The following is a 461,373-nucleotide window of genomic DNA, read 5'->3' as shown; positions in this document are numbered from 1 at the left end:
GGTGGATGCTAGCACTGCTCTGTAGCTGCTATCTGCTTGCCAAGATATCTGATAAGAGTCAATTCATCGATAATCAGCACCCTTATCAATGGCTCCTCGCTGCTTTTTTCATTGTCATTGGGCTGCGTGGTAGCTATGAGATTAGCCGTCTTTGGCGCTCTGAGAGTAAAGCGCGACTGATTAGCAAGCTCCAAGCGCGCGGACTACAAGCGCATACCTTAGCCCTCGCTATTCCCCAAAGACATGGCACAGAAAAATATCGCTCAGAAGAACATCACACCGACCTGCAAGACAACCTTCAACCCTATATCTATCTGAATATTTTAGATGCATTATTTAGCGTCGCCTTCATTTTACTCATTGTCAGTTTGGTTTTTTTGCAGCAATTAACGTGGCATCGTGAACAATACGGCGTGTTACTGTTCGTATTATTTGCCAGTCAGTTTAATGATATCGCGCAATACTTATGCGGCAAGCTGCTCAAAGGTAGATTATTCAAACGTGGTCTTGCACCCAAAATAAGCCCCAATAAAAGTATTGAAGGCGCTGTCTTTGGGAGTTTATTATCCGCCCTTTTGGCAACTTTGCTGGGAATGTGGTTGACGCCGTTTAGCTGGTGGGTATGCCTGCTTGCCGCCTATATGCTCGCAGTCAGCGGTATCACTGGCGACTTATTAGAATCAGCGTTCAAACGTCAACACGGGGTAAAAGATACTGGTACTTTATTGGCGGGACATGGTGGCGTGCTTGATAGAATAGATAGCTTACTGATTGGCGTGCCTTTATTTACCCTATTGTATTGGGCTCTAGGTTAGACAAAGTTTTGATTCTAATTAAGTTTGGCCAAGACGGACTTTAATCAATGCATCATAAAAAACCGACAACCACTAAAGGCTTTTATCAAGTCTTTTACGTATCAACCAATTTAACACGGGTTTGGGCAACTGGTTAAGTGCGCGAGTTATATAACGCATTGAGCGCGGAAACACTGCCAACTCAACATCATCGGCAAGCGCCTGCATCGTGTATCTAACGGCAGTTTGGGTGCTGATAATAAAAGGCTTATGACTGGCATCACCCCCATTTAAATCACGTAATGCTTGAGTATCGATATAGCCTGAGGCAATACAGGTCACTTGGATATCATAAGGAGCGAGAGCACAGCGATAGGCACTGGCAGTCGCGATCATTGCGCGCTTACTCTTTGCATAAAGACTCGAGTAAGGATAGTCGATAATACCCGCAATTGAGGCGATACAGACAAGGCTTGGCTTTATGGAACCCACTCCTGTATTTGCTTCAACCTGCTGCATTAACTGTGCACTTGCCCACATAAAAACATGCTCAAAAGCCTGTAGATTGATGGCCAGCATCTGAGTACTGGTCGTTTTATCAAGCTGCTGTAGGCGCTCATTGAAATAACTGCCTGCACTATAGATAAGTCGCTGAAACTGGCTAGCTGATAATGTATCCAATAACGTTTGGCGCTGGGTAAAATCAGTCAAATCACAGTGATGAGTGGTGATATCAGGATGCTGAGCATTGATACAATCAATTTTGGCTTGATTATGCCCGACAACACTCACTTGCCAGCCCAGCTGCTGGTGCGCTAAAGCAAGCGCCAATCCTAGCCCACTGGTGCCGCCAATGACAATCACGTGCGCTCGATTATCCTTTTTATCATTCATAGTATTAATAGCTTTATCCTTACAACGCTGATTTGGGAGTGATGGCCGCTTTTATCAGCTGTAATTCTACCTTGATATGATACAATCGTCGGCTTGTTAAAAACTGACGAGTCTGCCGACCATGGAAAGCCTAGTTACCCTTGTTCTGGTATTAATGCCAATGTTTATTGGCTTTGCCATCCCTTCTAATCCCAAAATGACTAAGCTTGCCGATAAGGGTCTGTCTTATTTGGTTTACGTCATCTTAACTCTCATCGGTATCGAGCTGTCACAAGTTGAAGGTCTGGGTAGTCAAATAGGCGAAATCGCCCTATATGTCACCATCCTATCGATCTTGACGATTGGCAGTGGTTTGTTTGCCCTCATGCTATTCGATCGTGTGCGTCCATGGCAGGCTAAGAAACCCAGCGTAAAATCCAAAGAGCATCGCGTCAGTATCCGTGGCAGCTTGGCACAAGTGATTTGTGTGGTGATTGGCATGGTGATTGGCTACTTCTTGCCAGTAGATTATATGCCACCTGACAACACCATGACGGCTATGCTGATGATATTAATACTGCTGGTCGGTATTGGGTTAAAAGGCTCAGGGATTACCCTCAAAGAAGTGCTGCTCAACAAACGTGGCGTAGAGATGAGTATTATCTTTACCCTCTCGATATTGGTTGGCGGGCTGATCTTTGCGCTGATGTTCAGCGATGTGTCATGGACAAAAGGCTTGGCACTGGCATCAGGGTTTGGTTGGTATTCACTATCAGCGATTATCATGACCGATGCTTATGGTGCCGTTTGGGGCAGTGTGGCGCTATTTAATGACTTGGTACGTGAGTTTTTTGCATTGATATTTATTCCCGTCTTTATGCGCAAATATCCATCAGCTGCGGTCGGTCTTGGCGGCGCGACCAGTCTTGACTTTACCCTGCCTATTATTCAACAATCTGGTGGTCTAAAAGTCGTGCCACTGGCGATTAGCTTTGGCTTTATTATTAATATCGTCTCGCCAATTCTGATGGTAGTGTTTTCGGCGTTGGGGTAAGTATAATTTAAATAATTAGCTATTACTTAAAACTCGATACATATATTTGAATTTGAGTCGTCTGGATAGTTGTAGGCTATTTCAGGCTCCATAGCTAGTCCATAAACTCGGCGATTCATGGCTTTACCCTCTTCAGTATCAGAAGATGCAATAGGCGCGTCATCACCGCAATCAAAAGTACTTAAACGATCAGCGTCAATTTGATGCTTTAGTAGTAAGTAGTTTTTGATCATCAGCGCTCTATTTTTGGCTAAAGAATTTAACCCTCCATTAACTTCATCTTCTGAAGTATGGGCTTCGATTCTAAAAGTGGACGTATCATACTCCTTCATTTTTGTTGCTACTCTATCAAGCTCAAGCTGATACTCTTTTGATAACTCACTGCTGCCCTTGGCAAAAAAGGCACGATATTCCATTTTTAGACCTACCCCAGGCATCGTAAAAGGGCAGCCTCTGTCATCTACCATTACGTTTTCTGGCGTATTTGGGCACTGATCTAATTTATCAGGAACGCCATCACCATCTGAATCAATCTCTGCTTGCATTGTTCTGATATTTTCATATTGGGGTACATCTTTAGACGATGCGATTGTAATAGTCTGGCAGCCGGTTAGAGTTATAGATGCTGCTAACAAAAAAATGCTGTAGAATTTCAGTTTCGTAGTCATTGTTTATCTTCCCTAATGTAGTAAAAATCCTGATCTAAGTTATGCCCAATGACTAGCGGCTACGTAACAATTTTGCAAAAATATACGTTTTAAGCCATCACTAGCTCTTTTTCTACCTGACAAACCCTATCATGCCACTCAATAAAATCACTGATAGCAGCTGGCGCGGGTTCGCTATTACCAACTTCCCTACCTTTAAAACTCTCAATATAACGGCAAGCGCGATAGCCTTTTGCAAAGCTCTCATAATCAGCAACCCACTGCTTGCGTGCAGTTAAAGCAGCCTGTTGTGCATTATCATAACTGAATTCAGGGCTGCCATCATCAGCGAACCAAAACTCTTTAGCAGGGATGCTTTTTTCCAACATACGCTGTTCGTTGACCTCAGCCATGCGCCACGGCTTGGCAGTGAGCCGCGCTCGAAAGCACTGCTGTGCCTGACTCAGACGCACATAATTGTCATCGGCATGGAAGTACTCAAACCACTCTGCTACTAACTCATCACTTGGCGCGATGGTATCGTGAGTGGCAATAATGCGAAAGCCTGCAGGCGTCTCATACAAACGGAAGCGCTCTTTTGGATGTTTGACAACTCGCTTTTGTAGTCGCTCAGTCATATAAGGCAGCAACGAGGCGATATCATCAGCATATTTTTGCGCGCGTGCTTTGTCTCTTTGGCTGGCTTGTTGCCACAAATAAGCAGTCACACCAATCATAACCACCAATAGCCATAACCATGACAATCCGAGCCAAGCGATGACACTGGCGATAAGTATAAACACCAGTACAAAAAACCACACTTTTAACTTCGGCGAAGGCTGGCTTTGATTGCTTATTAATACAGTCATATAGCCATGACTATCATAGCTATCAGGATAATTGTGATGCAATAATTCATCATTATCGACATCAATGATGGCGATGTTATCAACGTTAGCGACCTGCGCGCCATAGCTATTACGCGTAGTGATAACCTGCGTTTGGTATGATGAGCTGTCAGATAAATCTGAGCTAGGAAAAGTTTGCTCAGAGATGATTTGCTCACGAATGGGAATGCCGTTACTTGCGTTATACTCTTCCCTGCGTTCACGGCGTACGATATCCTCACCTGCCAGCCAACGATTATGCGCCTCAGTCACACGCGTTCTAGCATGGTTTAATGCTTCGCTTTGACTGATATCTGACCAGCCATAACGCTTGATGGTGGCTTGCTTAACTGCGCTATCAGAGGTTGCCGATGATTTAAAGCGCTGCTTATACTGCGCCCAGTATTTGGGGATGAGCATGGGTTTTGCCTTTTACTCTCAATATTCATAGTAATTTTTTGTGTGTTTGCTAAAAAATATAACATGCCTTATTTTTATATGGTAATATAGATATCAATATGACCGTCACCTCTGCTTTTGCAGGTGGCGGTTCTCTATTTATAGCTTCTTGTTTTCTCTGCATCAATTCATATTATGGCCATAAGACCCAATCTTCTATATTCACCGTTAGACCAAAGTCTGCAAGTTTAACAGTATCCTCATGTACAGTAGAAAACTCGTTTAATAAACTTTTAAAGCGTTGATTTCAACCAAATGCGTACACCCAGCCTATCTTTGCCATTTTATTCTAAAATTTCTTTACAGTTTACTAAAGTATCATTGTATCTATCTCGCGCTGATATCCAACCAAATACTCGCTGATTCATGGTTGCACCCTCCTCAGTATCATTACGAGCAATTGGATCATCAGAACTACAATTAAAGGTTCGGACTCTATTTGCTGGCAAGCCAAGATTAACCAAATAGTCTTTGATACTTTGCGCGCGAGCACCTGCTAATGAGACAGGTATTAATTGCTGAGACGAGTCTTTGATATGTGCAACCTTGTTATCAACGGATTGTTGTTCGATTTTAGAAGTATGGCCTTGGACAAAAAGCGTCAGATTAGAACAGCGAGCCGCGAACTCTATAATCTTGTTTAACTCTGAAACGTACTTATCTTTTAATTCAGCGCTATCTCTATCGAAAAATACTCGCAACTCCATGGATAACATATCCTCCAAAGTCACCGTCATAGGTTTACCATTTTTATCAACAGGTGGCGGCTCAGCTATGCAGGTGGAAGGCACTAAAGTTTCTTGGCTAATACTATTGCCTACAGTCGCTGATTGACATCCTGATACTAAGCCTATAATTAATAAAGCAATAGTGACTTTTGTTGCTCCAAACTTAGTCATAGAGTATTCCTAATTAGTGATAGTAAATCACACTATATCTAACGTATCTTTTTAAGAAAAACACCCTAAACCCCACTTGCCTGCTTGGCAAACAGACGCATCAGCGGTTTCATTTTGCCAACACGATACATGCCTTCACTACGTATCTGCTGCACAGGACGCAGCTGCGCAAGTGACCCTGCAAACAGCCAGTTTAGCGCCGAGAAGCTATGCATCATCAGGCTATTATGTGGACGACGCAGACGCTCATACGTACGCAGCGTTTGATTGCTGCCCCAAATCGCCCCACCACTGCGCGCATAGTCATGGGTGAGTTGTTCACTTAATGCCTTCACATCGAGCATACCCAAATTCAGCCCTTGACCTGCCAGCGGATGCACACCATGTGCCGCATCACCGATTAAGACTAAATTATCCGCGACGTAGCTTTTTGCTTGTTGTGCAGCTAACGGAAAGCTGGCGATTGATTCTATCTGACTGATAGCACCCAGCTCATAGTTGCTGGCAGCGGCCAATTTATCAGCGATAACGCGGTCTTCTTCCTCTATCAGTGCCAATGCCTGATTGCGCGGTAGTGTCCAGACGATAGACTGCCAATGTTGCGGGTTGGCCTTGTCCTCATCAGTGATATCCGCTAACGGCAATAACGCCAGCGTACCTGTGGGTAGCATGGCTTGGCGGGCGGTTGCTTGATGCGGCTTTGCCGTTTGAATCGCACAGCAAATTGCCGTTTGCTGATAATCAAGGGTATCTAGCCCGATCCCTGCTTGCTGGCGCACAAACGAGCCGCGACCATCCGCACCGACTAACAGACGCGCATCAATAACCGCACCCTCCTCTAACGTCACACGGTAGCCCTGCTCTGTCCCCAACCAATCCATATCGACTACTTTTTGCCCAGCGATGACGGTCAGATAGTCACTGACATCATCCTCAGATAGACGCTGCGATAATGCATACTCAATAACTGCAGGCTCAACCATACTCCCAAGCAGTTCTGGCGCGTCGCTTTCACTATCACCAAATAATAGCTCGCCCATACCGTTCAGTTGCCATACCTGCATTTGTGAATAGTCGGCCTTACGCCCAGATAGCGCAATCTTTTGCCAAGCGCCCACGTCTTTGAGTAAGTTTATACTGGCTAGACTAAGCGCATAGACACGGGCATCGCGCCTGCTTAGTACTGCTTGCCACCCTGACTCATCACGTGCAGGGCGTGCATCAATCAAAGTCACGGGCATTTTGGCTTGCGCCAGTTTTAGAGCCAGCGTCGCACCGACGATACCGCTGCCAATAATGAGCGTATGGTTGTTTTTCATAAGTTATCTCTCAATGTTAGAACGCTTGTTAGGCTAGAACGCTTATTATCAACTGAAATTACACATTAACACGGATTTAATATCTCTAAAGCGCTCGGAAATTATTTGGCGCAGCCTCTGGAACTACTGTACAGCCAGCGAGACAAATGATTACCGAGCGCCAAACATGATAGTTTTGCATAATATCAGTTATCAATACTATGATTTTAAGCCCATCGCATAGTTAGCGACCAATGGTTTAATATTCGGCAACTTATCAAAGGCAACCAAAGCCACGTTACGTGCCAGCTTCACCGCTGGATTTGGATGCGTAAAGCCATGTACCACGGCATCACAAAAGCGGATGACTCGTTTTTGATCGCTTAGACGCGATTTTTCATAGCGTTTTAATAACTGTGGATCACCGATATCTGCGCCCTTAAGTACTTGCGCGCTCATCATCTGCGCCAGTACATGCGCATCACGCATACAGAGGTTAAAGCCCTGACCCGCTACAGGGTGCAAAGTATGAGCTGCGTTGCCCATGATGACGCAGCGACCATCTGCTTGCTTATCTGCCAGCACGCGTGTCAAGGGATAAGCACCGCGGCGACCAGCAGCGACAAACTTGCCAGCACGCTGACCAAACGCCTGTTGCAAAGTCGCCAGAAAATGCGCATCATCGTCTAAATATTTATTTTCTTCACCCGTTGGACAGACCCAGACTACCGATCGGCGATAGCCGTTTTGATAGTCATTATTGCCATCCCCTTCTGGATCGGTCAATGGCAACACAGCAAGCGGGCCTGCTGGACTAAAACGCTCAATGGCGATGTGCTCGTGAGGCTTATCCGTCTCTACCACGCCAACGATAGCGGTTTGCTGATAGTCATAAGTCGTAGTGCCGATATCCAATAACTGACGCACTGTAGAGTCGCGACCGTCACAAGCGACCAAAACGCTGGCTTGCAATTGCTGCTCATGCTCCTCTTCACCATAGTAGCTAAAGCTGAGCGTCACCCCATCCGTTTGTTGTACATCGATGACATTGGCATTGTCAATCAAAGTAATCAGTGGTTCTTGCTGTGCGGCCAGTAATAGCTTGCGCCCTAGCCACGCATTTTCCATGACTTGTCCAAATGAGTCGACTTGCTCCTCAGCTTTGTTTAACTGCGCGCGCCCAAAGCTGCCTTGCTCACTGATTTGTACCGCATCAATGCGACAAGCATGACTTTGCAGCTCATCCCATAGCCCAATCTCTTGATAAATCTGTACCGTGCGTCGTGATAATGCCGTATTTCGACTGTCTAAATAATGGCTACGCGTACTATCATCATTTGGGCTGATTTTTGGATAGCTCATCTTTTCTAGCAAAGTGCTGGCAATACCATGATGCGCAAGCAACAATGCAAAAGATAAGCCCACGTGACCACCACCAGCGATCAGCACCTGCTGCTCGGTGATTGCCGCTTTTTTTCCTACATTTGATAAATCTGAATCAGTGTTTTGCATCATTATTATTCCCAATTATTATTTCTACTGCGATTTGTTGAGATTGCTTACGATAGACGGTGAATAGCTGCTCAAAACTACCTTTATTTTATAATATTTATCATTTGATGCGTGCTCTAAGCTGAGTTATTGGCCGTTATAATATAAGCCATAGATTACCACAAATTGCGCAAACTTCCGTGTCCTTCACTATAGGTATAACGCTGACTCAACCTTTAAGACCCCTTATGGTCACAAAGCAAAGTATTGATAGCAGGAGTAGCAAACTCCAGGATTGCAATCGTCATACAAAACAAAACTATCCACCTCTGTCTATGGCTTGAAATTTAAAAACTATCAACCATAATGGAGGTAAGATGTTTACTTGTCATCACCCATATAATCAATAACTATTTTTACTTTTATTTTCTAAAAGCTATAAACCCTTACTGACTATTTTATTTTATCTATTAAGCCCGCTGACCTATTAAAACCTACCAATAGTAGCGGGCACCTAATATAAGGATAATCGCTTGACTGACTCCATGAGCCGCCGTATAAAGTTTGAATCACTGACCCCAGCACAGCTCAAAACCGTGCTTGGCGAATATAATAATCACATGAAATACATTCAAGAACGTCTCAATATTAAGATAAGCCAGCGTCAAGGCGACTTTTGCCTTAGCGGTGATATAAGGGATGTTGAGCGCGGCGAACGTATCATATATAAGCTCGTTGACGAAACCCAAAATTCAAAAGATATCAGTGCAGCAGAGTTACACCTTATCATTCAATCAAGCATCTCACGTGATGAAGACGTAGAAGACGATGAGCAGGTCACGGATAGTAAAGAAGACGCCAATGATTTGGATTCGGCAAGTGACTTTACGCCCGTAAGTTTGCGTACGCGCAAAGGTAAAATCATCCCGCGTGGTGGCAATCAACAGCGTTATGTAAAAAACGTGCTGAGCTCTGATGTGTCATTCGGTATTGGCCCTGCTGGTACTGGTAAGACCTACTTGGCAGTCGCTTGTGCGGTCGACATGCTTGAGCGCAATGAGATTGAGCGTATCTTACTGGTGCGCCCTGCGGTAGAAGCAGGCGAGAAACTAGGATTTTTGCCTGGCGACTTGACGCAAAAGATTGATCCATATTTACGTCCTTTGTACGATGCGCTATACGAGATGATAGGTTTTGAGAAGGTCGGAAAAATGCTAGAGCGTCAGATCATTGAGGTTGCGCCACTTGCGTACATGCGAGGGCGGACTTTGAACAACTCGTTTGTGATCTTGGATGAGGCGCAGAATACTACGCCTGAACAGATGAAAATGTTTTTGACACGCTTAGGCTTTGGGTCACGCGCTGTCATCACTGGTGACATTACTCAGGTCGACCTGCCACGCGGTCATAAGTCGGGTCTGGCACAAGCGATGGATATCTTAAGTGATATTGAAGAGATTCATATCACCAAGTTTGATTCAAAAGATGTGGTACGCCATCAGCTGGTACAAAAAATCGTCGAAGCCTATGATGTGTTTGATGAGGAGCAAGTAGCGCTACAAGAAAAACGTAAGTTTGAGCGTATGAAGGAACAAGAGCGCAAACAAGCAGTCGCTGATGCGGCCGCTAAGTTATAGCTAACTGTCGCACGCTAGTTTTGAAATCAGATAACCGGATTACTGCTCGTAATCCGGTTTTTTGCTGCTCAGTATTGGTCAAGTTTAGGGTTAATATTGCTCTAGCTGCTATAGTAGCCTTCACGAAACGATTAAATATTTCAGACAGCAAGGCTTAATCAGACTCAAAATTCTTAATAGGATAAAAATATGAATCAACCTAACAATAATAAAACAGCGGATGAAATCGCTAGTAGTGCCAATAATAACAATGCCAGTTTAGCGGCACTCGATATTAGCGCGACTGACAGTATTGATAATACTTTGGTCGACAGTTTTTATGGTGAAGACAGTCTGTTGCCAATCATGAGGGCGACACTTGATTATATGAATGAGCGCATCAAAAACGGTCTCACGTTACCCTACTTTGCCGACATCAATCCTGAGCTGTGGCAAAAGAAACCTAAAGCGCTGGATATATATATCACTGATGAAAGCGAAGGTCGCGAGTTGAATCTGGAAGCACGTGGCAAGGATTATGCGACCAATATTTTATCTTACCCAAGCGACTTGCCTGCCTCCATCATAGAGCTGATGCCGACGTTGCCACTGGGTGAGCTAATCATCTGTCATGCAGTGGTGGTGCGAGAAGCCGCGGAACAGGAAAAAACAGTAGTACAGCACATCAGCCATTTACTGGTACATGGTGTGCTGCATCTATTGGGTTTTGATCATGAGCTCGGACAGGCTGAGCAAGATGAGATGGAAAGCTTTGAAATTGAGATTTTGGCAGGTTTACATCTACCAAATCCCTATCTTCCCAACGCTTAAGTTTGATGTAGCCAGTTTTTTACCTAGCCAATCATTTAAGATAGCCAGTCTTTTTAAGGTGATTAGTCTTTGGTCAGTCTTTGGTCATGGGCAGTTTTTGTGACTGACCCATTTGGTTAATCATCTGATCCAGTCCTTTGACATGGACACTACGCTGCGGGAATGGAATCTCAATCTTCTCATCATCCAGCGCATGCTTGAACTGCTCTAGCAAATCGCATTGCATCGTCCACCAGTCGGCATTGGTCGTCCAAACGTTTAAGGTCAGATCTACTGAGTTATCGCCCAGATTGGTGACACGTACGATAGGCTCAGGGTCGGTAAAGGCCAGTGGATTGTTCTTTGCCAAGCTGAGCATGACGTTTTTGGCGACCTTAATATCCGCATCGTAGCCAATACCGACCGTGATATCGACGCGGCGGTTGGGCAGCGCGGTATAGTTGGTAACGGCTGAGGTGGTGATATCGCTGTTAGGGATAATGATGTCGTGATTGTTAATCGTCGTCAGGTGGGTGTTGATTAAGGTAATCTCTGTCACTGTCCCTGTATAGCTACTGATTTGGACATAATCACCTCGTACAAACGGGCGGAAGGTCACAATCATAATGCCAGCCGCAAAGTTTGACAGCTGATCCTTTAATGACAGACCAATGGCTACCGCGGCGCCACCCAATATAGCGACGACTGACGTGGTCTGCACGCCAACTTTGCTAAGGGCTGCTAGAGCAACCACGACTAACAATACGCCATATAACAAGCGACCTAAGAAGTTAGCGACGGTATCATCTAAGTGGCTACGCAACATAATACCGTGAGCGAACGTGACTGCTTTTTTGGCAAGCCAACGCCCTACCACGAATATCAATATCGCTAGAGCAATCTTAATGACTAAGCTGAATGCGTTACTGGTAAGGGTAGCAACATCTACTGTAAAACCTAAAAATTCCATACTGACTCTTTATTTTATAGCTTGATTGACTTGATAGCTTGATTGGCTATCTGGTTTAACGTCACAATCGAATGTCGATCATCACTCTAATGGTTGAGCATTTTAACGCAAGCATCGTTTTGGGTTGTTCGTATTTTAGTAACTTATACTTAATAAGTCACATCTACTTTGTCGCTGTAACGATAGGTACGTATCAGACGCAGCTCAACAATATCACTCATGTCTTCGGTAAACTTACCAAAAGGTGCGGCTTGTCGTACTGATTGCTTCGCAGCTTCGTCTAATATCGTTGAGCCTGAGCTTTCTAGCAGGCGAATGGCTTTAATATTCCCATCATCACTGATAATGACCATCAGGCGCACTTCGCCAGTGATTCCCTGCGCCCGTGCCTGTACCGGATAGTGTAAGTTACCGATACGCTCGACATGCTCACGAAAGGTCTCAATATAGTCCGCTGCTGCCCCGCGCGTGGTTGAGTTGCTATCCACGGTGACGACTTTAGACTTGGTGGCATAGATTTGTTGGCGCTGTGATAGCTGTGCCTCTAAAGTTGCAATCTGCTTACGCAGGCGCTCTTCTTGCGCTTGCATGTCATCTTGCGCTTGTTTGCTGTCGTTATCAGACTCTACGGTCGCTTGACGCCAACTCAAGGTCGTACGCAAATAGCTTTCTTGATAGCGCTGCTGACGCACCTTACGCTGCATATTGATCACATCTTGGGTTTCGCTGATTTGCTCTGCAGTCAATGGGCTGGTTTGCGCACTTTCTTGTCTTACTTGTTGAAGTACCGAACCGCCGCCTTCTTGTGAAGCATTGGCGATATAGTGCGCATCTTCATTGGGCTTCATATTATCAGTCAAAGCCTTGGCAACATCTTGCATCAACGCTGCAGGATCTTTGCCCATAGAAAAGCTCACGCCAAAAATGATCACCACGTGCACCACTAAGGCAATGATAATAGCGACAGGCATGCTAAAATCGCGCTTTGGTGCTTGCGCAGAAAAGTGATAGCTTTGGGAGTCTTTAATATGGGCCACAATGGGTCTCAACTTTCAGCATAAGTATGGCGGCCATCGCCTTGGTCTTGATAATTGGCTGCTATTTTACATGGTTCACACTCATAATGGCAGTTGCAATAATGACTGCTCTTTCAAGCTACGTCTGATACTCGAGCCTTGCTTTGAAATATACTATTTTCAACTGACTACAACATGACCAATGTCTGATTCAAATCAACTCTACTGGTTATGTTGGTTGGTTTATTTGCTACAATATGACGCTTTTCGCTACGCTGTTTTACTATATACTATTTTAGGGTGTTAAACTTCCTACTTAGTATTGACACCCTATAATGATAAGGATAACCAGTTTGCGCAACTTCGATAACTTTGATGACTTCACTGATAATCTTGGCTATCGCTTTAGCGAGTCATTTAGCGATGGCTGGGAGAGCTTAAGCCAAACCATCAAAAAGCTCTATGACAGAAGCATTGATAAGCTCGATGATGAGCTGGCTTTACCAGTTGCCCAAACCTACGTCAATGATGCCTTGCAAAAGTTCGTCACTGATAATGTCGGAGCTATCTTGGAGCTACGCGTTGAGCTGCATGACGATTGGTTCCGCTTGTACTGTACCTTAAATATTGCAGGTATTTATGCTGAAGTCGCCAGTAACTTTAGTCTCGTACACGTGCAGCTCGATCGTAACGTACAGCGCTTTGTTTTTGGTCAGCAGACTTATACTGACGTACTCAACTTACGCTGCGAGTCATTTATTAAACGCCAAGGCATCAAGCTTTTTATTTGGTTTTATCATAGCGTGCTCAAAAAAGATCCGTTAGGCTTCATTCTGACTTATATCAATATAGCCCGCGCAAAAGAAGAGATTATTTACCTTGATATTAATCGTTGGCTAAAAAAGAATAAAAAAATCATGAGTGGCTTACACAAAGTACAGGTTAATTATGGTGAGCTTGAAGAAGAACAGCTGGTGCTAAAAACACAGGTGAACTACCGTGACTTGATAGGTGCCAGTAGCATCGATGATATTATTACTGAAGATGATGTGAGCGAAGATGAACCTGAGCTCATGAAAGGTCCTATCAACCCAATCGCTGATGCGGCCAAACCAAGCCAAGTCTAATAGCCAAACACAGGGGCGATTATTGCTCTAACGAATGAAAACGCCGCTGCCTTAAATGAAGGTAGCAGCGTTTTTTGTGGCCGTTTGAATATAGCCATTCGTTGAGCAGTAATTTTTAGTTTACCAATAGTTCTCTACGGCGATATTGCCTTCACCGCGGCGATTCATGACTAATCCCAGATCTTTGAGCGTCTCTTTGGTATCCTCTACCATCTCAGGGTTGCCACACAGCATCACATGCGCGCTGTCTATATCTCTAGCTTGATACCTGCACGCTCTTCTAATTTACCATTAACCAGCAACTTTGGTAAGCGCTCAGTTAAGGCATCTGCCATCGGCTCGCGGGTGACGATTGGGACAAATATCAATTTGGCTGGATTGTCCACTAATGAGCCAAAATCTTCTTGCAAGGTTTTAATCAGTTCAAGATAGGCAAGCTCTTCTTTCGACCGTGCACTGTAGGCAAGTACGATGTGTTCGTAATCTTCCCAAGTTTGCAGATCTTGTAGCATCGATAAAAACGGCGCCAACCCTGTTCCTGTGGCTAGCAACCACAAGTCCTTGGGCAATGGCTTTTGATAACGTGCTAAGGTCAAAAACCCAAATGGCATAGTATTCAATAGTAACTCATCACCGACTTGCAAATGCTGCAACTGCGAGGTAAACGCCCCATCAGGAATGACAATCGAGAAGAACTCTAGCACCTCGTCAAAAGGCGAAGACACAATAGAATACGCACGGTAGATATCTTCATTCAAGGAGTCGTCCAATGCGACATCTTGAGCTTTATAGTGTTGTAATTGACTGGGATTGACACCCAAACGCACGAATTGACCAGCAGTAAACTTAAAGCTGTCTGGACGGGTAACCGTAAAACTAAATAAGCCTGGTGTCCACGTGGTTTTGTTCAGCACCGTTACTTTTTGAATATTGTCACTCATAATAATTAATCACTCTCATTTTTATTAATAGTCTTTTATTGATGGTTGTTTTTATAAGTTTTTAAAGGATACAAACCAAAAGATGCGCCAAGCTTAGCATAAACTTGGCGCATCTTGGTTTTCTAACAGTAACAGCGGATAAGTAACCAACATCGTTAGCCGTTACTTATCCTATCTCTATACGGCTTCTTATACGGCTTGTGTTACCAAATACGCGCCATACCTGACCAAACGATCAAGCTATTTGGCAGTACACCAAAGTAGATAATCACTATGGTGACACCAATCACCATTAGCCCGCCCATACGAATGCCCCACTGCCCTGCTACATCAAACTCAATAAACTGCTTAGGACGTTTAAACAATGTCAGCATCACGCGCAGGTAATAGAACAGACCGATGGCACTGCCCAAGATAATCATCGCTGCTAAGAACCAGTTGGTTCCTTGCACAGCAGCTAAAATCGCAAACAGCTTAGTAATAAAGCCTGCTGTCAGTGGAATACCCGCTAAGGACAACATCATAATGGTCATCACCGCGGTAATCACCGGACGACGCCAAAATAGCCCTTGATAGTGTGATAAATCATCCGCTTCACCAGATTGACGATAAGGACTCGACATCAGCGTTACGACGCCAAAAGCACCGACAGAGGTCAAGGCATAAGCTGCCATATACATGCTAGAGATGCTATCAGCGGCAGCACCAATACTGACAATGACAATCAGTACATAACCCATATGGGCAATGGAAGAATACCCTAATAGGCGCTTAAGGTTGGTCTGACGGACAGCCAATAAGTTACCAACTAGGATAGACAAGGTTGCCATAACCATCAGTAGCATTTGTACCGACGGCAATGCCAACAAAGCGCTATCAATTAAAAAACGCACTGCCAGTGCCATCATCGCCACTTTAGACACCGAAGCTAAGTAAGTCGCTATAGGAGCGGGTGCGCCTTCATAGACATCTGGTGTCCATGCATGAAAGGGTGCCGCAGACAGTTTGAAAGCAACCCCAAACAGCATGAGTGCAGCCCCTAGTATCAGCAGTGGCGACTCAAACATACTGCCTAACACCAGGCTAATCGGCTTGAATGCCAGTGAGCCAACCTGAGCATAAATAAACGCCATACCCATTAAGATAGTTGCAGAGGCGGTCGCTGAGAGCACCAAATACTTAAGACCTGACTCCAAAGAGCGGCTGCGCAAAAAGGTATAAGACAGCAAGCCGTATAGCGGTATAGAAAGCAGCTCAAGACTCATAAAGAATGCCGCCATATGTTGCGCTGATACCATTAATAAAGCACCAGTCGTCGATAACAATAGCAGCAAATACAGCTCGTCTTTATTATCTTTAAGATTTGCCAAATAGGCGTATGCCAAGGTACAGCAAGCCAAGGCACAGATAAAGATAACCACCATATTAAACTTGGCAAAGCTATCAATCACAAATAGCTGCTCAGCGTTTGGCACTACTGAGCCACTACTTATCACACCCGTGATCTGTCCAATCAAGGTAAACAGGCCGACGTTCAGACCCAAAACACTGATGGTAGCAGTGACAAAATGTGAGCGCTTAATAGTGATAGCAATCATGGCCAATAAAGACGTAATCGCTACTGCAATGATCGGCGCATAAGGCATTAACCCCATCAAATCATTCATCGTAAATTCATTCATGACTTAACGTGCCTCCATTGCATCAAGTAACGGCGACATATCGACCTGCGTCACCTGACTGTAAATATATGCATTGTTGATCCACTGCATAGCGTGACTTGATGTATCCAAAAACGGCTGCGGATACAGTCCGAGCCATACTAGCCCTGCTGCCAACATCAATAATAATGACAGCTCGCGCTTACCCAAATCTTTCACTCTACGCGGTGGTAAGCCATGCGACTTGGTCTCATGCAATGCCACTGCTTCGATGTTATTGGCACCAAATAGCGCACGGTAAATCAATATTAATGAGTACAGACCTGCTAGTACCAAACTAAACGTCGCTAGCACCACAAATACGGGATACTGCGCAAACGCACCAAACAAAATCATGAACTCACCGATGAAGTTACCAGTACCAGGAATACCTAGCAACGCGGCACTAAAGAACATCAGCATAGGCGCGTAGTAACGGAACTGCCCCCACATACCGCCCATCAAGGTCAGGTCACGAGTATGCAAGCGCTCATAGAGCTGACCTGCCATGATGAACAGCGCGGCTGAGCTAAGACCATGTGCTAGCATTTGGATCATCAAGCCTTGTAGGCTGAGTAAAGTACCCGCATAAATCGCCAACACCACAAAACCCATGTGCGAGATACTGGTATAGGCCAATAGACGCTTCATGTCTGTTTGCATAAAGGCGAGCCATGCGCCATAAAAAATACCAATGGTACCCAAAGTGATGGCAATCGGTGCAAACTCTTGCGATGCTGCAGGAAATAACGGCAACACAAAACGAATCAAACCATAGGCAGCTGTCTTAATCAGCACCCCTGCCAAATCCACCGAACCTGCTGTTGGTGCCTGCGCATGTGCATCAGGTAACCAACCGTGGAACGGCATAACTGGCAACTTGACGGCAAAGCCGATAAAGAAGCACAGCATGATCGGATATTCCCAGCCGCCAAGTGGCGTACCGAGCAAGTCATTATAGTTAAAGCTCACCACACCGCTATTAGCGTAGCTGAACAGCACTAATAACAACACGCCAATGAGCATAATAAGCCCAGAAGCTTGGGTATAAATAAAGAACTTAGTTGCTGCGTATTCTTTTGTCTTACCACCAACGACATCATGACCCCAAATGGCAATCAAGAAGTAGATAGGAACCAGCATCATCTCCCAAAAGAAGAAGAATAAAAACAGGTCAATGGCTAAGAAAACACCAATAACGCCGCCTAAGCTCCATAGCAAGTTCAGATGAAAGAAGCCAACACGGCGCTGGATTTCATTCCATGAACACGCAACGGCAGCGACACCAAGCAGCCCTGTCAATGCAACCATCATTAGCGACAGACCATCTAGCGCTAAGTGAAAGCTGATACCGAAGCTTGGTATCCACGGCACACTAAATTCAGCAATCCAAGGCACCGCCGCTGCAGGCGCAATGACTTGCTTACTCATGCCAGCAAAGTCGCCGTACTGCCAAAGCACCATCGACAGCCCAAAGGTCAACATCATACCAATTAAAGCAATCCACCGTGGTAGGCGTTTATTAAAGCGCTCAACCAACCAACATAGCAATCCGGCAATAAACGGAATAGCAATCAATGCCGGTAGCATCCACGTTTGTTGTAACTCAATCATTTTACACCACCGTAATCATTACCAGCACCAGCAATACAGCTACTCCCAAGCCAAAGCTTGCAGCATAACCTCGAAGTGACCCAGTTTGCGTTGCAGACAAGGCTTTATTACCTGCTGACGCCAGCATTGGCAATATATTCCACGTCTTATCAACAGGGTCGGCTTTAAATAAACGGCCAATCAACAAGAAGGGTTTTACAAATACCAAATCGTATAAAGCGTCAAAGCCCATACCGTGATAGCACCAATGGTATAGCGCCCCACCGATTCGCGTCTGCTTAAAGCGTGAGAGCATCCGGCCCTTATCAACTACATACAATAGCGCTGCCAATATTAGTCCTGCTAGCATCGCACCCATAGCGATATATTCGGCCGTATGTTTGCCATCGGCTTGGTTGGCCACTTCTAATAGATGCCCAACGCTTTCTGGCAACACGCCTTGTAATGGCGGTGTAATCCACGCCCCTACGGCGGTTGATAGCACGAGTAACACCGTAAGCGGCAACCAATACGACACGCCAGATAGCTTGTGCGCTGGGGTTTTTTCTTCACCAAAAAAGATAATCCAAATCATACGGAAGGTATAAATGGCAGTTAAGAATGCACCGAATACCCCCATATAAAATAAGACTTGATGACCCGTCGCAAACGCTTCCCAAAGGATGGCTTCTTTTGAATAAAAGCCAACCGTTACCCAAGGTATCGCTGCAAGCGCGCCGCCACCGACGATATAACACCAGAATACTAACGGTATTTTCTTACGCAGTCCGCCCATCTTGAAAATGTTTTGCTCATGATGCACGGCAAGAATGACCGCACCTGAAGATAAGAACAATAAGGCCTTAAAGAACGCGTGAGTCATCAGATGGAAGACAGCGCCTTGCCATGCCCCCACGCCCAATGCTAAGAACATATAGCCGATTTGACTCATGGTTGAATAGGCTAAGATACGCTTAATGTCTGTCTGTACCAACGCACAAAATCCAGCGACCACCAGTGTCAAGGCACCCACAGCACCGACCCAGTACAACAAAATACCTGGGGTCAAGATAAATAAAGGATGTAGGCGCGCAATTAAATAAACGCCTGCGGTAACCATCGTTGCCGCGTGAATCAACGCTGATACTGGCGTTGGACCTGCCATCGCATCAGCAAGCCACGTATGTAGTGGAATCTGTGCCGACTTACCCATTGCTCCACCAACAAGCATCATGGTGGTTAGGATCATCGTTGGATTATTCACATCGAACACTTCAGGCGCACGGGTGATGATCTCTTGGATATTCAGCGTGCCAAACTCACGGAACAGTAAGAATAGACCAAACGCCAAAAACACATCGCCGATACGGGTCACGGTAAAGGCTTTCATCGCCGCACGGCCATTGGCTCTGTCTTCAAAATAAAAACCAATCAGCAAGTACGAACAAATACCCACACCTTCCCAACCAAGATATAGCAGTAACAAATCATCCGCGAGCACCAGCAATAACATACTGGCGACGAACAAATTCATATAGCTAAAGAAACGGGCAAAACCCTTATCACCCTTCATGTACCAAGCAGCAAACAAATGAATCAAAAAGCCCACGCCAGTAATCACACCTGTCATGGTCAAGGCTAAGCCATCAAAGCTGAGCCCAAAGCTTGGCGCAAAGTCTCCCACTTGAAACCATGTCCACAGTGGCACTTGTACGACCGTACCTGCGGGATGTGTGCTCAAAAAGGTATAGCTGGCAACCAATGTACATAGCGCTGATAGCCCCATGCTACCAACACCAACCATCGCTGCCGCCTGTTCAGTTAACCTGTCGCGCATAAAGGCTAAGATCAAAAAGCCAATGAGCGGGAGTATAAAGGTTAATGGTAATAAACTCATGACATCATCCTTTCATCTCATTGGCGCTATCGACATCGAGATGCCCACGCTTATGATAAAACTGCAATAATATTGCTAAGCCAATGGCTGCTTCAGCGGCCGCCAAAGTCAAAATAAAGATAAACATAATTTGTCCATCTGGATCGACCCAGCGGCTGCCTGCCACCACGAACGCCAAAGCTGCCGCATTCATCATGATCTCAAGGCTCATCAGCATGAATAAAAAGTTACGTCTGACCATCACACCGCACAGACCAATTGCAAATAAGATACCTGCCAATATCAATCCATGGCTCATAGGTATCATACCCAATACACTCTGCGCCTCAGCAGCAGGCTGTACTAAGCCTGCAACCTCATGGGCAAACGGCACATTTGACACCTCTTGTGCCACGCTTGCTGCTAGTACCATCAGTCTAACTCCTTGCGCGTAGCTTTCTGCGTACCTACCTGCATACCCACATAGTCATGTGGATCTACGTCTTTATACTCGTAGGGTTCTGCCATTTCCACAGCGTCGGTAGCACTGCTATTGTCATATTCGCTCATACTGCCAATACTTGGCTGGAAATCCTGACTATCGTTTCCGATAATCTCATCATCTATAGACTCTTTGCCTAAATGATACGCTGCGACCAGTGCCGCGAGTAACAATAATGCAGCCACTTCTACTAGCAGCACATATTTGGTAAATAAGACTGTACCCACTGCTTTGGCAGACACCGTCGTTCCACCAATAACAGCAGCCTCGTCATGATTGAGACCGATCATCGCATAGAGCACAACCGCGATAACAATCGTCAATCCTGTCGGCAGCGCCCAAGTCTTGGCATCAAGCCAGCGCTCTTCACGGGCATCGTTAGCCATACCCAGATTGAGCATCATGATAACGAAAACAAACAGCACCATAATCGCGCCAGCGTATACCACAATCTCAAGCGCACCAGCGAAAGGCGCACCCAATATAAAAAATATGCCAGATATGGCCAACAGTGACACGATCATCGATAAGATGGCGTGTACTGGATTGGCATGAATGACCACGCGCAAACTGGCAAAGATAGCCACTCCCGCCAGTGCATAAAACCCTGTCAAATCTGGGCTATTTAAGATAGTCATCATGGTAGCAAGCTCCTTAGATCCACAGGCTCAGCTTCATTCTGCGCTGAACCTTTTGGTTTGTCCGCTACCGCCATACCTGTCACGCGATAATAGTTATAATCAGGATATTTACCTGGTCCTGAAATCAGCAGATGCTCTTTTTCGTAGACCAGATCTTGACGCACGTATTCGCCCATCTCAAAGTCAGGGGTCATTTGAATGGCCGTCGTTGGGCAAGCTTCTTCACACATCCCGCAAAAGATACAGCGCGAGAAGTTAATACGGAAAAACTCTGGATACCAGCGTCCATCATCACGCTCCGCTTTTTGTAGCGAAATACAGCCAACTGGACAGGCCACTGCACATAGGTTACAAGCGACGCAGCGTTCATCTCCATCAGGGTCACGAGTGAGGACAATACGTCCACGAAACCGTGGCGGTACGGGTACGGGTACTTCAGGGTAAAGAATCGTATCTCGTGGACGAATCGCATGACTGTTCACCATCCACATGCTGCGAACAATGGTAAACATGCCAATTACTATCTTTTTTATCGAAGTTAACATGGGGTTATTATCCTTTTCACCATTGCCTTAGCTCATCAGCAGAATTACCGCGGCGGTAACCAGCAGATTAATTAAGGTCACTGGCAAGCAAACCTTCCAGCCAAAATTCATCACCTGATCATAGCGCGGACGCATGAGAGAGCCTCGAGCCAAAATGAACATGGTCATAAAGAACAGCGTCTTAATCATGAACCAAAAAGCTGGCGGAATAAACGGAATATCTAAATTGAAAGGTGCAAGCCAACCACCAAAGAACAAACAGGTCATCAATGCTGAGATTAATACGACGTTGACATATTCACCGATAAAAAACATACCAAACTTCATGCCTGAATATTCAACATGGTACCCTTCAGCAAGCTCCTGCTCTGCTTCTGGTTGGTCAAATGGATGTCTGTGAGTAACGGCAACACCAGCAACCACAAAAGTCAAAAACCCAAAAAACTGCGGGATGATGTACCATCCGTCAGCCTGTGCTTCGACAATGGCACGTAAATTAAACGAGCCTGTCAAGGCGACAACACCCATCAATGACAGACCTAAGAAGACTTCGTAACTGATGGTTTGTGCTGCTGAACGCAGACCACCCAGTAGCGAGAACTTGTTTGCTGATGCCCAGCCGCCGAACAGTACTGCATAGACTGCAATGCCCGCCATGGCAAAAAAGAACAAAATACCAATATCCCAATCTGCCACACCAAGCGTTGGCGATACTGGGATAATGGCAAATGAGGCCAATGCCGTAAACATCGCGACTGCTGGCGCAAGGATAAAGATAAATTTATCAGTAAAATTTGGCGTCCAATCTTCTTTAAAGAAGATCTTTAGCATATCAGCAACCAACTGCAAGGAGCCAAAAGGCCCGACACGGTTTGGCCCATAGCGATCTTGCCACAGCGCCAGCATTCGACGCTCATAGACAATCATCAATGCCGCGACAATGACCACCACCAAAAAGATGACAATCGATTGCACAACCATAAATAAAATGGACCAAGTATCATACGTCATCATACCAGCCAAAAAGCTTGGCACATCAGGAATAATACGAGTAAATGACATATTAGATCTCCTGCGTGTTGGTCGGCGCGGCAGTCGCGCGGTTAGAGGTAGCCTCACCTTCTAAGACTGAATCATCAGCCATAACACCCGTCATACTGACTGGCGCATCAACCTTGCGTACTGAGGCTGGCATTGACGGATGAATAATACTCACCTGACCAACTGGATAGCCAATACAGCCCTCCGCTAAATAATATACTACTTGCACTGGCAACGTGATTTGCTGATTATCGATCTCGATAGCCAAATAATCACCCTCACTCACACCCCAGTCTTTAGCATCGTCAATACCAACACGCCAAGTAGCAACCGGCAGCTGTGCGGCGACGATTGGGCTACGTGACGCCATGATTGAACTGGCATAGATATTATAAATAGGAACCAGCTTAGCTTGTCCTTTCTCGATATCAGTCGTCGCGGTAGACAAAGTCTCTGGCGCCACATACTGACGCAGTGTCAAACGCTCTAACTGATCAAATAAGCGTATCCCAGGATCGCCACCTTTTAGGCTACCCCCAACTTTGTCTTGATATTTATTCCACGCTTGCGGTGAGTTCCAGCCCGCTGCATTGGCGAATGGAATCATTGAGCCTTTGGCTTGTTTGCCGCTATAACCTTCCATCGAAAAGGTCAAACCTGTGTCCAAATCTTTTGGTTGCATCGGCTCATGGACAGATATCGGTGCGCGCATCGCCGTACGACCCGAATAACGACGAGGCTGACGGGCAATCTTGAGACCAGTAATGCGATAATCGGCATCAGGAGCAGCACCCTTGATAGCAGCAAGCTTAGGATGAGTCGCTACCAAAGCATTGATGACATCATCAAGCTGTGTCCAGTCGACATCACGACCCTCTATGCTGCTATGAACCGCATGCAACCAACGCCAACCTTCTTTGATACTGCTAAGCGGATGGTAATATTCGTTATCATAAACTTGGAAGAATCGCTGAGCACGGCCTTCAGCAGATATCAATGTGCCATCTGCTTCTGCAAAGCTGGCAGCCGGCAGGACGATATCGACATCTTTATGCCAATCTAGTAGCTGATGATCCAAGGCGATGACGGTTTTATCTACCAATAGCTGAGTCAACTTGTGACCATCGATGGCATCTGTCAGCTGGTTTTCAGCGACAATTACCACATCAAAATCAGTGGCAAGCAATTCTTCGACTGATTGACCGCCAAGCAAGCAGACGCCTATGCTATTAGCCTCAGGAACCGTTAAATAGATACCCGCTTGCGCATGGTAGTTTTTATTAACTGTTTTTAGCTCAAGGCTGTCTTCTCTTAGCTCTTGACTGTCCGCAGGCTCGCGCTCTACATCATCTTGCGCATCTTTATTGGTACCCGTTTCAGGCTTAGCTGGTTTGGCTGATAGCTCTTTATCTTCTTCAGGCTGATCATTAGCAGACTGCGCTTGCGCTTTTACTTTGGCATTGTGCGCGTCTACTTGCTGCTGTTCCGTTGCTTTAATAGCTGCACGTTTTTGCGTGAGTACTTGAGTAATTTGCGCGGCTGCCTCTATCATGGCGGTTGATGACAAACTGCTGCCCGATACAATCAACGGCTTATCAGCTTGCACCAAATCATAAGCGATTTGCTGAGCCAACGCTTGCATAGCATCCGTATTAGCATTGACATCAGCATCTGATTGCTCGGCTGATTGTGGCTCTGCTACTTCTGCTAAATCATCAGCAAGTTTGGTAATCTCATCAGCCACTTTAAAACCAAGCATGGTGATGTCTTCTGGTGTGGCGACCACGCTAACTTTGCTGATATCTTCTAGTTTGGTTTGAGCAACGTCGATGACATAGACTGGGCTCAAAGCATCTTGAGCAATGCGTTTGACAGGCTCTGCAAGCCACGGTTGAGTTTTGAGCGCCGCCGCCATTTTCAGGCCTTCGTTTTTTGCCGATTGGCGCACTGATAGTGCCAAGCGTGGTGAGGTTTGGGTAATGTCTTCACCCAATATCAGCACTGCATCATGGCTTTCAACATCAGTCATACCAGGGTTATAAATACCTTCAGTGCTCAGCACTTCGATGCATTTATTGACCAGTGCTTGCTGCTGGTGATTGAGACCTGTTGAGAAGTTATCAAAGCCAACGAGGTTTTTTAGGGCAAAGTTGGTTTCCAAACTGGCACGTGGAGAGCCAATACCAATGACCTTCTTATCTTTTATACGTTTGATGGTCTCATCAAGTGCATAGTCAATATTAATTTTGACGTGTTTTTCATTGATACGCTCAAGCGCTTGGGTTGGGCGATCAGCGCGATTGACATAGCCGTAACCAAAGCGACCACGGTCACATAGGAAGTAACGGTTTACTTCGCCGTTATAGCGGTTCTCGATACGGCGCAATTCACCATAGCGCTCACCCGGTGAGATGTTACAACCAGCCGAACAGCCATGACAGATGCTAGGCGCATATTGCATGTCCCATTTACGGTTGTAACGCTCAGAGTGGGTTTGGTCAGTAAAAACCCCAGTTGGACATACTTCGGTTAAGTTGCCTGAAAACTCACTTTCAAGCTGACCGTCTTTATCACGACCGAAATACACGCGGTTATTGGAGGCGTAAACCCCCAAGTCTTCGCCGCCTGCATAGTCTTTATAAAAACGTACGCAGCGATAGCAGGCGATACAGCGGTTCATCTCATGAGCGATAAAAGGCCCAAGCTCTTGGTTATGATGCGTGCGTTTGGTAAAGCGATAGCGACGACGGCTATGGCCTGACATATAGGTCATGTCTTGTAAGTGACAGTGCCCACCCTCTTCACAGGTTGGACAATCGTGCGGGTGGTTGGTCATAAGGAGCTCAACCATCGACTTACGAAACGCTTTTGCTTCATCGTCAGTAACAGATATGTACATATCATCGTCGGGAGCGACCATACAAGACATCACCAGACGTCCGCGACCTGCTTCCATATCTTCTTTATTTTGATACTGCTTGACCGCACACTGACGGCAAGAACCGACTGAACCTAAAGCTGGATGATAACAAAAATACGGCACATCAATGCCGAGTGATAAACATGCCTGCAGCAAGTTATCAGCGCTATCTACCTCGACAGTGGTTCCATCAATATGTATGACTGCCATGCCGCTCTCCTATTTCACTTCTGGCTGTTGATTGGCTGCAGCATCAATGACATCTACGCCAACCGCCTGCGCGATTTTTTGATCAAACTCAGGACGGAAGTATTTTATCGCACTCATCAGTGGTTCCATCGCACCTGGAGCATGCGCACAAAAGGTTTTGCCAATCCACAAGTCGCGCGTGAGTCCCTCTAACTTCTCAACATCGCCTATTTGCCCCTCGCCATCATTAATGGCGGTCAGCAGTTTGACACCCCAAGGTAGGCCGTCACGACATGGTGTACAAAAGCCGCATGATTCACGCTGAAAGAAGATCTCAAGATTGCGCAATAACGGCACCATATCTTGCTCTTCATCGACGACCATGATCAAACCTGTACCCATACGGCTACCGGCTTTTTGAATGGTATCAAAATCCATGACAACGTCTAAATGATCAGCCGTCAAAAAGTCTGTTGATGCGCCGCCGGGTAGCCAAGCTTTGAGGGTACGGCCATCGATCATACCACCAGCGAAATCCTCAATGATTTCGCGAGCGGTATAACCAAATGGCAATTCCCACAATCCAGGATCATTGACCAAGCCGGAGCAACCAAATAGCTTAGTGCCTGGCGTTTCACTATTGCCTTTTATTTGCGCTAGCGACTGATACCACTCCACACCGTTGTTTAGGATGGCTGGCATATTACATAAGGTCTCAACGTTATTGACGACAGTTGGGCGACCCCATGCCCCAGAAACTTGTGGAAATGGTGGTTTGGTACGAGGATTGGCGCGGCGACCTTCCAAACAGTTAATCAGCGCCGTCTCTTCACCGCAAATATAGCGTCCAGCGCCCGTATGCACGTGTAGATGAAAGCTAAAGTCTGAACCAAGAATGTTGTCGCCCATTAGATTATTGGCCAGACATTCTTCAATGGCTGCGACCAAGCGCTGGGCGGCTAAAATATACTCTCCGCGAATAAAGATATAACCATCAGTCGCACCGATAGCGTGCGCAGTGATAAGCATACCTTCGATCAACTGAAACGGTAGGCGCTCCATGAGCAAACGGTCTTTAAAAGTACCTGGTTCCATCTCGTCGGCATTACAGATGAGGTAGCGCGGCAGACCATCAGGAGGGATCATAAACGACCATTTTAGGCCTGCGTTAAAACCTGCACCGCCACGACCTCTGACGTTAGCCGCTTTAATCATATTTTGTACGTCTATGGCAGGCTTGTCTAACGCCGTCTTCAAGCCTGCAAAACCATTTAAAGACTCATAGGTCGCTAAGTCCAATATGGCATCGTGGTGTGTAAGCCGCCATGTCAGCGGTCTTGTCTCACTGGTAGCCGTGGCTTTATCACCATAGACAGGAATACGTTGATCATTGAGTTGGCTGGGTGCTTTACCTTGACCACGACGAGCAATCTGCTCAGAAACTGTTAATCTCATGCGTATAGCTCCAATAACTGGGCGACTTCATCAGGCTGGACAGGGCCATAGGTATCTTCATCAATCAGTACCGCAGGGCCTTTGTCACAGTTACCTAAGCAGCAAATCGGCAGCAACGTAAAGCGACCATCTACTGTCGTCTGGCCATACTCGATACCTAATTGTGAGCGTATCTCAGCAGACAGCGCCTCATAGCCAGTCAAATAACACGCCACTGAATCACAAATCAAAATCACATGGCGGCCGACAGGTTGGCGGTAAATACGGTTAAAGAAAGTTGCGACCCCGTCGATATCAGTAACTGGAATATCTAGGATATTAGCAATCGCATTTACCTGTGCGTCATCAACCCAGCCATTGCGCTTTTGCACGATCTTTAGCGCATCTAATGAGGCTGCGCGCGCATGTGGATAATGCTGTACAAACTCATCAATGGCTGCAATTTCAGCAGCGGTCAAGATGCTTGCTACATCTACTTTTGGCGCTTTATCGGAAACAATCTTCATAATCTTTTTTTCTTTCCTCACTCATCACGTAGTCATGCTTGGCGCTGATCGCGCAGTGACTACGATTTGGTGTGCCAGTTGGCGCTCACATTTACATGAGCTTTCTTAAGCTTTGATAATGACAGCCGCTTTAACGATCACAGTCTGCCATCACAATATCAATCGACGCCAAATACATAATGGCATCAGAGACCAGCGAGCCATTAATTACCGACGGCATCTGCTGCAGATGCGCGAATGTCGGCGTACGAATACGCGTACGATAACTCATCGTGGCGCGATCTGAGGTAATGTAATAGCTATTGATACCTTTAGTAGCCTCTACCATCGTTGAGCATTCACCCGCAGGCATCACAGGACCCCAAGACACGGATATAAAGTGATTGATTAGGGTTTCAATGTCATTTAAAGTACGGTCTTTTGGTGGCGGTACTGCTAGTGGGTGATCGGCTTTATAAGGGCCTTGCGGCATATTATCCATACACTGACGGATGATACGCATGGATTGGCGTATTTCCTCAATCTTGATCATACAGCGATCATAAGCATCGCCATTGTAGCCGACAGGTACTTCAAAGTCGTAGTTTTCATAGCCCATATATGGACGCGCTTTACGTAAATCAAAATCAACACCTGTAGCACGTAAGCCTGCACCCGTCACGCCCCAAGCTAATGCTTGCTTGGCATTATACTGCGCAACGCCTAGGCTACGACCCTTCAGCACACTGTTCTGCAGAGCTGCTTTGACATATTCATCCAAGCGTTTTGGCATCCAGTCCAAAAACTCACGTACCAGACGTTGCCAGCCACGTGGTAAGTCATGCGCTGTGCCGCCGATACGGAACCAAGCTGGATGCATGCGATAACCAGTCACGGCTTCGATGACGTCATAAGCTTTTTGGCGGTCGGTAAACATATAGAATACTGGCGTCATACCCCCAGCATCTTGGATAAAGGTACCGACGTATAGCAGGTTGTTGGTAATACGGAAAAACTCACTCATCATCACGCGAATGGTTTCAGCACGCGGTGGAATGGTAATCCCCGCCAGCTTTTCGACCGACATGATATATGGCAGCTCATTCATCACACCGCCAAGATAATCAATGCGGTCGGTATAAGGAATATACGAGTGCCAAGTCTGGCGCTCGGCCATCTTTTCTGCACCGCGGTGGTGATAACCAATATCTGGAATACAGTCAATGACCTCTTCGCCATCAAGCTGTAAAACCAGTCTAAAAGCACCATGAGCTGAAGGATGGTTGGGACCAATGTTCAAGAACATAAAGTCTTCATCACGCCCTGAGCGCTTCATACCCCACTCTTCGGGGACAAAGCGCAAGTTTTCTTGCTCGTATTGCTGTTTGGCAGTATTCAAAAAATACGGGGTAAACTCAGTCGCACGCGCGTGATACTCCTTGCGCAGTGGATGACCTTCCCAGTATTTAGGCAGTAGGATACGGGTCAGATGCGGATGACCGTCAAAGCCAATCCCAAACATATCCCATACTTCGCGCTCATACCAGTTGGCATTTGGCCACACTTTGGTCGCACTGGGGATATTGAGATCTTCTTCGCTCAGCGCAACTTTGATACGTACATCGCTATTGCGCTCAAGAGACATTAAGTGATAGAACACCGTAAAGTCACTGGCTGGCAGACCCGCGCGATGTTGACGCAAGCGCTCATCCATCGCTGACAAGTCATATAGCATGACATAAGGCTTTGGCAACGTGCGCAAGAACAACAAAATATCCAACAGGTCAGCACGCGCAACCCAAACAGTCGGAATCTCATCGACGGTCTGCTGCACGACAAACTTGCCAGCATACTTATGTTCCAGCTCTCTGATGACTGCTGGTACGGGTTTGATCTTAGGATCTTTGTTTTCGACTACCGTGACCATGAATGATGTATTCCTTCATTAATCATAACTAAACTGAGATAGAGGCTCTAATCTACTGACGAAATAATACTTATCAATAAAACTAAATACTATCTGGGCTACGCAAGTTTTTTACCGCGATACGATCTGCTTGCTTACGGTCACGCTCAGGCGTCATCTGTGGCTGATAGATGCCTTGATCATTGACGTGAATCCCTAACGGGCGACGCTCTTTGGTGATGGACTCTTGCAACAACATCAACCCTTGAATAAGCGCTTCTGGACGCGGCGGACAGCCAGGCACATACACATCTACTGGAATGATTTTATCAACGCCTTGTACCACAGAATAAATATCGTACATACCACCAGAGTTGGCGCAAGCACCCATAGATATGACCCATTTTGGCTCAAGCATTTGCTCATACAGACGCTGAATCACAGGCGCCATTTTGACAAAACAAGTTCCTGCTACGATCATCACATCCGCCTGACGCGGCGACGCTCGAATCACTTCTGCACCGAAACGCGATAAATCGTGTACCGCTGTCAAGGTCGTCGCATACTCAACGTAGCAACAAGAAGTACCAAAGTTAAATGGCCATAAAGAGTGCTTGCGACCCCAGTTAGCCGTCGAATGTACAAGGTCTTCGAGACGACCCATAAAGACGTTTTTATTGACTTCATCTTCTAGCGGATCATTAACAGTTTGGCGAGTCTGTGCAGGATACTGATCTGCATCAGGATTGGCTTTGGTTAATGTGTACTTCATAACATACAACCTTTAAATTAAGCGCAGCGTAGCGACCATGTTTTCAATAATTTACGTAGCATACGACAATAAAACTTATCAGTATATTGCGTGCTAACTTTCTTTATTGTCATGATGCGCAGACGCAGAGAAATCCACAGAAGTAATATTGCCCGTGGTATTAATATGATCAATATTTTTTAGATGACGGCGGTTCTCTTCAATACTATTTGAGACATTAATTTGCCCTGAAGACTGTGCTGGCACCTTCCCAGTAGGATCTACCATTAGCTCTTCTACACCGTCGAACTTGGTAATGTCTGCCAAATTAAAACCGATAGGAGCCGTTTTTAGACGGGGCTTTTTGCGTAGCTTGTCAGCAGGTGACCAGTTCATCGCCCCTAAACTAAGCTCGTATATCAAGCCAATAATCAAGATGCCAATAAATATCGCAGCCGCTGCAAAACCAAGCCAACTGGCCTCGCGAACTGAGACCGCATAAGCATATAAATACAAGGCTTCTAAATCGAAGATAACAAAAAAGATAGCCACCAAATAGAATTTTGCAGACAAACGAATGCGGGCATTGCCAGCTCCGACAACACCCGCTTCAAATATCTCTTCTTTTTGTAAGCCATGAGAGCGTCCGCCGAGTAAGCGCGGGACGACCAGCATAAATACAACCAAGCCGATAGCGGCTAAAATAAAAGCTACTGCTGACCAATCAAAGGCAGACATGATAATACGTGCTCCTCACCCAATCGAGTGTCATAAGTAGTGCAAGACATCATGGTTTAAAAAATATTTTAAAACATGATGGCATCGCAATACCTGACGCAGACGAAAACACAGATCGACTGTGCTGGTAATGGCCAATTATCAAGATTATTGACAAGAATATTATTGACAAGATAGTAAGACGGCACCAACCGTAACGAATATCTAAGGCGCAAGCTATGTAGGTGGTCATCAACCTAGTCATGACAGCTATTGTTACTCTAAATAAATCATAGCAATAGCGCCAATAGACACATGACGTTAATCTTATATACCCAATTATTAACTATGGTTGGTTAATAGTAGCTGACGCAGATAAGGGCTGGTCGTCGAACCTATCTGACTAAAATGCTGACTGAAACGTAAGACAAACTTATTAAATCAATATCATACGTACACATTTAATTGATTTAATAACTCATTGCACGTAGTCAATAATAGCGTGACAACTGGCATAAACTGTTTGCCTACTATACGCCTATAGATAGTCAAAATCCAGTTTGTTACTGCATTGAATGGTCATTTTATATGCTACAAAGTATGTATTTTTTGACATAAAGTTTACTGCACCTCAAATAAGTGATGACTTTGCAAGCAAATACACCAAACCATTATCTGTTATCCAACAGTCTCACACATTACTTTTATCGGTAAACAGAGCCTAACATTATGATTTTATAATAAAAAAGGACAAACCACATGATGGCTTGTCCTTTTGGTCTTTATTAAGTTATAAGAAATTACTGATCAATCACATCAACACCTTGTGGCGGTGTAAATTTAAACTGACTACTGCTGATACTTGGGTTCATCTTAATACCGCTAAACTTGATAGAAGTGGTCTGACCTAGCGTATCGTTCAATACCATCATCACAGGTTTGCCACCGTTAAAGCTCATAGATAGACTTTTAAAGCTAGCATCGCCTGATTTAGGATAAAGCACATAGTAGTTTTTGTTGGCATAAGGCTGAGTAATCTTAAAGTTTTTATCGATTTTGCTAGGATCACCTGATAAAAGTAGCGCTGGAGTATTACCTACCTGCGTGTCCACCCCTTGTTTGGTTGCTTGCTCCAAATCTTTGTCATATATCCACATTGAATTGCCATTCGCAACAATCAACTGCTCAGACGGTGATTTGGTCTCCCAGCGGAAGTTATTTGGACGCTGCACACTCATCGAGCCTTTAAAGGTACCACTACTAGCGCCCTTAGTCGTTTGAGTAAAGTTGGCCGTCATACTTTTGGTGTTCGTCAGCAGCTTATTCAAACGCTTAGCAGCAACCAAGTTATCAGCAGGAGCAGCTGTTGCTGATTGCGTCAATGCCATCATGGGTGCAGCCACACCCAAACTGGTCATCAGTACGCCTGCTAACGCACCACTCATTATTTTTTGCTTTACGGTCATTGTGTTCTTAGTAGATAAAGTCATCGTTGTTCCTCTAATAATAGTCATAAAATGTCGTTCAGTGAATGGTCAGGTTAGATCATCGCGCTGTTATTGTGTTCATCTGGTGCACAGTTCAAACTCCGTGCATGGTGAGTTATCGCGATACATTAACAAACTCTCTCTATCGAGCTAATCATTGATTCTAACCTTTAACCTTTGGTTCTAAACCCTAGCTCTAAAATTTAGTCATGCAGTGCTTATTTATTAAAAGTGCTTATTTTATATGTTAATAAAATAGCGCTGCCAACCAATGACCACAGTGTGCCAGTTTTTTTATTACGCGCCTAGTCATGAATTGCAATCAATACTACACCTGCCATACGCGCTTGTAACGCATACCGTTACACCAGTTTTTTTGATCATATTTTGCACTTTGCTAAAACGTGTTGAACATCCAACGACTCAGAATCAGGCACAAAAAATCCCTACTGCCAAATAGCAATAGGGATTTTGTATGTTCCAAGCTGTCTTACTTTATATGATATAAATTATAACATAAGACAAATTGAGAGCGAAAACTACTCGCTTTCAACCATCACATAGCGGCGGTTAAATTTACCTTTGGTCGTAAACTTCACTACACCGTCATTAAGGGCAAATAAAGTATGATCACGACCCATGCCAACGCCTTCGCCTGCGTGGAATTCTGTACCACGTTGACGAACGATGATGTTACCAGCGACAATGGCTTGACCGCCAAAGATTTTTACGCCGAGCATTTTTGGGTTTGAATCACGACCGTTACGTGTCGAGCCGGCAGCTTTTTTATGTGCCATGAGAAAATCTCCTTGTTAATGTGACTTATCGCTATGGCGATAACTCTTGAGCTTTTAGTGCGCTATTGTGTATGAGTAGCTAAAAGTTAACAGCTACGCTAATAATTAGGCATTAATCGCTTTGATTTTTAACAAGGTGTACCATTGGCGGTGACCTTGCTCTTTGTGATAATGCTTACGACGGTTGTGCTTGACGATACGGATTTTTTCGCCGCGACCATGTTCAACCACTTCCACTTCTACGCTAGCACCTTCTACGACTGGCTGACCGATTTTTACATCATCGCCGTTAACAACCATCAACACGTCTTCGAACTTGATAGTTTCGCCTTTTTCTGCTTTTAGTAATTCTACTTTTAAAAGCTCATCGACGACTACACGGTGCTGTTTACCACCACTTTTGATTACTGCGTACATTGTCTGACTCCGTTTAACCCGTGTGCCGTGGCTGATATTATACCAACACTTCGACGACGAACACGACAGGGAAAAATTAAAGGCAAGATTTTACGGCTTTTTGCTCATAAAAGCAAGCCGTTCTTCTTGTTTTTAAAGTTGGTGATAGTATCTAAAAAGTACCTAAAACTAACTAGGATTTGCTAAAACCTTACTACAGGATATCTTGAGTTTAAAGACATCCAACGCTTGCTTAAGCGCACAAAGACTAAGCAAACTCAGGGTAATATAAACGCCAAAGCCAGTTTAGTAAAAACTTTGACTATAAACCCAAGCTTAGGTGCGGCTATTATAGCTCATATAATCAGTAACTTACAATGTACTATTAGTCTAAGCATTATTTTAATCACCGAATTGATAACGCAGCTATGCTACTATAAGCACACTGACAGTCTTATAAAAGACTATTATCAAGCCATTATTTTATCCTTTATTGATACGACTATCTATTATGACCATCACTTCTTTATCAAGCGCATCTACTTCTTCTGTACCCACGCCAAGCTACGCCGACATCCAAAGCATCGTCGCTGATGATTTTGAGATTATGGACAAACAAGTCTTTGGCAGCCTCAATTCCAAAGTTCAGCTGGTAATGAACGTCTCGCAGCACGTCATTAATGCTGGCGGTAAGCGTATGCGCCCGCTGATTACTCTATTGTGTGCCCGCATGTTTGAGGATGCTCCCTCCAAGCAGGCTATGCATCTGGCTGCCATCACAGAGATGTTGCACACCGCAACCTTGGTTCATGACGATGTGATTGATGAGTCAGGTCAACGCCGTGGTAAACCTACGGCAAACGCCACTTGGGACAATGCCACTGCGGTATTGGTCGGTGATTATCTGATTGCCCGTGCCTTTAACTTACTGGTCGGTTTCCAAAGCTTGCCGTTGCTACAAGTCTTCTCAGATGGTACTTGTGATATCGCAGAGGGCGAAGTATTGCAGCTGCAACATCAGCATAATCCTGCGGCAACCGAAGAGGATTACTTGCGGATTATCGATGGCAAAACCTCACGTCTGTTTATGATGGCGACTCAAGGCGCGGCGATACTGCAGGACAAAACAGAATACTTGCAGGCGTTGGGTGATTTTGGTCAGCATTTTGGTAATGCTTTCCAGATTATCGATGACGTCCTCGACTACAGCGGTGACAGTGAGCTCATGGGCAAAAACCTTGGTGACGATCTGGCTGAAGGTAAGCCTACTCTGCCTACGATCAAAGCGCTTGAACTTCTAAAAGACAGTGACAAAGACGGCTACAACCAGCTTCGAGTCGCTGTGCAAACGGGTAAAACGCCAAACGCTGAGCAGCTGATCGAACTGGTTCGGGGTTCAGGGTCGTTAGATTATTGTAAAAAGCGCGCCTTGGAAGAAACCGCGCTGGCACAGCAGGCACTAAGCACCCTGCCTGACAATCGCTACCGTCAAGGTCTGTATCAATTGACTGAACTTGCTAGCGCGCGTTTATTGTAATTCAATACGATATTAAGCCAAGAATGATAGCTTGAAACTAAATCAAGAATAATAGCTTGTGGCTGGATGTAATAGCGAAAATACTTAGATGTTGCTAAAACATCTGTTTTCTGTACGATGAGGTTTTTGCTAAAAATCAGGCTCAAAACTATAAAAAAATGTCAGTTAATGAATCAATATAACAAAAATTAACAATTTTTAAGGCGGTTAATCGTAGAAAATTCAAGCCACTATTGTTTCCTGTATCACTTGTACTGTCTATGTTCCTCTTCATTTACAAAGAGTTGCAAGATGGTTTTGAGGCATAAAGAGCTGTCTTTTTGTGCTTGACTGTAGGGTACACCCCATAGTTTATAATAATCGATTGAATTTATTTATCTAAAACTACTATATGGTTGCTTTTTTAGTACCATGACTCTGTTTCATAACGCTTTAGTCTGATTTTGGTTTGATTGATAAACTGTGGATCAGATGTCAACTGCTTAAAATATAATGTGGTTTGACCTATTATATAGAGTATGCAACAGTTTTTTGGCGCTAGAATTTTTTATGATATTGAATATCAGCATCCTTAACCTGCTCTGAGTATGTATATTTATTATGTACGGTTATATTGGTCTGAATATTACCAATATTTATCTTAAGAGCAGGTCACTAATTGAATATGCTCAATTAGTTAATAACGAACAACCCTATCCATGACGTTAAGATTGACCTTTAAACTTTTACTTATACCGCATCTATATTATTGACGAGGACATTGATGAAGCACTCTTATCTTGCGCTTGTAATAGCATCTGTACTATCTGGAGCTGTACTGGTTGGCTGTGACAAAAACGAGGGCGCCGCTGGTGAGCAAGCACAGCAGCAGATGCCGCCTGCCGTCGTCAACGTCCAGACCGTTACCTTTGATACTGTCCCCCAAGTACATACTTTTTCTGGACGCACTGCCGCCTATCAAACTGCAGACGTCCGTCCACAGGTGAATGGGGTTATTGAAGAAATCTTGTTCCGTGAAGGTAGCAATGTCAAAAAGAATCAGCCTCTTTATCGAATCAACACCGACAACTATACTTCGTCTGTTGCTAGCGGTGAAGCAGCGGTACAGCAAGCTCAGGCCAACTATCAAACTGCGATGGCCAACAACGCCAATGCAAAAGCTGAGCTGGCCAGTCGTCAAGCATCACTCGCACAAGCACAGAACGATCTACAACGCCTAGAAGGGCTTGTCGATATCGATGCGATCTCCAAACAACAATATGACCAAGCGGTGACGCAAGTGCGTACGGCGCAAGCGGCTGTTCAGAGCGCCCAAGCAGCGGTTGGACAAACCCAAGCAGGCATTGAAAGCTCAAAAGCCAACATTCAGGCTGCACAAGCCAACTTGAATGCCAGTGCTCTAAATCTCAATCGTACTATCGTTCGTGCCCCGCTCACAGGTCGTAGTGGTCGCTCAAGCGTGACCGCTGGTACGTTGGTCAGCTCTGGTCAGCCTGATCCCTTAGTTACCATCTCGCGCTTAGATCCCATCTATGTCGATATCAGCCAGTCATCTTCTGAGCTGCTAAAGCTACGCCAACAAATAGCTGAAGGCAAAGCGCAGCCAGGTATGAACTCTGTTGAATTGGTGCTAGAGGATGGCTCGGTATATCCAGTGCGCGGCAAGCTTGCGCTATCTGAAGCTAAAGTTGATGAGTCAACGGGTGCTGTCACCTTGCGTGCTATTTTCCCGAACAGTAACAATATCTTGTTACCAGGGATGTATGTCACGGCACGTCTAACGCAAAGCGTCATCACCAATGCTGCATTAGTACCGCAAAGCGCGGTCATGCGTACGCCTAAGGGTGACACGCAAGTCTACATCGCTGACGAAAATAACAAAATCCAAGTACGTCCAGTGACCATTAACGGTACATATGATGGACAGTGGGTTGTTACTGATGGCTTGCAAGCAGGCGATAAATTGGTTGTGATTGGTGGTGCGAAGGTTAAGCCTGAGCAAGAAGTGGTGGTAAAACCACTAGAGAATGATGCCAATCCGGCACCCTCTGCACAAAACGCTCCTGACGCCAAAACGCCGCAGCAAGCTGCCAAAACGATGGATAAGAAGCCAGCTGGTAACGATACTTCTAGCGAAAAATCAACAGAAGCCGCTGCTAACTAATTCCATTCAAAGATAGGAAGACTTAGGGATATACTATGTCACGTTTTTTTATTACTCGCCCTATTTTTGCATGGGTGCTGGCTATTTTGGTCATGCTCATCGGGGTGATATCGGTCATTAATCTGCCGATTGAACAGTATCCACGTATTGCACCACCGACAATTTCAGTGAGTGCAAGCTATCCTGGTGCTAACGCACAAACCGTCGAAAACTCAGTTGTACAGATTATCGAACAGCGTATGAAGGGCCTTGATGGTCTGATGTATATGTCGTCATCGAGCTCCTCGAATGGCGGTGCTTCTGTCACGCTGACGTTTGAAAACGGTACTGACCCTGATACCGCTCAGGTACAAGTACAGAATAAACTACAAGCCGCCATGAGCTCGCTGCCCGAATCGGTACAGCGTCAAGGCGTCAACGTCAATAAATCCTCTAGCAGCTTTTTAATGGTGCAAGGCTTTATTTCTGAAGATGGTGGTATGGATCGTGCGGATATCGCCGACTATATCAACTCAAACGTCGTTGACCAGCTAAGCCGTGTTGAGGGTGTTGGTGAAGTGCAGGTGTTCGGTTCTGCTTATGCCATGCGCATTTGGTTAGACCCGTCTCGTCTGCGTAGCTACAACATGGTGCCATCGGATGTGGTCAACGCAGTACGTGCGCAAAACGCACAAGTCTCTGCCGGTCAGTTAGGACAAGCGCCTGCTGATAGCGACCAACAGGTCATCAACGCGACTGTAACGGTACAGAGCTACCTACAAACCCCTGAAGAATTCAAAAACATCTTATTAAAAACAGATAGCTCTGGTGCTCAAGTACGCCTGGGTGATGTTGCCGATGTCGAAATTGGTAGTGAAAACTACAGTGTTATCTCACTATATAACGGTCAAGAAGCGGCCGGTTTGGGTATCTCGTTGGCCGGTGGTGCTAACGCGCTAGAGACCCGTGAAGCGGTTGGCGCACGTATGGCTGAGCTAGAATCCAACTTCCCAGCTGGTCTAACCTCTGTCGTACCATATGACACCACACCATTCGTTCGCTTGTCTATCGAGCAGGTTGTCATGACGCTAATCGAAGCGATTGTCTTGGTATTTATCGTCATGTTCATTTTCTTACAGAACTGGCGTGCAACCATCATCCCGACTCTTGCCGTCCCTGTGGTACTACTAGGTACTTTTGCTGTGCTATATGTTGCAGGCTTTAGTATCAACGTTTTGACCATGTTTGCGATGGTATTATCCATCGGTCTATTGGTCGATGATGCGATTGTTGTGGTAGAAAACGTCGAGCGTATCTTAGAAGAAGACCCTCATATCTCTATCAAGGACGCCACATTCCAGTCCATGCGTGAGATTAGTAAAATCGTTATTGGTATTGCCCTGATTCTATCAGCAGTATTCGTGCCGATGGCCTTCTTCGGTGGTTCAACAGGTGTGATTTATCGTCAGTTCTCAATCACCTTGATTACTGCCATGGTGTTGTCAGCATTGGTCGCGCTTATCTTTACCCCTGCGCTGTGTGTGACGTTACTAAAACGTAGCAAGAGCCATGAGAAAGGCAATACTGAAGAGCAAAAAGGCTTCTTTGGTTGGTTCAACCGTAGCTTCTTCAAAATGAGCCGCAGATACGAAACCTCAGTGGGTAAGAGCTTCCGTTTTAAATGGTTATACCTCATTGGTTACGCTGCCATCATCGGTATTATGGCGGTGGTATTCTTACGTATTCCAGGCTCATTCTTGCCAGAAGAAGACCAAGGTATTATGTTTACCTTAGTTCAGTTGCCTGCTGGTTCGACGCTTGATGAAACGCAAGATGTGCTCGATAAAGTCAGCAACTATTACGACACACAAGAAGGCGATAATATTGCCTCAGTCTTTACCATTGCAGGCTTTAGTTTTGCTGGTCAAGGTCAAAACATGGGACTGGCGTTCGTCCGCTTGTCTGATTGGGATGATCGTCCTGGAGAGGAAAATACGGCGCAAGCCGTCGCTGACCGTGCGATGGGATATTTCTTTACTCAGTTAAATGAGGCGCAAGTGTTTGCGATTGTACCACCCGCGATTACCGAGCTTGGTAACGCCAGTGGCTTTGACTTGATGATTCAGGATACAGGCAACCTCGGGCATGAGGGACTCCTTGAAGCGCGAAATATGCTACTCGGTATGTCTGCACAGAACGAGCAAGTCGCTGGTGTACGTCCAAACGGTCAAGAAGATGCCCCGCAATTAAAAGTCAATATCAACCAAGAACAAGCCGCTGCTTATGGCTTATCTATGGGTAACATTAATAGCGTTATTTCTACTGCTTGGGGCTCAAGCTATATCAATGACTTCGTCGATCGTGGTCGTATTAAGCGCGTCTTTGTCCAAGGTGAACCAAGCAGCCGTACCAACCCTGATGATATCGGCAAATGGTATGTGCGCAATGATACGGGTGACATGATTTCATTCGATGCGTTCTCTAGTAGCGAGTGGGAATCAGGCTCTCCGCGTCTTACCCGCTACAACAGCTTGCCGTCAATGAACATCCAAGGTAGCGCCGCACCCGGTCTCAGTACTGGTGAAGCAATGAGCTCGATGGAAGCGATGATGGAAAAGCTACCTGAAGGTGTCGGTTATGAATGGACCGGTATGTCACTTGAAGAGCAAAAGTCAGGTGCACAAGCGCCGATGCTATATGCGCTTTCAATCTTAGTGGTATTCTTATGTCTAGCCGCCTTGTATGAAAGCTGGTCTATCCCCTTCTCGGTACTATTGGTTATCCCGCTTGGGGTATTAGGGGCGGTGATATTTACATGGCTACGCGGTTTCAATAATGATATTTACTTGCAAGTAGGTCTACTCACAGTCGTTGGCCTATCCGCTAAAAATGCTATTTTGATTATTGAATTCGCCAAAGAGCACCAAGAAGAAGGTTACAGCCTAAAAGAGGCCGTCATGACAGCGGCACGTCAACGTCTGCGTCCGATTATCATGACCTCACTTGCCTTTGGACTTGGTGTTGTGCCATTATTCATCGCCACAGGTCCTGGTTCAGGCAGTCAAAACGCTATTGGTACCAGTGTGGTTGGTGGTGTTATTACCGCGACGTTCTTAGGTATCTTCTTTATTCCTATGTTCTATATCTGGGTGCGCAGCATGTTTCCGCATAAGTATGAGAACAATGAGCCAAACAATAGAGATGATGACAACGGTACGTCTGGCCCACAAAGTCCAACGCCCCCTGAGAGTTATCAGCCTGTAAGCCTTGGAGATAATACACAATGAGTTTTCGTTCCATTTTTACCAGCAAGTCAGCTGCAGCAGTAGTGACTACTGCTAGCATGCCGACTATGAGCAATCTACAGGAAGCATCCTCCTCCGCACAGATGCGCAAAAACGGTGGACGCCTGCTTGGCCTGACAGTATTGGCGATGAGCATGGCGGCATGTAATACCATTCCCAAAGCGGATATGCGCCCCGTCCTTGCTGAGCCTAACATTCCTATCGAACAGGCCTACGGAGCGTTTGATAAAGAAACCGTTAGTACCTCTGAACAACCAAGTCTTGCCAGTCAGCGTTGGCAAAACTTCTATAGCGATGAGCGCCTAAAAGGGCTGATTGCAATAGGTCTAGAAAACAACAAAGACTTTGAAAGTGCCCGCCTCGCGATCGAAAAAGCGCGCGCACAATATCAAATCACTGATATTAATGATCTGCCTACTATTGACGGTCAGGCGGGCTACTCTCGCAGACGTACCTCAGGTCCGACAGGGACAAACACTGGTGATAGCTATAATGTTCAGCTTGGGTTGGCAAATTATGAGCTAGACTTTTGGGGTAAGATTTCTAGCCTAAAAGATCAAGCATTGCAGAACTTTTTGGCAACGACTGCGGCAAAAGACTCTACCCAGATCAGCTTGATTAGTAATATTGCTCAAAGCTACGCCAATCTAAGCTATAGCATGGCACAGTTAAAGCTGGCTGAAGCCACGGTTGAGAGTCGTGAGAGATCGCTATTCATCGCTGACAAGCGCTTTGAAGCCGGCATTGACCCTAAGCTACCGTCATTACAAGCCAGTGCTTCTTTAGAAAACGCCAAGCTTGCCGTACTGCGTGCACAAAGCAGCATTTTGAAATCACGTAACGCGCTGCAATTCTTGGTCGGTGGCCCTATTCCAGGTGAGCTTATTCCAACGCCTGCAGTCAGTAATATCACCACCCATGAAGTCTTTAGCGCTGGTCTACCAAGTGAGCTCCTACGCTATCGTCCAGATGTACTGCAAGCTGAGTACAACCTCAAAGCGGCTGGCGCTAACATCGCCGTCGCACGTGCCTCTTACTTTCCTTCTATTAGCCTTGCTAGCAGTGTTGGGGTGAGTAGTGGCAGTTTGGACGACTTGTTCAAGAGTGGCTCAGTCGGTTGGTCGTTCGGTCCAAGCATCAGTGTGCCAATCTTTGATGCTGGCCGCTTAGACGCCAATTATGACGTGGCAAAAATCGAACGTGAGCAAACCCTTGCAAACTACGAAAAGTCTATCCAAACGGCATTCCGTGAAGTGTCGGATGTGCTTGCTACCCGAGCGACATTAGGAGATCAGCTACAAGCACAGTATCGTCTGCAAGATAACTTTGAGCAGACTTATCAGATAGCAGATGCGCGCTTCAAAGCAGGTATCTCAAACTATCTAGATGTGCTCGATGCGCAGCGCTCGTTGTTCTCAACTCAGCAAGGTATTTTAGATTTGGAACTACAGAAAATCGTCAGCCAAATTGAGCTATACCAAGCGCTTGGTGGCGGTGCCAATCTTGATGTGCCAGAAGTTATTCCTGCGGCGCAGTATACCAACCTCGCCCAAATTGCAAACTTGCCTGCAAACAGTGCAGAAGCGAAAGCCGCTTATGTCATTGATGCAGCAAGCTCAGCACGGGTAGCGTCTCCACAAGAAGCTCAGGCGATTAAACAGTCTGAAACAGTGACCAAATCGACCTTTAGACCGACTGCTGCCGTTGATATCAATCAGGATGGCCAAGCAGATGCGGCTGTTGGAGTGGTCACTGAAGAAGTTACTCTGAAAGAGAATACTGTTGAACAGGTACCAGTAACGCAGATCATCGAACCTTAGGTAGTCGTAAAATGCTTGGTAGATGAGAAATACCTGACAACTAGCCCTGCCGCCTTGGTGGGGCTTTTTGCTTTAGTAGGCTGCTTTTGGTTATAGTAGTCTCACTCTATTGAAATACCCTTTGATGCACATTCATTTTATAAAAAATGCTACGCTTTCAAGATGCTTGATTTAATGAAAGCAAAGATGTTGAAATGACAATTATTGAAAATATAATAAGGAACGATTATGTCTTATACCTTTAACCGCCAATTCCCCGAAACTCGCCTACGCCGCCTGCGTTATAACGATAGTGTACGGGCGATGATCAGAGAAGTTGAACTTCATCCCAAACATTTTATCGCGCCAGTATTTGTGTTAGAAGGTGATAACCAGCGCGAAAAGATAGCCAGTATGCCAGGGGTTGAACGCTTATCAATCGACTTGCTGATTGACTATGCCAAAGAGCTATTGAGCGAAGGCGTGCTGACCATCGACATCTTCCCAGTCATTGATAACGCATTAAAAACACCAGATGGCAAAGCGGCCTACGATGAAAACGGCCTAACCGCACGTGCAGTGAAAGCAGTCAAAGATGCCGTGCCAGAAATGGTAGTGATGACAGATGTGGCGCTCGACCCTTATACGTCACATGGCCAAGATGGCTTACTTGATGACAGCGGCTACGTGGTAAACGACGCCACTGTTGAAGTACTCGTCAAACAAGCTCTCGTCCATGCGCGTGCTGGGGCTGATATCATCTCTCCTAGCGATATGATGGATGGCCGTATCAGAGCCATGCGCGATGCTTTTGAGAGCGAGGGCTTTGTCAATACCGCTCTTATGGCCTACTCTGCCAAATATGCGTCTGCTTATTATGGTCCATTCCGTGATGCGGTCGGTAGTGCTGGCAACTTAAAAGGTGGGCACAAAAAACAGTACCAGATGGACTTTGGTAACCGCGCCGAAGCATTACATGAAGTGGCGATGGACATTAACGAAGGTGCAGATATGGTGATGATCAAGCCTGGTCAGCCGTATCTAGATCTGATTCGTGAAGTCAAAGATACCTTTGGTGTACCGACCTTTGCTTATCAAGTCTCTGGTGAATATGCGATGCACATGGCTGCTATCCAAAACGGCTGGCTCAGCGATGCGGTCATTTTAGAATCATTAATTGGTTTCCGCCGTGCGGGTGCCGATGGTATTTTGACCTATTTTGCCCTTGAAGCAGCACGTCAGTTAAATAACGCTTAGTGTTGTGTTAGTTTTTTAGAAATATTACCTTCTCTCGTCTACAAGTGTCTGTCCGTAGACGAGAGTTTAGGGTCTGTCAGTGCCAAGGTCGAATAATCAAACAGAACCTAATATCCTTAGCGACACCTTAATGTGAATAGCCATTCTCCATCTCCTACCCAAAAGTATCCATTTTGCTTTATAATAACCAACCTAATTTTGATGGCCACCTTACGCTATCTGCCGAATTTTCTTACTAATATTAAGGCGTGATCAACCCTCTCGCCTCAGTTTATACTTTCCTTTAGATTATATTTCCCTTTAGCTTTTGCCTTACAGGTCATTTTATGAGTCAACTCAATCCTAGACAACAAGAAGCCATGCTCTACGTATCCGGACCTCTGCTCGTCTTGGCTGGGGCAGGCTCGGGTAAAACCTCAGTCATCACCCGCAAAATTGCCTATCTTATCGAAGAGTGCAACATGCCAGCCGAGCGCATCACGGCGGTGACTTTTACCAACAAAGCCGCCCGTGAAATGAAAGCGCGGGTCAGCAAGCTCCTGCCTAGCGAAAAGACCCGCGGATTAACGGTATCAACCTTTCACCAGTTCGGACTACAGTTTTTACGTTATGAGCTGATTCACACGCCTTTAAAGGGCAACTTCTCCATCATGGACAGCGATGACAGCAAGCGCTTGTTGATGGAGCTGATGATGCGTGACAATTTAAGCGGTGCTGAAAGTCGCGAACTGGTCGGCAAAGCCATTAAGATGATCTCTGACTGGAAAAACGACCTCATTGAGCCAGATCAGGCAATGGAGACCTTAGAAGATCCAGAAGACATGATTTTTGCCACCTTGTATGCGCTATATGAGCGCAATCTACGCGCTTATAATGCCGTCGATTTTGATGACTTAATTGTGCTACCGACTAAGATTTTGCGTGAAAACAGAGAGCTACGCGATAAGTGGCAGAACCGTATCCGCTACTTACTGGTCGATGAATATCAAGATACCAATACCGCACAATATGAAATGATTAAGTACTTGGTTGGACCGCAAGGACGCTTTACTGTCGTTGGCGATGACGACCAATCTATCTATGCGTGGCGCGGTGCCAAACCTGAAAACATGGCATTACTCAAAGAAGACTTCCCTAAGCTTAAAATTGTGATGCTTGAGCAAAACTACCGCTCAACCACGCGTATTTTGACCTCTGCCAACGCGGTCATTACCAATAATGAGCATTTATTTGAAAAAAAGCTCTGGTCAGATAAAGGTCAAGGCGAAAAAATCCGTATTATTAACTGCCGTAATGACGACGATGAGTCCGAGCGCGTGGCAAAAGAGATCGTCACTCATAAACTGCGCTTTGGTAATGAATGGGAGCAATACGCCGTCCTTTATCGCAGTAACTTTCAGGCGCGGATGTTAGAAGCACAGCTGCGTCAGCTGCAAGTGCCTTATAAGCTTTCTGGCGGTCAATCGTTTTTTGCCCGTAGTGAAATCAAAGACATCATGGGCTATCTGCGTCTGATATTAAACCCTGAAGATGACAGTGCTTTTTTGCGCATTATCAACACGCCCAAACGCGGAATGGGACCAGCGACTCTAGAAAAATTAGGACTGTTCTCACAAGAGCACAGCATTTCTCTGCTAGCGTCCTGTACGCATGGTGGTTTGAGCCATGTATTACCGAGCAAAGCTTATGGTACCTTAAAAGAGTTTGGCGATTTTATTGAGCACTATACCCGTGAGCTAGATCAGCACCCTGATCCAGTCCCTATCGTGCGCCAGATGATTGATGAGACCGGTTATATCGACTTTGTACGCAGCGACTCAAAAACGCCGCAACAAGAAAAAAACCGTATTGATAATATTGATATGCTCTATACCAGTATTCAGTCTTTGATTAACCGCGCTGAAGAAGACGAAGATCGTACCATCGATACCATCATTCGTAAGCTGGTGTTGCTCGATATGCTCGAGCAGCAACAAGAAGAAGAAAACACCAATAAAGTAAACCTCATGACTTTGCATGCAGCAAAAGGCTTGGAGTTTGACTTTGTCTATATCATGGGCTTAGAGGAAGAGATGCTACCGCACCGAAACTCTATCCTAAGCGAGACGGTCGAAGAAGAGCGACGCTTGATGTACGTGGGTATTACCCGCGCCCGTCGTGAGCTCACTCTCACTCTCGCCACTCAGCGCCGTGCTGGTGGACAGATGCGCGTGACCTCGGAATCAAGGTTTTTAGAGGAGTTACCAGAAGACCATATCGACTGGCCAGCCAAAGCCAAAAAGAAAAAAGCCACCAAAAACCCAGAAGCCGTCGCTGATGAGTATTTGGCGAATATTCGAGCGTTATTGGGTAATCGTTAGCGTTAGGCTTAGCGCTTGAGAGCATCACCAGTTAGCGACATGAGAAATTAGCACTTATTCGACATTTTAGTGTTTGTTATTATTTATACTTTCTAAAAACTTTGGAACCTTTATGCCTACGCCACCGCCTGAACAAGAACGACCATCGACCCTGCAAGGGGATTACAATCCTGCAGAGTATAGCGCTGAGTACAAGCTGCTGTATCTACAAAGTCTGGTGGCTGACAGGGCATTTGAGGACATTACCGCGTTTTTAGAAAAGCAATCAGAATATGAAATTGCCAGCTTACTTGAGTCTTTTCCAACACAAGACCGCCTGCTGATTTGGGAGCAAGTACCCGATAATATCAAAGGTGAGGTGTTGGCCGAGCTAGAAGTCGATACGCGCCAGCCGTTGATGGAAAACATCTCATCCAAAGAGATATCGCTGTTTACACAAGATCTAGATGCCCAAGACATCTCGGAGATTTTGGACACGGTGACCGACAGCGTCCGCACCTCGGTGATGGCGACGCTGGACGAAGATATCCGTGTGCAGGTCAATAAACTCGACACCTATGCCGATTGGGAAGTCGGTCGCTATATGGACCCTGATACCATTCAGGTCAGAGACGACATTACGCTGGCTGAGGTACAAGACTGGCTGCGCGCCAATGACGATCTGCTCGATGACGAAAGCCAAGAGCTGTTGGTCGTCGATCAAAGCCAGCAGTTGCTTGGGCTGCTAAGCTTGGTGGATTTGATCAAACATGATCAAACCACTTTGGTCTCAGAGCTTATCGACCCTGCTATCACCATCAATGATCGCCTCGATATCACCGATGCGGCGGCGATTTTTCGCTCAGAAGACATTCGTTTTGCCCCCGTTATTAACAGCCATGGCGAGCTGGTCGGTCAGTTGAATGGCGAGGACATCATGGAAATTATCCAAGATGATGTCGATAGCACCATGAAAAACCTCGCGGGTGTCAGCCAAGATGAGGAGCTGTTTGCCCCTATCTTGACCAGCGCCAAAAGCCGTAGTATCTGGCTCGGTATCAACCTGTGTACCGCCCTATTGGCGGCGGCGGTCATCGGTCAGTTTGAGGCGGTGTTGGCAAAAGTGGTGGCGCTGGCGATTTTAATGCCCGTGGTTTCCAGTATGGGCGGTATCGCTGGCTCGCAAACATTAACAGTCGTCATTCGTGGTATAGCGATGGGTCAAATTGGTGGCTCCAACCGCCTATGGCTACTGAACAAAGAGCTGTGGGTCGGCGCGATAAACGGTACGATATGGGCGATAATCATGGCGTTTATCGCCCAATTGTGGTTTCATGATATCAAGATCAGTGCGGTCGTTGGCTTGGCAATCGCCATCAATATGACTGCTGCTAACGTTTCGGGCATTAGTATTCCACTGCTCCTAAAACGCATGAATATTGACCCTGCCCTATCCGCCTCGGTTATTTTAACCACCGTGACAGATATCGTCGGCTTTATGTCGTTCTTGGGACTGGCCAGCGTATTAATCCTATAACTCTCATAACCAATGACAAATAGCCAATATCAGAATCAACATTTACCCCAATTTATCTAACCTGCTAAAACCTAAAGTGAGTGTGTTATGCAAGCTGTACAAGTCAAAGTTCTGAATCCAAAACTTACCCAAGATGAGGCTTTTTCTCTACCAACACGGGCGACCGATGGCTCGGCTGGTATAGATTTGCGCGCCTGTATTGATGAGCCGCTAACGATTAAGGCAGGCGCGACGCATTTAGTAGGCACAGGTCTGGCAGTGTACATCCAAGATCCTAACTATGCTGGCATGATTCTGCCACGCTCAGGCCTTGGTCATAAACATGGAATCGTACTAGGCAATCTAGTGGGACTTATCGATGCAGACTATCAAGGCGAGCTGATGGTCAGTATTTGGAACCGCAGTAGTCAAGATTTTATACTTAATCCTGCGGAACGTATGGCACAATACATTGTAGTGCCAGTCGCTCGCCCTGAGTTTGAAGTGGTCTCAGAATTCAGCGATGAAAGCGCGCGCGGTGCAGGCGGTTTTGGCCACTCAGGTCGTCAATAAGCTAAAAACAGTTATATTAAAGCCTTTATATCAAAACCGTTATCTTGCAGCAATAATACTGAACATTCGCAGCAGCGGCAGGCTATTTGATTGCTTTGCCGCTTTACTCTTACATAGGGAAATAAGGAGATTGTAGTCATGCCGACCTTTGCTGCACAGCTCCCCCTATTTCGTGCTTATGACATTCGCGGTGATCGTCAATACTTTACGACTGAATTTATTCAAGCGCTGGGAATGGCTTTCGCGCATCTCTATCAAACGCAACACAGCCTTTCACAAACAAGACATAAAGAAAAAAAACAGCTTAAAAACAGTGCATTGGCTCATACAAACTCTCAATCCAATGATACTAAACGTGCAACCACGACTGTAGTCATTGGTTATGATGTCCGCTTTGGTAGTGACGATATTGCGCACATGCTTGCCAATATTTTGAGCCAAAACGGATTGACCGTTGTACAATTGGGACTCATTACCACGCCGATGATGGTGTTTTGGGCACAGCGATATGATGGCCACGGCATTATGGTGACTGCCAGCCATTCAGAAAAAAACACCCTAGGTATCAAATGGCTAGTGAATAAAAGCTCTCCTAGTAGCGAAGATATTCAAGACTTCTATCATAGCTTAACGGTTATTAACCCATCAAAACCCAACATTTCTCAGAAAAAAAACAAGTCGAAACTCCTGTCTTTAGAGTCAAGTGATGAATGCTCCTCTAGCTCCCCTACCAGCAGCATTGTTAACTTACCGTCCGAGATTGTCGTGGACACTTATATTGAAGCGATTACACAAGTATTTGCACATATCAAACAACAAAATGGCAGTACGAACCAGCACAACAGCTCAACTGACAAGCTCGATTTGACGGTTGTTATTGACTGTATGCATGGAGCAACCAGCAATATCGCTCAGCCATTATTCGCACAGTTTTGCCAGCGAGTTATCATACTCAATGATACGCCTGACGGCAGTTTCCCCGCTGGCAACCCCGACCCTACTGAGCCCAACCGTCTGGCCGAGCTGCAACAAACTGTCATTGTCAACGAAGCCGATATCGGTCTGGCGTTTGATGGTGATGGTGACAGACTAATGGTCGTTGATAATAGAGGCAAGGTCGTCACCCCTGATCATCTGTTATATCTATTAGCACAAGTAGCAATCTCTGAACGCCCTAACCCTTCTCAAACATCAGACGCACCGCAGGTTTTATTTGATGTTAAATGCTCTCATCATCTGCCACGCCTACTCAAAAAAAATGGCGCGCTGCCAACGATGAACAAGACCGGCAGCAGTATTATGCGGCAGCAGCTACAGTCTGATTATAGCCAAGCGATATTTGCTGGTGAATTATCAGGTCATTTTATTTTTAATGACAGTTACTTCATTGTTTATGATGATGCGATGTATGCTGGACTACGGCTAATACATTGGTTAGTATCGACGATAGTAGAATCAAATATCACTGCCTTTTTTCATGCAAATATTAACACCTCTAGTCATTCTACTTTACCTCTCAACGCCGATTCATGGGGTGCACCTAAAAGAGCAAGCCTGCCTTATCGGCTGACTGATATCACGCAGTATCTACCCGTTTTGGTCAATACTTCTGACACTTATTTGCCATTGCCCGAAAATACTTCTGACTCTTGCTCGCTCGTTGAGCATTTGGCAACGCTTTGTCATTATTTACAGTCTCTGAATGAGGGTGCTGGCGCTCAACCTGCTGCGATACCTGCCGATCATTCGCAGAAACTCGCACTACCAACAGCTGCTTTGGACAATTCAGCATGCCAGTGTTTTAAGGGGCTACAGCCAATCACAAAAGCACAAGCGCAGCAACTATTACCAGCAGGAACACGCCTGTCTCGTATTGATGGGGTGCGCTTAGACTTCAGCCATGGGTTTGGTGTCGTACGTCAGTCAAATACCAGCCACAGTCTCACAGTGCGCTTTGCAGGAGATAGCTTAGCGGATATGCAATATGTGCAGTCACGCTTTGTAGAGTTATGCCAAGTGTTCGACAGTCAAATAGCTGAGCAGATTGCGACTGTCCGACCTGAATAATGTAATAATAATGATTCGCATAAATGATTCTTATATATAATGCTATTTACTAGCTTGCATGGATACTTTAAATACTTACTCTAAACCCTTACTTTTGACCTGTTTTTATACCGATGTTTTAGGAGAGCATGATGTCGCTTAATTTAGATGACGCCAAGATTACCGCTGAAGTATTAACCACAGCCTTGCCTTATATCCAACGCTTTGTCGGCAAGTTGATCGTGGTGAAATATGGCGGTAATGCGATGACCGACCCTGCTCTAGAAAGCTCGTTTGCACGCGATATCGTGCTGTTAAAAACGGTCGGTCTACATCCAGTAGTCGTACATGGCGGTGGCCCGCAAGTTGACAACTTACTAAAAGAGCTGGGGCGCCAGTCTGACCGTATTGACGGCATGCGCGTGACGGATAAACGCACCATGGACATCGTCGAGATGGTACTGGGCGGCGGAGTTAATAAGTCTATCGTTAGCCTCATCAACAAGCATGGTGGCAGCGCCATTGGGCTGACCGGTAAAGATGCCAACCTTATTCAAGCCAAAAAGCTTATGGTAGAAAAAACTGATGAAAAAGGCATGACGACGCCTATAGATTTAGGCTTCGTTGGTGAGGTGGTCAGCGTCAATAAAGATGTGATTAATATGCTCATCGCTTCTAACTTCATTCCAGTGATTGCACCGCTTGGGGTTGATGAAGACGGCAATACCTATAATATTAATGCTGACTTGGTCGCTGGGAAAGTTGCGGAGTTTTTACAAGCAGAAAAGCTGATGCTATTAACCAATATCAAAGGCGTTTTGGGTCGTGATGGCAAAGTCGTGACCGGCCTAACGCCAAAGAAAGTCGATAGCCTAATCGAAGATGGTACGATCTCAGGTGGCATGATTCCTAAGATTCAGTGCGCGCTTGATGCGGTACGTAGTGGCGTCAAAAGCGCCGTCATTGTCGATGGCCGTGTGCCACATGCAACGCTATTAGAGATTTTCACCAACGAAGGGGTTGGTACGCTTATCAGCCGTGATTTGGATACTTCGTTCAGCTAGAAATATTAAATAAAGCATGTAACACGAAAATCCCGAGCTTAAGATCTAAGCTCGGGATTTTTTATAGTCGACTAAAACAGCATCTTTTATGAAAAAGCTTTATGGTATTCGGCTTCGTCAAAGCCACATAATAGTATCGACTGGTTTTCGACCTCGCCTTCTACAATTGGTCGTTTAATCATACTGGTATTCTCTACCAGCAAATCAATGGCGGTGTCTACACTTGCATCAGCTGTCTGCTTTTGCTCATCGGTTAGTTTGCGCCATGTGGTGCCGCGCTTATTCAATACTTTATCAATACCAAGCTCCTCTACCCAGCGTTGTATGCTAGATTTCTCGATACCTTGTTTTTTATAATCATGAAAATCATAGCTTACGTCTAGCTCGTCAAGGGTAGTAAAGGCCTTTTTCATCGTGCCGCATGATTTGATACCGTAAATAGTGATGGTCATATAAGCTCCAAGTCAATTATCATTATTCATCTCATTATACCTAACACTGGCGAAATGTAGACGCTAACGTCAACCATAGGCCTTTTTTAACCACAAACTTATCGAGCAGGCAAACTATCATATCATCGCAATTTTCGCCAAATTACGCTATGCTATGGCATTGTAAAAATTCACCCTTTTATCTGTGTTAACCAATTTGAGCCGACAATGAGCAACTTGCAAACCACCCAAACCAATAATCAACAATCAAACACCACTGATGCAGGTATTGAGTCTTATCAACCGCAGCTAATCGAAGCGCAGCAGCAAGCCAAGTGGGCGACTGACAAACGCTTTGACGTGAGTAATGAGCCAAGCGATAAGCCAAGCCGTTATATGCTCTCCATGTTCCCTTATCCAAGCGGTAAGCTACATATGGGGCACGTGCGTAACTATACGATCTCTGACGTACTGAGCCGTTATTATCGCCTCAAAGGCTATGACGTCATGCAGCCAATGGGCTGGGATGGCTTTGGCTTGCCAGCCGAAAACGCTGCCATTGCCAACCAGACGCCACCTGCCGAATGGACGTTTGCAAATATTGATAGCATGCGTGCACAGCTCAAGTTGTTGGGTCTATCCATTGACTGGTCACGTGAATTTGCTACCTGTAGCCCTGAGTATTATCAGTGGGAGCAGTGGTTGTTTTTGCAATTGTACAAAAAAGGCTTGGTGTACAAAAAACTAGCCACAGTCAACTGGGATCCCATTGACAATACCGTATTGGCCAACGAGCAGGTCATTGACGGTAAAGGCTGGCGTAGTGGCGCGCTGGTCGAAAAGCGCGACATCCCTATGTACTACTTCAATATCACCGATTACGCCGATGAGCTACTTGATGATCTAAACCAACTTGAAGGCCACTGGCCCTCTGAAGTATTGACCATGCAGCGCAATTGGATTGGCCGTAGCGCGGGTATGGAAGTTCATTTCCCATACAATATTGCAGGTGAAACGAACACCTTAGACGTCTTTACTACTCGTCCTGACACCCTGATGGGTGTGACTTATGTCGCTGTCGCAGCAGAGCATTCTTTGGCTGAATATGCGGCTGAAAACAATAAAGCCATTGCTGATTTCTGTACTGCTTGCAAAAAAGGCTCAGTGGCTGAGGCTGATCTTGCCAAAGCGGATAAAGTAGGCATGGACACGGGCCTTACGGTTACCCATCCGCTAACGGGTGAAGAAATACCTGTTTGGGTCGCAAACTACGTACTGATGAGCTATGGTTCAGGCGCAGTGATGGCCGTTCCTGCTCATGATGAACGTGATTATGAGTTTGCAACCAAATACAACTTACCTATCAAACACGTTATTCAGTCCCCTGATGGTTATGCTGAGTCTATTATCGCCGAAGCCAAGGCGGATGGTTCTGAGCCAAACCTTGCTTATACAGAACGCAATACTTTAATAAACTCAGGCGAGTTCGATGGAATGGACTTTAAGCAAGTCTTTGAGGCCATGCTCGCCAAACTTGAGCCGCAAGGTCTTGCCAATAAAAAAATCCAGTACCGTCTGCGGGATTGGGGTGTATCTCGCCAGCGCTATTGGGGCTGCCCTATCCCAATGGTTAACTGTGAGCATTGCGGCAACGTACCTGTCGAAGAGCAAGACCTACCCGTCGTACTACCGACTGACGTCGTCCCTGATGGTCGTGGCAACCCTCTAAAAAACATGCCAGAGTTTGTGAATACCACTTGCCCAAAATGTGGCAATCCAGCTGAGCGTGAAACTGACACCTTTGATACCTTTGTTGAATCGAGCTGGTACTATGCTCGTTTTGCCAGTCCACAAGACACTCAAAACATGGTCAACAAGTCTGCTGCTAATAAGTGGTTGCCAGTCGATCAGTACGTCGGCGGTGTAGAGCACGCCGTGATGCATCTGCTTTATGCGCGTTTTTTCCATAAGTTGATGCGTGATGAGTCACTGGTCTCAGGTGATGAGCCATTTGCTAACTTGATGACTCAAGGGATGGTATTGGCTGGTACTTTCTACCGTGTCAATGCAGATGGTAGTACCACTTACTACTTCCCAGCTGATATCGATATTGACTACAACGAGCGTGGACAACCGATTAAGGCCATCCTAAAAGCAGATGGACAGCCAGTGACTATCGGTAAAATCGAAAAGATGTCGAAGTCAAAAAACAACGGCGTCGACCCACAAACGACGATTGATCAATACGGCGCTGATACGGTGCGTCTATATACGCTATTTACCGCGCCAGCAGATCAAACGCTTGAATGGTCTGATGATGCCCTAAAAGGCCCTTATAACTTCGTCAAAAAAGTATGGCGCATCGCTACTGACCATATGCAAGCGCTGACTACCGCAAACCTAGCGCTTGATACGCTAAATACAACTGCATTAGACACCGACGGCTTAAGCAAAGCGGCCAAAAACTTGCGCCGTAAGACTCATGAGACCGTTGCCAAGATTGATAGCGATTTGGGCGAGCGTTTGGCACTCAACACGCCAGTCTCAAGTTTAATGGAGCTTGCCAACGAGCTAAGCAGCTTTAAAGCCAGTAACGAGCAAGACCTGCAAGTACAACACGAAGCACTTGTCGATTTGCTCATTATGCTGTCAGTTTATGCCCCGCACGTTGGTGAATACTTACTTGAGCAGCTAGGTATCGACACTGTCACCATGCTTTATCCAGCCGTTGATGCCAGCGCTTTGGTACAAGATACGGTGACCATGGTGGTACAGGTCAATGGTAAGGTACGTGGTAAGATGGATGTGGCGCCTAATAGCGACCCTGAACAGCTAAAAGCTCAGGCGCGCGCTATTGAGAGTGTGGCAAAATTCCTTACGGGTGAGATCAAAAAAGAAATCGTCGTGCCAAATAAGCTGGTAAATATTGTGGTTGCAGGCTAGGCTAATTGAAGCATCGAAACATTGACACTTAGTGTTTCTAGCCTTTTTATCAAAAATAAGGATAGCGATTATGTCGTACAAGCATCGAGCTGTGCCGCCACAGCAAGTGCAAACACAGGCACAAAGCAATGTAGCAAACAAACATCGTGGGCAAAAACTGGTGACGATACTCCTCGCCTCCCTGCCGATGTTTGCAGTGCTTGGTACGACAGCTACGCTAAGTGGTTGCGGTTTTCAGCTGCGTGGCTATGATGCACCCTTGAAATTTGATGTGGACAAGACAGCAGTAATCATTGAGGACAATCGCACCTCGTTTCCACTAAAACTGCCGTTAACGCGAAGCCTAGAGGCTTTAGGTATCGAAGTAGTTGATAGTATCGCAGTGATAGAGAATGCCAACCGTGCGACTGCTGATCAGATTGCCACTATTACTGTCAATAACGTACGCTTTAAACGTTATGAGCTGGTCGGCGTCCTAACAGAAATCCGCTTGGTCTTATCAGCAGATGTCAGCTATCAGACTTTGGAAAACGGTAAACCTGTGACGCTCACCAATCCTATCCAAGTTGAGCGTAGCTACCAATATAACGAGGCCTCAGTCAGTACCGATGATCAACAAGGTACTCAAATTCGTGATTGGCTCTATGATAGCTTGGCACGCCGTATCACAGATCAATACGTCGCTATTGCACTGCCTAAAGTAGCTCCAAGCAGCGCCAACAAATCAGTGCAAATGATTAAAAGCTCGGAGACAACAACTGTCATCGCGCCAAATCCATAAAAGATATTACTCCTTATCTTTATTTTATAACTTCTCTTAACCTTAAAAAATGATAGCTCACTACTGATGCAAGATACCTTTATTCAAGCTTACCCAAAACTATTGCAACCTTCCGTTGCAGTAGCGGGCTTGTGGCTGGCGCATGGTGATGAGCCACTCCTAAGTCAATGGCTTATCGATGCCATGCGTCCGCATTGGCGCGCACAAAATTACGCCATCAAGCGCATTGAGCTGATATCAGTTAAAAGCTGGCAAGAGGTTTTGTCAGAGCTAGGTAGCCAGTCTTTGTTTGATGATGCAAGCGCGCTTATCGTGACTGGCAATCATAAACCTGACAAAGCCGTGATCGCTGAGTTAGAGCGCTTCGCCCAGGATGCGCAGACGGGTGCACACAGTCATAGTTTATTATGGCTAACACCCAAGCAAGATCGCCGCGCCCAAAGCAGTAAATGGTTTGCGCCGTTTGCTCAATATGGCCACGTCATTGACTGCAACCTATACAACGAACAGCAACGTCAGCAGCTGTTGCAAATACGTGTGCAGCAGTTTGGGTTAAGACTGTCTCAAGATGCTTGGCAGCTGCTCATGTCACACACTGAGCATCATCTCTTAAGTGCTTACCAGACGTTATGGCGGCTATCTTATCTATTTGCTCCAGAGCTGATGGCCAATAGCGTTGATACCAATAATGACAGCCACGCCTCTGCAAAGCCTTCTACGGAAGTGGCCTTGGATATCAAAGACTTACAAGCCGCCCTAGTCAGTGACGCTCAATTTAGCGTCTTTGATTTATCAGATGCGATGCTGGCAGGTAATAGCGCGCAAGTGGCAAAGATCATCTTTCAACTCAAAGCTACTGATGAACCTACTACTTTAGTACTCTGGGCAATCAGCAAAGACATGCGTCAGATTATGCAATTGATGGATGGGCAAGACCCGCAAGCGCTAGGTATTTGGCGTAGCAAGCAAAGCTTATATCAAGGGGCATGCCGCCGTCAGTCAAAAGCGCAAACTGCACAGTGGCCTGCCCTACTGTATCGCTGTGACCAAGCAATCAAAGGCCTTGTCCGCCAACCAGCGTGGGAATTGCTATTGCAAGCAGCGCTTGAGTTATCTGGAAAACGCTTGTTTACAGCTCGATAAGTATCTCTTGTTTTTGCTATCTAAGCTTTACCATCTCTATTCTTTGATCAGCTATGCCAACACCCCCTCCTATCTAAAGTTGATTTTCTTATCATCTCTAAAACGAACTGTCTTCCCCAATCATGACACTTAGCCTGTGCTTCTCTTACCTTCTCCAAAGACACCTTAACCTTTCGTAAACTAATTGCTATTCCCTTTTGCCCCTGAACTCTCTACTATAGCTACACTTGATTTAATTGTGATTGGATTGTTGTCATGCGCAAAATAAGCAAAAAGTCTGCTATTAAATGGGCTGTCATCGCCTTAATTATCCTAGCTTTAGGGGCTTTAGCCTATACCTTCTTTAAACCAAAAGATGCTACACCCAACTATCTGACAGCGATAGCTGAGATTGGCGATATTGAAAATAACGTCATGGCCTCTGGTAAAGTCAAAGCGTTAAATACCGTGGATGTCGGTGCGCAGGTATCTGGTGAGGTAAAGCGTCTATACGTAGAAGTGGGTGATCAAGTACAGCAAGGCGACCTCATCGCACAAATCGACCAAGTCACACAAAAGAACAACTTAAGCAATCAACAAGCCAGCCTCGAGCAAAGTGAAGCGGCCATACAAAGCGCACAAGCAGAGTCATTAAGCCGTCAAGCCAGCCTAAAGAGCGCGTATGCTGACCTTGCTAGCCGCCAGTCTGAGCTTAAGCAAGCACAGTCTGATTTTACCCGCCTGCAGTCTTTGGTCGCCATTGATGCGATCTCGCAGCAAGAGTATGACACGCAAGCGACCCGCGTTGAGACCGCCAAGGCCGCCGTTGCCAATGCGCGCGCCGCCATCGATAATGCCAAAGCCGCCATTGCCACGACACAAGCCAACATAAACAGTCAGCAAGCTGCGCTACGCAAATCACAGACTAACGTCAGCACGGCTGAGGAAGACCTCAGCTACACCACCATTCGCGCGCCTATCTCAGGCACGGTGGTTTCCATTACTACCGAACAAGGCACTACCGTTAACGCCAACCAAACGGCTCCAACCATCGTCACCTTAGCAGATTTATCAACGGTACGTATTAACGCGCAAATCTCCGAAGCCGATGTCATCAACGTCGATGCGGGTATGCCCGTTTACTTCAATGTCATTGGTAATCCTGATCAAAAGTTTGATGCAGTTCTCAAAGCCATCGAGCCAGCACCTGAACGCATCAGTGACACCAGCTCGACTGATTCTGCGATTTATTATGTCGGCTATATCGAAGTACCAAATACCGATCGCCGCTTTCGTATTGACATGACTGCCCAAGTTTATATTGTCATTAATGAAGCAAAAGACACCTTACTGATTCCAGCGGCTGCATTACAACCTGCGGGTAAAACCAAAAAACCTGACACCGTCAATGAAGATCCTAGCGTAAAAACAGCCATGGTTCGCGTGCTACAAGCAGATGGTGAGGTCACTGAACAAATAGTAAAAGTCGGTATTAATAACCGTGTCGATGCCCAAATCTTAAGCGGTTTGAATGAAGGTGATGAGGTGATTTTGAGCGAAGAAGGCTCAGCACGTAGCAGTCAAGGCAGAAGTGGCAGACGCCCATTTTAATGCTAAGCACTAATCTTAGCGTACCGCCAACACAGATAACACTCTGACATTGATTTATATAAGCAGTATTGATATAGGCAGCATCACCAATGAACAGCAAAAACACCACCTCTACTACCTCAGCAGACATCCCCTTGATGCAGGTCAAGGGACTGAATAAAGAGTTTAAAGCTGGTGAGCAGACTATTCGTGTGCTACATGATATTGAGCTGACTATCAATCAAGGCGAGATGGTCGCCATCATCGGTCAATCTGGTTCAGGCAAGTCTACTTTGATGAATATCTTGGGCTGCCTAGACCAAGCCAGTAGTGGTGACTATAAAGTATTTGGACAGTCTGTCAGCCGCTTAGAAGCAGACGATCTGGCCAAGCTGCGCCGCGAGCACTTTGGTTTTATTTTTCAACGTTATCATTTACTTGGTGACATTAGTGCAAGAGATAACGTCGCTGTTCCGGCCGTTTATGCAGGTATGGATGGACAAGCCCGTAGCGAGCGTGCCGAAAAGCTGCTAGCAGACTTAGGACTGGCGGATAAAGTCAATAACCGCCCAAACCAGCTGTCAGGTGGACAACAGCAACGTGTGTCCATCGCACGCGCACTGATGAACGGTGGCGATGTTATCTTAGCTGATGAGCCGACAGGTGCGCTCGATAGCAAGTCAGGCGACGATGTGATGCAAATACTGCATGATTTGAATGCTCAAGGGCACACTATCATCATGGTCACTCATGACCCCAACCTTGCTGCGCAAGCCGAGCGGGTGATCGAGCTAAAAGACGGCTACGTGATCGCTGATTATAAAAACGAGCCGTATCAGAAAAAACCAACGCAACCAAAAGCTGCCGTCAACAAACATCGCAAGAGTGCTTTTAGTAGCTTTCTTGACCGTCTATCTGAAGCATTTAAGATGTCACTGTTAGCGATGCGCGCTCACAAAATGCGCACCTTGCTTACCATGCTTGGCATCATCATCGGTATCGCTTCAGTTGTATCGGTCGTTGGTCTCGGTAAAGGCTCACAGGAGCAAATACTGGCCAATATCAGCTCACTTGGCACCAATACCATCACCGTTATTGATGGCTATCCTTGGGGTGACCCTAGGCGAAATTATGGTGATGACAATCTAACACCTGATGACGCACAAGCGGTTGCAGATCAGCCTTATGTCGTCAGTGTCAGCCCCCAGCTCGATAGCAATATGAATGTGCGTTACCGTAACGTACAAGAAGCCGCTAGCGTCAGCGGTGTGGGCAAAGACTATCTAGCGGTCACAGGTGAGACCCTAATCCAAGGTCAAGGCTTCGATGAGCAAAGCATCTTACGACGTACACAAGACATTATTATTGATGACAACGCCAAGCAGACCTTTTTCCCTGATACTGCTAACCCCATCGGCGAGGTCGTGCTCATTGGTAATGTACCTGGCCGCATCATTGGCGTGCTTGCGCCTAATGATGGCGGATTTGGTGGGCAGGTGGACTCTCCAACCCTATATATGCCCTACACAACGATGATGTCACGTCTGGTAGGTAGTCCCAATATCCAACGCTTCGTCGCTTTGATTGATGATAGTATTTCTTCATCTGCTGCAGAATCGGCAATCTCCACACTGATGATAAGTCGCCATGGTACCGACGATTTTCGCATACGCAATTCAGATTCTATCCGTCAAACCATTGAGTCTACCACCACAGCCATGACCTTGTTGATCTCATCCATCGCAATTATATCTCTAGTGGTTGGTGGTATTGGCGTCATGAATATAATGTTAGTCTCAGTCACTGAGCGCACCAATGAGATTGGGGTACGTATGGCAGTCGGTGCACGCCAAAGCGATATCTTACAACAGTTTTTAATAGAAGCTATTTTGGTCTGTATTTTAGGTGGACTACTTGGGATTGGACTGGCATTTGCCATTGGTGAGCTGATTAATCGTGTTGGCGGTGATAGTTTTAAAGTTATCTACTCACCGACCTCTATTATTGCAGCATTTGTATGCTCAACACTCATCGGTGTCATTTTCGGCTTTTTACCGGCGCGTAATGCGGCCAAATTGGATCCTGTTGAAGCCCTTTCGAGAGATTAACGACCGATTACTGATACGATGTGCCAGTTATAAAGTGCCAAAAATATATAAAATGATGAAAAACTGAAGAAATATACTATTTTCCTTAAGATTTGCACTTTTTTGATGAAGTGGGGTTGTAATTGTCATAATTATATATATAATGTGCTCTCACGTTTAGAGATACAAACAATCTAAACGAGAGAACAAGCTTGATGCCTCTGTTGATATCGATAAGTCGATATAAAGAGAATTTAAGTTATTAGAATTTACGAAAATGTAAGTTCGCTTGTATACGATCAGATACATTGATTATATGCATAAGTATTAGAAAATCCTATTTAAAGGATTTTCTCTTGCGAATAATTGCAACCCTTAGTTTGGATACATAGCTTTTAGAATTTACGAAAATGTAAATTCTCTTGCGCTCAGATGAAGTAGTACTTCATTTTATCCTCGCTCAGGACCGATAGCTCAGTTGGTAGAGCAGTTGACTTTTAATCAATTGGTCCCGCGTTCGAGTCGCGGTCGGTCCACCATATTTAGTTCTTGTTATTCGTTCTACCCTATCCGGTAGTTGCTTAATAAGTTTAAAAGACGTCATTATGATGTTTAGTTTTTAGAATTTTCCCTTCAAGGAAAATTCTCTTGCAGTAAAATGCAAACCTAGTGTTGATATCGAGTTTTTTAGAATTTACGAAAATGTAAATTCTCTTGCGCTCGGATGAAGTAGTACTTCATTTTATCCTCGCTCAGGACCGATAGCTCAGTTGGTAGAGCAGTTGACTTTTAATCAATTGGTCCCGCGTTCGAGTCGCGGTCGGTCCACCATATTCCAAAAGCCCAGTCATTAATTATAATGACTGGGCTTTTTTTATGACTTTTTAACGCTTAGCTTTACGGTTACGCTTAAAGATACTAAAGTCAGCATCTTTTCGCCACAGCAACTTATGCTTGATGGTATCTTTGATCGTACGTGGATGCTTAGGCGCCTGAGTAATCAGCATATCAAAAGTCGCTTCATCTATCGCCAACTCACGTCCATGTGCCATCATGACTACTGATGGCTTTAACGCTTTTATTTTTTGCAGCGACTGAATATAGACCTTGGGATCATAGATGGGAAACGGTGCCACGAATTTATGACGTAGCTTAATGATCAAATCTGCCGTATATACTTTGCGACTCGGCACATGAAACAAAGATAAATCACGATCTGTATGTCCTGGCGTTTCAAGCACTTGCCATTCATCAAATCCTGGCACACAGTCTCTATCTTTAACGACAAAATCAGGCTTAAGATGGGCTGGATAGTACAAGTTTCTAGGTGAGCGCCCTTGACGCCTCGCCACGTAATGCGCCAGACTCATATCTACCAGATGCATGGCTCGCCCGCCAAGCCCTTTATACCACTGACCCTTCTTATCTGCAGATACAATCATGCAGCCTGTCGCTTCTCTAAATTTTTGCGCCCCGCCTGCATGATCAGGATGCATATGGGTGACCACGACTACTTTTAGATCGGTTATTGGCCGCTGTAATATTGTCTTAATATAGTCTAGCACCATTGCTACATCAGGGCGGCAACCACCGTCCAGTAACATAATTTTATCTGGATATACCGCAAGGTACGTACTCTGAATATATCCATCTAGGCGTACAATTTCACATAAACTCATTTATATTCCCTGCCCCACTATCGTTGTGAGGCTTCCTTTCAATGTAAGCAATGAGCTTTAGTATAGCGCTCAGTAATTTTAAATAAACGACTTTGAGTGAACGCTTGTGACTATAAATAATTAGCTTTACATAGTGTTTGAACGAAAAACTTATAACCTTATTATAAAAAAAGCAAAAACTCAGCACAGAGGCTGAGTTTAAGATAATGTATTTGATAATTGAGATTGTAGTCAGCATTTTTTAAACAAAGCTGACCTTTGCTAAGCTAGCCTTTACTGATTTAACTAGGCAAGATCACGAACCTTTGGCTCACGTTCCCACAGACGCGACTTGGCGTTTTCAATAAAGCTATCTAACTCAGCCAATGGCGTAACAAAGCTATCTTTTTCGATAGGTAGCTTACTTAAGATAAATTCATCGGTCGCACCGCAATAAGCAATCGCTTTACAATGTCCATAAGCGTCATTGAACCAATCCAATGCTGAGCTGTCTTTGGCAAGCTTCTTAGCTTGATCAGGCATGATGATACTAACAACCGCATCAAACATCACTGAAGGGCCACCAGCGAGACGCTCATCTGCTTGTATGCGTGTATCGTCATCCAACACAACTTCCTTATTAGGTGCAACAATTTTTACGCTAGCGCCCTGCTCTTTCGCCGCATCTTCAAACTTTTTGATTTCGCTATGCTTGGAGCCATCAGCAACCAAGATACCAATCAAACGCCCTTTTAAACTCTTAGGAGTCAGACCAATCGTTTGTACGGCATCGGAAGTCGCCATATCTTGTACTGGAGCGGCTGCATCAGCGGGTTCTGGCAACTCCATACCAAGCGCTTTTGCCACCCGATTTGCCAAGTCTTCATCGATATGAGGCAGATGACTTAGCATACGAGTACGTACATGTGCCGTATCCACCTTACCAAGCTCAAACGCGTAAGCAGAAGCAATATGTGCTTGCTCAGCTGGTGTCTGACTACGGTAGAACATACGCGGTTGGCTATAATGATCTGCGAAGCTCTCTGCACGCACGCGCCCTTTTACGCCATCATCTAACTGCTCATGGAATGACTCAAAACCACGTTTGGCGCTCTCACGTGGTCTAGTTGGATCTAAGCTTTGCGGCTCATAAAGAGTACGTGTTTTAGGCACTTGCATCTGCATATGACCATCTTGCTGATTATTGGCAAACGGACATTTCGGCGCGTTGATAGGAATTTGGGCAAAGTTTGGCGAGCCTAAACGTGACAGCTGAGTATCTAAGTAGCTAAATAGACGACCTTGTAATAATGGGTCATTACTAAAGTCGATACCAGGTGGCAAGTGTGATGGACAGAACGCGACTTGCTCCGTTTCCGCAAAGAAATTATCTGGATAACGATTGAGTACCATTTTACCGACTACTTTCACTGGTACCATTTCTTCTGGAATTAGTTTAGTGGCGTCTAAATGGTCAAATGGAAATTCATTGGCTTCTTCTTCGGTAAATAACTGGACGCCAAACTCCCATTCAGGATAGTCGCCGTTATTTATTGATTCAAACAAATCACGACGATGATAGTCAGGATCAGCCCCTGAAATTTTCACTGCCTCATCCCACGTGGTCGACTGTACACCAAGTACTGGCTTCCAGTGGAAACGCACAAAGGTACTTTTACCATCTTTGTTGATCAAACGATAGCTATGGATACCAAAGCCTTCCATCATGCGTAGGCTACGTGGCAGAGCGCGATCACTCATCAGCCAAATCAAATTATGCATGGTCTCAGGACTTAACGATACAAAGTCCCAAAACGTATCATGGGCAGATGCCGCTTGCGGGAAGCCGCGATCAGGCTCTGGCTTAACCGCATGGATTAGGTCTGGGAATTTCATCGCATCTTGAATAAAGAAGATTGGCATGTTGTTACCAACGATGTCCCAATTACCTTCTTCAGTATAGATCTTCACGGCAAAACCACGTACATCACGTGGTGTATCTTTTGAGCCTTTATTACCAGCAACGGTAGAAAAGCGCGTAAACAATGGCGTCTGCTTGCCAGTTTCGGTCAAAATTTTCGCAGTGGTATATTCTTCTAATGACTCTGTTAGTTCAAAATAACCGTGCGCAGCACTACCACGCGCATGAACGATACGCTCAGGAATACGCTCATGGTCAAAATGATGAATCTTTTCACGTAATACAAAATCTTCCAATAGAGTTGGCCCTCGTGCGCCTACTTTTAGAGAGTTTTGATTATCTGAAATCACGACACCTTGCTGGGTCGTTAAAACTGTACTGTCATCCCCTGCGCGCTGATGGGTCTCGCCTCCATTGCCACGTTCCGTATTCATACTCTTGGCGGGGTCGGTATGATCTAAATCCTTTTTCATAATATATCCTAGCTGATGAGTAAAATGGACTCTGATGAGACCATCAAAAAGCCATTACACAGTATTTTTATCCTTGGAGCTTCATAGTGACTTCAACTGTCAATTGCTTATCTGTGTATTAGCACTGTTTGATTTGAAAAATATGCTCATCAATTATATTACTTAAAAAAACCAATCATTTATGTCACATATATCGTTAAGCGTGTTGATATTTGGTTAAATTCTATACACTTAACATCGAGTCTGTAGCCGTCTTTGAAATTGTAGGTATTAATAATGAGTTATTGTCATGCAGACATTCTTTCAGGTATGCTTTGATAAAGGCTTACACATCGATGATAAATAAATGGACAGTGTCTTTAGCCACATATTTATCTCTCTTCTATTAAATTATGAGGCTAGCTATTATGTTACTTAAATTATTGACCACATCTAACTTATCATCCGATTCTCCATCCAACTCTTCACCTAAGCGAATCTGCTCATTAATGCTTGCAACCTCGATGGGTTTGATAGCACTGAGCGTTAGCCAAACGGCAGCCGCCATTATTACCAAAGATATTACCTATACGGTGGACGAGCAGCCTTACCAAGGCTATTATGCAAAAGCAGATAAAGCCAATGCGCCTTTTATCTTGCTCATTCATGATTGGGATGGGCTAACAGACTATGAGCGCAAACGTGCCGACATGTTGGCTAAGCAAGGCTACAACGTGTTCGCAGCAGATATGTTTGGCACTGGTGTTCGTCCCACTGAGTTGGCAGATAAGAAGCGCCTAACCGCAGCGCTATATGATGACCGCAGCAAAATGCGCCGTTTACTGCAAGGGGCATTAAATGCAGGGCAAGAGCAAGGTAATAACGTCCGTGAAGGCGTGACGATGGGCTATTGTTTTGGTGGTAGTGTGGCCTTAGAGCTTGCGCGTTCAGGATTTCCGCAAAAAGCGTTTGTGCCTTTTCATGGGGGGCTTGAGCTGCCAGCGGGTCAAACTTATGATAAAACGAAGGGTGAGATTTTAGTCTTTCATGGCAGTGCCGACGAAGCCGTGCCGTTTGAGGATTTTACCGCCCTTGGTAAGACGTTAGAAACCAGTGGAGTACCCCATGAGATGCTGACTTATAGCGGTGCAGTCCATGCCTTTACTGACTTCAATAATCCTGATAGATACAATGCTCGTGCCGATGAGCGCTCTTGGAGACGTTATACAGATTTTTTAGCCAATGCATATAAATAACTTTAGTTTGTACCCTATAAGAAGAGCGAACCTTATTTATTAACCAGTCTGTTAGAAGACAAGGAAGACATTCATGTTACTAAAGAACGAATTATTGCGTACACGTGTTAGATTGTTAGGATCATTTTTGGGTGAGGCCATTTCTCGCCAATCTGGGGAAGACACTGTCCATACCATTGAGACCTTGCGTAAAGGCTTTATTCAGGAGCGTCGCGAGCACAATGCAGCGCACAAACAGCAACTCATCGACCTCATTGCCTCGTTAGACAATCAAACATTAAAAAACGTCATTCGTGCGTTCTCTATATACTTTTTTCTTGCAAACTTGACTGAAGAAAACTACCTACGTGAGCAGCGCCGTGCCATGCGTGCCGAGTCCAACCAAAGCTGGGAAGGCTCATTTCGCCGCACTTTACTAGAGTGCCGTGAACGTAACATTGAGCCTGATCAAATAAAAGAGCTCATCGACGATCTTAAATTTATTCCCGTTTTTACGGCACATCCCACCGAAGCTCGTAGACGCACCACCATGAATATCTTGCAAACGCTATACGAGCATACAGATGCCATGAGCGATTATCCCGAAGGCAGCTTAGCCTTTGAGCAAGCGAAGCAAAAAACCGCCGAAACCATTGATTTGCTTTGGTCGTCAGACGAAGTCCGTACTCGCAAACCGTTGGTCTACGATGAAATAAACAACGGCTTGCACTATTTTGATGCCAGTTTATTCACCGCCATTCCAAAGGTGTATCGTAATACCAAAGATGCCATAGTCGAAGTCTACCCAGAACTCACCGACTATCCCCTACCCGCTTTTGTCAGCTTTGGCTCTTGGATTGGTGGCGATAGAGATGGTAATCCCTTCGTCACTCACGAAACTACCGAGATGGCAGTACTGATGCATGCCAATACGGTGCTCCGTCATTACCAAGTCCTCATCAGAAAGCTGCGTCGCGAGCTTATCCATAGCGACACCATTGTCGACATTGCCCCAGATATTTATGCCCGCATCAAAGACTACAGCCAGCTTGATCAAAAAGTCTTCTTCTATAATCCTGAAGATTATCATAACGAGCCGTACCGAAGACTACTGTCCATCATTCTTGCCAAAATAAAAGCGACCAACCAGCATATCCAAAGCCAAGGAACAGATAGTGAGGCCGGAAAAGATGCCTATTCAACACCCCAAGCCTTGTTAGATGACTTACGACTCATTCGCCAAAGTGTGAACACCCATGACCAGGCTCATGGCGAAGGTTTGCTGCTTGATACCATTCGCTTGGTAAAAACCTGCGGATTTCACTTGGCATCTCTCGATATTCGCCAAGATTCAGGATATCACGGCGAAGTCATTGCTGACATTTTTGCCAGTGCTTCCAATCTACCAGACTATCAATCACTCAGCGAAACAGAGCGCCAACAGTGGTTAACACGTTTATTAGAGAACCCTGGCACACCGCTTATTTATAGTGATAATTTGAGCGAGCAGACGCGTGAACAGCTTAACTTGATGAACTCTGTGGCGAAATTGCGCAAACTGGTTGGCGAAGATACTTTTGGTAGCTATGTTATCTCCATGACCAATAATGCCAGTCAACTGTTAGAAGTGCTTCTACTGATGCGTTTTGCGGGCTTATCTGGCATCGATAATGAAGGTCATTTATTTGCTGCCCTACCCGTTGCACCTTTATTTGAAACCATTGAAGATCTTAAAAACATTGACAAGATCATGCCTACGATTTTAGAAAACCCACTATATCGTGAGCTACTCGAGCACTCAGGGAACTTGCAAGAAATCATGCTTGGCTACTCAGATTCTTCAAAAGATGGCGGCATTATCACCTCTGCTTGGCAGCTGTATAGCGCTCAGCAAACCATTACCAATATTGCCAACAAATACGGCATCAGCACCCGGCTGTTCCATGGCCGCGGTGGTTCTGTCAGTCGCGGTGGTGGCTCCACCCATCAAGCCATCGCCGCCCAACCTGCGGGCACCTTAAACGGTCAAATCAAGTTCACTGAGCAAGGCGAAGTGCTTTACGCTAAGTATGCCAATCCAGATACGGCGGTCTTTGAATTAACCATGGGAATCACTGGTGCGCTAAAAGCCAGCTCATCACGATTTGTGGCACAACCAACACAGCTTGATAGCTATGAAACCCTATTTGCTCGTTTGGCAGATGCTGGTGAACAGCAATACCGTGCCCTGACTGATAACACAGAAGGCTTCTATAAGTTTTATTCTGAAGCCACACCTGTACAAGAGATTTCATTGCTGAATATTGGCTCACGCCCTGCCCATCGTAAAAAAGGACTGCCAAGTAAGTCTACCATTCGGGCGATACCTTGGGTATTTGGCTGGTCATTGGCGCGCTTTACCCTCCCTGCTTGGTACGGAGTGGGTAGCGCTCTAGATAGTGTCAAAAAAGATGAAGACTTGATGAAGGAGATGAATAAAAACTGGCCGTTTTTCAGTGCCTTCATCAGCAATATTGAAATGGCCTTTACCAAATCTGAGATGAGTATTGCCCGTGCATACAGTCAATTATGTGAGGATGAAACCTTACGCGAGCAAATAATGCAGGCAGTCATTGATGAGCATGAACTTACCAACGCAGGTCTTAACTCATTGCTAGATCAGGAGTCTTTACTTGCAAATCAACAAGACTTGGCTCATTCCTTGGAGTGGCGTAATGCCTACTTAGACCCGATTAATTATATTCAAATCGAGCTACTCAAACGCATGCGCCAAAAAGACACAGCAGAGGATAAACTTGCTGTAGAAGACCCATTAATCCGTAGTATCAACGCCTTAGCCGCAGGATTACGCAATACAGGCTAGGATTAAGAATAGCAATATCCTTAACGGTTTGAACCAGCTTCCTAACTGAGTTGATTTCATTGTTTTATTGCAGTGAGTCAATTCAGTTTTTTATTCCTAGTTTGAAAATAACTTTTAGTCTGATGATAACTTTTGAAAGACTAATATTTGATTGTTCGCAGGCATCGCATATCTCTCATTTAATGTTAAACGATGTTGTTCTGCTAATTCTATGATGTCTTCTAAATTGCGAATGCCGCTGTTTGCATCACGCTGCCGTAAGCTAATATCAAACTGCTGATTACTCGCACTAGTATAGTATCCATTTTCGTTAAATGGCCCGTATATGATCAGTTTTCCGTGTGCAGGTAGTGCACCTCCAACCAAGTTAAATAATTGCTCAACCAAAGGCCAAGAGATTATATGCAGAGTATTGGCCGTAAATACTGCATCATAAGGTGTAGCAACAGCCTCATTCACTGGCACGGAATCGTGAGCTAAATCAAAAGCAAGCGGTGCATATAAGTTAGCGGCAGGATGTGCAGCGTGCCACGCATTGATACTTGCATGATTATTGACAACATCACTCACTGGTTTGCCATGTCAAATGCGCTAATCTGGGTGCAAAATAGACGCTATGCTGACCAGTGCCTGAGCCAACTTCTAACACATGCAGGGAGTCTTTTAGCTCTTTTTGCAAAACAGATAAGATTGGCTGTTTATTATTTTCGCAAGCTTGTGAAAAGGGTAAGTTGGCTATCATATTAATAAATACCTGCTTCTAATCCAGCGGCAAGTGTCATGGCAAGTTCTTCTACTTGCTCAGTAAAGCTGTCTTGCCAATCACCTTGTAAGATCAATGCTTCTTGAATCCATTCCCAGCGCAGTCCAGTAGTAATGGTCTTCATAGCAAGCTTAGTACCTGTACCATCATGCCCTGCTCGAATATATAAGGCAAACGGCATACCCTGTTTCTCTTCCAATACAGGATAATAGCAACGATCAAAGAAATCTTTGGTTAGCCCCGCCATATAAGCCAGGTTTTCTGTCGTCCCTAACAATAGCGCATCTGCTGCCAATACATCTTCAGGCTGTGTGTCTTGCGGCGATTTTAGAATGACATTGACATCTAGGTCAGGATGATTAGCACCATCATAAGCCGCTTGTGCTAGTTTTTTTGTATTAGGCGATGGTGCATGCGCGACAATAAGTAAAGTTTTGGTAGCCATATCAATTACCGCCCGTATGGTTAAGCGTCACGTTCTGTATGATGTCAGGATGTATGCTTTGAGCGACAGGGCACGTAAGCGCAGTGTTGTAGAATATTTTTTGCGTTTTATCGTCTAGCTGTTGATTAAAGGTAATAGCGATATGTACTTCACTGACACGTCTGGGATCAGCTAGCATGACTTTAGTCACTTCAGCAGTAGTACCTGCAATATCAATATCCATGTCACGTGCTTTGATACCAATAATGGTTAGCATACAACTGGCTAAGCTCGTCGCCAATAAATCAGTCGGTGAAAAAGCCTCGCCCTTGCCTTGGTTGTCAGTCGGCGCATCAGTGATGATTTCATTGTTTGATTGCAGGTGGGTGGCAGTAGTACGTAGGTCGCCTTGGTAGGTTACTTTTGAGGTTGTCATATTATTGCCCTATTATTTTCAGTAGAAAACTCACTATATCAGTAGTGTACCTAAAGCATATGACAATAACTAGCATACAGTTTACTTGAAGACTGCAAAACTTAAGCATAAACTAGCATACAGTTTACTTGAAGACTGCAAATTTGACCAATAAAAAAAGCCCCCCAACAATTAAGTTGGGGGGCTTTTTAGAATAGAGAGCTGACGATGACCTACTCTCACATGGCCGGAGCCACACTACCATCGGCGCAACGATGTTTCACTTCTGAGTTCGGGAAGGGATCAGGTGGTGCCATCGTGCTATTGTCGTCAGCAAAGGGGGTTAGATATGAGTCTGTTGTTTTATGTGACTTATCACACTACTTGACTGAATCAAGCAATAGGTGATATCGAAATAATTAGACTTGTATACAAACCACTTGGGTGTTGTATGGTCAAGCCAAACGAGCAATTAGTACAGGTTAGCTACACGCATCGCTGCGCTTCCACACCCTGCCTATCAACGTCCTAGTCTTGAACGGCTCTTTAGGGAAATCTTATCTTGAGGTAGGCTTCCCGCTTAGATGCTTTCAGCGGTTATCCCATCCGAACGTAGCTACCGGGCAATGCCATTGGCATGACAACCCGAACACCAGTGGTTCGTCCACTCTGGTCCTCTCGTACTAGGAGCAGCTCCTCTCAAATTTCCAACGCCCACGGTAGATAGGGACCGAACTGTCTCACGACGTTCTAAACCCAGCTCGCGTACCTCTTTAAATGGCGAACAGCCATACCCTTAGGACCTGCTTCAGCCCTAGGATGAGATGAGCCGACATCGAGGTGCCAAACACCGCCGTCGATATGAACTCTTGGGCGGTATCAGCCTGTTATCCCCAGAGTACCTTTTATCCGTTGAGCGATGGCCCTTCCATACAGAACCACCGGATCACTAAGACCTACTTTCGTACCTGCTCGACTTGTGGGTCTCGCAGTTAAGCGCGCTTTTGCCTTTATACTCTATGAACGATTTCCGACCGTTCTGAGCGCACCTTCGTACTCCTCCGTTACTCTTTAGGAGGAGACCGCCCCAGTCAAACTACCCACCATACATTGTCCTCGGTACTGTTATACCTGAGTTAGAACCCCGACATGACCAGGGTGGTATTTCAAGATTGGCTCCACAAACACTAGCGTGTCTCTTCAAAGCCTCCCACCTATCCTGCACAAGTCAGGTCAAAGTTCAATGTAAAGCTGTAGTAAAGGTTCACGGGGTCTTTCCGTCTAGCCGCGGGTACACAGCATCTTCACTGCGATTTCGATTTCACTGAGTCTCTGCTGGAGACAGCGCTGCCATCATTATGTCATTCGTGCAGGTCGGAACTTACCCGACAAGGAATTTCGCTACCTTAGGACCGTTATAGTTACGGCCGCCGTTTACTGGGGCTTCCGATCAAGAGCTTCGCTTACGCTAACCCCATCAATTAACCTTCCAGCACCGGGCAGACATCACACCCTATACGTCCACTTTCGTGTTTGCAGAGTGCTGTGTTTTTAATAAACAGTTGCAGCAGCCTGGTATCTGCGACTGCCAATAGCTTACGGAGCAAGTCCTTCACCATCAGCAGCGTACCTTCTCCCGAAGTTACGGTACCATTTTGCCTAGTTCCTTCAGCAGAGTTCTCTCAAGCGCCTTGGTATTCTCTACCTGATCACCTGTGTCGGTTTAGGGTACGATTCGTTTATGACTATCGCTTAGAAGCTTTTCCTGGAAGCATGGTATTTGCCACTTCGCTGTACAAGTACAGCTTGCTATCAGATCTCGGTATGAAATAGCCCGGATTTACCTAAGCTATAAACCTACATCCTTCCACCTGGACAACCATCGCCAGGCTGGCATAACCTTCTCCGTCCCTCCATCCATCGCATCATAAACAAGTATCGGAATATTAACCGATTTCCCATCGACTACGCCTTTCGGCCTCGCCTTAGGGGTCGACTCACCCAGCCCCGATTAACGTTGGACTGGAACCCTTGATCTTCCGGCGTGCGAGCTTTTCACTCGCATTATCGTTACTCACGTCAGCATTCGCTCTTGTGATACCTCCAGCATGCCTTACGACACACCTTCACAGGCTTACACAACGCTCCCCTACCACTTGAAAACAAATTCAAATCCGCAGCTTCGGCTCCTAGTTTGAGCCCCGTTACATCTTCCGCGCGGGCCGACTCGACTAGTGAGCTATTACGCTTTCTTTAAAGGATGGCTGCTTCTAAGCCAACCTCCTAGCTGTCTATGCCTTCCCACCTCGTTTCCCACTTAACTAGGAATTTGGGGCCTTAGCTGGCGGTCTGGGTTTTCCCTCTCCACAATGGACGTTAGCACCCACTGTGTGTCTCCCGGATATCACTCATCGGTATTCGGAGTTTGCATCGGTTTGGTAAGTCGGTATGACCCCCTAGCCGAAACAGTGCTCTACCCCCAATGGTGTTCGTCCGAGGCGCTACCTAAATAGCTTTCGGGGAGAACCAGCTATCACCGAGTTTGATTAGCCTTTCACCCCTATCCACAAGTCATCCCCTGGCTTTTCAACGACAGTGGGTTCGGTCCTCCGGTGCCTGTTACGGCACTTTCAACCTGCTCATGGATAGATCACTCGGTTTCGGGTCTATACCCTGCAACTAGACGCCCTATTAAGACTCGGTTTCCCTACGGCTCCCTAAATGGTTAACCTTGCTACAGAATATAAGTCGCTGACCCATTATACAAAAGGTACGCGGTCACCACGCAAGGTGGCTCCCACTGCTTGTACGCACACGGTTTCAGGTTCTATTTCACTCCCCTCACAGGGGTTCTTTTCGCCTTTCCCTCACGGTACTGGTTCACTATCGGTCAGTCAGGAGTATTTAGCCTTGGAGGATGGTCCCCCATCTTCAAACAGGATTTTCGTGCCCCGCTCTACTTAATATGTTAACGCTAATGTTTCGAATACAGGACTATCACCTACTATGGTCAGCTTTCCCACGCTGTTCTTCTACATTAGCATTAATCGGCTTCTCCCCGTTCGCTCGCCGCTACTAGGGGAATCTCAATTGATGTCTCTTCCTAAGGGTACTGAGATGTTTCACTTCCCCTCGTTCGCTTCTTGTACAAGTACAAGATACCTACCTTATGGTAAGTGGGTTTCCCCATTCAGAAATCTCCGGATCACAGGATATTGCCGCCTCCCCGAAGCTTATCGCAGGCTGTCACGTCTTTCATCGCCTCTGACTGCCAAGGCATCCACCATGTGCGCTTAATTACTTGACCATACAACCCCAAGTAGTCTTACTCTTAAAGAGTTTGATTACTAAGTGTTGTCTGTCGTAATTATAACGATATCACCTATGTTTACGCTTGATTCAGTTCTCTTTACTTTTTTAATAACTCACTACTGGGATAACAACTGATGTCGTTAAGTAGTGAGTTATTAAGGTTAATGACGACACGTGAACATGTCATCACTAACCCAGACTCATATCTATGTTTTTAAATAGTCTCTGTGCTCTCGTCGAGTCACAGATTCTGTATAAAACAGAAAGAAGTAATCAATGCCATCTTGGCTGAATCACTTGTTTCTATTTATACGTATTTAAATATTCTATCTAAAGCATGTCGTTTATAGTGGTGGAGCCAAACGGAGTCGAACCGTTGACCTCCTGCGTGCAAGGCAGGCGCTCTACCAACTGAGCTATGGCCCCATATATATGGTGGGTCTAAGTGGACTTGAACCACTGACCCCCGCGTTATCAACACGGTGCTCTAACCAGCTGAGCTACAGACCCTGAGCGAGGATACCATCAAAGCACTGCTTTGATCCGAGCGCAAGAGTAATTTGCTTAAAGGCAAATTGCTAAAAGCCCTGTATCTTCTTAATAAACTAAACTAAAGAACAACTTGTTGTGTGAATTCTTGCTGACCGAATGCGTCTATAAGGAGGTGATCCAGCCGCAGGTTCCCCTACGGCTACCTTGTTACGACTTCACCCCAGTCATCAACCACACCGTGGTGATCGCCTTCCTAAAAGGTTAGGCTAACCACTTCTGGTGCAATCAACTCCCATGGTGTGACGGGCGGTGTGTACAAGGCCCGGGAACGTATTCACCGCGGCATTCTGATCCGCGATTACTAGCGATTCCTACTTCATGGAGTCGAGTTGCAGACTCCAATCCGGACTACGATAGGCTTTAAAAGATTCGCATCACATCGCTGTGTAGCTGCCCTCTGTACCTACCATTGTAGCACGTGTGTAGCCCTGGTCGTAAGGGCCATGATGACTTGACGTCGTCCCCGCCTTCCTCCAGTTTGTCACTGGCAGTATCCCTAGAGTTCCCGGCTTAACCCGCTGGTAACTAAGGAAAGGGGTTGCGCTCGTTGCGGGACTTAACCCAACATCTCACGACACGAGCTGACGACAGCCATGCAGCACCTGTATTCTAATTCCCGAAGGCACTCCCGCATCTCTGCAGGATTCTAGATATGTCAAGACCAGGTAAGGTTCTTCGCGTTGCATCGAATTAAACCACATGCTCCACCGCTTGTGCGGGCCCCCGTCAATTCATTTGAGTTTTAACCTTGCGGCCGTACTCCCCAGGCGGTCTACTTATTGCGTTAGCTGCGTCACTAAGTCCTCAAGGGACCCAACGACTAGTAGACATCGTTTACGGCGTGGACTACCAGGGTATCTAATCCTGTTTGCTACCCACGCTTTCGAGCCTCAGTGTCAGTATGATGCCAGGAAGCTGCCTTCGCCATCGGTATTCCTCCAGATCTCTACGCATTTCACCGCTACACCTGGAATTCTACTTCCCTCTCACCTACTCTAGCTCAACAGTATCAGATGCAGTTCCCAGGTTAAGCCCGGGGATTTCACATCTGACTTATCAAGCCACCTACGCTCGCTTTACGCCCAGTAATTCCGATTAACGCTTGCACCCTCTGTATTACCGCGGCTGCTGGCACAGAGTTAGCCGGTGCTTATTCTGCAGCTAATGTCATCGTCTAGGGGTATTAACCCTAGAGTCTTCTTCACTGCTTAAAGTGCTTTACAACCAAAAGGCCTTCTTCACACACGCGGCATGGCTGGATCAGGGTTGCCCCCATTGTCCAATATTCCCCACTGCTGCCTCCCGTAGGAGTCCGGGCCGTGTCTCAGTCCCGGTGTGGCTGATCATCCTCTCAGACCAGCTACAGATCGTCGCCATGGTAGGCCTTTACCCCACCATCTAGCTAATCCGACTTAGGCTCATCTAATAGCGAGAGCAGTAAACTGCCCCCTTTCTCCCGTAGGTCGTATGCGGTATTAATTCGAGTTTCCCGAGCTATCCCCCACTACTAGGTAGATTCCTAAGTATTACTCACCCGTCCGCCGCTCGTCAGCGAGAAGCAAAACTTCTCCTGTTACCGCTCGACTTGCATGTGTTAAGCCTGCCGCCAGCGTTCAATCTGAGCCATGATCAAACTCTTCAGTTTAATCTTGCTTGAAGTCTTCACTATAAATAGTAAGATGACTCCTAATCTTGGCTCATTCTTTTCTGGCTCGTCGCTCTAAATTATGTTCGTAATGAATTAACTTTGAGTTTTCTTGCTTTAAAGAATGATAATTTTTATAGTTATAAGTCCCCAGATAAACGAGGTCTCACAACTTTATTTTTTAGCATTCTGTGTCAGCAAAAATCCACACAAGTTGTTCTTTAGTTATGCTTTTAAATAGTGCCTATCTCTGTCGTCCAGTAGATAAGTGTTCTGTATAAAATATCTACCAATCGTTACTTAGACAATACGTCTTTTCTTGATTGGCGAGCCGACTATCATATCACAATGGATTGGGTTGTCAAGCTGTTATTTTATTTAACTTCAACAGGTTAGACGGTTATAAGCTCTCGCTTCTAGCACTGCCTTGTCCTGATGAGCTGCGTATTATAGACGCTTTAATTCTTAAGTCAAGGGGTAAATTATTTTATTTTAAATAAACCTAAAATAATTCTTCGGCTTTGATTTTTAAAGTGGTGATCTACTCCAATCTGCCTTCCCTTTCGACTGGGTGGCATTATACTCGGTTTTAAGAGGGGGTCAAGGGGTAACCTCTAAATAATTCAGATTACTCTACTATAACGATGAGGTTTTCCGCTAACTGCTTGTTATAGCTAACAAATCCTCACCTTAACTATTTTATGGACAAAGGCTTTTCGTCCATTGGCCTGCGTTGTCACCACGCGCGCACTTATACTGTACGCCGTATTGCACCCAGTTCCAATCCAATCCTAACGGTTTCTCTTCTGACTTAAAGCTTATCCGGTAGCGCTCGGCACTAACACTGTCATCCATCAGACCAGAACGAGTAATTATCACCACTGCTACGCCTGGCTGCGATTTTGATGGGAACAAAAAGGTTTGTGCCAAGTCGTAGTCAGCATCCACTTCTGCAGCACCGCCATTAATCAAATGCAGCTTTTGTAGACCACAAGCAATCAGTCCCGTTTCTACAGGACAGGGAGCTGAGGCATAAGTGGCCGTGCGACCATTGACATTTATAAATTTAAAATTGTTAGGATTAGCCGCTTCTGCCCGTGTGATCAGATTCGAGGGTTTGGAAGTTGGCTGATAACTTGCTGATGCCTGAGCATTACCAGCATAAATAGAGGCAGACGCCATAGATAGCATTAGCAGTGATGTATATAACCTCTTTGAATGGCAAAAAAGTCCGCGATGGGTTTTAGGTATAGTCATAGTAGCCTCGGCTGTCAAAATAAGTAGCAACAGATCCTAATAGTATGTCTCAGATTCTCAATGAAAGCACCTTCAGTTTATATCAGACAGTAATATTGACAACCATAAAAAAAGAGACTCACCTATTGGTAAGCCCCTTTCTTTAATCATTTGCTGTCTATAATTTTAGTTCTTCACTTTAGACTTAATTGTGGTGATGATTCCTGATAACGCATAAATGATGCCAATGGCTAAAATACCCACAGGAATATCGTACAATACAATACTCATCACCAATACCCCAATGATAAGCACGACAAACGGTACTCGTTTTTTATCGAACTCTTTAAAGCTATAATATTTTACATTACTGACCATGAGCAGACCACAGACAACTATCCACATAGCGAACAAGCCCATTACCAGCGCATCGTATTGCCCAACCCACTCATTATGATCAACCGCGACCATCACGGCAGCCGTCACCAAGATTGCTGCCAGAGGACTTGCCAGCCCAACGAAGTACTCTTTATCGACCTCACCAATCTGCACGTTGAAACGGGCAAGACGGAAAGCTGCGCAAGCGGTGAAAACAAAAGCACAACCAAGACCAAGGCGACCTAATGGCTGCAAAGCGAAACTATAAACCAAAATAGCTGGAGCAACGCCAAAAGCCAACATGTCAGCTAGAGAGTCATACTGCTCTCCAAATGGGCTTTGCGCATTGAGCATTCGTGCAACCCTACCATCAGCACCGTCAAGGATGGCTGATAAAAAAATCGCCAATGATGCCTTGTAAAACTCGCCTTGAGTACTGGCTAAAATAGAATAAAACCCTGACAACAATGACAAAGTAGTGATCAAGTTAGGTGCCAGATAAACCCCTCGACTGACCACTTGCTTACCTTCAGCGACCTCTGTTTCGATTATCTCAAACGTCAAGCCTTCATAGTCATCATTATCTGCTAAGCGTAGATTGAACTCATGCTCATCAGCACAAGGTGGCTGAGTCGCAGCGCTCTCCTGTAACAAAGGATCATGTGACGCGCTATCTTTTGGCAGCTTGTTTGATAGATGCTCAGTGGTCATAACAGTTTCCTTATTCTCCAACCAACCAGCGCACATTGGTGGCACTATCAGGAGTCAAATCTGGAGCATCCGCAACTTTGAGATAGGGTTGCAAAAAGCGTAAAATTTCACGGGCGTGATTATCAAACTGCCATGGCGGATTGATAATCAGCATGCCAGTACCATTAAGACCGACAGCGATATCATTCGGATAGATATTAAGCTCGCAAACCAACTGACGTCTCATCTCAGTACGTTTAAGCTTTTTGTAAAACAACTCTACCGCATCGATATTCTTGATTGGGAACCAAAGCGCATAAGTACCTTGTGGCCATTTATTATAAGCCGCGACCAACAGATTGATAAGACGGGTAAAGTCTTTGTGCTCTTGCTCGTACGGAGGGTCTAAAAATATTAACCCACGGCGCTCAGCTGGTGGAACCACTGCCGTAATCCCTTCAAACGCATCACGATGATGAATACCAATCGGTAGCTTATATAGCTGATAATTAAGCGCATCATATTCACTGGCTTTGGCTTCAAAGGCTTCACCGCGTACGCCTGCATCTGGGTTTTTTTCGACATGATTGGCAATCCACCATGGTGAACCAGGATAGACTTTACTATCATAGGTGAATCTGGCTTGCTTCATGCCTTCCATATAATCTTTGACAGCGGCTGGCGCTTTCGCCATATCGGCATCGTCGATTTGTGACAAAGCCTTGATGCCGCCTTCGGCTTCTCCAGTTTTGCGCGCCTCTTCACTGCTAAGTGAATACAGTCCACGGCCACCATAGGCGTCGAGAACATAAAAAGGTTTGTTTTTTTGCCCCAATTGGTTCAATAGTTGTACTAATAAAATGTGTTTAACCACATCAGCAAAGTTACCAGCGTGGTAGGCGTGTTTATAGTTCATAATTATTCATAATCTGAAAAGTTTAAGTGAGAAAAATTGCATCTATGGTAGCATAGGCAGAGTAAAAGATAACGATGGTTTTGGTAAAAAGGCGTTGATTGATCGCTAATCGACAATGGCGAGGTGAAATGACACAGATTAATAGCAACCTTAATGTGACAGACCTAGTGGTTGATAATCCGATAGGTCTAGATAATCCACCATTACTTATGCCTCCTGTAGATGAGGCTAAGGACGAGCCACTTACCCAAGATACGCTTACTTTATCTGATTTTGCAGTGAACTGGGAAAATAGGCTGACTGACTCACAGCTTGATAAGTTGGTGAACGACGGCTGGATAGTTATTGATGACGTATTTGACAATACGGCACTATTAGCCCTACAAGCGGAAAGCGGCTTTATAGACTACCGTGATGCAGAGTTAACGACGGGTGTACGTGTTAGTGATATTCGCGGTGATAAAATCCGCTGGATCACAGAAAACTTCTTTGCTGGCTATTTTTATATGCAGAGTATCAATGCGCTTGGTGTGCTGTTGAATCGTAGCTTGTTCGCTGGTATTCGCCATAGTGAAGCGCATTACGCTTGTTATCCCATTGGCTTTGGCTATCAATGGCATAGTGACAATCCTGCTGGACGTGATGAACGCGTTATCTCGGCAGTGTTTTATCTCAATGATGACTGGACAGCTGATGATGGCGGCGCAGTAGAAATCATTGATAATCACGGGGCCCACCATACGATTATGCCAGTCGCCAATCGCTTAATCATATTCAATAGTGACCTGCAGCATCAAGTGCAAATTGCCCATCGCCAGCGCTACTCTATCGCGACATGGATGCGCCGAGATGGTTTGGTGCCCTTTGTCGAAAATGATAATTAATAAATAACCCTAATACAGTTTAAAAGATAAAAGGTTCATTCATGTCCGACTCTAATAGCCAATCAGCGACCTATCAACAAGCAACCCATCAACAAGCAGCACTGGATTTAAGCATCGCTCTACTCGAACGCCCCTCAGTCACGCCAAATGATGATGGCTGCCAAGACATATTGTCAGCGCGACTAGAGCAAGCAGGCTTTGACTGTGAGTTTATGTATTTTGGTGAGAGAGATAAGACTGGTGAACATGCTGAAGTTAAGAACTTATGGGCGCGCCGTGGTACAGCCGACCCGGTTATTTGCTTCGCTGGTCATACTGATGTCGTGCCAACTGGCGATGTCGATAATTGGACCTATCCGCCATTTACGCCAACCCTCAAAGATGGCTACCTATGGGCTCGCGGCGCTGCTGACATGAAAACAGGCATTGCCGCTTTTACCATCGCAGCCGAACGTTTCGTCGCTAACCATCCTGAACACAACGGCTCTATCGCCTTTTTAATCACCTCAGATGAAGAAGGCCCGTCCATTAATGGGACGGTCAGAGTCATAGAAACCTTGGAAGCGCGTAACGAAAAAATCACGTACTGTCTCGTTGGTGAGCCATCCAGTACAGATACGCTGGGTGATATTATCAAAAACGGTCGCCGCGGCTCGTTGGGCGCAGTGCTCACCGTCACTGGCAAGCAAGGTCACGTCGCCTATCCGCACCTCGCGTCTAATCCTATCCATGCCGCTACCTCAGCATTGGCTGAATTAACGGCTGCGACATGGGATGCTGGTAACGATTACTTCCCTGCGACTTCACTTCAAATCTCAAATATCAATGGTGGCACGGGCGCAACCAATGTCATTCCTGAGACGCTTGAAGTTATCTTTAACTTCCGCTTTTCTACTGAAACGACGGAAGATGAATTAAAAGCAAAAACTCACGCCATCTTTGACAAGCACTTTAAAGACAGCAAAGCCAGTTATGACATTGATTGGAAGTTATCTGGTCAACCGTTTTTAACCCCTGAAGGTAAATTGGTTTCAGCATGCCAGCAAGCAATTAAAAAGGTGACTGACATTGACACTACCTTGTCAACCTCTGGCGGTACATCAGATGGACGCTTTATCGCGCCGACTGGCGCACAAGTCGTTGAGCTTGGTGTGCGTAATGCCACAATTCATCAGGTTGACGAAAAAGTAGAAGTGGGTGATTTGGGTAAATTGGCGCAGATATATGAAGGGATTTTGGAGCATTTATTGCTGGATTAACTCTGTGTCACTCTAACAAAAAAGCGTTACTTATTGGATAAGTAACGCTTTTTTCGTTCTAAAACCTTGTGTTTTGATAACTTTATTCTATACCAATATAGACATCTACTTGTGATTGGCTGACATAGTGTTCAAAATCGACGTTATACAATCGATTGTGCTCACAACTTGGGTCATTAAAATAAGCCCATGCCTTTTGCCACGCTGTCATTACGGCGATAGGCATTGCCCCTTGCTCACTAAATACCACGTACTTGCCTGCTGGAATGGTCACGGCTGTTAAATCTAAACTTCCATCACTAGCCAACGCTATATCTTGCTCACAACTGGCAGTCACATCAAAGGCACCATGCGCATCGCTCTCGTAATTATGATAAATACCATAAGCGGCGCTACCTGCTGGTAGTTTAGAGAAAATATTTTGATAGAATGATAGCCATAATGTGCCAAGTTTCGCAGTAACTGGGTTCAATTCTTGTTGATTGGTGGTTCTGACAGTCAAGCCTTGGCATGCTATCGTTTCAGTGAGCGTTTTGATATCAATGGTCATTAGGGTCTCTATTTTAGTATTTGTCTAAAGTGTAAGGTGTATTGCTTATCAGGGTCTGTTTTTTTAATACCTTTATTCGATACCAATATAAAGATCCACTTGCCCATACTCTAGATTGCCACCGATATAATGTTCAAAATCGACATTATAAGACCGTGTATGCTCACAGCTAGGGTTATTAAAATATTCCCAAGCTTTTTCCCAAGCATCCATGACCGTATCTGGCATGCTGCCCTTTTCTGAGAAGACCAGATACCTCCCTGCAGGAATAGCCACTGTTACGACGTCGCTAGAATGAGCAGCGCTAAGGATGTTTTCAGCACTAAGAACGTTACTGTCTTCATTACTGTCTTCGTCACTATCCTGCCCTTCTACTGGCTCACTTTTTACTTTCCAGCTAGCCACGACATCAAAGGCGCCTACCAAGTCATCACTCTCGTAGTTATGATAGACACCGTAAATATCCTCACCTTCAGAGAGATGCTCCACATGGTTTTGATAAAACCTTTGCCACAACCCACCCAATTTAGCAGTGTCAAAGCTGATTTCTGCGTTATTCGTGGTACGAACACTGATACCTTTACAAACTATCGCTTCGGATAGCTCTTTGGTTTGTGAAGTCATGTGCTTCCTATCCTATTTATTTATATAGTTTTTATTTGATATTTTAGGCAAATTAGAAGAGTCGAACTAGTCGGCTTCATCAATCCAATTCATTTGAATCGCCTCTAAAATGCCTTCATTTGATCTTTGTGGGTCATCATCAAAGTTTTCAAGCTCTGTCACCCAGCGATGCAAATCGGTAAAACGAATGTACTGCGGGTCTGTCTCTGGGAATTTTTCATAAAGCTCAATAGCGATATCTAAGCTGTCTGTCCATTTTAATTTTTGCGGGTTCATAGTAGCTCCTTATTTGTTGATATTAACTCTTAATGTTAGTTCTTAATGGTTTTCTAAAAAACGTTATCGACTTAATTGTCAATTTGACAGCCCCTATCCTATCAAACTTCGCCAGATGATTATAGCCAAGTTCGTTATACCGTCTCTGTTGCTGTAGGCGACTTGGCAGATTTGACAGCCACTTGATGTTCATTCCACGTAGTAATGACATCGGTCAGCTGCTCACCTGTCATATCTAGTATATCTGGCGTGCATTTACCCTTTTTATCCATCAACACAAACTTACTCATACCGACACTCATGAGTTGGTCTTTGACAAAAAATCGATGCTCAAAATACACATATTTTTTATCCCAACCCACAAGCTGACTGTTCAGCGTCATTTTGTCCAAAAACTTAATCTCTTTAAGATAAACCATCTCTTGCATGGCGATTACCCAGTCTAGGGTTTTGATGCCTTTTTGGTGACAGCAAGCGATTAGCCAGCGCGTGACATTAAGCTCGATAAAAGACAAGTAGCGATAATTGGGCAGATGATCACGAAAGCCCATATCATGTGGCAGCACCCGATAACGACCACTAACTGGCGCGCTTAATGTCTCGATACTAAGACGCTCACTCAGCGACTGCCGTTTGAGCTGCTGCTGGAGCAGACCGTACATAATAAAAAAACGCAGTAACATGTTCATAGATAGCTCTCTTAACTGTTATTTCTCTAAAGAATAATTGAATATAAACGCTGTCTACCTTAACGCAAAAAAGCCACCGCAGTGACTTTTTTATTTGCAAGATTATAGTGAATACTTATGCTTAAAAACCATTTTGAAGATTAATGACCAGCGCCATTGATACTACGCACCATCTCTTCCACCATCTTTTTGGCATCGCCAAAGATCATCATGGTTTTGTCCATGTAAAACAAGCTGTTATCAAGTCCTGCATAACCCGTGCTCATTGAACGCTTGATGACCATGACGGTTTGCGCCTTTGTCACCTCTAGGATGGGCATACCAAATATCGGTGAAGTCGGATCATCTTTGGCAGAGGGGTTGACGACATCATTGGCACCTATCACTAACACCACATCGGTACTAGCAAAGTCTGAGTTAATCTCATCCATCTCCATAATATCATCATAAGGCACATCCGCTTCTGCCAATAGTACGTTCATATGACCAGGCATACGGCCTGCCACTGGATGAATGGCAAAACGAACGTTTACGCCTTCTTCTTTTAATAGCTCATATAACTCTTTGACCGCATTTTGTGCTCGGCCTTGTGCCATACCATAGCCAGGTACGATAATAACATCGCTCGCATTGGCCATTAAGAATCCAGCATCTTCTGCTGAGCCTGACTTATAGGTTTTAGGAGCGCCATCGCCATCATCTGCGGCGACTGCAGCAGTGCCCATACCACCAAATAAGACATTAAGCAGTGAGCGGTTCATAGCTTTACACATGATGTAAGACAAGATTGCACCTGATGAACCGACCAACGAACCTGCGATAATCAGCATCGAGTTGCCAAGGGTAAAACCAATACCTGCAGCCGCCCAACCTGAGAATGAGTTCAATAGTGACACAACCACTGGCATATCACCGCCACCGATTGGCGCAATCCACATCCAACCAAAGATAACCGCAATCACTGCCATGGCATAAAAAGCAGGCAATGAATCAGTGACAAAATACACGCCACCAAAGGCAATCATCGCAATGAATAAAATAGCCTGTACTGGTTTAACCCAGCTACCAACCAGTGTCTTCGCCCAGCTCTTCGCCGCCAACTTACCAAAAGCAAAGACTGACGCTGAAAAGGTAATCGCACCGATGAAGCAACCGATGAATAGCTCTACTCGAGCAACCGCACCATGCTGTTGTTCAGTATGTAGTACCGTGGCAAGCGCAATCGCTACCGCAGCCAGACCGACAAATGAATGCATCAAGGCAACAGTTTCAGGCATCTGAGTCATGGCGACTGTTTTTGCCTTCCACATACCAACGATAGCCCCCAAAATCATGGCACCAATAATCATCCACAGTACTGGGCCTTCCGCTAAGAAGAACGTGGTGACAACGGCAATCGCCATTGCTGCCATACCAAAGCGGTTACCGCGAATGGCTGTTTTTGGGCTAGAGAGACCACGCAAGGTCAAGACAAACAATATCGCACCGATTAGATAGAACCAGTCAGCATTACTCGCAATTATATTGGTAAAATCACTCATGCGTCACCCCCAGCTTCTTTTGTTACCACTGGTGCTTTTTTCTCTTTGGGCTTAAACATTGCGAGCATACGTTCAGTCACAGCAAAGCCACCAAAAATGTTAACGCTGGCCAAAAATACCGCAAATGCACCGAGCAAACTGGTTGGCGTAAATACAGAGCCATCAATAGTCACGGTCTGCAGCATGGCACCCACAATGACGATACTCGATAGGGCGTTAGTTACGGCCATCAATGGCGTGTGCAGGGCTGGTGTTACTCCCCAAACCACGTAATACCCGACAAATATAGCGAGTACAAACACGGTAAAAATTGCTACATATGGCGTGCTACTCATAGCATCTCCAACTTGAGCTGCTGCTAAAACAGTGGCAATCATCTTATCCTCCTAAAAATTTATTCGTTACTGGCAAAACAATATGGTAAGTATTCAATATTTAGCGTTTAGCAAGGCGTACCTGACCCTCGTGGGTCATTGCTAGCGCGCCTTGAATCTCATCTTCCATATCTAAGTGAAGAGCCAGTTTGTTTGATGCAGCCTTGTCTGTCGCTTCGTCAGAGGCAATTAAGGTGGTGATAAAATTGACCAGATTATTGGCATACAAATCTGAAGACTGTGCCGCTAGCATTGAAGGTATATTGGCAGCACCAACGATACGCACTCCATTTGGAGTAGTAATGGTTTCATTGGCCACGCTACCCTCGACATTACCGCCCGTCGCTGCCGCCATATCAATGAGTACCGAACCCGCTTTCATTTTGGCAAGCGTTGCTCCATGTACCAAGCGCGGGGCGTTACGACCAGGAATCTGTGCCGTTGTGATGACGATGTCAGCAGCGCTTAAGGCTTTATCCACTACCGCTGCTTGGTCTTTGATATACTGCTCTGATGGTGTCCACGCATAGCCGCCAGTCGCTTTGGCTTTTTGTGCTTCGTCTTCGCTCATCGGCACATCCAACCATTTACCGCCAAGCGACTCTACCTGCTCTTTGGCAGCAGGACGTAAGTCACTGGCTTCGACGACTGCGCCCAAGCGCTTGGCAGTAGCGATCGCTTGCAAGCCTGCAACTCCAACGCCTAAGATGACGACTTTGGCAGGCTTAACCGTACCCGCTGAGGTCATAAACATCGGAAACGGACGCGAATACTCGTTGGCCGCCAGCAATACCGCCTTGTAACCTGCAAGGTTGGCTTGTGAAGACAAGACGTCCATATTTTGCGCACGTGATAAGGTACGTGGTAATAGCTCCATGGCAAAAGCGGTGGCACCTTTGGCAGCGTAAGTATCGATCTGAGTATTACGGTAAGGGTCGAGCATACCAATGACTATCTGACCAGAAGCCAAGCTGTCAGTCACCTCAGTAGGCAAATCATTCACCGTTGTGATAATTTGAGACTGGTTGACTACTTCAGCGCTACTATTTGCAATATCGGCACCAGCAGCCTGATACAATTCATCAGCATAATACGCTGCTTGACCGGCACCGGACTGGATGACGACCTCAAACCCGAGTTTACGCAGTTTTTTCACCGCGTCTGGGGTTAGCGCTACGCGGCTCTCGCTTGCGATATCTGCGCTGATTACACCGATTTTCATACCGTCTCCTTACGTCTGAATACATTACTGGCCCATACACATGTCATCTGAATCACAAGACGTACAGGGCAAAAAAATTTGATCCGCTCTATATCATAAAGTTGAATCAAAGGTTATCAATTTAATAAATGATAGAGTGTTCTTCATCAAGTCTTTTTATTATAGAGACATCGTTTACTAACTTTCATTGTCTATTGATGACCAACTAGTAAATAAAAAGTTATGGATTTATGCCATACATATAAACTTTGTTGTTATGTTGGCAGTTTTTATCACTCATACCGTCCATTCTAGTAGCGCCTGAACGATAAAGCTTGATGCAGATGTCTCGATAATACTGCAAACACGATTGATAATGTTACAATTTTGATGTGAATTGACCAAAATCTCATGAACTATAAGGAATAACTATGTATTTTTTACTTTCCCCTGCCAAGTCTTTGAATGAAACAGACAAAGTACCTGTCAATCTTGGGAATTATTACAGTCAACCTGAGCTTATAGAGCACTCGCAAGCACTAATGAAGATCCTGAAGTCCAAAGAGCCAATAGATCTGCAAGAGCTGATGAGCATCTCTGATGATCTTGCCCAACTCAATGCTGAACGTAATCAACAATGGAGCTGGAGCGAGGATAAACCGTTTGATGATCAGAACGCCAAACCAGCAGGTTATTTGTTCGATGGTGATGTGTATACTGGTCTTGATATGTATCACATGGATAAAGAAACAGCCATTTATGTCAATGAGCATCTAGGTATTTTATCGGGTCTTTACGGTGTGCTGAAACCGCTTGATTTGATTCAGCCGTATCGCTTAGAGATGGGCACCAAGCTAAAAAATGAACGCGGTGATAACTTATATGAGTTTTGGGGCGAAGAAGTCACTCACGTAATCAACGCCCGCATGGCTGATAGCGATGACAAGGTCTTGGTTAACTTAGCCTCTAATGAATATTTTAAATCGGTAAAAAAGAAAGCGTTAAATGCCGAGATTATCACGCCACGATTTGAAGATGAAAAAAACGGCAACTATAAAGTGATTGCTTTTTATGCCAAAAAAGCACGTGGGCTAATGGTGAAGTACGCTGCGGATAATAAACTCACCAATGCTGAGCAATTAAAGCAGTTTGACTTGGCGGGATATTATTATGTCGATGAGCTGTCTGATGATAAGACATGGACATTTAGACGGGATGAGGCAGATGCGTAATGATTAGCTAAAACAGACTGAAATTTTATAACAAAACCCCGATAAGCTTAGCCTATCGGGGTTTTGTTTGAACTAGGTTTAACAAGTACGTTATGACAAAGTCATACTTCTAGCGAAAAGCGTTTTATGGATTGACTAAAGCAGTACGACTAGGCAACCAAGTGAAGATTGTACTTATAGTACATCGAACGAGGTTAACAACGTCGTACAAACTTAGTCGAGGCATAAATTACATCATGCCGCCCATTCCACCCATACCACCGGCACCGCCCATAGCAGCCATACCATCATCACTCTCAGGTAGATCAGTGATCATGGCTTCAGTGGTCAGCATGAGACCTGCGACAGAGGCAGCGTTCTCAAGTGCTGAACGTGCTACTTTGGCAGGGTCTAGGATACCCATCTCTAGCATATCACCATATACGCCAGTCGCTGCGTTGTAACCATAGTTACCGCTACCGCTCTTCACTTCGTTGACCACAACTGAAGCTTCTTCGCCTGAGTTGGTCACGATTTGACGTAACGGTGCTTCCATGGCACGACGTAGGATATTCATACCAGCGTTTTGGTCGTCGTTATCACCACGTAGCTCAGACAAGGCACTCATCGCACGTACTAGCGCAACACCGCCACCAGGGACAACGCCTTCTTCAACCGCTGCACGAGTCGCATGTAGCGCATCATCAACACGATCTTTTTTCTCTTTCATTTCTGTTTCAGTCGCTGCGCCAACTTTGATAACGGCAACGCCGCCTGCTAGTTTCGCAACACGCTCTTGTAGCTTTTCTTTATCGTAGTCAGAAGTAGACTCTTCGATTTGACGGTTGATAGACTCAACACGCGCTTCGATGTCAGCTTTTTGACCAGCGCCATCAACGATGACGGTGTTTTCTTTACCGACAGTGACTTTCTTCGCAGTACCAAGTTGCTCAATTGTCGCTTCTTCTAGGCTTAGGCCAATCTCTTCAGAGATAACCGTACCGCCTGTTAGGATTGCGATGTCTTGTAGCATGGCTTTACGACGATCGCCAAAACCTGGTGCTTTAACCGCACAAGTTTTTAGGCCGCCACGCATGTTGTTGACAACCAAGGTAGCCAATGCTTCGTTTTCTACGTCTTCAGCGATGATTAGCAGTGGTTTGCTCTGCTGCATGACTTGCTCAAGTAGTGGCACGATCTCACGGATGTTGCTGATTTTTTTGTCAACCAGTAGGATATACGGGTTTTCAAACTCAGCGGTTAAGCTGTCTTGCTTGTTCGCAAAGTACGGGCTGATATAACCACGGTCAAACTGCATACCTTCCACAACTTCTAAGGTATCTTCAAAGCTTGAACCTTCTTCAACAGTGATAACGCCTTGCTTACCCACTTTTTCCATCGCTTGCGAAATCAACTCACCGATTTTAGTGTCTGAGTTTGCAGAGATAGAACCAACCTGAGCAATCGCTTTATGATCGTCAGCTGGGGTCGATAGCTTATGGATTTCTTTAACCGCTTCACGTACTGCTTTGTCGATACCGCGCTTTAGATCCATTGGGTTCATGCCAGCGGCAACTGATTTCATACCTTCTTGCAAGATTGACTGAGCCAATACTGTTGCGGTTGTCGTACCATCACCAGCGACATCATTGGTGCGGCTAGCGACTTCGCGAACGAGCTGTGCGCCCATGTTTTCAAACTTATTTTCAAGCTCGATTTCTTTGGCAACTGATACACCATCTTTGGTGATGGTTGGTGCGCCGAAAGATTTGTCAATTACCACGTTACGACCTTTAGGGCCTAAAGTAACTTTTACTGCGTTTGCTAGAACGTTGACACCGTCCATCATTTGTTTACGGGCATCAATGCCGAATTTTACGTCTTTTGCCATGTTAAATTACTCCACTATTATAAGTATGAGAATGCAATTGAATGATTTGCTTATATTGTTATAAATGTACTGGGCTAAAAATGCGTTTAGCATAAAACATGCCTAAAGCGATTAGCCTTCTAGCACACCCAATACATCAGATTCTTTCATAATAAGTAGTTCATCACCGTCAACTTTTACGGTTTGACCAGCATACTGACCGAACAAAATTTTGTCGCCAACTTTTACATCTAACGCGCGAATCTCGCCGTTGTCACGAATCTGGCCGTTGCCAGTTGCCAACACTTCACCTTGTGAAGGTTTTTCTTGTGCTGAACCTGGTAGTAAAATACCACCGGCAGTTTTTTGCTCTTCTTCTACGCGGCGGACAACAATACGGTCATGTAAAGGACGAATGTTCATCGATATGACTCCAAAAGGTTAGTTAAATTGATTGGTTAAATAAAAAATCACTTGGTTTAATGGTCTCAATGGACATTATCTTAACAACTCGCTTTCGTTTAAAAACATCTTCTAAGATAAGCCTTGAGCTTGTATCAAAAAGTGGGGGCAAGAGGAGTTTGCTTCAAGTGTAAACTCAAAAAATATTACAAGAATACCCTGAAAAATGAATTATTGTGGCATTGGATGCCTTGTTTCATCGAATCATAACCATGATTATCAAATACTTGTGCATAGAACCAATAGTCTGAGGCTGCGAATATTAGATCATTAACAGTGCATAATCAGGCTTAGCGTTTGCGGTTGTTGTTTTGAAGCACAGATTTTGAAGGATAGGTTTTAAAGGATAGAAAATACCGACTAACCAGTACCTTTGGCAACATAGGGTTACCTAGCTTGAGAGTTGAGCGTTTTTAGCAACATTGGCTACAAGACCCAAACGGCCAAAACCACCCCAGCCCTTGAAAATGTAACAGAGTATGACCATTATAAGTACTGACAACATAATAATAGCTAATAAGTATCCAAACCAAATTAAGGAATCTACATGACCTCATTATTTTCTATAAAAAATAATTCTAACAATACAAATCGCAGCAAGCCCAAACTTCTATCTATGTTTACCACGGGAGTTGGTATTGCCGCTATTGGAGCCCTAAGTATGACAGCCCCTACCCTTGCCAGTGCCAAAGTGGTGCAGCCCTCCAGTGCTAACTACAACTTTACTGTAGAAGACAAATACAAAGGTACCGCTACTCGCACACTAAGCAAGTCAGGCAGTACGTGGAAGTATGATGTTAGGGCTCGCGTCGCTGGTGTCGCTAGTGCCTCGCAAAGTAGTACTTTTACACTTTCAGGAAATAACGTCACGCCAGCTCAAGCCAGTACTACCTATAAATTATTTGGCATTGGACGCACTCATAACCTCAATTATAATAGTGGTAAAAAACAAGTCGCCAGTACTTATAGAGGTAAAACAGTCAATTTGAATATGGCGCAACAAGCCTTTGATGACTTGAGCCTTGAGGTACAAATTCGCCAAGATCTACTTAACGGTAAGTTCTCTGGTAATTACTATATGGCCAGAAAAGACAAGATTGAAAAGACACCTTTTAAAAGGTCTGGTAACACCAAGGTCACTGTCCCAGCTGGAACCTTTGATACCGTGCGTGTCGACCGTGTCCATGATGACAATAGCCGCTCAACCAGTTTTTGGCTTGCTCCTAGCTTAGATTATCTGCCTGTGAAAGTTATGCAGGTAAACGATGGCAAAAAAATGGACTTGGAACTCACCAAAGTAAACTAAGCGACTGCTTATAAGCTGCTGGTTAATAGTTGATGGTTAACACAAAGAAGGCGGCGCTCTCTCATTAGAGCGCCGCCTTCTTTTGCTTTCAAGATAGGAGACTCGTCTAGCGAGAACGTGGCTGCTTCACGACATTATTCATCGATGGCAGGCGTTTTAGCAGTATAAATAGCCAAACGTTTATCATGAGTAACAAAGTAAAATCAATCAGATAAACTACCAGTTCTGCCCAGCTGCTGCCATAAGCACGAGTGAAGAGCACCACACCGCTAGCGCCCAGATACACCAAGGTCAACATACTGCCCACTAGCAGGGCATAAGGTGAGCGTCCACGTAGTACCCAAGGGGTCAGGATAAATGCTGGTAGCAGCCATAATGCTTGCCATGCCACGCCGCCGACAACATCAGGGTTCATAGGATTAAAAACACTGATCAGCACAGGCAACCCAAGCAAGCGGTAGATTACCCACGCCAGCCAAGTAACCATCAAGCGTTGACGGATGGGTGCAATAGGCTTTTGGGGCTTAGCAGCTTTGCTAGGATTTTTGGCAGACACAGGCTTAGATGGCGCTGCTATAGGTGCTACGTCATTATCGGTAATTAATGACGGCGAGGTACTGGCTTTATCGCTATTATCATGACTATTAGACATCAGATGGGGTGTTTTCCTAATTTATAACGTTATGCTAAAAGTGACAGCTTAGCGGTTCCAGTTGGCTTGCGCTAAGGCCTTGGCACTAATAGCGAGACGACGACCTTGGGCTATGGCAATCTCACGTTCATCATCAGAGACCGGCTGATCATGCGCGACGCCACTGACATGACTGGCACCATAAGGCGTACCGCCACGATGGGTACGGTTTAGAGCAGGCTCAGCATAAGGCACACCGACGATAATCATGCCGTGATGCATTAATGGCAACATCATCGTCAGCAAAGTCGTTTCTTGGCCGCCATGCATAGTGCCTGTCGCTGTGAATACTGACGCGGGTTTGTTTTGTAGATTACCTGCCAGCCATAGCGTGACAGTACTGTCCCAAAAATATTTCATTGGCGCGGCCATATTGCCAAAATACGCTGGGCTACCTAGCGCCAACCCCAAGCAGTCTTTTAAATCATCCATGGTGCAGTATAGATCACCTTCATCAGGAATCGCAGGCTTGATAGTGGTGGTTTCTGCTGCAACCGTCGGCACCGTGCGAATACGCGCTGACATACCAGCCTCTTCAATACCTTGAGCGATAGCATACGCTAAAGTCTTAGTCGCACCATGAGTAGAGTAATAAAGCACTAAGATATAAGGGTTTGTTTGGCTCATTGACAGCGTTTCCTTGTAAAACCATTAAAATACTGATTGAAAGCAATTGGCAGTATGAATATATACGCACATTATGCCCGAGTCTTCAGCTGACATGCAAACAAAGCCTAATATCCCTCACAGAGCCATATGTATTTTGACACAAAAATTTGGCAGATGCTGACTGCTCATTTTGTTACACTATTGGCACTCTTATCGCTGCTAGATGGATGACATGGAAAACCTATTAAAAAAACTCCCATTTGCACACAAACACTGGTTCAGTTTTTTGCGTTTTTTAACCCGGCACTTCTTCGAGGACAACTGTCAACAAAAAGCAGCCTCTCTAACTTACACCACCATGTTGTCAATTGTCCCTATATTGACGGTGCTGTTGATGATATTGTCCTCTGTGCCAGCACTGGCCTCGGTCAGGGCGCAGATTTATGAAGTGATCTATAGCAACCTGCTACCCCAATCAAGTCTGCAGGTCAGTGAATACATCAATAGCTTTGCTGAAAAATCCACCAATTTAACCGCTATCGGCGCAATGATACTGTTTGTCACGACCATCATGACGCTTACTACCATTGAGCGCGCATTCAATCAAATTTGGCGAGTAGAAGACCGTTCCGGTGGTCTCAGAAGCATGCTGCGCTACTGGACTATCGTTACCCTAGGGCCTTTGGTTTTAGGGACTGCATTTATCGTTTCAAGTACCGTACAGAGTCTTAGCTTCTTAAACCGACAATTTGCTGGCTATGGTATCGATTGGTCGTTTTGGGTACAGATAGTATCTATTGGGGTTACCGTGACTGGCTTTATCGCTATGTATTGGTTTATCCCTAAAGCCCGAGTACCTGCAAAAAACGCCGCCATTGCTGGGGTTTTTGTGGCGATCGTCTTTGAGCTACTAAAGCATGTGTTCGGTACAGTCATGACCAACTTCACCAGCTATGAAGCTATTTACGGCGCGTTTGCCGCTTTGCCGATTTTCTTGTTATGGATTTATCTTTCTTGGAATCTGATTTTATTAGGTGTTGAGATTAGCTACACCCTAACCATCTTTGAAACTGAAGAGGTGTATCCGCGTCATCCACTACTTAGCTTGCTCGATATGCTCAATTTGGTCTATCGCAATCACTTAGAAGGCCATGCTGTCAGTGAGCAAGAGCTACGTAGTGTGCTTGGCCGCAAAGAGCTACCCAAGTGGTATACCTATATCAACTACTTAAAAGACAGCAATCTCATCACCACCACGGACAATGACGAGTACGTACTAAAAAAAGACCTCAGTCGTATGAGTTTATGGGACTTTTATCGTACCTTACCGTATCCGCTACCGATCAAAGATGAGCTGGACGAGATGAGCCCAGAAGATCAAAAACCTTGGCTAAGCTTATTGGTCAATCGCTTTGAAAATACGGAAGCTTATGCTAGAGAGCAATTAGATGTGCCGTTAAATACCATCTTTGCGCATAGCCAGCCCCGACGAAAAACATCTGAGCCAAAGTCCTCTAAGGCAAAATTATCTGCTGCTGACATCAATGATCGTGTGATAAGTAATAACAGTAGTATGAATAGCTCAGACCAAGACACTGACTCTGTGCCAGACTTTGAGCCGGCAGCCTATGATAAAGACAGCAAGATAGAGTGCGACAATAATAACCAAGAAATATTGATTCCAGAGGACAACATTTCAGATAATGACGTTCCAAATAGCCATGCTATAGATGACGATGGCTATAAGACCAGATCAACAGCTAAGCGCATTTTTAATGATGATAAAGGTAATATTATTACCGAAGCGGATAACCCACAAGCTAATAAATAGACAAGCTGCATAAAGTCCGCTGCTGATGTTTTGTTATCTTACTGGTATTAAAAACAAAAACTTATTAAAAAATTTGGTGGTGTGTCAAAAAGTATGCTGATTAAAACTTGAACAGTTTTTGAAGCCTTGAAAGCCCTATAGAATCAGAGAACTTAGCATAGATTTTTTATTGGCTTCTATCGCCAGCATACTTTTTAGAACACCACCAAAAATTTATCAACAATATCAAAACACCTTGGAGGCGATGGCAGTGAGTGACACCCAAAAAAAATCCCTGCCGACACGTACGCTGACAGCAACCCTGTACTGGCTCAAACAGCTGACACAGCTATGGTCGTTAAAGACACTCACTGACCTGCCTGATCGCCTAAAAAACATATGGCAACAGCTGATGGGTTCCTATTGGTTTATACCCACCGCTTGTGTGCTGATAGGCATACTTTTAGCGCCGCTGTTGGTGACCATTGATCAGCATTTTGACCGTAAAACTGTCAGGGATCTAAGCTTTGCCTTTACTGGTGACGACGATGCCGCACGCGCCATCATGACCACTATCGCAGGTGCGGTGTTAGGAGTGGCAGGTACCACTTTCTCTATTACCATTGCCGTACTCTCAATGGCCTCATCACAGTTTGGCCCACGCTTGCTACGCAACTTTTTGACTGACACCTCAAACCAGCTGGTACTCGGTGCATTTATCGGTACTTTTAGCTATAGTTTGTTGGTTTTAAAGTCTATCCATAAGCATGATGTTGATTTTGGTGTGCCGCAGTTGGCGGTTACCTTCGCTATTATCATGGCGATTATCTGTGCGTTACTGCTGGTCTACTTCATCCAGCACATGGTGCATGCCATTCAAGCGTCACACGTGATCCAAGGCGCAAGCAATGAAGCCATTAGGAACATTAATTATTGGTATCATGATCACTGCGACCTGCAGCATCAGCGTGATATAGATTTGGCGCAGCCAGATATTGAACACTATCAAACATGGGCAACGACTCCTATTTATGCACCGCTCTCAGGTTATCTGCAGCAGATTTATATAGAGTCATTAATGACTCTAGCGCTCGATTATGGCGGAATAATAAAGCTCCATACCAATCTCGGTGACTTCGTTACTAATAAAAACGTTATTGGTTACTTTTATCAGCGCCCAGCAAATCATCCTAGCCTTTTACAGAAGACCAAAACCTCTCATCTAGCAATAATGCCAAGCGCTCCAGATGGATTGTTCTGGCAGCGACTGGCTACCTGTATCCATATCGAGCGCCGATCATCGCATTCCAATGATATATCCTACAGTTTGGGGCAGATGACTGAGATTGCGGTACGTGCCTTATCACCTGGGATTAATGATCCAAAAACAGCGGTAAACTGTGTGCAATCACTCACCACTTGTTTGAGTGTCATGATACGCAGGCAGCCGCCCAGTCCTTATCATTTTTATACTCCACCATCTAAAAACGCTGATTCTGATAAAGATGATGCTAATACCTCAACCGAGCAGCACCGAGTAGCAATCTTGTCGGTTATCACCAAGACACCTACGATTTCTGACTTTATTGATACCTCGCTCGGTGAAGTACGTCGTTACGCTACTAGTGATCTCATGGTGCTAAAGGCCTTATGTCAGGCTCTAACGAACCTCAACTATGCACGGGTGAATGACGCTCAGAGACAAATCTTGCTGCACGAGCTAAAGCTGATTGAGCGTACAGGAGAAGAAAATTTAAGTTATAGCGAGCTAATCGCAGATCTACTCGCCATGACTCAGCAGGCAGGATACTTTATCAATAGCGAAGACTCCAAATTTCAGTACTTCGAATATGTCAGTGAGTTTGCCGCTCATATTCGCCAAACCTTAAAAACAGAATAACTACGGTATAAGAACCTAGGCTCTTTTAAAACTGTACTAATTCCCAAACAATCTGAGAACTTTTTTTATGGTAACTGCAACCAGCCTGACCGTCCTTGAAGTCGGCGCAGTGTTTTTATCGATTACTGCCCTTTTATCCTATGTAAATCATCGTTTTATTGGACTACCGACTACCATTGGCGTGATGGTTATCTCGATAATATTATCTATGGTGGCGATATTTTTAGGGTTTTTGGGATTTGATCAACTGATTGATTATGAGATTAGTTTATTAAACCAGTTAGATTTCACCGAAGTTTTGCTCGATGGCATGCTTTCTATGCTGCTATTTGCGGGTGCTTTGCATGTCAATATTAGCGATCTGAAACGTTATAGACTACCCATTGGTATCCTTGCTTGTGTTGGTACCGTCGTATCAGCCGTACTTATCGCCACTGCACTTTATTTTATACTGCCGCTGCTGGGTTTTGGGCTGCCTTATATCTGGTGTTTGCTATTTGGTGCTTTGATATCGCCTACTGATCCCATTGCTGTCATGGGTATTTTATCGTCAGCAGGTGCGCCAAAAAGTATTGAAACGGTCATTGCGGGTGAGTCATTATTCAATGACGGCCTTGGTGTTGTTATCTTTGTACTATTGCTTGGCATTTTATCCAGTGGCGATATCCCTACTGCCAATTATGTCGCGCATACCCTAGCGGTAGAAGCAGGTGGCGGTATAGTCTTTGGTTTGGTACTTGGCGCTATCTTGTACTATATGATTAAGAGTATTAATAGCTATCAAGAAGAAGTGCTATTGACACTTGCAGGCGTGATAGGTGGCTACGCGCTTGCCAGCCATTGGCACTTATCAGGGCCACTGGCTATGGTAATGATGGGACTGATGCTTGGCAACCAAGGACGAGAATGGGCCATGAGCGATGAGACGCGCAATTATATCGATTTATTTTGGGAGTTAATCGATGAAATCTTAAACGCTATTTTATTTGTCTTAATTGGACTTGAAGTGGTGATGATCGCCTATTCAGGGAGCTTGTTTGTCGCTGGCGGTCTGGCTATTATTATTGCCCTGCTTGCTCGCTTCATCGTCGTTGGTATGACCACCAAGACCTTTAGTAAACAGTTAAAGCTACCAGACGGTGCATGGAAAGTCTTGACGTGGGGCGGGCTACGAGGCGGTATTTCTGTCGCCTTGGTATTACAACTACCTTCAGGATATGAGCGCGATATATTATTGGCGCTCACTTATGCGGTGGTGGTATTCTCTATCTTAGTTCAAGGCTTAAGTATTGGTAAAGTCGCTAGGACCATACAACCTACTAAAGAGAAAACACTATAGATTTCATGAGTAGGCAGATGAGTAATAAAATAGCCAGTACAAAGATATTTTTTAATCTTGGCTTTGATGCTGGCTGTTTTTTGCAGCATATATAGTGCAGTCATACGTTTTTAAATAAATGTCAAATAAGGTCAAATCAAACCCTTACGTTTCATATTACGATAGACCACAATGACAATAATAATATTCAAGATAAGGATAAGCAGCTTAAACCAATCAAATGGCGCAGTAATTAAGTAATACAGCTCAATGGGTATGAATATCCCATAGCCGATGACGCTAAACCAGTAAGCCCACGTTTTATCCTGCCATAAACCATAAGCTTCAATGAAACGTAAGCTGACATAGGCAAATATCAGCAACATAAAAACTGACCAATTTTTGCTGGCTTGCTGGGCAACATGAACGGCACTCTCAATCTGCGGGGTTAGTAGTTTACCAAAATAGTGTCGCCACGAGTCTGTAGCAGTCTCTAGCCACTGCTCAAGGTCCTTGTGCCAGCGCCACAACGCGCCGGCTCCTAGCATTGCCACAGAACCTTTTACTATCTCATAGATAGCCACTGCCTTGATGGAGTCACTAGACTCGCTAGCTCTATCTATGGGGCTAGACGGCTGCGAGCGCCCCTCCTGCAGAGGCACCTTAGCCAAAGAAAGTCTCCACCACTCGTCCATGTAAATGCTGGTTAAAGAAAGGCGTATTTTTGCCATCTGACAACATGGTCTTCGTAGTCACCTGCCAGTCAATATTAGGGTCAACCAACACCGCCCCGCCAAGACTTTCATATTGAGTGCTAATACCTGCAATCTTTGCAGGGTTTAGGCAGATTTTATCTACCAACTGCTCCAAAGTTAACACTTCATCATGTACCAGCTGACATGCCAACGCCATAAAAGTATCAAAATTTGAGATGCCTGGCGTGCTCTCAGCAAAAGGCGCCTTTTTAGCCGTACTGTTCAAAGGCTCATGGTGACTACAAATGGCATCGATCGTGCCGTCTTTGAGACCGCGACGCAGTGCTTGCTGATCGGTATTACTACGCAGTGGTGGCAATACATAGGCTTGAGCATTAAAGCCTTCTAAATTATCGTCCGTCAAGTACAGCTGATGCATGGCGACATCACAAGTGACTGGCAGGCCTTTGTCTTTGGCCCAGCGCATCAGCTCTACTGATGACTTACAACTTAGTTGACTAAAGTGTGCCGCAATTCCCGTCTCTTCCACCATCAAAAGCTGGGTCGATAATGCCACCGTCTCTGCAATCCAAGGAATACCTTGCAAACCATGATAAGACGCAATATAGCCTTCATGCGCCACGCCGTCGTTAGATAAAGTCGGCTCATCAGGATAAAAAAATACTTTCATACCAAAGGTTGCTGCGTACTCTAAAGTACGTAGCAATACTAAGTCATTTTTAAAAGGTCTACGCGCATTAGAGACAGCAATACAGCCGCCCTTTTTTAGGCCTGCGATATTAGAAGGCCTCTCTCCTTCTAAGCCTGCGGTCAGTGCTCCTAACACATGCAGATAGATGCCACCATCACCCAAGGCACGCTCGCGCAAGCCTTTGAGTAGCGAGCCATTTTCTAAAATAGGAGTGGTGTCTGGCGGAATAACCACATGCAAAAAGCCATTAGCACGCGCCGCGCGACCTTCAGATACCAAAGTACCATGCTGCTGTTGACCAGGTTCACGCAAGCGCGCACACAAGTCTACCAAAGGCGGTAGCAACCATGTTTCTCGGTCAGCATTGAGGCTTGCCAGCTTATCCGCTGCTGCCTTAGAGAGTGTGTTCTTGAATACATCAGGGAGCAAATCAATCATCTGTGTATCCATCGTGGTAGGGTTCGTCATGAGCTATATTACCGTATCAATAAATTATAAGAATAAAATAACCAAGGTTAAAAGCTATCCGTTACGCGCGGCTTGATGCGCGCGCTGCCCTTCCATGGCAAGTGCCAACACCGCCATCCGAATAGCAACACCATTACTGACTTGCTTCAAAATCAATGACTGGTCGCCATCCGCCACACTTGAGGCAATTTCAATGCCACGATTCATAGGCCCTGGATGCATAACCAACGCATCAGGCTTGGCGAGTGCTAATCTCTCAGGCGTGATGCCGTAATGTTTGTAGTATTCACTCGATGATGCCAAAAGTGGCGAACCAATACGCTCATTTTGGATTCGCAGACCCATGATGACATCACAGTCCGTCACACAGCTATTCATATCTTCATATACTGTCACACCAAAGCGCTTAATACCTTTGGGTAATAAAGTCCGCGGTGCAATCACCCGTATGTCTTTCACTCCTAATGTCTGTAGTGCGCTAATGTCCGAGCGCGCCACACGTGAATGCTTTATATCACCGACGATAGCGACAGACAGCTCTTCAAAGGGACGCGGTGCCTCACGATGAATGGTGAGCATATCAAGCATACCTTGGGTTGGATGCGCATGCCAGCCATCACCAGCATTGATGATAGCAATATCAGGCGTGACCTCAGTCGCCATAAAGTGCGCCGCCCCTGATGCCGAATGTCTTACCACAAAGATATCAGCCGTCATGGCTTGCAAATTCCACAGCGTATCGCGTAGACTTTCGCCCTTCTTGGTACTAGAGCGGCCAATATCGATGTTTAGCACATTGGCACCCAGACGCTTTTGCGCGACCTCAAAGGTGGTACGAGTGCGAGTTGATGGTTCAAAAAACAAGTTCATCACGGTACAACCATCAAGCTCAGGCCGATTAATCAGTTGACCATTTTCATCAATAAAAGTCTCTGCTTTGGCTATAATGGTTTGCAGCTGTGATTTATTTAGCCCTTCAACACCCAAAAAGTGGCGCAGGCTACCATCAGCATTTAATTGCGGTCGGCTCAGGGAAGTATTAAGCTTTCGGTGAATAACATCATGATCGAATTTGGCGTACTTGGATGGTGAGACTGTGTTCGTTGAGTTAGTACTGGTAGAATTTGGCATAATACAAGTCTTTATCAGAGGTTTATATTGAGTTAATCATACTTTTTATATCGTTAATTCACTGCAACCATGAATACAGATACAGGGACATTTTGACACTTATTTGCTACACTTTGCTCTAGTGATATAAGTTGCCTGATGTTTATAAAATAACCAGAACTGTATGAGACATGATGAGCGACAAGCCTTCTTAAATGATGGATATAGTGTAGCTGATTTTGCAGTCAGGACAAAGACACCGCCTGCGCTATTTATATATTTATTAGTTATATGTTTATCAACACCGCGACTTATTTGATATTTTAAACTGCTTATTGAACCTGACAGATGAGCTGTTATTTTTAAACAACCATTTCTCCCCTACTTTTTACGACCTCCATTACCTACTAGGAAGGACTATGACGACCTTAGCACACTATCTAAAAGAGCACGCAGCCGATTCTGCAATCAGTGATGTCATTACCACGATTACTGATGTGGGTAAAACCATCTCCCAGCTCCTGAGAAAAGGCGCATTAGCAGACATTCTAGGGGAAGCTGGCAATCAAAACGTCCAAGGCGAAGACCAAAAAAAGCTCGACGTACTGGCAAATGATTTATTATTAGATGCTTTGGCGCAAAACGCACATTGTGCTGGCGTCGCCTCAGAAGAGCTAGATGATGCCACACCTGCCAACGCCGATGGCAGCTTACTGGTACTGTTTGATCCACTTGATGGTTCATCAAATATCGATATCAATATGGCAGTTGGCACCATTTTTTCTATTTTGCCGTATCAGCGCCAAGGCCAAACCAGTGAAAACAGCGATTTTTTGCAGGCGGGTAATCAGCAACTGGCAGCAGGTTATCTATTATACGGCACCTCTACCGTCTTAGCGCTAACAATAGCAGATAACGTAGTGATGTTTAGTTTAGATCCAGACACAGACGATTATGTACTGATAGAAGATAACGTGCAAATCGACGCAGATACCAGTGAATACGCCATCAACAGCTCAAACTACCGTTATTGGCGCGCGCCGATGCAGCAGTATATTGATGAGCTTATCGCAGGAGAAGACGGTGTCCGTGGTCGCGACTTTAATACACGCTGGGTAGCAGCCATGGTCGGTGACGTGCATCGTATCTTATGCCGCGGCGGTCTATTCACTTATCCGTTTGATACCAAGTATGCACACAAAGCAGGTAAGTTACGCTTAATGTATGAAGCCAATCCGATGAGTTTGCTCATTGAGCGTGCGGGCGGCGGCGCCACTGATGCGACAAACCGTATCTTAGACATAATACCAACAGACATTCATCAGCGCGTCCCTGTGGTGCTTGGTAGTAAAAATGAAGTGGATTACATCAAAGAGTTACATGTAAACCATGCAGATAAATAAGTATCTTCAACACAAAAGCAAATAACTGATAACTACCGTCTTAACGTAGATAAATAATACACTTTAAGACGGCTATCTTAATACCTTCACCTCTACACTCTTCTCGAAGCGGTCCATTATGGTATCAAACCCAACCGAACTGATTACCTCAGATAAAAACGCCACTGTAAAACTGGTTAAGGCGTTACTTACTCAGGCTCGCCAACGTAAAAAACACGGTCAGACAGTACTCGAGGGTGTGCACCTTCTCGATGCCGCCTTACGCAGTAGTTTTCAGACTGAGCAAGTTCCTTTTAGCCAAGTACTACTAGCGGAGTCAGCGTCAGCGCATGCGGAAGTACGGCAGATTTTAGCGCGGCTGCCAACTCATATCCCTGTGCTTATCTTGTCAGACACGCTATATCAAAGCATCCGCAGCCTAGGGACAGGTGTTGATATCATGGCGATTATCAAAGTACCAACACCAAGTCTAACAACGATAAACGATGATTGCTTAATTCTAAATGACGTACAAGATAGCGGCAATGTCGGCACCCTCCTACGCACCGCAGCGGCCGTTGGCATCCATCACATACTTTGTACCAATGCCACCGCTCAAGCATGGTCACCTAAGACGCTACGAGCAGGTATGGGCGCACAGTTTGCCCTCACTATCTATGAAGGCCTGAGCACTCAAGATATTTTAGACCATGTACAAATCCCTTTGCTTGCGACCAGCTCACATACCGACACCTTAATCTATGAGCATGATCTACGAGCGCCGATTGCTTGGGTCATGGGGCATGAAGGACAAGGGGTTTGTGATGAGCTAATACAATGCGCCACTCCAATTGCTCTCCCGCAACCGAACGGACAAGAGAGCCTTAATGTCGCCATTGCAGGATCACTCTGTCTATATGAAACACTGCGTCAGCGTCAATACAGTTAAGACAGCTCCCTATAAACAACGTATATTTTAAGCATAAAAATCCCGCCATCGTTCATCGTCGATAGCGGGATTTTTTATTGTATATCACTATGCCAACTGTGACTTAGATTTTGCTGGTTAGCTCAGGTACCGCTTCAAACAAGTCAGCTTCTAAGAAGTAATCAGCAACGCTGGCGATAGGCGCTTCTGGGTCATTGTTGATAGCAACGATAACCTTAGAGTCCTTCATACCTGCCAAATGCTGAATAGCACCAGAGATACCAGCTGCAATATACAACTGCGGCGCAACGATTTTACCCGTTTGACCGACTTGCATATCGTTAGGTACATAGCCTGCATCAACTGCTGCACGTGACGCACCAATTGCAGCGCCTAGCTTGTCTGCTAATGGCTCGATGTATTTGGTGAAATTTTCACCATTTGCTAACGCACGGCCACCAGACACAACGATTTCAGCTGACGTCAGCTCAGGACGATCAGACTTTGCCATCTCTTCATTAACAAAGCTTGATTTTCCAGACTCCTGCACACTATCAACCGCTTCGATAGTCGCTGAACCACCTTCAGCAGCCACTGGGTCAAAAGCTGTCGCACGTACTGTCAACACCACTTTGTCTTCTGTTGTTTTTACAGTAGCAGTAGCGTTACCAGCATAAATTGGACGTTCAAAGGTCTGCGGATCTATCACTGCAGAGATCTCAGACATCATGCTTACGTCTAGTAGCGCTGCAGTACGGGGCATGAAGTTTTTGCCAGTTGTGGTCGCAGCTGCAACGATATGACTATAGTCACCAGCGATATCTGCAACCAATAGCGAGATGTTTTCTGCCATTTGATGCTCATAAGCAGCATTGTCTGCTAGCAATACTTTGCTTACGCCTTCAACTTTTGCCGCTTCGTCGGCGACTGCTTGATTACCACTACCAGCAACCAATACATGGACTTCGTCGCCCATTTGCTTTGCAGCAGCGATAGTGTTTAGAGTTGCCTTTTTTAGACTGGCATTGTCATGTTCTGCATATACCAAAATTGCCATTGTTTTTATCCTTTATTTGTTTGTTCACGTAGTCATGGATTCACACAGCTTTCAAAACCTAGCGCCAAAAGTCTAATAACTCTATAGACGCTCTAGCAAAGTATTAAATAACTTTCGCTTCGTTTTTTAGCTTATCGACCAATTCATCAACTGAACCCACCTTGATACCAGCTTTACGCTCAGCAGGTGGCACAACTTTGATAATCTCTTGCTTAGAAGTCATCTCGACGCCAAAATCAGCTGGTGTTTTTTCATCAAGTGGTTTTTTCTTCGCTTTCATGATGTTTGGCAACTTCGCATAACGCGGCTCATTCAGGCGTAGATCAGTGGTGATGACCGCAGGCAAGGACAGTGCTACAGTTTGTAGACCACCATCAACTTCACGAGTAACATTGACTTTATCGCCTTCAACGGTCACTTCTGAAGCAAACGTACCTTGACCGATACCCATTAGAGCAGCAAGCATTTGACCGGTTTGGTTGTTATCGTCATCAATAGCCTGTTTACCCAAAAGAATAATATCAGTGCTCTCAGATTCAGCGATGCTCTTCAAAATCTTTGCTACTTGTAATGGATACGGTTTGGCATCGGTTTGTACCAAAACTCCACGATCAGCACCTAGTGCTAGAGCGGCACGAATCTGCTCTTGTGATTCTTTTGGCCCGATTGAAGCAACAATGATCTCATCAATCACACCCGCTTCTTTTAGACGTACCGCTTCTTCTACAGCGATTTCATCAAACGGGTTAATAGACATCTTGGTGTTAGATAAATCCACACCAGAGTTATCAGCTTTTACACGAACTTTTACGTTATAATCAATGACACGCTTGACCGCGACTAATGCTTTCATACGTTCCTCGTTTATTAGTGTTATGAATTAAAAAATTGTAAATCATGGGCCCATTGTCGTTCAAAATCTTACCTAAAAGGTAGCAGCTCAGTGAGCAAAGACTCATTAACATGATAATATATCAGAGCTGAGCACAGATACATAGTACTAGCTATCAAAAGACCCCACTACATCAAAAATTATCATTATTTAATAGACAGATATATCTTGCGTGACCACACAGGTAAGGTCAAGGCAACGCCGTGAATAATGGGTCATAAATTTGTCACCAACTCCCTCTAAAGTTACAATTCAGCTAAAAAAATAGTCATTTATGCTGTAAAACTTCCATTTTATTACTTCATAGTCTCATTGGTTCTTTATTTTATAGCCATTTTTACTCAAATTACTTTTACTGAATAAATTGGGTATAGATTACTTATAGTATTTGCTTTGAATCTCTCATTACAGGTCCTATCAATAGCTCACTGTCACGTACATCATTAAATAATGACTGATCTGGTACAACGTTATTGTTCTTTATCACACTCATATCGCCAGTCGTTTCCATAATCACCACAAACACTTCTGATTTTGATTTAATGCCGTTTTTACGTAATACTTGTTGTACATCACTGGTGCTTAAGTTGGACTCTTTAAGATTATCTAATAGGTACTCACCATGAGCCATTAAAATAATAGGTACTCACCATGAGCCATTAAAATAATAGGTTGGTTGTCGATCAGTGCTTTTAAAGGCTTAGCTTTACGTCTTACCAGGGAGACTACTGCCTGAATCACAAACAGCACCGCTACTGCAAACAGGCCTTGCAATAGTGAAGGAGAGTCAGATAATACCGTTGACGCTAAGATACTCCCTATACCTACCGTCATCGCAAAATCATGACTTGATAGCTTGGAAAAACTACGCAGACCCATAAAGCGTGTAAATACCATCAAGCCAATATAAAATCCCACCGCAGATAATGATATTCCGATCACTTGTTGCCAATCAATGGCAAACCACGCTTCCCACTTCATACTTTTCCTTATGACTCTGCATTACCTGTCTTTAACGACATACTATAGTAGATTCAATTTAAAAGGGTTATAGCGCTACTGGGGTGAATTTTGCGCAGCCTCTGTGAATGCAGCAAGCAAGCGAAATTTATATCAGCAGCGCTTTTGAACTTATGAAAGTTTTGTTTTCAACTGACTATATATATTGTCACTAAAGCCATTAAACTTTTAAAACCCATTTTTTGCCACAAAAAAAGCAACCTGATAAGAGGTTGCTTTTAATATACAGTCTAAACAATAGTCTTGTTGTTAACACAACAATATAATCTACGCTTATAATATCAATTAGCCATAAAGCATCTTGATAAATCAAGCTTGCTTTAAAGCAGTAAAATTATAGAGCTTCGATTTGCTCAGCTTGTGGGCCTTTTTTACCATCACCTAAGATGAAAGACACTTTTTGGCCTTCGGCTAAAGTTTTGAAACCGTTACCTTGGATAGCGCTGTAGTGAGCGAATACATCTTGTCCGCCGTTATCTTGAGCGATAAAACCAAAACCTTTAGCTTCATTAAACCACTTTACAGTGCCTTCAACTTTATCTGACATAATTTTTCCTAACTCTTTAACTGTTGGCAAGACGTGTGTCTGTACCGATTAATTGACAAATACTCATTAGAATCTTGAGCTTATGCTCAAACTAAATAGATGATAGACCTCGATGGTCACTCATTATTGTCGTCTAAAACCCTATGAGTACAAGTATAGTATAGCAGTTTTTATGGTCATTAGTAGACTAAATTATAGAGTTTTGTAAATTTCTGACAGATTATAACAAGCTCTATCTATATGAATAATCAAACAATTTAATCAAAAACCTAGCTAATAATATTGAATTCAGAACATTGAAACATACAATATAAAGATAAGCTAAAGCACCAGTCTTCATCAAAACATTAATTAGGTAATGGTAACCATGGCGACGCTAATACCAATAAACATAATGCAAAAAATATTAATGCAAACGACTGACTGTAAGCAATATACTTAGCTGGAATAACTAAATCTTCGGGTGAATCTGGTATGCCTTTCTTCCTCAGCAGCCGTGTACCGTAGACCCAACCAAACATAGTATAAATACCATAGGCCGCTGGTACAGTGATTGCTAATGGTGTCAAATCAATCACATACAGCATAACGACAGAGACAAAGAACCATGAGGTGTCCAGTAATGAGCTGATCTTAAATAAAGGCGACTTCGGTAGCTTGCCACCAGTACGCTTAAGCATCTCACCCTCTATCCAAATCAAAACAGCCACCACAGCGCTGAAGGCAAGATATGCGAATTGCGGCGTTAGCCAGTCTGGAAAAGATATTTGCAAAACAAACAACCTATTATATAAGAAGAATTAAGGGCAGGATCTACCTACTGTTGATGGTAAACATCCATACTATATGTGTAAAAACCACTTGCTGACTAAAATACGTTTGAGTTACGTATGTTGGGTAACTGTCACTGATTTTCAAGCCCACCATGGCACTATCGTCAAATCCAGCAGAGCAGAAACGCTAAGCAACAAAAAACCCATGCTATCTGTCGATAACATGGGCAATTATTAATGAAGGTAGCATAGAACTATTTATAACTGAGCTTAATGGCTAAATTAGTTCTTTTCTTTATCAATGATTTTGTTACCACCGATCCAAGGCATCATTGCACGTAGCTTAGCACCTGTTTTTTCGATTTCGTGCTCAGCATTGTTACGACGACGCGCAGTCATTGATGGGTAGTTAGTTGCGCCTTCACTGATGAACATCTTCGCGTACTCACCTGATTGAATGCGCTTTAGAGCATTACGCATGGCTTCACGTGATTGCTCGTTGATTACCTCAGTACCAGTCACATACTCGCCATATTCAGCGTTATTACTGATTGAGTAGTTCATGTCAGCGATACCGCCTTCATACATGAGGTCTACGATGAGCTTGAGCTCATGTAAGCACTCAAAGTAAGCCATTTCTGGTGCATAGCCTGCTTCTGTTAGGGTTTCAAAGCCCATTTTTACTAGCTCAACAGCGCCGCCACATAGTACTGCTTGCTCACCAAATAAGTCTGTTTCGGTTTCGTCTTTGAAGGTCGTTTCGATAATACCTGAACGACCACCACCAACACCCGCAGCGTAAGATAACGCTACTTGCTTCGCTTGACCTGAAGCATCTTGATAGATAGCGATGAGGTCAGGGATACCACCACCTTTGGCGAATTCAGAACGTACGGTATGACCTGGTGCTTTCGGAGCAACCATGATGACATCTAGGTCGCTACGTGGTACTACTTGATTATAGTGAATGGCAAAACCATGAGCAAAAGCAAGCGTTGCACCCTCTTTGATATTAGGCTCAATCACATCGCTATACAGCTCTTTTTGGAACTCATCAGGCGTCAAAATCATGACGATATCAGCTGCTTTTACCGCATCTTCCACTTCAGAGACTTTTAGGCCAGCATTTTCAGCTTTTTTCCATGAGCCTGAGTTAGCACGTAGACCGACAGTAACGTCTACACCAGAGTCTTGTAAGTTTAGCGCATGCGCGTGACCTTGTGAGCCGTAGCCAATAATGGCAACTTTTTTGCCTTGGATGATAGATAAATCACAGTCTTTATCGTAATAAACATTCATAGGTAGAGTCCTTTTCTTTCATCATGGATGAGCCATGGCTTGTAAGCGCTTATGTCACAGCCATTTTATTAAAATGGCTTGTCAGCATAAGCTTCGTTTAAGTTTGAAAATTAAATTTAATAATAGTGTAAGGTCATTGCTATGGAGAAACCAGCTATGACATATCTAGCTACACACTCAGAGTCTTCTCACCGCGAGCGATACCAATGACACCTGAACGCACTACTTCTAAAATACGCTCACGACCAATCACATCGATGAAACCATCAAGCTTCGCTGTATCACCAACGATTTGAATGGTATATAGATTGGCAGTGACATCGACAATCTGGGCACGGAAGATATCAGCACTACGCTTAACCTCTTCACGGACGCCACCAGTGGCACGAACCTTAATAAGCATCAGCTCACGCTCAACGTGTACGCTGTCAGACAAATTGAGTACTTTGACCACTTCGATTAGCTTATGCAGCTGCTTGGTAATTTGCTCAATCTTTTCAGGTGACGTAATGGTCGTTAGCGTCAGACGTGAAATGGTTGGATCGTCTGTTGGTGCGACGTTTAGGGTCTCAATGTTATAGCCTCGCTGAGAAAATAAGCCGACTAACCGTGACAACGACCCCGCTTCGTTTTCCATCAATACAGAAATTAGATGTTTTTGTTGTTGCATTAGGTACGCTCCCCCTTGGCTAACCACATATCACGCATTGTTTGTCCAGCGATTTGCATTGGATACACATGCTCATCGGGATCAATGATGACATCAATAAATACCAGCTTATCTTTGATAGCCATTGCTTCAGCTAACTGCTCTTCCATTTTTTCAGGATCAGTGATCTTGATACCCACATGACCATAGCTTTCTGCCAACTTGACAAAATCTGGTAATGATTCCATATAAGAGTGTGCACGGCGGCCTTCATAAAGCATGTCTTGCCACTGGCTTACCATGCCAAGTTGCGCATTATTTAAGTTTAGAATCTTAACAGGCAAACTGTACTGGAAGCAGGTGGAAAGCTCTTGAATATTCATTTGAATCGAGCCCTCACCTGTAATACATACGACATCTCGCTCAGGTCTAACAAGCTTGGCTGCCATTGCATAAGGTAAACCAACACCCATGGTACCAAGGCCACCTGAGTTAAGCCACTGACGCGGCTCATTATACGTGTAGTACAGCGCAGCAAACATTTGATGCTGTCCGACATCACTGGTAATAATCGCATTACTTTCAGTGATCTTACATAAGGTCTGAACAACGTTTTGTGGCTTAATACCATTCTCAGTATTGGTGTCATAGCGTAGACCATGGCGCTTGCGCCATTCATTAATCTGCGCCCACCAATCCAACAACGCGTGTTGATCTAACTCTTTATCATCGCCAACTATCTCTAACATATCAGTAAGGACAGATTTGACGTCACCAACGATAGGAATGTGCGCCGTAACCGTTTTGGAGATCGAAGTTGGATCAATATCAATATGAATGATGGTAGCGTTTGGACAGAATTTTTTGACGTTATTGGTCACGCGGTCATCAAAGCGCGCCCCAACTGCCAAGATAACGTCCGAATGGTGCATAGTCATGTTAGCTTCATAAGTGCCATGCATTCCTAGCATACCTACGAACTGACGATCAGAGCCTGGAAAGGCACCAAGTCCCATCAGAGTATTGGTCACTGGCAAGTTCAACTTATGAGCAAGGCTTGTCAGTTCTTTATGGGCGTTACCCAAAACCACACCGCCGCCCGAATAAATTATTGGGCGCTTAGCAGCCAATAGCGTTTCAATGGCTTTTTTGATCTGACCACCATGACCCTTAACTGATGGCTGATAAGAGCGCATGAATACTTCTTTTGGATATTCGTAAGCGTACTTTTCGTTAGGCGCTGTCATATCCTTAGGTACATCAATCATGACAGGACCTGGACGGCCAGACTGCGCAATGTGAAAGGCTTTTTTTACGATCGTTGGGATTTCACTAGCATGGCGCACCTGAAAACTGTGCTTAACGATAGGACGCGAAACACCAACCATGTCAGTTTCTTGGAAAGCATCTTCACCAATTAAGCTACTAGGCACCTGCCCTGCAATCACAACCATCGGAATTGAATCCATAAAGGCCGTAGCAATAGCAGTTACTGTATTGGTAGCGCCTGGTCCAGAGGTCGCTAATACAACGCCAGTGTTGCCCGTTACTCGTGAGTAAGCATCTGCCATATGACCAGCAGCTTGCTCATGGCGCACTAAGATGTGCTCAATGTCATCCTGCTGGAATAGAGCATCATAAATATGTAATACAGCACCGCCTGGATAACCAAAGATATACTCGACACCTTCATCGGTTAACGACTGGACCAGCATTTCAGCGCCGGATAGCATCACAGGCTCTGCACTACCCTCTGCAATCAGCTGTTGTTTTTTATCGAAATTTTTGGCGGTATTACCCGTCTGGGGATGTCCGGTCATGTTCGGACTCTGCGTGGTTTGCGTCACTGTCATCACCTTTTTTTGCGGCGCGAACAGGCATCAGGTTTATTAAGTTTCAGTGTTTACGACAGAGCGTAACCTTCTACTTATAAAAGCTGTTTACCGGTTGTTGTCCATATCAAGAATATGTGCCCACTAAGCCAAAGTACAGCTGACAAGGCAGCAGAATACTTAAACATAGCAATTTAGATGGTCAGCGTTAGCTTTGATAGGAGTACAGGGGTTTATCGACATACAGTGACAAGATGCGGGTGCATCTGCAAAAAGGAAGTTATTATCTCTCATAAGCGCCGAAGCGCATAATGATGCATATATGACAACAGGCTAAGACTGATATAAAAAATAGCACTGAGCAAACATCACTCAATGTAGCGTGGATTAACTTAACTCGCCCGCTTTCACTATCTATTTATATTTAAAACATCTTAGAAGTATCACCCAAGCTTAAATGGCACCTGAGCTACCTTATCAGGATAGCGCCTTGTCAGGATAGCGATCGGTAAAAAGCATATTTAGCGTCGCCTTTTACGTATCAACAGGTTTTATGCTTGGTACATCAAAAATAATAAGTTTACCTTAGTCATTGTAGACCGATAAGTCCGGAGACAATAAGCACTACTTCAGACAGCTGCCGTGATGACCGCTATCCTTGCAATGTCATTATCACAAAGAAAATAAAACTACAAAGCTACTGATAAGCAACCAGTAGTGGTTATTTTCAAGTGCTACGGCAATATCATAAAAGCCGCTCACTGACCAATCAACTGCTATTATCTTCGATGGTTTTGACCCTATTGTCAAGAAAAACTTGTGAATCCCATTACTAACTATTGGTTATTAAATAATATGCATTCATAAGCATTTTTTGCTAGAATCACCCTATATTGTATTATCATTGTAAGTTTACATAGCAAGACGTTTATGAAGTGTTAAGAACGCTTGTTCTTTAATCGGTCAAAAGGATTGTTAGCATGACTTCTCTATCTATGTTAAATACCGCCACCAAGCTGTTTGTTGGATTTATAGCTGCCTGCACGTTCGCTCTTTCCATGAATGCCAGTCATGCCATTCAGGTTTATAAATCTATTGGCGCCCATGGTGAAGTAAAATACAGCCAACATGCGCCGTTAAATGGCAATAATGTTGAAGTCATCGAGTTTCGTAGTGATGGTCGTCAAACGAGTCCTGGACAAATGGCTGGCAAGACAGATCCTAATCAAGGCAATGTACCAAACGCAGAAGAACAACGAGTGGCGCAGCTAGAGGCGCGTATTAAAGAGCAAGAAGCACAAGCTAATGCTCAGCGCTGTCAGTCGCTACGTAGTAACTTAACCAATCTTAACGTTGGTGGACGCATTTATGAGATGGATGCCAATGGTAAGCGCCAGTATCTAGATAGCCGTGAGATTGAGCTTAAGCGTGAGCGCGTACAACAGGCGATCAACCAGTACTGCACAGGCTCTACGACTTAATAGCTGATTAAACCCTCACTGCCACTGCTAAAATCAGTTGCCGTTAATTAACTCACTTTACGTGGTTATTAATTGCATAACATGACGAATGGCGGCGGGCATATCTTGTGCTTGCAGCCCACGTTGCCCCACTAATAAAGGTAAATGATTACTAATACTGTTATTAGAATCAACATCCTGTTGATTGACCAGTATATCTCCTGCTAATCCATGAATGAGTACCGCTTGCTGTAAGCTGCCCTGTTCAGCACTGAAGTCTTTCTGAGCCAACAAGCCAGCAATCACTCCAGATAGCACATCCCCCATACCAGCAGAGGCCATGCCAGCATTACCGACAGCGCTGACGTAGATTTCATTTTGCGTCAGTACTAATGACCCCGCTCCCTTCAGCACCCAATGACCACCATAGATATCAGCACACTGCTGTATGGCAGACAGCCGATCATTCTCTATGGTACTAATCTTTTGATCTAACAGCCTTGCTGCCTCGCCGCTATGCGGGGTTAAGCAAACTGGATACTCTCTACTGTAGTCTCGCAATTGAGCGACCAACGCATGATCATTTCTTTGCAATGAAGCTAAGTGATATAGTCCATCAGCATCAATGACTATGGGCTTTTTTTCTTCTATGGCAGCTTGCAAGTAACTGATAAATAAAGCTTGTGCAGTGTCATCACGGCCAAATCCCATACCAATAGCAATCACATTAACCTCTGTAAGCAGGTTTTTGACACCATCCTGATCGTGCAAGTCAATCGTCATAGCATCAGGCAACGAGGTAAGCAGCGCCCCATGGAAGGCATCATGACAGGCGACCGTTATCTTGCCAGCCCCAGTAGCCATTGCACTGGCAGAGGATAGAATGGCTGCACCGCCCATACCTTGCGATCCATCAATCCGATTGCCTCCAATGATCAACACATGACCGTAGCTGCCCTTATAGCTGTTTTGTCGACGCGGAGATAAAGGCTGAGGCTCAGTCAGTAAGGTGGCGACCGGCTTAGTGTGATTATTGATGTCATAAGGTATCAGAGGTATATCAATGACCTCGCCAGCATAGTCCATCCCATCCTTGGTATGCAGACCAAACTTACGTGCTATCAAGCATAATGTCACATCGGCCTGAATGGCAAGATGCCCAAAGACTTGTCCTGTAGACGCCACTAAGCCACTAGGAACATCTACAGCAACGACCAACGCACCAGCTTGCTGAGCAGCATTATTGAATGTTTTGATGGCTTGCTCGTAGATTCCAGTCGGTGCGCGTTTTAATCCTATCCCAAATATGGCGTCTATATAAAAATCTGCTTGTAACGCTTGCTGACAATCATCGCTCTCAGAGTAAGGGCTGTCTTCAAAACGCTGGTAAACGCTATTGGCAGCTAATGCGATATACTGTGCTTTGACTGAATCAGGTACTGAGGTATCTGTATCGTCTTTAGATGTTTTATTATGATTAATATCGTCGATACCAACGGTTATGATTTGCACCCGCCAACCAGCCTGCTGTAGGTAATGAGCGATCAACCAGCCATCACCGCCATTATTACCATGACCTACCCATACACAGGCTCGTGGCTGTTGATTTGAGTCTCGATACCTATTACCTGTACCTGTCGCCCAATTTTTTTGCTTGCATGATAGTGGCCAATGATGATTGAGCTTTATAATATGCTGCGTCATTTGCCATGCCGCTTGTTGCATGAGTGCAAAGCTACTATACCCTTGCGCAAACCAGTCTTGCTCTATAGCATATACTTGCTGGCTGCTATATAAAGCGATGGGCTGTGATGCACGATTAGCGTCTGCAAAGAGTGACATTTGTGTTAGCATAATTATTCCTTTTTTATCGCTTTAATTTATATATATGCTCTTAGTCATCTAGCTTATCATAATGATATTCATCTCATATTCTTTCTTGAGAGCTCACCGCTTAAATTTAGTTTCTTGAACATAACTGCCCTCTCTTCACAATATTAGTAAAAACCTTTATGAATAAAAAAACTCAAGTGCCTAATAAATCGAGCGATATTCATCCAGATAGTTTTCGGGATAATATTCATGACAGCTCTCAGGATGACGCTCACGACAATATCTCTGTCGTTAATATTCATAATCCAACTTTTACCACGGCAGAAGACGTTAAGCACTGGATTAAGGCACAAGCAAAATTACTGGGGTTTGCAGATTGCGGCTTTCTATCCGTACATCATCCTTTATTCCAACAGCAAATCGAACCGTTACAGCGCTGGCTAGACAAAGGCTATGAAGGCCAATTGCAGTTTATGCGTAACAACCACGAACTCAGAGCACATCCAGAGCAGTTGGTTGCAGGTGCTAAAACCATTATCAGCGTCCGTATGGACTATCTAACCCAAACGCCCAAACCACGATCCGTCACAGACAATGACCTACCCAACAATGCCATTATCGCTCGCTACGCTCGGGGACGTGACTATCATAAAACCATGCGGGGTCGCTTGAAGCAGTTGGCCTTAAAAATCGAGGAAATGCTTCCTGAGTGGCAACAGTTAAATATAGGCGCGAAGACGGACTTTGTCTTTCGGCCATTTAGTGACTCTGCACCCATTTTTGAGCGTCCAATAGCAGATGCAGTGGGACTTGGCTGGACCGGTAAGCACACTCTATTACTCAACAAACAAGCTGGCTCGTTTTTTGTCTTAGGTGAGCTGTTTACCAGTCTAGAATTACCTGACGATGAGCCTGTCGCTGCTCACTGCGGTAGTTGTAGCGCTTGTATTGATATTTGCCCTACTCAAGCCATTGTTGCACCTTACGAGCTCAATGCCGCTGCCTGCATCTCTTATTTGACCATAGAACATAAAGGATCTATTGACACAAAATATCGCCGCGCCATAGGTAATCGTGTTTTTGGCTGTGATGATTGTCAGCTCATCTGCCCATGGAATCGCTATGCTAGAATAACTTCAGTAGAGGATTTCGCGCCCAGACATAAGCTTGATGATATCAGCCTACTTGAGCTATGGCAGTGGAAAGAGTCTGACTTTCTGAACAACACCCAAGGTAGCCCTCTCAGGCGCACAGGTTATGTGAGTTTTTTACGCAATATTGCGATTGGTCTTGGCAACGCGAATGCCAGTTTTGAAGTTATTGCTCAATTACAATCAAAGCTAGGCTTACATAGTGCCATGCTTGACGAACACATTAACTGGGCTTTAGCTGAGCAACGCGAGAAACTAAAAACTGCCAACCTATAGTTTTATTTTTACAAAAGTTTTAAGTCTTCATAGTAAATCAACCAATAAAAAACGCCTCTTATCTAAGAGGCGTTTTAATTAGAAATTATTCTTATGCATATAAAGCAGTATTTTATAAATTAATCCAACTCATACTATGGCTTTGGAATACGCAATACTTGGCCAGGATAAATTTTGTCTGGATCAGATAGCATCGGCTTATTGGCTTCAAATATCTTCATATAATCATTCGCTGAACCATAAACTTCTTGGGCAATCTTTGACAGACTATCACCAGATTTCACAGTATACATGGTAGATTCAGGTGCATCTTCTTCAATATCGATATTATCAATAACTTTTGCTACGTGCTGGACGTTACCGATAGCAATAATGGCTTTTTCGCGATCCGCTTGTGTCTTAGCATTACCACTAATCTCCGCGGTATCAGTAGAACCATTATATTTAACTTTTAAGTTTTTGATATTGAGGTTTTGCTGTTGAATGCGACGCAGTAAGACATTGGCCACTGACTGTGCTGACGGCTCGCTGTCTTTCACCTGTGTATCAGCGGACGCCTTAGTTTCTGATTTTGCGTCATGTTTAGCATCATCACGGTTAAAAACCTTATCACCAATATCTTTTGCAAAACTAAATATACCCATATAACCACTCCTTAAAGTATTATTATTTATCGATTTTCATTGTTGTTGACTGTAATAGGGATAACTTTTATTTATCGCTATTCATTCGAGTATAACAAAGCTAGGACGTTTGCATAGTAGAGGGTATGTTGAATAATGTTAAATTTACATAATATATGTTAATAGTTTGGGTCACAGAGTATAGAAACTGGCTAACCAATATTCGTTGTACTAAAATATTCATTATACTAAACAGGTAGACTGCATAGTTGAGATCATGGCTATACAACCCATAAAAAAAACCGCCTATCTCCAAAGATAAGCGGTTTAATAAATCTGCTATAACTGATTCACTATTTTATTACTACTAAATATGCTGTAGTTATTTTATTGCGAAAAAGCTATATGACAACAGCCAATTATAACTGGGCTTGTACGTAGTCAATTGCTTTTTGAACAGTAGTCAATTCTGCTGAATCTTCATCAGGAATAGTGATACCAAAATCACTTTCAAATGACATAACCAGCTCTACCAAATCTAGTGAGTCTGCACCTAAGTCTTCCATAAAAGAAGCATCATTGTTGACGTCTTCGACGTTCATGCCCAATTGCTCTGCTACAGCAGACTTTACTCTTAGCTCAGTATCATTACTCATAAAGATTACTCCCTTTTTATATATTAATTTTAACGTTGCTATTTTAGCTATATTATCAGCTGATGACGTGATATAGAATGCGGTATATTATGTCAGCAGTTTGACTCTAACACACTATAACCAGTGTTGCATTTCATTTGATGTCTAATAGAGCCCTAATACAATACAGGCTGACGACATAAAAGCATTCATTATTATAACAGTATTTATTAGAGTTTACACTCGTTCACACAGTTTTTTATTAACCAAATGTAAAGCTGTCTTTTATAGCCATACGTTTTATATGCGTATGGTGCTACATGTACATACCACCATTCACGGGTATCACTGCCCCTGTAATATAACTGGCTTCATCACTTGCCAAAAACAGTACGGCTGCAGCGATATCTTCTGGTTGTCCCAAACGTCCGATAGGGACAGCATCAAGCATCGAATTGAGCAGACGCTCGTCTAGCTCATCTGTCATATCGGTCTCGATTAGACCAGGAGCGACACAGTTGATAGTGACTTGGCGTGAGCCTATCTCGCGCGCGAGCGTACGACTAAAGCCTTCGACACCAGCCTTGGTAGCCGCATAGTTAGACTGCCCAGCATTACCCATTTGCGCAACGACTGAACTGATATTAATAATGCGACCACGGCGCGCTTTCATCATCCCGCGTACCGCACGCTTACTCATTCGATAGACTGAGGTTAAGTTGGTATCGACCACACTGTCCCAGTCCTCGTCTTTCATACGCATCAGCAGCCCATCTTGCGTGATACCAGCGTTGTTTACCAATACTTGTACCGCACCATACACGCTTTCAATCTCTTCAAACAGCTTATCAATTTGCGCACCGTCACGAACGTCTAATACCCGTCCAATACCACCAGCATCATGCAAATACTCATCAATGAGCGCAGCGCCCTTTTCTGTGGTTGCTGTCCCAATCACAAAATGCCCTTCTTTGGCAAAGCGTTTGGCCACTGCCTTGCCAATACCGCGACTTGCGCCAGATACTAAAACAATCGTTCGGCTCATGATAACACCTCCATCAGTTTGTCCATTCGGGCAGGTTTGTCTACAGGATAGCTAGTAATTGGCAGCGCTTGACGCTTGGCCAGATTACTTAATACGTTACCACTGCCACATTCAATTAAAATATTTATTTGCTTATCCGCCAACTCTTGCATGGTTTTTGACCATAGTACGGGTTCACTCAGCTGCTCAGTTAAAGCCTGTTTGATGCCTTGAGTACTGGTCTCAACACGCGCATGGCGATTTTGAATAACAGGAATAGCTGCCTGATCAAACTGAATTTCTGCTAATGCATCAGCCAACGCTTGGCTAGCAGGCTCCATCAACGCACAATGAGAAGGTACGCTAACTTTTAGAGGAATGGCTTTTTTGCCCGTATTTTGTACTTTATCAATGACAGCATCAACACCGACCGCATTGCCAGATATCACTACTTGACCTGGGCTATTAAAATTCGCGGCACCAACAATAGCATCATCAACATGCTCAGTCGCCTGCTCACATAGGGTCTCAACTCGGCTGTCTTCTAGTCCCAATACCGCCGCCATAGCAGTATCAATACCCACAACAGCCTCTTGCATCAAATGCCCACGCTTATGTACCAAGCGCACAGCATCAGCAAAAGAGATGACGCCAGCAGCACAGAGCGCACTATATTCACCCAAAGAATGTCCCGCTAGGTAGTGAGGCGCTTTATCCAGCTTTTGTTGTAAGATACGCCATATCGCAATACTGGCTGTCAATAGTGCTGGCTGAGTATACTGTGTTTGGTTCAGTCGCTCTTCATCCTGACAGATTGCCCAAAGGTCTTCGCCCAAAGCCTCACTAGCCTCAGCAAACGTATCACGAATCTCTGGATAAAGCTCAGCAAGCTCAGAGGTCATGCCGACCACTTGCGATCCTTGCCCAGGAAAAATCACTGCAATACGAGGTAGCTGCGCGGTGGTTGTATCGGGTGCAGATGCCATAGCCAATATTCCTTAAATAATTGGAAATACCCTAAAGTTAATTAGGTGTTGTTGCATAATATTATTTTAATAAGCCATCAATCATAGCTGATTACTGTCAAACTATACACTGCTGCATGAAGTTTTTACAGCCAATATCATCATGATGGCACAACTAATGTGGAGAATCATTATAGCTATAGTATAGCCATTTAAGCGCTAAATTAAAGCTTATAGCATAAATATTAAAATCTTTTCTCAGATACATAAATAGCGTGCAAAGGTAAATTGCAAATAACAAAAAGCCAAGTTATCTGGCTACCGTTAAGTAGCAAAACAACTTGGCTCTTGTTAGCTTAATATTTATTGCCTATTGATGATAATGCATAAGCGCTGATAGATAGCTGGGCGATTGCTTCCTAGCTCTATCACACCTTTACACTAGTCAGTCAATAGCTTAAGCGTCTTGACTAACTTTGAACAACTGACGACCACGATAAAAACCATCTTTAGTCATATGATGACGACGATGCTTTTCACCAGTGGTGGCATCTACGCTTAGCTCAGCCACAGTCATATGGTGGTGTGAACGGCGCATGTCACGACGCGAACGGCTTTTACGACTTTTTTGAACAGCCATGATATAGCTCCTATACTTAAAGGGATAAGCTTAAAATTCAGCTTTAATCGATACTGACAGAGGCTATATAATCACCACAACCTAAGTCCTACGCATCATTAAATAGTTTGCCAAATGCATTAATAAATGACTAACCAAGGCAGAAATTTATGGATAATTTGCTCAGTCAGCTTTTATCTGCAAGCAGCTTGTTGCCAGAATGCAATAAACCGGACATTATACGCATGTTTGATGAATTAATAAAGCCCTGCCTGTCACTCTTGTGTACAAAGCCAATAAAAAAACATGACTACGTGATACGCTAATACACACTTAAAATTATAACTTACCTTTTAATGCTGCTAATGCCGCAAAAGGGTTTTCGCTTTCTGCTTCTTCAGGTATCTCACCAAACTGAGTAGTAGCCATCTCGCAATCATCATGCTTTGGTGCCATTGGCACTTTTAGCAGAATTTCATCCTCAACTAACTTCTTTAGAGGTAGTAGACGCTCAGGTGTCTGCTCAGTAATAATCTCATCTAATAACAAATGATCTTGCTCATCATCAATCAAGCGTATTTGGCTATCATCATTGAGTAAGGCAATATCATAATCATCAGTCAGCTCAATCAACACTGGTTGCAAGCAGCGCTGACAGGTCAGCCAAACCTCTCCTACTAATTTAAAAGATAAGTGCAGGACATTATTGTGACGATATAAATGCGTACTTAACTGCAGGCTTTGCTGCTCACGCTCTGCACTTAGGAGTGTCACTAAGCGCTCAAAACTCTCAGGAACAACCTCACCCTGCCACTCAAATCCGCTATCAGCCCACTTATCTAAGGAGATGCTTTCAGGCATGTTCACTGAATTAGAAGAGGCAATATTAGAAGAGACAGTATCAGCAGCGTGATCAGATGATACTATGTTTTCTGTATTGTTTGACATGCGATACCTCATTGATCAAAACGGTGTATAATATTGCCTGCCATACTAACGGAAAGCTTGATATGACGCTAGCGCTAGTATGTTACGATTGTTGATGCTTACCATTAAAACGCTCACTTATGACGACCTCATTGCTCAATTAGTTAACTCACTTTATGACCTCTAAATTTTCCAGTCCTTATTTTTCTACGTTGTTGACTCCAGATAGTGCCTTAGCCTTGCTGACTCAGCTGACTGACTTACAAAGCCATAGCCTTACTGACTCGTCTAAAGCTGATAAAGCCCTAAATACTACTGCTTCCACCAACACTCAATCAAAACTTTGCTTAAAACAAGCACAGCAGCAATGGCAGAGAATTCATAGCCATTATGAGCAGAGAGCCATAAGTGCTACAACAGGTAGCGACAAAGCGCAATATGATTACGAACACGCCATTACCGATTGGCTAATCTCACTCTTTAATGCTCTGTTCTTTGAGCAAAATGTTCGGCTGGTACGCGGCAAACATGATCCAGAGTACTTTCCTGCACAGGACGACAAACCTGCACGTATTGAGTTCGCTCATGGATTTTTTTCTAGCGCTTTGCATGAAATCAGTCACTGGTGTATCGCTGGTATGAAACGCAGACAGCTGCCTGATTTCGGCTATTGGTACGCGCCAGATGGTCGTACAGCGACCCAGCAGCAAGCCTTTGAGCAAATGGAGATTAGACCGCAAGCGCTAGAGTGTTTGTTCACGCTTGCGTGTAGGAGACCCTTCCAAGTCTCACAAGATAACCTGTTTGCCGACTTTGACACTTCCTCGAGCACCTTTGGTGCTGACGTTTACGAGCAGGCTTCTCACTATATCAACGCACCACAAACCTTACCTCGTGACGCTAAGACCTTGCTACGAGCATTATTAACCATTCATAATGATCTAAGCTAAAGCTACTGCTTAGCTTTTATGACTCTTCTCAAGACTCTCTTTTAGCCAATAACGCTTGTTTAAAATTTTCGTACCTTTATTAACGGCACTTCTCTATATCTCACGTGTTTTTTACCGCTATACTGTATAAGTAATTGAGGGCAACTAAACGTCAAAAACTAGAAGCATTCTTCACTTGAAAGCTTTTTTCTCATTTTATAAAGGCACTAACAATAATTATTTTTCAGCGATAAAAAATTCAAATAAACGTTTAATTTATAAATTTTAAAACCTAACTAAACACTGATCAATAACGCTCAGTTATACTGAAAACATAATACTAATTAAAATGAAAAATATTAAACAAGGAGCTATTATGCAAACATTCTACATTCACCCAGACAACCCTCAGCCTCGTCTCATTGAGCAAGCAGCAGACTTGCTACGCAATGATAAGCTACTGATCTACCCTACAGATACTAGCTATGCTTTTGGTTGCCGTCTAGGCGCAAAGGACGCACTTGAGAAGCTCAAGCTCATACGCGAGCTTGATGATAAACATCAATTTACCCTACTCTGCCGTGATTTGAGCGAGATTGCGACTTATGCAACCGTTGACAACGTACAGTTCAAACAATTAAAAGCGCATACTCCAGCACCCATCACTTTTATTTTAAACGCCACTAAAGATGTACCCAAAAAACTTGCTCATGCTAAGAAAAAAACCATTGGCATTCGCGTTCCAAGCAACCCAATTGCTCAAGCACTATTAGAAGCGATGGATGAGCCTATCTTGACCAGTTCGCTCATACTTCCAATGCATGACGATATCTTAGATGATCCATTTGAAATAGAAGATTTGCTCAGTAATCAGATAGACGGCCTCATCAGTGCGGGTATTAAAACCACTAAGCTAACTACTATCGTCGATATGACCAGTGGTCATCCTGAAGTCATTCGACAAGGTGCTGCTGATGTCGAGTCATTACTGCTATAAATCTAAGCATTTAAAACGCAAAAAAAAGCTCCAATTAATTGGAGCTTTTTTAGTATATACAGTTAGCGTTGTAAAACTAGTCACGATCAACCAATTCTACATAAGCCATTGGTGCATTATCACCGTCACGGAAACCACATTTTACAATGCGTAAGTAGCCACCTGGACGCGTCTGGTAACGAGGACCTAACGTGCCAAATAGTTTGCCTACCATTGCTTTGCTACGCATGCGGCTAAATGCCAAACGGCGGTTAGCAACGCTGTCTTCTTTAGCCAAAGTGATCAATGGCTCAGCAACGCGGCGTAACTCTTTAGCTTTTGGTAATGTTGTTTTGATCAGTTCATGCTCAAATAATGAGTTAGTCATGTTCTGGAACATTGCCTTACGATGACTGCCGGTACGACCCAGCTTGACTCCACTCTTACGATGGCGCATAGTCAAATATCCTTAAAGTTTAACGGCTACGATAAGAGAAACGATCATCAACACGTAAGTCAGCGGGTGGCCAGTTATCTAGGCGCATACCGAGCTCTAAATCTTTAGACGCTAGTACGTCCTTGATTTCCGTCAATGATTTCTTACCAAGATTTGGGGTTTTTAGTAGTTCAGTCTCTGAACGTTGTACCAAATCACCGATATAGTAAATGTTTTCAGCTTTTAAACAGTTGGCTGAGCGAACCGTTAGTTCAAGATCATCCACAGGGCGTAATAGCACTGGGTCAACCTCTTCTTTTTCTTTCACAGGCTCAGGCGCTTCTTCAGCTTCTAGGTCAACAAAGATAGAAATCTGCTGTTGTAAAATAGTCGCTGCTTTACGAATTGCTTCTTCCGGATCAATAGTGCCATTGGTTTCAAGCTCAATGATAAGACGGTCAAGATCGGTACGCTGTTCTACACGTGCGTTCTCAACATCATAAGCAACACGAAGTACTGGGCTAAAGCTTGCATCAAGCTTCAAACGGCCAATCGCTTTGGTGTCGCCATCTTCACGGCGCTGATTTGCTGGCTCGTATCCACGACCCATGACCACACGCAGACGCATTTTTAGATGCCCACGTTCGCTTAATGTACCCAATACCAATTCTGGATTGATAATGTCCACATTATGCGGCAACGTGATGTCTGCGGCAGTGATGGTGCCTGGACCTTGTTTATCCAAGGTCAAAAATACTTCATTTTGGTCATGAAGCGTAATGGCCAAGCCTTTTAAATTCAAAAGTAGGTCAAGTACGTCTTCTTGCATGCCTTCAAGCGTTGAGTATTCATGGTCAACACCATCAATCTCAGCTTCAATGACTGCAGCGCCAGGTAATGAAGATAACAAGATGCGACGCAAGGCATTCCCTAGGGTATGCCCAAAGCCGCGTTCTAACGGTTCGAGCGTGACTTTCGCAATCGTTTCATTAACCGTATCCACGTTAATGGCATTTGGCGTTAGAAACTCAGTTGCATTTAGCATCATGTTGTCACCTCGAATTATTTAACTGGTTTAATTAACATTACATATATGATGTTATCTGTATAACATCAATCATAACGTCATTATTTAGAGTACAGCTCAACGATTAAGCTTTCGTTGATTTCAGCAGGTAGATCAATACGATCAGGCGCTTGTTTAAATGTGCCTTGTAGTTTGCTGTGATCAACATCTAGCCATTCTGGAATGCCACGTTGTGACGCCAGTTCAATAGCGTTTTTAATACGCAATTGTTCGCGAGATTTCTCTTGGATAGCAATAACATCACCATCTTGCAGCTGAATTGAAGGAATGTTCACACGAACAAACTCATCACGGCCAGCTTTTTTTACCATAACAGCACGATGGCTGACTAGCTGACGTGCTTCAGCGCGAGTTGAGCCAAAGCCCATGCGATAGACAACGTTATCTAGACGGCTTTCTAGCATGGCTAGTAGGTTTTCACCAGTAGCACCACGCTTGCGAGCAGCTTCTTTATAGTAGTTAGCAAACTGACGCTCAAGTACACCATAAATACGCTTAACTTTCTGCTTTTCACGCAACTGTAAAGAGTATTCTGAGCTCTTGTTACGGCTCACACCGTGTTGACCTGGTGGACGTCCAGCTTTTTTCGTTTTTACGTCGTATGGTTTAACGCCAGACTTAAGGCCTAAGTCTGTACCTTCGCGACGTGATAATTTGAGTTTTGGTCCAATATAGCGGGCCATCTTTATGTCTCCTATAAGCTTCTGGGATAAAAAGCTTCGTCTTTAATATTAGACGCGGCGCTTTTTCGGCGCACGGCAACCATTGTGTGGGATTGGGGTTACATCAGAGATACTGTTAACTTTATAACCCAATGCACCTAGTGCTCTTACCGCAGACTCACGACCCGGTCCTGGTCCTTTAACCAAAACGTCGATATTCTTAACACCATATTCTTGAGCCGCTTTACCAGCGACTTCAGCTGCAACCTGAGCTGCGAATGGTGTAGATTTACGTGAACCACGGAAGCCTTGTCCACCTGAAGTGGCCCAAGCCAATGCATTACCTTGACGATCGGTAATCGTAACAATGGTGTTATTAAAAGACGCATGGATATGGGCTACGCCCTCCGATACTGAACGACGAGTCACTTTCTTGCGACTACGAGTGTCTTTAGCCATCTTTTAGCTTCCTAAGTTAATTATCTTTTAAGTGCTTTACGTGGACCCTTGCGAGTACGCGCATTGTTTTTCGTGTGTTGGCCACGAACAGGTAAATTGCGACGATGGCGGATACCACGGTAACAACCTAAATCGACCAAACGCTTAATGTTCATTGAAACTTCACGACGAAGGTCACCTTCAGTCATAAAATTAGCAACTTGTGCACGGATAGCATCTAACTGTGTATCATCTAACTGACTGATTTTGGTAGTAGGGGCGATGCCAACTGCTTCTAAGATTTTCTCAGCAGTGGTACGGCCTACACCAAAGATGTAAGTTAGTGAAATAACAGCATGCTTATTATCCGGAATGTTAACACCGGCAATACGAGCCATTGATTTCTCTCCATTAAAAAAAATAAGCGTTATTTGTTATAAATAATGCGTTATTTTTCAGATTCATTGCTGTCGATACTAGTATATTTATTGCTATTATTATCACATCAACTTGGCGAACAAGTTAGGCAATAAGGCTAAACTATAAAATATATCAGTATAAACTACGGCAAGTGGCGGATGATATCGCATCCGCCGTTTTTTTTCAAGTATTATTTAAACATATAGCTTAGGCGCAAGGCCATGCTCTATTTATTTATTAACCTTGACGTTGCTTGTGGCGGGGTTCAGCTGTGCAAATAACATGTACACGGCCTTTACGGCGTACAATTTTGCAGCTACCACAAATCTTCTTAACTGATGCTTGAACTTTCATAGCATGCTCCTTGAGATATCACACCGCTCATTTAAGGTTGAGTGGGCGACTGAATTAATGTCTGATCATGATATTGGTGGGTCATCAAATGCGCCTGAATCTGCGAAATGAAGTCCATTACCACAACCACCATAATCAGTAACGACGTACCACCGAGATTAAACGGCACACCAAATGCTGATTGTATGACCATGGGCATTAAACAAATAACCGTCATGTATATCGCGCCAATAAAGGTTAATCGATTTAATACATGATCAAGGTAACGCTGAGTTTGTTGTCCGGGGCGAATACCTGGGATATACGCACCACTACGTTTGAGGTTTTCAGCAACTTCACGAGGACTAAAGACTAATGCGGTATAAAAATAGCAGAAGAAAATAATCATTGCACCAAACAGGACTAAATATAGCGGCTGTCCTGGAGACAACACCAAAGCCATATTTTGTAATATCTTTTGCGTGAAGGTTGGATCTGTCGAATGACCGACCCACTGTCCCAAACTTGCTGGAAAGAGCAACAACGAGCTGGCAAAAATAGCTGGGATAACCCCTGCCATGTTAATTTTCAGCGGCAAGTGTGACTGCTGCTGAGCATATATTTTGCGACCTTGTTGCTGCTTTTGCGCATAGTTTACAGGTACACGGCGCTGAGCACGTTCAATATAAACAATACCCGCAGTAACCGCGACACCTAATACCACAAAGATAAATAATACAATCAGGTTCATCTGACCCTGACTGACCTGCTCGATTGACTGCGAAATCATGCCTGGCATACCGGCGACAATACTGGCAAAAATCAGCATTGAAATACCATTACCAACACCGCGTTCTGTAATCTGCTCACCAAGCCACATTAAGAACATTGCACCCGCTACTAGCGAGGTAACTGCTGGAATATAAAAGGTAAGACCGGTTGACAACGTCAGGTTTTGACTGATTAGACCTGCACTCATTCCTAATGACTGTACCAAAGCTAAAGCAAGTGTCCCTTGACGGGTATATTTGTTTAGCTTACGTCGTCCTGCTTCGCCCTCTTTTTTGAGTGCTTCAAGCGACGGTAGTACTGCTGACATCATCTGCACAATAATTGACGCTGAAATATAAGGCATAATGCCAAGCGCCATAATTGACATACGTTCAAGCGCACCACCTGAGAACATGTTAAACATGCTTAAGATGGTATTTTCGTTACGCGAGAATAAGTCTGCCAAATTAACCGGATTAATACCGGGAACAGGAATGTGTGACCCTAAACGATAAACAATCAATGCGCCGATTAAAAACAGTAAACGCGACCATAATTCATCATACTTACGTATAAATGCAAAAGGGTTAAGCGGAATACCAGCCGATGACATTGATTGCTTTGACACGTTACTACTCCTCGATGCTACCACCAGCAGCTTCGATTGCTTGCTTGGCACCTTTAGTCACTTTAACACCTTTAAAGGTATAAGCTTTGGTGACATCGCCTGATAAAATAACACGAGCACGTTTCATATCGTGACGAATAATGTTAGCAGCTTTAAGCGTTTCAACACTAACCACGTCGCCTTCAACTTTATTTAGCTCAGACAGACGAACTTCTGCAGTCGTCATTGCCATTCTGCTGGTAAAGCCAAATTTTGGTAGACGGCGATATAGTGGCATTTGGCCACCTTCAAATCCTGAGCGTACGCTAGAACCTGAACGTGATTTCTGACCTTTTACACCACGACCACCAGTTTTGCCAAGACCTGAACCGATACCACGACCACGACGTTTAGCGGTTTTTTTCGCGCCAACGCCTGGTGATAATTCATTTAATCTAAGTCCCATTACGCTTCCTCCACTTTTACCATGTAGTTGACGCGATTTACCATACCACGGTTTGAAGGAGTATCCTCTACTTCAACAGTATGATTAATTCGGCGCAAACCCAATCCTTTCAAGCTCGCTTTGTGGCTCTTAAGGCGATGGGCACCGGATTTTACTTGAGTGACTTTCATTTTTTTCATCGTAACTCACCTAGTCTAAGTTAGCCCAAAATTTCGTCTACAGATTTACCACGTTTAGCTGCCATCTTTTCTGGAGTTGACATATCACGTAAACCGTTAAACGTTGCACGTACAACGTTTGCAGTGTTGGTAGAACCATGAGATTTCGTTAAAACATCTTTAACACCCGCAACTTCTAATACAGCACGCATTGCGCCACCAGCGATTACGCCAGTACCTTCAGATGCAGGCTGCATGTAAACTTTACTAGCACCATGACGTGCTTTGATCGGGTGAAATAAAGTTGCACCATCAAGCTCAACAGTAATCATATTGCGTTTAGCAGCTTCTAGCGCTTTTTGGATAGCAGCTGGCACTTCACGTGCTTTACCGCGACCAAAACCAACACGACCATTACCGTCGCCCACTACTGTTAAAGCAGTGAAAGAGAAAATACGACCACCCTTGACTACTTTTGCAACACGGTCAACGGTAACTAGGCGTTCTACTAAACCATCGCTTTGTTCATTTTTATCATTTCTATCGTTTCTAGCCATGATTAAAACTCCAATCCATTTTCGCGAGCAGCTTCAGCTAAAGCTTTTACTCGACCATGATATTTAAAACCACTACGGTCAAAGGCAACTTTAGTAATGCCAGCTGCTTTTGCGCGTTCTGCGATCATTTGGCCTACAGACGTCGCTGCATCAGCGTTGCCAGTCGCGCCTGAGCGCAAGCTGCCGTCTAAGGTAGATGCCTGAGCAATCACTTCACCACCGTTCGGAGAGATAATCTGGGCATATATGTGCTTTGGCGTGCGATTAACCGTAAGGCGATGAACACCCAAATGACGGATATGCGCGCGGGTTTTCTTAGCTCGACGCAGACGAGCTGCTTTTTTATCAAACATTTCAACTCACCTTATTTTTTCTTAGCTTCTTTACGAATCACATGTTCGTCGCTATAGCGAATACCTTTACCTTTGTAAGGCTCTGGTGGGCGGAAACCACGGATTTTAGCCGCTGCTTGACCAAGCTGCTGCTTATCGTTTGATTTTAGAACGATTTCAGTTTGCGTTGGGGTTTCAGCAGTCACACCTTCAGGTAGCGTATAGTCTACTGGGTGAGAGTAACCAACGTTTAGGGTTACTTTATTACCAGCAACTTGCGCGCGATAACCAACACCGATCAACTGAAGACGTCTTTCGAAGCCTTCGTTTACGCCAATTACTAAATTATTTAGTAAAGAGCGCATGGTGCCAGTGTGCATCATGGCTTCTTTTGAATCGGCTACAGGTGAGAGAAGAATTGCATCATCTTCCTGTTTTAGCTCGACCAATTCATGCAGGCGTAAAGACAAATTGCCGTTCTTGCCTTTCACTTCGACCTGCCGATCGTTCAAAGTAACACTTACGCCATTTGGCAGCGCTACTGGGGCTTTAGCCACACGAGACATAGGAATATTCCTTAAAAAATTAACAACTTATATTGGCGAAAAAACTAACAGGCTAAAAAGCCTGCTAGTTTAGCATAATTGACCCTATTTAACACTAGCAAATTTATACAATCTGCAGGGCGTTTCATTATCTTTCAAATTAAGTATGACTCGTTGTTAAATAATTAAAGTCATACTAATTTAAAATGGGACAAGTAGACTGTTATCGTCTCATTACTCGTAAGCAAAAAATGCTATTAAGCAACGAATGCGACGATTTCACCACCGATACCAGCAGCGCGTGCAGCACGATCACTCATGATGCCTTGACTGGTAGATACGATAGCAACACCCATACCTTGCTTAACAGTAGGGATAGCGTCTTTACCGCGATGCTGGCGTAAACCAGGACGGCTAAAACGTTGGATAGTTTCGATGACAGGTTTGCCTTCGAAGTATTTTAATTCGATAGATAGTGTCGCTTTATTGTTGTCTTCTGCTTTAACAACAGCGCTAGCCACATAACCTTCGCTAACTAATAGATCAGCGATTGATTTGCGTAGTTTTGAACTTGGCATATCTACTGATACTTTATTCGCCATTTGCGCATTGCGAATGCGGGTTAGCATATCCGCAACGGTATCTTGCATACTCATGTAGTTACTCCTTACCAGCTTGCTTTACGAACACCAGGTACATCACCTTGCATGACTCGCTCACGCAATATATTGCGCGATAAGCCAAACTTACGGTAGTAACCATGAGGGCGACCAGTGACAGCACAGCGATTGCGCAGACGAACTGGCGATGCGTTGCGTGGAAGAGCTTGTAGCTCTAACATCGCTTCCATACGCTCTTCGTCACTTGCATTCATATCACTGATGATTTCTTTTAACTTAATACGCTTTTCAGCATATTTAGCAACCATTTTTTCGCGCTTCAATTCGCGATTAATCATGCTCTTCTTTGCCATAACGTCTTTACCTTATTTAAATGGGAAGCCGAAAGCTTTAAGCAACGCACGACCTTCATCATCAGTATTAGCTGACGTAGTGATCGTCACATCCATACCGCGGATACGATCAATCTTATCAAAATCTACTTCTGGGAATACGATTTGCTCTTTGATGCCCAATGAGTAGTTACCACGTCCGTCAAAGGCTTTTGGTGAAAAACCACGGAAGTCACGAATACGAGGAATCGCAATGGCAATGAGACGATCTAAAAATTCGTACATTTGCTCACCGCGCAGCGTTACTTTACAGCCAATTGGCCATTCTTCACGAATTTTAAAACCAGCAACTGATTTACGTGCTTTGGTGACAACAGGCTTTTGACCAGCAATTGCGGTCATGTCTGCTACTGCACCTTCAAGAATTTTCTTATCTTGAGACGCACCGCCAACACCCATGTTGATTGTGATTTTAGTGACTTTAGGCACTTGCATCACGTTGTCTAAACCAAGCTCTTCTTTGATTTGCTGCTTTAGCTTATCGTTATATAAAGATTTTAATCTTGCCATTACCATTACACCCTTAGTGTCTTACGCAGTCGCCACTACTTCACCAGTTGAACGATAGACGCGTTGTTTAACGCCTTCATCATTCGTCTGATAAGTAATACGGTCTGCTTTTTGGGTTTGCGCATTTAAGATTGCGACATTTGAAATATGCAGAAAAGCTTCTTGCTTAACGATGCCACCTTCAACGCCAGTCGCCTGATTTGGCTTCTGATGTTTAGTGACAATATTAATACCTTCTACTTTAATACGATCGTTTTTTACGGCTTGTACAGTACCTTGCTTGCCTTTATCTTTACCAGCAATCACGATAACTGTATCGCCTTTACGTAATTTTGACATGGATTACCTCACAATACTTCTGGTGCTAGTGATACAATTTTCATAAACTGATCACCACGTAGTTCACGAGTTACCGGTCCAAAAATACGAGTTGCAATCGGTGCTTTGTTTTGGTTTAACAATACCGCAGCATTGTCATCAAAACGCAGAACAGAACCATCGGGACGACGAACGCCTTTTTTGGTGCGTACAACTACAGCATTCATCACGTCGCCTTTTTTGACACGACCACGCGGAATGGCTTCTTTAACCGTTACTTTAATAATGTCGCCAACTGATGCATAACGACGATGAGAACCACCCAGTACTTTAATGCACTGAACTCGCCTTGCACCGCTATTGTCTGCAACTTCCAGCATTGACTCAACCTGAATCATAGCGTTACTCCACACGTATGAGCAATAATAAACCAGTTGCTGCCGCTAGCACAGTATGAGTAGTCGGCATTTTAATATAAATAACCGCAACCTACTCTTAATGTAGTTGATATACGCTCGGCGCAATCAGCATCCTTAAAAAGGCGGCTATTTTAACAGCTTCTGGCTTTTAATGCAATTTACTTAGATTTTTTCTACTTTTTCAACCACATCAACTAAAGTCCATGACTTAGTTTTTGAGATTGGACGCGTTTCTTTGATGCGGACAAGGTCGCCTTGTTGGCAAACATTGTTTTCATCATGGGCTTTGATTTTAGTAGAACGACGAAGCTGCTTGCCATACAAAGGATGACGAACCAGACGTTCAATCAAAACCGTGATGGACTTGTCCATCTTGTCGCTGACAACTCGTCCTGTCAATATGCTAACATTGGTAGCTGTTTGATTGTTATCGCTCATGCGTCGCCTCGTTGTTTCTCGTTAATCAAAGTCTGAATCTGAGCAATCGTACGACGATTGCCTCTGACTTCATGAGTATTACCCAACTGACCGGTTGCTTTAGCCATACGAATACGGAAAGCATCAAGTTGCTTTTCATCAAGTAACTGGGTCAGCTCTTCTAATGATTTATCACGTAATTCACTGATCTTCATTACATTATCGTCCGCTTAACAATGGTAGTTTTAAAGGGCAGTTTTGCTGCAGCAAGCGTTAAAGCTTCGCGAGCAAGCTCTTCTGAGACCCCTTCGAGTTCATACAGCACTTTACCAGGTTTGACTTCGCATACCCAATATTCGACTGGACCTTTACCTTTACCCATACGTACTTCTAATGGCTTGTTGGTAATTGGTTTGTCTGGGAATACACGAATCCAGATTTTACCACCACGCTTAATTTTACGCGTAATGGTACGACGTGCTGCTTCAATTTGACGGGCAGTCATACGACCACGAGTCAAAGATTTTAGACCAATTTGTCCGAATGCAACGGTGCTTCCACGATGAGCAAGCCCAGTGTTACGACCTTTATGCATTTTACGAAACTTGGTACGTTTTGGCTGTAACATAGTTTAACCTCTGTCTGAGTTTCGACGGTTTCCACCACGACCACGGCGTTTTGGCGCACGAGTCTGCTCTTCTTTGACGGGATTGTATACGCTGTTCATACCGTCAAGGATTTCTCCGCGGAAAATCCAAACTTTTACACCAATGGTGCCGTAAGTGGTTTCTGCACGGACTGACGCATAGTCAATATCAGCGCGGAATGTATGCAGTGGCACACGACCTTCACGATACCATTCAGTACGAGCAATCTCAGCGCCACCAAGACGACCAGACAACTCAACTTTGATACCTTTAGCACCAGAGCGCATGCTGTTTTGTACGGCGCGCTTCATCGCACGGCGAAACATAACACGACGCTCAAGTTGGCTAGCAATACCATCTGCTACTAAACGTGCATCAAGATCAGGTGAAGTGATTTCTTCAATGTTGACCTGAGCAGGTACGCCCATCATTTTGGTCAATTCTTTTTGAAGTCTTTCAATATCTTCGCCTTTTTTGCCGATAACAATACCAGGACGCGCAGTGGCGATGGTAATCTTAGCAGCACCAGTAGGACGCTCAATCGTAATGTTGCTGATCATAGCGTTGTCTAGCTTTTTGCGTAGATACTCACGAACTTGAATGTCGTTGATCAGGTATTCTGAATACTGTTTAGGATCAGCATACCAGTTAGCATTATGCTTTTTGATAACACCAAGACGAATTCCGATTGGATGTACTTTTTGACCCATAACTTATTCTCCTACCTTTATAGTGATGTGACAGGTACGCTTGCTGATACGATCAGCGCGACCTTTTGCACGTGGTAGGATACGCTTTAGCGTGATGCCTTCATCAACATAGATAGTTGCGACTTTTAGGTCGTCAATATCTAGGCCGTGATTATGTTCGGCATTGGCGATGGCTGAGTTAAGGCATTTCTTAACAAACACAGCGCCTTTTTTATTGCTATACGTTAGGATATCCAAAGCACGCTCAATCGATTTGCCACGAACTTCATCAGCAACGAGTCTAACTTTTTGTGCCGAGATGGCGGCACCGCGTAATTTTGCAGTTACTTCCATGGTAAGCACCTTATCTCTTAGCTTTTCTGTCAATGCCATGACCACGATATGTACGAGTCGGGGCAAATTCACCTAGTTTATGACCAACCATCTGCTCACTTATGATAACCGGTACATGAGTACGGCCATTATGAACAGATAGGGTTAGGCCAACCATTTGTGGCAGGATCATCGAGCGGCGCGACCAAGTTTTAATGGGTTTGCGTGAGTTGGTGTCAATTGCATTCTCAACTTTGGCAAACAAGTGCGCGTCTATGAATGGACCTTTTTTCAATGAACGAGGCATGAAATTCTTCCTTTATTTCTTCTTGGCGCGACGGCGACGGATGATCATACTGTCAGTACGCTTATTATGACGCGTTTTAAGTCCTTTAGACTTCTGACCCCAAGGGCTGGTTGGATGGCGACCTTTGTTACGACCTTCACCACCACCATGCGGGTGATCAACTGGGTTCATTGCCACACCACGAACTGATGGGCGAACACCGCGCCAACGAGAAGCACCGGCTTTACCAAGTGATTTCAAGTTATTTTCAGTATTTGATACTTCACCAATAACTGCACGGCAGTTGACGTGTACACGACGTGTCTCGCCTGAACGTAGACGAAGAATCGCATAAATACCGTCACGACCTAGTAGCTGTACACCAGCACCCGCTGAACGAGCAATCTGTGCGCCTTTACCGATTTTAAGTTCGATATTATGGATCACAGTACCCAATGGGATGTTTTTAAGTGGTAAACAGTTACCTGGGCGAATTGGAGAGTTTTCACCTGACATTACTGTATCGCCAACTGCTTGTTTTTTAGCAGCGATGATATAGCGACGCTCACCATCAGCATACTTAAGCAATGCAATATGTGCAGTACGGTTAGGATCGTATTCAATACGCTCGACCGTGGCTGGGATATTGTCTTTGGTGCGTTTAAAATCAATAATACGGTAATGGTGCTTATGACCGCCGCCAATATGACGAGTCGTTATACGACCGTTATTATTACGACCACCTGACTTACTTTTTGATTCGAGAAGCGCTGCAAAAGGACGACCTTTGTAAAGGTGTGGATGCACCACTTTTTCAACAAAACGACGGCCTGGTGATGTTGGCTTTGCTTTTACGATAGGCATGAGTGTAATCCTTATTCGTTGTTCGCTGTTTCACTAGTAGAATCAGTCGTGTTTGCGACTTCTTCACCAGCATCAGCCATTTGTACATCTTGACCAGCTTTTAAGGTAACATAGGCTTTTTTATAGTCGTTACGACGGCCGATGCTCTTACCAAAACGCTTTGTCTTACCTTTAACATTCAAGGTGTTCACTCTAGTGACTTCAACACCTTCAAACATTAACTCAACTGCTTTTTTGATTTCACGCTTAGTAGCTTCAGTATCAACTTTGAATACTTGCACGCCAAGTGAGTCACCAAGCATTTGAGATTTTTCTGAGAAGACAGGTCCTCTTAAGACCTGATAAAGTCTTGCGTTATTCATGCTAGTGCTTCCTCAAATTGTTTCGCAGCTTCGACTGTCATGACCACTTTATCAAAGGCGATCAAGCTCACTGGATCCACTTCGTTTGTACCTAGTACATTGACGTGTGGAATATTGCGGGCTGCTAAGTATAAGTTTTCGTCAACTTCTTTGGTGACGATCAATGCACGCGGTGCATTTAAATCACTTAACTTCGCGATCAGCTCTTTGGTCTTAGGTGCAGAAACACTCAACTCTTCAACCAAGATTAGACGCTCTTGACGTACTAATTCGGCTAGGATGCACTGCATAGCACCGCGGTACATTTTACGGTTTACTTTTTGTGACCAGTCTTGTGGTTTTGCCGCGAATGCACGACCACCACCACGCCAGATTGGGCTACGAATTGAGCCTGCACGAGCGCGACCAGTACCTTTTTGGCGCCATGGCTTAATACCACCGCCAGAAACTTCGGCACGGGTTTTTTGTGCACGTGTACCTTGGCGAGCACCAGCAAGATATGCGGTGACGACTTGATGCACTAATGCTTCGTTGAATTCACGACCAAATGCCGTATCAGAAAGCTCAACCGCCGCACCTGTAACTGTTTTTAAATCCACGTTAATCCCCTTGCTTAGGCTTTGATTGACGGACGTACGATAACATCGCCACCGGTGGCACCTGGGATAGCGCCTTTGATGACAAGTAACCCTTTTTCTGCATCAACCGAGACCACTTCTAGGCCTTGAACGGTTACACGCTTATTACCCATCTGACCCGGCATCTTTTTACCTTTAAACACCTTGCCTGGTGACTGGTTTTGACCAGTTGAACCAAGGGCACGATGAGATACTGAGTTACCATGAGTAGCGTCTTGCATACTAAAGTTATGACGCTTTACGCCGCCTTGGAAGCCTTTACCTTTACTCTGTCCTGTGACATCAACCATCTGACCTTCTTCAAACAGGTCAGCTAGGATCTCACCGCCAATCTCACGACCTTCAAGATCGCTTTCATTGGCACGAAATTCCCAAACACCACGGCCAGCTTTAACGCCAGCTTTCGCGAAGTGACCTTTTTGTGCGGCTGTTACGCGGCTGTCACGACGTGTACCTGTAGTGATTTGGATGGCTTGATAGCCATCTGTATCAGTGTTTTTTACTTGAGTAATGCGGTTTGCATCGACCTCAACCACTGTAACAGGGATAGATGCGCCTGTTTCAGTGAAGACACGGGTCATGCCGCATTTTTTACCGACTAAACCGATCGCCATTTTTAACCTCTTTATATCTTCTATTAATGGGTTGGGTGTTTATGGGCATTAACCCAAAGCAATTTGAACGTCAACACCCGCCGCTAGATCTAACTTCATCAATGCGTCCACAGTTTTGTCAGTAGGCTGAACGATATCAACCATGCGCTTGTGAGTACGGATTTCGTACTGGTCACGAGCGTCTTTATTGACGTGTGGCGAGGTTAGAACGTTGAAGCGCTCAATGCGAGTCGGCAACGGTACAGGACCACAAATTTGCGCACCAGTGCGCTTTGCAGTATCGACAATCTCTTGCGCCGACTGATCAATCAGACGATGATCAAAAGATTTGAGTCGGATACGGATTCTCTGGTTAGCCATGCCAGCAAGCTCCTAATATGTGCTTTCGTCATTCTTGCTGTGCAAGTGGATGACCAAAAGCCGTTTGGTTAAAGATTCACTTCAAGCGGCTTAATATTCTTTTAATAGAACGAGCAGCGTGCTAAAAGCAAAATAATTTAAAGCCCCGCCAACCCTCCCACTTTTATGGATGTCAGCAAAGGCATAATGAAATAGTGCTAGAAACGATGCTCTAGCTGTAACAGCGACCGCTTTTACTTAGGCGGAAGCTTATAATTCAGTGGTGTATATTATACAGACAATTCATCTGATTGCAACACCAATATTTAGAACCTTTATCAAAGATAATATGCCCAAAAACCCCTCTTTTATATAAAGATTCGTCATGTTTATAAATGCTATTAGTCTAATACAATATCATATTGTTCTTGAGTATATAGATTTTCTACTTCAAAAGTAATCACTCTGCCTAATAGGTATTCTAAATCTGCAACCGTATCAGCCTCTGTAGTCAGCAATAAGTCAATAACAGCTGCATGAGCCACGACGGTGAATTTTTTGGGTGAGTTGTAAGTACGGGCACAGCGCATAATTTCACGAAATATCTCAAAGCATACCGTTTCAGCGGTTTTGACAAACCCTCGACCCTGACAAGTGGAGCAGGGTTCGCACAGCTGTTGACCAAGCGACTCGCGAGTACGCTTACGAGTCATTTCAACCAGCCCAAGCTCGCTGACCTGCGTAATTTTAGTTTTTGCATAATCTTGAGTAAGCTGTGCCTGTAAGCTCTCAAGCACGTCATCTTTGTGTTGTTGCTCAAGCATATCGATAAAATCTAGAATAATAATGCCGCCTAGATTACGTAAGCGCAACTGTCGAGCGATAGCATGTGTGGCTTCTAGATTAGTCTTGTAAACTGTATCCTCTAATGAGCGACCACCAACAAAAGAGCCTGTATTAACATCAATCGTCGTCATAGCTTCGGTCTGATCGATGATCAGATAGCCGCCAGACTTGAGATCGACACGGCGCTTTAGTGCATCACGCAGATCTTCCTCAACGCGGTGGACATCAAACAGTGACTGCTCAGCAGTATAATGCACAATGCGATCATAGACGAAAGGCACGAACTCTTTGGCAAAGTAGCGAACTTGCTCATAGATTTGCGCGTTATCGATAATGACCTTTTCAGTATCAGCATGCACTAAGTCGCGAATGGAGCGCAGTGGCAGTGACAACTCTTGATAGATAAGCTCTGAGCTTTGATGGTGGGTAATTTCTTGACGACGAGCGCAGATAGTGCGCCATAGCTGTACCAGATAATAGATGTCTTCTTCTAGCTTAGCCATCGGTACTTTCTCAGCAGCGGTACGAGCTATCAGACCGCCTTGCAGATTCACTGTCTGCATAAGGCTGGTCAGCTCAGTTTTGAGACGTAGGCGCTCCTCTTCTCCATCAATACGCTGTGAGATACCAACGTGGTCGCTGGACGGTAGATAAACCAAATAGCGTGAAGGCAGTGAAATATTGGTGGTTAAGCGTGCCCCTTTACTGCCCAATTGATCTTTGGTCACTTGTACCAAAATACGTTGACCTTCGTGCAAGCGATGCTGAATCAAGGTTTTGCTAGCAACAACAACCTCCTTTGCTTGGGTACTGACAACAGGCGGTGTCGGCGCCAGACTGTCAGCTGATGGTTGTTCACTCTTTATATCAGAATCTGTATCAGAAACAGTGATAAGGTCTTCGGCTGCTTTATTTTTATTTTTTGCAACGGGTCTTGGTTCACGCTGCATATCATTGACATGCAAAAATGCGGTTCTTGATTGACCGATATCGACAAAAGCAGCCTGCATACCTGGTAATACGCGCACGACTGTGCCCATGTAAATATTACCTACCAAGCCTAGCTTATGATGACGCTCAATATAAATCTCACCAAGCACACCATTATCCAAGACTGCCACACGGGATTCCATCGGACTGACATTAATCAGCAGCTCTTCAGACATAGTGCCTCTTCTTATATTGCTTATCTTTATTAATAATCATTGGTTTTATTAATAAATAATAGAAAACAACTCAATTAAGTTGATGATTTTTTGTGACTGTACAACAGTGTAACAAATGCACCTCTACCCTGCCCACTGTCCTGCCGTATCATTATGTGTCTTAACTGTCTCTGTTATACCTCCTCAGCGCTAGTGCTATTTCGTGCAGCATCAATCAAGGCCAGTGTTTGCGCCAAAGGTAGCCCTACCACATTGGTGTAGCTACCATTAATACGTGTCACCCATGCTGCGGCTAAGCCTTGAATACCGTAACCACCTGCTTTATCGGCAGGCTCGCCGCTATCCCAATAGCCCTCCATCATTGCCCGTGTTAAAGGCACAAAACTCACTTCTGTACTTTCGATAATTTGTTTTTGCCACACTACTGGTAATGGCTCATTGTTTATGGGTCTACCAGCAACTTTCCTCTGCTTATCAAGTGATGAAGTCGAGACCAAGGTAGCTTGTACAGCAGTCCATACTTGATGAGTGCTGTCAGACATTTGCTGCCACATGCTTTGAGCATGCTTGAAGTCTGTAGGCTTAACCAGTACCGTTTTGCCGTCGGGCAACACCCCAATCGTGTCAGCAGTGAGAATAAGAAACGATTCACCATCAATTATGCTGTGAGAGTTATTATCTGCAAATTCTAAACTTATCTGGCTAACAGCAGCTGCAGCTTTGGCCGCGACCATACGCTGAATGTAGTCTTTTGGATGCTCATCGTCATACGGTGTTTCATTTATATCGACACCCATGATAGTGAAGTCTACTTGTGCACGCGTCAGTAGCTCGCGCCGACGCGGTGAGCCTGATGCAAGAATGATGTTCATTATTACTCTCTTATTATACCAATCTCAAAAAAGTTCGATTAGCGACGTCAAACTCGCTGAGCCTATGTAAGTATAGTGCTTGGTGTAGTGCTTACAGTCGTTTTGCTAGCTACTGTAATTTTTGGAAATGGTATTTCTTATCATTGACTTAGAATTTATCTGTGACTTAGGAGCTGTGTAAATTAGAAAGTCATCAGCAAGGATAAAGCCAAGCACTTGGCAGACTTTCATTGCCTATCATTTACTATCTACCGAAATTTTAGCGAGTAAATTTACGCAGTGCCAACAGCACAAGCGGCCAACTGATCATACTCATAAGTAATGAAAGACCTGACTGAGCAACAAACTGACTTTGCGTAATAAGCTGTAATATCCATAACGTTAACTGAAAGGCCAGTAACCCTATTGTTGCTATCAACCAAGCGCTAGCCGCATTTAGCTGCTTGATATAAATACTGCTAAACTTGAGCACCATGGCAACGATTACAGCTGAAAAGGCTTGTTGGCCAAGGCGAGTATCCATCAATAAATCAGCAATAATACCAATCACAAAAGCGATAATGATTCCGACATACCGTGGCTGAAATAGTAGCCAAAAAATGAGCACCATGATCATGACCATTGGACGCAGTGTCGCCATGCTAGGACTTAGTGGATAGACGTTGAGCGAAGAGGATATGACGAAGCTGAATGCAATCGTCATCAATAATATGCCAGTTGCATGCTCGGAGTTGGAATTCGTCATGAATATTACCTTAACGATTATTTGGCAGCTGCTACTTTAATGCTGAGTAGGATACGCTACTGCTGATAAGGTCTCAGAGCTCACCTCACTAGGCGAGTATGGCCGCAGCACTTCCGTATCGCTGGCCAAGTCGCTGAGCTTGGAGGGCAAAAATCCTGACGGCTTAGTTTGATTGCTTATCACTTTATCTTGTAAGATCAATACATAAGCATTATCGACAAAGTTTGCTGCTGGAGTCACATCGATACTTCTAAAGTTGTCCGCTTGCGTGTCTTTGATGTGAGCGATGCGCCCAACTCTATAGCCTGCTGGAATACGTCCACCAAGTCCTGATGAGATTAACTCATCGCCAACTCGTACGTCTGAGGTTTTGAATACGTAATTGAGACGTAATGAGGTCGGTATACCTTCTCCAGTAACGATGCCGCGTTGACCAGTCCGTTTGATGGTCACGGCAACCGACTGCTGATCATCAGTGATCAATAACAAGCGACTGGTATTTGGATAAACATTGATAATCTGTCCCAAGATACCATCTTCGTCGATGACCGTTTGCCCAACTTGTACGCCATCTTGCGCGCCTTTGTTAAGCACCACGATTTGCTTTAATAAGTTAGTATCCGTACCAATAACTTGAGCCAGATTCAAATCGAACAACTCAGGTTTGGTAGTCGATAAGATACCTTGCAAACGCGCATTCTGTGCCAAGATATAATCCTGCTGCTGCAGTTTCGCTTGTGCATGGATCAGCTGTGATTTCAATTGTACGTTTTCACGACGTAAGGCTTCTTTTGATTGCGCGCTCCCTTTCGCCCAATGTGCAGCATAGCTTGGCAATAAAGAGAACTGATAAATCGGCTGCATGGCAGCATGGCTAGTATTGCGTACGGGATTAAACCATTCTGGATTTTTGCTATCGAACCACATCAGTATCAGCGCCACTATCAAAGCGATAGCAGTCCTGCGAAGTGCGAGCGGTTGGCGGGCAAAAATACTTGGGATCATAGGGTATCTAATAAGAGCAGTAGCCAGTACTGAGTATAAAGGTATTATATGAATTGAGGAGTCAAATGCCAGTAGTTGATGCAATAAAGGCAGTCTATTGACCGCCTTTATTTATATCACTCTCATTTAAACGTCAGTCAAACTTATACAAAAATCATATTTAGGCTTTTATTATTAATAAAATCAAGCGCCATACCACCGCCGCGGCTGACACAGGTAAGCGGATCTTCGGCAACGGTGACTGGTAGACCCGTCTCTTGTGAGATCAGCTTATCTAAATCACGTAATAGAGCGCCGCCGCCAGTCAGTACAATACCGCGCTCGGCAATATCGGATGACAGCTCAGGTGGGGTTTGCTCTAACGCGGCTTTCACTGCGCTTACGATACCACTTAAAGGATCACTCAATGCTTTTTGGATTTCGTCTGAATTGACCGTAAAAGTCTTAGGTACCCCTTCAGCCATACTGCGGCCACGTACTTCTACTTCTAGCTGTTCATCGTTGCTCAGTGCTGAGCCCACTTCTTGCTTGATACGCTCAGCGGTCGTCTCACCGATGACACAACCATGTGTCCGGCGTACATGGGTAATGATGGCATCATCAAACATATCACCGCCAATGCGAATCGACTCTGCATACACACAGCCTGACAAGGCAATAACCGCAATCTCAGTGGTACCGCCACCAATATCCACCACCATAGAACCACTGGCCTCATGAACGGGCATTCCTGCACCGATAGCAGCTGCCATTGGCTCTTCTAGCAGCATTACTTTGTTTGCCCCTGCTGATGAGACCGCTTCACGGATGGCTTTACGCTCAACCAAGGTAGACTTGCACGGCACACAAACCACGACATTTGGCTGCGCCATAAACCGTCTGGCTTTTACTTTGGTAATGAAATGCTTGAGCATCTTTTGCGTGACTTCAAAGTCCGCAATCACGCCATCTTTTAGAGGACGAATGGCAGTAATATTGGCAGGCGTACGACCAAGCATCTGCTTGGCATCGATACCAACAGCAGCAACCGTAGGGTTTTGCGTGCGATTACTACGTAGGGCGACTACTGTAGGCTCATCGAGCACCACGCCTCTATTAGGAATAAAGATTAAGGTATTCGCAGTACCAAGGTCGATAGCGATGTTATTTGATAAAAATCCAAACGGGTTCATTAATATATCCAGCGTCTTACAAATGAGGCGAATGAGGGTGACTGAGGTGATACTCGTCGGCGTTGATTAGATCAATCTGTCGCGCTCACGTTAACAAAAGCTTAGCCGTGCGACAAGTCAAAACTAAACAATAATGGCTGTAGCTATAATGACAGTATATAGAAACAGGGCTAAATTATACCGATTTAGCTCAAAAAAAACACAGGTATTTGCATGGTTAAGCAAGGATTTCAAATTTAAATGCTAGAATTTGTTACAGAGGTTCAAGTGGCTCTCTTAAACCAATTAAGGATTTAATAATAAATTCTTGTATCTATGCCGTGCCTTTCTTATCGATATACCCTGTTGGTATGCAGGATACTGTAACGCATTTGACGCTTTATTTGTTAAGCAATTGATAATACATCAATAACTATAGTCAAGGAATTTTAAAATCGCTACAAGGCAACCGACCGCAGATAGTACACTAAGTACATCTAGGGCGGATAACACCGTAGCGATTTAAAAGTGCTCCGACCATACAACGTCACTTTATCATGACTCGCTATAATAAGTGCTAACCAAATCTTAGGTTTTTATAATGAATGCTCTTAAGCTTGACGCCACCATTGGATAGTATGACGGTTGATTTTTCATCAAGTTCCATGAAAACACATGCGCTATTATTACTGATAGAGTACACACCTGCTAAGATTATGCTGCAATCGACCCCCTCCTCTGTAAACTTGGCACAGATGCTTTATAATAAAGCGGCTCAAATGCTTTATAATCAATCATCCAAATTAAGCCAAAATATTATAAAAAATATTAGCATTGTTAAACCATAGGCTTAAATCAGGCATAAATCATGCCAAACGTATTTATCATCGATAATCTATAAGCAGCTTGGTCATTATTAGCAAGCGCTTACACCAACAGAAACTGTCCTTCACTGGAGAAATTATGTCACAGCAACCGTCAACGTCTGACAGTAGTGTCAGCCGTCAGGAAATTCTAGAAGTAGCTAAGCTTGCACGCCTAGGTGTCGATGAGGACACTGCTAGCAGCTATGCCGATGATATCAGTAAGGTATTAACATTGATGGACACCTTAGCTGCTGTCGATACTGCCGATCTCACTCCGCTAGCGAACATTCACGAAGTTTGCCAAGAGCTGCGTGCTGATGTGGCAAAACACGATATCAACCGTGAGCGCAATCAATCAATGGCACCTGCTGTTGAGCAAGGCTTGTACTTGGTGCCACAGGTCATTGAATAACCTCTTACGCTTGTATTTTTCATTATCTTTTATTTTATGCAATTAACATTTTGACGGACGACACCTTATGTCTGAACTTCATCATTTAAGTACCCAGCAGCTGGTTACCGGCTTGCAAGACAAACAATTTAGCAGCCTTGAGCTGACTGAGCACTTTCTCAAGCGCATCGACGCTTTTGATAACAAGATTAATAGCTTTATCACTCATACTTCTGAGACAGCACGCGCGCAAGCGCAAGCGGCTGACGAGATGCGTGCGCAAGGCGATAAGCGACCACTACTGGGCGTGCCTATGGCGCACAAAGATATCTTTTGCACCCAAGGCGTGTTGACCACTTGTGGCTCTAAAATGCTGCATAACTTCATCTCACCTTATAACGCCACTATCGTGAGCAATATTGATAAAGCTGGCATGATTAGCCTTGGTAAACTCAATATGGATGAGTTTGCGATGGGCTCGGATAACGTTAGCTCTTATTATGGCGCAGTACATAACCCTTGGAAGCTTGATCATGTCCCTGGCGGCTCATCTGGTGGTAGCGCGGCGGCAGTCGCGGCAGGCTTCGTACCGGTAGCGACAGGTAGTGATACAGGCGGCTCTATTCGTCAGCCAGCATCATTCTGTGGGTTGACGGGTATTAAGCCTACCTATGGCCGCGTCTCACGCTTTGGCATGATTGCCTATGCATCGAGTCTCGACCAAGCTGGCAGTATGGGCCGCAGCGCAAAAGACTGTGCATACCTGCTACAGCCTATGGTCGGTCATGACCCACGCGATGCTACTTCTATCAAACATGATATCCCTGACTATGTGCAAGACATCAATGATGCCGAAGCAATCGCTGGTGATAAGCCACTTGCAGGTCTGCGTATCGGTGTGGCAAAAGAGTATTTCAGTCAGGGCTTGAACGCTGAAGTTGAGCAATCAGTCCGCGCAGCATTGCAAAAGTATGAAGAGCTTGGTGCGACCATCGTTGAAGTAAACATTACTGATCCTGAGATCACCCTAGCAACTTACTATATGCTCGCACCTGCTGAAGCCTCATCAAACCTATCACGCTTCGATGGCGTACGCTTTGGTTATCGCTGTGAAAACCCAACAGATCTAATAGATCTTTATACACGCTCACGCTCTGAAGGTTTTGGTCCTGAAGTGCAGCGCCGTATCTTGATGGGTACTTATGCGTTGTCTGCAGGTTATTTTGATGCTTACTACACCAAAGCACAAAAAATCCGCCGTTTGATTATCAAAGACTTTGATGATGCCTTTGCCAATTGCGATGTCATCGCCAGTCCAACGGCACCGACGCCTGCTTATAAGCTTAGTGAAAATCTGGATCCTGCTTCGATGTATCTGGGTGACGTCTACACTATCGCTGTCAACCTTGCTGGTCTGCCTGCCATCAGTCAGCCAGTTGGTTTATCAAAAGACGGGTTACCAATAGGTCTACAGCTAATCGGTCAGCATTGGCAAGAGAGCAAATTGCTCACCACTGCGCATCTATTTCAGCAGCATACTGACCATCACTTACAACATTCTGCTATTGCACAGGAGACGGTATAATGAATACAGTCACTGATAACAACGCCGTTCGTACTGACTTACTCGTCGATGGATATGAAGTGGTCATCGGTATTGAGATTCACTGCCAACTAAATACAGACAGTAAAATATTCTCAAGCGCGCCGACGGATTTTGGTCACGAGCCGAACACCCAAGCCAGTATCGTTGATTTGGGCCTGCCTGGTGTGTTGCCTGTCCTTAATAGCGGCGTCGTTGATCGCGCTCTAAAGTTTGGTATTGGTGTCAATGCTGAGCTAGGTTTATTCAACACCTTTGACCGTAAAAACTACTTTTATCCTGACCTGCCTAAAGGCTATCAAATCACTCAAATGGCTAACCCGATCGTGGGCAAAGGCTATATCGATGTGGTGGTCAATGAAGGTGAGAAGAGTGAGTATCCCAAACGCATGGGAGTCACTCGCGCGCATTTAGAAGAAGATGCTGGCAAGTCAGTACATGATGCCGTCGATGGCATGACTGGCGTCGACCTCAATCGTGCTGGTACACCGCTGATTGAGATTGTCTCTGAACCTGATATGCGCTCAGCCAATGAAGCCCTTGCTTATATCAAAGCCATTCATCAACTGGTCACTTGGCTTGGGATTTCTGATGCCGTGATGGCTGAAGGCTCGTTCCGCTGTGATTGTAACGTCTCGGTGCGCAAACCTGGTGCAGAATTGGGTACGCGTACGGAATTGAAAAACCTGAACTCGTTCCGCTTCATTGAGCGCGCAATCAATCGTGAAATCGAGCGTCAAATCGATATCATCGAAGACGGTGGTAAAATCGTACAAGCAACGATGCTTTATGATCCAGAGCGCGACGAAACCCGCTCGATGCGTACTAAAGAAGACGCCAACGATTATCGCTATTTCCCTGACCCTGACCTGCTACCTGTACATATTGAGCAGCATACAGTTGATGCCATTAAGGCCGCAATGCCTGAGTTACCAGTTGCTCGCCGTGCACGCTTTGAAGAAGCGCTTGGGCTGTCAGTATATGATGCGCGTATCTTGACTGGTAGCCGTCAGCTGGCTGATTACTTCGAAGATGTGGTCGCAGAAGTTGGTCAGCAAGACGCCAAGATGGCGGCAAACTGGGTCATGGGTGACTTACTGGGTGCGCTTAACAAGGACGATCAAGACATCATTGATCCCCCAATTAGCGCCAAGCAGTTAGCTGGCATGCTAAAACGCATTAAAGATGACACCTTATCAGGTAAGCTTGCCAAAAAAGTCTTTAGCGCCCTGTATGAGCGCGAAGGCGGTAGCGATGATGATGCAGCCGACAAAATCATCGAAGCCAAAGGCCTTAAGCAAGAAACCGATACTGGCGCGATTAAGGCCATGGTAGAAGAAGTGATTGCGAACAATCAGACCATGGTTGAAGAGTATAAGGGCGGTAAACAAAAAGCCTTTAATGGTCTGGTCGGACAAGTAATGAAAGCTAGCCGCGGTAGCGCCAACCCACAACAGGTTAATCAGATTCTAAAAGAGCTATTAGACTAAGGTTTATTGCTAATAGAGCGCACTGACTGCTCTCCCTAAAGTTTGCTTGCGTATAGAAGGAGATAATTAACCCTTGCAATGTGTACGATTTTGGGTAGAATAGTCAGTCATTCGGGGCGTAGCGCAGTCTGGTAGCGCACTACACTGGGGGTGTAGGGGTCGCAGGTTCAAATCCTGCCGTTCCGACCAAACACAATATTAGGGCTGACCGTCATAGACCGTCAGCCCTTTATTTTGGGCGTTTTTTAGGTTTTCACTACCTTGTAGGTGTATGGCGTCCTATATAGAATGTTGGTATTATTGTTGGTATCGAGCAGTACCAACATGAACAATACCAACAAAGGAGAACGCCATGCCCTTAACTCATACAGGTATCAATAAGCTACAGCCTAGCCCCACCTCTATTGCCACAAAACGACCTGATAAACATAGCGATGGTAACGGGCTGCAACTATGGGTGCGTTATACGGGCGTTAAGTCTTGGATCAGCGCCTACCGCTGGCAAGGCAAACAGCAAACGCTCACTATTGGCACTTATCCAGTAATGAGCTTACAAAGTGCGCGCCAGCGCAATCTTGAAATCAAAAGATTAATAGCGGATGGCATCAATCCAAAAGACGATAAGAAAAAAACACAAGCAGACAATGACGGATCAAGGTCTTTCGATACGATAGCTCAGCGTTGGCATAATGACCGTAAAGCACATATAACCCCTACTACCCATAGCCGCGACTACTCACAATATCAGCGCGATATTAAGCCCGCCATTGGTCATAAGAATATAGATGACATTACCGCGCCTGATATTTTGGCTATCGGTAAAGCTATCGAAGCGAGAGGCGCAACTGACATGGCGCATCGTGCAATACGCCAAACGGGGCAGATATTCAAGCAAGCGATACGTGAGGGAATTGTCACTCACAACCCTGCCAACAACCTAACCGAAGCCCTGCAGCCGCATAAGGTCAAGCATTATCCACGTGTGACCAGTCAGCAATTACCCAAACTACTACAAGACATTAATGCTTACGGCGGTCATTTACTGGTCAGGCTGGGCTTTTGGGTGTTGTGCTACACCTTTGTACGCACGAAAGAGCTACGCCTGATGGAATGGGAAGAAATCGACTACAAAGCCAAAATATGGCGCATACCAGCCGACAAGATGAAAATGGACAGACCGCATCAAGTGCCGCTTGCACCTCAAGTGCTAGCAATACTTGAGCAAATAAAGGCGCTGGGCTTATCGGACAGATACGTCTTTTATAATATTGAGCACCACCAGCCCTATAGTGAAAATGCCTTTAGCAACGCACTCAAGCGTATGGGCTATAAAGATAAGATGACCGGACACGGCTTTCGTGGTCTTGCCAGCACGACACTACACGAGCAAGGATTTAAGCATGAGGCAATAGAGGCGCAGCTGGCCCACGAAAAAGAAAACAAGGTTAGTAAAGCCTATAACGGTGCTCAATACTTAGCCTGCCGAACCGATATGATGCACCAGTGGGCAAACTTTGTTGATGCCGCCTTTGCAGGCAAGATTGATAACATCATACATGGTAACTTCAAACAACAAGCACAACAGCTAGGCTAAATAACAATTGATAGTATCACTATATGATACTATAATAACCATAGAGCTAGGGATATACCATGCAACGTAAGCACCTAAAGACACTTAACATTATCTTTACTAAGCCTATATCAGCAAATATAAAATGGGCAGATATTGAAGCCCTATTTATAGCATTAGGGGCACAGGTTAGCGAACGGGCAGGATCAAGAATAGCGGTAGTGTTAGATGGTGAGGTACAGGTTTACCACCGACCACACCCCCAGCCGACAACAGATAAGGGCGCAGTAGCTAGCGTTCGCAAGTGGCTAGATAGCTTGGGATATAGCCCTATTGATGAAACCAAAGATAGCGCACCCGTAACTAATGATGATAAGGAGTAATCATGAAAAATATTATGATGATTAATGACCACAAAGCAATCATTCAATATGATCCTGAACTGGATTTATTCCGTGGGGAATTTGTAGGGCTAAATGGTGGGGCTGACTTTTACGGTGAAAGTATTACTAATTTAGAAAGTGAGGGCAGCCAGTCACTACAAGCCTTTATGGACGTATGCAAAGAGAACGGTATTGATCCTTATAAAAGCTTTTCAGGTAAGTTTATGACACGCATACCCAGTGATCTACATGAACAGGTTAGCACTATTGCTACCAGTCACGGTATGAGCCTTAATCAATGGGTTACTGATACGCTTACCAATGCCATTAATGACGAAGGTATGGCATAACGACTATGCAAGGCTAGGACTAATTACCCGAACGACAGCTATTCACACCCTTATACTGTCAGCGCCTTGCACCTATTTTAATTTAAGGGTGTAGGGTGTGAACGTGAGCTATCCGACCAAACACAATATTAGGGCTGACCGTCATAGACCGTCAGCCCTTTATTGTGGGCGTTTTTTAGGTTTTTAAGACAACCACCCTTTTTTCTTGGACATTTATTGAGTTTTTAAGACAATATATATAAAACATCCTGCACTCTATATATAAATTACAATAAAAAAGCGGTGAAAAATCATACTTTTACTCAGAAAATAACCCTAATCTGACAGGCAAACCCTCACAACAACCGTTCGTCTATAAATACTGGCAAAGAAAACTGTTTATTTGCTAAATTGAAACCTGGAAAATTTTTTGATCCGTCTTTAGGAGGTTAATATGGATAATGAGTTGAAAGGTAGTAATCTGGCTATTGTCATGCTAAAACGTGGTGACAAAAAAATATGGTGTGCCGTTAGTGACAATAGTGATGAAGAAGCAATGACAGATCATGATGGCAATGACTTCACTGCTTATATAGTAGCATTTGAGGACGGTTATTTTTATTGTACTGGCGGTATGCAATGGTTATATGCTGTTCCAATCCAGATAAATGAAATAGTTCATCAAGAAATAATGTGTTAACTCATATCCTTTACATAAACCTGATAATCATTACAGGTTTTTTCTTGCCTAAGACCCTGTTAAAACCAAAAAAACAATAATAGCATCCATACCAATCCCACCTACGGAAAGTTTAAAAAGTGTTCATAACGCCCTTTTAATAGCTACTTAATCAACCTCAGCGACAAGTTACTTTAGCTATCAAAAAATGTATGAAGCAGTAGAACTCTCTAAGCTAGTCGCAAAAATAATACCAACAAAACCACGAGATCTCTGTAGTATTTGGCACATAATGTCGAAACTTGCGAGCCTATTCGTTATCGCTAGTCCACAGTATGGGAGCCAGTTAAACCTATCGAATAGGGACAAAAAAGCCAGCCATTGATATGTCAATGGCTGGCTTTTACAGGTATATTTAAGTTCTAAATAGAATCTATATTAATTTTCTATTAAACAGACGCTTTGGTAATCTTGCTGAGCTCTTCATTGATTTTGAAGGTTTTTGCTTTAATATCGGTAAATCCAAAAGACTCTAGTCTTTGAGTGTGTTTTGCTAAATATCTATTGGCATCGTCTAAGTTATCAAAAACATAAATACCACCCGCTTCTTGAGTCTCTTCATTCTCTGTCCATATTTTTGAGACCAAACCTTCTTCTGTTGCGATATCTTCTGCCAGCTCTTTCATCGCTGTAAAGAACTCATCACCAAAAAGTCCACTATATGGAAAGTCGATCTGCAAAAGGTATTTCATGTTAGCTTCCTAATTTTTCTATAATATACTAAATTATATATTGTATACAGGTTTTGTCAACCTGCTAAAACCCAAATCCATCTATATAAAAAGCTTATTTAAAACAAACCCTACTTATCGCACACTTAGAACCGAAACATCATAACGGTATATAGACTTTTTCTTATGAAGCAGTTAGGGTATTTATTAATCCAATTATGATGGTTCAAATTATGACCGAGCCAACTGCTCGTCCGTCTCCTGATCTCATACAGGCTAACATTGTAAATACCGCTCCGTGGGAGCGCTATCGACGCCCTTATGTGCGCGATTTGGCTTATGTATTAGCATGCCCCACTGTCTTGACTAAGTGGGTAGACTTTGCGCCGAATGAGCTTACACAAGCCGTGACAGTCCATCATAGCAGCTTTTGGCATATGCAATTCGAGGCTTACCGCGCGCGCCTAAATGAGTTAGAGAACACCTCTGCTTATCAAGAGCTGACCCGCTATTTACTCGCGCGTCCCAGTCCCAATCGCTTGGGCTTTCATTTTGAAGGATTATTGTCTTTTTGGCTAGAAGACGGCTTTGCGAAAAAACTACATCCGTATGAGTTGCTTGCAAGTAATGTGCAATTGTTTCGCGGTAAGCAAACTGCTGGTGAGCTAGATTTGGTTTTATACAATCATCAAGACAGTCGTACCGAACATTGGGAATTAGCCATTAAGTTTTTTATGGGATCAGCACCTTTTGAGCCTATCAATTGGGTAGGTATCAACTCTAATGACAACCTGCAGCGCAAAATGACACACATGCAGACCAAGCAGTTTTGCGCACTACGAGTAGATACCAAAGATCATGGACAAGTCAAGATCGATAAGCGTTTTGCGGTGATAAAGGGGCGATTCTTTTTGCCCATGAACTGCGCTGACTTTCATTATCCTGATTGGCTTGAACCTGAATTTCCTATGCATCGATGGCTAGCAGCATCCAATAATCAGGGCGACAATGGTAACGATAATCAATATCGCGATAATCAACACACGCAGCATGAATGCATCGCTGAGCGGTTATCTGATGTGACGGCCTTTCGCCGTGCTCACTATATAGAATGGTTCACTCAGCGGCGCTTTTATAATAAAAATGACAATATCATCAAAGCAGCACCCGCTTTGGCAACACTGCAACAAGGTTTGTACTTTGTCAAATCACCTGCACAACCTTCTTTTAATCAGTACAATACACCCTATCCAAATTCTTACACAGATTATAAGCCTATTGTCATCTTGCGAACTGACGCCTATGCGGATCAAACTAAATAACCTAGCCTAGCTTGGGCTGGTTTTAGTAAAGCACTTAACCTATTTAGACTTAATTTATCTAGTAAGTTTCTATCACTTGCATCAGCTCATATCTGAGCATATCAGCACTGGGTAAGCGCTCGGCATGAAACCGCACAATGGGTATGCCAGCACTGGCGAGTGCTTTGTCTTTTTTATCATCGGCTTTTTGGCGAGTTTTGCTACTGTGAGTCCAATCATCTAGCTCAATAGCGACTAAGGTTGTCTGTGCATCATTATCGACGATCACATAATCGACACTTTGACGGCAAATACGGTTGAACCAAAAGCTACGCTCAGAGGCTTCGTCGCTATTGCTTTGGATAACGCGTGAGAGCTGAACTTGGACAAATATATGATATTCTGGTAGCGCATTTTTGAGCTTGTGAAAAAATATGACTTCCGTATCTGTCATGATGGGCATCGGCTCAAAAGGCCAGATAGCCAAATCATCACCACGCACTGGTTGCGGGTCAGGCTCGGTACTCCTACCAAATACTGCCAATAACTTTGGTAATGTAATTAGCCCTAAAAAACCGACGGCTAATACCAAAAAAACAACGCCAAACGACATAGCTTTACCTTATACGATATTTAGGATGACGGTATTTGAAGTCTCTATACCGTCAATCACAGCGTGACAACCATTGATGGCTAGCACGTGATACAGGGAAAAAATAAAGGAATAGTAAATCGACCTCATACTATCCGAGCTGATGGCTATCTACAACTCATAAACCACAAAACACGACAATATATGTCGTGTTTTGAAAATTAACTGATTTAAAGTAAGAAGGTGTTTAATTTTTAGAGACTACTTCTTAAAGGCTTATAAGTTACTTTTGGGTATTAGTCATGACTCAAGTTAGCATATCAACGCCAGTATAGTACCCAAGCGCCAGTGGTATTCACTTTAGGGTCAGTATTGATCTTATCCTTCAGGGCTAACGCAGCAACCTTACCGCGCTCAGGGCCAACGATGACACGTACGCCGCGACTGGTAGCACTGGTTTTGACTTGATAGCCCGCTGACTTAAACTTCTTCGCCACCTCGTCAGCAGACGCCTGATTGCCTGCTAAGGCAACTTGTACACCAAAGTCGCCTTTGGCATCCGTTTGCTTTACTTCTTGACGTGCTTCACGTAGCTTTTGCTGCGCTTCTCGTTTTGCTTCAGCTGACTTTTTCGCCTGCTCCGCTTCCTTTTTCCTTTTTTCCTCGGCTGCCGCCGCTTCACGCTCTAAACGCTCAACTTGCTTACGTGAAGGAATGGTCAGAGTTTGACCTAACTGTAGGGAGGCTGAAGGTGATAAATCATTGGCTTGTGCTAATGCTGCAACTGGCACATTGTACTGGCGTGCTAACCTTAACAAACCATCACCGCGCTTAACATCATAATCGATCGGTGCTGTCGGTGGAGCGCTTTTTGCAGCTTCAGCTGCTGCTTTTGCTTCTGCCTGTTTTTTCTGTTCGGCTGCGGCCTGCTCTTCTGCCTTTTTCTGAGCGTCGGCTTTTTTCTTAGCGTCTGCCTCAGCTTGTTTTTTGGCTTCTTCTTGTTTCTTAGCCTCTGCTAGCTTTTTGGCCTCAGCTTCAGCCTGTTTTTTTGCTTGCGTTTGTGCAGCAGCTTCCTGTGCTTTTTTCTCAGCTTGGGCAGCGCTATTGCTATCAGCGACATTGGTAGCAGTCACCTCAGTATCTGTTCGTGGTTGGACTGCTGGCGTGGCAATAGCATTCTGTGCGGCTTCTGGACTGTCTTCATCGCCGCCTGTAGATGTCATATTTGCTCTATATTGCTGATTCTCCGCCCGAGCTTTGGCCAGTGCTTGCGCTTCAGCGCTTTCTTGCTCTGCCAAAAACTCCTGTGCCCGCTTCTCTTGCTCAGCAACACGCGCTGCACGCTCTTTTTGTTTTTGCGCCAATATACGTTTTTCTGTATCAATATCTGTGGTCAATGGTGCGCTTACTGCTTGCTGAGTAGAGGTTTGATCGACGATGGCAGGCGCTGCCGTTTGGCCATCACCAGAACCAATCTGCTGTACCATAGCGTATAGCATCACGCTACCACCTATAATCATCCCGATGCCCAATAAGGCTTGTCTCGAAAAATTCATCCGTTTACGTCTCTTAGTTGGTAAAAAGGTTGATTGCTAGGCGCGACTACAACAGTCTGCCCACTATAAATCAGATAGCAAAAGTCATCTCATTTTTATGAAAGTGCTTTGATTATAAAACATATTTTTTGCGCTGTCTGCTATCGCACACTTCTTAACATGATGTTGAGACATTATTTAATAACTCATAAACCTCATTAAGTATTACGATACTTCAAGTGTGGCAAGTGCCTCGCCAATCGTATGAAAAGATCCACAAACGACTATCAAGTCTTGAGGTGCGCTGTCATTAATCACAGCGTAAGTTGCCTGCTGTAGATTCTGATGGGTGTGTATAGAGATATCTGTCACCTGCTTAGCCAGTGCCGTTTGCAGCTGCTCAGCACTTGCTGCTCGTGGATGGTCAATCTCTGCAATATACCAGTCTGTAATCGGCAAACCAGCAGCCATCAAACGCTGTATAACCATCGCAATGTCTTTATCACCTAACATAGAGAACAGCATCTTGATAGTCGCTTGAGGTGCAGACGATTCAGGCAATTTAGACTGCTGACGCTTGCTATGCGCTTGCCATAATGGCAGTAATTGCGCCAATAAAAAATCCACCCCTTGCTCATTATGAGCCACATCAAATAGCCAATGGCGCTTGGCAACCTCACGATAATCAAAGCGACCTGCTAGCTTTACAGTGCCTAGTGCTTGCTCAATAGCGGCAGTATCAATCTTCAGTGGGCTTGCCAGCACTGCAGATAGGGCGTTAGCGGTATTCATAGGTGACAGCGCGGGGCGCGGCAAGCTCAAGGTAATGGCGGCATTACTATACTGCCATGTCTGCGTGTCCTGTGCCCGATAACTAAAATCCTGTCCTACCTGATAGCAAGTCGCCTGATGATGCTTAATAAGCTGCTGTACGCTATCTGGCATATCAGCTGCCCCATAGACTAGGGTAATACCGTCACGTAAGATACCGGCTTTTTCTGCACCAATCTGTTCAACATTATCACCCAACCAATCTACGTGATCGATGCCAATATTAGTGATGACAGCCATATCTGGATCTATGATATTCACCACATCGAGGCGACCACCTAGCCCCACCTCTAACACCCAAACATCACACTCTGCTTCCGCAAATATCAATAGCGCAGCCAGTGTGGTCATCTCAAAAAACGATAACGTTAATTCACACTCTAGTCGCGCCGCTTCTACTTTATTAAAAGCATCTATCAGCGTCTGATCACTGACCATCTCACCATTGATACGCACGCGCTCATTAAACACACTGAGATGCGGTGACTGATATAACGCCGTCTTGTAACCAGCTGCTTGGCACAACTCATTGATAACAGCAGTCGTTGAGCCTTTGCCATTGGTCCCTGCTACGGTAAACACATAGGTATCTTCCTGAGCAGACTGCACCACACCCAAATATTCAGCGACTGGCAGTACTCGTGACAGCCCCATGTCTATCGCTGAGACATGAATCTGCTGCATATAATCCAGCCATTCAGTTAGGGTGGCTCCACTATGAGGACTATTATTAGAAATATTATTATTAACCAGATCAGAAGGTGCCGATGCAGACATAGAAAAACCTATTAAAAAACTCAAATTAAAAGAAAGATAGTGTTAACGACTCGGCTTTCAACAAATAGAGAGGTAAATAAAAGCAGTGTATAACACCCCTACTAAAAACCAAAATTAAATTGTTAAAGTCCAAACTAAAAATAGCATTTACCGCCATTGACGATAAATGCTATTGGAGTGAACCATTAGGACAGAAAGGACTATTGACTAGGCATCAACGTTTGGCTGACCGCACAGCTTGGCCAGTAGTCGATAGGTCGTATCTACCAGCTGATGGCGATGGACGACTTCATCCACTACCCCATGCTCTAATAAAAACTCGGCACGTTGGAATGGCTCTTGTAGCGTTTCCCGTACTGTCTGCTCAATAACGCGCTTACCAGCGAAGCCAATCATCGCTTTTGGCTCTGCCAAATGAATATCACCAAGCATAGCAAGTGATGCTGTCACGCCGCCATAGACAGGGTTGGTCAATATCACGATATAAGGTACACCAGCAATTCTCAAACGCTCGACTGCTGCTGCGGTACGTGCCATCTGCATCAACGACAGCAAGCCTTCTTGCATACGAGCACCACCAGATGCCGCAAAACATACCAAGGGAACTTTTCTCTCTAGCGCTGTTTCAGCTGCTTGCACGAAGCGATCGCCAACCACTGAACCCATTGAACCACCCATAAAGCGGAAGTCAAAAGCACAGGCGACCACATCAAGGTTGCGCAGCTTGCCATACATAACGAGCAAGGCTTCTGTTTCATTAGTTTTGGTTTGTGCTTCAAGCATCCGATCTGGATAAGGCTTGCTATCGACAAACTTGAGCGGATCCTTGGCACTAAATTCCTGCCCAAGCTCACCATCTACTTGATCCAAAAACCATTGTAAACGCTCACGCGCAGACATTGGCATATGATGATCACAATGCGGGCAAATATAACAGTTAAAGATCAGCGCCGTATTGGTAATCATCGAGTGACAGCTCGTACACTCGGTTGATGGCTCAGTCTCTACCGCCGTTAGCGGCGCCGTCAATTGCTGCTTGATGCCTGGTACTGGGCGCTCAAACCATGAATGACGCGTCGGATCAGCGGCACTTTCTTTGAGAGCACATGAGGCACCAGCGTTTGGAGTATCGGGTTTTTTTATCGTATCAGTCATATTTATTCGCCATTGTCGAAGGCTTATCGGCAAGTTTGCTCATACACTTGTCCCTAAGAGTCTAATTATTATTTAAACTGTGAGTCAAATACAGTCATAACATGAGCGGTTATGAAGCACGTATAACCCATCCAAAATATGCTCTATATTTGCTGAAGAGGCTATAGCGTGTAATTGTAACAATTTATACGTGATATTAGTTTACACACGTAAACTAAATTTAGCAAAGTCATTTGGCTTTGTCACTGACAATATTGTTATTAGAGCATGCTTCTTTTATAACTTAAGCGCACAAACTATCGAGTGCATCTCGTAACTCATCCATCTTAGCCATTATCTTTTTCTGAGCGGTCGCGACCGCAGCGACATCTGTGGCATCTATATCGGCAAAATTTTGTACCAACGCACTACCCACAATAATACCGTCCGCATGCTGACCAATCGCTTTGGCTGATGCTGCATCACGAATACCAAAGCCCACACATACTGGCAAGTCTGTTTCTGCTTTGATGGCTTGCACATGGGTGGCGACGTCATCAGTATTGAGCGTTGCCGAGCCTGTCACCCCTTTGAGTGACACGTAATAGATAAAGCCACCACAATGCGTCAATACTTGCTCACGGCGTTCAGGCAAAGTGGTCGGTGACAATAAGAAAATCTCGTTCATCGCATGCTCAGTTAAATGCTGAGTAAAGCTACCTGCCTCTGCTGGCGGCAAATCAACCATCAATATGCCATCAACGCCTGACTGCTCACATAAAGCGACAAAGTTATCATAACCGATGATTTCAACAGGATTGAGATAACCCATTAGAATAATTGGCGTTTGCGTATCTTGCTTGCGGAACTCTGCAACCATATTTAGCGCATCACGCGTACTTGTGCCCGCTGCTAGCGCACGCTCACCCGCCAATGCAACGGTTGGACCATCTGCCATGGGATCAGAGAATGGCAAACCCACTTCAATCATATCTGCGCCGTGTTTGACTAAGTCATGTAGCAGGCCGACAAAGTTACCAGGGGTTGGATCGCCTGCCATCACATAAGGAATCAGGGCTTTTTTATTTTGGGCTTTTAAGGTTTCAAATGTGCTTTCAATTCTGGTCATAGTGGCCTCTAATATTAATGTAAACTGGTTTGATTAGTCTTCTGCTGAATGCATAATCAAAGACTAATCAATTTGTATTATAAATACAGGTTAATAGCATGTAAAAATAGGGGCTACTACAACTCAATCCCTTCCGCCTTCATCACTGAATGCAGATCCTTATCACCGCGACCTGACATATTGACGATGATGCTTTGCTCAGGGGTCATGGTCTTCGCCAGCTTCAGCGCGTAGGCGACTGCGTGAGCAGACTCTAAGGCAGGGATAATCCCTTCTTTACGCGTGGCTTCATGGAAGGCTTCCAACGACTCTTTATCGGTACAACCAACATACTCAACACGCTTCATATCTTTTAGGAAACTGTGCTCAGGACCGACACCAGGATAATCAAGTCCCGCTGAGATAGAGTGCGTCTCTTGAATTTGGCCTTCATCGTCCGCCATCAAATAGGTACGGTTACCGTGTAGGACGCCGATACGACCAGCAGCCAATGGCGCTGAATGGCGACCCGACTCAATACCGTCACCTGTCGCCTCCACGCCATACATTTTGACTTCTGTATCATTGAGAAAATCAAAAAACAGACCAATAGCGTTCGAGCCACCGCCAACACAAGCGACCAAGGCATCAGGCAGCTTGCCCGTTTTTTCTAAATGTTGGATACGTGCTTCCTTGCCAATGATCGCTTGGAAGTCACGTACCAGTAACGGATAAGGATGCGGGCCTGCAACCGTACCGATGATGTAATAAGTGCTGTCCACATTGGTCACCCAATCGCGCATGGCTTCATTCATTGCATCTTTTAGCGTGCGTGAGCCTGAAGTGACAGCCACAACCGTTGCACCAAGCAGGCGCATACGGTAAACGTTCATCTTTTGGCGCTCGACATCATCCGCACCCATATAAATGATGCATTCTAGCCCCAAGCGTGCGGCAATCGTTGCCGTCGCCACACCATGTTGCCCTGCACCGGTCTCAGCGATGATGCGTTTTTTACCACACATCTTGGCAAGCAGTGCCTGTCCGATAGTGTTGTTAACTTTGTGCGCGCCAGTGTGGTTTAAGTCTTCACGTTTAAAGTAAATCTGCGCGCCGCCTATCTCATCACTCAAACGCTTGGCATGATATAGCGGGGTTGGACGACCAACATAATTGACCAAATCATTGTGATACTCTTCCCAAAATGCAGGATCGGCTTTTACTTTGGTATATAGCGTCTCCAGCTCTTCTAAGGCTGCCATCAGCGTTTCAGAGACAAAACGGCCGCCATGGACACCAAAATGTCCGCGCGCATCGGGATATTGGTTAAAGTCTTGCACGTCTGTTGGATTGGTAAAAGTATTGATAGATTGTACAGTCGCAGAGGGTGCTTTGCTTGTGACATTACTCATGATAATTCCTACGATAATTAATATCTTTTAATATAAGTATGGGTGGTATAAGTATTTTGCTAATGAAAATAAGGCTCAATCAGGAAGTCGGAATAACGATCAAATAAGAAAAGATGGCATAAATATCACAGTGATCTTAGATAACGTCAGTGACCGTCTCGTTTTGCCATCGGTCACGCTTTACGGCTTTCATAAAGGCACGCATCTTGTCAGCGTTTTTTTTACCTTTATCAATTTCAATGCCACCGCTGACATCGACGCCATAAATAGGTAAACCAAGCGTGGCAGCGACATTGTCGGCATCCAATCCGCCCGCTAAGATAATCGGCAGAGAGCTATTATGCGGAATAAGGCTCCAGTCAAAGCGCGCGCCCGTACCGCCATATTTATGCTGCTGATAGGCATCGAGTAAAATACTACTCGCTCCTGCTGCTGCAAAGCTATCTATACATGCATGCACGCTCTCTACTGTATCTTGCTTAGCATTGATACGCAGCGCTTTCATCCAGCGTTTATTGACCACGCTTGCCAGCTGCTGGCACTGCTCAGGCGTTTCATCACCGTGGAACTGAATAATATCAAAAGCGACGTTATTTGCCAGTTCGATCAGCTCATCCTCAGGCATATTGACGATTAATGCCACAATGCTGACAAAAGCAGGTAAAGCAGCACTCAATGTCTGCGCCTGAATGAGCGTCACAGCACGCGGACTTGGCGGATAAAACACCAAACCAACCGCATCGACACCCAGCTGGGCAGCTGTATTGACATCACTAAGCTGGGTAAAGCCGCAAAACTTAACGTGCATTAGGTGACCTTAAAAGGTTAAATATTTAGTATTGTACTGAGAGTTTGATGACAATAGACAAGTTCGCGCTCAACTCTAATCGTTAGATATGATGCTGATTTGTTAATCCATTGGCAAATCGATTGCATCCAAAAACTTATCCTAGCATACTTTTATTCATAGTTTTGTTTATGATTACGATTGATAAAAATAGGGATTCCTGAATGTCTAAAAAGACAGCCACAACTGACAGTAATAATAGCCAAGATAATAACAGCAATAACCAAGACAACGATAGTAGCACAAGCCAGCCGCATTACTTAATGTGGTTCCGTCGTGATTTGCGCCTACATGATAATACGGCATTGGCGGCACTTTGTGAACGGGCAAACGCAGACAATGCGCAAGTCAGCGCTATATACCTCCTCACGCCAGAGCAGTGGCAAGCGCATGATACTTCACTGCTACAGGTCGATCACATCGCTCGTACTTTGCCGATACTGGCGAAGGATTTGCAAGCGCAGTTGAATATTACCTTGAGTGTACAGGTTTGCCCCAGTTTTTCTGATTGTGTCGATGCGCTCAACACATTATGTGAAGCTAATAACATCAGCTGCGTCATGGCCAATCATGAGTACGAGGGCAATGAGGTTGACCGTGATGAACAACTCAGCAAACAACTGGCAAAAACCGATATCGAGTTTGTCCGTTGGCATGACCAGTGCATCTTGCCACCGCAAAGCATCACCACCAATGATGGCAACAGCATGTATCAAGTATTTACCCCATTTTATAAAAAATGGCGGCATACCTTAGAGGTCAGCGCCCTGCAAATGCATGACGCAGCAGCGGCAAGCAATAACAAAGCCCAGCTAAAAACCTCAAAATCCAGCGCTACTACTATCAACGACATAGAAAACCTAGTTCAAGACACGGTCAGCGACTATCAAAAGACCTTACAAGACACTGGATTGTTAGCACATATCGATATGGATGCACAGCTTGACCACGCTCGGACAGCGTACCCTGCAGGTGAAGATGCAGCTTGCCAGCGTTTAGAGGATCTTATCGCTGACGATATTGATCACTACGATGTCAGTCGCGATGTGCCCAGCCTACAAGCAACCAGTCAGCTCTCAGCCTATCTTACCATTGGTTCAATTAGCCCCAGACTTTGCTACCTACAAGCAGCGAAAGTTCAAGAAAAGCTACATGGTAATGATGGCGACAATGATGATATCAATCGCTGGATAAGCGAGCTGGCGTGGCGCGATTTTTATCGTCATGTCTTAGTAGATAAGCCAGCACTTATTCGCCACAAGGCTTATAAGGAAGAAACAGACAGCAAGATTAATTGGTCCTATGACAAGGATGATTTTGAGAAATGGTGTACTGGCATGACGGGCGTGCCGTTAGTCGATGCGGCGATGCGCTGTCTCAATGCGACAGGCTTTATGCATAATCGCCTACGCATGGTTACGGCGATGTTTTTGACCAAAGATTTACTGACTGATTGGCGCTTAGGCGAGCGTTATTTTATGCTGCAGCTGATAGACGGTGATTTTGCGTCTAACAACGGTGGCTGGCAATGGAGCGCATCCACAGGCACGGACGCTGCCCCTTACTTCCGTATTATGAACCCCTTTAGCCAAGGCAAAACTCATGACCCAGAGGCCGTATTCATCAAGACTTGGCTGCCTGAGCTAAAGGACATTCCTGCTAGCATCCTGCACAGCGAGGACAAAATGCGTAAAGCACTAGCAAAGGGTGGCAAACTTGCCAAAACTGACTACCCTGTACCGATGGTCGGGCACAAAGCAGCGCGGCAACTGGCCATTGCAGAATTTAAAAAATAATAATTCAAATCTATTGATCTAGGTGCTGCGTATCATCAGTATTACCTATCAGCTATCAGCACCTCGACTATTTATTACCAAGCCCCATCATACAATCATGCTATTATTTTTCGTTATTCTGTTGATCTAGCGCCACCAATTGATTAATCGCTTTATTCATACCGTGCATGATCTGCCCTAATAGTACTTGTTGCTTGGTCACGACGATGACAATCATCGGCTGGTTTTTATTAGGGACAGCACTGATCATAATCTTACCGTCTTGCGCATCCAAGATCACAGAACGACAACCAGTGAGCTGTGCCTCATTGGTTAATGCCTGAACCAGCGCCAAAATCGAGCTGCCGACGGCAGATAACTTACCTGCATCATATTCTTTTTGAAAAATAGAGCTGACCTCAAAACCATCTGTTGAAGCAAGTAACACCCCATCAATACCACTGGTGCTATGCACCAAATCATGCAGCACCTCTTTTGATGTCACTACAAAGAGCTCTGAAGGCTTAAGACGACTTGACTCCGTCTGAAACAGTTTGTCATTCATTATATGTTTCCATTGTCACTGAGTTTTAATGTATTAAATAAGAACTAGGGCATGCCCTAAAAACCAATATAGCTTTACTCTTTAACCTTGCTCAAGCGCGGTAATAATGGTTTCAACCAATAAAAGCACATCATCCTTTTTACGCATATCAACAGGAAAAATGGGGATAGTCCGGTTGTTTTCACGTAACCACTCACGATAAATATCAAACTCACGCTCAGGTTTTTTGTCAATTTGACTGACCCCAACGATAATCCGACCTTGATATATTTTGTCAAACTTATCCAGATAGGTTGCCATATCTTGAACAGGGTCAGCGGCTGAATGATCAATCAAAATAATCACCCCAAGCGCGCCCTGCGCTAGAATCGGCCAAATAAAATCAAAACGCTCCTGCCCAGGTGTACCGTATAACCCAATACCTGTCGCATCATCAAAGGTAAGCTCACCATAATCCATCCCAACAGTGGTCAAGGCCTTAGTAGGTGCATCCAAATCTGTATTTTGCACTTCCGTAGAGACCACTGGTATATCAGAAAGGCTTGCGATTGCTTGAGTTTTTCCCGCACCCATTGGGCCACTAAAAACAATTTTTAGACGTTGCATAATAATTGACTACCTAGCGCTTAACAGCGCATTTAAAAAATTTAATAGTATAGAGGTTAAAGTCCATTTACAAAAACAATCACTTTTGGCTCATATTTTACGATTTCAAAGTCTCTACCCTACAGACCTAGAAAACTAAAGACCTAGCTTTTGGCGTAGTCGCGCTAAAAACCCACGCTTTTCTTGCTGGGCAGGAGTCGTTTCGACAGTAGCTTTATCTGTCTCAATATCGGGAGTGATAGTAGGGCTTGAAGTGGTAGGCGCTACCGCCTCTCCTCGAGCGCGTCTCTCTAGCAAGGCTTCAAGCGCTGTCTGCTTAGTATTACTCGCAGTAGGCTCGATAGGCTTATCTGATATGATTGCTACACTTTCTACTATGTCATTTATAGTGTGCACAGTATCTATAGGCTTATTTTGCTGCGTCATACGCGACGAGCGACCAACCAATGTATCCAGATACTCATAGCTTTCAGCTTTTAAACTTCCTGAAAATAAGAGACCAGCTATTATCTTTTTGACGTTTTTCACCGAAATAGCTGCTAACCTTGTCAAGTCATTGACATCACAAGCTGTGTTTTCTAATGCATTCATCACTTGCAACAGCTCACGTCGATCTTTGTTTGCGACTTTACGGTTGCCATTAGTGCTATATTTAATTGCACCTATAGGTTTTACCCAATAACCCAACCGATAAGGTGTGTCATCATTGATCAAAGGTAGTAGCATATCTATCTGCCCCCAAGCACAGCGCCAAAGCCATTGCATTAGATCTTGTGCTGCTGTGTCTACTGGGTACTCACCGTCATAGCTTTGTAATCGCCAATCATAACTGGTAGGCAATACCAGAGCTTCCTCAGACCGCTTCAACCAAACACGCGCGCGACTAGGCTCAGCAATGGCAATAGCTTGATTATTAACGATGATCTGATAAATACCTAGCGGACGCTTATGCACTGCCTTAATAAAGGCAATGATGCTCTCATAGTTATCGGGAGAGAAGCTAGAGCCCTTAGTATATGTCACATCAGGATAAGCGCTATTAATGCCATTATTCACATTTGACTGCAGTATCTCATTACTAGATGCTTGATCACGAGAAATACTGTCACTGGATGATGACGGGATTTGGTTGTTAAGAGCAGTGCTGGCTAGCGTTTCATTACTTTGAAGACTGGTCGCACTTTCTTCTGTCACCTTAGCAAGTAAAGGCACGGTACTAGTTAGCCATTTTTCGAGTCCATTAAGGCACTTTAAGGGTAAGACAAGCCTATCGTCGACTAACTGGCCCTCTCCTGTATCGGTACGGCTAGTGTAAAGTACAGGCTTATGCTGCTGACCTTGTAGGATTTTTGCATTAGCAGCATGACGAAAATCATTGCTGATCAAAAACAGGTCAACTTGTGGGTGTTTCGCTGATACCCATTCAAGCTCAACATCTAAGCGTAATAAAACTCGCAGATAGCCCTTGAGCATAACCTGGTCAGCAGGCCTTACCCCTACTATCGCTGTACGTAGGACTTTTTTTAGATTCTCTTGAGTACCTTGTTCGAGACTACTCATATAAACTCTCCAAACCGCACTATTTGCTAGCAACTTTATTTTGAGTCCGCAATTTTAAAATTTTCAAAGCCACTATCGCTCTGCTTTTTCGCCTTGCAACAACTCCTGAGTAATCCCACTAAACCAAGCACTCTTTAAGACTAAGGTCTGTTGAAATAAAATAATATCTCATGACCTTCATAATACTTATCTTATATAGTGCTGATCTTATAGACAGAGCCAACTCTCTATCTTTACTGCTCGCTAAATAGCTTTAGATAGCCAAGATACTGGCGCCCAGGGATTGTAGAGTAGATTAGCGCTGAAAACTATGCCTATTCGCTCTTTCTTTCAATGCATAATGCAAAATCCGTACCACCTCCCTCTAAATTATAGAGATTTCTACAAAAAAGCACTTTTAGCCGGTAGACTAAAAGCGCTCAAAGTAAGTTACTTGAAAAAGTTACTTGCTGTAATAGTTGTTATATATTCAGCCGTGTTGCGTAGCGAAGATCAGACTAACCTATTGGCTTTTGTCATTTTGGCTACGCCGTTTTGGATGGTATCTGACACGCTCCTGCCCCTTGGGTCGTGACCGTCACGACTGCGCCCGTTAAAGAAAACAGCTGCTGCAGCTGAGTCTGCGCATTCTTTAGCGCAATATTCATCACATCACCACGGCAAGCGCGCTCGATGACTTCTGCTTTGGCCATACTCTGCGCTTGTGCCAATATTTTTGGATCCACTTGCATCAAGCCAAAAGCACCCGTTTGCCAATCATAAATCTCAATATCATCGAGATAGACTGAAAATATCTCTGATGGCGGCAAGGTAATATTAATTTGCGGCATAACGGAAACAGGTACATTGGCATCGATCTCCTGCCCATCCGCTACATTAGAATTAAGCTGATCAGCAGCTTGCACCACTTGTACCATATCGGGTGACAACTCGCTTAGGTCAATACCAGCCTCCACGCGACCACGGGCAATAAACAGCCCTTTTTGCTCATCTTGCCACAGTTTCATCCAGCTCCCCTCACGTTGACTGGTAATCACCGTATGGACGTTAAAAGCAACCGTTTGCAAGCGGTTTAGTTGCTGTATTTGAGTGACAACTCCTTCGCGAGTGATGGTCTCAATGGGCTCATCAATAATACGGGTCTGAATGGTATAAACAGCAAAGGCCAATGCGGTAAAACTTAAGATTAGAAGTATCCATGTCGCCATCCCGATGGACTGCTTCTGTTTTGGCTTAGGACGCTTACTAAGGGTTTCATCTGGATTAATAGGAGGCTGGTTATCAGGAGTTGTCATATTCGCTACCTTTATTTGTTATCAACTACATTCATAAAGCCATTACGAATGAGAAAGACACTGGTTTATAATGCTATAGATGACGCTTTTTATGCCTAACTTCAAGTATTAACTACCAACCCACTACACAACTTTTTATCCCTTGTTTTTGAGAATGGCCATCCTTTCAAAATCACTCTGATTTTTATTATCTATACCCGTTAAAGCTGTCAGATGGTTGCTTTTTTCATACTATTTTGTAGTTTCTGCGTCGTTCTGCTGCAAAAGACAAAAAACCATTGCGTCTTAGGCAAACTTTACCTAACATAGTCAGATTGCGTCGATAAAATGTCACCCTGTATTGGCTATCTCATATTAGCTTACGATTATTAGCCTACTATGAGCTGGTTTCTAAACAGAAAACAGACTCTAAATAGCCAGTCTAGTCATTACATCGAGCAAATCACTAGTGTCATCAGGTTATATATAAAGGCCGTCTTGTAGCAATTACTATATGCTCAGTGCCTTATTTATTATTTATTTTATCGTTGATAAGGTTCCGCTTTATTTATGAAAGCCAGTCAATTCTTGTTCGCTACGCTAAAAGAAACTCCAAGTGATGCCGATATCGCCTCAAGCCAACTGATGGTACGTGCTGGCCTTATTCGCAAAATCGCTTCTGGATTATATGTTTGGTTGCCCATGGGGCTACGCATTTTGCAAAAAGTCGAGCGTATCGTTCGCGAAGAGATGCAAAATATCGGTGCTCAAGAAGTGCTGATGCCCATGACCCAGCCCGCTGAGCTGTGGCAAACCACCGGCCGTTTTGATGACTATGGTCCTGAGCTATTACGCTTCAAAGACCGTCATGATCGCGACTTTGTCTTGGGCCCGACTCATGAAGAGGTCATTACCAATTTGGCGCAAGGTGAACTGCGTAGTTATAAGCAGCTACCCATCACTTTCTTCCAAATCCAAGGTAAGTTCCGTGATGAGATTCGCCCGCGTTTTGGGGTGATGCGTGCACGCGAATTCACCATGAAAGACGCCTACTCCTTCCACGTAGATCAAGCCTCATTGGCTAAGACCTATGACGATATGTACGATGCTTATACACGCATTTTTACTCGCTTAGGTTTGGACTTCCGTGCCGTGCAAGCAGATACTGGATCCATCGGCGGCTTTGCCTCCCATGAGTTTCATGTATTGGCCAGTAGCGGTGAAGACGATATTGCCTTCTCAGACTCTTCTGATTATGCCGCCAACGTAGAGCTAGCAGAATCGGTTAGCACCGCTGAGCGTCAGCCCCCTAAAATGGCGCGTGAAGACGTGCTGACAGAAGAGATGACCACCTGCAAGATGGTGGCTGAGCATCTGGATGTACCACTAGCAACCACCGTCAAAACTCTGATTGTACATGGTCATAAAGAAGATGAGACTCCGCAGCTCATCGCTATTGTGTTACGTGGCGACCATCAACTCAACCATATCAAAGCAGAAAAAATAGAAGAAGCCAACGTGCCACTGACTATGGCCTCTGATGAAGAGCTAAAAGCCGCGGGTCTACATAAAGGCTATATTGGTGTTGACTTAGATATGCCAGTTTTTGTCGATCGCTCAGCAGCAGCTTTGTCAGATTTTGTCACTGGTGCCAATAAGGTCAATAAGCACACGATCGGTATGAACTGGGCACGTGATGCAAGCATTACTCGCATTGTTGATGTACGTAACGTGCTCGAGGGCGACCCTTCTCCAGATGGTAAAGGCACTCTAAAAATCAAACGCGGCATCGAAGTCGGTCATATCTTCCAGTTGGGTGATAAGTACTCACAAGCGATGGGCTGTAGTGTCTCAGGTGAAGACGGCAAGCCAGTCACCTTGATGATGGGCTGCTACGGTATCGGCGTTAGCCGTATTATCGCGGCCGCCATCGAGCAAAACAACGATGAAAACGGCATTATGTGGCCAAAAACACCGAGCGTTGATGATTCGATTGCACCTTTTGAAGTGGCCATCATACCGATGAAGTCGAAAGAAGATACTGTCATGCAGACAGCTACCGCGCTGTATGAAGAGTTAAAGTCTCAGGGTGTCAATGTGCTACTTGATGACCGTAACGAACGTCCAGGCGTTAAGTTTGCTGATCTTGAGCTGGTTGGTATTCCGCATCGCATTGTGGTTTCTGATCGCAACCTGGCTGAAGACAAGTACGAATACGTCAATCGCCGTGAAGCAGAAAAGCAGATGCTAAGCCGTGAAGAGGTCGTTGCAAAAGTCAGTAGAAAATAGTCTTATTGGTAAAGATTGTGCCATAAAAAGCGCCCATCTCATTGAATGAGGTGGGCGCTTTTTGCTGTATAAGCTAAACGATAGCGAACTGAGTTAAATCAGTCCTATGGCCTACTGCCGAATCAGTCGACTCGGCTGCGGCAACAAGCTTAAGTCACTAACGCGACAAGGGTTGATATCGATACCACCACGGCGCGTATACCAGGCACGCACCATTAGCGCACTTGGCTGATAATACTGAGATAGATCAGCAAATATCTGCTCTACACATTGCTCATGAAAGCCATTATGCTGACGAAAGCTTAATATATAACGCAGTATACTGGCATTATCAATGACTTGCGAGCTGCTGATAGAGACGCCTAGAGTGCCCCAATCAGGTTGATTGGTCACCGGACAGTTACTGCGCAGTAAGTTACAATAAAAGCTATATGGCTGATCTGAATTACTATCAGCGCTATAGGTTGCTGCTATTGTAGAGCCTTTGAGCAGCGACGCATCAGGATGCGCACTTAACAATATTTTATCGCTACTATCCGCGAGTGCGTTGTCAATACAAACCCCGTCTGGCTGGGTAATCAGTAGTCTTGAATTCTTATCTTCTAACGCAAATAATTCAACTTGTACTTGTGCTTGCAAGCACTCAGATAGGTCTTTAGCAATCAGCGTTTCTACTTCTTGCCAGCTTGCAAACTCTGTAAAGTTAAGGCTATTTAAATACAGTTTTAGTGACTTCGACTCAATGATAGACGGTGAGCTGGCTGGAATACTTAAGCGTGCCATCGCTACTTGCGATATGCCTTGAGAGTTGAGCCATGACACCTCAAAAGCCTGCCACCAGTCTATGCCAACGGCCAACTTGTCATCCTGCCAGCCAATCGCCGCGCGTCCCATACTGCGGGCAATAGGATATAGTGTTTCTGGACTATACTCTGTGGGATAGTCATTGGTTTGCTGACCTAAGATACCGTGAATACTCATTGGCCCTTCCTAATACTAAACAATTGAAATTGATCATGCTTAACATAAATGAGCCAATCTGGCAGTCTAACCAGATCAGCTCATCTTCTTAAATAACAAGTATTACAAACGAATTCGTGACCCATCATCGAGCAATCGATAAGCAATGATATAAAACACCACACAAAAGGCAAAGATAGCCGCCATTGAATAAAACACATTGACATCAGAGTAGCCTAAAATGCCATAACGGAACGAATTCACCATATAGACAATGGGGTTCAGTAGCGATACGTTTTGCCAAAATGTTGACAAGTCTTCCATCGAGTAAAACACACCACCGAGAAAGGTCAAAGGCGTCAACACAAAACTTGGAATGATTGAGATGTCATCGAATGAGCGCGCAAAAACCGCATTGATAAAGCCGCCAAGCGAAAACAGAATCGACGTGCCAAGTACCGTAAAAACTGTCACAAACAAATGCTCAATACCAAGATCGGTAAAAAACAGCGCTACTATCGAAACGATTAGTGCAATGACCAGACCGCGAAAGATACCGCCACTGACATAACCCGCTAATATGGCATGTTTGGAGACAGGGGATACCAGCAGCTCCTCAATACTAGAGGTAAACTTGGCACTAAAGAAGCTCGATACCACGTTAGAGTAACTGTTGGTAATCACCGCCATCATGATGAGACCAGGCACGATAAACTGCATATAAGGCACTCCGCCCATCTCGCCCACTCTATCACCTATCATTCGGCCAAAGATGACAAAATAGAGCGTCATCGTAATAACTGGCGGCAATAATGTCTGCGGCCAAATTCGCAGAATACGGCGGATCTCTTTTAGCAAAATCGTTTGAAAAGCAATCCATCTTTTAGACCATGACATGGTTTCGTTTGGGTCTGCTTGTATTTTCTGACTCATAACCCTGACTCCTTCATACTGTCTTCATTTTGAATATTTTGGTCTACCAGACGCATAAACAGCTCTTCTAAACGATTGGACTTATTGCGCATACTAGCAATCGTGATACCTTGATCTGATAACTGTGTGAAAACAGTGTTCAGTGACTCACCTTCTGTTAGTGTCACCTCCAGCGTCATATCATCTGGCTGTGCAACCTCTGTCACTCCGACTAGCTGTACTGGACGCTCAAGTGGCTTACTGACATCAAGCACAAAAGTCTCGACAGACAACTGTGCAAGCAAGTCTTTCATTTCAGTATTAATACGTATCTCACCATGATCTAAAATAGCAATGCGCTTACAAAGCTGCTCCGCCTCTTCTAAATAGTGCGTCGTCAGAATGATCGTGGTGTTTTCTTCAATATTAATTTGCTGCATGAAATCCCACATAGAACGGCGCAGCTCAATGTCGACGCCAGCGGTCGGCTCATCTAGAATCAATAGCTTCGGCTTATGAATCAGTGCACGCGCAATCATCAAACGCCGCTTCATACCACCTGACAACTCTCGCGACATGTTATTACGCTTATCCCACAGCCCCAACGCTTTTAATAAGCGCTCAGCACGCGGTTTAGACTCTTTCGCAGAAATCCCAAAATAGCCTGCTTGAGTAATCAAGATATCCTCAACTTTTTCAAACTGGTTAAAGTTGAACTCTTGTGGCACAACGCCAAGATACTGCTTAGCAATCGAAGGATTGTCTAATAGGTCAGTACCAAATATATGCACACTGCCAGTCGTCGGCTTAAATAGTGAGCTAATAATACCAATCATTGTCGATTTACCAGCACCATTTGGCCCCAACAAGGCAAAGAACCCACCTTGAGGGACGATTAAGTCAACTCCCTTGAGTGCGGTAAAACCATTGTCATAAGTTTTGGATAAGTTTTTGACAACCAGCGCTGGTACCTCTGACATGAAGACCTCTTTATTTGTTGTAGATTTATGTGAACAGCAATGTTTAGAGTAAATACAAAAGATGATGTAATTTCATAAAATGAGGCTGCTAATGATGAATTTCAACTGCATCCTATTAGAAGTATCATATTGATAATACTCATCATCAAAAAAAACGCCTACCTCAATAAATGAAATAGGCGTCTTATCATGCTACATAATAAACGATAGGCTAACTGATGGCGCTATAAAGTGAGAAACTCAAATATAGATTTCTCTCACTATGTCAGTTAGCTTGCTTCGCTGATCATATAATCCACAGCGTTTTGGACTTCTTCGTCAGGGATGTCAGCACCACCCTTCGCAGGCATCGCATTGAAACCATTGATTGAGTGATCATAAAGAGTATCAGTACCCTTAGCGATACGCGGTCCCCATGCACCAGCATCTCCGAATACTGGAGCGCCAAGTAGGCCGGCACCGTGGCAAGTCTGACAGACAGCATTGTAGACAGTAGCGCCATCGCGCGGACCACCATCAGCTGAGACACTCGCGGCGCGTGTGGCTACGTCACAAGTCTCGCCTTCAATACATACACGGCCAACAGGCTGAATGCGGGCGATTAGATTTGGATATAATGCGATTAGCTTTTGTACTTGCGGGGTATCTTGTGGCACAGGCACTTCTTCAGTAGCAGCGGCTTGCACAGTCTCAGTTTCTTCTGCATCAGCAGACGCTTCTTCAGTAGCATCAGCATCATCTGTGGTCTCAGCAGCAGCTTCTGTCTCGTCAGCGAGCGCTTCAGCAGGTGCGTCTTCAACGACTTCTTGCGCCTCAACGACTTCAGTGGTGGCTACAGGTGTGTCTGCGGCATCTTCAGCTTGGCTCACCGCGATACTAGCGATTCCTAGAATGGCAGCTGCCGTTAACATAACTACTTTTCTCATTCGTCACGTTCTCTTATTACATATACAAATGGCTGACACAAATTAGCCATGCCGTCTATCCTCCTTTGAAAACCTATGGTTATCAATAGTAAACGTCACTTAACTTGTGAGCACATCTGTAATCGGTGATTATAAATGTATATTCTCCCTGACATTATAAGGGAAAAGACAGGTAGATTGCCATGCCTGTTTGCTGACTATCTTGTTTTTTCTTAAAAAATACGATGAGTTCGCTTTGGACATTGGCTTTTTGATGTTTATTTGTTAGACTAAGCGGTCTCAATTTTGACACGTTGTACTGCTGCTAACACTTGCTTCAATATAGCTCCTACCTAAAGGTGTCTACCTAAAATAGCAGCCAACTCAATTTATGCGCTCGTAGCTCAGTTGGATAGAGTATCGGTTTCCGAAACCGAGGGTCGTGGGTTCGATCCCCGCCGAGCGCACCAATCATTGTACTTCTCTGCTTATGTATCTCTCTGTTTAATACTCTACTTTCTGTCTAAATCTTTCCCGCGCCAACCTTCCTGCTCTCATACCTTTTATTCAAGTGCTATGATTTATCTCTTTAGCGCTCTTTTTTCGTCTCTCTGCTTTTTCTATACTGCCAAATATTGTCCTACTGCCAAATATCGTCTTTTTGATACTGTCAATTATCTTTTTTCATCTTCGTGGATGTTCAGTTTCTGACTATCTCACCTATTGTCGTGCTTAAGTAACAGAACCATCGTCAATTATTTTATGAAAACAGTTGCTTAACAATACAGAAGTAAATACTATACGCTGTAGCAACCTTTAGTCTGATATAAAGACCGTTTATCTAAAAACATGCGATAATACTTGCATTATTTATCCCTTTATTTATGTATCACCCCTTTTATCTATGATGTTGGCATAGTAATTGCTACTACTTAAGTAAATAAAGACACAAAGCGGCAACAAATTTATTTTAGCCATGTCATGTACTTATAGGGAACTTAAGTCTGACAGTCTGTAAAACTTTTACTATACATCATATATAACAGGGAAGAACCATGAACGTCTTCTATATCACCGCATTGACAATTGCATTCACTTTTTGGGCTTTCATGACCGTTTGGCTGTTCAAGGTAAAAAGATAAACCATTTTGAGCACTTTTAATAACACAAAGCGTCTAAGCTTCGTTAAATTAAACTCGTTAATTTTTGCGCTTAATACTCATTCGCAGTTTATGAAAAATTATTTAAAAAGTTCTTTTTAAAAGATAATTTCATAATAGCTCATATGCTGCCAATGAGGCCAAAGCCATACGTTTATTAACCTTCCCAGTCCTAAACAGTCATGTGACAAGTCCAAGATCAGGAGAGGTAATGAGTATCTTTTATATGGCTGCATTGGCAGTTGCATCTATGTTTTGGACTGTCGTCATTATTTGGCTCATAATAAGACGCTAAAAGACCTTAAACTGAGATACTTCTCAACATCATAGAATAGCCCTCGGCCCACTCTACGCTTTACTCAAACCCTTTCTGATATTACTCCCTTTATTCCGCAAACTGCAGGCTTGCGGCCAGCTGCGCACGATTAGGTACCCGATGATAGTTGATAATAGGCACTTCCCCCAAACGTCGCTGCCCTACTGCAACACTTTTATCAATGGTAATCATCGCAATCTTCTTATCCAGTTTTGCAATGAGTAAATGATTTGCCCTACGAGTGACACTGTAACTAGGAAAGTGCCGTTTGAGTAGGGCTGCTGTCTTTTGCAAAGCATCATTAGGTAGCGATTTTGCACTTATTAATGTCTGATTATTATGTGCGCTACTTTCTTTTTTGCCGCGAAGATGTGCCACGATCCACAGTATCGCGACTACTGCCAACAATATGACAAGCCACCAAATTCCGTCTATCATAGGAAGAGATTTCCATTATTAGCAAGGGTTATGTCATGTTAGCAGAATTGTCACTAAAGTTAATAGCCGAAGTGCAATGTGCGGCTGAATTACTGGATACTCAATCACGTATTTGTATCTTGACTGGCGCTGGTATATCGGCTGAAAGCGGTATTCCTACTTTTCGCGACAAACAGACTGGTCTCTGGCAGCAGTATCGCGCTGAGGATTTGGCCACACCGACTGCTTTCGAGCGTGACCCAAAGCTGGTCTGGTCATGGTATCAGTGGCGCAGACAGCTAGTGCATGAGAAAAAACCCAACCCAGCCCACCTTGCTCTTGCCGAGTGGCAACAAGCCGCGGATAAAAACAAGCAGAACGTCACTTTAGTCACGCAAAACGTCGATGACTTACATGAACAGGCTGGTAGTCGCGTTACGCACCTGCATGGTCACCTATGGCGCAACCGCTGTCATGACTGTGGTACAGCTTTCGAGAATGAAACAAAAGCTGCAGACAGTAGCAAAGCCGCTCTCAACTTCGATGATGAATTAATAAATTGTCAACATTGCAGTGGTTATATCAGACCTGATATTGTTTGGTTTGGTGAGTCTTTGCCCGAGCAAGCATGGCAGACAGCAGAAGATGCCGCCGCCAACTGTGAGGTGTTTATCAGTATAGGGACATCAAGCTTGGTCTATCCTGCTGCAGGTCTAGCACATTTGGCAAAACAAAATGGTGCAAAACTTATCGAGATAAACCCTGATCCAACACCTAACACCATCGTTGATATTACATTAGCTGCAAACGCTGGAGTGGTCATGCCTTTATTAATGCAGCAAATCACTGCGCTATCGTCTCAAGCGCAAGATCAACTTTAGCTAGGTACGTTTCTTTTAGGTCATCGTCTATAAATGATGATCTAAAAGAGTTTTTAACCAAAGTGATGATGTCGTCTTCTGACAAGGGTAGGTTTTCATATAAATTAATAAAGTTCTGATTGATATAGCCTTTGAAATAAGCAGGGTCATCTGAATGGACACTGATATTTAAGCCGAAGTCCAAAAGCTCTTTTATATTGTGCTCACTATAGGTATCAAAAACCTTTAATTCAATATTTGAGTTGGGACAGACGGTGAGCGGTATTTGCTCTTCTTTTAGCCTTTGCATAAGCGCTGCGCTATGGATAGATTGCACTCCATGATCTATTCTATTAATATCCAATAAATCTAACGCTTCATAAATATACGAAAAGTCCGCCTCTTCACCTGCATGAGCCACCAATTTAAAGCCTTCATCTTTTGCTTTTTTGAATACTTCTGTGAATTTTGATGGCGGGTTGCCCAGCTCTGAAGAATCAAGGCCGACGCCTATGATGTCTTCCTTAAATGCCAAAGTTTGTTCTAACGTCTCAAAAGCATCCTGTTGTGATAAATGTCTCAAAAAGCACATGATGATACAAGAGGTGATGCCGTATTGTTCTTTGGCATCAACCAAAGCCTCTTTTATTCCTGTTATCACTGTTTCAAAAGCAATACCTCTTGCAGTATGTGTCTGTGGATCAAAGAATATTTCTGTATGAATGACGTTGTCTTCCACGCACTTCAGAACGTACTCCCACGTCAAATCATAAAAATCATCTTTGGTGATGAGCACATTGGCACCAGCATAATAGATGTCTAAAAAGGTCTGTAGATTGGTAAAGTTATAGGCGTTACGCACGTCTTCGATGTCTTTGTAGGGAATCTCTATATTGTTTTTCTTAGCCAACCTGAACATAAGCTCAGGGTCTAATGAGCCTTCGATATGTAAGTGCAGCTCAGCTTTTGGTAGTTTTTTTATCAAATCAATCATCATATTCCCGTTAATATATGTGTCATCTAAAACAGCTTCTAAAAATCGTTTTAGAAGCTGTTTTAAAGGTTACTTTAAAAGCTAAAGTAGAAGAAGCTAAAGTAAAGAACTACTTTAAAAACACCACCGTATCCGACAGCTCATTGCCTGCTGGATCATGCTCTAGGTGATAATACTGACGTAGCAACTGCCCTACTTCATCGAGCAATTCACTTAAGCTTTCTTCCATTTTTTGATTGGCGATACCTGCCACTGCTTTTTCGCACATCGCTTGCCAGACTGTGGGACTCACATGAGCGCTGATGCCACGATCAGCGACAATCTCTAACTTATGCTCACAGATGTTGACGTAGACTAAGACGCCAGTATTTTCTTCGGTATCCCATACGCGGTACTCGCTAAACAAGTCAACGGCGCGCTCACGGCAGTCGATGTGATAAGCAGCTTGAATGGGCAGCTGGTTTTCTATAATCAAAAACACCTCGCCGCGATGGCCGCGCTCTGCCTCTGTTACTTTTGCCGTGAGGCGTGCCTTAGCCTCTGATGTTAGCCATTTGCTGTGCAGCATAGGAACAAACAAGACTTGACGCCACCAACGAGCAAGGCTTGCCTGTGATGTGGGTGCGTTGTTTTGTGCCATGATATTATATCCTCAAGTGCGCTATTGCTGACTGTCATCTGATAGGTATTGAACCATTTTTATTGGTTATATTTTTAGTGCTGAGCACTCTTTAGTTCTGAACCATCAACCATCATTGATTTGGCTGTCATCAGTGGATAGGTTACCACGAACCGCCTGCACCACCACCACCAAAACCGCCACCGCCGCCGCCAAAGCCGCCACTACCAAAACCGCCACCACTACTACCCCCGCCCATACCCGGCAGGAATACCATTCCACCTCCACCGCCGCGTCCACCACGACCGCCGCCACCTGAGGCGCGAGAGATCAAGAACATCCAGATAAATATGGCCATAATGAGTGTCATAAAGAAGCCGCCCCCCAAGGCTAAGGAACCTGCAAAAAACCCGCCTGCCGTTATGATAGAGCCAAAGACCCGTCCAAAGATATTGGTGATAAAGCTACCAAATATCATCGCCATAATAAACAAGAAAACAGGGGTTGGCAGCTCATCAGATCCTTGTTGAGCACTACGTTCGGCTGCTAAGGCGTCGGACTGAGCTAACACCTCAGGGTCTGCTAGCAAACGCTCCTCAATGCGGCTGATACCAGCCAACAGCCCTGATGCGTAATCGTTTTGTTTAAAATAAGGCGTAATGTCTTCACGGATAATGCGATTTAGTGCCGCATCAGGTAGAACCCCTTCTAATCCATAGCCTGTTAATATATATATCTTACGATCATTGATGGCGGCCAGTATAAGCAAACCATCATCCGTATCGGCTTCGCCTAAGCCCCACTCTTCAGCCACCTGTAGAGAGTAATCAAAGATAGGCAGGTTGCCAGTTGTCGGTACGATAACCACCGCTGCTTGCGCCAAACCTTGCTGATAAATACTTCTAAGCTGTGTTTCAAGGCGCAATTTTTGTTGCGGGTTTAAAATATTAGCCTGATCAACTACAGGATTATTTAAAATCAGCTTATCGGCAGTGACCCCAGCGGCAGTTGATTGGACTGGCGCTTGAGTAGCAGCGTTATTATCCACAGCACTATTATTAGCAGAATCAGCATTTGCCGCATTAGGATTAAGCGCCTCATTCCCTAATATCGCCTCATTAATAGCCTCGTTACCAAGTACCGCATCATTAATGGCTTCATTAGCCTCACCCGCTTTAGCGATAGCGACTAATTCTTCAACACTACGGTTTTGCATGCTCGATGCGCTACTGTCAGTCGCGACAGCAATATCATCCGCAGCAGCATACAACGCTGTCGTACTGCTAGCGCTCAGGGTGAGGAGTAATGCTGTTATGATTGCTTTAGAGTTATTCATCTGACCTATACCACCTCGAGGGACACTCGTACCGAATTATTACACACTGTATTACTGACATTGATGCACACGGGTTAATCACGTGTAGAGTCATTTTCTTATGCACATTAGGACTGTACAGCCAACGTCATCTATTATAAGTCAGTATTAGATAAGCTTTTACAAAACCATAATGCAGGTAGTAAAGCTGCTGATAAGATTAGCTAAGAAAAGCGCATTTATAACGCAGTTTTATCTACCTACACTTGCTACATGATGCTGATCTTGGGTTCAATACCTATTGTATGACTTCATTAAGACCTACTCACCAAAATCAACCGTTGGGGCAGTTGATATCGCTTCTTCATTATCTACATTGAAGTTTGGCTTGGTATCCATACCGAATACTTTTGCCGTGATATTGGTTGGGAATTGACGTACGGTGGTGTTGTAACCCTGTACTTCTTGGATATAACGATTACGTGCAACGGTAATGCGGTTTTCAGTGCCTTCTAGCTGCGCCTGCAAATCTTGGAACAAAGCATCAGACTTTAGCTCAGGATAGCGTTCAGAGACTGCCATCAAGCGTGATAACGCGCCGCCCATCTGCGCTTGTGCTTCTGCATAACGCTCCATCGCTTGTGGGTCATTGAGCACTTCTGGCGTTATGTTAATGCTACCTGCACGCGAGCGCGCTTCGGCCACTTGAGTGAATACTTCTTGTTCTTGATCCGCATACTGCTGCACAACTTTTACCAAGTTTGGTACCAAGTCCGAACGACGCTGATATTGGTTGACTACTTCTGACCAAGCTGCGGTTACTTGCTCGTCTTGCGCCTGTAAATTGTTATAGCCACAACCTGTCAAGCCGACTGTTGATGTTGCTAATACTGCTGATAGTAGCATGGGTTTTAAAATAGATTTACGCGTCATATGTGTTTCTCCTAATAAAAATAAATATCTCTAGGTAGTAAAAAATAATGAACTACTTATCCATATAGTGAGTCCTAAATAAAAAGAGTACAGCTTTTACAGCGTGCTACTGGTATAAATTTTATAGTGGATCGACTATACAAGGTTTTATATTTGCAATAGCATTTACCTCTAACCATGCTGCTAATAATGGCGTTATCGTAGTGGCTTTACAATTCACCGTTACCAAAACACAACCACTGAGCCAATTATGAGGCTCAAAAGGACTCATTTAACTTAACTTGCTAATACTTCCACATCTTATCATCGTTAGTGAGACTTTCTTGCATCGTAACCCTCGGTCGCCATTTTACACCATCTCATCGAAGAGCTGACTATGATTAGCTTTAGTCGAAAAATAGCCTATAACCACACATCTGTTTACTAACTTAAAAATAAATAAACTAAACACTCTATAATCATAAAAATCTCTAGTAATTGCTATGAAATTATGGCAAATTGCAGTTACGTAGCCGTATGATTTGCATACAATTAGTAGTGGACTTATCTTTTAGTTAGTATAGTCCCCTTATAGATTGGCAAACTTCCTTCTTAGTTTATAACTCTCTAGCGTGTAGGATGCTATAAGCTTCAAGGATTTTCGCTCAATCAGCACAACCAAAGCGGCTAATTTTAGTTTGAATGCTATCAGTATATTGATTGGTATTTAATTATAATAACCACCTGTTTTATCCGCTGGGCTATTTATTATTTACCTATTCTGATTGCGACATGTCATCATACCGTAATGACCAGAAAGGCAAAAGGAATTGCGACCGCAGCTAGATCTACATGAACGCTGGTAGCGTTGATGATCAGCCAAGCGGATAAACATAGACAACTACAATCTATCCTAAGTGCTTAAAATGATGTTGTTAGAGTGGATTGACTATATCGGTTTAGAAACCTGTCAATACTGAATATCAGCACTTTGAGATAGTTTGAGGAATAACAATATGGAAGGTTTAGTCAATTTAGCAAACTCAATTATCTGGAGTCCGGCACTGATCTATCTGTGCTTGGGTGCAGGTCTGTTTTATTCTATTATGACGCGCTTTGTACAAGTGCGCCTGTTCAAAGAGATGCTTAGACTGCTATTTAGAGGTAAGCCTGATAACGATGGTATCTCATCATTTCAGGCACTTGCCGTTTCACTAGCAGGACGCGTGGGAATGGGTAACATCGCAGGGGTCGCAGCTGCCATCGGTTTCGGTGGCCCAGGTGCGGTATTTTGGATGTGGGTTGTGGCATTCTTAGGTGCCTCTACCGCTTACGTCGAGTCCACACTCGGTCAGATTTATAAAGAGCGCGATGTCATCACTGGCGAATATCGCGGTGGCCCTGCTTATTATTTTGAGCGGGCACTTGGTCAAAAGTGGTATGGCATTTTATTTGCTATTGCTTCTATTATTGCGTGTGGTGTGTTCTTACCAGGCGTACAAGCAAACGGTGTGATAAACGCGGTCGCTCAGGTCGCTGGTGAAGGTTCAGTCATCAACTTAGCAGGCATGGACGTTGGTTCAACTCGTCTTTTCGCATTGGTCATTATCTTAGCTGTTTTAGGCTTTATCATTTTTGGTGGTATTAAGCGTATTGCGACCTTTACTGAATATGCCGTACCGTTTATGGCGTTGGGTTACATTTTACTTGCGCTACTTATCATGTTTACCAACTTCAGCATGATCCCACAAGTATTCGGTATGATCATCGGTGATGCCTTTACTGCACAAGCAGGCTTCGGTGCTGCAATCGGTTGGGGTGTCAAACGTGGTATTTACTCCAACGAAGCTGGTCAAGGTACAGGCCCTCACGCTGCTGCGGCAGCTGCTGTTGATCATCCAGCACAGCAAGGCTTGGTTCAGGCGTTCTCTGTCTATGTCGATACGCTTTTAGTTTGTTCTGCTACTGCCTTTATGATCTTATCTACAGGTATGTACAACATTCAGGGCACTCTGGCTGATGGTCAATTCATCGTCCAAAATGTAGCCGCTGATATCGAGATTAACTCACCATCATTCACCCAAATGGCGATGGAATCTGTATACGGTAATTTTGGTGATACCTTTATTGCTGTAGCCGTATTCTTCTTTGCCTTTACGACCATCTTAGCGTACTACTATATTGCTGAAGTGAATATCTCCTACCTCACCCGCTCTATGGGTAAGGGCGCGTCTAAAGTTGGTCTGTTTGTCGTAAAATTAGTCATCATGTTTATGGTTGCTTATGGTGCGCTTAATAGCTCAGGCTACATCTGGGGACTTGGCGATGTTGGCGTTGGCTTGATGGCATGGCTCAACATTGTTGGTATTATCATTATCTTCTTTGTAGCACGCCCAGCCATTGATATTTTACGTGACTATGAAGCACAGCTCAAAGCTGGTGGTGGTACGAGTTATAATAGATTCACGTTTGATCCTAAGAAGTTCGGCATCAAAAATGCCACTTATTGGGAAGAGCGTCATCTACAAGAGCAAGAAATGCTAAAGCGCGAAGCGCTAGATAAAGAGCCTAGAGTGTAATAGCACTTTGTTAAAAGCTCTGTATTACTAGCCTTCAGACAATAGTACTGAAATAAAATCAAGAAAAGCCCGTGACAGCTATCACGGGCTTTTTTGTGGTTTGCTATTTTTGCTTAGCTTCTAGTGTATGTCTAACTCCCATAACTTATGCATAAACCCTATCACCATATAGTTGTTTAGTCGTCTGTTAGTTGTCTGTTAAAAGCTAATCATCTGTTAATAGCTAATTGTTAAAAGCTCCCACACACAAATAAGCCCAGCGCTTAGGGCTGGGCTTATGAATTATATACGTTAAGTTAAATTAGTAGCGCTTATTTACTCTGGTAATAGGACAGCATCGATAACATGAACCACACCATTTGTCGCCATAATATCTGTGGCTGCGATGTTCGCAGTGCCACCGTTGGCAGCAGTAATGACATTGGCATCACTGATCATAAAGGCTTTACCGTTAACGGTCGTGATGTCAGTACCATAAGGAATATCTGCTGCTTTTACCACTGCATCAGGAACAACATGATACGTCAGTACGCTGGTGAGTAATTCTTTATCTGCTAAGAGCTCGTCTTGCGTGATACCTAGAGTTTCCAATAACTTAGCAAAAGCGTCATTGGTCGGAGCAAAGACCGTGAATTGACCATCAGAGGCTAGCGTCTGGTCAAGATCAGCGGCCTGCAAAGCTGCTACTAAGGTAGATAAGTCTTCATTGCCAGCCGCAAGTTCAGTGATATTTTGGTTAGCGATCACTTCAGCATTTGCCATATCAGTATCCGCCATAGGCTCAGCGTCAACCATAGGTTCTGCATCGACCATCGGCTCTGTCATCACTTCGGTCGTGGCTTCAGGCTCGACTGGCTCAGTCACTGTCTCGGTGTCATTACAAGCTGCTAATGAGACTGCTGCTGTAACAACGGCGATAGATAATAAATTCTTCTTTAACATAGGTATTTCCTTATATTGACTTGAACTAGCTGTGACTAAAAAGTATTTAAGATCACAGCCAGATGTGGGTTTTCAATCTGTTGGCTGTTAAGCTTTATTTTGGTAATAGCACTTTATCAATCACGTGTACCACGCCATTTGTCGCGGCAAGATCGGTTTTGACAATGTTAGCAATACGGCCATTTTCATCCATCAATGTACCTTGCGGAGTGACAGTCAATGTATCTTCGCTTAGCATCATGACATTGCCCGCCTGCACATTTTTAGCATATACTGGCATCTCGGCGCTGATCACGTGGTAGCCTAATATTTTGGTTAATAGCGGCTTGTTGGCAAACAGCTGCTCTTTACTCAAGTTAGTCTCTTGTAATACTTGTGCAAAGGCGGCGTTGGTTGGTGCAAAAATAGTGAAATTTGCATTAGGGTCAGAGAGCGCACCAGCGATACCTGCTGCTTGCACAGCTTCGACCAATAGCGAAAAGTCTGCATTACTCTGAGCAATCTGTACCACGTTCATCTCAGCGACAGGTTTACTCGTAGTTGATGCTACTTGAGCTGGTGCTGATTGAGTGGGAGTCGTCGCTTTAGTCGATGCATCTTTGTTTGGCATCATGTTATTACAAGCGCTTAGGCCAGCGATTGAAACTGCCAATGTGCCAATGGTTGCAAGTTTGGTAAACTTCATATTCATATCCTTGATAATGAAAGGTATATTGCTTTTAAGTAAGCAGATAAATGGGCTAATAAGTTTTTCGTCAGAACCCCTATGCACTTTTGAAAAACTAGGCTTCTTTAATCAGGTTTCTTTAATCAGGTTTTTTTATAAGACTATTAAAAAAGCAGCAATTAAAAAATGACTCTCAACCACTGCCTGTGATAATTGATTGACTACCAATAGCTAGCCATTTGTAAACAATGCTTATAAAAGAACAAATCTAGTAAAATCAAGTTAGCATATAAAAAAACTTTAACTATTTGCTTTTACGCGCTTTTTGTCACCAACTTGTAAGTTTTGTCAGTTTTATAAGTACAGTATCGTTTTTTAGAAACTTAATATAATTTCATTTATAATCAGCGAGTTAACGATAAAACCCAAGCCTAGCATAAGCATATCTAACGCAAGGTCGAGTATTGTGATAATAGAGTAGTGACAGAATACGTCACGCAAACAGTAGATTGATGTCTTGTTTGGTTATTGCCAAGCATGGATAGCGACATCACTCAGAGAGACGCAGTTTTCATGCTAGAATATTGCAGATTTGTGCCTCTATGTTTTTATCATTTTTATAACTTTTAGTATGGCTTTTAACGTTTTTCCTTTCATTCAATATTGATAATATAAGCAGTGTTCCCATGACGCAAAAGACGACTTCTCCAACCTCTCCTCAAGCTGTCGATGGCTTTGTCCTAACACCACCTGCTGTGTTCCCTTTTAAAGAACAGCAACTAAGCGCACGCGCCCGAATCGTTGAGCAAATGCAAAAGCGCATCCTTATGCTTGATGGCGCGATGGGTACGCATATTCAGAACTATAAGCTAGAAGAAGCGGACTATCGCGGCGAGCGCTTTGCCGATATTAGCCAAGACGTGCGTGGCAATAACGATTTGCTTGTGCTAACACAGCCGCACATGATTAAAGAGATTCACAGTGACCACCTAACGGCTGGTGCAGATATCATCGAGACCAATACCTTTAATGGCACGCGCCTATCGATGTCTGACTACGATATGGAATATCTGGTGCCAGAGCTGAACAAGACTGCGGCCAAGATTGCCCGCGAAGCTGCTGATGAATTTACTGCTAAGACCCCTGACAAGCCACGCTTCGTCGCTGGAGTCGTTGGCCCAACGTCTCGTACTTGCTCGCTATCCCCTGATGTCAATGACCCTGCCTTTCGTAACATTACTTTTGATGAGCTGGTGCTGAACTATCGTGAAGCGACGCTGGCGCTGATAGAAGGCGGTGTCGATATCATCTTGATTGAGACCATATTTGATACGCTTAATGCTAAAGCAGCGATATTTGCCATCACTGGCGTATTCGATGATATCGGCTTCGAATTACCGATTATGATTTCGGGTACAATTACCGATGCCTCAGGCCGTACGCTATCTGGTCAAACAGCTGAAGCGTTTTATAACTCGATTCGCCATGCCAAGCCGTTATCTGTTGGCTTCAACTGTGCGCTCGGTGCTGATGCGCTGCGCCCGCATATCCAAACGCTGTCTAATATCGCCAATACTTATGTTTCTGCGCATCCAAATGCGGGTCTGCCGAATGAGTTTGGTGAATACGATGAAACTGCCGAAGAAACCACTGCCCTGCTAGAAGGCTTTGCCAAAGCAGGTATCTTAAACATCGTCGGCGGCTGCTGCGGTACAACGCCTGAGCATATCCGCCAAATCGCCAACATGGTGGCAAACTACCCACCGCGCGAGATTCCTGAAATAGCACCTGCTTGTCGTCTGTCTGGGCTTGAGCCATTTAACATCACTTCTGATAGCTTATTCGTCAACGTCGGTGAGCGTACCAACGTCACTGGCTCGAAGAAATTCTTACGGTTGATTAAAACCGAAGCCTATACCGAAGCACTCGATGTCGCCCGTGATCAGGTTGAGGGCGGCGCACAAATCGTCGATATCAACATGGATGAGGGCATGCTCGACTCCAAGCAAGCGATGATTCATTTCGTCAACTTGGTCTCTGGTGAGCCTGATATTAGCCGTGTACCCTTGATGCTAGACTCATCTAAATGGGACATCATCGAAGAAGGCCTGAAGCGTACGCAAGGTAAATGTGTCGTCAACTCTATCTCCTTAAAAGAAGGCTACGATGAGTTCGTCGAACATGCCAAGCTCTGTATGCGCTACGGTGCCGCAGTCATCGTTATGGCCTTTGATGAAGACGGACAAGCAGACACCTTTGAGCGCAAAATCCAGATCTGTCAGCGCAGCTATGACGTACTGGTCAACGAAGTTGGCTTCCCGTCTGAGGATATCATCTTTGACCCCAACGTTTTTGCGGTCGCTACAGGTATCACTGAGCACAATAACTACGGCGCTGACTTTATCAATGCCACGCGCTGGATCACTGAAAACCTACCCAATGCGATGGTATCGGGCGGCGTATCTAACGTCTCGTTTAGCTTCCGTGGTAATCCGATTCGTGAAGCCATCAACTCGGTATTCCTCTATCATGCGATTCAAAATGGCCTGACGATGGGTATCGTCAACCCTGCCATGCTGGAGATATATGACGACATCCCGAAAGAAGCACGCGATGCAATCGAAGATGTGATGCTCAATCGCAACCAAGGCGAGACGGGGCAAGACGCGACCGAACGCTTGATGACCGTCGCTGAGAGTTTCCAAGGAGATGGGAAGAAAAAAGACAGCACTGTCGATATGAGCTGGCGCGAAGGCACGGTCGAAGAGCGCATCGCTCATGCACTGGTAAAAGGTATCACCACCTTTATCGAAGCGGATACCAAAGAAGCATGGGAGAAATACCCGAAACCACTAGAGGTCATCGAAGGGCCACTGATGGACGGCATGAACATCGTCGGTGATTTATTTGGCGCGGGTAAAATGTTCTTACCGCAAGTAGTGAAGTCTGCACGTGTGATGAAGCAATCGGTGGCCTGGCTAAACCCATACATCGAAGCGGAAAAAGTCGAGGGTGAGGTCAAAGGTAAAATCCTCATGGCGACTGTCAAAGGCGACGTCCATGACATCGGTAAAAATATCGTCGGTGTGGTACTCGGCTGTAATGGCTATGACATCGTCGACTTGGGCGTAATGGTTCCCTGTGAAAAAATCCTCGATACTGCTATTGCTGAAAAGGTCGATATCATTGGTTTATCTGGTTTGATTACCCCAAGCCTTGATGAGATGGTCTATGTCGCCAAGCAAATGCAAGAGCGCGGCATGAACCTGCCATTGATGATCGGCGGAGCAACGACCTCTAAAGCCCATACGGCTGTCAAAGTAGAACCACAATATCAAAACAGTGGCGTTATCTATGTAGCGGATGCCTCACGTTCGGTGGGCGTAGTGACTAAGCTGCTCTCGAAAGAGCACCGTCAAGGCTTGATTGATGAAACCCGCGAAGAGTACATAACAGTCCGTGAGCGTCTCGCCAAACGCCAACCAAAAGCGGCAAAGCTGTCTTATGCCGAATCTATCAAGCTCGGCTTTAAGGATGACTGGGAAAATTATGTACCGCCTGTACCTAACACCCTAGGCCAAGTGATATTTGACGATTATCCAATTACCAACCTACTGCCTTATATCGACTGGACACCCTTCTTTATCTCTTGGGGTCTGGCAGGTAAATATCCGAAAATCTTGCAAGACGATGTGGTTGGCGAAGCCGCACGTGATTTGTTTGATAATGCAGAAGACATGCTGCAAAAGATGATTGATGAAAAGTTAATCGTTGCCAAGGGTGTGTTTAAACTGATGCCAGCCAAGCGCACTAGCGCAGATACGGTCACTGTCTATGATAATGATCCCGCTAATGATGGCAAACCGACTTATCAGTTTGAGCATTTGCGTCAACAGTCGGATAAAGCCAGTGGCAAGCCGAACTTTAGCTTGGCGGATTTTATCTCGCCATCAGATAGCCATACTGACTATCTTGGCGGCTTTACCGTCTCTATAGCGGGTACAGAAGCGCTCGCTGAAAAGTACAAAGAGGCAGGCGATGATTATAACGCCATTATGGTACAGGCTTTGTCTGACCGCTTAGCCGAAGCCTTTGCCGAGCATCTGCATGAGCTGATTCGTAAAGACTATTGGGGCTATCAGGCTGATGAGACCCTCACCAATGAAGACCTCATCAAAGAAAAATATGTCGGTATTCGTCCTGCACCGGGCTACCCTGCCTGTCCTGAGCATACGGAAAAAGGCAAACTGTTTGACTGGCTCGGTACGGTTGAGGCTATCGGTACGAGATTGACGGAAAGCTATGCAATGTGGCCTGCGTCCTCGGTCAGTGGCTTTTATTACTCGCATCCTGATAGTGAATACTTTAACGTTGGTAAAATCAGTACTGATCAGTTAGAGAGCTATGCTGAGCGTAAAGGCTGGGACATGAAGACTGCTGAGAAGTGGTTAAATCCGAATTTGTAGACCGCTACAAAATCTCTATTGGCAGACTTTATTTGTCGCAGGTATTGCACAGCATTAGACAATGAAGTCTGCTAATATGATCCTATATCCTTAAATAGAGATAAGGGGTAAGCAGATGCAAAAAATTACGTTAACGCTCGATGAAGAGGTTCAAGCCATTATTTATGAGATGGCGCAGGCTGAAAACTTACCACCCAGTCTTTGGTTAAGCCAATTCGTTGAGCGTCAGGTTAAACAGCATCAAGACTGGTCGCCAGAAGTCAAAGCACTGGCTGGCAGCTGGACGGACTTTCCGAGTTTGGATGAGATTCGGGGTGCTCAAGGGGATGATGCCGAGCGTGAGCCTTTATGAGCTATGTTTTAGATACCAATACGCTGATTTACTTTTTCAAAGGTGCGGGGCAAGTTGCCTCGCATCTTTATGCCTGTGACCCGTATGAGATTATTATTCCTACTATTGTTCTCTACGAGCTAAACGTCGGAATCCAAAAATCTACTCATCCTGCTAAACGTCTGGCTCAATTATCTACCCTATTAGAGCAAGTTCAAATCTTATCGTTTGGTCGCAGAGAGGCAGAAGTGGCAGCACAGATTCGAGCAACACTTGAGCGTCAGGGCAAACCTATCGGTCCTTATGACATTCAAGTTGCAGGTTGTGCGCTTGCTAACAATGCCACTTTAGTAACGCATAATACAAAAGAGTTTGAACGTGTAGAGGGTTTACAAATTGTTGACTGGTTTTAGTTTTATTACTCGCATCCGGATAGCGAATACTTCAACGTCGGTAAAATCGACCGCGACCAGTTGGAGGATTATGCTGCCTGTAAGGATTTGAATATCAAAATAGATAAGAATTGATTGAATCTGAATATATAGATTTAATGCTGTTTATACAAAAGTTTACTTCTAGTAGGAAGTTCTATTTTTTATTAGTCCTAGTACGTATGGGAAACAATGTCATTGTTGATAATAAGTTAGAGCTGACCCTCAAGTTTCTTTTCTAACTTAGCTTGAGTTTGAAATACGAACTTTGGTATCTTTTGATTTAATTGTTTTACATATTGAGCTTTGCCTTTAAGAGAGTAATACTCATCCTTGAGTTGAGCATAAGATGCATCATCTATATGAATATCGATACCTTCACATAACTGCCTTAGCTCCATATAAAAGCTATTCTTAACGTCTGAAGTTTTTTTAAGAGCTATACCTGTGACAACTGGAATTTCGTTTGAAGTAAATCGTTTAGTTTTGCTTTCTTTAATTTCATAACCATGACGCTCTAAAATCTTACTCATTACGTTGTAGTGACTTTTATTTACAGACTTTCCTGATATCGTTATATCATCAGCATAAACCGTAAATTTCTGCTCAAACATTTCACATTGTAGCTTCATTTCATCGAACATATCTAAATTTACCAAATTACATAGATAGACACTAATCTGACTGCCTGTAGGTAGTGAGCCATTAAGAGTACATAATTTTGACAAGAGGTACGCTATATCTTGCTCGCACTGTAATTTATGTCTAAAGAATACTCTTATTGATTCACTACTTATATTTGAATAATAAGACTTAATATCAAAGGTCATCAGTTGCTTTGAGTGTAAATGAACTTCGGCATTACTAATATGGGAGTGTCCTTTTTTTGAATAGTGGACATACTCAGGTGTTTCAATTCTTGATAATAAGTTAGCTATTCGATTGTGTACACGATACATCAGTTTTTTAGGTTCTTGGATTGGACGTCCATCTTTGTTGATATAACAATTATAAAAATCGCTATTTTCATAACTCTCAACCAATAAACTTAGCTCTTCTTCAGTTATTTTAAGAATTGAGCAGAGTTTTTTCAAGCTTGTAACTTTATATAGCCTACATTGGTTCAAAGAGTAAATTTTATTAGCCTTTACCTTCTTTTTGCTCATTTTTAATACTCCAGTCCAACAACTTTAAAATAAAGCCTGCTGATTTTATTCTAAAGCTCTTAGATATTTTACCTTCACTTTCTAGTTGCTCTGAGAAATACAAGAGAGAAGAGACAGGTATATCAAAGATAACTGCATAATTCTGTAAAAGCTCAATGCTTGGAGACTTTTTGCCACTTTCGATTTCAGAAAGATAAGAGTTAGAAATGTTAAGTTGTTGAGAAAGCTCATTTTGCTTCATATTGTGAAACAAACGGATTTTTTTTAATGCATTATTAAGCATGATTAGACTCCATAACAAAACTGTTAAGGACAACGCCTAAGGGCTACTCATCAAAGAATTTTTCAATAAATTTAAAAATATTGAGGATACTTGATATAACCTTAAAAGCTTCTAATAACCAAAAAGGAAATCTTTTAGACCATTTTTTACTTTTCTTAGGCGGGTGCTGATTATCAGTTGATTCTTTCATAACGTTTTCTCCTAGTCGATACTAGTGGAATTACTAGTATCCTCATCGCAACTAGAAAAATAGACTTAATCAGCGGTCAATCCTTACAGGTGCTTGCTTGCTCTCATTGCAAGCAAGCACCATACCGAACCATTGTAATACGTCGAGTCGAGAACGCATGAGCCCAGTAGGAGGTAGAGAAAACTAATTCTCCGCAGGTAAAATTTTACCTAATATTCATGATGAGTTATTCGTCTGTACATCAACTAACATTCAAGATTATACAATTAAGAGAAAGGTTAATCAATATTTATTTCGCTTATAGCGAAATAAATATTAGCAAATAGCGAATTTTACTATTTAAGTACATATAGTATTAAGTTAGAAATCTACGTGCTATGGCTGTCCTTGTATAATATATAGCTGAGCTAAAGCATAAATGTTGTAAGGTGTGCTTCATGCACCTTTGACAGTGACAATTTATAAATTGGTGCGTGGAACGTACCCTACGCCAAATTTTGCAGTGCATATGCTATTTGAAGGTTTGGTTTTTTGTAGGTTGGTGTCGAGGCACGAGACCCAACAATTTATGAACCAAAAATGTTGGGGGTCGCAAGCTCCGCCCAACCTACCCGAACCTTTTTTATAGAAAAATTCATTTATTATTGGTGGTGTTCTAAAAAGTATGCTGGCATCAGACGTAGCCATAATTGACATAAAAGAACACCAGATCGAATACTTTAAAGTGATTATCAAGCTTTTTTGAGAAGCAACAAGTCTTTCTAACCGCCCGACGCAATCGGTGTCTAAGACGACAGTTATTGCCTTCAATCCCTATCGTATGCTGTTTACCAATTCGTTTGTTATCACTTTTAAAGGCGGTTATAAAACTGTCCCAGTTGTCCATACTGATAGAGCCATAGCTGACTGTAAGCTGCTTTAAACGTGCTCTTAACTTCTTAGCCGTTTTTAGGTCACGTTTGCCCCAGACATAAGCGACAATCTCATTAGTAGCACGGTCATAAGCGTAGATGAGCCACACTTTACGTTTCTTGCGATATACGTAAGTCCAGAACTCATCAACCTCTAAGCGTTCATAGTAGCGCTTCTAGGTACAATCTTGTAAATGGATGAGCCTATGGTGCTAAGCACTTTTCCAATACTAACCTTGGCTATAACTGCTATGTCTCTAACACCACAACCTCGGACAGTCATCAGTCGTATGATGTCTTCTATTCTAGAGTGACAGCCGTTATAGGTTATCGCATGATCGCCAATAAATTGGCGTTTACAGTCCTTACATTGATAGTTCTGCTTACCATAGCTTTTTATACCATTTTTCTTTAGACTAAGACTGTGACAGTCGGGGCAATTGATCTGTATTTGTGTCTTCATAACCTCAAATATATCATCTTGCTTCGGCTGTCACCCTCCTTTATTCCCTCAGCATACTTTTTAGAACACCACCTTATTATTTAATGGTTGCCTTGGGGTGCGGTTTAGCCCTGATTGCAGCGGTTATCCTGCTTGGCTGGGCGAGTTGCAATGGCTTGGTTTGGGGTGGCGCGCGGAGCAGGCGACGCACCAAACCTTAGCCAATGCCTCGCCTAGACCAGCAGATATGAGCGAAAAGCAGGATTGGCTGCTTATTATTCTTTAGGTTTTGGATAAGCTATAATCATTCTAACAGCACCGCCTCCTCTACTTTTTGAGCCTGCCTCAATAAGAAATGTGGCGGTCTTCTTTTGTCTTGATTTTGCTTAGGTCGCGTAGAGTTGGTCACTCACCATTTAAATTTAGCATAATATAAAACTGTGGCACCTTGTCCACATTCTCTAAGAGAATTTGACAAGTCTAACGCCACCCTACCTCAAGTTGTTAATCCAAGATAGCAGGCGTCGCCTCGCCCCAATAGTGATAACCCACGATATTGACGCTGTGAGTGAATCCTTGCTGACCCGCTACCTCAAAACCCGCCTGTGCTATCAGCTTTTCGATATTCCTATCCAGATGACAGCCGCCCGCTATCGGCTTCCATGCTGGGGTGATGAGCTGTTGGATTTTGCGCGCCCATTTGGGCTGCGGCGCTAAGCCATGCTCGGCATAATATAGGGTGCCAGTCGGTTTTAGCACGCGTCTCATCTCCGTCAATGCTTGGATAGGATTAGGGATAGAGCATAGGGTAAAGGTCATGACGACACTGTCAACGCTATTGTCCTCAAGGGGTAGAGTCTCGGCGGATAGCGGCTGCGAGATAAAGTTGATGCCTGCGCTAGCAAAACGCTTGGCTGCCAATGAATGCAGGTGCGGGTCGACGCCTATCACTTTTTTGACGGTTTGTGAGTTATAAAATCCAGCATTAAGCCCGCTGCCAACACCGACTTCTAACACTATGCCGCGAGCTTTTGGGACGACAAGCGCTCTTTGCTCGCTCACAACGTCTAATGCACAGGCTTTGTCGATTAAGACAGGCAGGACTTTATTATTGTAGATGCTTTTGAGACTGGGCAATTTGAAAGACGGCTTTGAGGTCGGCTTTGATTTCATGGCGGTCTCGGTAAGGTTGGTTGCTTTTTATGTTTGAGACTTCACTGTTCACATTAGTACGCTATATGCCTCTGATACTTCTTAGCCTTAATTAAACTCTGCAAATCAATGAGTAGAAGCGCTCAGAGTTACTATGACAATTTTGTACTCTATAGAGTCTATCCTACATCATAGCCTGATCCGTTAATATATTTTGCCTTATTATTTATTAAAAAAACTCTTATTTTTATTAGCCCACCTTAAAAATTTTTGATATATTTATGTATAAGAATATATTAAGCAAAGCTAATACTTCACAGTATTAACTTTATAATATCTTATTTTGAATCTAGGGAGGTTTATCGGCAAATACTGGTAGAAATTGAGATTTTCCATTTTTCATTCAAGGAGAGAAAGAAAATGAAATCATTCAAATTAGCATTACTGACCATTACTACCGCGCTGTTTTTACAAGGATGTGGCGATGATAACGATGGCTCATCACCCACATCACAACCTGATCAGTCAGATATCGACACCAATATCGTTGGCTTTTGGAGTGAAGATGGCATCAATGACAACCTATCAGCCATATCTTTTATGAGTGATGGAACCTATGTACAGGTTCAAGTTAACAATGAATCACTAGTAGAGGATCCAGATGGCGGCCTCGAATGGGGAACGTATAGTATTGATAAGAAGACAGGCAAATTAACCACAACGCAACTGTTTGATAAAAATGGTGATATGGGTCTGTCAGGAGGTCTTAATTACGTTGCTCACGTCGTGAATGGCAAGCTTATACTCGAAGTCGATGAAAACGAAAACGGCACTATTGATAGCAATGAACAATTTGCGTTTTCAGAAATAAAATCTAATGGCATTATAGGGTCTTGGAGTTTGGATGATACCGATGATGACGAGTTGATTGGCGTAGCATTCCTAGATGATAGTACCTATGTTCATGTGCAAGTCGATGCAGACCTTTCAACAACTAACCCTGAAAACGGACTTGAATGGGGCACTTATGCCATCAACCCATCCACCAATCAACTCACAACCGATCAAATCTTTGATAGTAATAGTGGCAAAGGGCTGTCAGAGCCGGCCACCCGTTATGCAAGCGTGACTAATGATGAGCAACTCATTCTTGATGTCGATGACGATTCATTTACTTTTTTAAGAAGTGCGGTTCGCAGCGAAATAGATCCTCAGATGCTATCAGGACTGTGGCGGATGGCTCAAGGAAATGAAGAGCTGGTGACCTTGTCTTTCTTAGATGATGGTACTTATGTACAAACACAAGTGACTGGTCCTACCTCCTCAAGAGGCGAGAATAATGGTATTGAGTGGGGTAAATACTCCCTAAAAGCCAATAACGAACTCAAAATTGATGAAGTAGTTTATGATGACAATGGCACATCTGGCTTATCAGATGATGTATTCAGAACGCTGCAAATTTCTGGTAATACATTAACGCTAGGTGTCGATGAAAACGACAATGACGTCATAGAGAGCGACGAATTGTATATGTTCTCAAAAGCCAAGTCTGAAAACGAATTAGGCATCTGGAAAGCACGAGTTGGTGAACTTGATGATGAGCTGGTTATCTTTGGTTTCTTAGGGGATCAAACCTTTTTTCATATCGAGGTAGATCAAGAGTTGCCTTATGAGTACGGTACTGTTCCACTTGCCGGTATGGACTGGAATACTTATACGCTAAGTAATAATGGTCTATTTACCCTCGGTCAGTCATTGTATAGTAGTACTGGCGGTGACGATTTATCATTTTATTATCAGATGAATATCAAGGTTGAAGGTGATAAGCTCACTTTCATCGGCTACGAAGATCAGGATGAAGTACAGAACAATGACGGCGAAGATGTCATTTTTGATCGTCAATAATAATTAAAAAATACTACAACATAAAATTCAGCTTATTCATTGATGGGCTGAATTTTTTATTCTCTAACTATTCGATTTTTGCTTTCACCCGCCGACAGCGCTCTGAACAATAAATCACTTGCTCCCAATCTTTTTCCCATTTCTTACGCCATGTGAAGGGTCGCTGGCATACGGGGCAAATCTTCTCAGGTAAGTTTGGTTTTTTGTGTGCCATGGTTATTTCATCTCACTTCTGATGTTCTAAACCCTCATACTTTTTGACTCGTCGACACTGATCTGAGCAATACACCATGCTATCCCAGTTTTTATCCAGCTTTTTGCTCCAGCTAAACTCGCGCGCACAGACGGGGCATTCTTTTTTGCGTACATTTTTCTTTTTGTGCGCCATTGTTTTCCTTATCGTACTATATATTTACCAATTGGGGTGTGGAACGCGCCCTGTGCCTGCTTGTCACTATGACGCTACTCATGATCATCGAAGATTTTATTGAGCCTGTTTAAGCTATTGACGATGAGCTTGCCCGATTGGTCGGTACTGGTATCAAGGGCGAGCTTTTCATCCATGCGTATGGTCAGCGGCTCTAGCGCTTGCTTGAGAGCATTTGCCATGAGCGCGGTTTGCTCAGTGAGCTCGCTGTCAGATGTATGATCTTCAGCGCTGTTGGACAAGCTTTCCGCCATTTGCTGTGCCAACTGTTCAACCGCGCTGACCAATTGCACCATGAGAGACTTTTGTATGTCTTGGTTTTGCTTGAGGTACTCGCTTTCCGTCTTGTGATCGTGCTTATAGATTTGCGTGAGTTGATTGATGCTCTTCTCAAAGCCATTATCGATACTGTCGCTGACGACTTTGGCATTATCTACAAAACCCGTGATAAAGCTGTCGGCGAGCAGTTTTTGGGATTCAATCTGCGCGTCTCGTTTGGCTTGCTCTGCTGATTCATTTAAACGTGCCAGTTGCTCAGGATCGTTTTGGTTAAGGTATTTATCAAACTGACTGCTGATGGCATTGAAGCCGCTGGCTAGGTCAACAAGCTGCGCGACGATACGTGCGCCAGTGTCGCCATCTTCCCCGCCCATGGCTTTGTTACGCAAAAAATCAGCTTTGATTTCCTCCCAGCGTGCTTTTTCATCTTCTGTTAGTACGCCGCGCATCTCGCCAAGCTTAAGTAAGTTACTCTCTGCACCTGAGGTCAGTAGCTGCGACTCGCCGAGATAGTGATCGTCTATCAGCTGGTTAAGCTCCTCTTTATTCATGACCGCTGAGAGCTTTTCGGTCATCTTATTCATATTACGGTAACTACCCTGCAGCTTAAATATTGGCTCGACGCGATATTTATCATCTTGCGAGGCGGAAGCAATGTAGGCTTGGTTGACGTCAAGGATGACTTCTTGCACGGTGAACATATGGCGCAAGATGGCGATAATCTCGTTAATCTCTGAAGTGCTATAAGGATAAGTCAAATCGCTTGCTTGCGCGAGATTTTCGCTATTGGAACCGACGGCTTTTGCTATTCTAATCAGACGATGGACGTCACTCAAATCACGGTTGGCAAGCGGTGCTAGCACAGCATTGGAGGTTAACGAGTTTTCGATATAGCTGAGCGCAAAGACGTCTTCCATCCCACTCATGATATCGCCCAAATTGTAGATGTCGGCACGGTTGGCGAGCATGTCAGGGACTTTGAAGGCTTCGCCGCTTTCGGTGTACGGGTTACCCGCCATGACCACGCAGAACTTCTTGCCGCGCATGTCATAGGTTTTGGTTTTGCCTTGCCAGACGCCATCGACACGGCGCGTACCATCACCAAGTGAGATAAACTTCTGTAAAAATTCGGCATGAGTATGCTGGATATCATCCAGATAGAGCATGACGTTATTGCCCATCTCAAAGGCTAGGTTAATTTTATTCAGCTCTTCTCGTGCGGTAGCGTTGGGCGCTTTTTCGGGGTCTAAAGAGGTGACGTCATGACCGAGGGAAGGACAATTAATCTTCATAAAGATGAGGCCGAGACGGTTTGCCACATACTCCATCAAGGTGGTTTTACCGTAACCTGGTGGCGATATCATCATCAGGATACCCATCAGATCGGTACGTTTATCTTCGCCGACCGTGCCCATTTGCTTAGCAAGGTTGTCACCGATGAGCGGCAGATAGCTCTCATTAATCAGACGGTTACGCACAAAGGAAGACAGTGGACGCGGCATAAATTCGTCGAGTCGCAGCGCCTCGCGGGCGTCATGCAAAATCTCGGAGCGCATAGCCAGATAGCGTCTATAAGCGGGTATGACTTGAGTGTCGTGATGGTGCAAACGGCTCAAAAAGTCATCAACGGCAAAGGTTAAGGCTTGCTGATGAATGCGGGGATGCTCGCCTAGTAAACGACTCACTTGTATCTCAAGCGAGACTTTACCCGTGCTACGTTCAAAGTCTGCCACTTGATTGAGTGGATTATTGAGACTGGTCAGCGAGGTAGTGGCTGAGAATGACAAAGTAGACGGCGTGCCAGTGGCGCTCTTATCGAAGCTGACACCTGAGTCAATAAGACGTTGCACCAAGGCTTCACGTTGCCCATCATCTAATTGGGTGAGTAAGACTGCAATGGCCTCGGGCACGTAGTGGCGGCCAATCTGCAATTGCTGTTTACGTAAGGCGGACTTTTCCTGAATTTCAGCAAGCTGTTCTTCACTGAGTGGTTTGCCTTCACTATCAGTACTATCTAATGGCTTATTGATTGTTTCGCTATCGCCATAGGTCTTATCCAATAGCGCATGAAACCACGTTGCCAATAGCTCATAGGCTGATTTGGGCTGCAAGGTCAGCTTGCCGATTGAAGATTGTAATTGCTCAAAACTGGCAGCGTTCTGCGTAGTGCCTGACGAACTAGTTAGCGCTTGCATCAGCTGCTCGCACAACTGCTGCGCTTGCTGACTGGTTTGCCATTCTATATCGGTACTTATGCCAGTACTTACGCTTGCATTTGGGCTACTCGCCTGCCCCATCACGCTGACCAAGTATTCACTGGCAAGCTGAACGTAGCTTTGTTTAAAGATATTGGCGTTGTGAATGTCGCTAGTGTCTAAATTCAGATCTGAGTTGGAGTTTGATTCTGAAACTAAATCTGACTTCTTATTAGAATTGTGCTCGAGGCTAATATTGTCATTGCTAAAACTATCATCATTATAAGCAAAGACAAAGTTATGCATAACCTCCGTCATATCTTCAACCAGCAAGGCTTTGGCGGTATCACTACCTAAGCTACGACGCAATTGCTCGGCGGTAACGGCTCTATCCGACCAGTTACTCACTCGCGTTAGTACGGACTCATTTAACCAGTTATCGTAACCAAATTGACGTAACCCATTTAAACCAAGCGCTTTTACTAGGCTTAATTGCCAATAGAAAATTTGTGCCAAGGCGCGAACTTGCGGAGTATAAATGAGCAAGCCAGCTTCGCGCAGTGTCGGCAATATCTTCATTAGCAAAAGTGTCGCATCATGGTCATGAATACCTTTTTCAAACCCAAGCTGATAGCGCGGGGTAGCGTAAGTTTTGACCAGTTTGGCAAGGGCACTGTTGTCATCGATGTCGCTATTGCTATCAATAGTGCTGCTTATGGTGCTAACAGTCTCATCATAAGCTTGATATAGGCGCGCTTCGGTTAGGCCATCTTGGCTGTTTTTGGCGCTCTCGATAATGCTATAAGCCAAGTATTCGGCGCGGTAAACGTTGTCGGACTCTGAGGCGATGTTCATATCCCAGTACGGGCGCAGGGCGTTTAATTCGGCATTATCCAATACTTCATAATAATCTGTGCCCGTTAGATGTAGATTAAGGACGCGTTTGCCGTCTGTCTGCCCGCGACTTAGTAAGGTCAAATCCAACGGCTGAGTATTGACCGAAAATCGATGGCGGCCTAACTTAATAATCTGACCGCCCTCTTCAAACAAGTCCGACTTGTCTTTTAGGCTCTTGTAACTCTCAATTTGAATGGCTTTTAGACGCGCATCGATATCATCTGCTTTGACACTAAAGCCTAGTGCTTGCAGCTCTTTGGCGATGCTACGCACTTTTTGTACCAGGCCATCTGAGGCAAAGTAAGTATTTAAAGCCTCTTGCTCGCTAAAACCCGTGACACCTGTGCTTTGGGTACGCCTTTTGATGCTCTCTAGCATCCGTAGTGCGCCATCACCTAAGTTTTGCGCCTTGCGGTTACGCGCATCGAGCAATTGCTGTTTATGATTTTCAAAAACCTCATAAATCTCTTCGCGTTTGCTGATAATGTCCGATAAAAACTGATCGCCGCCACTAGTTTCAGGGTCAGCAAACTGGCTTTCAAGCTCTTCTAACTGTACCAGTAGCTTTGCCATTTGCTCATCTGACTTCTCAGGCGTATTGGCAATAGATAAGGCATTGGCAATGGATTGACCAAACAGTCTAAACTGCGCACCAAACTGTGCGACCGCTTCGGCTGACCCTAAGTTTTTGCGTTTATGATTGAGCTTGGCTTTGCTTTGGTTCAGATTTGAATAAATGGTGGAGATATCATCGATAATTTGCGTGCGTACCGTGGCATCGGCGACATCCAATGTGCCTAGCAGCTCAGTTAATAAGTCCAGCCCTTGTGCGGTCTCATCGATTTGCTCAAGTACCGGTTTTAGCTCGCTATTGGTTTCGGCGGTTTCTAGTCGTTCGCTGACATCGGCCAAAATGCCATCGTAACTTGCTAGCGCTTCGTCGGCGCTCAGATACACCACCGTTTGCTCGGCAAGCTCGCTCTCGGCTTCTTCTAACTGGGTTTGTAGCGCCTCTAATTTTTCGCTATCTAAATAACGCAAATCCTCCAAGCTCACCAAATGACCTTTTTGTCGTCTTAACGCCGATAGCTGATCCACATAGTCACTGGCAGACTCAAAAGTGGTGACTCGTATCTGCCGTAAGATTTCATTTTGCTGGGCTTCGGCATCGGCTATAGCCGTTTGGGTTTGCTTTTGAATACTTTGTACTTTGGCAAACTCATCAATGACCAACTCAGCAGTAGCCGTCACTTCTTTAATGCTACCAGCAATCTCAGTCAGTTCAGGCTCAGACAGCCAATAATAGCTATCAAACAGGCGGCTGGTATTGTCGGCTAATTCTTCATAGAGCTTTTGCGACACGCTTTGATTATCAATCAAGCGAGTGATGCTATAGAGGTCTGAGATGCCGCGCACCAATTCCTTATTGCCAATTTTGCCATAGAAGCTCGTACTTTCAGGCAATTCATTCACATATTCTGGAGAGGCATAAGGGGTATGCCATATCTGCATCGGGTGAATGCGTGACGGCTCACTTTGAGCGCTGAACAGTACTAAGCGGCCGTTCTCAGCCAACGCCATACCATTACAGTAAATGGGATTTGCCAACTGCTTTTTGATAAGGTTATAGGCAAAGAGGCCGGTGACGCCTAAGTCTCTGTCATAAAACAAAAACAGCACATCTTCACCATTTGGCGAGACGATCCGGCGTTTAAACTTTAAGTTCTTTTTATTGCCGTTGCTTGTACTAGTATTGGCATCGCCATTGTTAGCATCGAACAGCTTATACTCGCCCGTTTGTAAGTAATAACCTCCTGGGAAAATAATGCCGTGATCTTCAGGCAGCTGCACGCACGACTGCCCGATAGCATCCAGTCGCAGCACTTCTTCCGTCAAGGTGTTGTAAACAAAGTAACGATGGCTGTCTTCACGATACGGCAATACCTTTAGCAAGATTAAGCTACCAACTTTGGCATAAGCAATATCAGCATCGGTCAGAGACTGCGTGCTGTCACTGACAGGCTCGCTATAGATTCCTAGCCCTGACTCAGTATTATCTTCTATCTTAATGGTCAAACTACCGCCTACCGTCTCCACAAACACCGTATCTAAGATGTTCATATGCGGATATTTGCCGTTGATCATCTGCTCACGTGTGGTCTCAGTCCACTCAAAATCGTAGGCTGGTGGTAGCTCGATATCGCGCTCACCGCGATTGTCTACATAGACGACTTGGGCAGACTCTGGGGTGCCTTCGCTAAAATCTAAGGCGAAACGAAACACCCGAATATCAGTGATACGCTCACCAATCTGAAACGCCAACAGCAGTTTGCTGTCTTTAACGGTCAGCTGAATCAGCCGTGTTTGCTTGTAATATCTATACAGCTCATCAAAGTCTTGTACAAAACCCTGTTGATCTAAAAAGGTACCTGCCAGATCTATTTCTTCTAACTGATAGTCTTGCTCAGCGTTGCCCTCGCCGCTCTTATCATCAGGGTCAGCAGACTCTATCAAACGATATAACGACAGCACATCTTTGATACTGCTCGCACGCTTAAGACCCATAAACACGTTGTAGCCAAACAATAGATAGTCGCCGACCTGCACCATATCCTGCGCCACACAGTTGTGTTCGGTACGAATACGGGTACGCGCAATGACCTGCATCTGAGTGCTGCCAAACTCTTCTAGACGCGCATTATTAAGAGTAGCGGTCTGCGCTTGTAGACGGCTGCCTTGTTCGCTAAGACGTCTCTTGATGAGCTCATAGGCATTACCAGAAGCCACCGCCTGATCGGTTTGTTCAGCTTGATGCGCTTGGCCATTATTATCTAGGCTATTTGGATTATTTGAATTTTGCGTATCCGCCATCGTTGTTCGTCCACTTCTGTTTTTATATAGTAAGAGAGTTTTGCGCAATAAGAAAAGGTGAGAAGGTTAAATGTGGCTAGTCTAAAGAAACGCAGATAAGATATCTAAAACATTTTTTTAGAATAGCCAACTCGGTGTTGCTTGAAATTTGAGTAGACGTAGAGTGTGGTTAGCGCAGCGTAACCCGCCTAATGTATAATCCCAACAGCCAAAGGCGGGTTACGTTTTATCCTCACTCTCTACGAGAGTTTGGTAAAACTAACCCACCCTACGCTAAATCAAAGAAACCAACACTATATTGAATTTATTAATAATTAGTCATTATGTTTAACAGACTGACCACTAGACTTATTGGTCTTATTCATCACCTGACTGGCCATCATAGTATTGATAATACCGCTCAAGGTATCTGACTTGCCCGCAAGGCCATCAATGGCTTTACCGATAGAAAGCGACTTGGCAAAGTTATCAAAGAAGTGCGCTTCACCGCCGACAATATCGATTTTGGCTTTTTGTAGCGCCACTGCCAATACTTCCGCGTTTTCTTTGGCAATCTCTTTACCTGCTTCGATCGACGCCATCGCTTCTTGCAATGCAGTCTCAAGACCCATACGGAACTCTTCGTGCTCGCGTGCCTCTTTGCTCATGCTGCCCATGGCATTGAACTTTTCGACCAGACCATCGGCCTCGGCTTGGAAGTGCGCGCGGGTAACTTCGGCTTTTGCCAAGCCAACTTCACGCTCTGCCTTGGCATTTGACTCACCACGAGCGGCAATAATCTCTGCTTCTGCCATACCGATGTCACGCTCAGCTCTTGCTTTAGATTCACCGCGAGCAGCGATGACCTCAGCATCAGCCATGCCTTTTTCGCGCTCAGATTGCGCTTCAGCTTGTCCAGTAGCTTTGATGATATTGGCTTTAGCAATGCCTTCTTTTTCAAGCGATACTGACTTGGCTTCTTGAATGGCTGCTTCAGCGAATCCATGTGCCGACTCTTCGGCTTTGATACCTTCGGCAAGCTTGATTTTGGCTTCTGACTCTTTGGCAGATGCTTCAAGATTAGCCGTTGCAAGCGTAGTGATTTCCACCGCTTTATGCTTGGCTGACAGCTCTTCTGCTTCCGCCTTTTTGACCTGGCGCACTTTGATTTCTTCAGCGTCGGCTTCAGCTGCCAATACGCGTGTCTGCTTAGAGCGATCTGCTTCGCTGACTTCACGGACTTCTTTGATGCGCTCTTCTTCTTGCGCGACCGTTTTGTCCACTGCGATACGTTCGCGAATGACGTTAGCGATTTCTTTTTTCTCAAGTTCAATCGCGCGTTCTGCTTCGATACGTTGCAGATCCACTTCACGCTCACGCGAGACGATTTCAAGATCACGAGCACGAGTCACTTTCTCTTCTTCGATGACGACCGCACGCAGACGGTTTTGTTCGGCGACTTCGATTTCACGCTGTTGATTTTCACGCTGAATCGCCAAATCTTGCTCGACCATGATAATCGCGGTTTCAGACTTTTTACGCTCTTCTTCTTCGATCTTGCGGGTCTCCGCGGTCTCACGTGCAATGACAGAAGAGATTTCACGGTTTTGCTTGGCTTCAGCATCTGCTTGTTGACGCTCAAGCTCGAGCATGGCTTCGACGGTTTCGACGTTTTTCTTCTTAACTGCAAGCTCTTCGTCGCGCTCAAGCTCATTGGTGATGACGTTTTGGAAGGCCGTTAGCTGAGTAATCTTTTTGATACCCTCGGCATCCAAGATATTGCTTGAATCTAAGGACGCTTTTGGGGTTTGCTCCAAGTAATCAATTGCCACGTCTTCTAGCACATAGCCATTTAGATCGTTGCCGATTTCCTTGACGATACTGTCACGAAACTCACTGCGGTTTTCAAACAATTTAACAAAATCAATTTGCTTACCGACCGTCTTTAGGGCTTCTGAGAACTTGGCATTAAACAGCTCATTCACTGCAACCTTGTCCGAGGCTCTATCAACTCCAACTGATTTAGCAACTTTTAGTACGTCTTCGTCGGTCTCATTGACACGCAAATAAAACGCCACCGTAATATCGGCACGCATGTTATCGGCGCAAATCAATCCTTCTTTACCACGTCTATCCACCTCTAAGGTGATGAGCGAGATGCGCATCAATTCTTTTTTGTTGATAATCGGCCAAACAAAACCACCATCAAAACGTACGGCTATTTTATTAACCCCGTTAATGATGAGTGCGGTGCCTTGATCCACCTTAAAATAAAAGGCTTTGAGCATCAAAAGCGCTGCCATGATGAAAACAAACGCCAGCACTACAACCACGCCGACGATGATGAGTATGTCCATATTTATTCCTCTAATTAAAACAGTTGCTACAATGCCTGCCAATAGATGACTTATCGTTTATACATTGCCCAATCGTTATGTCGCTACTATTCTTGAGTTAAGTTTTGCCAAAATTTATTTGTCTTTAACAGAAGCAACACGGTATGCATTGGCTTCTTCTAGATACTCAACCAATACCACTTTGTCGCCTTGTTTTAGGGGTTGTTCGACAGTGTCGCTATCTGGTCGTATTCTGAGTATCAAACCTGCACCGCCATCATTCAGCTCAGCTTCGCCATGTTTGTCTGTCACACTCAGCGTCCTTACTATCGCCGTCTTACCTAGGTTACTTGAGGCATTGCGCTTAGGGATTTTGGCGATGTTTTTGCGGATGGGTGAAATAATGACACCCGTCAACCACATCGACACCACCAATACCAAAAGTAGCGCCCCTGTGCCAAACACATAATAGAAAATGCCAGCATCCAAGTATTGGTGTAGCAAACTGGTATAGAGATAGCTGAGTATCCAACCGATCAGGCTGACCAAGGTTAGTATGATGATTAAAGGCACGCCATAAAGACCAAACTTAAGCATAAGACCCGTAAAAAAGCCTGTCGACGATAAGTTAGAGACATCCACATCAGCGCCTGAGTCGCTAAGGTCTACAGTGTCCATATCTGCCATCCCGAGTAAAGACACTACCCAATATAAAGTGACAAACATCACCAGACCCGTAAAGACAATAGTGGGATATAAGCTGATTTTAGTGATGAATATTGCAAAAGATTCTTGCATCGATCGCTCTCTCCTTTTAACCACTGAATTCAGTAGCTTTTATAACTGCCACATACATGGCTTGGCGCTATATCATTTGGTTTTTATAGTATAAAAGCTCAACACGCCCTCATAAAATATTGCAAAAGGTCAAATAACCCAGAATCAACTTATGTTTCTGGATTATTGATTATATATACATTTCATTACATATCATATAAATATCCCCATTAATGACCCCATCCATTAACGACCCCATATCGGTGAGCGCACCACCCCGCCCGCCTGACTGCTAATGGTATAGCTTGTATTACCTGATAGTGAATGGACAACCAAACTTCCAACACCTTGCGCAGTGCGTGTGGGATAAAGCGCATAGTGACCAGATGGCGATAGACGTGCTGGCTCATCCAGACCTGTCTCTGCCAAGTTCATTATCTGCCTAGTGGTGAGGGTCATAATCGCGGCTTGGCGACCGTTCAGATACGCCAAACGCTGGTTGTCAAAGCTGAGCTGAGGACTGGCTGCATAGTCTTCTGTGCTTATTTGAGTCGCTCTAGCAGTGGCAAAGTCATAGCGATATATGCGAGGACGCCCAGCGCGTTTTTTATCACTAGTATAGACGAAGCTTTGCCCATCACTGGCATAGCTTGGCTGCACTTCGGTACTCGGCAGCGTGGTGAGCTGTGTAGTACTACCCTCATCCAAGTGCAGCTCATAGATATCGGCATTGCCACCGACTGTTGAGCTATAGAGCAGCTTTTGCCCATCGGGTGAGAAGGACGGAGACAGATTACTGCCATTTGTATCGACGATCAGACTATGCTTTTTACTTTTGCGGTCATAGATATAGATCTTGGGTTGCTCGCGTGGGGATTGCTTACTATAAGCCAGTAGTTGTCCATCGGCTGACCATGCCGGCGCATAGATGTAGCCATTTAGCTGATCTATGAGCTGCCTGTCACTGCCATCAGGACGAACACTGTACAGGCTAGAGACTTTGGCAGATCCCGCCCCTTGCTCCTCTACATAGGCAATCAGCCCTTGGCGATCTACTATTGGCATCTTTGCAGTCAGTGGATTGCTAACCATGCTACTAGCGGAACTCTGAACGCCAGTCGTGGGCAGGGTATTACAAGCACTCAAAAAGATACTGAGCGCAGCAGTAAGACCAGTGATAGCGTTGCGTTTGCTCAGCAAACGCTGACTGATGGTAAAGTTAAACATAACAATGAACTCAATTAAATATTGGCTAAAGACAGTTATTAAGATGTATGGATAAATCTGGAAAGCTCTAGGGCGTGTCCTCATTTTTAAAACTAAGAACACGCTCTAGTGTAGCTGAATCTGTATTGGAGTTTTAGATAAAATAAGCCAAAAAAAACCTCACTACCTAATAGTGAGGTTTTTACATTGCTGGCTATTTGTTTTTAATCATGGTCATTTTTAAAAATTACGATTAATAATTGAAATAATGACAGCTTATTTATCGACCGCTTTGAAGTGCGCCACTTGATTGTCATTTTTGATCGTCAAGATAGGTAGGTTGTCCGCATTTTTGCTCATGCTATATTTGCCTTGCACCGTTGCCAAAGTCGCGGTATCAAAGCTGGCTTGTGGCTCAGGGCAAGCCATCATCGTGGCCATGACGTTATTAAGCTGTACGTTGCCATTTACCACACTGTATTCTGCAGCAAGATTATTGCAAGTATTCACAAAAGCCACGCGATCAGTGCCGTTATCATTCATAAAGTTTAGCGTCAAAGGCTTGGCGGGATCAAAGAATAGCTGAGTCACTTTTTCGCCATTGCTGCGCTTAGCATCGACAAGCTGCCAATTATGGGCTTGTAATGCTTCGGTAGTAATCGGTTGGCTCACTGGAGCAGTGACGCTTGGAGTCGTCTGGCAACCGGCAGCAAAGGTACCGACAGCTAGCGTTGTCGCCATCATTAGTTTGGTCATGTTTTTCATATAAGCTCCTACAAGGGTTAAATTAGACCTTAATATAAAGATAAGGTTTAAGATTCTGGTTTTTATGATGCTTGATTTATTGTTTTAATCGTTTATTTAAGGTTTTTAATCATTTATATAAACAACACTATTATTATGCATGACAAACAGGCGCTTGTCATGACAGATTAGGTATATGCTTCAGCCATACTTTGTGCTGCGATCTGTCCTATACGTTTATTTTTCTAAAGCTATTTACGTACTTATTAAATCAAACCACCCTACTGTTCAGATAAACCAATTATCACAATGACTTATAGCAAAACCGTCAATCCTGCATTTATGATATAATTCGCCTAAATTAACCACATAACTATAAGTACAGAGATGATGACTAACAAATCCCTTATCCAATCCCCTGAAGCCATAGAAAAAATGCGTGTGGCTGGTAAACTTGCTAGCGATGTATTGGTGATGCTCGATGAGCATGTGCAAGTCGGTATCAGTACTGAAGCTCTGAATCAAATTGCCCATGACTATATCGTCAATGTGCAAGATGCCATTCCAGCACCGCTTAACTACAATGGCTTCCCCAAATCAATCTGCACCTCGGTCAACCATGTCGTCTGTCATGGCATCCCAACTGAGAACAAACTGCTCAAAGATGGCGACATCATCAATATCGATGTGACTGTCATTAAAGACGGCTATTATGGCGATACTTCAAAGATGTGGATCGTTGGTGATGGCTCTATCATGGCACAGCGTATCTGCAAAGTGGCACAAGACGCTCTCTATGCTGGCATGAGCGTGGTAAAAGATGGCGCCCGCTTAGGTGACATCGGTGCCGCTATCCAAGAAGTGGTCGAGCCTGAGCGTTTCAGTATCGTGCGTGAGTTCTGTGGTCACGGTATCAGTGACACCTTTCACCATGAGCCGCAAGTGATGCATTATGGCAAAAAAGGCACAGGCATGGAGCTTAAGACTGGCATGACCTTTACCATCGAGCCCATGATTAACCAAGGCACATGGAAGACTAAAATCCTGCCAGATGAATGGACAGCCATCACCAAAGATCGCAAGCTCTCGGCACAGTGGGAGCATACCATGGTGGTGACGGATAACGGCTGCGAAGTATTTACCACTCGCCCCGAAGAAGATTTAAGCTTTTTGACTCAGTAATATAATGAAAGACCGCTTAGGCGGTCTTTTTTTTTGGTCATTTTATTAGGCCGTGTTGCACATCCTCTAATAGCTTTTACCACTCGTATTCAGATATTATAGCTTATGCTTGGTATTCGTTTATGTATTGCTTCTATACTCTTAGTAACTAATAATCTATCATTTTTAATACCCCTATTTTTAAATTCTCAATTGGATAACTCTCATGTTTACTTGCGATGTCGCCTCCATTTATATCACTCCGCTGCCGCCATTATTGACATCAGAGGCGACAGTATCGGAAGGCTCAGATAAGTCTTTGCTCGGTATTCCAGAGTGGTTGGCGCAGATCAATGAGGATATCAATCGGGCGCTTGAGCGCGGAGCCAACATTCGTCAGTTAGTGGCGGCACGTGCCTGTGCGATTGATGTTTTGCTTATCGCTTTGTTTGAGTGGTTTGAGCTTGATCAGACGGATTTGGCGTTGTTTGCCAGTGGCGGTTATGGTCGTGGTGAGCTGTCGTTATATTCAGATGTCGATATTTTATTGATGTCGCCTGAAGAGATACAATCTGACGCTAGCGCTAAGATTGATGGCTTGGTGGCGATGCTGTGGGATATTGGACTTGAGCCTGCGCTGTCTGTACGGACTATCGATGACAGCCTAGAGGCTGCTCGTGATCACACCGTTGCCAGCACCTTGCTAGAAGCACGGCTATTGACCGGTAATGAAGCATTGCAAGAAGTACCCATCGATATCGTCAATCAGCTGTGGTCACAACGGGATTTTTATGAAGTAAAGATTAAAGAAGCCAAAGCCCGTTACCTACGCCACAACGCCACTGAGTACAATCTAGAGCCAAATATCAAAACAGCACCCGGTGGCCTACGTGATATTCATATCATCGGTTGGGTGACCAAACGCTACTTTCGGGTTGGCAAGCTGTATGACTTGGTACAACAAGACTTTTTGACCGAAAAAGAATTTGATGAATTAAGCTTTGCTGAGAGTTTCTTATGGCAGATACGTCATTACCTGCATGAGCTGACTGGCCGCAATGAAAACAAGCTGCTGTTTGATTATCAACGTGATATTGCTCAGCGCATGGGCTATGAGTCGCAGCCAGATGATCAACCCAATGCGGCTGTTGAGCGTTTTATGCGCGACTACTACCGCTGTGCGATGCAGATATCGACGCTCTCTGAGATGCTGATTAACCATTACTATGAAACTATCATCGAGCCAGAGTTGCCAGAGAACGAGCAGCCTAGCAAACGCCCACTGAACTCGCATTTCAATAGAATCGGCGATCAGATTGCTATTGCCCATCATCGTGTATTTGCTCAGCATCCCGAAGCTATTTTGGAGATGTTTTTGCTGATGGGGCAATACGGCATCAAAAAAGTGCGTACCCGTACCCTGCGGGCGCTAAAAATCGCTGCACGCGGTATTGATCAGACTTATCGTGACAACCCAGAGCACCAAGCGCTGTTTTTAGCCAACCTCAAAGAACAAAACTATCTCTTCCATCGTCTGCGTGCCATGAATCGCTATGGTGTCTTAAGTAACTATGTTCCTGCCTTTGCACAAGTCACTGGGCTCATGCAATACGACTTATTTCATCGTTATACTGTGGATGCGCATACGCTGTTTTTGATTCGCATCTTACATCGCTTTACCGATGCCCGCTACTATGACGATTTTCCGCTGGTCAGCGCTATCTATCAAAGAATTGAGCGCAAAGAGATTTTGGTATTGGCGGCGATGTTCCATGATATCGCCAAAGGTCGCGGCGGCAATCACAGTGAGCTTGGAGAGACTGAATCTATTGCCTTTTGTTTGGCGCATGGTATGAGTAAAGCTGATGCTCATTTGGTTGGTTGGTTGACGCGCCACCATCTGTTGATGTCGATGACCGCGCAGAAAAAAGACATTTCAGATCCTGAAGTCGTGACTGTGTTTGCTGACTTGGTCGGTAATGTCACCCACCTCAATCATCTGTATGTATTGACAGTTGCCGACATGAACGCGACCAATCCACAGCTATGGAACAGCTGGCGGGCGACCTTGATGAAACAGCTCTACTCACAAACACGGCGCATCTTGCGCGCTGATATTGATGCACCTACCAATCGCCAAGACATGATCCATACCACCCGTAAGCAAGCTCTACAGATGCTAGATAATGTCGACAACCAACATATGGATCGCGATGCGGTGCTCAAACTCTGGGATGACTTGGGAGATGAATATTTCTTACGAGAGATTGCCGAGGATATCTTATGGCATACCGAAGCCATCTTGAACCATCCACCTATCGGTCTGGCCTCTGACGCTGACAGTGCGCCTTTGGTGGTGCTACGCGAGCATAGAGAGCTGGCGCTTGATGCGGTACAAGTCTTTGTCTATACCCACAATCAGACCAATTTATTTGCTGTGACCATGGCGGTGTTTGATCAGATGAATCTAGATGTGCTCGACGCTCGCATCATTACTGCGACTCGTGACTTTGCTTTGGATTCTTATGTATTGCTTGATCGTAGCGGCACATTATTGAGAGATGAGGACAGTCAACAAGAGCTCAAACAACGCCTGATTGATGCCTTTAAAAACCCCACGGTGCCAAAGCTTGCACAGAAGCGCATTCCACGCCAGCTCAGACATTTCAACGTACCAACCGTGATAAGCTTTGAGTTTAATGAGGCCTCAGGTCAGCATATCATGAGCTTGCAAACGCTGGATCAGCCAGGACTACTGGCACGTGTCGGACAAGTGTTTTTGCAGCACAAGATTGAGGTGCATGCCGCCCGTATTACCACCTTAGGCGAGCGCGCAGAAGACATGTTTTATATCAGCGATCAAAATGATGCGCCATTATCGCAAGCCAAACTGGATATCTTGCAGGAAGCTATAACCACCACTTTAAGTGTACGCAGCGACGGCAGCCATGCTTAGATCAGCCTAGGCCAATATATTTAGAGGGTATGGAGAGAGGTTAAGCAGGATGAATCAAGCTTCTATATACCATCTCCCCAGTATGGGGTAACAAACCATCTTCGACAAGCTCAGGCGGTAATACTTCGGACTCGATTTGATGCTGCGCGAGTATCAAGCGTCCAGCATCGATCTCTTCTTGCAATAATTTTTGCAAGCTGGCCATGCGAAATTGCGCATCGTAGCGCTCATAAACTTGTTGCAAAGAAATAGGTGCGTTGGCATGTATCTCAGGAATAATACTATCTGACGCTAAGATAATCATTTCATTCAAGGCTTGCTCACGTGCCAAATCTGCCTGATCAATCTTAGTTTGCAGATGAGCAGCTAGCTTTCCTCGCGAGGCAAACATCATTACAAAAATCAGCGTTTGCACCCCGAATACAGCACTATACTGCCATACACTTAACTCTATATTTAGCACTCTGACCAAGAGCAGCAGTGCAATAGCTACTACCACGTAGCTGGCCATTTGCCATAAAAACCACATGATGTCCCTACTCTCTCCATACCAAAATATCTTGCGCTCTTTAAGAGTAATGAGCTGCTGACGTGCTTGCCACCACTGCTGCTCACGCTGTTTTAACGACTCATGAGACTCAGCGCTCAGTACATTGCTGTCACTTTTATGGAAGTCTTTGGTGTTAAGGTTATTAACTTTGGGCGCATTGAGCATATTCATTATCCTGACCAGCACCAGCCATCAATCATGGCGGTGATAGACTACATCATCAAAAAGGAAAATAGGTAAAAATAGTGGTAAGTAGGAGAAGAAAAGGACAAAAAATAAGAGAAGTGCTACACTGCTTGAATGTAATTTTTCTTTATACATTTATTATCAACTGCCTATTATAGTTACTATACTTATGAATCACAACTTAGCACACCTGCACCCCTACCCATTTGCAAAGATGGCTACCTTACTTGCCGACAGTACGCCTGCAGCCGCCTACTGTGAGATCAAGCTTGGTATCGGTGAGCCAAAACATGAGCCGCCAGCATTTGTACTGGATATCTTGCAAAAAAACCTAGACAAGCTGTCTCGCTATCCAACCACCAATGGCACCTTTGAGCTGCGTCAAACCATTGCCCATTGGCTTGAAAAAAGGTTTTTCTTAACTCATGTCGACGCCAACTCTGAAGTATTACCTGTGATGGGTACGCGCGAGGCTATTTTTAGCTTCGTACAAGCGGTGATCAATCATGGCGAAAGCAAAGAGACAGAGCTTCAAAACAGTACCGACAAGGCTCCGCGCGCTCCGACTGTGGTCATGCCCAATCCGTTTTATCAAATCTATGAGGGGGCGGCAATACTTGCGCAAGCGACGCCGTACTTTGTCCCTTGCACCTCAGAAAATGGCTATAAAGGCGATTATCGTACTGTTCTCAAAGATGTCTGGCAACAAACACAGTTACTGTTTGTCTGTAGTCCAAACAATCCTACTGGCTCAGTGATGACGATGGATGACTGGGAGGCGCTCATTCGCCTATCGGATCAATATGGCTTTATCATTGCCAGCGATGAGTGCTATAGCGAGCTGTATTTTGACAAAGCGCCCGTTGGCTTACTACAAGCATGTGCAGCGCTCGGTCGTCATGACTTTAAGAACTGCGTGGTATTTCACTCTTTATCCAAACGTTCAAACTTACCTGGACTACGCTCAGGCTTCATCGCAGGTGATGCATCCCTCTTAAAGCCATATCTGCAATATCGCACCTACCAAGGCTGTGCGATGCCGATACCGCATCAAATAGCTTCTATCGCCGCTTGGCAAGATGAAAAGCATGTGGCACATAATCGCGCCCTGTATCAAGAAAAGTTTGCATTATGGATGGCTGAGCTGGGCGAGCTATTAGACTTACGCATGCCAGAAGCTGGGTTTTACTTTTGGATAAAAGCGCCTGAGAAATTCAACGGTGATGACGAGGTTTTTGTGAAAGCATTGTACGAGCAAGCCAACATTCATGCGCTTGCAGGACGCTACCTATCGCGTGAAATAAATGGCAAAAACCCTGGCAAAGGTTATGTTCGTATCGCTTTGGTCGCCAGTGTCGAAGAGAGTCGCGAGGCGATTGCGCGTATTAAAAAAATGCTTGGAAAGTAAGGTATGTTTACCATATTACGCTAATTTAGGGTAATGGCACCAAAACCATAAATTTATTGGGGATATGAACCTTAATTAATGCTATATTAAAAATGCACTTTTATTGCATAAGTTTATCAAGGATGATGCCATGCCCCATCTTGACTTTACCCAACCTCCATTTGATGTGTTACGACAGGCTGAACGCCAAAGCCTCAAAAAACACACCCAAGTTCGCTATCTTGCTGCCGATGAAACCCTGCCTGCCGAAGATTTAAATCATTTTTTTGTGGTGTTAAAAGGACAAGTTGAGCAAACACTGGATGGGGAGTTTGTTGGTTCTTATCTAGGCAGCAAACACTCATCTGAGCAGCTCAATAATAATGACTGGTTTGATAGTCGCCGCACACCTGACTCACAGGATATTGGCAACACTGATACTAAGTCATATCAATATCGCGCGCTAGAAGATAGCTTATTGCTGCAAGTAGCAGGAGAGGCCATCGACAAAATCAGCGCACAAAACCATCTGGTGCGCCAGTTACTATCCGACAGTCTACCTGAGCGCTTAAAAGCGCTACAACAGCGGCGTAGCAATCAAAGCCCAGCATTAGGATTGCGCAAAGAAGACTATAATGAGCAGCAAGAAGTACAGCAAATCATGCTGCAACCTGTGACTGACGTCACTTTGTTACCTGTCCGTGTTATCGATGCTGATAGCAGCCTATATCATGCTGCGCATACCATGATCGAAGCAGGACTGAAACACGTCTTGATACGTCCAGCAAGCAATCCATCAGTCTCATCTTCAGATACCAATGATTCAGAAGGCGGTGCCAAAAATAGTGAAGCACAGTATTCAGATCATGACTTAGGTATGTTGAGTGACGCTGATATTTGCCGCGCTGTTAGTGAAAAGCAAGATCCAGCCACGACTCCTTGCCAGCACTTTGCAAACTTTAATCTGCGTACTGTCAATACCGATAAGGAGATTGGCGAAGCGTTAATGATAATGACCCGCTACCGCATTCATCGCTTACCAGTCATCGATGATAGCGGGAAAGTCGTTGGCGTACTGGCACTACGTGATTTGCTGGCGTATCTTGGTCAGCACTCACAGCTGATCAGTATCCAAATCGAACAAGCAAAAGACTTAAACAGTCTAGATACGGCAGTCGAGCTAATTGGCCGCTATATTCGTGCGCAGCACCAAAACGGCGTCAAGATAGGTATCGTCAGTCGCATGGTTCAGACGCTAAACGCGCAAGTTTTTACCAAGCTTTGGCAACTGATCGTCCCTGATGAAGTACTAAAAAATACCTGCGTGATTGTGATGGGATCAGAGGGCCGCGGTGAGCAAATCATGCGTACCGACCAAGATAATGCGCTCATCATTCGTGATGGCTACTCTCATCCTGATCTGGCCGAGTTTGCTGAGACCTTCAATAATCAGCTAGCCACTTTGGGTTATCCACTGTGTGATGGCAATATCATGATGACCAACCCAATGTGGCGGCTACCGCTTAAAGAGTTCAAGTCACAAATCAGCTTATGGTTCAAAAACACCGACCCCATGCACAGTATTTATATCTCCGCCATCCTCGATGGCGAATACGTCTGCGGTGATGAGTCGCTATTAACTGAAGTGCGCGAGCATCTAAAAACTGCCCATAGGCAATCAGACCCTATGTTTGTCCGTCAGTTCGCACGTGCAGCGCTGCAGTTCGGTGATATCAATCAATGGTGGCAAAAACTGGTACCCTTATTGGGTGGCAAGCCCAGCTCTCATGATGTTGATCTAAAAAAAGCGGGCATTTTTCCACTGGTACACGGTATCCGTGCCATGGCTTTGGAACACGATATTTTACAAGTACCCAGTACCAAAGATCGACTCAAAGCCTTGGTGCAAGTGCGCGCCTTGAGCAAAGATCGTGCGAATACTTTAGAAGAAGCCTTAGAGTTCTTTATGGCGCAGCGGCTATCCGTTGCACTATCTACCAACGATAAACATGCTAAGCAAATCGACCCCACTACTTTGTCCGCGCTTGAGCGTGACTTATTTAAAGAATGTCTGGCAGTGGTCAAAAGCTTTAAAATGCAGCTACAACAGCATTATCATTTAGAAATATCATAAAGGAATTATAGACTGATATGAGTTGGCTTAAGCAGTTATCTTCTTCTTGGCAAAAGTCGCAACTACAGCGCCCAGAGCTGGAGTCGATGTTTACAAAACCAGCTGCCAATCAATGGGTAGCGATTGACTGTGAGATGACAGGGCTCAACCCAAAAAAGCACCATCTATTATCGGTTGCAGCCATTCATATTAATGGTGATACTATCGATACTGGTAATGGCATGCATTTGGTTTGCCGGCCACCTGTGATGCCTGATCGCGATACCATTGTGATTCACGGCCTGCGCACCGCTGATGTTGAGAACGGTATGAGCTATGATGAGATGCTGGCGCTGCTGTTACCTTTCATTGATAATCGGCCAATAGTAGGGTTCTGTCCGCAGATAGACATCGGCTTTTTAAATCCTCTGGTCAAACGTTATATGGGCGCCACTTTACCCAACGATGTCATTGATGTGCGCCACTTATACAGTCGGCGTATGAGCGGCCAAACTCAAGGTCTCCCCAATCAATCTCAGCATCTAAACAACATCCTTGCGCATTATAATATTCCTGAACTCGGCACCCACGATGCTTATAACGATGCCGTCATGACCGCCATGGCATTTTTGCATGTACGCTAAAACCTGTCATTAATGGTGACAGAGGCTTCATCAAAGTGCTACAAAAACAGCAACTCATGATACCATAGGCTGTTTTTGCCACCTGATGATAGGTTGCTCATGCAACTCATCTCCAAACCTAATAATGACCCTACAATGACTACCAAACCCACACCTCTTTGCACGCACTTACGAGCACTTAAGCAGCATTACAAGCCATTATCAACATTAGCATTATTTGCAGCAACCACTTTAGCATCGCTACAGACGCAAGCAGCCTTACCAGCCGCCATCGAAGCGGCGTTATTACGTGCAGAATTGACACCCGATGATATCAGTATCATCATCACACCAGTGGGCGATAAAAGCGCCAGTCGATTGCCGCCGCCTATCGAAGTTGTTGATAGTATCAAGGCGACTACTGTATCGAACACTGGCGATCAAAAAGTGACTCAAAACGATGGTATGGATAGTAAAAAAACATCAAGCCATCTTATCGCCCCCAGTACATTAGTCACTATAGAAAAGCGCACCATCAAAAAACATGAGCAAAGCCTACAGGCATATACCGATGATGTTTATACTTATCTAAGCTTAGAGAGCGTACCATCACTGCTACCAGATGAAGCCAAATCAGCAACTGCAAGCAACAGCAATGTAAGCAGTAAGGATAACGCTAAGACCTCCTCTATCAAAATCTCATTTTCACCCATACTGCAGCATCAAGCGACACTCCCGCGCACGCCTGCCAGCACTATGAAGCTCGTCCCTAGCTTTATCGCGCTAGATACCTTGGGTGGCGACTTTGTCTGGCATACACGGGTTTATCATACAGGAATTATCATTGGCGAGCGCTTACATGGCGACTTGATCGTCCAAGGTAGCGGTGATCCCAAGATGACGCATGAGCGCTTACAGCAGCTGCTTTATCAGGTGCAAAAAGCAGGTATCCGTCATATCAACGGTGACATCATTATCGATAGCGCTATCTTTGACAAGGTTAGTAAAGATCCTGCGGCATTTGACAACTCACCACTGCGTCCTTATAACGCCAGTCCTGATGGGTTTTTGGTCAACTTTAGTACCATAGGTATCCAAAGCCAGCCCCTAAATGAGGGACAAGCAAAGCTAACCTACACCCCAAAACTGGCCAATTACCAATTGCCAAACACTGTCAATATACGCTCTGCTGCTTGCGGTCAAGCGCTCTACAGCCTAGCGCCGCAGTGGCAAAGCACAAAACTAACCCTTAATAACGACTTGCCAAATAGCTGCGGTGAGCATATGTTTTATGTCGCCTACCCAGATGCAAAAGACTTTGCTACCCGTGTGCTCGCTGGCAAATGGCAAGAGCTTGGCAATACGCTGAGCGGTAAAGTCATCGCCCAAGAAACGCCTTATCAGTCTAGTAAAAAAGCTGAAGTAGCCCGAGGCTTAGCGGCACTACCTGTCTCTCCTCTACCCCTCGTCAGCTATCCTTCTTTGAGTTTGACTAAGCAGATTTATGACATTAACCATTTTTCTAATAACGTCATGACCGAACAAGTTGCTCTGTCATTAGATGCTTATGGTCATGGCAAAGCAAATGTCAGCAACCCTAAAATAACTGGCAATAATAAAACAAATAAAACAGCGGCTGAAATGGCCGATAGTAAAACCTCTGCAAAGAAAACAACCAGCTTATACCAATTTGGACAGCCTGCATCAACGAACTACCCTGCTGCCCTACAGACCATGACTCAGTGGTGGCAGAATAACTTGAGCACGCCGCCGCCACATCTGACCAATGGCTCAGGGCTTTGTCGAGACTGTACGGTAACGGCAGAAAACCTGAACGAGCTACTGACTTACGCCTATAGTCATCCAAGCTTCGGCGCTTACGTCAACTCACTAGGCATCGCTGGTGTCAGTGGAACCATTGCCGCTCATAGCGAACGCTTACCCGAGTCGGCAGCGACTGGGCGTGCATGGATAAAGACTGGCACGCTAAACAACGTCACCTCGATGGCAGGCTACGTCAAAGGACTGTCTGGGCAAGACTATGTGGTGGTTGGACTCATCAATAGCGAACAAGCATTGAACGCTTATACTGCCAGACCCGTACTAGATGCGATGCTCGACTGGACTGCTCAGCAATGATAATGAATAGCCAGTCCAGTGGCTTTTCTCTTGTTATTTATGACCCTTTCTACCTTTTATAAAGGCCAGCTTATGTCACGCACGACGCCCAATCTCAGCAAGCATAATGCCCGACCAGCACATTCTCAGTCAAACCTAACCATCAAGTTGGCGCGATATGTGGGATATTTTGCGATCGGTTATGTGCTTGCTAGCACCTTATTTATGATGATTCAGACCAAAGTTGCCCTCAACTCGCAACTGGTTACAGCGCTTTCCATCTTTTTGGGCGCTTATATAGCAGTCAATAAATTCATTAAGCACCAACAGCGGGCGCTAAATAGAGAAGAGATCAATCGCTTGATGTTCGGCGGTATCCTTGTCGTTTGGTTACTAACGGCTATTTATTTTTCGGCTCTGTGGGTATGGCTCTTTGATGACGCCAATCGTGAAGTATTGATTGAGATGACCTTGCAACAGCCCCTGCCATTAGTGTCGGCACTGGTGATGATATTGGTGCTGACCTTAGTCAGTGCCCGAATCAGTATTTGGGCACTGAATCGCTTACTTGATCCACAACGCAAGATGTCTTGAATCCATAACTCCTACAAGGTGCTACAAAACTTTTGCACTATTTATAAATAAAATCCGTTAGGCTAACTTTAGAGCGTGTTTTAAATAGTGAGTTATTTTGTACTCTTAAGGAGCCTTTATCATGGATATGATTTTTTTTGACAATATAGACAAACTTGGGCGTATTGTCCTAACAGCAGTGATGGTATATGTGCTGATTGTTCTGGCGACCAAGGTATCAGGCAAGCGCTCAACCTCGCAGTTGAACAACTTTGATTGGATCGTGACGGTAATGATTGGCTCATTGGGTGCCAGTACTGTCTTGCTCGAAAACATCCCCTTCATCGAAGGTGCTGCTTCTATCATAGTGCTCTATGTGTTGCAGTTTTTGGTCACCAAGTACGCTTCTATCTCGCCAGCCTTTAGCAGCGTTATTTTATCAGAGCCACGTATCGTGTTTTATCAAGGGCAGTTTTTGCCAGATGCCATGCGTGCTGAGCGCCTGACTCGCCAAGAGCTTGAATGTGCCATGCGCTCTGAGGGCGTGCACAGCTTAAGTGAGATTGAAGCCATTGTTTTTGAATCTGATGCCAAGCTCACCATCATTATCAAGTCTGACAGCGAGCAAGCGACAGATACAGTGTCTGAAACCCTCGCACCGCTCACGGATTGATGAATTTAAAAATATTTAAAGTGTTATTTATGACAAGATAAACTGCATATAGAAATTGAGGAATAAGCGCCGATGAAAGTACGACTCCTAACCGTTGGTAACAAGATGCCTAACTGGGTACAAACAGGATTTAATGAGTACTACAAACGTATTCAGCCCATGCTCAGTACCGAAATCATTGAGCTTGCCGCAGCCAAACGTGCAAAAAACCCTTCTGATGCCAATTTGGCTCAGTATCGGGAACAAGAAGGTCAGACGATATTGGCAGCCCACGCGGCGGCTGGACGTGAACGTCTGTGGGTGCTAGATGTCAAAGGGAAGATGCTGTCGACGGAAGGGCTAGCAGATAAATTGGCCGACGCCATGCAACAAGGGGATGACATTGCCTTGGTCATCGGCGGCGCGGATGGCGTCTCACAAGAGGTGCTGGCGCAGGCAGATATGAAATGGTCATTGTCAGCACTGACTCTACCGCATCCTTTGGTACGTGTGGTATTGATGGAGCAGCTTTATAGAGCCATGAGCATCAACCACAATCACCCTTATCATCGCGGTAATTAGATTATGTTGCATAATTATGCTGACAGTGAAAAATATTCTATATAAGCACAAGAGATTGAAATAACACCAAACGCCCTAATACAGGGTGAATGAGCTATCCAAAACCTATCGAATCGATTCCGTCCTATCAGCACCCTGATGATGCCAATGCTACCTCGCCAATTACTGCTGCAGTAGCATGGGAAGATGCGCCTGCTGGACTGACCAATGCCGCCTCGTTACCAGCGCTGTTCATCTCTCATGGCGCACCAACCTTTGCCATTGAGCAATCCGCAACCACCAGCGCCCTTGCGCGCATCGGTCAAAACCTGCCGAAACCGCGCGCCATCGTGATCATGTCTGCGCATTGGATATCAGCTAAGCTTGAGATTAGCAGTAACCCGAGACCCAAGACTTGGCATGACTTTTCGGGGTTTGACCCCAAGCTTCATGAGCTGCAATATCCAGTGTCAGGCCATCCAGCGCTTGCTGAGTCATTAGCGCAGCAGCTAAGCGCACGTGATATTGCCTGTAGTGTCAATCCAATGCGGGTCTGCGATCACGGCGTCTGGTCACCCCTGCGACATCTGTATCCAGCAGCGGATGTGCCTATCGTACAGATATCCCTGCCGCAGCATTACGATAGTGTCGCCTGCTATCAGTTAGGAGCGCAGCTTGCTCGCCTGCGTAATGAGCAAATACTGATCATCGGCTCAGGTAATATTACCCACAACTTGCAAGCGCTACGTTGGCAGGCTGACAGTATCGATGACGACGCCAAAGACTTTAAACTCTGGCTACTACAACAGCTGAAATCAGATATTCCATCAGCGCTCGATTGGCAACAATATCCCAATTATCAAAACATTCATCCAAGTGATGAGCATCTGCTGCCTTTATTCTTTGCGTTAGGTGCAGGACAGCGCGTCTCTGTCGTCCATGAAAGCATGGCGCATCATAGCTTAGGCATGGACATTTATCGCTTTGATTAAATAAACCCTAAAACTATAATGTCAATAATGTGGGCTATTGCTGTATCTTTGCAAAATTATAATGCTGGGCTAAAAGCCTCAGCCTACAAACAATTATTTTTATCTGGATGTTTATCTAAAAATAGAATGAATTGATTAAAACTATTTTTCAAAAGCATGCTTGGTAAATAAACCCGCCCGCTCCATTTCGCCCGCCAAGCTCAATAGCGTCGTCTCATCATTCATCCGTCCAATCAGCTGCATCCCGATCGGTAAGCCTTTTTTACTCATACCGACTGGCACTGACATTGCCGGCAGACCGGTAATATTGCCCAATAAAGTAAAGGCCATTTTGCCCAGCACCGGGTTACTTAGCTTCTCGATCATCCCTGAGCTAAAAGCATATTTACCCATATTAATGCCTTTGTTGAGCACCTCGGCACTACGCATTAGCATCTCATCCATACGGCTTGGTGGTAGCACGCCATGTTTGACCGCAGGCGTAGGTACCGTCGGGCACAGGATCATATCGTAAGTCTCAAGCAGCAAGCCCGTTTGATACTGGCTTTCATGCCAGCCTTGCTTAGCATGCACCAAATCAACCGCTGACAATGAGCGTCCAAGTAGCGCCATATTATAAGTTTGCGGCTCAAGATTCTGTACATGCTCAGCACCAAAGCAGCGCTCAACATTATCAATGGTAAAAGCCGTGTGTGCACAAACCACCACCATAAAGTCATGCCAAAACTTCTCAATATTAATGTTAGGCTCAGCAAGGGTGACTCGATGACCCATGGCTTCTAGCTGCTTAGCCGTTTGCTCTAGTACCGCCAGTACTTCTTTATCCACCACAGTATTGGCAACCAGTGGCTGCTGATGCAGCGCGATGTTTAGCGGCCGCGGCGCTCGCATTGCCGCCTCCAAGAAGGTCCCGTCAGGTGGTGCGATAACGTAGGGTGAACCGATCTCGCTACCACTGGTTGCATCGAGCATCGCCGCGCTATCTCGGACGCTACGGGTAATGACATGATCGGCAACCGCACCATCCCACCCCTCTGCCAATGCTGGCCCTAATGGGTTGCGACCACGACTTGGTTTGAGCCCGAAGGTACCGCACCATGCAGCGGGAAAGCGTATCGAGCCGCCACCATCGCCTGCGCCTGCCATCGGTACAATACCACTGGCAACGACAGCCGCACTGCCTCCAGAGGAGCCGCCTGAGCTATAGCCTTTTTTGAACGGATTGTGAGTCGGGCCATGTGCTTTTGGCTCAGTCGTGATGATTAAACCGAACTCAGCAGTGTTGGTTTTACCAAAGGTATTAACCCCCGTCGCTTTCATGCGTTTGACGATTTCACTATCATAAGTATTGACCACATTAACGCTACGGCTGCCCATGGTGATAGGCTCACCTGCAAAATAGAATGACAGATCTTTTAGCAGATACGGCACACCATTGAATACGCCTGCTGGTAATCCTGCCTGCGCCGCTTGATAAGCGCGCTCATCAAAACGATGAATAATAGCGTTTAATTTAGGGTCTAATTTATTGGCACGGGCGACTGCCGCCTCTAGCATCTCTTTAGCACTGACCTCGCCAGCATTGACAAGCGCCGCCAGCCCTAGCGCATCATATTGGGTGTATTCTTTGAACATTTTTGCATCCTTACTTAGAATTATTTATGACTCAGTATATCGCTTTACTGAAAGGATAGACAAACACCCTTTTAGGACGTGTAATAAAAAAACGAGCCGCTCTCGCAACTCGCTTTTTCTTCATTCAATCAAACCTAATCTCTACATCAGCAGCTCACGCTTGCCGCTTTTGCCCATGGAGCTGACCAGTCCCGCCTCCTCCATTGAGTCGACAATACGCGCGGCGCGGTTATAGCCGATGCTAAATTTACGCTGAATACTGGAAGCCGACACTTTGCGAGTCTCCATAATAAAAGCCACCGCATCATTATAAGGATCATCATCTTCACCAGATGCACTACCAGTGCTACCAGCGCCAGGACTAGACAATTCAAAATTGCCTGCCATATTATCGATATAGTCAGGCGCGCCGCGCTCACGCCAAGCATCACAAACACGGTTGACCTCTTCGTCACTGACATAAGCACCGTGCACACGGTCAGGCTCAATCTGCCCTGGCCCTAAGAACAGCATATCACCATTACCCAGCATATCCTCTGCACCGCCACTATCCAAGATGGTGCGCGAGTCTACTTTTGAGTTGACTCGTAACGCCGCTCGTACGGGTATATTGGCTTTAATCAAACCAGTAATGACATCTACCGATGGTCGCTGCGTGGCCAGCATCAAGTGGATACCTGCTGCCCGCGATTTTTGTGCAAGGCGGGTGATCAGCTCTTCAGCCTGCTTGCCGACTTGCATGATCATATCGGCAAACTCATCAGCGACAATGACAATCATAGGTAAAGTTTTAAGCTTGGGTGCTTGGTCAATGCTGACATTGTCATTCGGGCGCCACAATGGATCGAGCATTGGCTTGCCAGCTTTTTCAGCCGCGCGCACTTTCTTATTAAACTCGTCTAGCTTTCGCACTTTGAGCAGACTCATCAACTGATAACGGCGCTCCATCTCTGCCACACACCATGACAGACTACTCGCCGCCTCGGTCATATCTGTCACCACTGGCGTCAGCAAATGCGGTATATCATTGTAGTTGGCAAGCTCTAGCTGCTTTGGATCAATCAAAATAAGGCGCAGCTCATTGGGTGTATATTTGAGCAGCATCGATAGCAGCATGGAGTTGACCAATACCGACTTACCAGAGCCTGTGGTACCTGCAACGAGCATATGCGGCGCACGGGCAAGATCAGTAATGATCGGATTACCACCGATATCTTTACCCATTGCCATGCTGATTTGGGCTTTGGGGTCTTTATACTTCTCGGTATTCAGCAGCTCAATGAGGCGTACCATTTCACGCTGCTTGTTAGGCACCTCAATACCGATATATGGCTTACCAGGTATGACCTCCACCACACGCAAAGACGCCATCGATAGCGAGCGCGCCAAGTCACGTGAGATGCCAGTGACCTTACTGGCTTTGACCCCTGCGGCAAGCTCGACCTCAAAACGGGTTACCACAGGCCCTGGAATGGCATTGACCACTTCAGCTTTGACATTGAATTCTTGTAGCTTAATCTCTAACAGCTCTGACAGCTGCTCAAGCTCAGAAACAGTATAGCTTGGCTCACGATTGGGATCTGGCTTGTCGAGAATGGACAACTCTGGAATCGCTGATAGACTGCCACGATACTCCGCTGTTTGCATGGCGCGTGAGCGCTGAGCAAAAGCTGCATCATCGTGAATGTCTGGCATGACAGGTGTGTTTGTATCATCATACTTACTGTCATCGTCTGGCATCATGTCAGTGATGAGATTGCCACTACCGTCTTCTGGCACAGCAAAGCTAATCGTTGGTTTGGACGAGGTTGCCGACTCAGCACTGTTAGTAGGACTGGCAGTTTCTACCGTTGGCGCTGCTTTTGGGTCAGCAGGTGGGGTATTGCTAGGTGTCATATCGACAGATTCAGCAACAGCGGATGTCGGCGTTACGGCAGATTGAACGTCCTGAGCTTGTGCTTCGTTATTACCTGTTGGTTGCTTCGCCAGCACTTGCTGCTGATCATCGGCTTGGCTCGCATCTGAAAAAGCGGTGTTGCGTACGGCTTCATCTACCTCAGCGACAGGCTTGCTCTCAGCTTGAGTGTTACTTTCAGCTTGAGTGGCACTTAGAGTGTTGTCAGTAGCTGCTGATGAAACCTCATGCTCTGCCAACCAAGTACTCGCTAACTCGTCAATTTTAGATGTCATATAGACAGAACTGCTATCTGCGACATTGGTTGCCGCACTAGGTTTAGCCACTTCGTTAATTACAGGATTTTGTATGGTTTGAGCGCTGGCTACTTGCTGACCATCATTAAGCGCAACATTCGGCACAGCATTTGTCTCAATCACTGGCGTTATTTGCATGTCAAGAGTATCAGACTGGGCAGCGTCAGCAGGTATTGGATCAGACGCACTATGACTAGATGCTTGAGCAGCCATCAACTCATTTGACAACAAATCATCAACCATATTGTCATCATTCCAGGCAAAGCTGGGCTCTACTTTGAATGCAGCTGTCGTGGCAGTTGGCTCAGACATGGCAGCTACTCGCGCTGTGTTACTGGTATTCGTATTAGGGGCTGTCTCAGTTGTACTAGCCGATGATGTGTGCGGCGTATCATTCATGGATTTATTAAGAGTCTTTTGAGCGGCGGCAGCCTCAGCCGCAGCATCGGCAGCAAGAGAAGCTTTCACGCTTGCTCCGAGTCCCGACTTTGCCAAAAAATCCGTCAAGACACCACTAAAGCGTCCACTCATGTCTGCTGTTTGGTTATGACTGGCAACTGGCAGCTCAAGTGGTAATTGCTCAAACTCGTTTGCATGCGCCTGAGCATCAGCATCAGCCGTCTCTGCCTCTGATAAGCTTTGGCTCGCTTGCGAATTGTCATACTGACTCTGAGATCTTTCGTCTCTGACCCCAGAGCCAAGCCAAGATAGCGCCGTGAACTTACGATATAGTGCAGTCCAATGGATATTAAAAGCAAAGGTTGCAGTAATAATGACAAACACTGTCAAAAACACCACACTGCCCCACTGGGATAACAGCTGGGCAAGCCGCGCCTGCAACTCAAGCCCGATGATACCTCCCGCCATGCCTTGCAAGCCTGTAACCATCGGATTGGCTACTTGTTGAATGATAGCAACCAGCTGTGCAAATAGAGCGCTACTACTCAATAATAAAAACACGTAAGAGACCAGTCGCAGTAGCCAAAACGTCGGTTTATTGTCCCACCAAATCAAGATAGATTCGTATACCAAAAAAACCAACAACCACCAAGCGCCAAAGCCAAAAAAGCTATATAGCAAATCAGACAGCCATGCGCCAGTAGAGCCTCCCATATTGTTAATGGTGGTCATATCGCTACTAATATGTGACCAACTAGGATCGTTACCAGTATAGGTTAGTAAAATAACAAATAGGTATACTGCTACAATTACCCCAAGAAAGGTAAATATTCCTTTTTTCAAATATTCAATAAGCGCTGCTGATATCACGTAAGATCTACCTTGTTATAAATACTAAATTTTTGCCACTTCATGCTGACATAAAGTGTCAATATAGAAAGTGCTGGCTAAAAAAGCTGAATAGAAAGCGCCGACATAGTAAGTGTTAGCATAACTTCTTATAATAACAAATACATAGGTCAAGTGGCGACAGTGATATAAAGAAACTGTGCAATAAAACACATCAATAACGAATTTATGAATGAGCGGCAAGGTTAAATCCATAAAGTAGCATTATCACCTGATATGTTGTTTGACATCCGCTGTTTAAAACTCGCTGTTTAAAAACAGTACTATAGCCACCATCAATAGAGTGATACCAAGTATGCTTTGATTCTAATAATACCCATATTCGTTTTAGCTAACTTGCGCTTTGTGGTGGCTAGCCTTATGTTAGGGGCTGTATAGAATTCACCTATGGTACTGACAGAGACTATTTTTTAGACAATTTGACGCCAAAAGTATTGAGTTTAGTCGTTCTAAGCACGATATTTTTGGCTATGAAGTGGCAAAAAATAGTCCTGTCTCTGTGAGCTGATGCTAAAATTGCCCCAGACGTTGTTGTAAATCTAGCTAAGGTCTAGACATTACCTTCAATTTACGCCTAGTCTGGAATAGTTTTAGCTATCAGCAGTCTTAATAGATGAATTTTATACAGCCCCTGGTATCACTAATTATTAGAACAATACACCAACCCCTACTTTTAATAAGGAAAATTTATGGCAACTGACAACCTTAGCGCCCCTCAAGAAGCGCGCCACGAAAAACTCATTATTTTAGGCTCAGGCCCTGCAGGCTACGCCGCTGCCGTCTATGCGGCACGCGCCAATCTAAAGCCTGTCATGGTGACTGGTATGGAAGTGGGTGGTCAGCTAACCACAACTACTGATGTCGATAACTGGCCAGGCGACGCTTATGATTTGACAGGTCCTGCCTTGATGGAGCGTATGAAAAACCATGCAGAACGCTTCGGTACCGAACTGGTCTATGATCATATCAATGAAGTGAACCTAAATGAGCGCCCTTTTCAACTAACGGGTAATAATGGCAGCTATACTTGTGATGCATTGATTATCTCAACTGGTGCTTCTGCTCAGTACTTGGGACTTGAGTCAGAAGAAAAGTTCAGAGGTTTAGGCGTCTCGGCGTGTGCCACTTGTGATGGTTTTTTCTATAAAGACCAAAAAGTTGCGGTCATCGGTGGCGGTAATACTGCCGTTGAAGAAGCTTTATACCTATCAAACATTGCTTCTGAAGTCACCTTAGTACATCGCCGTGACAGCTTACGCTCAGAGAAAATACTGCAAGACAAGCTGTTTGAAAAAGCCAAAAATGGCAACGTCAAAATCGAATGGAACCACCAAGTAAAAGAAGTGGTCGGTGATGACATGGGTGTCAATGGCGTAGTGATTGAGTCTACTGAAGATGGCAGCACAAAGCAGTTAGACGTGTTTGGCATGTTCGTTGCGATCGGTCACAAGCCCAATACCGATTTGTTCCAAGATCAGCTAGATATGAAAGATGGCTACATCATTGTCAATAGTGGCCTGAATGGTAATGCGACTCAGACTAGCATTGAAGGGGTATTTGCAGCAGGTGACGTTGCAGATCACGTCTACCGTCAAGCAATCACCTCAGCAGGTACTGGCTGTATGGCCGCGCTTGATGCTGAGAAATACCTAGATGCTATCGGTGAAGCGACTGCCACCGATCATACCTACACCTCCACGTTAACCGCTGATAAGCAAGTCTAAATGGGCGATTTTTCGAACATCAATAGCACCCATATCACGCCTGAGACCTTAAAAAGTCTTGGGCGTTATGACTTTCCAAACCCTGAATCTATCGACCCTGACGGGATTGGGATTGTCGCCATGGGCGGTGATCTAGCACCTGAAACTCTGATTTCAGCCTATGCTCAAGGGCTCTTTCCTTGGTTTAATGAAGATGAGCCGATCGCATGGTGGTGCCCTGAGCCGCGTTGCGTGATGGTGCCAAGCGACTATCAACCGAGTAAATCATTACGTCGCCAAGCCAAAAATGAACGTTGGCAATTAACCCTCAATGAGGCGTTTGACGAAGTTATACACGCTTGTAGCTTACCACGTAGTAATGGACTGCCTGAGGGCGAACATACTTGGATTCATGATGAAATGATCGAAGCTTACACCGAGCTGCATGCTCATGGCTTTGCTCATAGTATTGAAGTTTGGGATGGTGCTGGTCAGCTTATTGGCGGCTTATATGGACTAAAAATAGGCAATATATACTTTGGTGAGTCGATGTTTCACCGTGCTTCCAACGCTTCCAAACTGGCATTTTGGGGCTTGATGCGCTTGTGTGAGCAAAGCAATGTGGCACTGGTAGATTGCCAATTGCCTAATGAGCATTTGATGAGCTTGGGCGCCACAACGATGCCACGTGCTCAGTTTTTAACGCAGCTAAATAGCTTGATAAGTGGTCGTTCTAGCAGATGGCAGCCACATTCTCATAAACCATTGGCGGTTGCTATGCTTAGTACCTCAGAGCCTTGGCAGTCGCAGACTTAGACATGAGATTATATTATGACCGCTGACACCTCGTTTTTGTTGATTGGCGCGCTAGCAAAGCAGGCCAATACTACCAAGGATACCGTTCGTCATTATGACCAATTAGGGCTACTGCGCTCACGCAAACGCCAAGCAGGGTCTCGTTTTTATACCGAGTATCATCCTGAATGTATTGAGCGTATCAAACTGATTAAAAGCGCGCAAATTGTGGGTTTCACTCTCAATGAAATCAAAGACGGTTTCAATGACTATTACACAGGCAAAATCGGTCTTGATGAGCAGTTATGCTTCACGCAGCAAAAGCTAGAGCAAGTCAAAAAACAGCAAGCCAATATCAATCTCATGGTACAGATGCTGACTGACCGCATACACATGCTAGAAGCCTTAAAAGCAGACAACACCGACAGTCTTAGCGCCAATTCGCCTAATAACAAGGAAAGCTATATCCAGTCTCAACAGTGATTTACTCATAGAAAGGCTGTTTGATATGCCTCTGACAAACATCCCTACTTACATAGTCAATTGAAAATAAAACGGTTATAGATTGAGATGCGCTACTGGTATAAATTTTACTTGCGTGCTGCGTTCCCAGAGGCTGCGCAACCTATGTTTTAAAAACTAGCATCCCAGTAGCGCTATGTCATTTTCTATATATTCTTCTTTTTTTCTATATATTCTTTCTATAAATTGCTGCCATATAAAATCTGCATTATTAACGCATCAATCGCTGGTTGCCGCGGCTGCTGATAATATCCTGAGCGCCGATGAATAACGGTAAACCCTTGCTGCTCATATAACGCGATTGCAGGGTCATTATCTGCCCGCACCTCTAATAATAAAGTCTCAACCTTGCAAGCTTGCAACTGCTTATTCAATACAGTAAAAAGCTGTGAGGCAACACCTTGGCGTTGATAGTCAGGGTGAGTACCAATGCGTAAGATTTCTGCTTGCTCAAAGACCACTTGATACAAACAGTAGCCAATCACCTTATTGTTGAAAGCCTTTTCTTCATGCTGTTGAGCATAAACAACAAGCATATTAATACTATCTTGCTCAAGCAATTCAACCAACGTCTGACAAGTCCACGCATCTTGCGGCTGAACAATATCTTCGATAGTCGCTACTGCTTGAATCGTTTGTTCTAGCTCTGATGGTTTGGTTGGTAGCTTTTCGATAGTGAACACAGCTTTTCCTTTTATTATTCTTATTCAAGCACAATTAGGTTCAATAGCGCCTTATTTTATCGTAAATGTTAATCGTTATTCACTTATAGCATTTACCCCTACCCACCTGCATAAAAAAAGCCACCCTTAATCAAGGATGGCTTTTGTTTCGCTACATAACCTCTGTCAGATTACTCTGACTTGGTTAAACTTAGCTAAGTACGTTAGCAACAACACCAGCACCTACAGTACGGCCGCCTTCACGAATAGCGAAGCGTAGGCCTTTGTCCATAGCGATTGGATGGATAAGCTCTACGCCCATCTCAACGTTGTCACCAGGCATAACCATTTCTGTACCGTCTTGTAATTGGATTGCGCCAGTTACGTCAGTGGTACGGAAGTAGAACTGTGGACGATAGCCGTTTAGGAACGGAGTATGACGACCACCTTCTTCTTTTGACAGTACGTATACTTCTGCGTCAAATTTGGTGTGCGGGGTGATTGAACCTGGCTTAGCAAGTACTTGGCCACGTTGAACGTCTTCACGCTTGGTACCACGTAGTAGTACGCCACAGTTTTCGCCTGCACGACCTTCGTCAAGCAGTTTACGGAACATCTCTACACCAGTACAGGTGGTTTTTTGGGTGTCACGGATACCGACGATTTCGATTTCGTCGCCAACGCGGACGATACCTGATTCAACACGGCCTGTAACAACGGTACCACGACCTGAGATTGAGAATACGTCTTCGATTGGCATTAGGAATGCTTTGTCGACGTCACGCTCTGGCTCTGGGATGTAGGTGTCTAGGATACCTAATAACTCTACAACAGCTGGTTGGCCGTATTTGCCTTCGTCGCCTTTTAGGGCTTGGGTGGCTGAGCCTTTTACGATTGGGGTGTCGTCGCCTGGGAAGTCGTAGTCGTTAAGAAGTTCGCGAACTTCCATTTCTACGAGCTCTAGTAGCTCTTCGTCGTCAACTAGGTCGCATTTGTTCATGAATACGATGATGTACGGTACGCCAACCTGACGTGATAGCAGGATGTGCTCACGGGTTTGTGGCATTGGGCCGTCAGTCGCTGATACGACTAAGATTGCGCCGTCCATTTGGGCAGCACCAGTGATCATGTTTTTAACATAGTCGGCGTGACCTGGGCAATCAACGTGGGCGTAGTGACGGGTTTCGGTGTCATATTCTACGTGTGAGGTGTTGATGGTGATGCCACGCGCTTTTTCTTCTGGGGCGCTGTCGATGGCTGCGTAGTCTTTGGCTTCGCCGCCAGAGGTGATGGCTGCTACGGTTGCGATAGCGGCTGTTAGGGTTGTTTTACCATGGTCAACGTGTCCGATGGTGCCGACGTTGACGTGTGGCTTGTTGCGTTCAAACTTGGCCTTTGCCATGGGGTTTTCCTCTTTATTGGTTAATCTTCAATTATCAAAGATTGGTAAATAGCTGTTTGACGGCTTATGACAGAATTAAAACCATCAAACCGTTGACGCTAGGGTGAAACTACTAAATATCGTCTGTTAGACTAATCTATATGGTGCGTTACTGTCTTTTTTCAATCAACTCATCTGTTAAAATATTTTATATGTTTGATAAGCATATAATAACCAATTAACAAACTGACAGCACTAAAAGGCAACACCTCGGTGTTACCTTTGAGTCATTACTTGCCGAGTTAGCGTTATGTTATTCAATATCGGCCAAAACTCTATATCGTTATCCAAGAGGGCTGTTATCAATCTGGTGCCGCTAACTTTTTAGCACAGCGTTTATATCACACCTGAACAACACAAACTTGAACAATAAATGGAGCTCATATTGAGAATTGAACTCAAGACCTCTCCCTTACCAAGGGAGTGCTCTACCGCTGAGCTATATGAGCGTATTTTAAACAAACCCGTAGGTTTTACTAAAAAAAATATCACGAAACAACATATAATAATTGGTTGTCGTGATGAGTTATTTAATCATTCAATAATGCTTTGCAGTCGATGCCACATATATGGAGCGGGTGGCGGGAATCGAACCCGCGTCATTAGCTTGGAAGGCTAAGGTGTTACCATTATACCACACCCGCAATAACTCTTGCGCAGGGTGTCTCTTATAAAAAATATCTTTTATAAAGAGTAGCTCTGTAGTCAGAGTATGCTTGGCGCTATAACAAACTTAAAATATATGGTGGTGGGAGAAGGATTCGAACCTTCGAAGCTTTCGCGACAGATTTACAGTCTGTTGGGTTTGACCGCTCCCCAATCCCACCTAAGGGTGCTTTGAACAAAGTTGACTTTAATATAAAGCAAATTCATAAAAAGCGACTTCGTAAGAAATGGTGCCGACTGCCGGGATCGAACTGGCGACCTACTGATTACAAGTCAGTTGCTCTACCAACTGAGCTAAGTCGGCTTATCTCTTCAAAGTGGTGGCTATTCTATCAAATATTTTGACAGACGCAAGCCCTTTTTTGGTTTTTTCGAGTCTATTTTAATAAAAAAACCTAAACACTTGATTATATTGCCATTTTTTTATCTGATAAACAACACTTTATCTCATTGTTGTCATGTTTTGGATTTTTTTGATCGAGTGCTTAGCGAATACGCAAGCCATCACAGGCCATTTTTACGGCTTTGACCAATGCTAATGCTTTTTTGTTGGTTTCTTCCCACTCAGCTTCTGGCACCGAATCAGCAACTACCCCAGCACCTGCTTGGATATGTATCTTACCGCGGCGCATCACAGCCGTACGAATGGCGATGGCGGTATCCATATTACCATGCCAGCCTAGATACCCTACTGAGCCACCAAACACGGTACGGCGCACTGGCTCAACCTCATCGATGATTTGCATGGCTCGGATTTTGGGCGCACCAGATAAGGTACCCGCTGGAAAAGTGGCACAAAAAACATCAAGCGCATCTTTATCCGCTAAGACAGTACCTTCGACGTTAGAGGCGATATGCATCACCTGAGAATAGCGCTCAATAAACATCTTTTCGGTGACTTTTACGCTGCCATATTCACAGACACGGCCAATGTCATTACGCCCTAAATCAATCAGCATAAGATGCTCAGCGATTTCTTTTTTATCTGCGAGTAGTTCTTTCTCAAGCGCTAAGTCTTCTGCTTCATCACGTCCACGCTTACGCGTGCCAGCGAGTGGGCGCACGGTTACTTTTCCATTTTCGATACGCGATAAGATTTCAGGCGACGCACCTATGATATCAAAACGCTTGTGGTCATCTAAGGTATAGCCATGAACCAAAAACAGATACGGCGATGGATTTAAAAACCGCAATGCGCGATAGACAGCCAGTGAATCGCCTGTATAGTCAGCAGTCAAGCGCTGGGCAGGAACTACCTGCATCACATCCCCTGCTAAGATGTAGTCTTTAATTTTATTGACGTCGCTACAGTACTTCTCTTCACCTGTTTGCGATTTAAACTTTGGCGTCGGCATGATCGGTGCGCTTAAATCTGGCATCTCAGCGAGCTTGTCTTCTATTTTTTCCAGCTCGCGGATAGCAGCTCCATAGCCGTCTTCAGTATGACAATCGGCATACACGATGATAGATAAGGTGTTTTCTAGTCTATCAAAGACAATGACGCTCATCGACAGCATCAGCCACATATCGGGTAGTGACATGGTATTTGGCGCATCAGATAGTCCGACACTGGGCTCAATCACCCGCACCATGTCATAACCAAAGTAGCCAACCAAGCCGCCGCTAAAGCTGGGCAAAGACTTGATGTCTGCAGCTGTTGGCATCTTGTATTCAGCCATCAGTTGACGAATGTAGTCAAAAGGATCCTCAACGGGATTGGTATCAATATGATTGTCTTTTTTGGTGGTCATATTGCCATCTGCATACTGCAAAATAAGATCACTACCGAGACCAATCATTGAGTATCGAGCCCAGCGCTCACCGCCTACCACTGACTCAAATAAATAGGCCGAACCACTCAAATCACGTACCTTTGAAAATACAGACACTGGGGTCTGAGCATCCATCAGGCGCTTTTTGATAAGAGGTGCGTGGCTAAAGCCTTGGGCTTTAAAGGCTTTGTATTCTTCAAAAGTCATCATAATTAAGGCGTCTCTTAGAACAATATGGGCACAAAAACTGTGAAAAAACAGAAAGGACAAGGCAATAACGACCGTCAATATCTCAAATATTGAAAGTACTCAGTCGCTGAATCAACTGTGTTTAGGTCATTGCTTTGATATTAATAATAACTTATGAGTAGCGTATTAAATCATCGTAGGCTACAGGCTATGCTTTGAGCCTTTTCAAAGTGCTGGTTCAAAACCTATAGTCAAGGATTTTTAAAATCGCTACAAGGCGACCGACCGCAGATAGTACACTGAGTACATCTAGGGCGGGTAACACCGTAGCGGTTTAAAAGTACTCCGACTATAGTCTACGACAACAAAGTCAAATAGTTAAGAGTGGAATAAAAATGCTTGCCAGTATATCAAAGCCAGCAAGCATTATAAATAATTAGGATGACTCAGTCATGTACAGTAAAGCCACTTATCAAAAGATCACTTATCAAAAAGTCACTTCAACGTTAGACGAGACTGCTTTAGACAGAGCCTGTGTTAAATAACCATAATGCCAGAGCAATAATGATGATAATCGCAAACACCCAAACAAACCAGCTGCCACTTGATTTTTTCTGTGGCTGCCCAGCATTAGCAGGGTTATTGAGGGCTTGATCTAGCGCATTATTACCTTCGGTACCAATATCCCGAGGCTGTCCTAGATTTGCCGTGCCCGAAAACTGTGCTGTCGCTGCTTGCTTGGCACGCAACACATCAGGATCCGCTTCTTCTTGTAGGGTCGTTGTGGTGGTTTTATCTTGCTCTGGGCTGATTGTAGGCTGCTCAGTACTGGCTTTCTCAGTCACCAACTCTTCGTCTACACTCTTCTCAATGCTGGCTTCAGGCGTCACAACTGCTTGCTCGGTCGTGGTACTTGCGGCAGCAGCTGGCTCTGTTTCGACAGGAGTCGTATCGCGCTTATCAGCCAACACTTCTTCAATCCCAGTTTCTTTAACTACTGGTTCTTCAACAGCTGATTTTTCAACAACAGGATCTGGAGAAACTGGTTCTTCAACCATTGGCTTATCCGCATGAGCATTGCCGACTGGCTCTGCTTTGACCTCATCTACAATAGGCGTGGTCTCTAAACTATCATCAGTTGGTAGGATTTCTTCTACTACTGTTTTCTTAACCACAGGCTCTGGAGAAACAGGCTCTTGTACCACTGGCTCAGCATCTATAGGAGCAGTAGGCTTGAGCGCTACTTGCGACTCGTCAACCACAACATCAGTTACTTCTGTTGGTTGAGCAGCGGTATCAGATTCCGCAGCAGGTGCTATCTCAGTAGCAGGCTCTACCTCAGGCATTGTCTCATCTGATACGATAGGCGCTGGCTGCTGAGTCTCAGTAGCAGCTACAGGCTTACTGACCACAAAGCTAAAGCTTGCAAATCCAACCTTATCATCAGTTTTTAGCTGCTTGGACTTATTGCCTTCGAGACGCTCATCATTAATAAAAGTACCATTAGATGACCCTAAGTCTTTGAGGTATAAATTGCCATTTAATACGCTTAGCAGAGCATGATTACGCGATACCTGCTTACTACCTAGTACCACATTGTTATCACTACCTCGTCCGACTGTGAGGCTGTCACTGACGGTCAAAGTTAGATCGCCAAGCGCTTCTGTTAAGGCGTTGAGCTGCCAAGTCGTTGATTTTGCTGCGACATCTTCTGAGTTATTTGTCATGCTACTGCTCCTTATTATCCATAAATATTTTAAGCTACGATTACTATAACTTTGTAAAACAGTGCTGGCCTACTTCAACTTATAGTATTGTTATTGGCGGCTTTTTTTCAGGCTGTCTATCATATCGCCCACACTATTTAATGCTTTTTATCTTAGCAGCTTTACCTTAAAAGTTAAGATTATTACTGCTGTTTTATCGTATCATTCGTATAAACAGCGAATCGCTGCCAAACCAAAACACTTACCTATACTGTTACTTTGTCTGCTTCAGGCTATTACTTTGATATAGGGAAAAACTGCGGTTTAATAATGCCATGTAATTTATCATAGGGAATGCTTAACACTGGCATGCCGTAAGCGTAAGGGCTAATGGCATAATGCTGATAGCGCAGATTAATCCCTTTGTCAGTCAATGTAACATCATCACTGAGAGTAAACGGCCAGCTTTTCTCATAGCTGCTAGGATCTTCGGCAACTGTTTTTACCCACTCTGTATAGGCATCATAAGCAACTGCTTTAAAACGAGCTTTCACACCATAGCGCAGGATGTGCTCTAGCTGTATTTTTCTTTTCGTGTTTTGATCGAATATCAAGTATTCGCTGTAAGGCATGCCATGAGCGCCACCGGTAAAGACATAAGAGTCTATCTCAAACAGTTCATAGTCATCGACATGACCTAAATAGCTAGGCTTTACCATCAAACTATAAACGAACACGCTGTCATCTGCCAGATCGTTGAACTGAGAGGCTGCAAACTCATCTAGCGCTGTTTTGACACTGTTTTTGTGGTCAACGCTAACGGGAGCCGACTCAGTTGGCTTGCTGTTCACCACTATCTCATCGATACGAGCATTGGTGAGTGTATTCATCCAATCGTGATTGCTATTAAGATACTGCACTTCGATATCTGGACAGTTTTGGCGCGCGTCACAGCGCTCCTGTATCTCTTGCGGAAGCTCATACTGCAGATAGTCTGTGGCATTAATGAGAGTACTGGCATGAGCCGTGAGGGTGGTTGCACCAAACAAAGCTACCCCAAGCATTGCCGTACCAATAAACACAGTCGGTATATGCAGGCGCTGCTGCAGGTCTGCTAAGTGAAAACCTAATATATCTAAGTTTGGTGACTGAGTCATGGCCGTACGTCCTTATTATTAAACGGATAAGTTCTCCTATGTATTCTACCGTAACTGTTGCGTTATATTGTTGAAACACTGTTTTTCTTATCAACTGTTTTTTATAAAGTTTTAGACAATAAAAAAGACACGTCGAGCGTGTCTTTTTGAATTTATAAAGATGATTTGATGACCGTATCTAATAGAGTGGGTTGACGATAAGTCGTTTACTGCTCGCGAGTATTACTCTCACGGGTGTTACTAAAGGTCACTTCTGGATAGCGCTCTTGCATCAGTTGCAAGTTCACACGGCTAGGTGCCAGATAAGTCAGATAGCCGCCGCCATCGATTGATAACTGATCATGGGCTTTCTTCTTAAACTTCGCTAGCACTGCCTCGTCATCGCAATGAATCCAGCGTACCGTGGCGATAGAGACAGGCTCAAAGGTACACTGTACTTTGTATTCTTCTTTGAGTCGATGGGCAACCACTTCAAACTGTAGGACCCCTACTGCACCTAGGATAAGGTCATTATTAATCTGCGGCATAAATACTTGGGTAGCACCCTCTTCACTCAATTGCTGCAGGCCTTTTTGCAAGGCTTTTGACTTCAGGGGATCTCGTAATACCACACGGCGGAACAGCTCAGGCGCGAAGTGCGGAATACCTGTAAAGTTCAGATCTTCGCCTTCAGTGAAGCTATCCCCAATAGAGATAGTGCCGTGATTGTGCAAACCAATGATATCCCCTGGATAAGCTTCTTCTAGCGCTTCACGGTCACCTGCCAAAAAGGTCAACGCATCGGCAATACGCACGTCTTTCCCCAGACGCACATGCTTCATTTTCATGCCCTTTTCGTACTTACCTGAGCAGACGCGTAAAAATGCAATACGGTCACGGTGGCGAGGATCCATGTTGGCCTGAATTTTGAAAACAAAACCACTAAAGCTGGTTTCAGTCGCTGCAACTTCACGCTCATGGGTAGGATGCGCTTTTGGTGGCGGTGAATATTTAACTAAAGTATCCAGCACCATGTTGACACCGAAGTTACCCAGTGCTGTACCAAATAATACTGGCGTCATCTCGCCCGCTAAAAACTCTTCGACCGTGAAGTCCTCTAACGCCATTTGCACCAGCTCAAGCGACTCTTCAAAAGCATCAAACATCAGCTTACCTAAGCGCTCACGTATATCAGGATAGTCATAGCCTTCACGAGTCTCGGCGACAGTAATCTCGCCACCGTGGCCTTTTTCATACAGGTAGGTTCTGTCTTCTGCAAGGTGATAGACCCCAACGAAATCCTGTCCCATACCGATCGGCCAAGTGACTGGAATACACTTAATCTTCAGTACGTCTTCGATTTCACTGAGCAGCTCAAGTGGCTCTCGAATTTGGCGATCCAGCTTGTTTACAAAAGATATAATCGGCGTATCACGCATCCGGCACACTTCCATCAACTTGATGGTACGTTCTTCAACGCCTTTTGCCCCGTCGACCATCATCAGCGCACTGTCTACTGCTGTCAATGTGCGATAGGTGTCTTCACTGAAGTCGGCATGACCTGGGGTGTCTAGTAAATTGACGATATGATCTTGATATGGAAACTGCATGACCGAAGTAGTGATTGAAATCCCACGCTCTTGCTCCATGCTCATCCAATCGGAAGTCGCATGGCGATCGGTTTTGCGACCTTTGACCTCGCCTACCACCTGAATGGCTTGACCCCATAGCAGTAGCTTTTCGGTCATGGTGGTTTTACCAGCATCAGGATGCGAGATGATGGCGAAGGTGCGACGTTTGGCAACTTCTTTGCTTAATTTTTTGGGATCTACGCTCATAATTTTGGACTTCGACGGTTGTGTGATTTAGAAATTAATCTAAATAAATAGAATAAATAGTGCGCTTATTGTAGCGGATTTAACACAGAGATGCTTATTTCAGGCATAAAAAACACTCTCTAAACCATAACTAGAGAGTGTTGGCATTGCTAAAAACGGAGGTTATTAAATAATACTGCCTTTTAATAGTAGCGTTTGATTTCTCTTTCTAAAAGTCCGCTGCCACCTCATTTACCAGCGTGCAGTCCACCACCCCGTTAAAACTATTTTCATTAGGCTTAGTAGTACCACTAGCCACATAGCTGGCTTGATAAATAGCATCTTGATGGTCAACGCCGTTATATATGTATTCTGGCTCATCATTGGTAGCAAAAAACTTCACTTGAGCAGCCTCCTGCTTATTGTTTGTCCCAACTTTTACTATGGTAGTACTGAATTGACGATTGTCGCTGAACTGATTTTCGGTAGCATCGATCCATTTATCAAGGTCTTTATAGCCCGTTTTGTTTTGAGCATTGAATACAAAAAATGAACGCTCACTTGTCGTTACAGGTATATAGCAAACTGAGCCAGTTGGAAATGCAATATCGTTTGGTATTTCTTTATAATTGTTTAAATCAGTAAATATACCGCGACGACCGCTGAATTTATTACCCGCGTTGTAATCGCGTGCATCAACGCCTGATAGGTCCAATGTACGATAAGTCGTTTCATAATTAAGCTTTTTATTACTGTTGATTCGGTATACAGGCCGTTTAACGGTACGCCTACTGACCTCAATGTATCTGTCTTCCAGTGTGCCTTCAAAGTTATTTGCTAACACTGTCGATGACTCTAAATCATCAATGATTTGGCTATAACTCCCAATGATGTTGGTCTTTTTAATGTCACGCGCGCCATTACTGTATCTGGTATCTAAACGAGCAATCGCTTTCTCTATTGGTTTGACGGTCAATGCCCTTATCAAAGCTGCTTACTGTAAACTCATTGCCACTGCCTGAGCCAAAAATACCGTTATCTTCATCGTTGCAGCCAACGAAAGTAATGGCCAATAATGAAATGGTCAGCGAAGTAAGTATCTGTTTATTTGCTTTCTTCATCATAGAGTATCCTTATAGTTAAAGGCATTATGCTAAATATATTATTTATAATCGCAGCATATCTTTATTATTTAATTTTACCAATAGCTTACACCAATGCTGGTATAGCTTGTATATTAGGCTTGTACTTTCTGTACCAACCTATGAGACTTACTTACAAATCCATAGCATAGACTTACCACTGCTATATAGAGCGGCACTAAATGTTTGCTATGATAGATAAGCTGTATTGTTAACAAAATAGAATTTACTTATAAAACCAACAACAAAGGATGTGTTATGAAAACTTTATATTCTACTAAAGGTACTACTACTGGTGGCCGTGCAGGTTCAGCGAGCTTAGCTGATAGCGACCTTAGCATCAATATGGTGCCACCAGGTTCTGGCAAAGAAGGCAACAATCCAGAACAACTATTTGCGATGGGTTATAGCGCCTGTTTTGATGGTGCACTGGGCGCGGTCAAACAAATGGAAAAAGCCAAATTCGACTCAACGACTGAAGTAGAAGTGGACCTCATGCAGGGCGAAGGACATGATTACAAGCTGGCGGCAAAAATTCATGTGATTGGTAAGAATACGGATCTATCTGCTGATGAGTTTCAAAAGCTTGTCGATAAGGCACATCAGGTTTGCCCGTACTCGAAAGCGACGCGTGGCAACATCGACGTCGAAGTAACCTCTGAAGTAAAATAATGAAAAGTAGCTGGTCATTAATTGGCGATTAGAATAACCAATCGTACCTAGTGTCATAAAGGAGAATCTAGCAAGCGCTGGATTCTCCTTTTTATTACTCGTATTTTGGTCGTGCCCATCATCGCTGTTTATCAATTGGTCATCAGTTCGGCAAGGATGGATTTTATCGTTATAATAAGGGCACTTCTTCTCTTAATTTAAGCTTTCTGATATTCAGCTCAACTGTGTGATTTTAAGCCATATATGGCATAAACATTGAATAATCGCGCATATTATTTTTATATACTTCATAACAATACTATTATTACTTTACTAATATTTGCTACCAGATAAGTGACCTCTATGACTGATAATGACCACAACTCGCACTCGCCTATTAATCCCAATGCGCTGCCAAATTTTAATACCATGCCTAATGTGGCAACGATGGATACCAGCCACGTGGACAAGGATCAGCCGCCTTTCATTTTAGTGGACGGATCTTATTACCTGTTTCGTACCTATCATGCGCTACCCAAGACCATGACAAACACTCAAGGGCTGACCACCAACGCCATCCGTGGCACGCTCAATGCGCTGCTCAAAGTGATGCGCCGTTACCATCCAACCCATATGGCCGTTTGTTTTGATACCAAGTCGCCGACTTTCCGTCATGCCATGTCCTCTGATTACAAAGCAGCGCGTCCGCCCATGGATGTTGAGCTGATAGAGCAAATTCCTTATATTCACCATTTGGTAGCGGCGCTAGGTATTCCTTTATTGCGTATAGAAGGCGCGGAAGCCGATGATATCATCGGTACGCTTGCCTATCGCGCGGTCGAGCAAGGCCATCATGTGGTCATCTCGACTGGTGACAAAGACATGATGCAGCTGGTCAATGATTGTGTGATATTGGAAGACAGCTTCACGGGTAAAATCGTTGATAGCCAAGCGGTGGTTGATAAGTATGGTATCAACCCGAGCCAAATGATTGACTTTTTGACACTAATGGGCGATTCATCTGACGGCATCAAAGGCGTACCTGGTATCGGCAAAAAGACCGCCAAAGATCTGCTTAATGAGTACGGCAGTATCGATAATATGCTAAAGAACATTGGCTATATAAAAGGCCGCGGTGCAAAAGGCTTAATCGAGCATGCGGATACCATTCCGTTCAATGCTCAACTAGCAACCATCGTCACAGACTTAGAGATTGGACAAGATTGGGACGACTTAAAAATCAATACCGACCCTTGCGCTCATATAGATAAGCTCCGCGCGCTGTACACTGAGCTTGAATTTAAGAACGAACTGGCCTCTCTGGATCATCCTAACCATCCAGCGAACGGCTCACAAAGTGTCGCAGATAGTCAAGCAGATGCTGAATCACAAGCGCAAGTCGCTAAATCTTTGCAATCGACCAAAATTGATAATATCAAAGACAGTAAAAGTCATGATAAAGCGTGGCATACCATCCTCGACATGCCCGCTTTTGATAGCTTGATTGCCCAATTGGAAGCCGCGCCGCATTTTGTCATTGATACCGAAACGACCAGCATTTATTGGCGTCAGGCCGAGCTTGTTGGCTTGTCTTTTGCCGTGCAAGCGCATGAAGCTTATTATGTGCCGTTAGCTCATAGCCTAGAGGACGATGAGCTGAGCGCAAAGCAGCTTGACCGCGACACAGTACTTGCCAAGCTCAAACCCATCCTAGAAAATCCAAAAGTTGGCAAAATAGGTCAACATCTCAAATACGATGCCCATATCCTCAGTCTGTATGATATCGACCTAGTCGGTGCGATACATGAGCGTCCTAACAATTGGGCGATGGATACCATGCTCGCAAGCTACGTGATTAATGCCGCAGTGACTCGTCATAGCATGGATGAACTAGCACGGTATTACTTGCAAACCCAGACCATCAGTTTCGAGGATGTCGCTGGCAAAGGCGCCAAACAAGTTAGCTTTGACAAAGTAGCCATCGATATCGCTAGCGACTACGCTTGTGAGGATGCCGACATCACTTATCAGTTATTTGACATCTTCCGTGACAAGCTTGCTGATGACGACACTAATTTTAGACTGCTACACGAGCTAGAGATTCCAACTGCCGAAATCCTCTGCCAGATGGAAGCGCATGGTATTTTGATTAAGCGCTCATTCTTAAATGAGCTGTCAAAACGCTTTGATGAAGAAATCATTGCGCTTGAAAAACGCGCTTATGAAGTGGCTGGAGAGGAGTTTAACTTAGGCTCACCGAAGCAGCTTGGCGAGATGCTGTTTGAGAAGCTTGGCGTCCCTGGTGGTAAAAAAACCAAGTCTGGTCAATACTCAACTGGTGAAGCCGTACTCTCAAAAGTCGACCACCCTTTGGTCGATATTACATTGGAGTATCGCGGGCTTTCCAAGCTAAAAAGCACCTATACCGATGCACTTGATAATGTGGCAGATAGCGAAACTGACCGTGTGCACACCAGCTATCATCAAGCGCTGACCAGTACCGGCAGACTGTCATCGACAGATCCTAACTTGCAAAACATCCCTATCCGTACCGCCACTGGGCGTCTGATCCGCCAAGCCTTTATCGCACCAGAGGGCCGCGTCATCTTGGCAGCGGATTATTCACAAATTGAATTGCGACTGATGGCGCACTTCTCAGGCGATAAAAACTTAACGCGAGCCTTTAACGACGGGCTAGATATTCATGCCGCCACCGCTGCTGAGGTACTTGGTAAAGATGTCGCTGATGTCACTCCAACTGAGCGCCGCAATGCCAAAGCCATTAACTTTGGCCTACTCTACGGTATGAGCGCCTTTGGTCTTGCCAAGCAGTTGCAGATGAGTCGCGGTGAAGCGCAAGACTATATCGATATGTACTTTGATCGTTATCCTGGGGTCAAAGACTATATGATCAATACTCGCGCCAGCGCTCATGAAAAAGGCTATGTCGAAACCATATTAGGTCGCAAGCTCTACACACCTGATATTAGCCACAGCAATCGTATGGTTCAACAAGGCGCTGAGCGTGCTGCGATCAACGCACCACTACAAGGTTCGGCCGCCGATCTAATCAAACTTGCCATGATTGCCGTCGATAAAGTACTACCGAAAGCTGACGCAAAAATGCTGCTACAAGTCCATGATGAGCTGGTGTTTGAGGTAGATACAGATAAGGCTGATGACATTGCCAAGCTGATTACTAACGCGATGCAAGACGTCCTGACAGTAACTGCTGCTGATAAAGGCTGGGAAGTTGACTTTGCTGTGCCGCTACTGATTGAGATTGGTTTTGGGAAAAATTGGGATGAGGCGCATTAAACGCTGATTGAGATTGGTTTTTGGATTTTAGCGTAGGGTGCGCCCAGCGCACCCGTTTTGAGAGATATTTATCTTATCGGTGCGCTGGGCGCACCCTACTTGCTTATAGCCGAAGATATTATAAGTACTCATCCCACTACGAGAACTCCTCATTCTAGAAAAAAGTTGGGAAATAGGTAGGAAGACTGTATAATAAAAAACACCTACCTATTGTAGGGAATTCATTTTCATAATAAATTTAAAGCGTCATCGCGTCATATTTGTATGTGACGCTTTTTTTAGGCTACCGCGTGACACGTTTTTTAACTAACGTGTTACTATCTAAGTAATAGCCAGATAGGAAGCGTGTTTATGCAGGATTCAAATTTAAAAAGATTCGGCGTCTCTATGGAGGAAGGCTTACTCAAGAAGTTTGATAGGTTAGTTGCTCAAAAGGGCTATAGTAACCGCTCTGAAGCATTCCGCGATTTAGTACGCGAATCCATTATGCAACACATCTATGAAGACAGTGAACAAATAATCGCTGGCAGTATTTTGTTGTTCTACAATCACGATCAGCGAAAACTGGTTGAGGAGATGACTAGAATTCAACATGAACATCATGATTTGATCCTAGCGACCACTCATTTTCATATCAGTGAAGCAAACTGTCTTGAGATCATCGTGGTAAAAGGTAAAGTCAAAGCGGTGCAAAAGCTTAGCCATGCGTTAACCACGCTAAAGGGTGTGAGTCATGGCAATTTTTCACTCGCACCTGCTGAATAATTTGAAGTTGCTTTTCGAATAAGGTAGTCGAATAAGTCAGTTGGATAATGAGCATTTTTTAAATACCATTTTATTTTAAGAAGGGGCATACACCCATGGATAGAAAGTCTATTGGAGTGGTTGGGTTATTAGCGTTGTTCATAGTGTTAATAACAGGATGTTCATCACCGACGAACAATACAGCTGAAAACAATGCTGGAGATAATGCAGCAGCTAAAGAGACAAAAAACGAGCTGGTCTTAGCGTTTGCATCAGAGCCAGAAGCAGGGTTTGATCCGATTACAGGATGGGGACGCTATGGATCACCATTATTTCAGAGTACCTTACTTAAAAGAGATGATGACCTCAATATTGCGGGTGATCTGGCGACAGATTATGCAGTAAGCGCGGACGGTAAAGTCTGGACGGTACATTTACGTGATGACGTCAAGTTTGCCGATGGTGAGCGGTTAACGGCTGAAGACGTTAAGTTTACCTTTGAAAAAGCTTTGCAAAGTGCCTCAGTGGTGGATTTAAACATCCTAGAAAAAGTGGAAGCGCTTGACGAGACAACGGTTCAGTTCACCTTAAAGAACGTACAATCAACATTTGTTAACAGTTTGGTTGCGACAGGGATTGTGCCAGAGCATGCTTATGATGACAATTATGCTGCTAACCCTTTAGGGTCAGGGCCTTTTCAATTAGTGCAGTGGGATAAAGGGCAACAACTTATTGTAGAAGCCAATCCTGAGTACTATGAAGATCAGCCTCATTTCAAAAAGTTAACGTTTGTGTTTTTAAGCGAAGACGCCGCCTTTGCAGCAGCACAAGCAGGAACTGTTGATATCACTTATCTTCCCGCCGCTTTTAGTAATAAAGAAGTTGCTGGCATGAAACTTGAAGCCGTGAAAACAGTGGATAACCGCGGCATTGCTTTTCCTTATGTTAAGTCTGGTGCAGTGACCAAAGAGGGTTTGGCTATTGGCAACGACGTCACCGCTGACCCAGCGATTCGTCACGCTATCGATATTGCAGTAGACCGTGAAGCGTTAATTGAAGGGGTGTTAGAAGGCTATGGTTCACCCGCTTATACCTCGGTCGATGGTCTGCCATGGTGGAATCCAGAAACCGTGATTGATGATGCCGACATGGATGGCGCTCGTACGATACTAGCCGATGCAGGCTGGGAAGATACCAATGGCGACGGCGTGCTTGAAAAGAATGGACTAAAAGCCGAATTTACCCTGCATTACTTAGCAAATGACGTCATCAGACAGTCACTTGCCATTGCCGTTGCCGATATGATGAAGCCCTTGGGCATTCAGATCAATATCAAAGGCGGCAGCTGGGATATCATTGGCAAAAAAATGCATTCTGACGCCGTGTTGATGGGCTGGGGCAGCCATAATCCACATGAGATGGTCAATATTTATGGCAGTGAAAACGCGGGCATTGATTACAACAATACGGGCTATTACAGCAATAAAACCGTAGATAAATATTTTGAACAAGCGCTGCAAGCAAAGAGTGAAAAGGAAGCGCTTGAGTATTGGAAAAAAGCGCAATGGGATGGAACGACTGGTTTGAGCGGCAAAGGTGACGCGGCTTGAGCTTGGCTTGTGAACGTTGATCACTTGTATTTGATGAAAGACAATCTCGATATTGGTAAGCAAAGAATCCATGTCCATGGACACGGTTGGCCTGCGACCGACAATATCGTAGATTGGAAATGGGCTAACTAAGGTACATAAAAATGGTGCATAAAAATAAGGGAGAAACGGCACGCTTTTTTATGTTTAAAGGCCTAAGAATGGCGTCATTGCTGATTGCCATTAGCTTTATTTCCTTTATTTTAATGAAAAACTCTCCCATAGATCCGGTGCAAGCTTATATTGGCGCGGATATGTTAAATGTAGGACCTGAGCAGCGTGAACGGATAGCGGAGTATTGGGGGCTGAATGAACCTGTTTTAGTGCAGTATGCGAATTGGGCTTCTGCTGTACTGCAAGGGGATTTGGGCACCTCCATGATTCACCGTCGCCCCGTTAGTGAGATTATAGGTGAACGCTTTATGAGTTCACTGGCACTCATGATTGTTGCGTGGACGTTATCTGGGGTGATGGGCTTTGTGCTTGGTGTGGTTGCCGCCATGAAACAAGGCACATGGATTGATCGCGCTATTCAGTGGTACTGCTATACCCTAGCCTCCACCCCTACTTTTTGGATGGGGCTGCTCGTGCTTATTATTTTTGCGGTATGGCTTGGCTGGTTTCCGATCGGTTTAGGAGTGCCAGCAGGAGTTTTAGCGGAGGATGTGGTGTTTTTAGATCGAGTAAAACACCTTGTGCTGCCGGCATTGACACTCAGTATCCTCGGGGTTGCGAACGTGGCACTGCATACCCGTCAAAAGCTCATTGAAGTGCTATCAAGCGACTACGTCTTATTTGCAAAGGCTCGCGGTGAGAAAGGTTTTTCTTTATTTTGGAGGCATGGCCTACGCAATATTGCTTTACCCGCAGTTACCCTACAGTTCGCTGCGTTTAGTGAGTTATTTGGCGGCGCTATTCTTGCCGAGCAAGTGTTTTCTTATCCAGGACTTGGGAAAGCAACGATAGACGCAGGTTTACGGGGAGACGTGCCACTGTTATTAGGCATCGTTTTATTTAGTACCATCTTTGTCTTTGCGGGCAATTTAATTGCCGATCTGATTTACTACTTCGTCGATCCGAGGACGAGGGAAAGTAGAATGATATGATGCCAAGTAGCCCCAATACACAAAGTAGCATGGTCAATAAAAAAGATAAAACGGTTAAACGGTTTGGACTCAACCTCAGACAACGAACGCTGCTGATTATTATACTCGCCAGTTTATTTCTTACCAGTGTCATACTCGGTGGCATTTTTATAGATGAAGGCAGAATTGCGACAAATTTAACGCAGCGTAACCTGTCCCCTTCACTCGAGCATCTCTTTGGCACAGATTGGCTGGGCCGAGATATGTTTGCACGCACGATTAAGGGTCTGAAGCTAAGTATCGGAGTGGGATTGTTGGGTGCGGTAGGCAGCGCTTTTATAGCACTCGTGCTAGGTATGGCAGCCGCAACAATGGGCCGTATGACCGATCGCGTGATTACGTGGGTTATTGACCTGTTTTTGAGTGTGCCTCATTTGGTGACGCTCATCCTTATCTCATTTATGCTAGGCGGCGGTTTTAAAGGCATCGTGGTTGGTTTGATGCTGACGCACTGGCCAAGTCTGGCACGGGTGATTAGAGCCGAAGTCATGCAAATACGCTCTGCTGACTATGTTCAAGTCTCGCAGCAAATGGGAAAATCGCGGTGGTGGATTGCAACCAAGCATATATTCCCGCATCTTATTCCTCAGCTTTTAGTGGGGTTTATGCTCATGTTCCCGCACGTTATTTTACACGAAGCGTCCGTGACGTTTTTAGGATTAGGCTTATCGCCTCATGAACCAGCGATCGGTATTATTTTATCAGAGTCGATGAAATACTTATCCTCTGGTCTTTGGTGGTTGGCCTTTTTCCCCGGGGTGTCTTTGCTTATCGTGGTGCGCACATTTGAGACTATTGGTGAAAACTTAAGAAAGCTGATCGATCCAGCGCAAGCAAATCAGTAAAAAAAGGGAGAAATAGATGTCGATTTTAGAAGTAAAAGATTTATCGATATCGTTTAACCAATATACAGGCGGGTTAAAACAAAGAGAGCTCACTGTTATCTCAGGTTTAGACGTGAGTGTAAAAAAAGGTGAAATACTAGCCATTGTGGGAGCGAGTGGTTCGGGAAAGAGTTTACTCGCGCATTCAATTTTAGGTATTTTGCCAGCGAATGCGAATGTGAGTGGCACCATCGAATATAAAGGGGAGACATTGACGGCTAAACGGCAAGAATCATTACGCGCCAGTGAAATTGCCTTGATTCCGCAATCCGTTAATTTTCTTAACCCCCTTATGCGTGTAGGCAAGCAAGTCAGATCGCCTATGAATGATAAGGCGACGATTGCGGCTCAAAGAGAAGTATTTAAGCGACTCCATCTAGGCCAAGAGGTCGAAGATATGTATCCTTTCGAGCTTTCTGGAGGAATGGCACGCAGAACCCTGTTATCGACTGCCATTGTCAGAGATGCCAAGCTTATTATTGCCGATGAACCAACACCTGGACTTGATCCCGTTGTCATTAAAGAAGCGCTGCAGAGTTTCCGAGATTTGGCTGATGCTGGGCGTACCATTGTATTCATTACCCACGACATTGAATCGGCTTTGCAAATCGCCGATCGGATTGCTGTTTTTTATGCAGGGACGACGCTTGAAGTCGCATCAGTAGAAGATTTTACGGGAGACGGTAGCAGACTGCGTCACCCTTACAGCAGAGCATTATGGCGTGCATTGCCACAAAACGATTTTATTCCCATTGCAGGTTCGCAGCCTAAAGCAACTGGCCTTCCGCCCGGTTGCTTATTTGCGCCGCGCTGTGCGCTTATGATACCTGACTGCAGCGAAGTACAGCCAGACATGCGAGATCTTCGTGAAGGAAAAGTAAGGTGTCTGCATGCGACTTGAAGCTAAAAATATTGGATTTCGCTACGAGGATGGACCTTGGTTATTTCGAGGAGTGAATATAACGATAGAATCGGGCGAAATCGTTGGGCTTGTTGGACCAAGTAGCTCAGGTAAAACAACTCTTTGTCGCATTTTATCGGGTTATGAAGCGCCCTTAGAAGGAAGCGTCACGCTGAATGGGTCAGCTATCTCTAAAAAAGCCTATCATCCTGTGCAATTGGTTTTTCAGCATACTGAAAAAGCGGTGAACCCACGCTGGAAAATGTGGAAAGTGCTTAATGAAGGTTGGGAACCTAATAAAGAATTGTTAGATTTATTAGGGATTGAAGAGGAGTGGTTTACGCGTTTTCCGAGGGAGCTATCAGGAGGCGAGCTGCAGCGGTTCTGTGTGGCAAGGGCGCTTGGGCCAAAGACGAAGTTTCTTATTGCTGATGAGATGACAACTATGCTTGATGCGATTACGCAAGCGCAGATTTGGCAAGCGGTGCTTGAGAGGTTTGAGCATAGTGACGTCGGTATACTGGTCGTGAGTCATGATGCCGCTCTGGTCGCTAGGCTTTGTCATCGTGTGATCAACTTGAAGGGTCTTAGTTTGTAATCATTTAAAAACTCGTTATATCTCATTCTTCCACACCATCCCATCCTCAATTCCCCGTCAATGTATGCCATAATCGCTTCCTTATACCATTTCCAAAAATTAGAGTAACGCGGAAAACTTGTGCAAGTACTACACCTAGTAGACTTAGCAAGTTTGACAAAGTTAATCGCACTTTTTGGGTTTGGTATTATTTATTCATATCAGTCTGAAAGAAACCGATATCAGAGAAGCAAACGAACCTCGCTATGACCAAATTATTTTCTATCAGTATTCTGTGCTGTTTCAGCATTGGTTTACTGACTCCTGCAATTGCTGAAACTTCTGTCAATACTAACGCAGCAGCAGAAGCTGACGCCACAAACGAATCATCAGTACAAGCAGCCTCTGACACTTTATCTGAAGAAACGACAGTAGAAATAGACACCCTTTTAACGTCTGCTCATTTCGACGATAAGACTGCAGATTTGTCTCCTGAGCCAAATAGTGAAAAATGGGGATGGACGGACGACAAACGAAAAGACGTCAAAGACAAATTGAATGAATGGGCAAACAATATGGATGGTTGGTTCGGCGAGCCAGAGCCAGAGAAACCAGCCAGAGCCAGCTTACGACTGGTGCTAGATACACGCTGGGCCAATGACCCCAAAACGGGCAGTGACACTACAATAGAACCTAGAGTTCGTGGTCGCTTACGACTACCAGTACTAGAAGAACGCCTCAGCCTAATCATTGGTGATGAAGACCTAGATGATGATACCTTCTTAAAACAAAGTGCAGCAGGAGACACCGACCAAGCAGCCACCAACCGCCAAGATAGACTCGTTAATACCAGACAGACTCGAGACGATAATGCTTCTCTCGCCCTACGTTGGTCACGTTTTAATGACGAGATCGAAAGGCAGCTGGGTGTAAAAACAGATGTAGACCTTGGCGTTCGCTCTGTTGACGATATTTATGTCAAGATTAGCGTGGATAAAAACTGGTATGAGGGCGATAGGCTCACTGTCAGCAACGACAACTTCTATCGCTATGGTCTCGATAGTAAGCACTATGTCAGAGGTGGTCTCACTCTAAAATACGGCTCGGATGCCAACCGCTTTATCAATAATCGCACGACCATTCGCTATCGCAATCGAGACGATGAGGAAAGCACAGATTGGGGCAACGATCTCAGACAAGTACATTATATGGGTAATGAAAAGCAGCTGGCCTACGGTATCTCTACCAGTGGTTACTTTGATACAGATAAAAAGTCGCTCAACAGTTACGGCCCGGCTATCAGCTACCGCCAGCCAGTTTGGCGCGAATGGCTTTATGTGCAAACAGAGCTAAATTATTACAATGATAAAACTGAGGACAAAGACCATTTTCCCTCCGCCCTGCTGCGCATGGAAGCTTTGTTTTAGGATTCTATGGCGCTGTCAGGTTAAAGACAATAGTATGCAACTTTAGAATGATTCAGAATAGATTGACTACATTGATAGTGTTTTCTGACTAGATAGTTATATTCCATAACGATACTACCCTGAAATTCACGGTATAATAGCGACCTATTAAATTTATTTTTTTAAATGATTTAGTGAGCCTTTGCGCTCACTTTTTTATTATTTGTGTATTAGGAGTTCAGCATTTTTACTGAAAATGGCATTATCGAAATCGCTAGCACTATTATCTTAATAGTCTGTTTATTACGCTGTACACAGTATATAGTGCAGAGCCGTATCAAATTGGGTCGTTACTTTTGGCTGGCCTCAGTCTTGGTTTTCTTCGCTGTTATTCGTAGAGAGTTAAACCATCTGCCAGACTTGTTTATTTCTAGTGACTTCTTATTACTAAACCATTCCTATGACTGGTGGGAAGATATCGTACTCACAATTGTCTATATTCTTATGGTGGGCTTATTCGTTTATTCATGGCGTTATTGTTGGACAGTGCTAAAAAACACTCCTATCACGTTATATCTCGTGGTGGCAGTATTAGCCACAGTTCAATATATGGGAGAGAACGCCATCGTGTTCCCTCATGCCTTTGGTGCGATAATCGAAGAGCTGACTGAAGCAACTATTTATAGTATTGCTTTGGTTTATTTGTGGAATTTCAAATTAATAGACTTTGAGGCTTGCTTATCAAATAAGCTAAATTTTGAGACAGTGACGCAGTAACAGTAGATACTTTATAGGGGCAAACTCGATGAGTGGCTAGCTAAACTAGCTTAGCCATATAAATAAAAGCGGATAGTAGCGTTAACAACCGTATTTATCTCCACAACAATCCTTTACTGTTAATTTGCTATACTCAAAGTAAGTATCAATCATGACAATTAAATATCTATTCGTCATCATCAAGTTAATAACCATCAAGTGAGTCACTATGAATATATTAATTACTGGCGCATCACGCGGTATCGGTCTAGCGACTGCTAAAAAAATGGCAGCAAAGGGGCACAATGTAGGGCTATTCGCGACTAACACCGCTACGCTTGAAGACGCTATCAAGGATAAAGCCTTTAAAAAAGCATTGAAAAAAAAGCGCATTGTCACTGGTCAGCTTGATGTGACCCAGCCTGACTCGTGGGATGATGCTATTGAAAAAATGATAGATAACTTTGGTGGTATTGATATCTTAATCAATAACGCTGGCGTACTCGTCAGTGGTGCACTGCCAACTACAGATTTAGAGGAACAGTTGTCTTTAATTGACGTCAACTGTAAAGGTGTTCTAATCGGCTGTCATAAGCTAGCACCCTATCTGGCTGATAGTAAAGAGGGTAAAATTATCAACGTCTCTTCTGCTTCTGCTATTTACGGACAACCGGAAGTCGCCGCTTATTCTGCCAGTAAGTTTTTTGTGCGCGGCTTGACTGAAGGGCTCAATATTGAATATGCCAAACTCGGCATTAAAGTCATCGACGTGATGCCTTTATGGGTCAAGTCTGATATGACCAAAGGCATTGAGGTTGCCAGTATTGGGCGTTTGGGTATTCATTTGACGGTCAATGATGTGGCGAAAACCTTGTACAAGTTAAGCACCAGCTCCAACCGTAAAATCAAAGGCATCCACTACTCTGTTGGCCTGCCAGCAAAAGTCTTTCAGACCTTGGCACAAGTCACGCCTGATCCTATCATACGCTTTGTAAACCGTAAAATTGGTGGGTAGCATCTTAATATAGTCGATCCACTTTAAGATAAATACAGTAGCACGCGACATAGAGCGTGGCAGTTTTATTTAGGATTAACTATAGTAACCTGTTAAGAAAAATTGCTTTTTGACAAAGTATGATAAATAAAACGGCTACCGAATTTCGGTGGCCGTTTTGCTTGCGGCTCGAATCTTGATGGCTTGCTTAGTCGTTTTATCGGTGAAAATATTATCTATAATAACCGTGCCTGTTATCGCCCCTGCCGAGCTGTCTTCACGAATTTTGGAGCCGACAACGATAGGTGTCCCTACTGTCGCGGCAAACTGATTGCCGCTAATAAGCGTACCGTCATCCTCGACGATAATGCCCTGCTCTACTTGCTCAAAACGATTATCGATAATCTGATTGTCCTTGGCGCTGTCTAAATGATAGCTGGCAAAGAGCGTTTTCTTAACCAAATAAGCACCGCAATTAAATCCCTTTAGGTTGCGCGACTGCCTTGACGCCACCCAAATCCCGACTGTCTCATCGTCAAAAATATTGCCACGAATCACATTGTCACGGCTCGATTCGGTACGCTTAAAATGATTGCTGCGCGTCGGATCAGCGGCATGCTCAAAGCAGTTGCGATACAACAAAACACTACCTGCGCCATTATGAATAAAGCGATTATTCTCAATACGGTTATTACTCGAAGAATCAACCGCAATGGCCTCGCGATTGGGCTTAAAGCTGCGAAAGCCATTTCCGACGAACACCGAGTTTTTGATCACATTATCACGGCTACCAAGCTCTAAATATAGCCCGACAGTCCCTGCGTTTTGAATATATACTTTATCAAAAGTAACGCCATGCACATGATCACCGACAAACATACCACTATTGATACTATTACGACTACTGACATTCATCACCTGAATGTCTCTTGGGGCAAGCGCGCGATTGGCAGCAGGGTCTATAAAGCCGCGCGCGTAACGCTGATTGGGGTTGCTATATTGACGAATATGCAGCGCGTGTCCGTAGCCATCCACATGACAGTTGGCAACCGCAATGTCTTTGATAGCCATATCCATCTTGGGCTTAATGGTAATCGCACTAGCCTTTGATGGATCATCAGCCATGGTACTGAGCACTACCCCCTGACAGTCGAGTGAGCTGTGTGACTCATTAAGCTCAAAGCGTATCGACTGGCCTGTTAAATCACAGCCTTTGCTCAGTGCGCTATGACCTTTTACTGTTACCGTCTGCTTGGGAGTCAATTGTGTACAATCTATCGTTGTGGTGGCTGCCGGTAGCTTGGCATCAATGGTGATTGGCTAATTGAGTGTTACTTCATCGAAGTTGCTATCACTATTGGCAAAAGGCAGACGCTCGCAAGCTATCAGCCCTAAAACCAAGCCTGCCATCCCACTCATCAAAGACGCTTTGAGACATAATTTATAGATTGCTAACATTTACTTGCCCTCGATATTGGCTGTCTTACATTTTTTGAACATCCTGTGACACCTTACCACTATTAGAACCTATCATAACGCGGCACACTGTTAGCCAAGATATAAATAACAATCAACGCTAATAATATAAAAGGAATGATTTATGGATAACTCAAAAACCCCACTTCCAGATGAGCAAGACCGTATCGATAGCAATGACAATCAACGAGTCGATCTGGACAATCCAATGCTACACACGATTGATAATCAAGATGTGATTGACAATAGCGCAGGATTCGATAATTCAGAAGTTGGCAGTGACGCAACCCAAGGCCTCACCCCCATGCATCGTCAAAACGTTGATGAGGCGCAAGTGGATGAATTGTTGGTTGAAGGCAATCTGGATGACAGCGACTATCCTGATATCATCGATATCGCAGATAAAAATGCGGCAGAACATACCAATAATGATGATTTATAAATCAGTCGTTCAATGATAATAAAGTAGAAAAGAATTTAGACAAAAAAATACCGAACGTGATGTTCGGTATTTTTTATCATTTAGATAAATCATTTAATTAAGCCCAACCATCCAGCGTGCCCGCCCAGCCTTGTACCAAGGGCTTACTTAACGCTTCCAATAAATCAATATGTGCGTCATCGGCATTGAGTGCAGGAATATAATGATACTCCTTCCCGCCAGCATTAATGAAGTTATCACGGTTTTCAATCGCCAGCTCTTCTAGCGTCTCCAGACAGTCAGCGGAGAATGCAGGGCTGATGACTTGTACCGAATTCACATCAGCCTTACCCCAATCCTCTAGCACCACATCGGTATAAGGCTTGACCCACTCTTGCTTACCAAAGCGCGACTGAAAGCTGATGATCCATTCATCGTCTTGCAATCCTAGCGCATGAGCGACTTGCGCGGCGGTACATTTACAGCGTTTCGGATAAGGATCACCTTTATCGGCATAGGGCTGCGGAATACCGTGAAAGCTAAACATCAACTTTTCAGGCTTGCCATGCTCAGCTTGGAAACGACGAATCGAGTTGGCTAATGCCTGAATATAAAGCGGATGGGCAAAATAATCTTTCACTATTGTATAGTTTGGCAAATTACGCTGCTTCAGTGTCCATTTCGTCAGCGCATCATATACTGCGCCGCCTGACGTCGCTGAGTATTGTGGGAATAACGGCAAGATGACGAAATGATCAACGCCCTCAGCACGCAAAGTATCCATCACATCAGGTAGGCCTGGATTACCATAGCTCATTGCAGGATGCACGGACACCCGAAATGGCGCGGCACTATCCGCCAAGCGCGGCTGCAATAGCTCTACTTGTTTTTTTAGGATGTTACGAATCGGCGAGTCACCTTCCCAAATACTGGCATAAGCTTCTGCCACTCGCTTGGGGCGGCTTGGCAATACAAACAGGTTAAGGATGATCGCCCATAAGAATTGCGGGATTTCAATCACGCGTGGGTCTGATAAAAACTGTTTTAGATAGCGGCGGACGGCAGGCACTGTTGGCTCATCTGGCGTGCCGAGGTTCACTAATAGGACGGCAATACGTGGGGGCAGTTCAGGTTTCATAAGAGCACTATTTTATTAATAAGTTATTAGAGAAAATGACTAAAAAATATCAAAAATTATGAGATAAAAGACTATTAAGGCATTGTTAATTTAAACGCTTATTAGTGTAGCATTTTATCCCTTGATAACGCACCGTAAAAGCAGCGCTTATACAATTTGATACCTCTATAAAAATAAAGTCTGAGCATGACGGTTGTACTCATACGCGCATCGCCCTACAATAGACGCACATAGTGTGTAGGCAGAGTGCAGATACGCACATTGCCGTCTATTTATTTTATTGATAACTGTTGTCTTGCGAGGTAGCCTTGAGAGCACGTACTGATAGTACCAATGACAATTCACCCAAAGACCACCCTAACTTGGATGACTCCGCCAATACAGTTGACTTAGTTGGTTCAGTTGGCATTGTCACCCCCCAAACATTGCACTTTGCAGAGCCATTGACGTTGGAGTGCAATCGCACTTTACCCTCGTTTGACTTGGTCATCGAAACTTACGGGTCGCTCAATGAAGACAACTCCAATGCCATTCTGATCTGCCACGCCTTATCTGGCAGTCATCATGCGGCAGGCTTCCATAGCAGCGACGATAAAAAACCAGGCTGGTGGGACAATATGATTGGCCCCAATAAAGCCATCGACACCAATCGCTTTTTTGTGGTTTGTGTCAATAATATCGGCAGCTGCTTTGGCTCTACGGGTCCGACGACCATCAACCCTGATAGCAGCAACGATGGCGGTGAACCACAAGTTTATGGTCCTGACTTTCCCTTAGTGACGATAAAAGACTGGGTAAGAACCCAAGCCATGCTCTCAGATCGTCTTGGCATTGACGTCTGGCATGCGATTGTGGGCGGCTCGATGGGCGGCATGCAAGCGCTGCAATGGTCGGTCGACTATCCCGATCGGCTAAAGCGCTGCGTGGTCATTGCCTGTACGCCCAAATTATCAGCACAGAATATTGGCTTTAATGAGGTCGCGCGGCAGTCCATCTTATCTGACCCTGACTTTAAAGACGGGCGTTACCTACAAGCGGGTACTTATCCTCGTCGCGGTCTTATCCTTGCACGCATGGTTGGTCATATTACTTATTTGACCGATGATGCGATGAAAGCCAAGTTTGGCCGTGATCTAAAGTCTGGCAAGTTCATGTATGGCTATGACGTCGAATTCCAAGTCGAAAGCTACCTGCGCTATCAAGGCGAACGCTTTAGCAAAAACTTCGACGCCAACACTTACCTGCTGATGACCAAAGCCTTAGATTATTTCGATCCGACCCGTGACTATGCTGAGCAGGTTGCTGACCGCGATGTCGATGACAACAGTCAAAATCATAATGGTATTTATCAACATAATGACACTGATAAACAAGACATTGATAAACAAGACACCGATGAAAGCCAACGTGAGCTGAGCGCTCTAAAAGCCGCATTTGCACATACCAAGTGTCAGTATCTAGTCGTGTCATTTACCACTGACTGGCGCTTTGCCCCTGAACGCTCACAAGAAATCGTCGATGCCTTGATGGCGACTGGCAAACCTGTCAGCTATATCAATGTCGATGCGCCGCACGGCCACGATTCCTTTTTATTCGATATTCCCCGCTATATGGGTGCCGTCGAAGGCTTTTTGACCGCGCCATTTATCACAAGTAGCCTGACAGCCAAAGGAGAACGCTCATGAGAATGGATCATCAGCTGGCCGAACGCTGGATTGCTCCCAAGTCACATATTCTAGATTTGGGTTGTGGCAATGGTGATTTGCTCGCACATTTGCAGCAAAACCTAGGCGTGACGGGCTATGGACTTGAGATTGACGAAGACAAAATCAATGAAGCCATCGCTAAAGGCTTATCCATCGTCGAGCAAGACCTCAATGATGGACTTGGCCGATTTGCCGATGACAGCTTTGATACCGTGGTCATGGCACGAGCGCTGCAGGCAGTCAAAGCACCTGACGTGCTCCTGCTCGATATGCTACGAGTTGCCCGCGAGGCCGTCATAACCTTCCCGAACTTTGCGCATTGGCAAAACCGTCTGCATTTAGGCCTAAAGGGCTTGATGCCAGTGTCAGAAGCACTACCTTATGAATGGTATAACACTCCCAATATTCATCTGTGTACCTTTAAGGACTTTGAAAAGCTATGCGCGCAGCATGATATTCACATCATCAGCCGCTTCGCCGTCAGCGACTCTGATAAAGGTCATTCACCGCTCATGACCACGCTGATACGACAGGCACCTAACTTACTCGCTGACGTTGCTATCTATCGGGTGACCAAGCACAAATAGAATATAATGCAGGAAACAAAGGCAAAAGTAAGGCGAACATAAAACATAAGTCTAGCAGCTCATTCGCCTTACTGGCTTTTTGCTGAGTTAATTGACAGCTTAATCAACGTCCACCTATCGTATAGATTTACTTACTAGCCAGTAACTGCATGATTTTGTTACATACTATTATCGTCAAAATCGCGTTAAACTGGGTAATTAGTATTTGAGTTTCGTAACTTCGGGTGTTAAGCTTACGAAATATTGTCAATGGCATCCTTCTTGCAACCTATTTATCTGTTGATATTGGATAACGACTATTAAACAAAACAGATAAATGCTGATAACAACATATGGTTTGATCACTAGCATTTGACCATGACTCTTTAACTATTATTTTTTAGTAGTTACTATCGACTCATCATTGCCGTATAGACTTACTGTTCTGCAGGCATTGTTTTATCGTTTAGCTACTTATCAACTGCCTATCTTTGGAGCTGCTATGAAACTGTTAAAAGCTGCATTATTTACCGCTGCATTCTCTTGCGCTGGTCTTGCCAATGCTGAATTGATTTCAAACGTACCATTAGATGTCTCACGTTTTGAGATCATGAGTGTCAGTGAGCTGACCGCCCGTGCCAACCAAGGCAATGACCATGCTCAGTTCTATCTTGCTAAGCGCCTACAAAAAGGCCAAGATATCACCAAAAACACTCAGCAAGCGGTGCAATGGTACACACGCGCAGCAGAACAAGGCGTAGCCCCTGCTCAGCTGAACCTTGCAATCATGTACTTACGTGGCGAAGGTGTACAACCCAACTTGCAACAAGCACGTCACTGGTTAGAAAAAGCCGCCATGCGTGGTGATAACCGTGCCAGCTATACGCTTGCACTGCTCGACGAGAAACAAAAAAACCTAGTCGACGCCTATAAATGGTATGACTTAGCAGCGCGTGATGGCATGCTCGACGACAAAGTACGCAATAAAGCTCGCGGTAAGATTGGTCAATTGGCATTGAACTTATCGAGCTCAGACATCGCGAGTGCTCGTAGCCAAGCGGATAGCTGGTTCCAGAGTAGATAAGCTAGAGCAGGTAAGATAAAGACAGTTTTAGTATAAGAGTGAAAAATCCAGCTGATTGGCTGGATTTTTTGTGTTTACATGATGAACAATTTATATGATGAATGCTTACGTTAACTGGCTACCATAGTTCCCTACTCTTTTATTCCCTCGGCGCGCGAGCCATGGTATAAAACTCTTCATTCGACTGCATACTCATCACAATTGCCATTCTATTAGACAAGCCAAAAAACGCGGTGATACCAGCAATGTCCAAGATATCTTCCTCATCATAACCGTGCTCTCGAAGTGCAGCATAGTCTGTCTCTTGAACAAGTTCCGGGGTGCGACAGAGCTTGACTGAAAACGCCAGCATGGCTTTTTGTTTAGGGCTGATCGGCGCATGCAAGTAATTGATTGCTATTTGATCTGCTAGCAGCGGCTCTTTTGCAAACACTCGCAGTAGCGCACCATGAGCGATAACGCAGTATTGGCAACCATTAGCGGCACTGGTAGCAACAATGATCATCTCCTTTTCGGCTGGGCTTAGCGTGCTGTCCTCTCGCTCCATCACGGCATCATAATAAGCAAAGAACGCTCTGAACTCTGCTGGGCGATACGCCAGCGCTAAAAACACGTTTGGAATGAATTTGGCTTTTTCTTGTACTGCTAAGATACGTTCAAGGATATCAGCAGGCAGGCTATCTAAATCAGGAACAGGATAGCTGCTGATGGGCGTGCTTGTAGAAGCGTTACTCATATGTCATCTCCATTGACAGGGTTTTATTGTTATATAGTCTCACTTTATAAATCAGTAATAAACAGTCAAAAAACATCTCAATTGATATGGGTCAGCTTAGGGCGTATCGTCATTTAGATGGATTGGTGACACGCTTTGATAAAACATTCAAAAACCGCGCTAAATTTGCTACACTGCGCCAACATTTAGCCAAATCCACAACTGTGCCAATGTTATAGACAACACTTTTAACCCATTGCACTAGGTTTGCGACCTAGCCAGCAGGAGACACCCATGAGCACCATCAACACTGCACCACCATCAGCCACACCCAAAAAAGCCACCGAATATGATAGCGTGACCAACAATATCGTCGTTGCCGCGCTCTATAAATTTACCCGTTTTGCCGACTTCGAGCAGTATCGTCAGCCTATCTTAAACGCCATGCTCGATAATGAAGTAAAAGGCACTTTACTATTGGCTTCAGAAGGTATTAACGGGACTATCTCAGGTAGCCGCCAAGGTATCGACAACGTCCTTGAGTACCTACGGAGCATTGAAGCGATTGGTAATTTTGAGTTTAAAGAATCCTATACGGATGCTCAGCCTTTTTACCGTACCAAAGTAAAGCTCAAAAAAGAAATCGTCACCATGGGTGTGGAGGATATCGATCCGCTACAGTCAGTCGGTCGTTATGTGAAACCAAGCGAGTGGAATGCGCTAATTTCAGACCCTGACGTTATCTTGATCGATACCCGTAACGACTATGAAGTACAAATCGGCACCTTTGAAAATGCCGTCAATCCAAACACTGAGACCTTTCGTGAGTTCCCAGATTACGTCGCCAAAGAGCTGGATCCTAGCAAGCATAAAAAAGTAGCGATGTTCTGTACTGGCGGTATTCGCTGCGAAAAATCAACCGCCTTTATGCGTCAGCAAGGCTTTGAAGAGGTCTATCATTTAGAGGGCGGTATCCTAAAATACCTAGAAGAAGTACCTGCTAGCGACTCTATGTGGCAAGGTGAATGCTTTGTTTTTGATAATCGCGTCTCAGTCAATCACGATTTAGAAAAAGGGGATTATGATCAGTGCTTTGCCTGCCGTATGCCCATCACTGAAGAAGATAAGCAAACGCCTGCTTATATCAAAGGCGAGTCTTGCCCGCACTGTATCGGCAAGGCTACTGAAGAGCAAAAAGCGCGTTTCCGTGAGCGCGAGCATCAAATGCAACTGGCGAAACAACGCGGTGAAACGCATATCGGCAGCGAAGTCATTGAGGTGATTGAAAAACGCAAAGCGGCTAAGCTTGAAGCGCGTCGTCAGGCAGATGCAGCCAATAAAGAAAAAGCAGGTTAAATTAAGAGCCTACTATTTGAGTTGTTAAACTTTTAAATGATTAACCATAAAAAAGAGATGCCCTATTAATAGAGCATCTCTTTTTATTGATATAGTCGAGCTAATTCAAAAAGAATATAGTGCTGCTGGGATGAACTTTTCGAAGCCTCTGGAGTGCATAGCGCACAGCAAGCAAGGAAAGTTTATACCAGCAGAACGACTTTTTGAATGTCTCTTTTTTATTTTGGACGAATTATATCTGTCATAAAGTTAAACGATAAAGCTTTACTCTAGAACAAGATACGCACGCGGATGGTTTCTTCTACGTCTTTTAGCTGATCTAGAGCAGCTGTGGAATCGTGATAATCCACGTCCATCACTAGATAACCCACATCGCCTTCAGTCATGAGGCTCTGCGCCAAGATGTTGATATGCGCTTCTGCAAACAGACGGTTTATCTGTGACAAGACACCTGGCACGTTTTTGTGGATATGTAGCAAGCGATGCGTGCCTTCCTTGAACGGAATCGAAACTTCTGGGAAGTTCACCGCAGTAACAGTATCGCCTTGATCAGAGTATTTAACGAACTTCTCTGCGACCTCTAGACCAATATTGGCCTGCGCTTCTTGAGTAGAACCACCAATGTGCGGCGTTAAGATGACATTATCAAACTTACGTAGCGGTGACTCAAACTCTTCATCAGCAGACTTTGGCTCTTTGGGGAACACATCGATTGCTGCGCCCAAGACTTTACCTGATTCTAATGCTGCTGCTAGATCGTCAATCTCAACACAAGTACCACGTGCCGCATTGATAAAGTAGCTGCCTTCTTTCATCTGCGCGAACTGCTCCGCTTTCATCATATAGCGAGTGCTTGGTACGTCAGGCACATGCAAGGTCACGATGTCAGCAGTTGATAGCAGCTCCTCTAAGCTCCCTACTTGATGAGCGTTACCGAGCGGTAGTTTGGTCACGACATCATGATAGATGACTTTCATACCGAAGCTCTCTGCCAATACAGACAGCTGTGAGCCGATAGAGCCGTAACCTACGATACCGATGGTCTTGCCACGTACTTCATGCGAGTTTTTGGCAGACTTACCCCAGCCCCCACGATGCACCACGGCATTTTTTTCAGGGATTCCGCGGTACAGCATGATCGCTTCAGCCAATACCAACTCGGCCACTGAACGGGTGTTAGAGTATGGCGCGTTAAAGACTGGAATACCCAGCTCACGAGCCGCGTCCAAATCTACTTGGTTGGTACCGATACAAAAACAGCCGATGCCAGTCAGTTTTTTGGCGTGCTCAAGCACTTCACGCGTCAGCTGAGTACGCGAACGAATACCGACGAAATGGGCGTCTTTGATCTTTTCGATCAGCTCATCTTGATCCAGCGCGTGGCTGAGATATTCGATGTTTTGGTAGCCCGCTTTTTCTAGTACTTTGAGTGCATTTTCGTGCACGCCTTCGAGTAATAAAAACCGAATCTTGTCTTTTTGCAGTGATAGCGCCATGTGAGAACTGTCCTATAATTGTCTTTTAAAAAATCTACGATAGGTGAAACGAAAACAGTGCGGTTATCTTACACAAAATTTCACAACGATGTTAGGGGCATTAGGTGAATTATTGCTTATCAAGCCTGAAATTTATTTATGATATTGTGAACGATGATGTCTGAATCTTTGATGCACCCTTTTTTATGGTGTTTATAGTACCTAAAGACTCACAATAGGCGCTCTTGTCTTGCTAACATCATATACTGCTGATTCTTACACCATACTTATATGTTAAACTTTGCCTTATATAATCAGTTCGAAATAAAATCGATATGTTTATATTGTCATGCTACTGGTACAAATTTTCCTTGCTTGCTGTGCGCTTCGCACTCCAGAGGCTGCACAAAATTTATACCAGTAGCACGGTATCGGTTTTAAAGTGTATCAACTATATTACTCAGCTCGCAGTTATTAAAGCACCAAAATAAATAAGCACCGTATTAACGTTTTTATAGAGATCAGACCATGACCCCATATCCATCACAACCTACCACTCCTGCTACTGGCACTGACGCTGTGACTACGATTCTAAGCAGCCTTATAGACATTCATCATTTCGACCCCAGTCAAATCAAAACTGATGCTGAGAGTCTAGAGCACTGGGGCAAAGACTGGACCAAACACTTCGCTCCTGCTGCGTCTGCCATTGTCTTTCCAAAGACAACCGAGCAAGTACAAGCAATTGTACTCCTTGCCAATGAGCACAATATCGTCCTGACACCAAGTGGCGGCCGTACGGGCCTGTCTGCAGGCGCAGTCGCCTCTAACGGTGAGATTGTCGTCAGCATGGATAAGATGAACCGTATCGGACAGTTTTATCCTGCTGATCGCATGGTTGAGATTGAAGCCGGCGTTATCACCCAGCAGCTGCAAGAGTTCGCTGAGTCAAAAGACCTCTATTACCCTGTCGACTTTGCTTCTGCTGGCTCTAGCCAAATCGGCGGTAATATCGGTACCAATGCCGGCGGCATCAAAGTCATACGTTATGGCATGACCCGTCAATGGATTATGGGTTTGACTGTGGTCACTGGTAAAGGCGATATCTTGCATCTGAATCGCGGTATGATTAAGAACGCCACTGGTTACGACTTACGTCAATTGTTTATCGGTTCTGAGGGCACGCTTGGACTCGTCACTCACGCGCAAATAAAGCTTGAGCGTCAGCCCCAAGACTTAAACGTCATGGTGCTGGGTATGGATAACTTTAGTGATGTCATGAATGTGCTATCAGCCTTTCAAGCGCAGATTGATTTGACCGCTTTTGAATTCTTTGATGACGTGGCAGTGGATAAGCTGATGGCGCATGGTCAAGTTCAAGAGCCGTTTGAATCACGCACCAAGTTTTATACCTTACTAGAGTTTGAAGCACCGTATGAGCCCATCATGGATAAAGCCATGGCCATCTTTGAACATTGTATGGAGCAAGGCTGGGTGGTCGATGGGGTAATGAGTCAGAGTCTGACGCAAGCTGAAGAGCTGTGGAAGCTACGTGAGTATATCTCTGAGACCATCTCAGTCTTTACCCCGTACAAAAACGATGTATCAGTACTGATAAGCCATGTACCTGACTTTATCGATGAGATTGACCACATTGTCAGTAGCAACTATCCTGACTTTGAGGTGTGCTGGTTCGGTCATATTGGCGATGGCAACTTGCATCTGAATATCTTAAAGCCTGAAACTTTAAGCAAGGATGACTTTTTTGCCGCTTGTCAGGTAGTGAATAAACAGGTGTTTGAAACGGTACAAAAGTACGGCGGTTCCGTGTCTGCTGAGCATGGCGTTGGTATGACTAAAAAGCCGTATCTCAATTATAGCCGCAGTGAGACTGAGATTGAGTATCTTAAGCAAATTAAGCAGGTGTTTGATCCGAATAATATTATGAATCGTGGCAAGATTTTTGATATGTAATGACTGATCTTGCATGACTGAAATAAATAAAAGGCGCTAAGTAGATAAACTTAGCGCCTTTTATTTATTATGAACCGCCCTGTTATATGGCGTTTATAACTGGAAATACACCAATATTATAGCAATGACGAGAAGTATCGCTAAACACCCCTGGATAAGCAAAAAAGCTTGGTGTGGAGCGATGATATGACGAAACTTGCTTGCTAGTGCACTATAGGTAAGGCGTGCGGCCTTGATATGGGGCGGGTTATCGAATTTTTTGATGACCTGTAAAAACTGCTGCGTACGCTCAGGCTCCCAGTCGTATGGTTTAAATGGCAAAAAAACGGCCAATTGCGACGCCTGCTGCTTGGTATCAGGTGACCATAACCAGCGCTCCAAAAACAACGAGCGCATACGCCAATCGACAAATCTGCGTTGATCTATCGCTTGAAGCAATAGCACCTTTATATTTTTGTGGCGCTCATCAGAAAATATACGCTGCTGTAGCGCCAATACTTTTGCTTTTTCGCCTTCAATACATTGCAAAAAATGACCATTGCCATAACATAGAATACCTGTGATACCACGCTCTGTATTATAAACACGTGCATGTCTCTCCAAATCGATAAATATTGATGAGCTCAAGCGTCCTTTTAGACTCAAACTACTGACATACACCAGTTGCATGAGTGCGGTGTCTGCTATTGTATCTAAGACTCTAACGGTATCCGTGTGCTGCAGTGGCATAAAAAAACAATCCTGAATAGCCGCATTGATCGTCGGCAAAAATAAAAAACAACTCACTTAGGGTGTGTCATCAACGTGCTAATGAGGTCAAAATACAAACACTCTAAAATAGGTCGCACTGCACATTTATAAGTATATGGTCGTGAATTAAATAGAGAGACAAGACAGCTGAGTGCAGATGTGTAGAACACTTCAAATAAAGTTAACGCTGTCACTCTTTTATAGTAGATTGACTACAAGTGACAAAAACGTAGCATATTTTTACCATGCTTGGCTGTCATTACCCATTTAGCTTGATAGAATAGCGAACCTAATAAACATCAATCTTAATAAGTAGTTAAGTAGTAATATAGGTCATGCAAATCTTTGCATGGCTCATTCATTTAAGGGCTATTACCTAATAATATCTGTGCCAACCATAAAGCATCACTGACTAACTTAGATTCGATAACTCATTGTAAATACAAAGATAAATAATTGTAACCGTTATATAACACCATTGCTAGACTTTTGTAGATTTTGTCACATTAAATTCAGTTTTACGAATATTAAGCAAACCTGATACCACTTAATATGCAGCAAACCAACACCCGCAAATAACTTCAACAGGACTATTATGAGTAAGATAGAAAAACTAGACGATTTTCACCTAACGATTGCCGAAATTAAGAAAAAAGACTATCCGCAATTAAAGGCATTAATGGATCGTGTTTACGCCAACTTGGGCGGGTCTTGGTCAAAAACTACTATTAACACCTTGATTGATGCCTTTCCTGAAGGGCAAATCGCCTTGTTTGATCATGATCAATTGATCGGTATCGTGCTCTCCATGCGCGTTGACTATGCCAAGTTTTCTAACCCGCACACTTATGATGATCTGATTGGACAAAGAGAAATCATCAAAGACGACCCTAAAGGTGATGCCATCTATGGTCTTGATGCATTGATTGATCCAGACTACCGTGGTTATCGCTTAGGCCGTAGATTATATGATGCCCGTAAAGAGCTGTGCCGCCAGCTCAACCTGCGTGCCATTCTCGCTGGTGGTCGTATTCCCAAGTATCAAGACCATCAAGACTTGACCCCTGGTGAATATATCGAAGCCGTTGAATCTCGCGAAATTCATGATCCAGCCTTGACCTTTCAATTATCAAATGGCTTTATCGTCAAGCGTATCTTAACTGGCTATCTGCCTGATGATACCCAATCCAAAGGTTTTGCCACCCTACTCGAGTGGGCAAATATTTACTATGAACCAAAGGACTATAAGCCCAACACGCGCAAGTCTGAGGTACGCATTGGCGGTATTCAATGGCAAATGCGTGAGGTCGAATCCCCTGAAGAGCTACTACAGCAAGTAGAGTTTTTCGTTGATATCATGGCTGACTACAACTCTGACTTTGCCTGCTTGCCAGAGTTTTTTAACGCACCTTTGATGGGGCTGTGTGAATCTACTGATCAAAACATCGCCATTCGCTTTTTGGCAGGGTATACCGAATGGTTCAAAAACGAGATCTCACACCTAGCGGTCAGCTATAACGTCAACGTCATCACTGGCTCTATGCCTATTTTGGATGAAGACGATACTTTGTATAACATCAGCTACCTATGCCGCCGTGATGGTACGGTCGAAGAGCAGCGCAAAATCCATATCACGCCGCATGAGCGTAGTGCTTGGGTGATCGAGGGCGGTGATAAAGTACAGGTATTTGATACCGACTCTGGCCGTATCGGCATTTTGATCTGTTATGACGTTGAGTTTCCAGAGCTTGCGCGCCTGATGGCACTTGATGATATGGATATCTTGTTTGTGCCGTTTTGGACAGATACTCAAAACGGTTATTTGCGTGTGCGTCACTGTGCTCAAGCGCGTGCCATCGAAAACGAATGCTATGTGATGATTTGCGGCTCGGTTGGTAACCTACCGCAAGTTGAGAGCCTCGATATTCAGTACGCTCAGTCGTCTATCTTCTCGCCTTCTGACTTTGCTTTTCCGCATGATGCGATTATGGCAGAGACGACAGCGAACACTGAGATGGTATTCTTCTCTGACGTCAACCTTGATAAGCTCATTCATGTGCGCAACGAAGGCTCTGTACACAATCTGATGGATCGCCGTGACGATTTGTTCAGTCTCAAATGGAAGCAAAAATCCAAAATCTCAGCCAGCAAGCTTAGTGATAAAGAGCGTCGTGAAAATACGGGCAGCGTATTAACAGGGGATGCCCTACAAGGTCGCGCAGAAAAATCTTAACGCTATCCTTCATATCTGTTGCACCAAGACAAGATACTTAATCACTGCATTAGCGATAGAGTTCATCATCAATCCAATGCTATGCTGACTAAGGTCTATACAACAGATCCTAAATAAACGGTTGATAATTTCAGCCGTTTATTTTTATCCACCTGATATCTAAATTTTTCTTAAAATCAAAGTAAATACTATGACGATTGATGCTAATTCCAGTAAAACAGACAGGAAAGCCAAAAGTTCTGTAAAGAAAACCCCAAAACAAAAAGCCCTATCTGTATTAAAGACCGTATTATTGTATGGCATGGTTTTTTTGGTGGTATATAGCGTGATTAACTGGTGGCGGCAACCCGTCATGCCAGCCAACCCACAGCTACAACTGACTGATTATCAAGGCCAGACCATTGACTTGGCTAGCATGAGTGCTGAGCAGCCGACGCTGGTTTATTTTTGGGGTACTTGGTGTCCGATTTGTAGCGTGACCTCGCCGACTATCGACAAACTTGCTACAGCAAATAACTATCCCGTGGTCACTATTGCGATTAAATCAGGCTCTGACCAAGAGCTAGATAGCTATCTCAAAGAAAACAATTTCCGCTTTACCACTGTCAATGACCAAGAAGGTGAAATATTCGCCGATTGGCAAGGACAAGTCACGCCATCGTATGTGGTATTAAAAGATGGTGAGATGACCCAAGGACTGACAGGTATTCAGCCGCTTTGGTCATTGAAGTTACGTTTGTGGCTCAGTTCAATCTGGTAATTTAATTTCTGAAGAGATTAAAAAAGCTCGTATCCCACTCGTTGATTCGTCACAACAAGTAGGATACGAGCTTTCATCTTTGTAGCTATAAAGAAATCAGTAACTGAGTTTAACACCTAAGATTAACAATCTGGAATTAACAATCTAGTTTTTAAAAAATACTTTTTAATGAGACAGTCTTAAGCAATCAACTCATCCAGTACCTTATACTCATAATCTAACGCCTCGGCTACTGCTTCATAAGTCATATAGCCCTGAGTGGTGTTGACACCTTTTGCCAGTGCTGAGTCATCAAGGCAAGCCTGCTTATAGCCTTTTTTAGCCAGTGCTTGTATATATGACAAGGTGACGTTAGACAATGCCATCGTTGAGGTGCGCGGCACTGCGCCTGGGATATTGGCAACGGCATAATGAGTGACGCCATGCTTGATATAGATAGGATCAGCGTGGGTGGTAATACGATCTGTGGTCTCAAATAGACCACCCTGATCGATAGCAATATCAATGACTACGCCACCGTCATCCATGGACTTAATCATCTCCTCGGTGACCAGTTTCGGCGTTGCAGCACCTGGAATCAATACCGCACCGATCACAAGATCACTTGCTTTGACACTCTTAGCAATATTGACTTTGTTCGATACCAAGGTCTGCACATTGTTGCCAAACATCTCAGACAGTTGTTTTAAGCGTTTAGGATCGAGATCTAAAATCGTCACGTCAGCACGTAAACCAATCGCAATCTTAGCCGCTTCGGTACCTGATACACCGCCACCGATAATGGTAACTCTGCCTTTTTGGACTCCTGGCACACCGCCGAGCAATATGCCTTTACCGCCATAAAAGGATTGTAAGTACTGCGCGCCAATTTGGGTACTCATGCGCCCTGCAATCTCACTCATCGGCGTCAGCAGTGGCAGAGACTTATCGTTCAATTGCACTGTTTCATAACCGATTGCCGTGACTTTATTGTCGATGAGCACTTTAGCAAGCTCAGGCTCATTGGCCAAATGCAAATAAGTGAATAAAATTAAATCCTCAGTTAGATATTGATACTCATCCTCTTGCGGCTCTTTTACTTTAACCACCAGCTCTGCATCCCATGCTTCAGCAGCGCTATTAACGATGGTTGCGCCTGCCTCTTTGTAATCATCGTCCGTAAACTGTGAGCCTATACCAGCCTTGGTTTCGACGAGCACCTTGTGTCCTTCATCGACCAGCACACTAACCCCACTTGGGGTCAAGCCAACTCGATCTTCATTGTTTTTCGTTTCTCTTGGAATACCTATTTTCATAATTGCCCCTTAATTTTAATTATTGATGTTCATTAGTGTTTGGTGGTGTTCATTAATGGTCAGTATTATCAATGGTTGCTATCGGTTATTAACAAGATAAATAAGAGTAATGCTTTATCATCGATGATTTATAGTAAACTAACAGCCAGTTTTATACACGCCCTAATCCTTTTACAGTAGCACAGGCACCAAGGTCATTATAGGGTCTGTTGAACATTCACAAGCAGGCACTGCTGATAGCTAAAATCGGTCTAGTCTAAGTGAAAATTGCAGGTAATGCAGATGCCTTGGTTAGCTGATTTTATTTAAACAGTCGCAACGAATAGACCGATTTTAGCATCAGCCCTCACTACAAAAACAGGGACAGGACTATTTTTTGCCGCTTCGTCATTAAAAATATCCGCTTAGAATGACTAAACTAAATATTTTTTAATCTAGAATCGCCTAAAAAATAGTCTCTGTCAGTGCAACGGTCGAATGTTCAACAGACCCTAATATTACGAGAAAAAGTTACGAGAATTAACAGCAAACTGTCTAGCCCTTTTTACCCTACTCGTTTTGTCATATAATGGCTGACGTTCTAAGCACATCTTTCAGCTACTCATTTTTATAGACGTTTTCTATATTATTGCATTCGTCTTGTGACAACTTACTATAAACATACTTCTTAAGTGACCATTAAGCAGTTATTAAACGACCAACACAGCTATCATCGCCTACTATTTTCTTAAACATTAAACTTAATCATTAAATAAGAAACCTTCTATGACTGATAAAGCGACAGACACTCCTAGCCAAGACTATAAAGACACCTTGAACCTTGCCGATACCGTATTTCCAATGCGTGCTAACTTGGCCAAACGTGAGCCGGATTGGCTCGCTGCATGGGAAGCGGATGAGATCTATGGCAAGATTCGTCAAGCGCGCGAGGGTGCCCCTAAATATATATTGCACGATGGCCCTCCATACGCCAATGGGCAGATTCACTTAGGCCATGCCGTAAACAAAGTCATTAAAGACATTATCGTCAAGTCAAAAACCTTGTCGGGCTTTGATGCGCCTTATGTACCTGGTTGGGACTGTCATGGTCTGCCTATCGAGCAAAAGGTAGAAGCCAAAGTCGGAAAAGTCGGACAAAAAGTCTCTGCGACCGAGTTCCGCGGTCTCTGCCGTGAATATGCCAGCACTCAAATTGAGCTGCAAAAAGCCGACTTTAAACGCCTCGGTATCTTCGGTGATTGGGACAACCCTTATCTCACCATGAACTTTGCGCAGGAAGCCAATATCGTCCGCGCACTGGCGAAAATCTATGACAATGGTCACGTGACTCGCGGCATGAAACCTGTCAACTGGTGCCTAGACTGTACCTCGGCACTGGCTGAAGCCGAAGTGGAATATCAAGACAAAGTCTCAGATGCTATCTACGTTAGCTTTGATGTGCTCGATACCGACAAAGTCGCAGCACTAGCCAACCTCGAAGGCAAAATCGGGGCAGTGATTTGGACGACAACGCCGTGGACACTGCCTGCCAACCAAGCCATCTCAGTGCATCCTGAGCATGACTATAGCGTGGTCGCGACTGCAAAAGGCAACTTGCTATTCGCAACTGACCTCGTTGAGACCGCCTTAACCGAACTAAAACTGGACAATAACGGTGTATTGGCCACGGTATCAGGGCGCGAGCTTGAAGGTTTGCGAGCTCAGCATCCACTCATTAGCGATCGCCAAGTGCCACTTATCTTAGGCGAGCACGTGACCACCGATAGTGGTACTGGTCTTGTACATACCGCTCCTGGTCATGGTCTCGACGATTACATCGTTGCCTTGAAGTATGATTTACCCGTTGAAAACCCTGTTGGCGGTACTGGCGTCTATCTAGACAGCGCAGCGGTATTTGCCGGTGAGCATATCTATAAAGCCAATCCAAAAATCATCGCTACCTTGCATGAGAATGGTCATTTGATCAGTCACACCAAGATTGAGCACAGCTATCCGCATTGCTGGCGTCATAAGTCGCCGATTATCTTCCGTGCGACACCGCAATGGTTTATCAGCATGGAAGCCAAAGGCTTACGCGCGCGTGCGTTGGCTGACATTCCATCCGTGACATGGACGCCATCATGGGGTCAAAACCGTATTGAAGCGATGATGAATGGTCGTCCTGACTGGTGTATCTCACGCCAGCGTACTTGGGGCGTGCCAATTCCTTTCTTTATTCATAAAGAGACGGGTGAGCTGCATCCAAATACGCTTGAGCTAATGGAAACTGCTGCACAAAAAATTGATGCAGGCGGGGTTGAAGCTTGGTTCGATGCCAGCTGTGAAGACTATTTAGGTAGCGAGGCTGCTGATTATGATAAAGCTACTGATACGCTAGATGTCTGGTTTGATTCAGGAACGACGCATTTTGCTGTGCTTGAGCAGCGCGATGAATTGACCAATCCAGCTGATATGTATTTGGAAGGCTCAGACCAACATCGCGGTTGGTTCCAAACCTCGCTATTAACTTCGGAAGCGATGTACGAGCGCCCACCATTTAAGCAAGTACTGACGCATGGCTTTGTGGTTGATGAGAATGGTCGCAAGATGAGTAAATCACTTGGCAACATCATTACGCCGCAAGATGAAATCAATAAAACAGGCGCGGACATGCTGCGCTTATGGATCGCCTCTAGCGATTATCGCTATGAGATGAACGCCGGCAAATCAGCATTTAAAGGCGCGATCGATATGTATCGCCGTATCCGTAATACCTTGCGCTTTTTGCTCGCCAATACTGATGACTTTGACCCTGCTAGCAACAGCGTCGATATCAACGAATTGGTCAGCCTTGATAAGTTCATCATCGAGCGCGCACAAACGGTACAAGCGCAAATCATCACGGCTTATGATGCGATGGACTTTCACCAAGTCACCCAGCACATCACCGCGTTTTGCTCACAGGACTTGGGCAGCTTCTATTTAGACATTATCAAAGACCGTCAATACACCACCCAAACCGATGGCAAACCACGTCGCTCTGCACAAACGGCCATTTATCATATTGCCCAAGCGCTCATTCGCTGGATTGCACCGATCTTATCGTTTACCGCACAAGAAGCGTGGGAAGTGCTGCATGGTAATGATGATCATAAAGGTGGCTATGTCTTTACTGAAGAATGGTACGAGTTCCCAGCGTTTGCGCTTAGCACCATCAGTAATGATGACTGGCAGCACATCATGCGCGCCAAAGATGTGGTGAACAAACATATCGAAACCGCACGTGGCGAAAAATTGATTAATGCGAACCTATCCGCTGATGCGACTATCTATGCTGATGGTGCGATGTATGATAGCTTAGCTAAGCTTGGCGCGGAGCTGCGTTTTGTCTTGATTACCAGTAAAGCCACGCTTGCACTCATGAGCGCCGCCCCTGCTGATAGCAATAACCAAACATCGGACGACTCAGAACAATCAGCCGACTTAAAAGTAGCCATTAGCGCTGCTACTGGTACTAAGTGCGTGCGCTGCTGGCATATCCGTGATGACATTGGAGTTGATGCCGCACACCCTGAACTTTGCGCGCGCTGCGTGACCAACGTCAGCGGCACAGGCGAGGTGCGCCACTATGCCTAACCCACCTGACTCATCTAAGCATGAGCAGCCAATTGCTGGTGCAGATGGTATGAATAGCAGCCCCAAACCTGCACATGTGACCAGTGGCAGCTCACTGACGCCTAAAGGTCGCTTGGTTAAAACGCCAAAAATGATCGCCAATGGCAGCCGTGCTTTTATGTGGTACTTGCTGTCACTAGTCATTATTATTGTTGATCAATGGACGAAGTGGCTGGCGCAAACCAAGCTGGCTTTTCATGAGCCTGTGCCTGTGATTGAGCCGTTCTTAAACTGGACACTCGCCTATAACTATGGCGCAGCCTTTAGCTTTTTGGCTGATGCAGGCGGTTGGCAGAAGTGGTTTTTCTCAGGGCTAGCCTTGGTGATGTCGCTATTTTTGATTGGTTATCTTGTCAAAGCTCCACGCCAAGCCAAACTACTCTCTGTCGGTCTCGCCATGGTGCTTGGCGGTGCGATTGGTAACTTAATCGATCGTCTCATGCTGGGCAAAGTAGTGGATTTCATCCATGTGCATTATGCTGATGCTTGGCATTATCCAATTTTTAATATCGCTGATATTGCTATTAGCGTTGGTGTGGCGATGATTGTCATTGATATGCTGTTTTTTGAAAAGAAGCGTGAAGCTTAGCGATTATAATCGTAGATAGTTTTTAGATTCAAAAGGTGGGTTTACGAATACGTAACCCGCCTTTTCTTTTGCCTGTTATGTTTGATAAATTAAGGTATTGGAGCTGATCCTGCTATACGCTATTATCTTACCTAAGCAACCAAGCAATCATCTTCATTTCCTAGGAAACCTCTCTCGCGTAGACAACCTTTTAAGATAACTCTCAACCTGCTCAGGCAATTCAACTCCTAACATTTTTAGCCAATTAAACAAATGATGATAATAAATATCTGCCAGCGTAAAGCTGTCCCCTGCGATATATTCTTGGCTCTCTAACCAATTGCACGCAATCGGTAGCGCGTTTTGAATACACTTCATGCAATTCTCAGCCGTACCTTCGGGCCAGTTCTCAAAGTTTTGTAGGACTTTAATTTTGGTTAGTATCCATAGATAACTTTCCATTTCAATCATGCCAAAGGAGATGACTTGTCGCAGTTTATAATTTTTCTCCGCATAATTCTCATCGTCTTTATTAGGTGTAAGTGGTTTATCAGGATGCAAGTCGTTTAGATATTCGATAATGGCCAAAGATTCTGTAAAAACTTTACCATTGTGAGTCAATGCTGGGATTTTACCAAAGGGATTAATTGCCAAAAACTCAGGGCTTCTTTGCTCACCTTTTTTGGCGTCTATTTCTTTGACTTCATAATCTAAGCCAAGCTCGCTTAATGCCCAAATGACAGTTTCTGCTCGACTTGGCTGGGTATATTTGTATAGTGTAATCATTAGAGTTTGCCTTGTTATGGTTAAAAGTTTATTTCGCTATCTGTTTTTCTATTTTTTTGCTTATAAAGCTGTGAAACTGTGCTTATAACCTGCAACTTATTATAGGCAGACTATATACAAGTAAACGATGGAAAATAATTTAAGATATTAAAAAAGCGTACATCAAACAAGTAAAAAAGGACACCGCTATGTCAAACACTCAAACAAAACCTATTTTTCAAAAGAAAATTTCTGCTTCTAAAAATCCTAGCAGTGAGCGCGCTGATTCTGATACTGTTACTTTGTCAGTATTACAGGCGGATATCACCACGTTAAACGCTGACGCAATTGTGAACGCCGCCAATTCAAGCTTGCTTGGTGGTGGCGGTGTCGATGGTGCGATTCATCGAGCGGCGGGGCCTGAATTACTTGAGTATTGTCGCAACTTGAACGGCTGCGCGACAGGCGATGCCAAGATCAGTCCGGCGTTTAAGTTGCCCTCTCAGTATGTGATTCATACCGTAGGCCCTGTTTGGCATGGTGGCAATCATAATGAGGCAGTGTTATTAGCGAGTTGCTATCGAAACTCACTTGATTTAGCGGTTGAAAATGATGTGACCAGCATTGCCTTTCCTGCGATTAGTACGGGTGTCTATGGCTATCCGCTAGAGCAAGCGACTAAGATTGCGATTGATACGGTTGAGGCATATGTACAAAGCTGCTTAGAAAAGGCAGCTGATTTTTCAATCCGTGAAATAATCTTTTGCTGTTTTTCAGCGACCGATGCCGCTATTTATAAACAAATATTAGAGTCAAAATAACGTAAACTTTATGATATTGTGCAAAATAAAAAAATAGCCACTATCTACAGTGGCTATTTTTGTGCGCTAACTTTGCAATTTATCAAAACATTTAGCAATTAATCATCTGCATGGGTTTGCTCAAACTCAGCATGCTCAACTTGGTACAAAGCACCAAGACGCTGCTGCAAATCCGTATCCAAGATCTTTTTGGCTTGTTTAAAAAACTCATTTTCCTCTTCTTCTAAATGATGACGTACCTTATGAATCAAATCTGCACAAGTCTTATTCCACTTTTCTTGTCCAATACGGCCATCATCTAAAGTCTCCATCATCTCATCCATTTCATGATGCTCAGTGATGGCGTGACGCGACAAATCCAGACCTTCATCATGCTGCATGACCGGCACATAGAGATGACGTTCTTCAGCAGCGGCATGCGCCTGTAGCTCTAGTTTAAGGTCTTCATACACGGCTTTACGCTGGGCTTCATCTTCTGTTTTTTCGAGCTTATCGCATAGCGCACGTTGTACTTCGTGCTTTTCAATTAAGGCATCAAAAATATCTTTTTTTAAGTCAACATCGGTGTCATTACTCATCATTTATTTCCTTTATTTATTAAGGTTTTGATTTTTAGTTTTCCAAATATTTTTTCAAACACCCCAACATCATAACAATATTAAAAAAGCCCATTGTCAACTTTCAGTTAGCAATGGGCTATATTTAGTTAAAACTATTGATTAAACATTGATCATTCGGCCAAAGCCAAACCAAAGGGCAATCCTGCCGCATCGGGGATGTGCTTGGCGATATCTTGCAGCGCGCTTTGAATGATTTCCTCCACGACTGGATGATAAAAAGCCAGCTGCAGTAACGAGTGCGCCGTCTCCCCACGCTCAATTGCCAAGGCTAATAGCTGCGCCACATGCTCGCCGCGCACGCCTATCATGCTGGCGCCCAATAGTTTTCCGCTGTTTTTATCAGCGTAGAGTCGCAAGACGCCTTCTCGATCAGTCAACACTCGGCTGCGACCATTGGCTTGACTCGACGCTGTGCCAATCAAAACCTCACTCTCATTCAACTCGTCAAAGCGCTTACCAACACTAATCACGTCTGGATTGGTAAAGGCAATCGCCAGTGGGGTTTTACGTTTAAAAGCCACTGGCTCAGGCTGTACCGCGTTATAACCAGCCATAGCACCTTCATCCGCAGCTTCGTGCATGAGTGGACGATAGCCATTCACGTCTCCCACGATAAAGACAGGATGCGAGCCTACTTGCAGGGTATTGACATCAAACAGCGGCTGTCCACGCTCATCCAGCTCAAACCCAGCTTCAGCTAAATTCAGCTGATCAGTATTGGGTCGACGACCTAAAGCCACCAAAACTTTGTCTACCTGAACCTGCTTATCTCCTGCTTTGAGCAGTACACCTTGCTCAGCACTAGCCAGTTCTGCTGGAGCGCCCAAATACAAGTGTATCTCTTTGGCAAATTCAGCCAAAGCAACCTCGCTTACCTCAGGGTCACTGATGCCAGCGACGGTATGCGCCATATCCGCGCCATGCACTTCGACACCTAAACGAGCCAGCGCCAAACCCATCTCTAACCCAATCGCACCCAAACCTAAGATACCAATGGATTTGGGCAAATTTTCCATCTCAAAAAACTCATCGGTAGTGATACAATGTTCGCTAAATGGCTTTAGAAACGCTGGCATCACAGGACGCGAGCCATTGGCAATAATTACTGCCTTAGCTCTGACTTGCTGCGTGCCTGATGTTTGCTCAGCTTCTAATAAGGTTGGCTCTAAAAAACGCGCCCGTCCCATCATGAGATGCTCACCAGCGCCTTTCTTAGCATTCCCAGCTGCACTATTGGCAAACTGGTCACGCTGCTCGCGTAGCGCTTGCCAAGCCGCAGCACCATCCAGACGTAAATGCTCTGCACCGCTTATCCCGTAGCGGGGAAACTCTTTTTGCGAGTGCCAAAACTCAGCGATGTGTAGCGCCACTTTCGAGGGCATACAGCCCACTCGTGCACAGGTTGTCCCAAGCGGGCCACTATCAATCAACACAAAGCTTTTATTGCGACGGCGTATCTCTCTTAACGCATACATCCCGCCTGTGCCAGCACCGATAATCGCCACATCCACATTCATCAATTTGGCCATATTCATCTCCAGTCACTTTACGAACAGCTCTAGATACCAACAAAAGCATCGTTAGCATTATTTATATTTATAAACACATCACTAAAGATATCATACTTACAAACATAATATTGTAACGTATATTGTATACAGAGCAAATTATACTAGCGTCTCACGCACTCTCTTAAATAGTGACAGTCAATTTGGAGATTACTTTTATCTTTATGAAAATAAACCTTGCAGTAAAATGGCGATAAAAAACCCACCCTGCACTGCGTAGGCAAACTGACAGCTCTTGAAGTTGAAACCTTCAGACTCATCAATATGACCACGAAAATAAACCCTTCCATATTTAATGCTTCTGACTAGCTGATATTCAACAAACAGTAGTAGCACAATTAATGCTAAATACACTATTGCCTCTCCACCAAAACCAGATGGTGTTATCTTTATATTTTTAAAAATAAATAGAGGCATAATAACCCCTAACAGATGACCCACAATAATTGTTAACATATATTTAAACTCAAACAAACCTGCAAATGTAAAGCGCTGAACGTATCAATAAGCATTTAAGCTAAACGGCAGTTACACAGATTCTGGGACACCCTTGACCCCTTCAATCTACAATAACCCTGCCAAAAATTTCAAATCCTCCCCCATCATAACGAACAACAATCCCGCCATATTAATCACCACGGTCAAATAATACGCCATGCGAAATTCAGGCTTTTGTGACTTATGACGCAGATAAGTCTGCGCGACCATTGCGCCAACCCAGCCACCAAGCGCACTGAGCAAATGCAGCGTTGATTCAGGCGTACGCCAGTCATTGCTCTGTGCAGCGGCTTTGTCTTTGGCATACATCGCATAGGTGATGACTCCTAATGCTATATACCAACCTATCACTAGCCAGCTCAGTTTATCTGTCGCCGCTAATAAGATTAAGACGCCATAAAAGCCCACGCCCATAAACAAACGTTTTCTCTGTCCTGCTTCAAAGTCCGCTTGCGCACTGCGTTTGTGATTACGCTGACGGATTTGCTGGTTTTTTTGTGTCATTTTTTGCTGTACAAAGGCCAGCTCTTGTACCTGTTTGGCTTGCATACGCCCTTGGCTGTCTTGCCTGATAATAAAAACCACTTGCTCGCCCACCTCAGGACGGCGCTGCGCTTTAAACTCGCTGACATGAAAGAATACTGACTCGCCAGCTTCAGTTTCAATAAAACCAAAGCCTTTATCGTCTTGCCATTTTTTAATTTGGCCTTGTTGTCTGTTTGCCATTTCGCCTCCAGTTCCTCTTTAGATACGGCTGATATCTTACCCTATTTGCGTTACACTATTGACGCTTACATACTTGCGCATTTAGCTTATCATTTCTTAACGTTTATCAATTTAACAACCCATCTCTACCTTATTAAAAATGGCTATTAATTATGACCCAACCTAAAAACTCACCCCAATTTATCAATCCCAATGAAGACACACGCATCGCTTATGGCAGCCTTGTTAAGCTGCATTTTGAAGTATCGCTAGAAAACGGCACCGTCATTGACTCAACATTTAGCCGTGATACACCCGTTACTTTAACCATTGGCGACGAGAGCTTATTGCCTGGTTTTGAGCAGGTGCTGATGAACCTACGTGCTGGCGACACTCGCTCCGCTCACCTAGATCCTGAACAAGCCTTTGGTGACTGGAACCCCGAAAACGTACAACACTTCAGCCATGCTCAGTTTGCCCTGGCCGCTGATAAGCCTGAAATCGGCATGTTGATCGAGTTTGAAGACAAAGGTAAAAACACTCTACCAGGGACAGTTAGTGCCATCACTGAAGATGAAATCGAGGTAGATTTTAATCATCCACTGGCTGGACAGTCAGTATTATTCAAAGTACAAATTTTTCAAGTCACACCACCAGGTGTCACCGGCGTGCAACTCATGTAGTTTTTAAAAACGCTGCAAGTACTAAACCAACATCAGAAAGGATACTCATATGCAATATCAATCGCTGCCGCAACTGAATGAAAAAGTCTCCAAAATCTGTTTGGGCACCATGACTTGGGCACAGCAAAACACCGAAGACCAAGCCCACGCCCAAATGGATATGGCGCTCAGTGAGGGCGTTAACTTTTGGGATACGGCCGAGATGTATCCTTCACCTGTAGATGAAGACAAGCAAGGCGACACCGAGCGTTACATCGGCAGTTGGTTTAAAAAGACGCAGCAGCGCGATAAAGTCATCCTTGCCAGCAAAATATCACCAGCAAGCTTTTTGCGTGACGGACAAACGCGTTATAACGCCAAGCATATCAGCGCTGCCCTTGATGACAATCTTTAGCGGCTACAAACCGATTATATTGATCTTTATCAGCTGCATTGGCCTGAGCGTCAAACCAATTTTTTTAGTCAGCGTGGCTATAACGAAGACATGGCAGCGCAGCCTTTAGAGGACTTAACGTCATTTTTGGAAACCATTCAAGCACTTAACGATGAGATCAAAAAAGGCCGTATTCGCGCTTATGGACTCTCTAATGATACCGCTTGGGGACTAATGCGCTACCTTTGGGAAGCGGAGAAAAATGGTTTAAAAGCGCCGATTACGGTACAAAATCCGTATAGCCTACTAAACCGCTTATATGAAGTGGGGATGGCAGAGATAGCCCATCGCGAAAACGTGGGTCTACTGGCCTACTCGCCGCTAGGGTTTGGGGTGTTGTCTGGCAAGTATCTTGGGGGCAAACGCCCAGCTGGTGCACGCTTAACCAAGTACGATTACTTTCAGCGTTATATCAATGAGCAAGCAAAATCAGCCACTGAACAATATGCAAAAATCGCCGATGACGCTGGTTTGGATATGGCGCAAATGGCCTTGGCCTTTGTCAACTCGCGCTCGTTTGTCACCAGTAATATCATTGGCGCGACCACGCTTGAGCAGTTAAAGTCTAATATCGACAGTGTGCATCTGACCTTGAGCACTGATGTGTTAGACGCCATCGAAGCGGTGCACACACGCCAGCCCAACCCATCGCCTTAGATTGATACTAAATAAGCTTTTATATTTATAAAAAAAGGCGCAAATCATAACGATTTGCGCCTTTTCTCAGTTGTCGTGACCATCTATAGTCAAGGAATTTTAAAATCGCTACAAGGCGACCAACCGCAGATAGTACATTAAGTACATCTAGGGCTGGTAACACCGTAGCGGTTTAAAAGTGCTCCGACTATATCTTTACGATGCGTCTAAAGCTTTAAGCTTCAGGCGGCGTACTTAATACACGGCTATGTAGCTCTGCCAGACCTTCTTGCATACGCTTTTGCAGCATATTGGTCATTTCACTCTTACTAAATCCGTTAGGATCTAACGGCTCAAGTGGCAGTACATAAGCGGTCACATCTTTACTATCGAGTACCTTTTTTATACTCTCTTTCATCGTCAGCTTGCCATAATACGGCAGATCCTCACTGAGCGTGCCATCTTTATTGACATAAGCCAAGACCATTGGCTGTACAGGCACGCCAGCATCAATAGCAGCTTGCAGTAGCGTACCATGGATACGTTTGACCTTTTTGCCATCAGTGGTAGTCGCTTCAGGGAAAAACACTACCGAAAATCCTTCATTCAAAAAACTGGCAATTTGTGTCGCTACTGAACCTACGTCACCAGAGCCACGCTTGATAAACACAGTCCCTGCTGCGTGAGCAAGCTTACCAAATACTGGCCAATCACCTATCTCTGCCTTCGATAAGAAAAAGGCTGGGCTTACTGAACCCACGATAGGTATATCCATCCATGAGACGTGATTGGAGACCCAGAGACCATGATGCTGCGGCACAGGTTCAACTTGCACGATTTTAACGCCAAATGAGCCTGCCATCTTGCGACAAAAGGTCTGAATATAACGTGGCAGTGTCTCGCGTGGTGGCTCACGGAAGGCGCCAATACGTTGAGCTGTGCGTAGTCCGCCCGCAATGGTGGTACCCATGCCAGCGATTTGCTTACCACGGCCTAACTGTTTTCTGAGTGAAAAGCCTGACTTAGATTGGCTCATCTGTATCCCTCACGATTAGATAACTGTTGGATAACTTTATAAGTAACTTTAATATAACCTGACTCTCAACTTATTATGAACTATCGTAGGCTGTGGCTTTAGCCCAGCTTTGATACTTTAAAGAAGCAAAATGCTGGGCTAAAGCCACAGCCTACACCAATAATTTTAGAATAGTTGAGAGTGGGGTATTATATAAGTAACTATAAAAAGCTTGCTTGCAGCTTAGCGTTAAAAACCGCTATTTTAGCAGCAAAAAACGAGACAAGTATAACAAAATTATGGCAGCTGAGTGACTATTTGTTCACTGAGTTTTGGTTTACTAAGGTGCTACTACCACAGCTTTTTACCTTTTGGGTGACGCTTTTGGGTCAAGCTTCATTAAATAGTCATCGGCAGCACAGATAATTGTCTGAATCTAAATGGAGTACTTTTCATAGCGAACGTTGCAGATGCGTACACTTGTTACTTTTTACTTGTTACTTGATACCAGCCCGCCCAATGGTCTATTCTGTAACATAAAACCATCGTTAATTATGATTATACGCTTTAATATCAGCTTATAAGACCGCATATAAACAGCTAACTGAACGCTACTACCACATTATAATTTAAGCTTGATTGAACTCTTAAAGCTTGATTGAACTTTTAAAAATAGAACCGTAGCGACTTATTTATTTTATTCATAGGTGATACTCTTTGGAATATTTTGAAAGACATGAAGGTGGCGAGCGCGCCATTATCGTACATTTAGACATCAGCCAAATCCAAGATCCTGACGATCTTGGTGAATTTGAGCTGCTAGCAGACTCTGCAGGCGCAGACCGCCTAGCACTGGTCACAGGATCACGCGCGAAGCCTGATGCCAAATACTTCGTTGGCAGTGGTAAAGCTGAAGAAATTGCCGAATTGGTTCGTGAGCATGATGCCGACATCGTTCTCTTTAACCACAGCTTGTCGCCCTCACAAGAGCGTAACATTGAGAGACTGGTACAGTGCCGAGTGCTTGACCGTACGGGATTGATTTTAGACATTTTCGCTCAGCGTGCGCGTACTTACGAAGGTAAACTACAAGTCGAGCTGGCACAATTAAACCATCTTTCTACTCGTTTAGTACGCGGTTGGACGCATTTGGAGCGTCAAAAAGGGGGTATCGGTCTGCGTGGTCCAGGTGAAACTCAGCTTGAGACGGATCGCCGCTTACTACAGACGCGTGTCAACCAACTTAAAAACAAGTTAGATAAAGTACGCCAAACTCGCGCGCAAGGGCGAGCCCGTCGTCAAAAGTCGGATGTACCGACTATCTCCTTGGTTGGCTATACCAACGCTGGCAAGTCAACCTTGTTCAATCGCTTAGTCGATGAAAACATCTATGCTGCAGATCAGCTATTTGCCACTTTGGACCCCACCCTACGCCGTTTAGATTGGCAAGGCGTTGGTCGTGTGGTTCTGGTCGATACAGTGGGTTTTGTGCGTCACTTACCGCATGAGTTGGTTGAGTCGTTTCACGCCACACTTGAGGAAACACTGGAAGCAGACTTGCTATTACACGTCATCGATTCATCTAGCGAGGATATGCATGAGCAAATCCAAGCAGTCAAAGATGTATTGGCTGAGATTAATAACGATGTGCCTGTCCTCAATGTCTATAATAAGATTGATCTGACTGGTGAATCTGCTCATATCGGTTACGCTAGCGATGGCGAACCTAATCGTGTCTATGTGTCTTCTAAAGACAACCTAGGCATGGAAAAGCTGTCATTGGCAGTGCAGCAGCTATTGACTGGTACGCTGACTACATTTGATCTGACCTTACCTTATGAAGCCGGTCAGCTCAAAAACACTTTATATGAGTTAGGCGTTATTTTGGAAGAAAGCTATGATGAGACTGGGCATGAATGCTTAACCATTCGTCTACCAAGTGAACGGCTGAAACAATTATTGGGGCAAGCCAATTTAGATCCTTTAGAAGTATTACCGTTAGCTCAAGCGACCTTGCTGATGCCAATACTTGAAGAGTTTGAAAAGCTTGATGACAATGACGAGCAACCCATGACTGAAGCGGAAGAAAAAGCCTTTGATGAGTTTAAGGCATTACATTCTGGAGAGGTAAGCTCAGAAGAGTTAGAGCCTGAAGCACAGGCTTCTGATGACTTAAAAAGCTAAACGGCTTGGTTATAACATAATGTTTTAAGCTACTGCTACAAACTAAAAACGGACGATATCTTTGATATTGTCCGTTTTTTTGATTTCACCTCATAGTATGCTGCAAACTAATACCATTCCCAAAAATTAGAGTAACGCGAAAAACTTGTGCAAGTACTACTCCTAGTAGACTTAGCAAGTTTGACAACCTTAATCGTACTTTTTGGGCTTAGTATAAAAACTGACAAGCATGGCAATCAACTCTCTCATGCGATAGGCTTTATTAGTTGCGTTACTCTCTATATAATCGCCTCATCTCACTCTGACTTGGCCAAAATTATTTATGAAGTCTACTCACTCCCCTAATATGCCCCTATGGCTGGCGTTAATTCTGACTTTGGCAATGGTCATCATTGTCCGTGAGTCAGCGGTTATTATTTGTCAGTGGGCAGGTATCGAAAAGGCTGCCAACATCGTTGGTCTACTAGCCATGTTTGTGATTCTGATTGTTTGGCGACTTGTGAAGGGTTTACCTATTTGGCTAACCCAAGCCAGCAACACACTACTGGTCGATAGTGGCTTTGCTTTTTTACCCGTATCGGCGGGTGCAGGTTTACTACTATTTGCGTTAGGAGATGAGTTTTGGGGAGTGATGCTGACCATGCTCATCAGTACACTCATACCACTCTGGGGACTTGCCATACTGGCCAATCGTTGGCTAAATCACGATGCTGATATCGACAGCGACACTATTAACAAGCAGAAGGGACAGCTCTAAGCTGTTTGTACAAGGAAACGTTATGACTTTTGATAGTGTATTTATGGCTACCCTTGCCGCGATATTATTAACTTTGGCGGCGCACGTGATTGCACGTGTGTTGGCGCGCAAGCTATCGTGGCTGCCTATGGTTATCACCGCCTTGGTTTTGGTGCTGCTGTTTTTGTTCATGCTGCAATGGGATTATGAACATTATTACAGTGTTGCTAAGCCAGTGTTCGACCGTCTATTGGGCTACGTGACGGTATTGCTAGCAGTACCACTGGCAGCGATGAACTTCAAAGGCCTACCAGTCAAAAAACTCACCCTGATTGTGGTTATCGCTAGTGTGGTTGTTGCTTTACTACCCATGTCATTGGCCTATCTGTTTTCATTGAGTCACGACACCATATTGGCTTTTGCCACTCGTTCTGTCACCACTCCGATTGGTCTGAGCGTGGCAGATTTGATTCAAGCACCACTCGCGATGGCCAACTTGATTATCATTGTCTCAGGGCTTATCGGTGGTGCTGTAGCGCGGTTCTTATTTCGCGGTATCGATGACGACCGTGCCAAAGGCTTAGCGCTCGGACTTGCTGCCCATGCCTTTGGTACCGTAGAAGCTTGGCAGATTAGCCAGACGGCTGGACGTTACGCAGCATTTGGACTGGCAGTAAATGGTTTGGTCACTGCCATTTGGGTACCTATTTTTATCAGCGCGATGGGAATATAAGACAGCTTTATAGAAGTATCGTTAAGTGTTTAATTAAGTAGGGTCTGTTAAAATACAGGCCATGCAATCAAAACCAATTATATATTATCGACAGATAAGTCACAGAAATCGTTCATATTTTTATTTATTGCAACGTATTTATAGTAAAACATCAATTCTCGCCACCTTTCTCACTCCCTTTTTATCAATCAAATGGGTATAAAAGCAATTGTATGCTATAGTAAGAAAATATTATTTTTTGTATCTTTTGCAAATGGTTTTATGAGTCTTAGGTTTTTGATAAGCCACTGACATCCCATAGAAGAATCTGACCGTAACACAGACTGCTTCAACGGGTAAGACGACCTGCCTACAGGCAACGCAATTTGCTATTATTCGATAAAAAGTGATACCTCTATGATAAATACTTCTCCTTTCATCAATCGCTATCTATCCCCTATTCTGTTGACCGCTGTTGCCGCATTATCCACTTTATCTATCAGCGCCCAAGCTGGCAACATGTATATCTATAAAGACAAAGCTGGACAAGTACTGCTTACCAACGTCAGCCCAAGTGGTAACTTTGACAAATTTACCAAAAAAGTAAAAGTCACTTACTACAAAGACTCAAAAATGTATGATGGTAGCTCTGCAAGCAATAATTATGGCAGTAGCTCTGCCAGTAGTAGTGGTACTCGTGATGCCTACGACAGCTATATTCGCGCCTCTGCGGCACGCCACGGTGTCGACCCTGCGCTCATGAAAGCCATGATGCATACCGAATCTGCATTTAACCCAAATGCCCGCTCTCCAGTAGGCGCGCAAGGCTTAATGCAATTGATGCCTGCAACTGCCAGTCGTTTCAAAGTCAGTAATCCATGGAACCCTGCCGAAAACATCGAAGGCTCGGCCAAGTATATCGCATGGCTGATGCGTCGTTTTAACAACAATGTCGAATATGCGGTGGCTGGTTATAATGCCGGTGAAGGGAACGTGGATAAATACAATGGTATCCCGCCGTTTAAAGAGACTCGCAACTACGTCAAAAGAGTGATGAGCCGCTATCATAGCCTATATAAAAATGATGCGGGTCTGTCTGACGGTACGATGAATGCCAGCAATGCTTCTATTAGTAGCAATGGTATGCAAACGGTTAGTTATGGTACTAGCAATAACGGTGCTAGCGCCAGCTACGCTAACTCAGCATACGCCGCATTACGATAATTCTTTCAATAAATCTCCAAGCACAAAAAAAACCCCGTTATTTAATAACGGGGTTTTTTTGTGCTTGGAGATTCTATCTAACCTCTTATAATGTAGGCGATAGAATCAGACTATGAATATTGAATAAAACCTTACTCTACACTCACAGCCATTCCTAATATAAAAACTTACTTGTTAGCAGCCTGAGCAGCAGCAACTTCAGCGGCAAAGTCTTCTTGCTTTTTCTCGATACCTTCGCCCACTTCTAAACGTCTAAAGCTAAGTACTTTTACGCCCTCACTTTTTAGGACGTCACCAACTTTTTTGTCATTGTCCATGACGTATGGCTGGCGTAGCAAGGTTACTTCGTCTAGGTACTTACGTAGGCCACCTTCGATCATTTTTTCAACGATATTATCAGGCTTGCCAGATTCACGAGCTTTGGCTTCGATGATGTCTTTTTCGCGTGCTAGTACGTCCGCATCGACACTTTCATCATCGACAGCAACAGGGTTGAATGCAGCAATGTGCATAGCAAGGCTCTTACCTGTTTCTTCAGTACCGCCTTCATAGGATACGACTACGCCAATACGTAGACCATGACGGTATGACGCTAGGTTCGCACCTTCGATGGTTTCAACGCGGCGGATTTGAATGTTTTCGCCGATTTTTTGAACCAAAGAGACACGTGCTTCTTCGATGGTTTGACCATCGCCATAAGGCAATTCAGAGATAGCAGCAACGTCAGTCGTGTTGTTTTCTAGCGCAATGTTAGCAACTTTTTCTGCAAATGCAGTGAAGTTATCATCTTTTGCAACGAAATCAGTCTGACAGTTAACTTCTAACAAAAATGCTTTGTCAGCGCCATGAGCAATGATGATAGCGCCGTCAGCTGCGATGTTACCCGCTTTTTTAGCTGCTTTTGCTTGACCAGATTTGCGTAGGTTATCAATGGCAACTTCGACATCACCATTTGACTCTTCTAACGCTTTTTTACATTCCATCATGCCAAGACCAGTACGGTCGCGTAATTCTTTTACCATTTTGGCAGTTACTTGTACCATGGAAATCACCTCAATATTGTAATGTATGGGAGTGCTTAAAAATCTACTGTAGAGATCAATAACAGCCTATTGTAGAGATTGATAACAATGCAGGCTTTGACCGCTTTACTATTAGGAACATGGATAATAATAGTTATCCAATAACCACTTGTCTAATAATAGCTTGGCTCATAACAACCAATAAAAACAAGGCATGACGAGTAACACTACATCATGCCTGTTATACGCTTATCTGTTGTTATTACACTATATGGACACTGATAGACACTATATCAAGTCATCCATATGCGCTAATAATATTACTCAGCAGGCGCTTCTTCTGTCTGGGCAGCAGCTGGTGCTTCTTCAGCAGCAGGCGCTTCTTGCTCAGCTTTACCACCAGCTTGGGTCTGTGCATACTCTTTACCAGCGATGATAGCGTCAGCCATAGCAGTCACATATAGAGTAACAGCACGGATAGCATCATCGTTTGCTGGGATGATGTATTCGACGTTATCTGGGTTAGAGTTGGTATCAACGATACCGATTACTGGAATACCTAGGTTTTTAGCTTCTTTGATAGCAATCGCTTCATGATCAACGTCAACAACGAAGATTGCGTCAGGTAGGCCGCCCATGTCTTTGATACCACCTAGTGAACGCTCAAGCTTTTCCATATCACGAGTACGCTCTAGCGCTTCACGTTTCGTTAGCTTGGCAAACGTACCGTCTTCTGCTTGTTTTTCAAGCTCTTTTAGACGGTTGATTGACTGGCGTAATGTTTTCCAGTTAGTCAACATACCACCTAACCAGCGATGGTCGACATACGGCATGCCAGCACGTTGTGCTTGCTCACGGATCACACCGCTAGCAGCGCGCTTAGTACCAACGAATAGTACTTTGTTTTTCTTAGCCGCTAAGCCGTTTACGTAAGTCAATGCTTCGTTAAACGCTTTGACAGTGTGCTCTAGGTTGATGATGTGTATCTTGTTACGCGCACCAAAGATATATGGACCCATTTTTGGGTTCCAAAAACGTGTTTGGTGACCAAAGTGAGCGCCCGCTTGTAGCAAGTCGCGCATTTCCATTTTTGTAGGGTTTGAATTAGCCATGTTAAATGTCCTGTTGGTTGGGTTATGCCTCCACATCACAAAAATTGCCTATTTAGCAACACGCATCTGCTGACGGTTGATGCTGAGTACTGCTGCACCGTACGCTTACAAATTAATCAAGTCGCCAAACACCCAGCAATTTTTTGCCATGATGTGTGTGTCATTGGTTGGTTAAAGAAATTGAACTATAATTGAAACTCAATTATTGAAATCAAATTATAAAAATAGCTGCGCTGTATTCTACCATAGACTGCAGTCTATGCTCCAGTATTATTAATGATTGCCTAAACAGACCATATATAGCAGATGTTTAAAATTTGGTGGTGTTCTAAAAAGTATGCTAGCGATAGAAGTCAATAAGAAATCTATGCTAAGTTCTCTGATTCTATAGGGCTTTAAAGGCTTCAAAAATTGTTCAAGTTTTAATCAGCATACTTTTTGACACACCACCTAAAATTTTAGGCATAAAAAAACGACGTTGACACGCCGCTTTTATTCTAACAATTTTATTCTAAAAATAAGCATCAAGCCCTTAGCTCAAGCAATACAAATACCTATCACCGCTTCATAACCACGCCACGTAAACGGGGTAATGTAACTATGACGCTCTTTTGGTAAATAAGAAATACTTGGCGCACCTTCAACAATCTGCGGGGGCGATATAATAAACTCAGAACCAAACTCAGTACGAGCATTACCTGATATGGTATTGGCCATCTCACCCAATAAGTCTTTCATCATCGTGATGGATGAATCGGGTTCTCCTATCACTTTGATGACTTCTCGCAACATGACAGTGGGAGCGCTGACATAGACACAGCCTTTTAATGGGCCTGATATCTTGATAATACCGCTATAGTCATAACCAATGGCGCTTCTGTTGTTATTCAAGTAAGGCGTATCAAGAGCCACTTGTGTGTCGTCAATCTGAGCAAAAAATGCGTTGATTGAGCTTAAAAACACACCTAACTTCTCTACTTTAACCATAATATATTAACATCCATATTGATTACGTTGCTCACAGACCTACTGACTGATCAATCCTGCAAACAGACCACAATCTCACCCACTTGCGACAACCAAGTAATAGGAATGATGAAAGACCGCTCGTCGCTGGGTAACACGATACCTTGCGGTGACCCCTTAAATACGAACGGTACGGAGATATGAAACTCTGCGCCAAACTCGGTACGAGCATTACCAGCAATGGTATTGGCAACTTCGCCGGCGAGATCCACATACATCTCTTCGCTCTTATCGGTCTCGCCCATACTGTCTAGGATAGAAGACAACAAGCCCCGTGTTGCTGAAAAATACACCACCCCTTTTTGCACCCCTGATATACCAATGACACCAGTATAGTCATGGACTTTGGGCTGTTTATTCTCTAGCAAGTAAGGCGTATCAGCGACAATCTCTTCTCTACCGAACTGATCAAAATAATTACTAATGATATTCAAAAAAATTTGTAGCTTTTGTTCTTTCATAATGACACTACTTAAGTCGTTGGATAGGGTTAGTCTTGCATTAACTCATACAAAGACTCTATAAGTTCTTCTTCAGAAAAAGGCTTACATAAAAACCCACTGGCACCCAACGATAAGGCTTCAATCCCTGTAGATTTGTCAGACAATGCCGATACCACCAAAATGCGCACATTAGGATCAATGGCAACGATTTTTTCGATACATTCAAGCCCATCCATTTGTGGCATAGTCAAATCCATCGTAATAACGTCAGGACGGTGGATATTGAACTTTTCAAGGGCATGGACACCGCTGGTTGCCGTAGCAACCAACATGAACTTACCTGAATCATAGGCCCGCTGAATTCGGTTGCGAATGATGTTCGAGTCATCAACAATCATTAATTTATACATAGCTCACTTATGTCCTTATGATGCTTTAGGTAAAGTAATGACAAAACGCGTCATTTCACCAAGCTCACTATTTACGTTGAGCTTACCATTAGATTCTTTTACCTGAGTTTTGATAATATCTAAGCCAACACCGCGGCCACCATCTTCATCGGCCTCATCTTTGGTAGAAAATCCAGAAGAAAACAGCTGCTTCAGTAGCTGGTTATGGTCTAGCTGCTGAGCTTCTTCAGCACTAAAACGACCCAAGGCGACTAGCTTGTCACGGATACCATCATAATTGATGCCTTGACCATCATCTTGTAAGCTGACGATGAAATCTTGGCCAATGCTTTGCATCTCTAAACTGATTTTACCCACGCTAGGCTTGCCTGCGGAGCGGCGACCTGTAGGTGGCTCGATACCATGTACAACGGCATTCCGTACCAATTGAACACTGATTTCTTTAACGGCTTTTTTTAGTCGCTCAGGTATCTTTACTTGTTCTAAAGTAGAGCTGTTTAACTGTACTTCTTTACCCTGTCTGGCCGCGATGTCTTTCGCGAAGTCTTGATAGTAGGCTAGTAGATGAGCATCTGACTCATCATCTAAATCAATCTCTTCACCGCCTGCAAGGTTCAAGCCATCCAGCATCGGAGTAACCGTCTGGCCACTACTCTGCACTATTTCTGCGGCACTAGCGTCTGCTGCCATCGTAGTTGGTACCGTGTCACTGGTTACTGAAGTAGTCGGCTCTGAGGTTGCTTTTGCACTGGCTGGCGATGTCTGATTGATACGCTCACCTAGCATCTCAATGGTATTTGACAAACTTAACAAGTCATCCAAATGTACCGCCAACTGCAAAAAGTCATTACCAGATAGCTTGCCTTGGTTTTGTAGTGCGCTAAGCTTGTCCTCAGCATCACTAGCAATTTTGGTAAAGCTATGCAGTTTGAGCGCAGAAGCGTCACCTTTTAAGCTATGCATATCACGATAAATAGCTTTCAACTTGCCTTCAAGCTCATATTGCGAGCTGCCAGGGTTTTTCAAAATGTTATTCATTTTTTCGATATGAGTTTTGGTATTGCTAATAAACTCATAAATAATTTTTGGTTTTACATTTAGGATGGTGGTCAACATCTCAATCTGCATGTCGTTTTGTGAGCGTTCTTTCTCTAAGCGCTGCTCTAGCTGAACGGCCTCTGATACATCGTTCACGTTGACCAAAATACGTGCGATGTCTTTATCTTCATAAACTCGTGAGAACTTAAAGTCCAAGAAGCGGCTTTCTGAACCTTGATCGGCAGAAGTGTTATGCAGTAAGACTTTGGTTAATGGATTGAGGGCATCGACAAGTTTTTCTTTGACGCGCGGGTTATAGAGCTGTTCGATGAACTGCTGTGTGGTCTTCAAGTCTTTGTCAGAAATACGACCACGTAAGACGTTGGTAAAGTTTTCTCCTGCCAAACGCTCTGCGCCGACAATCTTATTGAGTGCTCGGGAATGCTGCTGACCAATTTTCAAGTCTTTATCAAGCAAGAATAGACCGGTATTAACCGTTTGCATAATCTCTTGAGTTTCACGACGAGCAGCTGCTGCTTCGGCATCCGTCTCACGTAACCTGCGAACAAAGAAGAATACAAAGATTAAGAAGTAAGCGAAGATAGCGGCAACACCAAGAACCTGAATCAAACGAATGGTACTAGCTTGACGCTCTGCACTGTTAAATACGTCCTTAGTAAGACTCTCTAATGAATCGTTAATAAATAAACTTGAAGTCTTCGCTTGCTCAACTGCTTGAGTCAAATCATCTGCAGAAGATACCATAACGTTATCAGCGTCTTTCAGATAAGCTTGAATTTTAGGTTCTAAAACTTTCCATTGTTCGTTAGCTGCACCAATATCTGCTTTTGCATCGCTATTAATCTTCGGCAAGTTATAACTATTACCTGCAGTGTCAGTGATACTACCACCTTGCTCAATAGCAGAAATAGACCTAGTAATTAACGCAGTATTTTGCTCCAAACGGCTTAGCACCCGCTGTATATGTGGAGAGTTAGTATCCTCACCATAGCTATTGTCCAAATCAAACAAGTCTTTAATTACTGCTTGCGCGCTGTTAGCGACTTGGTTAGTTTGATCAATAAGGGCAGTGTTTCTTTCTAATAAGTTCGAGGTATAAAAAGTAAAAGCCAGCAAAGCACCGATTAATGATAAAAATAGGGCAATCGAAACGATTAAGCCTTGATAGCGTTTGTTATCTATATTATTTGTAGTTGCCATTTTCAGAAATCCTTAGTTCGCTTGAGTGGAAGTAGATTTACTGTCAATGGCTGGCTCTGTCGCACCCAACCATTTTTCCTCAATTTCTTTGAAGGTACCTTTGGTTTTTAACTTTGTAATACCCTCATTTATTGTATTAATGAGCTGAGTATTCTCTTTTGCCATTAGTACCACTTGCTGCGCTGATGGAGCATCATCGGCTTCATAAGGGACAATGTTGACTTCATACTCTGGATAGCCTTTTACGATATATTGTAAAACTGGTAAGTCATACAAAAGAACATCCGTCTTCCCCTGAACTAAGTCTTCATATGCCAAAAATACAGTAGGTCTTGAAACTAATTCCACATCAGACCCCATTTCCTTCAAGGTATCTTCTTCTTTTGAGCCTTCTAAAGTACCTGTCTTTAAACCTTTTATATCTTCCAAACCTTTTATTTCTGCATGACCCTTTAAATACATTATGGTAGCTGGGTTAAAGAAATAAGGGGTCGATAAACCATACTTTATAGCACGATCATCTTTATAAGAAATACCTGATATCGCTAAGTCACGATCACCTGACTCCACACTATCGAACATATTCTGCCAAGTCTCTTTATAAAACTCGACCTTAAAACCCTGTTCTTCACCAATAGCTCGAATTGAGTCAACATCAGTACCTTGCATATTTCCATAATCGTCTTGAAACGAGAAAGGCGGTAAGTCACCGGTCATTGCAACTTTCAGTACTGGCGCTGAATCAGGCAGCTTACTAATGAAACTGTCTTTATTCTCTATTTTTTTAGTGCTATTTGTATTAGCATTTTCTTGAGTGCTTGAGTTGCCACACCCAAACAGGCCAACGCTTAACACTATTGGAAGTACCCGAAATAGCGGTTTCATAATCCATCCTTGATTTTAGATAACTTAGTATTCTAAATTGTGAATATATAGATAATCTTGATTTGGTGGTGTTCTAAAAAGTATGCTGGCGATAGAAGCCAATAAAAAATCTATGCTAAGTTCTCTGATTCTATAGGGCTTTCAAGGCTTCAAAAACTGTTCAAGTTTTAATCAGCATACTTTTTGACACACCACCCTTGATTTTATCTATATACCAAATTGAGTTTAAATGTGAAACATGAATAAAGTGCGACCCTATCGCTCAGTAGGCCGATAAAGACCAAAACTTATAATTAATATTATGCAATATACATACCAATATTTGATAGAACGTTGCAATTACTCCTCAAACGGTGCAATTATTATGTAAAAAAAAAGCATTCGATACGTATCAAACGTATCGAATGCTTTTTGGCGTCACCATATACTTTATATTTTGACCTTTTTGGTCAATTATCCAACATCATCAAGATCTAAGTTACGATCTATTTTCCATATCAAGAAGCTACCAAGGCTCATCAGCGCAAACATGGCGATACCGATTTTGAGCACAGGATTGACAGGAAACAGGTTTAATAATAAACCGCCAAATATCCCCACGGAAAACATCAGCGAACCTTGCAACGCACTTGCCATACCAGCACGATGCTTTTGAAAGGCCAGTGCGATGGCTGAGGCGTTCGGCTGGGTCAAACCCAAACCTGCGATACAAAAGAAAATACAGGCTAATACTAAGGGCAGCCAAGCATCCACACCAAAAACAAGGCCCGTTATAAATAACGCTGCAGAAGAGATTACCTGCATCATCGCACCAAAGCGCAATATACTCAGAATACGAAAACGGTTGGTGAGCCATTGGTTAAGCTGAGTCAACGCCACAAATCCTGCGGCGTTCATTCCAAACAGCCACCCAAAATCTGTCGCAGAGATATTATAAGTATCCATGATCAGCTCAGAGGCCGAGCTGATATAAACAAACATCGCCCCCATCAGCAGACCACCACCAATGGCTGGATAGTTAAAACTTGGGTCTTTTAACAAATCCCAGTATTGGCTGAGCACCTCTTTAGCTGGGCGTGCATTGCGGTTTTCTTCAGTGAGGGTTTCAAAGAAGAAAAACTTGGTCAGCAATAGATTAAGCACCCCAAAAGCGGTCAAAAACCAAAAGATAGAGCGCCAGTCAAAGAAGCGCAAAAACAGCGCGCCAAGGGATGGAGCTAGTATCGGCGCTAGCCCCATGACCAAAATCATGATAGAAAAAGCCTTGGCAGTCTGCCTTGCTGTAAGGCGATCACGAATGGCGGCGCGAGTTACTACCGCTCCCACACAGGCTCCAAGTGCTTGCAGCATACGTCCCAAAAACAACACATATTCGTTATCCGTAGTCGCACAGACAATGGAAGCAACCACGTACAAGCTCATGCCGATATATAAGGGTTTGACTCGTCCGACACGATCACTAAACGGGCCATAGAATAACTGCCCAAATACCAAGCCGACAAAATAGGCAGGAACGGAGTTGGCCATAAATGCAGTAGATACGCCAAAATCCTCTGCCATTGACGGCAACGCAGGCAAATACATATCAATAGACAATGGTCCCACTGCTACGATCAGCCCAAGCATCATAATCCATGCAACAGGCAAATCCGCTGAGCGTACTCGTTCAGAAGCAATAGATTTATTAGGCAAAGAAGAGTTAGGGGCAGACATAGTTCAGACCATTTTATTTATATAAGAATTATTATTTTATAACTGAGATGCTCAGCATGTTTTGTTTTATACAAACCAAAAGACAATAGTGCAGCATTTGCGTACGACTATGCAAGCAGACAGTGTTATATCGTACTGTCCACTTGTATTTCAATAGTGGCATGTTTTTAGAATGACAAATAGCAGGTGCTAGGGGCTGTTGACTATAAGATAAAACATAGCAGTGATAATGTTTTGTTGCATACAAACAACTTCTGTAAAACTGACATTAATAATACTGCTTGACAGCCCAGTATTTCTTCACTGTAACTATATATACAGTTCATATACTATAGGGTAACTTTCATGTTATTTGTAGGAGAAATATCTTGGCTTACTTACCATCGCTCCGCCCAATATCACAAGCTGCTACTAACCACACTATGAGAATCATTCCAAAATCACTACTCTGTATCGCTATTGGACTTACTCTTGTCAGCTGTAGCAACACCAAACAAGAGAAGACGCTCGACTTGTATAATTGGGAAGAGTATATGCCCCAAAAGATTCTTGATGGTTTTGAAAAAGAAACAGGTATTAGCGTTAATTATATCAAGTTCGAATCTAATGAAGATATGTATGATAATCTAAAAACAGCTGACAGCGCCAACCCATACGACATTGCTGTACCTTCTAGCTACTTCGTTGATAAAATGGCAAAAGAAGGTCTATTACAAGAGTTAGATAAGTCAAAACTAAGTAACTTTAAAAACCTTGAAGCTTCATTTACCAATACCGAGTTTGATCCTGAGAATAAATATTCCGTCCCCTATGTTTGGGGAAGTACGGGGCTCATCATCAATGGTGCGGCTATCGACCCGCAAACTGTAAACAGCTGGGAAGATCTCTGGCGACCTGAATACAAAAACCAAGTGATGTTAGTGAACGATATGCGCGATGTGTTCGGTATGTCGTTATTGACACTGGGCTACTCAGTGAATAGCCGCAACCCTGATGAAATCAAGGCCGCTTATGCTAAGCTCACGACTTTAATACCTAATATCGAAAGCTTCAATGAAAATGATGTGCCACTCACCTCTTATCTAGCTACCAGCGATGCTACTCTTGGTATGACATATAACGGTAAGACATTAATAGCCAATAATGAAGGTGTCAGCACTCTACTCTATAAATACCCAACTGAGGGGGCTATCTTATGGATGGACAATTTGGTCATTCCTAAAGACGCCAAGAATGTAGACGCTGCGCATCAATTTATCAATTACTTACTACTGCCCGAGAATGCCAAAATTATTAGTGAAGAGATTGGATATGCTGCACCAAATAAGGCTGCACTGGAATTGATGCAATATCAGTTAAAAAACAATCCCATCATTTATCCCTCTCAAGAAGCGGTAGAACAAGGAGATTTCCTAGCAAACGTGGGTGATGAAGCCTTGAAAGTTTACGAGCAATATTGGGAGCAGCTTAAAAACAGTCTCTAATATGAAAATTAAAATATCTATAGCGAGCAACATACGACAATAGACAGTACAACGCAGCACTGTCTATTGTTAGCTCAATGGTATTAAGACTTTAGATAAAAGCTTTCGATCAAACTTTAATAAAGATGCGCTTTACCCGCTTAATTTAACCAAACTGGCGTTTCGCAAACTCCACACTGGCATCTTTTGCTTTTTTTAGCGCAAACTTACGGTTACGCCCCATCATCATCTTTAATTGCCACATTTTTTCTTTATATAAGGTGATAGCTGACTGCTGATGCATGGCATTGATCACGCGTTTACTGGCCAGCACTGCGTCAGGAGAGCGCTGTGCAAACTCAGCGGCAAGTGCCTGAGCGTCTTCTAACGGCGTCTCGCTACAATGACTGACCAAGCCCAACTTCTCGCCTTCTACTGCGTCGACGATACGCGCGCTCATGGCCAGCTCTTTTAACACATCTTCTCGCACCACCCCAAACGCTGATTGAGTCAAGCCCATATCTGGCACCAAGCCCCACTTCGCCTCCATAATGGATAGTTTACAATCAGGACGGCTAATACGCACATCGCAAGCCAATGCCAATTGTAGACCTGCACCAATACAATACCCTTCAAGCACGGCAATGACTGGTACTGCACATCACGCCACACCAGACAAACACGTTGGAACAAGCTCTGCCATGGCTTCACCAACTCCCAAAATGCGAACGCTTGGTTTTTTGGATGGTTTAAATCCCCCAAATCTATACCCGCACAAAACGTTCCTTCAGCGCCATTAAGAATGACCGCTCGTAAGGCTTTGTCTTTGCTGACACGCTCTGCAACTGCAATCAGCTCCTCTACCACCTTAAAACTCATGGCATTCTTTTTCTCTGGTCGATTGATGGTAACGTTTGCGATATTGTCAGTAACGCTGACTTGCAAGGTTTCATATTGATAAGCGGCGATAGCGTGCATAACAATCCTTAATAATAGATAAGAGCGATAAGATACTATTCATCATGACTTTTAATGACGTCAATGTGGCTTCAATCTTAACAGTCTTATATCCACTGTACCGTATCAAAAACTGACTGTCGCGGTGGCATTTATTTTATAAAAACACTGCTCTGTCATATTGCAGTATGTCGAACAGACAGCTAATCACTGTTTATGATTTGACATGCCTCATCAAAGCACTGCACTTAAATCATCTTCCATGTCATGTCATTTTCGCTTAATCGATGATAATTTAACTGTGGGTATGGCGACAGATCCAACGTTTGCAAATTGCTCAAAGCAAGCAGTAAAGCTTCATAATACGGCTTGAGCATGGCAAATTGTGCAGGCGTTGTATGCTGTACATTCAACAAACATTTATCTTCCAAGTCTTGGCTGGCTTGGCGTATTTGCGGGACACCCGTATAACGACTGGCGCCTAATATACGATGCGAGATTTGCGCAAGTATATTGCGATCACGCGCTTGCCATGCCTGCTCTAAGGCTTCCTTTTCATCAGCGATGGTATCTATCATCATCATGATGAGCTTGGCTGCCAAGTCCGGCTTATTAGCAGAGCGGGTCAGCGCATCCTGCCAGTCTAGTATCTCCATTTCATCCATGGCAGCGCTCTTTGCGCTACTGTCTATTGACTGCTGCGCTAGCGAACGCTCCTGTTGCTCCATGCCAGCGTCTGGCTGTTGCTCTTGATATTGCAAGCGTTGATATTGCATGTTTTGATAACGTGGCTGAGTAGCGCGTTGCGGCTCTCGCATGTGATCGTCGCGTAGTTGGCTATCTCGCAAGTAATCATCGCGGATCTTTTTGAGCGATAAAGGTCGTGAGACTCTTTTGGCAGCAGACATTGGGACAGGCTTAGTATTGCTGACATTATCGATGGTGATATTGGTAGTGAAGCTATCTTCGCGAATATCAGTGTCAGTAGCAACAGGAATATCAGCGCCTGTAATTGGGCTTTGCGCTGTGGCTTGTCGGCCAAGCCACTTTTGTAGTACTTGTAATAGTTGCGGTTGACTAATCGGCTTACCAACATAATCATCTATACCGCTTGCGAGTAGCTTGTCACGCTCATCAGACAATCCATGCGCAGTCAGGGCGATGATAGGGATATGACTGTCAGCCGCTTCGATTTTTCGTATTTGCTGCGCCGCCTCTCGTCCTGACATACGCGGCATTTGAATATCCATAAAGATTAAATCAATACTGTCATAATCTTGTTGGTTTTCTGATTTAGCTGCCGTTGATTTTTCTTCCTCAGTGGTGTTTATAGTCAAGGCCGTGTTAGAAGCAGCTTTATTCAACTGGGCACGGTCTTGCGCTTTTGAAATTTGCGTCTTGTTGGTGAGAGTTTTTGCAGCAGGTTTAGCGCTTTTTATATTTTTGGTTTGCTGCTTACTCATCAATTCAATAGCGTCAAAGCCACTGTTAGCAGTAATCACATGAATACCAAGCTCACTCAGTAGCGCGTCTAATACCAACAGGTTTGGCAGATGATCATCTACAGCCAGCACCGTCACGCCCTGCCAGCGCAGCGCTTGAGACTTAACTGGCGCGCTTTTCTTTTGGGTATCGAGCATGATATATAACTGACGCTTATCTAGCGGCTCATACAGGATATTGGCGTGATAACGGTTTAATAATGCTTGATCGGCAGCGACCTGATAACCAAAGACGGCAAGCTTACCTTGATAGTGTAGACGAATTTGTTTGAGCAATGCCATCATGTCATCTTGAGTATCGTTATCGACTATGACCCAATCCCAGTAGTTACCATGCTCTTTGAGTGATTCAAGTACACCAGGCAAAGAGTTGGCATGGGTCAGCTTGATCGGCAACGTTTGCAGACTGGCTTTGAGCACCTGTCTTGACGCCATATGATTGATCCAAACCAAGACATTGAACTCATCACTCTCGCTTGCAAGTGGCGCCAACACCGGTAGTGCAATGGTCTGGCCAGTGGCAGCTTCTAGAACATCGACATGAGCTGGCATGCGGAACCAAAAGGTCGCTCCTTGATTGGCGATATTCTCTTGCGCATTGTCATAAAAGCCAATATCACCGCCCATAAGCCGTGTAAGCTGCTTGGATATCACAAGTCCAAGCCCAGTACCCCCATATTGACGAGTGATCGATGGATCACCTTGGCTAAAGCTTTGAAACAGCATTTTTTGATCTTCAAGAGAGATGCCTTTGCCACTATCTTGAATGCTGATCATCAAGTAGTTATCGCGGTGTTCATCCAAACTAACTCGCACCACCACATCACCACTGTCAGTGAACTTAATAGCATTACCGACTAGATTGGTCAAAACTTGCTTGAGGCGTAGGGCATCACCCACAATACGCATCGGCACATCGTTATAAAACAGCACTGCCATGCGCAAACCTTTTTCTGCTGACACGGGTGAGAGCATATCAACCACATCATAGATGGTGTCATACAGGTCAAACTCATGACGATCTAGCACCAGCTTGCCCGCTTCTATCTTAGAAAAATCTAAAACATCGTTCACCAGTGCCAACAGATGCGCAGATGACTTGCGAATCGTATGCACATACAAATCTTGCTCAGGGTTCAGCTCGCCATGACGTGCCAGCAAGTTAATAAAACCATCAATACTGTTAAGCGGTGTGCGTAGCTCATGACTGATATTGGCTAAGAATGCAGACTTGGCTTGACTGGTTGAGATCGCCGCATCACGTGCATTTCTGATAGAGATATTTTGCATCTCCATCTCATCAAACGCCAAACGCAAGTCATCTTCGGTTTGCTCCGCATGATCTTTCAGCTCTTGAAAACTGCTGTGCAGACGGCGCAAAGTCTTTACCAAGTCCTGCTGCAAGAGATTTAGCTCACCGTCAGACTCAACAGGAATGGGTTTGTATAAATTATCTACGTGGGTACGCTGTAGCTGCAGACGTAGCTCATAAATAGGTGCAATCCAGCGCTTGGCATAAATATTTAGGCTCAAAAGTAAGATCAAAATAGTAAATAGCCCAGTGATGGCCAGTGCCATAGCGATACGATAGCGTGCAATATACAGTGGCTCATTGTCCATATCGACAAGTAACCACAGTTTTTGCCCTTCAAAATCACCCAGCAAGCTGCCATAAGCAGTACCAATAGTAGTAGATTGCTGCGACAGGAAGTTTTGTGACTTATCGATACGAGGCCAGCTTTCATTAACGCCGTAACCTACTGTCGCAAGTACGTGATTGTCTTCACTGATAATCGCTATACGCTGTACATGTTGTTCAGAATGCATACGGCTGAGTCTATCGCGAATCGTTAGCAGGGTTGCCATAGCACCTTGCGGATCAACGCCTGTGTCGACACCATCTTCGTCAGCGATTGACATACCAATCAGTGCTGGCACCGTTACCCCACCGAGCGTCTCTTCTGAAAGCACTGCACCGTCAAGGCTTCTAGCGCCTAATCTGCCATAATTATCAGAATGTACCTGTGATACTGGAAGCTGAGACTTTTCTAAGCGGGTCTCAAGTGCTGCCTGATCGGCAGAATTGACCCCATCAGTGATTTGCTGCGCTGTCCTTTTATTGTTTTTTAATAACTGACGCTCTTGCTCAAGTAAGGCTGGAATCAGGTCAGTAACCATCGGCTTATAACGAATCAACACCGCTTCAGCTAGAGCCTCTTGCTCTGACTCACTCGCTCGCATGGTTTCATAAAACACTAAAATCCCACCGACCGCCGCCAGTACAGATATCGGTAGGAAAACCAATATAATCAACTGACCATAAGCACTACTGGTATCAAAGCGTTTTCTATATGCCATGCTAGCTCTACTCTCTACTGAATTTTGCGATGTATAAATAGCGACTGTAAACTGTCTTGGTGAATAATAAAACTTCTAAACATTGCAGGTATTTTAACAGCATTCTATGACGCAACCCATCATTCAATAATGACCAGATTAATAGACGGGATTCTTTTGAATATAGTGGCTGCTTTTGAGCTTATCTGTTTTACCAATATATCTTGATGCCATCAGCGCAGCCAAAAACAAAATGATATAATGACGCATTATTTTATTTGCTGGTCTATTTATAACCAAAATCAGTTTATGATCAAAATCAGTATAAGCTTTAGAATACAAACATGAAGATACCCTCTTTAAGAAAATAACAAGGATTTCCTATGTCCGCTACGACCAACCCCAACTTTATCTCTCAAGTCACCGTCCTTGCCGATTGCGTCGGTCAAACGCCGTTGGTTAAATTACAACGCTTGCCTGAACAAGAGCAAATTACCAATGGTGCCACCTTATTGGCCAAGCTTGAGGGTAACAATCCAGCGGGCTCCGTCAAAGACCGCCCTGCTTTTAATATGATTTATCAAGCAGAGCAGCGTGGTGATATCAAGCCTGGTGATATGCTGATTGAAGCCACCAGCGGCAATACTGGCATTGCCTTGGCCATGGTCGCTGCGATGCGCGGCTATCCGATGACGCTACTGATGCCGACCAACTCAACCCAAGAGCGCAAAGACGCCATGACAGCCTACGGTGCAACGTTAATCGAAGTTGACGAAGGCATGGAAGCGGCACGCGATATGGCATTGCAAATGCAAGCAGACGGTAAAGGCATTGTACTGGATCAGTTTAACAACCCTGACAATAGCCAAGCGCATTATCTAACCACAGGCCCTGAATTATGGGCACAAACTGGTGGGAAAATCACCCACTTTATCAGCTCAATGGGCACTACCGGCACCATCACAGGTGTGTCGCAATACTTAAAAGAGCAAAACCCTGACGTCAAGGTTATCGGTTTACAGCCTGATGAAGAGGCATCTATTGCGGGTATCCGCCGCTGGCCTGCCGCTTATATGCCAGGTATTTTTGATGCAGACTTGGTCGATGATGTCATGGATGTTGATCAGCATGACGCTGAAGTTTATATGCGCAAACTGGCCAAAACCGAAGGCATTTTTGCTGGCGTATCTTCTGGTGCCGCAGCATGGGCGGCAGTACAAGTCGCCAAAGAAAACCCTAATGCCGTCATCGCCTTTATCGTCTGCGACCGCGGGGATCGTTATTTATCGACTGGTTTATACAATGTTAATGACGACAATGTTGTTAACGGTACAGAAAGCGCAGCACAATAAGCTAACAATTAATTAGGTTTACCTATGTCACAAGCCTTACCGTCCGACCCGATACTGGTCTTTGATATCGAAACTGTTGCCGATACTGATGCGGCGCGCCGTATCTATCCGCAGTTGTCTGAGCTTAACGATGCCGATGCCCTAAGCGCACTGACAGCGATACGCACACAAGAAGCAGGACATGACTTTATGCGCTTGCCACTGCAGCGTATCGTCTGTATCTCAGCGTTATATATCAAAGATGGCACGTTTTCTTTGTTTTCTCTAACCGCAGATAAATTTAGCGAAAAAGACATTCTGTCTAAGTTTTTTCGGGCGTTTAGTGATCTTGAAAAACTACCTCAGCTAATTAGTTGGAATGGCTCTGGCTTTGATATTCCCGTGCTTATTTACCGTGCCATGCAGTATGACTTGTCAGCACCTTGGCTATTTGAAGAAGGCGAGCGCATCAAAAACATGCGTTTTGATAATTATGTCAATCGCTTCCATACTCGCCATCTGGACTTAATGGACAGATTTAGCCAATACGGTGCCAGTCGCCGCGAGGCCATGGATGTGGTCGCAAGCCTTTATGGTCTACCTGGAAAAACGGACGTCGATGGCAGCATGGTTGGCGGTCTCGTCAAAAATGGCGACTGGCAAACGCTGTCCATTTACTGCGAGTCTGATGTCATGAATACTTGGCTGATTTATTTGCGCTGGTTGCGTCTGACGGGTCAATTATCCTCACAGGACTTTAACGCTTGGCAGCAGCAAAGCCATGATTATTTGGCACAGTATACCCAAGCGGATGGCAGTCCACGCCATCATGAGTTTATCGCTGACTGGTCATCTGCGCCCAAATCTTAAAAAGCCCAAGCTATAAAGCGGTGCTATAAATAAGATGGTCAGTTGAAAGTAAATTTGTTATAGGTTTAAGTACGCTACTGGTATAAATTTTACTTGCGTGCTGCGTTCACAGAGGCTGCGCAAAATTCATCCCAGTAGCGCTTGTGCTTTTTTTTGAGTGAATTTATAGCACTCACCCTTATTTTTAGTTATTTATCATTTATTATTAAGGCAGGTTTATGCAACCCACCGATTCAAAGACATCTACAGCAGCTGATACTATGCCACAAACGAGCGATACCCAGACGATTACCATACCGCCCAATAAGAAGAAGTCCAAACCTTCTTCTAAGACCCGTCGTCGTCTAAAAGAAGCAGAGCCGCTGCCTTTTACTATTGATGGCTTGTCACATGATGGTCGCGGCGTTGCGATATACGGCAATGGCTTTGGCGTAGATGATGGTCATATCGAGGACAAACATGGCAAAAAAGTCTTTGTCAGCTTTGCCTTGCCCGGTGAAAGCGCTTTGGTTAAATTGACCAACAGCCGTGCCAGCTTTGAGGAAGGCGATGCGATTAGCATCACGGCCAACTCAAACCCTGAGCGTGCTGTACCACCCTGCCCGCATTTTGGTGTCTGCGGTGGTTGTAACCTGCAACATTGGCAGCCAGATGGTCAAATCAATTTTAAACAGTCTGTATTGGCTGAGATGCTGATACATCAGGCCAATGTTGAGCCTGATACTTGGCTTGCACCCGTGGTCGGTGATCGCCTTGGCTATCGTACCAAAGCACGACTGGGCGTTCGCTATGTCGCCAAAAAGGAAACGGCTTTGGTCGGTTTCCGTGAGCGCTCTAGTAACTTTTTGGCGGAGTTAAACGAGTGTCACATCTTAGACCCACGAATCGGTTTTGAGATTGAAAACCTAAAAGCGCTTATCAGCACTTTAGAGAGTCGTGACAAGATTGCTCAGCTTGAATTGGCCATGGGCGAGCAAATAGATGAGCTGCCAGATGGCAATCAACCTGTTGCCCTTATCGTGCGCAACTTGGAGCCATTATCAGACGCTGATGTAGAGAAACTAAAAGTATTTTTTGCCGCACGCAACTGGCAGTTATATCTGCAATCTAAAGGCGCTGACAGCATCCAGCGTATTGCCTTGACTGACAATGATGACATGAGCCAGCGGTTTGGACGCTTGTACTATCAATTGCCAGAATTTGATCTTACTTTTGAATTTATCCCGACTGACTTTACCCAAGTCAACCTGTCGGTGAACCGTCAGATGACCAAGCTGGCTTGTGACTTGCTATATTTAAAAGCAGGCGAACGAGTATTGGATTTATTCAGTGGTCTTGGCAACTTTAGCTTGCCACTTGCGCGCCTGGTTGGTGAAACAGGCTCCGTGGTAGGCGTAGAAGGTAGCGATGCAATGACCGCACGCGCCGCTGATAACGCACGTCGTAACGGTATCCATAACACTGAATTTTATACTCAAGACTTGACGCATGATTGTTCAGACCAACCTTGGGCCAATCAGGGTTTTGATGCACTATTGATTGATCCACCACGCTCTGGCGCGTGGGAGATTATGCAGTACTTGCCAAAGTTTAACGCTGAGCGCATCGTTTATGTTTCTTGTAATCCTGCCACGCTCGCCCGCGATACCAAGGCGTTATTGGAGCAAGGCTATCGTTTGACTCATGCTGGGGTGATGGATATGTTCTGCCATACGGGTCATGTTGAATCAATCGCTCGATTTGAAAAGGTATCAGCGTAAAGATAAACCTTTGAACTCAGCTAATATTTATATCGTCACACAGCTAGGGGATGACTTTGAATGAACGACAGCTAATGATAAATGCCGACTAAAATCGGCTATTAAGTTACGCTATGCTTACCCTAATTACAGATCCTAGCTTGAATTACGGTTCAAAAATGATATAACTATAGATATAAATATAATGCTTTTTTAAACTAGTTAACTTGATTCATTTTTGATTTAGAGTGGCTATTAAGCATAGTTAGATAAAGAAATCAGCATGCCGTTTTTATAAAAAACGATTTTGCAAGTTAACAGTACGAATAACCTAACTACTTAAAGAGCAATATGTTAGCCATATTGCTCTTGCTGCTATCATTTTGACAGCTTTAAGCATTAAATATAATAACGATAAAATAAATGGACTTTTGTTTATTATAACGAGTTGTAAAACTCACCTAATAGATTGGGTGTTGTGCGTAATTCAACATAATAGGTGCTAGAAATATAAATAGAGTGTTTTCCCTAGATCGAACTGCCGAGAGTATGACTTTATATCAATAGAATAAATAACAAGCATCTTTGATTGCAGACGGGGCAAAAACATTTTTGAAAATAGCTAAGAGGAGCAGGCTATGGTAAAAATCCGCGAAGGATTACCATTGATAGATGGACAAACCACGGAAACCGATAGTGCATCATTAGCAGCGCAGCTGGTTGCCAGTCAGCGCTCTCATCAATCTGCCAACAGCTATGCTCAATTACCGCTAGATATAAAACAGCAGCTAGCAACTCATAAACTACAAACCACTTTTGATCGCTCCGCACAGTACTCTTATCACAGTCATGATCCAAAATTAGAGAACGAGTCTCTAAAAAGCACTTTCACAGACGAAGAAAACATCTCATTAGAAGCTTCTAATAATACCGACTTAGATCAGGCCAATATTGATGTGCCTGTTTGGCTTGATAATGTCGCAAAACGTATCGGTCAGGACTCTGTACCCAATCTGGCTATTGCCTGTGAGTTTATTCGTAGTCGCATGAATACGAGTGAATCTGAACGCTCTGGCGCATATGTCACTGGCATTGGCATGACTGATATTTTGACCTATTTATATCAAGACGAAAACGCCTTAGTCGCTGCCATGCTCTATCGTAGTGCACGCAAATCCATGGTAAGTTTGGCTGATATTGAAAAAAACTTTGGTACTGATGTCCATGTCTTAGTAAAAGACGCTTTGGCTCTGGGGAAGCTGTCTGCCATTATCGAGAGCAACAAACGTTTAGAAGATCACTTTGTCAACAACCAGCGCGATCAGTTATCAAATATCTATAGCATGCTCATTTCTGTCACCAATGACGTACGTGTCGTGCTAATTAAGCTAGCTGAACGTACTTTTGCTATGCGTGAGTTGTCTTTTTCTAACACCGAACGGCAACAGCGCGTTGCTCGTGAAGTAATGACTATTTATGCGCCACTCGCCCACCGCTTGGGCATTGCACAGCTAAAATGGGAGCTTGAAGACCTAGCTTTTCGCTACCTCGCTCCAGATCGTTATAAAGAGATTGCCAAGTTATTATCCGAAAAACGCAGCGAGCGCGAAGAGTACATTCAGCGTATGCAAGATAAGCTCAACCAATCTTTAGCAGACGCTGGAATTTGCGCGGATGTCTCAGGACGAGTAAAGCATATTTACTCTATTTATCGCAAAATGAAACTCAAAGGTTTGTCGTTTCACCAGCTTTATGATATTCGTGCATTGCGCGTCCTAGTCGAAAACCCATCAGACTGCTATCACGTATTAGGACTGGTGCATGGCTTATGGCGGTATATTCCAGAACAGTTTGACGACTATATTACCAATCCAAAACCAAATGGCTATCGCTCTTTGCATACTGCCGTCATCGCCGAAAATAAATCGCTAGAGGTGCAAATTCGTACGCACAGTATGCACTTTGAAGCCGAGCTTGGTATGTGTGCTCATGTGAATTATAAAGAAGGCGGTAAAGGCAAAAAAGACAATTACTTAAACCAAAAAATCAGCTCATTGCGCCACCTGCTCTCTATTAACAACCCAGTACACTCAAACTTAACAGGCGATGAAGATAACGACAATCAAGACATAAGCGAGTTTGAAGACGAAGAACAAATCGTTAACTTTGACGAGCTTGAGCGCATCTATGTCTTTAGCCGTGATGGTGATATCACCGAACTACCAAAAGGTGCAACCGTCCTTGATTTTGCTTATTACGTGCATACACAAGTCGGTAATCGCGCCCAAGCCGCACGGGTTAATCAGCGCTATGTGCCTCTAACCTATCAGCTAAAAAAGGGTGAGCAAGTAGAAATCATCACTAAAGCATCACGTGAGCCCAATCGTGATTGGTTGGTGGCGTCACTGGGTTATATTCATACCAATCGCGCACGCTCAAAACTACGTCAGTGGTTCAATAAGCAAGACCGTGATAAGAATATTGAGATTGGTCGGCAGATGCTCAAAAAAGAGCTTGAGCGCTTATCTGTACATCCAAACAGTATTGATTTGAACGACTATACACAGTTTTTTCATGTCAATAATACTGATGATATCGTCGTTGGCTTGGTAACGGGTGATATCGGACTACATCAGCTTACTGGACATATTTCCCGTCAGCTGCGTCTAGAGCCTGAAAAAGAACAAGAAGAGTATGCACCCAGCATTGATCCAAAATCTACAGGCTCGCTTGATGCTTATAAAATCAGCATCGATGGTCTAGATAACATTGAAGTCAATCTGGCCGGCTGCTGTCACCCTGTACATGGTGAACCTATCTCTGGTTATATCACCCAATCTCGCGGTGTCAGTGTACATAACCGTGGCTGCCCTGAATATGTACGTCTGGTTGAACGTGATCCTGAACGCCAAATTAGCGCTGCTTGGAAGTCAAAGTCTGGTCGTTATCAGCCCGTAGATATTCATATCGAAGCTTATGATCGGCGTGGGTTATTACGAGACCTAACCCAAGTTATTGATAAAGAAAGCGTCAATATTCGTCAAGTTGAAACCTTAAGTACCGATGATAATATCGCCTCTTTAAAGTTTCATATTGAAGTCTCGGGTTTGGCACATTTGTCTAAACTGCTCGCCAAACTTGAGCAGCAGCCAGGAATTTTGCATGCACGTCGCGCTATTACCTAATGCCGGTCAGACCTCACATTTATTATTAATATCAAATCTCTTATCAATAAGGTTATAGTCAACCCACTATATTATAAAAGACCATTATGCCTGAGCTACCCGAAGTTGAAACTACCAAAACCAGTCTTAAGCCGCTGTCAGGTCAAAAGCTTAACGCTATACAAGTATTCCAACCAAAGCTACGTTGGCCAATGCCTGATGATTTAGATACTCTGGTTGGCTATACTTTGCAGAGCATAGAACGCCGTGCAAAGTATCTGATATTAGATTTTTCTGCTAACACTGAGCGTTTAAACAGCGCGCAAACAGTGAGTAAGAATTCCGTCATACAAGATACGCGGCAGTTGCTTGTCCATCTAGGAATGTCTGGAAGCCTACAACAATACCCTGTTGATACGGATAAGCGAAAACATGACCATTTAGTGATGACTTTTAGCGCTACCGATGGCAAGCACACACAGCTACACTATCATGACCCTAGACGCTTCGGTGCGGTATTATGGTGTGCAGACTATGGCGATAAACTACTCAATCATCTGGGTCCCGAACCTTTATCACACGAATTCACTGCTGAGTATTTATATCATCTCATTCAACGTACGACCGACAACAAAGACTCGTTAGATAAAAAAGCCAAAAGACGCCCTATCGCACGCCCCATTAAGTCCGTCATTATGGAACAGCAAATTGTGGTAGGTGTAGGCAATATTTATGCTACTGAGAGCTTATATTTAGCAGGTATTCATCCAGCTACCCCAGCGCATCAACTCACTCATGCGCAGATAGTAATTTTGGTCGATCATATTAAAACCATCTTACACAAAGCCATTGAGCTTGGAGGTTCAACTTTACGTGACTTTACTGTCGCCAGTGGACAAACAGGCTACTTTCAGCAAACTCTAAATGTTTATGGTAGACAAGGTGAGTCATGTCCAAATTGTGATACGACACTTGATAATATCAAGCTAAATGGTCGTGCGAGCGTGTACTGCCCAAGCTGTCAGCCAGTTAACACATAAAAACCTGACACAACAATGCGTCATGCATTTATGTTGCTAATTGGCGCGCATCTTGCTTTAATAGTACCAACACTTACATAAATAGTGCACAGCATTTATTTATCTGTAATATTCAATCTAATTATCGTTGCTGTATTGTTCTATGGAGAAATTGTCTCTGTGTGAAAATAGCAGTAGCCATTCATCATACTAATTATGAGTTTTAGGATATCATTATGACTGTTAAAGCCAAGACCCAGCGCACCGCTAAGCGGAAGTTTTTTACGCTAGTTACAAGCTTAGGTTTAATGGCTGCCAGCATGCAGCCTGCCTTGGCAGCAATAGAAATAGATGAGACTGACTTTGGTCCTTCTTATGAAACGATGGTAGTTGACACCGTCGTAGGTAAGCCCCTACAGCTCGTAAATGCTGTTGCAGGCACTGCAGCCTACCTCGTTAGTCTACCCTTCTCACTGATTGGTGGTAACGCAGATCAAGCGCAGCAGAAGCTATTCGTTGAGCCTTGGGATGCTATGGGACGTTGCCTAGGTTGCACCGTTGCAGAAGACAATTATTACAAAACACAGGCCGTCGATGATAACGTAGTACGTATTGTGGTCGACCAACCGTCAGAGATTCTAATCAATACCAATGATTATGTGGTCGTCACGCCATAGGTTCTAAATATTAAGCAATAAGCAATAAAAAAGGCTAACATCGCGTTAGCCTTTTTTATTGCTGGAATGATCGAGCGATATATTTTTATTTGGTCATATTGGTATTGCTGAGCTTAGCACTAATTTCACGAAGCAGTTGCACTTCTTCTGAAGGCTCTTCTAATATTTCCTCTACTTCTTCTTCGCGACGCATTTTGTTGACCATTCGAACCATCATAAAGATGATAAAGGCTAAGATAAGGAAATTAATAAGCACGGTGATAAAGCTACCGTATGCCAATACAGGAACGCCCGCCTCTTTGAGTGCTTCATAAGTCATAGCGATACCTTCTGGCACATCGCCCAATACTAAGAACATATTCTCAAAGTTGATTTCGCCACCGGCTATAAAGGCAACAATCGGCATAATAATATCTTCAACCAAAGAGGTTGTGATAGTGGCAAAAGCCCCACCAATAATGACACCGACCGCTAGGTCCATCACGTTACCTTTTACAGCAAACTCTTTAAACTCAGATACCATACTCATTATTTATTCCTCAAAACCGTTATCTATTATCAGATAGTGTGTTTAAATGATTGACCCAAAATTGGATTTTATTTTCAATAGCAAGATACACTACTATTATCAATTATTCTGTTTGTATTATATAAATATTACAACAAAAAAAGCAGCATAAAGTGAACCATATTTAGCTCACTCTATACTGCTGGTTTTCTATATCTTAATGCTGATAGTTTTTATTAGCATAAGATAATGCTATTGAATATCAGACATATAAATTACTATGTAATTTACTTATCGATATTAAGCACCCTTTTTACCACGACCGTGACGTTTACGCTCACTCTCAGTCAAGTAGCGCTTACGAAGACGAATTGCCTTTGGTGTTACTTCTACTAGCTCATCATCTTGAATAAATTCAAGCGCCTGCTCAAGAGTAAACTTAATCGCAGGAGTCAAAGTCAAGGCTTCATCAGTACCACTAGCACGAACGTTAGTCAGCTGCTTAGCCGTTGTTGGGTTAACAGCCATATCATCGCTGCGTGAGTTCAGACCAACTATCATCCCTTCATAGACTTCAAGCTGTGGCTCAGCAAACAGTTTGCCGCGCTTTTGTAGGTTAAACAAAGCGAAACCTAAACATACGCCTTTTGCCATAGATACCAATACACCATTGGCACGGCCGCCGACATCACCGATTTTTTGTGGTCCATAATGAGAGAAGCTTGACGTCAAGATACCTGTACCTGAAGTCAGAGTCAAAAACTCAGAACGGAAGCCGATAAGACCACGAGCTGGCATCGTTGCTTCAATACGCATGCGACCTTTACCATCAAGTTGCATGTCAGTCATCTCACCTTTACGCAGACCCACTTGCTCCATGATAGCGCCTTGATGCTCTTCTTCAATATCAAAAATGACGTTTTCATACGGTTCTTGGAGCTTACCATCAACTTCTTTGACGATAACTTCTGGACCTGATACGCCAAGCTCAAAACCTTCACGGCGCATGTTTTCGATAAGTACTGATAAGTGCAGCTCACCGCGACCTGACACTTTAAATTTATCAGGAGACTCGGTATCTTCTACACGCAAGGCGACGTTATGAATCAGCTCACGCTCTAAACGCTCACGAATATTACGTGACGTCACAAACTTACCTTCACGACCAGCAAACGGTGAGTTATTAACCTGAAAGTTCATTGATACAGTTGGCTCATCGACCGTTAATGGTGGCAATGCTTCAACATGATTGGGATCACAGATAGTATCAGAGATATTAAGTGCATCGATACCTGTGATACAGATAATATCACCCGCTTGTGCATCTTCTACTTCGATACGCTCAAGACCATGATAGCCCATAATTTTTAAAATACGACCATTACGTGTTTTGCCGTCTTTATCAACCACAGTCACTGGCGTATTGGTTTTTACTCTACCACGCTGAATACGACCAATACCAATAACACCAACGAAGCTATTATAGTCAAGGCTTGATATTTGCATGCGGAATGGCGCATCTGCATCAACCTGAGGTGGTTGTACAACATCAACGATGGTTTTGAACAATGGCGTCATGTCTTCAGCTAGGTTATCTGCTTCTAGACCAGCAATGCCATTGAGTGCTGAAGCATAAACAACTGGGAAATCAAGCTGTTCATCCGTGGCACCTAAGTTATCAAACAAATCAAAAATCTGATCCATTACCCAATCAGGGCGCGAACCTGGGCGGTCAATTTTGTTAATAACAACAATCGGCTTTAGGCCTTGTTCAAAGGCTTTTTGAGTCACAAAACGTGTCTGCGGCATTGGGCCATCGACACCATCAACGACCAGTAGTACGCAGTCAACCATCGACATAACACGCTCTACTTCTCCACCAAAGTCGGCGTGACCTGGGGTGTCTACAATATTAATGCGGTATTCAGTATTATCAGTGCTATCCGTCCAGCGGATGGCTGTGTTTTTTGCCAAAATAGTAATGCCACGTTCTTGTTCAATATCACCTGAATCCATTGCACGTTCTGCAATGTTTGCACGATCGCCAAAAGTACCAGACTGATGTAATAATTTATCAACCAAGGTCGTTTTACCGTGATCAACGTGGGCAATGATTGCAATGTTACGCAGGTGTTTGATGTCGTTCGCCATATAAAATGCTCGTTTTATCTTAAAAAAATGCAGTAGCAGTAAGCGCCGCTGGATAAACTTTTATCATAATGCAGATAGATATTATCACCATACTCTCATATCACTACACAATAGGCACAGTGAAATAATAACTAATGGTGAATCAAATTATCTATACTGATAAATCCATCGTACAGATAGCCATGCTAATGTACACTTTGTCAACTTACAAAGTGTTTGGGCAGCTAGTATAACATTATTGCATGATAATTTTATGCAATAACTTGTTATCTAAGAACATAAATAAAAAAAAGCCACCCATTGGGCGGCTTTTTTTGTAACTCAAAAGAGTTTAACTTAACCAATAAGCGACTACTTACTGAACAACCATATCTTTAGTTTGTTCAACAGTCATTGTTTTGTCACCAGTGATGATGGCATAAACACGACGGTTCATAGCGCGACCTTCTTCAGTGTTGTTGTCTGCGATTGGACGGTCATAACCGTAACCAACAGTTGATAGACGGTTTGGAGCGATACCAAATTCGTTAGTCAACATAGATTTCACAGCAACCGCACGAGCTTCTGATAGACGTTGGTTGTAAGCGGCTGATGGGCCAGTCTTAGAAGCATGACCTTCAACGCGAGCGGTAGAGTTAGGATACTCACGCATCTTCTCTGCTACTTTAGCGATTTCAGGCTGGTATTGAGCTTTGATAGCTGACTTGTCGTTATCAAAGAATACACGTAGTTCCATTTTCAGCTCGTCAGTAATATCTACTGCTACTGGGCAACCGCGCTCATCTACAACAACGTTCATTGGGGTGCCTGGACACTCATCGATGCTATCAGGTACACCATCACCGTCAGAATCAATGTCTTGCTCAACCACTACTACTGGTGGAGCAGTTACGCCTGGCTCTACTTGTGGTGGTACTGCTACTGTTGGTGCTAAGTGGCCACCAAGTACAACTTCTAGACCAGCTAGAGCCATACCTTCCCACCAGTTATTGTCAAAGTTGTGGATAGCACGTGCTTCACCACGTAGGCTTAGTGCATCGTTGATACGATACATAGCACCTAGACCTAGGTTACCGATGGTGTCTTTTGACTCTGACACTTCAGTGCCAGCATTAACTGTACCTACAGAAGAACCCTGAGCTGCAGTATAGGTTTCTTGGTTTTCTACTTTAATTTTAGATTGACCAGCACCAACTAGTACGTACGGCTTGAACGCACTATCAGTGTAACCAGTGAATTCTTCAGTACCGATCAAGAAGTTACCAGAGATCATGGTTTGTTCGATATCAAAACGGTTAACGCCTGCATCAGCTGATTTTTCTGAAGCTTCACCGTTCGCACTTGATACACCATACTCTACTTGAAACTGTGTAGAAGGTGTCAATTCGATACCTAGCGCAGCACCAGTGTATAGACCGCTTTCTTTGGCTACGCCACCATTAGGTACATTACCACCACGACCATCGATCGAGTTACCGTTGGCATCGATGTATAGGTCTTTACCAGTTTTTAGGATATCACGCTGCTCATCATGCGCTTCATCAGTGTAGTGATAACCAAGTAACAATGGGCTGATAGTTACACCAGCGTTTGCCGCTAGTGGCGCAGCTGCTACAGCAACTATAGCTAAAGCAATTTTATTCAATTTCATGGACTTCCTCCAAAGGATTATTTAAGTGATGCGTTAAGCATAACCACTTCCCAGATGAACTAAAAAACAGACATCGTTTACGGCTGTATAATTATACAACAAAACCAATTAGGGAGTAGCTTATCGATTATTAATTCAGTTTACAACTTTTTTCGTTATACAGCTACACATTATTACACGATAGTGTTGTAACTAAAACACAATAATCAACTCATTTTACTAAGAACAAACATAGTTTGCACTTATGTTCTTTTAAAAACCCGTTCCTAATCTGATTAAGAACAGATTTTGTCTATTGGTTATTATCATTTTAGTACAACTAATTTTTTTTCTCTATTACAAAAACTTATCATTCACTAATTGAAACATATTTTGACAGTTGGCTTATATTCTGTTTATATAAAATAGTGAACATAATTTCAACGATCCATGATCCATAGTTAGTTCAATTTGCAATAAAACTAAGACAGCCGAGTTCAGATGTCTAGGTAATCTCTCGAGTGAGATTAGCAATGCAAGTCTTTTATAGTTAACTAACTATGTGTGCGGTTGAGTAATGATAAAAGTGGTTAATGACTAAGTGCTGCTGCTCTACTGTAAGAAAGATTCAGATTCCATCAAACAGCATCGCCAAGACTTAAGAGCTGGTTATATACACACGGAAGATAAAAAATATTAATACCACTAAAATACTGACTATAGGTAATAACAGCATATGACCACGTCACGTAAGTCTTTATTAAGGAATCGGCAGATAGTTATCATTATGACACGTGTCTACTTGGCATTAGTAAATAATACTTCTATTAATAAGCCAACATTAAAAGCCACTATTACAAAAAACAACTCTCACACAGGTAAAAAAGACTCTCTGGCTCGTCCAGAACAAGGCTTCACTCTTACAGAAGTTATCGTAACCACTCTAGTTTTAGCCATTATAGCCACTATCGCTGTCCCAGCGATATTGACGCAGCTCGCTAATATGGAAGCGAAACGCGTTAGGCACACATTAATGAACACCTTTACGTCTGCTAAAGTCGAAAGCTACATTCGAAGGCAAAACCTGCTGGTTTGTTTATCTAACTCAGGGGGACGCTGTAATAAAGAAAGCAGCAAAAACCTATTATTATTCATTGATAAAAATGACAACAAGCATTTTGATAGTGATACAGATCATCTGCTTAGTGAGCAGCATTTAGATCCTAAATATGGCACGCTGCATTTGCGAGCTGGCAGACGCCACTATGTAAGGTTTTATGGTGACTCAGGTAAGCCGCGTGGTCACTTCGGTCATATCAAATACTGCCCAAGCAAGACATACAGCCAATCCATGTATCAAGTGTCATTCAATCAAGGTGGTATTATAAAATATAAGCCCAACAGTATTCACGATACTGGATGCGCAGGATAGCTGTATTTAATGTCTTTGATTTAACTTAGGGCGTTTGAGTTACTTGTGCATTGCCGCTTTCATCATCTTGACAGCTTGCTCTAAGCCCATAAATACGGCGTCTGCAATGAGCGCATGACCGATATTTAGCTCATAGATGCCCTCAATTTTCGCAATAGCATTGACATTATCTCGAGTCAGACCATGGCCGGCATTAATCAATAACTTATCATTCATACGCTGAGCACTCGCAGCGGCTTGCTGAATACGTTTTAATTCGGCACTTTGGGCTTCGACATCCCCAGCCAAACCTGCCTCCGAGTATGCACCTGTATGAATTTCAATAGCATCAGCCTGACATTTCACTGCGGCGGCTATCTGCGTCTCATCAGGATCGACGAATAAAGAAACCTTGATACCTGCTGCATGTAGCTCATTGATATACTCTGTCAAATAAGCAATTTGTTCTGCAATATCCAGACCACCTTCTGTAGTAAGCTCAGCGCGCTTTTCTGGCACTAAACATACCCAGTACGGCTTTACTTCACAGGCAATCGCCAACATTTCAGCCGTTGCCGCTATCTCTAAGTTAAGTCTGGTGGTGATTTTTTCTGCTATCTCATAGACATCAGCGTCTTGGATATGGCGACGATCTTCACGTAGATGAATCGTGATGCCATCAGCGCCCGCTTGCTCACATAATAATGCAGCTGCTACAGGGCTAGGATAGCTGACGCCGCGAGCTTGACGTAACGTTGCGACGTGATCAATATTAACGCCTAACAAAGGTGTATTTGCTGAATTTTTTGTTGAATGTTGTTGCATGGTCGTCATAAGAAATCCTTTGAATAATTTTTTATAGTTTTTTATAACTTATACCATTTGCAAAAATTAGAGTAACACGGAAAACTTGTGCAAGCACTACACCCAGTAGGCTTAACAAGTTTGACAAAGTTAATCGTACTTTTTGGATTTGGTATTATTTTGAATGTTGGTAAATCGAACATAGACTTAGATAAGAAAACATTGCCAAAAATAAACTCTATCATTGATAGCGCTGTTGCTGTTGCCATAGTAGACGGCTTTGCAGAGGTTGATAGTCAAGTAAATGGTCTATCAAATGACGATGTAAACGTGACCACGAGTTCAGGGTAGTATTAGCGATACCTATCTCTGTCATCTCGACAATCTCAGCGCCGCTAAACAAGGCTTGTGATGTAGGTATGATGCTTTTATCATCTTTAATAATAGGGGTAAATCCAACATCAGGTAAAAACCGATATTCACTGTCAAAGTTAATAGGCGCGAGTGTACTATCATGCGCCAATGTTAGCGCAAAACCAAGCTCATTAAATAGATGTTGTTCAAATTGACGTAAACATAATCTCAGCTCATCGGCTGATAATGGCTGCTTCAGCTGTAGCAAGCTGTCTTGATAGTGCTGCCATAATACGGGCATTGCATCTTCAGTAGGCAGTAGCTTCCACAGTATCTCGTTCAAATATAACGCGGCATATTGTTGTTGCCCTTTGATCTGCTTATAACGCGCTTGCTCTATACTAGCGATATTATTTGGCGTCGTTTCTTGAGCTAGTTGTGTTTGTTGTGGGGCTTCTTGGGAATGATTGCTCTGAGTATCAGCTGATTGAATAAACTGAGCTTGCGTGATATTAATTTGAGTAAATGTCTTCAGCTCACGCTTGCCTGTTGCAAACAACTGTAGCGGCTCAAACAGCGGCGCGCCTTTTTTACCAATGCCATGTACAACCCCATGCTGCTGGGAGAACAAATAGTAAAGGGCGCGCTTTTCTTGATAAGGACGCTGATGTAATAAATAACCCACTAATGCTTCATTGCGCATCTATTATCACCTCAGCATCCGCTTGCTATTTATCACCTTTAACCGTATTTCTCACTTTGAGTCGCCAAAACTACAGTCTTTATTAGAGCCTTATCTGATGCCTAAGTCAAATCCCAAATATGATCTGACTATTAATTATCAACTAATAACCCAGGCTGGTCAGCGCACGCTCATCATCTGACCAACCGCGCTTAACTTTCACCCACAGCGTTAACATGATTTTTTTGTCAAATAGCTGTTCCATATCTTTGCGGGCATCCATCCCTACTTGCTTGATACGTTGACCTTTATCGCCAATAACAATGGCTTTTTGACCATTTCTCTCGACATAAATAGTCGCATCGATAAACGTACAGGCTTTACGTGGACGACCTGTCTTTGGATCAGTATGCGCCGGCTCATCTTTAAACTCATCAATCTGTACCGTTAAATCATAAGGTACCTCATCACCCGCACTACGCATGATTTTTTCACGAATGATTTCGCTGGCCAAAAACCTTTCAGAGCGATCAGTGATTTGTTCAGTGTCATAAATCGGTGATGCTTTTGGCAGGTGTGATGCAATAACCTCTTCTAAACGATCAAGGTTTTGGCTCTTGAGTGCCGAAACAGGGACAATATCAGCAAAGTCAAAGCTATCACTAAAAGTCTCAATGAGCGGTAAAAGTGTGCCTTTATCTTTCAAAGTATCCGCTTTATTGATAACCAATACCACAGTTAGATTGGTCTCACCAAGCTTTTGTAATGTCAATAAGTCGTCATCACGCCATTGATCAGAATCCACCACAAACAGCACCAAGTCTACGTCCACTAACGCAGATACTGCAGCTTTATTCATGCGCTCATTGATGGCACGCACTTCATTACGATGGATACCAGGCGTATCTACAAACACCGCCTGCATCTCATTCGTACTTAAAATACCATGGATACGATGACGGGTAGTTTGTGGTTTGCGTGAAGTAATCGATAGCTTCTGACCCAACAAATGATTCATTAGGGTGGACTTACCAACGTTCGGGCGACCAACGATTGCTACATAACCCGCTTTAAAACCATCTGCAATTGGCGTACTGCCACTAGGCGCAAAAAAGCTATCGATGGCATCATTGTTTTCAATCGCAGTATCATTGTCCGATTCAATATCAGCTTGTTGCTGAGTTGCGGTCAATGACTCTCCTATCTTTCTACTTTCTGAGGTTGCTTGCGCTTGTTCTGCGTTATTCATTTGGTTTGTGTTCGTATCTTCTGTCATATTATTGAGGTTATCTTCTGTATTAGATGGCAAGTCAGGGTGATTGCTCATAGGGTAATCCTGTGGGGTTTATCGGCTGAATCTAGCAGCCAACATGATGAAATCACTATATTAGTGAAAACCATATGGGCTAGACTATTATGTAGTTGGCAGTATATTGCTGAATATTTTGAAACGTATGCGTTATTTGTCATGAGTAATATCTAAAAAGATATGCCTTAAGACCAGCACTAATTTAAGGACGCTTTTTATATATTCCTGGTAGCTTATGCAATTGATTTATCATCAATTCAGCTGCTTTTTGCTCAGCGATACGGCGGCTCTCACCAGACTCAGTAATATCAGGACAATTGTTAATATTGACCTGACAACGTACAACAAATATCTGATGCGGCGCATTACCACGCGTCTCTACCAGTTCATAGTGCGGCAAATCAAACTGCTTGGATTGCAGCCACTCTTGCAAACGGCTTTTGGCATCTTTGAGAACACGCTGTTCGTTGACGTTATCTATTAAGTCACCGTACCAAGCAAGTACGCAGTTGCGGGTCACTTCCATGTCTTGACTGTCGAGATAAATAGCACCAATAAGCGACTCTACTGCATCAGCTAAGATCGAGGCACGATTACGTCCACCACCTTTGCGCTCACCAACACCCAGTATCAAATGGTTTGACAGCTCTAGCTTTTGTGCAATCGTCACCAATGACTCTTGGCGCACCAAAGTAGCACGCATACGAGTCAAACGGCCTTCATTTTGCGCAGGATAGCGGTGATATAACGCTTCACCGACAATCATACCTAACAGCGCGTCCCCTAAAAACTCCAAGCGTTCATAGTTTTTTTTGCTATCGAATGAGCGATGGGTCAAGGCGAGCTTTGGTAAGCTTAAATCGCCAAACTTATAACCTAGCTTGCGTGTCAATACTTCCAGACGTTGAATAAAGTCTGAGCTGATGGGCAAAGTCTCCATAGTTGCGCTATTTTTTTTGGTCGCAGGCAGCGCTTGGTACTGTTTTGGAGTTGATTTCATGCGTGGCTTCTGGCTATCCTTTTTTACGGTATTTTTGAAGATATTTAATATGTATTTGAGACAATTTTTATAATATCAGCTGACTGAGGTTATAAATTGAGGTTACAAATTAAGCGCTCATCTGAATGTTCAATAGACCTTAGTTAAGGCTAATAAAAACTAGGTTTTGACAAAAGAGCCATTAGTCATTTTCTGCCATCTCAATCTCACCTTCAAAACGATTAACAATATCGACATTAGCAAAGAAATTATTGGTGACGTTATATTCTTTGTGGATAGCTAATTGGCCCGCTTTTTTATTTGTAAAGGTAAAGATATCTTCTGCATTGGTATCATAATGCGCATTAACCGAAAGCTGTCGATTGACACGCTCAACGAATTGTTTCGCTGTCTCGTTATTATTATTGGATTCTTTTAGCTGAGAGCTGAGTAACTTGGTGAGCTGATAATCACCGACTTGTGCCGGCGCAATCGCGATGACCAACTTCCCTGCAACGACTAAAAAGATCAATAGTAACACTATACCAGTCACACTAGCGCCACGCTGCGAATGCAAGCCTGTTATCTGCTGCACCATAACACCTCCTAATGGGTTCATACCCTAATATCTTCAATACTGTAATAGCAGTTATTAATTATTTTATACTCTGCTGCATATTTTATGTATTTAATATTTTATAAACAGAGCAGTATGATTGATATTAGCATAATATTCGCCTGACAAAACATCTACTAATCAATAGAGCCATTACGTGCAAAAGTTGGAAGGTTGAGACCTGGTGGCTTATGCATCCAAGTATAGACAGCCTTGCCAGCTAAATTATCATCAGGTACAAAGCCCCAAAAGCGACCATCAGCACTCCGATCTCTGTTGTCGCCCATGACGAAATAGTTATCTTTAGGCACAGTAATATGCCACTGTGTCCCTGCTGAGCTGACGACTTCTGGTGATTCTTGCTGCAAAAACGGAGCATACTGTGCGCTGTTCATATTTGGTAGATAGCGAACTAAATGCGTATTATCACCTTGAGTTTCTTCAAAGTATTGCGCTTGCGCCTCTTCCTCTTGTCCTACTTGCGCAGCCTCAGCTTCCGTCAATACTTGACCTGGCGCAATCTGCCCTGGTGGATATAACTGTGACGTAAGCTCAGCACTCGCCTCGAAACTGACTGGCTTGGTCTCGACTGGTACATCATTAATTGCAAGCTGACCATCGCTATAGCTGACGGTATCACCAGGTAAGCCAATGACCCGCTTTATGTAATAAATACTAGGGTTATCAGGATAACGAAAGACGGCGACATCGCCATGCTCAGGACTGCCAGTATCCAAAACTTTATTATATGTCAATGGCAGACGCACGCCATAGGCGTATTTGTTGACGGCAATGAAATCGCCAGTGTATAAAGTTGGCACCATAGAAGATGACGGAATATTGAAAGGTTCAATCAAGAATGAACGTACCACTAATACGACAGCTAAGACGGGGAAAAAATCATATGCCCAACGCACCAACAAGCTTTCTTTGCCATGGCCACGAGTTTTACGCTGTTTTAATGTCAGTTTATCTAACAGCCAAACGAGCCCTAAGCCTAGAGTTAATGGCACCAAAATCAAATTAAAATCAAAATCCATACTAAACTGCCTATTAACGCACTGCCTATCTAATGACCTTATAACTTGCACCGATCATAAGGATTCACTGACTCTCATAACATCGCTTACCAGCTAATCATAAATAGTGACAATCGCTGTCATGAGAAATTGAATCAGTTATTGATTATCGACCTGCAAGACTGCCAAGAAGGCTTCTTGTGGAATCTCCACGTTGCCGACCTGCTTCATGCGTTTTTTACCTTCTTTTTGCTTAGACAGCAGTTTTTTCTTACGAGAGATATCACCGCCATAACACTTCGCCAGTACGTCTTTGCGCATGGCTTTGACCGTACTACGACCAATGATTTGACTACCAATCGCTGCTTGAATCGCAACATCAAACATCTGACGTGGAATCAGCTCTTTCATCTTAGTCACTAATTGATTGCCGCGATAGCGCGCTTGTTCTTGGTGCACAATCATCGCTAATGCGTCGACCTTATCACCGTTAATAAGCACATCGACTTTGACCAATTTATCCGCTTGATAGCGCTCAAAATTATAGTCAAGTGACGCAAAACCGCGAGAGACTGATTTGAGGCGATCAAAGAAGTCCATCACCACTTCGCCCATAGGAATATCAAATATCAGTTGTACTTGTTTACCCATAAAGCGCATATCAACCTGCACACCGCGGCGCTCAATACAAAGCGTCATGACATTACCTAGATAGTCTTGCGGCACTAAAATTTGACAGCGAGCAATTGGCTCACGAAACTCTTCAATGTTGTTGGGCTCGGGCAGCTTTGATGGGTTATCCACATGAATAATATCGCCATTCTTTTTTTCAATCTCATAGATTACAGAAGGCGCAGTAGTGATGAGATCCAAGCCATATTCGCGCTCAAGCCGCTCTTGGATGATTTCCATGTGCAGCATTCCTAGGAAGCCACAACGAAAACCAAACCCTAATGCATCTGAAGTATCTGGTTCAAAAAACAGTGAGGCATCATTGATCTGTAGCTTTTGTAAGGCTTCACGGAATTTTTCAAAATCATTGGCATCGACAGGGAACAGACCTGAATAAACCTGTGGAGTAATTTGCTTAAACCCAGGAATACGCTCAACGTCAGGTGTCTTAGCATGCGTAATAGTATCACCGACTGGCGCACCAGCAATATCTTTGATACCAGCAATAATAAAACCAACCTCGCCTGCCTGCAAGATACCAGTATCTAAAGGCTTGGGAGTAAAGACACCAATCGAGCTAACTGGATGCGCTTCTTTGGTCGATTTGATATAAATTTTATCGCCTTTCTTCACAGTGCCTTCACGTACACGCACTAAAGAGACCACACCCAAATAACTATCAAACCATGAGTCAATGATTAGCGCCTGCAGCGGTGCTTCACGATCACCAGTCGGTGCAGGGATAAACTCAACCAACGCCTCAAGTAGTTTATCGACACCCAAGCCGGATTTGGCTGATACTCGCGGGGCATCTACCGCATCAATTCCAATGATATCTTCAATCTCTTGAATGACGCGTTCAGGCTCAACCTGTGGCAAATCAATCTTATTTAAGACGGCCATTACTTCTAGGCCTTGATCGACCGCGGTATAACAGTTGGCTACGGACTGTGCTTCAACACCTTGTGCCGCATCAACCACCAATAGCGCACCTTCACAAGCCGCTAAGGAACGTGACACTTCATAAGAAAAATCGACGTGACCTGGCGTATCGATAAAGTTAAGCTGATAACGCTCACCATTGGGATGATCATAATAGAGAGTGACCGATTGCGCTTTAATAGTGATACCACGCTCACGTTCAATATCCATGGAATCCAGTACTTGTGCCTGCATCTCACGGTCTTGCAGGGCACCGCACATTTGAATAAAACGATCGGCAAGCGTCGACTTACCATGATCAATGTGGGCAATGATAGAAAAGTTACGAATATTGGCTAATGCAGTCACAAAGCGCCTACTAAATAAAAGGTGATTGGATAATCGTTCGTCGCCCATTTGGTTCAAGGAACAAGGGCTATATAACGGTTATTGGATAAATTTATCAATAAAAACTATAAATAAAATCTTAATAAATATATTGGTAATGCAACTGTGCTATTAAAATTAGCCATATCAATTGCTACATATAGGACGTGTGCAAACTGTGCTCATTTGATAGCGTTCAATAATAAACATTGCTATCGATAACAGTGACTGCAACACGCAGGCATGTGTGCGTATTCTAGCAGTTTTCTGCTATAAAGTAAGGCGATTTATTAGCAAGTACTTGATTTACAGATGATGTTAAAGCTTGATTGTAACTGGCTTTAGCAAAGATGCGCTTTTGAACAAACAAACTAATGCTTAAGCGTGATACCGTCATATGTTTGGACGGCTAAAGCTGCGAGCCTTTTTACTTAGCAATATCAATGTCTACTCTCGTATTATCTATCTGTTGCAGGTGCTTGTACATCCATGGCGACTTACCATAAAAGGCGCCATTTAATTGCGTTTGTTCAATCAAGTACTCACGAAACCGTAGATAAAACTCATTGTCTGGAGACTTAGGCTGCTGCCAAAACTGTTCGAGCGGCTTTGAGTCTGTTAACTTGGGAGTATTATAAATAGCACGCCCCATTACTTTGGTTGGTTTTTTGTGGTACACCGATTGTAGCCCAGTGGTGCTGTTAATCGTTATCATCCCAATACTATGCTTCATGAGGGTTGGCAAGTGCATATCACAACCATAAAACACTCTTGACTCAACGTGATAGCGCGATGCTAAGCTTGCCACCAGCTGACGATAATCACGATGACCACGATCTAACGGATGATGCTTAAAGACTAATTTACGGCTAGTATCTGCATGCTCGGAGAAGCTGGCTATAATCTCATCAATGAATTGTACAACATCACGGTAACCACTATGATGGGTAATTTGTGAGTCATTATGCACTTGCAAGCTCACCAAAAAGTAATTGTTATCTGCTTGAGTAGTGAGATGTTTCTGTAGTTTTTTATCTGGTAAGTAACCACGTAGCTTTCGCCACGGTGCTTTCAACCATGCTATGGCTTCTTGCCACGCTGTCATTCCACGGTAATGATAATAGTGCGGATAGCGCGACTTGTACAAGCGTGTAGTTACATAATAAACAATAGCAGCAATACTCAATCGATAAAAACGATTATGCGTATACAAAGGCTTATCGTTGGCTTTTTTGAGTGCCTTGATATCTGCTATATTTAAGCGTGAATAACCATTGATACCATGTTCTTGTAAAGTGATGTAGTCAGGACGTAGGTAGCCTTCTTCAAAGACAAAAAAAGAGACGCCTAGCTTCTCACTTAAACGAGCAGCCTGGGCATGGTGTGGTCGGCAGTCGCCAAAACAAACAATCGCGTCTATATTATATTCTACAATAAAATCTTGCAGCCACGATGAGAAGTCCGCCAACGTTCCCGTATAATCATGAGCACCAGCATGCCGATAAAAAAATGCGTCACCTGCATTAAAATTGATTTTACTAACCTCAATGTTTTGAGTTTCTAAGAATGTAGCAAAGCGGCTAAAAAACCCTCCCATCTTCCCTTGTAACAGCAGGACGTGTCGATGAGTGAGTAATTGATGCATCGAAGCTGCCATAATATTACATACCATTTTTCAAGCGGAATAGGTTATCAAAATAAGCAATCAAAAGAGATACTTATGCATAACGAATCTTTAAATTTGCATAAATTATACCTAAAAAGCGGCTAAATGTCGTGAAGTATTGATAGGAACAAGGTTTGAATCTACAAACGAGGTATTATCTTACGCAGATGCTGCTGCCATTGATGCCTTAGCTGCATAAAACGCGTAGCAGCTCGGCGCTGCAACTGCTTGGATAGCTTTGACAGATTTTGCGAAGTTATCATTGTATCCGTTGATTCACTAGGATTTTGAGTGGTTCCCGTAGATTGTGTGGACGGGTATAAATAATCAATCACCTGCTCTACTTGAGCCAACCCATAACCGTCAGGTAGGCGATATAATGGATAGCGTATCAGTGCACAATGGAGCAGTTGCTCAAGCGATAATGCTGTGTCTCGCGTGCGTCTTTGTAGATACTCAGCTTTTGGTGATTGATTTGCATCAATATCAGTCGTTAAGCCCCAACCTGCATAAAATGGCAAGCCATAACAAGTCACTTTTAACTCCCGCAATAAGGCCTCAAAACCCGTTAGTGAGCTAATCGTATGCACCTCATCGACGCATGCTAAACAATCGGGCATCGCAGTATCATAAGCGACCGCTTGTACCTGCTGTAAGCACCCTGCTTCGACTTTGCCAGCTCGTAGTCCAGCTTCAACATCTGGATGGGGTTTATAAATAAGATAAGCATCTGGATTATCTCGTCGTACACGTTCAATCAAACCTCGATTGGTCTTAATCTCTGAACCGCAATACTGCACCGATAAATCATCTTCTACTTGCCCAACGATAAGTAAACGCGGCTTGCCCGATCGCTTTGCATCCTGCATCCATTGCATTTTTGCACTGATAGCGCCTTGCTTATTATCAGAACTAACTTCAGTACCGACATTGTACTTACTCACTCGCTGAGTCAGTAGCTTGTCTCGCAGCACCTGTACTCGCGCACTTTGCTTTGATGTTAAATCCTCGCAGCTACGTAATAATGTCTCTAAGTCTGACGGCTGAGTGGCATCATAGTAGATACCTTGTTTGTCTATCACCACCGATAATGGTGCGAGGAGCGTTGCACCCAAACCGTTTGAGCGGATAAAACCATCTTCCATACAGTGAATAGCTGGTATGTCCGATATCTGCTGCTTTGCAAGTTTACGTTGTAGTTGTTTTTGCACTTGTTGGCGCTTAGCTAAACCCCACACTAATAGAGGCTGCTGATAGTTCACTCGGAAATGATCTGGATGTAATAAGTTTTTTAGACGCAGTTTAGGTTTGATAAACACTGTCGTACGCGGCAGATCTACAAAGGCTTTGACGAAAGGCAGCTTCCAGCGGCTGAATTCATATACTGTTAAATGACCTTCGAGCCGTACTTGCCAATAGCGATTGGTCTCTAGCCATTCAATCGCCGTTTCAATCTCACACGCCTGCTTTGTCGCCGGATCTACATAACGACTATAATCAATATAAGCACTATAAAATAGCGTATCTAACGTCGCATTGAGAGTAGTATTAGCGGCGATTGAAGATTGTCTTTTACGCAAGCTGCGCAGTCGCTGGGCAATTGTCACTCGTTTAGAAGATTGCTTAGAAAATAATTCTGTGTTTGATGAGTCTTCAACCCTCGACAAGGTTTCTGCAAATGCTAGACGACGCTGTTTGACGGTTTTAAGCAAATGTTTTGGTGCACCGCTATCATCGGTAAGACCCCAGCCACTATACCAATTGACACCAAAGCAATGCACCGTTTTACCCAGCATTAAGGCTTCAAAACCCATGTGTGAGCTGACCGTATAGACATGGCTTACTTGCTCAAGTAATGCAATTGGATTGAGCGCTTCGGTTAATAGTCTAACGTTTTTTGGTAATTTTAGACTAGTAAGATAGCCTGATTTTGCTGCTGGATGAGCCTTGATCCAAATTTGTGCGTTAGGATGGTTGCGACAAGCAGCCTTTAACATCTGCTTAAATTGACGTTTATCCGCACCAGCACCTTTGATGGAGGCATCACCAGCGACTTGATCAATCAATAACACATGCGATGTTAGCGAGTTTTTTTCTACATGACCGTTTTCTTCAGCAACCAGCTTATTCAATGACGGACAAGACATGACAGCATTATATTTACTCAGTTTCTCTTCACAAATACGTGTCATTAACTGCTGCGCATGTTTTTTGTCGAAAATCTTGCTATTAGAGTTTGAGCATTCTTTGGCACGCGCAACAATTATTTGTTCAAGGCGTGAACTATGGGTCAGATCAAAATAAATACCCACATCATCGACGATCACACTTAGTCCATGACGGCTGCTGGTGCCTGAATCTAATGAGCGTAAAAAGCCATCTTCGATACTTAACGTCGTAAGATTTTGATGATCAGCAGTCTTTTTGGCTCGTCGATAGCTTTTTTTATGACCCCAGCCAATGAAAGCTTCAGGTGTCTCAAAATCTGAACTAAAACGCTGCGTTAATCCTGACCACGGATACCAGCGCTGAATATTTGCTTGCATGATATCTGATAGCAGTAAATTATTATGGAGCATGCCCTTGCCAACCACTGCCAAATGGTTTGGTATCTTGGACTGCAAAGATGACAAAAGAACCTCATCAGAAGTAGACGCAACAGCCACTCTACTTTGACTATCCGTACTTTTTGCCATCTTTAATATCCTTTTTGATTATTTAAGACTTAACTTACGTATCTAGCATAGATAGCTTAGTTACAAGTCTAAAATAACTTTAGCTGCGACTGCCAACTGATAAACAATCTGTGATATTCCGCGTGTGATTTCTACACGTTTGGTTTTGACCTTTGGCAATACCATGATCTCATCACCTTGCTGAATGCGATAAGCGGTATTGACCACTTCATTCGCCCCATTTTGATGAATAATCAGAATCTCTTTGGTGTCGGCATTATCACCAAAGCCACCTGAATTAGCAATATAATCGCCAACCGTAAAGTCTGGATTATACGTCAATGCGCCTTGTGCTCGCACCTGACCATTGACGGTAATCACGGAGGTTTGCGCCGGTATTTCAATAACGTCGCCCTGCTGCAAAATGATGTCCTGCCAAGAATTTGGTACGACCACTATTTGACCATCAGGGTTTACATTACGCGCCTTCGCCACGAACTGTTTAACCAAATTAGCGTCATCTTGGCGTAATGCTGCCTCTTCGCGCGTCGTTGATTGAGTCGCAAGCGTTAACTCTTCTAAGCGATCAAGCGACTCATTAATCATGCGTTTTTGCTGCTCAGCCACTGACTCACGGTAAATAGTCAAATGAGTGAGCTTGGCTAATGGGCTTGGTTGTAATTGCGGTACAATGTCTTTCAAACGCGCACCATAGGGTACGACCATAGCGCCATTACCAGTATGTGCACCTTTGACCTGTACCGCTATCGTACCGGCATAGCGGTCTGAGGTGACAACCATCTGGTCGCCATTATACACAGGAACGTTTTGTGCCTCGGCAAGCGAATAGTACTCTGCAGTTTGCGCGCGCCCTGCACTACGAGTGATACTTACGTTGGTTGCATTGGCGGCTGGATTGGCAACCTGTAATACATCTCCAATCGTCAAGTCGCTCACATCAAACTCGAAAGTATATTCGTTCTGCACTTGCCCGCCGACTGCAAAGGTTTTTTTCTGCGGAGCGACAGTGATCACATCGCCATCACGAAAAGAAAAAGGCTGCAATTTACCTGCTAATAAAAAGTCATATAAGTTGACTTGCTGTAGCAGTTGACCATTACGTTTTATTTGAATGTCGATATAACTACCGCGAGTTGGATCAACGCCGCCTGCCCGATCTAGATACGACAGTACAGAGTCTGCGGCAAGACCGCCATAATAACCTGGTTGCTTGACAAAACCAGTGACAAACACCTTAACGGGCTGCGCCTGCTCTAATGAGGCGTACACGCCAACGTTTGAGCGATAAATTCGGCTAACAGCACTTTTGACCACGTTTTGTAGATTGCCGTTCTGTACACCAGAGACACGAACTGGACCGACGTTAGGCAAGAAAATATTACCCTGCGGGTCGACGGTCATAGTCGAGGCAAACTGATAAGCACCCCACATACGTACCTGCACGTTATCACCAGGATTTATGACGTAGCTGTCATTGAAGGTAGAACCAGAAGTGGTAGAAAACGCACCGCGAAATAGCTGCTCACCGAACATCAGGTCTTGAGTGTTAATATCTTGATAAGGACGCGTGGTATTAATCACCGACTGACTTGGCAAACTTGCCGCATTCACAGCCTCTTGCGTCGTGGCCTGTCCAGGCACGCCACCTGCAAATGCTTGCGTCGAGACATTGATATTACTTCGGTTCTGATTCTGACTACTATTGGCAGTGGTACCAAAACTCGACCCTGCTATCTGATCAGCGTAGCTGGTTGCTGCTAACGCTGGGATACTAGTCGCAGCCATCGTCAAACTGATCACTTTGATCATCGTCACGAGCGGACGTGGTTTCATGTTCATGAGCGGTATTCCTTTGCTGATCTGTCGATCATTGCTGATATCTGGGGTATTAGAACTAGCTACGATGGTCACGTATGACAGCCATGACCAAACGTACAAAACCATAAAGCATCAAGAGTAGCGCCAAAGATGTCCATATAATATAAGCACGACGCGGATACAATGCCTCTTCCGCCTCATAAGGCGTTGAGATGACAATCAGGTTTTTCATCTTTTTAAAGGCTTCTAAGCGTGCCTTTTCAAGCGATGATAGTGATAGTTTGTATAACTCGGTAGCAAAATCGACATCCGCTTTAATCGTTTCAAACTGCACGGCTTGACGGTTAAGCTTGGTGGTGTTCGGTGAGGTCAGTTTGGTTTGCTCTTGGCGAATTTGCTCTTCAACCGCTTTTATCTGGCTTCTTAACGACACCACTTGTGGCGCATCAGGATTCAAATAGCTGAGCAGTTGGCGCTCTTCAGTACGCAGTGAGCTTAATTGTGCTTGTAAGCTGCCAATCAGCTGGTTCACTATCTGCGCATTGGCTTGCGGATCATAAATCTCATTGGTGTTTTGATAAGTAAGCAGCTGCTCTTTTGCCTCATTTAAGCGATCTTGCGATTCATCTAGCTGAGTCTCAGCAAATACCAACTGATCCCGAGCAACCTCTTGCGAGATACGGTTCACAAACTGCTCAGACTCACCTAAGATGGCTTTATTAAGCTCAAAAGCATAAGCGGAGTCAAAGGCTTCTGTTGAGACCGATAAAATATAGCTTTGCTCATCAAGGTTAATATGCACCCGCTTTTTAAAGTACTCAAGCAGCTCTTCTTGTGAAGCTTCTGGATCTATCTCGTTAATAGGGTCTGAGCCATCAACATGATAAGCCTCACGAAACTTGAATTTATTATCAAGACGTTTGATCATATCATTAGACAAGATATATTCTGTCAGATAGGTCGCATCTTCTTTACTGGTGCTATTTACACCCAATAGAGCCGATAGACCACCACCAGCTGGTACGCTACTGTCACTGACCTGCTTCACCACCACTTCAGCGGTTGATATAAAGCGTGGGTGTGCAAGTGTCATCACATAAAAGATCACCAGCACCCAAGGGAGGATCACCAAGCCGATAAACAGCGAGAAGTTAATGATCTTATTTTTTTGCTTTGTGGACATGCTCTTCATATACTTCAATCGCTTCTTTTGTATCGTTAAACACATGTGCTGTTTGATCCATTAACACAATACCAATATCGCAGTTACGCTTAATGTCACCAATATTATGCGACACTATCAAAAACCCTGCTTGCTCACGGCGAGCCGCAAGAATCGCTTCACTGCGCTTTCGGAATGCAGCATCACCCACAGCGCCAGCTTCATCAAGCATATAATAATCAAAATCAAACGCTAAACTTAAACCAAAGGTTAAGCGTGCCTTCATACCTGATGAGTAGCTTTTAACCGGCATGTCAAAGTAATTGCCAATATCAGCAAACTCTTCAACAAAGCGAATCTTTTCGTCAATGTAAGGACCGCTAGAGTAAAGACGACAAACAAAACGCACGTTTTGGCGACCAGTCAAACTGCCTTGGAAGCCCCCTGCCACGCCTACTGGCCATGATATCGTTGAGTCAGTGATGATCTCACCATGATCTGGCTCATCAAGCCCGCAAATAATACGCAGCAACGTTGATTTACCCGCGCCATTACGGCCGAGCAAACCAACACTTTGTTTATCACCAATGGTCAGGTTTAAATCTTTAAATAGATAATGCCGACCTTGCTTGGTCATAAATGATTTGGAGACGTTTTTAATTTCAATCATTTATCTACCATAAATTAAAGCCAACCAACACGAGTAAAAACACTCATAAAAATGTAGAAAAGTTATTTCGAACGTATTAAATCTCTTTCTACTGCTTTGTACATAAGCAGCCCTAAGAAGTTTACTGCGATAGTCCATTTCAAAAAGTATCCCATATCAATATGATAAGCAGGATACCCAGGTGCTAAGGCATTACGTATTAACTCAATATTATGAATAAAAGGATTATAAAGTAGGTAACTAAAATAAGGCTCTGGAATAATATGTATTGAGTAAATAATACCTGAAGCAAAATATAAAATAGTAAATACTAAACTAATAATTTTGCTAATTTCACCACCATAGTAACCAACCACCATCATAATCATCGCTAGACCAAAGCCAAACAAAAACAAAGTCAGCCAGCAAAACAGTACTATATGTAACTGTGCAAAACTTATAGGAATACCGATAAAAGCCAGTATTGCTAACAACAATACAAATGTAAAAAAGTAAATAATCAATTCTAAAAATGAACGCGCAATGATGACATCAATATGACGTACAGAACGGTACATTAATAAGCCTTGGTTAGCCTCTACGGCTCCCAAGGAACGTGTGGCTATGGTGCTCATCATCCGAAACGGTACTAAGCCTGCAACTAGGAATAGCATATAATCTATTCCTGGCATTACTCGAGTCATGATAGTGCCAAATATAATTAAATATATGGCAACTTGGAACATGATCTCTAACGGCGCCCATAGGTAGCCCAAACGATAGCCACCAAAGCGCGTCTGCAACTCTCGCATCAGCAAAGCATGAAATGCTGCGCCCATGACTTTGAGGCCACTACGGCGCTTAACAGGACGATAAGGAGGGAGCTGTATAGACATGGCGTTACAGGACTTCACTAAAAATAGTCCCTATGATAAGTAAGCGGGACATAAGTTACAACAATTAATCTGTGAGTAAACAGATAAACCTATGATTTAGCAAGAAATGAGTAAGTTTGAGAGGGACAGGCGCGAGTCAGTTTTTAGACCATATCACTAATACACGTCGTCTTTAGCGGTTTTCTTTAGGCAAAAAAAAACCAATCGCAAAGGATTGGGTTTTTAAGTAGTATGAGCTACTACGATATAAATGGTGGCGATGGAGAGACTTGAACTCTCGACCTCACGATTATGAGTCGTGCGCTCTAACCAGCTGAGCTACATCGCCATTTAAGGCTCGGTATAATACCGATACAGGTGACTATCGTCAACCCCTAAACAGCATTATTTCAAAAAAACTTATTATTTTTATCAAAATAACGTCTAGCTAACATTCACAGTCTCTAATCAGAGATTAAAAACCGAATGCTTTGATAGCTATTGCTGCTGTTTTTATACATTAAAATTCAAATATTAAAAAAGGTTTGGTAAACCGATAAGCCGGGTTCTGTCGTGGACGATCATTCCTCTAGGCGTATCATCGCTAATACGCTCAAGCAACCTACCCGCATCGAACGCGGGCCGCGCCATGCCGATGCCTATTTGGTCTTGCTACGCGTGGAGTTTACCGTGCCGTGAAATGTTGCCATCCACGCGGTGCGCTCTTACCGCACCCTTTCACCCTTACCCTGCTTGCGCAAGGCGGTCTACTCTCTGCTGCACTGGTCGTCGGGTTACCCCGCCCAGCCGTTAGCTGGCACGCTGCCCTATGTAGCCCGGACTTTCCTCCCCTGCAACTGTTGCCAGTGTGCAGCGGCGATCGCCTAGTCTACCAAGCGGGCTAGTATAGCAAACCTTGCGCCTACTTGGTGGGGTATTTTTAGATTATTTAGTATCCCAATACTATACCATTTTTAACTATCTAGAATTTCTTCCGTAGGCTGGGTTAAAAATCCAGCCTACAGTTCTTTTTGAATTATTCTTGTCAACAAGCGATTCACTTACCAGTAAGGCGCTTGTACTTTGCCAATAAATCACTTTCGGTCTCGACGTGATTGGGATCTTGAGGGATACAATCTATTGGACAAATCACCACACATTGCGGTTCATCGAAATGTCCAACGCACTCCGTACACAGATCAGGGTCAATGACATAGATATCTTCCCCTTCTGAGATTGCCTCATTGGGGCAGACAGGCTCGCATACGTCACAATTGATGCATTCGTCAGTGATCAACAGTGCCATGATCTGCTCCTTATGATTTGGTTTATTGAGTCGTGTGATTAAGTAGTCTTATCTAATAACACTATTTTATTTAAAAAATAATATGGTTTGTTAATCAAAATAGTCCGTCAGCCAAAATACCACTAACGAATTTTAAACATTTAGTTTTTTATCGAACCCAATTTTTCTGTAAAGGCATGAGCGACACAAGGCGGCACGAATTTGTTGATATCACCGCCAAGTTTGGCAATTTCACGAATCATGGTCGATGAGATAAACGAGTAATTCTGTGACGGGGTCAAAAATACCGCCTCAAAATTTTCATCGAGCTCACGGTTCATATTAGCCAGTTGAAACTCATACTCAAAATCCGACATCGCACGCAGACCGCGTAATACCGCAGTGGCGTTTTTTTCGCGCATAAAGTCCACTAACAGACCTTCAAAGCCGATCACTGATACTTGCGGTAAATCAGCAAATACTGATTTAACTAAGCCGACGCGCTCATCAAAATCAAATAAAGGCTTTTTATGGTGACCTGAGGCCACCGCAATCACTACTTCATCAAACAGCTTTACCGCGCGTTTGACTAAATCGATATGGCCATTAGTGATTGGATCAAAGGTACCAGGATATAAAATCTTGGTATGTAGCTTTGAAGACTTGGAGGTATTGGCTGGGTTCATGTCAAGGCTAATATAATCGGTGGTATTGCTGCATATGCTAGCAAATTTTGCTCGAACTTAACACTTATCTGCTACATTTGTTATAACAGCCAATTTACATTTGCGCTGCATGCTTTGCTACAATACTCGGTTCGACTCATCTCGTACTTAAGATGAGGAACCAGTCAGACGAGGACAGACATTATGTCAAAGAGATCAAAAAAACCTGACAATCAAATCTGTGCCAACAAAAAGGCTCGTCACGAGTACTTTATTGAAGAGACTTTTGAGGCAGGATTGTCACTGCAAGGTTGGGAAGTAAAAGCCATTCGTGCAGGTAAAATGTCGATTACTGAAGCGTATATCATATTCCGTAATGGTGAAGCATTCTTATTTGGAGCGCATATTCAGCCGCTGTTATCGAGCTCGACCCATGTCAGCCCTGATAGTATTCGCACCCGCAAGCTGCTACTCAATCGCCGCGAAATCGATAAGCTGTATGGCGCAGTCAACCAAAAAGGTTATGCCTGCGTACCGCTGTCTTGCTATTGGAAACGTTCGATGGTGAAGTGTCAGATTGCGCTGGCTGTCGGTAAAAAACAACACGATAAACGCAAAACCCTAAAAGATCGTGATTGGGAACGTGATAAGCAGCGCGGCTTTAAGCAGCATTTAGACTAAAACCAATTAGATGAAAACTAAGCCGTTAAATCTAATAGCCTGCAACTAAAACGGACGATTCAATCTAGGTTGAGTCGTCCGTTTTTTTTATTATAAACACTTCTTAAGAGGCTTTTCTGACCGCGTTTGGTGTAGATATAGATATTTCTAGCCAGTTATAGTTAATCCTAAATAAAAGAATCACGCTTACTAACGCGTGCGACTGTTATAAACACTAGCAGATTATCTTACGCTATCAATAACTTATCGCTACCTGAGGGCAATTCATGTTAAGATGAGCGGTTTTTGAAGATATGGGAAAACTCCTATATTTATCTTTAAAAAGCCCTAACGATTTACAGCCACATTCTTAGCTAATAGGTCCGCCCATGTCTGCCGATACCATCGCTCATACCGCCTTTAAACAAGGTACCAAACCACTTTACGACTATGATAAACATTGGGCGAGCTGCTACGAGCCAGCGCCTTATCTGCCCATGAGCCGTAAAGAAATGGACGATTTGGGCTGGGATGCTTGTGATGTCATTATCATTTCAGGCGATGCTTATGTCGATCACCCAAGCTTCGGTATGGCGATTATCGGGCGTCTATTAGAGTCGCAAGGCTTTCGCGTGGGTATCATTGCGCAGCCAGATTGGAAGAGTAAAGACGCCTTTATGGAGCTTGGCAAACCTGTCTACGCGTATGGCGTGACCGCTGGTAACATGGACAGCATGATCAACCGCTACACTGCTGATCGCAAGATTCGTAGTGATGATGCTTACTCTCCAGGCAACGTGGCCAACAAACGCCCTGACCGCGCCGCTATCGTCTATAGTCAGCGCTGCCGCGAAGCCTATCCAGATGTACCAATTATTCTAGGCGGTATCGAAGGCAGTCTACGCCGTATCGCTCATTATGATTACTGGTCAGACAAAGTTCGCCGCAGTATCCTTCTTGACTCTCGTGCTGACGTTTTATTATATGGTAATGCCGAGCGTGCCATCGTCGATGTGGTACATGGATTGTCAAAAGGCTACACTTTTGAGCAAATGAGTAAGCTACGTGGTACCGCATATTTGCTGTCACCTAGCCGTCGCCATTGGCAAGCAGACATGATCGAAGTCGCCAGTAATGATGTTGATACTGTCGGCCGTGTCGATCCTATTATCAATCCTTATGTGATGACCGAAGACGTCGATAGCTGCAAGATTGAACAAGAAAAGCCCAACGATTCCCCCGTTGGTCAAGCGATGACAGGAATGTCAGCCCAGTATCAGGGTTTTGTCGCCGAGCCCGTCACTAATAAAGTTATCAATGCTGATCAAGTTGATACTGATACACAAGTGGTGAAAATGCGCGGTTTTGATACGCCAAATATCGAAGACACTGTAAAAGAGAGACCTAAGACCGCGCGCAAATATAAACTAAAGCTGCCAGCCCGTGAACAAACTGTCATTCGACTACCTGATTACGAGCAGGTCAAATCTGACCCTGTGCTTTATGCGCACGCTAGCCGTATCCTGCATCTTGAGACCAACCCCGGTAACGCTCGTGCGCTCGTACAGCGTCATGGTAGTGGTGCGGGTAACTCGCATACTGCTATCGATGTGTGGCTCAACCCGCCACCGATTCCGCTCTCAACCGAAGAGATGGACTATGTGTTTGACTTGCCTTATGCACGTCTGCCACACCCAAGCTACGGCGATGCACGCATCCCTGCATATGACATGATTAAGTTTTCGGTCAATATCATGCGCGGCTGCTTTGGCGGCTGTACCTTCTGCTCTATCACCGAGCACGAAGGGCGTATCATTCAAAATCGTTCTGAAGAGTCTATCTTGCGCGAAGTAGAAGCCATCCGCGATACCGCACCGAACTTTACTGGCGTGATATCTGATCTTGGTGGCCCAACCGCCAATATGTACCGTCTCAACTGTAAAGATGAGACCATTGAAAAGAATTGCCGTAAGCCATCATGCGTCTATCCTGATGTCTGTGAAAACCTGATTACCGATCACAGCAATCTGACTCAGCTCTACCGTAAAGCACGTGATATTAAAGGGGTAAAAAAAATCCTGATTGCTTCTGGTCTGCGTTACGACTTAGCGATTAAAGACCCTGAATATGTCAAAGAGCTGGTCAGCCATCATGTCGGCGGTTACTTAAAGATTGCTCCTGAACATTCAGAAGAAGGCGTGCTGTCGAAGATGATGAAGCCTGGCATGGGCAACTATGACGCTTTTAAAGCCATGTTTGAACAATACAGCCAAGAAGCCGGCAAAGAGCAGTACCTTATCCCTTACTTTATCGCCGCGCATCCGGGCACGAAAGATGAAGATATGATGAACCTTGCGCTTTGGCTAAAACGTAATGGCTACCGCGCTGACCAAGTACAGGCGTTTTATCCTAGCCCGATGGCGACCGCAACCACCATGTACCACACTCATAAAGACCCGCTACACAAGGTCAGCCGCAGTGAAGGTGATATGGATATCGTCAAATCTGGCAAGCAGCGCAAACTGCACAAAGCTTTCTTACGTTTTCATGATCCCAAGAACTGGGTATTATTGCGTAAAGCATTGCAAGATATGGGACGTAGTGACTTGATTGGCAAAAACCGTGGCTGCTTAATCCCGCCATATAATGCGCATTTAGAAGGACGTGATGCCGCGCAGGACAGCTATCAGTCAGCACGTAAAAAGAACAGCCGCCTTGGTAATGACTCAGTGAAGCGTAGTAATACTTCATCTACTAAAGCGAATAACTCTGCGGGTAAAAACACCAAAAAGAGAGTGAGTAAAGGTAACTTCCAGACTCAGCATACCGGTCTACCACCACGCAAAACCAAGTAACCAGACTTACTCATCAGAGTAGAAATAAACCTATAAAAAGCGCGCATCGGCCATCAGTCGATGCGCGCTTTTTTTGCTTAGCCAATCTATTAGCTGAACTGACCTAACTTCCAAATTAGAGGTTATAGACAACATTAAAAATTACATTGGTCGGTTTTTAAGTAACTAAGCTAACAGGTAACAAACAATTTCTAACATTGACCAGCCGTCGTTTTGGTTATTATATCGTCAGATGCTTAGCGCATCGTCAAAAACAATTAAATAATGATTTTTATACTTTTGGAGACTACTATGAACACCTTAACCAAATTGGCTACTGCATTACCTGCTCTTGCACTGCTTAGTGCTTGCGCCACAACTGCACCTACTGCTCCGACCACCCCTACTGACACCATGCCAAACTCAGCCTATGACCGTATGGCACCAGCGCCTTATACTTGTACTGATGACAGTCAAATCTTGGCAAAACAATCCATCAATAAAAACCAAGCCACGATCACTGCGACTGTGCCTCAGTTAGGTTGGACAGAGCAAGCAGTCATTTTAAATGGCGGCGTAGAAGGTGATACTGCCAGCTATGTAAACGACTCTAACCCAGATATCATCTATGCTTGGCACATGAAAGAAGATCAAGGTATCCTAGCTATGAAATGGGCTAATGGTAAAGAGTACCAAGTAAACTGTCAGATAGGCAGATAATGCTATCGGTTTAGTCATTGATCAATAATGATAACCTATCACTGAGAAGCTTGGCATTACAATAAACAGTCACCCATTGGTGGCTGTTTATTGTAATGCCTGTTTTTTATGAAAGTATCTCGCTGCTTTATAGGACAACTCCAGAATATTCGATATTGCCAAAGTTTTCGCTTTTAATTGACGCCACGCCCTAGAGAAGCATAGGGAAAACTGTCAAAATAGCGTTTATCTTATATAACGCACGATTTATGATCGACAGTAAAGAGGACATATCAATGAGCAAGCGCCTGATAAGTATGATAATAATAACGACAGCAAGCATGTGGGCGTTAATGGGCTGCGCGGACGGCTCTGACAAAACCTCTGAAGAAGCTACAACTACCGAACCTGTGTCAGAGTCAGCACAGTCATCGACGACAGCAAAAACAATCGATTGGTCAATAGTAAAAAGCAGTGAGTCACCTGCCGACCTCGCTGACTACGACTATCCGTTTGCACTTGATAGCCCAAACGTCCGCGACTATGCTGAGTATTTCAAAGTGGATAATGCTATTGCTCAGCATAATCTAACGGTGAGCATGGCCAGTAACGAAGCACTGTCTAAGGTGCTCGATCAGGTCAGCGATAGCTATATTTCTCATGAGCTGACCGATGGCAAAGATATGAAGCTTATCATTCATACTACGCCCGATGTCGCTGCCAGCAGCTATGATTATGTGCTGTCCGATGACTTTGCTAAAGGGCTGGTGCTGCCTATCGTCATTCAGCCAGATGGTGAGAAAGGTGAGGTTAAGGCTCATGGAGAGGTGGCGGAGTAGGAATTAATAGCGTATGTTTTAGCTTATACGGCATACGCTATTAAAGAAGATTAAGTCTGCCGATAAGGATTATTGGAAAGTTCGATTTTGACATTAGTATCGCAAAGTAGCTTAGCTAAGTAAGGCTGATATTGAGTCGCAGCAGGGGCAATATAAATTTTATCAAGATTAGACTTTACGTCAGACTCATATTCAACATATAAAAATTTACCAAAGTCCATTTTTACTTTTTCATCTTCAAGTGAAGTCATATAAACCATACGGCATTCTTGCTCTTCTTGAAATGCTGAATGTTTGATAAGGTATTTTAGAGGTAAAATAATTTCATTTAATAAAATTTTTATTTTTCCTGATAAACTCGGATTTCTTTCATCAATCTTAGTTAATTTCTGTGCAATAGCTTGATAAGCACTTTTAAGGTCTATAAAAGCTCTTCTGAAATCTTCAGTTTTTTTGTCAATAAAGCTTTGATACCTTTCCCACTCAAGTTCAGCTTTACCTATTCGTTGCTCTCTTTCCAATTGCACAATCTCACTCTTAAATTCTCGAAAAAATGTTAGTCGATTGCGTTGGGCTAAATGAATATAGTTAGAAGTAGGATCAAGGTAAACACATCTCATTACTGGCTGCTTTTTAATTTTTCTTCCAGCTTTTTCAGTAATAGTTACTTGAACATAAGGTACATTAATATTTTGTAAATCATCTTCAAATTCTATATAAGATAATCCTTCAGTAGAATTGCGTTCTTGAAAAAAATGTTGATTAAATACTAAACTGATTCCAGAAGCTTCTTTATTATCCTGTTTACCGTATAGCCTGAACTGGTTTAGGCTATCATGATTAAAGGTAAAACAACTAATAAAAGCTTGTAGCTTATCATCGAAGTCTGGCGCATAAAGTGAGTTTTCTTTTATATCGCTTAAATAGTTTAAAAGTAGCTGACCTTCACTTGGATCGTTAACATTATTTATAGTGTTTAATCTAAACGGACTTGGTAGTTTTTGACTTTCATTACTAGCAAGTAGTAAGTTAGTTGTTTGTGTTCCCGTATAATGAGCTAGCTTACGTTCTACAGGCTTGTTGTCAGTTACTCTATAGCTAAAATCCACTTTAAGTATTTCAATAATATTAGTAACACAAATGAATAGGAGCAATAAATCATCTCCAATATCAGTAGATGATGTATTGAGCAATCGACGGATCTGTATCAGACACCGCTTTTCATATTGATAACCGTTCACAATTCTATTAAATGCTTTTTCAGCTCTAACAAAGTCTCGATATATCGTATTTTCTAACGAAACTGTGCCAATATTGTATTGTGCGAGATTAAATGCGTCTAAAGAGTCCTCTTCTTCTATTTTTTCCCATACTTCTATAGCTTCCTGAGTATTATTTTTTCTATTTAGAACTACGCCTATATTGAACTGTGACAGTGCATATACCTCAGGATCGTATTCTTTTTCTATATTACCCCACGCTCTAAAAGCATCATCTTCTTTTCCTTCTTTGATAAGCCGAGAAGCTAGATTGGATTGTGCTCTAGCATATGCTTCTGCACTACCGTTTTTCTTGACCTTACCCCAAGCTCTTTTCGCTTCCTCAAATTCACCTAAGTCATTTTTTATAGCGCCAATATTATACTGTGCTCTCGAATATATCTCTGAAGAGTTTTCTTCAATTTCTGACCATATTTTTAGAGCGTCTTCAGTTTTGCCTTGTTCTTCATAAACAGCAGCAATATTATATTGCGATTTTTCGTAGTGCTCTTTGTTATCATGAGGCTCAATTAATTTACTGACTCTAACAGATTCATCAAGCAACCCAGACTTATAGAAAATTTCAGCTAGCTTTCTCTGAGCTAGCGCGAATGTTTCATCACTATCATTTTTACGAGTTACTTCTAGCAGCTCTTCAACCTCTTTCCGAGTCTTATCATCCAAGCCTTTCAGGTCATCAATATTCATACCCTACTCCCCAACCAACGCCAAAAACGCTTCCTCATCTACTATCTTAACGCCTAAGCTTTCCGCTTTCGTCAGTTTAGATCCAGCCTTATCTCCTGCGAGCAGCGCAGTAGTTTTCGCCGAGACACTGCCTGACACCTTTGCCCCGAGCGCTTGTAGCTTGGCTTTGGCTTCGTCACGTGCCATGCTATCGAGTGCGCCTGTAATTACCCACGTTTGACCATCGAGTGGTTGATCAGCCGATGCGGTTTGCTCGACCTTATCCCAATGCACACCAGCTTCTCGTAACGCGGTGATGACTTCGATATTATGCGGTGCGCGGAAGAATTCATGTGCAAGCTCAGCAGTGATCGTGCCGACGTCTGGGGTTTGCAGTAACGCATCGATATCCGCTGCCATCAGGCTATCAAGATCGCCAAACTGCTGAGCAAAGTTTTGCGCCGTACCTTCACCTACACCGCGAATACCGAGCGCATAGATGAAACGTGGCAAGGTGGTCTTTTTACTGGCTTCAATAGCGCTGATGATGTTTTGTACAGACTTTTCACCCAGCTTTTCAAGGGTGATAAGCTCTTCTTGATGGTTATGTAATTGATAAATATCAGCGACCGTTTTGATGAGTCCATGCTCAAAGAAACTGATAAGCCAACGCTCGCCTAAGCCATCGATATCCATCGCCCGACGCGAGACAAAATGAATGAGTGCTTCTTGCTGCTGCGCTGGACAAAATAGACCGCCAGTACAACGCGCCAAGGCTTCACCTTCGGGCAGTAACACAGGAGAGTCGCATACTGGGCAGTTGCTAGGTAAAGTCACTGGCTCGCTATCGGCTGGACGCTGATCGTGCCAGACACGCGTGACTTTAGGGATGACGTCGCCTGCGCGGTGCACGCTGACCATATCACCTGCGCGCACATCTAAGCGCTGAATCTCGCCAAAGTTATGCAAGGTGACATTGCTGACGGTGACGCCGCCGACTTGTACAGGCTCAAGCTTGCCAACTGGCGTGATTTGTCCGGTACGTCCCACTTGCCACTCGATAGCGTGCAAGCGGGTCATGACGGTTTGGGCAGGGAATTTATAAGCGGTTGCCCAGCGCGGCTCACGAGATAAGTAGCCAAGCTGCTGCTGCAATGCTAAGTTATTGACCTTTATCACCATACCGTCAATTTCAAACGGTAGTTCATCACGCATCTCGATCGCTGACTCATAGTAAGCTTGTGCAGCGCGCGGGTTTTGCACGACCTCAAAGTCACTGACCGTAAAGCCAATCTCTTTTAGCCATTCCAAAGCAGCTGATTGGGTCTCGATTGAGCTGGGCAACCCTTGATTGACTGAATAAGCGTAGAAAGCTAACGGACGACTGGCTGCCACACTTGGGTCTAGCTGACGCAAGCTGCCAGCTGCCGCATTACGAGGATTGGCAAAGGTCTTTTCCTCTTTTTCTACTGCCAAACGGTTGAGACGCTCAAACCCTGCCTTGGGCATCAATACTTCACCGCGTACTTCTAATAGCTCGATATCAGCGGCCTCAGCTAGCCAAAGTGGCAAGTTACGAATGGTTTTGACATTTTGGGTGATGTCCTCACCCGTTTGCCCGTCACCGCGCGTCACCGCTTGGACAAACGCACCCTGCTCATATTTAAGCGAGACGGCGAGACCATCAAGCTTTAGCTCCATCTCATACTCAGCATTGCGCTGCGCCTCACTCAGACGGTCGTTGACGCGGCGCATAAAGCTGCGCATACCATCATAGTCGAACACATTACCCAGCGACAACATCGGTACATCATGAGTGACTTGGGTAAAGGCAGATAGCGGCACATCGCCGACTTGATTGATCGGGCTGTCTGACTGTATCAAGTCTGGATACGCTTCTTCGAGCTCTAACAGTGAACGACGCAATTGATCATATTCACTGTCTTCTAGGATGGGATTGTCGAGCACATAATAGGCGTAGTTATGCTTTTTGATGGCATCAATAAGTGCGCGCATTTGCGCGACAATATCTGTATTGCCATCAGCTGAATTTGGCATATTTAAAGTAGGTGGCTGAGGGATTTCTGATTGCGAAGTTTGGTTTTTAGAGTTATTTGGTGAGAGAGAGTCAGTCATAGTTGGCGTCTTTTTTTGCAATTCAAGATGCCGATATGATAACAAGTTTGCAGGTTGCTCGGATATAATTTTGCAGCAAATTAGGACAATTGAAAAAGGCAAATAACGTAAACAAATGACGTTATTTGCCTTTGACAGTATTTGGCTATGATAATGAAATGATAGAGAGTGACAGTTTTTTTAACAGATAGCCTTGAGATAGTGTTTTTAAAATTTATCGCAGTTAGATACCATAATCGCGAACTTGATTGCGCAGCTGCTGCTTATATTCAGGCGTGATCGGCTCATTACTTTCATCAAGTATCATCGCATTTAGGTCATCAGCCATCATGTAAGCAATGCTCATCATACTATCGAAACTGCGCAGCGCTTGTGGGTGCGGCAGTGATAAAAACACCACCACACCGTCATAAGTGTTGGTCGCTACGTTATGTGGATCAAAAGGTGCGATACCACTATCTGTGATGCCCATCATACTAAACCACAGCATACCCGTGCCGTCTTTTTGTTCATAGCGATGGAACATATTCATCGCCCCAAAGCGCAGACCATATTTATCAATTAATGTGAGCAAGTCACGACCTCGAATAACCATTGGCGGACGGTCACGATACTGATGCGGCAAGATGGTGATATTGATGTTGTCTTTGGCATTGATGAGTGGACCGTTTTGCGCTTGGTCAACTGGCTCTAGCAGATGTTGGTCAAGTATCGGGCTATTATCGTCGAAGCTTGGCTCCTCTGCCGTATCAATGACTGGCATCAAGCTGTCAGTGGCGGACATAAGGCTAGAAAACGCATCAGGCTCTTGCTCACTATCAGTCTGTAGTTGGTTAGCCACTTCTACAAACTCCGCATCGTCTTCGCGACGTTGCTCAGCCTGCCAGCGTACATAATCCTCATCATCTACGTGCTCATTGGCGTGATTCATATCGCCGCGACCTTGCGTCAATTGTGCATCGACATTGGTATGAGCCTCGGTGACTGGCTCATCTTCGATGACCGCATTCAGATAGTCGCGGTTGGGAGCAATGGTCGTCTCGCCAGCGACTGTATCTTCTAGATCTGGCTGATCGACGATATTGCGCTCATGGCGCGGTATGATTGGAATACCGTTTTTATCATAATTGACCACCAAAGGCTCAGGGCTATTGCGACGCTTAAAGCTGCGAATGACCATAAACAGGCCTGCAAGCACAATAAAGGCAGCAATGGCAATCAATACAAACTGAATAGCGGTCATGAGAAACACATCCTAATAACTATGATAAAAGGGAATACACAAGAGGTTATAAACGGCAATAGTCTAGCATGGCTGACTATCATCGTCACCATATAGCAGCCGTTTATAGTACGCTATTTATTATGGCATTTATTACAATAAATGTTGTTATATCAACGTTAACGTCAGTGCCATGTTCATTAATCCTTATAAACATGCTCTAACCTCAATTACTAATCCTAACCCTCAACATAACTTGCAGCTTCATCAAGTGAGACGCTGACCAAGGTAGAAATGCCAGCGCTTGGCATCGTGACGCCTTTTAGCTCATCAGCAATCTGCATCGTCAGCTTATTATGACTGATAAAGATAAACTGCAAATCGTCTGCTAGTTCATGAATGAGACTGGTAAAGCGGGCGACGTTGGCATCATCAAGGGGTGCATCGACTTCATCAAGCACACAAAAGGGTGCGGGATGCTGCTTAAATATCGCAAAAATTAAACTCAGCGCTGTCAGGGTTTTTTCACCACCTGAGAGTACAGCCAGGCGACTATTACGCTTGCCTTTTGGTTGTGCCATCAAGGTTAGCCCTGCCCGCCACTGCTCTGATTTTGGTGCATGAGCAGGCATATCGTCAGTATTTAGCGTTAGGCTTGCTTGCCCACCACCAAAGACTTTGGCAAATAAATTGGCAAGCTCATTATTGACCGCGTCAAGTGTCTGCATAAATAGCGTCTTGGTCGTCTCATCAATAGAGGCAATCGCCTCGGTCAACGTCTGCATACTGGCAGCAATATCTTCTGTCTGCTGCGCCAGCGGCTCTAAACGTTCATTGACTTCAGCCAGCTCTGCAACTGCCGCTAGATTAACCGCGCCAATTTTACTCAGCTGCTGGTCAAGCTTAGCATGCTCGCTCTCAAGCTCAGCGACTTTATCTGGACGTACACGGCGATCATGAGCGATAAAATCCGCTAATAAATTTGAGACACTAATCGGTTGCTGTGGTAACTCTTCATCAGTTTTGTATCTATGCCTAATGCTATAGTAAGCTTCTAAAGCCTCTTGCGTATGAGTACTGGCATCGTCTAAACGTGCTGCGCTTAATGCCAGCTCGGTAGCGTGATGTGCAAGCTCGCTTTGTTGAGTCTGCAATGCGTTTTGCAAACTGTCTAGCTCGACCTGCTGCTGACTATACTCCCCTTTAAGCGCCGTTAATGCCGACTCACGCTCTGCTAATACTGCCTGCTGTTCATCGCGTACTGTCTGCGCTGTGTGCAATGCTGCTTGCAGTGCTGGCATCTTGTTTTGCTGCTGCTCATGACGCGCCTTTAGACTTTGCTCGTTTTGTAGTGACTTATCATGTTGCTCACTCGCACGGGTAAGACTATTAACGCTATGCTCTAAACGCATCTCGCTTTGTTGCGTACGCAGCTGCAATGCTTGCCAAGCGTCCTCATCCGTCTGACGTGTGCGGGCAAGCTCACTACGTTCGGACTGCAACTGCTGACTCAATGTCCGAGCATCCACTATTTGTGGCGTTAGCGCCGCTATCTCACTTCGAATATGTTGCTGCTCATGATTGAGGGCTTGCAATTCTTGCTCAAGCTCTTGTTGCTCTTGCTCAAGGGCAACTTTATCAGCATTTAGACGCTGGCTGTCTGCTTGTAGACGCTCAGCGTTGGCGCGCTGCGTGGTAAGCTGCTGCTGATATTGATGCTTATCGCGGGTTAATTGCTCAGCTTGCGCGCGAGTTTCTTCTAAGCTGATCGTCAGTGCATCATAGTTACGCTGGTTATTCGCAATGGTCTTTTGCTGCGCTTGTATTTTGGTTTCAAACTCATCAAGCAAATCTTCTAACGCCTGCAAACGGCTTCGCTGCTGTAAGCGCTGCGTTAAGAATTGGTTATTGCTATCGTTTTGACCATCTTGCGCACCAATAAACTTATTGAGATTAATCGTACCCTGACGACTGATAATCCAGCCATCCGAGGTTAGCAGAATTGCTGACGACGACAATACTTTTAAAATATTGGCCAAGGCTTCAAAATTATGTTCATTATTCGTTTCAGGTTCTGCGATATATAAATAACATTGTTGCCAAAGCGCTAAGTTAGGTGCAGTAATTAACTGTGATAAAGGCAGTACTTTATCAACCAAGCTATCAGGCAATGGGCTAACAAATAAATTATCTCTAACCTCACTTTGCTTAGCAGATAGCCACAGGCTATGGCCACTTTCTATTGAAGAATTGTCCTGTTTATTAATCTGTTCGTTTTGCGCATTCTGATAAGTGAACAAATCCGTTAAGTCATGCTCAAGCGCTTGCCATAAGCTATTCGCTTTTTCAACATCGCCGTTAACTTTTTCATTACTTGATTGTTTAGAAACCAGCACATGACTATCGAGCCATAACGCCAATACGCTATCAAGTAACTCTGCGTGCTGCTGACCTTTCGCGCTTAACTCAATCTGCTCACGTAAGGTGGTGATAGCTAAGTCGTTATAGTCGTTGGCTATTTCATTTTCTAAATCAGTTTTTAAATTGTCAGTTCCTGAAATAGATGCTTGCTGTTGCGATTTTGGTGTGGGTTTAGGATGTAATATCTGATGTAGAGTATCGTACTCACCTGCTAAGACTGCGTGACGTTTTTCATTCTCACTCAACTCGCGTTGCTGAGTTATCAAGCGTTGTTGTAAATCATGCGCTTGCGGCTGTAGCTCAGACAGGCGCTCATCAACGCTATCTTGTTGACGCTCAATCTGCTGCAACTGTTTATTTAGCTCAGTCACTTGCATCTCTAATGTGCGCTGCAAATTGTTCGCATCAGCCTGCTCTTGCCCATCACCATCAGCCCTGTCAGCATTGGCAGCTAGTGCTAGTGACTGTTGTAGTTGCTGCCATAGTTTCTGCCAATTTTGCTGACGACGCTGCCATTTCTCATGGTTTTGCTGATGACGTTTTTGCGCTTGGCTATTAATCGCTTGCTGCTGCTCAAGCGTACGCGCATTATCTTGCAGGCGTGACAGCTGGTTTTGCGCTTCATGCCATGCGCGCTGCAACGGTTGCTCATTGCGTTTATACGCTTCACGTTTATTTGTCAGTTCAATTAGCTGCGGACGCAATTCTTCTAGCACGTTTTGCTGCTCAGCTTGCTCAGCTTTTAAACGCTCAATCTCATCGACTGCTTGCTCACGCTGCTGCTCTAAACTGACTAGTTGCTGTTCAATAACGGTTAGCTGCGACTTTGCATCACTTAGCTGGTGCTCAGCTTGTTGATAGCTTAGCTGCTGCTGATAATGGCTGCTTTGGGCATCGTCTTTTAGCCACTGTTCTTGATTGATATGGGCAGCAAGCTTATCTTGTTTGGCTTTTAGAGCCTCATAGCTGGCTTGTAATGTTGCGACCTCACTAGCGCTACGCTCATGAGCTATTTTTTGCTGCTGCTGATTATGCTTGGCTTGATACAGTTGCTGAATGGCAAGTTGCTGCTTGATATCAGCAAGTGTTAACGCTAGCTCTTCGTAACGCTGAGCGCTTTCTGCTTGCTTAGATAAGCGTTTTTGTTGGCTGACCAGCTCGCTTTGCATATCATGCAGACGCGCTAAGTTGTCTTGCGTTTTCTCGAGCTTCTTTTGCGTCTCTATCCTACGCGCTTGATAGCGAGAAACCCCTGCCGCCTCTTCGATAAATTCACGCAGCTGCAGCGGGCTAGATTCAACAATTCGCCCAATCATACCCTGCTCGATGACTGCATAACTGCGCGCGCCAAGCCCCGTTCCCAAGAATACATCGACTACATCACGGCGACGGCAGCGCGTGCCATTGATAAAGTAGTCTGAGCGTCCCTCCAGATTTACCTGTCGGCGGACTGACAGCTCATGATATAAGTTAAACTCATGGCGAATACCTGTCTGCTCGTCTTGCGTATGCTCAAAAGTCAGCTCGACACTGGCAAAACTTTTGGCGGATTTGTCTTGCGTGCCGGCAAAGATGACATCACTCATAGCTCCGCCACGTAACTGCTTGGCAGAGGTCTCACCAAGCACCCAACGAATGGCATCGATGACGTTGGATTTGCCACAGCCGTTTGGCCCGACAATGGCGGTGATGCCATGACGGAAGGTAAAAGTTGTTGGATTGGCAAAGGATTTAAAGCCTGCCAGCTTTAGAGATTTTAGACGCATGAATAATCAATAAACTTAGCGAAAACAGGCGGCTATTCTACCTGAAATTGTGACGAGTTTTTAGAGTTTGTGAGGAATGCTATAATATGGCTTAAAATCTATATAATTCATCTAAACACTAAAGATTAAGGAAATTCAGATGACTGATTATAATCCGCAAGAACTACAACAAAAATATGAAGAATGGTGTGAGCTACATCGTAAACAGCTTGAAGCGCAACAGCAGTTCTTAAAAGCTGAAGCATTGCAAAACGAATTAAAAGACTACTATCTAAATCCGCAATGGATGACGGATCGTGAAGCGGATCTGCCAATTGAGCACTCAGGTAAAGAGCACTCTATCTTTAGTGAAGATGCGCTATGGAGTATGCTCAGCGACCATGATGAGCTGGCACGAAAGTGGATGCGTTTGGGGCTTGATGCGATTGATAAGAAGTAACTTAAATCACCCCAATCCCACTCAACAACAATTGCCCGCCTGCAAATAATAACAACACCCCAAAGGCACGCTTAAGTGTTAGCGCAGGCAATACATGGGCAAGCTTGGCGCCAACTTTTGCCATCGCGAAACTGACAACTGAAATGCATAAAAATCCTGTGATATGCACAAATCCTATCGTACCTTCTGGCAAATTGACAACATCTTGCCCGAACCATGCAAACCCTGCCGCGCCTGCCAATGCAATCGGTAAGCCACAAGCCGCTGAAGTACCAACTGACTGTTTCATCGATAGCCCAGCCCAGTTCAAAAACGGTACGGTCAAACTACCACCGCCAATTCCAAAAATAGACGATGCCATACCAATGCCCGTGCCTGCGCCAAACTGCACACCAGCTGACGGTAACGGCTTACCTAGCTGCTCTTTGTTAGAAAAGAACAACATCTTTAAAGCAACCAATAACGCGCCGACACCGATAATGGCTTGCAATACCTTACCGTCAATCATGTCAGCAACACCCGCGCCAACGAGGCTACCGATGATCAAGCCCAACGCCATTTTGCGCCACACTTCCCAGCGTACACCGCCGCGCTTATTATGCGCCGTGAGTGAGCTAATAGAAGTCACTACAATGGTCGCAAGTGAGGTACCAACTGCCAAATGGGTCACCACTTCAGGAGGAAAATGATACGCAGTAAAAATCCATACCAATGCTGGCACGATAATCATGCCGCCACCGACGCCAAACAAACCTGCGCTGACCCCAGCAAACGCCCCTGCAATGACAAACCACACATATAACATAGCTCTACCTTTTATTATGGTTATTTTTATATGATAATAACCAGCGCCTGCGCGTCATTAGCATCTAAGTCGTGACAATTCTGCCGATGGCTGTCATTCTTAACAATGGCCTTAGTATATCAAAAGCTATCTCAAAGACTCGATTAAACATTATATGAACCTACAGCGACTAAATTTATGCCGTTATCTATATCTGTGCCGTCACCAGCCAATCCTTCCGTCCATTTAGCTGAGCTTACGCATCGTCATGTGCTCAGCAGCGCCTCTACCAATAGTGAGCTGATAGACGCTGTGCAAGATGGCACGCTGGATGCTACTAAGTTGCATCTACTAACGGCTGAAACCCAGAGTGCAGGACGCGGACAGCGAGGACGCTCATGGCAATCACCGCGCGGCAATGTTTATCTGTCGCTCTATCACCCAGTGCACATGCCCATTAGTGGCTTGTTGTCACTAATCATCGGCGTTGAGTTGGCAAAGATGCCTGTTATTCAAACGCTTAACGAGCAACTACGTGCGCAAGCGTTGGTACCTATCGGTGTAAAATGGGCCAATGATTTGGGATTTTATCACCCTCCATCTGAAGAAAATGAGTCCGTATCAGGCACGCAGGTTATTCAATTTAGCAAGCTTGCTGGTATCTTAATTGAGCCAGTAACCCAAGCTGGCAAGCTGGTGGGCGTGGTGATGGGAGTGGGTCTTAATGTACAAGCCACACCAAAATTAACCGCACAAACGTGTGAAGGCATGAGCTATCAAGCTATTAGCTTGCAAGATATTTATGGAATGCTGACGCCTGATAAACAGGCTACTAGCCTGCCAAATCTGCAAACGCTGTATCAGCAAATGAGTGAAACACTGGTTGCTGCCATCAGCCGCTTCGAACACTTGCATATAGAGAAGCCAACAGGTCACACTTATTATTTGCAAAGCTTCTTACAGCAATTTGACTCGATGGATGCGCTGGCAGGGCTGCGACTGCGTGTCACTCAAGACCATAGTGGCGATACCGATGTCATAACTGGACACGCCTGCGGTATTAATGAACATGGATGTTTGCAATTACGCCAAGATAACGGTAAGATTTCTACGCTTTTTACTGGTCGAATTGACGTTCTTCATAAGGCTTAAACTATAGACCCAACAGGCACTATATAAAAGGATTTTTATGCTCTGGTTAGATCTTGGCAACACCCGTCTTAAATACTGGCTGACCGATGATATTGGTCAGATAGTCGCACACGATGCCAAGCAGCATCTGCAAGCACCTGCGGAACTATTAATGGGTCTGACCGATCGATTTGAGCGCTATGCGCCTGACTTTATCGGCATCTCATCAGTGCTAGGTGATGAGCTAAACGTAAAAGTATCAGAGACTTTAAGTCGGCTAGATATACCCTTTGAGTTTGTGCATGTTGATGCTGAGCATCCTTTGATGAAGAGTGTCTATGACTCTAACCAACTAGGCTGCGACCGCTGGTTGCAAATGCTTGGCGCCGTCGATAAACAAAAGCGCCAATGTGTGATTGGCTGTGGTACGGCAGTGACTATCGACTTGATTGATCATGCTGAGCATTTAGGGGGCTATATCTTCCCTAGCATTTATCTCCAACGTGACTCGCTGTTTTCAGGTACCAAACAAATCACCATCTCTAACGGTACCTTTGATAGTGTCGGCCAAGGCGTAACCACCCAAGATGCCGTTCATCGTGGGATATTATTGTCTATCGTCGGTGCAGTGAATGAAATCAGCAGCCGTCATCCAAATTTTGAACTGATTATGACGGGTGGCGATGCTCATATCATTGCTCAGCACGTCAATCGTTCTGTCCGCATCCGTGATGATTTATTATTAAATGGTCTATCTCGCTATTTCGATCATAGAAAATAGTTATAATAAATAAGCAGGGTCATTTTAATGACTTTATACAATAGAAATAAAAAAGCAGTACGCTAAAAACGTACTGCTTTTTTGGTTTGATCTAAACGTAAGTATGTTTATACCATTTCCAAAAGTTAGAGTAACGCGGAAAACTTGTGCAAGCACTACATCATGTAGGCTTAGCAAGTTTGACAAAGTTAATCGAATTTTGGGAGTTGGTATTATTTGGTCTCGTTAAATAATTCACGACCAACCAACATACGGCGAATTTCACTGGTGCCCGCGCCGATTTCATATAGCTTGGCATCACGCCAATAGCGACCAAGTGGATACTCATTGGTATAGCCATTACCACCAAAGATTTGAATGCCTTCACCTGCCATCCATGTGGCTTTTTCGGCGCACCATAAAATCACACTGGCGCAATCTTTGCGCACTTCTCTACTATGACCTGCGCCGCGCTGATCTAACATGTCTAAATTCTTGCCGACGGTATATAAGAAGCTACGCCCCGCTTGCAGGATGGTATACATGTCCGCGACTTTACCTTGGATGAGCTGGAACTCACCAATGGCTTGACCAAACTGCTTGCGATCATGAATGTAAGGGACGACATTGTCCATCACGGCTTGCATGATGCCAATAGGACCTGCAGCCAATACCGCACGCTCATAATCCAGTCCACTCATAAGCACTTTAACACCTTCGTTTAAGTTACCTAAGATGTTTTCGCTTGGGACTTCAACATTGTTAAAGGTCATCTCACCTGTATGGCTACCGCGCATACCGAGTTTATCCAGCTTTTGCGCTGTACCAAAGCCTTCCATGCCTTTTTCAACGATAAATGCCGTCATGCCTTTGGCACCCATCTCTGGATTGGTCTTCGCATAAACCACCATCACGTCCGCATCAGGACCATTGGTAATCCACATTTTGCTGCCGTTTAGAATATACTTACCGTCTTTTTCTTCGGCTTTTAGCTTCATACTGACCACATCTGAGCCAGCGCCAGTTTCACTCATCGCCAGCGCACCAATGAATTCACCGCTAATAAGCTTGGGCAGATATTTTTGCTTTTGTTCCTCTGAGCCATTGCGTTTAATTTGGTTGATACACAGATTAGAGTGCGCACCGTAGCTCAGCGCCACGGACGCAGAAGCGCGGCTAATCTCTTCCATCGCGACCATATGCGCAACGTAGCCCATATCAGCACCGCCGTACTCTTCAGGAACAGTGATGCCATGTAGACCTAGGTCGCCCATTTTTTGCCATAGATCCATTGGGAACTCATCGCTGCTGTCAATCTCAGCCGCACGTGGAGCGATTTCTTTTGCGGCAAACTGCTGCACCACATCACGTAATGCGTCGATATCTTCGCCAAGCTGAAAATTTAATCCAGGTAAACTCATAACCATTCCTTGTATTTTGATGTTTTAAATCTTGAATTTTAATCTGTTTTTTTAAAGTAGTGTTAGTTAAGACTGACGCTTATTGATAATGGCACGTGCCACGCTTGAACCATTGCGGCGACCCAAAAACTCACTGATACGCTCGCCTGCCACGACCAATTTATCCAAATCAATACCAGTGTGGATACCCATTCCGTGCAGCATATAAACAACGTCTTCGGTGGCGACATTACCCGTTGCGCCTTTGGCATACGGACAACCGCCAAGCCCCGCCACTGAAGTATCAAACTCACTAACGCCCATTTGTAAAGCCGCTAAAGTATTACTGACTGCTTGACCATAAGTGTCATGGAAATGTCCTGATAACATGGCGATATCAGCATACTCTAAAGCAGCTTGTAGCGCGCGCTGTACTTTGAGCGGGGTACCAACACCAATGGTATCAGCAATACCAATCTGCTCTGAACCAATCTCAACCAAACGCTTAGTAACATAAGCCACTTGGCTAGGATCAATCTCGCCCTCGTAAGGGCAACCGACCGTACAAGAGATGACGCCGCGTACTTTGATGCCTTGCTCTTTTGCCGCAGCGGCAACAGGGGCAAAACGCTCAATACTTTCATCGATACTGCAATTGATGTTTTTTTGGCTAAAGGTCTCACTGGCTGAGCCAAAGATAACGATTTCATCAGGGCGGTGCACGATGGCGTTTTCAAAACCGCGCATATTGGGCACGAGTACCGAATAAATAACGTCATCACGCCTATGATCTGCAAGCGCGATCATCAGCTCACTGTTGTCGCCCATTTGCGGCACCCATTTTGGCGACACAAAGCTGGTCGCCTCAAGCTTTTTGACGCCTGCTGCGATCAAATCGTTGATAAGCGTTTGCTTAACCGCAGTTGGCACCGTCATGGACTCGTTTTGTAAGCCATCACGTGGGCTGACATCCACGATGGTGACGTGCTCTGGATACGAATGGCTCATGGTTATTATCCTTTCATTGTTCTTATGCTTCGGTTCTTATGCTTCGCTAGCTTCCGTGTCGATACGCAGCAGCTCATCACCATCGGCTACCAAGTCGCCCGCCGCAAATAACAGCTCTGCCACCACGCCATCAGTCGGTGCGGTAATGGTATGTTCGATTTTCATCGCTTCGATAACGGCAAGTGGCTCGCCTTTTTTCACGCTATCGCCGACAGCCACTTTAAAGGCAACGACTTGTCCTGGCATTGGCGATTTTAAACTACCAACAGCCGCGGACTCTTCGCCCACATGCGCCATGATATCAATCAACGTAATCTCATCACGCCCTTTATCAGTGAACACATAGACGGTCTCATTATTTACCCAGCTCTGAGCGCTGATGCGTGCGCCATCTAACCAGACAGTATGATTGTGTGCATCACTGCTAGCGTAGCTAACTTCACCTTTATAAACCGTTTCTGTCTGAGCGGCGACATTGACATTCTCTTGAGTATCGCTACTCGCGATCTCTTTTTCAATGACCAACGTAAAGCTACTGAGAGTATCGCTACCCTTTTTGCTATCAGCACCATTCGCATTGTGCCAATTACTAATGCGGGCGCTGTAAGCTTGCTCGTCATAAATCAAGCTAAACGATCTTGTATAGTCGCTATAAGCACGGAAGCCAGTAGACTTACTAAACGGATCTACATCTGTGTTTTGTGCTGTGTCTTCACTGGCAAGCTGCTGAGCAATGGCAGTCACAGCAAGCGTCGATAACTGCAGAGGATGCTGATTAAACAGCTCGTCCGCTTCACGCTCTATCAGTGCGGTATCGAGATTGGCTTGACTAAATGACTCAGTATTGAGAACGTAGCGCAAAAACGCCACGTTAGTCGGCAAGCCAACAATGCGTGTTTGTCCCAGTGCTCGATCAAGCTTAGCCAATGCTTGCTCGCGAGTGGGCGCATGAACGATAAGCTTGGCAATCATAGAGTCATAGAAAGGGCTAATCACATCGCCCTCACGTACGCCATCATCGATACGCACACCTGCAACATTAAATGTGCTGTGCTCAGGCTTTTGATAAGTAAATAAAGAACCTGTCGCAGGTAAAAAACCATTGTCAGGGTTTTCAGCGCAAATACGTGCTTCAATCGCATGACCATTGATAGCCAGCTCATCTTGAGACTTTGGTAATGACTTACCCGCTGCAACCAGCAGCTGCCACTCAACCAAATCCACACCAGTAATGGCTTCACTGACCGGGTGCTCAACTTGCAGACGGGTATTCATTTCCATGAAATAAAAATTCATTTTGCCTTCGCGCTGCTCAACGATGAACTCTACCGTGCCCGCATTGACATAACCGACTGCTCGTGCCGCTTCTATCGCGGCTGTCCCCATCGCTTCACGCATCGCCTCATCGACACCAGGCGCAGGGGATTCTTCTAACACCTTTTGATGGCGACGCTGTACCGAGCAATCACGCTCAAACAGATGCACATAGTTACCATGCGTGTCACCGAATACTTGGATTTCAATATGGCGTGGTTTTAGGGCGTACTTTTCAATCAATACTTGATCGTTACCAAAACTGGTAATCGCTTCGCGGCGGCATGAGTCTAATAGCCCCATAAAGTCGCTGCTCTGCTCAACGATACGCATGCCTTTACCGCCACCGCCAGCACTGGCTTTGATCAGTACAGGATAGCCAATACTATCCGCTTGCTGCTGCAAGAACTCTGCATCTTGATTGTCACCATGATAACCAGGTATCAGTGGCACGCCAGCCGCCTCCATCAAGCGCTTGGACTCAGACTTGCCGCCCATCGCACGAATCGCATCAGCTGATGGACCTATAAACACTAGCCCTGCATCCTGACAGGCTTGGGCAAAGTCCGCGTTTTCACTCAAAAACCCATAACCTGGATGGATCGCTTGGGCGCCAACCTCAAGAGCAATCGCAATGATAGCGTCGCCTTTCAGATAGCTGTCTTTGGGAGATGATCCGCCCAAATAAACCGCTTCATCACAGACAGCGACATGCTTAGCCTCACGGTCAGCATCAGAATAAACAGCGACGGTATTTACACCCAGACGCTTGGCAGTGGCTGCAACACGGCAGGCGATTTCACCACGGTTGGCAATTAGAATTTTAGAAAACATAACTATCCCTGTGTCTTGTCGTTTTTATCATTTTTATCATTGATAAATAATAAAAATATAGGCTGATGTTGACCTGTGACTGTTTTAATTTAAACGCAATTATTGTTCATTTATCGAAAACTTGTTTATCAAAAGTCTCTTTTTTAGTCTTAACTTGTTGTCAGCCAATCAGGCTTGCGCTTTTGCAAAAAGGCTTGTACGCCCTCGCGGCCTTGCTCTGATGAGCGGATATCAGCGATGCCTTTAACCGTATCAGCAATCAACTCATCGCTAATGGGTGCGCCCGCTACTTCATGTAATAAGCGTTTGCAGGTCTTCACCGCATCAGGGCTGTTTTTGACTATCTTTGAGCAAAATGCAGCAACCGCATCATCAAGCGATTCTTCACTGACGCGCTCATGAATAAAGCCCAACTGACGTGCTTTTTTGGCATCAAAAACCTCAGCGCTTAAGAAATAACGCTGTGATGCTCTCGCCCCTAGCGCTCGTATGACATAAGGGCTAATCGTTGCAGGGGCTAACCCTAAACGCACTTCACTGAGGCAGAAATTGGCAATTTTCACAGCTATAGCCACATCACATACCGCAACTAGACCCATGCCACCGGCATAGACGTCACCTTGAATAGCGGCAACCGTTGGCTTGGGACACTCATAAATGGTCTTCAGCATTTGCGCGAGCTTATCCGCATCGGCTAGGTTTTCTTCATAGCTATAATCTGCCATCGCGCGCATCCAGTTCAGATCCGCACCAGCACAGAATGCTTTACCCGCTGCCGCTAAGACGATGACTCGGACATTATCATCAGTGCCAAGCTTGGTAAAAACCTCCGTCAGCTCGGCAATCGTTTCATCATTAAAGGCATTACGTATCTCAGGACGATTTAATGTCACCGTAGCAACATGCTGCTCGATATCAACCAGTAGGCTTTTATAATTCTCAGACTTTTTATCACTGTCTTTTTTCATAACTTTCTCTATATTTTTTATATCGGTGTCTTTTTATAGGCACTTAATTAAAAACAACTTAATCAAAATTCCAGTCAATCCATAATAATATTAATACAAGGAAACCGAATGCAGATGTACAAATCGTACTTCAAATGAGGTTGACGCAGTAGTAAATTATTATGGGCAGACCTTAAAATCCTTACATTCTAAAGACACCATAAGTAGTCTCTTCAATCGGGGCGTTATAGGCAGCGCTTAGGCCTAACGCCAGTACGTTACGCGTATCGGCAGGATCAATCACCCCATCATCCCAGAGACGTGCCGTCGCATAATATGGATGACCTTGCTCTTCATACATATCAAGAATAGGCGCTTTAAATGCGGCCTCATCTTCTGCACTCCACTCCTCGCCTTTACGGTCGAAGTTGTCACGTTTGACGGTTGCAAGTACCGAGGCTGCTTGCTCACCGCCCATCACCGAGATACGCGCATTTGGCCACATCCACAAGAAACGTGGGCTATAAGCACGGCCACACATGCCGTAGTTACCAGCACCAAATGAGCCACCAACGATGACAGTAAATTTCGGTACTTTGGCGTTAGCCACCGCCATCACCATCTTGGCACCATGACGGGCAATACCTTCGTTTTCGTATTTACGGCCGACCATAAAGCCGGTGATGTTTTGTAAGAATATTAGTGGAATTTTACGCTTACAGCACAGCTCAATAAAGTGCGTGCCTTTTTGCGCCGACTCACTGAATAAAATACCGTTGTTGGCGATAATACCGACTGGCATACCCTCGATATGAGCAAAACCACAAACCAGCGTGGTACCAAAGCGCGCTTTAAACTCATCAAAGGCACTGTCATCGACGATACGAGCAATGATTTCTTTGATATCAAAGGGCTTACGCTTATCCGTTGGAATGACGCCGTATAGCTCTTTAGCATCATAGCGAGGTGGACGTGGTTTGATTTGATTTGGGATTTGTTTAGCAGGACGGTTGAGATGACTGACGATATTACGCGCAATCGATAACGCATGAGTGTCGTTTTGCGCCAAGTGATCCACTACCCCTGACAGACGGGTATGCACATCACCGCCGCCCAAGTCTTCAGCAGTGACCTCTTCGCCAGTTGCCGCTTTTACGAGTGGCGGACCACCCAAAAAGATGGTGCCTTGGTCTTTAACGATGATAGACTCATCACTCATCGCTGGTACATAAGCACCGCCTGCCGTACAGCTACCCATGACCACTGCTATCTGTGGAATACCCGCAGCACTCATATTGGCCTGATTAAAAAAGATACGCCCAAAATGCTCTTTATCTGGGAACACGTCATCTTGGTTGGGCAAGTTCGCACCACCTGAGTCCACCAAATACACACAAGGTAAGTTGTTTTCTTGGGCGATTTCTTGCGCACGTAGATGTTTTTTGACCGTCAATGGATAATAGGTGCCGCCTTTTACCGTGGCATCATTACAGACGATCATACACTCAGTGCCGTTAATGCGGCCGATACCCGCAATCACGCCAGCAGCGGGAATATCTTCGCCATACATATCGTGCGCCGCCATCGGAGCTACTTCTAAAAACGGCGTACCCACATCAAGCAAACGCTCGACACGCTCGCGAGGCAGCAGCTTGCCACGTGCTAAATGCTTGGCGCGTGCACGCTCTGAGCCGCCTTGGACGACCTTACGCAAGTGCACATATAAATCATCGACCACCGCTTGCATAGCGGCACTGTTTTGCTGAAATTCAGCAGCATTTGGACTCAGTTTACTGGTTATGATAGCGCTCATGATATCCCTTTTTATACTTTTATATCTAACTCTCAACCATCTAAATAGGTTGGCGTTGGCTAGGTCTTTTACCTAATCTATAAAAACGCCAATGCTAAATAATTGAGAATGAAGTTTTTATTTAATAGTTAACAGCTTTTTTTAATAACTCTCTGAATCAACAACTCTCTTAATACTGACATTAAACCTTGAGCAGTCATCACTCTAAGCCCAGCTCTTCTTTCATCATCTCAACGATTTTATACTTTTGAATTTTACCCGTAATGGTCATTGGGTACTCTTCAACGAAACGATAGTGAGTCGGTATTTTATAGTGAGCAATGTTATTACGGCAGAACTCCTTAACCTCTTCTTCAGTTAAGCAATCAGGCTCTTTGGGAATGATCCATGCTGCCAATACTTCACCATACTTCTCATCAGGTATGCCAACGATTTGCACATCGCGAATCTTGGGATGGCGATATAGATAGTTTTCAATCTCTACTGGATAGACGTTCTCGCCGCCGCGAATGATCATATCTTTGCTACGACCAACCACTTTGACATAACCATCTTCATCCATGGTTGCCAAATCCCCGGTATGCATCCAATTATCTTGAATAGACTCGCGGGTTTTGAAGCGGTCGCCCCAATAGCCTTTCATCACCGAATAGCCGCGCGTAAGTAGCTCACCTGTCTCTCCCAGTGGCACAATCTCGCCCGTTTCTGTATCGACAACTTTGACTTCAAGCGCTGGTTGCACCAGTCCTACGGTAGAAACTTGCTTTTCAAGCGGTGTGTGCTTGTTGGTCTGACAAGAAACTGGACTGGTCTCAGTCATGCCATAAGCAATGGTTATCTCACTTAAGTGCATTTTATCTATGACACGGCGCATCAGCTCAATAGGACAGCTAGAGCCTGCCATAATACCAGTGCGCAACGTGGATAAATCGTATTGGTCAAAGTCTGGATGATCAAGCATCGCGATAAACATCGTTGGCACCCCATGCAGACCCGTACATTTTTCTTCTTCGACCGCTTGCAGGACACTCAATGGCTCAAAACCATCGTTGGGATAAACGATACAACCACCATGGGTCAAAATAGCTAAATTGCCGAGTACCATACCAAAGCAGTGATAAAGCGGCACAGGAATACACAAGATATCCTCTTCAGTGAGATTCATCGCCTCACCGATAAAGTAGCCGTTGTTTAAGATATTACGGTGGGTTAAGGTCGCACCTTTTGGCGTGCCAGTCGTACCACTGGTAAATTGCACATTGATGGCGTCAGTATTTTTGAGTTGTGCTTGCCGTTCAGCCACGCGTGGGTCGTTAGGATCACCCTCACTTATCCAGTCGGAGAATCTTTGCATGTAGCTAAAGGTGTCATCATTACCCGGCTCATCAATCCAAATAATACGCTCAATCGTCGGTATCTCGACCAAATCCAGCTGATTGTAAGTTTTGTGATAAATCTCTGGACAGAGCTCACGCACCATTTGCGTATAGTCGCTGGTTTTGAAGTGGCGCATGAGCACCAGTGCCGAGCAGCCTAGTTTATTGAGAGAATATTGCAACTCAAAGGTACGATAAGCGGGATTGATATTGACTAGAATAATGCCCACTTTGGCGGTTGCCAATTGCATCAGTAGCCACTCAGTATTATTGTGCGACCAAATACCGATACGATCGCCAATCTCTAACCCCATCTCTATGATGGCGCTTGCCAGCTGATTGACTTTTTGTTGTAGCTGTTTATAAGTCCAGCGAATGTCTTGATGGCGGGAAACTAGCGCCATGCGATCTGGATATTTGTGGACAATAGCATCAAAGAAATCACCGATGGTCGCTTCAATCAGCGGCACATCAGGACCTTTGTCATAGCTTTGGGTGAGTGGCGCATTGGCAGATTTTGCGCCCATATTGATGGTTGGTGCTTTATCTAAAATATCATTGTAAATGATGTCAAAATCAATGGATTGAGTCATAACGAGTCCTTTCGTTCTTTACTTTTTATGGCCTATCAGCGTTTTATTCTTCCTTAAATATAAACTACTATACCGCTTCAAATGAAAGGCTGTCAATAACAATGATACAATATGTATCATTTAAAAAGAATAATACAAGATCATTCATTTGTTTGGTAAAAGCCGATAGGTATGTGATGCACGACAAAATATAAAGCCTATCTATACCATAATAGTATCTAGTCAACTTTACCAGTGTTTAAATTTTTGATTGTGGATTTCTATAGCCAGCTCGAAGAAGACAGCCTTTTTACTAGCCTGCTACTGGTCTGCTACTGGTATGAGTGAGAATAAAAATAAAAAAGCCAGCCACACATTTCAACATGTATGGCTGGCTTAGAAGTCAAACATTAGACATTAGGCATCAAACGACAGACATCAGAAGTCTATAGTCAAACCAAACTCTATTAATCTCGCAGTGCCCTTACAAAATTCTTATCACTAGGCTTTAGGCGTTACTGGCGCTTTCATAGATAGCGTCGCGCTGACTTTATTATTATTATCAAGCAACTCCATGATGAGCTCATCCTCACTTTCGGTCTTGACCTGCCAATTACCCGCAGCTTGCGGCACACCAGTGACCATGACCGAGATGGCTTTGTTTTTTAGGCGAATCATAGGTGGCTTATGATCATAGCCTTCGTGATCATGACCCAAGATGTCATCAGCAATGGTTGCTGCCTGCGCCCTTAGCGGGGCGACATAACGACAGGCGACCCCATTAATAGACATGCAATCACCAATGGCATAAATATTGGAAGCATTGGTACGTAGCGTTGTCGCATCGACCACGATACCGGTGCGACGATCAAACTCAACACCAGCGGCAGCGGGTAATTTGTCATCGACGAGCAATCCCGTACTGGCAATCACATGATCGACGATCAGTGGCTCAGGTTGCTTTTCGCTGCTTTCTGTAGCGGATGCTATTGGCTCATAGCTGACCTGCAGTTTACCTTCATTATTGCGAGTAATACTAGAGACTTGGCAACCGCCCAAAAAGTTAATGCCTTGGGACTTGACCGCTTGCGCAATACGCGCCGTCGCTTTTGGCGGTAGCATTTGCGCAAGTGGTGCATCATTTAAATCAATCAGCGTCACTTCATGCCCAGCCTTGAGCAAGTCCTCTGCGATTTCTGTCCCAACCATGCCAGCACCGACGATAGCGACACTCTGACTGCCCGTTGCCAATTGCTCTTGCAGCTGCCCAAAGCGCTCGATATGATTGACGTGCCAGACCAAGTCCTCTGGCAAGCTCTTTGGAAAGATTGGATGTGCGCCCATTGCCAGTACCAGCTTGTCATAGCTGATCGTGGCATAGTTGGTATACACTGGATCCGAGCGCAGCGCAGAGATCAGATGTAATTGCTGACTGGCAGCATTGACATCACTGACTTGCGTATTGGCATGTAAATTGACATTCGCCGCCGCCGCCGCATCAGCCCCAGTCGCGCGTACCAGATCTGTGGCGCTTTTATTTTGGCTAATAGCCATCGTCAGCATCGGCTTATGATAACGGTCGCCATTATCAGCCGTGATTAAGGTAATTGGAATGTCTTTGTCTTTAGCACGAATGGCATCGATGACATGCCAACCTGCCAAACCCGCGCCAACAATGACCACCCCATTCGATGTAGATGAACGTTCTGCACTCATACAAGCTCCAATTAAGTTAACAGTTGTGTTTATTAGATTTTGCCAAAATTAATTTTTTAAACGCTTACCTTTATTGTATCAGTAAACAGATGGTCACTCACCTTACATTAATCCCGACTTCGACATAAACAAGTAAAATCATTGCCATAAAAAAAGCGCCTAATGATAGACGCTTAAAAAATGATTCGAAATCGAGTGCTGTATGCTAATGATTGAGAATCTTTGATAGGAACATCTGCGCGCGATCGCTTTTTGCCCCTTCAAAAAACTCATCTTTACTACAGTTTTCGACGATATAGCCTTCATCCATAAAGATAATGCGATTGGCCACCTGACTGGCAAAGCCCATTTCATGCGTCACACACATCATAGTCATGCCATCGTGGGTCAGCTCTACCATCACATCAAGCACCTCTTGAATCATCTCTGGATCAATCGCTGAGGTTGGCTCATCAAATAGCATTGCCACTGGATCCATCGCCAATGCCCGCGCAATCGCTACCCGCTGCTGCTGCCCACCAGATAGCTCAGCAGGATACTTTGCCGCTTGTACCGTTAATCCTACCCGATCCAAATACGCCATTGCTTTGCGCTTGGCTTCATCTTCTTTACGGCCCAATACTTTGATCTGCGCCACCGTCAGGTTATCAATAATGGTGAGATGCGGAAACAGCTCAAAATGCTGAAACACCATGCCGACACTACTACGCAGCTTGGGCAGATTGGTCTTTGGCGCCCCAACTGAGATGCCATTGACCATGATTTCGCCCTTTTGAAAAGGCTCCAGTCCATTGACCGTTTTGATCAACGTGGACTTACCACTGCCTGAGGGACCACAGACCACCACCACGTCACCTTTATGCACGTGCGCGCTACAGTCAGTCAATACTTGAAAGTCGCCATACCATTTGCTGACATCCGTCATTTTGATGACTATCTCATCGCTAGCATGGCCATTATCTGTGACCAATCCGCCAAAGCTATTTATATACGTATCAGCATTACTCATCACTGGCTCCTAACCGTTTTCATTCGTTAATTGTTACGAAAAATTGTTATTAGATAATCGTTAAAGTCACTCTCAATAATTTAACTTTTATGCGAGTAGGCTGTGGCTTTAGCCCAGCTTAAACCTTTGCGAAAGCAAAATGCTGGGCTAAAGCCACAGCCTACAATAGTTCATAATAAGTTGAGAATCAGGTAATCGTTTTTTAGCAAATATTCACATTAAAAGCGTAGGCGTTTTTGTACTTGCTGTACGCCAATAGAGGCACTCAAACTGATGATAAAATACACCGCTCCTGCTCCCAAAATATAAGGCGTAAGTAAACCCATCAGCTCGCCACGGACATAAGCGGCGCGGAAAAAGTCCGTCAAACCGATAGCGAATACCAATGTCGTATCTTGGAATAAAATAATACACTGCTGCAAAATAAGCGGCAGCATCTTGCGAAAGGCTTGCGGCAAAATCACCAAGCGCATGGTTTGCCCGTACGTCATACCGAGCGCTTTGGCAGCATTGACCTGCCCGCTACCGATAGACTGAATACCCGCACGCACGACTTCTGAGAAATAGGCCGCCTCAAACATCATAAAGGCAACGACACAGGAAGCAAAAGCGGCATCAAGTTGCAGGTATTTACCTGCTATCCAAAAGTAAATCATAGGGACAGCAAAGTAAAACCACAGCAATACTAATAGCAGCGGCACGGAACGAAAGTAATTGACGTATAACTTGGCTGGCACTTCTAAAGCTTTGATCCCAGACAAGCGCATCAGAGCCAGTATCGTCCCTAAACTGATACCCCCAAGAATCGCTAAAAACAACACCTTTAGAGTGGTAATCATGCCACCCATCAAACCCGGATAAGCCGTCGCAAGTTCAGTCATCATATTCATTTCTGACTCCCTGCAATAAGCCCTGGCACACGCAGTTTGCGTTCAATCAAGCCCATAATAGCGATCAAGGACAGATTGAATACCAAGTATATAACCGTGGCGTAAGTATAGATCTCAAGGTTGTTTTGAGTATACTCACTGATGGTTTTGGTTTGGCTGATCAGCTCCATGACTCCAACTAAAGACGCCACTGACGCGTTTTTGAAGCAGTTGGTCAGCTCTGAGCTAAGGGGCGGCAGTATGATACGAAAGGCTTGCGGCAACAGCACTTCTTTATAAGCCTGCGGAACCGTAAAGCCCAGTGCGTAAGCGGCATTGATTTGACCTTGTGGTAAGGACTCAATACCCGTACGTACTTGTTCCACGATACGTGCGGCAGTGAACAGTCCAAGGCCAATACTCGCGGAGAGCATAGCAGAAGTGTTTGGCGATAAGTCCTTGTACCACCATTCTTGTAAGGCAGGAGTCAGCCAACCAGGGGCGACATAGAACCAAAAGAATAACTGTACCAACAGTGGAATATTACGAAAGAACGTCACATAAGCAGTACCAATACTGCGTGCGGTTTTGTTTGGTAAGGTGCGCATGATACCGAAGACAGTACCAATGACCATGGCGATTGCCCATGCAATACTGCCAATCAATAACAACCAGCCAAGGCCAGTGATCATCCAATGGATGTACAGCTCATTACCAACGCCGGTCTGCTCAAAGAGCACACCCCAGTTCCAGCTATAGTTCATTGTCGTCTCTCCAAGCAGCGAGCGCTAAGCTCACGGCTCAGATCAACGTTAACTGCCGTTCTGAGCGCATGAGCAATCTATGTTGAGGGACAAACAATCGTTACTGTACCGCGTCTTTTGGTTGAGCACTGTCATGTGGATTGGCGATTAACGCTTTTAAGTTATCTGACATCTCAAAGTTTAGATTGACGTTTTTCGGTGGGATAGGATTCATGAACCACTTGTCATAGATGGCATTGATCTCGCCTGAACTAAAGACATTAACCAAGGCTTCATCGACGACGGCTTTAAACTCAGGATCGTCTTTACGCATCATACAGCCATAGATCTCAAATGATTGCGGCGTACCAACGATTACCCACTCATCAGGATTTTTCGCTTTGGCTTGTTCACCCGCGAGCAGGACATCATCCATCATAAAGGCGTCAGCACGGCCGTTTTCTAACATAAGGAAACCTTCGCCATGATCTTTGGCAGAGATGAGATTGGTATCCATCTGATTATCATCAATATATTGACGAATATAGCGCTCTGACGTCGTCCCAGCTGTGGTCACTAAGGTTTTGTCTTCTAGGTCTCCAAAGTCTTTGATACCAGAGTCGGTACCCGTAAGCAGTCGCGTACCAATCTCAAAGAAACCATTAGAGAAAGCCACTTGCTTTTGACGCTCTTCATTGTTGGTGGTTGAGCCACACTCAAAGTCGATGGTGCCGTTTTGTACTAATGGGATACGAGTTTGTGAGGTAATTAGGTTATAGCGAATATTTAGGTCTGGCATATTTAGCTTTTGTTTCACTGCTTCGACCACTTTCATTTCCAAATCATGGGCATAACCCATCGGCTGATTGGGATCATCAGCAATATAAGAAAACGGAATGGAAGAATCGCGGTAGCCGACGACAATGGTGCCTGAGTCTTTTATTTTTTGTAGGGTACCGCTGAGGCTGGCTGCAGTATCTGTCGCTGCGCCGTCGGCTGGCATGTCATCAGTAGCAGTCTGGCTACTGTTGTTACAGCCAGCGAGTCCTAACGCCATAAAGGCAACTAAGGTTAAGGGCTTGGAGATAGAGTGAATCATGAGATATATCCTTTTATCACATCATTACAAATTTAGGAGAGAGCTTAAATACGACAGTTAAATAAGACAGTTAAGTAGAACTGTCAGATATCATCGTTAAGTTTTAATGGCGCTTGTTAAGTGAGCGCCATGCATCCATGCTGTTACTATGAGTTATCATAATGCAACTAAACCTTACTGTACAACAATTTAACTCATGTTAGTAATTTTTTTGTATGGATGGTTGTTTTTAATGATTGGGATGGGATGTTAGAACCCCTTATTGCTCGAATCACTCTTAATTTGGCTTGATAAAAAAAGAAAACCGCTCACAGCTAGAGTGTGAGCGGTTTTTACTGTATTAGGTTTTCCGACAGAGGGATTCTAAGCCAATATCAATGCAATGATTGGGAATATCAAAAAATAACCAAAGACGGCCAAAACTGCGTGCTTGGTCTCAATGGCTTTACCCTTTATCTGCATTCTAGCCAGCGTATCGCCAAGCTTCAAAATAGAGATACTATAAAAGTAAAAGGCAAATAACAGCAGCACAATGCTGATAGTGAATATCGCGATGGAAGACAGGGGACCAAACAGGACAACCGTTCCAGGGAATAAAACCTCACCTTTGATGATTAATACCAATAAGACGATAGCAGCGCCAGATGCCGACGCGTGAAAGAATATAATATCGTGCAAGGTCGCATCCGCTCTATAAAAACTGCTCTCAATATTGAGCTTATCGCTACTGAGCGCTCTTGGAGTAGCGTCTCTAGCAGTGAGGGATTTATGACCTTTTATATTACTTCTAGTCACAAGGAAAGTAAAAAACGTTAAGGCGACCCAAAAGACGACATGTATATTTATCATAGTAATTATTCCTAAATCCATGGAAACATCACTTAAAAATATCTGGTATAGCAATAAAACCAAACATAATGCTTTCTGTTGATAGACCCAACTCTTATGCGAGTTAATGCTGTCAGAGTCGGTACGCTTATATTTATATTATCAGCCCTATCACTTTGATTTGTAATAAAATGTCTAAGGTACAGCTTTAGTGCGATGGTATCAGTGACTAGCAGGCGGACTGCTGTGTTTAGTGATTGGTCTGGCGTAGAGCATCTGACTTGATTTTTTGGCATAAAAAAGCCGCTCATAGTTTTGTGAGCGGTTTTCGGTTTATTAGATTTAGTGATTTCCGACATTCAATATTTATATATTATATACTTTTATCTAAGCTAATGGTGCTCTACCACTTTAGAAATATACGTAGTTATTTTAACCAAAGTCGTATATACCGCACCAGTACCATTATAAATTTTTTTAAAATTCCTCCAGTCTTCAATTATGAAAGATCTTAATTCTTCAGCATGAATTTCACTACTACATAGTACCGCGAATAAACAGTCAGACATCACGATCTCAGTGCCTGTAGATAAATAACTGATTTTATCTTGCGAAAAATTACCAACTCTAGGTATAAGTAAAGCAGGTCCTATTATGATGTGCTCAGATTTAACTCTAAAGTTTTCATTGATGTTCACTAGAGCATTTTTCAAGTCAGTAGTATGTACTAATGGATAACTTAGCTTATCATCGTTATGTTTTGCTTTAAACATATGCATTTTCCCTCTTATTACTTTTACTTTATTACTAGGGATATGCTCACTTGATGAATACAATGGAACAGAACTTGGCCTAGCCTTTTTTAGCCGAACAATAGAAATTCTAGGACTGACATCTTTAAACTTTGAGTCGCAGAAATCTTCTACTACCTCTAACTGATATATTTTGGACAAAAAAATGATGGCTTCCTTATCTCTGTCACTAGACAAGCAACCATTAGGTAAAATAGCAACTAAATAACCGTTTTCTTTTAAAAAGGCCATAGAATAGTACACAAAACTCAATGATATACTAGACTGAATTTTCTCAGTACAGTTGTTCCAGTGTAGCAGTCTGACTTCATCTTGGTTGAAAGGAGGATTAAGTAATATTAAGTCTACATTTTGATGATATTTCGATATCCCTGAGTTTGTTACCTGCTCAGTCTTTAGAAAGTCTAAATTGTAAACAGACCAATGATTATTTTTTAATTCAGATGCAGTTTCTGAGCAATAATCGTTAGCAACAATCTCAAGATCTTTCCATTTTTCCTTTGCAGCTTTCAATAAACTGCCTTGACCACTTGCGAAATCAGCAACTACAACAGGTTCAAAGTCTTTAGGTACTAGGCTTACTAAGATAGAAGCTAACCTAGAATCAGTATAGTACTTATCAAACATCTCTATTTTTTCTTCTAGTTCTTGAAGTAATACGATCTGGCTTTGCTTTGACCAAAGCAGATACATGATAGACATGTAGCTTAGAAGCGCCATCTGTTCTACCAGTTTTTCTAACAGGATGATCGTAAATTATTTCTACTTCAGGATGATTTAGATAATACATTATAGCTGCTAAAGCATGTGGTTTAGTCCCAATGGGTGCAATTTTCAATTGTTTACCTTTGTTTTTTTCACGAATATTATCTAGTTTGTAATAACAACTAAATGGACAGTCACTTGGTACGTAACTCATAGATTCCCATGCTCTAGTACTTTTTAAAACATCGATATTGTTTTCTATACTTTCAAAGATATACCATGGGCGGAAACCTGGCAAACCTACTATAGGATATACATTTCTATAATTAGGTTGTACTTGTTCCATAATGTATTTGAAGCGTGCACCTTCAAACCCTAATATTGGTATCAGTAAGAATTCACTACTTTCTTGATTAAAGTTTGCAAATCCTGGTAATGGATAAATACCTTTGATTTTTTCACTTAAATCATAGAACTGACCTTGAATTGATGTATTACTTAATATGTAGGAACTAGGTTCAACATAAACTACAAGAACAGTAAACCCTTCGTCAATTGCTGATTTCAGAATTGCTGACCAAGCTGAATGGGACATTCCTGTTATATCTATATAAATGTCTCTATTTCTATCTATATGCAACCACAGTTTAGATAGACTTTTTGAGCTTCTTAGCTGTAATTCTATTTCCCCTGCTATAACGCTAGAACTATCTTTATCTATAATTTCTATTAGTAAGCTATTCAGATTTGAATTGAAATTTTTAATATGAGTACTTCTAAACTCGTCGCTTTCACCATACAAATATATACTGTCACTCTTAGGCTCAAATTCAGCTGGTATATTGTACGTATCCGTTAGGATAGGCTTTACTTTTAAACTATTCATAATAACCTTCAAATAGTTGCATCTGATCTGGTAGATTAGTCAAAACCTCTTGGCTTCTGTTGGACTCAAGTACTTTTTTTATACCTTCTTGTGGTCGATAAACTAGAGAAAGTAAGTCATTTGAGTTAAGGGTTAGTTTTCTTTTCTTACGATAAGAAAACACAAAATAAGCAGAGAATATAGGATGGATCATGTAATCATAATCTTTAGTACTATTTTCATCAGTTGGTTTATTTCCTGAATGTCTAACTAAAGCTAAATGCATGATAGCTTGTTGAATTATCTTGTTAACGCTTTCTTCATCCTCTGCTCTAAACCTTATTTGAAACTGATTGGCTTCAGGAGTCTGATTCAAAGGCTTAGAAGCTAATATATTAAATATACGACCGAGGCTTAATAGAAGCTTTGTCAATTTACCTCCTTCAACACTTAAACCCTCTAACTCAGAAAGATTTTTTTTACCTACTTTCATAGCAGCATGTGTTTGTATAGCGGGTGATATTGCTGGATATTTAATTACCTCTTCTCTACTCTTACAGTCTTCTAAGTAGTCTTTCAAAACTGTATCAACTAACTCTAATAGATATCTTATATTTCCATTCGCAAGAGCTAAAAGAGTATCCCAACCACAATAATACTTCCTAATTCCAATTTTCCCTTCTCTTATTCCAAATAATGAAGCATAAAAATGGTTATTTAGACGATTATCCCATTTTCCTCTATCATTCAACCATTCAGCTAACAGTTCACTTATTGGTTCCTCGTTTTTTCTGCTCCAATATTCAATGAAGTATTTATGACCTAAAGGTATATCTACAGCAGATTGGATTTCTTTATCATTTAAACCAGTATTAAATGTAATATCAATAGAGTTACTATTTCCTAAAAGCAGCTCTGCCTCTTCTAGAAGAGTTAATTGTTCTAGGATATCAACAATACTTAGGTTTTGGTCGCTATCAACAGAGTGGTTCAAACGAGCATTTACAACTAGTTCTGCAAAACCTTTAAAATCCTTTGTTACAAAAACTTCAGCTAAGCTTATTCTTACGTAGTCAGCAGGAGATGTAAGTTGTTCGTTACTATTTAAAGTGGATCTCTCCCTAAAACCTAACTCTCTTACTCCAATCTTAAATGTGTAATACTCATTATTATGCTTAATAAGAGTGTTCACTACTTTCTGCTGATAGTCTTCAAAGTTTTCAAACTCATCTATTAGAAAGAAAAACTGTTTGTTTCTTAGCACAGTATTAGATATTAGTGCTTGACTTAAAATATCAATTGGAGCACCACACATTGTTATATTTTTTGGAGGCTCATCAATTGCCTGATTTATTGATGCTTCAAACTCAATTATAATTATCTCTAGTTCTTCACTTAATTCCTCTAAACTATTAAGATCTTCTTCTATATTTAAGGCTGTAAGTATTTTTTTCCAGCTCTGCTTTGTTATATCTATTTTTTCTTCGGTATTCTTCTCGAACCATAGAGCAAACTTCAACAATTCGAAGCAAAAGCTCAAGTTAATATAGTGACCAAAATAACTAACCCATTTATCTTGACTTATTTCATTTCCTTTGAAAGCTGACACTCTATTAGTATTAACTCTGTAGTACAGTCCATAAAACTCTAAAGCAGAACTCTCGAGCTTTATGCCCTTTTGCACTTTAAGAGCATGCTGACCTTCATATGACAAACCCTTTAAAACAGTAGTCTTTCCAGTACCTCTGCCACCAATCAAAACGCAAGGTCGACTCTTTTTTAATTCAGAAAAGTAGCCAGGTTCATTAAAATAATCAAACAGTTTAGTACTTAGCCATTCTGCCTTGTATAGACCTATTAACTCTTGAGCTTCAGTCAACTGTTTTATATAGTTCATATTGAATCCCTATTTATTAAAGGCTTCCATCCATTTTTATTAAAATAGAAAATTGGCAAGGTAGCGTCAGGTGTTCCATGTTTAAATCCTATCACTAAACCTAATTTATGAAACCCCTCCCAACTTACTTCTTTAGTTCCATTTCCATTATCTTTAACTCCTCCATTGGTTTGCGGTATGCCTGCTCGAATACTGGCATTCCTTACAAATTCAGGACCACCAGCTTTAAAACCTTTCCAAATATAAGAGTCATTATTTAAAGCAGAATATTCTTTGCCTACGAAATGTGAAGCAATTAGTTCAACCTTCTTACATTCTTCTTCTATTCTTACCTTACCATTTTCAGTACAAATTATTGGAATATAATGAAAAGTACATAATGTATCTTCAGCTAGTGATTCAAAACAATGAGCTGTGTTGAAATATCCTTGCCAAAAATCTACAAATTGGTTACCAGATCCCACCAAGTCATCCACAAAAACAAAGTGCGCTTTTATACCTGATAGAATAATTTCGAAAGCTTCGCTTACTGTCTTTAGCCTATTTTCCGGTATGTTGAGAATATCTCTAGCCATTCTCGTAAAAATATAACCACTGTCTGCATCACTAGGATCCTCTCCCGTGACTTTGACTATATAGCAGTTATCTAAGAAGTTACTCCATTCTAAATCCGTATCAACATAATTGGATTTCTTAGAGTTTGGTATAATTGATTTTGAGATAGCCATGAAGTTACTCTTGAACATTTGAGTAACCATATCGTCAGAAAAATAAATAAAACTTTTAAGCAATCTCTTTGCATACGGAATTTCTTCGCCTGTAAAGTTATCCAACCAGTCATCTGGAGCAAAGTATTTTCTTTCAGGCCAAACTCCTATATCAACAAGCTTTCCAAATTCATCTTCTAATAAGTTCATACTTTCTCCTCAAAAAATATTATTACCTCTTTAACCAATCTATTAAGGCTACTTTCATTTACATATATTTCAAATTTCTGCTTTTACGCGAGGGACGAGCACCGAGCGAAGCTTTTAAAAAACACCGAGCAATGACCCGCATATTTGCTCCCTATTAAATGACTCCAATGCTGAGGCCATGCTCTTTAAGCTTTTGCTTTTTTTACAATGCCCTCAACTGCTCCATCTGCCCCGCCATAGTAGCCAACTGCCCTTCCAGCTCTTCCAGCTTCACCTTCTCAGCATCGACTACTTCCGCAGGCGCTTTACTGACAAAGCCTTCATTACCCAGCTTACGGCTAATGCCATCGGCTTGCTTTTGGAGCTTCTCTTGGGCTTTACTCAGACGGCTTAGCTCAGCAGTCGGATCGATGAGACCTTTCATCGGGACGAGTACACGCAAGCGACCAACCATACTCGATGACGATAGCGGCACTTCGTCGCCTTCTTTTAGGATGGTTAAGCTCTCAACTTTGGCAAGCGCTTTGAACTGGTTTTCAATACGGTTTAAACGCTCGATTTTTTCGCTGGTGATATTCTCTAGCAGCACTGGCAAGCGTATCGCATTACCCAGTTTCATCTCACCACGGATATTACGCACGCCAGCGATGAGCTCTTGCAGCCAGTCCATATCGGCTTCGACTTGCGCATTGATTTGTGCCTCGTCTACTTGTGGATAGTCGGCAATGACGATGCTGTCGGTGTTTTTACGATTTAGTAATGGCGCGATGGTCTGCCAGATTTGCTCGGTCAGATATGGCATGATTGGGTGGCTAAAGCGCAATGCCGTCTCAAGGACGTGCAGCAATACATAGCGGATTTGTGCTTTGCGCTCATCTGATACCGAGTCATCATTGAGACTGGCCTTGGCAAGCTCGACATACCAGTCACAGTATTCGTTCCAGATAAACTCATAAATATCATGGCTGACCATGTCCAAGCGATACTGAGCAAAATGCTGATGGATATTTTTAATGCTTGAGTTTAGGCGACTCATAATCCATTTTTCGGGTAATTCCCATACCTCAGGATTAGGCGCTTGGTCGATAGGCAACGCGTTACTGTCTTTATCTATACAATTCATCAGCACAAAGCGGCTGGCGTTCCAGATTTTATTACAGAAGTTGCGATAGCCTTCGACACGTTTTAGATCAAAATTAATATCACGACCAGTACTGGCCAATGATGTAAAGGTAAAGCGCAGCGCATCGGTACCGTATGCTGGGATACCTTCTGGAAACTCTTTACGCGTTTGCTTTTCGATTTTGGCAGCGTCTTTTGGGTTCATCATGTTGCTAGTACGTTTTTCGACCAGCGCTTCTAGATCGATACCATCGATGAGGTCGATAGGATCTAAGACATTGCCCTTGGATTTAGACATCTTTTGACCATTACCGTCACGCACCAGGCCATGTACATAGACAGTCTTGAACGGTACTTGCGGCGTGCCATCTTCGTTTTTCACGAAGTGCAGGGTCATCATAATCATGCGCGCGACCCAGAAGAAAATGATGTCAAAGCCAGTGACCAATACGCTGGTCGGGTGGAAGGTTTCTAGTACGCGCGGATCAGCGTTTGGGTCTGCCCAGTCAAGCGTACTAAAGGTCCAAAGACCAGAGCTAAACCATGTATCGAGCACGTCATCATCTTGGCGTAGCTTTACATCGTCGCTGAGCTTATATTTGCTACGGACTTCGGCTTCATCACGGGCTACATAGATGCCGCCTGTCGCATCGTCATACCACGCTGGGATACGATGTCCCCACCACAGCTGACGGCTGATGCACCAGTCCTGCAAGTTGGTCATCCATGCCATATACATGTTTTTATATTGAGCAGGGACAAACTCGATGCTGCCATCTTCTACCGCCTCAATCGCAGGGCCAGCGAGCTTATTAACCGCGACATACCACTGATCAGTCAACCACGGCTCAACGACGGTACCGCCACGCTCCGCACGCGGGGCTTTCAGCGCGTAATCTTCGACTTCCTCTAACCAACCTTGCTCGCCTGCTTGCTCGACCAGATACTTACGCGCAGCGAAACGCTCAAGTCCGGCATAGTCGCTTGGCGTGGTCTCAAGCGTAGGCTCACGCGTTTGCAGATCAGGATAGACCTCCATTGCAGGCAAGATATTGGCGCGCTCATCAAGGATGTTGATTAATGGCAAGCTATGACGACGACCAAGCTCATAGTCATTAAAGTCATGCGCTGGAGTGATTTTTACACAGCCAGTCCCAAAGTCGCTCTCCACATAATCATCAGCGACGATAGGCACGATACGACCGGTCACTGGCAAGGTAATGGTCTTGCCAATCAAATGCGTATAACGCTCATCGCTAGGATTGACCGCAACAGCAGTATCGCCAAGTAAGGTTTCAGGGCGCGTGGTCGCGACCACCAGATAGTTTTTACCGTCTTGAGTGGTTAGGTCTTTATCGGTGAAATGATAGCGGAAGTGCCATAGGCTGCCCTTTTCATCAACGTTCTCAACTTCCAGATCAGACAGTGCAGTTTGGAACTTTGGATCCCAATTCACCAAACGCTTACCACGATAGATAAGACCATCATCGAACAGACGCACGAATACTTCTTTGACCGCATTGGATAAGCCATCGTCCATCGTGAAGCGCTCACGCGACCAATCGACCGAGCTGCCCAAACGACGAATCTGACGAGTAATATTATCACCCGACTCTTCTTTCCACTCCCAGACTTTATCGATGAAGTCTTCACGAGTCATGTCACGGCGGCGAATACCCTCAGCTTCCAAGCGACGTTCAACCACCATTTGCGTAGCAATACCAGCGTGGTCAGTACCTGGTTGCCACAGCGTATTGTCGCCATCCATGCGGTGATAACGGGTAAGCGCATCCATAATGGCGTTATTGAAACCGTGTCCCATATGCAAGCTACCTGTCACGTTTGGTGGCGGCAGTGCAATAGAGAACGACTCATCCTTATCAAACGTCGGCTGAAAATAACCACTGTCTTCCCACCCTTGATACATGCCCGCTTCTACCTCGCTTGGGTTGTAGGCATTCTCTAATTGGTTAAGGGCAGCTTGGATAGACTGGGTCAGGTTGGTATTAGTATTGGTTTTAGAGATACTCATAATAGAAGGATCTTTTGTTAATAATGAATGTGGTCAGACAAATACGTCGAAAAATAGGTGAAATAGTTAATAGAGTGATTTTAACGCAGATAGCCAGATTTTGTTAGAGCTAAGGCAATTTATAAAGCTTGAAGCGAGTCCATTAAACAATTAACAACATCAATCAGCCGAATGCTAAATATAATAAGCTATAGTCTTATTATAAATTGCGTCTGTACATCAAAGCCAACTATCAAAACCAACTATCGAAATTATCCATAAAAATCATAACCTTATAAACAGTGAGCGTACCGTGACCCAAGGCATCGAACCTAAAGACACCGAACATAAAAACGACCCTCAAACGAACGTTGCAGATAATGAGTGCTTAGCTGATAACGATAATGAGCATAAAGATAAGCAGAGTAACGACGAGAGTGAGGACAGTCATGACCAAGAAGACAGTGATATACAGGCAACTGAAAACCTAGAGGACGAGGACTTTCCTGAAGAGTTTAGCGATGAAGACAAAGAGAGCATCAAAAAAGTCGCCAGCGATGACAACTTGAGTCAAGCAAAAAGCTACGCCAGTATCTTGGTCGAACAAGTCATCCATGCCAAAGAAACCTTTGACCGCTCCTTGGGGTCGCTGTTTACCAGTGCTTTCACTGCTGGGCTTGAAATAGGTATCAGCTTTTTTATGATTTTGGCCGCCTTTGCACTGCTCAGTGGTCTACTCCCCAGCGAATATGCAATCGTTTTATCCTCGCTACTGTATCCCATAGGCTTTATCATCGTCGTGATTGGCCAGTCGTTACTGTTCACAGAGCAGACATCACTTTTGAGCTTGCCCGTCCTTAATAAAATTGAGCCGTTAAGTAAGTTGCTGCGCCTATGGGGTATCGTCATTGCTGGTAATATCATTGGCGGGTGTATATTTGCCGCCTTGATGATAGGTCTTGGCATTAAGATGCAGTTATTTAGCGCCGCCGATGTAGACACCTATGCGCACCATGTTTTAGATTATGAATGGTGGATAATCTTTGGCAGCTCAACACTGGCGGGCTGGATGATGGGTGTGGCGGCGTGGCTGGTGACTTCGGCACGCGACACGCTCAGCCGTATCGTCTTGGTCGCTTTGATCACAGGTAGTATTGGGTTTTTGGGCTTACATCACAGCATCGTCGGCAATATCGAAGTATTTGCCGCATTGATATATGGCAGTAGCGTCAGCTTATTGAGTTATTTGACATTTCTATTGGTGGTCTTGGTGGGCAATACTGTGGGCGGTGTGGTGTTTGTCGCTGTACTGAAGAACCGAACTTTCTTATTTGAAATCGAAAAAGTAAAAGAACAAGCGGCAGATGAGAAAAGTAATAACATCATGCGCATCAACGCCCGTCGTCCTTAATGAGGTTTGCGACTCTCGGTACTGATGACGGCAGTGCCGTAAGCAATGGCTTCTACCATGCTGCCTAGCTGGTTAATATTACTGACTTCTAAGCGTAAGCCGTAGATATGATTATAGCCTTTTTCATACGCTTGTGTGCGCATACGCACCACAGCCTCACGGCGGGCACGATCTAACAAGGTCTCATAAGTGGTTAGGTTTTTGCCAAATAAGTTAAAGACACGCGCCACCACCATCTTAAAATAATCTTGCGCGATGACCACACTGCCGAGCACTAGCTCACCTTCACTATGGGCCTCAAGAGCAGGCTTATAAAAACGCTCACTCGATACGACAATATGAGCCAATGATTTTTCTAAAACTGCCAAGCGCGCCAAGTGCTGACGCTCATGACGCGACCCAAAAAACCAACCGACGACAAACAGTATAATGAGCGGTGCGTAGTTGATGAGCATCTGCGTAACAGATTGGTTGTTCATGACACGTCTCTTATCGTAGAAAGGCTTTTTGTACTAGGGTCTGTTGAATATTTAAATATTAAGAACGCTCATATCTAGCGTTCATATAATCAACCAAAAGGATTAAAACGTGGCAAGTCATCAGCGGGTGTTGGTGCTGCGCTCTGTTGAGGTTGATCCGATGGATGATGACCAGACTGGTCATGCGGCGGTTGGTAGTATGTCGGCTGTTGTTGTATAGGAATGGCTTTGACAGCAGTGCCATATACAAACAGCTCTGAGGCACCTTGGGCAATACTAGAGGTTGAAAACCTCAGTCCCACAACCGCATCTGCGCCCAATGCTTCTGCCTTGACGATCATGCGATCTATCGCCTCTTTGCGCGATTCTTCTAGCAGCTCGGTATAAGCCGTTAGCTCACCACCGACGATGTTTTTAAGCCCCGCAAACAAGTCTTTTCCGACATGTTTTGAGCGGACGGTACTGCCATATACCACATCTAGGCGCTCAGTGATTTGATAGTTGGGCAAGTGCTCAAGATTAGATAGTTGCACAGTCATGATGTTACCTTACTTGGTGACTTACAAAGAAGCTGGTTTTAGCATAGGCTAGTTTAAAAAAGCCAGCTTAAAAAATCTGGTTTGATAGGCTCAGATTGGTCTGCAATGTCGATAAACGATGCTCATAGGATACTCATAGACAGCCAGCGTTGCTATGGGGTAATAAACACTGTCTACGAATATGCTACAGGGATTGCGTTAGTCGTTGGTATGGAACAATAAAAACAGCTCGGTCAAATTGCCTTCGATGCTATTGGCCATTTGTGCCATCTTGTCTTCGTCGCTACGCATCTGCGCAAGCTCTGGATCTTCGTCATCGATACCGCTTAGCACGATCATTGGTAAGGTCAATACAGCCACATCTTCTGCGGTGTCTTCATCTTCGAACCAATCGCTGGCTTCGTCGCCATACATAGCATCTACAAACCCAATCGACCACGCCACAATATCTGACTCATCTGAAAAGTCGACAGCAACTTCTGCATCGCCAGCATCTTCACCAAACGGCAGCTCGATAGGCGTCTCGTTCTTTAGCTCAGCAATGATGGCGTCGCGCCAACGGCGAATACCGTCAATGACGTTTTCTGGAATTTCTGCCACATGACCTTCAAACAGCGCGTCTATCCAATTTGGTAATGGGCGTCCGATGACGGTGGCCGTCAAGAACCCATGGGTCGCGACACTATCGAGCACATACTGGCTCTCTTGGCTGTCTAAATAATCCAATAGTTCGTCGAAGCTTAAGGGGTTACTCATAAGGTGTTTTTCCTTGGTCGATAGGTGATGTAATGACTGATTTTATAACGACTGACGTCATAATCTCTGGTTTCAGCTTAGCACAGTTAGACGGCGGCAATATGTTTTGGTGTGGCTTGTAAGCCTGCTCTGACTCGCTCGCGATTCATTTACGCACACTCTAAGCTAAGACTTAGATATCGTCATTGTCGTCCCAGTCATCATCAAAGTCATCGTCGTCATCTTCGCCTAAGTCATCCAAATCATCTTTTAACGCTTTTGCCAGACGCTTTTCTTCTAGCAGGTTATCAATCAAACGGCGCTTTTCAAGACTGCTTAAGCGAGTACGGACACTACTCTCTGCTTCTTCGACCATTTTTGCGTCATCATCATCACCAAAATCATCATCAAAATCATCATCGATATCAGAATCACTCATGACAAACTCCTATATATGGGGCAACAAATTCAAAATATATTGATATACCTATGCCTTATAAAGTCTATAACGTGCCTTGTCAATCCTTTTTACTCAAATGAGCAGTTTAGTCTGATTTTTGTGGACATTAACAGGCAAATAGCGAGGCGATTACTCTTCTTCATTTCCAGTCATGAGTACCGCATTACGCACTTCTGCCAAACGCTGTATCATCGAGTCATTAGCACCGTCGAATATCGCGCACTCACGCTCATACACAGTTGTCGGCCGCTTTAGGCTCTGCACTTGTACATAATTGCCAATTTGCTTCAGTCCAGCATTCGGTAATAGAATCAGCATCTGCTCTTTTTTACCCACGCTCTTTAGCAGCTGCTTCATAGCATCACTTTGAGCATCGTCACTGACGCCAGCCTTGGCAGGTAAGGCAAAACGTGACAGCTCAATATGCTTATCATGGATGATTTTATTGAGCATAAGATAAAGCTTGCCCAACATCACCCCTGCCAGCGCCACCTTAGCATGGCTATTATCTGCCTTTAAGACTGCATAGGCGCCGCTCTCATCAAAACGAGGCTCATTCATAGCGCTAACACCAAGTAGGAGAGGCTGCTGCAGTAGCTCAGTCAGCGCTTGGTTCAATAATTGTGTACATAAAGCCAAATATGGCATGCGCATCTCAGGGGCGAGGCGCTCTAACATATTAAACTCATCATGGAACATGATCTGCACCTGAACGGTGTCAAAAGTACGTGTAGCAGATAGCTTGGACGCAGAGCTGGTGAATTTATTCATGCTGGCGCTATCAGTACTTGCTGCCAAATTTTCGGTACTGCTAGAGCGGTTACCACTGGGTACACTCTTATCAATATCAGAGCCATCACTCGGATGCTGTGTACTGCTGACAGGATCAACGCTCTCGGTATCAGACGTAGCATTACTGGCTTGCTGTTGCCCTCTCAAGTAAGCATTCACCTCGTCATGAATACCTGCAGTGCTGATGGGCTTTTTAACCTGGTTGTGAGCTGCAATATCAGCCGCATCTTTGTCACTATTATTCGCCGCCAAATTATTAACGTCACTCGTCCCTGACTCGCTGTCTCCTGTATGACTCTCTGCTGTATGGTTTTCTGTTGAATAACTCTCATTGGCCCCGCGACCATAAGCCAATTGGCCTGATTGTAGATAGCGTTCGCGATGCAAGTCTTGAATATCACGGCTCAATGCATTGATCTGCTCCTTGGTCGGACGCGCAACATAGCCATATAGCAACCACAAGAATAGATGGAGAATCAGAGAGCCAATGACAAACGGCCACTGCATGGTGATAATCTCACCCTTGCTAATATCCTTTAGCGTCAGCGCCACGCTACCAATGACGGCGTCACCTTTAGTCGCCATTTGCTCAATGGTGTCGCCTTGTTGCATAGGAGCATTGCCTACTGGCACGAGCAGCTCGTCGTTATTATCTTTGATTAAGATCCGTGCAACGTCCTGCTCGCTGGTATAACGATTGGCAATGACACTGAGACTTACGCGATCCTTGTTCTCCAAAGATAGGCGCGCCTCATCGATGAGCTGAGCCACCATCTGTTGGCCTTTTTGCTCACGGATTTTGGTCAGTTGCTGATCAGTACTGATGACCAGCAATAGGGTCTGCAGAAAAAAACTGATCAGAATGATAATGGCAAACAACCCTTGCCGCGGCGCTAAATACGTCATGATATGTTAAACTTTTTTGAATAAAGGAAATTAAAAAAACGAGACAGTCGCTCATTTTTCACAAAAGTGTACTGTTATGTTAGGGCATGTTGAACATTCGACCATCTTTACTATATCACCATAGTGGTCGTCATAGGTTTGGCTATGCGCATATTTTTAATTATCCGCCAAACTCGCCTATTATCCTAGTGATTATATTCGCTATTATCCAACTGTTTTACTTTGTGCGTCATGTATAGGCGACAGACGGTAAAACTGTTATTATTCCTAATCTTATCTGAGCATACAAGGGACAATTGAGCCATGCCAAAAAATACGCCTTATTCGTTACCAAAAGACAGCAAAGCATGGCAACAAGCCGTTGATTCTGTTGCTTCATTGCTGCCCGATGGTACCAACCTGCAAGACTTTGATGCACTGCAATCACTGCCAGTATTTGCACTGATTGTCGTATTGCCCGCGCATGTACCCGCGCTCGACATTCATCAATATGTGCAGTCTTGGGTCGATGAGCAGCCAAACTGGCATTTGGTCACGGTAGCAGAAGACACCGAAGCAACCTTTGTTGATATTGCTGTCCCTGATGTGGCCAATGACAGTGACCCTACTGCAAACACGGGCAACGTACCTTATCAGCCATTTGTTCCTGCACAAGTATTCCGCTATCTATTGGTACCTGTGACCGATACCTTGATGCACCCTGGTAAAAAGACAGCCGCAGCCCACATCATTGATGATCAGCTAACGACTCGCCTGCGTCATGATTTGGCTGAAAACTATAGAGCTCAAGGAGATGAGAACCCCACTATAGACAGCTCAAAACTGGTGGATTGTCACATCCTCTCTGTCGGTCATATGCTGCGTACACACAAACTTGCCTGCTTTGATATGGATTCAACCTTGATTGAGCAAGAAGTCATCGTTGAGCTGGCAAAAACTGCTGGCATCGGCGAGCAAGTCGAAACCATCACTGAGGCGGCGATGCGCGGTGAGATCGACTTTGATGAGTCTTTTGCGCAGCGTGTAGCGCTTTTAGAGGGCATTCCAACTTCAGTATTGGATGAGATTTGTGCGCGTTTGACACTGTCTACAGGGGCGCGCACGATTATCAGCGCCCTAAAGACTTTGGGCTATCATACCGTGCTCGTCTCTGGTGGCTTTACTTATTTTGCCAACTATATCGCTGAGCAGCTCGGTATCGATGAAGTCCATGCCAATCACTTAGACATCGATGAAGGTGAAGTGACTGGCCATATACAGCTGCCAATCGTGAATGGTGCCAAAAAAGCCGCCATCGTTGCTCACACTGCTGAGCGTATGGGCATAGAGATGTCACAAGTTGTCTGTGTAGGTGATGGCGCCAACGACTTGCCGATGATGGCTATTGCTGATTTGGGCGTTGCTTATCACGCCAAGCCTATCGTAGAGGCGCGTGCGGATGCGGCGGTTAATGTCACAGGCCTTGAGGGTGTACTCTATGCACTTGGCTATCCAGCACTTATCCCAGTACAGTAAGACAATATAACCAATCCGCTTTTTATCCTATCCAAACGAAAAAAGCGGCTTTCAGACAATAAAATTGCGATAAGCTAGATTGACACAAATAGCGTTAATCTGGCTTTTATCGTTAGTGGCTTTATTATTCAAGAGTACCATTTGCAAAAGTCAGAGTAACGCGAAAAACTTGCACAAGCACTACATCCATTAGGCTTAGCAAGTTTGACAAGGTTAATCGTACTTTTTGGGTTTGGTATCATTCATTTTAGCCTTTAGAAAGGAATGTCCATGACGGCATCACAATCACCGCGGCCGGATGCGTCGTCTTCGAATAAAAAACCTGAGGAAAAAAAGATAGAAACAGACAAGCCAAAACAGCTAATAGGTGTCTATATCAAAGGCATGGCAATGGGCGCGGCTGACATCGTTCCTGGTGTATCAGGCGGTACCATTGCCCTTATCGCCGGTATTTATGAGCGTTTAATCAATGCCTTGGGTAGCATCGGGCCGAGTCTGTGGCGAGTATTTCGCCAAGAGGGTGGAGTCAAAGGCTTGCTTGCTGTTTGGCGGCAGGTCGATGCAACGTTTTTATTGTGCTTGCTGCTTGGCATTGCAACCAGCTTTGCGACCTTAGCAGGTATTATCAAACACCTATTAGACAATCAGCCGCTACTGATTTGGTCATTCTTCTTTGGATTGGTTATCGCTACTGTTGTGCTTTTATTGAGCGAGATCAAACACTGGAACGCAGCGCGCGTAGCATTGTTTATTACTGGTATCGTCACAGCCGTAACGATTAGCAGTCTGCCAATACTGACCACCGCGCCAAGCTTGCCTTATTTATTCTTTGCTGGCGCCATTGCTATTTGTGCGATGATATTGCCTGGTGTCTCAGGATCTTTTATCTTATTGTTATTGGGTGCATATAATGCTGTCTTAGAGGCAGTAAATACGATGAACCTAAGCGTAATCTTTACGGTTATGGCAGGTATGGCCACTGGGCTCTTATTGTTCACACGGGCGTTAAAATGGCTATTGTCACATTATTACCAAGGTACATTAGCGCTGTTGACTGGATTTATCGCAGGTTCGCTAGTCAAAGTATGGCCGTGGAAAGTAGACGCTTTAGGCACTCTAAATAGCGAGGCCGTTCATAACGTCGCACCGTGGCAGTACCCGACTGGTGCACAGTGGTTGGTGACCTTGAGCCTGATGCTACTCGGTGCTGTTTTGGTATCTGCACTGTCGTGGTGGGGACATCAAAGCAAGCGTACCAAAAGCACTGATACCTAAAATAATATGTTTAAAGTCAATGCCTTATAAAAAAATACGTTCTTTATCGTTATAAAACATTGACCAAAATCAGGTAAATATGACGCAAGCCTTGCTGCCTATAGCACCTAAGTATAAGCAGCAAAACTAGGCGTCAACTGTTGTCGCAAAGTCGCTACTACCCCCTTCAGCTTTGCACATTTTGCTTTCATAATGGAGTCATTGAAATTCACCTTATGAATAGCGAGATGAATGATGCTTTTAACCATATTTTCTATTATCGGTACCGATGCATGGAGCAGTAGCGCGCTCCTTGGTTGTGTTATTTTATTAGCCGTTATTGCTGTCATCGCTCTGTCTTCACAGCGCTGGCTACTGTGGTATGTCCTTGGCGGCATTATTTATTTTCTGTCAGTGGAAGTTACCCATAACCTGATACTCAACTGGTTTGCCCTCTCAGATTGGTACAGTTATGTCGCAGCGCTTGCCATCAGCTGGCTACCGCTAGCAGTTTGGGTATTATATCGCGCGCTACGTTACGATGACGTGAGCCAAGCCTTGCAACAAGAGCGCAAGCGGGCTGCAGCACGCTATATCGAGCACACCCCTATCTATGATGACAACTATCAACCGCGTTTTTGATAGCGCCTTATTTTATGAACCAAAACAACCTTTCTGTTGACAGAGCCTTAACCGACTGACACCATCGTCCTTTGCAAAGTAGATATCAACTCTATAAAAAATGCGCCCAATCTTGGCGCATTTTTTGATTCTGATATTCGCTAGCCACAAAACATGAGTCTTCATATTGTTACACGATGCTTAACAGCTCCTACGTAACTACTAAAGAGTTGAAGGTGACTCATGGTTTATAATTTACTTATATAATTGTCGTGAAAATTACTATAAAGTAGCGTCTATTCTCATCAAATCTTTTTTATCAATCCCTTTATATTTATATTTCATGTTCGTTTTTAGGAATTTTACTATGTTCAATATCCCTGTGTTAAATATCAAATCTGATCCATTAGACGTACTACTGGCTGTGGTTGGTTATCGCTTGTCTATGCTTGCTGATAGCGACAACGAAGAAGTACAAAAGCTACTAGCCGATCGTCAAGTAACCATCGAATTTACCAGCGAAGAATCTGACGTTGTCCGTCACTTTACTTTTGACAATGGCAAATTCAGCCAAGACAGCGGCAGCGCTGAAAAGGCTGACTTGAGTATTAAGTTCAAGGACTCTATGACTGGCGTGAAGCTACTCACTAAAGGTAGCCTGCCTGCATTTATGACTGCCGTTCAAGAAGGCAAACTAAGCATAGATGGCGATTACAGCCTTATGATGTGGTTCAACAAACTTGCCAAACACATCGTGCCAGAGGTTCCAGAAAAGTGTGAACCTTATATCCAAAAAATGAAGCCTTATACTTACAAAGCACAGCAGTTTGCTGAGCATTGGATTGGCGTTGCTAAGCATAAACTTGGTAAGTAGTTAGCGGAGCTAACGATTATTTAACGGTATTAAATTCATAAATGTGGATTTAAACGCCAATTAATCGCACTCTGGTTTTCTAAAAGGGTTACGGTATACTACGGTTACCGTAACCTTTTTTATTATCTACTTTATAATACAAACGTTTATAATTTATCTGATTTTATTATCGTCTCATATTTTTTAAAAGGATTTAACTCATGGCAGGATTGTTTTCCATCTCCGAACCCACAGCCCAAGCGGCAGAAGATACATTAATAAAAAACACCGAAAATAACAATCATAAATCTTTTGCGACAGATCTGCTAAACGCAGACTCTGCAAGCACAGAAACAACCTCACCATCGAGCAGACATAGCCGTGAACAGATTGCACAGTTGTTTGATTTGCCATTAATGGATTTATTACTACAAGCGCAAACCATTCATCGGCAGAATTTCCCTGCCAACGAAGTGCAAATCAGTACCTTACTGTCTATCAAAACAGGTAACTGTCCTGAAGATTGTGGTTACTGCTCACAATCAGGGCATCATCGTGATAAAACCAAATTGCAGGCAGAAAAGCGGCTGGAGGTAGATAAGGTCATTGCTGCTGCTAAGCGTGCTAAAGCGAGCGGCTCATCGCGGTTTTGTATGGGCGCAGCTTGGAAGCATCCTAGCGCCAAAGACATGCCTTATGTGGTCGAGCTCATTAAAGAAGTAAAAGAGCTAGGTCTTGAGACTTGTATGACCCTTGGTATGCTCAATCCCCAGCAAGCGACGCAATTGGCTGACGCAGGGCTTGATTATTACAATCATAATCTAGATACCTCGCGAAACTACTATGAGCAAGTGGTCAGTACCCGCAGCTATGACGAGCGCCTTGATACACTGGCACATGTACGCAACTCAGGCATCAATGTCTGTAGCGGTAATATCGTCGGTATGGGTGAGAGCCGTGATGACCGCATCGACTGGGTACATGAGCTGCTAAAGATGCCAAAAGCCCCTGAATCTATTCCGGTCAATCTACTTGTCCCTATCTCTGGTACGCCACTTGGTGACAAAGTCTTGGCAGAAGGTCAGCTATCCGTCTTAGAGTGGATTCGTACGATTGCAGTGACACGTATTTGCTGCCCAAGCAGTTATGTGCGCTTATCTGCAGGCCGCGAAAGCTTATCAGATGCTGAGCAAGCATTGGCCTTTATGGCTGGTGCAAACTCGTTCTTTTATGGTGATAAACTCCTAACAACGGGTAATGCTAGCCAATCAAATGATGACAGGCTAATGCGCGAGCTCGGATTAAGTGCGCAATACGCCACGCCAAAAGCGCCAAAGCAGCTACCTGTTATCGATGCCATGAGCGGTCATCAGTCGCAAGTCATTCTTGCAAGCCATGACCACGTAGTTTAATCAAGTCAGCTACCATTACTGCATAATCTGCGTTAAGCTTGCCAGCATTAAAATGAATGAAACTTGAATTTAAAGCTATCAGCACTTATAAAGTATAGATGCTGATTACTAAAAACAGTAAAGAGAACCTACTATGGCAGATTATTTTAACTGGATTAAAGCAGCGCATATTATCTCAATGGTCTGTTGGTTTGCGGCGATTTTTTATCTGCCCCGCCTGTTTGTTTATCATGCGATGAGTGATGATCTGGTCAGTCAAGAGCGTTTCATCGTCATGGAGCGCAAGCTCTATCGTGGCATTATGACGCCCTCTATGATAGCGACATGGATCTTTGGTCTATGGATGCTGGGACTGGGATGGGAAGTGTATAAGACGCAAGGCTGGTTACACGTAAAACTACTATTGGTGGTACTACTGTCAGCCTATCATGGCGCGTGCGGCTTTTATCGTAAGAAGCTCGTTAACGACCCCCATTACAAAACCCATGTGTTTTGGCGCTGGTTTAATGAAGTACCTGTATTTGCCTTGGTAATTATTGTCATTTTAGTGGTGGTCAAGCCGTTCTAAAAGTGTCTACTGCATAAAAAACAAAAGCGTCTGCAACTTAATAAGTGGCAGACGCTTTTTTGTGGGTGTCTATATATTAGACATAAAGACTACTAAAAATAAAGAGCCTGAAACAGTGAACAGCTTACCTAAAATGCAGGACGCATAATCTGATACACATTACTCAAGTCGTAGACTCGATAGCGTGCAGGCTCGCGCCGATTCTCGCCAGCATAGCTGAGCATCAGCGCTTGCTTGGCTGCTTCATCGACCCAACCGACAAACAGTCCACTATGCTCAACGCCATTGTAGCCATGATTGATATAATACAGCCAATCACCCGCCTCAATCTCACTGCTGTTGGCATAAGGCCCTTGTCTATATGCGCCCTTATGTACCGTATCACGCGTCACCCCTGCCCGCTTGAATACCGCATCAAGATAATCCCAGCAGCCGCCCTGAATGATGGTACGCTCATTGAGCGCCATCTTACGTGCCGTGCTGATCACCTCACGCGCGGCTGTATGGCTCTGTGACTCTGCTTGAGTAAGAAGGGGCAGATACTCGCTATCAACATTGTCATAACTGCCTGATAAAAATGCCGGCGATATGGCGGGCGTTTGTCTTTGCACTTCAGGGTAACGATAGGCGGTATTCGGTGCAGGGTTGTGTAGCGTAGAATTGTTTGCAGGCATCTGCTTGTAAGCGTACCAATTGGTATTGGCTTGGGTATTGCTCGTTGGGTTAGTGTTTGCCTGATTGATTTGGCCAGTTTGATTGCTACGCACCCGCTGAATAGTGGAGCGTGTACTAACTTTAGCACTGGGCACTGCTGGCTCAAACTGGGCTGACTTTTGCGCGATAAGCGCGCTCATACTGTCGGCGTGCACGTAACTTGTGCTGCCCAATAACATTATGATTAATGACACAACCGGTGTTTTTATTACCATAGAATATTTTTTAGTAGTAAAACGGATGGGTCGGGTGTCACGTGAGGCAATAATCGGCAATGGTGACATGACTAACTCCTTCTCAATACAGCAATCGTTGTCGTTGTTGTTATTAAGCTATCAAACTCTAGTTATAGTACATTTGAGTAGGAGACTGCAAGTATTATTACCGATATGTGAGCGACAAAAGGAGGGGTTAGGGGTTTAAAAGGTAGATTAAATCCATATAAAAAATACTCAGTTGCTGTTCATTTTTATATTGGCATGGCGCTTATTTAGGGTTTGACCTTCTAGTATTGCCTTGGTCGCTTGTGCTTCCTGCAACGTTTCAAAGCCACTGATATCATATTTGCGTACGTTATCGGCATCAATGATTTGTAGCTTGCTACCAACCAGTGTGACTTTATCACCGTCAGTCAGCTTAATATTCTCGCGCTTGCCATGATTATCATGTACCAGCTCACCTGTGCGCACCCAAAGGATGCCACTGCTTATTTTGCCACTCATGGCTTTTTTGTGCTGTTGCCGCTTATTATTAAAGATAAAGCTGCCAACAATAAGTAAGGCAAGCGCGCCAATCGCTAGGCGCTCTGGTAGGATACTCATTGCCATAGCGACAGCGACTGCGCCTACCAGTAATGCCGAGCCAAACCAAAATAGTCCATTGTCGCCTGCTGGTGGCTGGCCCTGTAAGGTAATCTTGGCACCTTCATCTGTTAGCTTTAACATGCGTCAATACCTGTTGGTTGCTCTGCATTATTTGACAGAAAAATTGGCAGACAAATCAAATAGCTGCTCATTGAACAGCTATTTAATATTAAGAGTATTATCTTATTATAAACCTACCATCCAAGTGCTGTTTGTTGCATTTTAATAAGCTCAGCAATGCCTTTTTCGGCCAATGTCAGCATTTTATCGGCTTCAGCGCGAGTAAAGGGCTTTTCTTCTGCCGTTCCTTGAATCTCGATGTACTCGCCTTTTTGCGTCATGACCACGTTTAGATCGGTATCACAGCTGACGTCTTCTTCATAGTTTAAGTCCAAGTAAGCTTCGCCGTTTTTGATACCGACAGAGACGGCGGCGACCAAACCAATCAAGGGATCAGCCTTTAGCTTTTTGGTCTTTTGAATGCTTTCTAGAGCATCAATGAGCGCAATGGCTGCACCAGTGATACTCGCGGTACGTGTACCACCATCCGCCTGCAAGACATCACAGTCTAAATAGATGGTATTTTCGCCAAGCTTGCTGAGATCAATCATCGCACGTAGGCTACGGCCGATGAGACGCTGAATCTCTTGGGTGCGACCAGATTGCTTGCCGCGTGCGGCCTCACGTTGATTACGGGTATTGGTGGCACGTGGTAGCATGCCGTACTCAGAAGTGATCCAACCTTTACCCTTGCCTTTCAACCAACGTGGCACGCCTGACTCAACACTGGCTGTACACAATACTTTGGTATCACCAAAGCTGACCAACACTGAGCCTTCGGCATGCTTGGTATAGTTGCGCTCAAAAGTAATTGAACGAAGTTGGTCTAGCTCACGGTTATCAATACGCATAAAATTTCCTAGTACGGTGTCATAAAAAGGTTTTGTGAAAAAGTAATCTAAAAAAGGGTTTGGTAAAACCAGTTGTCTGCCAGTTGCGGCTTTCATAGGTTTTTATAAGTAGGTTGTGATAAGTAAGTACTCATACTCATACCTACAAACCTAACTATTCAGCACGCCCTAATCTCGAGATATCCTAACGTGACAGCGGCGCAATAGCAAGATTCGCGCCCGCTATTACGCCACTGATTTTTATAAGGTTTAATCAAAACAACTATTCTAAACCTTCCATCTTACGCAGTTCTTTGCGCAGGATTTTACCCACGTTTGATTTTGGTAGCTCATCAACGAATTGGATATGACGTGGACGCTTATAACCCGTCAGCTGTTTTTTGCCAAAGTCGAGCAACTCTTTTTCGGTTACGTCGCCTTTTTTGACCACAAACAGCTTCGGATCTTCACCGCGTTCATCATTTGGTATGCCAATCGCGCCGCACTCCACGATACCTGCATGCTCACTCATGGCGGCTTCAATCTCATTAGGATAAACGTTAAAACCAGAAACGATAATCATATCTTTTTTGCGATCAACGATTTTGATAAAGCCTTTTTCGTCCATGATACCTATGTCACCTGTTTTCAGATAACCAGATGCAGTAAATGTTTCTTCCGTATCTTTTGCACGGTTCTGATAGCCAATCATGACTTGTGGGCCTTTGACACAAATTTCACCACGCTCACCGATGGCTACATCATTGTCTTCTTCGTCAATTAGGATAATATCAGTGCTGGATGCTGGGATACCGATCTTGCCAGTGAACTCAGCAATGGTCATCGGGTTAAAAGCAACAACAGGTGAGGTCTCAGACAAACCATAACCTTCTACGATAGGCAGACCGGTGATTTTGTGCCACTCTTTTGCCACACTAGGCATGACTGACATACCGCCGCCAATAGAGGCTTTTAGGTTAGAGAAGTCCAAGTCAGCAAAGCCTTCTTTGTGTACTAAGCCATTAAACAAAGTATTGACTGCGGGAATAAAAGATGGCTTATATTTGGCCATTTCTTTGATTAAACCATCCAAATCACGTGGGTTGGGAATCAGCAATCCTGCATAGCCTTGATACATACCATACATCCCGCAAACCATAAATGAGAACACATGGTATAGCGGCAATGCGGTCAAAATCACATCATCAGCATTGGCATCATCTTCAAAAGCGCTTTTCATCAGCACGCTGATCTGCAGCATATTAGCAACTAGGTTTCCGTGACTGAGCATCGCTCCTTTAGCCACACCAGTGGTACCGCCCGTATACTGCAACAAAGCCACATCACTTAAGGTCAGATCTGGACGCTTATATTTACTCGCAGACACAGCACTTAATGCCTGTTTGAAGCTGGTGCTACCTGGCAAGCTGTAAGCAGGAATCATCTTTTTGATATGACGCGCAACGAGATTGACCACGCGGCCTTTGATAGCTCCTAGCATGTCGCCAACCTTACAGACAATCACATGCTCCACTTGACCTTTATCTTCGGCTTCTTGATAAGTTTTAGCAAAATTTTCAACGATAAATAACGCTTTTGTGCCACTGTCATGTAGTTGGTGCGATAGCTCACGACTGGTATATAGCGGATTGACGTTGACCAACACCATGCCAGCACGGATGATACCAAGCGCGACGATAGGATACTGCAACAAGTTGGGCATCATCACGGCTACTTTATCGCCTTTGACTAACCCTAACGACTGTAAATAACTGGCAATCTGACGACTGTATAAATCCAGTTGCTTATAACTTATCGACGCACCCATACAAATATACGCTGGCTTTTGTCCATAGCGGCGAAAGTTACGCTCAAACACTTCTAATAAAGACGTCTCATCATCTGGCATCTCAATCGTTGCGTTGATGCCATAGCGCTCGTAGGCATCTAGCCAAGGCCGGTCACTTGGAATCGTCGGCATGGTCGGAAATGCCGTCATATTTGCCATTGTCTGTCCGTCTTTTTTTGGCTGATCTTTTTGCACGTGCTTATTGTCATTGCTGTTAGAGCTTTGGTCTGGCGCTTTATTATCGGTGCTGTCGCTATTGATGTTATCAGTCATAACTTTTCCTAAATACTAGATTTAAAGACGTAGAGTAATCTAATGATGTTATAAATAGGGCGTATTGAGTCAGGTTCTCGGTATCTTGGTCATTTTTATCATTAATTATGGGACTCAAAAACCACTCTATTTAATGTTTTTATAAGCCAGTAATACTGAGTAATGCTCTCCTACATAAGCCTTTACTATAGCAGTTTTGCCAAAAACTCTCTATATCTGCCTGTGTCTATCATGACAGAGCCTCTTAAAATACTGATGCTGACCATCAGTAACATCCAAGAAGCAGGCGAGCTTTACTAAAAACTGACCATAAAAAATGATAAGGCCGCCTCTCGACAACCTTATCATTATTGGTAACTTTATCGTTATGAGTGTCAATAAACAGCCTTAACGCAAAATTAATCCTCAGTCTTACGCTTTGCTTTTCTCTTCAAGTTTACGCAGATCTTTATGCAAGATTTTACCAACGTTCGACTTTGGTAGCTCATCAAGGAACTCGACATAACGTGGACGCTTATAACCGGTCAAATGCTCTTTAGCATAATCAAGGACTTCTTCGGCGGTCAAACTGTTGTCTTTACGCACGATAAATATCTTTGGAATCTCACCACTTTTTTCATCTTCAACGCCAATGACACCGCACTCTAAAATCTTTGGATGGCCTGCCATGACTTCTTCCACTTCGTTTGGATACACGTTAAAGCCTGAAACGATAATCATATTCTTTTTGCGATCGACAATGGTCATGTAACCTTTTTCGTCCATGATACCGATATCGCCTGTTAAGAAAAACCCATCGGGTGTCATGACTTCTTTAGTAGCTTCTTCGCGCTTCCAATAGCCTTTCATTACCTGTGGCCCACGCACCGCAATCTCGCCGCGCTCGCCCAGTGGTACTTCGTTGCCATCTTCATCCAACATTGCAATGTAAGTGCCTGGCATCGGCAAGCCAATATTGCCGCTAAAGCTCGAGCTATTGATAGGGTTGGCAGTTGCGACGGGTGAGGTCTCTGACAGACCATAGCCTTGAACCACGACATTGCCTGTGACTTGCATCCATTTTTCTGCTGTGGAACTCAATACCGCCATGCCGCCGCCCATTGATACGCGCAGCTTGCTGTGATCCAAAGTTTTAAACTCTTCGTTATTGGCAAGCGCATTAAACAAGGTATTGACTGCGGGGAACAGCGCAGGTGGATGGCCTTTATAAGCTTTCATTAAGCTATCAAGGTCACGCGGATTAGGTACTAATAGCCCAATACAACCACGATGCAGACCGAACATACCGCAAAGCGTGAATGAGAAAATATGATACAGTGGCAAAGCTGTCATAATAACTGGCTGCTCATTACTGCGATCAAACTCGTCAAAAGCACTGCCCAAGAATGTATTGCACTGAATAAGGTTGCCAACTAAGTTTTTGTGAGTCAGCATGGCACCTTTGGCAACTCCAGTCGTGCCACCGGTATACTGTAAAACAGCAATATCATCAAGACCGATATTTTTGGGGCGCTTGTATTTGCTTGCTGAGCTTTGCTTGAGCATGCTTTTAAAGCTAACGCTATTAGCAATACTATAATCTGGCACCATCTTTTTGACGTGACGGACAACCGTATTAACCATAAAGCCTTTGAGCGTGCCCATCAAGTCACCCATACCAGTGATGACCACATGGTCAACCAACTGACGGCCAATGTCTTGATAAGTTCTCGCGAAGTTTTCAACTAAGATGAGCGCTTTGGCTTCAGAATCGGTTAATTGATGCTCAAGCTCTTTGGCAGTATATAGTGGGTTGACGTTGACTAAGGTTAGGCCCGCACGCAATACACCAAGCACAGTGACAGGTAGCTGTAAGACGTTGGGCATCATGACCGCGACTTTATCGCCTTTGACTAGCCCAAGCGACTGCAAATACGCAGCGACTTGACGGCTATATAAATCTACTTCTTGGAAGCTGATTGACGCGCCCATACATACAAATGCGGTTTTTCCACTATGTTCAGCAAAGCTTTGTTCAAAGATATCGATCAGTGAGGTATCATCAGCAGGCATATCAATTTCGTAAGTCAGTCCAAGCTCTTTGTAACTATCTAGCCAGACTTTATTATCACGACGGGTGAAACTAACTTGATTATCCATAATCTTTTTTCTCCTAATAGGTGTGCGCAATCAATGGTAAATACCCCGTTATTCTTTAACATACACACTTTATACAGACTACTCAATATAAAAAATAAGCACTAGAGTTCGCAAAAACACTTGACGGGCTTTATTACTATTAATATCAACTAGATAACCAGCACACACCCTCATTTATTAGCGTGTTTTTTAGCAGTGTACGGCTGTTCACCACTCGTTATTGTTACGCAATTGTTTCTATAATCGCGTTGATATAGAGTGCTCTCATTCATTATTTATCATGACTTTATGGCTTATATAATTACGGTCAGCTAGTTAAGTTTGTGTCTAAGACATGACATAAATTGCCATTATTTTTTACCTTTTGACTGTCACTCTATAAGAGATTTTACCCAACAAAAAACTACTTACAAGAAATCGTTATTTCTTATTAAACGTCATGCACTGTCGTCTATTCTGGCTTATACCTTTTTTATTGACACAATATCCTTTACGATAGCGCTATCTAATTTTTATTTTATGTTCGCCGACTAAATACATGACGGCGCATACTAGGGTCTGTTGAATAACAACTCTATCAACCATACCAATTAAAAACCCAAAAGCGAAACCTATCCTATGTCCGATGTTATTGATAATACCATTGCTCCCACTCTCTCAAGCGACCCGATGGATACCCGCTCTGTGGCGGAGTTCACTGAGCAAGCTTATCTCAACTATGCCATGTACGTCATCATGGATCGTGCGTTGCCCAATATCGCTGACGGTCTCAAGCCCGTACAGCGCCGCATCGTCTATGCCATGAGCGAGCTGGGTCTCAAATCTACTGCCAAGCCCAAAAAGTCAGCGCGTACCGTCGGTGACGTGCTGGGTAAATATCATCCACATGGCGACAGTGCCTGTTATGAAGCCATGGTATTGATGGCGCAGCCATTCAGCTATCGCTATCCGCTGATTACGGGACAAGGTAACTGGGGTAGCCCAGATGATCCCAAATCCTTTGCCGCCATGCGTTATACCGAAGCCAAAATGTCCGCTTATGCCAACACATTATTGGCAGAACTAGGACAAGGCACGGTCGATTGGCAAGACAACTTTGACGGCTCTATGCAAGAACCTGTGACCTTGCCTGCACGCTTGCCCAATATTTTACTCAATGGCACCACAGGCATCGCTGTCGGTATGGCAACAGACATCCCGCCGCATAACCTCAATGAAGTGGTACGTGCGGCAATTCGTCTGCTGAAAAACCCTGAGCTATCGGTGAAGCAGCTCACCCAATCGATACCAGCGCCTGATTTGCCAACCCCTGCTGAAATCATCACCAGTAAAAAAGACTTGCAAGCCATGTATGAGAGCGGTCGTGGCAGCTATAAAATGCGCGCGACTTTTCATGTAGATCCTAAAGAAAAAAACCTTGTCATCATCGATGCGCTCCCCTACCAAGTCTCAGGTAATAAGATTCAAGAGCAAATCGCCAAGCTCATGACCGACAAAAAGCTGCCATGGATTACTGATATTCATGACGAGTCAGATCATGAAAACGCCTGCCGTATCGTACTCGAGCTGCGCTCAAGTCGCGTCGATGTCGAGCGTGTCATGAGCCATCTGTTTGCCAGTACCGACCTAGAAAGCAATTACCGCGTCAATATGAATATGATCGGCCTAAACGGTAAGCCGCAAGTCAAAAACCTAAAAGAAATATTAGAAGAATGGCTGGTAAGCCGCCGTTCAGTGGTCACGCGCCGATTACAATATCGTCTCGACAAAATTGATAAGCGTTTGCATATCCTCGCAGGCTTATTGATTGCCTATCTAAATATCGATGAAGTGATACGCATCATCCGTGAAGAAGACGATCCAAAATTATCATTAATGCAAGGCTATGATCTGACTGAGATACAGGCCAATGCTATCTTGGATATTCGTCTGCGTCAGCTGGCAAAGCTAGAAGAGATTGAGCTGCGCCGTGAGCAAGATGAGCTTGCTGCCGAACGCGCCATTATTCAAGAGTATTTGGACAATCCAGACAGCTTAACCAATCTGATGATTGATGAGCTGACTGCTGACATGAAAGAACATGGCAACGAGCGCGTCTCGCCACTAGCAGAACGCGAAGAAGCGCAAGCATTGAAAGAATCTGATCTGGTGCCAAGCGAGCCAATTACCGCGATACTATCAAAAGCAGGTTGGATACGCGCCGCCAAAGGTCACGACGTCGATGCCACTGGAATGACCTACCGTTCAGGCGATGGGTATCAGGCACACGTGCGCGGTAAATCCAATGAAAAAATCTACGTGCTCGATAGCACAGGCCGCAGCTATAGTATCGAGGCGCACAATTTGGCCTCTGCCCGTGGTCAAGGCGATCCACTCACCAGTGTACTCAAACCGCCAGCGGGTGCCAGCTTCGAGCAGTTATTAACCGGTGCTGACAACCAACGCATCATCCTTGCCAGCTCAGCAGGTTATGGCTTTATCAACACACTTGGCAATCTCGATAGTACGCAAAAAGCAGGAAAAAATATCATTAACTTTGCCGCTGATAGTCGGCTGTTGCCTGTCACGCGTATCGACGCACTAGCAGCTACTGAAGCTACATCAGAAGATGGCAACGGTACAGAAGCCGCTAGCCTGACACCAGACCATGTCGCCGTGGTGACCAATGCGGGATACTTACTGATATTTGAGTTGAGCGATTTGCCTGAGCAGGCACGTGGTAAGGGCAATAAGATGATTAATCTCAAAGGTGATGAAGAAGTGCTCACCATTACGCCATTACGTCAGCAAGACAGCTTAGTCATTACTGCGGGTAAGCGTCATGTGACCTTAAAACCAATGGACTTGGCGAACTATACTGGCAAACGTGGTAGCCGCGGTGGCAAGCTGCCGAGAGGTTTTCAGAATGTGACTGGGGTTGAGGTGGGGTGATTGGTATGGTTTTTGCACTAAAAAACTGGAGGATATACCCATATTACACTTTCAATTTCAGAGTATCTAAGGAGTTGTTTTGAAAAAGATAATAGTACTTTCAAGTATATTACTGTGCAATCTAGCGATAGCATATGATGAAAACACAGAATATCAAGTAAGTCAGTATGAATTAGATGAAACCAAATATGAAGTTTTGGAGAAAGCGAAACAATACGCACAGTCAGTAGCTTGCATGACAACATTTGATGATGACTCAGAAGAAAACCTCGCCTCAGTAAATAATGTTTACCCTGTTAACTATTATAAAATGTTCGATGACAGCAAGGTTGCAGGTAATTTTTTAGTGCTATGGGGCGGTGATGTAGGCTGTGCTGGCGGTAGTGGCACTTATGGATATTCATTAACCGAGTTTCAAAGAATATCTGATAGTAGACCCTTCACTATGTCGAATTCAGATTTATTAATGGACTTATATGAAGTCAGTGAAATAAATACAAGGTTTATTCAAGACATCAGCTACAACAATAGAACAAATACACTAGAAGTGGTGTCTTTTGAATTTGCACCTAAAGATAGTAACTGTTGCCCTAGCTTAAAATACCGATATAATTTCAAAAACTCTGATTATGGTAACTGGAAGCTTTCAGAAAAAGTTAGATTGAATTAACACAGCAGTTTGCGTAGGGTGGGTTAGTTTTATTAAACTCTCGCAGAGAGTGCGGATAAAACTAACCCACCATTTAAGTTTGAAAAACCTTGGTGGGTTACGCTATCACTGACCCACCCTACCTTTTTCCATTTTAAAAAATATAAAAACCCAACCACAACCACTTGTTAAAAGCTTGCGTAGGGTACGCCCCGCGCACCGATTAACTCGAAAATGGTTCGCTGGGCGCACCCTACTACTAACAGGATCATTTATGAAATATATTATTCCAATTTTTTTACTTGCTATTTCTTTTACTTCACATGCGTGGGATGGTTATGATTATTAAACAGGTTCTTATGTTGAAGTAGATAAAGGAAATCTAGTTCGCCCTGGAGAAAAAATTGAATTATATGACTATAATAATGGTGAATATAAAAACTATGAAGTCGAGTCAATTATTAACTATGGTTCTAACACAGAACTTGAAGTTTATGATTACGACACAGGTAAATATAGAACCCTGGATATGGACTAAGCAATCGTAAGCTAGGCTTTTAGCAAGCACTCGGCGGGTTACGCTATCGCTAACCCACCCTACCCCAAAGCTTCATTTCTTAATAGCAAAGAAAACCCAAACTACGACCAATAATGAAAAAATCATAAGCTCACCGCTAGCCCCGACTGTAGCGGTATCCTGCTTGGTTGGGCGAGTTGTGAGTGCTAGGTTTTGGCGTAGCTCGCAGAGTAGGAGACACCACAAACCGTAGCCCTCACCTCGCGCAGATAGCAGATACAAGCGGAAGGCGGGAATGGCTACTGATAATACTTGTGCTCAATATTCATCCCCTAACCCTGCCGTAACCCCAAAATAGGAATAACCAGATCTTCCTCATCGGTCAAGTGTTGCGAGAGTAAATCGGTTGCATCCACCAAAGTCTGATGCAATTGCTCTGCCAACGCTTTATCTTCGATCTCACTTCTTGCCAGCAAGTCATTTTGCTCTTGCAATTCATCAAGTAGCGCATCCAAACGCTCATGATCACACCCTAATATCTCAAAGGCAGGCGCAAGCTTAGGGTACATAGCGATAAACTCTGGAAAAAACCCTGCGTCCTCTACCCCGTGATGCTGATGCAATTTGAGAATATGCATACTGACGCGCTTAAGCATCTGCGAGCGATACTCGCTCCAGTCAAACTCCCCTGACTGATAGGCCGTACTAATCTGTAGCAAGATACGCTGGCGCTTGCGTATGTTAGTATGTACCTTTATCCATCCTGATGTCTTATAGGCATAGTCTGCGCCAAACCATTGATCTGGTGGCAGCTTGTGGTACAAAAACAACCAGCCTACCTCAAGCCGACTGTCAGGATGACGCGGGGTAATGCTAAACAGATCGTCATCTGCAGCGTCTTTATTTACCATGTCTTTACGAGCTATGTTTTGAGATGAGTTATTCATCAGATAATCCTTATTGCTTACTTTTACGGGTGCTATTGGCTTTCTTGACTGTTATGCCCTGATGGTACAATCATGAGCAAGTCTGTTACACAATTTAGTCACAACCAACCCATGCTATGCCAGTCGTCATGTAGAATGAAGTGACTCATAATAAACAACAATACTGCTTAGACTCTACTACCCAAACCATATCACTTGAGATAGGCCAATCATTTTTGGCACAGATTAATAATAGTATTTAAATATAAAGGACAATTATGTTTATCATAGACAAAGCCAGCAATACCTATATGAACCATAGAATACCGACACCTAAAATCATGTTTTTTGACATAGATGACACTTTAAGCCGTAACGGAGTCATTGCCGAACATAACAAAGCGACACTTGAGCAGCTTGCTGAGACTGACATTAAACTGGTCATTGCGACAGGACGCTCCAAAGCCATTATCCCAGCTGATATTTTGGCTTTACTAGAAAATGATGTATTGGATGCCATCATTTGTATGAATGGACAATACAGCTTTAATAAAGACGGCGTCATCAGTCACTACCCTTTATCAGATGAGCAAACCGATAAAGTCGTTAATCTTTGCAAACAAAGCGGTCTCATTTATAAGTTTGACTCTGCGACTCACATCGCTTGGTCAAGTGAAAACGAGCGCATACGCGAGTATAACGCCAAGACTCCAACCTCTATCCTTGACCCTGAGTATTACCGCTCAAACCCTGTTTATCAATGCTCGGTATTTTTTAATAATCAAGAAGATAAAATGCAAGACGTCAACTTTGCTAAGTATGATTTAAAGCTGGTGCATTGGCACAATACAGGTGCAGACATCTTGCCGATAGAGGCGTCTAAAGCGCGAGGTATCAAAGACCTCTGCCAGTATTACGCAGTCGATGTAAAAGAGTGTATGGCGTTTGGTGACGGTATGAATGACTTAGAGATGTTTGACTTGGTCGGTTATGCCGTCGCAATGGGCGACTCTCAGCCAGCACTCATAGAGCGCGCGGATTATGTCACTGGTACTATTGAGGAGCATGGCATACAAGCGATGCTTGAGCGCTTATCGATAGCTGTACAGTCTTAAACAGCTTATAAAGTATGACAGGCGCTAACAGCCCTTACTCTTGGCGCAAGCCTAAGATAGGAATGACCAAGTCTTCCTCATCGCTCAAATGATGCGAGAGTAAAGTGCTACTGGCAACCAAAGTATGATGCAAGCGCTCTGCAAGTGCCTTGTCCTCATCTTCACTGTTTGCCAAAGCATTATTGAGCGTTTGCAGCTCATCCAGTAGCGCGTCCAAACGCAGATGGTCGCGCTCTAATATCTCAAACCCTGCTTTTAACTGCGGGTACAGGCTCAAAAAATACGGAAAATATCTTCTGTCCTCAATACTGTGGTGCTGATGCACTTTAAAAACGTGTTCCTCAATACGTGGTAGTATCTGCAAGCGATAGTTCGACCAGTTCAGTGCACCCATTTGATACTCTGCACTTAGCTGCTCTAAGACTCGTTGACGTTTGCGTATACTGCGATGTATTCCAAGCCAGCTAGCGGTTTTGTGCGCATAGTCAGTATCGTACCATTGACTGGCGAGTAGTTTTTCGTATAGAAATAGCCAGTCTGATTTGAGCCGACTATCAGGATGACGCGGCAACACTTTTACCAAGCTCTCATCCAAATTGCATTGAGTGGCTGTATTTTGAATAGTGCTGTTTTGAACCCTGTTATTTTCAGTACAAGCATCCATCGTATCGTCCTTATGCAGTATCCTTGCCTCTTCTGTTTTTTCTATTTCTGTCGTTGAGCCTTATCTTAAGCTTATTGATGACCGCTTATGAATCAAGATGGCTAAAAACTAAAGCAGCTCAAATATATTGTTAATAAAACTAAATACAAACAATCAATTATGTAGCTTATATATAAGGCTATTTGATTGAATCACAACCTATCCCTTGGCTATTATTGATCATCCCATTTAAAAAACCCCTTGTCAGCTATGAACTGACAAGGGGTTTTAGTTTTTAAATAACGCCTGAATCTTATTAGCGATTATTTATATAGCAATTACCGAGCAGGATAGAAGGTTTCTGCACCAGGTCCTACAGGCAGACCCAGTACGAACACCCAAATAGAGAACAAGATGGTCCAACCAATCAAGAAGGCCATAGAGTATGGCAACATCATCGCCATCAGTGTGCCGACCCCTGTGTCTTTTTTATAGCGCATTGCTACTGCCAAAATAAGACCGAAATAGCTCATCATAGGAGTAATAATATTGGTGGTCGAATCACCAATACGGTATGCCGCTTGAATCATCTCTGGCGCATAACCCGTAAGCATGAGCATCGGTACAAAGATCGGAGCGGTTACTGCCCACTGTGCAGACGCCGAACCAAGCATCAAGTTGACCAGACCACAAATGATGATAAAACCAACCAGTAGTAAAGGTCCAGTGAGACCAATATCACTTAAGAAAGTCGCACCAGATACTGCCATTACCGAGCCAAGATTCGACCATTTAAAGAACGCGGTAAACTGTGCCGCAAAGAATACCAGCACAATATAAATACTTAATGAGCTCATGGCGTTACTCATGGCATCGACCACATCTTGGTTACTCTTGATGCTACCCGTAATTTTACCGTAGATATAACCTGGTACCGCAAAGAACACAAAAATAAAGACCACAATACCTTTTAAGAATGGCGAGCCCGATACCAGACCAGTCTCTGCATTACGCAAGATGCCATCTGCAGGTACCACTGTCCACGCCAGCAATAAGCAAAATATGAGCATGCTTAACCCTGCCCACAGTAGGCCCTTTTTCTCAACTGACGATACTTTTTCGATTTGCGTCTCTAATACAGAAGCATCGTCTGCATCGTTAGGATTATATTTGCCCAAGCTTGGCTCAACGATTTTTTCGGTGACAAAATAACCCAGACCACTGATCAAAAAGGTACTGGCGATCATAAAGTACCAGTTGGCCTCTGCGCCAACGGTGTAAGCTGGATCGATAATACGCGCCGCTTCTTGGGTAATTCCTGATAATAAAGGATCTACCGTACCGAGCAATAAGTTAGCACTATATCCCCCTGATACCCCAGCAAATGCCGCTGCCAAACCTGCTAGCGGATGCCTACCAAGCGAGTGGAAGATAACCGCTGCCAGTGGTATCAATACCACGTAGCCAAGCTCGGCCGCTGTGTTTGACATGATGCCAGCGAATACAATGGTAAAGGTAACCATTTTTTTGGGCGCATTCATGACCAAACCACGCAGGGCAGCTGATATCATGCCAGAATGCTCAGCGATACCGACACCGAGCAAGGCCACCAGTACCGTACCAAGCGGCACAAAGCCCGTAAAGTTGGTGACTAAGTTTTCAACAATCCGTGCTAAGCCCTCGCCGTTCAATAGGTTGACGACTTCAATCATACCATCGGCACTACGACCACTGGTGCCCTCTGGTCTCGGATCAATCACCGACACACCAAAGTAAGACATCACTGCTGAGAGTACCAACAGCAGCACAGACATCCATACAAACAAAATGACAGGATGTGGCAGTAAATTACCAAGCCACTCCACCCCTTTTAAAAACCGCTGCATACGAGAGCTTTGCGCTGCTGTATCAAAACTATCCGGTGGCGGACTGCCATTTGGCGAATTACTTCCCTGCATAGCCATTGCTCCATTCAAGATTTAAGTAAAGTGAGTATGTTTCAAACATATGAAAACGTTGATAAAAGATTGCGATTGAAACATAGTTCAGAAACAGAAACAAACTTTTTTGGCTTATCAAACAAATTTTTTGCAATAGTCATTAATGTATAAACTAAAGATTAAAGAGCCTCAGACTAAAGTAAGAAAAAAAGCGATGGGTTGGAATAACTCCAAACCATCGCCAATCAACAGCATCTGAGAATTAAATCAGTAATAAATAGACATTATCTGTCATAAAACATAGAGCGGCACCTGAGTATTTTGGGATCTAGCGCTTATTTGTTATCAGGCCGTAAGTCCACCCACCGATTTTATAAAACCCTACGATCATGAGCATAAGTACCACAGCCGCCAGCACATAAGCCAACCAGTTTGGCATATTGCTAAGCCAACCAATGGTAAATGCCAGTCCCATATAAGTCTCAACTGGCCAGTTCAAGATAGGCGTCGGTGAGCCAGAATTGAACAGTGCCATAAAGCCCACTATTCCAAGCAAAGCGGTAATAAAGCCAGCACGTTTACGGTTATTCATCTCGTCTCTCTTATAAAATTACTTATCGATTGTGATTTTTGGGACATACCTTAGCATGATCAGCAAAAATAGAATTAGCGAGGTCAATACTATCGCGTTTTTATATTAGGGTCTGTTGAACATTCACAAGTAGGCGTGTCATACAAGGTTTTACCCATTAAACCCCCAACTATCATTAGCAAAACTGTATAATTACTCATATAGGGCGTGACTCATACGCCAGTTTTTTTCATCTTACTTAGTTAGGAGAGGTATTTTGCCCCATTTATCATCATCTCACTCAGTCTCGCAAACGACCATTACTCGTGTCGGCAGTCTGCTACCAAAAGCATTATTAGCCATGGCTGTCGGCTTGGCGCTTGCCAGCTGTAGCAACTCAGATAATGCCGCTAATGACAGCACGGCTAGCAGCAATGAAACGCTCAACCTGTATAACTGGTCTGAATATATGCCCCAAGAGATTCTTGACGGCTTTACAGAAGAGACAGGCATTCAGGTCAATTACACCACCTTTGACTCTAACGAAGCGATGTATGCCAAGCTCAAGCTGCTTGATGACTCTAGTCAATATGACTTAGCGGTTCCCTCAACTTACTATGTCGAAAAGATGGCTAATGAAGGCCTATTACAAGAGCTGGATAAATCCAAGCTTAGTAACTTTGAGAATTTGGATACCTCATTTACCAATACCAAAGTCGATCCTGAAAATAAATACTCAATCCCCTATATGTGGGGCAGCACGGGTCTGGCGATCAATGGAGATACTGTCGACCCTGCGACCGTGAATAGCTGGAATGATCTATGGCGTCCAGAGTTTAAAGGTCAAGTCATGCTGATGAATGACATGCGCGAAGTGTTTGCCATGGCACTACTCACCCTTGGCTATTCAGGTAATAGTACCAACCCTGACGAGATCGAAGCCGCTTACAACAAGCTCACCACTTTGATGCCCAATGTCAAAACCTTTAACTCAGATGCTTCACGTATGCCCTATATGGAAGGTGAAACTTCGGTTGGTATGACTTGGAATGGTGAAGCTATCATCGCCAATGATGAAGGTCTGACCAGCTTAGTCTATAAGTATCCTTCTGAAGGCGCCATCTTGTGGATGGACAACTTTGTCATTCCAAAGAACGCCAAGCAGGTAGACGCAGCACATAAGTTTATCGACTATCTACTGCGTCCTGAAAACTCCAAAATCGTCAGTGAAGAGATTGGTTATGCCTCACCAAACGTGGCGGCACGCGAGATGATGCCAGACAAGGTAAAAAACAACCCTACGATTTATCCTCCTCAGGACGTATTGGCCAAGGCTGAGTTTCAAGAAGATGTCGGTGATGATGCCTTACAAGTCTATCAGCAGTATTGGGATAAGCTAAAAACAGGGCGTTAATATATAACAACTATGTATTGACCCTAAATACTAAGATACATCTAAAAACGCTGATGGATATTCATCAGCGTTTTTTATTGTGCATTCCTTTAATCATTACTGCTAGAGCCAGCTAATGCAGCCCATATAAGCGACTAAGGCGTGTCCTCATACATCAAAAGCTATTCAGAGATTATTTCAGCTCACTCAATATACTCTCCCAAAAACTGTGAGGTTTTTAGTAATGGCATAGTTATTGCTTATGGGGTCATTGCATAAGATTGGTTGAACAGACAGTGATTGCCAAATTGTCATCAGTACTATGCGTGTACTACTCACCAGTTTTTACTTTTTATCTTATTTAGGAGAGATCTCTTGTCTCGCATATCATCGTCACCCCTCGCTTCAAAAACCACCACCAGTACAGCCATGCGCATCGTACCAAAGGCACTCTTATGTGCCGCTATCGGGTTTGCTCTTGCCAGTTGTAGCAATAATACAAGCAACGACAAAACGCTTAACCTGTACAACTGGGATGAGTACATGCCACAAGAGGTTCTTGATGACTTTGAAAGAGAGACGGGCATTACCGTCAATTATGTGACCTTTGACTCTAATGAAGAGATGTATGACACCCTAAAAGCATCTGACGATGCCAACCAATACGACCTTGCTATCCCTTCAAGCTATTATGTCGATAAAATGTCAAAAGAAGGTCTTTTACAAGAGTTGGATCAGTCAAAAATCAGTAACTTCAAAAACCTCGATATCTCATTTACTGATACCACAGTTGATCCTGGTAATAAATACTCGATTCCTTACGTCTGGAGCAGCACAGGTCTGGTGATCGATGGTGCTTTCATCGATTATAGTGCAGCCAATAGCTGGAATGATCTGTGGAACCCTGAATACAAAGGTCAAATCATGCTGATGGACGATATGCGTGATGTCTTTGGTATGACTCTCTTATCACTTGGCTACTCAGTTAATAGCCGCAACCCTGATGAAATCGAAGCCGCCTACAACAAGCTCACCACTTTGATGCCCAATGTGAAAGGGGTGAATTCTGATGACGAACTGGTGTCTTACTTTGAAGGTGATGTCAATATCGGTATGGCTTGGAATGGTGAAGCAGTCATGGCCAATGATGAAGGCATGAGTACCTTAATTTATAAGTATCCAACTGAGGGTGCAGTTTTATGGATGGACAACCTTGTCATTCCAAAAAATGCTAAAAATGTGGACGCAGCGCATCAGTTTATTGATTACTTGCTGCTACCTGAAAACGCTAAGATTATCAGTGAAGAGGTGGGTTATGCTGCGCCAAATACTGGAGCACGTGCGTTGATGTCAAACGAGGTAAAAAACCATCCTACTATCTATCCTTCTAAAGAAGTGATTGCGCAAGGCGAGTTCCTTGCAGACGTTGGTGATGAAGCGCTGAAGCTTTACGAGCAATATTGGGAAAAGCTTACAGCCAATTTTTAAGCATACGGCTTTCAGTTCTGTTATTAAAACCTTGGGTGGTGTTCTAAAAAGTATGCTAGCGATAGAAGTCAATAAGAAATCTATGCTAAGTTCTCTGATTCTATAGGGCTTTAAAGGCTTCAAAAATTGTTCAAGTTTTAATCAGCATACTTTTTGACACACCACCAAACCTTGTAATAAAAACTTATGGGTGGTGTTCTAAAAAGTATGCTGGCATCAGACGTAGCCATAATTGATATAAAAGAACACCAGATCGAATACTTTAAAGTGATTATCAAGCTTTTTTGAGAAGCAACAAGTCTTTCTAACCGCCCGACGCAATCGGTGTCTAAGACGACAGTTATTGCCTTCAATCCCTATCGTATGCTGTTTACCAATTCGTTTGTTATCACTTTTAAAGGCGGTTATAAAACTGTCCCAGTTGTCCATACTGATAGAGCCATAGCTGACTGTAAGCTGCTTTAAACGTGCTCTTAACTTCTTAGCCGTTTTTAGGTCACGTTTGCCCCAGACATAAGCGACAATCTCATTAGTAGCACGGTCATAAGCGTAGATGAGCCACACTTTACGTTTCTTGCGATATACGTAAGTCCAGAACTCATCAACCTCTAAGCGTTCATAGTAGCGCTTCTTAGGTACAATCTTGTAAATGGATGAGCCTATGGTGCTAAGCACTTTTCCAATACTAACCTTGGCTATAACTGCTATGTCTCTAACACCACAACCTCGGACAGTCATCAGTCGTATGATGTCTTCTATTCTAGAGTGACAGCCGTTATAGGTTATCGCATGATCGCCAATAAATTGGCGTTTACAGTCCTTACATTGATAGTTCTGCTTACCATAGCTTTTTATACCATTTTTCTTTAGACTAAGACTGTGACAGTCGGGGCAATTGATCTGTATTTGTGTCTTCATAACCTCAAATATATCATCTTGCTTCGGCTGTCACCCTCCTTTATTCCCTCAGCATACTTTCTGACACACCACCAACTTATGTAATAAAAAACGCTGATCTCATGGTCAGCGTTTTTTTATGGGTTAGAAGAGATGGCTCAGAAAAGTACACTTGGCTACAAACCCAAATCTGTATCTCCACCGTGCTCTTTGATCCTACGACGCTCACGGCGCTGATAACGCAGACCAGAAGCAGAAAACCATTGTTCATTAGTAGACTGTAATAAATCACTCAAGCGCTGCAATTGCGCTTGTAACGTCTGAGTCAACCAAAAATACCCTTGCCACTCAAAAGCCAAGTTTTTTATACAAGGATAGTCCGTCACGACAATATGAGTGATGGGGCAAAACGACTGATCGCTTGGGCTACGCAGTACTGCAGCCATATGTTGCATGGCTTCGGTGAGCTCTTTTTGATAGTGAGTCAGCAGCACATGATTGTTGTCATCGATTTCAATACTGGCTAAGCGCGGTGCCGCACTTAACAGTAAGTCAATCGTACCAATAATGTTTCGATGGGTACGTTGAATACTCTCAATCGTCTCTTTATCGATACCAGACTCACTCGTTGTCGCCGCCATATGCGGGCGCACTGCCAGCAGGCGCTTGTTGATTTCCTTTAATTCTCGAATTAAGTCTTTATTAACCGGCACGTCAGGCATGTTACTACTGGCAGGATAAGTAATATCTGGAAAACTGGTGCCTTTGTCATTTTTGGAGGGCTCATACTCGGGAGTATCAGCCTCAATATGCTCACTCACCCCTGCATATAGTTTACTACATGCCTCAAGGTTACTGGCTAACAAGAAACGCCACATCAGAGTGGATTTCAACGGCAGTACTAAAGTGACAGCCACCGCCACCCCTGCTCCTATCAGAATATTAAATGCCCGATATAAACCATCTGTGACGACATTACTTTGATCAGGGCTAGACACAATCATCAGCATGGTAATGCCTGTCAGCAGCCCGATATAACCAAGCTGCCTAATGGCGATATAACCGATAATACCGCTAATAATACCAATCAATAAATAGTACAACCACAGCCAATTTCCTATGTCTTGACTCAGCCATAAGAATCCTAAGCCCACTATCACCCCAAGCAGCGTCCCTAATATGCGCTCCTTAGCTTTGGTATAAATCGCGCCTTGATATTGCAGCAGCCCTAAAATAACGAACACGGTAATGGTTGCCCACTCACCATAGGGTATATGAAAAAGACTGTTTATCAGTAACGCTGCTAAAACAGCAATGCCCAGACGTATCGCATGTAGTATATCTGCATGCTGATAGCGCGCATAAGGCTCAATAAGCGGTGCGGTAAATCGTTGCCAAAGTTTCGGTTTCACACAGGGTATCTCTTTTAATGGTTAGATAAAAATGCAGTCAAATAATGATCAGCTTAATGTTCATTAGCTTAAACACTTCACTGGGTTTTATCAAAAAAATAACGCCTTTTATCTATTCATAAAGATAAAAGACGCTCAAAAGATAAGAGAAGTTACTCAGCAAGGCATGCTAGCACATATTAAGAAAAAAGCACTTATAAGCTAGCACATGGCTATCGATAAAGCTGACTATTATACTTCTAAATAATCTAAGATACCCTCTGCCGCTTCGCGACCTTCCCAAATAGCCGTCACGACCAAATCAGAACCGCGAACCATATCGCCGCCGGCAAATATTTTGGGGTTATTGGTTTGGAACTTAAAAGTCTGTTCTTCCTCTGCTAATACCCGACCAGAGCTGTCCATAGTCACCTGTTGCGCCTCAAACCAGTCAGCAGGACTAGGGCGGAAACCAAAGGCCATGATGACCGCATCGCAAGGGATAATCTCTTCAGAGTTGGGAATAGGCTCAGGACGACGGCGACCACGGTTATCTGGTGCGCCCAAATGCGTCGTAACGACCTTTACCGCATTGACCTTACCGTTTAGACCTATGATTTCTGTCGGCTGACGATTAAATAAGAACTCAACGCCCTCTTCGCGCGCATTGACGACTTCACGACGCGAGCCAGGCATATTTTCTTCATCGCGGCGATAAGCACAAACCACTTTTTCGGCGCCTTGGCGAATACTGGTGCGGTTACAGTCCATCGCAGTATCGCCGCCGCCTAACACCACCACCCTTTTTCCTTTGAGATCGATATATTCTCGAACATTTTTTTCCCAGTCGTTGCAGCGGTTGACGTTGGCAATCAGGTAATCCAGCGCATCATAAACGCCTTCTAACTCCTCGCCTGCAAAGCCGCCACGCATATAAGTATAAGTACCCATACCCATAAATACGGCATCGTACTCACTTACCAGCTCATCAATACTAACGTCGGTACCGATTTCTGTCTCGAGGCGAAACTCAATGCCCATGTCTTCAAAGATGACACGGCGATTGCGCATGACATCTTTTTCCATTTTGAACTCTGGAATGCCAAAGGTTAGCAAGCCACCAATTTCAGGTCGTTTATCAAAGACGACAGGCTTGACGCCATTTCTCACTAAGATGTCAGCGCAGCCAAGACCTGCCGGCCCTGCACCAATGATAGCGACTTTTTTGTCCGTCCAAACCACATCGGACATATCAGGTCGCCAGCCAAGTGCAAAGGCGGTATCGTTAATGTACTTCTCAACATTACCAATCGTCACTGCACCAAAGCCGTCATTCAAGGTACAGGCACCTTCGCACAAGCGATCTTGGGGGCAGACGCGCCCGCAAACCTCAGGCAAAGTATTGGTACGGTGACACAATTCTGCCGCTTGAAAGATTTGCCCTTCGGCGGCCATTTTGAGCCAATTGGGAATGTAGTTATGTACGGGACACTTCCACTCACAGTAGGGGTTACCGCACTCCAAACAGCGATGCGACTGCTGCGCGACCGCCTCACTCTCAAATGGTTTATAGATCTCCACAAACTCCGTTGAGCGCGTGGCGATGTCTTTTTTGGTCGGCTCAAGCCGTGGTACATCTAAAAACTGAAAACTATTATCTAAGCGTTTTGCCATGATGCTATCTCTCTATAGTGGGCAGTGACAGTTGACGATGCTTCATCAATCGTGCGCAAAATGTGTCTATTATTGATGAACCTATCATTAATGGATCTATCATTACTGTCACTTACCTGCTGAAAACCTATGTATTAAAACGTCTGTAAAAACCTATTATTGGCTACTGTGGATCAGCCATGGTGGTTTTTAGAAGGCTCGCAATATTCGCCGCTTTTGGCTTGACCAAATAAAACTTGCGAGCATAATGCTCAAAGTCAGCCAGTATGGTCTGACCCCAAGCACTGCCTGTTTTATCTACATGAGTTTCGATCACTTGTTGCAAATGAATCCGATGTTCCTCAGTTTGCTCACTTGAGATACGGTTCAAATCAATCAGCTCATGGTTGCAGCGATCAAAGAAGTCGCCTTCCATGTCAAGCACATAAGCAAAGCCGCCCGTCATCCCCGCACCGAAGTTAAGACCAGTACGCCCAAGGACAGTAATAATACCGCCTGTCATATACTCACAGCAGTGATCGCCTGTGCCTTCGATGACCGCATGCGCGCCAGAGTTACGCACGCCAAAACGCTCGCCTGCCGTGCCTGCCGCGTATAGCTTACCGCCAGTTGCGCCGTAGAGACAGGTGTTACCAATGATGGCGGTCTCTTGCGCGCTAAAGCTTGAGTCTTTGGGTGGATAAATAACAATCTCGCCACCCGCCATGCCTTTACCGACATAGTCATTGGCATCGCCTTCAAGCTCAATATTTAGGCCGCCGGCATTCCAGACGCCTAAACTCTGCCCAGCAGTACCAGTCAGATGCAGCTTAATCGGCATATCACTCATACCAAGGTTGCCCCAGACCTGCGCAATCTCACCTGAGATACGGGCGCCGATAGAGCGATCACAGTTACCGACATAATAGCTATAGTCGCCGCCATTACCCTGACGAATATTGAGCAGCATATCATTGATCATCTGCTCCGCAAGCAAGCCTTTATCAAATGGCTCATTACGCTCAACCTGACAAGTCTGCGCTTTACCGCTACTGGCTGGATGGCTAAACAATAACGGCGTTAAATCAAGATGACGCTGCTTATCGGTATTACCTTCTAGCACTTCTAGCAGATCAGTACGTCCGACCAGCTCCTCCATACTACGTACGCCAAGTGCTGCTAGCCATTCACGCGTTTCGGTCGCTACAAACTTAAAGAAGTTAATGAGCATCTCAGCTTCACCGATGAAATGCTTGTCACGTAGTTCTGCTTTTTGAGTGGCGACACCCGTCGGGCAGTTATTAAGGTGGCAAATGCGTAAGTACTTACAACCAACGGCAATCATCGGCGTGGTGCCGAAACCAAAGCTTTCTGCGCCGAGGATGGCGGCTTTTACCACATCAAGGCCTGTCTTGAGACCGCCATCAGTTTGCACACGCACTTTATCACGTAGACCATTGACTCTTAACGACTGATGGGTCTCAGCCAGACCTAGCTCCCAAGGCGAGCCAGCATGATGGATAGATGACAGCGGTGAAGCTGCGGTACCGCCATCATAACCTGAGATGGTAATCAAATCAGCGTATGCTTTTGCCACACCGGTTGCGATAGTACCAACGCCTGGACGAGAGACTAATTTAACTGATACCAAGGCATCTGGATTGACTTGTTTCAAATCAAAAATCAGCTGCGCCAAGTCTTCAATAGAATAAATATCATGATGCGGCGGCGGTGATATGAGCGTCACCCCAGGTACTGAATAACGCAAGCGTGCAATCAAAGCATTAACCTTACCACCAGGCAGCTGACCACCCTCACCTGGTTTTGCACCCTGCGCTACTTTAATTTGCATCACTTCAGCAGAGCGTAGATACGCAGGCGTCACACCAAAACGACCAGAGGCAATTTGTTTGATTTTTGAGTTGCGTAGCGTGCTATAGCGTACCGGATCTTCACCGCCCTCCCCTGAGTTTGAACGCCCGCCGATGGTATTCATCGCCATGGCGATCGCTTCATGAGCTTCAGGTGATAGTGCCCCAAGCGACATACCTGCCGAGTCAAAGCGCGATACAATCTGCGAGACATCCTCAACCTCATCGACCGCAATAGCATTGTCAGTTTTGAGCTGCAGTAAATCTCGCAGCGTCGCCACCGGACGGCTATTAACCAAGTCGGCATACTGACGATAATTATCATAATCACCCGTGCGTACGGCGGTATGCAGGCTGTTAATCACATCGGGGTTAAAGGCATGATATTCTTTATTAAACACAAACTTCAGCAAACCCCCTTGATCCAGTGGCACGCGGCGTTTAAAGGCATTAGCCGCTAGCTGTGCTTGGTCAGCAGCCAAGTCTGCAAAAGTAGCGCCCTTAATGCGACTTTGTACGCCTTTAAAGCATAAGCTCACGACTTCTTCAGAGAGCCCAACGGCTTCAAATAACTGTGCGCCGCGATAAGAGACAATGGTAGAGATACCCATTTTTGATAAGATTTTTAGTAGGCCTTTATCCAAACCTTTACGGAAATTAACCCGTGCTTGAATCGGATCGCCAAGTAGCTCACCAGTGGAAACCAAGTCCTCGATCACATCATAAGCTAAGTATGGATAGATACAGGTCGCACCAAAGCCAATCAGTACCGCCACTTGATGCGAGTCTCGCGCCAAACCTGTTTCAATGATTAAGTTGGCATCAGTACGAATACCTTGGGCAATGAGATAATGATGCACCGCACCCGTCACCATAATGGCGTTGGCAGGCACTTTATCTGCAGCGATATTTTTATCAGACAATACAATCAGTGTATGACCCGCACGAATGCTGCTCGCCACTTGCTCACAGATAGCAGTGATTGCATCAGATAGCTCTAGGTTGCGATCATAATTTAAGTCAATACGCGCCATTTGAAACGCTGGATCATCCAAGGCTTCAAGCTGCTGCATTTTGCTGGCTGATAGCACTGGCGACGACAAGATAATACGGTGCGCATCTCGCGCAGATGGCGCAAAGACATTGGTTTGAGCACCAAGACAAGTCTGTAGCGACATCACGATAGATTCACGCAGCGGGTCAATCGGTGGGTTGGTCACCTGTGCGAACTGCTGACGGAAGAAGTCACCGACATGGCGAATTTGCTGTGATAGCACCGCCATTGGCGTATCATCACCCATCGAACCAACTGGCTCTTGACCATTTTCGGCATTGGGGCGAATGATTTCGGTACGCTCTTCATTGGTGATGTGATACATTTTTTGCAGTGCTTTGAGCGGCTCACCGCGGCATGCCTGCGCTGCTAGCTCTTCTTCTAGACGCTCATCATCGCGGATACGTTTCGCTTCTTCGCGTAGCCATTTACGATAGGGATGAGCCTTCTTAAGTAAGGTAGCAATGGCTTTGGTATCTAAAATTTGACCCGTTAGTGTATCAATGACCAGCATCTGACCCGGGCCAACGCGACCTTTTTCCAGTACATCCTTTGGCGCATAATCCCAAACGCCAACCTCAGAGGCAACAGTGATATAGCCATTCTTAGTCGTCACCCAACGTGACGGGCGTAGGCCATTACGATCGAGCATACAGACCGCATAGCGTCCATCTTGAATCACCAAACCTGCCGGCCCATCCCACGCTTCCATATGCTGCGAATAAAACTCATAAAACGCGCGCAAATCCATATCCATGCTATCGACATTTTGCCAAGCGGGCGGTACCAAAATCGACATCGCATGGAACAGATTCATACCACCTGACATCAGCACTTCAAGCATATTGTCTAAGCTTGATGAGTCAGAGCCAGTACTATTCACGAGTGGGGTTAATTCGTTTAAATTGGGCAATTTGTCTGATTTTAATTTTGGCGTACGTGCTTCAGACCAGTTACGGTTACCTGTGATGGTATTCAGCTCACCATTGTGTGCCAGATAGCGAAATGGCTGCGCGAGCGGCCAACGAGGCAGGGTATTGGTTGAAAAACGCTGATGGAAAACGACAATATGTGAGGCCAAACGCTCATCTTGTAAATCTAAAAAGAACGCTGGCAGATCTGATGGCATTACCAGACCTTTATAAATGATAGTCTGGCAATTCAAGGAGCACACATAAAACAGCTCATCAGCCGCCAAGCGCTGCTCAGCTTTTTTACGAGCGACAAACAACTTACGGTTGAAATCGTCTGCAGCTAGATCATCGGGAGCATTGACAAAAACTTGCTTGAAATCAGGCAGCGTCTCACGGCCAATCTCACCAACGATACTTAAATCAAGCGGTACATCGCGCCAACCAGCAACTTCTAAGCCTTGCGCAGTAATCTCATCGCTTAGTACTTGCTGGCTATGCTTGGCTTTAGCATCATCTAAATTGACGAACACCATGCCTACTGCAAAGTTATCCGTAATGGTTAATTGCTGTTCAGTAGCAATATTTCTAAAAAACTCAGTAGGCTTGGCAAGTAATAGACCGCAGCCATCACCAGTTTTGCCGTCAGCAGCAACGCCGCCGCGATGCGTCATACAGCTTAGGCTGTGGATGGCGGTTTTTACCAAGTCATGGCTGGCTTCACCCTCAATGTGAGCGATCAAACCAAAACCACAGTTATCAGAGAAGTCATCTGGCGTGGCCAAATGCGTATGGGAGGAAATCATTGACATGGCTAGTCCTTTTAAGTGAACGGGTAACTTATATATCCAATGCGGCACATAAGCTGATACCCGTAGGCAAAGCGGGCTAACTAAATATTCACACAACCGAATAAATAAATGGCGCGTTTAACCATAAGCGCTAGCGCTTAGAAAGTAATTAAATAATGGTCACTTTCTCATTTATTTTATAGCGAAGGGTCACTAGGTCGCTTAGCGTTCAGCGATGATTGAATGGCTAATGGCCTAGTTTTGGTTGAATTTGAATATAGGACGCTCTATGTTCAAGCGCTTTAACGACCTTAAGAAAGAGAGTAATAAGAGGAGTTGTACCACTTGTCATACGTTCAATTTAAAAAGCAAGTAGGAGCGCTTGAGCAACGGCATCATAATATAGACGCCTTGTATAACTTGTAAGACCTTTTAAATAGATATTACAAATACGGCCATTTACGATAATTATACAGAACGTCGCCCACAGTTATCTTAGTGAATACTTGACAAAAAATCTAGTCTTTTTTCTGACCTGCTTAGCAAGTGTATGTCCTTTTACTTTATTCGGTCACTCTTAGAAACCCCAAATAAGGGCGATTTTACATCATAAAAAAACCCGCAAGATACTGTCTTGCGGGTTCGCTATAAATCTATACAGGCTCATAAAAAGTTAATCAGTTTTTTGTTCAATCAACTCTTTAATACTGTCGTTGTTGCTTTTAGCGCTGTTGTTTTTAGCAGCATCACTATTTGAGCTTTTCGTAGTCGGAGCGGCACTGGTTTTATTATTACTACTGTTATCGCTTGAGCTGTTGCTGTTTTTATCAGCGTTATTACCCGTACTCTTTGATGGTTTGGGTGCAGGTGGTGTAGGTACGACTGGTAGATTTTTTGTCTCTTGCTCAGTTTTACCAGATGCGTCTTCTTTTTTAGGCGCAGCGGGCTCTACTGTTTCACCTTCCGTAACCACTGTCCGTTCTTCATTGACGACTAAAGTGTCGGAAGTATCTTCTGATTCGCGAATGCTCTCAACACTCTTGTTTGTCTGGTTATTGGCTGTCGTATTCTCAACTGGCTCAGCTTCTTGACGCACAGGAACTTCATTCTTGGTAGGCTGCAACCTAACCGAACGCGAACGTCTGGTACTGAGATCCTTAATCGGCTTAGGACGCTCATAGTTATCGATAATACCGACATAGCGGTTGATTTCTTCTGGCAATACACGCACGTTTGCAGGTAAGCCAAAATCTACTAATTTGGCGGCTCCTGCTGCCTCTTGCGGGCTACTCATGAGCCCATAAGTCAGCATATAGCGTATCTGATTGTTATCATCACGATAACGGAAATACGAGAACTTCTTGCGATCATCACGCCCCTCTAAGTAGCTAACAATCACTTCATGTTCAGCGACGTTCATCACCTGCACCGTCCACTTACCTTTGTTAGCGACCAGAAAGCTCTTATCCTTAAACTCGTCAGGATAATTGCGTAAATCACGAATGGTGTCTTCAAAGTTGATGGGCTGCACGTCGGTATCAAGCTCATGCAGAGCTTCTATAGATAAAGGCTGTTTAAGCTCAGTACTTAACTCTTCTGGTGCAGATATGGGTGCATTTTCAATCTTGGCACCGATGGCTGGCGTCTGACTGAACATCCAAATCAGCGCGGTGATTACGCCAAGCAGCAACGTCATCATCAACCAAATGAGAGCTTGGCGACGATAGGACTTATTTGCAGAACGAGTCGATGAGCTCGGTGCGGCCATAGATGTTTCCTTTAAAAAATAGGGTGGTGTTCTAAAAAGTATGCTGAGGGAATAAAGGAGGGTGACAGCCGAAGCAAGATGATATATTTGAGGTTATGAAGACACAAATACAGATCAATTGCCTCGACTGTCACAGTCTTAGTCTAAAGAAAAATGGTATAAAAAGCTATGGTAAGCAGAACTATCAATGTAAGGACTGTAAACGCCAATTTATTGGCGATCATGCGATAACCTATAACGGCTGTCACTCTAGAATAGAAGACATCATACGACTGATGACTGTCCGAGGTTGTGGTGTTAGAGACATAGCAGTTATAGCCAAGGTTAGTATTGGAAAAGTGCTTAGCACCATAGGCTCATCCATTTACAAGATTGTACCTAAGAAGCGCTACTATGAACGCTTAGAGGTTGATGAGTTCTGGACTTACGTATATCGCAAGAAACGTAAAGTGTGGCTCATCTACGCTTATGACCGTGCTACTAATGAGATTGTCGCTTATGTCTGGGGCAAACGTGACCTAAAAACGGCTAAGAAGTTAAGAGCACGTTTAAAGCAGCTTACAGTCAGCTATGGCTCTATCAGTATGGACAACTGGGACAGTTTTATAACCGCCTTTAAAAGTGATAACAAACGAATTGGTAAACAGCATACGATAGGGATTGAAGGCAATAACTGTCGTCTTAGACACCGATTGCGTCGGCCGGTTAGAAAGACTTGTTGCTTCTCAAAAAAGCTTGATAATCACTTTAAAGTATTCGATCTGGTGTTCTTTTATATCAATTATGGCTACGTCTGATGCCAGCATACTTTTTAGAACACCACCAAAAATAGAATAAAGCGCGCTAATAACAATGCTAATAACCATTAAAGTATTCATTAGAGGGCTAGCGCTATCATAACACCTGATAGGTTGTCAGCGTTAATTTAGACTACATATGGCTAATGAAAAACACATATATCCTACTTATGAAGACCGAAGCATTCGCTATAGTCAAGGAATTTTAAAATCGCTACAAGGCGACCGACCGCAGATAGTACACTAAGTACATCTAGGGCGGGTAACACCGTAGCGGTTTAAAAGTGCTCCGGCTATACTTAATGACTCGCTACTCAGTCACTCTCAGTTTAACCAAGCGATACTTTAGCCTGCCTGTTGTGACAATACCTCTGTCAGTAATTGCGTATCAAAATCATCTGTTAATACAGCTTGTCCTAATGATTTTAACAAAATCAGACGAATCTGTCCGCTTTTCACTTTTTTGTCATGACCCATAAGATTTAGAGCAACATCGGTGGCGATCGCTGGTGGATTAACGGGCAAGTTGGCCAGTGTCAATACGCGCTTAATACGAGCCACATCATCAAGACTAAGCCAGCCCATTTTTTGCGACAGCTCAGCGGCTTGTACCATGCCAGCAGCAACGGCCTCACCATGCAACCAGTTACCATACCCTTCATGCGTTTCAATCACATGCCCAAAGGTATGACCGAAGTTTAATAACGCGCGTACTCCCGCTTCTCTCTCATCCTGAGCGACGAGATCAGCTTTATATTCACAGCAGCGCTTCACTGCCTCACCAAGTATTGCCAAATCCAGCGCCAACATGGCAGGTAGATTTACTTCAAGCCACTCTAAAAACTCGATATCCATGATTAGAGCATATTTAATCACCTCAGCCAGTCCTGCCGATAGTTCGCGTGCAGGTAAGGTTTGCAGCGTACTCATGTCAGCCAGTACCATTTGTGGCTGCCAAAAAGCGCCAATCATATTTTTTCCTTGGCTGTGATTGATACCTGTTTTGCCACCAACGCTTGAATCAACCTGTGACAGTAGCGTCGTTGGGATTTGGATAAAATTCACCCCACGCATAAAGCTTGCAGCCGCAAAACCAGCCATATCACCAACCACCCCACCACCAAGCGCAATCAAAGTCACGTCGCGATTAAAGTGTTGTGCCATTAGAGCATCATAGATCTGATTGATGCTGGCTTGGTTTTTGTATTGCTCCCCATCTGGCAAACTGCAGACTGCAACAGTATAGGACTTTGCTAATTGCTCTTGCAGCTGCTGCAAATATAGGGGCGCAACCGTCTCATTGGTGACAATCAATACTTGCTGACCACTAATATAAGGCGCAACCTGCTCTGCCATATCACACTGGTCGGTAATAACTATTGGGTAATCATGACTTTGAGTATGAACCGTTAAGCCCTCATTAAACAGTGACGTTGCCATAAAGCATTCCTATGTTGTAATCTCTGCTGTATCACTCAAAAGAGACTTTTTCTAAAAAAAGAAAGCCGTTCATCAGAAAATCTTATCTAAACTTAAAAGTTTTTTAGTGACTGCTGTGCTACATAGTCGATCCACTATAAAATAAATACAGTGTTACTGGGATGAATTTTATGCAGCCTCTGGAGTGACGAAGTCGCACAGCAAGCAAAGAAAATTCATCCCAGTAGCACGCCGTAAAAACTGTACTCTTTTTATTTAGGACTCACTATACGCACCCTTTAACTTGGCTTGGTATCTGACTCTATACACTCACTTGTCGCACTGCTAGGCTTGGTGCTTTTAAGTGCCCAAAATGACTCAAGATGACGCAGTAGCTGACTCACCATATGACGTGGATAAGTGTGCCCAGTCGGCATTATAATATGCGCAACTTCTCGATATAAAGGATCGCGAGTACTGTATAGATTCTGCAAGATTTGCCTAGGGTTTGGCTGCTGCAATAGTGGACGTGACTTATCTTTTGCCGTACGCGCCATTTGTACATCAACAGGCGCATTCAGATACACCACAATACCGCGCTGGTGCAAAAACCTCCGATTGTCAGCGCTCATGACGGCACCGCCGCCAGTTGCAAGGACGATTTGCTTACGCTGAGTCAGCTCATCGATTGCTCGTGTCTCACGCGCACGAAACCCCGCCTCACCTTCTTTGGCAAATATCCAAGCAATGTCAGCACCCGTTTGCGACTCGACATACCAGTCGCTGTCCACAAACTCACGCCCTAACTGCTTAGCAAGCAATCGGCCAATGGTCGTTTTTCCCGCTCCCATCGGCCCGACTAAAAATACCGATGGCAATTCCTCCAACATAGTACTCACTCAGATAAATCAACTATCATACAACGTCATCGATATTCTGGCTAGTAATGAGCGCCGATTATTATGGATAAAATCCAGTCAATCTGTTGTAATGGACAAAATTCACCTATAAAAAAAGCAAGCCTAAAGATATAGGCTTGCTTTTTTGCTATCAATGTCATTAGACGGCTTATTAATCTAAGCGACTGACACCATCGTTAATCAGCTTTGGTGTGACAAAAATGAGTAGCTCTTCTTTGGCATTACTACGTACATCTCTACGGAACGCACGACCGATATAAGGTAAGTCTCCTAAGAAAGGTACCTTATCTACCCCATTAGATGTACGGTTTTTAAACACACCGCCAAGTACGATTGTTTGACCATCTTCTACAATGACGTTAGTAGAGATAGAGTCTTCCGCAATAGCTACCTGATTATTAATGATGGTAGGTGTACCGTTGGTAATCAATAGCTGCAGACCAATTTTGCCATCTGGAGTAATGTTTGGCGTAGCTTCCAAACTCAATGCCGCTTCTTTAAAGCTGGTAGACGTCGCACCACTGGCTGCCGCTTCCTGATAAGGAATCTGCGTACCAGAAGAAACTTTGGCCGTTTGTTTATCCGCTGTCAACACTTTGGGAGTGGAGATGACCTCACCACGGTTATCTGCTTGCAGTGCTGATAACTCAAGATCAAGCATCACATCTGACATGCTGAGCAAACCAAAAGCAATACTGCCCGCTGGATTAGACACTCCTAAGTCGACGTTTAGATTATCAGGACGGCTTATATCGTATGATGGATAGGATACCGTCTGGCCATTGACTGTCGTTGTTTCTACATCGAAGTCTTTTAGATCCCATAGCGTCTGATTACTACCACCCACTAACAGGTTACGGTTGTTGGCCGCACCGTTTGATAAGATACCCCAGCGCACCCCAATCTCTTTACTAAAGCTGTCCGTCGCGCTAACAATCCGCGCTTCAATCATGACTTGGCGCACAGGAATATCGATTTTGCTGATCAGTCTATGAATGTTTTCAATACTATCAGCCACATCTTTAATAATAAGCGTATTGGTACGCTCATCAATCGTGACCGTACCACGGTTGGACAATAAGCTACTATTATCATCTACGCCGCGATTGCCACCTGATGAGCCACTACCTTGAGAGATAAGGTTAAACACATCTGAGGCTTTGGCATAGCTAAGACGAATGTATTCCGTACGTAGTGGCGCAAAGGCTTCGACGGCCTGCTGAGCTTCTAGCTCCTGCGCTTCTTGTTGGGCAAGTTCAACCGAAGGCGCAATCAAAATGACATTGCCATTTTCACGTTTACCTAGGTTTTTACTCTTTAAGATGATATCGAGCGCTTGATCCCAAGGCACATTGATAAGACGCAAGGTAATATTACCAGCCACCGAATCACTAGCCACAATATTCATTTCAGTAAACTGCGCTAAGATATCCAGAACGCTACGAATTTCAACATCTTGAAACTCCATAGACAGCGCTTCACCACTATAGACTTTCTCTTCAAGGGTCGGCTCACGTAATAGCTCAGGTTTGTCGATACTCACGTTAAGCTGATTGCCAGACTGGTAGGCTTGATACTCATAATCACCCGTCATATTGATGGTGATAACCCCATTTTGACCTTGGTTTTTGGTATCGATGCTCTCGACCAGACCACTATTGACATTAAGGCGGCGCAATAGGTTGCGAGGTATGGTACTACCCGTCATACGCACAACCAGCTTATTGCCTTGGCGTTGTACATCAATAGGAATGGCTTCATTGACTAATGCGATACTAATATTGCCGCCGCCATTGCCACCTGCTGAGAAGTTTAATGCGCTCAAACCATCATAGCTGTACTGCTTACTCACTTGCGAAGCGGCAAGCCTAGGATCTAATAAAGGATTAACACGTACAACCATGGTATCAGTAGGCGCTTTTACCTGTACGGTACCCGAATTCGTAACGATAGGCGTGACACCTGCACTACTGGTCTCAACGATAGGCGTGACGATGGCAGTCGTGGTCAACGCTGTATTATCAGCTGCATTCATGTTTGCTCTTGCAGCAACTGGTACTTGCGTGACAGCTGGACTGGTCATCACCACTGGCCGGTTAGGATCCGTGATGGTGAGTAGCAGATCATTGCCATCAACAGCGGTGGTATAGTTACCGCTTTGTTTTAGCCCAACAATCAGACGTGTGGTACTGTCATTACTCAAAGTCGTCACTTCGTTAACCATACCAATATTGTAGTCGTTAAATCGGCTAGCCAGACCATTTTGCACTTGCTCGAAATCTAGAACCAAACGGCTTGGGTTATCAAGCTGATAAGCAGCCGGCAATACTGGAGCACCATTAAAACCTAAGCGCATCTGAGTGACGGCAGGCGCGGTTTGTACCACAGAGATATTATCGATACGCTGGTCAGCATAGGCTGTACTACTGATGGCGACCATACTGACTGCCAATGCAGGTATAGCAAAGCGCGAGGCAGATATGGCGAAAGTAGAGGAAACACGGTTACTCATCGTCATTACCTTGTTATTGCGTACTGTCATTACTTATTCCTCAAAAAATCTGCCAATTTAGTTTATAGGAGAGACCAACGACTGAGGTCTTTCAGTAAACCCTGCGCGGCTGTCTGGCACAATTTCAATCAAATTAATTTGGGTCGGCGTAATCTCAACAATACGGCCGTCGTTTAATCCCATATAGTCACCTACTTTGACACTTGCCACTGAGCCATCTGGGCGCTGGATGAGAGCGTACTGCTGCCCTTCAGGAGATATCAACATACCGCGAAACGTTAGCTGTGATAGCTCATATTGCTCAAGCGGCTCTTTGGTACGAGTAATATCAGGGCGCACACCATCCAAAGGAGTGTCTGAGCCTTGCACACTCACAAGGCTTGGTGGTAAAAACGGACTGCGTAGCATACTTGCGCTATAGACAAAGTCATCTACTAGCTCAGCTTTTGGTGGTGGCTCAATCGGCTGCGAGGGTGAGTTACGAATTTCATTCATCGCCTGTTCTGCCATGCCAATGCGATCAGAGCATCCAGTCAGCGTTAAAGCTGCGATGGCGAGTGTCAGAAGGGCTGGTACTTTAGCACTCATATCAATTACCTCCTTCTGTAGCCGCATCAGTTTCAGCTATTTCTTTTGAACGATAAGTTTTGGTCTGTAGTACTAAGTTCAACTCTGGTAACGTATCTAGAGTCGGTTTCGGATTACTGACCTCAAAATCGTGCATGGTAATAATACGTGGTAAGGCTGCAAGCCCACTAATAAAGCTACCGAACTGATGATACTCACCTATAGCGGCAATACGAATTGGCTGCTCAATGAAAAATTCATTTTCAATCTCAGCTTCAACTGATATGTCTTGAAAACGAATATTACTGCCAACACCTGTCATGTTGATGCCTTCTACCAGTTCTGATACCCGAGTATCTTTTGGCAATTGATCAAGCAAGGTATTGAACTCAACATCCATCTGAGCGACCTGTATTTTATAGGCTTCTAAATGACGGGCGCGCGACTCTTTTTTACGGTAGCTTTCAAGTAAAACCTGCTGTTCGTTTTCTGCAGCTTTGATCTCATCTATCTTGCTACTGATAGGTAGCGCCCAAGATAACGCTGCAATAAAAGCAATAATGAAACCAAATATCGTCACTTTGACTGGTATTGGCCAGCTGCCGTAGTTTTCAGTATCTAAAGATTCAAAGCTACGTCGAAAATCATTAAAATCAAATTGCTTTTTATTGCTTTGTTTGGCGGTTTTTTTGGCCTTGATTAGGCTTTTTTTGCGAGTAAGCTTCACAGTTCACCTCCAGTCTCAGCGCCATCATCAGTATTAGCAGTCTGTGACTGAACCTGTGTGGTGATAACAAACTGCACGTAGCTGTCTTCAGGGTATGTTGGACGTGACTGTTTACCAGTATTGAGTGCAGGCGCGGGTTGGTAGGCACTGATATTTTGTTGAATATTGCGTACTGCAGAATTACCCATCCACTTGCTGGCATCTAAGTTTCGTATCAAGCTTGAAACCACATTGGGATTATCTGCCAGGCCCGTTAAGATAAGCGTATTATCTTCACGCTTTAGATTATTTAAATAAAGCGCAGCGGGCATGGCTTTTGCCAGATCATCCCATAAATGTACTGGAACTGGACGTCGACCTTGTAGATCTTGAATGACTTGCATGCGTGAAACAATATCATCACGGCGTTGCTCTAAGCTATCAATCTCAACAAGCGCAGTATCTAGGCGAGTGTTTTCTTGAGTGATAAGCGCATTTGCATCACGCTGCTCATCAAGCTCATTATTGAAATAGCTCCATGTTGCGAACGCTGTCAATAGTGCCAGCAAGGTCACGGCAGCCACCAAGGTAATAAACTCTTTATTACGGCGTTCGCGCTCTTCTTGCCGCCAAGGCAGTAGGTTAATACGAGCCATTAGTCAAAGCTCCTTAACGCAAGGCCACAAGCGGCCATTAAACTTGCGGCATCAATTGCCAGTTGCTCATTGTCTATGCTGGGATCTATGGTCATGTTGATAAACGGATTTGCGACAGTCACTGGTACGCCCAGCTTCTGCTGCACCATTCCAGGTAGACCTGGAATAGAGCTACTGCCGCCTGCCAGCACCACTTGATCGATACTATTGTACTGACTCGAAGAAAAATAAAACTGCAACGAGCGAGTAATTTGCTGAATGGTGCTTTCCATAAAGGGCGTTAAGATTTCTGTATAATAGTCATCTGGTAGCACGCGCTCACGCTTATTGATTGTCGCCTCTTCAAACGATAAACCATAGCGGTCTTGAATGGCTTGTGTCAGCTGTAATCCACCAAATAATTGCTCACGGCTATAGACAAACTCACCATCTTTCGCGATATATAAAGTCGTCTGATGATGACCAATATCAACGATAGCAACCAACTCAGGCATATTGGGCAAACTGTCTACCATGAGTTCAAACGCACGCTCAATAGCGTGTGATTCGATATCTACTATCTTCGCTTTTAAACCGCCAAAAATTAGTGCATCAACACGCTGATCGACGTTTTCTGAGCGCGATGCTGCCAGCAAAACCTGTACCAGATTATCATCGAGTAAAGAAGGACCGAGGACTTCAAAATCTAGATTGACCTCATCTAAGGGATAAGGAATATATTGATCTGCATCCAAGCGAATTTGAGCTTCTCTTTCCACATCGCTTAGTTTCATATCCATATCAATGATTTTGGTAATAACCGAGGATCCTGAGACTCCCGTCGCTGCATCACCACCTGCCACCTGACAGCGTGTTGCTAAGCGTGCGATAGCAGCACCGACTTCTTCAGTATCGACAATCAGCTTATCGACAACCGCACCTGGCGACAATCCTTCAATGCCATAACATTTCAGATGGAATCTGCCCTGTTGACGTTGTATGTCGACCAGTTTTACTGAGGTAGCAGATATATCCACCCCAACCAAATGTCGCCCTTTAGAAGAAAGTAGCCTCACAAGCGCTTTACCTTATATAAATTGTACATTCTGATATGTTTTTGTAATAATTGAATACAATACGTTACTTAAATGACAGATTCAAGTGTTTATAGAGACTTATGCGGTAAATTACACTTTTAGTATGACCTGCCTGTTTTGTTCGATGTATAATATATTATTTGCTGCGAATTTTAATCGATAAGTCTGACTATGACCCAAAAAAATGCTACTGCTCGTCTCTTACACTTCTTGGTGGGACTGGTTATTGCTTGCCTAGCACTTGCAGTTATCCTTGCATTAACTGTGCCAATCGGCTTTTACGGTATGGCTATGTATTTAGCACCGACTTTGCCCAGTATTCAAGAAATAAAAACTGCCAGTCTCGAGATGCCTTTGCAGATCTATAGCAGTGATGACAAGCTGATAGGTCAGTATGGTAATCGGTTGTCTCTACCGGTTACCTTTGATGAAATCCCTACAGATTTAACCAATGCCTTCTTAGCAGCAGAAGACTCCTCATTTTTTCAGCATACGGGCATTAGTCTCAAAGGTCTTGGGCGCGCTGTCACGGAAGCAGTCACTGATGATGATACGCAAACAGGCGGCTCTACTATTACCATGCAGGTCGCCAAAAACTACTTTTTGAGCTCTGAGCGTACGTTAAACCGTAAGCTGACTGAGCTTTTCGTCGCCCGCAAAATGGAAGACGAACTCAGTAAAAACGAAATCTTGACATTATATGTCAACAAAATATATCTGGGTGAAGGCGCATACGGTATTCGTGCCGCTGCCAAAAAATACTATAGCAAATCTTTAGAAAACCTCACCATTGCTGAGGTAGCCATGCTTGCAGGCCTACCCAAGGCACCTTCGAAGTATAATCCCGTTGCCAACCCAGAGCGCGCACTCACGCGCCGTAATTGGATAATTGGCCGTATGCATGAGCTTGGCTATATCAGCCAAGCGCAATACGATGAAGCGATTGACGCTCCTATCGGACTCAAGCTCTATCAAGAAAAGCTTGATGTAAACATGCCTTATTTGGCAGAAATGACTCGTTATGCACTGGTTAACCGCTATGGTGAACAAGTCGTTAATGGTGGTTGGCGGGTGCGCCTTACTGTTGATAGCGAAGCACAACAAGCCGCTGAATCGGCCGTACTAAAAGGATTGGTTGCATATGATCATCGTCATGGCTGGCGCGGAGCAGAAGCAAATGATGAGCCGCTAGAGAACTTTCGACGCTATGGTGGGATGTATCCAGCCAAGGTCACCAAAGTTAATTCGCGCAGCTTTGAAGCCACCATGCCATCCGGTGAGGACGTTACCGTTAATTGGTCAGGGATGAGTTGGGCACGCAAGTATATCTCCGCCGATCGTATCGGTTACTATCCGAGTAACGCAAGCCAAGTGGTCAGCAAAAACGATATCATTCGCTTAATACCAACCAGCAGCGGTGGTTGGAAGCTGGCACAAATACCTGAGGTTCAAGGCAGCCTAGTCTCCTTAAATCCTGATACAGGGGCTGTAAAAGCACTTGTCGGCGGCTTTGACTTTAATCACAGTAAGTTTAACCGTGCATTGCAAGGCTGGCGCCAACCAGGCTCAATTATTAAACCACTGGTTTATACCGCTGCTCTAGAAAAAGGCTATCGCCCAGACAGTATCATTTCAGATCAACCTATTCAGGTGGGTGACTGGAAACCAAAAAACTCGGATGGACGCTTTTTGGGAGATATTACTCTCCGCCGCGGGCTATACCTCTCACGTAACCTAGTCTCTATTCGCTTATTACAAGCTATTGGCATCTCTGACGCTCGCGATTTGCTAGATCAGTTTGGACTTGATAAAGAAAAGCTACCAACTACCCTGTCGCTAGCGCTTGGTACTGGGCAAGCAACGCCTCTACAAATGGCGACTGCGTATGCAACTTTTGCCAATGGCGGCCACCGCGTACAGCCTTACTTTATACAACAAATATATAATCACGAAAACGAGCTATTATTCCAAGCCAATCCACAACAGGCGTGTGCGCTTTGCTTTAATGAACAAATAGAAGATCTTAATCAACAGCTCATTGAAGATCAAAAAGCGGCAGAAGAGGCTGCTAACGAACTATCAGAACTCACCACTGAAGAGCAAGGCTCAGAAGATGGCGAGGTACAAGATGACACAGCAATCAATTTAACGGTTTACGACGCCAGTCCAGAATCAGATCGTTTAAAAGCACCTTTAGTACAATACTCAACAGCCACCCAAGCGCCGCGTATTTTGACACCACGAGTAGCATATGAGATGGCCGATATCTTGCGCGATGTGGTACAGCGCGGTACAGCAACAAGAGCCAAAGCTCTAGGCCGTAGCGATATCGGCGGTAAAACAGGTACAACCAACGAAGCAAAAGACGCATGGTTTGCAGGGTTTCACCCAACCAACGCGACGGTCGTTTGGATGGGCTTTGATCAGCCATCGACACTAGGGCGCCGCGAGTATGGCGGGGTCGCAGCTTTGCCAGTATGGATTGACTTCATGAGAGCGGATCTAAAAGGCACACCTTATCAGTGGGTGTCGCTCAATAATCGCTCAAAGTCAAAGAAACAAAAGCAGCGTATATTAGGAATGACTGATGACGGTGTTATATCGTCTGATGAAGAAATTATAGACACAGGCACTGCCAAACCAGCCAAGCCAAAAACCCAGCAGCGCAAGCAACCTGAGCCTGAACCAACTGTTGAAGAAGGTGGTAATAACCAACGTAGTAATAACCGTAACACTGCTAATGATAGCGTTCCTCAAAACCCGCTGACAGTGACGCCAGTAGAGCGTATGCCCGTGATGCCAGAGTAAGGCAGGTTTTTCTGCCATCAAATACTGTCTAATGCTGTCCAAATTAAAAAGCTTACTCATTGATCTGAGTAAGCTTTTTTTGATGTATATAACGATTTAATCAGTATAGTCAAGGAATTTTAAAAAGGAATTTTAAAATCGCTACAAGGCGACCGACCGCAGGTAGTACACTAAGTACATCTAGGGCGGGTAACACCGTAGCGGTTTAAAAGTGCTCCGACTATATTTACTAATCACTGCCTATCAACCACATACTCATTGCATAGATTTTCATTATTCCCTCATTGGTTTTTAAAACTCTACCATGCCAGCACGCAGTTGCTCAATCAGCTCTAACAGCTGCTGACGCCATTCACGTATGGTTGCCTCATCAGGCAGCCATTGATTTGACAGCGTGACCACATTAACGATCAAGTCTCTTGGCTCTTTGCCAGTATCGTTCATACCAACGTCTTCACTAATCGGCTGATCTTTTATAACTGCGTATAAGCAGCGCTGATAAGCACGCTCAATATTGGCCAAAAACCCTTGTTGCTGCAACTGTTGCAAACGCTGTATTTCTGGCGATACTTGGGTGCGTGCGCTGAGTTCTTGCTCGATACTCTCTAACGTTGGCACAGTCATATCCAAGCTATAGAACTGCGCAAGCTCTTGCATAAAGGCCAAAAAAGATCCGTATAAATGAAAGATAGCCGTTTCACAATGTGCTTGATACAACTGCTTATCATTGCTACTCCCAGCTGCTTGACAGGCGAGACGGCAAAAATATAGCTTTTGATTGGTTCTATCTGCTTGGTATTTGGCAACGCGACTTTTACCAGCCATGTGCTTATCCTCATATTAAATTAAAGACGATTGTAAATCGGCTTGCTCAGTTTACTATTTTTTTTACAGTATAAGGGTGAGTTTTTATTTTTTACGCGCACAAAAAAGCCAGCAACAAGGCTGGCTTTTTATATCAATACTAAAACGTTATAGAACGTGCTGAAGACTAGCTGTCTTGACTAAGCTCTTGCGCAAAGGCTTCATCAAAACTGGCGAAGTCTTTGCTATCGGTACTAGCAGTCATATCAAAAGCAGCATTGATGTCTTTGTCTTGCAGTTTTTGCTCAGACATATCTTTACGAGCTTTATGATAAGCAAGACCCGTACCAGCAGGGATCAAGCGACCAACAACCACGTTTTCTTTAAGACCACGTAGCTCATCACGCTTACCAGTAACAGCCGCCGCCGTTAGTACACGCGTCGTTTCCTGGAAGGAAGCCGCTGAGATGAAGCTTTCAGTGGCCAGACTGGCTTTAGTGATACCTAGTAATTGACGCTCATACTGTACTGGGAACTTATCTTCTGCAACTAGCTTGTCGTTTTCGGTTTTCAAATCAGCATATTCGATCTGATCACCTTTAAAGTGACTAGAGTCGCCAGCATCAGTGACTTCAACTTTACGCAGCATCTGACGAATGATAACTTCGATGTGCTTATCGTTGATTTTTACCCCTTGCAAGCGGTAAACGTCCTGTACTTCGTTTACGATATAGTCAGCAAGCGCAGTCTCACCTTTTAAGCGTAAGATATCGTGCGGGTTTTGTGGACCGTCAGCGATAATCTCACCGCGTGCTACTGTCTCGTTTTCAAAGACGTTGATCTGACGCCATTTCGGGATCAGCTCTTCATGCACTTCGCCATCTTCATTGGTAATGATAAAGCGGTTTTTGCCTTTAGTCTCTTTACCGAAACTAACGACACCTGTCATCTCTGCCATGATGGCATGATCTTTCGGACGACGGGCTTCAAACAAGTCAGCAACACGTGGTAGACCACCGGTAATATCTTTGGTACCTGACGTTGCTTGTGGTACACGACCTAGGATCGAACCTGCCGCTACTTTTTCGCCATCGCTAACACGAATGATGGTTTCGGCTGGTAAGAAGTAAACCACTTCTTTGCCTTCGTCAGTATTCAAGATAATCGCTGGACGTAAATCTTTAGCTGAGCTTGAACGATCACGTGTCGCTAGAATTTCAAACGAGCTCATACCAGTGGCGTCGTCCACTTTAACTGTCGCTGTCGAGCCATCAATGATATCACTGAAGCGTGCTGTACCCGCAAATTCTGTGATAATTGGATGCGTGTGCGGATCCCATTTTGCGATGGTTTGACCACCTTCGACCTGCTCTTCGTTCTTAACCAATACGCTTGAACCATAAGGAACTTTATAGCGCTCACGCTCACGGCCTAGCTCATCCGTTAACGCAATTTCAGCTGAGCGCGATACAATAACTAAATGGCCATCGATGTGCTCAACAGTCTTCATGTTCTCAAAATGCGCTTGACCGGCATTACGTACAGAGATGCTGTTGTCCACAGACGCTGAGCTTGCCGCCCCGCCCACGTGGAAAGTACGCATCGTAAGCTGTGTGCCTGGCTCACCGATAGACTGAGCAGCCATAACACCGACTGATTCACCGATATTGACTTTATGACCACGAGCAAGGTCACGGCCATAGCACTGTGAACAAACACCATGTGCAACATCACAAGTAATGACTGAGCGTACCCAAATATCATCGATTGCATTGTCATCAAGAATCTCGACCCAATGCTCATCGATCAAGGTACCTGCTGGCACCAATACTTTTGAATCATCATCATTATAGGTCACATCACGAGCAGTGACACGGCCAAGCACTAGCTCACCAAGCCTTTCGATGATCTCGCCACCTTGAATATGCGGTGTCATGAGCAAGCCTTGCTCAGTACCACAGTCTTCGGTAGTAATAACCAAATCTTGTGCCACGTCAACCAAGCGACGAGTCAGGTAACCAGAGTTAGCGGTTTTCAATGCCGTATCTGCTAGACCTTTACGCGCACCGTGAGTAGAGATAAAGTACTGTAGTACCGTCAGACCTTCACGGAAGTTGGCTTTAATCGGCGTCTCAATGATCGAGCCATCCGGCTTTGCCATCAAACCACGCATACCAGCAAGCTGACGAATCTGTGCCGCACTACCACGAGCACCAGAGTCTGACATGATGAAGATAGAGTTAAAGGACTTCTGCTCTTCCTCGACACCTTCAGCATTCATGATTTTGTCAGTGGCCAAGTTATCCATCATCGCTTTAGCGACTTTGTCATTGGTACGTGACCAAATATCGACAACTTTGTTATAACGCTCACCAGCAGTCACAAAACCTTGCTCAAATTGATCTTCAATTTCGCGTACTTCGCCTTCTGCAGTTTCGATGATCTGTACTTTGCTTGGCGGAATGACCATGTCATCAATACCAATAGACACACCAGATAATGTTGCTTGGGCAAAACCAAGATACATCAATTGGTCAGCAAACATAACACTGTCTTTGACACCCATTTTACGGTAGCACGAGTTAATCAGCTTTGAGATGTTTTTCTTCGTCATCTCCTGATTACACTCATCAAACACCATACCTTTTGGCATAATATTCCAGATCAGCAAACGCCCAGCAACCGTATCTTTTAGGTTGGTTTCTTTGGTGCGATTGCCTTCTTCATCGATATGAGTCTCGGTCACACGTACTTTAATTCTGGCGTTTACATGCAAGTCATTCGAACCAATAGCACGCAATGCTTCATTGACTGAAGCAAACACCATGCCCTCACCTTTTGCATTCACCGATGAGCGGCTGATGTAGTACAAGCCCAATACAACGTCTTGTGATGGTACGATGATTGGATCACCGTTCGCAGGTGACAAGATGTTGTTGGTAGACATCATTAGCGCACGTGATTCAAGCTGAGCTTCCAAGGTTAATGGCACGTGTACCGCCATTTGGTCGCCATCAAAGTCAGCGTTAAACGCGGTACAGACCAATGGATGCAACTGAATCGCTTTACCTTCAATTAATACTGGCTCAAACGCTTGTAGACCCAATCTGTGCAGTGTTGGTGCACGGTTAAGGAGCACTGGATGCTCACGAATAACCATGGCTAGCATATCCCACACTTGTGGCTCTTCACGCTCAACCATCTTTTTGGCGGCTTTGATCGTCGTTGCCAAACCATGTGATAATAGTTTGTTATAAGTAAATGGCTTGAATAGCTCTAGCGCCATTTTCTTTGGCAGACCACACTGATGCAAGCGTAGCGTTGGACCCACTACGATGACCGAACGACCAGAGTAGTCAACACGCTTACCAAGTAAGTTTTGACGGAAACGACCTTGCTTACCTTTGATCATATCTGCCAAAGATTTAAGTGGACGTTTATTACTACCAGTGATAGCACGACCGCGACGACCGTTGTCTAGCAAAGCATCTACTGACTCTTGTAGCATACGCTTTTCGTTACGTACGATGATGTCAGGGGCGCTAAGCTCAAGCAAACGCTTGAGACGGTTGTTACGGTTGATGACGCGGCGATAGAGATCGTTTAGATCTGAAGTCGCAAAACGTCCACCTTCTAGTGGTACTAATGGGCGCAAGTCTGGTGGTAGGACTGGTAAGATGTTCATCACCATCCATTCAGGCTTGTTATGCGAGTCACGGAACGCTTCTAATAGCTTAAGACGCTTAGACATCTTTTTAAGCTTAGTCTCAGAACCGGTTTGCGGAATCGCTTCACGTAATTCATCAATCTCAAGATCTAGATCGATGTCTTTTAGTAGATCTTGAACGGCTTCAGCGCCCATCTTGGCAACGAACTCATCACCAAATTCTTCAAGCGCACGAAAGTAATCTTCATCATCAAGCAACTGATAGCGCTCTAAGCTAGTTAAACCAGGCTCAGTGACGATGTAACTTTCAAAATATAACACACGCTCAATGTCACGTAGCGTCATATCTAGCAATAAACCAATACGGCTTGGTAATGATTTTAAGAACCAAATATGGGCAACAGGGCTGGCTAGGTCAATATGACCCATGCGATCACGACGCACCTTGGCAGTGGTGACTTCAACACCACATTTTTCACAGATGACGCCTTGGAACTTACGGCGCTTATACTTACCACACAGACATTCGAAGTCTTTTACTGGGCCAAAGATTTTGGCACAAAACAGACCGTCACGCTCAGGCTTAAACGTGCGATAGTTAATGGTTTCAGGCTTTTTAACTTCACCATGTGACCATGATTTAATCACGTCTGGTGAAGCCAGTGTAATTTGGATACTATCAAATTCACGGTTACCGCTAGCGGTAGGGCTTTGCATGATATCGAGTAAATCTTTCAAGTTGCTTCTCCGTTATCTTTATAATCATCTGGCCGCGTTATACCACGTTAGGTAACGTCATATAGCAAGATGAATGAAGGCAATGAATAGGGTTGAGATAAATGACTAAAAGCAGCAGCAATGAACATGCTGCTTTTAGCGTGACGCCTAAGTTTAAAACATTAATTTTTAAGCTTAGTGGGTCTCTTTTAACTCAATATTAAGACCTAGTGATTTGATTTCTTTGGTCAGTACGTTAAACGATTCAGGCATACCTGGATCCATGTACTGCTCACCATCAACGATGTTCTTATACATACGCGTACGGCCTTCAACATCATCCGACTTCACGGTTAACATCTCTTGCAAGGTATAAGCGGCACCGTAGGCCTCTAATGCCCACACTTCCATCTCACCGAAGCGCTGACCACCGAACTGAGCTTTACCACCTAGTGGCTGCTGAGTAACCAGTGAGTAAGAACCTGTTGAGCGTGCATGCATCTTGTCATCAACCAAGTGGTTAAGCTTGAGCATGTACATATAACCAACAGTCACTTTACGATCAAACTTTTGACCCGTACGACCATCATACAATGTCTGCTGACCATCTCTGTCTAAGCCAGCTAGCTCAAGCAAATCTTTCACTTGATGCTCATGTGCACCGTCGAATACTGCCGTACCCATCGGAACGCCTTCACGTAGGTTACCCGCAAGCGCCATGATATCGTCGTCAGACAGGCTATCAAGATCAACTTGTTCACCACCAACTTTGTTATAGATTTGGTCTAAGAAATCACGCAAATCTTTGATTGCCGCTTGCGCTTTGAGCATACCGTCAATCTTCTCACCTAAGCCTTTTGCTGCCATCCCTAAATGCGTCTCGAGTACCTGACCGATGTTCATACGCGACGGGACACCAAGCGGGTTTAGGACGATGTCAACGGTATTGCCATGCTCATCGTAAGGCATGTCTTCAACTGGCATGATACGTGATACCACCCCTTTGTTACCATGACGACCAGCCATCTTATCACCAGGCTGAATACGGCGCTTAACCGCTAAGTAAACCTTAACGATTTTTTGTACGCCATGCTGCAAATCATCGCCCGCCGTCAATTTACGTTTTTTCTCAGCGAACTTGGTATCGATGTCTTTTTGCTTATCGACCAAGTACTCTGCGATTTGCGTCAAACGCTCAGAGATTTCTTCCTCAACTGGCTGAATATCAAGTAAAGTCTCAAGACTCATGTCTTTCATATCAGCAGCTTTCATGACAGTACCAGCTTTTAGACCTGAACCACCACTGATTTTTTGGCCGTCAAGCAAAGTGCTGATACGACCACGTGCCGCTTCTTCAAAGATACGTAGCTCTTCTTTTAAATCTTTGCGATAGCTATCAAGCTGCGACTTTTCAATGGCGCGAGCACGGGCGTCTTTTTCGACACCATCACGAGTAAAGACCTGTACGTCAATGACCGTACCCTTACTTGATGTTGGCACACGCAATGACGTGTCTTTCACATCAGCCGCTTTTTCACCAAAGATGGCACGTAGCAGTTTTTCTTCTGGCGTAAGCTGGGTCTCACCTTTTGGCGTGACCTTACCCACTAAGATATCGCCCGCGTCAACTTCTGCACCGATATAGACGATACCAGCCTCATCAAGGCTTGATAATGCTGCTTCACCAACGTTAGGAATATCAGCTGTAATCTCTTCCGTACCTAACTTGGTATCACGTGCAACACAAGTCAGTTCTTGAATATGAATCGTGGTGAAACGATCTTCTTTCACGACTTTTTCAGAAAGCAAGATTGAGTCTTCGAAGTTGTAACCATTCCACGGCATAAAGGCGATACGGATGTTCTGACCTAGTGCTAGCTCACCTAGATCCGTTGAAGGACCGTCAGCCAAGATATCACCTGGGGCTATCTCATCGCCTTGGTTGACGATAATACGCTGGTTGATACAAGTGTTTTGGTTTGAGCGTGTGTATTTGATCAAGTTATAGATATCAATACCTGCTTCACCAGCAGTCATCTCATCTTCATTGACACGTACTACGATACGCGACGCATCAACGTCTTCAATCACACCGCCACGTTTAGCAATCACACAAACACCAGAATCACGTGCAACGTGACGCTCCATACCTGTACCCACTAACGGCTTATCAGCACGCAGTGTTGGAACGGCCTGACGCTGCATGTTCGAGCCCATCAAGGCACGGTTAGCATCATCATGCTCTAGAAACGGAATAAGACCTGCAGCTACCGATACAACCTGACTTGGCGACACATCCATATGCGTCACTTTTTCTGGCGGCATACGTACAAACTCACCATAGCTACGCACACTGACCATCTCGTCACTGAGCGCTCCATCTTCAGTCATTGGCGAGTCAGCCTGTGCAATCACAGTACCGACCTCTTCAATCGCTGAGAGATATTCAATATGGTCAGTCACTTTACCATCAACCACACGGCGATAAGGGGTTTCTAAGAAACCAAAGCTGTTGGTTTTAGCAAAGGTGGCTAATGAGTTGATCAAGCCAATGTTTGGACCTTCAGGGGTCTCAATTGGACAAACGCGACCATAATGGGTGTCATGGACGTCACGTACTTCAAAGCCTGCACGCTCACGGGTCAAACCACCTGGCCCCAATGCTGATACACGGCGCTTATGCGTCACTTCAGATAATGGGTTGTTCTGATCCATAAACTGTGACAACTGGCTTGAACCAAAGAATTCTTTGACCGCCGCAGCGACAGGTTTTGAGTTAATCAAATCCTGCGGTGACAAGTTATCAGACTCAGCTGAGCTTAGACGCTCTTTCACCGCACGCTCAACACGTACTAAACCGACGCGGAACTGGTTCTCTGCCATCTCGCCCACTGAACGAATACGGCGGTTACCTAAATGGTCAATATCATCAACTTCGCCGCGACCGTTACGGATCTCGATCAGCTCTTTTAATACATTGACGATATCGTCGTTGTTTAAGACACTGCGCTCACGCTGGATATCAGGATCGTCGGTATCTACAAAATCAAGACCAAGACGGCGGTTGAACTTCATACGACCGACATTAGATAAATCATAACGATCAGCGTTAAAGAACATGCTTTCAAACAGCTTCTCAGCGGTCTCAACCGTTGGTGGCTCACCTGGGCGCATCACTTTATAGATTTCGATCAAGGCTTCTTCACGACTTGAAGTGCTATCAGCACGTAGCGTATCAGCGATATAACTACCTTGGTCGATATCGTTGGTAAACAGTATGCTGAACTCTTTGATAGACTCGCTGGCCTCAAACGCGCTCAACTTGACCAATAGCTCATGATCAATAGGCGTATTAGCATGAGCGATAACTTCGTCATTAACGATGATATCTTCTGCTAAGATACGCTCATATAAGTATTCATCAGGTACAGCGATACGCGTCATACCCGCTTCTTCGATCTGACGGATACGGCGGGCATTAATACGTTTGCCCTGCTCAACCAGTACATCACCTTCAGGTGATACGATATCGAACTGTGCCATTTCACCGCGCAAACGATCGGGTACCAAATCAATCTCGAACTGCTCTTCACCCTTGTAAACCGCAACTTTATCAAAGAAAGTCTCTAAGATTTCGGCAGTGGTCAAACCCAACGCACGTAGGATGATAGACGCCAATAGCTTACGACGACGGTCAATACGCGCAAAAACCAAGTCTTTGGCATCGAATTCAAAATCAAGCCATGAACCACGGTATGGGATAATACGAGCGTTATAAAGTACTTTACCGCTTGAATGTGACTTGCCTTTATCATGGTCAAAGAACACACCAGGTGAGCGATGTAGCTGTGATACGATTACGCGCTCAGTACCGTTAATAATAAAGGTACCGTTATCGGTCATCAGTGGCATCTCGCCCATATAGACGCTTTGCTCACGAATGTCTTTGATCGCCGCTTTACTGTCTTTATCTTTGCTGTCTTTATCTTTGATAATTAAGCGAATTTTGACACGCATCGGTGCAGCAAAGGTTGATCCACGTAAAATACATTCACGCTCATCAAACTCAGGCGTACCTAAGTAATATTCAACGAATTGCAACTCAGCATTACCAGAGTGACTCTCAATTGGGAAAATAGAGGAATACGCAGCTTGCAAACCAGTATTCTCACGAGCTTTTGGCTTTTTGTGCTCTTGCAAAAATTGCTCGTAAGAATCTACTTGGATAGACAGTAAATAGGGAATGTCCATCACAGTGGGCAATTCAGCAAAACTTTTGCGAATACGCTTTTTTTCAGTATAAGAATATGCCATCGAGAGTCCTTACAGTAGACGTGAAAACAAATTGAAAGCGTAACCAGCGTGCATCAAATCAATACCATCTGTATAAACATTGTGCAAACTTGGCGACGAAAACGATAATAAAAGAAACGGTGATGCTCAGTTAATGACTGCTTAATAATTTAATAAACTGTGCATACGTAACACACAACATTGACTTTACACTAATATCTAAATACCACTATATGACAGCTATTACTCTATATTTCAATAACATACGGATTTAATAACCGTAATATTAAGTTTTTGCAATTTTATATAAGTAATGTCGTCACTGATATCTACCGTCGATAAGCTTACGAACTGACAGTAGAGCTATGCTAAAATAATTAAGATCCAAACAAATCAGGTTAAATAAAACGTTATTGCTAATAGGAAGTATACAGACACAAAAAAATGCCAAACATCTCAGGACGTTTAGCCTAAATTAACTGATTTCAAAAACTGGCGTGTTTGCGTGCATGTATATAGTGTGTCCTTTTGATGGGTATCCACCGTTGATGCATACGTATGTTGGCAGACACAAAAGGTCAAGCTGACAATTATAATAAAAAAAAGCTGGTAATGCAAGGCATTACCAGCTTTTTTAGCACAGCGTTAAACTTATTTTAGTTCAACAGTTGCACCAGCTTCTTCAAGCTTCTTCTTCAACTCTTCAGCTTCTGCTTTAGGAGCGGCTTCTTTGATTGGAGCTGGAGCGCTTTCAACCAAGTCTTTCGCTTCTTTTAGACCAAGGCCAGTCGCTTCACGTACTGCTTTAATGACTGCAACTTTCTTCTCGCCAAAGCTGGCAAGAACAACGTCAAACTCATCTTTTTCTTCAGCAGCAGGACCAGCAGCAGCGGCAGCAGGTGCAGCAGCAGCAACAGCAGCTGTTACGCCGAATTTTTCTTCCATGTCGCTGATTAGCTCAACGATATCCATTACTGACATTTCAGCGATTGCGTTTAACACATCTTCTTTAGATAGTGCCATGAGAACTCTCCGTTATCTGATAATATTTAATTGATTTTAATATCGCTTTGACTGCTTGCCAAATTTTCAAATAGTGTTGACAATAAAATACAGACTGCGATGTTAAAGTTACGTTAAAACAAGCAATTAAGCAGCTTCTTTTGCGTCTTTGACTGCTGCTACAGTGCGAACGAACTTGCCAGGAACTGCGTTCATAGTCTGGACAAGCTTGGTCACTGGTGCATTCATAGTAGCCATCAAGATAGAGATTGCTTCGTCGCGAGTTGGAAGCTTCGCTACACGCTCTAATTCTTCAGGGCCAAATAATTCACCACCGACTGATACCAATTTGGTCTCAAGGGCTTTGTTATCTTTACTAAAGTCAAAAATGACTCGAGCAGCAGATCCCAAATCTTCCATAGAGAAAGCCAAAAGTAATGGACCAGTCATACTGTCTGACATGCACTCAAAACTAGTGCCTTCAAAAGCGCGTTTTGCTAGGGTGTTTTTTACCACTTTCAAAACGACGCCTTTTTCACGGGCTTGTTCGCGCAGCTGAGTAAGCTTTGCAACACCAATACCGTGATAATCGGCAGCTACTGCTGAGTAAGCATTAGCAGCAACTTCAGACACTTCAGCCACAACTTGTTGTTTTTGTTCTAGCGTTAATGCCATAAGTTGACTCCTTTAATCTAATCAATCTCGATAAAGCTAAGATTGACTTGATACGACACGTTATCTATAAATCCTACAAACATAGAACCTATCAATAACGACTGATTACGGCACCGTTATCAGAATGACGTTGAGAAATAGGTTGGTATGAATACCGCTCTATCAACTCATATCAAAATGGGTGGGTCACCGTCTGCGTAGGACAATTAAGATTTTCATCTGTCATCGATTAACAAAACCAGCTTAATACTATTAAAAACAACTCCGAGAAGTTGTAAACAATCTTATTAAACTGCTTTCTACCTACGGTCTTAGACAGCATAGCGGTTGCTACGCTGACCTAATTCTTTAAAATTCGTTTGTGCTTTTATTTAAAATATTTAAACAAGTTGCACTTATTAGCCATCAATAGCTGATTTTTTATTTAGCAAGGCGATATGGAACAGGATCAAGTGTTAGACCTGGGCCCATCGTGCTAGATAATGTCATCTTCTTGATATAAATACCTTTAGAAGTAGCAGGCTTCGCACGCTTTAGATCTGCGACTAGTGCTTGAGCGTTTTGTGCTACTTGCTCAGCAGTAAAGCCAACTTGACCGATAGTGGCATGGATAATACCTGCTTTGTCAACACGATACTGTGCTTGACCAGCTTTTGCGTTAGTAACGGCTTCAGCAACGTTAGGCGTTACTGTACCAACTTTTGGGTTAGGCATTAGACCACGTGGGCCTAGAATAGTACCTAACTGACCAACAACACGCATAGCGTCTGGTGCAGCGATGACAACGTCAAAATCCATGTTACCAGCTTTGATCTCTTCTGCTAGATCTTCAAAACCAACGATGTCTGCACCAGCTTCTTTTGCAGCTTCAGCAGCAGCGCCTTGAGCAAATACAGCAACGCGTTTGGTTTTACCAGTACCAGCAGGTAGATTGGTAGCGCCACGAACCACTTGATCAGATTTACGTGGGTCAACGCCCAAGTTTATCGCGATATCAATAGACTCTTTGAACTTTAGAGGTGGCAAATCATTTAGGATTTGCACTGCTTCTTCAAGCGTGTACTGTTTTTCGTGCTCAATACGGCTTTGAATTTCTTTTTGACGTTTGGTTAGCTTAGACATTATACACCCTCCACGGTAATACCCATTGAACGAGCGGTACCAGCAATGGTACGGACAGCAGCATCAAGATCAGCTGCAGTTAAGTCTGCATCTTTAGTCTTAACGATCTCTTCAAGTTGAGCGCGATCTACTTTACCGACTTTAGCAGTATTTGGTTCGCCTGAACCTTTAGCAATACCAGCAGCTTTGCGTAGCAAAAACGCAGCTGGTGGTGACTTCATGATGAAGGTAAATGACTTATCGCTATAGACAGTGATCTCAGTAGGGATCGGCAAACCTGGCTCTTGATTTGCAGTTGCAGCGTTAAATTCTTTACAGAACGCCATGATGTTCACGCCTTTTTGACCCAATGCTGGACCAATCGGTGGTGAAGGGTTTGCTTTGCCTGCAGGCACTTGTAGTTTGATGTAACCATCAATCTTCTTAGCCATGATACTCTCCTAAATGGGTGATAGCGCCAAATCAAGATTGTATATTCATACAGTGTTGATTAACGGCTCCCCTGTTGATGAAATTTTTAGCGGTTTAGTCTAGTTTTTCAACCTTGCTAAACTCAAGCTCAACCTGAGTTGGCCTGTTAAATACGTTTACAGTAAGCTGTAATTTAGATTTTTCATAATCCACTTTTTCTACCAACCCTTTAAAGTCAGTAAATGGACCGTCGATGACCAATAGCTCTTCACCTGGCTCGAACAGTGTCTTCGGACGCGGCGTCGCTTCAGTCTGATTTAGGCGATTTAAGATACGATCAGCTTCTACCTGCGTGATGGGCGCAGGTACTTCAGGTGTACCGCCAATAAAGCCCATTATGCGCGGACAGTCTTTGACGATGTGCCAAGTATTGTCGTTCATTTCCATCTGGATCAATACATATCCTGGAAAGAACTTACGCTCACTCTTACGCTTCTTGCCGTCTTTCATTTCGACGACTTCTTCAGTAGGTACTAATACATCACCAAATGAATCAGCAAAATCACTACGATTAATACGATCAGTTAGTGAACGTTGTACTTGTTTTTCATATCCTGAAAACGCTTGGACAATATACCAACGCATCTGACGCTCCTGATCATTATAAGTAAGTCATAACTAAGGCTTTGGGTTAAAGGACGCTAATACGCACCTACTAACCAATAAACAAACCCACAAACCAGTTAAAAAAGTTGTCCAACAACCAAATAAAGAACCCAACAATACCAATCACGACAATCACTTGCCATGTATATTGAAAGGTCTCATCTTTACCTGGCCAAGTGACACGGCGTAGTTCAACTGCCGCATCTCTTAATAATATTTTAAAGGCACGACCTTGATTGGTCAGCGCTAGGCAAACCAGCGCAAATACAGCAAGGGCGACAATAATACCAATACGTACCCAAACATCATTGGCAAGCTGCCAATAGCCAGGTAAATACTGATTAACTAAAGTCGCCCCTATTAAGGCTGCAATGGCCAGTAGCCACAACATCATATCTTTTGCTGATCCAGTCTTCGCAACTTCGACCGCTGTATTTGGGCCGTTGTCTTTGCGCTTATTTTTAGTCAGCATTCCACTAGCCGTCGCCTTGGCATCAGATAACTTAGATTCGAGGTTATCTTGATTATTGCTCATAGAGAACTCGCTTCGGAGATGGTGGAGTACAACAAAGATATGATATAAAAAGATGGCAGGCGATGTAGGACTCGAACCTACAACCCTCGGTTTTGGAGACCGATGCTCTACCAATTGAGCCAATCGCCTATGGGTGTTAAAGGACAGCATTATACAATAATTAGCATAGAAAGCAAGCTTTTAGGATAAAAACTTCTTATTTAGTCATCAGCTTTTTATTTATTAGAAGTATCACAAGGTCGTATCACTAAAATAAATAAAAAATCAACGCTATGCAGTATCTAATCTGCAGCGCTAATATAACAATCTACACTCAAAATTACAATAGCAACCAGTGAGATTTTATCGCTTACTCCCTTTACTGGCGAACCCCATGTCTATTTCAGTAAGCAAATAGCCTTAAACCTTCAACTATTTACCCCTACCCACCTGCATAAAAAAAGCCACCCTTAATCAAGGATGGCTTTTGTTTCGCTACATAACCTCTGTCAGATTACTCTGACTTGGTTAAACTTAGCTAAGTACGTTAGCAACAACACCAGCACCTACAGTACGGCCGCCTTCACGAATAGCGAAGCGTAGGCCTTTGTCCATAGCGATTGGATGGATAAGCTCTACGCCCATCTCAACGTTGTCACCAGGCATAACCATTTCTGTACCGTCTTGTAATTGGATTGCGCCAGTTACGTCAGTGGTACGGAAGTAGAACTGTGGACGATAGCCGTTTAGGAACGGAGTATGACGACCACCTTCTTCTTTTGACAGTACGTATACTTCTGCGTCAAATTTGGTGTGCGGGGTGATTGAACCTGGCTTAGCAAGTACTTGGCCACGTTGAACGTCTTCACGCTTGGTACCACGTAGTAGTACGCCACAGTTTTCGCCTGCACGACCTTCGTCAAGCAGTTTACGGAACATCTCTACACCAGTACAGGTGGTTTTTTGGGTGTCACGGATACCGACGATTTCGATTTCGTCGCCAACGCGGACGATACCTGATTCAACACGGCCTGTAACAACGGTACCACGACCTGAGATTGAGAATACGTCTTCGATTGGCATTAGGAATGCTTTGTCGACGTCACGCTCTGGCTCTGGGATGTAGGTGTCTAGGATGCCTAGTAGTTCTACAACAGCTGGTTGGCCGTATTTGCCTTCGTCGCCTTTTAGGGCTTGGGTGGCACTGCCTTTTACGATTGGGGTGTCGTCGCCTGGGAAGTCGTAGTCGTTAAGAAGTTCGCGAACTTCCATTTCTACGAGCTCTAGTAGCTCTTCGTCGTCAACTAGGTCGCATTTGTTCATGAATACGATGATGTACGGTACGCCAACCTGACGTGATAGCAGGATGTGCTCACGGGTTTGTGGCATTGGGCCGTCAGTCGCTGATACGACTAGGATCGCGCCGTCCATTTGGGCTGCACCAGTGATCATGTTTTTAACATAGTCGGCGTGACCTGGGCAATCAACGTGGGCGTAGTGACGGGTTTCGGTGTCATATTCTACGTGTGAGGTGTTGATGGTGATGCCACGCGCTTTTTCTTCTGGGGCGCTGTCGATGGCTGCGTAGTCTTTGGCTTCGCCGCCAGAGGTGATGGCTGCTACGGTTGCGATAGCGGCTGTTAGGGTTGTTTTACCATGGTCAACGTGTCCGATGGTGCCGACGTTGACGTGTGGCTTGTTGCGTTCAAACTTGGCCTTTGCCATGAGTATTTCCTCTTTATTTGGGGTCGGTGCTTAGCTCATATTTATACTGTCGCTAAAGCAATTCTAACCACATTAAGATAATTGTTAAAAGGTTGCACATGCAGTGTGCAGATATTATAAGAAAATCATGGCCAATAACAAGTCTTTTCACAAGTTATTGGCTATTAAGTGATGACTATACAAAGGCAAACTTTATATAGTCACCATTAATTGATTTTTACTTACTCTTCTTCGTCTTTACTAGTGAACTTCTTCATGATCTCATCAGCGACAGACTTAGGCGTTTCAGCATACTTTTGGAATTCCATAGAGTATGTTGCACGGCCTTGAGACTGTGAACGAAGGTTGGTTGCATAACCAAACATTTCTGCTAATGGTACTTCAGCACGAATTTGCTTAGTGCCACCAGGTAGATCGTCCATGCCTTGAACCATACCACGACGACGGTTTAGGTCACCCATGATATCACCCATGTACTCTTCTGGAGTCTCTACTTCAACCTTCATGATAGGCTCAAGAAGTGCTGGGTTTGCTGCTAAGAAGCCTTTTCTGAAAGCAATAGAACCAGCCATCTTAAATGATAGCTCATCCGAGTCAACATCATGGTAAGAACCATCATACAATGTCGCTTTTACGCCAACGATTGGGTAACCGGCCAAAATACCATTCTTCATGCGCTCTTGAATACCTTTGTCAACAGCGTTATGGAATTCTTTTGGTACCACACCACCGACAACTTCTTCAGTGAATTCGTACTCAACTTCGCCTGCTGGATCAAGTGGCTCAAGACGTAACCAAACGTGACCGAATTTACCACGACCACCTGTCTGACGTACGAACTTACCTTCTTGCTCAACACCGTTACGGATCGTTTCACGGTATGCAACTTGCGGTGCACCGATGTTTGCTTCAACTTTAAATTCACGCTTCATACGATCAACAAGAATTTCTAAGTGTAGCTCACCCATACCACTGATGATGGTCTGACCTGACTCTTCATCCGTATGAACACGGAATGATGGATCTTCTTTAGCAAGACGACCCAACGCCATTGACATTTTTTCTTGGTCGGCTTTAGTCTTAGGCTCAACGGCAAGACTGATCACTGGCTCAGGGAATTCCATACGCTCAAGGGTGATGACATTGCTTTCATCACATAGCGTATCACCAGTACCGACATCTTTCATACCAACTAAAGCAGCGATATCACCAGCACGAATCTCTTCTAGAGTTTCTTGAGACTCAGCATGCATCTCAACGATACGGCCAATACGCTCACGCTTCATCTTAACTGGGTTATAAATACTATCACCCTGCTTAATAACACCTGAATATACACGTACGAAAGTAAGGTTACCTACGAACTTGTCGTTCATTACCTTAAACGCTAGTGCAGCAAATGGTGCCTCATCAGAAGCTGGACGAGTCCCTTCAGTTTCATCTTTATCATTTAGGATACCTGTAATCTCAGGTACATCCATTGGTGCAGGCATATATTGGATAACTGAATCCAACATTTTTTGTACACCTTTGTTTTTAAAGGCAGTACCACAAAGCATTGGAATGATTTCGTTAGCGATAGTACGCTGACGAATGGCTGCATGAATCTCTTCTACAGTCAGCTCTTCACCTTCAAGATACTTGTCCATCAGCTCTTCGCTAGCTTCAGCAGCACTTTCAACTAAGTTGTTGCGCCATTCTGTTGCTTTTTCTAAAAGCTCAACGGGCACTTCACGCTCTTCAAACTTCATGCCTTGAGAGTCTGTATCCCAATAGATGGCTTTCATAGTGACTAGATCAATAACACCTTCAAAGTCATCTTCTTTACCAATTGGAATGACAACTGGTACTGGATTACCGCCAAGACGGGTTTTGACTTGTTCTATCACTCGATAGAAGTCTGCACCAACGCGGTCCATTTTGTTGACAAAAGCAAGACGTGGAACTTTGTATTTGTTCGCTTGACGCCATACAGTTTCAGACTGTGGCTGAACGCCGCCTACTGCACAATAAACCATGCAGGCACCATCAAGTACACGCATTGAACGCTCTACTTCGATCGTAAAGTCAACGTGACCTGGGGTATCAATGATGTTAATACGATGCTCTGGAAATTGTTGATCCATACCAGACCAGAAACAAGTAGTTGCAGCCGAAGTAATGGTAATACCACGCTCCTGCTCTTGCTCCATCCAGTCCATTGTTGCTCCACCGTCATGAGTTTCGCCAAGCTGGTGATTTTTACCGGTATAAAACAAAATACGCTCTGTCGTCGTTGTTTTACCAGCATCAATGTGCGCTGAAATACCAATATTGCGATAGCGCTTTAGGGGAGTTTTACGAGCCATAGTTTTTTCCTAGGGAAATTCGTGTATTTATTAATGCCTTGATCTTCTCAACCGCATACTCTTGTACAAAAGCAGTCAGCTTTATTTACTTGCTGATTGATGAACCTAATACGGTCAAAATAAAAGCAAATAATAAGAATATAGTGGCATCGAGTTTGGGACACTTTCTTGTTAGAACAGCATCATGATAGATGTCCGCCATCTCAGTTAACTAATAGACTAAGCTATCTAACAACTGAGTGAATGATGACGGCATCAATAGAACGAATAAACAATAATGTAGCAGTCATAATAACTGTGTCTCATGACCAATCAGCTAAACCTACAACGGCGTCTGACTGACCATGAGTGTCAGCATTAAGCTGCTTTTTAGAAGCGGTAATGTGAGAATGCTTTGTTCGCATCTGCCATGCGGTGAACTTCGTCACGCTTTTTCATAGCATTACCTTTACCTTCTGATGCATCACTCAATTCGCCTGCAAGACGCAGAGCCATTGATTTTTCAGAACGCTTAGCAGCAGCTTCAGCTAACCAACGCATAGCCAAGGCAGTACGACGGGAGGGGCGTACTTCCATTGGTACTTGATAAGTAGCACCACCAACACGGCGAGCTTTCACTTCAACCATTGGGCGGACGTTTTCAAGCACATCTTCAAAAAAAGATACTGGATCTTCGATGTTACGCTTTTGGCTTACTGTTTCAAGTGCACCGTAAACGATACGCTCAGCAGTAGATTTTTTACCATCACTCATCACGTGGTTGATGAATTTAGCGATGGTTTGGCTACCAAACTTAGGATCTGGAAGGATCTCACGGGTAGCAACGACGCGACGTCTTGGCATAATAATTTTCCTTGTCTTCAGGAGTGTCTGACATTCACAATTCGCACTAGCAATAGTATGCGTGGCGTAGCGGCGATTTGTCAGTCAGCCTTACTGCATGGTGGTATGTCATGGCGGCAAGCTATTTATATAATGAGCTTATCCTGCATGCACCGAACCCATGCACAGTTAATGGGGTGTACAATAAAACGCTAGGCTAATATTAAGCTTTAGGTTTTTTTGCACCGTATTTAGAACGACCTTGTTTACGGTCTTTTACGCCTGCGCAGTCAAGAGCACCACGAACGGTGTGATAACGTACACCTGGTAGGTCTTTTACACGACCACCACGGATAAGTACAACACTGTGTTCTTGTAGGTTATGACCTTCGCCGCCGATGTAGCTTGATACTTCATAACCTGAAGTCAAACGTACACGACAAACTTTACGCATGGCTGAGTTTGGCTTTTTTGGCGTGGTAGTATATACGCGAGTACATACGCCGCGACGCTGTGGGCACGCTTCCAACGCAGGAACTTTTGACTTTTCCTTGATGGATTTGCGACCTTTACGAATCAATTGGTTAGTTGTTGCCATAAGGCATCCTTCTCCCGTTTGGTATAAAACAAAAAAATGGGCCAATCCACCATCCATCTCACGTCATGCGTGGATTTTTGGGGAACCCATTTTTAGGACAGTGTATTATAAAGATATGTTGCTGCTATTTCAACTACTTATAGCGAGTTGTACTTTACAATACTTAAAAGATATGCATTAAGTATACGCTACTACTTGCTTGGTATCTAGTTGAGCATTTGAATGTTCAACAGACTCTATATCTTTGTGAATAGTAAATGGTGATATCGTCTGAAATTTCAAGTGATATAACAAAACCACTTCACTTATCTTTACTTTTTTAGTAGCACTTTGTCAGTGCTACTCTCGGACGATATCTTTACACATTCGTTTTAACCAAAAATTCTCTACTTTTTACTTTCTACTTTTTATTGGTAGCGTTTTCGGTCTCATCTGCTTTTGTTTTTTCTAGCTCTGCATCTGACTGATTTTCTGCCTCATCATCCGATGACTTATCCGTGTGGGCTGCTGCTTCGCTCACTGTATTGTTATTTTGCTCATCACTCTTCGCTTCGCTGGCATTAGTTTCGTCAGATTTTTTGCTTTCGTCAGCTTTAGTTTCACTGACTTTTGCTTCACTGCCACTATCATCAGTGATTTTTGCAAGCTTTGGCTCTGGCGCAAAAGTTGCTTGGGCGACACCAATCACTTCATCAATCAAATGACTATTATAATGCATACCAACGCCTACAGCAGTGATCGGTAGCAGTTTGCGTATCCAAGCCAGATTGATTTGATCCAGATCGACACCGACTTGCCCAGCAACCTTATCCACTTGTTCAGCATAAAAACTCACATTTTGGTTTTTGAGACCTAGGTTTTTCAGCTCACTATGTAGACCACGGCTTTGTGCATTATCGAGTAGTCCTTTGCCAACGCCAATCCCTGCGAGCAACGCTTGCTTTTCTTGCATCTTACTCAGGTCTGCACTGGCAAGCAGCTCATAGGCCATCTTTACACCTTGCTTACCCGTTAGTGGACGGTCATATACAGCGGCCAGCTGATAAACAGTACGTAAGGATACCAATAACAACCATAAGGTATCAGCCAACAAGCCTGGTAAACCCGCTAGTCCAGTAATACCGCCTAATGTGGCCAATGCTCGGTTTTGATTGGCAATGTCAGTTGCTAGCGCATAACGCTCTTCATCATCTAAGTTACTAACGTCAGCAAAACGATGCTCACTTGGCAGATCTAACTGACTCCATCTCGCAGCCAACATAGCCACTTGTGCAAAAGCACCATCAAGAGTGGACTGAAATAAGCTGTTCGGTACGACTTTTTTGGCATACTTACCGTAAGTTGCAAAACGGTTTCCTAAGAGTTGCTGGGTCGCCTTTAAGGTCTGCTCACGAAACAAGTCTTGCTGATAATCATTGTCGCCTAAATCAACCGCTTTATATTGACGAGGCTTACTAGTCTTTGCGTTTGCACTATCAATGAGTGAGCCCATACGCTCAAGATTGTTGCGAGTAAAATGACCTACTGTACTAAGACCGGCTGATAAAGTGCTGCGCTTTGCCATCGTTATATCCTTAAAATGATGAAGTTTTTGGTTGATTATTAATTTTTATAGTAAATAGTAAAGAGTACCAATGCAATTGTAAACTTAAAACAAACACCATGAGGTCTATACTCATGATACTAATTGGCACTTTATATTTGAATTGCTGCTTAAGACATTATAATAGCCAAAAACGCCCGCCTGTGTCAGTGCTAACAATGTTATCGTAAACGCAAATTTTGTATCCAGAAGTATGATTTATTTTTAGTCAAAGACGTCGTCTAAGTACGCTTTATCTGATGTTTGAATGATAAATTTGCAGCCTTTATACATTATCGCATCCTGAATTGAGGTATCATTAGTCTAATGGCTCAACAAATGCCAATATAACCAACCGTATGTCAATTATCTATATTAACAACTTCGCTAGTGAGCACAGCTTGTCTGATAAACTAGCTACTGGCTAAGCTCACATTTGAATTAATTGATTTTACGTTGATACCAGAAGATTCATCATTATAAAGCACTTAAAGAAGGAATAGAGTATGCGCCGAGTTGTTATCACTGGAGCAGGGATTGTCTCTTGTATCGGACATGATTTAGACACTGTCACGTCAGCGCTGAAACAAGGAAGGTCTGGCATTACTTTTAATGAAAGCTATGCTGAACATGGATTTAAATCGCACGTGAGCGGCAGTATCGATAAAGCTGAGCTTGATACGACTGCTATTGATCGTAAGCTGAAACGGTTTTTTAGTGATGCTAGTCTCTATGCTTACGTGAGCGCCTTAAATGCTATCGAGCACTCTGGTCTATCACTTGAGACCATCAACCATAATCCACGTATCGCCTTGGTCGCAAGCTCTGGCGGTGCGTCCACTGAAAACATCGTTAATGCGATAGATGCCATGCGTGAAAAAGGCCTACGCGGTGTCGGCGCGATGGCGGTCCCAAAAACCATGGGCAGCTCAGTATCGGCAGCGCTGGCGACGGGTCTTAAAATCCAAGGGGTTTCTTACTCTTTGTCTTCTGCTTGCGCAACCTCAACCCATTGCATCGGACATGCCGCTGAGCTAATTCAGTTAGGCAAAGCTGATGTGGTACTGGCGGGAGGTAGCGAAGCTGAGCACTGGACCCAGTCTTGTATGTTTGATGCGATGGGCGCGGTGAGCACTCAGTATAATGACACACCAGAACAAGCATCAAGAGCCTATGACAAAGACCGTGATGGATTTGTGATTGCTGCTGGTGGCGCTATGGTGGTGGTTGAAAGTCTTGAACATGCTGAGGCGCGTGGCGCAAATATTTTGGCAGAAATCGTCGGTTATGGTGCCAGCTCAGATGGTGCAGAGATGGTCGCACCAAGCGGTGAAGGTGCGGTGCGCTGTATGCAGCTGGCACTGGCGCAAGCAGGTCTGGAGCGTGTTGACTACATCAATAGCCACGGTACCAGCACACCACTCGGTGATATCACTGAGCTAAAAGCCATTGCTAAAGTATTTGCTTCTGACGATGATACTGACACTAAAAACTCTGTACCACCGATCAGCTCAACCAAATCAATGACTGGTCATAGCCTAGGAGCCGTTGGTGCACAAGAGCTGATCTACTGCCTACTGATGCTACAAGAAGGTTTCATTGCACCAAGCATCAATATCGACCAGCTCGATGCGGCAGCAGAGCCATTTGACATCGTCGCTGAGCTACGTGAAACCAAGCTAAATACGCTGATGAGCAATAGCTTTGGCTTTGGTGGTACCAACGCTACCTTAATTATAAAAAAGTTTGACGCCTAAGTTATGGTTACACCAATACCTTCTAAAAATGTAGTAAAGCCAACCAACTCTACCGAAACGCCAGCTGAAAAATCCAGCTGGCGTTTTGGCGACTTGCCTGCTGCAGAGCTGTTGCCCAAGCTACAACAGCATTTGATGAAAAAAAACTCTCAGGTAAATTGGCAGCTAGTCTGGCTAAATAATGATGGACGATCAGTGATTGGCTTGCTGCCTAAAATGGCGTGGCGTGTGTATGTCGATGACGATAATGGTCACAGCCAACCCCGTAGCAATGTCCCTATTCACTCAGCTGCTGATTTGCAAACAGCGAGTAAGCAACCGTCCTTGTATAAAGTCATAAGAACCAGTCGTGATGACACTATCAAAATGACGACAACATCTATGAGCTATGCCAACTGGCAAGAGGAGTTGATTGCTTATAGTCAAAGTTATGACAGTGACCACATCCATAACAGCACTCTGACGATAAGCAACGAAAATGACAACCAGCCCAGCTATCATCACGGTCTTATTGGTTTTATCGGTTATGATATTGCTGCTCATGAGCTGAGCCCTGCTGCTAAGATTGAGTTGGCAGCACAGCCTTGCGCTGTACTGGGGCATTACGATACATACCTCACCCCTTCGGATAAAAAAACGGGATGGACGTTAAATACGATTGATCTAAATCCTGATAGTGAGGCAACACTCGCAGCCCTTGTATCGTACTTAGATACTCTAGACAATGACTTATCCAACACAGAAAACAAAGCTGATTGCCAACCCGCAGCCTTAGTATTGAAAGCGCGATGGCATAAAGCTGACTATCAACAGGCATTTGCGCAAACTCAAGACTATCTACAACAGGGCGACTGCTATCAAATAAACCTGACCCAAGCGTGGCAGGGGCGCTTGCTTAATAAGCATAAAAGCTCGACTGCCGATCAAAAAAGCCGCAATGATAAAGCAGTAGCCACGCTGATTGACTACTTACCTGCCCTGCACCACAATACACAAGCACCGTTCGCGGGATACTTAGGGGTCAACAGCACTGATAAATCAGCTTTATGCTTTGAGCTATTAAGCTGCTCACCTGAGCTGTTTTTTACCTTTATAAAAGAGCGTGATACGACTGCTCATTATATTCGCACCAAACCCATTAAAGGCACGCGTCCAAGAGGGAGCGATACTGAGCAAGATTTGGCCTTAAAGCAGCAACTGGTAGACAGCGATAAAGATCGCGCTGAGAATGTGATGATTGTTGATTTATTGCGCAATGATTTGGGCAAGTATGCCAAGACTGGCAGTGTGAAGGTGCCGCATCTATTCGCGATTGAAAGCTTTAGCAACGTTCATCATATGGTCAGTACCATTACTGCTGAGCTAAAGCCAGAGGCGCATCCGTTAGCGGTATTATTTGGTAGTCTGCCAGCTGGCTCAATCACTGGCACGCCCAAAAAACGCGCCGTTGAAATCATCTCTGAGCTAGAGGCATCAGCGCGTGGCGCTTATTGCGGCAGCATGGGTTATATGAACTTTGATGGTAGCGGACAATGGAATGTGCTGATTCGTACATTGCAGGCCAATAGCTTAGCAACTGCCGAGACAGAGGTCAGCTTGTGGGCAGGCGGCGGTATCACTGTCGCCTCTGATCGTGACGAAGAATACCAAGAATGTCTCGATAAGGTTGGCAACTTGTTAAAGGTATTGCTGCAAGAATAGCTATTTTAATAATTAACTGGCTGCCTGCTAGATATCAGTGAGAAGTAATTCAATTTCATCTTCATGAAAAACCTGCACGCCTATGCTCTGTAAGTGCTGCGTCGTTATGCCATTGCCTGCACGCAAGCGACCAGTAAAGCTACCGTCATAGATTAAGCCACTGCCACAAGAAGGGCTTTTTGACTTCAGTAATGCGCGCTTGATTCCATGTTGCAGTGCAATATCACCTGCTTTATTTGCACCACCATGAAACGCATCTGTCAGATTTTCTCCCAAGATATTAATAACCTCAATTCGTTCGTCCTGACACACTATTTCTGCAGGCAGACGCGGTGTGGATAACCCACCTAGCAATTCAGGACAAATCGGCACTAAGGTAAAATTGGTGTTTAGCTGAGTCATTAATGCGGCACTTATCTGTGCATGATCACCATCATAACGTACAGGTTGGCCTAACAAGCAGGCGCTGATTAACAGCGCCTGTCTACTATTTTCTTTAGAACAAACCGTTTCTTTAGAGCCGGCAGTTTCTTTGCCACTGATAAGCATGCATTAGCCTTATTCAGTCTGCATGGCAGTAAGTGCACTAATCAAGCGTTCGTTCTGCTCTTGCGTGCCAACAGTAATGCGCAGGTACTCTTTGGTACGGGGTTTGTCAAAATGACGCACAATGATGCCTTGCTCACGTAGCACCTCAGCGACCTCACTCGCATTGCCATCCTGAGGGCGGGCAAATACGAAGTTCGCATGTGATGGCAACACTTGGTAGCCCAAACCAGTAAGCTGCTCCGTCAGCGACTCACGCAAGTCAATGACTTGCTGGCAAGTCTGTTCAAAATAAGGCTTGTCTAGCACACTGGCTGTGGCGCCAGCTTGTGCTAACTTATCTAATGGATAGCTATTGAAGCTGTTTTTCATGCGGGTCAGTGCTTCAATCAATGACGCATTACCGAAGGCCATCCCTACGCGCAGTCCTGCCAGCGAACGCGACTTTGAAAAGGTTTGGGTGACCAATATGTTTTCAAAGTCATTGATCAAGCTTACTGCTGATACCTCTGTCTCATCACTGTCTGCGTCAGCTTGCGCAAAGTCTATATAAGCCTCATCAATGACAACCACTGAGTTTGAGTGCTCACTGGCAAGCTTACGAATATCTGCCAAGGGTAACAGTAAGCCTGTTGGAGCATTAGGATTGGCAATGATGATGCCGCTACAAGGTTGGCGGTAAGTATCAGGATCAATACTAAAGTCTTCTGCAAGCGCGATCTGTACCAGCTCTATGCCAAAGGTCTGCGCATAAACAGGATAAAAACTATAGCCGATATCTGGTGATAAAACAGGACGCTCTTTGAGGAAGAAGCTGGCAAATACCAATGCTAAAACCTCATCTGAACCATTGCCTACAAACACTTGGTTGAGATTCAGATTGTATAAATCTGCTAACGCTGTACGCAGCTCATCAGACTCAGGCGCTGGATATAAACGCAGGGCATCGGCTTGCTGAGCTAAGACGTTCGAGATGGCCTCTACCACCTTAGGTGATGGCGGAAATGGGTTTTCATTGGTATTCAGTTTGCATAAATTATCATGTTGAGGCTGCTCACCAGGTACGTATGGCGACAAGTTACGGGCTGTATTTGACCAAAGTCTGTTGTCTATTTTTTGCTCACTCATAAGTTATCCTAATATTGGCCGCATAAATGATTATAAAATAAGTCTACATATGGCTAATACCGAACCAGCACTAGCCATAGTGAATAATACTACTGATAACGGTAGCGAGCTGAACGGGCATGCGCCTCTAAGTCTTCCCGCTGCGCTAATATGTCTGCCGTCTTAGCCAACGGTTTACTGCCGCTTTCAGTACAATAGATAATCGATGACTTCTTTTGGAAGTCATACACACCCAGTGGTGAAGAAAAGCGTGCGGTACCTGAAGTTGGCAATACATGGTTGGGCCCTGCACAGTAGTCACCGATCGCCTCAGGCGTATGCCGTCCCATAAAGATAGCACCAGCATGGCGAATATCGCCCAGCAGGCTATCTGGATCATCAACAGACAGCTCTAAATGTTCTGGTGCCACACGGTTGATGACTGCCATACCCTCTGCTCTATCTCTGACTAAGATAAGAGCGCCGCGGTTTTGTAGGGAGTCGCGGGCAATATCTGCTTTTGGCAGTTCTGCCAATGCTTTGTCAATCTCTACTGCTACTGCATCAAGTTGCTCGCTACTTGTCGTCACAAAGATGGCTTGGGCAACTCGGTCATGCTCAGCTTGTGATAACAAATCCATAGCAAGCCAGTCAGCGCGATCATTTGCCGAACCTTCTGCATATACCAACACCTCAGATGGACCAGCAATCATATCAATACCTACTTGGCCAAATACAGCTCGTTTGGCCGCCGCGACGTATTTATTACCAGGGCCAGTAATTTTATCGACTTGCGGAATGGTTTGGGTACCATAGGCTAATGCTGCTACCGCTTGCGCGCCGCCAATAGTAAACACGCGATCGACCTGTGCTAAGTGCGCTGCTGCCAATACTAATGGATTAAGGATACCTTTGGGCGCTGGTACGACCATGATCACTTCTTTAACGCCCGCAACTTTGGCAGGAATGGCGTTCATAAGTACAGAAGACGGATAAGAGGCCAGTCCACCCGGTACATAAATACCAACGCGATCAAGCGGCGTCACTTTCTGACCTAAGCGATTGCCCAGCTCATCCTCATATTGCCAACTCTCTTGCACTTGCCGCTCATGAAATGTCTGTACCCGCGTTGCAGCTGTCATCAAGGCTGTTTTTACTTCTTCATCTAAGTCTTCAAAAGCTGCAACAAGCGCTTCTTTTGACAGCTCTAACTCCTGCATATTTGTCGCTGGATGCTGATCAAACTTCTGAGTCAAGCCCAGCACTACGCTATCACCATCACGGCGCACTTGCGCGATAATATCATCCACAGTCTTTAATAAATCAGTATCATTAACTGTTTCAAACGCAAGTAGCGTGGTTAGTTGTTGTTCAAAATCAGTATCTTGAGTATTTAACTGGCGCATGACCTAATCCTATGTTTGAGCATAAAACACTACTATAGTCGATTCAATCTAAAAAGAACACAAGGCTGCTAGTGTTGGCTTATACATGATTGTTTTAACCCTATACTTAACAGGCCCTAAGTTGAACATAAGTTATTATCTTACCCAAATTATACTGGGCTTTTACTTTCTGGCAAGCAGAGACAATAAAACCAGTTTAGCACGCTATATCTATTTCTAGGCGCTAAACTGGTTTAAAAATATGCATGACCATACTTGGTATTATCAATGATAAAAATCATCTAAGTTAACTAAGAAGCGGCAGCAATACTGTCTTTAAAGCTCTCAAGAATAGGCTCAAGCAAAGCAAACTTACGCTTGTAGCTGACTTGATTGACAATCAGGCGTGAAGAGACATCACAAATATGGTCTCGTGGCTCCAGACCATTAGCTCTTAGGGTGTTGCCAGTATCGACCACATCGACGATCAAATCGCCCAATCCCACTAAGGGTGCAAGCTCCATTGAGCCATAAAGCTTGATAACATCAACTTGCTGACCTTGACTGGCAAAATAAGCGCGGGCGACATTGACATATTTGGTAGCAATACGTAGACGGCGATTAGGTAAAGGGGCATCCTTGACGCCCGCCGTCATTAGCTTGCACTGAGCGATTTGCAAATCTAGCAGCTCGTAAACATGATTGGCACCATGCTCAAGGAGTACGTCTTTGCCAGCAACACCAAAGTCAGCAGCACCATGCTCTACATAGGTCGGCACGTCACTTGCTCGCAAGATAAGCACGCGCACATTTGGGTTTGAGGTAGGAAAAATCAGCTTGCGCGATGCTTCAGGATCTTCGAGTAGCTCAACGCCTGCTGCCTGCAATAACGGCATCGTCTCTTCTAAAATACGTCCTTTAGATAAGGCTAATGTTAAACCTGAAAACTCGTTGTCTACTTCATTTAATAAGCTGCTGTTCTGTAAGCGTTCAGTTTGCTCAGTCATGATGGCATGGTGTCCGTGTACGGTTGGTGTCCCCGATTAGAGGGAAGTATTAATATTTTCACGTGAGTATATTGGCATAGCGTGCATAAAGCTCAAAAGGCACTTTTAAAACACTATAGTTAAAAAAGCAATATTGTTTAAAATGGCTTTTGAGCTAATCGTTATAAACTAATCGTTGGTATTGATACGTTCAATATTTACCCCTAACGCACGCAGTTTATTTTCAACATCTTCATAGCCACGATCGATATGGTAAATACGGTCGATGAGACTCTCGCCTTCAGCAGCGGCAGCCGCCATGACTAATGACATTGAAGCGCGCAGGTCAGTTGCCATTACAGGCGCTGCGGTAAAGCGCTCAACCCCTTTTACGATGGCCATATGACCATCCACTCTAATTGACGCGCCTAGACGCTTGAGCTCAGGCACGTGCATATAGCGGTTCTCAAAGATATTTTCGATAATGGTACTGGTACCGTCAGCCAGACAGCAGACCGCCATTAACTGCGCTTGCATATCCGTAGGGAAGCCGGGATGTGGCTGCGTACGAATATCAACAGGTTTTGGACGGCCTGTCATCTGCGCACGAATCCAATCATCACCAGTTGTAATCGTTGCGCCCATCGCCTCAAACTTCTCAAGCACTGGGCTGAGTAAAGAAGCATCGGTCTTTTTGGTCAACACATCGCCGCGAGTCATCAGCGCGCCTGCTAAATATGAACCCGTCTCGATACGATCAGCGACCACTGAGTACTCACAACCATGTAAACGCTCAACACCTTCAATGGTCATGGTTGATGTACCAATACCACTGATTTTTGCACCCATAGCGACCAGCATATTCGCCAAGTCGACCACTTCAGGCTCAAGCGCACAATTACCCAGCACTGTCGTGCCGTTGGCAAGTGCGGCTGCCATGATGACGTTTTCAGTACCACCTACTGTAACCATATCAAATGAGTAGTTACAACCGATCAAGCGGCCACCTTTGGGCGCACGGGCTTTTACATAACCGTTTTCTACGGTGATCTCCGCACCCATCGCTGTAAAGGCTTTGAGATGTTGATCAACTGGGCGTGAGCCGATTGCACAGCCGCCTGGCAATGACACTTCCGCTTCACCAAAACGGGCTAGCAACGGCCCTAATACTAGAATAGACGCGCGCATGGTCTTAACCAAGTCATACGGTGCATAATAGTTGTCGATGTCTTTGGTATCACAAGTGACGGTGTCATCTTGTTTTTGGATTTTGATGCCCATACCTGAGATCAGCTCAATCAATGTCCGCACGTCTTGTAGTGAGGGCACATTATGCAGTGTCGTTGGGGTTTCGGCCAATATCATAGCCGCAAGTAATGGCAAGGCGGCATTTTTGGCGCCAGAGATAGTAACTTCCCCTGCGATACGACTGCTACCGGTGATTAAAAACTGATCCATAAAGGTGATAACCTATCTGTATGTGTAAAAAGAATTGCAATGAGCCATGAAGTTAAAAGGTCTAAATCTAGACGCTCTAAATTGAATGGCTGGCCATGCAAAAACCAAAAGCCTCTAACCCTGTGACTGGGTTTCCCACTCTGCAGGGGTTAGTGCTTGAATATTAAGCGCATGTATGTCACCACTGGCAATCTTATCATTCACCAATGCGTAGACCGCCTGCTGGCGTTGGACGGTACGTTTGCCTTCAAAACTGGCATCTACGACGCGTACATCAAACTTGTTGCCTTGATTGGCCGCTTGGATAAAGGCGTCGGGATAGTGTTGCTTCAAAAACTCAATCAAATCGTCAGCGTTCATGCTCATAGAATGTCCTATTATTATATTGAAAATAGTCTCTGTATAGATTGTTAAAAACAACGTCCATACATTATATTAGGGCGTCATTATAACAAGAGTTTGAACATCTTACAGTACTGTCTACCGATAAGCGTAAGTAGTCATCTTTAGATAGTCAATTTACTCTATTAAGCACTTATCAAGCCCGTATCACAGTTTAGTTAAGGGTTTTGTCCAAATAATCCAACACTTGCGCGCGCACATCATTGACCCAGCGTAGTGGCGGTGCCATCGCACCGATACTGGTCGCATGACTGGCACCTTTGATTTCACCAGTCTCAACCGTAGCGCCATAGTCTTTCAGAGCTTGGGTCATTTTGATGGTATTGGTGTCATATACAATCTTATCGTTTTCGGCGGTTAACAATAGATATGGCGGCTGAGCGCCTTGAATTTTCCGATCGGGCATCACCTCGTCAGGGGTGGCATCAGCAGGGAAGGCAATGGCATTGCTAAACTTACGAAAGTCATAGCTATAAGGGCCGGCGATACCGACGACAGCAGCAATATCTTTGGGGCTAATACCATAGGGTGCCAAAAAACTTTCATTTGATACAGCAGCAATGGTATTAAACGCACCAGAGGAATGCCCGATGACCGCTATACGCTGCCTATCAGCATGAAGACTGGCGGCATTGTCATAAGTCCAAGCAATCGCTTTTGCAGTATCTTCAACATAGGCAGGATAGACATAATCAGGCGCTTTACGATGATTAATCACCACCGTAACATAACCTGCTTGAGCGAAACTTTGTCCGACAAAAGCGTAGTCCTCTTTATTGCCATTCTCCCATGAGCCTCCGTGTACGAACACTATTATGGGATAAGTTTCGTCAATCACCGTTTGTGCTTGCATCGCTTGCACTAAAGGTTTTGGGTAGTAAACATCTAAGTCCTGTAGTGGCTCATCACCGTATAAAATGTCTTTGCTAACGCCTACGCCGCCACTAGAGGTAATGCCATTTACCACCGTAAGTGCTGATAATGCCTGTGCTTGCTGTGCACCAAAAGCGACAACCGCCAGAGCCATGACTCCAGCTCCTGCAATCTTTAAGGTGCGCGGTATCGTGAGTTCGCTGCCTGTAGGCTGATCATCTGATATAGCATTGAGATTGGTTTGCTCTAATGCGTTATTTGAATATGAATCCTTCATAGCCATTGTCCTTATTCATGTATAGCCTAAAGCTGCCAGTATGCTAACTACTTTTGGACTGTTTTATTATTCTATGTCTTCTATAGCTATTATTATCATACTAAAGCGCTTGTAGCATCCAGTGCTGTTCGTGTTATGACTATTTAGGATTCTTGTGAATGGCGTAAGAAGAGTATGCAAAACCATCCTTAGACAAACCAAGTGACTTTATTGATCCTCATACAAGTCAATATAAGGGCTTGGAGATTCTTGGTTTACTCCTTGATTGGGTCCTGAATTAGGCAGTGGGCTGACAGCTTCTGGACTTTGGTTAGTGCTTGCTGGCGCGTCATTGTTTGTTAAATTACTATTTGCTAAGTTAGTTGGCGCGACACTTCTCACAACTGGCGTAGCCAAAGGCGCTTGTGTGCTAGCAGGCTCAGTGACATTACTCTCAAACATGATATCCTCATTGCTGATAGGCAAGCCCATTTGATTCACCAAGGTCGTCAGCAATACCAGCTCCGTCACCCCTGCTGTACTATTGGCTATATCAATCAGATGACTTTGCTGAGTGGGTGTCATCCGCCCCATGATGTATACCACGCCATTGTCAGTCACTGCTTTTAGTTGTGAGGTTTTGACACCACTATTTGCCATCGACTTAGCTAAAAGCTTGGAGGTAATATAACCGTCCTGCACGGTCGAGCTATAGCCTTTGGCCACTCCAACATTCAGCTCATTATAGACGCGGCGCACATCTGGCATGGAGCTGACGACTTTTTCTGCTTGTTCTTTTAGCGCCTGCGTTGGGATTTCACCCGTCAGCAACACTTCACTATAAAAACTATGGATGCCCAGGCGACTATTGGCTTGTAGGTTCTCTTGTAAACCGTAGATATTAATCTTTGCAGTATGTTCGATACTTCGATCCAGCAGACGCTGCGGAATGGTCCGTTCCGTCAATGGCACACCATACGTTCCCTCTGTACTGTTGGTCAGATAGTTGGTGGTGCAGCCTGTACTCACCATACCTGCTACCAACATAGCACCGATCGCGATACGACGCGGTGTTTTCAAAACTGTTGTAAGCGCATGCAACCTTGTCATTCTTTACCTCATCAAGCACAGTCGTTCGTTGGATATTGGATTAAATTGAAATAATTATGATGAAAAACGTCATAAACAGCTACTTTACTGAATTTTTATCATCAGCGGTTAGGTTTTTGGTAACGGTAACTTGTTGGATGCCATGATTGTAATCTCATCGCTACCAGGCGTTTGCTATAAACGCACCTGACAGCCATTCGGGTTGATGAGAGTCAACCATATCATTTCTGCTATTCTCCGCGTCCTCATTATCAGTATTTTTACCTTTATCAGTAGCATAGGAGCTGTCACGAGCAAGATCATAAGCAATGACATCAAACCGGCATTCATAATCTGCATACTCAGGATACTGCTGCAAAAAATACTTGGCAGTATTGATAATCTTACGCTGCTTAGCTTTGGTGACACTCAGCGCGGCATTACCAAAGCTCGAGCGCCGGCGTTGACGCACTTCGATAAACACCAAAGTTGACCACGCCTGCCCCACCTCTAACATCACTAAGTCGATCTCTCCCACTTTTGGCTGCTGCCAGTTTTTGGCAATAAATATCAAACCATGGCCTTGCAAAAACTGACTGGCTTGTTGCTCAAAATAACTGCCTTGGCGCTGCTTAGGAGACGACATAACCAAAGGATGATGTTTATGACTATGATTGGTCATGGCAGTGGGCTTTACCTAGTTAACATTTCAGAATTATCATAGCACAACATGCTAAACTAGAGCGTATTGAACATTCGCAAATACGCCCTAACTTTTTAAGTGTTTAGCATTTTAATCTCTAAACACTTTGATGATTTAATAACGCCTAATTAATAACGCTAAGAGGTTTTCATGTCTACCCCCACCACGATGCCGGCTTGTCTGTATATCGTTGCTACTCCGATTGGTAATTTGAACGACATGACCCCGCGTGCGATTGATATCCTCAAACAGGTTGCTATCATTGCTTGTGAGGACACACGTACCTCAGGTAAATTATTGGCGCATTTTGGTATTGACACTAAAGGTAGTAGCAACAAAGACGACGAAAACCCTGTCAATAAAGCGGTCGATCAAACCACCAACCAAATTAAAAACATCGACGCTACAACAGACAATAAATCCCGTGGCCACAATAAACTGTGGGCATATCATGAACACAACAGCGCCATTCAGACACCCAAAATCATTGAGATGATTCAGCAAGGGCATTCAGTTGCGCTCATCAGTGATGCGGGCACGCCTCTGGTCAGTGATCCTGGCTATCAGTTGGTGCAAGCAGCGCATGCAGCGGGTGTGAGCGTATCACCTATCGTCGGTGCCTCAGCTGCCATCGCGGCGCTGTCTGTCGCTGGACTGCCCTCGGATCGTTTTAGCTTCATTGGTTTTTTGCCTGCAAAGACTCATGGTCGTCAAAAACAGTTGGCGGCATTAAAGTCACGCACCGAGACCTTGATATTTTATGAGGCACCGCATCGCATCCTAGCCAGCTTGACTGACATGGCTGAAGTCTTTGGTGCTGATCGCAGTGTGGCTTATTGTCGTGAGCTGACCAAAACCTTTGAAACGGTACACAAAACCACTCTTGGAGAGCTTATAGAATTCGTCAAAGCTGACGATAACCAGCAGCGTGGTGAGATGGTAGTGGTAGTTGCAGGTGTGAGCGCCGCGCAAGACGATGATGATATCAGGCTTCACGATAAGCTATTGCAGCGCCTATTAGAAGATATGTCTGTCAAAAAAGCGGCCTCTTTAGCAGCGGATATTACTGGCGTGAAAAAAAACGCGTTATATCAACGCTTACTTGAGCTGCAAGCCTAAAGGCTGTATAAAATTTGACCGCTATTTATTTTAATAATTAAAACTGGAGAGATAAACTATGTACGATGTGATGGCAATAGGTAATGCGTTGGTCGACCACGAATATGTGCTGAGCGATGCCGCCTTGGAAGAAACCGAGCTGACCAAAGGCAATATGAATCTAGCCGCATTTGAAGAGCAGCAACAACTACTGGCGTACTTCCAACTCGCCGAAATCCCACCATCAAAACAAGCGGGTGGCGGCTCAGCTGCTAATACCATGTATACCTTTGCAAGCTTAGGTGGCAAGCCA

Annotated in this window: 379 protein-coding genes, 12 tRNA genes, 3 rRNA genes, 1 other RNA gene and 6 pseudogenes (2 of these 401 only partly in view); 133 read left to right on the top strand and 268 right to left on the bottom strand. The window is 44.3% G+C overall.

Annotation, left to right across the window (positions count from 1 at the left end; translation table 11 throughout):
* Positions 1-815: the 3' portion of a phosphatidate cytidylyltransferase gene (locus JMY01_RS02770; protein WP_201574123.1), read on the top strand. The gene continues 127 nt to the left of window position 1, outside the view; 815 of the gene's 942 nt are visible here — the last part of the coding sequence; its start codon lies off the left edge, out of view; it ends in the stop codon at positions 813-815.
* A 72-nt stretch (positions 816-887) separates the two neighbouring features.
* Here JMY01_RS02770 and JMY01_RS02765 read toward each other — a convergent pair whose 3' ends face one another.
* Positions 888-1,688 carry an SDR family oxidoreductase gene (locus tag JMY01_RS02765; protein WP_201574122.1) on the bottom strand — a complete coding sequence of 267 codons (801 nt, stop codon included), beginning with the start codon at positions 1,686-1,688 and terminating at the stop codon, positions 888-890.
* A 121-nt stretch (positions 1,689-1,809) separates the two neighbouring features.
* Here JMY01_RS02765 and JMY01_RS02760 point away from each other — a divergent pair, with 121 nt between their 5' ends.
* Positions 1,810-2,721 (top strand): lysine exporter LysO family protein, encoded by a 912-nt coding sequence (locus JMY01_RS02760; RefSeq protein WP_201574121.1) that lies wholly within the window; start codon positions 1,810-1,812, stop codon positions 2,719-2,721.
* A 26-nt stretch (positions 2,722-2,747) separates the two neighbouring features.
* Here the strand turns inward: JMY01_RS02760 and JMY01_RS02755 are convergent, their stop codons facing one another.
* From JMY01_RS02755 to JMY01_RS02735, 5 genes are all read right to left on the bottom strand, one after another.
* Positions 2,748-3,389 carry an OmpA family protein gene (locus JMY01_RS02755; protein ID WP_201574120.1) on the bottom strand — a complete coding sequence of 214 codons (642 nt, stop codon included), beginning with the start codon at positions 3,387-3,389 and terminating at the stop codon, positions 2,748-2,750.
* Positions 3,390-3,478: 89 nt separating this feature from the next.
* Positions 3,479-4,675 carry a hypothetical protein gene (locus JMY01_RS02750; RefSeq protein ID WP_201574119.1) on the bottom strand — a complete coding sequence of 399 codons (1,197 nt, stop codon included), beginning with the start codon at positions 4,673-4,675 and terminating at the stop codon, positions 3,479-3,481.
* Positions 4,676-4,998: 323 nt separating this feature from the next.
* Entirely contained in the window at positions 4,999-5,613 is a 615-nt protein-coding gene (locus JMY01_RS02745) for an OmpA family protein (RefSeq protein ID WP_201574118.1), read from the bottom strand.
* A 65-nt stretch (positions 5,614-5,678) separates the two neighbouring features.
* The gene (locus JMY01_RS02740; RefSeq protein WP_201574117.1) at positions 5,679-6,932 is read right to left on the bottom strand and encodes an FAD-dependent monooxygenase; all 1,254 of its coding nucleotides are present in this window, start codon (positions 6,930-6,932) and stop codon (positions 5,679-5,681) included.
* A gap of 198 nt (positions 6,933-7,130) precedes the next feature.
* Positions 7,131-8,426 (bottom strand): FAD-dependent monooxygenase, encoded by a 1,296-nt coding sequence (locus JMY01_RS02735; protein ID WP_201574116.1) that lies wholly within the window; start codon positions 8,424-8,426, stop codon positions 7,131-7,133.
* A gap of 521 nt (positions 8,427-8,947) precedes the next feature.
* On the opposite strand from JMY01_RS02735, the gene JMY01_RS02730 reads away from it, so the two are divergent.
* On the top strand, positions 8,948-10,039 hold the full coding sequence (locus tag JMY01_RS02730) for a PhoH family protein (protein ID WP_201577100.1): 1,092 nt from the start codon (positions 8,948-8,950) through the stop codon (positions 10,037-10,039).
* 189 nt (positions 10,040-10,228) lie between these two features.
* Positions 10,229-10,849, top strand: coding sequence for an rRNA maturation RNase YbeY (gene ybeY / locus JMY01_RS02725; RefSeq protein WP_201574115.1), 621 nt, complete (start codon positions 10,229-10,231; stop codon positions 10,847-10,849).
* A gap of 73 nt (positions 10,850-10,922) precedes the next feature.
* On the opposite strand, the gene JMY01_RS02720 is transcribed toward ybeY, so the two are convergent.
* Complete coding sequence (locus JMY01_RS02720; protein WP_201574114.1) at positions 10,923-11,798, bottom strand: mechanosensitive ion channel family protein; 876 nt, start codon at positions 11,796-11,798, stop codon at positions 10,923-10,925.
* Positions 11,799-11,947: 149 nt separating this feature from the next.
* Positions 11,948-12,835: an energy transducer TonB gene (locus tag JMY01_RS02715; RefSeq protein ID WP_227677634.1), complete on the bottom strand. Its 888-nt coding sequence runs from the start codon at positions 12,833-12,835 to the stop codon at positions 11,948-11,950.
* A 314-nt stretch (positions 12,836-13,149) separates the two neighbouring features.
* Here JMY01_RS02715 and JMY01_RS02710 point away from each other — a divergent pair, with 314 nt between their 5' ends.
* Positions 13,150-13,941, top strand: a complete 792-nt coding sequence (locus JMY01_RS02710) for a hypothetical protein (RefSeq protein ID WP_201574113.1) — start codon at positions 13,150-13,152, stop codon at positions 13,939-13,941.
* 120 nt (positions 13,942-14,061) lie between these two features.
* On the opposite strand, the pseudogene JMY01_RS02705 reads toward JMY01_RS02710, so the two are convergent.
* The 17 genes and pseudogenes from JMY01_RS02705 to rplU form a co-directional block, all read right to left on the bottom strand.
* A pseudogene (locus JMY01_RS02705) lies at positions 14,062-14,882 on the bottom strand (ferredoxin--NADP reductase).
* A gap of 203 nt (positions 14,883-15,085) precedes the next feature.
* Positions 15,086-16,564: an NADH-quinone oxidoreductase subunit N gene (locus JMY01_RS02700; RefSeq protein ID WP_201574112.1), complete on the bottom strand. Its 1,479-nt coding sequence runs from the start codon at positions 16,562-16,564 to the stop codon at positions 15,086-15,088.
* Between the two features lie 3 nt (positions 16,565-16,567).
* On the bottom strand, positions 16,568-18,196 hold the full coding sequence (gene nuoM / locus JMY01_RS02695) for an NADH-quinone oxidoreductase subunit M (protein WP_201574111.1): 1,629 nt from the start codon (positions 18,194-18,196) through the stop codon (positions 16,568-16,570).
* 1 nt (position 18,197) lies between these two features.
* The gene (nuoL, locus tag JMY01_RS02690; protein WP_201574110.1) at positions 18,198-20,072 is read right to left on the bottom strand and encodes an NADH-quinone oxidoreductase subunit L; all 1,875 of its coding nucleotides are present in this window, start codon (positions 20,070-20,072) and stop codon (positions 18,198-18,200) included.
* Positions 20,073-20,076: 4 nt separating this feature from the next.
* On the bottom strand, positions 20,077-20,385 hold the full coding sequence (gene nuoK, locus JMY01_RS02685) for an NADH-quinone oxidoreductase subunit NuoK (RefSeq protein WP_058368358.1): 309 nt from the start codon (positions 20,383-20,385) through the stop codon (positions 20,077-20,079).
* 98 nt (positions 20,386-20,483) lie between these two features.
* Positions 20,484-21,194: an NADH-quinone oxidoreductase subunit J gene (gene nuoJ / locus JMY01_RS02680; RefSeq protein ID WP_201574109.1), complete on the bottom strand. Its 711-nt coding sequence runs from the start codon at positions 21,192-21,194 to the stop codon at positions 20,484-20,486.
* Positions 21,191-21,739 carry an NADH-quinone oxidoreductase subunit NuoI gene (nuoI, locus tag JMY01_RS02675; RefSeq protein ID WP_201574108.1) on the bottom strand — a complete coding sequence of 183 codons (549 nt, stop codon included), beginning with the start codon at positions 21,737-21,739 and terminating at the stop codon, positions 21,191-21,193. Before nuoI ends, nuoJ begins: the two co-directional genes overlap by 4 nt.
* A 27-nt stretch (positions 21,740-21,766) precedes the next feature.
* Complete coding sequence (nuoH, locus tag JMY01_RS02670; protein ID WP_201577096.1) at positions 21,767-22,753, bottom strand: NADH-quinone oxidoreductase subunit NuoH; 987 nt, start codon at positions 22,751-22,753, stop codon at positions 21,767-21,769.
* Between the two features lie 49 nt (positions 22,754-22,802).
* A complete protein-coding gene (nuoG, locus tag JMY01_RS02665) occupies positions 22,803-25,910 on the bottom strand; it encodes an NADH-quinone oxidoreductase subunit NuoG (protein WP_201574107.1) in 3,108 nt (1,035 codons plus the stop codon).
* A gap of 9 nt (positions 25,911-25,919) precedes the next feature.
* The gene (gene nuoF / locus JMY01_RS02660) at positions 25,920-27,344 is read right to left on the bottom strand and encodes an NADH-quinone oxidoreductase subunit NuoF (protein WP_201574106.1); all 1,425 of its coding nucleotides are present in this window, start codon (positions 27,342-27,344) and stop codon (positions 25,920-25,922) included.
* Positions 27,341-27,850, bottom strand: coding sequence for an NADH-quinone oxidoreductase subunit NuoE (nuoE, locus tag JMY01_RS02655; RefSeq protein ID WP_201574105.1), 510 nt, complete (start codon positions 27,848-27,850; stop codon positions 27,341-27,343). Before nuoE ends, nuoF begins: the two co-directional genes overlap by 4 nt.
* A gap of 130 nt (positions 27,851-27,980) precedes the next feature.
* Positions 27,981-29,756 carry an NADH-quinone oxidoreductase subunit C/D gene (gene nuoC, locus JMY01_RS02650; RefSeq protein WP_201574104.1) on the bottom strand — a complete coding sequence of 592 codons (1,776 nt, stop codon included), beginning with the start codon at positions 29,754-29,756 and terminating at the stop codon, positions 27,981-27,983.
* An 82-nt stretch (positions 29,757-29,838) separates the two neighbouring features.
* Positions 29,839-30,507: an NADH-quinone oxidoreductase subunit B family protein gene (locus JMY01_RS02645; protein WP_201574103.1), complete on the bottom strand. Its 669-nt coding sequence runs from the start codon at positions 30,505-30,507 to the stop codon at positions 29,839-29,841.
* Positions 30,508-30,600: 93 nt separating this feature from the next.
* Positions 30,601-31,224 (bottom strand): NADH-quinone oxidoreductase subunit A, encoded by a 624-nt coding sequence (gene ndhC / locus JMY01_RS02640; RefSeq protein ID WP_201574102.1) that lies wholly within the window; start codon positions 31,222-31,224, stop codon positions 30,601-30,603.
* A 779-nt stretch (positions 31,225-32,003) separates the two neighbouring features.
* A complete protein-coding gene (lolA, locus tag JMY01_RS02635) occupies positions 32,004-32,693 on the bottom strand; it encodes an outer membrane lipoprotein chaperone LolA (RefSeq protein ID WP_201574101.1) in 690 nt (229 codons plus the stop codon).
* 536 nt (positions 32,694-33,229) lie between these two features.
* Positions 33,230-33,487 (bottom strand): 50S ribosomal protein L27, encoded by a 258-nt coding sequence (rpmA, locus tag JMY01_RS02630; protein WP_201574100.1) that lies wholly within the window; start codon positions 33,485-33,487, stop codon positions 33,230-33,232.
* A gap of 105 nt (positions 33,488-33,592) precedes the next feature.
* Positions 33,593-33,904: a 50S ribosomal protein L21 gene (gene rplU / locus JMY01_RS02625; RefSeq protein ID WP_201574099.1), complete on the bottom strand. Its 312-nt coding sequence runs from the start codon at positions 33,902-33,904 to the stop codon at positions 33,593-33,595.
* Between the two features lie 490 nt (positions 33,905-34,394).
* On the opposite strand from rplU, the gene JMY01_RS02620 reads away from it, so the two are divergent.
* The 10 genes from JMY01_RS02620 (at position 34,395) to argB (ending at position 51,462) form a co-directional block, all read left to right on the top strand.
* On the top strand, positions 34,395-35,420 hold the full coding sequence (locus JMY01_RS02620) for a polyprenyl synthetase family protein (protein ID WP_201574098.1): 1,026 nt from the start codon (positions 34,395-34,397) through the stop codon (positions 35,418-35,420).
* 763 nt (positions 35,421-36,183) lie between these two features.
* On the top strand, positions 36,184-37,584 hold the full coding sequence (locus JMY01_RS02615) for an efflux RND transporter periplasmic adaptor subunit (protein WP_201574097.1): 1,401 nt from the start codon (positions 36,184-36,186) through the stop codon (positions 37,582-37,584).
* A gap of 35 nt (positions 37,585-37,619) precedes the next feature.
* Positions 37,620-40,850 carry an efflux RND transporter permease subunit gene (locus JMY01_RS02610; RefSeq protein ID WP_201574096.1) on the top strand — a complete coding sequence of 1,077 codons (3,231 nt, stop codon included), beginning with the start codon at positions 37,620-37,622 and terminating at the stop codon, positions 40,848-40,850.
* A complete protein-coding gene (locus JMY01_RS02605; RefSeq protein ID WP_201574095.1) occupies positions 40,847-42,688 on the top strand; it encodes an efflux transporter outer membrane subunit in 1,842 nt (613 codons plus the stop codon). The genes JMY01_RS02610 and JMY01_RS02605 overlap by 4 nt, the downstream gene beginning before the upstream one ends.
* A gap of 228 nt (positions 42,689-42,916) precedes the next feature.
* Positions 42,917-43,924, top strand: coding sequence for a porphobilinogen synthase (gene hemB / locus JMY01_RS02600; RefSeq protein ID WP_201574094.1), 1,008 nt, complete (start codon positions 42,917-42,919; stop codon positions 43,922-43,924).
* Between the two features lie 326 nt (positions 43,925-44,250).
* Entirely contained in the window at positions 44,251-46,284 is a 2,034-nt protein-coding gene (locus JMY01_RS02595) for a UvrD-helicase domain-containing protein (protein WP_201574093.1), read from the top strand.
* Between the two features lie 112 nt (positions 46,285-46,396).
* Entirely contained in the window at positions 46,397-47,800 is a 1,404-nt protein-coding gene (gene mgtE / locus JMY01_RS02590) for a magnesium transporter (protein WP_201574092.1), read from the top strand.
* An 87-nt stretch (positions 47,801-47,887) separates the two neighbouring features.
* Positions 47,888-48,352 carry a dUTP diphosphatase gene (dut, locus tag JMY01_RS02585; RefSeq protein WP_201574091.1) on the top strand — a complete coding sequence of 155 codons (465 nt, stop codon included), beginning with the start codon at positions 47,888-47,890 and terminating at the stop codon, positions 48,350-48,352.
* A 138-nt stretch (positions 48,353-48,490) separates the two neighbouring features.
* A complete protein-coding gene (locus JMY01_RS02580) occupies positions 48,491-50,419 on the top strand; it encodes a phosphomannomutase (protein ID WP_201574090.1) in 1,929 nt (642 codons plus the stop codon).
* Positions 50,420-50,550: 131 nt separating this feature from the next.
* On the top strand, positions 50,551-51,462 hold the full coding sequence (argB, locus tag JMY01_RS02575) for an acetylglutamate kinase (RefSeq protein ID WP_201577094.1): 912 nt from the start codon (positions 50,551-50,553) through the stop codon (positions 51,460-51,462).
* A gap of 86 nt (positions 51,463-51,548) precedes the next feature.
* On the opposite strand, the gene JMY01_RS02570 is transcribed toward argB, so the two are convergent.
* Complete coding sequence (locus JMY01_RS02570; RefSeq protein WP_201574089.1) at positions 51,549-51,914, bottom strand: Spx/MgsR family RNA polymerase-binding regulatory protein; 366 nt, start codon at positions 51,912-51,914, stop codon at positions 51,549-51,551.
* A 207-nt stretch (positions 51,915-52,121) separates the two neighbouring features.
* Between JMY01_RS02570 and leuS the strand changes: the two genes are divergently transcribed.
* The 7 genes from leuS to JMY01_RS02535 all read left to right on the top strand — a co-directional run bounded on the left by leuS (position 52,122) and on the right by JMY01_RS02535 (position 61,247).
* Positions 52,122-54,836, top strand: a complete 2,715-nt coding sequence (gene leuS / locus JMY01_RS02565) for a leucine--tRNA ligase (RefSeq protein ID WP_201574088.1) — start codon at positions 52,122-52,124, stop codon at positions 54,834-54,836.
* Positions 54,837-54,906: 70 nt separating this feature from the next.
* On the top strand, positions 54,907-55,617 hold the full coding sequence (locus tag JMY01_RS02560) for a hypothetical protein (protein ID WP_227677633.1): 711 nt from the start codon (positions 54,907-54,909) through the stop codon (positions 55,615-55,617).
* 66 nt (positions 55,618-55,683) lie between these two features.
* Positions 55,684-56,760, top strand: coding sequence for a DNA polymerase III subunit delta (locus tag JMY01_RS02555; protein WP_201574087.1), 1,077 nt, complete (start codon positions 55,684-55,686; stop codon positions 56,758-56,760).
* A 255-nt stretch (positions 56,761-57,015) separates the two neighbouring features.
* The gene (locus JMY01_RS02550) at positions 57,016-58,350 is read left to right on the top strand and encodes an efflux RND transporter periplasmic adaptor subunit (protein ID WP_201574086.1); all 1,335 of its coding nucleotides are present in this window, start codon (positions 57,016-57,018) and stop codon (positions 58,348-58,350) included.
* An 89-nt stretch (positions 58,351-58,439) separates the two neighbouring features.
* Positions 58,440-60,437, top strand: coding sequence for a MacB family efflux pump subunit (locus tag JMY01_RS02545; RefSeq protein WP_201574085.1), 1,998 nt, complete (start codon positions 58,440-58,442; stop codon positions 60,435-60,437).
* 442 nt (positions 60,438-60,879) lie between these two features.
* A tRNA-Lys gene (locus JMY01_RS02540) sits at positions 60,880-60,955 on the top strand.
* 216 nt (positions 60,956-61,171) lie between these two features.
* Positions 61,172-61,247 (top strand) — tRNA-Lys (locus JMY01_RS02535).
* Between the two features lie 53 nt (positions 61,248-61,300).
* Here JMY01_RS02535 and JMY01_RS02530 read toward each other — a convergent pair.
* Positions 61,301-62,095 (bottom strand): MBL fold metallo-hydrolase, encoded by a 795-nt coding sequence (locus JMY01_RS02530; RefSeq protein ID WP_201574084.1) that lies wholly within the window; start codon positions 62,093-62,095, stop codon positions 61,301-61,303.
* A 285-nt stretch (positions 62,096-62,380) separates the two neighbouring features.
* Positions 62,381-64,468 (bottom strand): catalase, encoded by a 2,088-nt coding sequence (locus JMY01_RS02525; RefSeq protein WP_201574083.1) that lies wholly within the window; start codon positions 64,466-64,468, stop codon positions 62,381-62,383.
* A gap of 407 nt (positions 64,469-64,875) precedes the next feature.
* Here JMY01_RS02525 and JMY01_RS02520 point away from each other — a divergent pair, with 407 nt between their 5' ends.
* Positions 64,876-65,703 (top strand): dienelactone hydrolase family protein, encoded by an 828-nt coding sequence (locus JMY01_RS02520; protein WP_201574082.1) that lies wholly within the window; start codon positions 64,876-64,878, stop codon positions 65,701-65,703.
* A 73-nt stretch (positions 65,704-65,776) separates the two neighbouring features.
* Positions 65,777-68,545 (top strand): phosphoenolpyruvate carboxylase, encoded by a 2,769-nt coding sequence (gene ppc, locus JMY01_RS02515; RefSeq protein ID WP_201574081.1) that lies wholly within the window; start codon positions 65,777-65,779, stop codon positions 68,543-68,545.
* Positions 68,546-68,659: 114 nt separating this feature from the next.
* Here the strand turns inward: ppc and JMY01_RS02510 are convergent, their stop codons facing one another.
* The 12 genes from JMY01_RS02510 to JMY01_RS02460 all read right to left on the bottom strand — a co-directional run bounded on the left by JMY01_RS02510 (position 68,660) and on the right by JMY01_RS02460 (position 78,876).
* Positions 68,660-69,115 (bottom strand): DUF938 domain-containing protein, encoded by a 456-nt coding sequence (locus JMY01_RS02510; RefSeq protein WP_307781390.1) that lies wholly within the window; start codon positions 69,113-69,115, stop codon positions 68,660-68,662.
* Positions 69,108-69,287: a DUF938 domain-containing protein gene (locus JMY01_RS14365; RefSeq protein WP_307781389.1), complete on the bottom strand. Its 180-nt coding sequence runs from the start codon at positions 69,285-69,287 to the stop codon at positions 69,108-69,110. Before JMY01_RS14365 ends, JMY01_RS02510 begins: the two co-directional genes overlap by 8 nt.
* Before the next feature lies 1 nt (position 69,288).
* Positions 69,289-69,753: a flavodoxin family protein gene (locus tag JMY01_RS02505; protein ID WP_201574080.1), complete on the bottom strand. Its 465-nt coding sequence runs from the start codon at positions 69,751-69,753 to the stop codon at positions 69,289-69,291.
* Between the two features lies 1 nt (position 69,754).
* Positions 69,755-70,168: an OsmC family protein gene (locus JMY01_RS02500; RefSeq protein WP_201574079.1), complete on the bottom strand. Its 414-nt coding sequence runs from the start codon at positions 70,166-70,168 to the stop codon at positions 69,755-69,757.
* Positions 70,169-70,367: 199 nt separating this feature from the next.
* Positions 70,368-70,482: ribosomal RNA gene (rrf, locus tag JMY01_RS02495) — 5S ribosomal RNA — on the bottom strand.
* Positions 70,483-70,598: 116 nt separating this feature from the next.
* Positions 70,599-73,454: ribosomal RNA gene (locus tag JMY01_RS02490) — 23S ribosomal RNA — on the bottom strand.
* A 355-nt stretch (positions 73,455-73,809) separates the two neighbouring features.
* Positions 73,810-73,885: transfer RNA gene (locus tag JMY01_RS02485), tRNA-Ala, on the bottom strand.
* A 7-nt stretch (positions 73,886-73,892) separates the two neighbouring features.
* Positions 73,893-73,969: transfer RNA gene (locus JMY01_RS02480), tRNA-Ile, on the bottom strand.
* Between the two features lie 147 nt (positions 73,970-74,116).
* Positions 74,117-75,656: ribosomal RNA gene (locus JMY01_RS02475) — 16S ribosomal RNA — on the bottom strand.
* The 16S, 23S and 5S rRNA genes sit together here with 2 tRNA genes alongside, the layout of an rRNA operon.
* Before the next feature lie 699 nt (positions 75,657-76,355).
* Positions 76,356-76,838 (bottom strand): hypothetical protein, encoded by a 483-nt coding sequence (locus JMY01_RS02470; protein ID WP_201574078.1) that lies wholly within the window; start codon positions 76,836-76,838, stop codon positions 76,356-76,358.
* A gap of 240 nt (positions 76,839-77,078) precedes the next feature.
* Positions 77,079-77,981, bottom strand: coding sequence for a CDP-diacylglycerol--serine O-phosphatidyltransferase (gene pssA / locus JMY01_RS02465; RefSeq protein WP_201574077.1), 903 nt, complete (start codon positions 77,979-77,981; stop codon positions 77,079-77,081).
* A gap of 10 nt (positions 77,982-77,991) precedes the next feature.
* Positions 77,992-78,876, bottom strand: a complete 885-nt coding sequence (locus JMY01_RS02460) for a 23S rRNA (adenine(2030)-N(6))-methyltransferase RlmJ (RefSeq protein WP_201574076.1) — start codon at positions 78,874-78,876, stop codon at positions 77,992-77,994.
* A 128-nt stretch (positions 78,877-79,004) separates the two neighbouring features.
* On the opposite strand from JMY01_RS02460, the gene JMY01_RS02455 reads away from it, so the two are divergent.
* Both JMY01_RS02455 and dapE read left to right on the top strand, forming a co-directional pair.
* Complete coding sequence (locus tag JMY01_RS02455) at positions 79,005-79,760, top strand: 2OG-Fe(II) oxygenase (RefSeq protein WP_201574075.1); 756 nt, start codon at positions 79,005-79,007, stop codon at positions 79,758-79,760.
* Between the two features lie 41 nt (positions 79,761-79,801).
* The gene (gene dapE / locus JMY01_RS02450) at positions 79,802-81,019 is read left to right on the top strand and encodes a succinyl-diaminopimelate desuccinylase (protein WP_201574074.1); all 1,218 of its coding nucleotides are present in this window, start codon (positions 79,802-79,804) and stop codon (positions 81,017-81,019) included.
* Positions 81,020-81,101: 82 nt separating this feature from the next.
* Here dapE and JMY01_RS02445 read toward each other — a convergent pair whose 3' ends face one another.
* From JMY01_RS02445 to JMY01_RS02415, 7 genes are all read right to left on the bottom strand, one after another.
* The gene (locus tag JMY01_RS02445; RefSeq protein WP_201574073.1) at positions 81,102-81,569 is read right to left on the bottom strand and encodes a GyrI-like domain-containing protein; all 468 of its coding nucleotides are present in this window, start codon (positions 81,567-81,569) and stop codon (positions 81,102-81,104) included.
* Positions 81,570-81,641: 72 nt separating this feature from the next.
* Complete coding sequence (locus JMY01_RS02440; RefSeq protein WP_201574072.1) at positions 81,642-82,193, bottom strand: GyrI-like domain-containing protein; 552 nt, start codon at positions 82,191-82,193, stop codon at positions 81,642-81,644.
* A 66-nt stretch (positions 82,194-82,259) separates the two neighbouring features.
* On the bottom strand, positions 82,260-82,469 hold the full coding sequence (gene iscX / locus JMY01_RS02435; RefSeq protein WP_201574071.1) for a Fe-S cluster assembly protein IscX: 210 nt from the start codon (positions 82,467-82,469) through the stop codon (positions 82,260-82,262).
* A gap of 134 nt (positions 82,470-82,603) precedes the next feature.
* A complete protein-coding gene (locus JMY01_RS02430; protein ID WP_201574070.1) occupies positions 82,604-83,158 on the bottom strand; it encodes an acyl-CoA thioesterase in 555 nt (184 codons plus the stop codon).
* Positions 83,159-83,298: 140 nt separating this feature from the next.
* Positions 83,299-84,699, bottom strand: coding sequence for an NAD(P)(+) transhydrogenase (Re/Si-specific) subunit beta (locus tag JMY01_RS02425; RefSeq protein ID WP_201574069.1), 1,401 nt, complete (start codon positions 84,697-84,699; stop codon positions 83,299-83,301).
* Positions 84,696-85,034, bottom strand: coding sequence for a proton-translocating transhydrogenase family protein (locus JMY01_RS02420; protein WP_201577080.1), 339 nt, complete (start codon positions 85,032-85,034; stop codon positions 84,696-84,698). Before JMY01_RS02420 ends, JMY01_RS02425 begins: the two co-directional genes overlap by 4 nt.
* A 100-nt stretch (positions 85,035-85,134) precedes the next feature.
* Positions 85,135-86,295: an NAD(P) transhydrogenase subunit alpha gene (locus tag JMY01_RS02415; protein WP_201574068.1), complete on the bottom strand. Its 1,161-nt coding sequence runs from the start codon at positions 86,293-86,295 to the stop codon at positions 85,135-85,137.
* A gap of 410 nt (positions 86,296-86,705) precedes the next feature.
* Between JMY01_RS02415 and yaaA the strand changes: the two genes are divergently transcribed.
* Positions 86,706-87,506, top strand: coding sequence for a peroxide stress protein YaaA (gene yaaA, locus JMY01_RS02410; protein ID WP_201574067.1), 801 nt, complete (start codon positions 86,706-86,708; stop codon positions 87,504-87,506).
* Between the two features lie 229 nt (positions 87,507-87,735).
* On the opposite strand, the gene groL is transcribed toward yaaA, so the two are convergent.
* Positions 87,736-89,376 (bottom strand): chaperonin GroEL, encoded by a 1,641-nt coding sequence (gene groL, locus JMY01_RS02405; protein ID WP_201574066.1) that lies wholly within the window; start codon positions 89,374-89,376, stop codon positions 87,736-87,738.
* 111 nt (positions 89,377-89,487) lie between these two features.
* A complete protein-coding gene (locus JMY01_RS02400) occupies positions 89,488-89,778 on the bottom strand; it encodes a co-chaperone GroES (protein ID WP_201574065.1) in 291 nt (96 codons plus the stop codon).
* A gap of 586 nt (positions 89,779-90,364) precedes the next feature.
* Here JMY01_RS02400 and JMY01_RS02395 point away from each other — a divergent pair.
* Entirely contained in the window at positions 90,365-91,123 is a 759-nt protein-coding gene (locus tag JMY01_RS02395) for a DUF3108 domain-containing protein (RefSeq protein ID WP_201574064.1), read from the top strand.
* Positions 91,124-91,229: 106 nt separating this feature from the next.
* Here the strand turns inward: JMY01_RS02395 and JMY01_RS02390 are convergent, their stop codons facing one another.
* Together JMY01_RS02390 and wrbA are read right to left on the bottom strand one after the other, a co-directional pair.
* Positions 91,230-91,775: a hypothetical protein gene (locus JMY01_RS02390; RefSeq protein WP_227677631.1), complete on the bottom strand. Its 546-nt coding sequence runs from the start codon at positions 91,773-91,775 to the stop codon at positions 91,230-91,232.
* A gap of 48 nt (positions 91,776-91,823) precedes the next feature.
* Entirely contained in the window at positions 91,824-92,441 is a 618-nt protein-coding gene (wrbA, locus tag JMY01_RS02385) for an NAD(P)H:quinone oxidoreductase (RefSeq protein WP_201574063.1), read from the bottom strand.
* A 214-nt stretch (positions 92,442-92,655) separates the two neighbouring features.
* Here wrbA and JMY01_RS02380 point away from each other — a divergent pair, with 214 nt between their 5' ends.
* The 3 genes from JMY01_RS02380 to JMY01_RS02370 all read left to right on the top strand — a co-directional run bounded on the left by JMY01_RS02380 (position 92,656) and on the right by JMY01_RS02370 (position 97,472).
* Positions 92,656-94,254 carry a YihY/virulence factor BrkB family protein gene (locus tag JMY01_RS02380; protein WP_201574062.1) on the top strand — a complete coding sequence of 533 codons (1,599 nt, stop codon included), beginning with the start codon at positions 92,656-92,658 and terminating at the stop codon, positions 94,252-94,254.
* Between the two features lie 244 nt (positions 94,255-94,498).
* Positions 94,499-96,133 carry a DUF2254 domain-containing protein gene (locus JMY01_RS02375; RefSeq protein WP_201577076.1) on the top strand — a complete coding sequence of 545 codons (1,635 nt, stop codon included), beginning with the start codon at positions 94,499-94,501 and terminating at the stop codon, positions 96,131-96,133.
* Between the two features lie 67 nt (positions 96,134-96,200).
* Positions 96,201-97,472, top strand: coding sequence for a sodium:proton antiporter (locus JMY01_RS02370; RefSeq protein WP_201574061.1), 1,272 nt, complete (start codon positions 96,201-96,203; stop codon positions 97,470-97,472).
* 131 nt (positions 97,473-97,603) lie between these two features.
* On the opposite strand, the gene JMY01_RS02365 is transcribed toward JMY01_RS02370, so the two are convergent.
* The 3 genes from JMY01_RS02365 to JMY01_RS02355 all read right to left on the bottom strand — a co-directional run bounded on the left by JMY01_RS02365 (position 97,604) and on the right by JMY01_RS02355 (position 100,457).
* Positions 97,604-98,122 (bottom strand): DUF2127 domain-containing protein, encoded by a 519-nt coding sequence (locus tag JMY01_RS02365; RefSeq protein ID WP_374220338.1) that lies wholly within the window; start codon positions 98,120-98,122, stop codon positions 97,604-97,606.
* Positions 98,115-99,296, bottom strand: a complete 1,182-nt coding sequence (locus JMY01_RS02360; RefSeq protein ID WP_201577075.1) for a dihydroorotase — start codon at positions 99,294-99,296, stop codon at positions 98,115-98,117. Before JMY01_RS02360 ends, JMY01_RS02365 begins: the two co-directional genes overlap by 8 nt.
* 84 nt (positions 99,297-99,380) lie before the next feature.
* Positions 99,381-100,457: an aspartate carbamoyltransferase catalytic subunit gene (locus tag JMY01_RS02355; protein ID WP_201574059.1), complete on the bottom strand. Its 1,077-nt coding sequence runs from the start codon at positions 100,455-100,457 to the stop codon at positions 99,381-99,383.
* A 398-nt stretch (positions 100,458-100,855) separates the two neighbouring features.
* On the opposite strand from JMY01_RS02355, the gene JMY01_RS02350 reads away from it, so the two are divergent.
* Positions 100,856-101,839, top strand: coding sequence for a class 1 fructose-bisphosphatase (locus tag JMY01_RS02350; RefSeq protein WP_201574058.1), 984 nt, complete (start codon positions 100,856-100,858; stop codon positions 101,837-101,839).
* A 118-nt stretch (positions 101,840-101,957) separates the two neighbouring features.
* Positions 101,958-102,767, top strand: coding sequence for an RNA methyltransferase (locus tag JMY01_RS02345; RefSeq protein WP_201574057.1), 810 nt, complete (start codon positions 101,958-101,960; stop codon positions 102,765-102,767).
* A gap of 103 nt (positions 102,768-102,870) precedes the next feature.
* On the opposite strand, the gene JMY01_RS02340 is transcribed toward JMY01_RS02345, so the two are convergent.
* The 9 genes from JMY01_RS02340 to JMY01_RS02305 form a co-directional block, all read right to left on the bottom strand.
* Positions 102,871-103,803 (bottom strand): electron transfer flavoprotein subunit alpha/FixB family protein, encoded by a 933-nt coding sequence (locus tag JMY01_RS02340; RefSeq protein ID WP_201574056.1) that lies wholly within the window; start codon positions 103,801-103,803, stop codon positions 102,871-102,873.
* A 103-nt stretch (positions 103,804-103,906) separates the two neighbouring features.
* On the bottom strand, positions 103,907-104,656 hold the full coding sequence (locus JMY01_RS02335) for an electron transfer flavoprotein subunit beta/FixA family protein (protein ID WP_201574055.1): 750 nt from the start codon (positions 104,654-104,656) through the stop codon (positions 103,907-103,909).
* A gap of 418 nt (positions 104,657-105,074) precedes the next feature.
* Positions 105,075-105,326 (bottom strand): YetF domain-containing protein, encoded by a 252-nt coding sequence (locus JMY01_RS14015; protein ID WP_227677630.1) that lies wholly within the window; start codon positions 105,324-105,326, stop codon positions 105,075-105,077.
* Positions 105,326-105,676 carry a DUF421 domain-containing protein gene (locus JMY01_RS14010; RefSeq protein ID WP_227677629.1) on the bottom strand — a complete coding sequence of 117 codons (351 nt, stop codon included), beginning with the start codon at positions 105,674-105,676 and terminating at the stop codon, positions 105,326-105,328. Before JMY01_RS14010 ends, JMY01_RS14015 begins: the two co-directional genes overlap by 1 nt.
* 373 nt (positions 105,677-106,049) lie before the next feature.
* Positions 106,050-106,262 (bottom strand): cold-shock protein, encoded by a 213-nt coding sequence (locus tag JMY01_RS02325; protein WP_058368296.1) that lies wholly within the window; start codon positions 106,260-106,262, stop codon positions 106,050-106,052.
* A 347-nt stretch (positions 106,263-106,609) separates the two neighbouring features.
* Entirely contained in the window at positions 106,610-107,035 is a 426-nt protein-coding gene (locus JMY01_RS02320) for a hypothetical protein (protein WP_201574054.1), read from the bottom strand.
* 282 nt (positions 107,036-107,317) lie between these two features.
* Positions 107,318-108,334: a ketol-acid reductoisomerase gene (gene ilvC / locus JMY01_RS02315; RefSeq protein WP_201574053.1), complete on the bottom strand. Its 1,017-nt coding sequence runs from the start codon at positions 108,332-108,334 to the stop codon at positions 107,318-107,320.
* Positions 108,335-108,503: 169 nt separating this feature from the next.
* A complete protein-coding gene (gene ilvN, locus JMY01_RS02310) occupies positions 108,504-109,004 on the bottom strand; it encodes an acetolactate synthase small subunit (protein ID WP_201574052.1) in 501 nt (166 codons plus the stop codon).
* The gene (locus JMY01_RS02305; protein WP_201577067.1) at positions 109,004-110,716 is read right to left on the bottom strand and encodes an acetolactate synthase 3 large subunit; all 1,713 of its coding nucleotides are present in this window, start codon (positions 110,714-110,716) and stop codon (positions 109,004-109,006) included. The genes ilvN and JMY01_RS02305 overlap by 1 nt, the downstream gene beginning before the upstream one ends.
* Positions 110,717-111,795: 1,079 nt before the next feature.
* Between JMY01_RS02305 and JMY01_RS02300 the strand changes: the two genes are divergently transcribed.
* On the top strand, positions 111,796-112,296 hold the full coding sequence (locus JMY01_RS02300) for a DUF4124 domain-containing protein (protein ID WP_201574051.1): 501 nt from the start codon (positions 111,796-111,798) through the stop codon (positions 112,294-112,296).
* A 57-nt stretch (positions 112,297-112,353) separates the two neighbouring features.
* Here the strand turns inward: JMY01_RS02300 and JMY01_RS02295 are convergent, their stop codons facing one another.
* Positions 112,354-114,129, bottom strand: coding sequence for an NAD(P)H-hydrate dehydratase (locus tag JMY01_RS02295; RefSeq protein WP_201574050.1), 1,776 nt, complete (start codon positions 114,127-114,129; stop codon positions 112,354-112,356).
* A 158-nt stretch (positions 114,130-114,287) separates the two neighbouring features.
* Between JMY01_RS02295 and queG the strand changes: the two genes are divergently transcribed.
* Positions 114,288-115,535, top strand: coding sequence for a tRNA epoxyqueuosine(34) reductase QueG (queG, locus tag JMY01_RS02290; protein WP_201574049.1), 1,248 nt, complete (start codon positions 114,288-114,290; stop codon positions 115,533-115,535).
* A 134-nt stretch (positions 115,536-115,669) separates the two neighbouring features.
* On the opposite strand, the gene lysM is transcribed toward queG, so the two are convergent.
* The 6 genes from lysM to JMY01_RS02260 form a co-directional block, all read right to left on the bottom strand.
* Positions 115,670-116,179 (bottom strand): peptidoglycan-binding protein LysM, encoded by a 510-nt coding sequence (lysM, locus tag JMY01_RS02285; RefSeq protein ID WP_201574048.1) that lies wholly within the window; start codon positions 116,177-116,179, stop codon positions 115,670-115,672.
* A gap of 398 nt (positions 116,180-116,577) precedes the next feature.
* Positions 116,578-116,814 (bottom strand): acyl carrier protein, encoded by a 237-nt coding sequence (gene acpP / locus JMY01_RS02280; protein WP_195206327.1) that lies wholly within the window; start codon positions 116,812-116,814, stop codon positions 116,578-116,580.
* A gap of 295 nt (positions 116,815-117,109) precedes the next feature.
* The gene (gene fabG, locus JMY01_RS02275; RefSeq protein ID WP_201574047.1) at positions 117,110-117,838 is read right to left on the bottom strand and encodes a 3-oxoacyl-ACP reductase FabG; all 729 of its coding nucleotides are present in this window, start codon (positions 117,836-117,838) and stop codon (positions 117,110-117,112) included.
* The gene (gene fabD, locus JMY01_RS02270) at positions 117,835-118,803 is read right to left on the bottom strand and encodes an ACP S-malonyltransferase (protein WP_201574046.1); all 969 of its coding nucleotides are present in this window, start codon (positions 118,801-118,803) and stop codon (positions 117,835-117,837) included. The genes fabG and fabD overlap by 4 nt, the downstream gene beginning before the upstream one ends.
* A 436-nt stretch (positions 118,804-119,239) precedes the next feature.
* Complete coding sequence (rpmF, locus tag JMY01_RS02265; RefSeq protein WP_199507791.1) at positions 119,240-119,422, bottom strand: 50S ribosomal protein L32; 183 nt, start codon at positions 119,420-119,422, stop codon at positions 119,240-119,242.
* A 318-nt stretch (positions 119,423-119,740) separates the two neighbouring features.
* The gene (locus JMY01_RS02260) at positions 119,741-120,349 is read right to left on the bottom strand and encodes a DUF177 domain-containing protein (protein WP_201574045.1); all 609 of its coding nucleotides are present in this window, start codon (positions 120,347-120,349) and stop codon (positions 119,741-119,743) included.
* A gap of 155 nt (positions 120,350-120,504) precedes the next feature.
* On the opposite strand from JMY01_RS02260, the gene JMY01_RS02255 reads away from it, so the two are divergent.
* Both JMY01_RS02255 and JMY01_RS02250 read left to right on the top strand, forming a co-directional pair.
* Complete coding sequence (locus JMY01_RS02255; protein WP_201574044.1) at positions 120,505-121,278, top strand: elongation factor P hydroxylase; 774 nt, start codon at positions 120,505-120,507, stop codon at positions 121,276-121,278.
* Between the two features lie 355 nt (positions 121,279-121,633).
* Complete coding sequence (locus JMY01_RS02250; protein ID WP_201574043.1) at positions 121,634-122,254, top strand: L-threonylcarbamoyladenylate synthase; 621 nt, start codon at positions 121,634-121,636, stop codon at positions 122,252-122,254.
* A 76-nt stretch (positions 122,255-122,330) separates the two neighbouring features.
* On the opposite strand, the gene rplQ is transcribed toward JMY01_RS02250, so the two are convergent.
* The 33 genes from rplQ to JMY01_RS02085 all read right to left on the bottom strand — a co-directional run bounded on the left by rplQ (position 122,331) and on the right by JMY01_RS02085 (position 142,299).
* A complete protein-coding gene (gene rplQ / locus JMY01_RS02245) occupies positions 122,331-122,690 on the bottom strand; it encodes a 50S ribosomal protein L17 (protein WP_201574042.1) in 360 nt (119 codons plus the stop codon).
* A 19-nt stretch (positions 122,691-122,709) separates the two neighbouring features.
* Positions 122,710-123,717, bottom strand: a complete 1,008-nt coding sequence (locus JMY01_RS02240; protein WP_201574041.1) for a DNA-directed RNA polymerase subunit alpha — start codon at positions 123,715-123,717, stop codon at positions 122,710-122,712.
* A gap of 80 nt (positions 123,718-123,797) precedes the next feature.
* On the bottom strand, positions 123,798-124,439 hold the full coding sequence (gene rpsD / locus JMY01_RS02235; RefSeq protein WP_201574040.1) for a 30S ribosomal protein S4: 642 nt from the start codon (positions 124,437-124,439) through the stop codon (positions 123,798-123,800).
* Between the two features lie 48 nt (positions 124,440-124,487).
* On the bottom strand, positions 124,488-124,877 hold the full coding sequence (gene rpsK, locus JMY01_RS02230) for a 30S ribosomal protein S11 (protein ID WP_058368279.1): 390 nt from the start codon (positions 124,875-124,877) through the stop codon (positions 124,488-124,490).
* Between the two features lie 20 nt (positions 124,878-124,897).
* Positions 124,898-125,254: a 30S ribosomal protein S13 gene (gene rpsM, locus JMY01_RS02225; RefSeq protein WP_201574039.1), complete on the bottom strand. Its 357-nt coding sequence runs from the start codon at positions 125,252-125,254 to the stop codon at positions 124,898-124,900.
* Positions 125,255-125,513: 259 nt separating this feature from the next.
* Entirely contained in the window at positions 125,514-125,630 is a 117-nt protein-coding gene (rpmJ, locus tag JMY01_RS02220) for a 50S ribosomal protein L36 (RefSeq protein ID WP_025644371.1), read from the bottom strand.
* Between the two features lie 31 nt (positions 125,631-125,661).
* The gene (gene secY / locus JMY01_RS02215; RefSeq protein WP_201577064.1) at positions 125,662-126,993 is read right to left on the bottom strand and encodes a preprotein translocase subunit SecY; all 1,332 of its coding nucleotides are present in this window, start codon (positions 126,991-126,993) and stop codon (positions 125,662-125,664) included.
* 19 nt (positions 126,994-127,012) lie between these two features.
* Complete coding sequence (rplO, locus tag JMY01_RS02210) at positions 127,013-127,453, bottom strand: 50S ribosomal protein L15 (protein WP_201574038.1); 441 nt, start codon at positions 127,451-127,453, stop codon at positions 127,013-127,015.
* The gene (gene rpmD, locus JMY01_RS02205; RefSeq protein ID WP_201574037.1) at positions 127,453-127,632 is read right to left on the bottom strand and encodes a 50S ribosomal protein L30; all 180 of its coding nucleotides are present in this window, start codon (positions 127,630-127,632) and stop codon (positions 127,453-127,455) included. Before rpmD ends, rplO begins: the two co-directional genes overlap by 1 nt.
* A gap of 20 nt (positions 127,633-127,652) precedes the next feature.
* Positions 127,653-128,168: a 30S ribosomal protein S5 gene (rpsE, locus tag JMY01_RS02200; protein WP_201574036.1), complete on the bottom strand. Its 516-nt coding sequence runs from the start codon at positions 128,166-128,168 to the stop codon at positions 127,653-127,655.
* Between the two features lie 2 nt (positions 128,169-128,170).
* Complete coding sequence (gene rplR / locus JMY01_RS02195; protein ID WP_201574035.1) at positions 128,171-128,521, bottom strand: 50S ribosomal protein L18; 351 nt, start codon at positions 128,519-128,521, stop codon at positions 128,171-128,173.
* Between the two features lie 11 nt (positions 128,522-128,532).
* Positions 128,533-129,066 carry a 50S ribosomal protein L6 gene (rplF, locus tag JMY01_RS02190; RefSeq protein ID WP_201574034.1) on the bottom strand — a complete coding sequence of 178 codons (534 nt, stop codon included), beginning with the start codon at positions 129,064-129,066 and terminating at the stop codon, positions 128,533-128,535.
* Between the two features lie 236 nt (positions 129,067-129,302).
* Positions 129,303-129,701, bottom strand: coding sequence for a 30S ribosomal protein S8 (gene rpsH / locus JMY01_RS02185; protein ID WP_201574033.1), 399 nt, complete (start codon positions 129,699-129,701; stop codon positions 129,303-129,305).
* Positions 129,702-129,712: 11 nt separating this feature from the next.
* A complete protein-coding gene (gene rpsN / locus JMY01_RS02180; RefSeq protein WP_201574032.1) occupies positions 129,713-130,018 on the bottom strand; it encodes a 30S ribosomal protein S14 in 306 nt (101 codons plus the stop codon).
* 12 nt (positions 130,019-130,030) lie between these two features.
* Positions 130,031-130,567 carry a 50S ribosomal protein L5 gene (gene rplE, locus JMY01_RS02175; RefSeq protein ID WP_201574031.1) on the bottom strand — a complete coding sequence of 179 codons (537 nt, stop codon included), beginning with the start codon at positions 130,565-130,567 and terminating at the stop codon, positions 130,031-130,033.
* Positions 130,568-130,588: 21 nt separating this feature from the next.
* The gene (gene rplX, locus JMY01_RS02170) at positions 130,589-130,906 is read right to left on the bottom strand and encodes a 50S ribosomal protein L24 (RefSeq protein ID WP_201574030.1); all 318 of its coding nucleotides are present in this window, start codon (positions 130,904-130,906) and stop codon (positions 130,589-130,591) included.
* An 8-nt stretch (positions 130,907-130,914) separates the two neighbouring features.
* Complete coding sequence (gene rplN, locus JMY01_RS02165) at positions 130,915-131,283, bottom strand: 50S ribosomal protein L14 (RefSeq protein ID WP_010196702.1); 369 nt, start codon at positions 131,281-131,283, stop codon at positions 130,915-130,917.
* A 183-nt stretch (positions 131,284-131,466) separates the two neighbouring features.
* Positions 131,467-131,742: a 30S ribosomal protein S17 gene (gene rpsQ / locus JMY01_RS02160; protein ID WP_201574029.1), complete on the bottom strand. Its 276-nt coding sequence runs from the start codon at positions 131,740-131,742 to the stop codon at positions 131,467-131,469.
* On the bottom strand, positions 131,739-131,936 hold the full coding sequence (gene rpmC, locus JMY01_RS02155; RefSeq protein WP_201574028.1) for a 50S ribosomal protein L29: 198 nt from the start codon (positions 131,934-131,936) through the stop codon (positions 131,739-131,741). Before rpmC ends, rpsQ begins: the two co-directional genes overlap by 4 nt.
* The gene (rplP, locus tag JMY01_RS02150) at positions 131,936-132,349 is read right to left on the bottom strand and encodes a 50S ribosomal protein L16 (RefSeq protein ID WP_201574027.1); all 414 of its coding nucleotides are present in this window, start codon (positions 132,347-132,349) and stop codon (positions 131,936-131,938) included. The genes rpmC and rplP overlap by 1 nt, the downstream gene beginning before the upstream one ends.
* 3 nt (positions 132,350-132,352) lie before the next feature.
* Entirely contained in the window at positions 132,353-133,078 is a 726-nt protein-coding gene (rpsC, locus tag JMY01_RS02145; RefSeq protein WP_201574026.1) for a 30S ribosomal protein S3, read from the bottom strand.
* Between the two features lie 3 nt (positions 133,079-133,081).
* Positions 133,082-133,411 carry a 50S ribosomal protein L22 gene (rplV, locus tag JMY01_RS02140; RefSeq protein ID WP_021813373.1) on the bottom strand — a complete coding sequence of 110 codons (330 nt, stop codon included), beginning with the start codon at positions 133,409-133,411 and terminating at the stop codon, positions 133,082-133,084.
* A 10-nt stretch (positions 133,412-133,421) separates the two neighbouring features.
* Entirely contained in the window at positions 133,422-133,697 is a 276-nt protein-coding gene (rpsS, locus tag JMY01_RS02135; RefSeq protein ID WP_025644410.1) for a 30S ribosomal protein S19, read from the bottom strand.
* A 12-nt stretch (positions 133,698-133,709) separates the two neighbouring features.
* The gene (rplB, locus tag JMY01_RS02130; protein WP_201574025.1) at positions 133,710-134,540 is read right to left on the bottom strand and encodes a 50S ribosomal protein L2; all 831 of its coding nucleotides are present in this window, start codon (positions 134,538-134,540) and stop codon (positions 133,710-133,712) included.
* Between the two features lie 11 nt (positions 134,541-134,551).
* On the bottom strand, positions 134,552-134,902 hold the full coding sequence (gene rplW, locus JMY01_RS02125) for a 50S ribosomal protein L23 (protein ID WP_201574024.1): 351 nt from the start codon (positions 134,900-134,902) through the stop codon (positions 134,552-134,554).
* Positions 134,899-135,501 (bottom strand): 50S ribosomal protein L4, encoded by a 603-nt coding sequence (rplD, locus tag JMY01_RS02120; protein ID WP_201574023.1) that lies wholly within the window; start codon positions 135,499-135,501, stop codon positions 134,899-134,901. Before rplD ends, rplW begins: the two co-directional genes overlap by 4 nt.
* Before the next feature lie 14 nt (positions 135,502-135,515).
* Positions 135,516-136,154 (bottom strand): 50S ribosomal protein L3, encoded by a 639-nt coding sequence (gene rplC, locus JMY01_RS02115; RefSeq protein WP_201574022.1) that lies wholly within the window; start codon positions 136,152-136,154, stop codon positions 135,516-135,518.
* 48 nt (positions 136,155-136,202) lie between these two features.
* Positions 136,203-136,514 carry a 30S ribosomal protein S10 gene (rpsJ, locus tag JMY01_RS02110; RefSeq protein WP_169393475.1) on the bottom strand — a complete coding sequence of 104 codons (312 nt, stop codon included), beginning with the start codon at positions 136,512-136,514 and terminating at the stop codon, positions 136,203-136,205.
* A gap of 380 nt (positions 136,515-136,894) precedes the next feature.
* Entirely contained in the window at positions 136,895-138,505 is a 1,611-nt protein-coding gene (locus JMY01_RS02105; protein ID WP_201574021.1) for an Rne/Rng family ribonuclease, read from the bottom strand.
* A gap of 173 nt (positions 138,506-138,678) precedes the next feature.
* The gene (locus JMY01_RS02100; protein WP_201574020.1) at positions 138,679-139,377 is read right to left on the bottom strand and encodes a nucleoside triphosphate pyrophosphatase; all 699 of its coding nucleotides are present in this window, start codon (positions 139,375-139,377) and stop codon (positions 138,679-138,681) included.
* Positions 139,378-139,636: 259 nt separating this feature from the next.
* Positions 139,637-140,122 carry a rod shape-determining protein MreD gene (gene mreD / locus JMY01_RS02095; protein ID WP_201574019.1) on the bottom strand — a complete coding sequence of 162 codons (486 nt, stop codon included), beginning with the start codon at positions 140,120-140,122 and terminating at the stop codon, positions 139,637-139,639.
* Positions 140,123-140,158: 36 nt separating this feature from the next.
* Positions 140,159-141,127, bottom strand: a complete 969-nt coding sequence (gene mreC, locus JMY01_RS02090; protein ID WP_227677628.1) for a rod shape-determining protein MreC — start codon at positions 141,125-141,127, stop codon at positions 140,159-140,161.
* A 143-nt stretch (positions 141,128-141,270) separates the two neighbouring features.
* On the bottom strand, positions 141,271-142,299 hold the full coding sequence (locus tag JMY01_RS02085; protein ID WP_201574018.1) for a rod shape-determining protein: 1,029 nt from the start codon (positions 142,297-142,299) through the stop codon (positions 141,271-141,273).
* A 942-nt stretch (positions 142,300-143,241) separates the two neighbouring features.
* Here JMY01_RS02085 and gatC point away from each other — a divergent pair.
* The 8 genes from gatC (at position 143,242) to JMY01_RS02045 (ending at position 149,613) form a co-directional block, all read left to right on the top strand.
* Complete coding sequence (gene gatC, locus JMY01_RS02080; protein ID WP_201574017.1) at positions 143,242-143,556, top strand: Asp-tRNA(Asn)/Glu-tRNA(Gln) amidotransferase subunit GatC; 315 nt, start codon at positions 143,242-143,244, stop codon at positions 143,554-143,556.
* 67 nt (positions 143,557-143,623) lie between these two features.
* A complete protein-coding gene (gene gatA / locus JMY01_RS02075; protein WP_201574016.1) occupies positions 143,624-145,120 on the top strand; it encodes an Asp-tRNA(Asn)/Glu-tRNA(Gln) amidotransferase subunit GatA in 1,497 nt (498 codons plus the stop codon).
* Positions 145,120-146,628, top strand: a complete 1,509-nt coding sequence (gene gatB, locus JMY01_RS02070) for an Asp-tRNA(Asn)/Glu-tRNA(Gln) amidotransferase subunit GatB (RefSeq protein WP_201574015.1) — start codon at positions 145,120-145,122, stop codon at positions 146,626-146,628. Before gatA ends, gatB begins: the two co-directional genes overlap by 1 nt.
* 112 nt (positions 146,629-146,740) lie before the next feature.
* A tRNA-Pro gene (locus JMY01_RS02065) sits at positions 146,741-146,817 on the top strand.
* Positions 146,818-146,980: 163 nt separating this feature from the next.
* Positions 146,981-148,222 (top strand): integrase arm-type DNA-binding domain-containing protein, encoded by a 1,242-nt coding sequence (locus JMY01_RS02060; RefSeq protein ID WP_201574014.1) that lies wholly within the window; start codon positions 146,981-146,983, stop codon positions 148,220-148,222.
* A 59-nt stretch (positions 148,223-148,281) separates the two neighbouring features.
* Positions 148,282-148,584, top strand: coding sequence for a type II toxin-antitoxin system HicA family toxin (locus JMY01_RS02055; protein WP_201574013.1), 303 nt, complete (start codon positions 148,282-148,284; stop codon positions 148,582-148,584).
* A 2-nt stretch (positions 148,585-148,586) separates the two neighbouring features.
* On the top strand, positions 148,587-148,934 hold the full coding sequence (locus tag JMY01_RS02050; protein ID WP_201574012.1) for a type II toxin-antitoxin system HicB family antitoxin: 348 nt from the start codon (positions 148,587-148,589) through the stop codon (positions 148,932-148,934).
* 433 nt (positions 148,935-149,367) lie between these two features.
* Positions 149,368-149,613 (top strand): hypothetical protein, encoded by a 246-nt coding sequence (locus tag JMY01_RS02045; RefSeq protein ID WP_201574011.1) that lies wholly within the window; start codon positions 149,368-149,370, stop codon positions 149,611-149,613.
* A 428-nt stretch (positions 149,614-150,041) separates the two neighbouring features.
* Here the strand turns inward: JMY01_RS02045 and JMY01_RS02040 are convergent, their stop codons facing one another.
* Complete coding sequence (locus tag JMY01_RS02040) at positions 150,042-150,344, bottom strand: monooxygenase (protein ID WP_201574010.1); 303 nt, start codon at positions 150,342-150,344, stop codon at positions 150,042-150,044.
* Positions 150,345-150,556: 212 nt separating this feature from the next.
* Between JMY01_RS02040 and JMY01_RS02035 the strand changes: the two genes are divergently transcribed.
* Positions 150,557-151,645: a DUF1853 family protein gene (locus JMY01_RS02035; RefSeq protein WP_201574009.1), complete on the top strand. Its 1,089-nt coding sequence runs from the start codon at positions 150,557-150,559 to the stop codon at positions 151,643-151,645.
* A 58-nt stretch (positions 151,646-151,703) separates the two neighbouring features.
* Here JMY01_RS02035 and JMY01_RS02030 read toward each other — a convergent pair whose 3' ends face one another.
* The 7 genes from JMY01_RS02030 to JMY01_RS02000 form a co-directional block, all read right to left on the bottom strand.
* Positions 151,704-152,237 carry a DUF2726 domain-containing protein gene (locus tag JMY01_RS02030; RefSeq protein ID WP_201574008.1) on the bottom strand — a complete coding sequence of 178 codons (534 nt, stop codon included), beginning with the start codon at positions 152,235-152,237 and terminating at the stop codon, positions 151,704-151,706.
* A 299-nt stretch (positions 152,238-152,536) separates the two neighbouring features.
* On the bottom strand, positions 152,537-153,772 hold the full coding sequence (locus JMY01_RS02025; RefSeq protein WP_201574007.1) for a LysM peptidoglycan-binding domain-containing protein: 1,236 nt from the start codon (positions 153,770-153,772) through the stop codon (positions 152,537-152,539).
* 204 nt (positions 153,773-153,976) lie between these two features.
* A complete protein-coding gene (gene folC / locus JMY01_RS02020; RefSeq protein ID WP_201574006.1) occupies positions 153,977-155,359 on the bottom strand; it encodes a bifunctional tetrahydrofolate synthase/dihydrofolate synthase in 1,383 nt (460 codons plus the stop codon).
* 207 nt (positions 155,360-155,566) lie between these two features.
* Positions 155,567-156,514, bottom strand: coding sequence for an acetyl-CoA carboxylase, carboxyltransferase subunit beta (gene accD, locus JMY01_RS02015; RefSeq protein WP_201574005.1), 948 nt, complete (start codon positions 156,512-156,514; stop codon positions 155,567-155,569).
* A 283-nt stretch (positions 156,515-156,797) separates the two neighbouring features.
* Positions 156,798-157,622 carry a tryptophan synthase subunit alpha gene (gene trpA, locus JMY01_RS02010; RefSeq protein ID WP_201574004.1) on the bottom strand — a complete coding sequence of 275 codons (825 nt, stop codon included), beginning with the start codon at positions 157,620-157,622 and terminating at the stop codon, positions 156,798-156,800.
* A 116-nt stretch (positions 157,623-157,738) separates the two neighbouring features.
* On the bottom strand, positions 157,739-159,013 hold the full coding sequence (trpB, locus tag JMY01_RS02005) for a tryptophan synthase subunit beta (protein WP_227677627.1): 1,275 nt from the start codon (positions 159,011-159,013) through the stop codon (positions 157,739-157,741).
* 136 nt (positions 159,014-159,149) lie between these two features.
* Positions 159,150-159,821, bottom strand: coding sequence for a phosphoribosylanthranilate isomerase (locus JMY01_RS02000; RefSeq protein ID WP_201574003.1), 672 nt, complete (start codon positions 159,819-159,821; stop codon positions 159,150-159,152).
* 203 nt (positions 159,822-160,024) lie between these two features.
* On the opposite strand from JMY01_RS02000, the gene JMY01_RS01995 reads away from it, so the two are divergent.
* Positions 160,025-161,656 carry a deoxyribodipyrimidine photo-lyase gene (locus JMY01_RS01995; protein ID WP_201574002.1) on the top strand — a complete coding sequence of 544 codons (1,632 nt, stop codon included), beginning with the start codon at positions 160,025-160,027 and terminating at the stop codon, positions 161,654-161,656.
* 103 nt (positions 161,657-161,759) lie between these two features.
* Here the strand turns inward: JMY01_RS01995 and JMY01_RS01990 are convergent, their stop codons facing one another.
* From JMY01_RS01990 to JMY01_RS01975, 4 genes are all read right to left on the bottom strand, one after another.
* The gene (locus tag JMY01_RS01990; protein ID WP_201574001.1) at positions 161,760-162,200 is read right to left on the bottom strand and encodes a roadblock/LC7 domain-containing protein; all 441 of its coding nucleotides are present in this window, start codon (positions 162,198-162,200) and stop codon (positions 161,760-161,762) included.
* A gap of 81 nt (positions 162,201-162,281) precedes the next feature.
* Entirely contained in the window at positions 162,282-162,812 is a 531-nt protein-coding gene (locus tag JMY01_RS01985; RefSeq protein WP_201577058.1) for an ATP/GTP-binding protein, read from the bottom strand.
* A 129-nt stretch (positions 162,813-162,941) separates the two neighbouring features.
* Positions 162,942-164,366 carry a hypothetical protein gene (locus JMY01_RS01980; protein ID WP_201574000.1) on the bottom strand — a complete coding sequence of 475 codons (1,425 nt, stop codon included), beginning with the start codon at positions 164,364-164,366 and terminating at the stop codon, positions 162,942-162,944.
* 524 nt (positions 164,367-164,890) lie between these two features.
* Positions 164,891-165,661, bottom strand: a complete 771-nt coding sequence (locus JMY01_RS01975; RefSeq protein WP_201573999.1) for a DUF4230 domain-containing protein — start codon at positions 165,659-165,661, stop codon at positions 164,891-164,893.
* Positions 165,662-166,210: 549 nt separating this feature from the next.
* Here JMY01_RS01975 and JMY01_RS01970 point away from each other — a divergent pair.
* Positions 166,211-167,929 (top strand): proline--tRNA ligase, encoded by a 1,719-nt coding sequence (locus JMY01_RS01970; protein WP_201573998.1) that lies wholly within the window; start codon positions 166,211-166,213, stop codon positions 167,927-167,929.
* Positions 167,930-168,040: 111 nt separating this feature from the next.
* Here JMY01_RS01970 and queF read toward each other — a convergent pair whose 3' ends face one another.
* The 4 genes from queF to JMY01_RS01950 form a co-directional block, all read right to left on the bottom strand.
* Positions 168,041-168,910, bottom strand: a complete 870-nt coding sequence (gene queF / locus JMY01_RS01965; RefSeq protein ID WP_201573997.1) for an NADPH-dependent 7-cyano-7-deazaguanine reductase QueF — start codon at positions 168,908-168,910, stop codon at positions 168,041-168,043.
* A 102-nt stretch (positions 168,911-169,012) separates the two neighbouring features.
* On the bottom strand, positions 169,013-169,786 hold the full coding sequence (locus JMY01_RS01960; protein ID WP_201577055.1) for an ABC transporter permease: 774 nt from the start codon (positions 169,784-169,786) through the stop codon (positions 169,013-169,015).
* Positions 169,787-169,818: 32 nt separating this feature from the next.
* Positions 169,819-170,781: an ABC transporter ATP-binding protein gene (locus JMY01_RS01955; protein ID WP_201573996.1), complete on the bottom strand. Its 963-nt coding sequence runs from the start codon at positions 170,779-170,781 to the stop codon at positions 169,819-169,821.
* 269 nt (positions 170,782-171,050) lie between these two features.
* Positions 171,051-171,707: a c-type cytochrome gene (locus JMY01_RS01950; protein ID WP_201573995.1), complete on the bottom strand. Its 657-nt coding sequence runs from the start codon at positions 171,705-171,707 to the stop codon at positions 171,051-171,053.
* Positions 171,708-172,079: 372 nt separating this feature from the next.
* Between JMY01_RS01950 and JMY01_RS01945 the strand changes: the two genes are divergently transcribed.
* Positions 172,080-172,156: transfer RNA gene (locus JMY01_RS01945), tRNA-Arg, on the top strand.
* Positions 172,157-173,231: 1,075 nt separating this feature from the next.
* On the opposite strand, the gene JMY01_RS01940 is transcribed toward JMY01_RS01945, so the two are convergent.
* Positions 173,232-173,600: a hypothetical protein gene (locus tag JMY01_RS01940; RefSeq protein WP_201573994.1), complete on the bottom strand. Its 369-nt coding sequence runs from the start codon at positions 173,598-173,600 to the stop codon at positions 173,232-173,234.
* Positions 173,601-173,635: 35 nt separating this feature from the next.
* Between JMY01_RS01940 and JMY01_RS01935 the strand changes: the two genes are divergently transcribed.
* Positions 173,636-174,460, top strand: coding sequence for an NAD-dependent deacylase (locus tag JMY01_RS01935; RefSeq protein WP_201573993.1), 825 nt, complete (start codon positions 173,636-173,638; stop codon positions 174,458-174,460).
* On the opposite strand, the gene JMY01_RS01930 is transcribed toward JMY01_RS01935, so the two are convergent.
* The 4 genes from JMY01_RS01930 to JMY01_RS01915 all read right to left on the bottom strand — a co-directional run bounded on the left by JMY01_RS01930 (position 174,423) and on the right by JMY01_RS01915 (position 178,300).
* Positions 174,423-175,433, bottom strand: a complete 1,011-nt coding sequence (locus JMY01_RS01930) for an adenosine deaminase (RefSeq protein WP_201577052.1) — start codon at positions 175,431-175,433, stop codon at positions 174,423-174,425. The two genes, JMY01_RS01935 and JMY01_RS01930, sit on opposite strands and share 38 nt — an antisense overlap.
* A 109-nt stretch (positions 175,434-175,542) precedes the next feature.
* Positions 175,543-176,073 (bottom strand): TPM domain-containing protein, encoded by a 531-nt coding sequence (locus JMY01_RS01925; RefSeq protein WP_201573992.1) that lies wholly within the window; start codon positions 176,071-176,073, stop codon positions 175,543-175,545.
* 142 nt (positions 176,074-176,215) lie between these two features.
* On the bottom strand, positions 176,216-177,388 hold the full coding sequence (locus tag JMY01_RS01920) for a YgcG family protein (protein WP_201573991.1): 1,173 nt from the start codon (positions 177,386-177,388) through the stop codon (positions 176,216-176,218).
* Positions 177,389-177,688: 300 nt separating this feature from the next.
* Complete coding sequence (locus JMY01_RS01915) at positions 177,689-178,300, bottom strand: LemA family protein (RefSeq protein WP_201573990.1); 612 nt, start codon at positions 178,298-178,300, stop codon at positions 177,689-177,691.
* A 995-nt stretch (positions 178,301-179,295) separates the two neighbouring features.
* Between JMY01_RS01915 and JMY01_RS01910 the strand changes: the two genes are divergently transcribed.
* Entirely contained in the window at positions 179,296-180,858 is a 1,563-nt protein-coding gene (locus JMY01_RS01910; RefSeq protein ID WP_201573989.1) for a sodium:alanine symporter family protein, read from the top strand.
* 315 nt (positions 180,859-181,173) lie between these two features.
* On the opposite strand, the gene JMY01_RS01905 is transcribed toward JMY01_RS01910, so the two are convergent.
* Together JMY01_RS01905 and JMY01_RS01900 are read right to left on the bottom strand one after the other, a co-directional pair.
* A complete protein-coding gene (locus tag JMY01_RS01905; protein ID WP_201573988.1) occupies positions 181,174-181,800 on the bottom strand; it encodes a fasciclin domain-containing protein in 627 nt (208 codons plus the stop codon).
* Between the two features lie 94 nt (positions 181,801-181,894).
* Positions 181,895-182,485, bottom strand: coding sequence for a fasciclin domain-containing protein (locus JMY01_RS01900; RefSeq protein WP_201573987.1), 591 nt, complete (start codon positions 182,483-182,485; stop codon positions 181,895-181,897).
* 668 nt (positions 182,486-183,153) lie between these two features.
* Between JMY01_RS01900 and metH the strand changes: the two genes are divergently transcribed.
* The 4 genes and pseudogenes from metH to JMY01_RS14400 form a co-directional block, all read left to right on the top strand.
* Positions 183,154-186,933, top strand: coding sequence for a methionine synthase (metH, locus tag JMY01_RS01895; RefSeq protein ID WP_201573986.1), 3,780 nt, complete (start codon positions 183,154-183,156; stop codon positions 186,931-186,933).
* Positions 186,934-187,048: 115 nt separating this feature from the next.
* Positions 187,049-187,285 carry a hypothetical protein gene (locus JMY01_RS01890; RefSeq protein ID WP_201573985.1) on the top strand — a complete coding sequence of 79 codons (237 nt, stop codon included), beginning with the start codon at positions 187,049-187,051 and terminating at the stop codon, positions 187,283-187,285.
* The gene (locus JMY01_RS01885; protein WP_201573984.1) at positions 187,282-187,677 is read left to right on the top strand and encodes a type II toxin-antitoxin system VapC family toxin; all 396 of its coding nucleotides are present in this window, start codon (positions 187,282-187,284) and stop codon (positions 187,675-187,677) included. The genes JMY01_RS01890 and JMY01_RS01885 overlap by 4 nt, the downstream gene beginning before the upstream one ends.
* Positions 187,678-187,791 (top strand): annotated as a pseudogene (locus JMY01_RS14400) (vitamin B12 dependent-methionine synthase activation domain-containing protein); the annotation flags it as partial.
* A gap of 116 nt (positions 187,792-187,907) precedes the next feature.
* On the opposite strand, the gene JMY01_RS01875 reads toward JMY01_RS14400, so the two are convergent.
* The 4 genes and pseudogenes from JMY01_RS01875 to JMY01_RS01860 all read right to left on the bottom strand — a co-directional run bounded on the left by JMY01_RS01875 (position 187,908) and on the right by JMY01_RS01860 (position 190,708).
* The gene (locus tag JMY01_RS01875; protein ID WP_201573983.1) at positions 187,908-188,861 is read right to left on the bottom strand and encodes a reverse transcriptase family protein; all 954 of its coding nucleotides are present in this window, start codon (positions 188,859-188,861) and stop codon (positions 187,908-187,910) included.
* Positions 188,836-189,144, bottom strand: coding sequence for a helix-turn-helix domain-containing protein (locus JMY01_RS01870; RefSeq protein WP_201573982.1), 309 nt, complete (start codon positions 189,142-189,144; stop codon positions 188,836-188,838). Before JMY01_RS01870 ends, JMY01_RS01875 begins: the two co-directional genes overlap by 26 nt.
* 43 nt (positions 189,145-189,187) lie before the next feature.
* Entirely contained in the window at positions 189,188-189,334 is a 147-nt protein-coding gene (locus JMY01_RS01865) for a hypothetical protein (RefSeq protein WP_201573981.1), read from the bottom strand.
* A gap of 673 nt (positions 189,335-190,007) precedes the next feature.
* Positions 190,008-190,708: pseudogene (locus JMY01_RS01860) on the bottom strand (IS1 family transposase).
* 97 nt (positions 190,709-190,805) lie between these two features.
* Here JMY01_RS01860 and JMY01_RS01855 point away from each other — a divergent pair.
* The gene (locus tag JMY01_RS01855; RefSeq protein WP_201573980.1) at positions 190,806-190,973 is read left to right on the top strand and encodes a hypothetical protein; all 168 of its coding nucleotides are present in this window, start codon (positions 190,806-190,808) and stop codon (positions 190,971-190,973) included.
* Between the two features lie 218 nt (positions 190,974-191,191).
* On the opposite strand, the gene JMY01_RS01850 is transcribed toward JMY01_RS01855, so the two are convergent.
* On the bottom strand, positions 191,192-191,860 hold the full coding sequence (locus JMY01_RS01850; protein WP_201573979.1) for a class I SAM-dependent methyltransferase: 669 nt from the start codon (positions 191,858-191,860) through the stop codon (positions 191,192-191,194).
* A gap of 399 nt (positions 191,861-192,259) precedes the next feature.
* Between JMY01_RS01850 and JMY01_RS01845 the strand changes: the two genes are divergently transcribed.
* A complete protein-coding gene (locus tag JMY01_RS01845) occupies positions 192,260-193,744 on the top strand; it encodes a hypothetical protein (protein WP_201573978.1) in 1,485 nt (494 codons plus the stop codon).
* 67 nt (positions 193,745-193,811) lie between these two features.
* On the opposite strand, the gene JMY01_RS01840 is transcribed toward JMY01_RS01845, so the two are convergent.
* From JMY01_RS01840 to JMY01_RS01810, 7 genes are all read right to left on the bottom strand, one after another.
* A complete protein-coding gene (locus JMY01_RS01840; RefSeq protein ID WP_201573977.1) occupies positions 193,812-193,958 on the bottom strand; it encodes a DUF2256 domain-containing protein in 147 nt (48 codons plus the stop codon).
* Positions 193,959-193,970: 12 nt separating this feature from the next.
* Complete coding sequence (locus JMY01_RS01835) at positions 193,971-194,132, bottom strand: DUF2256 domain-containing protein (protein ID WP_201573976.1); 162 nt, start codon at positions 194,130-194,132, stop codon at positions 193,971-193,973.
* A 74-nt stretch (positions 194,133-194,206) separates the two neighbouring features.
* Complete coding sequence (locus JMY01_RS01830; RefSeq protein WP_201573975.1) at positions 194,207-200,413, bottom strand: DNA repair ATPase; 6,207 nt, start codon at positions 200,411-200,413, stop codon at positions 194,207-194,209.
* 314 nt (positions 200,414-200,727) lie between these two features.
* Positions 200,728-202,749 (bottom strand): flotillin family protein, encoded by a 2,022-nt coding sequence (locus JMY01_RS01825; protein ID WP_201573974.1) that lies wholly within the window; start codon positions 202,747-202,749, stop codon positions 200,728-200,730.
* Positions 202,750-202,863: 114 nt separating this feature from the next.
* Positions 202,864-203,526: an OB-fold-containig protein gene (locus JMY01_RS01820; RefSeq protein ID WP_201573973.1), complete on the bottom strand. Its 663-nt coding sequence runs from the start codon at positions 203,524-203,526 to the stop codon at positions 202,864-202,866.
* 225 nt (positions 203,527-203,751) lie between these two features.
* Positions 203,752-204,732 carry a PD40 domain-containing protein gene (locus JMY01_RS01815; protein WP_201573972.1) on the bottom strand — a complete coding sequence of 327 codons (981 nt, stop codon included), beginning with the start codon at positions 204,730-204,732 and terminating at the stop codon, positions 203,752-203,754.
* A gap of 255 nt (positions 204,733-204,987) precedes the next feature.
* Positions 204,988-205,476, bottom strand: a complete 489-nt coding sequence (locus JMY01_RS01810) for an META domain-containing protein (RefSeq protein WP_201573971.1) — start codon at positions 205,474-205,476, stop codon at positions 204,988-204,990.
* 366 nt (positions 205,477-205,842) lie between these two features.
* On the opposite strand from JMY01_RS01810, the gene map reads away from it, so the two are divergent.
* Both map and glnD read left to right on the top strand, forming a co-directional pair.
* Complete coding sequence (gene map / locus JMY01_RS01805) at positions 205,843-206,637, top strand: type I methionyl aminopeptidase (protein ID WP_201573970.1); 795 nt, start codon at positions 205,843-205,845, stop codon at positions 206,635-206,637.
* A 205-nt stretch (positions 206,638-206,842) separates the two neighbouring features.
* Complete coding sequence (glnD, locus tag JMY01_RS01800) at positions 206,843-209,572, top strand: [protein-PII] uridylyltransferase (protein ID WP_201573969.1); 2,730 nt, start codon at positions 206,843-206,845, stop codon at positions 209,570-209,572.
* Positions 209,573-209,612: 40 nt separating this feature from the next.
* Here glnD and JMY01_RS01795 read toward each other — a convergent pair whose 3' ends face one another.
* The gene (locus JMY01_RS01795) at positions 209,613-210,293 is read right to left on the bottom strand and encodes a hypothetical protein (protein WP_227677625.1); all 681 of its coding nucleotides are present in this window, start codon (positions 210,291-210,293) and stop codon (positions 209,613-209,615) included.
* Positions 210,294-210,477: 184 nt separating this feature from the next.
* Between JMY01_RS01795 and dapC the strand changes: the two genes are divergently transcribed.
* From dapC to JMY01_RS01755, 8 genes are all read left to right on the top strand, one after another.
* Entirely contained in the window at positions 210,478-211,716 is a 1,239-nt protein-coding gene (gene dapC / locus JMY01_RS01790; RefSeq protein WP_201573968.1) for a succinyldiaminopimelate transaminase, read from the top strand.
* A gap of 130 nt (positions 211,717-211,846) precedes the next feature.
* Complete coding sequence (locus tag JMY01_RS01785; protein ID WP_201573967.1) at positions 211,847-213,829, top strand: DUF294 nucleotidyltransferase-like domain-containing protein; 1,983 nt, start codon at positions 211,847-211,849, stop codon at positions 213,827-213,829.
* 17 nt (positions 213,830-213,846) lie between these two features.
* Complete coding sequence (locus JMY01_RS01780) at positions 213,847-214,452, top strand: 3'-5' exonuclease (protein ID WP_201573966.1); 606 nt, start codon at positions 213,847-213,849, stop codon at positions 214,450-214,452.
* A 135-nt stretch (positions 214,453-214,587) separates the two neighbouring features.
* A complete protein-coding gene (locus JMY01_RS01775; protein ID WP_227677624.1) occupies positions 214,588-216,570 on the top strand; it encodes a D-alanyl-D-alanine carboxypeptidase/D-alanyl-D-alanine-endopeptidase in 1,983 nt (660 codons plus the stop codon).
* 72 nt (positions 216,571-216,642) lie between these two features.
* Positions 216,643-217,143, top strand: a complete 501-nt coding sequence (locus JMY01_RS01770) for an ABZJ_00895 family protein (protein ID WP_201573964.1) — start codon at positions 216,643-216,645, stop codon at positions 217,141-217,143.
* A gap of 121 nt (positions 217,144-217,264) precedes the next feature.
* Positions 217,265-217,795: a DUF421 domain-containing protein gene (locus tag JMY01_RS01765; RefSeq protein ID WP_201573963.1), complete on the top strand. Its 531-nt coding sequence runs from the start codon at positions 217,265-217,267 to the stop codon at positions 217,793-217,795.
* A gap of 72 nt (positions 217,796-217,867) precedes the next feature.
* The gene (rlmH, locus tag JMY01_RS01760; protein WP_201573962.1) at positions 217,868-218,356 is read left to right on the top strand and encodes a 23S rRNA (pseudouridine(1915)-N(3))-methyltransferase RlmH; all 489 of its coding nucleotides are present in this window, start codon (positions 217,868-217,870) and stop codon (positions 218,354-218,356) included.
* Positions 218,357-218,445: 89 nt separating this feature from the next.
* Positions 218,446-219,327: a class III extradiol ring-cleavage dioxygenase gene (locus JMY01_RS01755; protein ID WP_201573961.1), complete on the top strand. Its 882-nt coding sequence runs from the start codon at positions 218,446-218,448 to the stop codon at positions 219,325-219,327.
* A 141-nt stretch (positions 219,328-219,468) separates the two neighbouring features.
* On the opposite strand, the gene JMY01_RS01750 is transcribed toward JMY01_RS01755, so the two are convergent.
* Positions 219,469-220,962, bottom strand: coding sequence for an amidase (locus tag JMY01_RS01750; protein WP_201573960.1), 1,494 nt, complete (start codon positions 220,960-220,962; stop codon positions 219,469-219,471).
* Between the two features lie 141 nt (positions 220,963-221,103).
* Positions 221,104-224,442: a DNA translocase FtsK gene (locus tag JMY01_RS01745; protein WP_201573959.1), complete on the bottom strand. Its 3,339-nt coding sequence runs from the start codon at positions 224,440-224,442 to the stop codon at positions 221,104-221,106.
* Positions 224,443-225,170: 728 nt separating this feature from the next.
* On the opposite strand from JMY01_RS01745, the gene trxB reads away from it, so the two are divergent.
* From trxB to JMY01_RS01730, 3 genes are read left to right on the top strand one after another with little or no spacing between them, the layout of a single operon-like run.
* The gene (gene trxB, locus JMY01_RS01740; RefSeq protein ID WP_201573958.1) at positions 225,171-226,205 is read left to right on the top strand and encodes a thioredoxin-disulfide reductase; all 1,035 of its coding nucleotides are present in this window, start codon (positions 225,171-225,173) and stop codon (positions 226,203-226,205) included.
* Positions 226,206-227,000 carry a leucyl/phenylalanyl-tRNA--protein transferase gene (gene aat / locus JMY01_RS01735; RefSeq protein ID WP_201573957.1) on the top strand — a complete coding sequence of 265 codons (795 nt, stop codon included), beginning with the start codon at positions 226,206-226,208 and terminating at the stop codon, positions 226,998-227,000.
* A 15-nt stretch (positions 227,001-227,015) separates the two neighbouring features.
* The gene (locus JMY01_RS01730; RefSeq protein ID WP_201573956.1) at positions 227,016-227,462 is read left to right on the top strand and encodes a MerR family transcriptional regulator; all 447 of its coding nucleotides are present in this window, start codon (positions 227,016-227,018) and stop codon (positions 227,460-227,462) included.
* Positions 227,463-227,680: 218 nt separating this feature from the next.
* On the opposite strand, the gene rimI is transcribed toward JMY01_RS01730, so the two are convergent.
* The 12 genes from rimI to JMY01_RS01670 form a co-directional block, all read right to left on the bottom strand.
* Positions 227,681-228,184 carry a ribosomal protein S18-alanine N-acetyltransferase gene (rimI, locus tag JMY01_RS01725; RefSeq protein ID WP_201573955.1) on the bottom strand — a complete coding sequence of 168 codons (504 nt, stop codon included), beginning with the start codon at positions 228,182-228,184 and terminating at the stop codon, positions 227,681-227,683.
* A 190-nt stretch (positions 228,185-228,374) separates the two neighbouring features.
* Entirely contained in the window at positions 228,375-229,565 is a 1,191-nt protein-coding gene (tuf, locus tag JMY01_RS01720) for an elongation factor Tu (protein WP_201573650.1), read from the bottom strand.
* Between the two features lie 413 nt (positions 229,566-229,978).
* A tRNA-Thr gene (locus JMY01_RS01715) sits at positions 229,979-230,053 on the bottom strand.
* A gap of 121 nt (positions 230,054-230,174) precedes the next feature.
* Positions 230,175-230,248: transfer RNA gene (locus JMY01_RS01710), tRNA-Gly, on the bottom strand.
* Positions 230,249-230,347: 99 nt separating this feature from the next.
* Positions 230,348-230,431 (bottom strand) — tRNA-Tyr (locus JMY01_RS01705).
* Between the two features lie 67 nt (positions 230,432-230,498).
* Positions 230,499-230,574 (bottom strand) — tRNA-Thr (locus tag JMY01_RS01700).
* 181 nt (positions 230,575-230,755) lie between these two features.
* Positions 230,756-232,252, bottom strand: coding sequence for an anthranilate synthase component I family protein (locus JMY01_RS01695; RefSeq protein ID WP_201573954.1), 1,497 nt, complete (start codon positions 232,250-232,252; stop codon positions 230,756-230,758).
* 500 nt (positions 232,253-232,752) lie between these two features.
* A complete protein-coding gene (locus tag JMY01_RS01690; protein WP_201573953.1) occupies positions 232,753-233,958 on the bottom strand; it encodes an FHA domain-containing protein in 1,206 nt (401 codons plus the stop codon).
* Positions 233,959-234,233: 275 nt separating this feature from the next.
* Positions 234,234-235,094, bottom strand: a complete 861-nt coding sequence (locus JMY01_RS01685; RefSeq protein WP_201573952.1) for an RsiV family protein — start codon at positions 235,092-235,094, stop codon at positions 234,234-234,236.
* Positions 235,095-235,300: 206 nt separating this feature from the next.
* Positions 235,301-236,911 carry a peptide chain release factor 3 gene (locus JMY01_RS01680; protein WP_201573951.1) on the bottom strand — a complete coding sequence of 537 codons (1,611 nt, stop codon included), beginning with the start codon at positions 236,909-236,911 and terminating at the stop codon, positions 235,301-235,303.
* Positions 236,912-237,119: 208 nt separating this feature from the next.
* Positions 237,120-237,866, bottom strand: a complete 747-nt coding sequence (locus JMY01_RS01675; protein ID WP_201573950.1) for a hypothetical protein — start codon at positions 237,864-237,866, stop codon at positions 237,120-237,122.
* The gene (locus tag JMY01_RS01670; RefSeq protein ID WP_201573949.1) at positions 237,811-238,014 is read right to left on the bottom strand and encodes a hypothetical protein; all 204 of its coding nucleotides are present in this window, start codon (positions 238,012-238,014) and stop codon (positions 237,811-237,813) included. The genes JMY01_RS01675 and JMY01_RS01670 overlap by 56 nt, the downstream gene beginning before the upstream one ends.
* A gap of 276 nt (positions 238,015-238,290) precedes the next feature.
* On the opposite strand from JMY01_RS01670, the gene JMY01_RS01665 reads away from it, so the two are divergent.
* The 12 genes from JMY01_RS01665 to JMY01_RS01615 all read left to right on the top strand — a co-directional run bounded on the left by JMY01_RS01665 (position 238,291) and on the right by JMY01_RS01615 (position 251,078).
* Positions 238,291-238,704 carry an organic hydroperoxide resistance protein gene (locus JMY01_RS01665; RefSeq protein WP_201573948.1) on the top strand — a complete coding sequence of 138 codons (414 nt, stop codon included), beginning with the start codon at positions 238,291-238,293 and terminating at the stop codon, positions 238,702-238,704.
* Positions 238,705-239,046: 342 nt separating this feature from the next.
* Positions 239,047-242,001, top strand: coding sequence for a DNA polymerase I (gene polA, locus JMY01_RS01660; protein WP_201573947.1), 2,955 nt, complete (start codon positions 239,047-239,049; stop codon positions 241,999-242,001).
* Positions 242,002-242,352: 351 nt separating this feature from the next.
* On the top strand, positions 242,353-242,766 hold the full coding sequence (gene nikR, locus JMY01_RS01655) for a nickel-responsive transcriptional regulator NikR (RefSeq protein WP_201573946.1): 414 nt from the start codon (positions 242,353-242,355) through the stop codon (positions 242,764-242,766).
* Between the two features lie 95 nt (positions 242,767-242,861).
* Positions 242,862-244,355 carry an ABC transporter substrate-binding protein gene (locus JMY01_RS01650; RefSeq protein ID WP_201573945.1) on the top strand — a complete coding sequence of 498 codons (1,494 nt, stop codon included), beginning with the start codon at positions 242,862-242,864 and terminating at the stop codon, positions 244,353-244,355.
* A gap of 9 nt (positions 244,356-244,364) precedes the next feature.
* Entirely contained in the window at positions 244,365-244,487 is a 123-nt protein-coding gene (locus JMY01_RS14220; RefSeq protein ID WP_265089831.1) for a hypothetical protein, read from the top strand.
* Positions 244,488-244,498: 11 nt separating this feature from the next.
* Positions 244,499-245,500: an ABC transporter permease gene (locus JMY01_RS01645; protein ID WP_227677623.1), complete on the top strand. Its 1,002-nt coding sequence runs from the start codon at positions 244,499-244,501 to the stop codon at positions 245,498-245,500.
* On the top strand, positions 245,497-246,384 hold the full coding sequence (locus JMY01_RS01640; RefSeq protein WP_201573944.1) for an ABC transporter permease: 888 nt from the start codon (positions 245,497-245,499) through the stop codon (positions 246,382-246,384). Before JMY01_RS01645 ends, JMY01_RS01640 begins: the two co-directional genes overlap by 4 nt.
* A 16-nt stretch (positions 246,385-246,400) precedes the next feature.
* Positions 246,401-247,324: an ABC transporter ATP-binding protein gene (locus JMY01_RS01635; protein ID WP_201573943.1), complete on the top strand. Its 924-nt coding sequence runs from the start codon at positions 246,401-246,403 to the stop codon at positions 247,322-247,324.
* Positions 247,314-247,922, top strand: a complete 609-nt coding sequence (locus tag JMY01_RS01630) for an ABC transporter ATP-binding protein (RefSeq protein WP_201573942.1) — start codon at positions 247,314-247,316, stop codon at positions 247,920-247,922. The genes JMY01_RS01635 and JMY01_RS01630 overlap by 11 nt, the downstream gene beginning before the upstream one ends.
* 245 nt (positions 247,923-248,167) lie before the next feature.
* Positions 248,168-249,328, top strand: coding sequence for a hypothetical protein (locus tag JMY01_RS01625; RefSeq protein WP_201573941.1), 1,161 nt, complete (start codon positions 248,168-248,170; stop codon positions 249,326-249,328).
* A gap of 303 nt (positions 249,329-249,631) precedes the next feature.
* Positions 249,632-250,084 (top strand): hypothetical protein, encoded by a 453-nt coding sequence (locus tag JMY01_RS01620; protein ID WP_227673653.1) that lies wholly within the window; start codon positions 249,632-249,634, stop codon positions 250,082-250,084.
* A 208-nt stretch (positions 250,085-250,292) separates the two neighbouring features.
* Entirely contained in the window at positions 250,293-251,078 is a 786-nt protein-coding gene (locus JMY01_RS01615) for an SDR family NAD(P)-dependent oxidoreductase (RefSeq protein WP_201573940.1), read from the top strand.
* A gap of 135 nt (positions 251,079-251,213) precedes the next feature.
* Here the strand turns inward: JMY01_RS01615 and JMY01_RS01610 are convergent, their stop codons facing one another.
* Positions 251,214-252,320, bottom strand: a complete 1,107-nt coding sequence (locus JMY01_RS01610) for a right-handed parallel beta-helix repeat-containing protein (protein WP_201573939.1) — start codon at positions 252,318-252,320, stop codon at positions 251,214-251,216.
* Positions 252,321-252,377: 57 nt separating this feature from the next.
* Complete coding sequence (locus JMY01_RS01605) at positions 252,378-252,515, bottom strand: hypothetical protein (protein WP_201573938.1); 138 nt, start codon at positions 252,513-252,515, stop codon at positions 252,378-252,380.
* Positions 252,516-252,657: 142 nt separating this feature from the next.
* Here JMY01_RS01605 and JMY01_RS01600 point away from each other — a divergent pair, with 142 nt between their 5' ends.
* Positions 252,658-252,975 (top strand): hypothetical protein, encoded by a 318-nt coding sequence (locus JMY01_RS01600; RefSeq protein ID WP_201573937.1) that lies wholly within the window; start codon positions 252,658-252,660, stop codon positions 252,973-252,975.
* Positions 252,976-253,072: 97 nt separating this feature from the next.
* Here JMY01_RS01600 and hemH read toward each other — a convergent pair whose 3' ends face one another.
* Positions 253,073-254,092, bottom strand: a complete 1,020-nt coding sequence (hemH, locus tag JMY01_RS01595) for a ferrochelatase (RefSeq protein WP_201573936.1) — start codon at positions 254,090-254,092, stop codon at positions 253,073-253,075.
* A 362-nt stretch (positions 254,093-254,454) separates the two neighbouring features.
* On the opposite strand from hemH, the gene JMY01_RS01590 reads away from it, so the two are divergent.
* The 3 genes from JMY01_RS01590 to JMY01_RS01580 all read left to right on the top strand — a co-directional run bounded on the left by JMY01_RS01590 (position 254,455) and on the right by JMY01_RS01580 (position 257,448).
* Positions 254,455-255,777, top strand: a complete 1,323-nt coding sequence (locus JMY01_RS01590; RefSeq protein ID WP_201577042.1) for a homoserine O-acetyltransferase — start codon at positions 254,455-254,457, stop codon at positions 255,775-255,777.
* A complete protein-coding gene (gene metW / locus JMY01_RS01585) occupies positions 255,774-256,385 on the top strand; it encodes a methionine biosynthesis protein MetW (RefSeq protein WP_201573935.1) in 612 nt (203 codons plus the stop codon). Before JMY01_RS01590 ends, metW begins: the two co-directional genes overlap by 4 nt.
* 481 nt (positions 256,386-256,866) lie before the next feature.
* Complete coding sequence (locus JMY01_RS01580; protein ID WP_201573934.1) at positions 256,867-257,448, top strand: tetratricopeptide repeat protein; 582 nt, start codon at positions 256,867-256,869, stop codon at positions 257,446-257,448.
* A 139-nt stretch (positions 257,449-257,587) separates the two neighbouring features.
* Here JMY01_RS01580 and JMY01_RS01575 read toward each other — a convergent pair whose 3' ends face one another.
* Positions 257,588-258,184 carry a peroxidase-related enzyme gene (locus JMY01_RS01575; protein WP_201573933.1) on the bottom strand — a complete coding sequence of 199 codons (597 nt, stop codon included), beginning with the start codon at positions 258,182-258,184 and terminating at the stop codon, positions 257,588-257,590.
* A gap of 336 nt (positions 258,185-258,520) precedes the next feature.
* Between JMY01_RS01575 and JMY01_RS01570 the strand changes: the two genes are divergently transcribed.
* The gene (locus JMY01_RS01570; RefSeq protein WP_307781406.1) at positions 258,521-259,519 is read left to right on the top strand and encodes a rhodanese-related sulfurtransferase; all 999 of its coding nucleotides are present in this window, start codon (positions 258,521-258,523) and stop codon (positions 259,517-259,519) included.
* Positions 259,520-259,788: 269 nt separating this feature from the next.
* On the opposite strand, the gene serA is transcribed toward JMY01_RS01570, so the two are convergent.
* Complete coding sequence (gene serA / locus JMY01_RS01565; RefSeq protein WP_201573931.1) at positions 259,789-261,015, bottom strand: phosphoglycerate dehydrogenase; 1,227 nt, start codon at positions 261,013-261,015, stop codon at positions 259,789-259,791.
* A 507-nt stretch (positions 261,016-261,522) separates the two neighbouring features.
* Between serA and JMY01_RS01560 the strand changes: the two genes are divergently transcribed.
* Positions 261,523-262,968, top strand: coding sequence for an FAD-binding oxidoreductase (locus tag JMY01_RS01560; protein ID WP_201573930.1), 1,446 nt, complete (start codon positions 261,523-261,525; stop codon positions 262,966-262,968).
* A 93-nt stretch (positions 262,969-263,061) separates the two neighbouring features.
* Here the strand turns inward: JMY01_RS01560 and JMY01_RS01555 are convergent, their stop codons facing one another.
* Complete coding sequence (locus JMY01_RS01555) at positions 263,062-263,697, bottom strand: BLUF domain-containing protein (RefSeq protein ID WP_201573929.1); 636 nt, start codon at positions 263,695-263,697, stop codon at positions 263,062-263,064.
* Positions 263,698-264,313: 616 nt separating this feature from the next.
* Between JMY01_RS01555 and JMY01_RS01550 the strand changes: the two genes are divergently transcribed.
* Positions 264,314-265,951 carry a carbon-nitrogen hydrolase family protein gene (locus JMY01_RS01550; RefSeq protein ID WP_201573928.1) on the top strand — a complete coding sequence of 546 codons (1,638 nt, stop codon included), beginning with the start codon at positions 264,314-264,316 and terminating at the stop codon, positions 265,949-265,951.
* Between the two features lie 190 nt (positions 265,952-266,141).
* A complete protein-coding gene (locus tag JMY01_RS01545; protein WP_201573927.1) occupies positions 266,142-266,711 on the top strand; it encodes a protein disulfide oxidoreductase in 570 nt (189 codons plus the stop codon).
* Between the two features lie 179 nt (positions 266,712-266,890).
* On the opposite strand, the gene ald is transcribed toward JMY01_RS01545, so the two are convergent.
* Positions 266,891-268,006, bottom strand: a complete 1,116-nt coding sequence (gene ald / locus JMY01_RS01540; protein WP_201573926.1) for an alanine dehydrogenase — start codon at positions 268,004-268,006, stop codon at positions 266,891-266,893.
* Positions 268,007-268,771: 765 nt separating this feature from the next.
* On the opposite strand from ald, the gene ileS reads away from it, so the two are divergent.
* Positions 268,772-271,621, top strand: coding sequence for an isoleucine--tRNA ligase (gene ileS / locus JMY01_RS01535; RefSeq protein ID WP_201573925.1), 2,850 nt, complete (start codon positions 268,772-268,774; stop codon positions 271,619-271,621).
* Positions 271,614-272,249, top strand: a complete 636-nt coding sequence (lspA, locus tag JMY01_RS01530) for a signal peptidase II (RefSeq protein ID WP_227677622.1) — start codon at positions 271,614-271,616, stop codon at positions 272,247-272,249. Before ileS ends, lspA begins: the two co-directional genes overlap by 8 nt.
* Before the next feature lie 153 nt (positions 272,250-272,402).
* Here the strand turns inward: lspA and JMY01_RS01525 are convergent, their stop codons facing one another.
* Positions 272,403-273,014, bottom strand: coding sequence for a glutathione S-transferase family protein (locus JMY01_RS01525; RefSeq protein WP_201573924.1), 612 nt, complete (start codon positions 273,012-273,014; stop codon positions 272,403-272,405).
* Between the two features lie 188 nt (positions 273,015-273,202).
* Between JMY01_RS01525 and JMY01_RS01520 the strand changes: the two genes are divergently transcribed.
* Positions 273,203-273,814, top strand: coding sequence for an O-acetyl-ADP-ribose deacetylase (locus JMY01_RS01520; protein WP_201573923.1), 612 nt, complete (start codon positions 273,203-273,205; stop codon positions 273,812-273,814).
* Between the two features lie 98 nt (positions 273,815-273,912).
* Here the strand turns inward: JMY01_RS01520 and JMY01_RS01515 are convergent, their stop codons facing one another.
* The 4 genes from JMY01_RS01515 to JMY01_RS01500 form a co-directional block, all read right to left on the bottom strand.
* Complete coding sequence (locus JMY01_RS01515) at positions 273,913-274,392, bottom strand: hemerythrin domain-containing protein (protein ID WP_201573922.1); 480 nt, start codon at positions 274,390-274,392, stop codon at positions 273,913-273,915.
* A gap of 152 nt (positions 274,393-274,544) precedes the next feature.
* Positions 274,545-275,969: a dihydrolipoyl dehydrogenase gene (locus JMY01_RS01510; protein ID WP_201573921.1), complete on the bottom strand. Its 1,425-nt coding sequence runs from the start codon at positions 275,967-275,969 to the stop codon at positions 274,545-274,547.
* A gap of 195 nt (positions 275,970-276,164) precedes the next feature.
* Positions 276,165-276,419: a hypothetical protein gene (locus tag JMY01_RS01505; RefSeq protein ID WP_201573920.1), complete on the bottom strand. Its 255-nt coding sequence runs from the start codon at positions 276,417-276,419 to the stop codon at positions 276,165-276,167.
* A 147-nt stretch (positions 276,420-276,566) separates the two neighbouring features.
* Complete coding sequence (locus tag JMY01_RS01500) at positions 276,567-277,226, bottom strand: DUF1294 domain-containing protein (RefSeq protein WP_201573919.1); 660 nt, start codon at positions 277,224-277,226, stop codon at positions 276,567-276,569.
* A gap of 152 nt (positions 277,227-277,378) precedes the next feature.
* Between JMY01_RS01500 and JMY01_RS01495 the strand changes: the two genes are divergently transcribed.
* Complete coding sequence (locus JMY01_RS01495; protein WP_201573918.1) at positions 277,379-277,888, top strand: peptidylprolyl isomerase; 510 nt, start codon at positions 277,379-277,381, stop codon at positions 277,886-277,888.
* Positions 277,889-277,937: 49 nt separating this feature from the next.
* Positions 277,938-278,978 (top strand): annotated as a pseudogene (locus JMY01_RS01490) (aldo/keto reductase).
* A 214-nt stretch (positions 278,979-279,192) separates the two neighbouring features.
* On the opposite strand, the gene JMY01_RS01485 reads toward JMY01_RS01490, so the two are convergent.
* Positions 279,193-279,993: a 1-acyl-sn-glycerol-3-phosphate acyltransferase gene (locus tag JMY01_RS01485; protein ID WP_201573917.1), complete on the bottom strand. Its 801-nt coding sequence runs from the start codon at positions 279,991-279,993 to the stop codon at positions 279,193-279,195.
* Positions 279,994-280,689: 696 nt separating this feature from the next.
* Between JMY01_RS01485 and hflX the strand changes: the two genes are divergently transcribed.
* The 4 genes from hflX to JMY01_RS01465 all read left to right on the top strand — a co-directional run bounded on the left by hflX (position 280,690) and on the right by JMY01_RS01465 (position 284,828).
* Positions 280,690-282,156, top strand: coding sequence for a ribosome rescue GTPase HflX (gene hflX / locus JMY01_RS01480; RefSeq protein ID WP_201573916.1), 1,467 nt, complete (start codon positions 280,690-280,692; stop codon positions 282,154-282,156).
* A gap of 322 nt (positions 282,157-282,478) precedes the next feature.
* Positions 282,479-282,913, top strand: coding sequence for a CidA/LrgA family protein (locus JMY01_RS01475; RefSeq protein WP_201573915.1), 435 nt, complete (start codon positions 282,479-282,481; stop codon positions 282,911-282,913).
* A gap of 22 nt (positions 282,914-282,935) precedes the next feature.
* The gene (locus tag JMY01_RS01470; RefSeq protein WP_201573914.1) at positions 282,936-283,625 is read left to right on the top strand and encodes an LrgB family protein; all 690 of its coding nucleotides are present in this window, start codon (positions 282,936-282,938) and stop codon (positions 283,623-283,625) included.
* Positions 283,626-284,021: 396 nt separating this feature from the next.
* Complete coding sequence (locus JMY01_RS01465) at positions 284,022-284,828, top strand: lytic transglycosylase domain-containing protein (RefSeq protein WP_201573913.1); 807 nt, start codon at positions 284,022-284,024, stop codon at positions 284,826-284,828.
* 167 nt (positions 284,829-284,995) lie between these two features.
* On the opposite strand, the gene tsf is transcribed toward JMY01_RS01465, so the two are convergent.
* The 8 genes from tsf to JMY01_RS01425 form a co-directional block, all read right to left on the bottom strand.
* Complete coding sequence (gene tsf, locus JMY01_RS01460; protein WP_201573912.1) at positions 284,996-285,871, bottom strand: translation elongation factor Ts; 876 nt, start codon at positions 285,869-285,871, stop codon at positions 284,996-284,998.
* A gap of 299 nt (positions 285,872-286,170) precedes the next feature.
* Positions 286,171-286,962, bottom strand: a complete 792-nt coding sequence (gene rpsB, locus JMY01_RS01455; protein ID WP_201573911.1) for a 30S ribosomal protein S2 — start codon at positions 286,960-286,962, stop codon at positions 286,171-286,173.
* 537 nt (positions 286,963-287,499) lie between these two features.
* The gene (locus JMY01_RS01450) at positions 287,500-287,949 is read right to left on the bottom strand and encodes a chemotaxis protein CheX (RefSeq protein ID WP_201573910.1); all 450 of its coding nucleotides are present in this window, start codon (positions 287,947-287,949) and stop codon (positions 287,500-287,502) included.
* Between the two features lie 50 nt (positions 287,950-287,999).
* A complete protein-coding gene (locus tag JMY01_RS01445; protein WP_201573909.1) occupies positions 288,000-288,449 on the bottom strand; it encodes a chemotaxis protein CheX in 450 nt (149 codons plus the stop codon).
* A gap of 29 nt (positions 288,450-288,478) precedes the next feature.
* Entirely contained in the window at positions 288,479-288,841 is a 363-nt protein-coding gene (locus tag JMY01_RS01440; protein ID WP_201573908.1) for a response regulator, read from the bottom strand.
* 15 nt (positions 288,842-288,856) lie between these two features.
* A complete protein-coding gene (locus JMY01_RS01435; protein ID WP_201573907.1) occupies positions 288,857-291,100 on the bottom strand; it encodes an ATP-binding protein in 2,244 nt (747 codons plus the stop codon).
* Positions 291,101-291,112: 12 nt separating this feature from the next.
* A complete protein-coding gene (locus JMY01_RS01430; protein ID WP_201573906.1) occupies positions 291,113-291,985 on the bottom strand; it encodes a transporter substrate-binding domain-containing protein in 873 nt (290 codons plus the stop codon).
* Between the two features lie 453 nt (positions 291,986-292,438).
* On the bottom strand, positions 292,439-293,698 hold the full coding sequence (locus tag JMY01_RS01425) for a multidrug effflux MFS transporter (protein WP_201573905.1): 1,260 nt from the start codon (positions 293,696-293,698) through the stop codon (positions 292,439-292,441).
* Between the two features lie 368 nt (positions 293,699-294,066).
* On the opposite strand from JMY01_RS01425, the gene JMY01_RS01420 reads away from it, so the two are divergent.
* Entirely contained in the window at positions 294,067-295,182 is a 1,116-nt protein-coding gene (locus JMY01_RS01420) for a PotD/PotF family extracellular solute-binding protein (protein WP_227677621.1), read from the top strand.
* A 145-nt stretch (positions 295,183-295,327) separates the two neighbouring features.
* Here the strand turns inward: JMY01_RS01420 and JMY01_RS01415 are convergent.
* Together JMY01_RS01415 and JMY01_RS01410 are read right to left on the bottom strand one after the other, a co-directional pair.
* Positions 295,328-296,139 (bottom strand): annotated as a pseudogene (locus tag JMY01_RS01415) (crotonase/enoyl-CoA hydratase family protein).
* Between the two features lie 227 nt (positions 296,140-296,366).
* Positions 296,367-299,978, bottom strand: coding sequence for an ATP-binding protein (locus tag JMY01_RS01410; RefSeq protein ID WP_201573904.1), 3,612 nt, complete (start codon positions 299,976-299,978; stop codon positions 296,367-296,369).
* A gap of 362 nt (positions 299,979-300,340) precedes the next feature.
* On the opposite strand from JMY01_RS01410, the gene cysM reads away from it, so the two are divergent.
* The 6 genes from cysM (at position 300,341) to JMY01_RS01380 (ending at position 308,757) form a co-directional block, all read left to right on the top strand.
* Positions 300,341-301,309, top strand: a complete 969-nt coding sequence (gene cysM / locus JMY01_RS01405; protein WP_201573903.1) for a cysteine synthase CysM — start codon at positions 300,341-300,343, stop codon at positions 301,307-301,309.
* 24 nt (positions 301,310-301,333) lie between these two features.
* On the top strand, positions 301,334-302,158 hold the full coding sequence (locus tag JMY01_RS01400) for a 3'-5' exonuclease (RefSeq protein WP_201573902.1): 825 nt from the start codon (positions 301,334-301,336) through the stop codon (positions 302,156-302,158).
* A 218-nt stretch (positions 302,159-302,376) separates the two neighbouring features.
* Positions 302,377-303,918 carry a 23S rRNA (uracil(1939)-C(5))-methyltransferase RlmD gene (gene rlmD, locus JMY01_RS01395; protein ID WP_201573901.1) on the top strand — a complete coding sequence of 514 codons (1,542 nt, stop codon included), beginning with the start codon at positions 302,377-302,379 and terminating at the stop codon, positions 303,916-303,918.
* A gap of 617 nt (positions 303,919-304,535) precedes the next feature.
* Positions 304,536-307,082 (top strand): bifunctional (p)ppGpp synthetase/guanosine-3',5'-bis(diphosphate) 3'-pyrophosphohydrolase, encoded by a 2,547-nt coding sequence (locus tag JMY01_RS01390; protein ID WP_201573900.1) that lies wholly within the window; start codon positions 304,536-304,538, stop codon positions 307,080-307,082.
* An 86-nt stretch (positions 307,083-307,168) separates the two neighbouring features.
* Positions 307,169-308,101 (top strand): bifunctional DNA-formamidopyrimidine glycosylase/DNA-(apurinic or apyrimidinic site) lyase, encoded by a 933-nt coding sequence (gene mutM, locus JMY01_RS01385; RefSeq protein WP_201573899.1) that lies wholly within the window; start codon positions 307,169-307,171, stop codon positions 308,099-308,101.
* Positions 308,102-308,316: 215 nt separating this feature from the next.
* Positions 308,317-308,757, top strand: coding sequence for a hypothetical protein (locus JMY01_RS01380; RefSeq protein WP_201573898.1), 441 nt, complete (start codon positions 308,317-308,319; stop codon positions 308,755-308,757).
* Positions 308,758-308,842: 85 nt separating this feature from the next.
* Here the strand turns inward: JMY01_RS01380 and mscL are convergent, their stop codons facing one another.
* From mscL to JMY01_RS01365, 3 genes are all read right to left on the bottom strand, one after another.
* Positions 308,843-309,286: a large conductance mechanosensitive channel protein MscL gene (gene mscL / locus JMY01_RS01375; RefSeq protein WP_201573897.1), complete on the bottom strand. Its 444-nt coding sequence runs from the start codon at positions 309,284-309,286 to the stop codon at positions 308,843-308,845.
* Positions 309,287-309,565: 279 nt separating this feature from the next.
* Positions 309,566-311,416, bottom strand: coding sequence for a translational GTPase TypA (gene typA, locus JMY01_RS01370; protein WP_201573896.1), 1,851 nt, complete (start codon positions 311,414-311,416; stop codon positions 309,566-309,568).
* Positions 311,417-311,771: 355 nt separating this feature from the next.
* Positions 311,772-313,067, bottom strand: a complete 1,296-nt coding sequence (locus JMY01_RS01365) for an OmpA family protein (protein ID WP_201573890.1) — start codon at positions 313,065-313,067, stop codon at positions 311,772-311,774.
* A 766-nt stretch (positions 313,068-313,833) separates the two neighbouring features.
* Here JMY01_RS01365 and JMY01_RS01360 point away from each other — a divergent pair.
* Positions 313,834-314,478, top strand: coding sequence for a Tfp pilus assembly protein FimT/FimU (locus tag JMY01_RS01360; protein WP_201573888.1), 645 nt, complete (start codon positions 313,834-313,836; stop codon positions 314,476-314,478).
* Between the two features lie 39 nt (positions 314,479-314,517).
* On the opposite strand, the gene JMY01_RS01355 is transcribed toward JMY01_RS01360, so the two are convergent.
* The 17 genes from JMY01_RS01355 to coaD form a co-directional block, all read right to left on the bottom strand.
* Positions 314,518-315,291 (bottom strand): pyridoxine 5'-phosphate synthase, encoded by a 774-nt coding sequence (locus JMY01_RS01355; protein ID WP_201573886.1) that lies wholly within the window; start codon positions 315,289-315,291, stop codon positions 314,518-314,520.
* A 211-nt stretch (positions 315,292-315,502) separates the two neighbouring features.
* On the bottom strand, positions 315,503-316,318 hold the full coding sequence (locus JMY01_RS01350; RefSeq protein ID WP_201573883.1) for a DNA repair protein RecO: 816 nt from the start codon (positions 316,316-316,318) through the stop codon (positions 315,503-315,505).
* A gap of 142 nt (positions 316,319-316,460) precedes the next feature.
* Positions 316,461-317,624: a GTPase Era gene (gene era, locus JMY01_RS01345; protein ID WP_201573881.1), complete on the bottom strand. Its 1,164-nt coding sequence runs from the start codon at positions 317,622-317,624 to the stop codon at positions 316,461-316,463.
* Positions 317,625-317,808: 184 nt separating this feature from the next.
* Positions 317,809-318,606, bottom strand: coding sequence for a ribonuclease III (rnc, locus tag JMY01_RS01340; protein WP_201573879.1), 798 nt, complete (start codon positions 318,604-318,606; stop codon positions 317,809-317,811).
* A 181-nt stretch (positions 318,607-318,787) separates the two neighbouring features.
* The gene (locus tag JMY01_RS01335) at positions 318,788-319,204 is read right to left on the bottom strand and encodes a DUF4845 domain-containing protein (protein ID WP_227677620.1); all 417 of its coding nucleotides are present in this window, start codon (positions 319,202-319,204) and stop codon (positions 318,788-318,790) included.
* A 134-nt stretch (positions 319,205-319,338) separates the two neighbouring features.
* A complete protein-coding gene (gene lepB / locus JMY01_RS01330; RefSeq protein WP_201573877.1) occupies positions 319,339-320,241 on the bottom strand; it encodes a signal peptidase I in 903 nt (300 codons plus the stop codon).
* A gap of 138 nt (positions 320,242-320,379) precedes the next feature.
* On the bottom strand, positions 320,380-322,230 hold the full coding sequence (gene lepA, locus JMY01_RS01325; RefSeq protein ID WP_374220354.1) for a translation elongation factor 4: 1,851 nt from the start codon (positions 322,228-322,230) through the stop codon (positions 320,380-320,382).
* Positions 322,231-322,627: 397 nt separating this feature from the next.
* Positions 322,628-323,857, bottom strand: coding sequence for a capsule biosynthesis protein (locus JMY01_RS01320; protein ID WP_201573873.1), 1,230 nt, complete (start codon positions 323,855-323,857; stop codon positions 322,628-322,630).
* 149 nt (positions 323,858-324,006) lie between these two features.
* Positions 324,007-326,562, bottom strand: coding sequence for a capsular polysaccharide biosynthesis protein (locus tag JMY01_RS01315; protein ID WP_201573871.1), 2,556 nt, complete (start codon positions 326,560-326,562; stop codon positions 324,007-324,009).
* Positions 326,563-326,622: 60 nt separating this feature from the next.
* The gene (locus JMY01_RS01310; protein ID WP_201573868.1) at positions 326,623-328,401 is read right to left on the bottom strand and encodes a polysaccharide biosynthesis/export family protein; all 1,779 of its coding nucleotides are present in this window, start codon (positions 328,399-328,401) and stop codon (positions 326,623-326,625) included.
* 55 nt (positions 328,402-328,456) lie between these two features.
* A complete protein-coding gene (locus tag JMY01_RS01305; RefSeq protein ID WP_227677619.1) occupies positions 328,457-329,563 on the bottom strand; it encodes a capsule biosynthesis protein in 1,107 nt (368 codons plus the stop codon).
* Positions 329,541-330,212, bottom strand: a complete 672-nt coding sequence (locus tag JMY01_RS01300; RefSeq protein WP_201573864.1) for an ABC transporter ATP-binding protein — start codon at positions 330,210-330,212, stop codon at positions 329,541-329,543. The genes JMY01_RS01305 and JMY01_RS01300 overlap by 23 nt, the downstream gene beginning before the upstream one ends.
* A gap of 62 nt (positions 330,213-330,274) precedes the next feature.
* The gene (locus JMY01_RS01295) at positions 330,275-331,030 is read right to left on the bottom strand and encodes an ABC transporter permease (RefSeq protein WP_227677618.1); all 756 of its coding nucleotides are present in this window, start codon (positions 331,028-331,030) and stop codon (positions 330,275-330,277) included.
* Positions 331,031-331,338: 308 nt separating this feature from the next.
* Positions 331,339-331,415: transfer RNA gene (locus JMY01_RS01290), tRNA-Met, on the bottom strand.
* 192 nt (positions 331,416-331,607) lie between these two features.
* An RNA gene (gene rnpB, locus JMY01_RS01285) (RNase P RNA component class A) lies at positions 331,608-331,962 on the bottom strand.
* Between the two features lie 161 nt (positions 331,963-332,123).
* Positions 332,124-332,372: a YfhL family 4Fe-4S dicluster ferredoxin gene (locus tag JMY01_RS01280; RefSeq protein WP_201573860.1), complete on the bottom strand. Its 249-nt coding sequence runs from the start codon at positions 332,370-332,372 to the stop codon at positions 332,124-332,126.
* A gap of 140 nt (positions 332,373-332,512) precedes the next feature.
* The gene (coaD, locus tag JMY01_RS01275) at positions 332,513-333,037 is read right to left on the bottom strand and encodes a pantetheine-phosphate adenylyltransferase (RefSeq protein ID WP_201573852.1); all 525 of its coding nucleotides are present in this window, start codon (positions 333,035-333,037) and stop codon (positions 332,513-332,515) included.
* A gap of 183 nt (positions 333,038-333,220) precedes the next feature.
* Here coaD and smpB point away from each other — a divergent pair, with 183 nt between their 5' ends.
* The 4 genes from smpB (at position 333,221) to JMY01_RS01255 (ending at position 338,048) form a co-directional block, all read left to right on the top strand.
* A complete protein-coding gene (gene smpB, locus JMY01_RS01270) occupies positions 333,221-333,697 on the top strand; it encodes an SsrA-binding protein SmpB (protein ID WP_201573844.1) in 477 nt (158 codons plus the stop codon).
* Between the two features lie 368 nt (positions 333,698-334,065).
* On the top strand, positions 334,066-336,531 hold the full coding sequence (locus JMY01_RS01265) for a YgiQ family radical SAM protein (protein WP_201573835.1): 2,466 nt from the start codon (positions 334,066-334,068) through the stop codon (positions 336,529-336,531).
* A 291-nt stretch (positions 336,532-336,822) separates the two neighbouring features.
* Positions 336,823-337,230, top strand: coding sequence for a hypothetical protein (locus JMY01_RS01260; RefSeq protein WP_201573827.1), 408 nt, complete (start codon positions 336,823-336,825; stop codon positions 337,228-337,230).
* Positions 337,231-337,505: 275 nt separating this feature from the next.
* Positions 337,506-338,048 (top strand): hypothetical protein, encoded by a 543-nt coding sequence (locus JMY01_RS01255; RefSeq protein ID WP_201573826.1) that lies wholly within the window; start codon positions 337,506-337,508, stop codon positions 338,046-338,048.
* A 50-nt stretch (positions 338,049-338,098) separates the two neighbouring features.
* Here JMY01_RS01255 and JMY01_RS01250 read toward each other — a convergent pair whose 3' ends face one another.
* From JMY01_RS01250 to JMY01_RS01235, 4 genes are all read right to left on the bottom strand, one after another.
* The gene (locus tag JMY01_RS01250) at positions 338,099-340,015 is read right to left on the bottom strand and encodes a lipopolysaccharide assembly protein LapB (protein WP_201573825.1); all 1,917 of its coding nucleotides are present in this window, start codon (positions 340,013-340,015) and stop codon (positions 338,099-338,101) included.
* A gap of 3 nt (positions 340,016-340,018) precedes the next feature.
* Complete coding sequence (ligA, locus tag JMY01_RS01245) at positions 340,019-342,130, bottom strand: NAD-dependent DNA ligase LigA (protein ID WP_201573824.1); 2,112 nt, start codon at positions 342,128-342,130, stop codon at positions 340,019-340,021.
* A gap of 223 nt (positions 342,131-342,353) precedes the next feature.
* The gene (locus tag JMY01_RS01240) at positions 342,354-343,373 is read right to left on the bottom strand and encodes a cell division protein ZipA C-terminal FtsZ-binding domain-containing protein (protein ID WP_201573823.1); all 1,020 of its coding nucleotides are present in this window, start codon (positions 343,371-343,373) and stop codon (positions 342,354-342,356) included.
* 218 nt (positions 343,374-343,591) lie between these two features.
* Positions 343,592-347,539, bottom strand: coding sequence for an AAA family ATPase (locus JMY01_RS01235; protein WP_201573822.1), 3,948 nt, complete (start codon positions 347,537-347,539; stop codon positions 343,592-343,594).
* A gap of 139 nt (positions 347,540-347,678) precedes the next feature.
* Here JMY01_RS01235 and JMY01_RS01230 point away from each other — a divergent pair, with 139 nt between their 5' ends.
* A complete protein-coding gene (locus JMY01_RS01230) occupies positions 347,679-347,978 on the top strand; it encodes a DUF4298 domain-containing protein (protein ID WP_201573820.1) in 300 nt (99 codons plus the stop codon).
* 1 nt (position 347,979) lies between these two features.
* On the opposite strand, the gene JMY01_RS01225 is transcribed toward JMY01_RS01230, so the two are convergent.
* A complete protein-coding gene (locus tag JMY01_RS01225; protein WP_201573818.1) occupies positions 347,980-348,783 on the bottom strand; it encodes a sulfite exporter TauE/SafE family protein in 804 nt (267 codons plus the stop codon).
* Positions 348,784-348,960: 177 nt separating this feature from the next.
* Here JMY01_RS01225 and JMY01_RS01220 point away from each other — a divergent pair, with 177 nt between their 5' ends.
* Positions 348,961-349,914 (top strand): biotin--[acetyl-CoA-carboxylase] ligase, encoded by a 954-nt coding sequence (locus JMY01_RS01220; protein WP_201573816.1) that lies wholly within the window; start codon positions 348,961-348,963, stop codon positions 349,912-349,914.
* Between the two features lie 37 nt (positions 349,915-349,951).
* The gene (locus JMY01_RS01215; protein ID WP_201573814.1) at positions 349,952-350,674 is read left to right on the top strand and encodes a pantothenate kinase; all 723 of its coding nucleotides are present in this window, start codon (positions 349,952-349,954) and stop codon (positions 350,672-350,674) included.
* 212 nt (positions 350,675-350,886) lie between these two features.
* Here JMY01_RS01215 and JMY01_RS01210 read toward each other — a convergent pair whose 3' ends face one another.
* From JMY01_RS01210 to JMY01_RS01130, 17 genes are all read right to left on the bottom strand, one after another.
* A complete protein-coding gene (locus JMY01_RS01210) occupies positions 350,887-352,074 on the bottom strand; it encodes an isovaleryl-CoA dehydrogenase (RefSeq protein WP_201573812.1) in 1,188 nt (395 codons plus the stop codon).
* Positions 352,075-352,140: 66 nt separating this feature from the next.
* A complete protein-coding gene (locus JMY01_RS01205; RefSeq protein WP_201573810.1) occupies positions 352,141-353,061 on the bottom strand; it encodes a hydroxymethylglutaryl-CoA lyase in 921 nt (306 codons plus the stop codon).
* Positions 353,062-353,097: 36 nt separating this feature from the next.
* Positions 353,098-355,209 (bottom strand): acetyl/propionyl/methylcrotonyl-CoA carboxylase subunit alpha, encoded by a 2,112-nt coding sequence (locus tag JMY01_RS01200; RefSeq protein ID WP_201573808.1) that lies wholly within the window; start codon positions 355,207-355,209, stop codon positions 353,098-353,100.
* Positions 355,210-355,358: 149 nt separating this feature from the next.
* On the bottom strand, positions 355,359-356,177 hold the full coding sequence (locus JMY01_RS01195) for an enoyl-CoA hydratase/isomerase family protein (protein WP_201573806.1): 819 nt from the start codon (positions 356,175-356,177) through the stop codon (positions 355,359-355,361).
* 181 nt (positions 356,178-356,358) lie between these two features.
* Positions 356,359-357,969, bottom strand: coding sequence for a carboxyl transferase domain-containing protein (locus tag JMY01_RS01190; protein ID WP_201573804.1), 1,611 nt, complete (start codon positions 357,967-357,969; stop codon positions 356,359-356,361).
* Between the two features lie 199 nt (positions 357,970-358,168).
* Positions 358,169-359,938, bottom strand: a complete 1,770-nt coding sequence (locus JMY01_RS01185) for an AMP-binding protein (RefSeq protein ID WP_201573802.1) — start codon at positions 359,936-359,938, stop codon at positions 358,169-358,171.
* 480 nt (positions 359,939-360,418) lie between these two features.
* Entirely contained in the window at positions 360,419-361,633 is a 1,215-nt protein-coding gene (locus tag JMY01_RS01180) for an FAD-dependent oxidoreductase (protein WP_201573799.1), read from the bottom strand.
* Positions 361,634-361,838: 205 nt separating this feature from the next.
* The gene (locus tag JMY01_RS01175) at positions 361,839-362,558 is read right to left on the bottom strand and encodes an amino acid ABC transporter ATP-binding protein (RefSeq protein ID WP_201577032.1); all 720 of its coding nucleotides are present in this window, start codon (positions 362,556-362,558) and stop codon (positions 361,839-361,841) included.
* A gap of 302 nt (positions 362,559-362,860) precedes the next feature.
* Complete coding sequence (locus JMY01_RS01170) at positions 362,861-363,532, bottom strand: ABC transporter permease subunit (RefSeq protein ID WP_201573797.1); 672 nt, start codon at positions 363,530-363,532, stop codon at positions 362,861-362,863.
* A complete protein-coding gene (locus JMY01_RS01165; RefSeq protein WP_201573795.1) occupies positions 363,529-364,275 on the bottom strand; it encodes an amino acid ABC transporter permease in 747 nt (248 codons plus the stop codon). Before JMY01_RS01165 ends, JMY01_RS01170 begins: the two co-directional genes overlap by 4 nt.
* 100 nt (positions 364,276-364,375) lie before the next feature.
* Positions 364,376-365,353 carry a glutamate/aspartate ABC transporter substrate-binding protein gene (locus JMY01_RS01160; RefSeq protein ID WP_201573793.1) on the bottom strand — a complete coding sequence of 326 codons (978 nt, stop codon included), beginning with the start codon at positions 365,351-365,353 and terminating at the stop codon, positions 364,376-364,378.
* A gap of 363 nt (positions 365,354-365,716) precedes the next feature.
* A complete protein-coding gene (locus JMY01_RS01155) occupies positions 365,717-366,202 on the bottom strand; it encodes a hypothetical protein (protein WP_201573791.1) in 486 nt (161 codons plus the stop codon).
* A gap of 371 nt (positions 366,203-366,573) precedes the next feature.
* Positions 366,574-367,620 (bottom strand): N-6 DNA methylase, encoded by a 1,047-nt coding sequence (locus JMY01_RS01150; protein ID WP_201573789.1) that lies wholly within the window; start codon positions 367,618-367,620, stop codon positions 366,574-366,576.
* The gene (locus JMY01_RS01145) at positions 367,613-368,584 is read right to left on the bottom strand and encodes a hypothetical protein (protein WP_201573780.1); all 972 of its coding nucleotides are present in this window, start codon (positions 368,582-368,584) and stop codon (positions 367,613-367,615) included. The genes JMY01_RS01150 and JMY01_RS01145 overlap by 8 nt, the downstream gene beginning before the upstream one ends.
* Positions 368,577-370,460 (bottom strand): hypothetical protein, encoded by a 1,884-nt coding sequence (locus tag JMY01_RS01140; RefSeq protein WP_201573778.1) that lies wholly within the window; start codon positions 370,458-370,460, stop codon positions 368,577-368,579. The genes JMY01_RS01145 and JMY01_RS01140 overlap by 8 nt, the downstream gene beginning before the upstream one ends.
* The gene (locus JMY01_RS01135; protein WP_201573770.1) at positions 370,457-371,377 is read right to left on the bottom strand and encodes a hypothetical protein; all 921 of its coding nucleotides are present in this window, start codon (positions 371,375-371,377) and stop codon (positions 370,457-370,459) included. The genes JMY01_RS01140 and JMY01_RS01135 overlap by 4 nt, the downstream gene beginning before the upstream one ends.
* A gap of 202 nt (positions 371,378-371,579) precedes the next feature.
* On the bottom strand, positions 371,580-374,531 hold the full coding sequence (locus tag JMY01_RS01130) for a valine--tRNA ligase (RefSeq protein ID WP_201573767.1): 2,952 nt from the start codon (positions 374,529-374,531) through the stop codon (positions 371,580-371,582).
* A gap of 292 nt (positions 374,532-374,823) precedes the next feature.
* Between JMY01_RS01130 and JMY01_RS01125 the strand changes: the two genes are divergently transcribed.
* Positions 374,824-375,921 carry a formate/nitrite transporter family protein gene (locus JMY01_RS01125; RefSeq protein ID WP_227677617.1) on the top strand — a complete coding sequence of 366 codons (1,098 nt, stop codon included), beginning with the start codon at positions 374,824-374,826 and terminating at the stop codon, positions 375,919-375,921.
* Here JMY01_RS01125 and JMY01_RS01120 read toward each other — a convergent pair.
* The 5 genes from JMY01_RS01120 to JMY01_RS01100 form a co-directional block, all read right to left on the bottom strand.
* Positions 375,918-376,400, bottom strand: a complete 483-nt coding sequence (locus JMY01_RS01120; protein WP_201573759.1) for a YbjQ family protein — start codon at positions 376,398-376,400, stop codon at positions 375,918-375,920. The two genes, JMY01_RS01125 and JMY01_RS01120, sit on opposite strands and share 4 nt — an antisense overlap.
* Positions 376,401-376,489: 89 nt before the next feature.
* The gene (locus tag JMY01_RS01115; RefSeq protein ID WP_201573757.1) at positions 376,490-376,939 is read right to left on the bottom strand and encodes a YbjQ family protein; all 450 of its coding nucleotides are present in this window, start codon (positions 376,937-376,939) and stop codon (positions 376,490-376,492) included.
* 198 nt (positions 376,940-377,137) lie between these two features.
* Entirely contained in the window at positions 377,138-377,695 is a 558-nt protein-coding gene (locus JMY01_RS01110) for a YecA family protein (protein WP_201573754.1), read from the bottom strand.
* Positions 377,696-377,867: 172 nt separating this feature from the next.
* Positions 377,868-378,113, bottom strand: a complete 246-nt coding sequence (locus JMY01_RS01105; RefSeq protein ID WP_201573752.1) for a PA3496 family putative envelope integrity protein — start codon at positions 378,111-378,113, stop codon at positions 377,868-377,870.
* Between the two features lie 150 nt (positions 378,114-378,263).
* On the bottom strand, positions 378,264-379,832 hold the full coding sequence (locus JMY01_RS01100) for a hypothetical protein (RefSeq protein ID WP_201573750.1): 1,569 nt from the start codon (positions 379,830-379,832) through the stop codon (positions 378,264-378,266).
* A gap of 303 nt (positions 379,833-380,135) precedes the next feature.
* Between JMY01_RS01100 and serB the strand changes: the two genes are divergently transcribed.
* The 6 genes from serB (at position 380,136) to hemJ (ending at position 386,055) form a co-directional block, all read left to right on the top strand.
* On the top strand, positions 380,136-381,347 hold the full coding sequence (gene serB, locus JMY01_RS01095; protein ID WP_201573748.1) for a phosphoserine phosphatase SerB: 1,212 nt from the start codon (positions 380,136-380,138) through the stop codon (positions 381,345-381,347).
* 270 nt (positions 381,348-381,617) lie between these two features.
* Entirely contained in the window at positions 381,618-382,622 is a 1,005-nt protein-coding gene (locus JMY01_RS01090) for a DUF368 domain-containing protein (RefSeq protein WP_201573745.1), read from the top strand.
* Between the two features lie 231 nt (positions 382,623-382,853).
* On the top strand, positions 382,854-383,243 hold the full coding sequence (gene aciT / locus JMY01_RS01085; protein WP_227677616.1) for an AciT family ciprofloxacin tolerance protein: 390 nt from the start codon (positions 382,854-382,856) through the stop codon (positions 383,241-383,243).
* Between the two features lie 346 nt (positions 383,244-383,589).
* On the top strand, positions 383,590-384,096 hold the full coding sequence (locus tag JMY01_RS01080) for an SCP2 sterol-binding domain-containing protein (RefSeq protein WP_201573743.1): 507 nt from the start codon (positions 383,590-383,592) through the stop codon (positions 384,094-384,096).
* Between the two features lie 200 nt (positions 384,097-384,296).
* A complete protein-coding gene (bioB, locus tag JMY01_RS01075; RefSeq protein ID WP_201573733.1) occupies positions 384,297-385,487 on the top strand; it encodes a biotin synthase BioB in 1,191 nt (396 codons plus the stop codon).
* A 133-nt stretch (positions 385,488-385,620) separates the two neighbouring features.
* The gene (gene hemJ / locus JMY01_RS01070; protein ID WP_201573730.1) at positions 385,621-386,055 is read left to right on the top strand and encodes a protoporphyrinogen oxidase HemJ; all 435 of its coding nucleotides are present in this window, start codon (positions 385,621-385,623) and stop codon (positions 386,053-386,055) included.
* 128 nt (positions 386,056-386,183) lie between these two features.
* Here the strand turns inward: hemJ and JMY01_RS01065 are convergent, their stop codons facing one another.
* The 5 genes from JMY01_RS01065 to JMY01_RS01045 all read right to left on the bottom strand — a co-directional run bounded on the left by JMY01_RS01065 (position 386,184) and on the right by JMY01_RS01045 (position 392,783).
* Positions 386,184-387,053: a hypothetical protein gene (locus JMY01_RS01065; RefSeq protein WP_227677615.1), complete on the bottom strand. Its 870-nt coding sequence runs from the start codon at positions 387,051-387,053 to the stop codon at positions 386,184-386,186.
* 168 nt (positions 387,054-387,221) lie between these two features.
* Complete coding sequence (locus tag JMY01_RS01060; protein WP_201573721.1) at positions 387,222-387,713, bottom strand: hypothetical protein; 492 nt, start codon at positions 387,711-387,713, stop codon at positions 387,222-387,224.
* Between the two features lie 113 nt (positions 387,714-387,826).
* A complete protein-coding gene (gene rph / locus JMY01_RS01055) occupies positions 387,827-388,543 on the bottom strand; it encodes a ribonuclease PH (RefSeq protein ID WP_201573719.1) in 717 nt (238 codons plus the stop codon).
* A gap of 262 nt (positions 388,544-388,805) precedes the next feature.
* On the bottom strand, positions 388,806-390,530 hold the full coding sequence (locus JMY01_RS01050) for an AMP-binding protein (protein WP_374220353.1): 1,725 nt from the start codon (positions 390,528-390,530) through the stop codon (positions 388,806-388,808).
* Positions 390,531-391,055: 525 nt separating this feature from the next.
* Complete coding sequence (locus JMY01_RS01045; RefSeq protein ID WP_201573715.1) at positions 391,056-392,783, bottom strand: AMP-binding protein; 1,728 nt, start codon at positions 392,781-392,783, stop codon at positions 391,056-391,058.
* Positions 392,784-393,401: 618 nt separating this feature from the next.
* Between JMY01_RS01045 and parC the strand changes: the two genes are divergently transcribed.
* The 3 genes and pseudogenes from parC to JMY01_RS14395 form a co-directional block, all read left to right on the top strand.
* Complete coding sequence (gene parC / locus JMY01_RS01040) at positions 393,402-395,714, top strand: DNA topoisomerase IV subunit A (protein ID WP_201573705.1); 2,313 nt, start codon at positions 393,402-393,404, stop codon at positions 395,712-395,714.
* Positions 395,715-395,793: 79 nt separating this feature from the next.
* The gene (locus JMY01_RS01035) at positions 395,794-396,384 is read left to right on the top strand and encodes a hypothetical protein (RefSeq protein ID WP_201573696.1); all 591 of its coding nucleotides are present in this window, start codon (positions 395,794-395,796) and stop codon (positions 396,382-396,384) included.
* 340 nt (positions 396,385-396,724) lie between these two features.
* Positions 396,725-396,901: pseudogene (locus JMY01_RS14395) on the top strand (DUF5334 family protein); the annotation flags it as partial.
* Between the two features lie 311 nt (positions 396,902-397,212).
* Here JMY01_RS14395 and JMY01_RS01025 read toward each other — a convergent pair.
* Positions 397,213-397,827, bottom strand: a complete 615-nt coding sequence (locus JMY01_RS01025) for a hemerythrin domain-containing protein (RefSeq protein ID WP_227677614.1) — start codon at positions 397,825-397,827, stop codon at positions 397,213-397,215.
* Between the two features lie 257 nt (positions 397,828-398,084).
* Between JMY01_RS01025 and JMY01_RS01020 the strand changes: the two genes are divergently transcribed.
* The gene (locus JMY01_RS01020; RefSeq protein WP_227677613.1) at positions 398,085-398,921 is read left to right on the top strand and encodes a Cof-type HAD-IIB family hydrolase; all 837 of its coding nucleotides are present in this window, start codon (positions 398,085-398,087) and stop codon (positions 398,919-398,921) included.
* 34 nt (positions 398,922-398,955) lie between these two features.
* On the opposite strand, the gene JMY01_RS01015 is transcribed toward JMY01_RS01020, so the two are convergent.
* The 3 genes from JMY01_RS01015 to JMY01_RS01005 all read right to left on the bottom strand — a co-directional run bounded on the left by JMY01_RS01015 (position 398,956) and on the right by JMY01_RS01005 (position 402,096).
* The gene (locus JMY01_RS01015) at positions 398,956-399,585 is read right to left on the bottom strand and encodes a hemerythrin domain-containing protein (protein ID WP_201573694.1); all 630 of its coding nucleotides are present in this window, start codon (positions 399,583-399,585) and stop codon (positions 398,956-398,958) included.
* A gap of 317 nt (positions 399,586-399,902) precedes the next feature.
* The gene (locus JMY01_RS01010; RefSeq protein ID WP_307781388.1) at positions 399,903-401,522 is read right to left on the bottom strand and encodes an AbgT family transporter; all 1,620 of its coding nucleotides are present in this window, start codon (positions 401,520-401,522) and stop codon (positions 399,903-399,905) included.
* 310 nt (positions 401,523-401,832) lie between these two features.
* Complete coding sequence (locus tag JMY01_RS01005) at positions 401,833-402,096, bottom strand: hypothetical protein (protein ID WP_201573692.1); 264 nt, start codon at positions 402,094-402,096, stop codon at positions 401,833-401,835.
* Between the two features lie 256 nt (positions 402,097-402,352).
* On the opposite strand from JMY01_RS01005, the gene JMY01_RS01000 reads away from it, so the two are divergent.
* Entirely contained in the window at positions 402,353-403,489 is a 1,137-nt protein-coding gene (locus tag JMY01_RS01000; RefSeq protein WP_201573690.1) for a PotD/PotF family extracellular solute-binding protein, read from the top strand.
* A 354-nt stretch (positions 403,490-403,843) separates the two neighbouring features.
* Entirely contained in the window at positions 403,844-404,956 is a 1,113-nt protein-coding gene (locus JMY01_RS00995; protein ID WP_227677612.1) for a PotD/PotF family extracellular solute-binding protein, read from the top strand.
* Positions 404,957-405,172: 216 nt separating this feature from the next.
* Here the strand turns inward: JMY01_RS00995 and JMY01_RS00990 are convergent, their stop codons facing one another.
* The 5 genes from JMY01_RS00990 to JMY01_RS00970 form a co-directional block, all read right to left on the bottom strand.
* Complete coding sequence (locus JMY01_RS00990; RefSeq protein ID WP_201573688.1) at positions 405,173-405,874, bottom strand: IS1 family transposase; 702 nt, start codon at positions 405,872-405,874, stop codon at positions 405,173-405,175.
* A gap of 155 nt (positions 405,875-406,029) precedes the next feature.
* Complete coding sequence (locus JMY01_RS00985) at positions 406,030-407,265, bottom strand: FUSC family protein (RefSeq protein WP_201573686.1); 1,236 nt, start codon at positions 407,263-407,265, stop codon at positions 406,030-406,032.
* Positions 407,266-407,496: 231 nt separating this feature from the next.
* On the bottom strand, positions 407,497-408,918 hold the full coding sequence (locus JMY01_RS00980; RefSeq protein WP_201573684.1) for a glutamate synthase subunit beta: 1,422 nt from the start codon (positions 408,916-408,918) through the stop codon (positions 407,497-407,499).
* A 163-nt stretch (positions 408,919-409,081) separates the two neighbouring features.
* Positions 409,082-413,545 (bottom strand): glutamate synthase large subunit, encoded by a 4,464-nt coding sequence (gene gltB / locus JMY01_RS00975; RefSeq protein ID WP_201573682.1) that lies wholly within the window; start codon positions 413,543-413,545, stop codon positions 409,082-409,084.
* A 652-nt stretch (positions 413,546-414,197) separates the two neighbouring features.
* Positions 414,198-415,292: a hypothetical protein gene (locus JMY01_RS00970; protein WP_201573680.1), complete on the bottom strand. Its 1,095-nt coding sequence runs from the start codon at positions 415,290-415,292 to the stop codon at positions 414,198-414,200.
* A gap of 95 nt (positions 415,293-415,387) precedes the next feature.
* Here JMY01_RS00970 and JMY01_RS00965 point away from each other — a divergent pair, with 95 nt between their 5' ends.
* Positions 415,388-416,089 (top strand): IS1 family transposase, encoded by a 702-nt coding sequence (locus JMY01_RS00965; RefSeq protein WP_201573678.1) that lies wholly within the window; start codon positions 415,388-415,390, stop codon positions 416,087-416,089.
* Positions 416,090-416,434: 345 nt separating this feature from the next.
* Here the strand turns inward: JMY01_RS00965 and aroB are convergent, their stop codons facing one another.
* The 7 genes from aroB to JMY01_RS00930 all read right to left on the bottom strand — a co-directional run bounded on the left by aroB (position 416,435) and on the right by JMY01_RS00930 (position 423,924).
* Entirely contained in the window at positions 416,435-417,529 is a 1,095-nt protein-coding gene (gene aroB, locus JMY01_RS00960) for a 3-dehydroquinate synthase (RefSeq protein WP_201573676.1), read from the bottom strand.
* A gap of 278 nt (positions 417,530-417,807) precedes the next feature.
* A complete protein-coding gene (aroK, locus tag JMY01_RS00955) occupies positions 417,808-418,398 on the bottom strand; it encodes a shikimate kinase AroK (RefSeq protein ID WP_201577010.1) in 591 nt (196 codons plus the stop codon).
* A gap of 181 nt (positions 418,399-418,579) precedes the next feature.
* Positions 418,580-420,970 carry a type IV pilus secretin PilQ gene (gene pilQ / locus JMY01_RS00950; protein ID WP_201573674.1) on the bottom strand — a complete coding sequence of 797 codons (2,391 nt, stop codon included), beginning with the start codon at positions 420,968-420,970 and terminating at the stop codon, positions 418,580-418,582.
* Between the two features lie 27 nt (positions 420,971-420,997).
* Positions 420,998-421,528 carry a pilus assembly protein PilP gene (locus tag JMY01_RS00945; protein WP_201573672.1) on the bottom strand — a complete coding sequence of 177 codons (531 nt, stop codon included), beginning with the start codon at positions 421,526-421,528 and terminating at the stop codon, positions 420,998-421,000.
* Position 421,529: 1 nt separating this feature from the next.
* The gene (locus JMY01_RS00940; RefSeq protein ID WP_201573670.1) at positions 421,530-422,234 is read right to left on the bottom strand and encodes a type 4a pilus biogenesis protein PilO; all 705 of its coding nucleotides are present in this window, start codon (positions 422,232-422,234) and stop codon (positions 421,530-421,532) included.
* Positions 422,231-422,869: a PilN domain-containing protein gene (locus JMY01_RS00935; RefSeq protein WP_201573668.1), complete on the bottom strand. Its 639-nt coding sequence runs from the start codon at positions 422,867-422,869 to the stop codon at positions 422,231-422,233. The genes JMY01_RS00940 and JMY01_RS00935 overlap by 4 nt, the downstream gene beginning before the upstream one ends.
* Entirely contained in the window at positions 422,869-423,924 is a 1,056-nt protein-coding gene (locus JMY01_RS00930) for a pilus assembly protein PilM (RefSeq protein WP_201573666.1), read from the bottom strand. Before JMY01_RS00930 ends, JMY01_RS00935 begins: the two co-directional genes overlap by 1 nt.
* A 192-nt stretch (positions 423,925-424,116) precedes the next feature.
* Between JMY01_RS00930 and JMY01_RS00925 the strand changes: the two genes are divergently transcribed.
* On the top strand, positions 424,117-426,753 hold the full coding sequence (locus JMY01_RS00925) for a penicillin-binding protein 1A (protein ID WP_201573664.1): 2,637 nt from the start codon (positions 424,117-424,119) through the stop codon (positions 426,751-426,753).
* Positions 426,754-427,044: 291 nt separating this feature from the next.
* On the opposite strand, the gene JMY01_RS00920 is transcribed toward JMY01_RS00925, so the two are convergent.
* From JMY01_RS00920 to JMY01_RS00850, 15 genes are all read right to left on the bottom strand, one after another.
* Positions 427,045-427,578 carry a DUF6586 family protein gene (locus tag JMY01_RS00920; protein WP_201573662.1) on the bottom strand — a complete coding sequence of 178 codons (534 nt, stop codon included), beginning with the start codon at positions 427,576-427,578 and terminating at the stop codon, positions 427,045-427,047.
* A 166-nt stretch (positions 427,579-427,744) separates the two neighbouring features.
* Entirely contained in the window at positions 427,745-431,962 is a 4,218-nt protein-coding gene (gene rpoC / locus JMY01_RS00915; protein WP_201573659.1) for a DNA-directed RNA polymerase subunit beta', read from the bottom strand.
* A 174-nt stretch (positions 431,963-432,136) separates the two neighbouring features.
* Positions 432,137-436,255, bottom strand: coding sequence for a DNA-directed RNA polymerase subunit beta (gene rpoB / locus JMY01_RS00910; RefSeq protein WP_201573657.1), 4,119 nt, complete (start codon positions 436,253-436,255; stop codon positions 432,137-432,139).
* A gap of 630 nt (positions 436,256-436,885) precedes the next feature.
* Positions 436,886-437,257 (bottom strand): 50S ribosomal protein L7/L12, encoded by a 372-nt coding sequence (gene rplL / locus JMY01_RS00905; protein ID WP_201573656.1) that lies wholly within the window; start codon positions 437,255-437,257, stop codon positions 436,886-436,888.
* 126 nt (positions 437,258-437,383) lie between these two features.
* Positions 437,384-437,911: a 50S ribosomal protein L10 gene (rplJ, locus tag JMY01_RS00900; protein WP_201573655.1), complete on the bottom strand. Its 528-nt coding sequence runs from the start codon at positions 437,909-437,911 to the stop codon at positions 437,384-437,386.
* Positions 437,912-438,331: 420 nt separating this feature from the next.
* Complete coding sequence (gene rplA, locus JMY01_RS00895; RefSeq protein ID WP_201573654.1) at positions 438,332-439,033, bottom strand: 50S ribosomal protein L1; 702 nt, start codon at positions 439,031-439,033, stop codon at positions 438,332-438,334.
* A complete protein-coding gene (rplK, locus tag JMY01_RS00890; RefSeq protein ID WP_201573653.1) occupies positions 439,033-439,464 on the bottom strand; it encodes a 50S ribosomal protein L11 in 432 nt (143 codons plus the stop codon). The genes rplA and rplK overlap by 1 nt, the downstream gene beginning before the upstream one ends.
* 94 nt (positions 439,465-439,558) lie before the next feature.
* Positions 439,559-440,089 carry a transcription termination/antitermination protein NusG gene (gene nusG / locus JMY01_RS00885; RefSeq protein WP_201573652.1) on the bottom strand — a complete coding sequence of 177 codons (531 nt, stop codon included), beginning with the start codon at positions 440,087-440,089 and terminating at the stop codon, positions 439,559-439,561.
* Positions 440,090-440,159: 70 nt separating this feature from the next.
* Entirely contained in the window at positions 440,160-440,645 is a 486-nt protein-coding gene (gene secE / locus JMY01_RS00880; RefSeq protein ID WP_201573651.1) for a preprotein translocase subunit SecE, read from the bottom strand.
* A gap of 53 nt (positions 440,646-440,698) precedes the next feature.
* Positions 440,699-440,774, bottom strand: a tRNA-Trp gene (locus JMY01_RS00875).
* A gap of 384 nt (positions 440,775-441,158) precedes the next feature.
* A complete protein-coding gene (gene tuf / locus JMY01_RS00870; RefSeq protein ID WP_201573650.1) occupies positions 441,159-442,349 on the bottom strand; it encodes an elongation factor Tu in 1,191 nt (396 codons plus the stop codon).
* Between the two features lie 221 nt (positions 442,350-442,570).
* Positions 442,571-444,697 carry an elongation factor G gene (gene fusA, locus JMY01_RS00865; RefSeq protein WP_201573648.1) on the bottom strand — a complete coding sequence of 709 codons (2,127 nt, stop codon included), beginning with the start codon at positions 444,695-444,697 and terminating at the stop codon, positions 442,571-442,573.
* Between the two features lie 369 nt (positions 444,698-445,066).
* Entirely contained in the window at positions 445,067-445,540 is a 474-nt protein-coding gene (gene rpsG / locus JMY01_RS00860; protein WP_201573646.1) for a 30S ribosomal protein S7, read from the bottom strand.
* A 202-nt stretch (positions 445,541-445,742) separates the two neighbouring features.
* Positions 445,743-446,117, bottom strand: coding sequence for a 30S ribosomal protein S12 (gene rpsL, locus JMY01_RS00855; protein ID WP_201573638.1), 375 nt, complete (start codon positions 446,115-446,117; stop codon positions 445,743-445,745).
* A gap of 400 nt (positions 446,118-446,517) precedes the next feature.
* Positions 446,518-447,681 (bottom strand): EcsC family protein, encoded by a 1,164-nt coding sequence (locus tag JMY01_RS00850; protein ID WP_201573636.1) that lies wholly within the window; start codon positions 447,679-447,681, stop codon positions 446,518-446,520.
* Positions 447,682-448,205: 524 nt separating this feature from the next.
* On the opposite strand from JMY01_RS00850, the gene JMY01_RS00845 reads away from it, so the two are divergent.
* Both JMY01_RS00845 and JMY01_RS00840 read left to right on the top strand, forming a co-directional pair.
* Positions 448,206-449,456: a beta-ketoacyl synthase N-terminal-like domain-containing protein gene (locus JMY01_RS00845; RefSeq protein ID WP_201573634.1), complete on the top strand. Its 1,251-nt coding sequence runs from the start codon at positions 448,206-448,208 to the stop codon at positions 449,454-449,456.
* 3 nt (positions 449,457-449,459) lie between these two features.
* Entirely contained in the window at positions 449,460-451,157 is a 1,698-nt protein-coding gene (locus JMY01_RS00840) for an anthranilate synthase component I family protein (protein ID WP_201573632.1), read from the top strand.
* Between the two features lie 27 nt (positions 451,158-451,184).
* On the opposite strand, the gene JMY01_RS00835 is transcribed toward JMY01_RS00840, so the two are convergent.
* The 9 genes from JMY01_RS00835 to JMY01_RS00795 all read right to left on the bottom strand — a co-directional run bounded on the left by JMY01_RS00835 (position 451,185) and on the right by JMY01_RS00795 (position 459,941).
* A complete protein-coding gene (locus tag JMY01_RS00835; protein ID WP_201573629.1) occupies positions 451,185-451,706 on the bottom strand; it encodes a DUF523 domain-containing protein in 522 nt (173 codons plus the stop codon).
* 9 nt (positions 451,707-451,715) lie between these two features.
* Positions 451,716-452,831 (bottom strand): histidinol-phosphate transaminase, encoded by a 1,116-nt coding sequence (gene hisC / locus JMY01_RS00830; protein WP_201573627.1) that lies wholly within the window; start codon positions 452,829-452,831, stop codon positions 451,716-451,718.
* 89 nt (positions 452,832-452,920) lie between these two features.
* The gene (gene hisD, locus JMY01_RS00825) at positions 452,921-454,216 is read right to left on the bottom strand and encodes a histidinol dehydrogenase (protein ID WP_201573625.1); all 1,296 of its coding nucleotides are present in this window, start codon (positions 454,214-454,216) and stop codon (positions 452,921-452,923) included.
* Between the two features lie 290 nt (positions 454,217-454,506).
* The gene (hisG, locus tag JMY01_RS00820) at positions 454,507-455,202 is read right to left on the bottom strand and encodes an ATP phosphoribosyltransferase (RefSeq protein ID WP_201573623.1); all 696 of its coding nucleotides are present in this window, start codon (positions 455,200-455,202) and stop codon (positions 454,507-454,509) included.
* Positions 455,203-455,370: 168 nt separating this feature from the next.
* Entirely contained in the window at positions 455,371-456,639 is a 1,269-nt protein-coding gene (gene murA / locus JMY01_RS00815; protein ID WP_201573614.1) for a UDP-N-acetylglucosamine 1-carboxyvinyltransferase, read from the bottom strand.
* A 114-nt stretch (positions 456,640-456,753) separates the two neighbouring features.
* Positions 456,754-457,005 carry a BolA/IbaG family iron-sulfur metabolism protein gene (locus JMY01_RS00810; protein WP_307781387.1) on the bottom strand — a complete coding sequence of 84 codons (252 nt, stop codon included), beginning with the start codon at positions 457,003-457,005 and terminating at the stop codon, positions 456,754-456,756.
* Between the two features lie 190 nt (positions 457,006-457,195).
* A complete protein-coding gene (locus JMY01_RS00805; RefSeq protein WP_227677611.1) occupies positions 457,196-458,191 on the bottom strand; it encodes an alpha/beta hydrolase in 996 nt (331 codons plus the stop codon).
* Between the two features lie 207 nt (positions 458,192-458,398).
* Positions 458,399-459,280, bottom strand: a complete 882-nt coding sequence (locus JMY01_RS00800) for a BON domain-containing protein (protein ID WP_201573603.1) — start codon at positions 459,278-459,280, stop codon at positions 458,399-458,401.
* 160 nt (positions 459,281-459,440) lie between these two features.
* Complete coding sequence (locus JMY01_RS00795) at positions 459,441-459,941, bottom strand: YraN family protein (protein ID WP_201573585.1); 501 nt, start codon at positions 459,939-459,941, stop codon at positions 459,441-459,443.
* Between the two features lie 171 nt (positions 459,942-460,112).
* Between JMY01_RS00795 and rsmI the strand changes: the two genes are divergently transcribed.
* Positions 460,113-461,081: a 16S rRNA (cytidine(1402)-2'-O)-methyltransferase gene (gene rsmI, locus JMY01_RS00790; protein ID WP_201573583.1), complete on the top strand. Its 969-nt coding sequence runs from the start codon at positions 460,113-460,115 to the stop codon at positions 461,079-461,081.
* A gap of 58 nt (positions 461,082-461,139) precedes the next feature.
* Positions 461,140-461,373 carry the 5' end (the start) of an adenosine kinase gene (locus JMY01_RS00785; protein ID WP_201573581.1) on the top strand. 786 nt of this gene lie beyond the right edge of the window, so the window shows 234 of its 1,020 coding nt (coding positions 1-234); the start codon lies at positions 461,140-461,142; its stop codon lies off the right edge, out of view.

The organism is Psychrobacter sp. H8-1, from assembly GCF_904846575.1.
Classification (GTDB): domain Bacteria; phylum Pseudomonadota; class Gammaproteobacteria; order Pseudomonadales; family Moraxellaceae; genus Psychrobacter; species Psychrobacter fulvigenes.
This window is presented reverse-complemented; position numbering and strand designations above follow the sequence as displayed.

What these genes read in the sequence shown, in the direction of transcription:
- JMY01_RS02765 (WP_201574122.1), bottom strand. Translation starts at nt 1,688, where the DNA reads ATGAATGATAAAAAGGATAATCGAGCGCACGTGATTGTCATTGGCGGC.
- JMY01_RS02760 (WP_201574121.1), top strand. Translation starts at nt 1,810, where the DNA reads ATGGAAAGCCTAGTTACCCTTGTTCTGGTATTAATGCCAATGTTTATT.
- JMY01_RS02755 (WP_201574120.1), bottom strand. Translation starts at nt 3,389, where the DNA reads ATGACTACGAAACTGAAATTCTACAGCATTTTTTTGTTAGCAGCATCT.
- JMY01_RS02750 (WP_201574119.1), bottom strand. Translation starts at nt 4,675, where the DNA reads ATGCTCATCCCCAAATACTGGGCGCAGTATAAGCAGCGCTTTAAATCA.
- JMY01_RS02745 (WP_201574118.1), bottom strand. Translation starts at nt 5,613, where the DNA reads ATGACTAAGTTTGGAGCAACAAAAGTCACTATTGCTTTATTAATTATA.
- JMY01_RS02740 (WP_201574117.1), bottom strand. Translation starts at nt 6,932, where the DNA reads ATGAAAAACAACCATACGCTCATTATTGGCAGCGGTATCGTCGGTGCG.
- JMY01_RS02735 (WP_201574116.1), bottom strand. Translation starts at nt 8,426, where the DNA reads ATGATGCAAAACACTGATTCAGATTTATCAAATGTAGGAAAAAAAGCG.
- JMY01_RS02730 (WP_201577100.1), top strand. Translation starts at nt 8,948, where the DNA reads ATGAGCCGCCGTATAAAGTTTGAATCACTGACCCCAGCACAGCTCAAA.
- ybeY (WP_201574115.1), top strand. Translation starts at nt 10,229, where the DNA reads ATGAATCAACCTAACAATAATAAAACAGCGGATGAAATCGCTAGTAGT.
- JMY01_RS02720 (WP_201574114.1), bottom strand. Translation starts at nt 11,798, where the DNA reads ATGGAATTTTTAGGTTTTACAGTAGATGTTGCTACCCTTACCAGTAAC.
- JMY01_RS02710 (WP_201574113.1), top strand. Translation starts at nt 13,150, where the DNA reads ATGATAAGGATAACCAGTTTGCGCAACTTCGATAACTTTGATGACTTC.
- JMY01_RS02700 (WP_201574112.1), bottom strand. Translation starts at nt 16,564, where the DNA reads ATGAATGAATTTACGATGAATGATTTGATGGGGTTAATGCCTTATGCG.
- nuoM (WP_201574111.1), bottom strand. Translation starts at nt 18,196, where the DNA reads ATGATTGAGTTACAACAAACGTGGATGCTACCGGCATTGATTGCTATT.
- nuoL (WP_201574110.1), bottom strand. Translation starts at nt 20,072, where the DNA reads ATGAGTTTATTACCATTAACCTTTATACTCCCGCTCATTGGCTTTTTG.
- nuoJ (WP_201574109.1), bottom strand. Translation starts at nt 21,194, where the DNA reads ATGATGACTATCTTAAATAGCCCAGATTTGACAGGGTTTTATGCACTG.
- nuoI (WP_201574108.1), bottom strand. Translation starts at nt 21,739, where the DNA reads ATGTTAACTTCGATAAAAAAGATAGTAATTGGCATGTTTACCATTGTT.
- nuoH (WP_201577096.1), bottom strand. Translation starts at nt 22,753, where the DNA reads ATGATGACGTATGATACTTGGTCCATTTTATTTATGGTTGTGCAATCG.
- nuoG (WP_201574107.1), bottom strand. Translation starts at nt 25,910, where the DNA reads ATGGCAGTCATACATATTGATGGAACCACTGTCGAGGTAGATAGCGCT.
- nuoF (WP_201574106.1), bottom strand. Translation starts at nt 27,344, where the DNA reads ATGAGATTAACAGTTTCTGAGCAGATTGCTCGTCGTGGTCAAGGTAAA.
- nuoE (WP_201574105.1), bottom strand. Translation starts at nt 27,850, where the DNA reads ATGAAGATTGTTTCCGATAAAGCGCCAAAAGTAGATGTAGCAAGCATC.
- nuoC (WP_201574104.1), bottom strand. Translation starts at nt 29,756, where the DNA reads ATGGTCACGGTAGTCGAAAACAAAGATCCTAAGATCAAACCCGTACCA.
- JMY01_RS02645 (WP_201574103.1), bottom strand. Translation starts at nt 30,507, where the DNA reads ATGAAGTACACATTAACCAAAGCCAATCCTGATGCAGATCAGTATCCT.
- ndhC (WP_201574102.1), bottom strand. Translation starts at nt 31,224, where the DNA reads ATGTCTGCCTTTGATTGGTCAGCAGTAGCTTTTATTTTAGCCGCTATC.
- lolA (WP_201574101.1), bottom strand. Translation starts at nt 32,693, where the DNA reads ATGACTTTATCTACTAAGAACACAATGACCGTAAAGCAAAAAATAATG.
- rpmA (WP_201574100.1), bottom strand. Translation starts at nt 33,487, where the DNA reads ATGGCACATAAAAAAGCTGCCGGCTCGACACGTAACGGTCGTGATTCA.
- rplU (WP_201574099.1), bottom strand. Translation starts at nt 33,904, where the DNA reads ATGTACGCAGTAATCAAAAGTGGTGGTAAACAGCACCGTGTAGTCGTC.
- JMY01_RS02620 (WP_201574098.1), top strand. Translation starts at nt 34,395, where the DNA reads ATGACCATCACTTCTTTATCAAGCGCATCTACTTCTTCTGTACCCACG.
- JMY01_RS02615 (WP_201574097.1), top strand. Translation starts at nt 36,184, where the DNA reads ATGAAGCACTCTTATCTTGCGCTTGTAATAGCATCTGTACTATCTGGA.
- JMY01_RS02610 (WP_201574096.1), top strand. Translation starts at nt 37,620, where the DNA reads ATGTCACGTTTTTTTATTACTCGCCCTATTTTTGCATGGGTGCTGGCT.
- JMY01_RS02605 (WP_201574095.1), top strand. Translation starts at nt 40,847, where the DNA reads ATGAGTTTTCGTTCCATTTTTACCAGCAAGTCAGCTGCAGCAGTAGTG.
- hemB (WP_201574094.1), top strand. Translation starts at nt 42,917, where the DNA reads ATGTCTTATACCTTTAACCGCCAATTCCCCGAAACTCGCCTACGCCGC.
- JMY01_RS02595 (WP_201574093.1), top strand. Translation starts at nt 44,251, where the DNA reads ATGAGTCAACTCAATCCTAGACAACAAGAAGCCATGCTCTACGTATCC.
- mgtE (WP_201574092.1), top strand. Translation starts at nt 46,397, where the DNA reads ATGCCTACGCCACCGCCTGAACAAGAACGACCATCGACCCTGCAAGGG.
- dut (WP_201574091.1), top strand. Translation starts at nt 47,888, where the DNA reads ATGCAAGCTGTACAAGTCAAAGTTCTGAATCCAAAACTTACCCAAGAT.
- JMY01_RS02580 (WP_201574090.1), top strand. Translation starts at nt 48,491, where the DNA reads ATGCCGACCTTTGCTGCACAGCTCCCCCTATTTCGTGCTTATGACATT.
- argB (WP_201577094.1), top strand. Translation starts at nt 50,551, where the DNA reads ATGTCGCTTAATTTAGATGACGCCAAGATTACCGCTGAAGTATTAACC.
- JMY01_RS02570 (WP_201574089.1), bottom strand. Translation starts at nt 51,914, where the DNA reads ATGACCATCACTATTTACGGTATCAAATCATGCGGCACGATGAAAAAG.
- leuS (WP_201574088.1), top strand. Translation starts at nt 52,122, where the DNA reads ATGAGCAACTTGCAAACCACCCAAACCAATAATCAACAATCAAACACC.
- JMY01_RS02560 (WP_227677633.1), top strand. Translation starts at nt 54,907, where the DNA reads ATGTCGTACAAGCATCGAGCTGTGCCGCCACAGCAAGTGCAAACACAG.
- JMY01_RS02555 (WP_201574087.1), top strand. Translation starts at nt 55,684, where the DNA reads ATGCAAGATACCTTTATTCAAGCTTACCCAAAACTATTGCAACCTTCC.
- JMY01_RS02550 (WP_201574086.1), top strand. Translation starts at nt 57,016, where the DNA reads ATGCGCAAAATAAGCAAAAAGTCTGCTATTAAATGGGCTGTCATCGCC.
- JMY01_RS02545 (WP_201574085.1), top strand. Translation starts at nt 58,440, where the DNA reads ATGAACAGCAAAAACACCACCTCTACTACCTCAGCAGACATCCCCTTG.
- JMY01_RS02530 (WP_201574084.1), bottom strand. Translation starts at nt 62,095, where the DNA reads ATGAGTTTATGTGAAATTGTACGCCTAGATGGATATATTCAGAGTACG.
- JMY01_RS02525 (WP_201574083.1), bottom strand. Translation starts at nt 64,468, where the DNA reads ATGAAAAAGGATTTAGATCATACCGACCCCGCCAAGAGTATGAATACG.
- JMY01_RS02520 (WP_201574082.1), top strand. Translation starts at nt 64,876, where the DNA reads ATGTTACTTAAATTATTGACCACATCTAACTTATCATCCGATTCTCCA.
- ppc (WP_201574081.1), top strand. Translation starts at nt 65,777, where the DNA reads ATGTTACTAAAGAACGAATTATTGCGTACACGTGTTAGATTGTTAGGA.
- JMY01_RS14365 (WP_307781389.1), bottom strand. Translation starts at nt 69,287, where the DNA reads ATGATAGCCAACTTACCCTTTTCACAAGCTTGCGAAAATAATAAACAG.
- JMY01_RS02505 (WP_201574080.1), bottom strand. Translation starts at nt 69,753, where the DNA reads ATGGCTACCAAAACTTTACTTATTGTCGCGCATGCACCATCGCCTAAT.
- JMY01_RS02500 (WP_201574079.1), bottom strand. Translation starts at nt 70,168, where the DNA reads ATGACAACCTCAAAAGTAACCTACCAAGGCGACCTACGTACTACTGCC.
- JMY01_RS02470 (WP_201574078.1), bottom strand. Translation starts at nt 76,838, where the DNA reads ATGGCGTCTGCCTCTATTTATGCTGGTAATGCTCAGGCATCAGCAAGT.
- pssA (WP_201574077.1), bottom strand. Translation starts at nt 77,981, where the DNA reads ATGACCACTGAGCATCTATCAAACAAGCTGCCAAAAGATAGCGCGTCA.
- JMY01_RS02460 (WP_201574076.1), bottom strand. Translation starts at nt 78,876, where the DNA reads ATGAACTATAAACACGCCTACCACGCTGGTAACTTTGCTGATGTGGTT.
- JMY01_RS02455 (WP_201574075.1), top strand. Translation starts at nt 79,005, where the DNA reads ATGACACAGATTAATAGCAACCTTAATGTGACAGACCTAGTGGTTGAT.
- dapE (WP_201574074.1), top strand. Translation starts at nt 79,802, where the DNA reads ATGTCCGACTCTAATAGCCAATCAGCGACCTATCAACAAGCAACCCAT.
- JMY01_RS02445 (WP_201574073.1), bottom strand. Translation starts at nt 81,569, where the DNA reads ATGACCATTGATATCAAAACGCTCACTGAAACGATAGCATGCCAAGGC.
- JMY01_RS02440 (WP_201574072.1), bottom strand. Translation starts at nt 82,193, where the DNA reads ATGACTTCACAAACCAAAGAGCTATCCGAAGCGATAGTTTGTAAAGGT.
- iscX (WP_201574071.1), bottom strand. Translation starts at nt 82,469, where the DNA reads ATGAACCCGCAAAAATTAAAATGGACAGACAGCTTAGATATCGCTATT.
- JMY01_RS02430 (WP_201574070.1), bottom strand. Translation starts at nt 83,158, where the DNA reads ATGAACATGTTACTGCGTTTTTTTATTATGTACGGTCTGCTCCAGCAG.
- JMY01_RS02425 (WP_201574069.1), bottom strand. Translation starts at nt 84,699, where the DNA reads ATGAGTGATTTTACCAATATAATTGCGAGTAATGCTGACTGGTTCTAT.
- JMY01_RS02420 (WP_201577080.1), bottom strand. Translation starts at nt 85,034, where the DNA reads ATGAGTAGCACGCCATATGTAGCAATTTTTACCGTGTTTGTACTCGCT.
- JMY01_RS02415 (WP_201574068.1), bottom strand. Translation starts at nt 86,295, where the DNA reads ATGAAAATCGGTGTAATCAGCGCAGATATCGCAAGCGAGAGCCGCGTA.
- yaaA (WP_201574067.1), top strand. Translation starts at nt 86,706, where the DNA reads ATGTATTTTTTACTTTCCCCTGCCAAGTCTTTGAATGAAACAGACAAA.
- groL (WP_201574066.1), bottom strand. Translation starts at nt 89,376, where the DNA reads ATGGCAAAAGACGTAAAATTCGGCATTGATGCCCGTAAACAAATGATG.
- JMY01_RS02400 (WP_201574065.1), bottom strand. Translation starts at nt 89,778, where the DNA reads ATGAACATTCGTCCTTTACATGACCGTATTGTTGTCCGCCGCGTAGAA.
- JMY01_RS02395 (WP_201574064.1), top strand. Translation starts at nt 90,365, where the DNA reads ATGACCTCATTATTTTCTATAAAAAATAATTCTAACAATACAAATCGC.
- JMY01_RS02390 (WP_227677631.1), bottom strand. Translation starts at nt 91,775, where the DNA reads ATGTCTAATAGTCATGATAATAGCGATAAAGCCAGTACCTCGCCGTCA.
- wrbA (WP_201574063.1), bottom strand. Translation starts at nt 92,441, where the DNA reads ATGAGCCAAACAAACCCTTATATCTTAGTGCTTTATTACTCTACTCAT.
- JMY01_RS02380 (WP_201574062.1), top strand. Translation starts at nt 92,656, where the DNA reads ATGGAAAACCTATTAAAAAAACTCCCATTTGCACACAAACACTGGTTC.
- JMY01_RS02375 (WP_201577076.1), top strand. Translation starts at nt 94,499, where the DNA reads ATGGCAGTGAGTGACACCCAAAAAAAATCCCTGCCGACACGTACGCTG.
- JMY01_RS02370 (WP_201574061.1), top strand. Translation starts at nt 96,201, where the DNA reads ATGGTAACTGCAACCAGCCTGACCGTCCTTGAAGTCGGCGCAGTGTTT.
- JMY01_RS02360 (WP_201577075.1), bottom strand. Translation starts at nt 99,296, where the DNA reads ATGATTGATTTGCTCCCTGATGTATTCAAGAACACACTCTCTAAGGCA.
- JMY01_RS02355 (WP_201574059.1), bottom strand. Translation starts at nt 100,457, where the DNA reads ATGCCAAATTCTACCAGTACTAACTCAACGAACACAGTCTCACCATCC.
- JMY01_RS02350 (WP_201574058.1), top strand. Translation starts at nt 100,856, where the DNA reads ATGACGACCTTAGCACACTATCTAAAAGAGCACGCAGCCGATTCTGCA.
- JMY01_RS02345 (WP_201574057.1), top strand. Translation starts at nt 101,958, where the DNA reads ATGGTATCAAACCCAACCGAACTGATTACCTCAGATAAAAACGCCACT.
- JMY01_RS02340 (WP_201574056.1), bottom strand. Translation starts at nt 103,803, where the DNA reads ATGGCAATTTTGGTATATGCAGAACATGACAATGCCAGTCTAAAAAAG.
- JMY01_RS02335 (WP_201574055.1), bottom strand. Translation starts at nt 104,656, where the DNA reads ATGAAAGCATTAGTCGCGGTCAAGCGTGTCATTGATTATAACGTAAAA.
- JMY01_RS14015 (WP_227677630.1), bottom strand. Translation starts at nt 105,326, where the DNA reads ATGGCTCATGGTGAGTACCTATTAGATAATCTTAAAGAGTCCAACTTA.
- JMY01_RS14010 (WP_227677629.1), bottom strand. Translation starts at nt 105,676, where the DNA reads ATGAAGTGGGAAGCGTGGTTTGCCATTGATTGGCAACAAGTGATCGGA.
- JMY01_RS02325 (WP_058368296.1), bottom strand. Translation starts at nt 106,262, where the DNA reads ATGTCAGATAAAGTTGAAGGCACTGTAAAGTGGTTTAATGAAGCTAAA.
- ilvC (WP_201574053.1), bottom strand. Translation starts at nt 108,334, where the DNA reads ATGAATGTTTATTACGATAAAGACTGTGATTTATCTATCATCCAAGGC.
- ilvN (WP_201574052.1), bottom strand. Translation starts at nt 109,004, where the DNA reads ATGCAACAACAAAAACATCTAATTTCTGTATTGATGGAAAACGAAGCG.
- JMY01_RS02305 (WP_201577067.1), bottom strand. Translation starts at nt 110,716, where the DNA reads ATGCTATCCGGCGCTGAAATGCTGGTCCAGTCGTTAACCGATGAAGGT.
- JMY01_RS02300 (WP_201574051.1), top strand. Translation starts at nt 111,796, where the DNA reads ATGACTTCTCTATCTATGTTAAATACCGCCACCAAGCTGTTTGTTGGA.
- JMY01_RS02295 (WP_201574050.1), bottom strand. Translation starts at nt 114,129, where the DNA reads ATGCTAACACAAATGTCACTCTTTGCAGACGCTAATCGTGCATCACAG.
- queG (WP_201574049.1), top strand. Translation starts at nt 114,288, where the DNA reads ATGAATAAAAAAACTCAAGTGCCTAATAAATCGAGCGATATTCATCCA.
- lysM (WP_201574048.1), bottom strand. Translation starts at nt 116,179, where the DNA reads ATGGGTATATTTAGTTTTGCAAAAGATATTGGTGATAAGGTTTTTAAC.
- acpP (WP_195206327.1), bottom strand. Translation starts at nt 116,814, where the DNA reads ATGAGTAATGATACTGAGCTAAGAGTAAAGTCTGCTGTAGCAGAGCAA.
- fabG (WP_201574047.1), bottom strand. Translation starts at nt 117,838, where the DNA reads ATGAGCCGAACGATTGTTTTAGTATCTGGCGCAAGTCGCGGTATTGGC.
- fabD (WP_201574046.1), bottom strand. Translation starts at nt 118,803, where the DNA reads ATGGCATCTGCACCCGATACAACCACCGCGCAGCTACCTCGTATTGCA.
- rpmF (WP_199507791.1), bottom strand. Translation starts at nt 119,422, where the DNA reads ATGGCTGTTCAAAAAAGTCGTAAAAGCCGTTCGCGTCGTGACATGCGC.
- JMY01_RS02260 (WP_201574045.1), bottom strand. Translation starts at nt 120,349, where the DNA reads ATGTCAAACAATACAGAAAACATAGTATCATCTGATCACGCTGCTGAT.
- JMY01_RS02255 (WP_201574044.1), top strand. Translation starts at nt 120,505, where the DNA reads ATGACCTCTAAATTTTCCAGTCCTTATTTTTCTACGTTGTTGACTCCA.
- JMY01_RS02250 (WP_201574043.1), top strand. Translation starts at nt 121,634, where the DNA reads ATGCAAACATTCTACATTCACCCAGACAACCCTCAGCCTCGTCTCATT.
- rplQ (WP_201574042.1), bottom strand. Translation starts at nt 122,690, where the DNA reads ATGCGCCATCGTAAGAGTGGAGTCAAGCTGGGTCGTACCGGCAGTCAT.
- JMY01_RS02240 (WP_201574041.1), bottom strand. Translation starts at nt 123,717, where the DNA reads ATGATGCTAAATGCAACTGAGTTTCTAACGCCAAATGCCATTAACGTG.
- rpsD (WP_201574040.1), bottom strand. Translation starts at nt 124,439, where the DNA reads ATGGCCCGCTATATTGGACCAAAACTCAAATTATCACGTCGCGAAGGT.
- rpsK (WP_058368279.1), bottom strand. Translation starts at nt 124,877, where the DNA reads ATGGCTAAAGACACTCGTAGTCGCAAGAAAGTGACTCGTCGTTCAGTA.
- rpsM (WP_201574039.1), bottom strand. Translation starts at nt 125,254, where the DNA reads ATGGCTCGTATTGCCGGTGTTAACATTCCGGATAATAAGCATGCTGTT.
- rpmJ (WP_025644371.1), bottom strand. Translation starts at nt 125,630, where the DNA reads ATGAAAGTTCAAGCATCAGTTAAGAAGATTTGTGGTAGCTGCAAAATT.
- secY (WP_201577064.1), bottom strand. Translation starts at nt 126,993, where the DNA reads ATGTCATCGGCTGGTATTCCGCTTAACCCTTTTGCATTTATACGTAAG.
- rplO (WP_201574038.1), bottom strand. Translation starts at nt 127,453, where the DNA reads ATGGGACTTAGATTAAATGAATTATCACCAGGCGTTGGCGCGAAAAAA.
- rpmD (WP_201574037.1), bottom strand. Translation starts at nt 127,632, where the DNA reads ATGAAAAAAATGAAAGTCACTCAAGTAAAATCCGGTGCCCATCGCCTT.
- rpsE (WP_201574036.1), bottom strand. Translation starts at nt 128,168, where the DNA reads ATGGCTAGAAACGATAGAAATGATAAAAATGAACAAAGCGATGGTTTA.
- rplR (WP_201574035.1), bottom strand. Translation starts at nt 128,521, where the DNA reads ATGTTTGATAAAAAAGCAGCTCGTCTGCGTCGAGCTAAGAAAACCCGC.
- rplF (WP_201574034.1), bottom strand. Translation starts at nt 129,066, where the DNA reads ATGTCTCGTGTGGCTAAAGCCCCAGTAGCGCTGCCAAATGGCGTAAGT.
- rpsH (WP_201574033.1), bottom strand. Translation starts at nt 129,701, where the DNA reads ATGAGTATGCAAGATACCGTTGCGGATATGCTAACCCGCATTCGCAAT.
- rpsN (WP_201574032.1), bottom strand. Translation starts at nt 130,018, where the DNA reads ATGGCAAAGAAGAGCATGATTAATCGCGAATTGAAGCGCGAAAAAATG.
- rplE (WP_201574031.1), bottom strand. Translation starts at nt 130,567, where the DNA reads ATGGCAAGATTAAAATCTTTATATAACGATAAGCTAAAGCAGCAAATC.
- rplX (WP_201574030.1), bottom strand. Translation starts at nt 130,906, where the DNA reads ATGTCAAAATTACGTAAAGGCGATACAGTTATCGTGATTGCTGGTAAA.
- rplN (WP_010196702.1), bottom strand. Translation starts at nt 131,283, where the DNA reads ATGATTCAGGTTGAGTCAATGCTGGAAGTTGCAGACAATAGCGGTGCA.
- rpsQ (WP_201574029.1), bottom strand. Translation starts at nt 131,742, where the DNA reads ATGAGCGATAACAATCAAACAGCTACCAATGTTAGCATATTGACAGGA.
- rpmC (WP_201574028.1), bottom strand. Translation starts at nt 131,936, where the DNA reads ATGAAGATCAGTGAATTACGTGATAAATCATTAGAAGAGCTGACCCAG.
- rplP (WP_201574027.1), bottom strand. Translation starts at nt 132,349, where the DNA reads ATGTTACAGCCAAAACGTACCAAGTTTCGTAAAATGCATAAAGGTCGT.
- rpsC (WP_201574026.1), bottom strand. Translation starts at nt 133,078, where the DNA reads ATGGGTCAAAAAGTACATCCAATCGGAATTCGTCTTGGTGTTATCAAA.
- rplV (WP_021813373.1), bottom strand. Translation starts at nt 133,411, where the DNA reads ATGGAAGTAACTGCAAAATTACGCGGTGCCGCCATCTCGGCACAAAAA.
- rpsS (WP_025644410.1), bottom strand. Translation starts at nt 133,697, where the DNA reads ATGCCTCGTTCATTGAAAAAAGGTCCATTCATAGACGCGCACTTGTTT.
- rplB (WP_201574025.1), bottom strand. Translation starts at nt 134,540, where the DNA reads ATGCCTATCGTAAAAGCAAAGCCAACATCACCAGGCCGTCGTTTTGTT.
- rplW (WP_201574024.1), bottom strand. Translation starts at nt 134,902, where the DNA reads ATGAATAACGCAAGACTTTATCAGGTCTTAAGAGGACCTGTCTTCTCA.
- rplC (WP_201574022.1), bottom strand. Translation starts at nt 136,154, where the DNA reads ATGGCGATCGGTTTAGTCGGTAAAAAATGCGGCATGACCCGTGTCTTC.
- rpsJ (WP_169393475.1), bottom strand. Translation starts at nt 136,514, where the DNA reads ATGGCTAACCAGAGAATCCGTATCCGACTCAAATCTTTTGATCATCGT.
- JMY01_RS02105 (WP_201574021.1), bottom strand. Translation starts at nt 138,505, where the DNA reads ATGTCTGAAGAGCTGCTGATTAATGTCAGTCCGATGGAATCCCGTGTG.
- JMY01_RS02100 (WP_201574020.1), bottom strand. Translation starts at nt 139,377, where the DNA reads ATGAACATCATTCTTGCATCAGGCTCACCGCGTCGGCGCGAGCTACTG.
- mreD (WP_201574019.1), bottom strand. Translation starts at nt 140,122, where the DNA reads ATGACGAATTCCAACTCCGAGCATGCAACTGGCATATTATTGATGACG.
- mreC (WP_227677628.1), bottom strand. Translation starts at nt 141,127, where the DNA reads ATGATCCCAAGTATTTTTGCCCGCCAACCGCTCGCACTTCGCAGGACT.
- JMY01_RS02085 (WP_201574018.1), bottom strand. Translation starts at nt 142,299, where the DNA reads ATGAACCCGTTTGGATTTTTATCAAATAACATCGCTATCGACCTTGGT.
- gatC (WP_201574017.1), top strand. Translation starts at nt 143,242, where the DNA reads ATGTCACAGCAACCGTCAACGTCTGACAGTAGTGTCAGCCGTCAGGAA.
- gatA (WP_201574016.1), top strand. Translation starts at nt 143,624, where the DNA reads ATGTCTGAACTTCATCATTTAAGTACCCAGCAGCTGGTTACCGGCTTG.
- gatB (WP_201574015.1), top strand. Translation starts at nt 145,120, where the DNA reads ATGAATACAGTCACTGATAACAACGCCGTTCGTACTGACTTACTCGTC.
- JMY01_RS02060 (WP_201574014.1), top strand. Translation starts at nt 146,981, where the DNA reads ATGCCCTTAACTCATACAGGTATCAATAAGCTACAGCCTAGCCCCACC.
- JMY01_RS02055 (WP_201574013.1), top strand. Translation starts at nt 148,282, where the DNA reads ATGCAACGTAAGCACCTAAAGACACTTAACATTATCTTTACTAAGCCT.
- JMY01_RS02050 (WP_201574012.1), top strand. Translation starts at nt 148,587, where the DNA reads ATGAAAAATATTATGATGATTAATGACCACAAAGCAATCATTCAATAT.
- JMY01_RS02045 (WP_201574011.1), top strand. Translation starts at nt 149,368, where the DNA reads ATGGATAATGAGTTGAAAGGTAGTAATCTGGCTATTGTCATGCTAAAA.
- JMY01_RS02040 (WP_201574010.1), bottom strand. Translation starts at nt 150,344, where the DNA reads ATGAAATACCTTTTGCAGATCGACTTTCCATATAGTGGACTTTTTGGT.
- JMY01_RS02035 (WP_201574009.1), top strand. Translation starts at nt 150,557, where the DNA reads ATGACCGAGCCAACTGCTCGTCCGTCTCCTGATCTCATACAGGCTAAC.
- JMY01_RS02030 (WP_201574008.1), bottom strand. Translation starts at nt 152,237, where the DNA reads ATGTCGTTTGGCGTTGTTTTTTTGGTATTAGCCGTCGGTTTTTTAGGG.
- JMY01_RS02025 (WP_201574007.1), bottom strand. Translation starts at nt 153,772, where the DNA reads ATGAATTTTTCGAGACAAGCCTTATTGGGCATCGGGATGATTATAGGT.
- folC (WP_201574006.1), bottom strand. Translation starts at nt 155,359, where the DNA reads ATGTCTGCATCGGCACCTTCTGATCTGGTTAATAATAATATTTCTAAT.
- accD (WP_201574005.1), bottom strand. Translation starts at nt 156,514, where the DNA reads ATGACTGATACGATAAAAAAACCCGATACTCCAAACGCTGGTGCCTCA.
- trpA (WP_201574004.1), bottom strand. Translation starts at nt 157,622, where the DNA reads ATGACCAGAATTGAAAGCACATTTGAAACCTTAAAAGCCCAAAATAAA.
- trpB (WP_227677627.1), bottom strand. Translation starts at nt 159,013, where the DNA reads ATGAGTAATGTCACAAGCAAAGCACCCTCTGCGACTGTACAATCTATC.
- JMY01_RS02000 (WP_201574003.1), bottom strand. Translation starts at nt 159,821, where the DNA reads ATGCACGTTAAGTTTTGCGGCTTTACCCAGCTTAGTGATGTCAATACA.
- JMY01_RS01995 (WP_201574002.1), top strand. Translation starts at nt 160,025, where the DNA reads ATGTCTAAAAAGACAGCCACAACTGACAGTAATAATAGCCAAGATAAT.
- JMY01_RS01990 (WP_201574001.1), bottom strand. Translation starts at nt 162,200, where the DNA reads ATGAATGACAAACTGTTTCAGACGGAGTCAAGTCGTCTTAAGCCTTCA.
- JMY01_RS01980 (WP_201574000.1), bottom strand. Translation starts at nt 164,366, where the DNA reads ATGAGTAGTCTCGAACAAGGTACTCAAGAGAATCTAAAAAAAGTCCTA.
- JMY01_RS01975 (WP_201573999.1), bottom strand. Translation starts at nt 165,661, where the DNA reads ATGACAACTCCTGATAACCAGCCTCCTATTAATCCAGATGAAACCCTT.
- JMY01_RS01970 (WP_201573998.1), top strand. Translation starts at nt 166,211, where the DNA reads ATGAAAGCCAGTCAATTCTTGTTCGCTACGCTAAAAGAAACTCCAAGT.
- queF (WP_201573997.1), bottom strand. Translation starts at nt 168,910, where the DNA reads ATGAGTATTCACGGTATCTTAGGTCAGCAAACCAATGACTATCCCACA.
- JMY01_RS01960 (WP_201577055.1), bottom strand. Translation starts at nt 169,786, where the DNA reads ATGTCATGGTCTAAAAGATGGATTGCTTTTCAAACGATTTTGCTAAAA.
- JMY01_RS01955 (WP_201573996.1), bottom strand. Translation starts at nt 170,781, where the DNA reads ATGTCAGAGGTACCAGCGCTGGTTGTCAAAAACTTATCCAAAACTTAT.
- JMY01_RS01950 (WP_201573995.1), bottom strand. Translation starts at nt 171,707, where the DNA reads ATGAGAAAAGTAGTTATGTTAACGGCAGCTGCCATTCTAGGAATCGCT.
- JMY01_RS01940 (WP_201573994.1), bottom strand. Translation starts at nt 173,600, where the DNA reads ATGATAGACGGAATTTGGTGGCTTGTCATATTGTTGGCAGTAGTCGCG.
- JMY01_RS01935 (WP_201573993.1), top strand. Translation starts at nt 173,636, where the DNA reads ATGTTAGCAGAATTGTCACTAAAGTTAATAGCCGAAGTGCAATGTGCG.
- JMY01_RS01930 (WP_201577052.1), bottom strand. Translation starts at nt 175,433, where the DNA reads ATGATTGATTTGATAAAAAAACTACCAAAAGCTGAGCTGCACTTACAT.
- JMY01_RS01925 (WP_201573992.1), bottom strand. Translation starts at nt 176,073, where the DNA reads ATGGCACAAAACAACGCACCCACATCACAGGCAAGCCTTGCTCGTTGG.
- JMY01_RS01920 (WP_201573991.1), bottom strand. Translation starts at nt 177,388, where the DNA reads ATGAATAACTCTAAAGCAATCATAACAGCATTACTCCTCACCCTGAGC.
- JMY01_RS01915 (WP_201573990.1), bottom strand. Translation starts at nt 178,300, where the DNA reads ATGACGCGTAAATCTATTTTAAAACCCATGCTACTATCAGCAGTATTA.
- JMY01_RS01910 (WP_201573989.1), top strand. Translation starts at nt 179,296, where the DNA reads ATGGAAGGTTTAGTCAATTTAGCAAACTCAATTATCTGGAGTCCGGCA.
- JMY01_RS01905 (WP_201573988.1), bottom strand. Translation starts at nt 181,800, where the DNA reads ATGTTAAAGAAGAATTTATTATCTATCGCCGTTGTTACAGCAGCAGTC.
- JMY01_RS01900 (WP_201573987.1), bottom strand. Translation starts at nt 182,485, where the DNA reads ATGAAGTTTACCAAACTTGCAACCATTGGCACATTGGCAGTTTCAATC.
- metH (WP_201573986.1), top strand. Translation starts at nt 183,154, where the DNA reads ATGACGCAAAAGACGACTTCTCCAACCTCTCCTCAAGCTGTCGATGGC.
- JMY01_RS01890 (WP_201573985.1), top strand. Translation starts at nt 187,049, where the DNA reads ATGCAAAAAATTACGTTAACGCTCGATGAAGAGGTTCAAGCCATTATT.
- JMY01_RS01885 (WP_201573984.1), top strand. Translation starts at nt 187,282, where the DNA reads ATGAGCTATGTTTTAGATACCAATACGCTGATTTACTTTTTCAAAGGT.
- JMY01_RS01875 (WP_201573983.1), bottom strand. Translation starts at nt 188,861, where the DNA reads ATGAGCAAAAAGAAGGTAAAGGCTAATAAAATTTACTCTTTGAACCAA.
- JMY01_RS01870 (WP_201573982.1), bottom strand. Translation starts at nt 189,144, where the DNA reads ATGCTTAATAATGCATTAAAAAAAATCCGTTTGTTTCACAATATGAAG.
- JMY01_RS01865 (WP_201573981.1), bottom strand. Translation starts at nt 189,334, where the DNA reads ATGAAAGAATCAACTGATAATCAGCACCCGCCTAAGAAAAGTAAAAAA.
- JMY01_RS01850 (WP_201573979.1), bottom strand. Translation starts at nt 191,860, where the DNA reads ATGAAATCAAAGCCGACCTCAAAGCCGTCTTTCAAATTGCCCAGTCTC.
- JMY01_RS01845 (WP_201573978.1), top strand. Translation starts at nt 192,260, where the DNA reads ATGAAATCATTCAAATTAGCATTACTGACCATTACTACCGCGCTGTTT.
- JMY01_RS01840 (WP_201573977.1), bottom strand. Translation starts at nt 193,958, where the DNA reads ATGGCACACAAAAAACCAAACTTACCTGAGAAGATTTGCCCCGTATGC.
- JMY01_RS01835 (WP_201573976.1), bottom strand. Translation starts at nt 194,132, where the DNA reads ATGGCGCACAAAAAGAAAAATGTACGCAAAAAAGAATGCCCCGTCTGT.
- JMY01_RS01830 (WP_201573975.1), bottom strand. Translation starts at nt 200,413, where the DNA reads ATGGCGGATACGCAAAATTCAAATAATCCAAATAGCCTAGATAATAAT.
- JMY01_RS01825 (WP_201573974.1), bottom strand. Translation starts at nt 202,749, where the DNA reads ATGGACATACTCATCATCGTCGGCGTGGTTGTAGTGCTGGCGTTTGTT.
- JMY01_RS01820 (WP_201573973.1), bottom strand. Translation starts at nt 203,526, where the DNA reads ATGCAAGAATCTTTTGCAATATTCATCACTAAAATCAGCTTATATCCC.
- JMY01_RS01815 (WP_201573972.1), bottom strand. Translation starts at nt 204,732, where the DNA reads ATGTTTAACTTTACCATCAGTCAGCGTTTGCTGAGCAAACGCAACGCT.
- JMY01_RS01810 (WP_201573971.1), bottom strand. Translation starts at nt 205,476, where the DNA reads ATGAAAAACATGACCAAACTAATGATGGCGACAACGCTAGCTGTCGGT.
- map (WP_201573970.1), top strand. Translation starts at nt 205,843, where the DNA reads ATGATGACTAACAAATCCCTTATCCAATCCCCTGAAGCCATAGAAAAA.
- glnD (WP_201573969.1), top strand. Translation starts at nt 206,843, where the DNA reads ATGTTTACTTGCGATGTCGCCTCCATTTATATCACTCCGCTGCCGCCA.
- JMY01_RS01795 (WP_227677625.1), bottom strand. Translation starts at nt 210,293, where the DNA reads ATGAATATGCTCAATGCGCCCAAAGTTAATAACCTTAACACCAAAGAC.
- dapC (WP_201573968.1), top strand. Translation starts at nt 210,478, where the DNA reads ATGAATCACAACTTAGCACACCTGCACCCCTACCCATTTGCAAAGATG.
- JMY01_RS01785 (WP_201573967.1), top strand. Translation starts at nt 211,847, where the DNA reads ATGCCCCATCTTGACTTTACCCAACCTCCATTTGATGTGTTACGACAG.
- JMY01_RS01780 (WP_201573966.1), top strand. Translation starts at nt 213,847, where the DNA reads ATGAGTTGGCTTAAGCAGTTATCTTCTTCTTGGCAAAAGTCGCAACTA.
- JMY01_RS01775 (WP_227677624.1), top strand. Translation starts at nt 214,588, where the DNA reads ATGACTACCAAACCCACACCTCTTTGCACGCACTTACGAGCACTTAAG.
- JMY01_RS01770 (WP_201573964.1), top strand. Translation starts at nt 216,643, where the DNA reads ATGTCACGCACGACGCCCAATCTCAGCAAGCATAATGCCCGACCAGCA.
- JMY01_RS01765 (WP_201573963.1), top strand. Translation starts at nt 217,265, where the DNA reads ATGGATATGATTTTTTTTGACAATATAGACAAACTTGGGCGTATTGTC.
- rlmH (WP_201573962.1), top strand. Translation starts at nt 217,868, where the DNA reads ATGAAAGTACGACTCCTAACCGTTGGTAACAAGATGCCTAACTGGGTA.
- JMY01_RS01755 (WP_201573961.1), top strand. Translation starts at nt 218,446, where the DNA reads ATGAGCTATCCAAAACCTATCGAATCGATTCCGTCCTATCAGCACCCT.
- JMY01_RS01750 (WP_201573960.1), bottom strand. Translation starts at nt 220,962, where the DNA reads ATGTTCAAAGAATACACCCAATATGATGCGCTAGGGCTGGCGGCGCTT.
- trxB (WP_201573958.1), top strand. Translation starts at nt 225,171, where the DNA reads ATGGCAACTGACAACCTTAGCGCCCCTCAAGAAGCGCGCCACGAAAAA.
- aat (WP_201573957.1), top strand. Translation starts at nt 226,206, where the DNA reads ATGGGCGATTTTTCGAACATCAATAGCACCCATATCACGCCTGAGACC.
- JMY01_RS01730 (WP_201573956.1), top strand. Translation starts at nt 227,016, where the DNA reads ATGACCGCTGACACCTCGTTTTTGTTGATTGGCGCGCTAGCAAAGCAG.
- tuf (WP_201573650.1), bottom strand. Translation starts at nt 229,565, where the DNA reads ATGGCAAAGGCCAAGTTTGAACGCAACAAGCCACACGTCAACGTCGGC.
- JMY01_RS01695 (WP_201573954.1), bottom strand. Translation starts at nt 232,252, where the DNA reads ATGATGACTTTTGAAGAATACAAAGCCTTTAAAGCCCAAGGCTTTAGC.
- JMY01_RS01690 (WP_201573953.1), bottom strand. Translation starts at nt 233,958, where the DNA reads ATGACAAATAACTCAGAAGATGTCGCAGCAAAATCAACGACTTGGCAG.
- JMY01_RS01685 (WP_201573952.1), bottom strand. Translation starts at nt 235,094, where the DNA reads ATGACTCAGTCACCAAACTTAGATATATTAGGTTTTCACTTAGCAGAC.
- JMY01_RS01680 (WP_201573951.1), bottom strand. Translation starts at nt 236,911, where the DNA reads ATGAGCGTAGATCCCAAAAAATTAAGCAAAGAAGTTGCCAAACGTCGC.
- JMY01_RS01670 (WP_201573949.1), bottom strand. Translation starts at nt 238,014, where the DNA reads ATGATGAAGAAAGCAAATAAACAGATACTTACTTCGCTGACCATTTCA.
- JMY01_RS01665 (WP_201573948.1), top strand. Translation starts at nt 238,291, where the DNA reads ATGAAAACTTTATATTCTACTAAAGGTACTACTACTGGTGGCCGTGCA.
- polA (WP_201573947.1), top strand. Translation starts at nt 239,047, where the DNA reads ATGACTGATAATGACCACAACTCGCACTCGCCTATTAATCCCAATGCG.
- nikR (WP_201573946.1), top strand. Translation starts at nt 242,353, where the DNA reads ATGCAGGATTCAAATTTAAAAAGATTCGGCGTCTCTATGGAGGAAGGC.
- JMY01_RS01650 (WP_201573945.1), top strand. Translation starts at nt 242,862, where the DNA reads ATGGATAGAAAGTCTATTGGAGTGGTTGGGTTATTAGCGTTGTTCATA.
- JMY01_RS01645 (WP_227677623.1), top strand. Translation starts at nt 244,499, where the DNA reads ATGGTGCATAAAAATAAGGGAGAAACGGCACGCTTTTTTATGTTTAAA.
- JMY01_RS01640 (WP_201573944.1), top strand. Translation starts at nt 245,497, where the DNA reads ATGATGCCAAGTAGCCCCAATACACAAAGTAGCATGGTCAATAAAAAA.
- JMY01_RS01635 (WP_201573943.1), top strand. Translation starts at nt 246,401, where the DNA reads ATGTCGATTTTAGAAGTAAAAGATTTATCGATATCGTTTAACCAATAT.
- JMY01_RS01630 (WP_201573942.1), top strand. Translation starts at nt 247,314, where the DNA reads ATGCGACTTGAAGCTAAAAATATTGGATTTCGCTACGAGGATGGACCT.
- JMY01_RS01625 (WP_201573941.1), top strand. Translation starts at nt 248,168, where the DNA reads ATGACCAAATTATTTTCTATCAGTATTCTGTGCTGTTTCAGCATTGGT.
- JMY01_RS01615 (WP_201573940.1), top strand. Translation starts at nt 250,293, where the DNA reads ATGAATATATTAATTACTGGCGCATCACGCGGTATCGGTCTAGCGACT.
- JMY01_RS01605 (WP_201573938.1), bottom strand. Translation starts at nt 252,515, where the DNA reads ATGTTAGCAATCTATAAATTATGTCTCAAAGCGTCTTTGATGAGTGGG.
- JMY01_RS01600 (WP_201573937.1), top strand. Translation starts at nt 252,658, where the DNA reads ATGGATAACTCAAAAACCCCACTTCCAGATGAGCAAGACCGTATCGAT.
- hemH (WP_201573936.1), bottom strand. Translation starts at nt 254,092, where the DNA reads ATGAAACCTGAACTGCCCCCACGTATTGCCGTCCTATTAGTGAACCTC.
- metW (WP_201573935.1), top strand. Translation starts at nt 255,774, where the DNA reads ATGAGAATGGATCATCAGCTGGCCGAACGCTGGATTGCTCCCAAGTCA.
- JMY01_RS01580 (WP_201573934.1), top strand. Translation starts at nt 256,867, where the DNA reads ATGAAACTGTTAAAAGCTGCATTATTTACCGCTGCATTCTCTTGCGCT.
- JMY01_RS01575 (WP_201573933.1), bottom strand. Translation starts at nt 258,184, where the DNA reads ATGAGTAACGCTTCTACAAGCACGCCCATCAGCAGCTATCCTGTTCCT.
- serA (WP_201573931.1), bottom strand. Translation starts at nt 261,015, where the DNA reads ATGGCGCTATCACTGCAAAAAGACAAGATTCGGTTTTTATTACTCGAA.
- JMY01_RS01560 (WP_201573930.1), top strand. Translation starts at nt 261,523, where the DNA reads ATGACCCCATATCCATCACAACCTACCACTCCTGCTACTGGCACTGAC.
- JMY01_RS01555 (WP_201573929.1), bottom strand. Translation starts at nt 263,697, where the DNA reads ATGCCACTGCAGCACACGGATACCGTTAGAGTCTTAGATACAATAGCA.
- JMY01_RS01550 (WP_201573928.1), top strand. Translation starts at nt 264,314, where the DNA reads ATGAGTAAGATAGAAAAACTAGACGATTTTCACCTAACGATTGCCGAA.
- JMY01_RS01545 (WP_201573927.1), top strand. Translation starts at nt 266,142, where the DNA reads ATGACGATTGATGCTAATTCCAGTAAAACAGACAGGAAAGCCAAAAGT.
- ald (WP_201573926.1), bottom strand. Translation starts at nt 268,006, where the DNA reads ATGAAAATAGGTATTCCAAGAGAAACGAAAAACAATGAAGATCGAGTT.
- ileS (WP_201573925.1), top strand. Translation starts at nt 268,772, where the DNA reads ATGACTGATAAAGCGACAGACACTCCTAGCCAAGACTATAAAGACACC.
- lspA (WP_227677622.1), top strand. Translation starts at nt 271,614, where the DNA reads ATGCCTAACCCACCTGACTCATCTAAGCATGAGCAGCCAATTGCTGGT.
- JMY01_RS01525 (WP_201573924.1), bottom strand. Translation starts at nt 273,014, where the DNA reads ATGATTACACTATACAAATATACCCAGCCAAGTCGAGCAGAAACTGTC.
- JMY01_RS01520 (WP_201573923.1), top strand. Translation starts at nt 273,203, where the DNA reads ATGTCAAACACTCAAACAAAACCTATTTTTCAAAAGAAAATTTCTGCT.
- JMY01_RS01515 (WP_201573922.1), bottom strand. Translation starts at nt 274,392, where the DNA reads ATGAGTAATGACACCGATGTTGACTTAAAAAAAGATATTTTTGATGCC.
- JMY01_RS01510 (WP_201573921.1), bottom strand. Translation starts at nt 275,969, where the DNA reads ATGAATATGGCCAAATTGATGAATGTGGATGTGGCGATTATCGGTGCT.
- JMY01_RS01505 (WP_201573920.1), bottom strand. Translation starts at nt 276,419, where the DNA reads ATGCCTCTATTTATTTTTAAAAATATAAAGATAACACCATCTGGTTTT.
- JMY01_RS01500 (WP_201573919.1), bottom strand. Translation starts at nt 277,226, where the DNA reads ATGGCAAACAGACAACAAGGCCAAATTAAAAAATGGCAAGACGATAAA.
- JMY01_RS01495 (WP_201573918.1), top strand. Translation starts at nt 277,379, where the DNA reads ATGACCCAACCTAAAAACTCACCCCAATTTATCAATCCCAATGAAGAC.
- JMY01_RS01485 (WP_201573917.1), bottom strand. Translation starts at nt 279,993, where the DNA reads ATGAGCCAATCTAAGTCAGGCTTTTCACTCAGAAAACAGTTAGGCCGT.
- JMY01_RS01475 (WP_201573915.1), top strand. Translation starts at nt 282,479, where the DNA reads ATGAAGTCTACTCACTCCCCTAATATGCCCCTATGGCTGGCGTTAATT.
- JMY01_RS01470 (WP_201573914.1), top strand. Translation starts at nt 282,936, where the DNA reads ATGACTTTTGATAGTGTATTTATGGCTACCCTTGCCGCGATATTATTA.
- JMY01_RS01465 (WP_201573913.1), top strand. Translation starts at nt 284,022, where the DNA reads ATGATAAATACTTCTCCTTTCATCAATCGCTATCTATCCCCTATTCTG.
- tsf (WP_201573912.1), bottom strand. Translation starts at nt 285,871, where the DNA reads ATGGTACAAGTAACTGCCAAAATGGTAAAAGAATTACGCGACCGTACT.
- rpsB (WP_201573911.1), bottom strand. Translation starts at nt 286,962, where the DNA reads ATGGCTAATTCAAACCCTACAAAAATGGAAATGCGCGACTTGCTACAA.
- JMY01_RS01450 (WP_201573910.1), bottom strand. Translation starts at nt 287,949, where the DNA reads ATGGTTAAAGTAGAGAAGTTAGGTGTGTTTTTAAGCTCAATCAACGCA.
- JMY01_RS01445 (WP_201573909.1), bottom strand. Translation starts at nt 288,449, where the DNA reads ATGAAAGAACAAAAGCTACAAATTTTTTTGAATATCATTAGTAATTAT.
- JMY01_RS01440 (WP_201573908.1), bottom strand. Translation starts at nt 288,841, where the DNA reads ATGTATAAATTAATGATTGTTGATGACTCGAACATCATTCGCAACCGA.
- JMY01_RS01435 (WP_201573907.1), bottom strand. Translation starts at nt 291,100, where the DNA reads ATGGCAACTACAAATAATATAGATAACAAACGCTATCAAGGCTTAATC.
- JMY01_RS01430 (WP_201573906.1), bottom strand. Translation starts at nt 291,985, where the DNA reads ATGAAACCGCTATTTCGGGTACTTCCAATAGTGTTAAGCGTTGGCCTG.
- JMY01_RS01425 (WP_201573905.1), bottom strand. Translation starts at nt 293,698, where the DNA reads ATGTCTGCCCCTAACTCTTCTTTGCCTAATAAATCTATTGCTTCTGAA.
- JMY01_RS01410 (WP_201573904.1), bottom strand. Translation starts at nt 299,978, where the DNA reads ATGGCATATAGAAAACGCTTTGATACCAGTAGTGCTTATGGTCAGTTG.
- cysM (WP_201573903.1), top strand. Translation starts at nt 300,341, where the DNA reads ATGTCCGCTACGACCAACCCCAACTTTATCTCTCAAGTCACCGTCCTT.
- JMY01_RS01400 (WP_201573902.1), top strand. Translation starts at nt 301,334, where the DNA reads ATGTCACAAGCCTTACCGTCCGACCCGATACTGGTCTTTGATATCGAA.
- rlmD (WP_201573901.1), top strand. Translation starts at nt 302,377, where the DNA reads ATGCAACCCACCGATTCAAAGACATCTACAGCAGCTGATACTATGCCA.
- JMY01_RS01390 (WP_201573900.1), top strand. Translation starts at nt 304,536, where the DNA reads ATGGTAAAAATCCGCGAAGGATTACCATTGATAGATGGACAAACCACG.
- mutM (WP_201573899.1), top strand. Translation starts at nt 307,169, where the DNA reads ATGCCTGAGCTACCCGAAGTTGAAACTACCAAAACCAGTCTTAAGCCG.
- JMY01_RS01380 (WP_201573898.1), top strand. Translation starts at nt 308,317, where the DNA reads ATGACTGTTAAAGCCAAGACCCAGCGCACCGCTAAGCGGAAGTTTTTT.
- mscL (WP_201573897.1), bottom strand. Translation starts at nt 309,286, where the DNA reads ATGAGTATGGTATCTGAGTTTAAAGAGTTTGCTGTAAAAGGTAACGTG.
- typA (WP_201573896.1), bottom strand. Translation starts at nt 311,416, where the DNA reads ATGGCGAACGACATCAAACACCTGCGTAACATTGCAATCATTGCCCAC.
- JMY01_RS01365 (WP_201573890.1), bottom strand. Translation starts at nt 313,067, where the DNA reads ATGAAATTGAATAAAATTGCTTTAGCTATAGTTGCTGTAGCAGCTGCG.
- JMY01_RS01360 (WP_201573888.1), top strand. Translation starts at nt 313,834, where the DNA reads ATGACACGTGTCTACTTGGCATTAGTAAATAATACTTCTATTAATAAG.
- JMY01_RS01355 (WP_201573886.1), bottom strand. Translation starts at nt 315,291, where the DNA reads ATGACGACCATGCAACAACATTCAACAAAAAATTCAGCAAATACACCT.
- JMY01_RS01350 (WP_201573883.1), bottom strand. Translation starts at nt 316,318, where the DNA reads ATGCGCAATGAAGCATTAGTGGGTTATTTATTACATCAGCGTCCTTAT.
- era (WP_201573881.1), bottom strand. Translation starts at nt 317,624, where the DNA reads ATGAGCAATCACCCTGACTTGCCATCTAATACAGAAGATAACCTCAAT.
- rnc (WP_201573879.1), bottom strand. Translation starts at nt 318,606, where the DNA reads ATGAAATCAACTCCAAAACAGTACCAAGCGCTGCCTGCGACCAAAAAA.
- JMY01_RS01335 (WP_227677620.1), bottom strand. Translation starts at nt 319,204, where the DNA reads ATGAACCCATTAGGAGGTGTTATGGTGCAGCAGATAACAGGCTTGCAT.
- lepB (WP_201573877.1), bottom strand. Translation starts at nt 320,241, where the DNA reads ATGGATTTTGATTTTAATTTGATTTTGGTGCCATTAACTCTAGGCTTA.
- lepA (WP_374220354.1), bottom strand. Translation starts at nt 322,230, where the DNA reads ATGGGCGACGAACGATTATCCAATCACCTTTTATTTAGTAGGCGCTTT.
- JMY01_RS01320 (WP_201573873.1), bottom strand. Translation starts at nt 323,857, where the DNA reads ATGGCAGCTTCGATGCATCAATTACTCACTCATCGACACGTCCTGCTG.
- JMY01_RS01315 (WP_201573871.1), bottom strand. Translation starts at nt 326,562, where the DNA reads ATGGCAAAAAGTACGGATAGTCAAAGTAGAGTGGCTGTTGCGTCTACT.
- JMY01_RS01310 (WP_201573868.1), bottom strand. Translation starts at nt 328,401, where the DNA reads ATGAACATGAAACCACGTCCGCTCGTGACGATGATCAAAGTGATCAGT.
- JMY01_RS01305 (WP_227677619.1), bottom strand. Translation starts at nt 329,563, where the DNA reads ATGTCCACAAAGCAAAAAAATAAGATCATTAACTTCTCGCTGTTTATC.
- JMY01_RS01300 (WP_201573864.1), bottom strand. Translation starts at nt 330,212, where the DNA reads ATGATTGAAATTAAAAACGTCTCCAAATCATTTATGACCAAGCAAGGT.
- JMY01_RS01295 (WP_227677618.1), bottom strand. Translation starts at nt 331,030, where the DNA reads ATGGGCGCAGCATTTCATGCTTTGCTGATGCGAGAGTTGCAGACGCGC.
- JMY01_RS01280 (WP_201573860.1), bottom strand. Translation starts at nt 332,372, where the DNA reads ATGGCACTGTTGATCACTGACGAATGCATCAATTGTGACGTATGCGAG.
- coaD (WP_201573852.1), bottom strand. Translation starts at nt 333,037, where the DNA reads ATGAACCCAGCCAATACCTCCAAGTCTTCAAAGCTACATACCAAGATT.
- smpB (WP_201573844.1), top strand. Translation starts at nt 333,221, where the DNA reads ATGTCAAAGAGATCAAAAAAACCTGACAATCAAATCTGTGCCAACAAA.
- JMY01_RS01265 (WP_201573835.1), top strand. Translation starts at nt 334,066, where the DNA reads ATGTCTGCCGATACCATCGCTCATACCGCCTTTAAACAAGGTACCAAA.
- JMY01_RS01260 (WP_201573827.1), top strand. Translation starts at nt 336,823, where the DNA reads ATGAACACCTTAACCAAATTGGCTACTGCATTACCTGCTCTTGCACTG.
- JMY01_RS01255 (WP_201573826.1), top strand. Translation starts at nt 337,506, where the DNA reads ATGAGCAAGCGCCTGATAAGTATGATAATAATAACGACAGCAAGCATG.
- JMY01_RS01250 (WP_201573825.1), bottom strand. Translation starts at nt 340,015, where the DNA reads ATGAATATTGATGACCTGAAAGGCTTGGATGATAAGACTCGGAAAGAG.
- ligA (WP_201573824.1), bottom strand. Translation starts at nt 342,130, where the DNA reads ATGACTGACTCTCTCTCACCAAATAACTCTAAAAACCAAACTTCGCAA.
- JMY01_RS01240 (WP_201573823.1), bottom strand. Translation starts at nt 343,373, where the DNA reads ATGACCGCTATTCAGTTTGTATTGATTGCCATTGCTGCCTTTATTGTG.
- JMY01_RS01235 (WP_201573822.1), bottom strand. Translation starts at nt 347,539, where the DNA reads ATGCGTCTAAAATCTCTAAAGCTGGCAGGCTTTAAATCCTTTGCCAAT.
- JMY01_RS01230 (WP_201573820.1), top strand. Translation starts at nt 347,679, where the DNA reads ATGACTGATTATAATCCGCAAGAACTACAACAAAAATATGAAGAATGG.
- JMY01_RS01225 (WP_201573818.1), bottom strand. Translation starts at nt 348,783, where the DNA reads ATGTTATATGTGTGGTTTGTCATTGCAGGGGCGTTTGCTGGGGTCAGC.
- JMY01_RS01220 (WP_201573816.1), top strand. Translation starts at nt 348,961, where the DNA reads ATGCCGTTATCTATATCTGTGCCGTCACCAGCCAATCCTTCCGTCCAT.
- JMY01_RS01215 (WP_201573814.1), top strand. Translation starts at nt 349,952, where the DNA reads ATGCTCTGGTTAGATCTTGGCAACACCCGTCTTAAATACTGGCTGACC.
- JMY01_RS01210 (WP_201573812.1), bottom strand. Translation starts at nt 352,074, where the DNA reads ATGAGTTTACCTGGATTAAATTTTCAGCTTGGCGAAGATATCGACGCA.
- JMY01_RS01205 (WP_201573810.1), bottom strand. Translation starts at nt 353,061, where the DNA reads ATGAGCCATTCGTATCCAGAGCACGTCACCATCGTGGATGTCAGCCCA.
- JMY01_RS01200 (WP_201573808.1), bottom strand. Translation starts at nt 355,209, where the DNA reads ATGTTTTCTAAAATTCTAATTGCCAACCGTGGTGAAATCGCCTGCCGT.
- JMY01_RS01195 (WP_201573806.1), bottom strand. Translation starts at nt 356,177, where the DNA reads ATGAAAAAAGACAGTGATAAAAAGTCTGAGAATTATAAAAGCCTACTG.
- JMY01_RS01190 (WP_201573804.1), bottom strand. Translation starts at nt 357,969, where the DNA reads ATGAGCGCTATCATAACCAGTAAACTGAGTCCAAATGCTGCTGAATTT.
- JMY01_RS01185 (WP_201573802.1), bottom strand. Translation starts at nt 359,938, where the DNA reads ATGACTCAATCCATTGATTTTGACATCATTTACAATGATATTTTAGAT.
- JMY01_RS01180 (WP_201573799.1), bottom strand. Translation starts at nt 361,633, where the DNA reads ATGAGTGCAGAACGTTCATCTACATCGAATGGGGTGGTCATTGTTGGC.
- JMY01_RS01175 (WP_201577032.1), bottom strand. Translation starts at nt 362,558, where the DNA reads ATGACGGATGTCAGCAAATGGTATGGCGACTTTCAAGTATTGACTGAC.
- JMY01_RS01170 (WP_201573797.1), bottom strand. Translation starts at nt 363,532, where the DNA reads ATGAATATGATGACTGAACTTGCGACGGCTTATCCGGGTTTGATGGGT.
- JMY01_RS01165 (WP_201573795.1), bottom strand. Translation starts at nt 364,275, where the DNA reads ATGAACTATAGCTGGAACTGGGGTGTGCTCTTTGAGCAGACCGGCGTT.
- JMY01_RS01160 (WP_201573793.1), bottom strand. Translation starts at nt 365,353, where the DNA reads ATGATTCACTCTATCTCCAAGCCCTTAACCTTAGTTGCCTTTATGGCG.
- JMY01_RS01155 (WP_201573791.1), bottom strand. Translation starts at nt 366,202, where the DNA reads ATGATAAATATACATGTCGTCTTTTGGGTCGCCTTAACGTTTTTTACT.
- JMY01_RS01150 (WP_201573789.1), bottom strand. Translation starts at nt 367,620, where the DNA reads ATGTTTGATAAGTACTATACTGATTCTAGGTTAGCTTCTATCTTAGTA.
- JMY01_RS01145 (WP_201573780.1), bottom strand. Translation starts at nt 368,584, where the DNA reads ATGAATAGTTTAAAAGTAAAGCCTATCCTAACGGATACGTACAATATA.
- JMY01_RS01140 (WP_201573778.1), bottom strand. Translation starts at nt 370,460, where the DNA reads ATGAACTATATAAAACAGTTGACTGAAGCTCAAGAGTTAATAGGTCTA.
- JMY01_RS01135 (WP_201573770.1), bottom strand. Translation starts at nt 371,377, where the DNA reads ATGAACTTATTAGAAGATGAATTTGGAAAGCTTGTTGATATAGGAGTT.
- JMY01_RS01130 (WP_201573767.1), bottom strand. Translation starts at nt 374,531, where the DNA reads ATGAGTATCTCTAAAACCAATACTAATACCAACCTGACCCAGTCTATC.
- JMY01_RS01120 (WP_201573759.1), bottom strand. Translation starts at nt 376,400, where the DNA reads ATGAACAACCAATCTGTTACGCAGATGCTCATCAACTACGCACCGCTC.
- JMY01_RS01115 (WP_201573757.1), bottom strand. Translation starts at nt 376,939, where the DNA reads ATGACTGTGCAACTATCTAATCTTGAGCACTTGCCCAACTATCAAATC.
- JMY01_RS01110 (WP_201573754.1), bottom strand. Translation starts at nt 377,695, where the DNA reads ATGAGTAACCCCTTAAGCTTCGACGAACTATTGGATTATTTAGACAGC.
- JMY01_RS01105 (WP_201573752.1), bottom strand. Translation starts at nt 378,113, where the DNA reads ATGAGTGATTCTGATATCGATGATGATTTTGATGATGATTTTGGTGAT.
- JMY01_RS01100 (WP_201573750.1), bottom strand. Translation starts at nt 379,832, where the DNA reads ATGACGTATTTAGCGCCGCGGCAAGGGTTGTTTGCCATTATCATTCTG.
- serB (WP_201573748.1), top strand. Translation starts at nt 380,136, where the DNA reads ATGCCAAAAAATACGCCTTATTCGTTACCAAAAGACAGCAAAGCATGG.
- JMY01_RS01090 (WP_201573745.1), top strand. Translation starts at nt 381,618, where the DNA reads ATGACGGCATCACAATCACCGCGGCCGGATGCGTCGTCTTCGAATAAA.
- aciT (WP_227677616.1), top strand. Translation starts at nt 382,854, where the DNA reads ATGATGCTTTTAACCATATTTTCTATTATCGGTACCGATGCATGGAGC.
- JMY01_RS01080 (WP_201573743.1), top strand. Translation starts at nt 383,590, where the DNA reads ATGTTCAATATCCCTGTGTTAAATATCAAATCTGATCCATTAGACGTA.
- bioB (WP_201573733.1), top strand. Translation starts at nt 384,297, where the DNA reads ATGGCAGGATTGTTTTCCATCTCCGAACCCACAGCCCAAGCGGCAGAA.
- hemJ (WP_201573730.1), top strand. Translation starts at nt 385,621, where the DNA reads ATGGCAGATTATTTTAACTGGATTAAAGCAGCGCATATTATCTCAATG.
- JMY01_RS01065 (WP_227677615.1), bottom strand. Translation starts at nt 387,053, where the DNA reads ATGTCACCATTGCCGATTATTGCCTCACGTGACACCCGACCCATCCGT.
- JMY01_RS01060 (WP_201573721.1), bottom strand. Translation starts at nt 387,713, where the DNA reads ATGTTAAAGCTAACAGATGAAGGTGCCAAGATTACCTTACAGGGCCAG.
- rph (WP_201573719.1), bottom strand. Translation starts at nt 388,543, where the DNA reads ATGCGTATTGATAACCGTGAGCTAGACCAACTTCGTTCAATTACTTTT.
- JMY01_RS01050 (WP_374220353.1), bottom strand. Translation starts at nt 390,530, where the DNA reads ATGGCAAATATGACGGCATTTCCGACCATGCCGACGATTCCAAGTGAC.
- JMY01_RS01045 (WP_201573715.1), bottom strand. Translation starts at nt 392,783, where the DNA reads ATGGATAATCAAGTTAGTTTCACCCGTCGTGATAATAAAGTCTGGCTA.
- parC (WP_201573705.1), top strand. Translation starts at nt 393,402, where the DNA reads ATGTCCGATGTTATTGATAATACCATTGCTCCCACTCTCTCAAGCGAC.
- JMY01_RS01025 (WP_227677614.1), bottom strand. Translation starts at nt 397,827, where the DNA reads ATGAATAACTCATCTCAAAACATAGCTCGTAAAGACATGGTAAATAAA.
- JMY01_RS01020 (WP_227677613.1), top strand. Translation starts at nt 398,085, where the DNA reads ATGTTTATCATAGACAAAGCCAGCAATACCTATATGAACCATAGAATA.
- JMY01_RS01015 (WP_201573694.1), bottom strand. Translation starts at nt 399,585, where the DNA reads ATGGATGCTTGTACTGAAAATAACAGGGTTCAAAACAGCACTATTCAA.
- JMY01_RS01010 (WP_307781388.1), bottom strand. Translation starts at nt 401,522, where the DNA reads ATGCAGGGAAGTAATTCGCCAAATGGCAGTCCGCCACCGGATAGTTTT.
- JMY01_RS01005 (WP_201573692.1), bottom strand. Translation starts at nt 402,096, where the DNA reads ATGAATAACCGTAAACGTGCTGGCTTTATTACCGCTTTGCTTGGAATA.
- JMY01_RS00990 (WP_201573688.1), bottom strand. Translation starts at nt 405,874, where the DNA reads ATGAAGACACAAATACAGATCAATTGCCCCGACTGTCACAGTCTTAGT.
- JMY01_RS00980 (WP_201573684.1), bottom strand. Translation starts at nt 408,918, where the DNA reads ATGGCAAAACGCTTAGATAATAGTTTTCAGTTTTTAGATGTACCACGG.
- gltB (WP_201573682.1), bottom strand. Translation starts at nt 413,545, where the DNA reads ATGTCAATGATTTCCTCCCATACGCATTTGGCCACGCCAGATGACTTC.
- JMY01_RS00970 (WP_201573680.1), bottom strand. Translation starts at nt 415,292, where the DNA reads ATGGCCGCACCGAGCTCATCGACTCGTTCTGCAAATAAGTCCTATCGT.
- JMY01_RS00965 (WP_201573678.1), top strand. Translation starts at nt 415,388, where the DNA reads ATGAAGACACAAATACAGATCAATTGCCTCGACTGTCACAGTCTTAGT.
- aroB (WP_201573676.1), bottom strand. Translation starts at nt 417,529, where the DNA reads ATGGCAACGTCACTGTTTAATGAGGGCTTAACGGTTCATACTCAAAGT.
- aroK (WP_201577010.1), bottom strand. Translation starts at nt 418,398, where the DNA reads ATGTTGGAGGAATTGCCATCGGTATTTTTAGTCGGGCCGATGGGAGCG.
- pilQ (WP_201573674.1), bottom strand. Translation starts at nt 420,970, where the DNA reads ATGACAGTACGCAATAACAAGGTAATGACGATGAGTAACCGTGTTTCC.
- JMY01_RS00945 (WP_201573672.1), bottom strand. Translation starts at nt 421,528, where the DNA reads ATGAGTGCTAAAGTACCAGCCCTTCTGACACTCGCCATCGCAGCTTTA.
- JMY01_RS00935 (WP_201573668.1), bottom strand. Translation starts at nt 422,869, where the DNA reads ATGGCTCGTATTAACCTACTGCCTTGGCGGCAAGAAGAGCGCGAACGC.
- JMY01_RS00925 (WP_201573664.1), top strand. Translation starts at nt 424,117, where the DNA reads ATGACCCAAAAAAATGCTACTGCTCGTCTCTTACACTTCTTGGTGGGA.
- JMY01_RS00920 (WP_201573662.1), bottom strand. Translation starts at nt 427,578, where the DNA reads ATGGCTGGTAAAAGTCGCGTTGCCAAATACCAAGCAGATAGAACCAAT.
- rpoB (WP_201573657.1), bottom strand. Translation starts at nt 436,255, where the DNA reads ATGGCATATTCTTATACTGAAAAAAAGCGTATTCGCAAAAGTTTTGCT.
- rplL (WP_201573656.1), bottom strand. Translation starts at nt 437,257, where the DNA reads ATGGCACTATCTAAAGAAGATGTGTTAAACGCAATCGCTGAAATGTCA.
- rplJ (WP_201573655.1), bottom strand. Translation starts at nt 437,911, where the DNA reads ATGGCATTAACGCTAGAACAAAAACAACAAGTTGTGGCTGAAGTGTCT.
- rplA (WP_201573654.1), bottom strand. Translation starts at nt 439,033, where the DNA reads ATGTCTAAGCTAACCAAACGTCAAAAAGAAATTCAAAGCCGTATTGAG.
- rplK (WP_201573653.1), bottom strand. Translation starts at nt 439,464, where the DNA reads ATGGCTAAGAAGATTGATGGTTACATCAAACTACAAGTGCCTGCAGGC.
- nusG (WP_201573652.1), bottom strand. Translation starts at nt 440,089, where the DNA reads ATGCGTTGGTATATTGTCCAAGCGTTTTCAGGATATGAAAAACAAGTA.
- secE (WP_201573651.1), bottom strand. Translation starts at nt 440,645, where the DNA reads ATGAGCAATAATCAAGATAACCTCGAATCTAAGTTATCTGATGCCAAG.
- tuf (WP_201573650.1), bottom strand. Translation starts at nt 442,349, where the DNA reads ATGGCAAAGGCCAAGTTTGAACGCAACAAGCCACACGTCAACGTCGGC.
- fusA (WP_201573648.1), bottom strand. Translation starts at nt 444,697, where the DNA reads ATGGCTCGTAAAACTCCCCTAAAGCGCTATCGCAATATTGGTATTTCA.
- rpsG (WP_201573646.1), bottom strand. Translation starts at nt 445,540, where the DNA reads ATGCCAAGACGTCGCGTCGTTGCTACCCGTGAGATCCTTCCAGATCCT.
- rpsL (WP_201573638.1), bottom strand. Translation starts at nt 446,117, where the DNA reads ATGGCAACAACTAACCAATTGATTCGTAAAGGTCGCAAATCCATCAAG.
- JMY01_RS00850 (WP_201573636.1), bottom strand. Translation starts at nt 447,681, where the DNA reads ATGGCAAAGCGCAGCACTTTATCAGCCGGTCTTAGTACAGTAGGTCAT.
- JMY01_RS00845 (WP_201573634.1), top strand. Translation starts at nt 448,206, where the DNA reads ATGCGCCGAGTTGTTATCACTGGAGCAGGGATTGTCTCTTGTATCGGA.
- JMY01_RS00840 (WP_201573632.1), top strand. Translation starts at nt 449,460, where the DNA reads ATGGTTACACCAATACCTTCTAAAAATGTAGTAAAGCCAACCAACTCT.
- JMY01_RS00835 (WP_201573629.1), bottom strand. Translation starts at nt 451,706, where the DNA reads ATGCTTATCAGTGGCAAAGAAACTGCCGGCTCTAAAGAAACGGTTTGT.
- hisC (WP_201573627.1), bottom strand. Translation starts at nt 452,831, where the DNA reads ATGAGTGAGCAAAAAATAGACAACAGACTTTGGTCAAATACAGCCCGT.
- hisD (WP_201573625.1), bottom strand. Translation starts at nt 454,216, where the DNA reads ATGCGCCAGTTAAATACTCAAGATACTGATTTTGAACAACAACTAACC.
- hisG (WP_201573623.1), bottom strand. Translation starts at nt 455,202, where the DNA reads ATGACTGAGCAAACTGAACGCTTACAGAACAGCAGCTTATTAAATGAA.
- murA (WP_201573614.1), bottom strand. Translation starts at nt 456,639, where the DNA reads ATGGATCAGTTTTTAATCACCGGTAGCAGTCGTATCGCAGGGGAAGTT.
- JMY01_RS00810 (WP_307781387.1), bottom strand. Translation starts at nt 457,005, where the DNA reads ATGAGCATGAACGCTGACGATTTGATTGAGTTTTTGAAGCAACACTAT.
- JMY01_RS00805 (WP_227677611.1), bottom strand. Translation starts at nt 458,191, where the DNA reads ATGAAGGATTCATATTCAAATAACGCATTAGAGCAAACCAATCTCAAT.
- JMY01_RS00800 (WP_201573603.1), bottom strand. Translation starts at nt 459,280, where the DNA reads ATGACAAGGTTGCATGCGCTTACAACAGTTTTGAAAACACCGCGTCGT.
- JMY01_RS00795 (WP_201573585.1), bottom strand. Translation starts at nt 459,941, where the DNA reads ATGACCAATCATAGTCATAAACATCATCCTTTGGTTATGTCGTCTCCT.
- rsmI (WP_201573583.1), top strand. Translation starts at nt 460,113, where the DNA reads ATGTCTACCCCCACCACGATGCCGGCTTGTCTGTATATCGTTGCTACT.